Below are 454,754 nucleotides of genomic sequence, written 5' to 3'. Positions count from 1 at the left end.
AGGCGCTCTATGAAGGCAAAGACCTGCTCACCATGTCGCGCAAAGAGCTGAACCGCATTCGAAGCAACGAAGTGGCGATGATCTTTCAGGACCCGATGACTTCGCTCAATCCCTATATGCGGATTTCGGACCAGATGGCCGAGGTGCTCCAGCTTCATAAGGGGATGAGCAAACGTGATGCGGTGGCCGAGGCGGCCAAGATGCTCGACGCGGTGCGCATTCCCGATGCCAAGGCGCGCATCACCATGTATCCGCACGAGTTTTCGGGCGGGATGCGGCAGCGGATCATGATCGCCATGGCGCTTTTGTGTCAGCCCAAGCTGTTGATCGCGGACGAGCCGACGACGGCGCTCGACGTGACGGTGCAGGCGCAGATCATGGAGCTTTTCGGTGATATCCGTCAGGAGTTCGGCACGGCTGTGATCCTGATCACGCATGATCTCGGGGTCGTGGCGGGGTTTTGTGACCGCACGCTGGTTCTCTATGGCGGACAGGTGATGGAGGAGGCCGCGACCGAAGCTCTTTTCGCGCGTCCGAGCCATCCCTATACGCGCGGGCTCTTGCGGGCTGTGCCGCGGTTCGACCGCAAGGACGAGGCTTTGCTCGCCATCGCGGGTGAGCCACCGGATATGTCCCGACTGCCCGAGGGCTGTCCCTTTGCGCCGCGCTGCGCCGAAGTGCGGGATGTTTGCCAGAGTGCAAAGCCCGTCATTGCAGGCGAGGCGCATCGCCGTGCCTGTCACGTTCCGACAGAGGAGCTGAGCCATGTCTGATCCCATTCTTTCGGTGCGTGACCTTCGGGTGACTTTCGACATCAAACCTTCGGGAGCTTGGCCGTGGACGCCGCACAAGTCGCTTCAGGCGGTCGGCGGCATGAGCTTTGACGTGCAGCCCGGTGAATGTCTTGGTGTCGTTGGTGAAAGCGGGTCGGGTAAATCCACGATTGCCCGTGCGATCTGCGGCCTTGCGCCTGTCACGGGCGGGGACGTGCTTTTCGAGGGTGAGAGCCTTTTGAGCATGGCGCCCGAGGCGCGTCGGCATCATCGGCGCTATGTGCAGATGGTGTTTCAGGACCCGCTTGCCGCGCTTAATCCGCGCATGACCGTGGGCGAGATTATCGCCGAACCTCTGATCACGCATGAGCCCAAGCTGCCCAAGGCCGAAGTGCGCAAGCGCGTTCAGGACCTCATGGAGCGGGTCGGGCTGTTGCCGAACCTTGTGAACCGCTATCCGCATGAATTCTCGGGCGGGCAGTGCCAGCGGATCGGGATTGCGCGCGCGCTGATCCTCAAACCCAAGCTGCTCATCTGTGATGAGCCTGTCTCGGCGCTCGATGTGTCGGTGCAGGCGCAGGTGGTGAACCTTCTCAAGGAGCTGCAAAAAGACCTCGGGCTTACGATGATTTTCATCGCCCATGATCTGAGCGTGGTAAAGCACATCTCGGACCGCATCGCGGTGATGTATCTTGGACGGATGATGGAGGTCGCGGGGGCCGAGGCTTTGACCGGCAATCCGCGCCATCCCTATACGCGGGGGCTTATTTCATCGGTGCCCGTGCCCGATCCTGTTCTGGAAAAGTCGCGTCCGCGTGCGGTGATCTCGGGCGAGCTTCCGTCGCCTCTCGATCCGCCGTCGGGCTGTGTGTTCCGCACGCGGTGTCCCATCGCGCGAGAGGCCTGTGCAGGCGAGAGGCCCGCAGTCGCCCAAGTGGCCGAGGGGCATCTGGTGTCCTGCCCCTATCACGAGGACAATGCCTTTGGCGAAGTGGTCGGGACGGTATGACGAAAGGGCGGGGTTTCCCGCCCTTTTTGCTTAGTAGTCTTTCTCGAAGAAGATACCGAGGCTGGTTTCCCCGTCCGAGGTCGCGCTTCCTCTTGCGGTGAAGCTGTCGGTCAGATCGAGGTTGAGATCGATCGCGGTGGTGCCGTCGCTGCTCACGGTGACATCGGTATAGATGTTGTCCGAGATGTATTTGCCCGCACGCACGGCGGCATTGCCGTTGTCGTCCGAGGTGACGTCGATATCGTCAAGACCGATCCCCGCGCGAAGGTTGTCGACAACCCCAGTGCCGCCCCGTCCCGCGAGGGTCCCGACGGCGGCGGCGAGTTGCACGGCTTGGAACGGGGTGATCGAGGCGAGATCACGTCCGAAGATAAGCTGCGAGAGGACTTCGTCCTGCGGCAGATCGGGTGTCGAGGTAAAGCGCACCTCGGGTTCGTCTGCGGGACCTTCGACGATGATCCTGACCGTGGTGCCCGTCCGCGCCTTGGAGGTGGCGACAAGACGCATAAAGGGCACGAAGCCGCCCTGAAGCGAGACCGCGCCCTCGTCGAGATCAAAGCGTTGTTGCAGGATATTGAGGCGACCACGGACAAGATCGAATTGGCCGACGGGAATGACGTTTGCAGTGGTCCCGCCGATGGTCAGTCGTCCGCCGAGTTCAGCGTCAAGCCCGCGCCCGCGCACGAAAATCTTGGACGGTGCGTTGATCGCGAGATCGAGACCGAACGGGCGGGAAGAGCCGCCGCTTGCGGCTTGGCCGATTTCAACGCCGCCGAGTGTGAGACCCGCGCGGCCCAGCGTTGCCGCGACATCCGAAGGGGCATTCACATGGGCGACTTGGGGCAGATCGCCCAAGGCACTCACCGAAGAGGAGGGCACGCGGATTTCCGCAGCGCCGAGGTTGAGCGTCCCCGCAATCATTGCGCCGCCTGCAAGATTGCCGTTGATCGCAACCGAGCCGTTGACGGTGGTTTGATAGAGTTCGGGATCGCGCAGCACCACCTCGTTCAGGTCGATGGTCAGCGCCGAAGGCAGTCCTGTGCCGAACCCGATCGAGCCACGGCCCGCGATAGCGCCGCCGCTTTCAAGAGCGCCGTTCAGGGTGAGCCGCGCCTGATTGCCGCCCAAGGTCACATCAAAGCCCAGATCGTTGACCGATTGCCCCAGCGTCGGAGCGCTCAGGCGTGCGCCCGTGGCCGAGACGCTGCCGCTGAGGGACGAAAGTGCGGCAGGACCCGCGAGACGCAGGTTGAAGTCGGCGGTCCCCTGAATGCGGCGTGGTTCGATAAAGCTGTTGGCAAGGCCGAGCGCTGCGACGCCCCGCGCCGCGATGTCGAGACGGCCCGTGGTGCCGACACGGCCGTTGACGTTGGCGCTCGTGCCGCCTGGTCCGCTGGCGTCGATGTCGATCAACCAAGCGCCGTCGGTGCCTTGGCGGGCGGTGCCGTCAAGGGTGGCTGCACCGCTGATGTCGGGCGTAATGACGGCGATATCGGGGAAGCGCGCGTTGAAGGTGGCGCGAGAGGAGCCGCCGCCAAGTGTCACATTCGCCGCCGCTGAGACGTTGGGGGCCGCAAAATCGGCATCGGTGATCGCGATGGTGCCGCCTGCGTCGCGGGTGATCTTGGCGGCGAGGGTGGAGCCGCCGCGCAGGAGCGTATCGGCGGCATCGATCCCCAATGCGAGGTTCTGGCCCCGCGTGGTCAGATCAAGGTCAAAAGTGCTCGCGTCCGTGGCAAGGGTGCCTTGGGCCTCGATGCCGAGGCCGCCGCTCAGGCTTTGATCGAAGGCGCGGGCATAGTCCGCGATCTGCGCGATCTGCGCGGCGAGGGTCACGTCGAAGGGCGCGCCTTGGGTCATATCGGGCGTTTGCGCGGCAAGGCGGATGGTGTCCGAGCCGCGCGTCAGCTCTGCGGTCAGGTCGACTTGGGCCTCTGCGCTGCGCGTGCCTTTGGCGGTCAGGGTGGCCGCGCCCGAAAGACCGTCGCGGATACGTCCGAGATCGGCAATCGCGAGCGTGAGATCCCCCGAACTCGCCCCCGAAGTGATTGCGGCGCTTGCGTCGAGATTTGCGCCTTGGGTGCGGATGGCGAGCCGCGGAAGGCGGGTGCCGTTTTCGTCGCGCTCCGCTTCGAGCGAAAGCGTGCCTTGGCCCGCAATAAGGCCGTCGAGTTCATTGATCCCGAGCGCGAGATCCTGCGTTCGGCCATCGACGGTGAAGTCGAACGCACCCGAAAGCGGCGCGATGTCCCCTGCAACAGCCAGAGAAGCGCTGCCGCCCAAGGTTTGCCCGAGCAGGGTGTTGAACCGTTCGAGCGCCTGAGCCTCGACCAGAAGGTCGGTGGTGACGGCAAGGGTGTCACGGGTGTCGATGGACGCGGTGCCTTGGACGTTAAGGCCCGCCCCGTTCAGGGTCAGCGTGTCGATGCTGATCGGAGTGCCTTCGCCATAGCGGAGGGCGAGACGTCCCGCGATGGTATCCCCTAAAGCATCGGACATGCCGAGGTCATCCAGAGCGATGCCTTGCGCCGCATAGTCGAGGTCGGCGGTGATCTGTCCAAGCCCGTTCAGGTCGCCGCGCCGGATGATGCCGCCGCCGCTCAGGTCAAGGGACGGAATACCGAGCCCCGGTCGTTCGAAGTTCGTGGCGCTGATATTCGCGGTCCAAGCCTCGCCTGAGGTGGCGTCAAATGAAACCGCAATCTCTGCGCTTTCGATTTGGGTGACGGGGCCTGCGAGGGGCAGCACCACGGCGCTTTGATCCGCCGCGCCGATGTTGCCCGTGAGGCTGAAGCTTTCGGGCCAGCCTTGGGCGTCGATCGCGGCGGAGCCTTGGAGGGTGATGCTTTGCGCCGCAAGATCGAGGGTGTCGAGCGTCAACCCGCCTTGGGCGAATTGGGTGCCGCTCGCCCTGAGAGAGATGTCGGGACCAAAGAAGTCGCGATATTGCGGCAGAAAGAGCGCAGTGACATCCCCGCCGAGATCGAGCGAATAGGTGCGATCAAAGCGGCCTTCGACATCGGTCGGGACCGCGCCGAGGGCAAAGTTGCCTGCGAGCCTTTGGATCTCGTCGGTGGCGAGGGTCAGCTCTGCGGAAAAGTCTGTAAGGGGGCCTGTGCCTTTGAGCGCGAGATCGACGCTTGGCTGATCGGGCAGGTCAAGAAGACGCGCCGCAATCCCCGCTTCTCCTTCGGTCAGGATCAGGTCGAGGTCGAGAAACCGCGTTTCGTTGATGAAGCTGCCTGTGAGGCCGAGCCGTCCTTCGGCGCCGTCGAGCCGCGCGGCGTTGAGGGTCGCGTTTCCTTCACCGTCCGAGAGCGAGGCAGTGCCGTTTAGGGTCAGCGCAATCTCTTCGCCCAAGAGGGAGGGACCCAGCGTAACGCGGCCGATCTCGAGCGTTCCAAGGTCGATGGACACGGGAAGATCAGGGAGTGCAAAGGGCGTGGCCTCGGGCGTTGGTGCGCTTTCGCCAGCGACGGGCGCGCGGTGCACGATCAGTTCGGCGGCGGAAAACTCTTCAACGCTGATTGCGCCACGAAGGAGGGCCGCGCGGTTCCAATCGAGCGTAAGGCCCCGCGCATCAAGCCAGATCCCGTCGGCATCGGCGATGGTCAGGCGCTCGACCGTTGCCTTGGAGCTGAGCGCCCCTGCAAAGCCAGAGATGATGACCTGCCGTCCCGATCCCGAAAGCGCGTTTTCGATAAGTCCCGCGAGATAGCCACGGTCGGCCTCTTGCTGGCTTGTATCCTGAGCGAGAAGCGGGGTCGCAACGAGGGCGATGGAACAAAGGGTCAGATAGCGCATCAGAAGGATTGTCCTATCCCGACGTAAACGCTCAGCGCTTTGGCAAAGCGTCCGCCGTTGGCAGGCGTGGCAAGGTCAAGGCGGATCGGCCCGATGCCTGTGTCATACCGAAGGCCGAGGCCCGTGCCTGCGTGCCAGTTGCCGTTGCGCAGAGGGACCGCGTCGGCACCGACATAACCGATGTCGAAGAAGCCGACCGCGCCGATTTTTTCGGTCACGTCATAGCGTGCTTCGAGCGAGGCGGCGGCAAGGGAGAGGCCGCCGATCTTGACCCCGTTGTTGAGAGTGGTGCCCAAGGATTGATAGCTTTGCCCGCGCACGGTGTCGCTTCCGCCCGAGTAGAAAAGGTAATCTGCGGGCGTGCGCTCTGCGGTCGGGCCTGCGATGGCGCCAAGCTGGCCGCGCGCGGCGAGGGTCAGGCGGTCGCTTTCACCAAAGCTGCGATAGGCGCGGGCATCCACCTCGGCGCGAAGGCCGCTGTCGACGGCCCCGATCCCGAAGAACGGCATTGCGGTCGATTTCAGGTAATAGCCCGAGCTTGCGTCAAGCGGTGTATCGCGTCTGTCCCATTCCAAGCTGAAGGGGGCATTGACCACCGAATAGCGCCGCGTGCCGAGATCGTCGCGCACTTCGGCAGAGGAGAAGCCGACACCGCCCGAAAGGGTGAGGGTGTCGAAGAGGCGCGTAAAGCCTGCCTCGGCGCGCACCTGCTTGAGGAAATAGCCGGGATCGTTGAGCACTTCGATGGCACCGTTGGAATAAAAGTCGGTGCGGAAGGGGCCAGTCTGGGGGCGCAGGAAGTCATAGCTCAGCCTATAGTCGAGCGTGGACGTGCCCTTGGTGCTGATGCCTGAAATCTCGCCTTCGATCCGAAAGCTCTCGGCCCCGCCGAGGAAATTGCGGTGGAGCCAATAGCCGTTGAGCACGAGCCCGTCCGAAGAGGAAAGTTCGGCGCCCACACCGAAACGGCGGGGGGTGGCTTCGTCCACCTGAATGAGGGTGGCGAGGGTGTCGTTCGGCCCGATCGCTTCGTCTTCGGTGATGGCGACCGAGCTGAAAGCGCCGCTGCGCCGCAAACGGCTGGCCGCGTCCGACAGCGCTTTGGGCGAAAAGGTTTCGCCTTCGGGGATGCCGGCGATGTCGCGGATACGGTCGGCCCGTATCCCGTTGTTGCCCTCGACCGCGACGGTGCCGAAGGTCAGGCGTGGACCCGTTCCGACGGTCAGGGCGGCGTCGAGCGTTTCGGTGGAGTGATTGGCGCGGATGCTTTGGGCGCTGATGTCGGCTTTGGCATAGCCGTCGTCCCGCCATCCCTCGACAGCGGCTTTTGCGGCGTCGCGGATCAGACCGCTTTCGGCGATTTCGCCCGTTGCAAAGCCCGAGGGAAGGTCGGTCCCTTCGGCCATCGGTTGGACCGAGGCGGTGCCGAACCGAAAACTCGGGCCCGGCGTGACCGTGATGTCGACGCGATTGACGGAAGAGACGCGGGTCAGGGGGGACATTCCTGCGGCCTCGACCCCGTCGATCCTGATCGAAACGGTCGCACCGTAGTGGCCCGAGGCATAAAGCGCCGTGAGGATGCGGCGGTAATCGGCACGGGCGGCGGCGATGTAATCTTGCGGCAGCGTTCCCTCTTCCTGACCGAGCGAGAGGGTGAGGGAGGCACTCTGGATCGCGGGGGCGAGATCGGCAAATTCATCCGCCAAGCGAAGTTCGACCTCTTGCGCGGTCGCAGAAGTCACCACGGCGAGAAAAGCCGCAGTCGTCAAAGTTCGGTTCAGTTTGCCCAAGGCGCGCTCCGTCTGTTCCGATGGGTTAACGTTCATCGGTATTCTTGGGTTCCGTGTATCGGAAAAATTACCCCAAGTGAATCCGTTGCGGGCTATCGGCGAGGCTTTGCCTAGATTTGCGGGAAAGGATCGTCGGGGTAGCCGACCCCCGACAGGTAGAGACCTTCGGGCGGGCAAACAGGGCCGCACGCGGCGCGGTCTTTGGCTTCGAGCGCACGGGTCACGTCATCGGGGGTCCAAGCGCCCGATCCGACACGTTCCAGCGTGCCTACAAAGCTTCTTACCTGATTGTGGAGGAAAGAGCGTGCGCGGACGTGAAAACGGAACTCTTGTCCGTCCGGGCGGGCGATCTCTTCGACACGGAGTTCGTCGAGCGTGCGCACGGGGCTGTCCGCCTGACAGATCGACGAGCGGAAGGTTGTGAAATCGTGCCGCCCCAAAAGCCGATCCGCCCCCGCCTGCATCTGCGTGCCGTCGAGCGGATGTTTGACCTGCCAGACAAGGCCTGCCTCGTGCACGAGGGGGGCGCGGCGACACACCAGCCGAAAGGTATAGCGGCGCTCGACCGCAGAAAAGCGGGCGTGCCAGTCATCGGCAACCCGCGCGGCGCGGACGATGGCGACAGGTGCGGGCTTGAGGTGGAAGTTGAGCGCTTCGGACAGACGAAACGGGTCCCAGTCGCGTTCCATATCGCAATGGGCGACCTGATGCGTCGCATGGACGCCCGCATCGGTGCGGCCCGCTGCGGCAATGGTATGGGCGCGCGGTTCGAGTTTCGACAGCGCGTGTTCGATCGCGCCCTGAACCGAGGGCTGATCGGCCTGCCTTTGCCAACCTGCAAAGGGGGCGCCGTGATATTCGACCTGAAGCGCATAACGGGGCATGTGTCGCGCTTAGGTCCAAACCCTTTGGAAATCAATCCCTACACAGCGGGTTGCGAAGTGCCTATCTATGGTGCGCAAAGCGAGAAAGGAACGCCGTTGCGCATTGATGATATTGCCCGCGAACTCGGGCGCAGCATTGAAACGGTCGGAGAAACCTTGGTCGCTCCGTTTTCCGATCCCGTGATCCGTATCGGCGTTACGGGGCTTTCCCGTGCAGGCAAGACGGTGTTCATCACCTCGCTTGTCGCGAATTTGCTGGACCGTGGACGTATGCCGCAGCTTCTTGCGGCGGGTGAGGGGCGGATATTGTCGGCCTATCTTCAGCCGCAACCCGACGACACGATCCCGCGGTTTCCCTATGAGGACCATCTTGCCGCGATCACCTCGGACAATCCGCATTGGCCCGAAGGCACGCGGCGAGTGAGCGAGCTTCGCCTGTCGCTCAAGGTCGCGCAGCGCGGGCTTTTGGCGGGGATGTCGGGGCCGCGGACGGTGCACATCGATATTGTCGACTATCCCGGTGAATGGCTTCTTGATCTGGGGCTTTTGGACAAGAGCTATGCCGAATGGTCCGCCGAGGCGCTGGGCCGTTTGACCAAGCGCGAGGCGGGGAGCGATTACGCCGCCACCGTCGCCAATGTCCAAGGGGATGCGCCGCTTGACGAAGAGCGCGCCCGTAGCCTTGCCCTCGCGTATCGCGCCTATCTCGAGACGGCGCGCAAAGAGGGATTTTCCGATCTGACGCCGGGACGGTTCCTGTTGCCCGGTGATCTTGAAGGGTCGCCCGTTTTGACCTTTGCGCCGCTGCACAGGCCAGAGGGTGCGGCCAAGGGATCGCTTTATCAGGAGTTCGAGCGCCGCTTCGAGAGTTACAAGCGCAACGTCGTCAAACCGTTCTATCGCGAGCATTTTGCGCGGATCGATCGACAGGTGGTGCTTGTCGATGTTCTTGGGGCGCTGAGTGCAGGGCCGCAGGCCTTTGAGGATTTGCGGCAGACGATGGCCGATATCCTGATGGCGTTTCGTCCCGGTAGGAACAATTTCCTGAGCCGAATCCTGACGGGTCACAAGGTGGAAAAGCTGTTGTTCGCAGCGACCAAGGCGGATCATCTGCATCACACCCAACACGCGGCGTTGACCGCATTGGCCGAGGCGCTGCTCCGTGATGCCAAGGACCGCGCCGATTTCGCAGGGGCTGCGACTTCGGCCATGTCGATTGCGGCCTTGCGGACAACGACCGAGGACACCGTGACCCATAGCGGCAAAGAGGTCGACGTCGTCAAAGGACGAAGGCTTGATACAGGGTCGAATGCCGCCTCGTTTCCTGGGACCCTGCCGATCGATCCCTCGCATGTTCTTGCGCCTGCGCGGTCGGGCGCGCGCGACTGGAGCAGTGGCGGGTATCGGGTGATGGAATTCGCGCCCGCCCCTTTGACGCTTCGCGCGGGCGAGGGGCCGCCGCATATCCGTCTTGATCGGGCGGCACAGTATTTGATCGGAGACAGGCTATGAGCCAGACATCAGGCCCCCTTCATATCGATCTTGACGATCGGATCGAAAGCCCCGCCGACGCGCCGCAGATCATCGACGAGCCGACCTATGCGCAGCCTGTGGCGATGACCACTGTTGCCAATGTCATGGGCCGACGCGGATCGTCGCTTGCCAAATGGTTTTGGGGGCTGCTCCTGTCGCTGACGGGTTTCGTGGTTTCACTTGCGGCATGGGATTATGTGACGGGTCTTTTGACACGCAATCCCGTTCTGGGCGGCATCGTCACGGTTTTGTTCCTCGGCTTTGTCCTTGTGCTCTTGATCATCGCGCTGCGCGAAGTCGCATCGTTCCGCCGTCTCAAGCGGCTTGACGGTATTGCGCGGCGTGCCTCTGGGGCTGCGGCCTCGGGCGATATCAAGGCGGCGCGGGGGGTTCTCAAGGAAATCGGCGCACTCTACGCAGGGCGGCCCGAGCTCGCGGCTGGTTTGGCCAAGGTCAAATCGCGCGAGGGCGAGGTTTTCGACGCCGACGGACTTTTGGGGATCGCCGAGGCAGAAGTGCTCCGCTCTCTGGACGAGCAGGCCGCGGCAGAGGTTCGGGCCGCCGCCCGACAGGTGGCCACCGTGACGGCGATTGTGCCGCTTGCGCTGGCGGATGTGGTGACGGCACTCACCGCGAACCTTCGAATGATCCGCCGCGTTGCCGAGATATATGGCGGACGTTCGGGAACTTTGGGGAATTGGCGGCTTGCCAGATCGGTCTTTGCGCATCTGGTGGCGACGGGGGCCGTCGCGGTCGGGGACGATCTCATCGGCTCGATTGCGGGGGGCGGCGTGCTCTCCAAGGTCTCGCGCCGCTTTGGCGAGGGCGTGATCAACGGGGCGCTGACCGCTCGGGTCGGGGTCGCCGCGATCGAGGTCTGTCGTCCGCTGCCCTTTGTGGTCGGCAAAAAGCCGCAGGTCCACGACCTTGTGGGGCGTGCACTGGCGGGGCTTTTCGGCAAAAGCACCTAGAAGGTCGGCGGGGCGTCCACAGGGCGCTTCGCCTCTTCCACTCCAAGACGCAGCCCTCGGCCGATGCGATGCGCAAGGATCGACCAGGCATGGGCCGAGATCGGCGGCAATTCACGCCGCAGAACCGAGTCGAACAGCCCGAGCCAAACATCGAAGTGCTGGGCTTTGACGTCGCGCGCTTCCATGTGGGCTTTCATCGGGTTGCCCGTATAGTTGCGTTCGAACATGATCGCATTGCGCCAAAACTCGATGATTTTGGCTTCGTGGGCGGTCCAATCCTTGACGTGACGATTGAACACCGGACCAAGTCCGGGGTGGGTGCGAACAACTGCGTAAAACTCGTGAACAACGCGGGCAATCTCTTCGTCGGAGATCGGAAATCTTGGTGTGATTTCTGCCATTTGTGTTCTCCTATATGAGATAGTTTCGCGCGATGTCCGCACAACGGCAAGTAGCCAAGCTGACGCAGGTCCAATGCCCCACTTTACCCTTGCCCTTCCGCGTCCTATAAGCCTGCGCATGATGGAACCGAACCTGATCATCATTCGAATTATTTCCCCGGCGCTCTGACGACCAGAGACGCCGGGCAAAGGTGTTTGAGAACTCGCACCGATATTCCCGAAATGACTGATGATCCGCCAAAAGGACGCTCCTATGTGCGCCGATACGCCTGACTACAAAGACACATTGAACCTTCCCGAAACCGACTTTCCGATGCGTGCGGGTTTGCCGCAGCGCGAGCCCGAGTGGCTTGCCCGTTGGAACGAGATCGGCATCTATGACCGTCTGCGCGAGAAGGAGGGACGCGAGCCCTTCATCCTGCACGATGGCCCTCCCTATGCGAACGGCCATCTGCACATCGGCCACGCGCTGAACAAGATCCTCAAGGACTTTATCGTCCGCTCGCAGCAGATGCTCGGCAAGGACGCGCGCTATGTTCCGGGCTGGGACTGTCACGGGCTTCCCATCGAATGGAAGATCGAGGAAAAATACCGCGCCGAGGGCAAGAACAAGGACGAGGTTCCCGTCGTCGATTTCCGTCAGGAATGCCGCAAGTTCGCCGAAGGCTGGATCGACATCCAGCGCGAAGAGTTCAAGCGTCTGGGGATCACGGGCAACTGGGCCGATCCGTATCTGACGATGAACTTCCACGCCGAGCGCGTCATCGCCGAAGAGTTCATGAAGCTGCTCATGAACGGCACGCTCTATCAAGGCTCCAAGCCCGTGATGTGGTCGCCGGTCGAGAAAACCGCACTGGCCGAGGCCGAGGTCGAATACCACGACCACACCAGCCATCAGGTCTGGGTGCGGTTCAAGCCTGTTGTCGGTGGCGAGAAAGTTTCGGGTGATGACTTTACGGTCGTGATCTGGACCACCACCCCGTGGACCATCCCGCAAAACCGCGCCGTGGCGTACGGTCCTTCGATCGAATACGGGCTTTACCGTATCACCGAAGTGCACGAGCATTCGTCGGCTGTGGTCGGCGAAGTCGTTCTGCTTGCCAATTCGCTGGCCGAAAGCGTCATGCAGGGCGTCCGCGTGACCGCGTTCGAAAAGGTCGGCGATGTCGCGGCCGACGCTCTTGAAGGCATGATCCTTGCCCATCCCTATCGCGGGATCGAGGGCGGCAACGGCGAGTGGGACTTTGATGTTCCGATGCTGCCGGGTGATCACGTCACCGAAGAGGCGGGCACGGGCTTTGTCCACACCGCGCCGTCGCACGGGGATGACGACTATCAACTCGGCCTGAAATTCGGGCTTCCGATGACCTATAACGTCACCGAAGATTCCAGCTATCGCAAGGACTTGCCGCTGTTTGCGGGGATGCATGTCATCCTTTCCGACGGCAAGGAAGGCCCCGCCAATGTCGCCAACATCAAGACAATGGCGGGTGCGGGCGGTCTTTTCGGCAAGGCCAAGCTCAAGCACTCTTACCCGCATTCTTGGCGGTCCAAAGCGCCTGTGATCTATCGCAACACGCCCCAGTGGTTTGCCGCGATCGACAAGGAGGTGAACGACGGTCAGGACACCTATGGCAAGACGATCCGCGAACGGGCGCTGACCTCGATCGACCAGCTGGTAACATGGACCCCGCAAACGGGCCGCAACCGTCTCTATTCGATGATCGAAGCGCGGCCTGACTGGGTTCTCTCGCGCCAGCGCGCGTGGGGCGTTCCGCTCACCGTCTTCGTCAAGAAAGGGGCTTTGCCGACCGACCCCGACTTCCTTTTGCGCAACGAGGCGATCAACGCCCGTATCGCCGAAGCCTTCGAAGCCGAGGGCGCGGATGCGTGGTATGTCGAAGGCTTCAAGGAAAAGGTCTTCGGCAACGAGGCCAACCCCGACGATTATGAGCAGGTCTATGACGTGCTCGACGTGTGGTTCGACTCGGGCTCGACCCATGCTTTCGTGCTGCGCGATCGTCCCGATGGGACGGCCGACGGTATCGCCGACCTCTACCTCGAAGGCACCGACCAGCATCGTGGCTGGTTCCATTCGTCGATGCTTCAGGCCTGTGGCACCAAGGGGCGTGCGCCTTACAAGGGCGTTCTGACCCACGGCTTCACGCTGGATGAAAAGGGCATGAAGATGTCCAAGTCCATCGGCAACACCGTGGCCCCCGAAGATGTCTGCAACGAATTCGGTGCGGATATCCTGCGTCTTTGGGTGGCGCAGTCGGATTACACCGTAGATCTTCGCATCGGGGACAAGATCATCAAGGGCGTTGCCGACAGCTATCGCCGTCTGCGCAACACCATGCGCTTTATGCTCGGCTCGCTTGCGGGCTTTGACGAGGGGCAGCGGGTCGATCCCAAGGATATGCCCGAGCTGGAGCGCTGGGTTCTGCACCGTCTTGCCGAACTCGACGAGGTCGTGCGCAAGGGCTATGCCGAATACGACTTCCAAGGCGTGTTCCAGTCGCTGTTCAACTTTGCGACGGTGGATTTGTCGGCCTATTACTTCGATATCCGCAAGGATGCTCTTTATTGCGATGGCGACACGCCGCGCCGCCGTGCGGCCCAAACGGTCATGGACATCCTGTTCAACCGCCTGACCACATGGCTTGCCCCGATCCTCGTGTTCACGATGGAAGAGGTCTGGCTCGAACGTCACAAGGAAGCGGGCGCATCGGTGCATCTCACCGATATTCCCGAAACGCCCGCCGCGTGGATGGACGAGGCACTGGCTGCGAAGTGGGCCAACATCCGCAAGGTGCGCCGCGTTGTCACCGCCGCGCTGGAAATCCAGCGGACCGCCAAGGTCATCGGTGCCAGCCTTGAGGCGGCCCCTGTGGTCCATGTCGAAGATCAAGACGTTCTGGATGCGCTCAAGACCGTCGCCTTTGACGATCTGTGCATCACCTCGGGGATCGTTCTGACCAGTGATCCTGCGCCTGAGGATGCATTCCGCATGGGCGATGTCGCAGGTGTGGCTGTGGTATTCCAAGAGGCAGAGGGCGAGAAGTGCCAACGTTGCTGGAAGATCCTGCCCGATGTCGGGACCCACAAACACGAGGGTGTCTGTGGCCGCTGTGACGCGGCGCTTGGATAAGGATCAGGGCGCCTTCGGGCGCCCTTTTCGCTTGGGACTTTCAAGGGGATGATATGATTACCGTTGTGTCCAGCACCGAGGACCGTCAGGCCTGTTACGCGATCCGCACCACTGTTTTCGTTGAGGAGCAGAAGGTGCCTGCGGAGCTTGAGCTTGATGATCTCGAGGATCGGTGCGTCCATTTTCTGGCGCGGGAGAACGGTGTCCCTTCGGGCACCGCGCGTCTGCTTGATCGAGGCTATGCCAAGGTGCAACGCGTCGCCGTGGTCAAGGCCGCGCGGGGCACGGGGCTTGGTCGGCGTCTGATGGAGGCGGTGCTTGATCACGCCAAAGCCGCAGGGTTTACCGAGGCGCGGCTTAGTGCGCAGGTCTCGGCGATTGCCTTTTACGAGCGGCTCGGGTTCGTGGCCGAGGGGCCGGAGTTCGACGATGCGGGGATCGCGCATCGCCTTATGACAAAGGCGCTCTAGCCGTCTTTGCCGTAGCGGATTTGCTGCAGGGCCCCTGCGCTGATCAGATAGATCGAGGTGACGACCAGCCCGAAATGCGCCCAGCTTTCGGGATGGAAGCCGACCCATGCGGCCCAGCCTGCGAACCCTGTCCAAGCGAGCGCCATGGGCAGGGTGACGATGCGCCAGCGCTCGGTGCGCACGGGATGCACGAATTTGATCGGCAGGAACATGGCGACGGCCAATACGACGACAAGCGCGAGGATCACCCAGAAGTTGGGGTGCAGCGCAAAGAGCACCAGAACCACCATGTTCCAACATCCAGGAAAGCCCGAGAAGCTGTAATCCTTGGTCTTCATGCGGGTATCGGCAAAGTAGAGCGCCGATGCAAAGGTGATCACGATGATCGCAATCCAGCCCGTCCACCCCGGCAGCAGCCCCGATTTGAAGAGCGCATAGGCGGGGACGAAGACATAGGTCAGATAGTCGATGATCAGATCCAGAAGCACGCCGTCGAACACGGGGGCGTTGAGCTTGACCTGATAGCGGCGCGCGAGAGGGCCATCGATTCCGTCCACGAAGAAGGCGACGACGAGCCACATGAACATTTCGTCCCAGAGCCCGTCGACCGCTGCGAGCATGGCGAGCATCGCAAAGACCGCGCCTGTGGCGGTAAAAAGATGGACGAGGAGGGCTTTGCGTTCGATCGACATTGGGGTCTCAGTTCGATTGGGCGTGGGGATGGGCGCGGTTGTAGACGTCCATCAGGCGGGCCGTATCGACGGCGGTGTAGGCTTGGGTCGTAGAGAGAGACGCGTGTCCGAGCAACTCTTGAATGGTGCGCAGATCGCCACCAGCGTTCAAAAGATGGGTCGCGAAAGAGTGACGCATCGCATGGGGCGTGGCCGAAGAGGGCAGCCCGAGCTGAAGACGGGCCTGTTCCATGACTTTTTGAATGGCGCGCGGGCTGAGGGGGCCGCCGCGGGCACCCCGAAACAGCGGCCCCGACGGCGCGAGATCGAAGGGGCAGGCGCGGACATAGTCGGCGACCGCGGATCGGGCGACAGGCAGGACGGGAACGAGACGCTCTTTTCCGCCTTTGCCGATGATGCGCAGCACGTCCTTGAGCGGAAAGGCAGCACCCGTGAGGCCGAGCGCCTCGGAGATCCGCAGCCCGCAGGCATAGAGCAAAGTAACCACAGCCACGTCCCGCGCAGCGATCCACGGCTCGCCGGATTGGAGATCGATGGTGGAAAGCATATCGGTTGCCGCATCGGGCGCGAGCGGGCGGGGCAGTTTCTTCTGGAACTTGGGCGCACGGGTGGAAAGAACGGCGGTCGGCTCGAAGTCTTCGCGTTCGGAGAGCCAGCGGTAGAATGTCTTGACGGCAGAAAGCGCGCGCGCGAGGGACCGCGCAGAGACGCCGCGCCCGCGTTCATGGGCCATCCAAGCGCGCATATCGCTTACCGTAAGGCGTGAAATCGGGCCGAGCCCTTGTTGGTCGCCATGGTGCTGCGCCATAAACCCGAGAAAGCCGAGAACGTCGGCCTGATAGGCTTTGAGCGTATTGTCCGATGCACCGTCGATTGCGCGTGCGTGGGCCAGCCAGTCGTCAAGGGACCTTGTGAGTGCGGGGGACAGCACCGATCAGCCAAGCCAGCGCCGCATGGCGCGCTCGAACACTCCGCCGAAAAAGGCGAGAAGATCGGTGCCTTGGGCCTGATTGAATTGATGCGGGTCTTCGGAGCCCATGAGGAGCATTCCCGGAAGCCGCCCCTCGCCGAAATCGAGCACGAGACACGCCTCGGAGCGGATGAAATCCGACTTGTCGCCGAAGAGCGAGTCCTTGGCGGGTTGCACCTGTCGGAGTGTGACTTGGCGAAGCGGTGTATTGCGCCCTTGGGTGACATAAGTTTCCACATATCCCGGCTCTGCCACGGCGAGCACGTCGCCCAGTTTGCGCAGCGCGGGGTCCTCGGCCTTGGAGACCGATTCGAGCACGAGACGGATCGAGTCGACGCGCAGGATATCGGCGACATCGCCGCCGAGGTCCTTGAGGAAATCTTCGAACTTGGTGGGTTCCATCATGCGCAGAACCGCGCGGTGGATCTGGTTCGTGCCAGCGAGGTTGTCATAGGCCGCTGCAATGACCGAACGATGGGTATCCTCGAGCCTGTCCAGACGCGACTCGAGCCGTTCCATCGCGATTCCGCGAAGATCGACGATATTGCCGCCCATCGTGCGTTCGTTTGCGGCGACCAGAGCACGCATGATGTCTGTGTCATCCAGCAGCGCTTCGGGCGCGGCCATGATGGTTTCGCGGATTTTCTCGTCGATCATCGCGCCTTGGCTCATTGGACTACTCGTTATTCTTGGCGAACTTTGGGTAACCTTATAAGGGTTTATGCAAGGTTTTTGCAATCTTTTGGTTGAAAAATGCAAAGGCGGTGTGGGGGCTTCGGGGTTGGCGAAGGTCGATCAAAGCTATACCTCCCCATAAATGGACAGAACGGGGACCCAAGTGCAGGTGAAGGAATTCTTTGAAGAGGGCGAGCTTGTCGGCGTGTTGACCGCACAGCCCCTTGACCGGATTCTGGATTACAAAGCCCCCGAAGGCGGCTGCTGGCGCGGCGCTTTCGTCGAGGTGCCGCTTGGTCCGCGCAAGGTTCTCGGCGTCGTCTGGGGCGAGGGCAAGGGCGATTTCGACTATGCCAAGGTGCGGTCGATCCTACGTGTGCTCAATGTTGCGCCCATGCGCGAAGAAATGCGCAGTTTCCTTTTGAAAGCAGGGGATTACACGCTCACGCCGATGAGCGCTATGCTACGGCTTGCGACCCGTGCGCCCGGACTTGGTGATGCGCCTTCGATGCGCAAGGTCTATCGTCTGGGGGAAGGCGTGCCCGAGCGTCTTACCGAGGCGCGTGCGCGGGTGATCGAGGTTTTGCGCGACTATGGCGGGTTGTCTTTCACTCTTGGCGAACTGGCCGAAATGGCGGGGGTCGGCACCTCTGTCGTCAAGGGGCTGGTCAAGATGGGGGCCGTGCGCGAAGAAGATACGCCGCGCGATACGCCCTATATGCGGCTTGATCCAAGCTATGGCGGTAAAACGCTCACCGAGGATCAGGCGGCCTGCGCCGAAGTGATCACCCAAGGGATGCGGGAGGGCAAATACGCCACGACCTTGCTCAAGGGGGTGACGGGGTCGGGCAAGACCGAGGTTTACCTTGAAGCGGTGGCCGAATGTCTTCGGCTGGGTCGTCAGGCCTTGGTGTTGCTCCCTGAAATCGCGCTCACGTCGGAATTCATCACGCGGGTTGAAGCGCGTTTCGGGGCGAAGCCTGCCGAATGGCACTCGGGCGTGACCATGACCGAGCGTCGGCGCTGTTGGAAAATGGTGGGTCAGGGCGAGGCCCAGATGGTTGTCGGTGCACGCTCGGCTCTCTTTCTGCCGTTCCGCGATCTTGGTCTGATCGTCGTCGATGAAGAGCATGACACCTCTTACAAGCAAGAGGACGGGGCGCTTTATAACGCGCGGGATATGGCGGTGCTGCGGGCGTCTCTGAACGATGCGCAGGTGGTTCTTGCCTCGGCGACGCCGAGCCTTGAAAGCTGGGCGAATGCGGATGCGGGCAAGTATCGGCGGCTCGATCTCGTCTCGCGGTTCGGCGAGGCGGTGATGCCCAAGATAAGTGCGATCGACATGCGCAGCGAGGATGTCCCCTCGGGGCGATGGATTTCGCCCAGCTTGCAGTCGGGGATCACGCGGCGGATCGAAAAGGGCGAGCAGTCGCTCGTGTTCCTGAACCGTCGTGGCTATGCGCCCGTTACCATTTGCCGTGCGTGCGGCCATCAGATCGCTTGTGATCATTGTGATGCGCGCATGGTGGAACACCGATTCCTCAAACGGCTCATGTGCCATCAGTGCGGCGAAACAAAGCCGATGCCCGAGGCTTGCCCCTCGTGTCAGGTCGAAGGAAAACTTGCGCCCGTCGGGCCTGGCGTCGAGCGGATTTCCGAGGAGGTCGAAGCGCTTTTCCCCTATGCGCGGACCGTGATCCTTTCGTCCGATCTGTTCGGATCGGCGCGGGCGCTCAAGGAACGGATCGAGCAGATCGCAGCGGGCGAGGCCGACATTATCATCGGCACCCAGATCGTAGCCAAGGGGCATAACTTTCCGCTGCTCACTCTGGTGGGGGTGATCGACGCGGACCTCGGACTTCAGGGGTCGGATCTTCGCGCAGCGGAACGGACGTTCCAGCTCATGCGGCAAGTGGCGGGCCGCGCGGGACGGGCTGCGGCACAGGGCGAAGCAGTGCTCCAGACCTATCAGCCCGAACATCCCGTGATCCGTGCGATCCTTTCGGGCGACGAAGAGGATTTCTGGGCCGCCGAAGCCGAGCAGCGCCGCATGGCGGGCGTGCCGCCCTATGGGCGTATGGCGGGGATTGTGCTGTCTTCGCCATCGGTTCAAGAGGTGTTCGATCTCGGGTCCGAGCTTGCCAAGCGGGACGGCCCGCTCCGACAGATCGGGGCGCAGGTCTATGGTCCCGCGCCCGCGCCGATTGCGCGGATCAGGGGGCGTCACCGCGTGCGGCTCTTGGTCAAGGCAGCCAAGGGCGCGCCCATTCAACAGGCTTTGGCCGCATGGGTCGCTCAAGTGCGGGTGCCGGGTTCGGTGCGGCTTTCCATCGACATTGATCCGCAGAGTTTCTACTAGCGGCGTGCTTTAACTAAACTGGCATATCTGTTGCGCGTTTCCCTCTCGCCATCGGGCGGCTTTCGGCGTATCGAGCGGATATGGCTAGAATTGTAAAATTGTCCGATGCGCAGACTCTGCCGTTTTGGCGGCGACCGATCTCGCTTCTTTTTCTCATGGCGATGGGAATGCCGGTGGCCTTTAACGTGTGGTCGGCGCTCCTCAATAACTTTGTGGTCGAGGTCGCCAATTTCGACGGCGGCGATATCGGGCTTTTGCACACCGTGCGCGAAATTCCGGGGTTCCTCGCTATTGGTGTGATCCTTGTGATCATGGTCCTTCGTGAACAGGTGCTTGGAGTTCTTTCGCTTTTCCTTCTGGGGGTGGCGACGGCGGTGACGGCCTATTTTCCGACGTTGGGCGGGATTCTGACCATCACGCTCCTGTCGTCGATCGGTTTCCATTACTACGAGACGGTGAACCAGTCGCTGCAGCTCCAGTGGATCGACAAGCAAAAAGCGCCGCAAACGCTCGGCTGGCTTCTGGCCGCGGGATCGGCGGCGACCTTTGTGGCCTATGGGTCGATCGTCGTGACGTGGAAGGCCTTTGATCTGAGCTATAATCTTGTTTACCTCGTCGGTGGCGGGATTACGGCCGTGATTGCGGTGTTCTGCTACTTTGCCTATCCGCAATTCGAGTCGCCCAATCCGCAGGTCAAAAAGATGATCCTGCGCAAACGCTATTGGCTCTACTATGCGCTCCAGTTCATGGCCGGCGCACGGCGCCAGATTTTCGTGGTTTTCGCGGGCTTCATGATGGTCGAGAAATTCGGCTTCGAAGTGCACGAAGTGACGGGGCTCTTCCTGATCAACCTGATCGCCAATATGGTGCTTGCCCCCGTGATCGGGCGCGTTGTCTCCGACTTTGGCGAGCGGCGCGCGCTCCTCATCGAATACGCAGGGCTTGTGACGGTCTTTTTGGCCTATGGCGGGGTCTATTGGTTCGGCTGGGGTGTCGTCGTGGCCTCGGCCCTTTACGTGGTGGACCACATTTTCTTTGCCATGGCGCTCGCGCTCAAAACCTATTTCCAGAAGATCGCCGATCCGGGTGATATCGCCCCGACCGCAGCGGTGGCTTTTACGATCAACCACATTGCAGCGGTGTTTCTGCCTGTTGTTCTTGGGGTTCTTTGGCTCTATTCGCCGCTCTTGGTGTTTGTTCTTGCCGCAGGAATGGCCTCGGTGTCTTTCCTTCTTGCACTTTTGATCCCGCGCCACCCGATGCCCGGGAACGAGACAATCTTTGCCCGCCCTGTCGCGGCTCCTGCTGAATGAGACTTTTATGACGACCTATAGCGCCATCACCACGATCAACGGTCAACTTGCTGCAGAGGCTCTGGCCGAGAAATGCGAGAACCTCTTCCCCGAGCCCACGGGCGTCGGCACGTTCGAGGTCGAGGACGACTCGGGACTGTGGGAGGTTGCGGTCTATTTCACCGAAGAACCCGATCAGGCGGGGCTTGCCCTGCTTGCCGCGATGCACGAGGCGAACGGGTTCGTTGTCTCGGAGATTCCCGATCAGGACTGGGTCGCCAAGGTTCGCCGCGAGCTTGCGCCCGTCGAAGCGGGACGCTTTTTCGTTTACGGGAGCCATGACGCCGACAAGGTGCCTTCGGGCCGTGTTCCGCTCTTGATCGATGCGGCGATGGCCTTTGGCACGGGCCATCATGGCACGACGCTGGGCTGCCTCAAGGCGTTCGATGCGCTGCTCGATGACGGGCTTGCAGCAGGCAAGGTTGCGGATATCGGCTGCGGCACGGCCGTGCTTGCCATGGCGGCGGCGCGGGTTTGGGACGGCGTTCCGATCCTTGCCTCCGACATCGACCGCGTGGCTGTTGATGTGGCCGAGGCGAATGTCGTCGCGAACGGGCTTGTCGGCAAGGTGACCTGTGTCGAAGCGGCAGGGTTCGACACTCCCGCATTGGCCGAGGTCGCACCCTTTGATTTGATCTTTGCGAACATCCTCAAGGGTCCGCTGATCGCTCTTGCGCCCGAGATGTCGGCGCACCTCGTAAGCGGTGGTTTCATCATCCTCTCGGGCATTCTGAACGAGCAAGCCGATTCGGTGGAAGAGACCTATCGGGCAAACGGTTTCGGCTCTTACAAGCGATCGAGCATCGGAGACTGGACAACGCTTACCATGCGCAAGGATTGATCGCGCTCTGGCGACAGTGACATGATTTCGCCCGACTTATGCCAGTGGACCGCCACACATTTGGCATATAGCTTGGGTAGATTAGGTCCCGAGTTGAGTAATGTCACAGTCACGTCAAAACCCAGTCCAATGGCACGAGCCGTCGTTCGAAGATCGTATGAAAGCGATCTACGGCGTCGATTTCAATGTGGGACAGCGCCCCGTGCTGCGACCGCGCCAAATCGACGTGCGCTTTCCGTTTGCGGCGCTGTTTGTTGTCGTGGGGCTGTTTTTCGTGCTCAAGACGATTGCGGTCACAAGCATCGGTGCCGACCACTTTGAAGAGCAACGTCTTGCGATGGCTCAGGGGACCTTGCCCGAGCAAATAGGGGCCGCTCTTCTCAAGATCGACCCCTTAACCTCTCGGATAGCGACGTTCGTTTCCGCCGACTGATCAGATTTTGTCGATCATCGAGCGCGTGAGGCCGATATCGGCAAGCTCGTGGTCGCTGAGCGCTTCGAGTTCGCGCTTGGTCTTGTGGCGGGCATAGGCTTGCTTGACCGCATCAATGGCATCAAGGCAGGCGACATAGGCGATATAGAACGCGCGAGGGCTGAGGGCGCGGGACTGGTTTACTTCGATCATCGGACAATCTCCTGTGGGTCAAACGCTGACCAAAATTCGTTTCGAGCGGCAGATAAACTTTGCTGCAGCGCAGCACTAGAAGGTGTTTTTGCATAGTTCTTATGCATTCACAGCATGCCTCATTTCGTGCAAATCGCCTTTGTTTTGCTTGGTTTTCGGGCAAACCCGAGACTGGGTGTCGTATGCCGTTTTCGAAGGGTCGCGAATAGGCGATGGACAAAGGGCTTGGCGGGTGTTCTTGTTTTGTGCTAGTCCTTGTTCCAGAACAAAAACAAGGGGCAGAGCATGCGGGTGATCGGAATCGATCCGGGTCTTCGCAACATGGGATGGGGAATCATCGACGTTGATGGCTCTCGTTTGACCCATGTGGCGAATGGTATCTGCAAATCCGACGGGGCTGCGGCGCTGTCGGAACGGCTTTTGTCCCTTCATCGCCAATTGACCGAAGTGTTCCGGACCTATGCGCCGACTGCTGCCGCCGTGGAACAGACCTTTGTGAACAAGGACGCTGTGGCCACGCTCAAATTGGGGCAGGCGCGCGGGGTGGCTTTGCTCGTGCCTGCGCAAGCGGGGCTCGAGGTTGGGGAGTATCTCCCGAACGCTGTGAAAAAGGCCGTGGTCGGTGTGGGGCACGCGGACAAGCGGCAGATCGACCATATGGTCAAGCTCCAGCTTCCCGGGGTCAAGATCGCGGGCGCGGATGCGGCGGATGCTTTGGCCATCGCGATTTGCCATTCCCACCATTGCCAGTCTGCGGGGCATCTCCAGCGGGCCATTCTGAAAGCGGGCGCATGATCGGAAAACTTTCGGGCCGTATCGATTACAAGGGCAGCGACCATATCCTGATCGATGTTCGTGGGGTCGGGTATATCGTCTATGTCTCGGACCGGGTCATGGCGTCGCTTCCGCCCAAGGGCGAGGCGGTGGCGCTTTATACCGATTTGCTCGTGCGCGAGGATCTGCTTCAGCTTTTCGGGTTCACGACGCTGGTTGAAAAGGAATGGCATCGCTTGTTGATGTCGGTCCAAGGGATCGGGGCCAAGGCCTCTATGGCGATCCTTGGGGCGCTTGGCGCGGACGGGGTAAGCCGTGCGATCGCGTTGGGCGACTGGAGCGCTGTGGCCAAGGCCAAGGGCGTCGGCCCCAAGACCGCGCAGCGTGTGGTCATCGAACTCAAGGACAAAGCCCCGAGTGTGATGGCGATGTCGGGCGGCACGGCCGAGGCCGTCGATGTGGAAGAGGTGATCGAAGACGCAGCGCCGAAGCCCCGCAAAGCGCCCCCCGTCCAGAACATGGCGCAGCCAGAGGCTCTTTCAGCGCTCGGTAACCTTGGCTATGGTCCGTCCGAGGCCGCGAGCGCTGTGGCTCAGGCTTTGGGCGAGACGCCTGATCTTGATACAAACGGGCTTATCCGTGCGGCGCTCAAGCTGCTTGCTCCAAAGTAAGGCCGTGTAATGACCGAACCTGATCCGACATTGCGCCCCGAGAGGCAGCCAGAAGACCGCGATCGCGCTTTGCGCCCGCAGGGACTTGAAGAGTTTATCGGTCAGGCCGAGGCCCGCGCCAACCTTCGCGTCTTTATCGAGAGCGCCAAGCAGCGGGGCGAAGCGATGGATCACACGCTTTTCCATGGTCCGCCCGGTTTGGGGAAAACCACGCTGGCGCAGATCATGTCGCGAGAGCTTGGGGTGAATTTCCGTATGACCTCGGGGCCGGTTCTGGCCAAGGCGGGGGATTTGGCGGCGATCCTGACAAACCTTGAGGCGCGGGACGTTCTTTTTATCGACGAGATCCACCGTCTGAACCCAGCGGTCGAAGAAGTGCTCTATCCCGCGATGGAAGATTATGAGCTTGATCTCGTCATCGGCGAGGGGCCTGCGGCGCGCACGGTGCGGATCGAATTGCAACCTTTTACGCTTGTGGGCGCGACCACGCGTTTGGGGCTTTTGACGACGCCGTTGCGGGATCGTTTCGGCATTCCGACGCGGCTCGAGTTCTATACGGTGCCCGAGCTTAACGAGATCGTGAAACGGGGAGCGCGGCTCCTTGGCGCACCTGCCGATGAGGACGGCGCTCTCGAGATTGCCCGCCGCGCGCGCGGCACACCGCGGATCGCGGGTCGTCTTTTGCGCCGAGTGGTGGATTTCGCGATTGTCGAAGGAGATGGGCGCGTGACCCGTGCTCTGGCGGATCGTGCCCTGACGCGGCTCGGGGTGGATCACCTTGGGCTCGACGGGGCAGACCGTCGCTATCTTCGGCTGATCGCAGAGAGCTATGGCGGCGGCCCAGTCGGTATCGAAACGCTTTCGGCGGCCTTGTCCGAAAGCCGCGATGCCTTGGAAGAAGTGATCGAACCCTATCTTCTGCAACAGGGATTGATCCAGCGCACCCCGCGTGGGCGGATGCTGGCGCAAGCGGCTTGGCGTCACCTCGGGCTTGATGCCCCCAAGGGTCAACAGGATCTCTTCGGGAAGTAAGCGCGACTTGGTTCTTGCGCCGAGATGTGCAAAGAGAGCGCCAAATGACCGAAGACGCGAGACTGTGCCGATGATGACACCCGACCAGATCGAGGCCCATTTCACCCGAGCCGATGGCGAATTCCTCTGTGCGCGTTGGGGGCGGCCGATTGTCCCCGTTGTCTTCGGGGTCGAAGATGCGACGCTTTCGACGATCAAGGGCGCGATTGAATTGGTGGTCGGCTTTGCTGGCCACAAGATGGCGGAAACCGATCCCGAGTTCGGCGCCAACCTGATGTTCTTTTTCTGCCGCGAGTGGAATGATCTTGTCGAAGTTCCGAACCTCGATCAGCTCGTTCCCGAACTGCGCCAAGTGGTCGAGCGGCTCGAGCGTGCCGAGGCCAATCAATACCGCATTTTCCGTTTTGACAGGGACGGCGCGATTTGCGCCTGTTTCGTGTTCTTGCGGATGGATGCCGAGATGTCCAAGCTTCCTGCCGAAACCATCGCCTTGGGGCAGGCGGTGCAAATGCTCGCGCTCTGGTCCGAGAGCGCTTTTGCGGAAACCTCGCCGCTTGCTCTGGCCAAGGGGGTCCCCGTGCTGCGTCCCGAAATCGGTGGCGTACTCAGGGCGGTTTATGATCCGATCCTGCCGGCGGTGGCCAAGGAAAAGACACACGCCCTACGGCTCTTTGCCCGCATGTCAAAGGAGACCCTGTCGTGATCCATACCTTTTCCTGCCGCGTCTATTACGAGGACACCGATCTTGCGGGGATCGTCTATTATGCGAATTACCTAAAGTTCATCGAGCGTGCGCGCACCGAATGGGTGCGCAGTCAGGGCGTGGATCAGGCGCGGCTCAAGGAGGAGCAAGGGATCGTCTTTGCGGTGCGCCGTGTGGAAGCCGATTACCTTCACCCCGCCAAATTCGACGACGAACTGACCATCGAAACGCGGGTCGAGTCGCTTACGGGTGCACGGATCGTTCTATCTCAGGATGTGCTTCGCGCTGGCGAAAAGCTCTTTTCGGCGCATGTGACACTTGTCGCCATCGGCGCGAATGGCGCGCCTGCACGGCTTCCGGCAATTCTCCGCCGACCATTGCACTGATTTCAGCGAAAAACAGAGCTGTGATCGCGGTTCTATTGGCTTTGTTCGCGTAAATGGGGTAAATCGGGTCCAAATAGGCCCGAACGGCCACTAAAAACGAGCAGATTTATGGAAGCAGCGACCGACTACACCATGTGGGCACTCTTTGCGCGTGCCACTTTTATGGTGAAATTTGTGATGATCATGCTGATCGGTGCCTCGATCTGGTGCTGGGCGGTCATCGTGGACAAGATGATCCAATACCGCAAGGCACGCGCCGAAGCGGCGATCTTTGATCGTTCGTTCTGGTCGGGCGAGCCGCTGGACGAGCTGTTCGATGCCATCGGCACCAAGCCGCGCGGTCAGTCGGAGCGGATTTTTGCGGCGGGTATGCTCGAATGGCGTCGCAGCCACCGTCAGGACGGCGGTCTGATCGCGGGGGCGCAGGCCCGTATCGATCGGTCTATGGATGTGGCCATCGCCAAAGAGGCAAGCGCCCTTCAAAAGGGGCTCCCCGTTCTGGCGACTGTCGGTTCGACCGCACCCTTCGTCGGGCTCTTCGGGACTGTTTGGGGGATCATGAATTCCTTCATCGAGATCGCCCAGCAACAGAACACCAACCTTGCCGTTGTGGCCCCCGGTATCGCCGAGGCGCTGTTGGCGACGGGACTTGGTCTTTTGGCTGCTATCCCCGCCGTTATCTTCTATAACAAGCTCTCGGCGGATAGCGACCGCATCCTCTCTGGCTACGAGGCCTTTGCCGACGAATTCGCGACGATCCTTTCGCGCCAGCTGGACAGCTGATCCATGGGCGCGGGTATCATGAAAAAGGCTTCGGGCGGAGGGCGGCGGCGACGTCGCGGCGGCGCCCAGCCGATGTCCGAGATCAACATCACGCCGTTTGTCGACGTGATGCTCGTGCTTTTGATCATCTTTATGGTCGCGGCCCCCTTGATGACGGTCGGTGTTCCTGTCGAGCTTCCCAAGACGCAAGCGAGTGCTTTGCCCGCCGACGAGGAAGAGCCGCTGACCGTGACGATCACCGCAGAGGGCGTCGTTATGATCCAGAATTCGGACACGAACGAAGCGGAACTTGTGGAGAAACTTCAGGCGATTGCAGCAGAGCGGACCTCTGACCGGATTTATCTCCGTGCGGACGGGTCCAACAATTGGGATCGTGTCGCTCAGGTTATGGGGCTGCTCAATGCGGGTGGCTTCTCGAATATCGGTCTTGTGACCGACATCGCAACAGCGCCTGGCGGGGCGCAGGAGTAAGGGCGCTATGCCCGTAAGTTACGGAACCTATGTCTCGGGCGCAGGCCATCTGGCTCTCCTTATCTGGCTTTTGGCCGGATGGGGATTGAGCAGTGATCCGCTCGAGTTCGAGATCACCGAAGTGACGGTCGTGTCGGGCGAGTCTTTTGAGGCGCTCGTTCGCGCGACCTCGCCGCAACCCACGACCGAGGTGCCGACGACACCCGTCGCACCTGTCGTGGAAGAAGCGCCCGCTCTCGAGGCTCCGCAAGAGGACCCCGCTCCCGAAGCCGTTCAGCCCGACGTGACCGAAGCCCCTGCCGAGGAAGCGCCGCCTCCTGCCCAGCCCGAGCCGCCGACACCGCCCGCCGAAGTGACGGATACAGCGCCCCAGCCGCCGCAACCCGAGGTGCTTGCCGGAGCGCCCGATTTGCCTGTCAGCGAGCGCCCGCAAGTGCGTCAAGCGGACCGCGTGGCCGATACGCCCGTTGCGCCGCCGCCCCCTGATGTAGAGACCGCCCCTGTCGAACAGGCCGCTGTCGAAGAGGATGCCGAGCAGCCTGCCGAACAGGAAACCGTGGTGCAGGAACAAGCTGCACCCGAAGAGACGACAACCGAGATCGTGACAGAGGCCGAGATACCTGCAGGCGCGCCCGATACATCGCCGCGTCCTGCCGTGCGCCCCTCGCGTCCGACCCCTGCGCCGCAAACCGAAACGGCACAGGCCGAGGAAACGCCCGCTGCGGACACGACGGATGCCGAAGCCGAAGAGCTTGCCGCGCTTTTGGCTGGAGGGAGCCAATCTTCGGCGCCTGCGACCGCCACGGCGTCGGGTCCCCCGCTGACAGGTTCGGAGCAAGAGGCCTTCCGTCTTGCGGTGAGCAGTTGTTGGTCGGTCGACCCCGGTGCCGAATGGGCGCGGGTCGTGGTGACGGTAGAGTTCGATCTTACCCCCGAAGGCAAGGTGGACGGGGACGTGCGCTTTGTCTCGGCGACGGGCGGGACGGATAACCTTGCTCAGACCGCATTCCAGACCGCACGGCGCGCGGTGATGATCTGCGGTGCGCGTGGGTTCAACCTCCCTGCCGACAAATACGACCACTGGAAACAGGTGGTTTTGACATTTGATCCTGCAACTATGCGTCTAAGATGAAACAATACATCACATCTTGGCGTATTCTTGCCGGTTCGAAAGATTATCAATTGCCCGAGTCATGCGCTAACACTAGCGCTATGGGTGTGCCGCCGATGTGCGGAGCAAATGAGGATGCATATGTTTAAGAAGTTCATGGCGCTGGTTCTGGCCCTTGTTCTTGCAGGACCCGTCGCGGCGCAAAACGGTCCGCTGCGCTTGACCATCACCAATGGTGTGATCGAGCCGCTGCCTTTTGCCATTCCGCAGTTTCAGGCGGAAACCGCGGGAAGCGAGGCACTGGCCGCGGATATCAGCCGCGTGGTGGCCGAAGATCTGACGGGCACGGGGTTGTTCCGCCAGATCCCGCCGTCCGCTTTCATCAGCCAGCACGCCAGCTTTAGCCAGCCTGTCGCCTATGCCGATTGGCGGGCCATCAATGCACAGGCTCTGGTGACGGGTGCCGTTTCCGTGCAGGGCCAACAGGTTTTCGTGAAATTCCGCCTTTATGACGTTTTCTCGGGCAACGAGATGGGCGAAGGGCTCCAATTTGCGGGCACCACCCAAGGTTGGCGTCGCATGTCCCACAAGGTGGCGGACGAGGTCTATGCCCGTATCACGGGCGAAGAGCGCTATTTCGACAGCCGTGTGATCTATGTCGCCGAAAGCGGGCCCAAGGACAACCGGTCCAAGGCAATCGCCATCATGGACTCTGACGGCGCGCCGAGCAGCATCCAGTATCTGACATCAGGCAACTCTCTGGTGCTTGCCCCGCGTTTCTCGCCGACAGGCGACCGTGTGCTTTATACCAGCTACGAAAGCGGCTCGCCGCGCATCAACGTTCTTGACGTGGCTTCGGCAGTTGCGCAGCCTGTCTCTACGGCGCCCGGTGAAATGTCGTTCTCGCCGCGCTTCTCGCGCGATGGCACGGCTGTGATCTATTCGCTGTCTTCCGGCGGAAACACCGATATCTGGCGCACGGATCTGCTCACGGGACAGCACACCCGCTTGACCAATGCGCCTTCGATCGAAACCGCGCCGAGCTATTCGCCCGACGGCAGCCAGATCGTGTTCGAGAGCGACCGCTCCGGTTCGCCCCAGCTTTACATCATGACTGCAAACGGGGGCGAGGCGCGTCGCATTTCCTTTGGCGAGGGGCGTTACGGCACGCCCGTCTGGTCGCCGCGCGGGGATCTCATCGCCTTTACCAAGCAGAACGCGGGTCGCTTCCATATCGGTGTGATGCGCACCGATGGTTCGGAAGAGCGTCTTTTGTCCTCGGCTTCGGGGAGCGCTCTGGACGAAGGTCCGACGTGGTCGCCGAACGGCCGCGTGGTGATGTTCTTCCGCGAGACGCTTGGCGCGAACGGCGGGCCGTCGCTCTATTCGGTCGATGTTTCGGGCCGCAACCTGCGCCAGATCGCAACGGGGGGATTTGCCTCTGACCCGTCATGGGGCCCCTTGCAGCGGTAACAAAATCAGGAGCGGATTCCCAAGGGGTCCGCTCCGTGCTATTCTAGCAGACAACGAGCACCAATAACCTATACAGGAACTTCCCATGCGCAGCCTTACCAAAGCCGCACTTATCCTCTTGGCCCTCTCGACGGCCGCGTGTACGCGTCCCGACCGCTTTGCCGATAACGGCAATTCGGTGGATCTCAATTCCGCAGGCGCGGGTTTCGGCGGTTCGGCCAGTGACCCGACCAGCCCCGCCTATTTCAGCCAGACCGTAGGCGATCGCGTGTTCTTCCTCGTGGACCAGTCCACTCTGACCGCCGAAGCGATGCAGGTTCTCGATGGTCAAGCCAGCTGGCTTTTGACCAACTCGGATTACCTTGCGCTCATCGAAGGCCATGCCGACGAGCAGGGCACCCGCGAATACAACCTCGCGCTTGGTGCACGCCGTTCGAACGCTGTGCGTGAATACCTTGTGTCCAAGGGCGTGCCCGATGCCCGCATCCGCACCATTTCTTATGGCAAAGAGCGCCCGACCGCTGTTTGCGCCGATGAGTCCTGCTATTCGGTCAACCGCCGCGCCGTGACCGTGATCTCGATCGGTAGCATCGGCTAAATCACCGCTTAACAAGGAGAGCTGCATGTTCCGACGTCTTGCATTCGCTGTTGCTATTGCTCTGTCCTCGCCCTTGGCGGCGAGTGCGCAGCAAACCGAAACGCTTGCAGATATCCGGCAGCAGCTCTCTTCACTTTATGTCGACGTGCAAAATCTCCGCTCCGAGCTTTCGGCAAGCGGCGGGCTGACGGCGACCACGGGTTCGGGGAGCACGCTTGATCGCTTGAATGCCATCGAGGCCGAGCTTCAGCGGCTTACGGCAAAATCCGAAGAGCTCGAGTTCAGGATCAACAGGATAACCGAGGACGGAACGCGCCGCATCACCGATCTCGAATTCCGTCTTTGCGAGCTGGAAGAGGGATGCGATCTTTCCCTCGTCGGCACGGGCACGACATTGGGCGGTGTGGACAGCGCCGCGTCGATCCCCGCGCCGCAAGAGCAATCCGCATCGACCCCAGAGCTTGCCGTAGGGGAAGAAGCCGATTTCGCTGCGGCCGAAGCCGCTCTCTCCGAAGGTGATTTCGAAACGGCGGTTCAGCTTTTTGCAACCTTTGTCGAAAGCTATCCTGGTGGGCCTTTGAACGCACAGGCGCATTATCTGCGCGGTGAGGCTCTCGAAAGCCTTGGAAATATGACGGATGCGGCGCGCGCCTATCTTGCAAGCTTCTCGGTGGATCAGTCGGGCGAAATTGCCCCTGATGCGCTTTTCAAGCTTGGGTATTCGCTCGGCACGATCGGACAGGTGCAGGACGCCTGTATCACCCTTGCCGAGGTCGTATCGCGCTTTCCCGACCTAGAGGCGGCAGCAGATGCCAAAGCCGCGATGCAGTCCTTGTCCTGCGGATAAGGTGCAGGACGCGTTTCACACCCATTTTCACGCTTTGCCCAAAGCGCTCGCCCTTGCTGTGTCGGGGGGGAGCGATAGCCTCGGCTTGCTTGTGCTCGCACGGGAGTGGGCGGCGCTACATGGCGTCGCGCTGAGTGTCGTCACAGTCGATCACGGATTGCGCCCCGAAGCCAAGGCCGAAGCCGCCTATGTGGGCGAACTTTGCCAAGGCTGGGGCCTTGGGCACCACATCCTTACATGGCGCGATCATCCGGCGACGGGCAATCTCATGGCCGAGGCGCGAAGCGCGCGGTATCGGTTGATGTCGGATTGGGCCGAAACCGAGGGGATCGGGGACATCGCGCTGGGGCATACCGCCGACGATAATGCCGAAACCTTTGTCATGGGCCTCATGCGGGGGGCGGGGCTTGACGGACTTTCGGGCATGAGGCCGCAGTTCGAGACCCATGGCATCAGGTTCCATCGTCCCGTTCTCGGGATTGAGCGCGGGGCGCTTCGGTCTTTGCTCGAGAGCCGTGGCATTTCTTGGGTCGATGATCCGACGAACGAGGACGACCATTATGATCGGGTCAGAGTCCGCAAAGCGCTCGCCTCGCTTGAAGGTCTCGGACTGGACTTCGGCAAAAGCATTGCGAACCTTCGGTCCACGCGCGGCGATCTGATGCAGGAGCTTTGGACGAGGATCGAAGGCGGCTTGGCTGTCACGCCCATTGATCTTCGGCTTGAGGAAGAGGTGTTTCTATCGCTCAGCCGCGATTTGCGGCGGCGGTATTTGAACATCGCGCTCCGCTATGTCGGCGGGGCCGATTATCCGCCCCGCGCCGACAAGGTTCAGCGACTTGTCGATGGCGCTTACCAAGAGACGGCTACGCTTGCTGGGGCGCTTGTCTACCTTCGCAAGGGGGTGATCCATATCGCCCGAGAGCCGGTCGCCGTTCAAAATATCGAGGCGGATGTCGGGGCGCTTTGGGATCGGCGGGTCATCGCACAGGGGCCCGAGCAGACCGCCAAAGTGCGCACCTTGGGGGAAAACGGACTGAGACAGATTGGCGCGATCTGGCGCGAAACGGGCCATCCAAGGCGCTCTTTGCTTGGCTCTCCTGCCGTTTGGTGCGGAGAAACGGTGATTTTTGCGCCATTTGCAGGTGTTTTCCATCCCGATTGGGCGTTTAATTGCAAATGGGATGTCACGAGTTTGCGCACATTCGTATTAACGCATTGAACAACCTTTTCTGATCCCTATTTTAAGAACACGGCAGGCGCGACTCTTGCGTCTCCGACGGATTTCAAAGGAGTTCCCCTTGGGTAACGCGCGCAATATCGTTTTCTGGGTCGTTCTGTTCCTGTTGATCGTCTCGCTGTTCAATATTTTCAGTGGTGGCAGCAACAGCCTTCAGGCCTCGAGCCGGAACTATTCCGAGTTTGTTTCTGCTGTGGACAACGGCACGGTGACCGAAGTCACGATAGACGGCGAAAAGCTGCTCTATACGGCTGCCGACGGCCGCAGCTATGTGTCGATCAAGCCGTCCGATGCAAACATCACCGATCTGCTTTTGGACAAGGGCATTCCGGTGCGCGCAGAAAGCCAGGAACAATCGACGTTCCAGGCCTTCCTCCTCAGCCTTTTGCCGTTCCTTCTGCTGATCGGTGTCTGGATCTATTTTATGAACCGGATGCAGGGCGGTGGCCGTGGCGGTGCGATGGGGTTTGGTAAGTCCAAGGCCAAACTGCTGACCGAAAAGCAGGGCCGCGTGACCTTTGACGACGTTGCAGGGATCGACGAAGCCAAAGAAGAGCTTGAAGAGATCGTTGAATTCCTTCGCAATCCCCAGAAATTCTCGCGCCTTGGCGGCAAGATCCCCAAAGGTGCGCTTCTCGTGGGCCCTCCGGGGACGGGTAAGACGCTTCTTGCGCGCGCTATCGCGGGTGAAGCAGGCGTTCCGTTCTTTACCATCTCGGGTTCCGACTTTGTGGAAATGTTCGTGGGTGTCGGTGCTTCGCGCGTGCGCGACATGTTCGAACAGGCCAAAAAGAACGCGCCTTGTATCGTCTTCATCGACGAAATCGACGCCGTGGGCCGTGCACGTGGTGCAGGCTATGGCGGCGGCAACGACGAACGCGAACAGACGCTCAACCAGCTTCTCGTCGAGATGGATGGTTTCGAAGCAAACGAAGGCGTGATCATCGTTGCGGCAACCAACCGTCGTGACGTGCTTGACCCCGCGCTTTTGCGTCCCGGTCGTTTCGACCGTCAGGTGACGGTTCCGAACCCCGATATCAAAGGCCGCGAAAAGATCCTTGCCGTTCATGCACGCAAGACCCCGCTTGGCCCTGATGTCGATCTTCGCATCATCGCGCGCGGCACCCCCGGTTTCTCGGGTGCGGACCTCATGAACCTTGTGAACGAAGCGGCATTAATGGCGGCGCGCGTGGGTCGTCGCTTTGTCACCATGGTCGATTTCGAAAATGCCAAGGACAAGGTGATGATGGGCGCAGAGCGCCGCTCGATGGTTCTCACCGCCGAGCAAAAGGAAAAGACCGCATATCACGAAGCAGGTCACGCGGTCGTCGGCCTTGCTCTTCCCAAGTGTGATCCCGTCTACAAGGCGACGATCATTCCCCGTGGCGGAGCGCTTGGTATGGTCGTGTCTCTTCCCGAGATCGACCGTCTGAACTGGCACCGCTCTGAATGCGAGCAGAAGCTTGCGATGACCATGGCAGGCAAGGCCGCCGAAGTTCTCAAGTATGGTGAGGACGAAGTGTCGAACGGCCCCGCAGGCGATATCCAGCAGGCCTCGCAGCTTGCGCGTGCGATGGTGCTTCGTTGGGGCATGTCGGACAAGGTCGGCAACATCGACTATGCCGAGGCGCACGAAGGTTATTCGGGCAATACTGCGGGCTTCTCTGTTTCGGCGAACACCAAAGAGCTCATCGAACAGGAAGTGAAGCGCTTTATCGACGAGGGTTACCAGAATGCTCTGCGTATCCTGAGGGAAAAGCATGACGAATGGGAGCGCCTTGCTCAGGGGCTCTTGGAATACGAAACTCTGACCGGCGAAGAGATCGAGCGCGTGATGCGCGGCGAGCCGCCACAATCGGGCGGAAACGGCGGCGAAGCAGCGGAAGAGACCTCTGCATCGGTGACCGAGCTTCCCAAGACGCGCAAGCCGCGCAAGCCCAAGGCGACCGATCTTTCGGGAGAGCCCGAACCGACCGCCTAAGCCTTATCAGGCCGAACAGCAGCCCCCGAAACTCTCCGAGTTTCGGGGGTTTGCATTTGTGGCGGGAGATATTTTTCGATAGCTGTCTTCGCGTCCACTGCTGCAAACATAGGTGTTCGACATGCCCGCTTTGAAACCGACCGACTTTTCCGGAACGATCGTGTGGCTCGGACTGATGCCCGAACGGTCGGGAAAACAGATCACGGCCCAGCGGCGCGAGGCGCTCGATCTGACTTTTGCGGGGGCGGTGGGCGACGCGCATTATGGGGAAACGCGACCGTCCTGTGTGCGGGTGACGGCCCAGTATCCCAAAGACACTCCTATTCGGAACACCCGCCAGATTTCGTTGGTCAGCGAGGAAGAGTTGGCGCAGATCGCGCTTCGGCTCGGGATGGAGCGGATCGATCCGCTCTGGCTCGGGGCGACGATTGTGGTGCGAGGCATCCCCGATTTCAGCTTCATTCCCCCGTCCTCGCGGCTCCAGTTCGAGAGCGGCGCGACGGTGACGGTCGACATGCAGAACCGCCCTTGCAGCGTTGTGCGCGATACGATTGCCGCCCATGAAAACGGGCAGGGCGCGGCGTTTGTCCAATCGGCACGCGGTCGCCGCGGTGTTACCGCTTGGGTCGAACGAGAGGGGAAAATCGCCGTCGGTGATGCGCTGCGGGTGCATGTTCCCGACCAGCGAGGATGGAAGCCCTAGGCCACAAAATGTTCCTATCGTGGAATTTGGTTTCCACCTTGGGCGATTCCGCCACCGAAAATGTCGGAATCGACCCCGTTCCTGTCTGGCGCTCCCGTTAGACACAGGACTAGAGAGCCGCGTGACATGTGCGGCGTTAGTTCTATGGAGGAGCAATGAGCTACAAGACCGATATCCAGATCGCACGCGAGGCCAAGAAAAAACCGATTCAGGAAATCGGCGCCAAGCTGGGGATCGCAAGCGAACATTTGCTTCCCTATGGTCATGACAAAGCCAAACTGTCGCAAGAGTTCATCAACGGCGTTCAGGGAAAGCCGAACGGCAAGCTCGTTCTCGTCACCGCAATCAACCCGACCCCCGCAGGTGAAGGCAAAACCACGACCACTGTCGGTCTGGGTGACGGCCTTAACCGCATCGGCAAGAAAGCCGCGATCTGTATCCGCGAAGCATCGCTCGGGCCGAACTTCGGGATGAAGGGTGGCGCTGCGGGTGGCGGTATGGCTCAGGTCGTTCCGATGGAAGACATGAACCTGCACTTTACGGGTGACTTCCACGCGATCACCTCTGCGCACAACCTTCTCGCTGCGATGATCGACAACCACATCTATTGGGGCAACACGCTCGATATCGATATCCGTCGCGTGGCTTGGCGCCGCGTGATGGATATGAACGACCGCGCTCTACGTCAGATCAACGTCTCGCTCGGCGGTGTGGCCAACGGTTTCCCGCGTGAAGCAGGTTTCGACATCACCGTTGCATCCGAAGTGATGGCGATCCTTTGCCTTGCAAAGGACCTCGAGGATCTGCAGCGCCGTCTTGGCGATATGATCGTTGCCTATCGCCGCGACAAGACCCCCGTCTATTGCCGCGATATCAAGGCCGATGGCGCAATGACCGTTCTTCTCAAGGACGCGATGCAGCCGAACCTTGTCCAGACGCTCGAAAACAACCCTGCCTTTGTGCACGGCGGACCCTTCGCCAACATCGCACACGGTTGTAACTCGGTCATCGCCACGACCACCGCTCTCAAGATCGCGGATTACGTTGTGACCGAAGCCGGTTTCGGTGCGGACCTTGGTGCGGAAAAGTTCTTTGACATCAAGTGCCGCAAGGCAGGTCTCAAGCCCGATGCGGCCGTGATCGTCGCCACCGTGCGCGCGATGAAGATGAACGGCGGCGTTGCCAAGGCCGACCTTGGTTCCGAGAACGTCGAAGCGGTCAAGAAAGGCTGTCCGAACCTTGGTCGCCACATCTCGAACGTCAAATCGTTCGGTGTGCCTGTTGTCGTCGCCATCAACCACTTTGTCACCGATACCGACGCCGAAGTTGAAGCCGTCAAAGCCTATGTTGCCGAAATGGGCGCAGAAGCGATCCTGTGTAAGCACTGGGCCAAAGGTTCGGAAGGTATCGAGGATCTCGCCAAGAAAGTCGTCCAGCTTGCAGAAAGTGGATCGTCGAGCTTTGCGCCGCTCTATCCCGACGATATGTCGCTCTTCCAGAAGATCGACACCATCGCCAAGCGTATCTACCACGCCGACGAAGTGATTGCGGACAAGAAAATCCGCGACCAGCTCAAGGAATGGGAAGCACAGGGCTATGGCAATCTGCCGATCTGTATGGCCAAGACGCAGTATTCTTTCTCGACCGATCCGAACCTGCGCGGCGCGCCGACGGGTCACTCGGTTCCGATCCGCGAAGTGCGTCTTTCGGCAGGTGCAGGGTTCGTTGTCGTGATCTGCGGCGAGATCATGACCATGCCCGGTCTGCCCAAGGTGCCTTCGGCGGAAAACATCTGTCTCAATGACGACGGCCAGATCGAAGGTCTGTTCTAAGGTTATTGAAATTCGAACACGGCGGGGGCAGGAAGCGTCAACTTCTGCCCCCGTCACATACCGCGGTTGCGGAAATTCTGAACTTTCGCCCCGAAACACCGGGCTTATGTTATTTTGGAGGTCGCCTGAATGGCTGCAAAAGTGATCGACGGCAAAGCCTTTGCCGCTACCGTCCGCGAGAAAGTCGCTTCGCATGTTACCCGTCTCAAGGAGGAGAACGGAATCACGCCCGGGCTCGCCGTGGTGCTGGTAGGCGAAGACCCTGCCTCTCAGGTCTATGTGCGCTCCAAGGGTAAGCAGACGGTCGAAGTCGGTATGAATTCCTATGAGCACAAGCTCGACGCCTCCACATCCGAGGCGGACCTTCTGGCTCTTATCGACAAGCTGAACAACGATCCCGCTGTTCACGGTATTCTCGTCCAGCTCCCGCTGCCCTCGCATCTCAATTCCGATCTGGTGATCAATTCCATCGATCCCGCCAAGGATGTCGATGGCTTCCATATTTCCAACGTGGGACTTCTCGGGACAGGCCAAAAGGCCATGGTGCCCTGCACCCCGCTTGGCTGTCTGATGATGCTGCGCGACTATCATGGGTCGCTCTCGGGCATGAATGCCGTTGTCATCGGGCGCTCCAACATCGTCGGCAAGCCGATGGCAAATCTTCTTCTCGGTGATAGCTGCACCGTCACGATCGCCCATTCGCGGACCAAGGATCTTGCCGCTGTTGTCCGTCAGGCCGATATCGTCGTTGCTGCTGTCGGTCGCCCCGAAATGGTGCATGGCGACTGGATCAAAGAGGGCGCGACCGTGATCGACGTTGGTATCAACCGCGTGGATGCCGGCGAGGGCAAAACCCGTCTGGTCGGCGATGTCCATTACGAGAGCGCGGCTGCGGTTGCCGGAGCGATCACGCCTGTTCCGGGAGGTGTCGGTCCGATGACGATCGCTTGCCTTCTGGCGAATACCCTGACCGCGTGCTGCCGCGCGAACGGACTTGCCGAGCCCGAGGGCCTTACGGCTTGAACAACGAACTGCAGAAAAACCCGCAATCAGGCGGGTTTTTTTGTGCCTTGCGCTTGGTTTTTGGATAAGCCTCTGTCAGGTCAGACGTGATTTGATAAGAATTTTATATGTTTCAAGGTTTCCACATTTTACCCGATAAGAGCAGTTTTCGGCGTTATGTGTCCATCTGGCTGATCGCGTGCTGTGTGCTCATGGTTTCGGCCCCCTTCGGCACGTCGTTTTTGTCCTTTGGCCAGAGGCTGCTGTACTGGCCGATCATGGTCGGTGCGGCCCTTGTTCTCTCTGGCATTCTCCGGTCCGTCATCCCGTCATTCGGCACCCTTACTGTCCTGCGGGACGCTGTGATAGGTGCGGTTTTTGCCCTTTGTTTCGTGCCCGTGATCTGGATCATGACGGAATTCGTGTTGCGCTTTTCGCCGCTGACGCGTGATGATCTAGTCGTCCTACTCAGGGATATTACGGTCTTTTCGATTGCGGTTTCGATTGTGCGTGGACGACTCGAGCGGCGTCGGGCTCCCCTGCCGACCGAAGAGGGTCCTGCCAGCGCTGAGAAGCCGCGGCTTTTCGAGCGATTGGAGGCCAGTGGCAACGTGCAGATCATGCGGCTTGTCGCGAACGATCACTATGTCGAGGTGGTGCTCGATAACGGAAATTCCGAGCGGCTGCTCCTTAGGCTAAGGGATGCCGTGGCCGAAATCGAACCGGTCGAGGGGCTTTATACCCATCGCTCGCATTGGGTGTGCCGCGCCTTCGTCGTCAGAGGTCGACGGATGGAAGGACGCGATTTCATCGAGATGGCCGATGGTGCCCTTGTGCCGGTTTCTCGGACTTTCAAAGCCAAAGTCATCGAAAACGGGATCACATTCTAAACCACACGCGTCACCAAGCCGCCCGCGTGGCGCTGGATCTGCCCTTCGAGTTCGAGCGAGACCAAGAGGGGCGAAATTTCTTTTGCCGTTGACGCAAGGTCGCGGATCAATTGATCCTCGGCGAGCGGGGAAGGGCCGAGTTTGTTGAGGATTTGACGGTGGAGCACCGCCGCCTCGCGAAGGGGAAGCTGTCGCTGGCTCGTCGGGACAGGGGCGGGTTCGCAGAGTTTTTGCTGTGGTTCCGTCCGCTGCAAGGCATCGATCACATCCTCGGCCGAGCGGATCAAGGTCGCCCCATCGCGGATCAGCGCATTACAGCCCCCCGCACGACCATCGAACGGGTGACCTGGGACGGCGAAGACCTCTCGCCCTTGGGAGAGCGCGCTTTGGGTGGTGATGAGGGTGCCCGAACGTGATGCGGCTTCGATGACGACGACGGCTTGGGCGATCCCCGATACGATTCGGTTGCGCGGCGGGAAATGGCGGGCTTGCGGGACAAGCCCCATGGGTTGCTCGGAAATCCGAAGGCCGTTTTCCACGATCTTTGCCGCCAGAGCTTCGTTTTCCTTGGGATAGGCCACATCCACGCCGCCGGCTTGGACAGCGATCGTTCCGACAGGAAGTGCGGCGTCATGCGCAGCGGTATCGATCCCGCGAGCAAGGCCCGAGACGACGCAAAACCCCGCCGCGCCAAGATCAACAGCAAGCTTTCGCGCCATGCGAAGACCAAGCGAAGAGGCATTACGCGCGCCCACAATCGCGATTGTCGGCTTTTCAAGGACGTCCGATGTGCCAAGCATCCACAGAAGTGGCGGCGCATCCGAGATCTGGGCAAGGAGATCGGGATATCCTGCTTCACCGATGGCGACGATACGGGCACGGGCCTTGCGACCTGCGTTCAATTCGGCGGCAATCACGCCCTCGGGGCAGGGGGTGTAGTCATTGACACCCGCAGCGCGTGCCACTTCGGGGAGGGCGGCCAAGGCGGCCTTGGCCGTGCCGAACTCGGCGAGCATCCGATAAAACGTTGAAATCCCGACACGGCGCGAGCGTAACAGGCGGAGCCAAGCGAAGCGTTCTTCTTCCGTGGTGGGTGGGAGTGGGGGGTGAGTGGAAGAGGCTGTGTCCTCGGTCATCCTTCGCTCCGTCCTGTTACAGGATCATGTATAGGAGCGAAGGGTTAACCCAAGATTAAGAGCGGAAAACTTTTATGCGCCGCTTCCACCAACCGTAAGGCCGCCGATCAGAAGCGAGGGTTGACCGACGCCTACGGGCACCCATTGACCCGCCTTGCCGCAATTTCCGATGCCCGGATCAAGCGCCATATCGTTGCCGATCCCGCGGATTTTTTTCATTGCGGCAGGACCATCGCCGATCAGGGTCGCGCCCTTGACCGGCGCGCCGATTTTGCCGTCTTTGACGCGGTAGGCTTCGGTGCAGGAAAACACGAATTTTCCGTTGGTGATATCGACTTGGCCCCCGCTGAACCCGACCGCATAGATTCCGTCCTTGAGTTCGGAGATCAGCTCGGCACGGGTCGCGTCCCCGCCGAGCATATAGGTGTTCGTCATGCGCGGCATGGGCATGTGCTCAAAGCTTTCGCGGCGACCGTTTCCGGTTGCGGGCACGCCCATCAGTCTGGCGTTCTGGCGGTCTTGCATATAGCCGACCAGAATCCCGTCTTCGATCAGAACGTTCTTGCCCGATGGGGTGCCTTCGTCGTCGACCGTGATGGAACCGCGACGTCCGGGAATCGTGCCGTCATCCAGAACGGTGACCCCCTTGGCCGCGACCTGCTGACCGACCAGCCCTGTGAAGGCGCTTGATCCCTTGCGGTTGAAGTCGCCTTCAAGCCCGTGACCGACAGCTTCGTGCAGCAAGACCCCGGGCCAGCCGTTCCCCAGCACGACATCCATAACGCCTGCAGGCGCGGCTTCGGCTTCGAGATTGACGAGCGCCACCCGAAGCGCTTCGCGCACGGCGGGTTCCCAGTTGTCGCGGCTGATCAGACCGATGAGGCCCTCTCGGCCACCTCCGCCGTGGCCGCCGCTTTCCCGACGGCCGTTTTCCTCGACGATGACCGAGACGTTTACACGGCTCATCGGGCGGGTATCGGTCACCATAGTGCCTTCGGGACGGAGAATCACCACTTCCTGAAGCGAGGCGGCTACGGTCGCCGAGACCTGAACGACGCGCGGGTCGAGGTCACGTGCAAACGCATCGATTTCCTTGAGGACGTCGATTTTGGCGGGAAAGGTCGCTTGGGCGATCGGGTCATCATCGGTGTAGAGCTTGACGTTGGTCGGACGCGGCGCCTGCGCCAAAGTGCCGCCACCTTCGCCGATGGCAAGGCGGGCGGTCGCAACAGCGCGCTTGATCGCGTTTTCGTCAATGGTAGTCGAATGGGCATAGCCCGCTGTTTCGCCGCGCACCGCACGAAGACCGAATCCCTCGGAGGCGTTGTAACTGGCTGTTTTGACGCGACCATCGTCGTAAGAGAGCACCTCGGAGCGGCGACGCTCCAGAAACAATTCGCCGTCATCCGCGCCCAGAGTCGCCTCTTGAAGCAGTTTCAGGGCCGAATCTTGGTCCAAATTGGTCTCGAAGGGGCGAAAAGCGTCTTGTGTCATGTCTCGTTTTCCCGCGGCAACGTTGATTTAGATCAAAAAGCGTCCGTTTGCCGCAATACCAGTTCTTGAGTTGTGCGTCAGGATATGGGATCAGCGACACCGGATACAACGGGATTCCGTCCAATTGATTTGTGCGGGGTTCTCACGGGGCTAGAATGCGCTCCATCAAGAACAGGGTATGACATGCGAATGACCAACTTTGTCACCAAGCTTGCGGCAGCTGCCGGGCTGATCCTTTCGGGCGCCGCAGCCTCCGCTCAAGCGGTAAACCAGAAACTGGAAATCATCGGCCAGCCGACCCCGGATGCAATGGGCTTCCAGCCTGCATCGACCGAGCTTGCTCGTGACCTTCAATGGCTCGACGGCCTGATCCTTTTCATCATCACGGGCATCGTGATCTTTGTGTGCGCGCTGCTCGTTTGGGTGATCGTGCGCTACAACCGCCGTTCGAACCCGAACCCCGCGACGTTTACGCACAACTCGCCGCTTGAAATCGCATGGACGATCATCCCGATCGCGATCCTTGTTTTCATCGGCTCGTTCTCGCTTCCGGTTCTGTTCAAGCAGCAGGAAATCCCGCAAGGCGACGTGACCATCAAGGTCACCGGCTACCAGTGGTATTGGGGTTATGAGTATGTTGACGAAGGTATCGCCTTTGACAGCTACATGATCGGTGCCGATGCGAACAACATGCTGACGCCCGAAGTTTCGGCCCAGCTTGCCGAAGCAGGTTACACCGACCAGCAGTTCCTTCTTGCCACCGATACCGCAGTGGTCGTCCCCGTCGGCAAGACCATCGTCATGCAGGTGACGGGTGCGGATGTGATCCACTCCTGGACCATCCCCGCGTTTGGCGTGAAGCAGGACGCCGTTCCCGGCCGTCTTGCCCAGCTTTGGTTCGCGGCAGAGAAAGAAGGCATCTACTTCGGCCAGTGCTCGGAACTTTGCGGTATCGCGCACGCCTATATGCCGATCACCGTCAAGGTGGTCAGCGAAGAAGCCTATGCCGAGTGGCTTGAAGCCGCCAAGGCAGAGAACGGCGTCTAAAGCGCCGCGCCGACACCTGATCAAGGTCGCGGCGATGTGAATGGGCGAAGGTAGGCTTCGGCTTACCTTCAACGCCATCGAAAACCGCAGATGGATTTGGACCGAATGACCGACGTGAATATGCAAGACACGACATACGAGGCAGGGATGGGCGACTACTTCGCGCTTCTCAAGCCGCGCGTCATGTCGCTTGTCGTGTTCACCGCTTTGGTGGGCCTCTTTGTGGCACCCGTTCCGGTGCATCCGTTCATCGCCTTTGTCGGCATCCTTTGTGTCGCTGTCGGCGCCGGTGCTTCGGGCGCGTTGAACATGTGGTGGGACGCGGACATCGACCGCATCATGCGCCGCACCGCCAAGCGCCCGATCCCCTCGGGCCGTGTGCAACCCGAAGAGGCTTTGGCCATCGGTCTTGCGCTCTCGGGTTTTTCGGTTGTGCTTCTGGCGTTGGCCACCAACTTTCTGGCGGCCTTCCTGCTTGCCTTTACCATTTTCTTCTATGCAGTCGTCTATTCGATGTGGCTCAAGCGCTCGACGCCGCAGAACATCGTGATCGGCGGACTTTCCGGCGCCTTGCCGCCCATGATCGGTTGGGCGATTGCCACGGGTTCGATCAGCGTTGAATCGGTCTTGATGACTGCCCTGATCTTTATGTGGACGCCGCCCCATTTCTGGGCGCTCGCGATTTTCGTGAAATCGGACTATGGCAATGCGGGTGTGCCGATGCTCACCGAAACCCATGGCCGCCGCGTAACGCGCAACCACATCATGGGCTATATGGTTGCTCTTGTGCCCGTTTCGCTTGCCATCGCGTTTACCTCGATCGGTGGCCCGATTTATCTTGCGGTTGCGCTGATCTGGAACGGCTGGTTCCTGAGCGCATGTTACAAGGTGTGGCGCCGCGATGAAGAGGTCGCCGAATCGGACGGCTTTGCGGCCGAGCGCGCAGCTTTCAAAGTATCGCTTGCCTATCTCTTCCTACACTTCGTAGCTTTGTTCGCCGAAGCCGCCCTTGCCCCCCTTGGATTTGGAGGCTGGTCATGGCTCTGAAGGTAGAACACGAGCTTCATGCACGCCGTAAGAACCGGAACTTCGGCGTTCTAGGCCTGCTTATTGTCTTTGTTGCGATCGTCTTCGGCTTGACCGTCGTCAAGGTTCTCCAGCTTGGAGACGCCAAGAAGTTCGAACGTTTCGACCATGTCGCCCGTCCCGCACTGGCTGCCGGTGCGCAGGAGGGTCAATCATCGGAGGGTGCCTCACAATGACGCTTTTCCCGAATATCAAAGGACCAAAGCGGACTGTTATCCAACTCGTAAGCGTCGTGTTCATCATGGGCGCTTTGGCCTGGGCCTCGGTCCCGTTCTACTCGTGGTTCTGCCGTGTCACCGGATTTGGCGGTGCGACCAATATCGCGACCTCGGAGAGCGATGTGATCCTCGATCAAGAGATCACGATCCGCTTCGATGCGTCGACCGATCGCGACATGCCTTGGCAGTTCACCCCGTCGCAGCGTGAAATGACCGTGAAGATCGGCCAGACCGCACTTGCGTTTTACGAAGCACATAACCCGACCGACAAGCCGGTTGCCGGTCAGGCCGCTTATAACGTGACCCCCTATGCAGCAGGCGGGTTCTTCGACAAGATCGAATGCTTCTGCTTTACCGAGCAGGTGCTTCAACCCGGCGAGACGGTGCAAATGCCCGTAAGCTTCTTTGTTGATCCCGCAATTGTCGAGGACCGCGAAGGAAAATACGTGCATACCATCACGCTGAGTTATACCTTTTACCAGATCGACCTGCCCGAGGAAGAACGGCAAGCTGCTCTGGACATCGAGGCGCCCGTCGCCACCACTGACCTGAATTAAGACCAAGCCGCAGGGAACACTGACATGGCTCATGAAAAGAACCACGATTACCATATCCTTCCGCCGTCGATCTGGCCCTTTGTCGGCGCTGTTTCGACCTTTGTTATGCTTTTCGGCGCCGTTATGTGGATGTCGGCAGATATGCCGTATTTCTTCCTGATCGGTCTCCTCGGCGTTCTCTACACCATGTATGCATGGTGGTCCGACGTTGTGGTCGAGAGCCATTCGGGCGACCATACCCCCGTCGTACGCATCGGTCTTCGCTATGGCGTGATCTTTTTCATCATGTCGGAAGTCATGTTCTTTGCCGCATGGTTCTGGTCGTTCTTCAAGCACGCCATGTATCCGATGGGCCCCGAATACCCGCTCGTTGACGGTGTTTGGCCGCCCGCAGGTATCGAAACCTTCGATCCTTGGCACCTTCCGCTGATCAACACGCTGATCCTTCTCTGCTCGGGTGCCGCTGCAACCTGGGCGCACCATGCGATCGCGCACGAGAACAACCGCAAGGACCTCAAGTCGGGCCTCTGGATCGCTGTTCTGCTCGGTCTGATCTTCACCGTGTTCCAGGCTTATGAATACAGCCACGCTGCCTTCGGGTTTGCCGGCAACATCTATGGCGCGAACTTCTTCATGGCGACCGGCTTCCACGGCTTCCACGTCATCATCGGCACGATCTTCCTTGCGATCTGCTTGATGCGTGCCTATCGCGGCCACTTCACCAAGGAACAGCACCTCGGCTTTGAAGCTGCCGCTTGGTACTGGCACTTTGTGGACGTTGTTTGGCTCTTCCTCTTTGCTGCTGTCTACATCTGGGGTCAGTAAGCCGAGTGTCGGTGGGTCTTGACCCATCCGAGCGAAAGCGACATTGAACAAAACGCGCGGGTCAACGCCCGCGCGTTTCTCTGTTGAACGAGGGGAGCCGATGCGCCGAATTCTCTTTCTTTTGACCTTTGGCCTCGGTGGGCTTGCGATCCTTCTCTGGCTCGGCTTCTGGCAGGTTCAGCGTCTGGATTGGAAACGCGACATTCTGGACCTCATCCAGAGCAGAATCGACGCGCCTGCCGTTTCGATCCCCGCCGATCCGAATGAAGACACGATGGAGTATGGCTCCGTTACTGCGGTCATTGATCCTTATGGCCCCGAGCTGCATGTCCTCTCTTCGGGGACGGGCGCCGGAACAGGGTATCGGGTGATCCGTGCCGCCAAGATCGAGGACGGCCGTTCCATCATGGTCGATTTCGGTGTGCTCCCGCTTGAAGCCAAGGAACTTCCGCCCTTTGACGGGCGGCAAGAGATCACAGGCAATCTGCTTTGGCCCGACGACAAGAATGATTCCACGCCCGCGCCCGATCTGGGACGCAATATCTGGTTTGCGCGCAATGTGACGGATATGGCGCAAGCGCTCGATACCTCGGAAATCATGGTTGTTCTGAGGAGTTCGAGCAACCCTGACCCGCGTCTCACGCCTGTGCCGGTTGACACTTCGGGGATCAAGAACGATCACCGTGAATATGCAATCACCTGGTTCTTGCTTGCCGCTGTTTGGGCTGTGATGACAGGTTTCTTTGTAAAACGCACCGCTGCGCGAAAGGACTGAGACATGCGCTATATTTCGACCCGTGGACAGGCTCCGATCCTCACGTTCGAAGAGGCGATGATGACCGGTCTTGCGCGCGACGGCGGTCTTTATGTGCCCGAAACGGTTCCGACGCTGAGCGCCGAAGAAATCGCGGCGATGGCTGGCAAATCCTATGAGGAAATCGCCTTTCAGGTCATGCGTCCCTATGTCGGCGATACCTTTACCGATGAGGAATTCGAGAGCCTGATCGACAAGGCCTATGCGGGCTTCGGCCATGCCGCCCGTGCGCCTTTGGTCCAGCTTGGGCCGAACCACTTCCTTCTCGAGCTGTTCCACGGCCCGACGCTTGCGTTCAAGGACTTTGCGATGCAGCTCATCGGCCAGATGATGCAATTCGCTCTTGGGCGTTCGGGCAAGCGGATCACCATCGTGGGCGCGACCTCGGGGGATACGGGGTCTGCGGCCATCGAGGCGTTCCGCGGGCTTTCGAATGTGGATGTTTTCATTCTCTTCCCGCATGGGCGCGTCTCCGAAGTTCAGCGTCGCCAGATGACGACCCCTTCCGAAGCCAACGTCCACGCCTTGGCCGTAGACGGTGATTTTGACGATTGTCAGGCCGCTCTCAAGGATATGTTCAACGACTTCGACTTCCGCGAGGAAGTCGCTCTTGCCGGTGTGAACTCGATCAACTGGGGCCGTGTTCTGGCTCAGGTGGTCTATTATTTCTCCTCTGCAGTGAGCCTTGGTGCGCCGCATCGCAAAGTCTCGTTCACCGTGCCCACGGGCAACTTTGGTGACATTTTTGCCGGCTACATCGCCAAGAAGATGGGCCTCCCCATCGAAAAGCTCGTTGTGGCAACGAACCAGAACGACATTCTGGACCGCACCTTGAAAACGGGCATCCAGAAGAAAGAGGGCGTTACCCCTTCGATCAGCCCATCGATGGATATTCAGGTGTCCTCGAACTTTGAACGTGCTCTGTTCGATGCCTATGGGCGTGACGGCGCAGTCGTGACGCAGCAGATGGAAGACCTCAAATCCAAAGGCGAGTTCACCATTTCGCAAGGCGCGTTCGATTTCCTCAAGGCAACCTTTGACTCGGGCCGTGCCTCGGAAGAGGAAACGTCGGCCACCATCACCGCGCAGCGCACTCTGACGGGGGAAATCCTGTGCCCGCATTCGGCTGTCGGGGTGAAGGTCGCAGAAGAGCATCTTTCCGATATTCCGATGATCACCCTTGCGACCGCGCACCCTGCAAAATTCCCCGCAGCGGTCGAGGCTGCAACGGGTATCTATCCGACCCTTCCTCCGCGCATGTCCGATCTTTTCGAGCGAGAAGAGCGCGTGACCCGCGTTGCAAATGATCTTTCGGCTCTTCAGAGCCTTATTCGGGAGCGCCGTTCGCGTTGACGATCCAACTTCACACCCTTTCCAACGGGTTCCGCGTCATTACCGAGCATATGCCGTCGCTGCAGACGGTTTCGGTCGGTGTCTGGGTTCTTGCAGGTGCGCGCCATGAGCGCATCGAGCAGAACGGTATTGCGCATTTCCTTGAGCATATGGCGTTCAAAGGCACGAAAACGCGCACGGCCCTACAAATCGCCGAACAGATCGAGGATGTGGGCGGCTATATCAACGCCTATACCAGCCGCGAAATGACGGCCTATTACGCCCGCGTTCTTGAACAGGACACGCCTTTGGGCATCGAACTTGTTGCCGATATCCTGCGCAACCCGATTTTCGATCCGAATGAAATCGAGGTCGAGCGCGGTGTCATCCTTCAGGAAATCGGGCAAGCGCTCGATACGCCCGACGATGTGATTTTCGACTGGCTCCAAGAGGTGTCCTATCCCGATCAGGCGCTTGGCCGCACCATCCTCGGACCTGCCGAGCGGGTCAAAGCCTTTGGTCGGTCCGATCTGTCGGGTTTTGTGAGCGAGCATTATCGCCCTGAGCAGATGATCCTTGTTGCGGCGGGCGCCGTCGATCACGAGGCAATCGTCAAACAGGCCGAGGCTTTGTTCGGGGATATGAAAGGTGGGGGCGGTCTCTCGCTCATCGAGCCTGCAAAGTTTGTCGGCGGCGAACGTCGTGAAACCAAGGCGCTCGAGCAGGTGCATTTCACGCTTGGCCTCGAAGGTCCCGATTATCGTGACGACGATATCTTTACCGCACAGGTCTATGCCATCGCGCTGGGGGGCGGCATGTCCTCTCGTCTGTTCCAAGAGGTGCGCGAGAAGCGCGGCCTTTGCTATACGATCTTCGCCCAGACGGGCGCCCATGAAGACACGGGCATGATGACGATCTATGCGGGCACCAGTGCCGAACAGATCAACGAGCTTTCGGCGATCACCATCGACGAGATGAAGCGCGCCGCAGAAGACATGACCGAAGCCGAAGTGGCCCGCGCCCGTGCACAGATGAAGGCAGGGCTTTTGATGGGTCTGGAAAGCCCGTCCAATCGCGCCGAGCGTCTCGTTCGTTCGCTCTCGATCTGGGAACGCGTACCCGACCTCAACGAGACCATCGCCAAGATCGACGCCGTTGATGTGGCAGGGGTCAAAGCCTTTGGCGAGAAGATGGTCGCCGACACAGGGGTCGCCATGGCGCTCTATGGTCCCAAAAGCGACGCCCCCGCGCTTGACGAGCTCAAGGGGAGACTTGCGGGCTGATGTTCGGACGGCGCAAGAAAGTCCAGCTCGAGACCGAGCGGCTGACCTTGCGGCCGCCCATCCACAGCGACTTTGTGCCTTGGGCCAATCTTCGCCTTGAAAGCCAAGCGTTTCTGACGCCGTGGGAACCGACCTGGTCGCAGGATCATCTCTCGCGCAAGGCATTTACCAATCGTGTGTATTGGGCGCAGCGTTCGATGGTGAACGGAACGGCTTATCCGTTCTTTCTCGTCCGCAGGAGCGACAATGCGTTGATCGGTGCGATCACGCTCGACAACATCCGCCGAGGCCCCGCCCAGTCCGCGACCACCGGCTATTGGACGGGCGAGCGTTTCACGCGGCAAGGCTATATGCGCGAGGCGATCAAAGCGGTTGTGCATTACGCGTTCAACACGCTGGATCTGAGCCGGATCGAAGCGGGCTGTTTGCCCGAGAATACACCTTCGCGGCGGCTTCTCGAAAGCTGCGGTTATAAATACGAGGGGGTGGCGCAGAGCTATCTCCAGATCAACGGGCGCTGGCGCAATCATGTGCTCTATGCCAACCTTCGAAACGACAGACGCGGCAAGACCGAAGTCGGTTTGGCCTGATACGGATATGACATGGCTTTGAATCCTGCGGACGATACTTTTGTTTCCTTGCTGAAGACACGTTTGCCCGCGGCGTGTTTCAAAGAAGACACCGCGCAATATTTCGAGGAACCGCGTGGCCGCTACGAGGGGCACGGGGTCGTTCTCGCCCCCGCCAGCACAGAAGAAGTGGCGATCATCGTCAAAGCCTGCCGCGATGCGCGCGTAGGCATCGTGCCCTATAGCGGCGGAACAGGGCTCGTTGGGGGGCAGATTATGCCCGATGGCGCACGTCCGATCGTTCTTTCAACGGAACGGATGAAGTCGATCAGGGCTGTCTATCCGACCGAAAACGTTCTCGTCGCGGATGCGGGGGTGATCCTTGCCGAAGTGCACCGCGCGGCCGAAGAGGTCGATCGTTTGTTCCCGCTCTCGCTCGCCTCGGAAGGGTCGGCGCGGATCGGCGGTTTGCTGGCGACCAATGCGGGCGGTGTCAATGTTCTGCGCTATGGGAATGCCCGTGCGCAGGTTCTCGGTCTTGAAGTTGTGACGGCAGACGGCGAGATATGGAACGGCCTCACTCGGCTTCGCAAGGACAACACGGGCTATGCCTTGCGCGATCTTTTCATCGGATCGGAAGGGTCCTTGGGGATCATCACCGCCGCCGCGCTCAAGCTTTTGCCGCGCCCTGCGCAATATGGAACCGCGCTCTTGGCGGTCCCTTCGCCCAAAGCCGCTCTGGATCTCTTGGCGCTTGCCGGTTCGCAGGTCGGTGAAAGCATCTCTGCTTTCGAGCTGATCCACCGCATGGGGCCGAGCTTTCTCGAAGAGACGGGCTTTGATGTGGCAAAGCCGTTCGACGAGTGGCCCGAATGGATGGTTCTCGTCGATCTTGGATTGCCTGCCTCGGTTGATGCGACAGAGGTCCTCGAAACCCTTTTCGTTGCCGCCGCAGAAGAGGGTTATGTGACCGACGGTGTCATCGCCTCGTCCGAGGCCCAGCGTCAGGCCTTTTGGAAAATCCGCGAGATGATCCCGCAGGGGAACAAGCGGATCGGGTCGGTGTCGTCGCATGACATTTCGCTACCGCTCTCGGCTATCCCCGAATTTATCGAGCGCGGACCCGGCGAGCTGGCAAAGCTCGGAGATATGCGGATCAACTGCTTCGGCCATCTCGGGGACGGGAATCTTCACTATAACCTGTTTCCTGCAAAGGGTCGCGACCGCAAGGAATACGACAACATCCGCAATGATGCCAAGAAATGCATCCATGACCTTGTCCATTCCTATGACGGTTCGGTGAGTGCAGAGCACGGCGTCGGGCGTCTCAAGGTCAAAGATGTCGAGACCTATTCCGACCCCGCCAAACTTGCCATGATGCGCGCGATCAAAACCTCGCTCGATCCGTTGGGCATCATGAATCCAGGGGTGGTTCTTCGGGCTGCGGACTGATCGGTCGAAAAACGACTTGGCCTTGAATTGAAAAGGGCGCCGTTCGGGGCGCCCTTTTGTTTTAGTGGGTTCCGAGAATGCCCGTCCGCACCCCGTAGTCGACCGCAATCTCATAGTCGGGATCGTCGTCGCTATCGACCATCAGATGGCCCGCTTTGGAGAGAAGACGGTGGCAATCGCGGCTCAGGTGGCGCAGCTGGATGCGTTTGCCCACCTCTTCGTATTTTGCGGCGACCGCTTCGATTGCCTGAAGCGCGGATTGATCGACGACGCGGCTGTCCTGAAAGTCGATGATCACCAAAGACGGATCGCTCTCGACTTGGAAGGTCTCCATGAAACCGTCGGTCGAACCGAAGAACAGCGGTCCCTGGATTTGATAGACCTTCGCGCCTTCGGGGGTTTCATAGGTCTTGGCGTGGATACGCTTGGCGTTGTTCCATGCATAAGAGAGTGCCGAGACGATCACGCCGACCACAACCGCAGTTGCGAGATCGGTCCAGACCGTCACAACGGTCACAAGGATGATCACAAAGGCATCGGTCAATGGGACACGGCGCAGGATCTTGAACGAGTTCCAGGCAAAAGTGCCGATCACCACCATGAACATCACACCGACAAGCGCAGCGAGCGGAATCTGCTCGATGAGTGGCGAGGCAACGACGATAAAGAGAAGCAGGAAGAGCGCGGCCGAGGTTGCGGCAACGCGGGTGCGCCCGCCCGATTTCACGTTGATCATCGACTGGCCGATCATCGCGCAGCCGCCCATACCGCCGAAGAAGCCTGTGACGGTGTTGGCGACGCCTTGCGCGATGCATTCCTGACTTGCGCCACCGCGTTTGCCCGTCATTTCACCAACAAGGTTGAGCGTCAGAAGGCTTTCGATCAGGCCGATCGCGGCAAGGATGAGGGAATAGGGCAGGATGACGTAGAATGTCTCGAGCGAGATCGGAACCATAGGAAGATGGAACGCAGGCAGCCCGCCTTCGATCGAGGCCATATCCCCGACGCGCGGCACGTCGATCCCGAAGACGATCACGATCAGCGCCGTGATCCCGATCCCTGCCAGCGGGGCGGGGATGGCCTTGGTGAAGCGCGGCAGCACATAGATGATCGCCATGGTCAAAGCGACGAGTGAAAGCATCATCACAAGGGGCATACCCGAGAGCCATTCGCCGCCGCCCATTCCATGGCCCGAGGCTTCGGCCGAGCCAGGCACCTTGAACTGCGACAACTGCGCCAGACCGATCACGATGGCCAGACCGTTGACGAAACCGAGCATCACGGGATGCGGCACGAGGCGAATGAACTTGCCCCAGCGCATGATGCCGACAAAAATCTGAATCAAACCCATGAGGACAACGGTCGCAAAGAGATATTCGACGCCGTGTTCTTTCACGAGGCTTACCATCACGACCGCCAGAGCGCCCGTCGCCCCCGAGATCATGCCGGGACGCCCCCCGAAAAGAGCGGTGATCAGACCGACGATAAAGGCCGCATAGAGACCGACGAGAGGGTGCACATTCGCCACAAAGGCAAAAGCCACGGCTTCGGGCACCAGAGCAAGTGCAACGGTCAGACCCGAGAGCAGGTCCGTTTTGATCTGCATCGGCGTGAGCTGGTTCTTGTCGGCAATGGTGAGGCGTTCGGCAAAGGCCGCCAGCGAGGCTTTGGGCATCGGCTTGTCCTGTCTATGTTCGCGTGGGGTCCGCCTAACCCAGAACGACCCTGAATTAAACCCGCGTGATCTCCCACCGCCAAGGTGTTGCCGATCTGCACGGCGGCCTTGCAGCCGAGTGACGATCCGCTAGGCTGCCCTTCGGGGGATTTGAAAGGCAAAAGATGAAAGCAAAGATCGGGATTATCGGCGGTTCGGGCGTTTATGAAATCGACGGGCTGATGGATGCGGCATGGATCACAGTCGACACGCCTTGGGGTAAACCTTCGGATCAGGTTTTGACGGGAACATTGGACGGCACCGAAATGGTGTTCTTGCCCCGTCACGGTCGAGGTCATGTGCATTCCCCGACCGAAGTGCCCTATCGTGCAAACATTGCAGCGCTCAAGTCGCTTGGCGTGACGGATGTCGTATCGGTGTCCGCTTGCGGCAGTTTCCGCGAAGACTATGCGCCGGGGGATTTTGTGATCGTCGATCAATTTATCGACCGCACCTTTGCGCGGGAAAAGAGCTTTTTCGGGACCGGATGCGTCGCGCATGTCGGCTTCGGTCATCCGACCTGTGCGCGGCTCATGGACCTTTGCGAGGACGCCGCGCGCGCTACAGGCGTGACCGTGCATCGCGGAGGGACCTATCTCGCGATGGAAGGGCCACAGTTTTCGACGCTCGCCGAGAGCAAGCTCTATCGCGAAGTATGGGGCTGCGATGTGGTCGGAATGACGAACATGCCCGAGGCCAAGCTCTGCCGCGAGGCCGAGATGTGTTATGCCACTGTCGCGATGGTGACGGATTACGACTGTTGGCACCCCGATCATGATGCCGTGGATGTGACGGCGGTGATCAAGACGCTTCAGGGGAACGCCGCGCATGCGAAAAAGACAGTCGCAGGGCTTCCGCTGCGGCTTGGCGGGGATCGCGCGGTTTGTCCTTGTGGCTGTGACCGCGCCCTTGAATTTGCCATCATGACCGCACCCGCCAAGCGCGATCCCGAAGTCGTGGAACGCCTCAAGGTCATTGCAGGGCGTGTTCTTTGAATGAGGTTGAACAATAGTCGCACTTGGGTGCATTGAAGCGCAGCGACGGGGGCTGTATCACCGCCCACGAAGGAGACCGACATGCCGCATTTTCTCGACACCAAAGACGCAGGTTTTGAAGAGGCGTTCACCGCACTTCTGGGAATGAAGCGCGAGGATAGCCCCGATGTGGACGCGGTTGTTGCTGGGATCATCGCCGATGTGCGCACGCGTGGTGATGCCGCCGTCATCGAGCTGACCGCCAAATTCGACCGAATGCAGCTGACGCCTGAAACCTTGCGGTTTTCGGAAGCCGAAATCGAGGCCGAATGCGCCAAGGTTTCCGCCGAGGATCGCGCGGCTCTGGAGCTCGCCGCTGCGCGTGTGCGCGCCTATCACGCGGCGCAAATGCCCGAGGATAAACGCTGGACCGATGAGGTCGGGGCGTCGCTCGGTTGGCGCTGGACGGCGGTGTCCGCGGCGGGTCTCTATGTTCCGGGCGGTCTCGCGTCCTATCCGTCGTCGGTCCTGATGAATGCGATCCCCGCGAAAGTGGCGGGCGTCGAGCGTCTTGCCATCGTGGTTCCGACACCTGATGGGGTAGCAAACCCGCTGGTGCTCTTGGCGGCGCGCATTGCGGGTGTGGACGAGGTTTACCGGATCGGTGGAGCGCAGGCGATTGCCGCGCTGGCCTATGGCACCCAAACCATTGCGCCCGTGGACAAGATCACGGGCCCCGGCAATGCCTTTGTCGCGGCAGCCAAGCGCCGCGTTTTCGGTAAGGTCGGGATCGATATGATCGCGGGTCCGTCTGAAATCCTCGTGATTGCGGACAAGGACAACGACCCCGACTGGATCGCTCTCGATCTTCTGTCGCAGGCCGAGCACGATGAAAGTGCCCAATCCATCCTCATCACCGATGATGCCGACTTTGGCCGCGCGGTCGCTGCTGCTGTCGACAAGCGGCTTGAAACACTGGAACGCCGCGCGATTGCGGGGGCAAGCTGGCGTGACTTTGGCGCGGTCATCACCGTGCGCGATATGGACGAGGCCGTGCGCCTGTCCGACCGTATTGCACCCGAGCATCTCGAGCTTTGCGTCGATGACGCGGATGCGCTCTGCGAGAAGATCCGTCACGCAGGTGCGATCTTTGTCGGCGCCTGGACGCCCGAAGCCATCGGCGACTATATCGGTGGACCCAACCACGTTCTGCCGACGGCGCGTTCGGCGCGGTTTTCGTCGGGTTTGTCGGTCATGGATTTTCTCAAGCGCACTACGCTTTCGCGCATGACACCCGAAGCCATCGCCGCAATAGGGCCGAGCGCAGAGCGTCTTGCACAGTCGGAAAGTCTTGAGGCCCACGGGCTGAGCGTTCGCGCTCGACTCGACAAGCTGAATGGATAAACTGCGCTTGGGTCGCATTGCCTCCGGGCGTGGAGCGGGCTAACTGAAAGTATAGATCAAGGACCGCTCCTCCCATGTCCAGAATTATACATATCGAACTCGACGACAGCGCCCTGCCGCCTCCGACACCGGAGATCGAACAGGAACGCCGTGTCGCCATTTTTGACCTTCTTGAGGCCAACAACATCATTCTTCCCGCACGTGATGAACGTCCCGTGCCCGAAGGTCCCTATAAACTTTCGCTTTCGATCCGTGATCGCCGTCTGGTTTTCGCTTTGACGACCGAAGCGGACGATCCCGCTGCCGAGTTCCATCTCAGCCTTGGGCCGTTCCGTCAGGTGGTGAAAGACTATTTCCAGATCTGCGAAAGCTATTTCGACGCGGTAAAGACCCTTCCGACGAACCAGATCGAAACGATCGACATGGCCCGTCGCGGAATTCACGACGAAGGTGCGCGCATTCTCCAAGAGCGGCTCGAGGGCAAGGCAGAGGTCGATTACGACACTGCACGCCGTCTTTTCACACTGATTTGCGTTCTGCATTTCGGAGGGTGAGCGCCGTGACGGACATCGACAAAAGCTTCGATCCTTTGCCACAGTCGGTGCTCTTTTGTTGTGACCATAATTCCGTCCGCTCCCCCATGGCCGAAGGGATCATGAAAAAGTTCTATGGGACCGAATGCTATATCCAATCCGTCGGTGTGAAGAACGATCTTGAAATCGACGGTTTCGCTGTGGCGGTGTGCCAAGAAATCGGGGTCGAGCTGTCCCGCCATCGTTCGCGCTCGTTCGACGAAATGCAGCAATGGGGCGACGATCTTTCGTCGTTCGACCTCGTGCTGGCTTTGTCGCCCGCAAGTCAACGCCGTGCGCTGGAACTCACCCGCGTTTTCCATCTCGATGTCGAGTATTGGCCCATCATGGACCCGACGGGTCTTGGAGAAGGGCGAGAAGCGCGGCTTGCCAGCTATCGGCAGACCCGTGACCAAATCATAGCCCGGCTAGAACAACGCTGGGGACCAGCAAGGGAAAATCCATGACGACCGATGCAAAATCCGTTCTGACGCGGTATTTCAGTGCTTTTAATGCAGGCGACAAAGCCGGCATGCTGGCCGAGCTGTCCGATGACATCGCACACCACGTGAACGAGGGACAGGTGCGCCGCGGCAAGGCGCTTTTTTCCGAGTTCTGTGACCACATGAGCCGCTGTTATCACGAGACGCTGACCGAGATCGTCGTTTTTGCAAATGAGGACGGGACGCGCGCCTCCGCCGAGTTTGTCGTCAACGGCAAATATCTTGTGACGGACAGCGGTTTGCCCGAAGCGCATGGCCAGACCTATGTTCTTCCTGCGGGCTCGTTCATGTCGCTCGAGAACGGCAAGATCACGCGCGTCACCACCTATTACAACCTTGCGGATTGGATACGTCAGGTTTCGCAATGACCTTGGACTTCCGGCGCTTGACGGGAGAGGCGCTCGAAGCCTCGCTCGAGGATGTGGCGCGGCTGCGCATGACGGTCTTTGCCGAGTGGCCCTATCTTTACGCGGGCACATTCGACTATGAACACCGCTATCTGCAAAGCTATCGTGATAATGCGGGCGCGGTTCTGGTCGGGGCCTTTGACGGCACACGGCTTGTCGGCGCGGCCACAGGCACCCCGATGGAGGACCACGCTTCGGATTTTGCCGAACCGTTCAAGAGCGTCGGCATCCCGCTCGAGCATATCTTCTATTGTGCTGAATCCGTCCTGTTGCCCGAGTATCGCGGGCAGGGCGCCGGGCATCGCTTCTTTGACCATCGAGAAGCCAAGGCGCGCGAGCTTGGGCGCAAATATTCCGCCTTTTGTGCTGTGATCCGTCCCCATGATCACCCTGCGCGGCCATCGGGCTACCGTCCTCTGGATGGATTCTGGCGCAAGCGCGGGTATGAAATGCTCGATGGTGCCGTTGCGCGGTTCAAATGGACCGATCACGGGCATGCCGAACAAACCGAAAAGCCGCTTCAATTCTGGATCAAAAAGCTATGAAAATCGCAGCCTCTGCATATCGCCCCGAATGGCATTCCGACTGGGCTTCGCTTGCAGCCAAGATCGAGGCTTGGGTCAGCGAGGCCGCCGAAGCAAAAGCCGAGCTTTTGCTCTTTCCCGAATACGGCGGCTGCGAGGCGGCATTGATCGGCCTGCAAGAGGACACTTCGGCCAAGGACTGGGCCGCGCGGATGGTCGCGGCGTCTGAGGCCTGGCTTGACCTTCATGTCGGTCTTGCGCGGAAATACGGGGTTCATATCCTTGCCGGATCGCTTTGTGCGGCGGACGGGGATCGGATCGTGAACCGCGCGTATCTGGCGGCACCGAACGGAACCCATACCTTTCAGGACAAATTGATCCTGACGCCCTATGAGCGCAACCAGATGGAAATCCAAGCAGGCCGCGAGATAAAGGTGTTCGACACCGCTCTCGGTAAAATCGGTATTCTCATCTGTTATGACAGCGAATTTCCTGTGCAGGCGCGTGCGATGACCGAGGCAGGGGCCGAGATGATCCTTGTCCCCTCGGCCACCGATTTTGCCGCTGGCCAGACGCGGGTGCGTCAATCCTGCCGTGCTCGTGCCATCGAAAACCAGTGTCTTATCATCCAGTCGCCCGTCCTTGGCCCTGTGCCTGACTGTGATGTGCTGGACCAAGGCACGGGCCGCGCGGGCTTTTTTTGCCCGCCCGATCATGGGCTTCCGTCCAACGGGATCATCGCTCAGGGTGATACGGACAAGGCCGCTTGGGTCTATGCCGAGGTCGACCCAAAGGCCATCAGCGCCCCGCGCCAAACGGGCCAAGTCGGCAATTTTGCCCATTGGATCGAGCAGGATGAACGCACTCTGCATGTGAAATCAGAGAACCTGCGCTGATTAACCCTTGAAAATATGTAAATCTGGGCGCATTTAGGCGCGGTCCGCAGACTCTGGCGGATCACACAACTATGGAGATCACATGGCCAAGGAAGAACTGCTCGAATTTCCCGGCGTCGTGAAGGAACTCCTGCCTAATGCGACATTTCGGGTCGAGCTGGAAAACGGCCACGAGATCATCGCACATACGGCAGGCAAGATGCGCAAGAACCGCATCCGTGTTCTGGCCGGCGACAAGGTGCAAGTCGAAATGACCCCCTACGATCTGACCAAGGGTCGGATCAACTATCGCTTCAAGTGACAGTGCTCCGGGCTACGCCTGGGCTCAAGCTTGTTCTCGGCTCCGGATCACCCCGGCGGCTGGAGCTGCTTGCGCAAATCGGCGTAACGCCGAGCGCCGTGCGCCCCCCAGACATCGACGAAGACCCGCACAAAGGCGAGGTCCCGCGTGATTATGTCCGCCGTATCGCTGCCGAAAAAGCTGCTGCGGTCGCCTGTGCCGACGACGAAGTCGTGCTCTGCGCGGATACGACCGTGGCGATGGGGCGGCGGATCATGGGCAAACCCCAAGACGAAAAAGAAGCCGCCGCATTCCTTCATGCTTTGTCGGGTCGGCGGCATCGCGTCATCACGGCGGTTGCCGTGAAGCGCGGGGATAAGGTCTGGCTCAAGGACGTTGTAACGACGGTCGCCATGAAGAGCCTGAGCAATCCCGAAGTGAATTCCTATCTCGCAAGCGGTGATTGGCGCGGCAAGGCTGGTGGATATGCGATCCAAGGCCCCGCAGGTGCGTTCATCCCGTGGATCAACGGCTCCTTCACCGGTGTCGTCGGTCTGCCGCTTGCTGAAACCGCAGGTCTTTTGACGGCTGCGGGTTACCCGCTCTATGGAGATACCGAATGAAGGGCCGCACGATCGTTCTCGACCACATTGGTGATGTCGAAGCCGCTGCTTTGATGGTGGATGGCAAGATCGACGATCTTTTGATCGACGATACGGATGCGCCGCGTCCGGGGGCGATTTTCCGTGCAATCTGCGATCGTCCGATCAAAGGGCAGGGCGGTATGATGCTTCGCCTTCCCGATGGGGACACCGCTTTCTTGCGTCAGAGCAAAGGGCTTCGTCCGGGGCAGTCGATGCTGGTTCAGGTCACCGGATATGCGGAGGGTGGCAAGGCTGTTCCTGTGACGGAGCGTGTTCTTTTCAAAAGCCGTTTCGCAATCATCACGCCTGGAAAACCCGGTATCAATGTAAGCCGTCAAATCGAGGACGAGGACGAGCGCAACCGCCTTCTTGAAATCGCGCATGGCGTCATGGAAACCGAACACGGTCTGATCCTGCGATCCGGCTGCGAGGGTGCAGATGAAGACGAGATCGCAGAAGACATCGCCGCTATGCAGGACCTTGCCGAAGCGGTGCTCGGCGATGCTGAAGGCACCGAGCCGGAGGCGCTGACCGAAGGCGACGGGCCGCATATCCTTGCTTGGCGCGAGTGGACATCGACCGCCGAAGTCGTCACCGAGGCGGGGTCCTTCGAGCATCTTGGCGTGATGGACCAGATCGAGGACATCAAAACCGCTCGTGTGGACATCGGCGAAGGCTATATGTTCGTCGAAGGCACACAGGCGCTTGTCGCTGTGGATGTGAACACGGGCGGCGATACCTCTGCAGGTGCTGCGCTCAAGGCCAACCTTGCCGCCGCGCGCGCCCTGCCGCGTGCGTTGCGCGTTCGGGGTCTGGGCGGTCAGATCGTGGTCGATTTCGCTCCCATGTCCAAGGCGCACCGCAAGCAGGTTGAACAATCGTTGCGCGCCTCGTTCAAGAATGACCCGATCGAAACCTCTTTGGTCGGTTGGACGCAAATGGGGCTTTTCGAACTCCAACGTAAGCGGGAACGCCTGCCATTGGTGCGGACGCTCAGGGGGCTTTGATGGCCTGTCCGATTTGCTCGAAAGTAACAGATCAGAAATATCGTCCGTTCTGTTCAAAGCGGTGCGCGGATATCGACTTGGCCAAGTGGCTGGGTGGGGGCTATTCAATCCCCGCGAGTGACGAGATTGATCCCGAAGACCTCCCAGAGGTTGAAGGCGACGATTCGCGGCTCATTAATTAACCGCGAACATTCGCAGATAAGGCTCTATTTCCGTGCAAAGTGGAATATCCTTATGGTTAATTTTCCCTAATCTTCCTGATGGAACAATTACCCTGTCACTTTGGATATATTTTTATTCCAAAGTCGATCACGTGTGTTCTTCAAGCCAGTATAAACATCTGGAAAGGGGTAACCAATTTACCTCGAATTCTCTAGATATCACCCAAAGGTATCCCGTCTATCCTGCTGATATAATTAAGTAATTCCGCCCCTCATTCTAGGTTGAAAACGTAGCGAGTGTCGCTGCCGGAGCATTTTTTCAAGCTCTGTGTTTTCAGCACCGGAGGCGGGTATTATGTCCGCACTTTCATTCAAATTCAGTTCTGCGAGCGTCACTTCAGACGCTATTTCGAATGACTTCTTCGGAATGAACACGCTGTTCACGCGCGATAATTTGGTCGAAGGCGGTGCTTATGATCAATTCATCGAAAAAATGGGCACGAGCTCGCTCCGGTTTCCCGGCGGCACGATCACCGAAGAGCTTTTCTCGCCCGACAACGAGGTAAGCGATAAATTTTGGTCGCGTCAGCCTTCGGTCGATGCCGAGCGCGGTTCGGACATTTTTACCAACGTTCCCCGCTTTATCGAATATGCCAATTCGATCAATGCCTCCGTTGATTGGGTCCTCCCGTCCGAGAGCCTCTTGTCGGACGAGCGGGATGCGGACGGGGATCGGATCGTATCGGACTATGCCGTCTATAATCTGCTGGACCGCGTCGATGCGCTGATCCGTGGCGCTTACGGCCAGATCGATATCAACACGTTCTCGATCGGAAACGAGTATTGGTATCAGGATCGCATGACCTCGAGCGAGTATGGCAAACTTGCCAATACGGTTGCAAAGGGTCTCCAGCGCGTCTTTGATACCTATCGCGACGAACTCGGCGAAAACGCAGAGTGGAATGAGCCTGATATCGCTATCCAGACCTCGCTTTCGTTCGACGCGGCTGGCGCGCAGGACATCATCGAGCAGCTTGATCTGGATGCACGCGATGCGATCGATACCGTCGAACAGCACTATTACGTCAAAGACTTTCAAGCCGCAGATACCTCGACCAAGCACTTCGACCGTATGGACGACTTTCAGAACGCCGAAGGCTTCGGGGATCTGAATTATTATGTTTCGGAATGGAACGTCCGTCTCGGCGACGAAGCCGATATGGGTATGCAAGCTGCCTCGACGTTGATCGAGATGACCCAGACGATGCTTGAAAACGGGGTCGACGGAGCGTCTCTTTGGGGGACCGCCTATCAGTCGCTTCAGGATCGTCTTGCTGCGCTTTCCCCCGACTCCTCCGTGCCGGGCGGTTGGGCTCTGAACCTGACGCCCTCGGGCGAGGTTGTGCGCATGATGTCGCTCGGTCTCGAAGGGACCTACGCGCTCGACCTTCAATTCCCCGGCGAGTATACCAACTCGACCCGCGTCGACGGTGCACAGGACCAAGTGCTTTTGCATGCCTTCGGCAGCGACGACAAAATGGTATTCTTTCTTTCGTCGCGTTCGGATCACGAGATCGACCTCACGCTCGATCTGAACGATCTTGTCGGAGACTATTCACGTGTCTGGGGACAGCAGCTCTCTGCCGTTGACGACCCCGATACGCTCAAGGATGAGGGCGACGCCACCTCCAAAGACGCTGCCGCCCATCTGCGCACGCTGACCGAGGCAGAACTCACCTCTGGTTCGGATTATCACGTTTCGCTCGGGGCCTATGACGTCGTGCGGATCGAGTTCACCTATGCAGGCGCAGGCACCACCATGTGGGGCGCCGATCAGCTTATCGATCCGGCAAGCGATTATGACGACGAGCTCGAAGGCACGAGCTGGGACGACACCATTTTCGGCAACCTCGGGGATGATATCCTGCGCGGTCGTGGTGGCGATGACATCGTTGATGGCGGCGAAGGTGATGACGTCATTTACGGGGGTGACGGCAACGACATTCTTTTCACGGGCGAAGGCAACGACACCGTTTACGGCGGTCGCGGCGAGGATATCTTTGTCGCCCAAGGCGGCACCAACCTGATCAAACCCGTTGAAGGCATTGCCCATATCATCGCATCGACCGAGGGCGATACGACCATCGAAGGTTTCGATCTTGCTCGTGGCGACACCCTCAGCTTCATGCGTGCCTATGCGACAGCAGAAGATGCACTGGAGTTTGCTTCGGTGCAAGGTGACGATCTTGTTTTCTCGCACGAAGAGGGCGGTCACACCGTCATCCTCGGCGCAGCCTCCAGCCTTGATGCCATTTCGGCCGCGTTCAGCGATTTCAGCGACACCGCCGTGGTTGCGCCGCTGCTCGATGACCTTGTTGGCGAAGATACGAACGATCTTGCCGCGTCTTACGCTGCCGAGATCAATGCCGACCCCGAAGTTGCACGTCTCCTTCTCGATGGCGAGCCGCAAGACATCACCGACTATATCGAAGGCCTCGATGCGGGCGCAGCCCAAGAGCTGATCCGTTCGCTCAACATCGACGCCTTGGCGTCGCTCATCGATGCAGACAATATGGCCGCATTGATGAACGCCCTCGACTCGGACGCGCTTGGCGAATTTCTTGATGCTGTGAACCCCGATACGCTGTTGTTCCAGCTTGCCATGATCGGTGACAATGTCGACGACATGCTCGATGCTTTCGACGAGGATGTTCTCGACGTCTATCTCGACCGTCTTGCTCAAGCCGATTTCTCCGCGACACCCCAATCGATGCAGGCCGACGAGCTTCGTTTTATCGGCAACGCTCTTGCCAACGACGGCCATACGCTCGACGGAGACTACATGCGTGTCCTTGACGACGCAGAAGCCGAAGAAGCAGAGGCCGAGGAAGCACAGACCATCACCGGGGCTGAATGCTTTGTCGCAACGGCGGCCTATGCGGACGGCAATCACCCCGATGTGGAATATCTGCGCAATGTGCGTGACCACATTCTGGTGCACAGCGCCTTGGGCCGTGCCTTTATCTGGACCTACTGGCGCGTCGGCCCTTGGCTTGCACGCGGATTGAAGCCCTTCCCGCGTCTTCGCAGCGCAGCGCGGGCTGTCCTCGGCACGCTGATCGGGGCTCTGCGTAATGCCGACGCGGTCAACAAATGGGGCGGCGAATATCGCAGCACCGTGTATCTTTCGGGACAAATTCGCATTGCCCATGCGATGTCGCGTAAGGCCCGATAGTCTTTGCGAAAAAAAACGTCAGAGGCGCTCGGAATTTCGTCGAATGCATCTGGACAGTCCCATCCAGCGAGTCTAGAAGGCCGACACCCAACACGGCAAACCGCCATGTTCCCAGTGCCCGGGTAGCTCAGGGGTAGAGCAGTGGATTGAAAATCCTCGTGTCGGTGGTTCGATTCCGCCCCCGGGCACCACTTTTAAGATTTTTCTTATGTGTATCAGGGGCTTAGCTCCGTTTATTGTCCCACTTTGGTTTCGCCAAAGTTTTAGTGGGACACTTTTCTACTCACCGCCATTGCTAATTCGCTTTAGGGCACTCTCAGCACGCAGTTTTTGTGATGCTGCCCGTGTGTATCGGGCGACTTCCTTACTCGTCCTGTGACCAGTGATTGCCATGATCTCTTGCTCAGTGCACCCCAGCTCGGCCAGACGCGAGGCTGCTGCCTTCCGCAAGCCATGGACAGAGCAGTGTGATAGGCCTGCTTCGTTGCACCACTTCCTAAATCGATTTCCAAAACCATTTGACGTGAATGGCTTGTCAAATGAGGTCGCCAGAAAAGTTCCACTTTTAGAAGGCGTTGCTTCAATCAGGCTTGCAAGTTCAGGTATGATTGGAATTTCAAGGTAGACGGGTTTTGAGTTGCGGCCCTTATGTTGCCGAAAGACCAACCAACCGTCCTGGATAGAACTGGGGCCGAAGTTGACTAAGTCTGACCTTCTTTGTCCGGTATAAAGAGCAAGGCCTAATGCAAGTCGCGCCATCGAGCCAACTGGATGTGTCGCCTCGAACTGAGCGACCTCGGCGAGCGTCCACGTGTGAAATCCCTCGGGGTTTCCCTTGAGATATTCAACTTTTTCAGCGGGGTTAGTATCATGAAAATCGTAGTTGATTGCATAACGGTAGAGCTGCCTTAGTGCCTTGACCATACCATTAGCTGCCTGAGGGTATTCTGACATCTCATCGCGTCGAATGCGAATATGTCTAGGTAGCAACATGGCATAAGGCTTCGCGCCATCGTCTCCATTGCGGCAGAATTTTTCGAGGATCGATCTTCGCACTTTTTGTGTGCGCGGGTCGAGTGAGGTGAAGGGTGAACTTTTGAAATACTGGATACAGAGCCAACGTATGCTTGTGGGTTCTGGACCAGACACTACTTTTAGCTTTGCGGGCTTGCGACCGTCTAGCGCAAACGCCTTTTGATAATCAGCCAAGAACTCGGGTGATCCGAACGGACCACGCAAACGTGTCTTGATGCCATGGCGGCGGAAATAGATCCGCTCGTTACCGTGCCTATCTCTATCGATCGCAATGTATTTCAAACGTTTAACCATATAATATTACCTTAATCCCAGGGATTGTCAGTGACGGTTTCGCTTCCAGGGAGCTTGTCAAAGAAGCTGTCTAATTGGTGGACGTCCCAGACTCGTCGAGCGTCGATGCGCTTGGGAGTAGGCATGCGGCCATCCGCGACCATCTCGTCGAATTTTGTTGGACTAATTCCAATGTAGGCGGCTGCCTCGTCTCGAGACAGGCCTCGCTTCGTGGGCACAGGTAGTGCGCCACGGCTATAAAAACTTTTCTGATCTACGTGTTCACTCATGCACATACCTCCAGCTTGGGAAATCGAGTGAACAAGTTGGCGACGTTCGTCTTGATCGCTGTGTAGAGTTTATTTGCATTTGGCAATCTCCATACGGATCGTCGCCCAATACCTTGCAGCTAGGTCGCCTTCACAATCGCTCCGATACGCCGAACCTGCTGATTTCGTGGCATGACCAAGAGACGTTTGAATGATATCGGCCGCTGTTTCTGGTTCATGCAGCCTAAGAAAGTCGGCAAGCAGGGTGCGTAGATCATGGAGGGGAATACCAACGGCTTCCTTGAACACCAACGAAGGCCATTTCGCTGCGTATTGATCCGTCTTTAAGGTCAGCCAGTTTAGCCCCACACATTCGTGGTATCGCGCCGAAATAAACCTTCTTGGACGACCACAGAGTAGATGCTCATCCAATATCTCAGCAACTTCCGGCCAAAGTCTACCCCCAGAGATTTCTCTGTCTGTTTTCTCCTGCCGCCAGCTTAGGGTCCAACTTCCATCGGCGGACCTCACGAGTTCTTCGCCGATTGACCATTTAGCCATATCACTTGTGCGAGGAGGAATATTCAACGCCACAGCACAAATTGCGGCGCTTTGGAGCATTTTGCTTCGGGTATACGAGTGTGAAGGGGCTTCGTTCGCCGCACATCTAAGTCGCGCAATGGTTTCAGCGATTTTTTGGTAAGAGCCGTGATCGACCATCATCTGGATCCGAGAATATTTATCCTTATCCTGGCCACGAGAAATCGCTATTTGTTCTTGATGGATAAACTGTAGCGCCGACAGACCTATTGGATCGGCACCGCCGTGACGGCCCAAAGTTACAAGCGCATAAATATAGCCAGCGATCGTGATCGCCTTCTTAGGCTTTGGCTGCGTAGATAGTATTTTGGTTATCTCGTAAGCGGTAATGAACGAGAGATCGCTCGGTAGGTCGTATTCCTTTACTATTCTTGAACAGACATTGATCCTTGCGATATTGCGTTTCAATGTCGCGGGTTTCAACTTTGCGGCTTTGAGGCCTGGCAAATAGCTTTGCCAGAGTTTGGGCCAGCTTGTGGCCTCAATTTCTGAGTTGGAGCTCGGCTGCGTTTTCTGCTCGGATTTACAGCAACTTGGTCTCTTTGAGACCCATTCATTTTTTACGACCATAGCTTCGGCCGTAGAAACATTTGGAGCGTATGAGACGAGAGTTCGCAGTAGCAATCGGAAGGTAGGTTCAGAGCTTGCCGCATCACGAAAACTAGCGGACGAGGGCAAGTCAATTGGTTCATTTCTCGCGGTGACAATCGAGAAAAATCGGTCGATTACAGCTACAGCGCCATTTGCTAGTTTGCCGTGGTCCTCAAGCATCGCTTTTCGGATATAGGCGGGGGTTGATGCGAGGCGTGCCTCAGCGATTGATCGTTTCATCAGAATTGCCCTCCGATCTTTTTGAAAATGTTAGGGTATTCAGCCAGGAGCAGCCTGCGAACTGATTGGGCAGCGGCTTCCCCGCTGTCTTTGCCATAGTGCTTACGAACGGTATCTTCACTGTCGGCGAGCACTGCCGCTGCCTTGGCATAATTGCCTGGTTCGTGGGCAAGTATGAGCGTTGCAACCGCATGACGGCACGAGTGTGGTGTGAGTCCAAGTCCAATGACTCGATCACCCTTTGCCCAAAGCTCGCCAAATGCTGAGGGAGACATGGTCCCAGCGGGTAGGTCTGAACCATTCCGTTGCAGCCTGGGTGTGGCCGAACCAGGGAAAAGGTAGGGTCCATCCTCCAAGTTGGTTAGTTCTATAAACCGCCGTCGATGGACTTTTTGCCAGTCCCATAGAATCTTCGCATCTTTGCCGGTTATTGAAATTCTCACTGGTCGATTGTTTTTGATCTCAAATGCTGGGAAGTAAATTTCGGCGCTCTTGGCCTCTTTGAGCCAGCGCAGATTTGTCGGTAGCTGATCCGCGGCTCGATAGCGCAGGGTAATCAAATTGCGTGTTCGGAGCGGCCTGCACAACTGAATTGCATAAAGTGCCGCTACAGCGAATAGTCTGAGCGCGCTTATCTCCTTTGCCGTGTCTGTTGCTTGCTGAGCCACGACCAATTTATCGCTTGCGAGTTCTGCCAACGCGCTCGGAGCGTTTACCAATCGAGCCGCTAGGCGCGGATTTTGCTGAAGTGCCGAGCAGATTGCATCAGCATCTTCTGTCATTTCCCGCTGCTTTATGATGAATTCATCATAGGCGACGAAGAGCGCCTCCAGGTCTGCGGAAATGCTTTCGGAGCGCAAGCCGTGTTTGGCGAGCGTTCGCAGATTCACCAATTTAGATTTGAGGGTTGAGCTTCGCCTTGGGTCTTTGAATTTTATAGAGGTTGAGCAACGTTCGAGATGAGCTTCAATAGTGTCTTGGATGATCGTTCTATCAAAGAGCTGGAGCGGGTCATTGAGACTTTGGATTGTGTTACTCTTGAGATAAGTGCGAGCGAGCCATGTAAGCGAAGACTTATACCCCGTTATCGCGGTATTATTATTTTTGGAAATCCGGTCTCTTTTGGAAACTCGTTCATGAACAAATTGGTTGATCTCATCCGATGATTTGCCTTCGGCCATCATCTTTTTCACTAAAGCCGCAAGCTCGTCAGGATTGACCAACGTATTCGCGAATAGTTTTTCAGCGTTGGTCCTGAATGTGTTTGTAAATTCGATCCAAAAAATCCTTGACGCTCTCTCTTTTCGCCTAGGAACCTGCAGCTCTTCCGCAGGCAATAGATGAGTGATTTCAGGCCAGGTGGACTTATGTGACTGTAAGAAATTGAATAGCTTTACGGCCTTCTTGAGCGACTTGCGACCTTCGCTCGTGCTAGCTTCAAACATGTAGTTGATTTCATTTTGATCGAGTTCGCCGGCAGGGACGCGTGCTAGTCTTAGTATCGTGTAAAGCGGTAAGTGTGTGCCAGTCGAGAAGTGGGCTCCTCGATTGATCATACCTTCCTTGCTCTTTATCGCTTCGATAAGCGCTGTGTATGAAGCCGATGAAGGGGTGGAGGTGCTGGGAGCTTTGCCCCAGAACTTTATGAGACAGCTCCGAATACGAGAGTTGCCGCGCTTGCGCGCCGCCTCTAGGTCTGAGGCGTTCGAAACTGAACCGTAGGGCGACGGAACGATTATCTTTTCAAAATATTCGAGGTCTGCTGGAATGCAGGCTAAGTCCTCTTCAGACATTGCAAGGCGGGGGGCAATCTTGAGTAACTCATAGACTACGTCTCGGGACAGCTTGCGCTCTTTTGCCCAGCTGATTACGTCTGCAATGCAAGCGCTTTTGATATTGTTGGTTTCTGATGGGGCTCTCATAAGTTCTCCTGTTTGATGATGCCAAGGCGTCATCGTGGCCAAAGACGATGACGGCTGAGCAGCATCACGAGGAGCTTCATTTGAAAGGTTCTGTGCGCGCTGGATTAGTCGCGATTTTGCACATCCCGACGGAATTATTCCGAATTTGGAATTACCGCCCCCATACATTACGCCGATTGATGTTTGGGGGCATTTGTGCGACTGGCGGGAATAGTTTTCCCGTGTCGTGGTTTCAGATATTATTTTTGTGCGACAGACTAGGCTCATCAATGCCACCATCCATCGGGTAGATCGATATGTCGCCCGCGCAACCAGTCAGTGACGTCATGTGGGTTGAGGCGGACGCTCCCGAAGACATTACGGGTTGGCATGCCGTCAAAAATCCAGCGCTCAACAGTTCGCACGCTAATTTGTAGCGCCAATGCTATATCTAACTTGGCTAATAAGTTCTCTTTGTATCGCGCATGATTGCCGATGCGAGGTAAATGACCACTCTCGCACGCCCAGATACTCGCCCACGTAAAGCGGTATTGCCTTCCGACGCTGAAAGCCTCGATTTCGTTCGCTTGTATTTTCTTGCGAAGTGTCGCGGCACTTAGTTTAAAGTGTTTAGCCGCTTGCTCCACGGTTAGTTGGTTCGACAGCCCATTTCCCGCGAGGGGACTAGGCAGCATTGAACTTTCGTAATTTGGGTGATTTTTAGTGATGGCCGTTAGATCTGGCCTATTTTTCTTATTTTCCAACATCTAGTGGACTTCGCCTCCTGAACAAAATTAAGCGCAGAAGGTCAGCCTGTGGTGGTCGCTATCTGCGACACTTAATCTAACCACAAAGGTTTGCCGATTTCTTAAAGATATTAACTAATTGGTAGGACACTTATGCTGCAGCGGATTTTTCTCGATTCTTTTTGCTAGCCGAGCAGGATGTGAAGCGACCTCAGCGGCTACAGCTCAGCTTGCAAAGTTACCCAGTTGCCTCGCCAGAAAGTGCTGCATTTCCTCCCATCAGCATTAGCCTCTTATGACTATACTTTAGGTTGAGGTAGGGATCGCCATTGCGGCGCGACCAGAGAATTATAAACTTGGTCATGCAGCACTACTTTGACGATCCATAACTTTTAGGTCGCGGTCTGGCGACGATGGCAGACACTATCGATGATGATGCCGATATCAGACTCTAGCGCGTGTTTAGGCGTAGACCTATGCCTCTACGGCTATCCCCAAATTTCCGATCTAAAAGGGGCAAGTTCATGATCCAAGGCTCAGCCTGAACGCTATGGACAGGCAGATAAAGCAAACTTGCCCTGTGTGGCGTCGAAGACTTTGACTGAGGAGTTATGCCCGAAAGTTGGTGATGGGGTGAAGTAGGCGGCATATTATGGCGGTGTTCAAGACGCCGTCAATCTCGAAGAGAAAGCATACGCCGCCATGCACAATTTTACTGTTTTCCCGTTCGAACCGCCATCTGAATTTTCGCCCGATCCTCTGACCGGGGTTATCCGGGCTGGAGCCAGGGAGCTGCTGTAATGACCCACTGAAAATCTGCTCATGCTACAAAGGAGAAGGTAGCGATGAGTATGACAATGGACGACAGCATCAAACGGTGGACAGCGAAGCGTAAGACGGCGCTCGTCATCGAGATCATTCAGGGCAAAACCACGGTGGCCGAGGCCAGCCGGTCGTTCGACCTGACGCCTTCCGAGATCGAGGGCTGGGTCGAAGACGCAAAGCGAGGGATGGAGAACTCATTGCGGGCCAATCCGCTCGACATCCGCGAGCAATACGAGAAGCAGCTCAAGGATCTGCAGGAGGCCTATGGCGAGGCCATGCTGGAGCTGCGTGCGCGAAAAAAGCTGCAAGCCCTGTTGGATGTGCAGGACGGGAATTGATCCGGAGTATCCAGCAGGGCTTGCTGTCGGAGGGTATCATAGTGTTGATCGCCAAGCTTTGCGCCTAGTTCGGCATCCCGAGGCGAACGGTCTATTACACGCCGACCAAAGCCGCTCCGAAGGTCGATCCCCGCTTTGCCGAGCCGATTAAGGCCATGATCGAGCAAGAGCCATCGTTCGGCTACAGGACTGTGGCCTGGCTGCTCGGTTTCAATAAGAACACAGTGCAGCAGATTTTTCCAGCTCTAGGGATGGCAGTCCGCAAACAGCAATCGGTATGCGCCCCCGGATTCAGGCCGTGCCCTCCGTCGCCACCGCGCCGAACGAGCGCTGGTCGACGGATCTGGCGCGGGTCTGGGCCGGCAAGGATGGCTGGGCTTCTCTGGCGCTGGTGATCGACTGCCATACGCGCGAATTGCTGGGCTGGCACCTGTCCCGCACCGGCAAGGCCACAACGGCCAGCGCCGCGCTCGAGCACGCCTTGATTGCCAGATTTGGCACACTGAGCAAAGTCGATCAGGAATTCCTGCTGAGGTCGGACAATGGCCTAGTCTTCACCAGCCGCCACTTCACGGCCCCAGTCCGCAGCTATGGCCTGAAGCAGGAGTTCATCACCCCCGCACTGCCCGCAGCAGAACGGCATGGTCGAGCGCGTCATCCGAACGCTCAAGGAGCAATGCGTTCATCGCCATCGCTTTGAGAGCATCCAACATGCGACCCGCGTCATCGGTGACTGGATCAGCTTCTACAACAACCACCGCCCTCATCAGGCTCTTGCAATGCGCACGCCTGCTGAGGCATTCAAATTAGCGGCTTAACCTGAGCAGATTAAGCTGGGTCAATACATGGCGGCCAAAGCCGCGCCCGATCAGCCGCAAAACGCGGCCCTCTTGATGTGATCCGCGTTATTCAAGATCGACTACTTATCCGGCCAAGCGTAGGCTAAAATCATATTTAATACTTTCCTGCTAAATAGTTAACGCCAGCAGATTTTGTGGCGTGCAACTTTGTTAAGGAAATTATTATGTTGGATATTGTAGGCGGCCGAGTAGATCGATGTGGAATTTCTTACTCAGATGATTGCGATACCTTTTTGATTGGGCAAAATGCTTCGAAAGTAAGAGCCCCGAAGGGTTCAAAAGTTCGAGTATATAGCTTATTTAATCGTGAAAGTGTAAAAGTTCCGCTATGGGCTCATAAGATTGGGTTTAACACCAGAGGGGCTACACTTATTTTCTCGCTCGACACAGAATACGTGCGAGATGGTGCGAAGAACGATATTGTTAGCTATCAGGTCACCGCGATAAGTTCCGATGGCCGTTTCTTAGAATTAATTTTCAAAGTCGATAAAGGGGTTCGATTAAGCCTTGCTCAAATCATTGATACAATCGCTGCTCTTCTGGGGCTGAGCGTTCGGAGCTTACAATACAATCGAAAGAATGATCTTGGTGGAGTTATCATGATAAGTCACTTCGGCACAGCCGAATGGGCTGCACTTTCTGATCGCTTCCAACTTGCTAATTACTTGAAGATAGTAAGGAAAGTCCCATTGAGCTTAGGCTTTTTCGAGTATCCGCTTGATATCAAAAGAAACGAAAGACAAATTAGCCTAAGAGTATTTGATACAACCACCTTAGCTGCGACAGGCAAGGGTAAATTAGAATACCTTGGTGAGACAGTCGGTATATCTAAAGTAGGCCTCCCTGAAGGTGCTATTCGCGAAATGCGCCAGCTCTCGATAGTCGATGAAGATCTGTTTGATCTCTACGGCATCACGGATTGCCGGATTTGCCTAGCTTATTATCAGCGTATGAAGGAGTTCGCGCATGATGTGCTCCGCCTTGATACAATGCCTGTTACTCTAGGAGGCTTCGCTGTCTCAGGCTACCGCGCTTTCACTGATAGTAAGGAGTTTGCAAGAGTATTCTCATTAGTGGAGAGGCGTAAATACAAGAAGATTGACTTAGAAGTGTCTGAAGAACGGACTTTAAGTGAACCTCTCTTTGCGCAGTCCTTCGCAGGTGGGCTAAATGTTGCTGTCCCCGCGAGTTTTGCAGGATGCCTTGTCCTGGATATCGATTTCACATCTTGCTACCCCTCTGTTGCGGCGGCTCTTCCAATCTTAAGATTTTCGGAAGACTTAATTGAAAATGAAAAAGAAGATGAAATCGATGCCTCTACATTTACCGCACATGTTCAACAGCTTCAGTCTCAGCAAAAAAACTCTGTAGTTGTATCAGTCGCACGTGTTGCATTTAAGTTCCCTGAGGACTGTAAGTGGCCTTGTATACCTGTTGATGCAGAAGAAGCAGGTATAATATATCCACTCGAAGGTGTTGGTTACGCTACTACCTATGAGCTCCTTGCCGCTTTAAAGAAGAATGCTGAGATACGGGTTCTTCGGCATGAATTGATCTTAGCTGATACGAGCATGGGGGATGTGGAGCTCGCATTTGCGAGTTATCTGAAAGAGCTGGTCACAAAGCGCCGTGCAGAGGTCAAAGGCTCGCTACAGGAGTTAACCTACAAAGAGATGACGAACTCTTTCTACGGTAAGCTCGCGCAGGGAATTAAGCCACGCAATGTCCGTAGTTTTGAGACTTCGGAAGAGCTAGGGCAGTCGGCTATTACGTTCGCTCCATATGCTTCGATGATTACCGGCACCGTGCGAGCTGCTCTAGTAGAGTTAATTGATGCGATAGAAGAGTCAGGTGGTAGCGTCGTCGCGGCTACCACTGATGGTGCACTAGCTGTTTTTCCCAATATTCGTTTTGAAAGGGGCAGGGGTATCGATGATGTGCCCGGCTTGCGTGAAGCGATTGATGCGAAGCCAGCAATCGGGGTGATAGCGGCTGGTCTTGCAAATATGGGCTGTGCACCAATGCCGGTTGAAGTGAAGCATGTCGGTGACAATGTAGAAGTATTCAAGACAAGAGGTTACATCCTAAGGGATGGTGGCAAGGTAGAGCACTGCGCGAGAGCGGGCATGAAGCTCAACCCTCCAGAAATTCAAGCTTACCTAGCGGACGATGACAAGATGGGGAAATGGGAGCTTACAAGGCTTTGCTCTGCCCAATCTATTTATGATCGAAAGTATGCTGATCTGGTCGAGGTAAAGGAAGATCGAAGTGTTAACGTGGATTATGACTTTAAGCGGATCCCTTGTGTTGACGGGAGCTTTCGGGCGCCTAAGGATTATGACGAGTTCATCTCTTATCGAAAGAGTGCTCAGAATGTCCGGCGCGATAATAAGCGAGCGAGCATCGCAAGGGTCCGATTTGGGGTCTCTAATGTTCAGCAGAGAGGAGGGGTTGAGGCCGCTGCCTTCAGGCAGTTCATCCGAGCGATCGCTCATGATCTCTTTGGCTTATATCCGCGTGATGACCAAGGAAATCTAATACCGCAAGCTCTGCTTGCTAAGCGTCTCGAGGTCAAACTAGATGACATCAAGAATGCAAAAAGGAGTAGATTTTCCCCGCCGCCGCGCTCTGAGATGACCCAAGAAATTCTTAATAAGGTTCTCAAGGCTGCGCATGTGGGAGCGATGCCGGACATAAGCGAAGAAGCGGTAGGTTCACTCTTCTCGAAGAACTAAAGGTAGCGCACTGCTAAGATCCTCGGTGCTTCCTGTAGCAGGGGGGCGGAGTGCTCCTTCTCGATCTGCGGGTTTAGTGCTTTAATGGTCACGGTCAAGCAAAGGACTAACTCAGTAGCCAAAATCTCGTTGTGAGACGCGGGTTTGCTATCAAGATCGATAGTTGGAATATTGTGTTTTTGGGGACTTTCAGATGAGCGCTTCACTTAAAATATTTTTCAGGTTTTTCCGCGTAGCGCGCACAGCAATACTTGGTGTCTTACTCGTTGTGTCATTGTCGCTGAATATAGGCCTTTTCATCAGTGATGGACTTATGATGGCAGCTTCAAAATTTGTTTCTGCATTTTCGGGCAAAAGGTCGTTGGTCATGAGTCAAGCGGATGAGCTGATCGAACAAAAGGCGACTATTCGACAGGTCAGAGGAGAGCTCGCAGAAACTTCAGCGAACCTTGCAAATGAGCGCGCGGCTCATCGTGAGGCTCGCGACAGGCTCGTCCACACAACACAAGATTTAACTACCGAACGAACTATTACACGACAGTTGCGCGATGAGCTTGATCAAGCCGACAGAATGATACGAATAGCACAACGTAGCGCATTTGAAACTGGCATTGATACTGTCGACGGATCGCGAACCATTCGCGAAGCTATGCGCGAAAATACAATGCGGCTAGCTAGCCGCACTGAAAACATGGGAAAGCGCAATATTGCTGGTATGGCAGGAGAGGCAATCCCGTATTTCGGGGCAACTGTAATTGTCGGCGTTACGGCGCTCGATATCCACGATTTGTGCGAAATGGCTCAGGACTCCAATGAATTGTATTATTCCATATTTCCTGATGAACGCCCAGATGAGATCGATCCGACAGTCTGTGGCATGAAAGTTCCTACGAAAACCGAAATTTGGGAGTGGGCGAAGACCGCTCCTGGCGAGGCATACATGCAAGCTCGGGGGGCGATGCCATCATTGGAAGAAATAGGTGCCATTGAAAGCGCAGACCTCTGGGCATTCGGGGTGATGGCTATCGATAAATCAGCTGCACTAGCAGAGCGCGGCTCTGACGCAGCAAAAATGTCTTGGAGAACGCTTTCCGATCTTTGGAGTGATTGGAACCGTTGAATGTTGTTGTCGATTTGACCGTCAATCTTTGTGGTTCATAGCAGACAGGTCTTGGTAATCTCGGTCTCGTTGGTGTGCGATCACGCGATAAATGCCCATTGCACTGAGAAACGATCAAGTAAGATGAAACGTTGCAGCGCACTTTTGAACCAATGGAGTAAGTGCGAAGAGAGTAGTTAGATATTTGAAGGGCTAGACTAGCAAGAATTCGAACACGTGCGAAATATCAGAGCTTGTCGTTGATTTTCTTAAATGAATCGAAAACAGTAGCAAAATGTTTCTGTTGTTAACGATTTAAAGGTTTAACTGTGTCAAAGTTTCTTACCGCTACCCTAAGGTCAGGATGCATTGATTTCGGCTGCGCCGCTCGATTCACGGCTCCGAAAACGGGGCGGTGAAATAAGGGATCTTAACTGGCTGAGTGATGCGCAGATGTCCAAGCTGGAACCCTTTTTCCCAAAGTCCCCTGGTAAGCCTAGGGTGGACGACAGGAGAGTGTTGAGCGGCATATTATTCATCAACCGCAATGGCCTACGGAGGCGTGATGCGCCTGCAGAGTGTGGGCCGCGCAAGACCCTTTATAGCCGATGGAAGCGGTGGAGCGAGACAGGCATCTTCGCCCGGATGCTTCGGGAGCTGGCCGATCAGGGCGGCAGGACTGACACCCTGATGATCGATGCGACGCATCTGAAGACACACCGCACCGCCTCAAGCCTGGGGTTGAAAAAAGGGGGCGTGGCCGCCTGATCGGGCGCACCAAGGGCGGGATGAACTCGAAACTGCACGCGGTGACCGACGCGGCTGGCCGTCCGCTGCGGATGTTTCTTACTGCCGGCCAGCGCGGAGCGATTACATCGGCGCGCGGGCACTGCTGGTCGGCCTTCCTCCCGCTGAACACATGCTCGCAGACCTTGGATAAGATGCAGACTGGTGTCGCGTAGCCCTTGAAGGCAAGGGGATCGCTCCATGCACCCCTTCACGAAAGAGCCGCAAGGTTCCGATCCCGCATGACGAAGCCCGATACCGCAAGCGCCAAAAAGATCGAGAACAGTTTCGCCCGGCTAAAAGACTAGCGTCGCATCGCAACACGCTATGACAGGTGCCCCAAGGTCTTCCTGTTGGCATGCGCTTTGGCTGCTGACGTAATGTTCTGGTTATGAATCCTGACCCTAAGATTTCATCCAAAAGATGTTGCTACAATGCTACACTAGCAGATAGTAAAGGGATTACCTTCTCAAGGAAATTATTTGTCTCTTCCACCTCAGGTAATGACCTCAAAGGTCATACTGGCGACATGAAAACTTCTCCGGTGGCGTTGGCTTCGTTTCAATTGTCTTGCGTCTGCGTCTAAATACACTTGATCCCTGCATCAGGGTGCTGGCAAGTCTATAGAAGGGCCTCCTTCCAAGTATGCTAATAATGCGCTTTTCATTGGAATATAGAGGCATCCGATCGTTGGGAAGCCACTGACGGCTTGGTTAGCGCGATCATGCATTTTTACGTGTTGGAAAGTTCCTAGCTCTCCCTCTTCAATCGGGAACACAAAATAGTTCCGGATATTTGTAGTGGGCTCGACCGAGCGAACGGCTTGTTCATAGATCATTTGTTTAGCGATGTCTGGCCATCCAGGAACGTCTCCTCCTGATGAGGCTGAGTAGTATTTGGCATCTACGATTGCCAATCCTGTCTTGTCTCTTAGGATAATGTCGGTGAGCATTCCGCGATCCGGTGCATCAGTGCTTTGGCCTGATTGATGAATATACTTCGCACGTGGGAGACGCTCATTCCATTTAGGTTCGACACCTCGCAATATTTGACGAAGCATTCCCTCCCACAGGTTGTGAAAATCCTCGATCCCAAAAACAAGACTACCACTGTTTGATGCGCGGTTTTCACGTAAATACATAGCGAGGAATGTCGCCAAGAAGATTGAACGTGACGAGTATAGTCTTGGGAGCAATGTATCGAGTTGAGACGCCCAGATAGTGCGCTTGATGCTTGGATACTTTTGCAAGCGAAGATCTGCCCGTCGTGATCGAATACCTTCAATCCACCAACCGTGGTCTTCGATTATTTCTGTCAACACCGCGGCTTGGATTTGCGCGAGTAACGTCTCGCCACTATCAATTGTGCGGGTGGTTGCGATATCGGGGAAAACGTCGCCGACCCCATCAAGAGCGTAGGCGCGCTCACGCGAAACTGTGCGCTTCCAGTCCGGCTTGCCGATATTCTTCGCTCGGATGCGCTGCCTTTCAGAAAATAAACCATTTTGACGAAAGTCTGCGGCTAGTCGACTGATGACCGAGAGAATTCCTGTGCTGCCATGTTCACCATCGGACTGAAAGTCGCGATGCGAGGTATTACGCCCGAAGCGGGCTAGTGCCGACATGGTAAGCTTAGCGTTATCTAGGCTTAGCTCCCCGATTGCACGTGGTAGGAAAACTGCGAGTTGCCCTTGATCGTCCCGGATAAGTCCACAGAACTGCACTCGCTCGTTCCTGTCCAACTTTCCAATGTTGCGCTTACGCATAGCGTCAAGAATGGATTCGGAATGCTGTCCCAAGCTAGCTCTGCTCATGCGGTCTTGGAGAATAAGAGGCTCATTGCCCCTTTGCATCAGTTGTCTCCTCTGGTGCCGGTGTAAAATTGGCAGCTGATGATGGAAGTCTTGCCTTCAGCGCATTGAGAAATCCCTCAATGAATATCGGCTTACCTGCTTTGATGGCTTGATCCAATCCGCCATAGGTCTTGATGTGGGAAGCAAAGAGACGCTCGCGTCCTTCGTGGCGTAGCAAGTCATCCCATAGGTAAAGCAAGATCTTTGCTGGAACGTGCTTCCCTAGTTCTCGCTCCTTCGCAAACCAAAGCCCAAGCAGTCGGTCTTCGGCTAGATCCAGCTCTATAAGCCAGTTATTGAGTTCTTGCACAAAGGTCTTCCAACTCAAACGAATTTCCTGACCTGGGGCAACATATGTTGACACATCTCCCTGTGGGCCGTTGCCTTCATACAAAGGTAGATACTGCTGTTCCCAGCGTCTTCTGAATGCAGTGTCGAGCGGGTAGACGCCTTGATCGGCGCTGTTCATTGTCGCTATTATTGAAAGGTTGGCCGGCATCACCAGCTTTTCCGATCCATAGCCTTTAGATTTGAACCAGTCTCTACTCTCGCCATTTGGAAAGTCGACTTCGTATTCGCCAGCTCCACTATCGTCGCGATCAAGTAGTTGGAACAACTCCCCGAAGACTGCCGCAGCGGGAGCGCGGTTCAATTCTTCAATTACAAGATAATGTTGATGCGCTGTGTCAATCATGGCTGCACTCAGGGCGCGACTAAGCGGGCCTGGGGCAAAGTGATAGGTTACTTTGTCACCATCCATCGCAGGCTTTAGGCAACCAAAGAAGTCACTATTTTGAGTGTCGGGGTGGAACACAGTCCGTATGACATTCGCCTCGCCAACCAATGCATTGACTGCATACGATTTACCAGTGCCGGGTGCGCCGTAATAGATCCGATTAGTCCCTATTACTGAAGTTGCATGTTCATTTCTTGAACCCTCGCGACTCATACTGTTGGCTGCGGGGGTTCCCTTGACGGCAAGCTGCTCAAGTTCAAGAATTGCTTGCCTGATGGAGTCTTCGCTTAGGTCTATTTTCTTAGAAATTCGATCGTCTGATCGCCCAGAATAGTGGATTACTTTAGATAGGACTTCAAAAAATGGCATAGTTTGCACGCTTGCCATGTATCTTGCCACATCATCTGTTAAGTGCTCTGCAAATAACGCTCGGTAAATTCCTTCATTATAATGCTCGGGGAATTTTGCTCGTTGAGGCAGGATATCGATAAGACTTTGTTTGATCTGGTCAGCAGTCAATACGAACCATGCGTCATTATTTCGTGAGTGTGTATTGCTAAAGGTAATAGCTGCGCCAAGGTAGGGCTCTCGAACTTTAATCAAATTATCGTTTGTATTCGATAGCCCAAAGATGTCTTTCAGCGGTGTGGTAGCTTGATCGTCTTTAGGTGCAGAGCTCATAGGAGTATACCAAGACATTTGCAAAATGGTGCGGCTAAGATCGAAGATTTCATCGCGAGAAAGTTCCTTAACCGCTTCATAGATCTTCGATAGTGCAGGTCTTAATTCACTTTTCCATCCGACTCTTGCGCTATCTGTAAATCGGTCAAAAGAGTCCCGGTTGTTCTTTACTGTGTTGGCCTTAGAACCAAATCGATTTGCTATATCTTCGAAAGCCTCGTTCTGTGTCTGATAACCAAGTGCACGGTGGGGATCTTCCGATTGAGCCAAGGCAAAGCACAGAAAATGCATAGCATCAGCTGGCGTGAGCGAATCTAGAGATATGGCCAAGAAACAACTCCTTAGTGTTGCTTGAGGATACTCGGTAATATTCGCCTTTTGCGTGCGTTCTTCAAGTCGCTATGCGCAATAGGTAGTCACCTTAGGTAACCTGTCATCTCCTCGGCAATAGCGCGGATCACTGGAACGGATACTGAGTTCCCGAACTGGCGATAGTTCTGCACGTCGGAGACAGCATCGACATTGAACTCTTCGGGAAAGCCTTGAATGCGTGCGCATTCGCGAGGGGTGAGCTTACGAGGGTTTCGGCCTATGTCTGACTGATCAATTAAGATCTCGCTTCCGTCTTTATAGTAGCGTGCGCTGATCGTGTTGCAGTAGGCACTGTCACGGTTAAAGAGGCTATAACCGAAGCCATTCCCCTTGGCTTTATGCTGAAGAAGGCGCCGCTTGTGACCTGCAAGTAGGCGATCAGATATCGTGTATTTGGGATCGACAGACGCGTTCGTCTCAAGGATGTCTCCCAGCTTGGTATCACTCTTGCGCTTTTCAAGTTGCTCGAAGATTTCTCTCGGCAGGTCTCTTGCATTAGCTTCACTCACCTGCTCTCGATCAAAACCGATGATATAGACGCGCTCTCTGTTTTGCGGCACACCAAAGTTGCGGGCGGCTAGCACACTAAATCCCACGCGGTAATTTAGGCGGGTTCCAAGGCTCTTTCGGGCGTCTTCACTCATCGGAACATCATCGGGAATGGCGGGAACGTCTTCGCCACGCAATATGGATAATATGGTGGCTAACGTTCGCCCTTTATCATGACCGCGGAGCTGCTTAACATTTTCGAGTAAAAAGGCTTTGGGCCTGTGATAGGCAAGTATGCGTTGGATCTCAAAAAACATGGTTCCACGAGTATCACAGAAGCCTTGACGAAGACCTGCTTGTGAGAAGGCCTGACAAGGGAAGCCTGCAAGAAGTAGGTCATGCTCGGGTATGTCCGAAGCAGCTATCTTAGTGATGTCCCCATGGGGCACCTCGCCATAATTTGCTGCGTATGATTTTTGCGCGAACTTGTCCCACTCAGAGGTAAACACACAGTGCCCGCCGCGCTCCTGGAATGGCAATCTTATCCCACCGATCCCGGCGAATAGGTCGATGAAGCGAAAAAGAGCTTTGTCAGGCTGGCTTGAATAGGGGCTGGTAAAGGGAATGCGATCTGGTAGCGCATTGATTTTAGCCATCTTAGCGGCTGTTGGAATATGTTCACCTCGCTCCCATCCACCGATTGTTCGCTCACCTCCATCTCCAAGTCCAAGAAGCTCTGCAAATTCCCTTTGGTTCAGGCCCATGTTGCTTCGCTTCGCTAGGATTGCAGAAGCAAAGTCAATGCGCTTGATTTCCATAGGCGGGCTCCAATTTCCGGAAAGTTGTTATTCTCCGGGTCATTTATAGGATATCTGAGCGGTAGGCAAGGATGGCATATATTCAGTGATGTCGCGCAATTGGTTAAATCTATGTGGGCGATGACATTCCATTTGACTGTCATAGTTCTCTTGGGGCTCGGAACTCGTGCGGACCGCACATATTGCCACTTGGATCAGTAGCACCTTTATCTCTTATATGTGTAAGATGTTCGCGGGGTAGAGATCACTTGGCGGCGATGTAATGACCCAGCTGAATCTGCTCAGGTTAAGCCGCTAATCTGAATGCCTCGGCAGGCGTGCGCATTGCAAGAGCCTGATGAGGGCGGCGGTGATTATAGAAGCTGATCCAGTCGCCGATGACGCGCGTCGCGTGCTGGATACTTTCGAAGCGATGCCGGTGAGTGCATTGCTCTTTCAGGGTCCGGATTACGCGCTCAACCATGCCATTCTGCTGGGGGCAGTGCGGGGTAATGAACTCCTGCCTCAAACCATAGCTGCGAACCAAGGCCGTGAAGTGTCTGCTTGTGAAGACGAGACCATTATCAGACCTCAGCAGGAACTCCCGCTCGACCCGGCCGAGCGTCCCGAAGCGAGCAATCAAAGCGTGCTCAAGCGCGGCAGTGGCCGTGGTCGCCTTGCCCGAGCGGGACAGATGCCAGCCCAACAGCTCGCGCGTGTGACAGTCGATCACCAACGCCAGCGAGGCCCAGCCATCCTTGCCGGTCCAGACTCGTGCCAAGTCGGTCGACCACCGCTCATTGGGCGCTGTAGCGACGGAGGGCACCGCTTGGATCCTCGGTCTCATACCAATCGCGCGCTTGCGAACTTGCCAGCCCTTGAGCTGGAAGATCCGCTGCACCGTGTTTTTGTTGAAGCCGAGCAGCCACGCGACCGTGCGATAGCCAAATGACGGCTCCTGCTCGATCATTTCCTTGATCGGATCTGCGAAGCGGGGATCGACCTTCGGAGCAGCTTTGGTCGGCGTGTAATAGACCGTCCGCCGTGGCACGCCGAACCAGGCACAAAGCTTGGCGATCGACACCATGATACCCTCTGACAGCAAGCCCTGCTGGATACTCCGGATCAATTCCCGTCCTGCGCATCCAGCAGGGCTTGCAGCTTTTTTTCGCGCACGCAGCTCCAGCATGGCCTCGCCATAAGCTTCCTGCAGATCCTTCAACTGCTTCTCGTATTGCTCTCGGATGTCGAGCGGGTTGGCACGCAGGGAATTCTCCATGCCCCGCTTTGCGTCCTCGACCCAGCCCTCGATCTCGGAAGGCGTTAGGTCGAACGACCGGCTGGCTTCAGCCACCGTTGTCTTGCCCTGAATGATCTCGCTGACGAGCGCCGTCTTACGCTTCGCCGTCCACCGTTTGATGCTGTCGTCCATTGTCATACTCATCGCTACCTTCTCCTTTGTAGCATGAGCAGATTTTCAGTGGGTCATTACACCTGCGGCATTGGGGCCAAGCAACGCCGCGAGCGCTTCATGAAAGTCGCCAGTGGAAATGCCTTTGTGGTCGAGCTAGGGCAGCAACTCTTCGATGGATTTGGCTTTGCGTAGGTAAGGCGGCAGGATCGCCGAACTGAACCGAATTTTCTCGGCGGAGGACCCCCGATCCCTCACGCGCGGCACCTTGACTGGCACCGCGCCAATCCCTGTCATCACCTCGCGCTCTGGTAGGTGATCGTGGCGCACCAGCCGCGAGCGGCCATCGTCCGTTTTGTCGGATGCATAGGCCTCCAGCAGAACAGCGAGTTCGGCTTCGACGGCTTGCTCAATCAACCGCTGCGCTCCAGACCGTAAAAGCTCTGTCAGAGGATCAGGCGAAAATCCCAGTGGATCGGGCAATTGGGTAATGGTATTTGTCGTCATGTGGCATATCCTTTTCTCAGATGAGAATTGCGGCGCGTGAACAACGCCATGATATGCCGCCCCTCAGGGGCCATCACCAACTTTTAGCTATATCTCAGTGTCTGTTGGGACACGCCGCTACAGATTATTGAAAGATCTCTTTGGATGCGGCTGATGCGAAGACGTCGGCATCCTTGGATACATAGCGTTGAGCAATGCTTTCGCCTTTCTTGACGATCGCGCCGACCTCGGCCGCCGCTCTTTGGAGATCCGCTACGGAGAAATTCATGGATACGTAAGTGCCTGGCAGGGAGAAATCCCCTTTCTCGTATCTGTGGGACCCGATCCGAAGGAACTTCGAGCCAGAGCCGATCACGAAATAACCTTTTCTTCTTGCAAGCTGACTGGTGACATAGAGACCGAACCCAGAGTTCTTCCATCGGTCATCTGTCGTTTCTGGGCCCGTTCTATTTGAGCTTTCCTGTTTATGGACGCCGGATGTGCTCGGCAGAACTGCGAGACGTAAGGCCTTCAGGTCGTCTCCAATATTTGAAAATTTCTCGTTTCGTTGCAAAGACCTAAGAATGCCGATGCCATTGTCAAAAATCGAGAGCTCGACCGTGTCTCGCGCGGGCCAGTATTGACCGCTAATCCACATCGTATCCCCGTTGCCGTGTTCCAATGCATTCCTGACGATTTCACGGAGGCAATACTTCATAAGGTCGAAAAGTTTGCCCCTCGTGGCACGCGCGATCAGAAAGGCCATTCTGCCAACTCGTTGATCAGCCAACTCACCTAAGCTCAAAGAGCTTTTTTCGGCATCACTACGCCATTTGTCTAGGTCAACGGCTTGCAGCGGCAGATAGTTCTCTCCGCCGGAAGCTTCTCGCCGGGGGACTTCGATCCCACAGTGCTCGTAGAAACCAACGTTCGCCGCATAGCCGTTTGGTTCTACGCCGACATGGCCCACAACAATGCCTCGATCCACCGCACGTCGGATGTGCCTCGAAAGCAGCAGCATTCCGGAGGGCGTCGCAAATCCAATTCTACTGAAGTCCAATTTTATCAGATCATCAGAGCGGAGCGTGTTGCCGAATTCAATAATTCCCGACTCGTCCTGGAAAGCTGGAACTTCCGCCACCTTCACAGCTTCCATGTGGGGGGATGGGGTTGAAATTGATGCAATTGAGTCGTTCGTTGAGAGAGATGCTGTTCTCTTCCGAGGCTTGCCTTCGGACAAGTCTTGAAAAAAGGCGAAGTCGCTTGCGCAGAGCAGAGTTCGGTCAAGGAAAGAGTTGAAGCTTTCACAGCTGGTCTCGGGCAGAAAAACGCAGCTGTGGCAGGCGGCGTGATTGCCGGACGCTCCGTCGCTCGCGAGACCACCGCTACAAAGCGGGTCTGCGGAGCAAAGTTCCTGAGTGCTGACGGCTCGCAAGAAACTATGCTCAAATCGTGATGGAGCAGCTTGTCTCGATAGCCCGCCCATCGTGCCGTCGGCATCTGACGTGGATGTGTAGATCAGAAGTCCCGCCATGTTGGAGTCGACGTAAAGCCGTTCCCGGAGTGATGTCGACGAGTAACCGCTTTCCAAGGAAAGTTCAGAAATGAGTGCATGTGCGAGAGTGTGTATAAGTATGTAGCGCGCGCTTAGTCCTTCCGGCAGGCTTGTCGGATTCTCACCTGCCGAATTTTTCGCATCAATCCACTGCGATTGAAGGCGACGTATATGCGTTTCCACGGCCGGAGAGGTTTCCCAAGCTTGCACTGCTGATTTATCGAGCGCGACGAAGATGCCCTCACCGTTCACTTCTATTCCGGGCAGCCAATCTTTCGGACTTTTCGAAAGGGGCAATGGCGCTGGTTTTCCTGCTACTGAAGCTTTGAGCCGAGTGAAGCCAGTTAGGGCGCGGACCTCTCGGAGGCGTTCGACACTTGAGATAAAGGACACGAGTCCACGTAGGGTTTCTGGAACTTCCTGAGCCGCATTCAGAAGATCCTTTTTCCCAAGTTCAGAGCCACGTGTATCAGTGCTCAGCATCCGAAACTCGGCTAACTTAAGATCGGCTACAGCATCTTCGGCGTCTTTGTCCTTTGCTTCGAAATACAAATCACAGATTTCCTCCGCGCTTTCGCTTCCATCCCATTCAGGAGCGACCCGCTTTTGAACAATGCGAAGTAGCATATCGCGATCATCATCAAAGTCCTCCAATACCGAGCGGTTGGCGCCTAAGCGGTCGTAGAAATGAGCTCGCCAATCCGGCAACGTGATCGCGCTTTCGACTACCGGGAAATAGGTGTTACTCGCGCCGCGTTGCGTTATCCTCGCAGGTGCTTCGCAACCGGTCTCGTAGTCACCGAGCCATGGACGACCCCCTCTACAAGCATGTCCGGGTATGCCGTTTGGAGAGAAAGCTTCGGCGATCGACCTTGTTTCAGAGCAGCCGGTGCATTTGAGCCGTAATCCAGCGATCCCGGCGCCAACTGTGATCAGCTTCAAGAGCGGTTGTTTGCAGTCGGGTTTGTGGTTGATCCATTTATCCCACGGGAAATCATTCAGATGACCATGCTCACAGATCGCGACAAAACGCACGGGCACAACCGCGGGTCGGCCCACGCAATGGCCGCAGTGAAGACTGTCTCCTCCGCGTGACGGAGCCCACATTCCCGACTTCTGTATCACGTGACAATCCGGGCAGGATTGCCAGTCGGGGAAGCGACGCACCGGAAGGACCCGTTCACGCTTTTCATTCTGGAACGTATATTGTCCGATCAATGGGGGGCGAAAGCCTTTGATCGCGAGTTTGGCTTCCAGACGCGGCTCACGGATTAAATTCGGGTCATTCAGCCCCTTGTTCGGGCCGCTATAGCCGTCCCAAGCTTCAAGACCCTGCATCACGCCGGAAAGAAGTGCTCCTCGAGACGAAGAAAGCCTGAAGTCGACAATTGAGCCGGGCCCAAAGGGTCCGATGATCTGACTTCTGCGGATCGATCCAACGTCTTTCATGCCATGGCCCTCATGTGCTCTGCTCTGTAATCACAAATTTGGTGGACGCCTCTACTGATCGCAGTGTGTTCGGTGTCGCTCTGGCGAGGCCTTTCGAGAAATTCGAGGCTTGGCTCTCTGCCGCTTTTTCAGCAGAGATCAACAGAGCTGCGTCCGACCAGTCGTCCCAATAGCCTTTCAGATTTCCCCGGCGGATCCAATTCTCAAGGAAGTCAATAAGTTCTTTCCGCGTTGCCTCGGCTTCGGGTTCGTCAATAGTTGAGACACGCTCACAGATCCTATCGATCAAATCTTCGAGTCGTGCCCGATACTTTTGGGCATCGTTTGGTGAATAAAGCATTTCCGGGACAAGGTGCCTGACCATTGCCACAAAAGGCGCATGTAGCGCCTTATCCCGCGCTCTTGGAGCGAATGGTGTCACCCCGGTGGCTTCTACATCGCGATAAAGCGCACCATGCCAGGTAGGGAAGCTCTCATATCGGCTACGGTCTCGCATCTTGTTGGCGTTGTAGAGCGTTATGACGAGCCCTGGCACGTTGGAGCGTCCAACGCGGCTCGTCGCTTGGATGTATTCTGCAATGGTCTTGGGTTGTCCATTGACGAGCATGAGGCCGAGGCGCCTGATATCCATCCCGACGGAGATCATGTTCGAGGCCAATACAATGTCAGCTGCGGCGCCACTGTTTCGGTCCAGTTCAAGATTCTTCAGCTCTTCTTTGATTTTGTCCGACTTGACCCGGCTGGTGAGTTCGGTGGGTGGCTGTAAGTGTCGCTCTTTTTCAGCTCGACGCTCAGAAATCAGCTGAATGCTGTGCGTAACGTCGTCCTGCATGATGATTGAGGCACTGCCGAGTTCCCGCAGCGAGTTGAAATAGCCGACAAGCGTCCAGTATTTGTCCGCGTCGGCGCCGACGAAGCCCGGATCGGAGGCCGCTTGCAAGAGAGAGGCAGAGATTGCCTGATAGATGTAACTGGCCGTCCGACCAGCGGACGTTATCCCCACATACAGTCGGCCCGGGCTGTCCTGTTTTGTGTATGCGAAACCGGAATTCGACTGATCGATGCCGGGTGGAGGAAACTGAGACGATTCCCGGTTGAAGAGAGATCTGATCTGATCGTCAGCTCGCCTGATTGTTGCTGTAGATCCGATGATCTTGGGCCTATGTCCCTTGTGCGAGCAAAGCGCGTCGATGGCCGTTTCAAAAAGCCCTGCCATAGTTCCCAATGGCCCAGAGATCAGATGCAGTTCGTCCTGAATAATCAGATCCGGTGGGTTGCGTTGGGCGTCCGCCAACCCAAAAAGCCTGCCGGTTTCTGGCTTGCTGACAATTTGGACGAACTTGTCGGCCGTGCCGATCAGCAGTGAAGGAAGTTCGCGGTAGACGTCTTCATCAACCGTCCAAAAGGGCAGGTGACCAGCATCTCCGTTGGCCGAACATGTCTCATCGGAGCAGGTTGCGAGAACTCTTTCACCGTTATTGTCCACAGACCAATCAAGTTTTTCGCCACAAATGGGACAATCCGCTACTTGCGCAGGTGAACCGTCCTCGCCCACCTTTTTCACTGTATTTGGGCTTGTGTCCTTTCCTACCCAAAGACCGATAGAAATAGAAGCATCTGATTGGAAATGATCCGGAAGTTGAATGCCCGGACATTTTTCATCCCCGCGGCGCAGCATGTCGCATGCGAGGATCATGGAAGCAGCGCGTTGAAATTGCTGGGCGGTCAGCAGCCTGAGCGTATAGCGCATAAAAATAGTTACTCCGGCGCCCGCTGCCGCACCACGAGCTTTCAGCCTACGTAAGAACACGACATATGCAGCTAGGAGAAGGTATGCTTCTGTCTTGCCGCCGCCGGTGGGAAACCAGAGCAAGTCCATAACTGCGCGGTCCGTGTCCGTTGGGTTACTGGTAGAACTGAGGCACAGAAGTCCAAACGCCAACTGAAATGGTCGCCACACAAGGGGCCGGATTTCTGGGGCGCCTCGACGTTTCCATTCGTTTTGGAGCCACAGAGCTCGGTTTGCGAGCCTGAAGGCCAACAGGGCTTCGGGATCGTTGGCGAGTAGTTTCGCACCCTCCAACATTCGGTTCAATGCTTGCCGGCAGGCGTCTAAGTGCCTTCGGGCGGTTTCATGGTGTTCAGGAGTTAGGGAGGCGATCCTCAAGTCCTGTGCCGCAATCCAGTCAGAGTAACACTGGCAAAATTCAGCGAGGCCGACCACGACCTCAGAGCCGTCAGCTTCGGACAGCCATTCCGCCCCAAGGACAAAGCTTTCCCCTTGGCCGGCGAGATTGCTGAAAAACTCCTCATCGCCGCTTGCGCTCGCGATTGGAACCTCCACCGTGGGCAACCATTCCGAAGACAGAGTAACAGCGCTATCCTGATCTTGTCTCCAGCTCACTGAGCAGGTGTGACCGACCGCATACTCCGGCGCATCCCTGTAGAGCATGGAATTTGACTGAATTTCCGGATCAGCACTTTTCTGATGCACTGACGGTTTGGGCACAATCAGACCAAAATCGGGGTCTGCCTCTAAACTGAAACGGGCTTGATAAAAGTTTGCGGTATCACGTGCGACTGCGTCAGCCGACTTGGAATTCGTCTGTTGGTTCACCAGCATGACCGTTACGAGGAAGAGCTTCTTATGCCTCCTGCATCGCACCCAATATCCCAGCCCGGGTATCTCAGAAATAGGCGTGATTTCGCTTGGAGTTCGATCGCTCAATTCGACTGAGAAGGTCTTATTTTTCTGGTGCCGATGCCAATTGAAGGGGTTTCCCTTGCTCGAGTTTTCCGTGGCGTGCGCTTCGTAGGTGCCGACCGAAACTGAAATCGCGATCAGTGCCTCATTGCCGTCCTTTGGCGCAATCGCAAACGAAACGCCCATCGAACTTGGTCGAAACGTGTTTGGTGGGGTCTTGTCTGATGTTTCGTCATCGTCATCGCTTACTATCGTGGCATCTTCGGGTTCGATGCTCGAAACAGGGGTCTTCTGAGCATATAGTATCCCTGAGAAATAAACTTCGGCCGGGCTATCGCGGAGAATTTCATCTTCGCTATAGGGGCCCACCAAGTCTTCATGCAGTCGATCCACAACACGCTGGCGTGCGTCCATATGATTGTCGCCAATGTTCATGTAATCCTCTTTTCACTGGATTGGGAACCGCTCCTGACAGTGCCCTGCAAGACAGGCAGGAGCGCGACCCCGATTGGTTTCCCGTCCCGTCTCGTTGTCGCAACGGTAGTCGCACCCGCAACTCTCAGGGATCCAAAGGGAAGACTGAGCGCTTCATTTGCCAGATAGTTGAGATTCATCGCGAGAGGATCAATTGCTGTTGCGACAGCATGGCCATTCTGTAGCACTAATTGCCACTCAGAGGTGACGCTCTCTCTTCTGAAAGTGCAGAGAGGCTGATCGAAAGTTGCTCCCCAGATAGCGTCTACTGGGCCGCGACCGGGCAGTGGGGTAAGACCATCACTCCCAGAAAGGGCCAGTCCGCCATCCTGCCCGGAAATCCACCTGCTTCCGTCTTGTTCCACGCGGCCGAAAACCTGACGGGTTCTTCCGAGATGAAGTCGTTTCGATGCACGGCTTCCAGCAACAAAGAGGACTCGCGCTTCTTCGTCCCAGTCGACGTCTTCGTAATTCGGGATCGGCGGCATCAGAAAGAACACGTCTTCCGCTTCTTTGCCTTTTGCGCCATGAACCGAGCCGATCAAAGGGCCTGATTGTCCGATATAGTCATGAGTGATATGCACGGGACTCTGTTCGATCTTGACGATAATGTCACTTAGTCGTGGGGCAGCTTTGCCCGTCCCGGCCACGCTCTTCAGAAGAACAAAGGCTTCATCTGGGGTCCAGCCAAAGGGTGCCGGAGAAAGCGCCTCAATTCGTTGCTCGACATCGCCCTGCGTTAGCGGTTCGCCGACTGTCTTGCCGGCACAGATAGCGCCGATCAGTGGTTCGACTACGTGAGTGTGACCGGACAGCTTCAGGCGGTGTGGTCGGCCGCGTAGGGACAACCTAGCAGAGGCCGCTTCTGCCGCCATTCGGCTTCGGGTTAGTATCAGGTTGTCAAAACTCCAAGGAATCCGCCGATCCAGCAAATCTGCTCCTTGCGTCGACGCCGCGTTCTCAAGCAATTCGCGCACCAAAAGGTATCGTTCTTTGGCCTGCAATTCGATGTTGCCGAGGCATGCTCGCGCGTCGAGGGCGAACGCCTTTAGTTTTGCCGAACCGGCGCGGTGATTGAAGCTGAGCTCAAGTTTCTTCCAGCCCTCAGATGCCAATATATGCGCGTGTAAATTGCTTGCGGGTTGCGAGACATTCGCGTTTTGATCAGACCAAGCTCCGTAGATCGCCTGTGCCCAATCTCCGAACACTGTGACGCCGACTGATGCAGGCAAGGCGGCAATCAACTGGATGGAGAGTTTCTGTCGGATCCCTACAACGTCCTGAGCTTCGTCAATAACCAAGTGACCGATCCGTCCAACCCAGTCGAGCAATCTTTGTTCTCGAGCTGAAAGCAGGGCTGATGCACGGAGTATCGACTTGTCAAACCCGCCCGAAGTGTCTTGGTCTTCGATAGAACCGATCAGATGCCATGCGAAAGAATCAAGCGTAAAGCATTGTATTCCTGCGCCATACACCTGATCGGCAAGGGCAGATTTGACTCTTTCAGAGATTTCCTGTGCAGCTACACGCGTGAAGGTAATCAAGTGAATACTTGCAGGGCTAACACCGGATTTCACCAATTCGATCACACGCGCACTTGCAGTGTGCGTCTTGCCACAACCCGGTCCCGCAGTGACGACCAACCGGGCATGCTTTTCTTGCGAAACTACAACCTGTTGGCTGACGTCCAAGCCGCCACCTTGGGACAGAGCAGTGACCGTCTGCAACCATTCTTTCAGGAAATCGTCCGCATGTCGCGAGAGTTTCCCGTCCGGCTCGCAGCCCAGATGCAGCAAAACCCTTCGGAGACCCGGTGATAGTGCTAATGCAGGCGACCATTCGCCTAAATCAACCAGCGCTGCGATTGATTGTGTTTCTGCTTCCGAGAGTTCTGGCCTGAATTCGAACGCTTCCTGCTCGAATACAGTATCCGTTGCAATTCGGCGGAGAATCCCAAACGGGTCTCCATCCATCGGCGGTCCTCCGAGAATAATTGTATCTTGTCCATCAACAGGCATCATCCGACGATCAAGCAAGAGGACCATCGGTTCTCCAAAAGACGTCCATGCACCAATGTCGCCTGTAAGAACCAAGTCATCAAGGACCTCGATTGCCAAGGCGTGGGAGATTGCTTTCTCAACTCCAAGAGTCTGCGCTTTGACCGTAAGCACCGAGATGGACTTAGATCGCGATAGAGATCCAAGTGAAAATAACTCGTGTCGCAGAAAATCGGCAAGAATCTGTCGTAGTGTCATTTGAGTTTCAAAGATTTTCTGCCCCAGTTTGGGCACCACAGTTTCAACAATGCAGTTGCCCTTCAAGGATTTTTTTTGATTGAATTTCATCTGGTTCTTGTAAGACTGCGCGCAACTGGGGGCGGCATAGGGCCGAGTTGGCTGTTTATGGAAAGACTTTCTTTATTTGAAGAACGATTGAGCGAGCATTTTATAGCCCTTTCGTTAGAGCGCGGCGAAGAATCGGTTTTTCTTATTGAACACGGGCTCGAAGTCTCTGAGATTTCTGAGCTCATTCGAGCCGTCGGAGCGCGAGGAGGCGCGGTAGGATTCAGGTCAGAAACCTGGCGGCCATACCGGCTATCACTTGGGGTGGCACTGACAGAGTTCGGCTATCAGTATAGAGGCACGGGGACTGAATTCTGGGGGTTTGCAGAGCGCGGACTAGGGGCTGAAATCAGTATCGCCCAACGGCCGGAAATAACGGCAGTCTTCAAGCTCTTAAGCCGGGATTACAAAATCGCAAATCCGCTCAATGATCGTTGGTCCCAAGCCTTCGGCCACGTCGCGTGGCCTATCAGAAATGCGTTAGTGTCCCGGGAGATCCATAGTCCGCTTGCACGTTTGGTCAGGGATTCTCTTAGAGCCAGCAGTTCTGCCGTATTCAACGCAGCATTCGTGGCTACGTTGCGAGAGGTTGCGACCGGCTTGACGTCAAAGCGCCTCGAAGCATGGCTCACGGATGAAAGTCTCGCTGTTTCAGTTGTCAGAGCGCTCGCTGATGGAACTGCAAGGGGCCTTCGGGTCGAGCCGAAGTTCATGGAGCGGCTTGAACAAGATCTACGCGGAAACCGAGAGGTCCGGCGGCTGACACTTGCTGCGCGTGCTGCGAGACAGGCTCAGAATACCGCACCACGCAGGCTGCCGAGGCCACTTTACCAGTTATTGATGCGTGACGATGAGCCTGTCGGCCTTGCTGTTCGTGGGCCTTCTCTTGATGCAGAGCAATTTGCTTATCTCGACGTGCTCACAGGTGGCGAATGGAGGGATGCAATCCTGAGTGTCGCCGGGCGCTCGATGCCATTTCGAGAGTTTCTCGCCGGAGGGCTGATATTCATTGGTCGTCCGCGAGAACTGCCAACTCCGGATCTAAGCGGTATAGAGGTCAACGATACAATAGCTAGTCTTGTTTTGCCGTCTGAGAACCTTCTGTTTGTCGATGTAGAAAGCGATGGCTATCAGACTCAAATCCTCTCTGGGTCGCGGCTCCCGGATGATGCCGGTTTTTTCGAATTGCGCTTGGGCAATGCAGATCCGGAGAATTGGGGCGCCGCGCTTTTTGGTATGAGGGCTAACTCATCGGAGGGTGCCGCAAAGTTATTGGCGAATGGGATACTGATCGCGCAGAAAGAGCTTGTCGAATTTTTTGGTGGGGCAACTTTCGTTCAATCGGATGAAGAAATGTATCAGGTTGAGGGACATGACGTTTGGGTGAAAGCGCTAGTCGGGTCGGTGAATTTGGAGGTTAAATCTAACAGCGGAGATATTTTGTCCACACGGGCATTGCCAATTGGTTACTGGGTCCGTTTGGAAACGGACGAGGAACCGTGTAGCCTCCATATTTCAGACGGTCATAGCAAACAAATCTCGAAGCTGGCGTTCCGGCCGAGCAACAGCGTCGAGCCGCTTCGGATTGAGGTTTCGCCTGAACAGATTACTTTGAACGACATTGGAGTGGGATTGGGCTCGCTCGACGTGAAGTCGCCTTCAAAACTGGATGGAGCTTCCATGCATGTGGCGCTTATGGATTCTCAGGGCAACCGCGTAAGCAGCGAGTTTTATATTGAAACCCTTCCATCAGTTGTCGGATTTTCGATCGAAGCTATGAGCCCGATCCGAGAAGCAGCACTAAGGTGGAGCTCTTCCGGGAAATCTGCCACGATTGTGGCCAATGTCGAGGGCTTGGTGTCGATGGCTCGTTCGATGTCGGCCCGACATCTCGATTGGGTTTTTGATGAAAGCCAAAGAACTTGGACCTCCGATAATGGCCAGAGTGTCCGAAGCATTTCCTTTGATTTGAGCAGCAACCCTATTTCGCCCCATTCGAAAGATGAGATCAAAGATGCGCCAGCAGAACTCCTGCTGCCAGACGTTGAAGGCGACGAGGCTCTGACCATGGGGCGTTTCTTCATCAACTCCGAGCATATCAGTCTAACGGATATCGGTGCGACAAGCTCCCTAAGTATCCGAAAAAACAGAAGCTCGGTAGGTGACTCCAATGGCTTGATCGCAGCATCGGAAGCACTGGTCGCTTGGCAGTCCGGGAGTGCAACGAGTCTTGTGGCCGATGGCATGAGACGTCGGGTCGGTGCGTCCATTGAAGCTGGCATTGTAGAAGCTTTATGCGGAAACGACTGGAATTCTATCGAAAAAAAGTTGGATTTGTCTAATTCAGGCTTTCATGGAAGTCTGGTTCGCTTCTCACTTGAGCGAAAGCTTGCCGCCGGAAACGACAACTTTGATGAACTATCGCAAGATCAGTTAAGTGTGCTTGCAGAACTTCTCTTTGTTGAGTTCAGAAAAGTGCTCCCGACGGTGTCGGTGGTTCTAATCCCCGATGGGGACGAGTGGCCGGAGTTAGATAATGCGGTAAACGAAGCTTGGACACGTCTCGCATCTCAGTTGGAGGAAGCCAATGGCATAACTGTGGATGGTGATTGTATCGTTTTTGACGGCCAGTGGCAAAAGGCAGTAAAGGATGCGCGGGAAGCCGACCTAATGCGCCCACTCGCACGTAAGGTATTGCCAATTACCCGGTCTATCGGCTTGCTTCAATTGCCGTATCTGGAGGTCGGCTTTGATGACCTTATTTCAGAACTCAATAGCCGCCATCTAGACGTGCAACGGACCGGTCGCCACATTCCGCCTGAAGCCCTAAGAACGCTCTTGTCGCTTTTCCTTCAACCGTCCCAAACAATTGAAAACCCCGATTGGCGGAACCTGTTGGCGCGTTTTGCTTCTGACCGTTTTACCGCTCGGGCCGTGCGGTATGCCGCGCTACGATACCGCGCAGTTCGTTAAAGGCGATGCGAGATGGATGATTACACTGGTTTTCTCTTAAGCACATTGGCTCTGCGAAGAATTGGGGATGCCGCCTCGTGGGAAAGGCTGGGGGCTTTGGGAGTTGCCGCGGACCCTTACGAGCACCAGATACAGAACGTCCTGACGATACTAGATGGGCCGGATATTAGACATTTGATTGCAGATGAGGTCGGATTGGGGAAAACCGTTCAGGCGCTGATGGTGTTGAACGTCCTGAAGCGTGAGGATCCGTCATTGCGGGTTGCCATAGTGGCGCCTCGAAGGATCAGCTACCAGTGGCAAGTCGAACTCTGTGCGCGCGGACATACTTCCGCAGAAATGTGGACGGAAGACACCGAATTTGAAACCACTGACGGAAGCGGATACGTCCACATCATCAAGAGTGACTTGGTCCGGTCGAAACCGATTGTTCCGGACCCTACTAACTATGATATGTTGATTGTCGATGAGCCCCATATTTTGAGCCTTGAACAGGCGAGGTTCCTCTCAGGCCTCTGCCGTTCTGGGCGGAATGGTAACTCGTTTCGGCATGTTCTTCTACTGACAGCGACCCCGCGATTGGGGAGCCCTGAGTGGGCACGTGCTGTCTTTGGGATGATTGAAACGGATCGCGCCAACCTTGCAAATCAGTCCGGGCAGGAGATGGACGACGTCCTGAAAGTGCTCGGTCGCGATTGCTACGAGATGGTCTCCAGTAACAAGATGTCTGCTGAAGCCGCAATGTGGGCTGTAGCGAAGAACCGTCGCATCCTGCGCCAGACTCGGGCCGCCTGGCCGGAGACGGCTCCCAAGCGCAAGATCAAGACCATCATATCCAAGCCAAACGACGCGGAAATGGCGCGCGTTAATTTGGCGAACTGGCGCCTAGCTCAAGAAAACCTATCGCACAATTTGCAAGTCGATGGTGCCCCTTGGCAACCCGTGAGACAGCTTTTCTGGGCAAGGGAAACTATGCTTCGAGCTCTCAGACACGACACGTTCTCGGTGCTTGAAAACGACACCCGTGAATGTGTTGACGCCTCGCTGGCCGACTCTGGGGACACACTCTTCGAGGATCTTTGCGATACGCTACTCGGTATCTGGGAGCGAGATGAAGACCGGCGTGCTATCATTGTTGCCGGGGATACTCCGACAGTCGACAGCCTTGAGACAAGGCTTTACCGAATGTTCCCCGAACTTGAAGAAGATGAACTCATAGCGACGATGCGAGGTGGACAGAACACGGATATGGTGGACGTCGTTAGTGCAATCCACAGCGGCGCAAAGCTTCTTGTTCTGGAAGAGGTGGTCGAGGCGGGGCTGAACCTGCACCACTTCGCCAATGATCTGATTTTCTACAACCTGCCTTGGAGCATAGCGAGGGTCGATCAGCTTATTGGTCGATTGGATCGACTACGTCCAGGTGGGTTCAAAAGGGCTCTGGACGGGAAACCGATCGGGGACATCACGATCTGGCGAATGGCGGTGGAGCAATCGCCAGATCACCGGGTATTGCAAGCCATGGACAGTCTCGGAGTTTTTGATGCTCCTTTACCTTATCTCGATGATGCGACAATCTCGCGTCTTGGGAATGCCGTAGCGAGAGCAGCAAGTGGTTACTTGGGCAATCACGAAAACGAATTGGCGCTTTTGGAGGAGCTGACCTCAGAGGTGGAGCAATCGAGGCGGCTCCTCTCAATGGATGCGCTCCCCCAAGTCCCTTCCGAAAAGTTGCTGGATCTCGTCCGAGCTGGCGAAAGGGATGCCGCTTCCGTCCTGAATCATCTTTCTAACGGTGGTGCGTTTCGTGTTCACGATTTGTCGAGTGCCGACGGCGAAAAGGTCCGTTTACTCAAATACCCTCGATTCGAAACGGATCCTCTATTCGTCTTGGGCGACATGGATGAACGAAACGGGGAAATTCTACGCACTCAACGTTCGCGCCTCAATGATCCGAAGAAGGACGTGAAGCTAAAGGGAAATCAGGTTGGAAAAAGAGCGCGTTTCTTTTCCACGGGAGATGCTCTGCATGATGATCTGATAGGCCAACTTTGTTCTGGAGTTAAAGGGCGCCCTGCTTCTCCGCAGCAACATCCGATCGGAGTAGAACTGCCGGAAGGAGCGCTCCGGGATTGTTGTTCGGGCTGCACAGTGGCGATCTCGGTGGCGGCGTTCCTACCCGGGTCTGGGCTGCCTGCCCCACGCCTGCGTGTGCTGGAAGATGACCTTTGGGAACACGGTCGTGTCGACGGCCTAAGACGCATCGACGAGTGGCTTCTCGCCGGCCTTGAGGCGGATCGCCGATGGCTCCTGCTTCGCTTCGACGCATCTTTCTATATCGATGCGACTGTGATCCAAGATGACGGAGTAACTAGAGAGCTGGATCAAGATAATCTGAGTGAGTTGCTCTCAGGTAGGGGAACACCCAGAACAGGCTCCAAATATCCTCGACTACCCAAATGCGAGCGAGCCACTGCGGTGTTCTCCGAACATTTCAGTAAATTCCACAGAACAGAAAAGCAAAGGCTAGCGGAAAAGAGAGCAGGGGTATTTAAGGACTTTCAAGCCCGAACAGCGGTCTTGGCTGCTGATACTGAAGTCTTTGTAAAAGGAAGTGTCATGACTGAGAAGCGTCTTTGTCAGCAGAAAAACGCGGCACAGAATGCCAAACAACAGCAGATGCTTGAAGGACAATTAGCAACGGAGAGGCGGCGAGCTGAAGCGCGTCGACAGGCGGCGGACTTGCGCGCCAAGCTGCTGTCCGAAGATATCGCTAAAATGTTTGACAATAGCACTCCGATTATGGCTCGCGGTTTGTTTAGGATACTTGCTGTCGATTGATCCGCCCCAATTAGGGGTGCGTTCCGCTCCGGGAGGATCAAAGCTGAGTTGTTAGTTTGTAGCCTGCTGTATGGAGTGGACCGTTGATCTTGTCGTATTAGGGTATGGGCTTCGGAAACGGGTCTTTCCCAGTCAAGTCATTTTGCAAAAAAAGGCTCACCATGCCGAAGCAGGATATAGATTAGCATTTCACAATTTGAGGTCGAGGCGCAGCTTCCAATTGCGGGGCGCCTACTTTTTAACAGTTATTAAGTGGGACAATTCTGTCAGAAAAGTGGCTGTAGGTATCGTGTTTTAACTGTCCCACTTTTTGTTAAGTGTCTGAATTGTATTCAGTAATAAGCTTCGCCCCCGGGCACCACTTTTACCGAATGACGAATTAGGTCCCCTGCAAGGGTGGAGCGTGGCCAGGCGTTCGAAAATGTGGGCCACCAAAGCCCTTTCCACCTACACTCTTGAAAGCAGGTACTCGGTCTCGAGAGAGCGTAGTTTTGCGGAATGCCCTTGTATCTGAACGGGGTCGTGTTCGTCGCCGGGGTGAACCATGACCCAGATATCTTCACCACTGCTTTGAGCCGCTCGATTTGCGGCTTCGATCTGTGAGCCCAGAACTGCGATTGCACGTTCGGGATCATCAAGAGGGAGGATCCCGCTAAATCCCCAATTTGTCTCGACCCCGAGCTCTTGGGCCAATTTGTGGCCGTGAGTGCCCAATCGAGCGAGAACCCGCTCTTTCAATCCGATCGGTCGCGCGATCGGCCGGATCGAGCGCACGGGAATCCCGAGTTCTGCGGCTTTCAGCAGAACAATCCTGTTGACCGTGGGATAGGTGTGGCAGTGCTCGTGACCGTCGATATGTCAGGAAGTCTGCCGAACAAGGATCGGAAGAGATCTAGTTGTCGGTCGAGCGCGGCTTGAGCTCGACGTGCTCCCAGACCGAGTAGGCCTTTGAGCAAAACCATATTGCGGCTCTGGGTGTGGGCCCCCCCTGTGCGCCATAGGTCAGGTTGAAACGAAGTCCGATCCTCTTGGTGCCGATACAGTCGAGAAGGGCTTCGGCAGATGCTTTGGAGCAGGTTTCCACGAGCACCGATGTGGCATCGATGGCGCCTCTTGCAAGCAGACTACGGATTGCGGCGTCATGTCGTTCACCCAGCCCGTAATCGTCGGCGATAAGTATGGCTCTTGCTTTTGTCATCACACCTTGGGGTACGGCTGGGTGACGCGACTTTTCAGCGTCAAGCCGCGGGTGTCAACCTGTGATGGCGTTCGTTATGCCGCCGATTTCGGGCGAAACCGCTTCCATGCCACAATCGCGCCGCCGACGATGACAACGAGAAGATAATCAATGACGGGAATACGTGCGATTTCATTGAGGTTTGCCCATCCACGCTCTGAATAGACCGCCACAACGCCACCCACAAACGCGAGGAGGATCAAGCCCCGCACCAGACGCGACCAACCCAGTCCGTGCATTTGCGTCACGATGAAAATCGCAGCAAAGCCGAAGAAGAACATCGGCCAGAACTCCTGACCTGCGACCAATGCCACAGTCACTCCGTGGATCAGGACCGAAACTTCGAGCGTCAGCGTCCACCAACGGTTCGTGTGCATTTTGGCAAAGGCGAGCGCTCCTTGGATCATCAGAAGGAAGGTGTAGAAAAAGCCGAGCAGGTGACCCCAAGTGGTTTCCATTGGGTGGAACCAATAGGTGTAGGTCACGGCCCATGCGAAATAGTAACCGTGGGTGCGGATAAGTCCCTCGCGTGCGGATTTCAGCCAACCGCCGCCGTATCCAAAGACCAGCCCGCGTCGCGGAGCTTCGATGATGAGGACCATGATCAGGAGGAAAATTACGGAAAGCTGCGAAGAAAAGACCGAAGTATCCTGTGCGAGCCCGTCATACCAAACCGCCGTCTGGAGATAGTGCAATGCGCCGAAGCCAAGCATCCCGAAAAGGCCGACGACATTCAGGGGATGCAAGCTGTTGCGGTTACGCAGCGCGTCGCGGTGTTTTTGGCCCCACCAGATCAGGCCCCAGAAAAACATCTGGTGCAGCGCGTAGAACCCCCAAGCGGTGAGCCGGCCCATGGTCGTTTGCTCGGGCAGTTTCCAGTAATACCACGCCGCGCCCGTATCGGGCAGGTGCTCGATACGGCTGAGCAGCGGTTCGAGAAGCAGGATCGACCATGTGCCCAGAAATGCAACGCAACAGGCAATCCAGAATGCGGTCATGAGGCGTTTGTCGGTCATCGGTCCCTCGCTTTATCGGTATACGTGCTTTGTGCGGTCACAGATCAATCAGGCCATCGGCAAATTGAATGTCGCTTTGATCCTGTCCATCACCACCGAGGTCTTGAACCCTTTGATATCGGGGTTGTCATAGAAAAACTCGCGGGTGAAGGCTTCGTAGTCGGCCATGTCCTTGGCGCTGACGATCAAGAGAAAGTCGGTCTCGCCAGTGACGTAATAGGCGCTCATCACTTCGGCAGAGCTTCTTACCGAGCGTTTGAAGCGGTCGATGATATCCGCGCGCTCGCGGGCAAGCTCGACCGAAACCAGCATCATAAGTGGCCTGCCCGCTGCATTCGGATCGACCACCGAGATATCGGCCGTGATGACTTTGTCGGCCCGCAATTTCGCCAAGCGGCGCTGAACAGAGGTCGGTGACAGCCCGACCAATTCCGATAGTTCCGCATGCGTCAGTTGATTGTTCTGCTGAACGTGGTGCAGGATTCTTTTGTCGATCTTGTCCATCTTGGGTTTTTCCAAAGACTTCGGTGTAATCTATGCAGGAAAACTGCACCATTACCCGATCAATTGCAGAAAAAACGCAGAGATGGAAGTTAGGATCGGGGAAATACTCGGAGGTCTCATGCCTGATTTGCCATTTACCCTTGCTGAATATGATACGCGTCTCGCGCGCGTGCGTGCCTCGATGTCCGAGCGCGGACTTGATGCGGTCTTTGTGACCGACCCTTCGAACATGGCATGGCTCACGGGCTATGACGGTTGGTCCTTCTATGTGCACCAAGGCGTTTTGCTGCGGCTCGAGGGCGAGCCCGTTTGGTGGGGCCGTGCGATGGATGCCATCGGGGCGGGGCTGACCACTTGGCTCGCCAAGGACAATATCCGCGGATATGACGACACCTTTGTCCAGAACCCCGCAAAGCATCCGATGGAGGATCTGTCGCGGCTTTTGGCGGAACACGGTCTGGACAAGGCGCGTGTCGGTCTCGAGATGGATAACTATTACTTCACGGCTTCTGCGTTCCTCTCGCTGCAAAAGAACCTTCCCAATGTGCAGTTCGAGGACGCAACGGGTCTCGTGAACTGGCAACGGGCGATCAAGTCCGAGACCGAGCTCGACTATATGCGCCGCGCGGCGCGCATCGTGGAAAAGATGCATCAGGTCGTGGTCGACAAGGCCGAACTCGGGATGAAAAAGAACGAGTTGATCGCCGACATCTATCATGCCTCCGTCATGGGGGCGGAGGGTCATTGGGGCGATTATCCTGCGATCGTGCCGATGGCGCCTTCGGGGATGGACGCGACCGCACCGCATCTTACGTGGGACGACACGCCGCTCAAGGCGGGCGAGAGCACCTTTTTCGAGATTGCGGGGGCTTACCGCCGTTATCAATGCCCGCAATCACGCACGCTTTTCCTCGGCAAGCCGCCGCAGAAATATATCGACGCGGAAAAGGCCGTCCTCGAAGCGGTTGAAGCGGGCTTGGAACAAGCGAAACCCGGCAATCACTGTGAAGACATCGCCAATGCTTTCAATGCGACGCTCAACAAGCATGGCTTTGTCAAAGACGGGCGCTGCGGCTATGCCATCGGGATTTCCTATCCGCCGGACTGGGGCGAGCGCACCATGTCGTTCCGCCGTGGGGATATGTCCGTGCTCAAGCCCGGTATGACCTTCCACTTCATGCCAGCACTCTGGCTCGATGACGGCGGGCTCGAGATCACCGAGCCGATCGTTATCACCGAAACGGGCGTTGAATGTCTGTGCCGCACGCCGCGCCAGATGTTCATCAAGGATTGATCGATGCGCGCCAACCCGATCAGCCCGACCGTCGACTTTGACAAGGACGGTGTCCAGCACGGGCACCTTCGCCTTCCCTATAGCCGCAACGACAGTGCTTGGGGATCGGTGATGATCCCTTTGACTGTGGTCAAGAACGGATCTGGCCCGACGGCTTTGCTGACGGGCGCGAACCATGGCGACGAATACGAAGGCCCGCTTGCTCTTTTCGATCTGGCTGCAAGGCTCGGCGCAGAAGAGATTTACGGTCGGGTCATCATCATTCCCGCGATGAACCATCCCGCGTTCATGGCGGGCACCCGTGTTTCGCCGATCGATCAGGTGAATATGAACCGCGCCTTTCCGGGGGTCCCCGATGGGACGGCGACCCAAAAGATCGCCGATTATTTCCAGCGCACACTTCTGCCGATGGCCGACGTGGTTCTCGATTTCCATTCGGGCGGCAAGACACTCGACTTCTTGCCCTTTGCCGCCTCGCACATCCTCGAGGACGCAGAGCAGCACGCGCGTTGCCGCGCGGCGCGGGATGCCTTCAATGCACCCTTTAGTGTAGAGATGCGCGAGATCGACGCGCTGGGCATGTATGATGATGCAGCCGAAGGACAGGGCAAAACCTTTGTCACGACAGAGCTTGGCGGGCAGGGGTCCGCGACGCCCTATACCACCGAAATTGCGCGCAAAGGCGTGCGCAATCTCTTGATCCATGCAGGTATCCTGAACGGCGAGCCAGAGGTCGGGCCGACGCGGCACCTCAGCCAACCTGATGACGCCTGTTTCCACTTTACCGCCGAAGGCGGGCTTGTGGAGTTTCTGATTTCACTCGGTGACACCGTGAGGGTCGGCGAGCCGATCGCGCGGATTTGGGACATGCGCCAGACAGGGCGCACTCCGATCACTGTCACCGCTCAACGGGACGGGCTTTTGATGGCGCGTCACCATCCCGGCATTTGTCAGGCAGGCGATTGCCTTGCCGTGCTTGCCGTAGAAGACTGAAAAGGACATCGCAATGTTGAATAACGACCAGATCGCACTCTGGGATCGGGAGAACTTTTTCCATCCCTCGACCCATCTTGCCATGCATGCTCGCGGGGAAACGCCTTCGCGCGTGATCCGCACCGGCGCAGGAGTTCACATCGAAGACCGCGACGGCAAACGGCTTCTCGACGCCTTTGCGGGGCTTTATTGTGTGAATGTCGGTTATGGCCGCCCTGAAATCGCCGAGGCAATTGCAGATCAGGCGCGTGAGCTTGCCTATTACCACGCTTATGTGGGTCACGGCACCGAGGCGTCGATCACACTGGCCAAAATGGTCATGGATCGCGCCCCCAAGGGCATGTCCAAAGTCTATTTCGGCCTTTCGGGGTCCGATGCGAATGAAACGAACATCAAGCTGGTCTGGTATTACAACAATATCCTTGGCCGCTTCGAGAAGAAAAAGATCATCAGCCGTTGGCGCGGCTATCACGGCTCGGGCCTGATGACGGGATCGCTCACGGGGCTTGGGCTGTTCCACCAAAAGTTTGACCTGCCGCTCGAACAGGTCATCCACACGGACGCCCCGTATTACTTCCGCCGTGAAAAGACCGAGATGAGCGAAGAGGCTTTTTCGGCCCAATGCGCCGCGCGTCTGGAAGAGCTGATCCTTGCCCACGGGCCCGACACCATCGCCGCCTTTATCGGCGAGCCTGTTCTGGGGACGGGTGGGATTGTTCCGCCGCCTGCGGGCTATTGGCCTGCAATCCAAGCGGTGCTTCGCAAGTATGACATCCTCTTGATCGCGGACGAGGTCGTGACGGGCTTTGGCCGCTTGGGCACGATGTTCGGCTCCGACCACTACGGGATCGAGCCCGATTTCATCACCATCGCCAAGGGGCTGACTTCGGCCTATGCGCCGTTGTCGGGCTCGATCGTGTCGGATCGCGTCTGGAAGGTGCTGGAGCAAGGCACGGACGAAAACGGCCCGATCGGCCACGGCTGGACCTATTCCGCCCATCCCATCGGGGCAGCGGCAGGGGTTGCCAACCTAAGGCTCATTGACGAGCTGGGGCTGGTTGCCAACGCGGGCGAGATGGGGGCCTATCTCAAGTCGTCGTTGACCGAGGCGCTAGGTGATCATCCCAATGTTGGCGAAGTGCGCGGCGAAGGGCTCATGTGTGCGGTCGAACTGGTCGAGAGCCGTGCGCCGAACACCTTCTTCGATCCATCCCGCAAGATCGGCCCGTCGATTGCGGCCGCGATGGCAGAGATGGGCGTCATCGCACGCGCCATGCCGCAGGGCGACATCATCGGCTATGCGCCGCCCTTCTGCATCACCCGCGAAGAAATCGACACCGTCGTCAGCGCTACCGCTGCTGCTGTGAAAAAAGTTCTGGGCTAGTGCCGAAAAACGAGGCTCGGGGTAGGCCGAGCCTCATTCGTCGGGAGTGAGGAAGCCGCCCGATTGACGTTTCCAAAGCGAAGCATAAAGGCCGCCCTGCGCCAAAAGTTCGGCGTGGGTGCCTTGCTCGACGATCTGCCCCTGATCCATGACGATGAGCCTGTCCATCGCCGCGATGGTGGAAAGGCGGTGCGCAATCGCGATCACGGTCTTGCCTTCCATAAGGGCATCAAGACGGGACTGGATCGCGGCCTCGACCTCCGAGTCGAGTGCACTCGTCGCCTCGTCGAGAATGAGGATCGGCGCGTTCTTGAGAGCGACACGGGCGATGGCGATGCGCTGGCGCTGGCCCCCCGAAAGTTTCACACCCCGCTCGCCGACATGGGCATCAAGCCCCTTGCGGCCTTGGCTATCGGTGAGATGCGGCACAAAGCCGTCGGCTTCGGCCATACGTAGGGCATCCATGATCTCTTCATCTGTGGCGTCGGGACGGCCATAGGTGATGTTGTCACGCACTGAGCGGTGCAGGAGCGAGCTGTCCTGTGTCACCACGCCGATTGCGGCGCGCAGCATTTCCTGCGGCACGGTGCGGATATCCTGACCGTCGATGGTAATGCTGCCCCCCTGCACATCGTAGAACCGCAAAAGAAGGTTGATCAACGTGGATTTGCCTGCGCCGGAGCGGCCGATCAATCCGATTTTCTCTCCCGATTTAAGATGGAGGTTCAGACCGTCGAGAACCGCCAAGGGACGCTCGCCCTTGGCACGCTCGTAACGGAAGGTCACGTCGTTGAAGTCGACCACTGCATTCGTTACCGCAAGCGGCTTGGCATCGGGGACATCCGTGATGGCGCGCGGCAAAGCAAGGCTCGAAATCCCGTCGCGCACAGTGCCGATGTTCTCAAAGAGCGCCGCGAATTCCCACATGATCCAATGGGCCATATTGTTGAGGCGGATCGCCAACGGCACGGCAATCGCCACCGCCCCGACTTCGATCCGTCCTTGGGTCCAAAGCCAGATGCCAAGACCCGTCACGCTTGCCACCAGCCAGACGTTGATAAGGTTGAGGATGATGTCCTGACCCGTGGAAAGCCGCATTTGGCGGTATACAGTGCCGAGAAAGCGGTCCATGCCCTCGTGCATCCAGCGCTCTTCGCGGTCGGCGTGGGAAAAGAGCTTGACCGTGGCGATGTTGGTATAGCTATCGACGATGCGGCCCGTCATCATGCTTCGGGCGTCCGCCTGATCCGCCGCGACGATGGCGAGGCGCGGCACGAAGTGCGACAGCATCACAGCGTAGAGCAAAAACCAGACCGCAAAGGGCACAGCGAGCCGCCAATCCTGACTTGCGGCAAGGGTCAGCGCGCCGAGGAAATAGATCGTGACATAGCTCCCGACGTCCATGATCTTGAGGGCGACTTCGCGCACGGCAAGTGCGGTTTGCATGACGCGCTGCGCAATGCGGCCCGCGAACTCATCATGGAAAAAGCCGACCGACTGGCGCAGCAAATAGCGATAGGCCATCCAGCGCACCCGCTGCGGGAAATTCCCCATAAGCGTCTGGTGCAGGATGAGAGAGGTCAGGGCGTTGAGGATCGGCATTCCGATCACAAGGGCAAGACCCATGAACAGGATGGTTCGCCTCTGTTCCTCCCAGAAAACCTCGCGCGGGGTCGAGGCGATATTGTTCACCAACTCACCGATCCAACCGACCAGAACGACCTCGAAAAGCGCAATCGCCCCCGCACCGATCCCGACAAGGATAAGCCAGAAGATCACACCGCTCGAATAATGCCGCATGAACCCCCAGAAGGTCGCAGGAGGCATTTTCGGCGGATCTTGGGGATAGGCGCTGACGCGCTTTTCAAAGAACGAAAACATGGAAACTCGGAGGGATCTAAAAAATCAGACCCAAGTGCTCCCTCAACCGCGACAAACTGTCAAGCGTCGGCTGGGGTGCCCTTGGGTCAACTTTGGCGGAAATCATTAATGGATGTCCGCAATTAAACGATGCGCAGGTTTCAGATCACCAAAGATCCAGCCCCAGGAGTTTACGCCCGAGCGCGTTGAGATAAGGGCGACCATAGTGCTTTTTCTCCCATTCGCGGGGATCGCCGGGAAAGTCGGGGCGTGCGGGCGGTTCAAGATCAGTCCAAAGTCGCACCCGTTCCAGACGCTCGGCTTCGTTGTCCTGCTCGGCAGGGAACATCGAGATATACTGCGCCATGCGCACGCGGCCATCCGAGTGGTTCGGGCGCACGCCGTGGGCCAGAAGCGAGTTGAAGATCATCAAATCTCCGGGTTCGAGATCAACGTTCTCGCGGCATAAGCCCGTCATGTCAGGGCAAATCGGATCGCGGTCGGCGGGCTGGGTTTTGACCCATTCCTCGTAGTTCTGGAACAAGTAGGGCACCGCCTGAAAGCCGCCCGTTTCAATGTCCTGCTTGCGGATCGAAAGCACACCTTGGACCCCGATGGGGAAGGGGCGGGCGTTCATGTCGACGTCGAAATGGATAAATCCATCGGGATTGCCTTTGACCTTTTTCGGCGGGTTGATGTTGGCGCGGTCGATCGCAACCCAAAGATCCTCGCGGTCCCAGATATCGACAAAGGCATCATAGACCCGCTGGGTCATGCGATTGTCCCACATATACTGGTGGTGATAGATCTCGGTCATCCCGACGTTGTTCAGCTCGGGGCGCACATGGGGACGGCGCTGCGGTTCGTACCATGTGTCGGGATTATTCGGGTCCTTTTCGTCGAACTCCCAGAGCACATCCTCGAGCCGCTTGGCGGCCTCGGCGCTGATTGCATTGCGCACGATCACATAGCCTTTGGTGATCCAGTGCTGCCAATCCTCTTCAGAGAGCACGCGGAGCGGCATGGTCTTCTGGATGTCTTTGAGCTGCGTTGTGACTTTGGACGAGACCGGATGGCTGATGTCCGCCCCAGTAATGGCCTGTTGCATGGCAATTCCTCCCTTTTGCCTTGGTTCAAGATAACGCGGCATAGGTCGAAATGTTGTATCTAGCTGTCAGATTGTGATACTATTCTGGCATATGTGATAAGGAATTTGCGGGATGAGGCCCTATCTCGAGAACCTACCCTGGACAGAGGACTCGTCGCTTGCTCTGTTGAACAGGCGGCTCGAGGGGGAAATCCCGTTCCAATGGCACCATCATCCCGAATGGGAGCTGACCTTGACGCTCAACTCCACGGGCCAGCGGTTCGTCGGGGACCATATCGGAGATTACACGGATGGGGATCTGGTGCTCGTCGGTCCGAACTTGCCGCATACATGGATGAGCAGGGCGCGCATCGCGAGCGGACCCCACCGCGCTTTGGTCATCTGGTTCGGTCAGGATTGGCTCGACCGTTTTCACGGATTGCCCGAATGGGAACCTCTCAAAAGGCTCTCGCAAAGGGGTGGACGCGGTCTTGCCTTCTCGCCTCGGGTTTCGCAGGAGGTCAGACCCCTCATCGAAGCGTTCTTCGACAGCGATCCGCAGGACCGTTTTCTGGTGCTGCTCAAGATTCTGGTCCGTCTTGCAGATGGGGACTCGACCGCATTGGCAAGCACGGCGGTCGAGCGCACAGCGCACGGGGTCAACCGTGACCGCATCGAACGGGTTCTGACCTATCTTCACAGTCACTTCGAGCAACGGATCGAACTGGAAGAGCTTGCCGCGATTGCCGCTCTATCGGTTTCGGGGCTGCATCGGCTCTTTGTAAAGCAGACAGGACAGACCGTGACCGAATATCTGATGGCGTTGCGGATCGGGGCCGCTGCGGCGCAGCTTGTCGCGACCGAGCTGCCGATTGCGCATATCGCTGCAGACGTCGGCTATGGTGCTTTGGCGAATTTCAATCGCCAGTTCCGCGCACTCAAAGGCATAACGCCAAGCGCCTATCGCAAAGCGTTTCGCGTGTAGGAAAAAGGCGGGCAATCTCGGCCCGCCTTCCTTCAATTACAGCTTGCACATCCCTGTGCTTTGGTTGGCGCAACGGGCGCATAGCCCTCACCTGCGACGCGGAGCATACCGCCCGACACATCGATCACTTCGAAGTCGACCAATGGTGCGATCTGGCGCGCGGCTTGAGAGGTTCGATTGCCCGAGCGACAAATCAAAGCGAGCTTTTGCCCTTGTCCGACCAGAGGTCCGACCTTGGCAAGAAAATCCTGCGCGCCCGCATAGGTCACAAGATGCGCACCCTCGATTACACCTGTTTGCTTCCACTCCTCCTCGCGGCGGATGTCCACAAGAACGATGTCTTCGGCGCGGGCAAGCGCCTCGCCCGAGAGGGTCAGGGTCGAGATATTCTCTGCTCCGCCCAGCGACGGTAAGAACAGCCCTGCACCTACGGCGGCCAGCCCCGCAACTCCGAGCGTCAAAAGCGTGCGACGGTTCATCGTCTAGCCCTGAAGCTTTTTCCAGGCGTTCAGCCCGCCTGCGATGAACTTGGCATTCCGGTAGCCCATGTCTTTGAGGCTTGCAGCAGAAAGAGCGCCACGGTTGTTGGCGTTGCAATAGCACAGAATGGTAGCGTCCAGATCGGCAACGATACCTTCGACATTCATCTCGAGCTTACCGCGGCTAAGGTTGATCGATCCGGGAATGTGGCCATTTGCGTGTTCATCGGGGTCGCGGATGTCGAGAGCAACCGCGCCCGAAGCCATGAGCGCTTCGACCTCGGAAGGGGCGACCTCGTCCACGCGTGCACGTGCAGCATCGGCCATCGTCTGGAATTTGGAAGTATAGTCCATGGGTATCTCCTCAATGTTTGACCTTGATATATATTAAAAACAATATGTGTAAATGTATTTCGTGAGCTGCGAGGTCACGATTTCGTTGACGTCCTTTGTCCATTCGCCCGCAAGCTCCTAGCCAAAAGTTAAGTCCTGATGGCCGACTTAGCCTTCAAACCGGCTAAACTATTCACATTCGAGGCCGTTCTCAGACAGGCGCCAATTGATTGGCAAAGAAAAATAAAGGAACGCCAATTGCTTCTGGGAAAACGAATATCGCTACGGCTCCCTATTTTCGTGTTCTTGTTGACGGTTCTAAGTGCGATGGCCACCGTCCTGTTGACCTATAACAGCCTGACAAGTTGGCTCGAGCGTTCGAGTGCGCAACGGCTCGAGGCTGTTGCGGAGGTTCTGTCCGACCAACTTCTCGAAATCGAGTCCGATCTCGTCGAGAACGTCGGTTCGATGGGGGCCGCAACCTATACGGTCACCGATCTGTCCGAAATGGACGCGATCCTTGGCGCGTTTATCGTGCGTCACCAGGAATTCAAAGATGCGGCAATCATGGACGCTTCGGGGCAGTTGCTTGCCTTGGCAGAAGATGGTCGGGACTTCGCAACGGCGACATTGTTCGAGCTTCGCTCCAAACCCGGTGACGTGCGTTTTACGGGCATCGGCTCCGAGAGACTGGTTCTCGCTGTTCAATTCGAACAGGGACTTTTCGCCGTAGCAAGTCTTGATCCTTCGCTTTTCCTGAAAAGCGCCAAGTCGATCGAGACGCTGAGCGACGAGTTTGCAGTGAGCTTCGGCCGACGCTCCGACATCGAGTATTCGAATGTGATCGACTTCGAGCCGACGGTAGAGGTCGATACCGCTCTGGATGCGGATGCGGGGATCTTGATCAAACAGGATCATTCCATCGGCAAGGTGTTCGAGCTTGTGCGGCCGATGACCTTTGCGGGTGAGCCCTTCGAGCTTGTCATTCAGGTGCCTTATGACTCGCTGATGGGGGCGAGGTCGGAATTTGTCAAAGTGTTGACGGCGATCGTGCAAGCAAGCTCATTGGCGTTCGTGCTTTTCATGACCCTCTATGTCAGAAGCACCCTCGGCCCGCTCAAGGGTCTCGAACGGACCCTTCGTCAAATCGTGGCCGACAAGGATCTTTCTCGCCGAGTGCGGGTCGAAACGGATGACGAGATCGGAGAATCCGCGCGCGCACTCAACGCCCTTCTCGAGGTGCTCGAGAGCTTTGTCGCCGATTCTGCTTTCGGCGCGTCGAAAATGGCCGAACTCTCGCACTCGCTTGCGGGGGCTGCCAATAATCTCGCGGCCGAGGCGGAAACACGTGCCGCCAGCGTCGAGGAACTCTCGTCCATGCTTCACGAGACCAGCGGGCAGGCGACAATGGTCGTCGAAGCCGCGCAGGCCGCCGCTGGGTCGGTCAGCATGGCCCAAGCGCTTGCGAGTGAAGGGAACCATCAGGTCGATGCAATGGTCGCCACGATGGCCGAGATTTCAAACTCTGCCGAAGATATCGCCATGGTGATGAAAGCCATCAACGACATCGCCTTCCAGACCAATATCCTCGCCTTGAACGCATCCGTCGAGGCCGCACGTGCGGGCATTCACGGCAAGGGTTTTGCCGTCGTTGCAAACGAAGTGCGCGCTTTGGCAAAACGTTCGACAGAGGCTGTGCGCCAGACCGAAGAGCTGATCCAGAAATCGCTCGACAGCGTCCAGCGCGGGGCGGCGGCGACCGAAAGCACGCGCGACGCCTTTGGGCAAATCGCGGCACAGGTGACGCGGGCCGACAACGATATCCGCCAAATCGTTCAGGCGATCAGCGAGCAAAAGCAAAGTGTCGACGTGGCAAGCAGCACCTCGGGCTCGATCAGCAAAGGGGCTTCGGTCGATATCGAGGAAACCGAGCAGGTCAAAGAGGCGTCGGTCAGCCTTCTGCAAAGAAGTATGACGGTCAAAGAACGTGTCGATATGTTCAAACATTCGAACCGCAAGAAGGAAGCCGCGTAATGACGCTCTTCGGTATCATCAATCTCTCACTATCGCCGTCGGAACTCACAGGCGTGCTTGAGGGTGAATACAGTATGCCCATGGTGGTTCTGTCCATCCTGCTGTCTATCATGGCGTCCTATGTGACGCTTGAAATCTCGCGCAAGATTTCGGTTGCCGAAGATATTGTGAACAAGTCCGCATGGCTCTGGTCAGGGGCTGCCGTTCTTGGCGCAGGTGTCTGGGCGATGCATTTTATCGGGATGATGGCTTTCATCCTTCCCGTGCCCGTCGCCTATGACGTTCCGATCACACTCGTTTCGATCGTGCCGGTCGTGCTTGCCTGCTATCTCGCGCTCTGGGTCATTTCCCGCAAAACGGTGAACGCGATGCATATCGCTGTCGGCGGGGTGTTCTTCGGAGCGGGGATCGGATCGATGCATTACATCGGCATGTTCGCGATGAAGTCCTCTGCCATCATGTATTTCCGTGTCGATATGCTGCTTGCCTCTGTGGTTGGGGCGGTTGTTCTTGCGGCCTTGTCCATTTCGACCCGTTTCGTTCTTGCGAACAAATTGGGGCAGGATAATCCCGTCCTGTCGTCGCTGATCGGTTCGGTCGTCATGGGCGCGGCGATTGCCACCATGCACTATGTCGCGATGCGGGCGAGTGTGTTTTGCGAGGGCGGTGAGTTCAGCGGTTTTATCGGTGGTGCCTATGTCGAGCTCCTATCCGCCGGCACCTCGTTCATTTCCATTCTCTTGGGTTTGGCCGTGGTTCTTGCCTCGGAACTCAGTCCCAAGCGTGCTGGCGTGAAGTAAACACATCACTACTAACCATTGGAAACGCCGAAACGGGGACACCGCTTCGGCGTTTTTTCGTTCATTGAGCGCGCCTCTCTGGATCGGCCGCCCCGTGGCGCTATCTGAGGCCGATGACCATCTCTATCGATCAGATCATTCTCGTGTTGGGCGACCAGCTTAGCTTGGGCGGCGCGGCGCTTCGGGCAGGCGCCTCCGCTCATGCTTGTGTTCTCATGGCAGAAGTCCGTGAGGAAGCGTCCTATGTGCCCCACCACAAAAAGAAACTGGCCTTTATCTTCTCCGCAATGCGGCACTTTGCAGACCGGTTGAGCAAGGACGGCTGGGATGTGCGCTATACCCGATACGATGATCCCGATAACGCAGGCTCTATCACCGGAGAGCTTGACCGTCTTGTTGCCGAGACGGGCGCATCGCGGATCACGGTCATCGAGCCTTCGGAATACCGATTGCGACAGGCTCTCCTCGATTGGGCAAAGTCGAAGAGCGTCGAACTCGAGATGCTCGCAGATGATCGGTTTATCGCCTCGCATGAGGAATTCGAGCGCTGGGCCGAGGGCCGCAAACAGCTCCGCATGGAATATTTCTACCGCGACATGCGCAGAAAAACGGGCCTCTTGATGCAGGGGGCCGAGCCCGAGGGCGGGCAATGGAACTATGATGCAGAAAACCGCAAGCCCGCGCGCGATGATCTCTTTATGCCGCGCCCGCTGCGATTTGAACCTGACGGGATTACCAAAGAGGTTCTCGAACTGGTCACTGCGCGGTTTCCCGAGAACTTCGGCACGCTGGAGCCGTTCTGGTTTGCAGTGACGGCAGAACAGGCCGAAGCCGTGATGGAGTCCTTTGTCCGCGAGGCATTGCCGAATTTCGGGGACTATCAGGACGCCATGCTAAAAGACGAGCCGTTTCTCTATCACTCGCTCCTTGCCCTTTACCTCAACGTTGGACTTTTGGACCCGTTGCTGCTCTGCCGTCGGGTGGAGAGGGCCTATTACGAGGGCAAAGCGCCTTTGAATGCGGTCGAGGGCTATATCCGCCAGATTATCGGCTGGCGCGAATATATCAGGGGAATCTACTGGCTCAAAATGCCCGACTATACCGAGCAAAACCATTTCGAGGCCCAAAGAGCTTTGCCTTGGTTCTATTGGAACGGCGAGACGAAGATGGCCTGTCTTTCGGCCGCGATCGGTCAGACACGGGACGAGGCCTATGCCCATCACATCCAGCGGCTCATGGTGACGGGCAATTTCGCGATGCTGGCCGGTATCAATCCCAAAGAGGTCCATGAATGGTATCTGGCCGTTTATGTCGATGCGTTTGAATGGGTCGAGGCCCCCAATACGATCGGCATGAGCCAATTTGCCGATGGCGGGCTTTTGGGGTCCAAGCCCTATGCCTCCAGCGGGAACTACATCAACAAAATGTCCGACTACTGCGGCTCTTGCGCCTATGATGTGAAAATGAAGCACGGCGAAGGGTGCTGTCCCTTTAACCCGCTCTACTGGGATTTCCTCGTTCGCAATCGTGACAAACTCGGCGGGAACCCGAGGCTTCAGCCTGTCTATCGTACGTGGGACAAGCTGGCGCCCGAGACCCAGATTGCCTATCGCCAGAGTGCGGCAGCATTCCTTTCGACACTTTCCTAGTCGTTAACCCTTTGAAAACCTTTTGTAAGCGGTTCATTAACCTTAGCGTGGTCACCTTCCTCTCATCCTGAATGAGAGGTTCACATGTTCGACTCTGCTGATCTTGGGTTGCCGCGCGCTGCTGTTCTGATGACATTGCATCGGAGCGATTCCATCGAATACTTCGAAACGGCCTTGCGGTCCGTGGAGTCCCAACGCGGGACGGGTGGTATCCATATCTATCTCGCTTGTGATGGACCACTGAGCGCGGAACAGACGATCTGGCTTGAACTCAATCGGCACCGCTTTTTCATCGTGCGGCAAAACACGTCCTGCGTGGGCCTTGCCCGTTCGCTGAATGTCTTGATCGATCTCTTGGGGGAGGAGGAGTTCGTCTTCCGAATGGATGCCGACGATATTTCGCTTCCCAACCGCTTTGCGACACAGATCGCCTATCTTCGCGCCCACCCCGATGTCGGGCTTGTCGGCTGTCAGGTGCAGGATATCGACGAAGCGGGAGCTGTATGTGGGCAGCGGAGCTATCCCCTCACACCTTCGGAGGCGCGTGCGTCCTTGACGCGGCTTATCCCGCTTCTTCATCCGACCTTTTGCTTTCGCCGCGCGCTGCTCAAGGATCAAAGGCTACGCTATCCTGACGCCTATCTGACCGAAGATCTCGCTTTTCTTGTGCGGCTGTCGGAGCTTGGCGTCGAAATGGCGAACGTGCCCCAGACGCTTTTCAGTTGGCGGGTCGGTGCGGGTTTCTTCAAGCGCCGCACGTCGCTTCGGCGTGGCCTGCAAGAGTGCAAATGGTATGCGCGCGCGGTCTTCAACCAACAAGGGATGCTCTCGCTCTCATACATTTACCCTTTGTTAAGGCTGTTCATGCGAATTCTGCCAAGCGGTGTGTTGCGGGTGCTGTATCAAAGCGGGCTTCGTGCCTCGGTTGCCAAGAGTGTCGGTAGAAGGAGTGAGGTGAATGATCAGGCTTGCGGCGCCGACGCGGTTCGTTTCGATCCTGTTCATTCTCGCCCTGCCGTTTTGCGCTTGGCGAAAACCGGGATTTCTCGGGAACTTTGACACAAACCTCGGGCTCTATGCGCTTCCCCTTCTTGTTCCGATGATCCTGTGGCAAGGTGGGGCGCGCATGTTCCTCTTGCGCGGACAGGGCGGGGATGTCCTGCGGGTCGTTGCCGTTTTCCTGCTCTGTTGCACGGGGCTCACGCTCTGGAACGGAGCACAGTTTTCCGCCCTCGGACTAAGTGCATATGGCCTTGAGCCTTTGGCAAAGTCGCTGCGAACGGCGGTTGTTCCCATCGTCCTGCTGGCCCTTGTCCTGATCGGCATGTCGCTGCCCTTTTTCATCGGGAGGAATGCGATCCAGTCGGCCATCATCGCTGCCTTTTTGCTGACCTGTCTCTACTCTGTGATCCAATTCGGCGGGCTTGTCGGACGCGGCGGCCTTCATTCGCTGCTTTGGCCCATTGTCGAGGGAGCGCGCGACAATTACGGAAGCCCTGCAATCGCCCGCTTCGGCCGCTTGACGGGACCGACGATGGAACCGGCAGAGTTGGCAAAACTTGTGATGCTGCTCTTTGTGCCGTGGTTCATTTATCCTGCTGCCGGCTTGCCTTCGCTGCGGCTTCTGTCTGTGGGGTTTGGTCTCGTCCTCGCCACCGCCTCCTTGATCGGAGTGCTGTTGACCGTTGTCGTTGGCCTCTATCTCTGGCGCGGGGGGCGGCCCTCGAACAGATGGCGGATCATGGTGATCGGACTATTGGGCGGGGCGGCCATGCTCGCGCTGCGCGACATCATCGCGCCCGTGGTTTTCGAACGGATCAGCACGCTTTCCCAAGACCCCTCGGCTCTCATTCGCGCGACATACAACAAGGCCGCGCTCTCGATCATAATAGACCATCCCTTCGTCGGGGTCGGGTGGTCGAACGAGGTGTTTTTCTTTCCCCAGCGCGTGAGCAATTTGGCCCATTTGTGGGAGGTAAGCGAGGATCTGCGAACGGGAAACGCTTTGACCGCCAAAAGCCTCATTCTTCGATTGGGGATGTATGGGGGCGTTTTGGGCACGGGGTGCATGGTCACACTTATCGCATGGGTGCTCCGCAAAGGAGGCTCTGCCGATCAAAGACGAGCGCGGCTTTGCTTCGGGCTCCTTCTGGTCGCGGGGCTTGTGGACGGCGGTATCCTGACCTCGTTCTATCTTTGGGTCGGCCCATCTCTGACTTTGGGGATGCTGGCCTATGCCCGATATGTGGAGGGGAACCTCTCATGCTGAAAGACGGGTCACTCAGTCTTGTGCTTCGGCTATGCGCGGCGGCGCTGTCGCTCGGGACGCTGACGTTTGTCGGGCGTGCCTTTACCGCCGAGGACTTCGGCTATTTCGGCACGGTTATGGCGATGCTGGCCCTCTTGACGCCGATTTGCGCGCTGGGCTGGCCGCTCACCTTGACGCGTTACATCTCGCAAGGCTTTTTCTCGCGCGTCCTTGTGTGGAGGGCATTGCGCCAGTCGTTGTCGGCGGCTTTGCTCTTTGCCTTGATCGGGGCATTGGTGCTTCGGGAATGGATTTTCGCTCTGGGTCTTGTGATCTTGCCTGCCTATGTGGCGCTCGACCTCATGGCTGCGATTTTTCGGGCTCGCGGTTCGTTTGTGCGTGCGCTCGTTCCCCGCGATATCTTGTGGCGCGGCTTGCTGATGATCGGCGTGTGGGTCGTCATGTCATTTCCTCAGGGGCAGCAAACGTCGATGCTCCTCGTCTTGGCAATTCCGCCGATCTTTCTGATGGCCGCGCTCCAGATGCGGTCGCTTCGAGATTTTGAAGATTGCGCCCCGATGGACGCTGATGTCGCAAGGGTGCGCCACCGGATTTGGATCAGCACTCTCAGCGGCACGCTTTTCGCCAATCTCGACACGCTCGCCGTGGGTGCCTTTTGCGGCGTCGAGGTTGCGGGCGGCTATTTCGCGGCATCGCGGCTGGGTTCGATCATCGTCTTTGTGCACAGCGCCGTAGGGCTTGCCGTCGGACCCCGCTTGGCACGTCACCATGCCGAGAGGAATGCGAGTGCGATCAACGCGGATTTGCGCACCGCTGCCCTTATGGCGGGGGTGCCGGCCCTCGTGCTTTTCGGCGTCTTTGTGGTGGCGGGTGGTGTGTTGCTCGGTGCCATTGCTCCGAACGCAGAGGACATGCAGATCGTCTTGCTCCTCCTTGCGCTGGGTCAGGTGGTCAACGGTCTCACGGGGCCGTCGGGGCTCTTTTTGTCGATGTCGGGCGCCGAAGCGCAGGTGGCGCGGGTATCGATCCAGAGCCTTGCGGTTGGCGCGGCCATGATCCTCTTGGGGGCGGCGGTCTTTGGCCCGATCGGTGCAGCCGCTGCGACATTTGCGGTGCAGTCCAGGAGTGAGCTGCGACTTTGGATCGGGGCCCGTAGCGCGATTGCACACCAAGGAGGTCCGGCATGATATTTTTCGACCGTATTCTGGCGTCATTCGGCGCGAACCCTTATCGCAAAAGCGCGGGGCCGATTGGTCTTTTCGTGAAATGTTTGCAGTATGTCGCTGTCTGTCTGGAACTTGCGGCCGTGCTATGGCTGCCGCTTTACCCGAGGCGATTCAATGGCATGGCCAAGCCGCGCCTCTTTGTCATCGGGGCGCAAAAGGCGGGCACGACCTGGCTCGATCGCGAATTGCGGGCTCAAGGACTTGTGGCTTTGCCCGACGCAAAAGAAACCCATCATTTCGACAGGGGGCGGGTCTGGGCGATCCACCGTTATCTTTCGGGGTTTGACGCGGCGCGTGGTCCGCTGGTGGAGGTCGCACCCGACTACGGGCCTTTGGCGATTTGGCGTATTCGTGCACTCGCGCGGCTGTGTCCCGAACTGGCCGTGGTGTTTGTCGCCAAGAACCCCGCTGAACGCGCTTGGTCGGGTCTTCGGATGGAGACGGGCTTCGATCGTGGAGCGCGGTCCACGGCCTTTGACCAGCTGCGCCACCTTCGCAATACCCGAACGCGGCGTTATCAGGATTATGCGGGGCAAATCGCACGTTGGCAGACTGTCCTTGGGCCGGACAGGACAAGGGTCATTCCCTTCGAGCGTCTCCATGCCGACCCTGAACGCGTGTTGCGCGAGGTTCTGGATCTTGCAGGGGTGAAGGAGCCCCTGAAGCGGGTGAACATCGGACATGCTTTTAAAGGAGAGCGCGGGCGGATCGGGGCAAACTTTGCGGCGATCATCAATCAAGACGTTGCCCATGATATCGCGAGGTTCGAAACCTGTTTCCCGCATCTGGCGCAAACGGTGCAGGACTGGCGGCAGCACCCGCTTCGACCCTCACCGAAAGGCGAGCGTCATCTTTTCCTTGTCTGCGGCTTCAATCCCAATTCTCTCGCAACCTCCTCGGGTCAGAAGCTGGCCTATCAAAACCTGCTCCAACTTGCCCGCGACTATGCCACGGTCCATGTTCTTGCGTTTCGAAACAGGTTGGATCGGCTTGATCCACCACAGCCGGACTGGCCGAAGAACCTTACGGTCGAGGTGCTGGAGATTGGGCCCAAGGACCGGATCTTGGGCGCGCTGGCCTATCCACATCTTCCATCCTTTGCCTCAGCGCGGCGATGGCGGGCGCGTCAACAGGTTGCAAAGCACATGAACTCGCCCGAATTCACAGATTTTTTTGCCGATTTCTCTCAGGGTCTCGGCGCCATCCCCCAAGACTTTTGGCCGCTTTTCACCTTTCGCCAACATGATGTTGTCTCGAACCTCTATCGGCGCCGCATGAAAAACGGTGTAAGGTTTTCGCTCCTCTTCGGCTTTGAGGCTTGGAGGACAGTGCGCTGGGAAGAACGCGCATGGCGCGGTGTGTGCAACGTCGAAACGCTCAGTCAAACGGATTGCGATCTGGTGTCCTGCAAAACGTTGGTTCCTGTTTCGGCGCAGCTTGTGCGCGGCACTTTTGCCTCTACGCCTCGCTCGAAGCCAGTGAGGGGGCGTCTGGTCTTTTGGGGGAATATGGCGCGAGCGGAAAACGAGGATGCGGCGATCCACCTGATTACAAGCCTGTTCCCAGAGATCAAACGGCAACGCCCCGAAGCGCATATCCTTGTCGTCGGCGCACATCCGGGCAAACGGCTCCTGCACCACGCCGCAGATGATGTCACCTTTACGGGGTTTGTCGAAGATCCGATGCCTCTCCTCGGGAGTGCGGAGGTCGCTCTTGCGCCTCTTCGGCTTGGGTCGGGGGTCAAGATAAAGGTGTTCGAGACAATCGATTTAGGGGTCCCCACAGTTGTTTCGCCCGTTGGCGGCGAGGGTATTCCCGATCATCCGTGCCTTGTCCGAGCAGAGGACGATGAGGCGTTCATCGCTGCCGTTATCGGGATCCTGGATCACAGTGTTCCGACCGGATACAGCGCCAGTTTGCTGGCCCGCAGCGGCAATTCCGGTGCCCAAGACGAGCTGGTCGAGATGTTGGTCTGATCGCTATGCGTTCCATCACCCAACGTCAGCCGAAGGTCGAACTCTCCGCTGGGTGCGGCCCAAGTGACGATATCGGCAGCACGCGTCGCGGCGCCGCCAAAGCTGTGCACATAGGTGGAGCGTGCAGTTCCCATCGTTACCTGTGCCCCGAAGATGATGACATCCTGCCCCGCAACTGATGATGCGGGTCCGATACCGAAATTCACATCCCGACTGAAGTTCGGCGTAAAGACGCAAGAGAGTTCGAGGACCCCAAGCGAAACCCTTGTCGAGATGTCCGTGATCTGACCCGCAAGCTCTGATTGGACGGTCGCGGCGGAAATGGTGGTCTGGAGCCTCGATTCCGTTCCCCCAGTATTATCGCGCAGAATAATCACCGCTTGATCCGACGAGCCGAGTTCGAGCCAGCATGTGACGCGATAGGGGACACCCGACGCCAGAACAGGCCGTTCCGAATGCAAAAGCCTATGCCAAGTCGCGCCATTGCTGGCCACGCGGCAGCCCGCAAATTGTCCAAGCGCATCAAGCGCGAGGTTGACCGCGCTCGCGCCCGAAGGTGTCCATCCCGCTCCGATCCGGGCCTCGCCAAAGCTTAGGATATTGGTCGCACCCGGCTCCAGTATGACCTCGGGCAGGGCTTTGCTGCGATCATATCGCAGCATGTTTGCGCCGATGGTGGCGAAATTGCCCATAGCGTCTATGCCGATTCCGACACTTGCGCGTGTATGGCCAAAGCCTTGGGGAAACTCCCCTTGCGCAAAGTCCCAAACAGCGACGGGGTCTATGCCACCGACGGCATGCGCAGAGTGGAACGCGGGGCGGCGCACTGCATTTTGAAGAAGCGATACCCGCATCACCAGCCCGCCATGATTCCGGTTGCAGTCGTGCCTGTTTGATGAAGTCGGCTCACTTCAATGGGATGCCAGCCCGCCTGAAGGACAGGTGTCGTGAGCGTCTCGCCGCCCGATGTCGTGATGGTCAGCGCCCCTTGGGTCGCAAGATAGAGCCACTGGGTGACGAAAGGCAGATCCTCTTCATCGCTTGGCACGACATTGACGAGATGCGAAGGCCCGCCTGCGCGACTACGGTTCTGGGTGCGAAAGTGATCTTTTGCAGACATTTTATTCTCCTCTTGAGCTGATCAAGGAGAATACCCCCGCCCCCTTAACGAGGCGCTTCGCGTCCGAACTTTGCATTAGGAACCTGTTAACTCCTCAAGGCAATTGACGATTTCGCCTCGTGCTGGTCTAAGAAAATCCATTGATTTACAGAGGTTTTCAGAATGGCTCCTTCGTTCGGCACAAGTGGTTTGCGCGGTTTGGTAACGGAACTCACCCCCGAACTTGTCGCCCGATATACCCATGCGTTTCTGGCAGCCTGTCCCAATGGCGGGGCGCTCTTTGTCGGCCGTGATTTGCGACCGTCTTCGCCTCGGATCGCGGAGAATGTTATCGAGGCTGCGCTTTCGGCGGGTTTGCGTGTCGTCGATTGCGGCGCTCTGTCCACGCCCGCATTGGCCTTGGCTTCTTTGGGGGCGAAAGCCTCGGCCATTATGATCACGGGAAGCCATATTCCTGCCGATCGGAACGGGCTCAAATTCTATGTCCCGAGCGGTGAAATCTCCAAGGCAGATGAGGCGGCGATCGTCGCAGCAGCCGAGAACGGCTCCACCCTCCCGATGTCTAAAGGCACGCTCGAGGCTGCCCCGCAGGCCGCTGCAACTTATGTCGAACGCTATGCTGCCGCTTTTGGCCCTGCCGCGCTTGGCGAGCTTAGGATCGGCGTTTATCGCCACTCGTCCGTTGCCCGTGATGAAATGGAGGCGGCCTTGCGTGCACTTGGGGCCGAAGTGGTCTCGCTTGCGCATTCGGACACGTTTATCCCCGTCGATACCGAAGCGGTTGACCCCGCGACCCGCTCTATGCTCGCGCAATGGTGCAAGGAATATGGGCTCGACAGTGTTGTCTCCACCGATGGGGATGCAGATCGCCCGATGGTGACGGATGCCGCAGGTGTCGTGGTGCCCGGCGATATTCTCGGCGTTCTGACGGCTCTCCATCTTGGGGCGACAGAGATCTGCACGCCTGTTTCTTCGAACGACATGGTCAATCTGGTTGCGGGCTTCGACGCGGTGCATATGACCCGCATCGGCTCGCCCTTTGTGATTGCCGCTATGGAAGAGGTGCTTGCGCATAACCCCATGGCCAAGGTCGTCGGGTTCGAGGCGAATGGCGGGTTTCTGTTGGGGTATCAGGCAGGGATGCTTGCGCCCCTGATGACTCGCGATTCCCTTTTGCCGATTATCGCGCCTTTGGTGGCCGCCAAAGCGACGGGCAAAACGCTGCGAGAGACGATCGGAACTTTGCCCCCTGTCTTTACCGCTGCCGATCGTGTGCAAGAGATAGATCGCGAAAAGGCTGGGGCTCTCCTTGCCGAATTGATTGGCTCTGCCTCGGCGCGCGATGACTTTTTCAAATCGACGGGTGATATCGCTTCGCTCGATCTAACGGACGGGCTTCGCGTGAAAACGACGAAGGGAGAGGTCGTGCATCTGCGCCCGTCGGGAAATGCGCCCGAGTTCCGTGTCTATGCACAAGCGGCGACAACTGCGCGCGCCGAAGAGATCGTCGCGCAATACATGCGCATGCTGTCTGAACGTCTGGGGTAATCTAGGGGGGGATTGGTGGAGCCTACCGGGATCGAACCGGTGACCTCTTGCATGCCATGCAAGCGCTCTCCCAGCTGAGCTAAGGCCCCATCAGAAGGGTCAGCCAAGTCGCTTTACCTTCGGGAATTGGTGGAGCCTACCGGGATCGAACCGGTGACCTCTTGCATGCCATGCAAGCGCTCTCCCAGCTGAGCTAAGGCCCCATCAGTGTTGGCATTTCTGCCGCGCAATTCTGGATTTTGCGTGCCGCGTCTCTACGCGGTGGCTAGGGCGAGATCAAGAGTAAAAATCTCGCCCCTAACCAATTATTCGTCGTCGTCAGCGGCGACGTCACCGAGTTCGTCGAACGAGACGTTATCATCGTCTTCGTCTTCGTCGAGAATGTCGTCGTCGAGATCGACATCATCATCTTCATCGTCGAGGATCAGATCATCGTCTTCGTCCGAGATCTTCATCTTCTTGGTCTGAGCGTCTTCAGCGTCCGCAATCATGGTGCGGTTCTTGCTGAGGTCGAGCGTGACGATCTCGCCGGTATACGGGCTTACGATCGGATCAGCGTTGAGGTCATAGAAACGCTTGCCGGTGGTCGGGCAGATACGCTTTGTTCCCCATTCTTCCTTGGGCATGACAGTCCCTTCAAATCTCTAGAGCACTTGCAGTGAATCGTCGCCAACTGCCATAAGCTGACGCAGGTGTCAAAGCCTTTGGCGATATAACTGGTTTGAAGGTCATATGGGACGACAGATTGTTGTTGGCAACCCCCCAATCGAGGTAGGCGTGCGCCGCTCGGGGCGGGCGCGTCGGTTATCGCTGCGAATCTCGCGGCTCGATGGGCGGGTGACGCTGACCATGCCGCACGGGGTGGCCGAATCCGAAGGACGGGCTTTTGTCGCCTCGCGGGAAGAGTGGTTGCGCGGTCATCTCGGCGGCTTGGGGGATGTCGTTGTCCCGCGACTGGGGAGCAGCGTTCCCTATCAAGGCAACACGCTGGAGCTTCGCGTCGGTGATGTCCGGCGCGTGGTCGAGCGGGAAGGCACGCTGATCTTGCCTGACGAGCCAGAGCGCGTCGGCGCGCGTGTCCAAGCCTTTCTGAGAACCAAAGCGCGAGACAGGCTTGCCGAAGCCTCTGACCGCTATGCATCAGAGCTTGAAGTTTCCTACCGCCGCCTTTCCTTGCGCGACACGCGGTCGCGGTGGGGGTCCTGCACCACGGCGGGTGATCTCATGTATAGCTGGCGTCTGATCATGGCCCCCCGAGAGGTTCTCGACTATGTCGTGGCACATGAGGTGGCCCATCTTGTTGAAATGAACCACTCACAGGCGTTCTGGGATGTGGTTGAAAGCATTTTCCCGACGCATCGCGCCTGTCGGAAATGGCTCAAGCAACATGGTGAAAGCCTTCACCGCGTTCGGTTTGAGAATTGACGGTAACGGGTTTTGTGATCACATAGTGCCATGATCTCACCGACCAAACCCATTGATACGGCCGCCGCCGCGCATGAACGTGTCTATCGCGCCTTGCGCACCCAAGTCATGCATGGCGAGCTTCGTCCAGGCGAGTCCCTCACGCTTCGGGGGATCGGCAAGCAATTCGATGTGTCGATGACGCCAGCACGCGAAGCGGTGCGCCGCTTGGTTGCCGAAGGGGCGCTTTTCCTGTCGTCCTCGGGCCGTGTGTCCACGCCCGAACTCAGCAATGATCGTATCGAAGAGCTTGCCTCACTGCGTGCGATGCTCGAGCCAGAGTTGGCGAGCCGCGCCTTGCCGCGCGCGCACTTTGCCTTGATCGACCGATTGGAGAACATCAACCACGGGGTAAGCCAGATGGTCGCGCGTCACGACGCGATCGGCTATATCCGCATGAATCTCGAATTTCACCGCACGCTCTATCTTCGGGCCCAAGCGCCTGCCATCCTTGCGATGACGGAAACGGTCTGGCTTCAGCTTGGCCCCACAATGCGCGAGCTTTACGGTCGTCTGAACCGCAAAGAGCCACCTTATCACCACAAGCTGATCCTCGCCGCACTCAAGGCAGGGGACGAGCCCGGTCTGAGGCTTGCAGTCCGAACCGATGTCACGCAGGGTCTGCGGATGCTGAAGGGCTAAGGCCCGCAAGTTCTTCTGCCACGCTTTGGAGCGCCTTGCGGAATTTCGCCGCGGGAATGTTTAATCCGCGAGCGAGGTTCATCATGAGCGAATGTTCGGCAGGGTGGATTTCGCCATCGGCGACCGCGACGATCAAGGCCGCTTCGATCAGACGCTCGCGTTCATGTTCGGTCAAACCCTCGCCAAAGCCCGCATAGTCCTCGGGATCGAGCGTGTCTTCGGTCAGTTCGATCATTTGTGCGATTTGCTGGATCGAGAACTGGCGCCCGGTTTTCTCGAAAATCACCGCGCCAATCATTTCGATCTCGGCAGGATCGATTTCGCCGTCGGCTTTGGCGATGTGACACATGGCGGCGAGAGTGTTGATGGCGGCGGTATTGCTTCCCGTTCTGCGGCGACGCGAAACAAATTCACGCAATTCGATGGCTACCTTAAAGAAGAGCGCCAATACTAGTAAAAATGTCCCAGAAAATCCGGTCGCGATTTCCTGTGCTGTGAGTGTCGGCGCGGCTGGAACCAAGGGAGCAATGAGGCCGGTTTCCTGATAGGCGGTCATGTCTTCTTGGCTGATCCGATAGAACCCGTCCTCAAGGCATTGGCTTTCCGAAAGCACATAGGCCGCGTCATTGCGCCAGAACCCGATAAATCCAACGTGATGCTTTGTCGAAATACGGCAGAGCGACAGGGTCGTGTCGCCGGAGGGCGCATAGACGCCTGTTTCGGCGACAAAGGTCAATTCTTCATACGAGCCATATGGAATACCCGCCTCGGCAGAAGACGCGGTAAAGAAGAGAGCAGCAGTGGCAGCAGCGGCACCGAGGGAAAACTTTTTCATAATTACTCCGGCAGAACAGATGCTTTCTGAGTGCCCAAGCAATTCGGCAGCTTTGTGACCGTTTTGGTGCGTTTTCGGGGGAAAATGCAGAGGAAACCGAGACAGTCGCCGTCGTGAAACGAAAAAGGGCGGCACGAATGCCGCCCTTGAACCCACTGTGTTCCAGCGCCCTAGGCGTGGATTGCTCCGTCACCGCAAGCCAGCGCAGCTTCACGCATCGCTTCCGAGAAGGTCGGGTGTGCGTGGCAGGTGCGCGCGAGGTCTTCGGCTGCTGCGCCGAATTCCATGGCAACGCAAACCTCGTGGATAAGATCACCCGCAGCAGGGCCGATCAGGTGACAGCCGAGGATACGGTCGGTTTCCTTGTCGGCAAGGATCTTGACGAAACCGTCGCCCGCAAAGACGGCCTTGGCGCGACCGTTACCCATGAACGAGAACTTGCCGACCTTATAGGCGCGGCCTTCTGCCTTGAGCTGTTCTTCGGTTTTGCCGACGGTGGCAACCTCGGGGTGGGTGTAGATCACGCCCGGGATCACGTCATAGTTTACGTGGCCTGCCTGACCTGCAAGGATCTCGGCGACGGCCATGCCTTCGTCTTCGGCCTTGTGGGCCAGCATCGGGCCTTCGATGGCATCACCGATGGCATAGATGCCCGCAATATTGGTGGCGTAATGCGCGTTGGTGGCGATCTGGCCGCGCTGGGTCATTTCAACGCCAAGCGCATCAAGACCGAGGCCCGATACATAGGGGCGGCGACCAGTGGCGACCAGAACGACTTCTGCATCAATGGTGTGCTCGCTGTCGTCCTTGCGAAGCTTGTAGGTCACGGTGTTCTTGTTCTTGCCTTTGGTGACTCCCTGAACGGCGGCACCCATGACAAACTTGAGACCCTGCTTGGTGAGCATCTTCTGGAAGGTCTTCTGGATTTCGCCGTCCATACCCGGAGTGATGGCATCGAGGAATTCCACAACAGTCACCTCGGCGCCGAGACGCTTGTAAACCGAACCCAGTTCGAGACCGATGACGCCAGCACCGATGACAACCATCGACTTGGGGGTCTTCTTGAGCGAGAGCGCGCCTGTCGAGGTAACGACGGTGTCTTCGTCCACTTCGATACCGGGAAGAGCCGAGGGCTCGGAGCCCGAAGCGATCACGATGTTCTTGGTCTCGTAAACGTCGTCGCCGACTTTGACTTTGCCAGGCTCGGGGATCGATGCCCAACCTTTGATCCAGTCGACCTTGTTCTTCTTGAACAGGAATTCGATGCCCTTGGTGTTACCCGAGATCACTTCGTCCTTATAGGCGAGCATCTGGTCCCAATCGACGGACGGAGATTTGCCCTTGAGGCCCATCTTGGCGAAATTGTGCTCTGCTTCGTGGAGCTGGTGAGAGGCGTGCAGGAGTGCCTTGGACGGGATGCAGCCCACATTGAGGCAAGTTCCGCCGAGCGCGTCGCGACCTTCTACAACTGCGGTCTTGAGGCCGAGTTGGGCGCAGCGGATCGCGCTGACATAACCGCCGGGGCCGGCGCCGATGATGATAACGTCATAGCTGGACATAACAGTCTCCTTGGTGGTCGTGGCGCTTATTGGACAAGAGCCGCGCCGAGCATTGCCATTGTTGCGAGAAAGCCTACGAACCAGATCAGCGAACGCCAAGGGGCAAGGCCGAAATAATAGGCAGGGATATAGAGAACGCGTGCGCCGAGATAGACCCACGCACAGATCGCCGAAAATCCCGTGGTCACGTCTCCGAGGACAGTGACGAGAACAGCGATGGTAAAGAGGATAAGCGCCTCGAAATGGTTGTTCATGGCGCGGAACAGGCGACCCGTTTTGACGCTCACCTGCTCCATGAGCGGTTTTCCGAGCCGGTCGGGGTCACGCGGGCTCGAGGTTTTGCCAACGCCGAGTTCAAGATTTGCAGGCACCGACATAAGCACGAATTGAAGCCCCTGAAGGAGGCCGGCAAGTGCGAGAACTTTCAGTTCTGGGGTCATGATCGGGTCCGCTTTGGGGAAAGGAGAGCGGGGGGCAAACACCCCCCGCGAACCTGAAGGCTTGGGACGGTCTGAATAGGTTCAGGCCAAAGTGAATCAGAGATCCATCAGGAGGCGACGCGGGTCCTCGAGCGCTTCTTTGACGCGGACGAGGAAGGTCACGGCGCCTTTGCCGTCGACGATACGGTGGTCATAGGACAGGGCGAGATACATCATCGGACGGATGACGATCTGGCCGTTTACCACAACCGGACGGTCCTGAATCTTGTGCATGCCGAGGATACCCGACTGCGGGGGGTTCAGGATGGGCGAGGACATGAGCGAGCCGTAAACACCACCATTCGAGATGGTGAAGGTGCCGCCCTGCATTTCGGCCATGGAAAGCTTGCCGTCGCGGCCTTTGACACCGAGTTCGGCGATTTCCTTCTCGATGGCGGCAAAGCTCATCTGGTCGGCATCACGGACAACAGGAACAACGAGACCGGTGGGGGTGCCGACGGCAACGCCCATGTTCACGTAGTTCTTGTAGACGACGTCCGTGCCGTCGATCTCTGCGTTCACCTCGGGGATTTCTTTGAGAGCGTGGGTGCAGGCTTTGACGAAGAAGGACATGAAGCCAAGCTTGACGCCGTGCTTCTTGAAGAAGAGGTCCTTGTATTCGTTGCGCAGCTCCATAACGCCCGACATGTCCACTTCGTTATAGGTGGTAAGCATGGCGGCGGTGTTCTGCGACTCCTTGAGGCGGCGCGCGATGGTCTGGCGCAGCTTGGTCATCTTTACGCGCTCTTCGCGGGCAGCGTCCTGCGGAGCCGAAGCCGCGCGGGGCGCAGCGGCAGCAGGGGCCGCAGCTTTCGGGGCCGCAAGAGCGGCAAGAACGTCGGACTTCATGACGCGGCCGTCTTTGCCCGAACCGGTGACATCACCAGCCGAGAGGTTGTTCTCTGCCATCAGCTTCTTGGCCGAGGGAGCATCCTCGACATCTTTGCCTGCGGGCGCAGCCGCAGCCTTGGGAGCCTCGGCAGCAGGAGCCGCAGCGGCAGGGGCGGCAGCAGCAGGTGCATCACCCGCAGCGATCTGGGCGAGAAGGGCGTCAACGCCAACGGTCTCGCCTTCTGCTGCGATGATTTCCGAGAGAGTGCCAGCAACGGGCGAGGGAACCTCGACCGTGACTTTGTCGGTTTCAAGCTCGCAGAGCATTTCGTCGACTGCGACTGCATCACCCGGCTTTTTGAACCAGGTTGCAACGGTGGCTTCGGTGACGCTTTCGCCAAGCGTCGGGACGCGGACTTCGGTGCTCATGACTTACTTTCCTTCGATGGTCAGCGCTTCGTTCACAAGCGCAGTTTGTTGGGCTTTGTGCTGGCTCGCCAGACCGGTGGCCGGCGATGCCGAGGCGGCGCGACCGGCATAGGACGGGCGCTTGTGCTTGGCGTCGATGCGGGTAAGGACCCACTCGATATTCGGTTCGATAAAGGTCCATGCGCCTTGGTTCTTGGGTTCTTCCTGACACCAGACCATTTCGGCGTTCTTGAAACGCTCAAGCTCTTTGACGAGCGACATGGCAGGGAACGGGTAGAACTGTTCGATACGGAGCAGGTAGACATCGTTGATCCCGCGCGCATCACGCTCTTCGAGAAGATCGTAATAGACCTTGCCCGAGCACATGACGACCCGCTTGATCTTGTCGTCCGAGACCAGCTTGGTATCCGAATGACCCTTTTGCGCATCGTCCCAAAGGACGCGGTGGAACGACGAACCGGTGGTGAAATCCTCGACATCCGAGATCGCGAGCTTGTGGCGCAGAAGCGATTTGGGCGTCATCAGAACCAGCGGCTTGCGGTAGTTGCGGTGCAACTGACGGCGCAGGATGTGGAAGTAGTTCGCAGGCGTGGTGCAGTTCGCCACGATCCAGTTGTCCTGACCGCACATCTGGAGGAAGCGCTCGAGACGCGCCGAGGAGTGCTCGGGGCCTTGGCCTTCGAAGCCGTGCGGCAGAAGCATGACGAGACCCGACATGCGGAGCCATTTGCTTTCGCCCGACGAGATGAACTGGTCAAACATGATCTGGGCGCCGTTGGCGAAGTCGCCGAATTGGGCTTCCCACATCACGAGCGCGTTCGGCTCGGCCAGCGAATAGCCGTATTCGAAACCGAGAACAGCATATTCCGAAAGCATCGAGTCGATGACTTCGTAGCGGGCCTGACCTTCGCGGATGTTGTTGAGCGGGTAGTAGCGCTCTTCGGTTTCCTGATCGATGAACGCAGAGTGACGCTGCGAGAAGGTGCCGCGCGTTGCGTCCTGACCTGCAAGACGGATCGGATAGCCTTCAAGCTGGAGCGAGCCGAAGGCAAGCGCTTCGCCTGTAGCCCAGTCGAACCCTTTGCCGGTTTCGAACATCTGCGCCTTGGTTTCAAGCAGACGCCCGACCGTGCGGTGCAGGTTGAAGTTGTCGGGCACTTTGACAAGCGCCTTGCCGACTTCTTGAAGAGTCTCTTCCTTGATCGCGGTTTCGCCGCGCTGGTAGTTACCCTCTTTCTGGCGGTCCATATGGCTCCAACGGCCGTCGAGCCAGTCGGCCTTGTTCGGCTTATAGTCCTTGCCTGCCTCGAACTCTTCGTTGAGGTGGGCTTGGAACTCAGCCTTCATATCCTCGATCTCGCCCTCGGGGATAAGACCGTCCTTGACCAGACGTTCGGTATAAAGCTGGAGCGTGGTCTTGTGCTTTTTGATGCGGTTATACATCGCCGGGTTGGTGAACATCGGCTCGTCGCCTTCGTTGTGACCAAAGCGGCGATAGCAGAAGATGTCGATCACAACGTCTTTGTGGAACTTCTGGCGGAATTCGGTCGCAACCTTTGCCGCGTGGACCACCGCTTCGGGATCGTCACCGTTCACGTGGAAGATCGGCGCTTCGACCATCAGAGCGATGTCGGTCGGATAGGGCGACGAGCGCGAGAAGTGCGGCGCAGTGGTAAAGCCGATCTGGTTGTTCACAACAATGTGGATCGTACCGCCGGTGCGGTGGCCGCGAAGACCCGAAAGACCGAAGCATTCCGCCACGACGCCCTGACCTGCAAATGCTGCGTCGCCATGCAACAGGATCGGAAGAACCGAAGAGCGGGTCATGTCGTTGAGCTGGTCGCTCTTGGCGCGGGCCTTGCCGAGCACAACAGGGTTTACGGCTTCGAGGTGTGAGGGGTTCGCGGTCAGCGAAAGGTGAACCTTGTTGCCGTCGAACTCACGGTCCGACGAGGCACCGAGGTGATACTTCACGTCGCCCGATCCATCGACGTCCTCGGGCTTGAACGAGCCGCCCTGGAATTCGTTGAAGATCGCGCGATAGGGCTTGCTCATCACGTTGGCGAGGATGTTCAGACGGCCACGGTGCGGCATGCCGATGATGATTTCCTGCACGCCAAGCGCACCGCCGCGCTTGATGATCTGTTCCATCGCGGGGATCAGAGCTTCGCCGCCATCAAGACCGAAGCGCTTGGTTCCCATGTATTTCACATGCAGGAACTTTTCGAACCCTTCGGCTTCGACGAGCTTGTTCAGGATGGCTTTGCGGCCGTTCTGGGTAAAGGTGATTTCCTTGCCGAAGCCTTCGATCCGCTCTTTGAGCCAACCTGCTTCTTCGGGGTTCGAGATGTGCATATACTGGAGCGCGAAGGTGCCGCAGTAGGTGCGGCGAAGCACTGCAAGGATCTCGTTCATCGTCGCGACTTCGAGACCGAGCACGTTGTCGATAAAGATCGGGCGATCCATGTCGGTGGCGGTGAAGCCATAGGTCTTGGGGTCGAGCTCGGGGTGCGGCTCGTTCTTGGACATTCCAAGCGGATCGAGGTCGGCCACAAGGTGACCGCGGATGCGATAGGCGCGGATGATCATCAGAGCGCGGATCGAGTCGAGCACGGCGCTGCGCAGCTGGGCTTCGCTGATCTCGACGCCCTTTTCGGCGGCCTTGGCTTTGATCTTGTCTCCTGCGGCCTTGGCATCTGCGGGCCACTGGCCGTCGAGAGCGGCAGTCAGGTCGTCATTCGGTACGGGCGGCCAGTCAAGGCGGCTCCAGGATGCGCCAGCAGCTTCGGATTTCGCATCGGCAGGGGCGTCGCCCAAGGATGCAAAAAACGCGCGCCACGTCTCATCGACGGCACCGGGGTTGTCGGCATAACGGGCATAAAGCTGCTCGATATAGTCCGCATTGTGTCCTTGCAGGAAGGAGGAGGCATGGAACACGTCGTTAGGAGATTGATCGTTCATTGGGATGTCCTCAATTCGAGGTCGCGGGGATTGGGGGAGTTGCGGATTGCGCAGCGCCGACGCCCGATTGGGCAGAGGCGATTGCAGCCCACAGAATAAGCGCAAGCAAACCGATCAGCCCAACAAAGAGCCGGGCCGCGAGGGTTTCTCGCGTCCCGGTGATGTTGCTGAGGGTGCGCAGGCGCCACATTGGGGTTAGCCGATAGCCTTGAGCACGGCTTCGCCAAGCGTCGCAGGGCTGTCGGCTACGATGATACCTGCCGAGCGCATGGCTTCGATCTTGGATTCAGCGTCGCCCTTGCCGCCTGCTACGATAGCACCGGCGTGACCCATGCGGCGTCCCGGAGGAGCGGTGCGGCCCGCGATGAAGCCTGCAACGGGCTTCCAGCGGCCTTTTTTCTTCTGCTCCTTGAGGAACTCGGCTGCTTCTTCTTCTGCAGAGCCGCCGATTTCACCGATCATGATGATCGACTGGGTTTCATCGTCGTTGAGGAACATGTCGAGGACGTCGATGTGCTCGGTGCCCTTGATCGGGTCGCCGCCGATGCCGACTGCGGTCGACTGGCCGAGGCCGATGTCTGCGGTCTGCTTTACGGCTTCATAGGTCAGGGTGCCCGAACGGGACACGACACCGACCGAACCACGCTTGTGGATGTGGCCGGGCATAATGCCGATCTTGCAGGCATCGGGAGTGATGACGCCGGGGCAGTTCGGACCGATGAGGCGCGACTTGGAGTCGACGAGCGCGCGCTTGACCTTCATCATGTCGAGCACCGGAATGCCTTCGGTGATGCAGACGATGAGTTCCATTTCGGCGTCGATCGCTTCGAGGATCGAGTCCGCTGCGAAGGGCGGCGGAACATAAATCACGGTCGCATTCGCTTCGGTGACGTGCTTGGCTTCGTGGACGGAGTCGAACACGGGAAGGCCGAGGTGGTTCGAGCCGCCCTTACCGGGGGTGACGCCGCCGACCATCTTGGTGCCGTATGCGATTGCTTGTTCCGAGTGGAACGTGCCCTGCGAGCCGGTGAAGCCCTGACAGATGACTTTGGTGTTTTCGTTTACGAGGATTGCCATTGTTTTGGCTCCTAAATTCGTTTGACTAGAAGTCCGACCCTGCCGGACCTTGGTTCCTTAGTGGGACAGCGTGGCCACGGCCGATGTGGTGCAAGTCGCCGAGTTGTTCGGACCGACGACGAGAGTTGCTCCTTCACGGCAGCTAAAGGTCCATGTTTCGACCATTGGAGCCCCCACCGCTGCTGCTACGCTTCCACCCGGAAGGGGTTGGTAGCCGGCACCCAAGTTGCCTTCGGCGTTTTCAGCAATACCAACACAACCGGATACAAACAGAACAGCGATGAGCGAGGCTGCACGCATGATTTAGCCCTTTACAGCTTTCACGATCTTTTCGGCGCCGTCGCTGAGGTTGTCAGCAGCGATCACGTCGAGACCGGAATTGTTGATGATGTCCTTGCCAAGCTCCACGTTGGTGCCTTCGAGGCGCACAACGAGCGGAACTTTGAGGCCGACTTCTTTGACAGCAGCGATAACGCCCTCTGCGATGACGTCGCAGCGCATGATGCCGCCGAAGATGTTCACGAGGATACCCTTAACGTTCGGGTCCGAGGTGATGATCTTGAAGGCTTCGGTGACTTTCTCTTTGGTCGCGCCGCCACCTACGTCGAGGAAGTTTGCGGGCTCTGCGCCATAGAGCTTGATGATGTCCATGGTCGCCATTGCAAGACCGGCACCGTTCACCATGCAGCCGATTTCGCCGTCAAGCGCGATGTAGTTCAGGTCGAACTTGGAAGCGGCGAGTTCCTTGGGGTCTTCTTCGGTTTCGTCACGAAGCTCTGCGATATCGGGGTGACGATAGATCGCGTTGCCGTCGAAACCGACCTTGGCGTCGAGCACCTTGAGATCGCCCGAACCTTCGAGAACGATCAGCGGGTTGATTTCGAGCATCTCCATGTCCTTCTCGGTGAAGGCACGGTAAAGGTTGCCCATCAGAGCAACGCACTGCTTGACCTGAGCACCCTTGAGACCGAGAGCAAAGGCAATGCGGCGGCCGTGGTAGGGCTGGTAGCCGGTTGCGGGATCAACCGAGAACGAGAGGATCTTTTCGGGGGTCGAAGCTGCAACTTCTTCGATGTCCATGCCGCCTTCGGTCGAGCATACGAACGAAATACGCGAGGACTGACGATCGACGAGCAGAGCGAGATAGAGTTCACGCTCGATGTCGGAGCCGTCTTCGATGTAGATGCGGTTGACCTGCTTGCCGGCGGGGCCGGTCTGGTGGGTCACGAGGGTCTTGCCGAGCATCTGCTTGGCGAGCTCGGCTGCTTCTTCAACCGACTTGGCCAAACGAACGCCGCCTTTTTCACCGGCTTCGGGCTCTTTGAATTTGCCCTTGCCGCGGCCGCCTGCATGGATCTGGGACTTTACGACCCAAAGAGGACCGTCAAGCTCGCCTGCTGCGCGCTTTGCATCCTCAGCCTTCAGAACGGGGCGACCGTCCGAAACCGGAGCGCCATAACTGCGCAGGAGCGCTTTGGCTTGATATTCGTGAATGTTCATCGAGTGATCCTCGCTGTGCTTTGATTTTGTCCCACTAAGCACACTAAAACGTATCGCAGAACGACTATTTTAACTGTGAGCGGTAAAACCCGACATTTGTGATCACAGATTTTTAAGGTGTGATCACAAAATCAGGCGACGAGGATCAGTGTCGCGGATGAGGCTCTAAGATTCGTCTTTTTGACAGATCCGTCCAAGGTAAAGAGCCTGACCTCTGGGGAGCATCATGGGATCGGCGCTGATCTCCCAGCCGGCCTCTTGCGCGGTGGCAAGCACATCTTCGGCGAGGAAATGATAGGGGGCACGCGCTGGATGCGTCACCACCCCGTCCTTTTGACGGTAAGGTTTGCCGAGCGCTTCGCGGTCGGGAGCAAGAAAGACGGTAAAGGCAAATTGTCCGAGTTTCGGAAAGGCACGCCGTAGGTTTTTCAGCGCACGCGCAAGGTGACTGATCGGAAGATGGGTAAAGACAGCGAAACAGATCGCATGGGTCACGTCATCCGAGACCCCGACAAAGTCAAAGGTCTTGTCCTCGATCAGCTGCGCTTCCGAGAGGCGGGAGGGATCGACAAGCTCGACCTCGCGGCCACGGAGCATGAGGGCGCGCGATGCATCCGTGGCCCAGTAATGACCGGGTTCCAGATACTCGATCGCCTTGCATCCCAGCCTGAGCGACCCTGCACCGATGTCCAAAAGCACATCATCGGGCTGAAGACCCATGTCGCGCAAAATCTGCATCTGCACGCGGCCCGTTTCGTCCCACCGTCCGCCGACGATATCGCGGTGCTTGCCGTTCTCCAGCGCACGGTCATAAAACCCCTCTACCTCGTAGGGAGAGAGCGTCATTTTTGCGCGGCCCGTCTGGCGATGGCGAGGCAAAGATCTGTCGCCGCGGCCATGTCCTGAACCGAGACATACTCGAGCGGGCCGTGAATGTTCTGCATCCCCGTAAAGAGGTTGGGGCAGGGGACGCCCATTTCGGTGAGCCGCGATCCATCCGTGCCGCCGCGGATCGGCACAGAGAGCGGGTCAAGGCCCAGATCACGGGCCGCCTCTCTTGCGAGATCGACCGGCGTCATGTCTTTTTCAAGCCAATAGCGCATATTGCGATACTGGGCTTTGATCTCGCAGGTGATCTCGGCTCTAGGTTCGGTTGCGGCGACAGCGGCGCAAACATCGCGCACCATCTGTCCCTTGGCCTCGAGCCCCTCTCTCTCGAAGTCGCGGAGGATCAGGCGGATCACCATTTGCGTGCTCGTGCCCGTCATATCCACCACATGGACGAAACCTTGGCGACCGCTGGTGGTTTCGGGGGTCATCGACCATTGCGGCAGGGTTTGAACAATCTTGGCGGCCAGATGCGTGGCATTGACGAGTTTGTCTTTTGCATAACCAGGATGGATCGAGACGCCGTTGATCGTGATCACGGCTCCATCTGCGGAAAAGGTCTCGAATTCGATCTCGCCTTTGGCACCACCGTCAAAGGTATAGGCCCAATCGACGCCAAGGTCTTTTGGCAATGCCGCATCCACGCCACGACCGATTTCCTCGTCAGGCGTAAAGGCAATCCTGATTTTGCCGTGCGGAATATCCTTGTTCGCGAGCAAATGGCGCGCGGCTGTCATGATGATGGCGACCCCTGCTTTGTCGTCCGCCCCGAGAAGCGTCAGCCCCGAGGCCGTGATCAGGTCCTCGCCGACCTTTTGGGCCAGATAAGGAAACTGCTCGGGCGACATGGAAAGCTCGGGATTGTCGGGAAAGGTAATAGTGCCGCCGTTGTATCCCTTGATCACGCGGGGTTTGACGCCCGTGGCGTTGAACTGGGGGGCGGTGTCCACATGGGCCAGAAATCCGATCGTGGGGCCGTCGCAGGTCGCGGGAATGGTTGCAAGTACGGTGCCGTAATCGGTCAGCGTCACCTCTTGGGCACCGATTTCGACAAGCTCGTCCCGCAAGAGATTGAGCATCCCGAACTGAATGTCCGTAGACGGGCTCGACGCGCTATCGGCGTCCGATTGGCTGTCGATGGCGGCATAGCGGCAAAGACGGGTCTCTAGCTCTGCGTTGAAGGTATTCATCCTGCACTCCCTGTATCGACGGCGAATGTGCCTGACCGCTCTGCGGTGTCAATTGCGGTTAGACGGTATGGCCCGAAACAGGCAGAGGCGCAGGGCTCGTAGGGTCCGTAAGCTTGCGCGAGACGAAGACCGCGATCAAGGTCGTTACCGTTGCCGTCAGCATGAGGGGCACGGGCGTGCCGTCGAACATTAGCGTTACGGGAATACTGGCCATCGCCCCGACCAAGGTCGAAATGGAGGCGATCACAGAACTTGCGGTGCCCGCGACATGGCCCAAGGGGACAAGAGCGATGGCGTTCAAATTTCCCGCCGCCAATCCGGGCGTCATGAAGACCCCGAGGATCGAAAGCAAAAAGACGACGAAGAGTGCGGTATCGCCCATGCCGCCCAAAACGATGGCGGTTGTGCCGATTACGAGGTTGACGCTTTGCACAAGAAGCAAAGTCTTGATCACGCGTGCAGGTCCGAGTTTTTCCACCAGCAAACCGTTCAGGAAGGAAGACAGGAACACCATCAAGGCAATAAGCGCGAACCAGCGCGGAAAGCTTTCGCCGCGATCAAAGGCCTGTTCAAAGATTTGCTGGAGATTTGCAATCGAAGCGAAGACGAGACCCATGCAGAGCGTCTGGAGCATGATCGCGCGTCGGAAGACGTCATGCGAAAACGACTCTTTGACGCCACCCCAGATCGCCGTCGGCGAAATCGGTCTACGGTTTTCGGGCAAAAGGGTCTCTTTGCGGGCAAAATAGGTGATCGCAATCGCAAGAGCACCATAGAAGCTATAGGCAATAAAGATCAGCCGCCAATCGCCCAGTTTGAGGATGAATTGCCCGATCAAAGGGGCGACGGCGGGTGCGAGAGAGAAGATCATCATGGCAAAACTCATGATCTTGGCCATGCGTGCGCCGGAAAACTGATCCCGCACCATTCCCGTGATGGCAACATGTGCGATCGCGGCTCCCGACCCCTGAAGTGCTCGGGCGATCAGAACCGTTTCGAGCTGGGGCGCAAAAATCACGCTGACCGCACCCGAGAGGTAGATGCCGCAACCGATCAGCGTCATCCTTTTGCGTCCGAAGCGGTCCGTGAGTGGACCTCCCGCGATAAAACCCATGCCGATGCCGGCGACAAAGATCGACACAGTCAGCGGCGCAAGGTTCGGTGCGTCAGGCGTCAATTCGGTCGCAATTTGCGGGAGCGCAGGCAGCAAGCCGTCAATCCCGAGCGCACCCATTGAAAAAATCAAAGCGATATAGGTCACAAGCCCAAGGCTGACCCCAGTCGAAGACGTCATAATACAATCTTTTCGTTATTTTCGGAGAAAGGAATAATGGCCACGGTCCGTGGTCAGCTCCGTCGCCGAAAAATGGCGGCAAACACTTTGGGAAGTCAAGGGAGAGAGGTAAAATTTTACTTTACCCAAGCAAAAGGGCGACCCGAAGGCCGCCCTCTGAATTCGTGATCTTTCGATCGGTCTCTTAGTTGAGCGAACCGTCGATGGCCTTGCAGGCTTCGACGAGGCCCTTAACAGCTGCGACCGACTTGTCGAACATCTCTTGCTCTTCCTTGTTGAGCTTGATGTCGATGACCTTCTCGACGCCGTTTGCGCCGATGATGGTCGGAACGCCGACATACATGCCTTTTACGCCGATCTCGCCGTCGCAGTATGCTGCGCAGGGAAGAACGCGCTTCTGGTCCTTGAGGAAGGCTTCTGCCATCTCGATGGCAGAAGTCGCGGGGGCATAGAATGCCGAACCGGTCTTCAGCAGGCCGACGATCTCTGCGCCGCCGTCACGGGTGCGCTGGACGATGGCGTCGAGCTTGTCCTGAGTGGTCCAGCCCATTTCGACCAGATCGGGGAGCGGGATGCCGCCAACGGTCGAGTAACGAACCGAAGGAACCATCGTGTCGCCGTGGCCGCCGAGAACAAAGGCGGTAACGTCGCGCATGGATACGCCGAATTCGACCGAGAGGAAGTGACGGAAGCGAGCCGAGTCCAGAACGCCTGCCATGCCGACGACCTTGTTGGTCGGAAGGCCCGAGAACTGCTGGAGCGCCCAAACCATCGCGTCGAGCGGGTTGGTGATGCAGATCACGAAAGCGTTCGGAGCGTGGGCTTTGATGCCTTCGCCAACCGACTTCATGACTTTGAGGTTGATGCCCAGAAGGTCATCACGGGACATGCCCGGTTTGCGCGGAACGCCGGCGGTCACGATGCAAACATCAGCGCCTGCGATGTCGGCATAGTCGTTGGTGCCTTTGAACGTGCCGTCAAAGCCCTCCGAGGGGCCGGATTCGGCGATGTCGAGGGCTTTGCCCTGCGGGGTGCCTTCCGAGATATCAAAGAGAACAACGTCACCGAGTTCCTTGATCGCTGCGAGGTGAGCAAGGGTGCCACCGATTTGGCCAGCGCCGATAAGGGCAATCTTGGGTCGAGCCATGAATTCCGTCCTTCATAGGGGTTAAAGACGGGGCATTGCCTAGTCCTTTGTTGCGCCTCAATCAAGGGTGCTGCGGCGCGGCGAGGGTATTGGACTACAACATTGGATATGTTTGCGCTAAACGTGATCACAAATCGGGCGACAAAGGCGCCGTTGGGGAGGGGAATCAACCCCTGGATCGGCACTGATTCTGTTTTGGAGGCGACAGGTTTCATGGAAGGAACGACGTTTTGGGTGCTGGCCACTGTGGCCGCGATCTGTGTCGGGGTGAGCAAGGGCGGCTGGCCCGTGGTCGGAATGCTGTCGGTGCCGCTCCTGTCGCTGGTCATTTCCCCTGTGGTCGCAGCGGGGCTTTTGCTCCCTGTTTATGTTGTGTCGGATATGTTCGGCCTTTATGCCTATCGGCACGAATTCAACAAACGGGTTGTGCTTATCATTGCGGCAAGCGCGACGGTCGGCGTCGCCATAGGGGGTTTGACCGCCCATATCGTGCCCGAGGCTTTTGTCACCTTGATCGTAGGCATCGTGGGCTTCTTGTTTGCGCTCTATATGATCGTTCGCGACACCCTCACGGGTGAAGAGCGTGAGGGCAAGCTGTCGAGCGGGATTTTCTGGGGTGTTCTGACTGGTTTTACCAGCTTTGTCAGCCATGCAGGCGCGCCGCCCTATCAAATCTGGGTCTTGCCGCAGCGACTGTCCAAAATCGTCTTTGCAGGCACCTCTACGATCACATTTGCCTATATCAACGCGATCAAGCTCATTCCCTATTACATGCTGGGTCAGATCAACCTTGCCAGTATCAAGATCGCGCTTGTGCTGATGATCCCCGCCTCGATCGCCGTGTTTGTTGGCGTCAAGATGGTCAAGGTCATTTCGGACAAGGTCTTTTTCCGCGTCGTGATCGGGGCACTCTTTGTCGTGTCGGTCAAGCTGATCTGGGACGGTGTGTCGACCCTCTAGACGACGAAGCGGATCGCGGCCCAGACAAGAAGCGCCAAGAACACCGTCAGGGACAAGATCATCGCGATGGCGTTGCCACCGACGTTGCGGAGTTCCTGAACAGAGGTCTTCATGCCGACGGCAGCAACCGCAGTCACAAGGCAAGCGCGCGAGACGGTGTTGATAATGTCGTTCGCAACCGTCGGAATGGTTACGGTCGAATTGAGCGCGGCGAGGCACAAGAACCCGATCACGAAACCGGGGAGAAGCGGCGGCGCTTTGCCCATTGGCGCTTGGTTGCGCAGCACAAGCGCACCGATAAAGACAACAGGCGCAAGGAGCGTGACGCGGAAGAGTTTGACCAGCGTTGAGACATCTCCTGTTTCCTCGGAAATCGAGTAACCTGCACCGACCACCTGAGCGACGTCGTGGATCGTCCCGCCGAGGAAAAGGCCCGCTTGCTGGTCGTCGAGCCCGATGAGGCTCGTCAGAATAGGGTAAAGGATCATTGCGACGGTCGAGGCGACCGTCACCGATACGACGGTAAAGGTCAGATCGCGCTCGCTCGACTTGTCGCTGGGCAAAAGGCTTGCGATGGCCATGGCGGCCGAGGCCCCGCAGATCGCGACTGCGCCGCCCGCCAAAAAGCCGAAGTGCCTGTCACGCGCGAAGAGGGGCGCCGTGAGAACGGCGAGCCCGATCGTTGCCGCCACCGCGAGCGCGAGACAGAGCGCGAAGGTTCCGCCGATGCCCGTCAGCATGTCGATGCTGACCCTGACCCCCAAGAGTGCAACGCCGACCCGCAAGACGATCCGTGATGCGTATTGGATGCCTGCGGCCGTCCTCTCCTCTGTCGAGAGAAACTGGAACGGAATCCCCAAAAGGATCGCCATCAACATGACGGGTGCGCCATAGTGGTCCGAGATGAACTGGGCGGACATTGCAACCAAAGCCGCCATCAAAAGACCGGGGAAATGGGCCTTGGTCAGTAACATGCGAGGCCATTGTCCTTGCGGAACAGATAGAGGCCCTCGGGTTTGAGCGCGGCTTTGACGTGATCGCCGATCCGCACAGTGGTCTGGCCCGCCTGATGGATGGTCAGGGTCTTGCCGTCGGCGAGCTGTCCGAAGACATAGCTTTCGGAGCCGAGTTGTTCGACTTCGGTGACGGTGAGTTCCAGCGCTCCGTTCTCATCGAGAAAAATGTCACGCGGACGGAACCCGAGTTCCACCGCTTCGCCAACGCCTGCACCGCTGCGTGTGGGCATTGCGATATGCGCGCCGCTTTCAAGAGCGATCCCGCCGTCTGCCACTTTGCCGTCGACAAAATTCATCGCCGGAGAGCCGATGAAACCCGCAACAAAGCGGTTGTCGGGACGGTTGAAAAGCTCGAGCGGGGTGCCGAATTGCTCGACCCTTCCTGCGCGCAAGACGGCGATTTTGTCCGCCATCGTCATCGCTTCGACCTGATCGTGCGTGACATAGATCATCGTGTTGCCAAGCCGACGGTGAAGGTTCCCGATCTCGCGGCGCATGTTGACGCGCAGTTCCGCGTCAAGGTTCGAGAGCGGCTCGTCAAAGAGAAATACCTTGGGTTCGCGCACAACGGCGCGCCCGATGGCGACCCGCTGGCGCTGCCCGCCCGAAAGCTGCCCCGGACGGCGATCAAGATAGGGCTCGATCTGGAGCATGCGCGCAGCCTCGTTGACGCGACGGGCGATCTCGTCCTTGGGCGTGTTGAGGTTCTCCAAGCCAAAGCTGAGGTTCTTGCGCACCGACATATGCGGATAAAGCGCATACGACTGGAATACCATGGCAAGGCCGCGCTGGGCAGCGGGCACGTGGTTGACCACTTCTCCGTCGATCTTCACTTCGCCGCCCGAGATACTCTCGAGGCCCGAAATCATCCGCAAAAGGGTGGATTTGCCACAGCCCGACGGGCCGACAAAAACGCAGAACTCGCCCGTTTTGATATCGAGATCTATCCCGTGGATGACATCGGTCTGGCCATAGGTCTTTTGCACATTCGAAAGGACAAGATTGGTCATTATTTCAGTCCCGTGTTGGCGATGCCGGTCGTGATGTATTTCTGCAGGAAAACGAAAACGAGCGTTGAAGGCACGAGGCTGACCATGGTCATGGCGAGCCTGTAGTGCTCTTGGCTGAGATGTTCACCGCGGAATTCGAGGAGGCAAAGCTGGATCGTATAGGCTTCTTTGGTTGTTGCGATCGCGACGAGCGGCAGGATCAGATCGTTCCAGCGCCAGATCACCGAAAGGATCCCGAGCGCGGCAAGCGCAGGAAGCGCGAGCGGCAGAATGATGCGCCAATAGACCTTCCATTCGCTGGCGGCGTCCATGCGCGCGGCCTCGATCAATTCGTCAGGGATCGAGAGCATATATTGACGCAAAAGGAACACGCCTGTCGGCGTCGCTGCACCGGGTATGATGACGCCCCAGATCGAGCCCGAAAGCCCCGTGGCGTTGACGGCCTTGAACACACCGACAAGCGTGATCGTCGGGGGCACCATCAATGTCGCTAGGATGACGATGAAAAACGCCACCTGACCGCGGAACTTGTATTTGGCAAGCGCGAAGGCGGCCATCGAGTTGATCAGCAACGTAAGGACTGTCGCGATCAAGGTCACGAGCACCGAGTTGGTGAAACATGTGGCAAAGTTGACGTTGACGCCAAACGCCTCGCCTTTGATCGGATCGCTGAAATTGCTCCAGCTCGGATCAAACACCTTGCGGATCGTGATCGACTTTGTGTCGAGCTGGAGGACTTCGTCGCTTCGATTGTCGACATAGCGGGCGGGGGTGAACTCGCGCGTGGCCTTGAGGTTCGAAATCCCGAAGAGCGTTTCTTCGCCTGTTTGCGGATCGAGCGCCGAGGCGAGGATCTGGAGCGAGAGCCGCGAAGGTTCATAAGGCGGCAGGTTCAGGAACTCCGAAAGGAGGCGGCGGTCCTCGTCGTTCAGGAGCGCCAGAACAGCATCGACATCGAAATCGGCTTTGGAAGCCTGCGCCATGGAGGGATAGCGCAAAAGCCACTCGGGGAGACTTTGGACCTCGACCATTTCGCGCACCAGTTCCGAGACCATCCGAAGGTGGGAGCGCAGCGCATAAAGCTCCCGACCCTCAAAGTTCGCAAGAAACGCGCGGGTGTCATGCTCGGCACGTTCCGCTTCGCTCAGATCATCCCAGTTGAGCACCCATTGCGGCAGATCGGGAATGAAGAAAATTTCTTTTCCCTCGGGCGAGACCACAGTCGCGCGCGCAACCATTTCGAACTGGCTCGGAAGCAGTGACAGGTCCTGCTTTTCAAGCTGTGAAGGGGATTTGAGCGAATTCAAGGCCAGCCACAGAACGGGGATCAGGATCAAGAAAACGCCAAGGAGCAAATAGGCATAGGTCAAATAGTCGAGCCAATTGGCGCGCTGACCCCCTGCCTTGCGGGTGAGGAAGGTAATAGCTTGGTTCATTGTCTTGCCGATTTGGAGGAGAAATAGACCTGAAGCAGGGAGAGCATGATCAGAACCGCCGCCACGAGGAGCGAGGCCATGGCCGCAATGCCAAGTCCGTTTGTCGTCGGTTGGCCGCGGAGGCCCGACGTTTCGAAGATATAACCCACAAGCGAAGTCCAGCGCACCGACATGGCGTAGAGTTCCTCGAAGGCCTGGAATGCTTTGATGAGCGAGAGAACGGTCACGACAAGAAGCGTCGGAGCAAGTAGGGGGATGGTGATACGGGTCAGCTGGCGCCACGGCTTGGTGCCATCCATATCCGCAGCCTCATAGACATCGCGGGGGATTGCCTGAAGACCTGCGAGAAGGATCAGCATGTAGAAGCCGAGGTGCGCCCATGTATAGACGAAGACTGACCAGAACATGGTCCAAGCGGGATCGGTCAGCCATTGGATCGGCTCGTCGATCCAGCCCCACATGATCAAGGTCTGGCTCAACACGCCCTGACGCTTGAGGATCAGGCTCCACAAAAAGCCGACGACGACGGGTGAGAGCATGACGGGATAGAAGAACACCGCACGCCAGAACCCGCGCGCAATGATCTTGCGGTTGAGGGCAAGTGCCGAGATCAGCGCAACGGCGATCATGATCGGCACCTGGAAAATCACGAATGTCGCAGTGTCATAGACCGCAGCGAGGAATTTGTCGTCTTCGAAGTTTGCAGCACCCGTGTCGATCTGTGTCTCGGCCAAAAGGCGGCGTAGGTTGTCGAGCCCCGCGAAATCACGATCGGCAAAGAGGATGGACTGTCCTTCGGTCACCGCAAAGCCCATGTTGATGAACATCGGCGCAAAGGTGAAGAGCCCGAACACGATCATGTTCGGCAAAAGGAAGAGATAGGGGAGACCTGTCGCGCCGGACAGACGCTGTGCCATTTCGACGGGCCAGCCGACGACGCTCACAAACCTGTCGCGCAAGGAGCCGGTCGGGCGCAAGAGCACCCAACCGACCAAAAGATATACCGCAAGGTATATGGGCCAGGGGGCACCCACAAAAGCAGCATTCAAGGCTTCTGACATTTCGGGTGCCTCCTGACGTTTTGTTATTCGGCAATCTTGGCGGCAACGTCCGCGTCGATTGCAGCAAGAGCTTCATCCAGCGTCATTTCGCCCGTGATGGCTTTGGTGATGTAGTCAGGCACAACACCATAGATCACGAAGTTCTTTGCATAGCCTTGGAAGGTATAAGCCTGCGGCGTGGTGGCCGCTGCTTTGCTTGCGTTGGCTGCAAAGGTCGAAAGAGCCGCTGCGACTGCGGGGGACGCGTCCGCATAGTCGATGCCCGAAGCCTGAAGACCCTGATGCGCGGTGATGTTCTTGGTCTGCGCGGCAAAGGCTGCTGCATTTTCTTCCTTGGCAAGGAAGTCGACGAACTGAGCCGCTGCCTCGGGGGATTTGGACGATTTGAACGCTACAACAGCCGCGCCGCCCGGCATTGCACCGCAACCGCCGTCACCGCATGGAACAGGAACCGCTTTCCAGTCGAAATCGGTGATGTTCGCTGCATAGTTGTTGATCATCCAGGAGCCGGACATATGCATCGCGACTTCGCCCGACTGGAAGAGAGGCGCTGCGTTCTGGTATTGGGTGCCTGCGCCTGCGGGCCAGCCTTCGGCGGGCATCAGGCCGCTTGTATGCCAACCGACAAAGGTTTCGGCATATTTGCGGAAACCGTCGTCCACGAGGATCGGGTTGCCTGCGTCGTCAAAGAATTTGGCACCGTAGCTGAATGCAGGACCAGCCCAACGGTGGGCGGTGCGGTCCATCGCGAGACCTGCGGTGATGCCGGTCGCTTCTTTGACCTGCATGAGAGCGGCAGCCCACTCGTCCCAAGTCGCCCCGTCTCCGGGCATGTCGACGCCTGCGTCTTCAAAGAGCGAGACGTTGACATAGGGGCCGGTCACGGTGAGCTGGGTCATCCAGCCGTAAATCCCCTTGTCCTCGCCACCGGGCTTGCGGAACCACGGAAGGGTCGCGCCATAGGCGGCTTCCCAAGCGGCGGAATCCACATAGGGGCTCATGTCGAGATAATACTGGTTCAGACCACCGAGGTTGGTAACGCGCGCGACATCGGGGGCCGCATCGGTCTGAAGCTGGTTCTCGAGCTGATCGCGGATCACGTCATAGCCGACGGTCTCGATCTTCACGGTATGGCCCGTAGCTTCGGTGAAAGCGGGAAGCATACCCGCGATCACGTCGCATTCGGTGCCGTCCTGATAGCACAGGAACGTAATTTCATCTGCATAAACGGCGGTCGAGCCAAGCAGAATTGCGGTCGTTAGTGCGACCTTGGATGCAGCTTTCTTCATCAAGTCCTCCCTTTGAACTTAGCTGAACTGAAGATTTCAGTTAGTGACGTAATTCCTCTTTTTTTCTTTTTTGTATCAAGACGTAAAGCGATTCATCTTGCCCTTGAAAAAGGCGAGCGAGTCTCCGTCTTCCCTTAGCGCGGCGCGCAGCACGCGGCCGACGACGATTTCATGATCTCCCCCATCATGAATGGCATGTTGAACGCATTCAAATCGCGCAAGACAGCCGCGGATCAGCGGCACGCCTTCGGGATTTGTGTCCAGATTTTCTTTTGTAAGCCCGTGCATATCTTTGGCGACCGACCAGCAAAGCTCTGCTTGGTCATGGGCCAGCACGTGAATGGCAAAGTGTTTCGCGCTCCGAAAATACGGCGAACGACGCGACGACTTGTCAGGGGCCCAAAGCACCAAGGGCGGGTTGAGCGACAACGAGGTAAAGCTGTTCGCGGTGATGCCGATCGGGCCATCGTCGCTCGCGCAGGTGACGACCGTGACACCGGTGGCAAATCGGCCAAAGGCGTCACGCAATGTGCGCGTATTCTCGGCGGTCGGCACAAATTCCATCATACGATCCTGAGGTTCCATTATGGTCATGGCACTTCGTTCCCGAGCGCTGCTTCATAAAGGCCGAACCAGGTCGGGCGGTCGAGCTCTACCTTGAGCGCGTCCGAAATTGCCGAGATACGGTCCAGATTGTTGGTGCCGAGCACAGGCAGGATCTTGGCCGGATGTCTAAGGAGAAAGGCAACCGCGACCGCAGCGCGGTCCACGCCTTGCGCGGCGGCGATCTTGTCGAGACGCTGACCCAGCAAGCCCGAGTCCTTGAACAGATTGCCACCGCCAAGCGGCGACCATGCCATGATCGGGTGCGCATGTCGCTGGTGGAACGCAAGATCGCCGTTGGAGAACGGAGAAATTTCGGACAGCGAAATTTCGATCTGGTTCGTGGCAAGCGGTGTGCTCATCGCGGACTGCAAAAGCTCCCAGTCCCAAGGACGGAAGTTGGACACGCCGACGGCGCGGACCTTGCCGCTCTTGACGATGTCGTCAAGCGCAGCGCCCGTTTCGGCATGATCCATAAGCGGGTCGGGGCGGTGGATCAGCAAGAGGTCGATCTGTTCGATCCCCATCGCTGCCAGCGAAAGGTCCACAGACTTTTCAATGTGGGCGCGCGAGGTGTCATAGTATTTGACGGGCGCATCCGCATATCGTCCAACGGGGGCAACGATATCGCATTTCGTCACGATCTCCATCTGACCGCGAAGCGCGGGATTGGCCCGCAAGGCGGCTCCGAGCACGTCCTCGGCGACATAGCCGCCGTAGATGTCGGCCTGATCGAAGGTGGTGATCCCCTGTTCAAGGCAGCGCTGAATTTTTGCTTCGACATGTGCGGGCGACGTGTTTTCGTCGTCGGCCAAGCGCCACATGCCATAGACAAGACGGCTAAAGCTGAGGTCAGGCGAAAGATTGATGCGCGGCATCATTAGCGGCGTACTCCAATTCCAAGCGGCGTCGCAGGCGTCGAAGCAGGCACACGACCATAAGCCTCGGGCAACGAACAGGTTTTCATTTGCGGGAGAACGCGGCGACCAAAGTGGTCTGCTTCATCCAGATGCGGGTAACCCGACAGAATGAACGCACGGATACCCATCTTCTGATAGGCCTCCAGCTTGGAGAGAACCTGATCGGTAGACCCGACGATCGCAGCACCACAGCCGGAACGCGCGCGTCCCACACCTGTCCACAAGTTAGGCTCGATGTAGCCTTTGTCATCCGCTATTTCGCGATTTTTTGCCTGATGGCTCACACCAAGCGATTTGGCGTCAAGCGCGCGGTTGCGAATGGCGTCGCCCTGCTCTGCATCGAGCTTGGACACGATATAGTCCGCGTATTCCCGTGCTTCCGCTTCGGTGTCGCGCACGATGACGTGCACCCGAAGTCCATAGTCCAAGGTCCGTCCATAGCGTTCGGCGACAGCGTGCACCGCTTTCATCCGACCTTCGAGCTCTTCGATCTTTTCGGGCCACATCAGGTAAACGTCGCAATGCTGACCGCAGAGTTCGAGAGCGTCGGGGGAATACCCGCCGAAATAGAGCAGAGGGCCACCCGATTGGTAGGGACGGGCAGGGTCTGTGGTCAGGCCGCTGAAGTTGTAAACTTCGCCCTGGTAATTGATTTCGTCCTGCGTCCACGCCTGTTTGAGGATCTCGACAACTTCGCGGGAACGCTGATAGCGGAACGCGCTGTCCGCGACTTCACCGGGGAAGTCAGAGGAAATGATGTTCACGGTCAGACGCCCCTCGAGCATGTGATCGAGAGTAGCGATGGTGCGCGCCAGCATGATGGGCTGCATTTCGCCGCAGCGCACGGCGGCAAGCATGTTGATCTTCGATGTGATCGGGGCGCAGCCCGCGACAAAGCTGAGCGTGTCTTGGCCCACCTGATAGGACGAGGGGCAAAGGATGTTGCGGAACCCGAGATTTTCGGCCGTTTTGACAATCGTTGAACAGTGGTTCCAAGAGGACCGAAGGGAGCCGTCCGGCACGCCGAGGAATTGGTAATCATCCGAACAAAGTGCCGCGAACCAAGACACTTCTGCGGCATCAAGGTCTGCCGATGTAATGGGCACTACGGACATCATGCGCTCTCCCTCTAGGCGGTTGGTCCAGCGGAATAGTGAATGAAAATCCGCTTGACTTTCGTTATCGATAACAGTGTCTTTGATCTGGATCAATAGTGTATCAATTTTTTGATAAACTGAGAAAGACCGGATGTATCAAAAGAGCGAAAGCCCCTCGGCGCTGCCGATTTATGTTCAGATAAGCGAGGTGCTTATCCGCGAGATCGCCTCTGGGCGGCTTCCCAACGGGAGCCGTCTTCCGCCCGAACGCGAGCTTGCAAAACAGCATTTCACCACGGTGCGCACCCTGCGTAAGGCATTGGATATACTTGAAGAAAAGGGACTCCTTGATCGCGTCCAAGGGTCTGGAAACTATGTCCGATCTGGCGCGGCGGTGGACAGTATCTATTCGATGTTCCGTCTTGAATTGCGGTCGGGTGGGGGGCTTCCGACTGCGCGGGTTCTCTCGCTCGACGAGTTGGCAAAACCGCATGATTTTCCTGTCTTCGGCACGGCCTCGCACGGCACCCGCATCCGTCGCTTGAGGTTTCTCAATCGCATTCCGATCGCGGTGGAAGAGATATGGCTCGATGGGGACGCAGGGCGGATCGACCCGCTCGCCCTCTCCGATTCGCTCTACCGCTATTACAAGCTTCAGCTCGGGTTCTGGATCTCTCACGCCGAGGACACCGTTCGTGTCGGCAAAGTTCCGGACTGGGCCCCGAATGAATTCGGGCAGCCCATTGGCGAGACCGTCGGCTACATCGAACGGTTGAGCCACTCCGAGCAAAAAGGATCAGTCGAATATTCGCGGACATGGTTCGACCCCGAGCGGGCGCACTATGTGCAGCGACTCAGATAAGGAGGCCGGATTGGCTAGTACGAGCTATGGTATCATTGGTTGCGGGATGATGGGCCAAGAGCATCTTCGCAACATCGCTCTTTTGCCCGATACAAAGGTGACAGTGATCTTCGAGCCGGATCAGGGCATGCGAGAGGCAGCTGGCGAATTCGCGCCGCATGCGCGGTTTGTCGAAAGCATCGATGCGCTTCTCGACGAGCCCGAGCTGGATTGTATCCTGATCGCCAGCCCGAATTTCCGTCATGTCGAGCAGCTTGCCCAGATTGCGGCCAAGCGCCCCGTGCCTGTCTTGGTCGAAAAGCCCGTTTTTACCGATCAGAGCCAACTCAGCACGCTCGATGCGCTCATCAAGACGTATCCCGCACCGATCTGGGTCGCGATGGAATATCGTTACATGCCGCCGATCGCCGAGTTTTTGCGGTCGTCCAAAGAGGCGACGGGCGGGATCAAAATGCTGACCATCCGCGAACACCGCTTTCCGTTCCTCGAGAAGGTGGGCAATTGGAACCGCTTCAATCGCTATGCCGGCGGCACATTTGTCGAGAAGTGCTGCCACTTCTTCGATCTCATGCGTCTTACTCTGGGCGCCGAGCCTCTGCGCGTGCTCGCTTCGGGCGGTATGGACGTCAATCACCTCGACGAAAGCTATGACGGTGAAACACCCGATATGCTCGATAATGGCTACGTGATCGTCGATTTCGACAACGGTGCGCGTGCGATGCTCGAACTCTGTATGTTCGCCGAGGGCTCACGCTATCAAGAAGAGGTAAGCGCCGTCGGTCCCAGCGGGAAGATCGAGGCGCTGGTTCCCGGTCCGGGACGCTTCTGGCCCCAAGAGCTTGGTGAGCCGCCCGTTTCGCAAGTGATCATCAGCCCCCGCGACCCCAAAGGTCCGATCTTGCAGGAAATTCCCGTCGATCCAACGCTTCTCGAGGCAGGGGACCATAACGGCTCGACCTATTACCAGCATCAGAAATTCCTTGAACTGGTGCGGGGCGAGCGCAGCGCGCCCGAGGTCAGCGCGACGGATGGCAAACTTGCCGTGCTGATGGGGATCGCTGCCCAGATTTCTATGAGGGAAAAGCGGGTTGTGGACATGAGCGAGCTTCTGACCACCGCCTGACGAGGGCTATCCCGCAGGGTGCATCCCGGTCGGGAGCCGCTTCTTGGAGGCGCCGCTGTGCGCCTTCATATGCGACCTTTGCTGCATTGCGGCAAATTTCTCCTTGAACGATTGCAATAGATAGGGGCATGTTCGGCGCAACTTTATTGCGAGGAAGAATCAATGACCCAGCGTCCGTTCCGATCAGCTCTCTATATCCCTGGCTCGAAAGATCGCGCGTTGGACAAGGCCCGCAGCCTTGCTGTGGATGCGATCCTCTTCGATCTCGAAGACGCTGTTGCACCCGATGAAAAGGTGAACGCCCGCGCGACACTCAAGGCCGCTTTGGCCGAAGGAGGTTATGGGCCCCGCTATAAGATCGTGCGTATCAATGGGCTCGACACGGAATGGGGCCGCGCAGATGCCGAGGCTGTGCGTGATATGGCGGCTGATGCCGTGTTGCTCCCCAAGGTGAATTCGGCCGCAGATATAGACGCGCTTGCCGCGATCACCGGCGATCTTCCGATCTGGGCGATGATGGAAACACCGCTTGGTGTCATCAATGCGGCCTCGATCGCCGCGCACCCCAGGCTCGAAGGGTTCGTTCTGGGCACCAATGATCTTGCCAAGGATCTCAATACCCGCAAGTCCGAGCGCCGCGAGCCGCTTCTTTATGCGCTCGAAGCTTGTCTTCTTGCGGCGCGCGCTTACGGGAAAATCGCTTTGGACGGCGTATATAACGCCTTCAAAGACGATGAGGGCCTTGCGGCCGAATGCGAGCAGGGCCGCGATATGGGCTTTGACGGCAAAACACTCATCCATCCTGCCCAGGTCGAAATCACCAACCGCGCCTTTGGTCCGTCCGAGGCCGAGATCGACCTTGCACAGCGTCAGATCGCTGCTTTTGAAGAAGCCGAAAAGAACGGCCAAGGCGTCGCTGTTCTGGATGGCCGCATCGTTGAGAACTTGCATATTGTGACCGCTCGGGCAACGCTGGCGAAAGCTGCAGCAATTGCCGAGTTGGAATCACAATGACATTTCTTATCCTAGGCCTTCTCCTTTGGAGTGTGCCCCATCTTTATAAACGTATCGCGCCTGCGCATCGTGCGGGCATGTCCGACGGTGCCGCAAAAGGCATGGTCACCGCCGCAAGCTTTGCGGGTATCGCACTCATGGTGGTCGGCTACGACAGTTCGACCTCGGAATTGGCCTATACCCCGCCGAGCTGGGGGAAGCACGCCAACAACCTTCTGGTTCTGGTCGCTGTCTATTTCGCCGCCGCCTCGGGAATGAAAACCGCTCTTGCGCGTAAATTGCGCCATCCGCTTCTTATGGCGGCGGTCATCTGGGCTGTCGGGCATCTTTTGGTGCGTGGCGATTGGATGTCCATCGTCCTTTTTGGCGGCCTCGCAAGCTGGGCTATTCTCACGATGGTTCTCATCAACATGCGAGAGCCGAGCTGGACCGCCCCTGCCAAGGCGCCCGTTGGTAAAGAGATCGGCGCCGCGGTCGGCGCGGTTCTTGTGACCGGAGCCATCGGCTTTATCCACATCCTTCTTGGATTGAACCCGTTTGGAGCCTGACATGCTTGCCTATCGATTTCTCACCGAGGACGACACCTCGGCCTTTTGTCACAAAGTGACCGAAGCTCTGTCCAAAGGGTGGTCGCTTCACGGTCAACCGTCCTATGCCTTTGACGCCGCACGCGGTGTGATGCGCTGTGGTCAGGCCGTCGTCAAAGAGGTCGAGGGGGATTACTCTCCAGACGTTAAACTAGGACAACTATGACCAAAACCAATCCGGGCCGTTTTTTCGAAGATTATGAACTTGGACAGGTGATCCGTCACGCTGTTCCCCGCACCATCGCAGAGGGTGAGCGGGCGCTATACCATGCGCTTTATCCCGCGCGCGGCGCGCTTTACTCGTCGGATGCTTTTGCAGCGTCCTGCGGGTTCGAGGGATCACCGATCGATGATCTCATCGCGTTCCATGTGGTCTTTGGCAAAACGGTTCCGGATATTTCGCTCAATGCGGTCGCCAACCTCGGCTATGCCGAAGGGCGCTGGCTTCAGCCTGTCTATCCCGGGGATACCCTGCGCGCAGAGAGCCAGGTGATCGGGCTCAAGCAGAACTCGAACGGAAAGTCGGGTGTGGTCTATGTGCACACACGCGGGTTCAACCAGAATGATGACATCGTGCTGGAATATGTCCGCTGGGTGATGGTCCGAAAGGGCAACCTTGAGGCCCCTGCGCCTGAAACGGTTGTGCCAGATCTGCACGCCGTCCTTCCTGTCGAGGCATTGGCTATTCCGCAGGAGCTCGATTTCTCGGATTACGACTTCGAACTTGCGGGGGAACCGCATCGTTGGGGGGATTACGAGATCGGCGAGATCATCGATCACGTTGATGGGGTCACTGTCGAAGAGGCCGAGCATATGCTGGCCACCCGCCTATGGCAGAACACGGCCAAGGTGCATTTCGACGCCACCCACCGCGAGGACGGCAAGCGGCTTATTTACGGTGGCCACGTTATTTCGATGGCGCGCGCGCTGTCGTTCAACGGTTTGGCCAATGCCCAGATGATCGTCGGCCTCAATGGCGGTGCACATGCGAACCCCTGTTTTGCGGGTGATACGATCCGTGCTTGGTCCGAGGTTCTGGACAAGGCAGAGACCGATGTTCCAGGTGTCGGTGCAATCCGCCTTCGCCTCGTTGCGACCAAAGGCGGCAAGGCGGGTGATCTTCGGGGCGAGGACGGCAAATATCTTCCCGAGGTTCTTCTCGATCTGGATTACTGGGCCGTTATGCCCCTTTGAGGTGCTCTCGAAATCAAAGGGAGACGGGCTGATTCACGGCATGTTTCTCACTTTGAGCACGAGATTAACCTGAGTAAAAAAGTCATATAACATTTTGTGATCACGGCAATAAAAGCTGTGATCACAAAGGACGATGTTAACGCTAAAGAGGCGTTTTTTGCCGCCTCAAACTTATTCCAAAGCGTGACATAGCCGTAATAATACGTCAGAAGAATTGCGATGGCCCGAGCGCGCCTGCGCGAGCGCGGCTCCACGAACAAGGGGACTAAAATGGCTGAAAACTCGAAGGGCGTCCAACGTCCGCTTTCGCCCCACCTGCAAATTTATCGCTGGCATATCCCGATGCTGACGTCGATCCTGACGCGTGTCACGGGCAACGCTTTGATCGTCTCGACGTTTCTTGTCGTTTGGTGGCTCATTGCCGCTGCGACGAGCGAGGCCTACTTCGATCTGGCCAACGGCATCCTGACGAGCTGGATCGGCGATATCGTTATGACCCTTTCGCTCTTGGGTGTTTGGTATCACTTCCTCGCCGGTTTGCGTCACCTCTACTATGATGCAGGCAAGGGAATGGATATTCCCACCGCCGAAAAGCTCGGCTGGGCCTGTCTCATTGGTTCGGTCGTTCTGACCGTTCTTACCATCATCGTCATCTGAGGGGGATAGAATGCGTTATCTGACCGCCCGAAAGCGCGCCGAAGGCAAGGGTGCCTCGCACACCGGCACCGAGCATCATTGGTCCATGCAGGTAAGCGCCGTCGGCCTTGCTCTCATTGTCCCGACCTTTCTCTATATCTTCGGCAAAGCGCTCGGGAGCGACTATGCCACTGTGACCGAAACCTTCTCGCATCCGATCCCCGCGATCGTGACCGCGCTTGTTCTGATTTTCGGTCTCAAGCACTTTAACCGTGGTTTTGAAATGATGGCGCAGGACTATCTGCGTGGCTCGCAGCTCAAGGCGGCGATCATGTTCATGACCGCTTTTACATATGGCCTCGCCGCAACGGGTCTCTTTGCGCTGGCAAAGTTGGCTCTGTAAGGAAAAAGACCGATGGCAGCTTATCAATACGAAACACATGAATACGACGTCGTCGTCGTCGGCGCCGGTGGCGCGGGTCTTCGCGCGACACTCGGGATGGCCGAGCAGGGGCTCCGCACCGCTTGTATCACCAAGGTTTTCCCGACCCGCTCGCACACGGTTGCAGCACAGGGCGGTATCGCCGCATCGCTCGGCAACATGGGCCCTGACAGCTGGCAGTGGCACATGTACGACACCGTCAAAGGGTCGGACTGGCTTGGCGACACCGACGCGATGGAATACCTCGCCCGTGAGGCTCCTAAGGCCGTTTACGAGCTGGAGCACTATGGCGTGCCTTTCTCGCGCACCGAGGAAGGCAAGATCTATCAGCGTCCGTTCGGCGGCCACACCACCGAGTTCGGTGAAGGCCCGCCCGTTCAGCGCACCTGCGCTGCGGCTGACCGCACAGGTCACGCGATCCTCCATACGCTTTACGGCCAGTCGCTCAAGCAGCAGGCCGAGTTCTATATCGAATACTTTGCCATCGACCTCGTCATGTCCGACGAAGGCGAGTGCACCGGCGTTGTCTGCTGGAAGCTCGACGACGGCACGATGCATGTCTTCAACGCCAAGATGGTTGTTCTTGCGACGGGCGGCTATGGCCGTGCGTATTTCTCGGCAACCTCGGCCCACACCTGCACCGGTGACGGTGGCGGTATGGTGGCCCGCGCAGGTCTGCCGCTGCAGGACATGGAATTCGTTCAGTTCCACCCGACCGGCATCTATGGCTCGGGCTGTCTGATCACCGAAGGCGCGCGCGGCGAGGGTGGTTATCTGACCAACTCCGAAGGCGAGCGTTTCATGGAGCGTTACGCTCCGAACTACAAAGACCTCGCACCGCGTGACTATGTGTCCCGCTGTATGACCATGGAAATCCGCGAGGGTCGCGGTGTGGGCGCCAATGGCGACCACATCCACCTCAACCTGAACCACCTGCCCAAAGAAGCCCTTGCCGAACGCCTCCCCGGTATTTCGGAAAGCGCCAAGATCTTCGCAGGCGTCGACGTGACCAAAGAGCCGATCCCGGTTCTGCCGACGGTTCACTACAACATGGGCGGTATTCCGACCAACTATTACGGCGAGGTTCTGAACCCGACCGCAGACAACCCGAACGCAGTTGTTCCCGGCCTTATGGCCGTTGGCGAAGCGGGCTGTGCGTCTGTTCACGGTGCAAACCGTCTCGGCTCAAACTCACTGATCGACCTCGTGGTCTTTGGCCGCGCCGCTGCGATCCGTGCAGGCAAGGTTGTCGATCCGAACTCCGCCAACCCGAACCTGAACAAAGCGTCCATCGACAAGGCCTTTGATCGTTTCGACGGTCTGCGCCACGCAAACGGCAACGTTGCAACCGCCGAGCTTCGTCTCGAGATGCAGCGCACCATGCAGGCTGACGCCGCCGTGTTCCGCACCGACAAGACGCTCAAAGAGGGTGTCGAGAAGATGACCGCAGTTGCGGGCAAGCTCGATGATCTCAAGGTCACCGACCGCAGCCTCGTCTGGAACTCGGACCTTATGGAAACGCTCGAGCTGACCAACCTGATGCCGAACGCACTGGCGACCATCGTCGGCGCAGAAGCCCGCAAGGAATCTCGCGGTGCCCACGCGCACGAGGATTATGCCAACCGCGACGACGAAAACTGGCGTGTCCACACGATCAGCCGCGTCGATGGCAACAAGGTTGCGCTGAGCTATCGTCCCGTGATCACCGATCCTCTGACCACCGAAGCAGAGGGCGGGATCAGCCTCAAGACGATCGCGCCCAAGGCCCGGACGTTCTGATGAAGCGGGTCGCGTTTTCTTTGCTCATCCTTCTGGGAGCGTGCAGCTCCCAGATGACGCCTGAACAGGCGGCGGATTTTTGCGAAGAACGTGCACGCGGAGCCCAAGGCCCTTCCGGTGAAATCTCGATCGGAGCAAACTCCGAGACAGGGACTTTCGTCGGCGGCCGCATCGAAGTCACCAGCGATTTTCTGTCTGGTCGCGACCCGATGGCCGTCTATGAAACCTGCGTTATTCAGCGCACGGGCGAGCTACCGATCAGGCCGCCTGTCCTGCGCTAAGATTGGAGAGAATTGATATGATCCGTTTCACCGTTTCCGCCTTTGCTTTTGCGACGCTGGTCGCATGCACCCAGACCGCTGCTGTGGATGCGCCTGCCTATGATCCGACCTTCGATGCAACCTCGACCGTGACGGCGATTGTCGCTTCGACCGAGGTGCAAGGCGCTTTGATGCCTGCCGCGATCCAGAGCGTGATGGCGGACTGTATCATCACCCACGCGACCGCAGACGAGCTTTCCACGCTCGCTGCTGCAAGACTGAACCCCACGGCGGATACGAACGCCTTGGTTTCCCGAATTCTGGCCCGTGACTCGACCACCGCATGCGCGGCGTCGAAGCTCACGCAAAGCTAATCAGTAGGAGCCTGAGCTATGGTTCAATTCTCTCTCCCCAAGAACAGCCGTATGACGGTCGGCAAGACTTGGCCCAAGCCCGAAGGGGCAAAGAACGTCCGCAAATTCCAGATCTATCGCTGGAGCCCCGATGACGGAAAGAACCCGCGGATCGACACCTATTTCGTCGATATGGACAACTGCGGGCCGATGGTTCTCGACGCGCTGATCAAGATCAAGAACGAGATTGACCCGACGCTGACCTTCCGCCGTTCCTGCCGCGAGGGTATTTGCGGCTCGTGCGCCATGAACATCGACGGGCGCAACACGCTGGCCTGTATCTATGGCATGGACGAGATCAAGGGCGACGTGAAGATCTATCCGCTTCCGCATATGCCTGTGGTCAAGGATCTTATCCCCGATCTGACGCATTTCTATGCGCAGCACGCGTCGATCATGCCGTGGCTCGAAACCAAGACCAACCGTCCCGCCAAGGAATGGAAACAGTCGATTGAGGATCGCAAGAAGCTCGACGGTCTTTATGAATGCGTGATGTGTGCATCCTGCTCGACCTCTTGTCCGAGCTACTGGTGGAACTCGGACAAATACCTTGGACCGGCTGCGCTCCTTCATGCTTACCGCTGGATCATCGACAGCCGCGACGAGGCCACGGGCGAGCGTCTCGATGCGCTGGAAGATCCGTTCAAGCTCTATCGCTGCCACACCATCATGAACTGTGCCAAGACGTGCCCCAAGGGTCTTAACCCCGCCGAGGCAATCTCGCACATCAAGAAGATGATGGTCGAGCGCGTCGTCTAAGATTTCGGATTTTGCTTTTGGAAAAGGGCGCCCGTTGCGGCGCCCTTTTTTCAGTTCGCAACGATATTGAAGCCGCCTGCAACCATCTGGTCGCTGTTGCTGCTCTTGCCGTGAAAGGCGCCGACCGCTTTGTCCTGACCCGCCAAGGCCTTGAACTCGCCGCTGACCGTATCCTTGTACGTCATCGTGCCCGAAACATCGGTCCCTGAAATGCTGCCACTGAGGCTAAGCCCGTTCTGGGAGTTGGCTTTGAAGGTCTTTGCCGCGAAATCCGCAGTGCCAGTCAACGCGCCTGTGCGTTCATTGGGAAGGCCGTAAATATAGCCGCTGTCATACAAGGTGATCTCTTCGATGCTGATCATATTGTAACGGCCTGTATAGTCTACTTTGGCCGAAACAGGGACGTCGACGGTCGTTTGCGGCAGAATACCCGCAACCGCTAGAAACCCTTCGTTTTCAACCGCCCCCCCAACAAAGGCATAGCCGTCGCCATCCGCGTCTTTGTATTGCTTACGAGAGGACTGCGCGAAATCTATGCTGAAGGTGCCGTCGCTGTTCGGAACAAAGAACTTTGTGACGGTTGCCTCGCCTTGATACCCCGCGGTCCCGCTACAGGCTGCCAGCGCTCCCAAGGCGGCAACGAAAAGGATTTGTTTGGACATAGCCGAATCTTTCAAGTTTCCCCAATAAGTTGATGGGTATCCGATCTATGCAATTATGTAAGAGGGATTCGTTGCGCCCTGTGCTGCAAGGCTATTGACCCTGAACCCGATCAAAGTGGATAGTCCGTCAATGCGGCTCTTTTTCTCAATAATTACAGGATTTTTCGCGGCATTCGGGACGGGTCTTGCCGGCCAAAGCACCGAAGAAATTCTGCTTGCCAAAAAAACACTCAGCGCACTTCAGGCGCAATCATTCGCCAAACAAAGAGAGTTTTGTGGCTATATCGGATACAATTCAAAGGGCGAGCTTATTGCGACGCCTGCGGTCGGAGGAGATATTGCCAGCTGCAATCCGATCTTGCCTTTGGGTTTTGCGCCGACCGCTTCTTATCACACCCACGGGGGATTTGACCCCGAATACATTAGCGAAGTGCCGAGTGACATTGATTTGGACGGAGATCGGTCCGAACGCGTGAACGGATATATCTCTACACCAGGTGGCCGATTTTGGTTCGTGGATTCGAATAGAATGGAAGTCAGGCAATTATGTGGGGCAGCCTGTCTTCCCGTCGCCCCCAATTTCGTAAAAGGGGCCGACGGGTATATTGCCCTTCGGTATTCTCGAGACGCGCTTTTGCGCAAGCTCGGCGATTATTAAATCGCAAAGCTTTCGATATCGGTGCCAGCCTGTTCGGCGTCCTTGATCCATTGCGGCTTGCGGCCACGACCAGACCACGTTTGCGATCCATCTGCAGGATTGCGGTATTTCGCTTTGGACGGGCCCGAAGCTTTGCGTCCCTTTGCACCACTGGTGAGTTCGGCAAGGGTAAAACCATGTTCGGCCGCAGCACGTTCGGCCGCTTCACGTGCTTTTTGCAATTCGCGAACGTCGACGGATTTAATTGCTTTTTCAACAGCGGCACGAAGGTGTTCGAGTTCGCTGCGCGACATATTGTCGAGATCAAACTGCATTTAAGTCTCCAATTGAAACAAATTGCTCCGCCCGACGAATGTCGAGCGGTTTGCAATTCATAATTCAATTAATGCGAATAAATCCAGAAGAATTTATTCAGCCGCAATTTCCGGCGGATCTACAATCGTGACAATGTCTTCCATTATCCGATTTAATTCAAAATCTTTGGGCGTATAGACACGTGCAACACCGATTGCACGAAGTTTTGCGGCATCGTCTTCGGGGATAATTCCGCCCGCCACCACAGGGATATTCAGGTTCTTTTCCCGAAGTCTTTCCATCACTTCGCCAATGAGCGGGATATGCGATCCCGAAAGGATCGAAAGCCCGATGACATGCGCATCTTCTTTTTGTGCCGCATCAACGATTTCTTCGGGTGTCAGGCGAATACCTTCATAGGTGATATCCATTCCACAGTCGCGAGCACGGGCGGCAATCTGCTCTGCACCGTTCGAGTGACCGTCAAGACCGGGTTTACCGACAAGGAACTTGAGGCGGCGGCCAAGGCGGGACGAAGCGGCATCGACGCGCGCGCGAATGTCGTCAAGTCCCTCTGTCCGGTTCGAAGGATTGCGCGAGACACCCGTCGGAGCGCGATACTGGCCAAACACCGAGCGGATTTCCTCTGCCCATTCGCCCGTTGTGACGCCCGCTTTGGCACATGCGATGGACGGGATCATGATGTTCGTGCCGTTTAGCGCGGCGGCTTTGAGCTCGGTCAGAGCCTGAGCGACAGCGGCTGCATCGCGTCCCGCCTTCCATGCCGCAAGTCGGGCAATCTGATCGGCCTCGGCCTCGGGATCAGAGACCATGATCGCGTCATCGCCAGCAGTCAGCGGAGAAGGCTCGCCGTTTTGCCACTTGTTCACGCCGACGACGATCGTCTCGCCCGTTTCGATGTTACCGATACGCTCGGCATTCGATTCAACAAGACGCGACTTCATATATTCGATCGCATTGACTGCGCCGCCCATTCCGTCGATTTGGGCAAGCTCTTGGCGTGCGCCTTCCTTGAGCGCCGCGACCTTGCGATCCACAGCGGGGTTGTTGTCGAAGAGATCGTCGTATTCGAGAAGATCGGTCTCGTAGGCGAGGATTTGCTGCATACGGAGCGACCACTGTTGGTCCCATGGGCGGGGCAAGCCAAGCGCTTCGTTCCATGCAGGAAGCTGCACAGCGCGGGCACGTGCGTTCTTGGACAGGGTCACGGCCAGCATCTCGATCAGGATGCGATAGACGTTGTTCTCGGGCTGTGGCTCCGTGAGTCCGAGGCTGTTCACCTGCACGCCATAACGGAAGCGGCGCATCTTGGGATCTTCGACGTCATAGCGCTCTTGGCAAATCTCGTCCCAGAGCTCGACGAACGCGCGCATCTTGCACATCTCGGTGACAAAGCGGATGCCTGCGTTCACAAAGAAAGAGATACGTCCGACCATATTGCCGAAGTGCTCGGCAGGGACTTTGCCCTTGAGATCGTCGAGAACCGCGGTCGCTGTTGCCAAGGCAAAAGCCAACTCCTGCTCGGGCGTCGCGCCTGCTTCTTGGAGGTGATACGAACAAACGTTCATCGGGTTCCATTTCGGCAGATGCTCGCGCGTATAGGCGGCAACGTCCGTGATCATCCGCAACGACGGTGCGGGCGGGCAGATATAGGTGCCACGGCTGAGGTATTCTTTGATGATGTCGTTCTGGACGGTGCCTTGGAGCGCAGAAATATCAGCGCCCTGTTCTTCGGCCACGGCGATATAGAGCGCAAGAAGCCAAGGCGCCGTCGCGTTGATGGTCATCGAGGTGTTCATCTGCTCAAGCGGGATGTCCGCAAACAGGGTGCGCATATCCCCCAGATGGCACACGGGCACACCGACTTTGCCGACTTCGCCGCGTGCAAGGCGATGGTCGCTGTCATATCCCGTCTGGGTCGGAAGGTCGAAAGCCACCGAAAGACCCGTTTGTCCCTTGGCGAGGTTGCCACGATAGAGCGCGTTTGAAGCCTTGGCGGTGGAGTGGCCCGCATAGGTGCGGAAAAGCCAAGGGCGATCTTTCTGCGGCTGCGACATAGCAATAACTCCGGAATCTGGTTGCGCAATAAAATTTCGTTGCAACCTGCCTAACGGAAACTTTGCGTCCTTGTCAATTCGCTGCGTTGCGGCGTGAGACTATTTACCGATGGGCATTTACCTGTCAGGTTCCCCACATGACACAAACGGTATCTGTCCCGCTCTGGCTTCTGCTTCTCATTCTGGTTTTTGCGGGAGTGACTTTCGCTTCGCATTTCCTGTTTCCATCCGTGCGATGGTTCTTTCGTCGGAGAATGGAAAAAGCCGTAGCGCGACTGAACCAGAGGCTGACGCGTCCGATCCAGCCCTTCAAGCTTGCGCGGCGCTATGACATGATCCAGAGGCTGGTTTATGACCCCGAAGTGACAGCTGCCGTTTTCGAAGAGGCGCGCTCCGAGGGTATCCCCGAGAACGTCGCCTTTGAACGCGCCACGCGCTATGCCCGCGAGATCGTGCCTTCGTTTTCCGCGACCATGTATTTCACGATCGGGGCAAGGCTTTCTGCGTGGTTGACCAAGCTCTTGTATCATGTCCGCATCGGCGCCTTTGATCGTGACAAGATCGAAAAGATCCATCCCGATGCCTCGGTGGTCTTTGTCATGAACCATCGATCCAATATGGACTATGTGCTTATCACTTATCTGACGAGCACCGCAGGAACCGTATCCTACGCGGTGGGCGAGTGGGCGCGGATATGGCCTTTGTCCGGATTGATCCGCATGATGGGAGCTTATTTCATCCGGCGCAAATCTTTGGGGCCGCTCTATCGCAAGGTCCTGTCGCGCTATGTGAAATTTGCGGTCGAAGGCGGCGAAACGCAGGCGATTTTCCCCGAAGGCGGGCTCAGTCTCGACGGCACGATCGGTGCTCCGAAACTGGGTCTCTTGAGCTATATCATCACGGCTGCCAAGGAATCCGGACGCGAGGTGATCTTTGTTCCGGTGTCGCTCAATTACGACCGCGTGCTCGAAGATCGGGTTCTGATTGATGCGCGGCTTTCCGGCAAGAGACGTTTCCGCGCCCCGATCTGGAAGGTGCTCTGGGGTGTCGGCGCGCATCTTGTCCAGATGCTGACATTCCGGTTCAAAGGGTTCGGCACCGCTGCTGTCGAATTCGGTGAACCGACGAGCCTTTGGTCCATCAAGGACGACACACCCGAAGCTGTCGCAGAGCTTTTGATGGCCCGTATTTCGGCAAATACCCCGCTCGTTCCCGTTCCTCTTGTCGCGCGCGCTCTTTTGGGCGGGCAACGGGATCGGCTTGCCTTGGTGCGCGATGTCGAGAGCATGGTCACTATGCTCGTCGAGAAGGGCGCAAAAGCGCCGAGTCGGACCGCTGCCAAGATGGTAACGGATGCGCTCGAGCTCTTGGCGGAGCGGGGCTTGGTCACAGAAGATGGTCAAAAACTGGTCGTCGCGCCCGAAGCGGAAAAGATTCTGAGCTTCTACTCTGCGTCGATTTCCCATTATTTTAATGCACTTGCAGCATAAACAGACGTATTTTCTGCGTTTGCTCGGTAATAAAATTACAAAAATACCTTAGTAGCAGTTGCAAAGTTACTCGCTCGTCTCTTACAAATAGGTAACACCGCGATTCTGCATTGCGGCGAAAACCAACGATTTGACGATGGAGACACGAGATGGCCCTTGATCAGAAACCGGACGTTCTGACCTATACCGCACCCGAAAAGGACCTTTACGAAGTGGGCGAAATGCCTCCGCTCGGATTTGTTCCCAAGTCGATGTATGCTTGGACGATCCGCCGCGAGCGTCATGGTGAACCCGAGAAGGCCTTTGAGGTCGAAGTCGTCGACACCCCCAAGCCTGATAGCCACGAAGTGCTTGTTATGGTGATGGCGGCAGGTGTGAACTATAACGGGGTCTGGGCAGGTCTCGGCATTCCAATCAGCCCCTTCGACGTTCACGGCGCCCCGTTCCACATCGCTGGTTCTGATGCCGCGGGGATCGTCTGGGCCGTAGGGGATAAGGTCAAGCGCTGGAAAGTCGGCGACGAAGTCGTGATCCACTGCAATCAAGATGATGGTGACGATGAAGAGTGCAATGGCGGTGATCCGATGTTCTCGCCGTCGCAGCGGATCTGGGGCTATGAGACCCCCGACGGCTCCTTCGCCCAGTTCACCTGTGTGCAGTCCCAACAGCTCATGCACCGCCCGCGTCACCAGACATGGGAAGAGTCGGCGTGCTACACGTTGACCCTCGCAACCGCTTACCGCATGCTCTTCGGTCACAAGCCGCATGAGCTCAAGCCCGGTCAGAACGTTCTGGTTTGGGGCGCGTCGGGTGGTCTTGGGTCCTATGCGATCCAGTTGATCAATACCGCAGGCGCGAATGCGATCGGTGTGATCAGCGATGAGAGCAAGCGCGACTTTGTCATGTCCCTCGGGGCCAAAGGCGTCATCAACCGCAACGACTTCAATTGCTGGGGCCAGATGCCCACGGTGAACACGCCCGAGTACAAGGCTTGGTTCAACGAGACCCGTAAATTCGGCAAAGCGATCTGGGACATCACCGGCAAAGGCAATAACGTCGATATGGTGTTCGAACACCCCGGTGAATCGACCTTCCCGGTGTCTGTGTTTGTCGTGAAGCGCGGCGGCATGGTTGTGATCTGTGCAGGCACCACCGGCTATAACCTGACCTTCGACGTGCGCTATCTCTGGATGCACCAGAAGCGCGTTCAGGGGAGCCACTTTGCCAACCTCAAGCAGGCGTCGCAGGCCAACCAGCTGATGATCGAGCGTCGCCTTGATCCTTGCATGTCGGAGTGCTTCACTTGGGAAGAAATTCCCGCGGCCCATACAAAAATGCGCAAGAACCAACACAAGCCCGGCAACATGGCCGTTCTGGTCCAATCGCCTGAAATGGGGCTTCGCACCTTTGAAGACGCGTTCGAGAAGTCGAAAAAGTAAGAAGAGATCGAAAGATCGGAAAAGCGCGGGCCATCGGTCCGCGCTTTGCTTTTCGACCTCCCCAAAAATGGGGGGATCAAATTCGTGGGTAATTTTGCACCGCAAGGGATGCTACTATAGGTTGTTAACACTTCGTTAACCATTCCTGAAGAGGCTTGTCATGGGAAACAAATGGATACTCGACGTCCTCGCGGACCTACAGAATTTCGCAGCTCAGAACGACTTGCCCGAATTGGCTGTCTGCCTTGGCGAAACTGCAGCAGTCGCAGATCGCGAAATCAAGTCTTCGGGCGTCGGCGTTCGATCCTTTGTAAGGTTTGGGGACGGGATGGATGCCAGACGACTTTCTAGCGAGGCTGGAGCAAGCTGAGGCTTTTGAAGATCTCCAGACACTTATCGTAGAGCTGCGCGATTATTACGGCGTGGGCCATATGGTTTATCACTGGGTATCCGCCAACGGCGAACAGTATGGTTGCGGGACATATCCCCCAGATTGGGTGCAAACCTATATAGAACGGGACTATCTGCGGATCGATCCCGTTGTCTTGGGCTGTTACCAGCGGTTTCATCCCGTTGACTGGCGAAAACTGGATTGGTCGACCAAAGCCGCCAAGGCGCTCGCTACCGATGCGGCACGTTTTCAGATCGGCAACCAAGGGTATTCGATTCCCATTCGTGGACCGAACGGCCAGTTCGCCCTTTTCACCGTTTGCGATCATCGGGACGACCTGGCTTGGGACGAATTCACACGGGAAAATCAGCGCAATTTGATTTTAATTGCACATTACTTCAATAACTCCGCGCTCATGATCGAGCGGGGAAGAACACCGACAGCCGCCAAGCCGCTCAGTCCCCGCGAGACGGATGCTTTGACCTTTCTCGCAATGGGATACGGCCGTGGGCAAGTCGCGGAGATGCTGGAAATTTCTGAACATACTCTGAGGGCTTATATAGAATCCGCGCGTCTCAAACTCGGCGCCAACAACACCACGCACGCGGTGGCGCGCGCGCTGGCCGAAGGGCTCATTATCACGGGCGGGGCCACAAATGGCGCGGTCGGGAATTGGCCCGGGCGCTACGAGATTCAGGGTAAACAAGGTGTTGCATAGTGACTTGATCGCGCGCGCTGCATTCCTAGGACATTAACTTTTGGGCCGCACCTTTGGGCAATTCCAGCTTTATCGGAGAGCCCAATGCTACGCTATATCTATGGATCGGACCTTGCCCGTTTTCCGCGTCTTGAAGAGAGCATGTTTCTTGACCGTGCGGATCAGTTCAAACATCGGCTTGGCTGGGAGGTGACGCTCGACACCAATGGCTGGGAGCGGGACGAATATGACGACCTCAATCCGCTGTATGTGATCTGGGAAAACCCTGACGGCACCCACGGCGGATCAATGCGGTTCCTGCCGACCGTCGGGCGCACGATGGTCAATGACCATTTCGGCGACCTGACCGGCGGAAGCCCGATTTGCGATCCGAGCATTTGGGAATGTACGCGCTTTTGTCTTTCACCCAAGGCAGAGGGCAGAATTGCGGCCGCGCTCATGCTCGGCGGGGGCGAATTGATGCGACACTTCCAGCTTGCCCAATTCGCGGGTGTGTTCGATGCGCGGATGGTCCGCATTTACCGGATGATCGGTTCTTCGCCCGTCGTCCTCGGTGAAAGCGGCACAGGGCGCGGAAAAATATCGCTCGGACTATGGAGCTATTCACCCCAAGCGCATTTGCGCGTTGCCCAAAGCGCGGGTGTCTCGCTCGCACTTTCGGAAAAGTGGTTCCAGAGGTCGTTTGGTGCTGCGGAACTCCTCCTTTCTGCCTAACGCCACTGGTCCTCGGGCGCGGCTAAAGATAGGGTCGCGCCATGTCTGCACCTGCTCTCACATTCTCATCCGATCAGGCCGAAGCCTGGGACGCCGTGGCCGCACTTTTGCGGTCTGCGGGTGTGGATATCGAGGACTCGCTCCTCATGCCCCCCATGCCCGACAAATCGAGTGTGATCGCGGTGATAGGCAAGGCCGGATCGGGCAAGACGATGCTGCTTTCGGAGCTGACCAAAGCCTTGGTCGAGGCGGGGATCGACGTTGTCTCGGGCGACTGGGAAGGCAAAAAGCGCAAAGATCGCCGCACTCTGGCGATCCTTGCACCAACGAACAAAGCCGCGAGTGTGCTGCGCAATCGCGGTGTTCCCGCGACAACGATCCACCGCATTCTTTACACGCCCGTTTACGATCCCGAATACGAGCGCATTGCCGAATGGCTTGCGGGCGAGGGCGAGCGTCCCGTCATCGAAGGCATCACCGATGTCGCCCTTGATCGCGCTTGGGCGTCCTATCAGATCAACACGTCGATCCCTGCCGCGCTTGCGGCTGCGGGGCTTCGAGGTTCGGATTTCATCACCGGATGGAAGCGCCGCGAAGAACCGCTCGATATCGGGTTCATCGACGAAAGTTCGATGCTCGACGCAAAGCAGTTCGAAGATTTGCAGGAGATTTTCCCGACTCTTGTGCTCTTCGGGGACCCTGCACAGCTCCCGCCTGTTCAGGGCACAGGTGGGATGGTGTTTGAAAGCCTGCCGTCGAACCGTCGGTTCGTCCTCCAGCGTGTCCACCGTCAGGACGCGGATAACCCCATTCTCGATCTTGCCCATGCTTTGGCCGATCCGACCGTGGATTTCTATCGCTTTGAAAAGCTCGTCGAAGAGGCGTCAAAGCGCGACGAGCGCGTGGTTTGGGCCCAACGGGTTGAGGCCGATCTTATGGCGCGCTCTCCTGTTCTGGTTTGGCGCAACGCGACCCGCATCCGCTTGATCCACGCGTTCCGCAATGCGTATGGCGCCCCCGAAGACGAGCTTCTCGAGGGAGAGCCCCTTATTTGTGACGGCATCGAATTGCCTGTGAAGCACCGTAAAAAGCGTCTCGATCTCGAGGCGCGGGGGCTGATCAAAGGGGCGCAGGTCGTTTATCTCGGGCCGGGCCGAAAACCGGGCTTTTCACGTTTGCACGTGATCGGGGCAGAGGACCCGCAAGTGTCGGCCGCCAGCATCGTCAAAATCGAGCACGAGGGTGATGAAGAGCCGTTCATTCCCTTTGCCGCACGCATGGGGGCAACGTTCCTGCATGGGGCTGCGGTGACGATCCATAAGGCCCAAGGGTCCCAATGGGATACGGTTCAGGTCTTTGCGCCTGACATCTATGCCGCCGCTCAAATGGGGCGGGTTGAAGCGGGACAGCCTCTTTGGAAGCGATTGGCCTATGTTGCCATCACGCGGGCGGAAAACCAGCTGCGCTGGATTGTGCGCAATCGCTTGGGGCGACCTTCTGGCCCGCTGGCTGTCGATGACTTGCGTGTTGCGAGCGTTCCGCTCGAGCTTCGTTCCGAAACCGAGGACTAGCGGCGCAGCATCCCGAAAACGGCCGCCGCCACCCAGCCCGCCAATGCCGCGATGATCAAGGACAGGGCGCCATAAAGCGCCGCTTGTTCCTGCGCGAGCATAAAGAGCCAGCGCTCGATCCCGACCTTGTAAACGGGGATGACGGTATCCAGCTGATCGACGACCATGCCGTTGCGGGTCAGGAAAATCCGCGTTTTGTAATCCCCTTGGGTGATATTGGCAGGGAGCGAAATGCGCGCGCGAAAGAGCGTGTCCTCGTCGATGCTCACTGCACCTTCGAGGATCTGCAAGAGATTATCCTTGGCTTGGATCCGCGCAAAGGCATCGACCGAGTCATCCGTGTTAAAGGCATTCTGCCCTGCGCTGCGCACAACGCGCCCGACCGAGACGGCATGTCGGAGGTCCTCGAGGGGAAGGAGAACATCTGCGATCGGACCCGAGGTCGCGACGGCGTAAAAGGATGGCGCGATATCAAGATCGACCGATTCCGTGTTGATCCAAATGCCTGCGACCCGATCTTTCTTGCGGATCGTGACAGGGACATTGGGGCCTTGGACCGCGATGATCACTTCGAGTTCCGAGCTCTCAGGCGCGGGAGCGTCGCGGCTTACCGCGCCAAAGATCAGAATTTCCGAACCGGTAAAGCTCGCCGTGATCGCCACTTCGTCCTGAGACATGCCCATGACGATTTGTTCCGCATGGGCCGCCACAGAGACCAACGCACACCAGACAAAGGCGAGAACGCGGGCCATCATTCGCCGATACCCGCGATGGAATAAAGCTCGCTTGGTTCGAGCAAGAGATCGACACCCAGCTTCAACGCCACAAGAAGAACCAAGCCCGCCAAAAGGATACGAAGCTGCTCTGCCTTGAGTTTCATTCCGATGCGCGTGCCGAATTGTGCCCCGATCACGCCGCCGATCAGGAGCAAGAGCGCAAGCACGAGGTCAACCGTCTGGTTGGTGATGGCATGCATCATGGTTGTATAGGCTGCGACGAAAATGATCTGGAACAGCGAAGTGCCGATCACGACCTTGGTCGGCATCCCCAAAAGATAGATCATCGCAGGCACCATGATGAACCCGCCGCCGACGCCCATGATCGCCGCAAGAAGGCCGACAAGCAGCCCGACCATCAAAGGGGGAATGACGGAAATATACAGACCCGAGATACGGAACTTCATCTTGAAGGGCAGGTTGTGGACCCAGTTGTGCTTGCGCCGCTTTGGCGGAGAATTCTTGGAGCGAAGCAAAGCGTTCAAGCTCTCGATGAACATCATGCCGCCGATAACGCCAAGGAACACGACGTAGCACAGGTTTACCAGAAGATCGACTTGCCCGAGTTCTTTGAGCAGGTTGAATATCTGGACCCCGATGGTCGAGCCGATCAATCCCCCGACAAGCAGAACGCTTCCCATCACGAAATCGACGCCGCGCCTTTTGATCTGGGTGATCAGCCCCGAGACGGACGAAGCGACAATCTGGTTGGCCGAGGTCGCAACGGCAACGGCGGGTGGGATGCCGACGAAAAACAAAAGCGGCGTGATCAGAAATCCGCCGCCGACCCCGAACATTCCCGACAATATCCCGACCACGCCTCCGAGGCCGAGGATGAGGAAGATGTTCACCGAAACTTCGGCGATGGGGAGATAAATTTGCATTCCGGAATCCGGCAATGGGGCCGCGTAGACCCCAAAAAACACCGTTCTGACTGGAGTGTCAAACCCCTGATTTACTTGAGATCGCGGAGGAACCTTCTCAGAACGACTTCGAGTTTGGCCGCACCCAGCGGGGCCATCGCCTTTGTGTGCTCGTGGCTGATCTTCTCGTCGCTCATCCCTGCGGCCATATTCGTGATGGTCGAGATGGCGGCCGCGCGCAGACCAAGGAACCTTGCAAGGATTACCTCGGGCACGGTGGACATGCCGACGGCGTCGGCACCCAGCGTTCGGATGGCGCGGATTTCGGCGGGGGTTTCGAACGAGGGGCCCGAATACCACGCGTAAATCCCCTCGAACATTTCGATCTTTTCGCCTTTGGCCGCCGAGGTCAGCGCGGTGCGGAGTTCGGGTTCATAGGCATCCATCATCGGAACAAAGCGTTTGTCGGTCTGCTCGCCGATCAGCGGGTTGAGCCCTGAAAAGTTGATGTGATCCGTAAGGCACATGATCGAGCCCGTCGGCATGTCGGCGCGCAAAGATCCTGCGGCGTTGGTGGCAATAACCGTATCCGCGCCAAGCTCGCACAGCGTTTCCAAAGGAAGACGCATAGCCGCGGGATTGCCGCTTTCGTAGTAGTGGGCGCGCCCGCCGAAGACCGCGACACGCACTCCCTCGAGGTTGCCGATGACGAGGTTGGGGTTGTGACCCGATACGCCCGCATGCGGAAAACCGGGAAGTTCGGAATAAGGGATCGCGACACCTTCGACGGCACCCGCAAGATGACCGAGGCCCGAGCCAAGGATCAGCCCGATACGAACAGGCTCATCCCCTGCGATGTCACGGATGATGGAGGCAAGATCAGCGCTCTTTGACATAGGGTTCTCCACCCGCGCGCGGCGGGATTGCTTTGCCGACAAAGCCGGCAAGAATGACAACAGTGAGGATATAGGGCAGGGCGTCGAGCAACTGGACCTGAACTTTGACGCCGATGGCGCGCTCAAGAATGTCGGGACGCAGCGAAAGCGCCTGAAGATAGCCGAAGAGCGTTGTCGCCCCAAGCGCATACCAAGGACGCCACTTGGCGAAAATCAACGCGGCAAGGGCGATATAGCCGCGACCCGCGGTCATATCTTTCACAAATCCTGCCTGAAGTGCTGTGGCGAGATAGGCCCCCGCGATCCCGCAGAGGACGCCGCAGATAATAACGGCAGAGTAGCGCAGCCCGACGACCGACACGCCTGCGGTATCGACGGAAGCGGGGTTTTCCCCGACCGCGCGAAGTCGAAGTCCATAGCGCGTGCGGTAAAGCACCCACCATGTCAGTGGAACGCAAAGCAGCGCCCCGTAAACAAGGATGGAATGGCCCGAAATCACCTCGGAATAGAACCCGTTTCCGTCTGCCCCGAACCATGTGATCGGGTTGAACCGTCCGCCTTCCGAGAGCGATGGCGTGCGTCCGCCCTGTTGGAACCAACTTTGCGCGACGACGACGGTTAGACCCGCTGCGAAAAAGTTGATCGCAACGCCCGAGATAAGTTGGTTGCCACGGAAGGTGATCGACGCAAGTCCGTGTATGAGCGACAGGACGAGCGAAGCCGCTACGCCCGCCAGAAGGCCGATCCAAGCATTGCCCGTGGTGGCCGCAACAGCGCCCGACAAAAACGCGGCTGCAAGCATTTTGCCTTCGAGACCGATGTCGAAAATGCCTGCACGTTCCGAAAAGAGCCCCGCAAGGCAAGCCAGAAGCAGCGGGGTGGCAAGGCGCACCGTTCCGTCGAGCACGGCGAGATCAAAGAGCGCAAAGATATCCATTACTTGGCTCCTTCGGGTTTGCGGCGCATGGCCGAGAAGAGAACTTCGAGAGGCATGCGGACCATGTTGTCGAGCGCACCCGTAAAGAGGATCACCAAAGCCTGGATCACGACGATCATCTCGCGCGGGATCGAGGTCGCAAGCGCAAGTTCGGCGCCGCCCTGATAAAGGACACCGAATAGAAGCGCGGCGAGAAGCACCCCGAAGGGATGGTTGCGACCCATCAAGGCCACGGCGATACCGATAAAGCCTGCACCTTCGACAGCGTTCAGAACCAGACGCTCGGCTTCTCCCATGACGTTGTTGATCGCCATAAGGCCTGCCAGAGCGCCCGAAATCAGCATCGAAACCATAATGATCTTGGTCGGGCTGATCCCTGCGTAGCGGGCTGCACTTTCGGAATGGCCGAAGGCGCGAAGCTGATACCCGAGGCGCGTGCGCCAGATCAGAACCCAAACGAGGAAGCAGGCCAGCAAGGCGAGAAGAAGCGCGATATTCGCAGGCGCCCCGCGCGAGAAGGGAATGCCGAAAATGCCGAGGATATCATGCAGGTTCGGAAGATGTGTCGGCGCGGGAAATTTCGCGGTCGCAGGCTCCATCGCCCCGACGGGCTTGAGCGTTTTGACCAGAAGATAGTTGATCAAAGCAGCTGCGATAAAGTTGAACATGATCGTCGTGATCACGATATGGCTTCCGCGTTTTGCCTGAAGAAAGGCGGGGATTGCAGCCCAAGCGGCCCCGAACAGGGCCGCGATCACCGTTGCCCCGACGAGTGCGAAGGACCAATGCGGCCACGGGATATATATACAAACAAGCGCGACACCCACGCCGCCCAAGGCCGCCTGACCCTCGCCGCCGATGTTGAACATTCGGGCGTGAAAAGCCACGGCGACCGCAAGACCTGTAAAGATGAAATTGGTCGCATAATAGAGCGTATAGCCCCATGCATAAGACGATCCGATGGAGCCTTGGATCATGATCCCGAGTGCCTTGATCGGGTCTTCACCGATTGCGAGCATCACAAGCGCAGAGAGAAACGCGGCAAGCAAGAGCGAGATCAGGGGAATGAGGACGATGTCCGCCCATTTCGGCATACGATCCATTATGCGGCCTCCCCGTTCATACCCGCCATCAAAAGACCAAGCTCTTGAGCGTTGGTCTCGGATGCAAGACGCTCGCCCATGATCCGGCCATCGAACATCACGGCGATACGGTCCGATAGCGACATGATTTCATCAAGCTCCACCGAAACGAGAAGGATGGCTTTGCCCTTGTCACGGAGCGCGATGATTTCTTTGTGGATGAACTCGATCGCGCCGATGTCGACGCCCCGTGTCGGCTGTCCGATCAGGAGCAAGTCAGGGTTCTGTTCGATCTCCCGCGCCACCACGATTTTCTGCTGGTTTCCGCCCGAGAAGCTCTTGGCGGCGAGATAGGGATCCGGTGGGCGCACGTCGTAAGCCGCCATTTTCGCTGCCGTGTCGGCCTTCATCGTGTCGTGATCCATCAGAAGGGCATTCTTTTGGAACCTCGGGTCGTTATGATAGCCGAATGCAATATTCTCCCAAGCGGCATAGTCCATAATGAGCCCTTCGCGCTGTCGATCCTCGGGCACATGGGCGATCCCTATGGCACGGCGTTTCTGACCGCCTGAGGGTCCGATGTTCAACTCAAGCGGTTGGTCGTTGAGTTTGACCGACCCCGTAGCGCGGCGATACCCGCCCAGAACTTCGAGAAGCTCGGACTGCCCGTTGCCTGCGACGCCAGCGATCCCAAGGATCTCGCCCGCGCGGATATCAAGATCGATGCCCTTGAGGCGCTTGATCCCTTTGTCATCGGTGACTGCGAGGTTGCGGACTTCAAGGATGGTCTTTCCGGGCTTCGCGGGTGTTTTCTCGACTTTGAGAAGCACCTTGCGGCCGACCATCAGCTCGGCAAGTTCCGTGGGTGAGGTCTCGGCGGTTTTGACGGTCGCTGTCATCTGCCCGCGACGCATCACCGAGACCGTGTCGGTAATTTCCATAATTTCGCGCAGTTTGTGGGTGATCAGGATGATCGTTTTGCCCTCGCGGCGCAGGTTCTCGAGAATGCGGAACAGGTGGTCCGCCTCGGCAGGGGTCAACACCCCCGTCGGTTCGTCAAGGATCAGGATATTGGCCTGTCGATAGAGCGCCTTGAGGATTTCGACACGCTGCTGCATGCCGACACCGATTTCTTCGATCACCGCATTCGGGTCGACATTAAGCTCGTATTCTTCGGCAAGTGATTTGAGCGCCGAGCGCGCTTTGTTTAAAGACGGACGAAGAAGGGGCCCGTCTTCGGCTCCGAGAATGATATTCTCGAGCACGGTAAAATTCTCGACCAGCTTGAAATGCTGGAACACCATCCCGATACCCGCCGCGATGGCGGCCTGACTGTCGGGGATGTTGGTCTTTTGTCCGTTGATGTAAATTTCGCCCGCATCGGCTTTGTAAAAGCCGTAGAGGATCGACATCAGGGTGGATTTCCCCGCACCGTTCTCGCCGATGATCCCGTGGATCGTTCCGGGCATGACGCGGATCGAGATGTCTTTGTTGGCTTGAACAGGACCGAAAGACTTGGAAATGCCGCGTAGCTCGATCGCAGGAATCTGGTCTGACATCGGAAAATCACCGTGTTCTCAATTGGAAAAAAGGCCGCGTCACATGGATGGACGCGGCCTCTGTCAGTTCAAAGGCTTGGATTAGAACTCAAGCGCAGGGCAGGTTTCGTCCGACATATAGTCGTGGACCGAAAGCGCACCCGAAGCGATTTCCGCAGCGGCGGCGTCTACGGCGGCCTTCATCTCGTCCGAAACGAGCGATGCGTTGAATTCGTCGAGCGAGTAGCCAACGCCACCGTTCGCAACGCCCATGACGTTGAAGCCTGCTTCAAGACCTTCGCCCGCGCTGAAGCTGTCGAAAACGGCGTTGTCAACGCGCTTGAGCATCGAGGTCAGGACCTTACCCGGGTGGAGGTAGTTCTGGTTGCTGTCCACGCCGATCGAGAGAATGCCCGAGTCGGCTGCGGTCTGGAGAACGCCAACACCGGTGCCGCCTGCTGCTGCGTAAACAACGTCAGCACCCTGGCTGATCTGGGCTTGGGTGAGTTCCGAACCTTTTACCGGATCGTTCCAAGCGGCAGGGGTGGTGCCGGTCATGTTCGCAATGACGGTCGCGTCAGCATTTACAGCCTTGGCGCCCTGTGCGTAGCCACAGGCAAAACGGCGGATCAGCGGGATGTCCATGCCGCCGATAAAGCCCACAGTGCCGGTCTCGGAGGCCATGGCCGCCATCATACCGACGAGGTAGGAGCCTTCCTGCTCGGAGAAGACGATCGAGCGCACGTTTTCTGCTTCGACCACACCGTCGATCACAGCAAACTTGGTGTCGGGATAGTCGGCAGCGACTTCGGAGAGCGGGGTCGACCAGGAGAAGCCAGCCATCACGATCGGGTTGTTGCCTGCTTCGGCAAAGCGACGGATCGCTTGCTCGCGCTGGGCGTCGGTCTGGATCTCGACCTCGGCATAGGTGCCGCCCGTTTCCTTGGCCCAACGCTCTGCACCGTTATAGGCGCTCTCGTTGAAGGATTTGTCGAACTTGCCGCCAAGATCATAGATGATCGCGGGATCGGCGAAAGCTGCGCCTGCAGAAAGGGCAAGCGCCGCGGTCGCGCTGAGGAATTTCGTTGTGAGGGTCATTTGTTTCTCCCAAGTGGTTTTCTCTGCGAGGTCAAGTGTCCTCGCAGGTAGAGACATCTGTCGTGTCTATTGGGAGTTTGGATTCAGACACTTGAGACGGTCAACATGAATCTGATGTCTTGCAACGTCACTTTGACCGAATGATCAAAAATTATGCCTCGGAAAGCGACCGCCGCATGAGAACGGCGTCCGTTACGCTTGAATCCGAGCGTTTGTAATACCCTTTCCGGCGTCCCGATTCGCTATATCCTGACCTCTGATAGAGCGCTCTGGCCGATATATTGTCTTCGGCCACCTCGAGGAGGATCATCTTTGCACCCCGCGAAACAGCATCTTGGTGGAATTGGTCCAGCAGTTTTCCGCCAAGGCCCTGACCCTGGTTTTCGGGTCTGATCGCGATGGTCAAAAGTTCGACCTCGTCTTCAATTACCTGTCCGAGGGCAAAGCCGAAGTCGGGGAGGATCGTAAAAAAGCACAAACGATTGGTCCCAAAGTCCGCGAACTCTTCCGCCGTCCATGGTCTGCTGGTGGGGAAGGCCTCGGCATAGATTTCGGCCATGGTCTGCGGTGTCACGAGAGGATCACCGGAGCGGGGTCGCGCGGCGGGGCGGCGTCTGCTGCGCGCACATAAAGCGGGGCAGGGCGCGGTTGCGGCGTGCCCAAACGGCTTGCCGCGATCAAAGCGACGTTGCGGATAAGGGTCTGTGCATCGGCTTCGGGTGCGACCGGACAGGTCGGCGCAAAGTCCGAAAGCGGTTCGAGACGGGGTTCATCCGGTCCGCTGTCCGCAAAGGTTTGGACATAGTGGTTTTCGCGGGGAGCGGGGATGGTCGCCACAATCGGACGAGCGTAGCCATGCGCCCGAGCCTCGAAGCCGTTCACACCGATCGCGGGTTTCCCGAGGGCGAGCGCAATCCCTCGCGCGGCCGCAACCGAGATACGGATACCAGTGAAATTTCCGGGCCCGAGACCGACACCGATCCCGTCGAGATCTTGCCATCCAAGGCCCGCCTCGCTCAGCATCTCGTTCAGCATGGGCATGAGGTGCTCGGCCTGCCCTTTTTTCATCTCATCGACGCGGGTGATGATTTGGCCGTGCAAAAGAAGAGCGGCGGCGCAATACGCCGCCGATGTATCGAAAGCCAAAAGTGTCGGCTGAACTGTCATAAGGCGGGTTAGGCCGCGACCGGACGCACTTCGAGCACTTCGGGGATGTAGTGCCGCAAAAGGTTCTCGATCCCCATTTTGAGGGTGAGCGTCGACGAAGGGCAGCCCGCACAGGCGCCTTGCATGTGGAGATAAACGATACCGCGTTCGAAGCCGTGGAACGTGATGTCGCCACCGTCCTGCGCAACGGCAGGGCGCACGCGCGTGTCGAGAAGCTCTTTGATCTGGTTGACGATCTCGGTGTCTTCGGTGGCGTGGTTGTCACCATGAGCCGATGCTTGCGGACCGTCCATGATCGCAGCGCCCGACTGGAAGTGTTCCATGATCGCCCCAAGGATCGCGGGCTTGATATGGTCCCATTCGGTGCTTTCGGACTTGGTGACGGTCACAAAGTCATTGCCGAAAAAGACACCCGACACGCCCGTGATCGCGAAAAGACGGGTTGCAAGCGGTGAAGCTTTGGCGGCCTCGGACGAGGGGAAGTCGGCAGTGCCGGCTTCGAGTACAGTTTGACCCGGAAGGAATTTGAGCGTCGCCGGGTTCGGCGTGGATTCTGTCTGGATAAACATGATTAGCCAACCTTTTTTGTCAGGCTCTATATGGTGCGACCTGACCCCTATGTCAATGTTGGAACCATTCTAAAGTGAGAAGACCGCGCACGCAATGCGCTTGCGCGGGGTCCATGTCGGAACCCCGCGTTCGCCGTTAACCTTAGTCAAAGGTAAAGACCTGCTGTGCGACCTCTTGGCCTCCGACCTTGAGAACAGCGAGAACCGTGCCCGAATGCTCGGCGTCGATGTCGACGGCAACGTCTCCGTTTGCGCCACTTTGGACGGTTTTTGTTCCGAGAAGGGCGTCCCGTTCGCCGTAGTGATAGTCATAGATTTCGACGACGCCTTGAGCCTCGGCGCGGACCAATCCGACCTCTACCGTGTTTCCGCTCGAAAGATTTGTCTCGAGCGAGCCGAAGTAGTTGTAGCCTGCTGCGGTGGATGCCGTAGCCGCGCCCAAGGATGCAATGACCGCGACAACGGGGAGGAGAGCTTTGAATTTCATCGTTCTAGCCTTTCGATTTTGTATCAGCGAGTGTGTTCGCCCGTTTGATACGAAGATCGAAATCGCTCCCGTCGCGAAAATAACGCTTTGATTGGTAACGTTATTTTGTGCGCGGCATGGAAAAGTGAACGACGGAAGCCTTGCGCTGTGTCGTTGCCATCCGCTCTTAGGTAATGGCTTCGAGCTGATCTTTGGACAGATCGCCCGGAACGATGGTGATTGGCACGGGGAGGCTTCCTGATTGGCGGGAAAGCTGGCTGACCAAGGGGCCGGGGCCCTTTTTGTCATTGCCCGCCCCCAGAACCAAAACACCGATTTCAGGGTTCTCCGTGATCACGTCGAGGATCTGTTGGACGGCCTCGCCTTCGCGGATGATCAGCTCGGGCGAGATGTTCTGGCGGTCACGCATCCATTTTGCAAAGACTTCGAAATGCGCATGGATACGCTCTCGGGCCTCTTCGCGCATCAGTTCACCGACACCGATCCAGTGATTGAACTCATCGGGCGGGATCACAGAAAGGATCGCAACACCAGCGCCGGTGTTCTTGGCCCGCATTGCGGCGAACCGCATCGCGTTCAAACATTCACGGCTATCATCCAATACGACGAGGAATTTGCGCATTCTGGTCTCCTTGCTCGGAGCGATATTGGCTGATCCAAGCAAACGGCGCAACAAAGATGCGCGTCCGGCAGGGGAGGCCGAACGCGCAAAGGTGACCGGCAGGGACAAGCCGGATCGTCAGGGATGCACAGCACAAGTGGCATGCAAGCCCAGCCTGAGCCGAGTCGGATTCAGAATTGTGACGGATTTCGTGCGCGGTTCGATCGGGCCTGAGGTGAAAGCGGGGCGCGAGGCCCCGCCAGACAGGTTCAGCGCAATAGACCGACGATTTCGTAGGTCTGCTTGAGGATCGGCTCGGCGATCTCGCGTGCGCGGTCGGCCCCTCGCGAGAGGATGCGGTCGATCTCGGCGCGGTCCTGCATCATACGCGCCATTTCGCCCGAAATCGGAGCGAGCTTTTCGACGGCAAGATCGGCAAGCGCAGGTTTGAACTTGCCCCAACCCGCGCCTGCATATTCGGCAATAACCTGTTCGTTGGTCATATCGTTCAACGCGGCATAAATGTTGACGAGGTTGCGGGCTTCGGGACGTTCGGCAAGACCGTCGAGCGTTTCGGGAAGCGGCTCTGGGTCGGTCTTAGCTTTTTTGAACTTTTTCGAGATCGTGTCCGCATCGTCGGTCATATTGATGCGTTCCATATCGGACTCGCCCGATTTGGACATCTTTTTGGTGCCGTCGCGAAGGTTCATGACCCGCATCGCAGGGCCCTCGATCACGGGGATCGTTTCGGGGAAGAAGTCCACCTTGAAGTCATGGTTGAACTTTTTCGCGATGTCGCGGGTCAGCTCGACATGCTGCTTCTGGTCCTCGCCGACAGGAACGTGGGTGGCGTGATAAAGCAGAATGTCGGCCGCCATCAGGGACGGGTAAGCGTAAAGCCCGAGCGAGGCAGCCTCGGCGTCTTTGCCTGACCCTGCTTTGTCCTTGAACTGGGTCATGCGGTTCATCCAGCCCACACGCGCGACGCAATTGAAAATCCAGCCAAGCTCGGCATGGCCCGAAACCTGTGCCTGATTGAAGAGGATGGATTTTTCAGGATCAATCCCCGAGGCAAGATAACCTGCTGCCACTTCGCGGGTCGCATCGGCGAGTTCCTTGGGGTCCTGCCAGACGGTAATCGCGTGGAGATCAACCACACAATAGATCGTCTCGAACTGCCCGCCCTGCATGTCGACAAAGCGCTTGATCGCGCCGAGATAGTTGCCGAGGGTCAGGCCGCCGGACGGTTTGATACCCGAAAACACGCGTGGTGTGAATTTGGTCTCGGTCATGGAACGCTCCGGGGCTGGATATTAAGGTCAGAACGGCTTACCGAGGGGAGGAAGGACCGTCAACAGATTGGCGGTCGACGGAGGTCAAAGTGCAGCAAGAAAGCCCGTTTAACTCGGTTCCCGTGCCCGTTCTGGTTCTGGTTTTCATCATTGTCGGGGTCGAGATCGCCATCACTCTGGGCAACGCAGGCATTATCGGTGGTCCAACCGCCGTCGGTTGGCGACTCGACTGGATCGACCAATTCGCGGTTTCGCCGGCTGTGATCGATCGCATTTTCGGCCTTGGGGATCTCTCCTATTACATGACGCGCCGCCTCATCGGCTATTCCTTCATCAATGCAGGATGGGTGCCCGTGATCTTTGCGAGCGCGATGCTCTTGGCCCTTGGCAAGTTCATCGGCGAGAGCTGGAAGCCGCTCTCCATTCTGATGACCTTTGTTGCCGCCGGTATTGTCGGGGGGCTCGTCTTCGGGATCGTGACCCCACAAAACATGCCGCTCTTTGGATCGTTCCCCGCGGTTTATGGCCTTATCGGTGCCTATAGCTATTTGCGCTGGCTCGAGCTCGAGCATTCGGGAAACAACAAGTGGAAGGCTTTTGGCCTCATCACCTTTGTTGTGTTGATCCAGATCGTTTGGGGGTTGATCCTCAAGCTTCTCACGGCCTTCGGGTTCTTTGAGGCCGACCCTTCGGCTATCATGATCTATTTCGGGATCGCAAGCCTTTCGGGTTTTGTGACGGGCTTGGTGCTTTCCCCGATCCTCGGGCCGGGGGGCTGGGCCACCTTCGTGGCCCGCTTGCGTCAGCGCTGACGGCGACGGACAAAGCCTTTGATCTCGCTCAGCTGGAACGCGCCGATGGTTTGGCCGATGCCGAAGTAGCTCAGGAACCCGAGGAAGATCAAAAGCAAAAGCGCGAGTTCTTTGAGCCCCATCATCTCGAAGAACATGTGAAGGATGTCGGAACAGATCCAGAGGATCATTCCCATAAAGACCGAGCTTAGAAGGATGCGCCATGCGCGCTTCTTCAGGCGTGTGTCGAAGGTTGCGGCGTCGCCATAACCACGGCTCCAGACCCAAAGCACGACGACCGTCGCCCAGCCCGATAGCGTGGTGCCGACGGCGGCGGCGATAAAGCCGATCTGGGCACTCAGCCCGATGGCAAGACCCGCATTGACCACCATCGAGAACAGGGCCGCGTAAAACGGGCGCTTGGTATCTTCGCGGGCAAAGAACAGCGGCTGGAGCGATTTTTGGAGCACGAATGCCGGAAGCCCAAGTCCATAGACCGCGACAGCCAGTGCGGTGTTGAGCGTATCCTTGTCCGTGAAGGCCCCGCGCTCGAACAGCGTTTCGACAAGCGGGACGGGGATCGCCACGAGGGCCGCAGCGGCAGGCACGGTGAGCATCAGACTGAATTCGGTTGCACGGTTAAAGGCGTCGCGCCCCCCAACGGTATCGCCTGCGCGCAATCTTCGGGAAAGTTCGGGCAAAAGCACGACACCGACGGCAATGCCGACAACCCCCAAAGGAAGTTGATAGAGTCGGTCGGCATAGGACAGCCACGCCACCGCCCCGTCGAAAAAGCTTGAAACCTGACGGCCGACCAGAAGATTGATCTGCACCACGCCTCCGGCGAGCGCTGCGGGGGCTGCGATGATGGCAAGCCGCTTGAGATCGGGCGTCAGTCTCGGGCGCTTGGGGACGATGGTGAACCCTGCACGTTTCGCTGCCATCCAGACCAAGGCAAATTGCCCGAAGCCCGCAATCGGAACCGTCCAAGCGAGGGTAAGTCCGGTATCCCATCCCAAGAGATCGCCGATCACAAGTGCGCTGATGAAGAAAAGGTTGAGTAGCACCGGAGCCGCCGCTGCCGCGACAAAGCGCCCTGCGGAATTGAGAACACCCGACAAAAGCGCAGCAAGCGAGATGAAGAGGATATAGGGGAACGCGATGCGTCCGAAGAGGACCGAGAGCTCGAAGCGTTCGTCCCCAGCAAAGCCGCTCGCCATCAGGAGCACCAGAGCGGGCATGAAAAGCATCGCGACGACGGTGAACCCGATCAGAACCGTGGCCAGCCCCGTAAATGCGTCACGCGCAAACCCGTTCGGGTCATCGCCGGATTCGAGCCGTTTCGAGAACATCGGCACAAAGGCCATGTTGAACGCGCCTTCGGCAAAAAAACGGCGGAACATGTTGGGAAGGCTGAACGCGATCAGGAACGCTTCGGCGATGGGGCCGGTCCCGAGATAGGCGGCGATCATCATATCACGGGCAAAACCCATAACGCGGGAAACGAGGGTCCAAAGACCTACGGTCATAAAACCGTTGACAAGACGGGCGGGTTTCACGGCTCTGCCTATGCTGAAATTTCGAGACCTTTTATCGCGGAGGCTTTGCCGCCGCCACGCTTATTTGCCCGTGGTGGTCTGAACCGCCACGGGCGACGTTCATGCGCGTGCACGTGCCGCGCCCTGTTCGATCGCTTCTCGCAGTTTTTTCTCGAGCGCGGTTCGGCGGCTTTCGGCATGGAATTTGAGGCCGAACATGTCTTTGACATAAAAGGTGTCCACCACCTGCTCGCCATATGTCGCGATCATTGCCGATGCGATATAGACGTTGTTGGCCGCCAGGGTCCGCGTGAGGTCGAACAAAAGACCGGGGCGGTCGCGCGTGTCCACTTCGATGATGGTATAAATCTCGGAGCCTTCGTTGTCGAAGGTGATCGAGGTCGCCACACGGAAAGCCTGTTCGCGCTTCTTGATCTTGTCGCGGTCCTTGAGTGCTTCGCGGGCGATGACTTCGCCCTTGAGTGTGCGCTCGATCATCTGGGACAGACGCGGAAGGCGCGCGGCCTCATAGGGGTGGCCGTCCGCATCCTGAATCCAGAAAATCGCGGTCGCATAGCCGTCCTTGGACGTATAGGTGCGTGCGTCCACAACGTTGGCCCCGACAAGCGCAAGCGCGCCCGTCATGCGACTGAAAAGACCGGGGTGGTCGGCCATCGCAAAGCAGGCGCGTGTCGCATCACGATCCTCGTCGGGTTTGAGGTCGATGCGGATTTCGCTGTCGCTGATCCCGAGAAGCAGGTTCGCAAAGATGACATGCGCATCAGCAGGCAGGCCCTGCCAATAGGGGCCATAGTGCCGCGATGTTTCGTGGCGCAGATCCTTTGCATCCCATTTTGCAAGCGCCTCTCGCAGGCTCTTTTTGGCCTCCGCCTCGCGGCTTTCGCGATTGAGATCCTCGAGACCTGTTTCAAGCGCGGCACGCGTGGATTTGTAAAGGCTCCGCAAAAGCATGGCCTTCCAGTTGTTCCATGTGCCCGGTCCCACGCCGCGAATATCGCAAACGGTGAGAACGGTGAGAAGGTCGAGCCGTTCAACGGTTTTGACGGCATTGGCAAAGGCGCGCACCGTTCGCGGATCGGCGATATCGCGTTTTTGCGCCATATCGGACATCAAGAGATGATACCGCACCAGCCATTCGACCGTTTCGCTCTCTTTTTTGTTCAGACCCAGTCGCGGCGCGATCTTGCGTGCGAACTGTGCTCCGATCACCGAATGGTCCTCGTCGCGCCCCTTGCCGATGTCGTGGATCAAAAGCGCCACATAGAGCACTTTGCGGTTCACGCCCGCCTTGAGGATCGACGACGCAATGGGAAGCTCTTCGATCAGTTCCTCGCGCTCGATATCCGCAAGGTTGCTGATGCATTGGATCGTATGCTCGTCCACCGTGTAGTGGTGATACATATTGAACTGCATCATCGCGACGATATTCGCGAATTCGGGCACAAAGGCCCCGAGCACTCCCAATTCGTTCATGCGCCGAAGCGCACGCTCGGGGTTTCCGTGTTTGAGCATCAGGTCGAGGAAAATACGGATCGCCGATTTGTCCGCCCGCACTTCGTCGTCGATCAAATGCAGGTTGGCGGCCAGAAGACGCATCGCGTCAGGGTGGATCAACGTCCCCGTCCGAAGCGCTTCTTCAAAGATCCGCAGCATGTTCACCTTGTCGGCGAAGAATCCTTGCTCGTCGGCAATGGTCAGTCGGTTTTGCTTGATCGCATACGGCGGCTTGGCCTTTTTGCGCCGTGCGAAAAGCCGTTGGAGCATCGGCTCGGGCTTGGTGTGCTGGGCTTCGAGTTTGGTCAGAAAGATGCGGGTCAGCTCACCGACGCGGGTCGCGTGGCGGAAGTATTCCTGCATGAACACTTCGACACCGCGTCTGCCCTTGCGATCCGAATAGCCCATCCGTTTGGCGACCTCGACCTGAAGATCAAAGGTGAGCTGGTCCATCGCGCGGGCCGTGGCAAGGTGCATGTGACAGCGCACCGCCCAAAGAAAATCCTCGGCCAGAACAAAGGTGTTGTATTCGTCATTCGAAAACACGCCGAGCTTGACCAGTTCGGACGTTTCCTGAACGCCGTTGACGTATTTCGCAATCCAGAAGAGCGATTGGAGATCGCGCAAACCGCCTTTGCCCTCTTTGACGTTGGGTTCCACAACGTAACGCTGGCCGCCCTGTTTGCGGTGACGCTCTGCGCGTTCTTCTAGTTTGGCCTCGACGAAATCCGACGCGGTCGAGCTGAAAAGTTCTTTCCACAGCCGATCTCGCAGTGCATCGGCCAGTTCGCGATCACCATCGAGATAACGATACTCCACAAGGCTCGTGCGGATGGTGTAGTCTTCTTTGGCAAGCCTGATGCAGTCTTTGATCGTGCGGCTTGCGTGACCGACTTTGAGCTTCAAATCCCAAAGGATGTAGAGCATCGACTCGATCAGGCTCTCGGCCCATGGCGTGATTTTGTAGGGCGTCAGGAACAGCAGATCGACGTCCGAAAACGGAGCCATTTCGCCACGACCATAGCCGCCGACCGCCACGACCGCGAGTTTTTCGCCTTCGGTCGGATTGGAGAGGGGATGAAGCCTTGTTTGCGCGACATGAAGAACCGTATGCACCAGCGCGTCGGTCAAATGGGTATAGGCCCGCGTGGCGGGACGTGCATCGAAAGGCCGCTTTGCAAAAGCATCGGCGATTGCCGCACGACCGTTTTTCTGGGCCTCGTTGAGGATGGCGACGGTCGCCTTGCGGATTTCCATCGCATCCTTGGCCTCCGAGAGCGCCGCATCGAGAGCGGCACGCACGGCGGCTGTGTCGAAAATTTCAGACGCCGGACAGATAAGACTGTCCGGCGTTTCTAGGATTTCTTTGCGAAAAGCGGCCGGATCAGAAACCGGCGCCAGCAAAGCTTCTTGGGGCTGGTTCAAGGATAACTACCTGATTGTTCTGGATGGTTGCGACGGCAAGACCGCGTTCGTTGGTTCCGTCCGCGTTGAGACGGAAAATGCCTTGGGTGCCTTCAAAGCCTTGGGCCTGCGTCAAAGCCGCGCGAGATACGGGGCTTCCGTTGCCGAGAGCCGCAAGGGCGCCGACTGCTGCGATCCCGTCATAGGCCAGACCGGCGAGAGGGTGGGGTGCCTCGCCATAGGTTGCGGCATAGCGGGCTTCGAACTGTGCGTTAACTGCCGTATCGGGCATCGCGAAAAGCCCGCCCTGAAGACCGGGGAGTGCCATGGCCTGAGGCGCGACGTCCCAACGGGTCAGACCGATGAATTTGACCGTTTCGGGGCTGATGCCCTGTTCGGGAAGGGCGGTGGCAATGATCGGAAGATCGGCATTGACGCCGCCGGTCAAGAACACTGCCTGAGCTCCCGAAGAGCGGATCGTGCGCGCGATCTGGGAGCCTGCACTGATGATGCCCGACTGCGACATCACATAGGTCTCGGTGGCCGCCAGTGTTGCGCCGGCATTGCGGACTTCATTGGCGATGGCATCACGGCCGACAGCCCCTTGGAGGTCATTTCCGTAGATGACTGCATAGGAGTTGATGCCCTGACGCGTGCCGTAAGAGACGAGCCGTTTCGCCGTGTTCTGGAACGTTGCCCCGAGCACAAAGACGTTTCCGCCCGCGATCGTCGTGTTGTTCGAGAAAGCCAGAACGTTCACGCCTGACCGTGCGACCGCTATCCCTGCGGCATTGGCGGCCTCGGCATAAAGCGGGCCAAGGATGATCTGTGCGCCTTCGTTGACGGCTTGGGTCGCGACAGAGGCTGCGACCTGAGGATTGCCTGCGGTGGCGTAAATCCGAAGATCGATGTCCACGCCTTTGAGGTCGGCAATCGCCATACGTGCCGAGTTCTCGAGGTTCTGCGCAAGGAAGGCGTCGCTCGAATTTTCGGACCCCGAAGGCACGAGGAGTGCAACCTGAACTTTCCCGCCGCTTTGGAAAGAGGTCGCCGTGGGGGCAGAGGTCGGCTGACAGGCGGAAAGCCAAACAGCCGAGAACAAAACCAAAAGCGCGGTTATCGCCTTGCGCGGGGTGGACAAAATGGCAAACATAAATTCTTCACTCCTCTCGACGCGTAAATCGCGCCGCGGTTGGATTCTTTCGCCCTAGGGCAGAATTGGTCTTATCATAAAGACGTTAAAGCAGGGGTCTAGGTATGAAATTGGAAAGCAAGCCACTCTCGGCCGGACTTTACTTTGTTGCAACGCCCATCGGGACTGCGCGGGATATCACGCTTCGGGGTCTCGACATCCTTGCCAATGCTGACCTTATCGCGGCCGAGGATACACGCACTGCGCGAAAACTTATGGAGATTCATGGCGTTGCCTTGGGCCAACGACAGGTCGTCGCTTATCATGACCATTCAGGCGACAACATCGCCAAGCGACTTGTGGATCAGATCGCGGCGGGGAAATCCGTCGCTTATGTTTCCGAGGCAGGTACGCCATTGGTTGCCGATCCCGGCTATGAACTCGGCCGCGCGGTGATTGCGGCGGGACTGGATGTTCGGGCCGCGCCCGGTGCCTCGGCGCTTTTGGCGGCGCTGGCTGTTGCGGGACTTCCGACCGATCGCTTCTTGTTTGTAGGGTTTTTGCCGTCAGGGAAAACCCAGCGCGATACCGAAATCGCAAGTCTGCGTGATCTTCCCTTTACGATGGTCTTTTACGAATCGCCCAAGCGCATTCACGAAATGTTAGACAGTCTGTGCGAGATATTGGGGCCCGAGCGGGAAATCGCGGTTTGCCGCGAGCTGACCAAAAAGTTCGAGGATGTGCGTCGTGGAACAATTGCGCAGGTGCGCGAAACCTTTGCCGATCAGACGGCGCGTGGCGAGTTTGTGGTTATCGTGGGTCGCGGTGGCGCAGTCACCGTGGAAGAAAACGATGTGGAGGCCGCTTTGCGTGAAGCGATGAAAACCATGCGGGTCAAGGATGCCGCAACAGCGGTCGCCGGTGCCCTTGGGCTCCAACGGAGACAGGTCTATCAAATCGCGTTGGCGATGGAAAAAGACACTTGAACGGGAGCCTTGCCTACCACGCGGGCTATGCGGCCGAGGCGTCGGTCGAGCGGGAGTACGAAAGGCGCGGGTTCACTGTTCTGGCGCGGCGATGGCGTGGACGCGGCGGTGAAATCGACCTCATTCTGGGCAATGCCGATCAGGTTGTTTTCGTCGAGGTCAAGAAAAGCAAAAGCCACGATCGCGCGGTCGCCATGCTCGGGGCGCGGCAACTGCTTCGCATCCAGCAGACCGCAGCCGAGTTCTTGGGCACCCAAGCCAAAGGCCAGCTTACTCCGTCGCGGTTTGATGTTGCTTTGGTCGACGGGATCGGGGCGATCAAGATCATTGAAAACGTGGCTTTCGCCTGAGCCGCCATTGCCAGTCCTCGGAACATGGGCCATGTAAAGGCAAAGTCTCAGAACCCGAGGTAAAGCCATGTCCTTGAAAGTCGCGATCCAGATGGACCCGATCGGTGCGATCAATATCGATGCCGACAGCACATTCCGTATTTCGGAAGAGGCGCAAAAGCGCGGGCACGAGCTGTTTTACTATACTCCCGACAAGCTCGCCTTTCAGGAGGGGCGCGTCACGGCACGCGGCTGGCCTCTGACGGTGCAGCGGGTCAAGGGTGCCCATGCAACGCTTGGTGAAGAATGCGTTCGGGACCTAAGCGAATTCGACGTGGTCTGGCTCCGTCAGGACCCCCCGTTTGACATGGGGTATATCACGACGACCCATATTCTGGATCTGATTCACCCCAAGACTTTGGTTGTGAATGATCCGTTCTGGGTGCGGAATTATCCTGAAAAACTCCTTGTGCTCCAGTTCCCCGATCTGACCCCGCCGACGATGATCGCCCGCGATCTCGAAACGCTCCGCGAGTTCCGCGAGCGTCATGGCGATGTCATCCTCAAGCCTCTTTATGGCAATGGTGGCGCGGGCGTGTTCAAGCTCAAGGTCGGGGACGGCAACCTTGCTTCGCTCCATGAGCTTTTCAGCGGGATCAATCGCGAACCCCTGATCATGCAGAAATTCCTCCCTGATGTGAGCAAGGGGGACAAGCGTGTCATTCTCGTGGACGGTGAACCCGTGGGGGCGATCAACCGCGTGCCTGCACAGGGTGAAACCCGTTCGAACATGCACGTGGGTGGGCGTCCTGAAAAGGTTGCCCTGACCGAGCGGGACCTTGAAATTTGTGCCAAGATCGGTCCGCTCTTGCGCGAAAAAGGCCAGATTTTCGTGGGGATCGACGTGATCGGCGATTACCTGACCGAAATCAACGTCACCTCGCCCACTGGCATTCAAGAGCTCGAGCGTTTCGACGGCATCAATGTCGCTGAAAAAATCTGGCTTGCCATCGAAAAGCGGCGCGGCCTTTGATCGGGGCTAAAGCTCTTTGGTAAAGGCCAAACGATAACTGATCGCTTCGGAAACATGGGCAAATCGCACGGTTTCCGAAGCGTCGAGATCGGCAACGGTCCGCGCGACCCGCAAGATACGATGGTATCCACGCGCTGAAAGCCCATAACGCTCGGCGACTTTGTTGAGCAAGGCACGCCCCTCGGTATCGGGCTCGGCCAAGGCTTCAAGTTCGCTCCCTTCAAGATCCGAATTCACCTTGGCCGTCAGGCCCTGCCTTGCTCGGGCGGTTTGGATCTCGCGGGCTTCGGTCACGCGTGCGCGGATCGCTTGCGAGGGTTCTCCTTTGGACGGCAGATCAAGGTCGTGAAAACTGACGGGCGGGACCTCCACGCGCAAATCGAACCGATCCATCAGCGGCCCCGAGATACGGCCAAGATAATCTTCGCCGCATATCGGTGCCCGCGAACAGGCGCGTGTGCTTTCCGAAAGATACCCGCATTTGCACGGGTTCGCCGCCGCAACGAGCATGAAGCGGCACGGATAGCGGATATGGGCATTCGCGCGGGCGACCATGACCTCGCCTGTTTCGATCGGCTGGCGAAGTGTTTCCAGCGTTGTTCGCGGGAATTCGGGGAACTCATCGAGGAACAATACCCCATTGTGGGCGAGGCTTATCTCTCCGGGTTGGGCACCGCGCCCACCGCCGACAATGGCGGCCATTGATGCGGTGTGATGCGGCTCGCGAAAGGGACGCGCCCTGCTGATCCCGCCTTCGTCGAGAAGTCCCGCAAGGGAGTGGATCATAGAGGTTTCCAAAGCTTCCTGCGGGGACAAAGGCGGCAGGATCGAGGGAAGCCTTGCGGCCAGCATGGATTTACCCGATCCGGGCGTGCCGACCATAAGCACGTGATGACCACCTGCCGCCGCTATTTCGAGTGCGCGCTTGGCACGCTCCTGACCTTTTACGTCTGCGAAATCACGCGAAAATGTCTCGCCCTTTACCTCACCCGGAAGGCAAGGGGGGAGCGGCGCAGAAGAGGTCATGTGTTGGATCACTTGGGTCAGGGTCTGCGCCCCGTAAACTGGCGTCGCTGCGACCCAAGCCGCCTCGGCTCCCGAGCCGCTCGGGCAAATCAGGCTCAGGTTTTCCTCGGCCGCCGACATGGCAGAGGGGAGAGCGCCAAGCACGCTCACCAGTTTGCCGTCAAGCGAAAGCTCCCCCAATGCCACATATTCGGCGGCGATGTCCTGCGGGATGATTTCGAGCGCGGCCAGCAGGGCGATCGCGATGGGAAGGTCGAAATGCGATCCCTCCTTTGGCAGATCGGCAGGCGAAAGATTGACCGTGATCCGCTGCGAGGGAAGCGCAATGCAGAGCGTTGCTAGGGCCGCCCTGACGCGCTCTTTGGCTTCCGAGACCGCTTTGTCGGGAAGACCCACGATGGAAAAGTTCGGGATGCCGGGACTGAGTGCGCATTGCACCTCGACAAGTCGGGCTTCGACGCCTTCAAAGGCGACTGTTTGGGTAAATGCGACCATTCTGATCCCGCCAAGTGCTTGCCTCTCCACATGGCGGGAACATGGTTTAGGTTTGGTTAATACGGCCAATCCGCTTTGCGGAACGCAAGATCATAGGGGAACGGGTCGTGGACCTCTGCGAGGGCCTCTTGGCGCCAAGCCTGAAACGCAGGATCGGTCAGCGTGGCTTTGACATAGCTCTTGGCAAATGCGCCCTGGGGAAGGCTATAGGTCGTCATGCGGCAGCAGACGGGCGCATAAAACACATCTGCAAGCGAATATTCCCCAAAGAGCCAGGGGCTTCCTTCCTTGCCGTAGCGGCTATGCGCAAGCGCCCAAAGTTCTTCGATACGGGCAAGATCCTTTTTCACTGCGTCCGAGACTGTAAAGTCGCTCCAGACAAATGCGATGTTGTTGGGGCATTCACTTCGCAGGGCGGAAAAGCTCGAATGCATCTCCGCCACAAGATTGCGCGCCAGAGCACGGGCGCCCGCGTCCTTGGGCCACAGACCCGCGTCTGGGTTTTCTTCGGCAAGCGTTTCGGCCATGGACAGCGAGTCCGAAAGCACATGTCCAACGTCTGTTTTCATCGCAGGAACGGTGCGCGCGGGTTCCATCCCCTTCAGTTCTTGGGCCATGGTCCCCGCGTAGAGACCGACCATTGTGGTTTCATAGGGGATTCCGAATTTTTCGAGCATCAGCCAGCCGCGGAGAGACCAGCTTGAGAAAAGGCGATCACCGATAAAAAGAGTATAGGGCATGGGGTATTGGACCTTTGAGATTGAATGTCCCCACTAGGCCCCGAAATCCCGAGTTTTGCCAGTCAGCAATTGTTCGGAAGTCCATCAAGGATTGTGATCAATCGTTTCGAGCGTCCATCGGTCGGGCCCCACCGTGATCTGCGTCACCGAGAGGTTGGAAATCCTGTGCGCAAAGGTTTCATAGGCCGAAATGCCAAGCGCCCGCTGCACCTGAGTGAGGATCATCCCGAAGTGGCCCACAAGGATGAGGTCGCTAAACCCTTGGGCCAGATAATTATCGACGGCGGTGGAAACCCTCTTCGACGTTGCGTTCCAGCTTTCTCCGTTCGGGGGCGCGATATCGCCGGGTGTTTCCCAATAGGCGCGAAGATGGACATCATCCTGATCAAAGGTCCGCATTTCCCAGTCGCCGAAATTGATTTCCCGAAGGGCAGGGTCATGCTCGAGACGGGGGCGGATCTCTTGGATCGCGTCGGCGGTTGCGACCGCGCGGATAAGGTCGGACGACACGACGGGTGCGTTCGGGAGATAGCGAGCGAGACGCTCAATCGCGGCACGATCCGACAGATCGGCAGGAATATCGCTCCAACCGACCATGAATTTGGCATGGGTCGGCCCGTGTCTTACAAACCAAAGCCGTGTCATCGGGGCAGTTCTCCCTTGAGCACCATGGGAAGTCCCGCAGCCACGAAAACCACTGTATCGGCAGTGCTTGCGATGGCTTGGTTCAGGCGGCCTTGGGCGTTCCGGAAGCGCCGCGCCAGGGCATTGTCGGGCACAATACCCAGACCCGTTTCATTCGACACGATCACAACATCAGAAGGGCAAAGCGCGATCGCGTTTAGAAACGCCTCTTGCTCTGCTCCGAGATCGTGCTCGGCCAAAAGGTGATTGGTCAGCCAAAGGGTCGCGCAGTCGATCAGGACGACATCTTTGGGCGTCGCATCGGCAAGCGCCTTTGCCATATCGAAGGGCTCTTCGATGGTTCTCCAGCCGTCGCCGCGCTGTTTTTTGTGGTCTTCGACTTTTTGTCGCATTTCATCGTCAAAGATCTGGCTGGTTGCGATGTAAATCCGATTTTTCCCCGTATTTTTCACCAATTGCTCGGCGAACAGGGATTTTCCGGAAGCCGCCCCCCCAAGAACGAGCGTGCACTTTTTCACTGCGCTTTTGGAATTCATGAGTGATCCAGTCGAGTTTTCGCTGCGTATGACTTCACGACTATCACGAAAAAGCACCGCGACAAGAGCGGGCAGGAAAATTCACCAGGGGGTGAGCAATTGGCACTTGATGGAACCATGGATCGGGCGCTCTCTCGCAGGGCGATGAAGGCGGAACTGCTGGATGCGGAAACCGAGGCGGCACTTGCTTATGCTTGGCGGGATCACCGCGATGAACAAGCGCTGCACCGTTTGATCACGGCTTATATGCGACTTGCCATTTCGATGGCGGCCAAGTTCCGCCGCTACGGCGCTCCGATGAACGATTTGATTCAGGAGGCCAGCCTTGGCTTGATGAAGGCAGCCGAGAAATTCGATCCTGATCGTGGCGTGCGGTTCTCGACCTATGCGGTCTGGTGGATCAAAGCGTCGATCCAGGATTATGTGATGCGCAATTGGTCGATGGTCCGGACCGGCTCGACCTCGTCGCAAAAGTCGCTGTTCTTCAATCTCCGCAGGGTTCAGGCCCGGATCGAACGCGAAGCTGCCGCGCGCGGGGAAAGCATCGATCCTGTCGCACTTCGCGCCGCTGTCGCCGCTGAAATCGGTGTCCCGTTGGCGGATGTGGAGATGATGGAAGGCCGTCTTTCGGGTTCGGATTTCTCGCTCGATGCCACGCAGTCGTCGGACGAAGAGGGCCGTTCATGGGTCGAAGCTCTGGCCGATGACAGCGAGCAAGCTGCCGAGCGGGTCGAGCATGACCACGACACCCACACCCTTCGCCAGTGGCTCTACTCGGCGCTTTCGGCGCTCAATGACCGTGAAAGGTTCATCGTGCGCGAACGAAAGCTGCGGGATGAGCCGCGGACGCTGGAGTCCCTGGGCGAGGAGCTTGGTCTTTCCAAAGAGCGTGTGCGCCAGCTTGAAGCGGCTGCCTTTGCCAAAATGCGCAAGACCCTCGAGAACCAATCGCGCGAAATCCACAATTTTCTCTGATTGCGACTTTGGAGCGCGGTGGATTGCCTGCCGCGTTTCAACGTTTTAGGGTGCCCTAAATTCCGAAGGGGGCGCCAATGCTTGCTGGTAAACGGGTTCTTTTGATTGTGGGCGGCGGCATTGCGGCCTTCAAGGCTGTCGATGTGATACGCGGCCTTCGGGCACAGGGCGCGTCGGTCACACCCGTTCTCACCAAAGCGGGGAGCGAGTTCGTCACGCCCTTGACGCTCTCGGTGCTTGCAGGAAGCAAGGTTTACCAAGATCTGTTCGATCTCACCGAAGAAATCGAAATGGGGCATATCGAGCTGTCCCGTTCTGCCGATCTTGTCGTTGTGACCCCTGCAACGGCTGATCTTTTGGGGAAAATGGCCAACGGGCTCGCCAATGATCTGGCCTCGACGCTCCTGATGGCGACGGACAAGCCCGTCTTGGTCGCCCCTGCCATGAATGTGCGCATGTGGGAGCATCCTGCAACCCAGCGTAACGTCAAACTGCTCAAGTCCGATGGTGTTCTTTTTTGCGGTCCGGTCGAGGGCAGCATGGCCTGTGGCGAGTTCGGCTTTGGCCGGATGAGCGAACCCGACGAGATCATCGCGGCCATCGGCGCCGCCTTGTCGGAGGGGCCTTTGAAGGGAAAGCATGTGCTTGTGACGTCGGGGCCGACCCATGAACCCATTGATCCCGTTCGTTATATCGCCAATCGCTCTTCGGGTCAGCAGGGCAGCGCGATTGCGGCTGCGCTCGTCGCTCTCGGGGCGCATGTGACCTTTGTGACGGGGCCTGCGGATGCACCGCCGCCCCAAGGCGTTACGCTCGTCAAGGTCGAAACAGCCGCAGAAATGAAGACCGCTGTCGAAGCTGCACTTCCTGCGGATGCCGCTGTCTTTGCCGCCGCGGTTGCCGACTGGCGCGTGGCAAGTGCCAGCGGCAGCAAGATCAAGAAAGAAGCGGGCAAGCTTCCGACGCTCGAGTTTGCGGAAAATCCCGACATCCTCAAGACGGTCAGTCATATGAGCGAGGGCCGCCCCCGATTGGTCGTCGGCTTTGCGGCCGAGACCGACGACGTGATCGCCAATGCAACGGCCAAACGCGCCCGCAAAGGGTGCGACTGGATCGTGGCCAATGATGTCTCGCCCGCCACGGGGATCATGGGCGGCAGTGAAAATGCCGTGACGCTCATCACCGAACACGGGTCCGAAACGTGGGAAAGGATGGGCAAAGCCGAGGTTGCTGAACGGCTTGCCCGAAAGATTGCCGCCGCGCTGGGCTAGTCGAACTTTTCAAATCCGGCGATGAGGTGGCGCAGGCCGACATAGGCCCCGAGCAACATCGAGCCGAGCGCAATTGGCGCGGACCATGCCAGCACCGACATGGCCGAAAGGCCTTGGCCGATCGAACAGCCCATGGCCACGACCGCACCGACGCCCATCATCGCCGCACCGAAAATCTGACGCCGCAGCTCTCGCGGGTCTTCACAGGCTTCCCAGCGGAAATGGCCTTTGATGAGCGATCCGATAAACGCGCCGAGCCACACGCCTGCAACCGAGCCGATCCCGAAGGAGAGGCTCTGTCCGCTGGCGGTCATCGCCCAAAGCATGCTTTCCCCCAAGGGTGCCGAGAACGTATGCGATTCAACGCGCACGCCGTCAAAACCGTTCGACGCAACCCACTGGGTTCCGCCCCAACCGATCACAACGGCAAGTCCGACGACCACACCCCAGAACAGGGTTTCCTTGGACGTGCGGATGCGCTTGGGCGCGATGGTAACAAGGAGAATGGCAATTCCGACAAGGATGCCGATCAGACTTGGGGAAAGCCCGACGATATCCGCAAGATCATGCGCGATCCCCGGAATGTCGCCGCTCGTGCGCTCTTGCGGGAGAAGATAGACCCGCGCATAGGCCAGCGGCCCCGAGATCGTGGCATAAGAGGCAAGTCCCATGACCACCACGATAACGAAATTGCGCAAATCGCCGCCACCGAGCCGCGCCAGTGCGCCATAGCCGCAGTTACCCGCGAGCGCCATGCCATAGCCGAACACAAGCCCGCCAAGCACGGCCCCGATAATCGAGAGCTCGAACCCCAGATAAATGGTTTCGGGCGCATTGAGATAGCCGAGGCCCATCAGCGCAAACGAACCGATCACCGCAACGCCGATGGCGACACCCCACATGCGGATGCGCGTATCGTTTTCGCCGTAGATGAGGTCCTCGATAGCCCCGAGCGTGCAGAACCGTCCAAGTCGGGCGGCCAGACCGAGCATGATGCCCCCGATCAGGCCGAAGATAGCAGCGACATTGCTGTCGCCGAGAGCGTCGATCATCGTGTTATTCCTCCCAACCGACCTCTCGGCCCGAAGCGAGGCGAGTCCAGTCAGCTCTTTGCGCAGAACATGTCATACACAAGATCGATTATTTGGCGCGGGCGCTCATCGGTCAAGCGATAGTAGATGGTTTTCCCGTCTCGCCGCGGCGTCACGAGTCCTTCGAGACGAAGTCGGGCGAGTTGCTGCGACACCGCCGCTTGCCGCGCCGCCAGAAGTTCTTCGAGTTCGGTCACGGATTTTTCGCCCGAGGCGAGATGGCAAAGGATCATCAAACGACCCTCATGGCTAATGGCCTTGAGGAAATTTGATGCTTCCGTGGCGCTGTCCATCATCTTGTCGAGGTCAGCCTCGCAGATGCGGTCTTCGACAATCGGTATACCCATCGTTTTCATCCAATCCAACTTGGACGCTCTTTGCCAGAAATAGCCTAGTATTTAAAGACCTGATGCCACTCCCGCGGGAGTTAAGTGCGGTGTGTGGCCCATCTACTCCAACTAGCTTTTCGGCTCAGCCTCCATATAGCCTTGGTTCGTTAGTGCACTCTCAATCAATCCCCAGAAGAAATCTTCGCCCGGATAACCTTCTAGCCGCAAGACCTCGTTGCCGTCATCCAGAAGGACAAAGGTTGGCGTAAACGTGATCGGGCGCTTGAGCGTCACCCCATCGGGCATCGGCTGGCGAATATCGGCCACCCAAAGCGGCGCGACGCGACCGACTTCTGTCTTGGGATAAATCGGCCCGATTTCCTTGTGCCAGCGTGCGCACCATGCACAGCCCGCTTGCTCGCCCATCAAAAGGCGCACTTCGGCAAAGGCGGCAGCAGGGGCCACGAGGAAAAGGCTCAGAGCTAGGACTTTAAGAAACTTCATGGGTGCAATCCGAGGGAGATTGACAGAACTTTTGTTCATCTAACATAATTTGAATATGTGAATTTATCAAGGAATACCGCCATGGAGATTACGTTTGTAGGTGCGGCACTGGCCGGACTGCTCTCGTTCTTTACACCGTGCATATTGCCGATGGTGCCGTTCTATCTCTCATACATGGCCGGAATTTCCATGTCAGAACTGAGGGATGAGGGCGGAATTGCCCCGGGTGCGCAACGTCGCCTTATCATCTCTGCCTTTGCTTTTGCGATGGGTGTCACGTCGATTTTCGTGATGCTCGGGATGGGTGCAACGGCGCTGGGTCAGGCCTTTGCCCAGTGGAAAGAACCACTCAGCTATGTCGCGGCGGTGATTCTCGCGCTGTTCGGTCTGCACTTTCTGGGCATCCTGCGAATCCCGCTGCTCTATCGCGAAGCGCGGATGGAGAGCAAAGCCGAGCCGACCACGATCTTGGGTGCCTATGTGATGGGACTTGCGTTCGGGTTCGGGTGGACACCCTGCGTCGGGCCGGCGCTCGCTTCGATCCTGATGATCGCAAGCGGGATGGGCGACATCACCCAAGGTGGTCTTTTGCTTTTCGTCTACGGGTTGGGAATGACCTCGCCCTTTATCGTCGCGGCCTTCTTCGCGCGACCCTTCCTCGGGTGGGCACAGCGCAACCGCAAATACCTCGGCTATGTCGAGAAGATCATGGGCGTCATGCTTCTGGTCTTTGCGCTGCTGATCGCGACAGGCAGCGTCAACATTATTGCCCAGTGGCTGATCGACGTCATGCCGTCGTTCGGAAATCTTGGTTAACTCTTGGAGGAGAGAATGAAGCGTATTTTAGGACTACTGGCAGCACTCTTGGTTGCAGGAACCGCATCTGCGGCCACACTCGGGGACGATGGTTTGCACAAAGCGCCCTGGATGCACGACACGTTCAAGGACTTGCGCGAGGATCTTGCCGAAGCGAGCGCCGAAGGTAAGCGTTTGCTTGTGATCGTAGAGCAGCGTGGCTGCATCTACTGCACCAAGATGCACGAAGAGGTTTATCCCGAGCCCAAGATCGAAGCGATGCTGAACGACGACTTTTTCGTGGTTCAGATCAACATGTTCGGCGATGTCGAAGTCACCGACTTTGACGGAACGATTCTGTCGGAAAAAGACATGGTCCAAAAATGGGGTTTGATGTTCACGCCGACCCTTATGTTCTATCCGAAAGAAGTGGCCGAAGGGGCGTCCGGACCGCAAGCAGCCGCAGCAGTCATGCCCGGAGCGTTCGGAAAGTGGACGACCTACAACCTGTTCAACTGGGTGCTTGAAGAGGGCTATCTCTCTGGGGAAAATTTCCAGAAATATCATGCACGTAAGATCGAAGAGGGTGGTCTTTTCGACTGAGAAAAGGGCCCGTATCCGCGGGCCTTTTTCTATGCCGCAGCGCAGAATTATTCAAATCTTTGAATTTGTGATTGTCAGGTGCGGATATTGTCGACTATGGTATTCAATTAACCGCATATGATGATCTAGGGAGGGCTCATGAAGCGCATCATTCAAATCGCGGTCGGTCTGTCGCTGGCTGCCACCGTTGGTGCAGCAGAGGTTGCACCGGAAGCCGTCGAATACAGCGAATACGGTGAAGTTGCCGTATCGCTCAGCGGCACCGCAGGCGACCCGCAGAACGGCATCAAGGTGATGACCACGCGGAGCAAGGGTAACTGCATCGCTTGCCATCAGGTCACCGATCTTCAGGACTATCCGTTCCACGGTGAAGTCGGCCCGTCGCTCGACGGAACCGGTTCGCGTTGGGAAGAAGCCCAGCTTCGCGGGATCGTCGCAAACGCAAAGCATACCTTCCCCGATACGGTCATGCCCGCGTTCTACCAGACCACTGGCTTCACCCGTCCGGGGGATGCGTTCACCGGCAAAGCTGGCACCGAGCCGCTTCCGCCGCTGCTGACCGCTCAGGAAATTGAAGACGTCGTCGCTTATCTTGTCACGCTCAAAGACTAAGCGGCCCCGATTTTAGAGAAGGAGAAACAATGAAGTTCACGCGCAGAGATACCATCCTGATGGCGATGGGCGCTTCGGCCGCGGCACTCCTGCCGATCCGTGCCAACGCCGCTGTCGAGGATGCGATTGCCGCGTTCACCGGCGGCGCAGCCGTTGGCGATGCTGGCATCACCCTTACCGCCCCTGAAATCGCCGAGAACGGCAACACCGTTCCCGTAGAAGTCAGCGCACCCGGTGCCGTTTCGATCATGCTGCTTGCAGCAGGCAACCCGACCCCGGCTGTTGCGACCTTTAACTTCGGTCCGCTCGCAGGGGCACAGGCAGGTTCGACCCGTATCCGTCTTGCAGGCACCCAGAACGTCATCGCGATCGCCAAGATGGCAGATGGCTCGTTCGTTCAGGCCCAGCAAGAAGTCAAAGTTACCATCGGCGGCTGCGGCGGCTAAGGTCAGGAGAAACAGAAAATGGCAGATAACGTCACTCCGCGCGTCCGCGTTCCCAAGTCGGCCAAGGCCGGCGAGTCGATCGCAATCAAGACGCTCATTTCGCACCAGATGGAATCCGGTCAGCGTAAAGACAAAGACGGCAACGCAATTCCGCGTTCGATCATCAATCGCTTCACCTGCGATTTCAACGGTCAGAACGTGCTCGACGTCACCATCGAGCCTGCAGTTTCCACCAACCCCTATTTCGAATTCCAGGCGATTGTTCCCGAGTCGGGTTCTTTCACCTTCACCTGGTATGACGATGACGGGTCCGTCTACACCGACACCAAGGACATTGCCGTAGGCTAAGTCCGGGTCCAATGGGGAGGAGAAAACATGAAAAAAGCCGCTCTTAAGACTGCACTTGGCGCTCTGGCATTCGTTGCTTCGGGTGCCTTTGCAGACGAGGATGCAAGCCTCGTGATCAACGGCGAAATCGAGATCGTGACCGAGACCGCGGCCGCGGCACATCTCGAAGGCGCTCTCAAGACGGTTTATTCGGGCTGGGTCTTCCGCTCGGATGAAACACAAGCCATGCAGGCGGACGACTTCGACAACCCCGGTATGCTCGCAGTCGAAAGCGCAATGGCGACTTGGGCCACGGCCGAAGGCACCAACGGCAAGTCCTGTGCGGACTGTCACGGTGACGCAAGCGAGACCATGACCGAAGTGCGTGCGACCTATCCCAAGTGGAATGAAAAGGCCGGCGAACTCCGCACCCTTGGTCAGCAGATCAATGCTTGCCGTGAAACCGAGATGGGCGCAGAGCCTTACAAGACCGACAGCGCCGATCTCTTGGCGATGGAAGCTCTGATCTCGTCGGTCGGTCGCGGCACGACCATCAATGTCGCTATTGACGGTCCCGTGGCGGACATCTGGGCGCAGGGTAAAGAGCTTTACTATACCCGCACCGGTCAGCTTGATCTGAGCTGTGCTTCCTGCCACGAGCAGAACTACGGCAACATGATCCGCGCCGACCACCTGTCGCAGGGCCAGATCAACGGCTTCCCGACCTATCGTCTCAACAACGCCGCGCTTAACGGCGTGCAGGGACGCTTCAAGGGGTGCGTGCGTGATACCCGCGCCGAAACCTATGACGCGAACAGCCCCGAGTTCATCGCGCTTGAACTCTATGTCGCTTCGCGCGGCAATGGTCTGTCGGTCGAAGGTCCGTCGGTCCGTAACTAATTATACTTTGGCCCGAGCGGTTCGCCGTCTCGGGCCTTTGTCTATCTCAAAACATTCAACTTTTCGCATACGAAAGTAGTAAAGGACCGCAGCACATGATTTCGCGTCGCGACTTTCTCCAAGCAAGCATGGCCGCTAGCGCCATCTATGGTGCATCCGGTTTCGGCAACTGGGGCCGTCTCGCGGCTCAACAGTTGTTGACCCAAGACCAGCTGTTGCAGTTCGATACTTTCGGTAACGTGTCGCTTATCCACGTCACCGATATTCACGCCCAGCTCAAGCCGATCTATTTCCGTGAACCCGAGATCAACCTCGGGGTCGGGGACAATCGCGGCGCTGTGCCTCACATCACGGGTGCGGATTTCCGCAAAGCCTATGGCATCGAGGACGGAAGTTCGTCGCATTATGCGCTGAGCTATGACGATTTTGCCGCTCTGGGTAAGACCTATGGCAAGATGGGTGGTCTCGACCGCGTTGCGACCGTAATCAACGCGATCCGTGCCGAGCGTCCCGATGCGCTCCTTTTGGATGGGGGCGATACGTGGCACGGGTCCTACACCTGCTATCACACCGAAGGTCAGGACATGGTCAATGTCATGAACGCGCTCAAGCCCGACGCGATGACCTTCCACTGGGAATTCACACTGGGTTCGGACCGCGTGCGCGAGTTGATCTCGGGGCTGCCCTATGCAGCGCTTGGTCAGAACATTTTCGACTCCGAATGGGATGAACCCGCCGAGGACTTCAAGCCCTACGAGTTCTTCGAGCGCGGCGGTGTCAAGATCGCCGTCATCGGTCAGGCCTTCCCCTATATGCCCATCGCCAACCCCGGCTGGATGTTCCCCGAATACTCCTTCGGTATTCGTGACGAGAACATGCAAGCCATGGTCGACGAAGTGCGCGGCATGGGCGCCGAGCTTGTCGTCTGCCTGAGCCACAACGGTTTCGACGTGGACAAGAAAATGGCAAGCCGTGTGACGGGGATCGACGTGATCCTGTCGGGCCACACCCATGACGCTCTGCCCGAGCCCGTTCTCGTCGGCGAGACGATCATCATTGCTTCGGGATCGAACGGTAAATTCGTGAGCCGCGTCGACCTCGACGTGCGCGAAGGCCGTATGATGGGCTTCCGTCACAAGCTGATCCCGATTTTCTCGGATGTCATCACGCCCGATGCCGATGTTGCGGCTCTTATCGACGAGCAGCGCGCACCTTATTCCGAAGTGAACGATGTAATCGGCAAGGTTGCCGACGATACGGTTCTCTTCCGCCGCGGAAACTTCAACGGCTCTTGGGATGACCTGATCTGCGACGCGCTTCTGTCCGAGCGGGACGCCGAGATTGCCATGTCTCCGGGCGTGCGCTGGGGCCCGTCGATCATGCCGGGTCAAGAGATCACCCGCGATGATCTCTGGAACGTCACTTCGATGACCTATCCCAAGGCCTATCGCACCGAAATGACAGGTGAATTCATTCACACGATCATGGAAGACGTGGCCGACAACATCTTTAACCCCGATCCCTATTACCAGCAGGGCGGGGACATGGTTCGCATGGGTGGCCTTGGCTATCGCATTGATATCAACAAGCCGATTGGCGAGCGTATCTCGGACATCACCCTTCTTAAAACGGGCGAGGTTCTCGATCCGGCCAAGAGCTATGTGGTCGCCGGCTGGGCCTCTGTCAACGAAAGCACCGAAGGCCCCGAGATTTGGGACGTCGTCGAAGCCCATATTCGCAAACAAGATGCCATTTCGATTACACCGAACACTTCGGTGCAGGTCGTGGGCGCGTAATTTCCAGAGAGGACAAGAGGATGGACATGAAGTTCAAAGGCACCAAGCCGTCTCGTCGCTCCTTCTTGACCGGCGCACTTGCCGCCGGTGGAGCGGTCGCGGGCGCAAGTGTGGCCCAAGGTCAGGCAACCCCTGATCCGCTGATCACCGAAAAACAGCCTTGGCGCCAATACCTTGGCGCAGGCGTGGACGAGGCTCCCTACGGGATGCCTTCCGAGCACGAAGCCCATGTGATCCGCCGCACGGTTCCGTGGCTGACGGCTGATCCGATCAGCTCGATCAACTTTACGCCGCTGCACGAGCTCGACGGGATCATCACGCCGAACGGTCTCTGCTTCGAGCGTCACCACGGCGGTGTGGCCGAAATCGCCCCTGAAGATCACCGTCTGATGATCAATGGCCTCGTGGACAAGCCGCTGGTCTTTACGATGGACGATCTCAAGCGCTATCCCCGCGAAAACCACGTCTATTTCCTCGAATGCGCGGCAAACTCGGGGATGGAATGGGCGGGCGCGCAGCTTAACGGCTGTCAGTTCACCCACGGCATGATCCACAACGTGATGTACACGGGTGTTCCGCTTCGTCTCCTTCTTGAGGAAGCGGGGGTCAAGACCAACGGCAAATGGATCATGGTCGAAGGCGCGGATGCTGCGGGTATGAACCGTTCGATCCCGATGGAAAAAGCGCTCGACGACTGTCTGATCGCGTTCAAGATGAACGGCGAAGCACTTCGTCCCGAACAGGGCTATCCGCTCCGTCTTGTTGTTCCCGGTTGGGAAGGCAACATGTGGGTCAAATGGATCCGCCGTATCGAGGTGGGTGACGAGCCGTGGCATGCCCGCGAGGAAACGTCGAAATACACCGACCTTCTGGCCAATGGTGTGGCACGTCGCTTTACCTGGGAAATGGATGCCAAATCGGTCATCACCAACCCCAGCCCGCAAGCGCCGATCACCCACGGCAAAGGCTGGACGGTTATCACGGGCGTTGCATGGTCCGGTCGCGGCACGATCCCGCGCGTCGATGTCACCATCGACGGCGGCAAGAACTGGCATCAGGCACGTATGTCCGGCCCGTCGCTGAACAAGTCGATGCACCGCTTCTATTATGAATTCGAGTGGGACGGTAAGCCGCTGCTCCTCCAGTCGCGCGCACACGACAACACAGGTTATGTGCAGCCGACGAAAAACGAGCTTCGCGCGATCCGCGGCGAAAACTCCATCTACCACAACAACTCCATCCAGACCTGGTATGTGAACGAAAACGGCGAGGCTGAAAATGTTGAAATTTCTTAAGATTTTCCTGCCTGCAGGGGCCGGTGCGGCGTCCGTTCTGTCGCTTGCCTATATCGCTGCCGACCAGTTCATCGTCGATATTCCTGCGCCGATCCGCGAGGCCATCGAGCTCAATGCGGCACAGGCTCAGGAAGCCAAAGACGCCAAAGCCGCCGCGGCTGCAGAGCTTGCTGCGCGGAACGAAGAGTTGGCGCTTGCCGGACTCGCTCCGTCGATTTCGGGGGGCTACGGACTTGGTCGTGAAGCGCTCGTCGAAGAAATCGCCGCTTGGGATGACGATGTGCGCCCCGACGGCCATGGTCTGCCCGCAGGATCGGGTGACGTCTTCATGGGTGAAGAAGTCTTTATCGAAAAGTGCTCCATGTGCCACGGCGACTTCGGCGAGGCTGTCGGACGCTGGCCTGTTCTTGCAGGTGGTTTCGGCACGCTCACCCGTCAGGACCCCGTCAAGACGATCGGGTCTTATTGGCCCTATCTGTCGACCGTGTTCGATTACGTGAACCGTGCGATGCCGTTCGGCGAGGCCAACTCGCTCTCGCCCGACGAAGTGTATGCCATCACCGCCTATCTGCTCTATGTGAACGATCTGGTTGACGATGACTTCACCTTGTCGAACGAGAACTTCAACGAAGTGCGTCTTCCGAACGAAGAGAACTTCAAGGATGACGATCGTCTCGAAGTCGAATTCCCCCAGTTTGTCCGTCCCGATATCTGCATGGAAAACTGCAAAGAGACGGTCGAGATCACGATGCACGCCTCTGTGCTCGATGTGACGCCCGAGGAAACCGCTGCACGTCAAGCTGCGGAAGCGGCAGAGGCTGCGGCCGAAGCTGCACCCGAAGCGACCGTCGAAGCGGCTGCGGCGGATACGGGGCTCGATCCCGCTCTCGTGGCTGCGGGTGAGGACCTCTTCAAGAAGTGCCGCTCGTGCCACCAGATCGGTGAAGGCGCTGTGGATCGCACAGGGCCGCATCTCAATGGTGTCGTCGGCCGCGTGATCGGCGCGCATGACGGCTTCAATTACTCGGGCACGCTTGCAGATGCAGGCGCTGCGGGAGGCGTCTGGGACGAAGCCACTCTTGGCGCGTTCCTTGCAAACCCCAAAGCGGCAATGCCCGGCACCAAGATGAGCTTTGCAGGCTTCAAGTCTGACGAAGACATCGCGGCGATGATTGCATATCTGCAATCGGCCGGTGGCCAATAAACGCGCGCGTCGGCTTTTGCCGACGGGCATGTTCCCCTGATCACGAAACAGGGGGAATATGATCGAGATCAAAGTCCCGTTCGTATTTCCCCTGTATCACCGCTCTCGGAAAGGGCCCTACGCATGACCCGTTTAGCTGCTGCACTTCTTGTTCTGACGACGACCGCCGCAATGGCGGACGAGGCAACCGTCTATTCCTTTGACGGAAGCTTTGAAGACGCGACCTTTGGCGTCGAAACCGCGATCGTTGGTCGCGGTCTTGTCGTCGATTGGGTAAGCCATACGGGCGAAATGCTCGCCCGAACCGCAGGTGCGGTCGGGAGCGACGTTTTGTTGTTCGATAATGCGGATATCTTCCAGTTTTGCTCGGCGTCATTGTCCCGAGAGATGATGGAAGCGGACCCAATGAATATTGCCCATTGTCCCTATGCGATTTTTGTTTTCGAACGTGAAGGCGAAGTCGTGATCGGATACCGGAACCAACCCGAGGGCGAAATGCAAAAGGTGCAGGCGTTGCTTGACGACATCGCCCGCGAAGCCGCCGGAGAATAGCCTATGAACTACCAGAACTTCTTTAGTGCTGAGCTTGCCAAGCTCCGTAACGATGGAAATTACCGCGTTTTTGCGGATCTCGAGCGTCATCGGGGTCAGTATCCCCAAGCCACCAATCGCTCGGGCAAGGGCGCGCGTGAAGTGACGATCTGGTGTTCGAACGATTATCTGGGGATGGGTCAGCACCCCTCTGTCCTCGACGCGATGCACGAAGCAATCGACACGGTCGGCGCTGGGGCGGGTGGCACGCGCAATATCTCGGGCACAACCCACCATCATGTTCTTCTCGAGGCCGAACTTGCTGATCTGCATGGCAAGGAAGCGGCACTTCTGTTCACATCGGGTTACGTTTCCAACTGGGCCGCGCTCGGCACTTTGGCGGCCAAGATCCCCGACTGTCTCGTTCTGTCCGATGCGCTGAACCATGCCTCGATGATCGAAGGCATTCGCCACTCCAAGGCTGAACGGAAAATCTGGCGCCACAACGATCTTGAGCATCTCGAAGAGCTTTTGGCGGCCGAGCCGCTCGAGCGTCCCAAGTTGATCGCGTTCGAGTCGGTCTATTCGATGGATGGCGATATCGCGCCGATCAAAGAGATTTGCGATCTTGCCGATAAATACAACGCGATGACCTATCTCGATGAGGTGCATGCAGTCGGCATGTATGGCCCGCGTGGTGGCGGTATCGCCGAGCGGGAAGGTCTGATGGATCGTCTCACGGTGATCGAGGGCACGCTGGGCAAAGCCTTTGGTGTCGTCGGTGGTTATATCGCCGCATCGGCTGCGCTCGTGGATTTCGTCCGTTCTTTCGCGTCGGGCTTTATTTTCACCACAGCGCTTCCGCCCGCGGTCGCGGCTGGAGCCTGTGCTTCGATCCGTCATCTCAAGTCGTCTTCGGTCGAACGCGAGGGTCAGCAAGCCAATGTCGCATTGGTTCGGGCAGAGCTTGATCGGATCGGCATTCCCCACATTGAGAACCCGAGCCACATCATCCCCGTGATGGTCGGTGACCCCGTCAAATGCAAATACATCTCGGACATTCTGATGGACAAGTTCGGGATCTATATCCAGCCGATCAACTATCCCACCGTTCCCAAAGGCACCGAGCGGCTGCGCATCACGCCTTCGCCCGTGCACTCCGAAGCGGACATCAAGCATCTTGTCTGCGCCTTGGGTGAGCTTTGGTCGCACTGCCAATTGGCGCGGATGCCGCAGGCGGCAGAGTAATCTCTGAAAAGAAAAACGCCGCCCCGAGGGCGGCGTTTTCGTTTTGCGGTCAGAGTGCCGTGTATCTAAAGGCGTTTCCTTCGGTTTCGACGCGTCCCATCCCGGGGAAGGGGAAGTGATAGCCGACAACCACGCTTGCGCTTTGTGCAAGCGATGTCAAAAGGTTGAGGCGCGTTTCGGCCCCCATGACCGTGTCCTGATCCGAACCCGAATGCCATAGCGGTTCTGCAAAGGCCACGTGGGCGTTGCCGATCGCATCGCCGATGACGACGATCTCTTCGCTCCCGCTGGTGATGCGGAAAGAGGTGTGTCCGGGGGTGTGGCCATTGGTCGGGACCGAGAAAATGCCGGGAAGAATCTCTTCGCCGTCCTCGAATGTTTCGAGGGTATCGCCCAGCGTTTCGATCATCCGAATGGCGCCTGCAGCAAAGGCAAGACGCTCTTCGCCAAGGCTGTCGGGGGTTGCGGGATCAAGCCAGTAGTCCCGTTCGACGCGGGACATGAGATGACGCGCGTTCATAAAGACAGGTTCGTCGAAATCGTCCAGCACGCCCCAGAGGTGATCGGGGTGGCCGTGGGTAAAGAGAACATGGGTGATCTCTTCGGGGGAAACGCCCAAGGCATCGAGCGAGTCGAGAAGCGTGCCAGCACTCGGCATGAAGTTCGGGCCTGCACCGACGTCGAAGAGCACGGTGTTGGTGCCATCGCGAAGCAGCGTCACGTTGCAGTCGGGTTTGATTTCCTCGGTCGAGAACCCTCCTGCCCGAAGGATTTCGAACGCGTCCTCGAAGGGGCGGTCCGCAAGGAACATCGAAGGCGGCAAAACAAGGTTGCCATCCGAGAGGGTCTCGATGCTCACAGAGCCGAGATCGAGTTGGGCGAGAGCACGCAACGGGATCGAGGTGGCACCTGCCACGAGACCACCGAGCACAAAGCGGCGAGAGAGTTTCATCGGCTTTCCAATATCAAATTCGCATTTGATAATATGTTAGCAGCTTGACCAGATTCGGCTCAAGCGTTTCATCTCCTCGTGGGGCGAATTGTGCGTCGGATAGACGAATATTGGATCTAGTATTTTTGTTTGCCTATGCGGTCGCGGCGCGCAGTTCCCAGTCATGCAGGATCATATAGCCACAGTCGTCGACTTTGCCGTCGTTTTTGAGCTGAGGATAGAGGGCGAGCAGTGCCTCCTTGTCCTCGGCTGTGCCGCGATTGAGGTCTTCCGCTGTTGGAAGATAGCTTCCGACAGGGAGCCCTTCGGCGTAGATGATTTCTTCGGCGTCAAAGGCGATCTGGTAATATGTGACGGGTCCACGTGCCTCGAGCGGGGCGTTACGGGTGGAAAGTGCCCGTGCCTCGACCAATACGGCGTCCTCTCCGAACATGAGCGGGATACGGATGCTTTGAAAGAGAACGCGCTGCGCTCCGTGAAGATAGAGATCCCGTTCGGGAAGGTTCTGTCCCAAAGCATCCTTGGCGATCTGTATCGGCCAATTGCTGCGGTCGGTGCTATAGACAAGGCCGGAAATCCGCTGAGACCGAATTGCTTTGATCGGACGGGGTCCGTTTTCCGTGCAAACGATATCCCCCGCACGCAGCATTTCGATGCTGACATTGCCGATCGGCGTGGCAATATGCGTGCCCTCGACCAGAGAGATGGACCGGCTCGGGGCGGTGATCATCTCACCTTCGGCAATTTTTGAATAATGGACCATGCGGCAGCAATCCCAATAGCGTTATGGGAACCATATCTAGGCAAGGTCAAAGGCGGGTTAATGACTACAATTGGAAATAAATAAGGCAGGCGCGATTTCTCGGGCCTGCCTTGGTTTTTGTATGTTCTAACCGATCAGCCGTCTTTGCGGATCACGGCGTTCGTCGGGTCATAGGGGCTGTCTTCAGTGATGACACAGTCCCAAAGCTGGCCCATGATTTTGACCTGAAGCTTGGTGCCCTCTGCGGCCATCTCGGGTTTGACATAGCCCATGCCGATCTGTTTGCCGAAGGCGACCGAGTAGCCGCCCGAGGTCAGACGACCGACATAGTTGCCGTCCATGTCGCGCAGCGCTTCTTTGCCCCATGGATCTGCGTCTGCGGGTCCATCGATCAAAAGAGTGACGCACTTGGAGCGGATACCCGTATCAAGCATCGCTTGCTTGCCATTGAACTCTTTCGACAGGTCGATAAAGCGGTCGAGACCAGCCTCGGCAGGGGTCGCATCGCGGCCCAGTTCGTTGCCGAAGGCGCGATAGGACTTCTCTTGGCGGAGCCAGTTCTGTGCGCGGGCGCCGACGGGCTTGAGACCATGCTTGGCACCGGCTTCCATCAGCTGGTTCCAAAGATAGCGACCCATTTCGATTGGGTGGTGGAGTTCCCAGCCAAGTTCGCCCGTGTAGGCTACGCGAACTGCACGGACAGGGCACATGCCGAGTTCGATGTCGCGATAGGACAGCCAGGGGAAGCGCTTGTTGCCCAGAACGGTGTCGGGATCGGCGTCTTTGACGAGTTCCTTGAGGATCGCGCGGCTGTTCGGACCTGCGAGAGCGAACACGCCCCACTGGGTGGTGATGTCGTGGATGTCGATATATCCGCCACCGTTGCCCATGAAGTCTTCGGCCGATTTCTTGAGGAAATCACCGTCATAGTCGGTCCATGCGCCCGCAGAGATGAGGTAATACTCGTTCTCCTTGAGACGGACGATCGTGTATTCGGTGCGGGTCGTGCCTGCATCGGTCAGCGCGTAGGTCAGGTTGATGCGACCCACATTCGGAAGTTTGTTGCAGGTGAAGTGGTCAAGGAAGGCCGTCGCGCCAGGACCGCGCACAAGGTGCTTGGTGAACGCGGTTGCGTCGATGATACCTGCGGTTTCGCGGATGGCCTTGGCCTCTTCCACGGCATACTGCCACCACTCGCCACGGCGGAAGCTGCGGCTGTCGTGGTCAAAGTTGTCGGCGGCATCGAGCGGGCCGTAGTAGTTCGGACGCTCCCAACCGTTGACCTGACCGAACTGTGCGCCGAGGGCTTTTTGCGCGTCATAGTTCGGAGCGGTGCGGAGCGGACGGCAAGCTTCACGCTCTTCGTCGGGGTGGTGCAGAATGAAGACGTGCTCGTAGCATTCCTCGTTCTTGCGTGCCGCATATTCGGTGGTCATCCACGAGCCGTAACGCTTGGGATCGAGCGAGGCCATGTCGATCTCGGCTTCGCCCTGCGTCATCAGCTGGGCAAGGTAGTAGCCCGTGCCGCCTGCTGCAGTGATGCCAAAGCTGAAACCTTCTGCCAGCCACATGTTGCGTAGTCCCGGGGCGGGACCGACAAGCGGGTTGCCATCGGGGGTGTAGCAGATCGGGCCGTTGAAGTCGTCCTTGAGGCCAACCGTTTCCGAACTCGGGATACGGTGGATCATCGACATGTATTCTTCTTCGATACGCTCGAGGTCGAGCGGGAAGAGGTCGGCGCGGAAGCTGTCGGGAACGCCATATTCGAAACGGGCAGGCGCGCCGCGCTCATACGGTCCGAGAATCCAGCCGCCGCGCTCTTCGCGGACATACCACTTGGCGTCGGCATCGCGCAGAACGGGGTGTTCGGGGTTGCCGGCAGCGCGATAGGCCTGAAGTGCGGGATCGGGTTCGGTTACGATGAACTGGTGCTCGACGGGGATCGCGGGGATCTTGATGCCCAGCAGTTTCGCGGTGCGCTGTGCGTGGTTGCCCGTAGCCGTTACAACGTGCTCGGCCGAAATGACGACCTGCTCGTCAGAAGGAACAAGGTTGCCGCCCTTTTCGACCATTTTGGTGACGGTGACGTCCCAGTGATCGCCCATCCACTTGTAGCCGTCGACTTGCCACTTGCGCTCGATCATGACGCCGCGCTGACGGGCACCTTTGGCCATAGCTTGGGTCACGTCTGCGGGGTTGATATAGCCGTCCTGCGGGTGGAACAGTGCGCCCTTGAGGTCATCGGTGCGGACCATGGGCCAGCGTTCCTTGATCTCGTTCGGGGTCAGGAATTCGTGATAGACGTCGGCGGTTTCCGCGACCGACGAATAGAGCATGTATTCGTCCATGCGCTCTTGGGTCTGGGCCATACGAAGGTTGCCGCAGATCGAGAAGCCCGCATTAAGGCCGGTTTCGGCCTCGAGCGTCTTGTAGAAATCCACCGAATATTTGTGGATGTGGGTGGTCGCATAGCTCATGTTGAAGAGCGGCAAGAGACCGGCAGCGTGCCAAGTCGAACCGGAGGTCAGTTCGTCACGCTCCAGAAGCATGACATCTTCCCAGCCAGCTTTGGCGAGGTGATAGGCGATCGATGCACCGACGGCACCACCACCGACGACAAGGGCACGAACTTGGGTTTTCATAAGGGCGACTCCCGCATTTTTAGTTGTCTGCAATTTGCCCCAAAACGCAGCGCGGGCAAGGGAAACAGCCGACATGAATCCAATCAAAACCGACAGGCGCCAATTCGCTCCAAGGCCGCTAAGACAGCGCGCGCAGGTGCCGTTACTTCGGAATATCCGCTCGCTCGCTGTCAAAGGCTTCGAGTGGTGCGAGCCAACCGCTGCGGTCTTTTCCCATCGGCCGCGGCACGCCTCTGTCTGTGTGGGGCAGACAGAGGCAAATGGTCGCTCATCCCAAATCCCTGTTAGCGTTATAATTTTGCGCATTTGCTTGCCGCGATGCAGCGCCGAGGCTACACATTCGGACAAAGGGATTTGGGGGAGTTCTCATGGAAGTCTGTCGAACGGTTGGCGCTCTTCGCGCCTTTGTGGCGGAGCGCAAGGCTCTCGGGCATTCGGTGGGGCTGGTTCCGACCATGGGCGCGCTTCACCAAGGCCATATGTCGCTTGTCGCCGCCGCACGGTCCCAGAATGATGACGTGATCGCAACGATCTTTGTGAACCCGACACAGTTCGGGCAGCAATCCGATCTCGATAACTATCCGCGCACCGAAGCCGCCGATTGCGCCAAATTGGAGGCCGCCGGCGTTGCTGCGGTCTTTATCCCGAATGTCGAGGAAATGTATCCGGCCGGTGCCGAAACCATCGTCGAGACGACGGGGCTGGCCAATATGCTTCACGGATTGGTGCGACCGGGTCATTTCCGAGGCGTTTGCACGGTCGTGACCAAACTTTTCAACATCGCCGGAGCGGACAACGCCTATTTCGGGGAAAAGGACTACCAGCAACTGCAGGTCATTCGGCGGATGGCGCGTGATCTCTTTGTGCCGACCCGTGTGCATGGTGTGCCGACAGTGCGAGAGGCCGATGGTCTTGCCATGTCGTCGCGCAATGTGCGGCTTGCGCCCGAGGATCGCAAGGCGGCAGTGGTGCTTAGTCAATCACTCGCCAAAGCCGAAGAGGTTGCAGCGCAGGGCGGAACCGTCGAGGCCATTGATGCCGTGATCCGTGCGACGATCAACGCCGAACCGCGTGCGCGGCTTGTCGGTGTCGATATCGTCGAGGCTCTGACACTTGCACCGATTGCGGGCATTCCGCAAAGTGACATCGGGATCATGATTTCCGCCGAATTCGGCCCCGAGGACAACACCGTCCTCCTTATTGACCAGAGGGAGATTGCCAAATGAGCGCCCAGACCGAAGTCATCCGTCGCACCACGGTTCCGCAAATTGCGCGGCGCAAGGGGGGCGAGCCCATCGTTTCGCTGACCTCTTATCATGCGCATACGGCTGCCATCGTCGATAAATATGCCGACTTCATCCTTGTGGGCGACAGCCTCGGGATGGTCATGCACGGGATGGAGTCGACGGTCGGTGTGCCGCTTGATCTGATGATCATGCACGGCAAGGCCGTGGTGCGCGGCACGAAAAAGGCTCTGATCGTCGTCGATATGCCCTTTGGCACCTATGAAGAAAGCCCGAACATGGCGTTTCGCAATGCGGCCAAGATCATGAAGGAAACGGGTTGTGGCGCGGTCAAGCTAGAGGGTGGCAAACGTATGGCCGAGACCATTCGGTTCCTCGTCGAACGCGGTATTCCCGTCATGGCGCATATCGGCCTCACGCCCCAGTCGAGCCACGTTATGGGCGGTTTCAAGACCCAAGGACGGGACGAAGACACTTGGGCCGCGCATATCGAGGACGCAAAGGCCGTTACCGAAGCGGGGGCATTCTCGGTTGTTCTTGAAGGGATGGTCGAACCGCTTGCGGCGAAGATCACCAAGGAGATCGACATTCCGACCATCGGGATCGGGGCCTCGGTCGAGTGTGACGGGCAGATCCTTGTTCTGGAGGACATGCTGGGTCTCAACCCTTGGACGCCCAAATTCGTCAAGGTCTATGGCCAGCTCGGGCCGATGATCGAGGACTCGGTGCGCCGCTATGCGGAAGACGTCAAAACACGTGCCTTCCCGACCGAGGATGAAATTTACCGCTAGGGAAAATAGATCGGCGCATCATCGACCTGCCATTTCTCGTGGCGGGTCATGATCGCGGCAAAACGGTCCGAGACAAGGAACCGCTCCAGCCACGGCTTGAGGTTCGGCCAATCCTCTGCGTCGAATAGGGCTTTGTCGATAAAGGCGAATTGGCGCACGAAGGGGAGGATCGCGAAATCCGCCAGCGTCGGCCTGCCGAAAATCCATCCGTCGATCTGTGTATCGAGCTCGCCTAGAAATGCATGCGCCTTTGCGCGCTCCTCTACTGGGTCACACTCGGGATAGCGCGTTTCATATTTCGTGCGATCCAAGGCCCGTTTGAATGACCCGTCAGTGCGGGTGATCCAGTCCCACCCTTCTTCGGGCATGTCGAGCCAACCTTCGGGGTCGGACTGTTCCAAGGCCCAAGTCATCACATCAAGGCTTTCGTCGATGACCTCGGCTCCATTCACCAGACAGGGCACAGTCCCGCTTGGCGAGACGGCGAGAAACTCGGGCGCCTTGTCGCGCAGCACGATTTCCCGCAGCTCGACACGCTGACCCGATGCCGCAATGCCGAGGCGGGCGCGCATTGCATAGGGGCAGCGGCGAAAGGAATAAAGGATCGGTGTGCTCATGCGCGAAACCTAAGTCCTGCATCCCGAAAAGCAAAGGGGCGACCGAATGGCCGCCCCTCTCTCTATTCCAAATCCCGATGGATTAGGACGGGATGTCGCCTTCGACGCCTTCGACAAAGAAGAACATGCCGGCAAGGTCGCCGTCATTAGCGATCTCGCCTTCGGCAAGCCACGGAGTGCCGTCCTGCTTGTTGATCGGGCCGGTGAAGGGGTGGTATTCGCCCGCTGCGATGGCATCACGGAGCGCTTCGGCTTCTGCTTTGACATCTGCAGGAACGGCGTCCGAAATCTCGCCGATACCGACCATACCGGGGGCGATGCCGTCCCAGGTGTTGACCGAAGTCCAGGTGCCGTCGATCACAGCTTGAACGCGCTCGATATAGTAGGGCGCCCAGTTGTCGATGATCGAAGAGATACGCGGCATCGGGGCGTATTCCGCCATATCGGCGGCCTGACCGAAGGTATAGACGTTGCCGGCCTCTTTCGCAGCCTGATGCGGCGCGGTCGAGTCGGTGTGCTGGAGCACAACGTCACAGCCCTGTTCGATGAGAGCCTTGGCAGCATCTGCTTCTTTGGCGGGGTTCAGCCATTCAAAGATCCAGATGATCTTGAATTCGACATCGGGGTTGACCTTCTTGGCGTGCAGATAGGCCGAGTTGATGCCGCGGATCACTTCGGGGATCGGAACCGAAGCGATGTAGCCGATCTTGTTGGTCTTGGTCATGCGACCTGCAAGGGTGCCCTGAATGGCGCGGCCCTCGTAGAAACGTGCCGAATAAACGGAAACGTTGTCGGCCTGCTTGTAACCGGTGGCGTGCTCGAACTTCACATCGGGGAAGTTGGCGGCAACGTTAACGGTCGGGTCCATGAAGCCGAACGAGGTGGTGAAAATGATGTCTGCACCGCCGCGGGCCATCTGGGTGATTGCGCGCTCTGCGTCGGGGCCTTCGGGCACGGACTCTTGATATACGAGTTCTACGGCGTCACCGAAGTGCTCGACCATTTCGAGAGCCGAATGGTGGTGGTGCTGGGTCCAGCCGCCGTCGTTGATCGGGCCGACATAGATGAAGCCGACCTTGGTCTTGTCTTGTGCACGGGCCGGCAGGCCGAGTGCAGCGGCCATCGCTGCGCCTGCGCCGGTTGCGAGCAGTGTTCTGCGTTTCATGTTTTGGTCTCCCAGTTGTGCCGGAAACTGTGCCCCGGCCGTTGCATCGACCCTCTTAGGAAGAGGGATGAAAACTCTTGCCCAGCGAACCGGGCGCGCGTCCTGCTCGTATCACGACGAGCACGAGGATCGTCGCTAAATATGGTGCCATGGACAGATATTCCGTAGGAATTTTCAAGCCTTCCGCTTGTAGGTTGAGCTGAAGAACGGTGACTCCGCCGAAAAGATAGGCACCTGCAATCAGACGCCAAGGATTCCAGCTCGCAAAGACGACAATCGCGAGCGCAATCCAGCCTGCGCCGCTGGTGATTCCGTCGATCCATTGCGGCACGCGGACAAGGCTGATGTAGGACCCTGCAAGCCCCGCACAAGCGCCGCCGAAGAGGATCGCGAGGACGCGCACGAGCCGCACGTTATATCCTAGCGCATGGGCTGCATCATGGTTTTCCCCGACCGCGCGGAGGATCAGCCCCGCGCGGGATTTCGACAGGAACCACCAAGTTCCTGCAACGAGCAAAAGGCTCACATAGACGATCGGGTCATGCTGGAACAAGATGCGACCGATCACGGGAATGTCGGATATGATCGGCAGGTTGAGCTTGCCCACGATAAGATCACTCGACCCTGTCGCACCTTGGCCGATAAGCGAGGCAAGGCCGAGGCCGAACATCGTCAGCCCGAGACCTGTTGCGACCTGATTGGTCAGCAGAAACTGGGTCAGGGCAGCAAAGACAAAAGAAAGAGCCGCGCCCGCAAAGGCTGCACCGACAAAGCCGATATAGGGGTTCTCGGTTCCGTGGCCGACGATATAGCCACAGACGGCCCCTGTGATCATCATACCTTCGACCCCGAGGTTGAGAACGCCTGCGCGTTCGACCACGAGTTCACCGATGGCGGCCAAGAGAATGGGGGTCGAGGCCACCATCAAAGCTGCAAGAAGAAGGATCGGGTTGATATCCATTACTGAGCCTTCCCTTTGGTGCGAAATTTGATCCGGTAATTCGTTAGCAAATCAACGCCCAAGAGCGAAAAGAGGAGCAGCCCTTGGAAGCACTTGATCGCAGCGGCCGGCAGTCCCAGCGACTGTTCGGCAAGATTGCCGCCGATATAGGTCAGCGCAAGTAGGATGCCCGCGAGCAAGATCCCGACGGGATGCAAGCGGCCCAAGAACGCAACGATGATCGCGGTAAATCCGTAGTAGGTCGGAAAACTTCCGAGGATCTTACCCGACGGGCCCGTCACTTCGAACACACCCGCGAGCCCTGCAAGTGCGCCCGAAATGGCCATACACACGAGGATGAGCCGATTGGGGTTCACGCCCGAAAAGGCGGCCGCGCGCGGGCTTTGACCCGCAAGACGCACGTCGAAGCCGAATTGATGGCGGGTCAAAGCGATATAGGCGGCGACGACGGACAAAAGCGCGGCCACGACACCAAGGTGGATACCCGATCCTGCGATCAGATCGGGGTTGGCGGCGGACGCAAACCGTCTGAGGTCCCGCGATCCGGGCATGCCGAACCCGTCAGGGTCGCGCAGCGCGCCGATGGCCATGGCTTTGATCAAGACCTCGGCCACATAGACAAGCATGAGCGAAACCAGAATTTCATTCGTTTTAAAGTAGACCCGCAAGAGTGCAGGGATCATCGCCCAGACCAGACCGCCCAAGGCTCCGAAGAGGATGGTGAGCGGAAAGATAAGCCAGCGGGCCTCCATCGGATAAAACGAGAGCGCAAGCGCCGCACCCGTTATAGCGCCGATGATATATTGCCCTTCCGCACCGATGTTCCAGATGCCTGCACGAAAGCCGAAGGAAAGGCCGATGGCGATCAGGATCAGCGGCGCGGCCTTTTTTATGACGTTCGGTCGGTCGAGATCGGCAAACTCTCCGAACAGGGGGTCCCAAAAGATCACTTTGGTAGCAAGGATCGGGTCCTTGCCCAAAATCGCAAAGAGACCCATGCCGAGTATGATGGTCAGGACAACGGCAAGGATCGGCGCGCCGAAGGTCCAGACTTTGGACGGTTGGGGTCGTTTTTCCAGCTTAAACATGGGCAGGCTCCATATCGTGGGCGCCGCCCAGCATCAGTCCGATGGTTTCCACCGTAAGTCCCTCGGTCGGGCGCGGTGCGGCAAGCTCTCCCCCGTTCAGCGCGGCAAAACGGTCGGATATTTCCATCAGCTCGTCGAGGTCCTGTGAAATACACACGACCGCCGCCCCTTCGGCCGCCAGATCAAGGAGCGCTTGGCGGATCGAAGCCGCAGCCGAGGCGTCAACACCCCAAGTCGGCTGGTTCACGACGAGCACTCGCGGTTTTTGCATGATTTCGCGACCTATCACGAATTTCTGTAGGTTGCCGCCCGACAGCGAGCGTGCAGCGTTTTCGGGGCCCGGCGTCCTAACGTCAAAGGCCGCGATGACATCGCGCGCAAATTCCCGTGCCTTGTCCCAATCGACAAAACCGTTCTTGGTCAACTGCTTGCGGGTGCGCGCGGTCAAAAGGGCATTTTCGGTCAATGTCATATCGGGGGCTGCCGCATGGCCGTTCCGCTCTTCGGGCGCGGCGCAAAGGCCCAAGGCGCGCCTTTCGTTCGGAGACGCTGCGCCGATGTCCCTGCCGTCAAGAAAGATCATCTGGGCACCGGTTCCCATTTCCCCCGAAAGCGCGGCGACAAGCTCGTCTTGGCCGTTGCCCGCGACACCGCCGATGCCGACGATTTCACCCGACCGCACCGAAAGCGAGATGGCCTTGAGCGCTGTGCCGAACCGATGGGGGGCAGGGGCACTCAGCCCATTGAGTTCAAGCAGAATCTCGCCCGCCTTTTTGCCTGCATTGGTGGGGGTGTGAAGTTTGCTCCCGACCATCATCTCGGCCATATCGCGGGCAGATGTTTCGCGCGGGTCGCAAGTTCCGACCACTTTGCCCAAGCGCAGGATCGTGGCGTGCTCGCACAGGGTGCGGATCTCTTCAAGCTTGTGCGAGATATAGAGGATCGCGGTCCCCTTGCTCGATAGGAGCCTCAAGGTGTCGAAAAGCGTGGCGACCTCTTGCGGGGTGAGAACCGACGTCGGCTCGTCCATGATCAAAAGACGCGGGTCTTGGAGAAGGCAGCGGATGATCTCGACCCGTTGGCGCTCGCCTGCCGACAGGTCGCCGACGATCCGCGCAGGATCAAGAGGAAGTCCATAGGTTTCCGAAACGGATTTGATGCGTGACGATAGCTCAGAAAACGGTGGTGGGTTTTCCATTCCGAGCGCAATATTCTCGGCCACATTGAGCGCGTCGAAAAGCGAGAAATGCTGGAAGACCATGCCGATGCCGCTTGCGCGGGCGGCTTTGGGTTCGGCGGGACGGAACTCGGCACCGTCCAGAAGCATCGTCCCCTTGTCAGGTTTGACGAGCCCGTAGATCGTTTTGACCAGCGTCGATTTACCCGCTCCGTTTTCACCCAGCAGCGCGTGGATCTCGCCTTTGCCGATGGTAAAGGTCACATCCGAGTTCGCAACGACCCCCGGATAGGCTTTGGTCAAGCCTTTGAGCTCGAGCAGCTTTTCCCTCACCCTGTCTCTCCCTTTTGTCGCGCAAGCTTGCTGCTTTGCGTCAGCATTTGTGTTGCCACTCCAACTGCAATGGCTTGGGGGTGTTTGCCAAGACTTGGATTGCCGATCGGGCAATCAATTCTAGCGATTTTCGCAGGGGAATGGCCCATTTCTCCAAGTCTTTTGCTGAAACGGGCCCATTTTGTCGCAGACCCGATCAAGCCTGTGCGCTCGAAACCATGCGCCAAGAGCGCATTGCACAGAGCAAGATCAAGCGCGTGACTATAGGTCAGTATGATATGTTCGGCCGACTTCGGGGCAAAAGCGACAAGCCGCTCGGGCTCTTGAGCCGCTACGGTTTCCACCTCGGGGGGAACTTGGACGGGAAAGCGGATTTGATCCGTGTCGATCCACGTGATGTCGAAAATCTCGAGCGGCGAGAGGACCTGAACCAAGGCGCGACCCACATGCCCCGCGCCCCAAATCCAAAGTGGACGCCGCGCAGGCGTTTCGGCTTCGATCAGCCAGCCTTCGATCATCAGGGGAAGCGCGCCTTTGCGGATCAGGGCGGCGCGGCGCGCGACGGCTTCGGGGGGATTTGCAGGACCATCGATCCGCCGCACGAACGGCCCATCCCCTTTGCAGTCCTCGCTCGTCAAGCGTTCCCACACCAGAGTGACCGAGCCGCCGCAACATTGGCCGAGTGACGGACCAAGCGGGAAGGTCCGGCTCTGTGCCTTGCCTGTTTCCAGAATGTCTCGCGCCAGCGCGATGGCCTCTTGTTCGAGCGCACCGCCGCCGATCGTGCCGATTATCCTGTCGTGTTGCACGAGCATCGATACGCCCGCTTCCCGCGGTGTTGATCCCGCCGATGCGGTGATCAGCACCCGCACGGTGGGTCCGCTTTGGAGATGGCGGCGAAGTGCTCTGCGATCAAAGCTCATCTCGGGCCCTCTTGATGGCGGCAAGAATGCGTTCGGGTGTCGCGGGCGCATCGAGCATCGGGTATTTCGGCCCGCATGCGGAAATCGCGTCCGAAAGGGCCAAGAACGCCGAGATCCCATGCATGAAAGGGGGCTCGCCGACCGCTTTTGACCGATAGATCGTTGCCATCGGGTTCGGTGCATCCCAAAGATCGACGTTAAAGACGTCGGGACGGTCGGAGCAGGCAGGGATTTTGTAGGTCGAGGGCGCGTGGGTGCGCAGCCTTCCTTTGTCGTCCCAGACAAGCTCTTCGGTGGTGAGCCATCCTGCGCCCTGCACATAGCCGCCTTCGACCTGTCCGATATCAAGCGCGGGGTTCAGCGACGCGCCTGCGTCATGGAGAATATCCGCGCGCAGAATGCGGTTTTCTCCTGTCAGGGTGTCGATCACCACTTCGGTAAGCGCAAGACCTTGGGCAAAATAGAAAAACGGTCGGCCTTTGCCTGCGATGCGGTCCCAGCTGAGGTCGGGGGTCTTGTAAAACCCCGTGGACGATAGGCTGACGCGTGACTGATACGCCAGCGCCGCAAGCTCGGCAAAGAGCAGCGATTTGGACGGGCCGTGCACGTGCCCGCCTTCGAAGCGTAGCTCTGCGGAGGTGCAATCAAGGACCTGTGCCGCGACTTCTGCCATACGGTCCTTGATCGTATCGCAGGCGATTTTGACGGCCATTCCATTGAGGTCGGAACCCGAAGAGGCAGCCGTCGCCGAGGTGTTGGGGACCTTGGCCGTGTCGGTTGCGGTGATCTTGATTGCGGCCTGATCCACGCCAAAGGTCTGGGCCGCGACTTGCGCGACTTTCTGGAACAGTCCTTGGCCCATCTCGGTTCCACCGTGGTTGATCCTTATGGAACCGTCGGCATAAACGTGCACCAAGGCACCCGCTTGGTTGAGATGGGTAAGCGTGAACGAGATACCGAATTTGACCGGCGAGAACCCGAGCCCTTTTTTCAGAATAGGCTGCGCGGCGTTCCAAGCATCGATCTCTCGACGTCTTTCGGCATAGGCCGCACTTGCGAGGAAGTTTTCGGTCATTTCGCCCAGAATAAAGTCAGTGACTTCCATCCCGTAGGGCGTCGTATTGACGGGGTTCGCCGCGGCGGGGTTCGCCTGCATCGGTGCGTAATAGTTGATCCGCCGCACGTCGACGGGATCAGCCCCAAGCGTATGGGCGATATGATCCATCACCCGTTCGATCCCGAGCACGCCTTGGGGGCCGCCGAACCCGCGAAACGCCGTTGCCGAGGCGGTGTTGGTCTTGAGCCGATGCGATGTGATCGTGACGTGATCCAGCAAATAGGCGTTGTCGGAATGAAGCATCGCGCGATCCGCCACAGGAAGCGTCAGATCAAGCGCCCAGCCGCCACGGGTCTTCTGGTCGAACTCGATCCCGAGAATGCGGCCACTCTGGTCGAACCCCACCTCGTAGTCGATTTCGAAGTCGTGCCGCTTGCCCGTGATCACCATGTCGTCATCGCGGTCATAGCGCATCTTGCAGGCGCGCCCCGTCAGTCTTGCGGCGATGGCGCAGGCCACGGCAAGTGCGTTGCCTTGGCTTTCCTTGCCGCCGAAACCGCCCCCCATTCGCCGCGTTTCAACCCGCACACCGTGAAACGGAATGCCCAGAGCTTCGGCCACCTTGTGTTGGATTTCGGTCGGGTGCTGGGTCGAAGAATGGATTTCCATATCCCCGTTATCCTGCGGCAATGCCAGCGCAGCTTGACCCTCAAGGTAGAAATGCTCTTGCCCGCCCATCGTGATCCGGCCCGAGATCCGGTTCGGCGCGGATTTGATTGCCGTTCGACTATCCCCCTTGCTCCAGACACGGGGACCGTCCTCGAAACGACTATCTGCGGCCAATGCTTCTTTGATCGTGAGGATCGGCGTTTCCTCGGTATATGTGATTTTCCCCAGCCGTGCGGCTTTGCGTGCGAGCAGATGGCTTTCGGCAACGACGAGGAAAAGCGGCTGGCCGTGATAATGGACTGTCCCGTCGCTCAGAAGCGGCTCGTCATGCGCTCCGGGGGAGACGTCATTGGCAAAGGGAAGATCCTCTGCCGTCAGAACGGCAACGACCCCTTGAGCAGTGCGGACCGAGGAAAGGTCCATGTCGGTGATCTTGCCCTTAGCGATGGTCGATAGACCGAATGCGAGGTGAAGCGCGCCACGCGGAAGCGGGATATCATCGACATAGCGCGCGGCGCCTGTGACGTGGAGAGGTGCGCTGTCATGGGGGGAGGAACGATGGACACTCATGCGCGGACCTCCAGAACATTGACTACCTGTCCCGCCCGCTCGGCGAAATAGCGGTCGAAGAGGGATTTTGCGACCTCAAGTCGATACCCCGCGCTTGCTCGCATATCGCTGATCGGACGGAAGTCTTTTTCCATGGCGGCTTTGGCGCGGTTGATCGTGTCCGTGGACCATGTCTCGCCCACCATCGCTTGCATTGCATGGGTTGCAAGTTTCGGAGTTGCGGCCATTCCGCCAAAGGCGATCCGCGCCGCGGTCACGGTGCCGTTTTCCACCGTCACGTTGAAACATCCAAGGACAGCCGAGATATCCTGATCGAAGCGCTTGGAGATTTTGTAGCACTTGAAGTCGGGCACTGTTTTGGGGATCAAGACGGCTTCCACGAACTCACCGTTTCTGCGGTCCTGTTTGCCGTAATCGATGAAAAAGTCCTCGAGGGCGAGGCTGCGCCGCGCATCGCCCTGCCTGAGCTGGAGTTGCGCACCCATGGCAATCAGCGCGGGTGGATTGTCGCCGATCGGCGAGCCGTTCGCGATATTCCCGCCGATGGTTGCGGCGTTGCGCACTTGCTCCGAGGCATAACGGCGGATCAACTCGGCATAAGTCGGATGGCTTTCGAGCAAAGCCGAACGAAGCGCGGTCATGGTGACAGCCGCGCCGATCCAAAGGCGGTCCCCCAAATCGCGGATATGCTGAAGATCGCTACATTTCCCGAGGAACGCGACGTTCGGCAATTCTCTGAGCTGCTTTGTGACCCAAAGACCGACATCCGTCGCACCTGCGATCAGTTGGGCATCGGGATGATCGACATACCAAGCGGCAAGTTCGTCCGAGGTCTGCGGTGCAAAGGGCGCGGGCGCCCTGAGGGTCGAGAGCTTTTGGTGATCCTCCTCGATCCAGTCGGGGCGCTCGGCACCTTCGGCGGCTTGGGCGGCCCTTATGATGGGGGCGTAACCGGTGCAGCGGCAAAGGTTTCCTGCCAGAACGGTATCGTGATCTGTCCGTCCCTGCGCATGACCCGCAACCAGCGAGGCCACAATCCCGGGTGTGCAGAACCCGCATTGAGACCCGTGATGTTCGATCATGGCCGTTTGAACGGGGTGAAGGCCATTCGATCCGAGCGCTTCGACCGTGCGCACCGCTTTGCCGTGAAGTTGCGGCAAAAAGAGAATGCAGGCATTGAGCGCCTTGATCCCGTTTTCATCCTGAACCACCACGGTGCAGGCCCCGCAGTCGCCTTCGTTGCATCCCTCTTTGGTGCCTTTCAAATCGCGCTCTTCACGCAGCCACTCGAGCAAAGTCCGAGTCGGCGCGGTGGTCAACCGAATGGTCTCTCCGTTCAGAAGAAACTCGATATCCATGTGAAAACCCGCCGCCTTACCGTCGTGAAGGGGTCCTTACAGGATCGATGCGGCGTAGATCCTGTGCCCGTGTTGTTCTTGAATAGACCAAAGGAAAACGCGGTTTGGCAAGAGAAAAGGGTCCGAGGGTCGCCACGTCCCTATGCGAATGCGCAAAAAATGGGCACCTTTGCGGCGCGCCTTTGGTTATTCCCTCTGGGGGACGGCTGGAGTAGCTTGGGCACATGAGTGACTCTGCCAGATTTATACACCTCCGCGTCCATACCGAATATTCGCTTCTGGAAGGCGCTGTTCGCGTCAAGAAACTGGCGGGAATGGCGGCTGCAATGAACATGCCCGCCGTTGCCGTGACGGATACGAACAACATGTTCTGCGGGCTCGAATTTTCGGAATATGCGGGCAAGGATGGTGTTCAACCGATCGTCGGCTGTCAGATCGATTTGGCCTATGTCGCGCCCGAGCCCGGAAAACGCCCCGAGCCGCCTGCGCCGATCGTTCTCTTGGCGCAGTCCGAGCAAGGTTACATGAACCTGATGAAGCTCAATTCCGCGCTCTATCTGGATCAGGGCGGCCAGCTTCCGCATGTGACACTAGATGACCTAAAGGCCCATAATGCGGGATTGATCTGTCTCTCCGGTGGTCCGGATGGCCCTGTCGGGCGGCTCTTGCGCATGGGGCAGAGCGTCAAGGCCGAAGCTTTGGTCAGGTCGCTTCACGACATCTATGCCGACAGGTTTTATATCGAGCTACAGCGCCACCCCGAGGAAGGCGGTCTTCCCGAAGCCGAACGATTGAGCGAGCGCGGGCATATTGAAATGGCCTACGACATGGATATCCCGCTCGTGGCGACCAATGATGTGTATTTCCCCAAGCCCGACATCTATGAGGCCCACGACGCGCTTATCTGTATCGCCCAAGGCGCCTATGTCGATCAGCAAGAGCCGCGCCGTCGTCTCACGCCGCAACACTACTTCAAGAGCCAAGAGGAAATGGTTGCGCTTTTTGCCGATCTTCCTGAAGCGATTGAAAACACAGTCGAGATTGCGAAGCGCTGCGCGTTCAAGGTTTATAAGCGTGCGCCGATCCTCCCCAAATTCGCCGACGACGAGGTGGAGGAACTTCGCCGTCAGGCTTGGGAAGGTTTGGACAAGCGCCTTTCGGTGATCAAGGCGGTTGCGGACCGCAAGGTTTACGAAGAACGGCTCCAGTTCGAGCTTGATATCATCGAAGGCATGGGGTTCCCCGGCTACTTCCTGATCGTTGCCGACTTTATCAAATGGTCCAAGGACAATGGCATTCCCGTCGGTCCGGGGCGGGGGTCGGGTGCAGGTTCACTCGTCGCTTATGTGCTGACGATCACCGACCTTGATCCTTTGCGCTACTCGCTTCTCTTCGAACGTTTTCTCAATCCCGAACGTGTTTCGATGCCGGACTTCGACATCGACTTTTGCATGGATCGTCGCGAAGAAACGATCCGCTATGTGCAGGAAAAATACGGTCGCGACAAAGTCGGGCAGATCATCACATTCGGCGCGCTTTTGTCCAAAGCGGCCGTCCGCGACGTTGGGCGCGTTCTCCAGATGCCATATGGTCAGGTCGACCGCCTCTCCAAGATGATCCCTGTCGAAGGCGTTAAGCCCGTCTCGATCGAACAGGCTTTGGCGCAGGAAGAGCGACTTCGCGAAGAGGCCCGCAACGAGGAAGTCGTAGATCGACTTTTGACCTATGGGATGAAGATCGAGGGGCTCTTGCGCAACGCCTCGACCCACGCTGCAGGCGTGGTGATCGGAGATCGTCCGCTCGACGAGCTTGTGCCGCTCTATCAGGATCCGCGTTCGGATATGCCTGCGACCCAGTTCAACATGAAATGGGTCGAGCAGGCGGGCCTTGTGAAGTTCGACTTCCTCGGGCTCAAGACGTTGACGGTGATCCAGTCGGCGATGAACCTCATTTTCAAATCAGGCCGCCCGCTTCATGTCGCAGCGGACGGGCGCAAGCTTTACGAGCCGGCCGAGGGCGCCGAGAACGAGATCAACGCGATCCCGCTGGATGACGAGCGCACCTATAAACTCTATGCCGACGCAAAAACGGTCGCTGTGTTTCAGGTGGAATCCACAGGTATGATGGATGCGCTCAAGCGCATGAAGCCGACCTGTATCGAGGACATCGTGGCGCTCGTGGCGCTCTATCGTCCCGGCCCGATGGAAAACATCCCCGTTTACTGTGAGGTCAAGCACGGCAAACGGGAGCTGGAATCGATCCACCCGACCATCGACCATATCCTTGCTGAAACGCAGGGCATCATCGTTTATCAGGAACAGGTGATGCAGATCGCGCAGGTCATGGCGGGCTATAGTCTTGGCGGCGCGGACCTTTTGCGCCGCGCGATGGGTAAGAAGATTGCCGAAGAAATGGCCAAGGAACGCCCCAAGTTCATCGAGGGTGCCAAGGCCACGCACAACGTCCCCGAAAAGAAAGCCGGCGAGGTTTTCGATCTTCTGGAGAAATTCGCGAACTACGGTTTCAACAAATCGCACGCGGCTGCCTATGCGGTGGTGTCCTATCAAACCGCATGGCTCAAGGCGAACCATCCCGTCGAATTCATGGCGGGGGTGATGAACTGCGATATCCACCTGACGGATAAGCTCGCCGTTTATTTCCAAGAGGTGAAAAAGGGTCTCGGGATCGATTACATCCCGCCTTGCGTCAACCGATCGCTCGCGACCTTCGATGTGGTCGATCAGAAACTGGTCTATGCGCTGGGCGCGCTCAAGAACGTGGGCGTCGAGGCGATGAAGCTGATCGTGGAAGCGCGCGGCGACAAGCCTTTCGTGAACTTGTTCGATTTCGCCCGCCGCGCGGATTTGAAACGTGTGGGCAAACGACCGTTGGAGATGCTGGCCCGCGCAGGGGCCTTTGACCAACTCGACAGCAATCGGCGCCGCGTATTCGAGAGCCTTGATGCGCTTTCGGGATATTCGGCGGCCGTGCATGAACAAAAGTCGTCCAATCAGGTGTCTCTCTTCGGGGATGCGGGGGATGATTTGCCCGAGCCGCGTTTGCCGCGCTGTGACGACTGGCTGCCTGCGGAACGTCTGGCCGAAGAATTCAAGGCGATCGGGTTCTATCTCTCGGGTCACCCGCTGGACGACTACCTTCCTGCGCTGAAACGCAAGCAGGTGCTGACCCTTGACGAAGTGACGGCCAAGGCCGAGCGCGGTGCGTGTATCGTCAAAATGGCGGGCACGGTGTCGGGACGGCAGGAACGCAAGTCTGCGCGAGGAAACCGCTTTGCTTTTGCGCAGCTTTCCGACCCGACAGGTGGTTACGAGGTGACGATTTTCTCGGATACGCTCGAGGCTTGTCGCGATTTTCTGGAGACCGGTGCACAGGTGGTGCTTCAGGTCGAAGCGACCATGGAAAGCGATCAGCTCAAGCTTCTGGCGCGGTCTGTTTCGCCGATCGATAACGTTGTCGCCGATGCAGGCAGCACGGGGCTAAGGATATTCGTCGACGAGGAAGAGGCGATTGCTTCGGTTGCTTCAGTCCTCGAGAGTGCGCGCCGTGACAAGGTCCGCGGGGGTAGGGGGCCGATCTATTTCTGCCTGCTTCGGCCCGATCTTCCGGGTGAAGTCGAATTGGATATCGGCGAGGAATTTCCGCTCAACCCGCAGATCAAGGGCGCGATCAAGTCGCTGAACGGCGTGATCGAGGTCGAGGAAGTCTAAGGCCACTCGGGCTTGCCGCATCTGGGATTGTCCCTTAGACCCGTTGTTAACCCAACGGTAGAGTGGGCGCGGCGGCGAGACGGATACCATGAAGAAATATGTGCTGGTCCTCGGAATGGGGCTTGCTTTGTCGGGGTGTGGCAATCCCTTTGATCGAGTGAACAGACTTGAGGATATCGAGCTTGCGCCAGAGGGCGAGTCTCTGGCCATCGCATCGGTTGAAGAGGCTCCCGCGCGCAGAGGGCTCTTTGCCCGTTTGTTGCCCAAGAGCGCAACCGATGAAACCGTGTCAACGCCGGGCCCATCGCATGACACAGACGCGACGGACGACATTCCTGAGGAAGAGACCGTCTCTAGGCCGAAACGCAGTTTGTTCGGGCTTCTGAGTCGCAAGCCTGCCCGAGAACAGGTGGATGAGCCGATCATCGGGCCGGCCTCGCAGCGCGTGACCAGCGGCACACTATTGCCCTATGGCGAGATCGGAACCAATTGTGAAATTGCGCCGAATGAGCTTGGCGCGCGCGTCACCTCTGCTTCGGGCTATGGTCTTTATGATGCGGGCGGCGACACCGAAGCCCCGCGCAGTTTCTATCTCACGGGGTTTCCCGATGGCTGTGTCCGTCAATTCACCGCCGCAATGGTGATGTTCGGCGATGTGGGGACCTATGAGATGCTGCGGTTTCAGGCAGGCCGCAAGGCAACCAGCGCAACCGATCGTGCCTATGACGAGATCCAGTCGCGGTTTTGCAGCGTGACGATCGGCGAGCCCTGTGGCGGGCAACTTGATGAACTGGCAAAAGCGACAACTTTTTTAACAGCTTACGAAGCCTTCGGCACCAATGCGCATTGGGCCGACATCCTCATCCACGAAGGCCGTGTCGTTTCCGTCGAGTTGCGCGAACCCTAGTTTACCAATGCGGGGGGCGTTGATCGGCCAGCGGGATCATGCTCTCGCCGTCCATTTCGCGCTGGGCCTCACGCTCCAGAAGCATCCCGATCCGCCTTTTGGCCAGATCAAGGTCGACCTGCTGCTTGGCGACCACATCCGAGAGCTCCTCGACCATTCGGGTGAGGTGCGCGATCTTTTCTTCGAGGCGTATTATGTCTGACATGCTTTTCCATTATCAGCCTCCAAGCACGCCGTCTATGTCGCCGCACGCGCTTGAGGCATACAAACACGCAAAGCCTGCGTTGCTCTCGGGGGCTGCGCACGTTAAAGGCAGAGCAAACCACCGACCGAGGACAAAATGGCCAAGGACAAGAAACAACCCCGCCCACAGGCAATCACGCCCAAAGGTTTCCGCGATTATTTTGGCGTAGAGGTCACCGAGCGTGCCGCGATGCTCAACCAGATCGCAGGGGTGTATCATCGTTATGGCTTCGAGGCTCTGGAAACGAGCGCGGTTGAAACGGTCGAGGCGCTGGGCAAGTTTCTCCCCGATGTGGATCGCCCGAACGAGGGTGTTTTCGCCTGGCAGGAAGACGACAGCGATTGGGTCGCGCTTCGTTATGACCTGACCGCCCCGCTTGCACGCGTTTACGCACAGTTCCGCAATGATCTTCCGACGCCCTATCGCCGCTATGCGATGGGACCCGTCTGGCGCAACGAAAAACCGGGTCCGGGCCGTTTCCGCCAGTTCTATCAGTGTGATGCCGATACCGTTGGCGCGGCGACGGTCGCCGCCGATGCCGAGATTTGCGCGATGCTTTCGGACACGCTGGAAGTCGTCGGTATTCCGCGCGGCGACTATGTTGTGCGGGTGAACAACCGCAAGGTTCTCAACGGCGTGATGGAGGTTGCCGGGGTTCTCGATCCGAATGATCCCGATAAGTTCGTGAACGAGCGCGGCATCGTGCTGCGCGCCATCGACAAGCTGGACCGCCTTGGAACCGATGGTGTCCGCGCGCTGCTTGGTGAGGGCCGCAAAGACCCTTCGGGCGATTTCACCAAGGGGGCGGGTCTTTCGCCCGAGCAGGCCGAGATCGTCATGGGCTTTATGGATGCGCGTCGTGACAGTGGGGCTGCAACGGTCGCTCGCCTGCGCGAGTTGGTAACGGGTTCGAACACCGGCAATGACGGTGTGAACGAGCTTGAAACCATTGCCGAGCTTTTGGATGCGCAGGGATATGGCGCGGACCGTATCGTCATCGACCCTTCGGTGGTGCGCGGTCTCGGGTATTATACAGGCCCCGTTTACGAGGCGGAACTCACCTTCGAAATTCTCGACGAAAAGGGACGCCCGCGTCAATTCGGGTCGGTCTCGGGTGGTGGGCGCTATGACGATCTGGTCAAGCGCTTCACGGGGCAGGAAGTGCCTGCGACGGGGGTTTCGATCGGTGTCGACCGTCTGCTTGCCGCGCTTCGCGCCAAGGGGCGTTTGACCGCGACCGCAAAGGGGCCTGTTGTCGTGACGGTTATGGACCGCGACCGTATGGCCGACTATCAGGCCATGGTGGCAGAGCTTCGCAATGCGGGTATCCGTGCCGAGGTCTATCTTGGAAACCCCAAGAACTTCGGAAACCAGCTCAAGTATGCCGATAGCCGGAACTCTCCCGTTGCCGTGATCGAAGGCGGCTCCGAAAAAGTGGCGGGCGTTGTCCAGATCAAGGACCTCGTCCTTGGGGCCCAGATTGCCCAGAACGCCACTTTGGACGAATGGAAAGAGCGCCCGAGCCAATACGAAGTGCCACGTAGTGAGCTTGTCGCCAAAGTGCGCGAAATTCTGGACGGGCAGAACTGATGCCGCCGCGTCCCGAAATCCTGCTGGAGGCGCGTCGTCTCTGCGCTGCATTCGAGGCCGAAGGTGCGATCTCGGTAAAGGCCGACGTATTGCAGCCCGCCGGCACGCTGCTCGACCTTTATGGCGAAGATATCCGTGCGCGGGCCTATGTGACCCAAGACCCGATCCACGGCGAGTTCGTGCTGCGTCCCGACTTCACTGTGCCTGTGGTCCAGATGCATATGGAGACCTTTGCCGAGCCTGCACGATATACTTATGCAGGCAAGGTGTTCCGCCGTCAGGAAGAGGACACAGGCCGTCCGAATGAGTTTATTCAGGTCGGTTACGAAGTCTTTGACGGCTCTGACCCCGCCAAGGCGGACGCCGAAGTCTTTGCCGTTATTTCGCGCGAGCTCAAAGGGCTTCCGATCCGCGCCGCTACGGGCGATCTCGGGATCTTGATGGCTGCGGTGCGCGGTCTTGAAACCTCGGACGCGCGCAAGGCTGCGCTTTTGCGCCACATCTGGCGACCGCGCCGTTTCCGCGCTTTGCTGGACCGTTTCGGGGGGCGGGGACAGATGCCTGCCTCGCGTGCGGCGTTGCTTGCCTCTGCCGATCCTTTTGCAGGTAATCATCCCGAGATTGGATTGCGGTCGCGTTCCGAGATCGAAGCACGCATTGTCGCGCTCAGGGCCGATGCCGAGACGGCTCCGATTTCGAGCGAGCAAATCGCGATCCTCGACGAGCTTTTGAGCCTTCGGGAAACCTGTCCGAATGCGCTGAGTGCGCTGCGTGATATCGCTGTCGATCTTCCCGCGATCCTACCCGCTGTTGGGCGGTTGAGCGAGCGGCTCGAAGCCATGGCTGCGCGCGGTATTGATGTGACCGATCTCGAATTCGAAGGCAGCTATGGGCGCACAACCCTCGAATATTACGACGGGTTTGTTTTCGGGTTTTATGCCACGAGCCGTCCTGATCTTCCTCCTGTTGCGACTGGGGGGCGCTATGATGCCCTGACCCGTCAACTCGGTCAGGGCCGCGAGGTTCCCGCAGTTGGCGCAGTGATCCGTCCCGAAGTCGTCGTCGCCCTGAAGGAGCAGGCATGAGCATCAAACTTGGTGTGCCGTCCAAAGGGCGGCTGATGGAAAAAACCTTCGAGTGGTTCGGCGCTCGTGGTGTCAAACTTCTTAAAACGGGTTCCGAGCGCGAATACGCCGGTGCCGTCGAAGGGATCGACGGGGTGGAGCTCGTGCTGCTTTCCGCAGGCGAGATTCCCCGCGAACTCGCCGCAGGCCGTATCCACCTTGGGGTGACTGGCTCTGATCTTGTGCGCGAGAAGGTCCCCGCGTGGGAGCAGCGCATCGCCGAAGTGGCCAAGATGGGCTTTGGCGGTGCCGATCTGATCATAGCCGTTCCCACATTCTGGGTGGATGTCGATACGCTTGATGATCTCGATGCGGCGGCTACGGCTTTTCGCAAGACGCATGGGTTCCGTCTTCGGATCGCGACCAAGTATCACCGTCTGGTGCGCGAGTATCTGCGGGACAACGGGGTCGCCGACTATCAGCTTGTCGATAGCCAAGGCGCAACCGAAGGCACCGTCAAAAACGAGACGGCCGAAGCAATCGCGGACATCACGTCCACGGGCGAAACGCTCCGCGCCAACGGTCTCAAGATCCTTGGCGGTGGCCCGATCCACTCCAGTCAGGCGACGTTGTTCAAGAGCCGCACCGCGGATTGGTTGGGCGAGAACAAATCGATCCTTCGGTCGCTCGAAGAGGCGCTCTCTGTCTGATAAGGTCCGACAGGGCGCGCTAAGCGCGGTATTTTATCTCACGCCGATTTCGGCAAGTGCCGCGCTGAGGCTGGCGGGAAGCGCGTCTTCGCCGTCGCGCACACGGCCAAGATCGGCGGGTGCATCTTCGGGTTTGAAGTAGCGCCAGCCCTGAAAAGCGCGCTTGAGCGTCGGTTCCACCCGAACAAGTTCAGGGTCACAAACAATGGCGCAGCGTCGGATCCCGTCGCCGCCCATCACTTCGTCGAGTCGGGTAATTTTGTTTCGGCACTGGATGACGCCCTTGATCACCCAATAAATCGACCCACCATTGAGCACATCGTCCTCGCGCTTGGGCCACATCCGCGTGATGTGCCAAGGGTATCCGTCGGGCGATTGTGCTTGAGGGAGCCGTTGCCATGCGGCAAGGTCTTCGACCGTATCCGATCCGACCGAGAGCTTGATTAGATGCGTGTATTTTGTCATTGTCCGACTCCCCACTTGCACTCTCAGTATCTATACCGATGCCTCCGACGGGCAAGTTGAAATTTACCTATATATAGGTTGACCCTTCTGGGTTTCGCGCAATATGTAGTGGGCCGAAAACAAAATACCAAATTGAGGGATTCTCGCTTATGTCACGTTTCGCCGCGCCGATCGCAGAACAGATCTGGGATATGAAGTATCGCTTCAAAGATGCGGAGGGCAAAGCGCTCGATACAACTGTCGAGGACACGTGGCGCCGCATTGCGCGCGCGCTTGCATCCGTCGAAAAGGATGCGGCGAAATGGGAAGAGAAATTCTATTCGGCGCTTGAGGACTTCAAATACCTCCCCGCCGGGCGCATCACTGCCGGCGCGGGCACGGCGCGTTCCGTGACACTCTTCAACTGCTTCGTGATGGGCACCGTGCCCGACTCGATGGGCGGTATCTTCGATATGCTCAAAGAGGCGGCTCTTACCATGCAGCAGGGTGGCGGGATCGGTTACGATTTCTCGACCATCCGCCCCAAGGGCGCCTTGGTTCACGGCGTAGCGGCGGATGCATCGGGTCCGCTGTCGTTCATGGATGTCTGGGATGCGATGTGCCGCACCATCATGTCCGCAGGCTCGCGCCGTGGCGCGATGATGGCGACGATGCGCTGCGATCACCCCGATATCGAGCATTTCATCACCGCCAAATCTGATCCCGCACGTCTTCGTATGTTCAACATGTCCGTGCTGGTCACCGATCCCTTCATGGAGGCGGTCAAGGCGGATAAGTCATGGGATCTCAAGTTCAACGGCAAAATCTACAAGACGGTCGAGGCACGTGACCTCTGGAACCGTATCATGCAGTCGACCTATGACTTCGCCGAGCCGGGTGTGATTTTCATCGACCGCATCAACGAGATGAACAATCTCAACTACTGCGAGACGATTGCCGCCACCAACCCCTGTGGCGAGCAGCCCTTGCCGCCCTATGGCGCATGTCTCCTCGGTTCGATCAACATGGCGCGTCTGGTCTCGAACCCGTTCGAAAAGGACGCAAAGCTTGACCCCGCCGCGCTTGATGACCTTGTCGCAACTGCCGTGCGCATGATGGACAACGTTGTCGATGCGTCGCGCTTCCCGCTCGAAGCACAGGCGCAAGAGGCACAGGCCAAGCGTCGTATCGGTCTTGGGGTTACGGGTCTTGCGGATGCTCTCTTGATGGTCGGGCTCAAGTACGGCACGCCCGAAGCGGCGGCGCAGACCGAAGCCTGGATGAAGCAGATCGCGCGCGCGTCCTATCTTGCCTCGGTCGAGCTTGCCAAAGAAAAGGGAGCCTTCCCGCTCTTTGACAAGGACAAGTTCCTTGCCTCCGGCAACATGAAGCAAATGGACGACGATGTGCGCGATGCAATCGCCAAGCACGGCATTCGTAACGCACTTCTCACTTCGATCGCGCCGACGGGCACCATTTCGCTTTATGCAGGCAACGTCTCGTCCGGTATCGAGCCGGTGTTTGCCTATGCCTACACCCGCAAGGTTCTTCAGAAAGACGGCTCGCGCACCGAGGAAGAAGTCGTGGACTATGCCGTCAAGCTTTACCGCGACAAATTCGGCGCGGATGCCGAGCTTCCCGACTATTTCGTCAACGCGCAAACACTCGAGCCGCTGGCACACGTTCGGATGCAGGCCGCCGCGCAAAAGTGGATCGACTCGTCGATCTCCAAGACGATCAATTGCCCCGAAGACATCTCGTTCGAGTCGTTCAAAGAGGTGTATATGGAAGCCTATGATACAGGCTGTAAGGGCTGCACCACCTATCGTCCGAATGATGTGACAGGTTCGGTTCTGTCCGTGTCGGAATCCTCGGACAAAACCCCGAGCGAAGCGCCGCAGACCGCCTCGCATGATGCCGAAGTCATCTATATGTCCGAGCCGCTCGATCGTCCCGCAGCGCTTGAAGGCAATACCTACAAGGTCAAATGGCCCGACAGCGAGCACGCGATTTATATCACCGTCAACGACGTGGTCATCGCAGGCCATCGCCGCCCGTTTGAAGTGTTCATCAACTCCAAGAACATGGAGCACTTTGCATGGACGGTCGCCTTGACCCGTATGATCTCGGCGGTGTTCCGTCGCGGGGGCGATGTGTCCTTTGTGGTGGAAGAGCTCAAGGCCGTGTTCGACCCGCGCGGTGGAGCCTGGATGAAGGGCAAATATGTGCCTTCGATTCTTGCGGCCATCGGTGGTGTACTCGAACAGCACATGGTCGCCATCGGATTCATCGAAGGCGAGGGCAAGCACCTCAAGGTCGATCCCCAAGCCGAAGCCATGGTCGTCGGAGAGGCGCCGCGCGGCAAAGCCTGTCCGACTTGTGGTGAATACGGCATGAAAATGGAGAGCGGCTGCGCGTCTTGTCCGTCATGCGGCTACAGCAAATGCGGATGATCCGCGCCGATTGCCTGATCTGAAACAGAATGCCGCCCTCGGGCGGCATTTTTGTTGCGATGAAGTCTTCCGCAAAGCCGAACGCACGCTCGGTCAAAAGGGTCGCTCCGCGTCTAGCGGCTCGGTGTGATTTCATTTTGGGGGAAACCCTTGGAGGCGAGTACCGGAATCGAACCGGTGTACACGGATTTGCAATCCGCTGCGTCACCACTCCGCCAACTCGCCGCCAGTGGTGGAGGTCAGATAGCGCGGATTTTAGGGGTCTGCAAGCGGTTGATTGGCGAAAACCGTGGCCTTTGGGTTATTGTCCCTCGCGACGACTTGTGGCATGACGCTGGCAGGCTAATGAACGAAAGAGTTACGCTCGTGGTAGACTATACTTCCCGCCGGATCATGATGGTCGATACTCAAGTCCGTCCGTCTGATGTGACAAAGTTCCCGATCATCGACGCGATGCTTGACGTCAAGCGCGAGCTTTTCGTGCCTTCGAACAAGCGCGAAGCCGCTTATATCGGTGAAAATATCGATCTGTCGGCGACGCGTGTCGTGCTTGAGCCCCGCACCTTTGCCAAAATGCTCGACGCGTTGAACGTCAAGCCGAGCGAAGTCGTTCTCGATCTGGGATGCGGGCTTGGATACTCGACCGCCGTTCTGGCCAAGATTGCCGAATTCGTCGTCGCCGTCGAATCCGATGAAACCATGGCGAACGATGCCCAGACCACTCTTTCCGAACAAGGTATCGACAATGCTGCCGTCATGACGGGCGAGCTTGTTAACGGTTCGGCAAAGTCTGGACCCTATGATGTGATTATTCTCGAAGGCGCCGTTGAAACTATGCCCGACGCGATCATATCTCAGCTTAAAGAGGGCGGTCGCATCGGTGCTCTGTTTGCCGAAGGTGCTCTTGGTGTTGTGCGGATCGGTTACAAGCTCGACGGCAAGATCAACTGGCGTGATGCTTTCAACGCGGGTGCGCCCGTGCTTGAAGGTTTTGCCAAGGAACGTGCTTTCGCGCTCTAAGTAATGCTTCCCTGCGAGTGACGGAAAACCCGCGGGGCAACGTATATGTCCCAAAGGGACAAATTCATTCGAGGGAAGATTGAATGCGCAAATCGATGATGACGTTCGCTGCTGCGGTGGCCATGGCGTTTGCCGCCCCGCTTGCGAAGGCTGAAACTCTCGCCGACGCGCTTGCAAGTGCCTATAACAACAGCGGTTTGCTCGAACAGAACAGAGCGGTGCTTCGGGCGGCCGATGAAGATGTCGCGCAAGCGATGGCCTCGCTGCGTCCTGTGATCAATTGGACCGCAACAACAGGCTTCTCGGGCGCTATCGACGATCTCAAACGCAAAACCACCCAGATCGGCCTTACCGGGAGCTATACGCTTTTCGACTTCGGTGCGAACGAGATCGGCCTTGATATCCAGAAAGAAACGGTTCTCGCAACGAGGCAGTCCTTGGTCAATGTCGAGCAACAGGTGTTGCTGGGCGCGGTTGGTGCCTATCTCGACGTTGTAACGGGCCGCGAGTTTGTCGCATTGCGCGAAGCTAACGTGCGCGTCCTGACCCAAGAATTCCGTGCCGCGCAGGACCGTTTCGACGTTGGCGAAATCACGAAAACCGATGTGGCGCTCAGCGAGGCACGTCTTGCCTCTGCGCGCAGCCTTCTTGCCGTTGCCCAAGGCGACCTTGCCCGCGCGATCGAGGCGTTCCGCGTTGCAATCGGGCGGTCTCCGTCGAGCCCCGCAGCGGCGCGCCCTGCGCCTGTGACCTATAGCGTGGAAGAGGCCAAAGCTTTTGCCGTGCGCAACCATCCTGCAATCATTCAGGCGCAACATGCGGTAACGGCCGCAGAAATGGCGATAACCCGTGCTCAGGCATCCACCAAGCCGACTCTTCGGCTCTCGGGGAGTGTCGGGTTTGTCGAATCCGGCGGCACTTGGGGGAGCGCGGCAGATGTCGGTCTGACGGCAAGCGGTCCCGTCTATAACGGCGGTGCTTCGGCCAGCGTCATTCGTCAAGCGATGGCACGGCGTGACAACGCGCGCGCGCAGCTCCACCTTGCGACCCTGTCCGTGCAAGAGGCGGTTGGCAACGCCTATGCGAACTACTCGGTGGCGCGTGCGGCAAGCGATGCCTATTCTCGGGCAATCGAGGCACAGCAAAGCGCCTATGATGGTGTCCGCGAGGAGGCCCGTTTGGGCTCGCGCACCACGCTCGAGGTGCTGAATGCCGAGCAGGATTTGCTCGATGCGCGTGCCAATGCACTTGATGCGCGTGCCAATGAAGTGCTGGCCAGCTATGCGATTCTTCAGGCGATGGGCCTTTTGACCGCCGAGCAGCTCAAGCTCAACGTTCAGACCTATGACCCCCTAACCTATTACAATCTCGTGCAAAATGCTCCGACTTCCTATTCGGAGCAGGGCAAGGCGCTGGATCGCGTTCTTGAAGCTCTCGGAAAGTAATCCACAGCTTTCCCACAGCTTTCGTTAACTGCTTGGCCTTGGAGTTGTTGTCTGACGGCCCGTCTCGGGTTAGACTTCACTCCGAGGCCAAGCAGGAAAAACAATGTCCGACCCAGTAAGCAATGTCGAAATAGAGGACGTTCTCACGTCGATTCGTCGTCTGGTTTCAGACGGTGAATGGGGCCAGACACCTGCGCCGGTCAAAGAGCAAGCTGCTGAAAAGGCATCTTTGCACGATGTTCCTTCGAAATTTGTGCTGACCCCCGCTTTGCGTGTGGTAGAGCCTGTTCAAGCCCCCGAACCCGAGACCGAATGGGAGGCCGAGGAAAAGCAATCCCATTACGAAGAGCCTTCGTCCGGTTCCGAGCCTCATGACACTCTGCAAGACGAGCATTCCTACGATGAACCCGAACACGGGTCCGAGGACGTTCGCGCCGAGGACGATCGCGCCGAGGACACGCAGACCGAAGAGCAAAAGCCGTCACTCGAAGAGGTGATCGCCGATCTCGAGGCCGCGGTTGAGCATTCGCATGAATGGGAAGACGTCAGCGAAGACTATGATGACGAAGGAGATGAACTGACGTTTGAAACGGCAAGTTTCGATCACGGCTCGTCCTACCAGCCCGATGCCGCCGATCAGGCCTTTAGCGCCGAGCTTGATGAAGATCTTGCAGCCTATATGGATGACGAGAATATCATCGATGAAGAGGCGCTGCGCAAACTCGTTGCCGAGGTCATCCGTCAGGAACTTCAGGGGGCTTTGGGTGAGCGGATCACGCGGAACGTGCGCAAATTGGTCCGCCGCGAGATTTACCGCATTCTGGCCAGCGAAGATTTCAACTGATTTCGCCCGCTAGCTCCAAGAGCCTGTCGATGTCGAAATGTGCTTCCATATGCGCGGCAAGCGCATCGAGCGCGTCTTCGACACCTTGATTGTAGTTCACCTTTGACGCTGGTGCGCCAAGCTCGGCGAGCATGGTGCGACGGAACCCGTCGGCGGCAAAAAGTCCGTGGATATAACATCCTCTGACTTTGCCATCAGCGCTCTGCGCGCCTTCGTCGCGTTGGTCGATCCGGAGCCAAGGCCGTGTCCGATCGGGGCCGTCGGTCTCGCCGATGTGGATTTCATAGCCCGAGAGCACTTCGCCAGAAGCGATATGCGTGCCGCTTGTCAGCGCCAGACGCTTAAACGGCTTCATTTCGGTCGTCACATCGAGCAGTCCAAGGCCCTCAACCTCGCAAGGGGTGCCTTCGATGCCGTCGACATCAATGATCTTGCGGCCAAGCATCTGATAGCCGCCACAAATCCCTAATACGCGACCGCCGCGCCTTATATGCGCCAAAAGGTCGATGTCCCATCCCTGCGCTCTGAAATGTGCAAGATCCGCGATGGTCGATTTGCTCCCCGGGATCAGGATCAGATCGGCATCAAGCGGGAGCGGGCGGCCCGCCTCGATGATTTCGACGCTGACATCGGGTTCGGCAGAGAGGGGGTCAAGATCATCGAAATTCGCAATTCGGGGGAGACGGGGCACCACAATCTTGATTGGTCCTCCGGGACGAGAGGCAACATCCATCACGTCTTCTGCTGGGAGCTTCCATGCATCCGCAAACCACGGAATAATCCCGAGCGGCGCCCATCCGGTGCGGTCGTGGATAAAGTCCATCCCGTCGTGAAACAGGCTCGTATCCCCACGGAATTTGTTGACGCCGAACCCGACGATCCGACCGCAATCTTCGGGCGGAAGGACCGCGTGGGTTCCCACGAGTTGCGCAATCACGCCGCCTCGATCGATGTCTCCGATCAGGATGACAGGCACATCCGCAGCCTCGGCAAAGCCCATGTTCGCAATGTCGCCAGCGCGAAGATTGACTTCGGCGGGGCTTCCTGCGCCTTCGATCACGATGATGTCGACGTTTTCGGCCAATCTATGAAAGCTCTCGAGAACAGCCGGCATCAAGGTTGCCTTCATCTTTCCATAGTCGCGGGCCTTGAGCGTTGCGACCCGCTTGCCCTGAACAATGACCGAAGCACCGATGTCGGTTTCGGGTTTAAGCAGCACAGGGTTCATGTCGACAACGGGGGCAAGCCCCGCTGCAAGGGCCTGAAGAGCCTGTGCGCGCCCGATCTCGCCGCCATCGACGGTGACGGCGGCGTTGTTGGACATGTTCTGGGGTTTGAAAGGTGCCACTTTGAGGCCGCGCTTGACCAAAGCTCGGGCGATACCTGCAACAAGCATGGATTTACCGACGTTCGAGCCGGCGCCTTGAATCATGATAGCTTTGGTCATGAGATGCTCCTTTGCCCCCGATGTATCATGAGGGTTCGCCATTTCCAGTCTTTGGGCGACATCGCGCGTCCGGAAAACGGAGCTTGGGAAAACTGCGCAGAAAATAAAAAACGCGGCCCGAGCAGTGGGCCGCGTTTTTTTGCACAAAGGCAGGCTTGTGAAAGCTTATGCAGCTTCCATTTCGGCGGCGTGACGGCGTTCGCTTTCTTCGCGCGAGAGCGCAACAGACGTGCGCACGCCCTTGCTCACGAATTCCATCAGGCCTTTGACAACGCGTTCGTTCGGGTCGATGCCCGCACACGAGAGAACCTCGCGGCCATCGCGCGAACGTGCCCAGCGAGCAATCTGCTCAGGGCCGTTGCCGTATTTTTTGTCGTCAGCAATCGCGTCATCGAGAGCTGCGAGAACAACCGCTGCAAACAGTTTGCGAGCGCGGTTACCTTGCTCATTGTTAAACGCGGTGCCGTCAACGAAATCGGTCATTCCGTATCCTTTTTTGTTTTTGCTCTTGTAGTCATGGCGTGAGGGGCAATATGCCTATTTTGATCCGATTCGGGGGTCCTCATTTGGAATGGCAGCCATGCGCTACGTGCATAGGTTGGTCGGCTCTCTTGCTATATTTTGCGAAAGAAAACCGATAGACGACGCCATATGTAGGATCGTTTAACCGATCGACAAGTTTTTGACACAATTGCGTGAAGTGGTCCAATGCCCAAAATCAACGGTAACGAAATCAAGCCCGGCAACATTCTCGATCACGAGGGTGGCCTGTGGGCTGCTGTAAAAGTGAGCCATGTGAAGCCCGGTAAGGGCGGTGCATTCGCTCAGGTCGAACTCAAGAACATCCGCGACGGTCGCAAGCTCAACGAACGTTTCCGTTCGGAAGACAAGGTCGAGCGCGTCCGTCTCGATCAAAAGGACCAGCAGTTCCTCTACGAGACCGATGGCCGTCTCGTGTTCATGGACACCGAAACCTATGAGCAGGTCGAAATCGACGCCGAACTTCTGGGGGATCGTCGCCCGTTCCTTCAGGACGGTATGACCGCGACCGTGGAATACTATGGCGAGGAGCCGCTCGGCGTGTCTCTGCCGCAGAAGGTCACTTGCGTCATCGCTGAGACCGAGCCGGTCGTCAAAGGCCAAACCGCTGCAAACAGCTACAAGCCTGCGATCCTCGACAACGGTGTGCGCATCACTGTTCCGCCGTTCATCGGCACAGGTGAAGCGATCATCGTAAACACCGACACGATGGAATATTCCGAACGCGCCTAAGCATCGGTATATATTTACACAGCGGCCATGCTTACGGATAAGTAAGCATGGCCGATTTTGTTTATAAGTCCCGCAAGAGCGAGTGTCCCTACGAGCTCGCTTTGGCGACCATCGCGAAAAAATGGAAACCGCGTATCCTGATGGAGCTTGCGCGCGGGTCTTGCCGTTTTGGAGATATCCGCTACGCGCTCGGGTCCGTATCCGACAAAATGCTGTCCTCCGCACTCGCAGAGATGACCGCAGACGGATTGGTGAGTCGCACCTCCTTCAGCGAAGTCCCGCCGCGCGTGGAATACGCGATGACGCCGCAGGGTGAAGCGCTCTGGGCTGCAATCCAACCCTTGAAGGCATGGTCTGAAAAGGTCAGCGAAAACTGAAAAGGGCGGCCAAAGCCGCCCCGTTTCTTTTGAGTTCAGCGGCGGCGATCGCGCCGCGCGCTCATCGGCTGGAACGCAACGCCGACATGGGCCTCGCAATAGGGCTTGCCTTGCTGCGAAGGAAGGCCGCAGAACCAGAAGTTATCTGTCGCAGGGTCGCCGATCGGCCATTTGCAGGTGCGCTCGGTCAATTCCATCAGCGAAAGACGCTTGGCGGTCTTTTCGACTTCGTTCACCTTGGCGAGAGCCTCGGGGCTGATTTCATTGGCCGAAGGCTGCGGCGGAAGAGGCTGGCCTGCGGGGATGATCGCACGGCGCGCAGCACTCATCGGGATCGGCGCGGACTCTCCGTCGTCTTCGGCTTTGGGCTTTGCGGCGACCTTGGGCTGCGGGGCGGGCTTGGGCTCGACCTTGGGCTTGGGTGCGGCAGCCACCGCGGGCTTTTCCTTGGCGGGGGCGGGCTTTGCGGCCGGAGCAGCGGCTGCACCGCTTCCTGCACGGTTCGAGAGCCCCAGACGGTGCACCTTGCCGATTACGGCGTTACGGGTGACGCCACCCAGCTCTTTTGCGATCTGGCTGGCGGATTGACCCTCGCCCCACATCTTCTTGAGTAGCTCGACGCGTTCGTCGGTCCAGGACATCTCGTATTCCTTGCGCTTGAGTGACGGTGCCCTTTGGCTTATCCCGCCTATATCATCGGTCAGCTGCCTATTCTAAGCACGATAGCGGCAGATACAAGCGTTCGAATCATCAAAAGACAAAGGAAGCGCAAACATGTCAGAAATTTCCAGCATGGGTGTCCGCCGTTTCGGGATGGTGAACTGGCTTGGGCTCTATACTTTGATCCGCCGCGAGATCATGCGGTTCATGAATGTCTGGTCCCAGACCATCATGGCGCCCCTGATCAACGCGGGGCTGTTCCTGATGATTTTCACAATCGCGATCGGGTCCAAACGCGGGGACGTTATGGGGATGCCTTTCATGCATTTCCTTGCTCCGGGTATTCTGACGATGACCGTGATCCAGAACTCCTTTGCCAACTCGTCCTCCTCTCTGACCTCGGCCAAGGTCCAAGGGAATATCGTCGACACCCTGATGCCGCCGCTCTCCCCGCTCGAGCTGGTGCTTGGCTATATTTTCGGCGCAGTGGCACGCGGGCTTTTGGTGGCGGTTGTTATTGCGCTCGGTGTCTGGCTTTTCCTCGGTGTCGGGATGGAGCATCCGCAGTGGGCTTTGGTCTTTGTCATTCTGGGCGCGATTTTTATGGGCGGTATGGGGATCATTGCAGCCTTGTTCGCCAATAAATTCGACCAGCTTGCTGCCATCTCGAATTTTGTCGTCACGCCGCTTTCGTTCCTGTCGGGGACTTTCTATTCCATCGACGCGCTTCCGCCTGTGCTCAACAAACTGAGCCACATCAACCCGTTCTTTTATATCATCGACGGCGTGCGCTACGGGATGATCGGTGTTTCCGACAGCAGCCCGTGGCAGGGGCTCTGGATCGTTTCGCTCTCTTGCGCGATCGTGCTTGGCATTTGCTGGAATTGGTTCCGCACAGGCTATCGCCTCAAGGCCTGAACAACAAAACGATAGCGCGAGAAGACCATTGGGCCTATACGACGGCCCATGATGAAACTCGCGCTTTCCTTTGTGATTCGACGTCGACGCTGAAAAAACGCGTCTTGTGCCGTTGTGCGCATTCATCTCTTCCCCTTACACGTTGACATGCCTTTGCCTCTGCGGCACCAATCAGGCTCCTATTTTTAAAGGGTTACTCCATGATCCCCAGCGTTCTCCCGACCTATAACCGCGCACCTTTGAACTTTGTCAAAGGCGAAGGCTCCTGGCTGATCGAGGCGGATGGGCGACGTTTTCTGGACTTGGGCGCTGGGATTGCGGTCAACGCTTTGGGTCATGCGAACCCCGACCTCGTGGCTGCTCTGACCGAGCAGGCGGGCAAGCTTTGGCACGTGTCGAACCTCTACAACATCGAGCAGCAACAGAAGCTTGCCGATAAACTTGTCGAGGCAAGCTTTGCCGACACGGTCTTCTTTACCAACTCGGGCACGGAAAGCTGTGAGCTTGCCGTCAAGATGGCGCGCAAGCATTTCTATGACAAAGGCCAGCCCGAGCGGGTGAACATCATCACCTTTGATGGCTCTTTCCATGGCCGCTCGTCCGCAGGGATTGCCGCAGCGGGCTCCGAAAAGATGGTCAAGGGCTTTGGTCCGCTTCTTCCCGGGTTTGTCCATCTCAAGTGGGGCGATCACGACGCTCTCACCGTTGCAGCCGCCAAACCCGATGTCTGCGCCATCCTTGTCGAGCCTGTTCAGGGCGAAGGCGGTATTCGCCCGCTCCCCGATCAGTGTCTCAAGGGGCTGCGTGATCTTTGTGACCAACACGGTATTTTGCTCATCCTCGATGAGGTGCAGTGCGGGATGGGTCGCACGGGCAAGCTCTTTGCGCACGAGTGGTCGGGTGTGACGCCCGATATCATGATGGTCGCCAAGGGCATCGGCGGTGGCTTCCCGCTTGGTGCGGTTCTGGCGACCGAGAACGGCGCATCGGGCATGACGGCAGGCACCCATGGCTCGACCTATGGCGGCAATCCTTTGGCCTGCGCCGTAGGCAACAAGGTGATGGATATCGTCGCGGACGACGCCTTTCTTGCCGAGGTGAACCGCAAAGCGGGGCAGCTGCGCCAGTCGCTCGAAGGTCTGGCCGCAAGCCATCCCGATGTCTTTGAGGAGGTGCGGGGCGCTGGTCTTATGCTGGGTCTCAAGCTCAAACCCGAGGTGTCCAACCTTGATTTCGTGAAAGCAGGCTATGTAGCCGAGGTGCTGCTTGTGCCTGCGGGGGACAACGTTGTGCGTCTTTTGCCGCCCTTGAACATCACCGAGGAAGATATCGGTGCGGCAATCTCGCGACTTGAATCTGCCGCAAGCGCCGTCAAACCCTGATACAGAACGATACCATTGCCCAAGGGCGTTCCTTGGGCCGAAAGATAAAAAATGAAACATTTTCTCGATATTAATGCCACAAGCCCCGAAGATCTTCGGAGCATGATTGATGCGGCCCGCACGATCAAAGAAGCGCGCGCGGGGCGTCCCAAGGGCACGCTCGATGACGATCGCCCGCTCGAGGGCCATATGGTCGCTCTCATTTTCGAAAAGCCTTCGACGCGGACCCGCGTGTCCTTTGACGTCGGCGTGCGCCAGATGGGCGGTCAGACCATGGTGCTCTCGGGGGCCGACATGCAGCTTGGCCACGGCGAAACCATTGCCGACACGGCCCGCGTTCTGTCGCGCTATGTTGATCTGATCATGATCCGCACCTTTGAAGAGCAAACGCTCCTCGAGATGGCGGAATATGCGACAGTGCCTGTGATCAACGGTCTGACCAACCGCACGCATCCCTGTCAGATCATGGCCGACATTCTCACCTTTGAGGAGCATCGCGGCCCGATCAAAGGTAAAAAGGTCGTCTGGTCAGGGGACGGCAACAACGTGGCGGCTTCGTTTATCCACGCGGCGGGCCAGTTCGGCTTTGACTTCACCTTTACGGGGCCGCAGCCGCTTGATCCCGAGATGGTCTTTATCGAAGAGGCCCGTGCAAAGGGCGTCAACGTCACCATCGAACGCGACCCGATGAAGGCGGTAGAAGGCGCCGATCTCGTCGTTACGGATACGTGGGTGTCGATGCATGATCCCGCCTCTGCCCGCGAGCGCCGTCACAATCAGCTTCGGGGCTATCAGGTGAATGACGCTCTCATGGCCGCCGCCAAGCCCGATGCGCTTTTCATGCATTGCCTTCCGGCGCACCGCGATGACGAAGCAACGTCTTCGGTGATGGACGGACCGCATTCGGTGATCTTTGACGAGGCGGAAAACCGGCTCCATGCGCAGAAAGCGATCATGCGCTGGTGTCTTGGAAAGTAACGCCGATCACTTCGGAGCAAATGAAAAGGGCGCAGCCTTCTTGGCCGCGCCCTTTGTTTTTGGTGTCGATCCCGTCTTTAGATGAACATCGCGTTCAAAACAAAGAAGATGACCGCGGACATGCTTGCAGCGGCGGGAACCGTGATCACCCATGCCGCGACGATGGTCATAAAGTGCGAGCGGCGCACAAGCTTGCGGCGGCGGCGTTCCTCGGGGGCGATGCGCTTTGCAGGCGGGCGCTTCTTGCTCGAGTTCCGTGCACGGCGCTCTGCGTGCCATTCGCGGAAGAAGCCGACGCCAAAGACGCCGCCCACAGCGATGTGGGTCGAAGACACAGGAAGCCCGAGCCAGCTTGCCACGATCACGGTGATCGCTGCCGAAAGCGCCACGCAGTAGGCGCGCATCGGGTTGAGCTTGGTGATCTGGCTTCCCACCATACGGATCAGCTTGGGTCCGAACAGGATAAGACCGAAAGAGATCCCGAAAGCACCGATGATCATGACCCATAGCGGGATGTTCACCTTGCCCGCGAATTCGCCGAATTCTTCTGCGTGAACGATGGCGGCAAGCGGGCCGACCGCGTTGGCGACGTCGTTCGCACCATGCGCAAAGGACAAGAGTGCAGCAGAGAGCACGAGGGGAAGCGCAAAGAGCACCTTGAGTGATTTATTGCGGTTCTCGAGACCTTCGGACTTGCGGCGCACATAGGGGGCCGAAACCACATAGACCAAGCCGCCGATGGCGAACCCGACAATGACCGAGGTCAGAAGGTCGACCTTGATCAGCTTTTGAAGGCCTTTCATGGCGAGATAGGTCGCGAAAACGCCCGCCATAATGCCCATGAGAACAGGAACCCAGCGGCGTGCGGCCTCGATCTTGTCGTCGCGATAGATGATGGCCCATTTGATGAAGGCCAGAAAACCCGCAGCGATCGCTCCGCCGAGCAGCGGCGAAATGATCCAGCTAAGAGCAATGGTGCCCATGGTCGGCCAGTTCACGGCGGCAAAGCCTGCCGCTGCGATGCCCGCGCCCATAACCCCTCCGACAACCGAATGGGTGGTCGACACAGGCGCGCCAACCCAAGTGGCAAGGTTCACCCAAAGCGCCGAGGACACCAGAGCCGCCATCATCGCCCAGATAAAGACACGGGTTTCTTCCACTGAATGGGGGTCGATGATCCCTTTGGAAATCGTCGAAACAACATCCCCGCCCGCCAGAAGTGCACCCGCACTTTCGCACAGGGCGGCAATGACGATTGCGCCCCCCATGGTAAGGGCGTTCGCACCGACCGCAGGGCCCATGTTGTTGGCAACATCGTTCGCGCCAATGTTCATTGCCATATAGGCGCCGAAGATCGCAGCCGCGATTACAACAAAGCTCGACGAGCCGCCGTTGAAAAGAAAGGCGGCGCCCAGACCGGCGATGATCAGAAAGACAAGGCCGACGCCCATGCCGACCATAGGCTTCGAAGTGTAAAGCGTCGCCGCTTCCAATCGGGAAATGCGACCAAGGTCACGGTCAAGCGTTTTCCAGTGATAATTCGGGTCTTGATCTGCCATCTGGCCCTCTTTGGATCTTGTTACATTTATTGTAACGGAATCGTAACAAGGATGGCGCTAACGTGGTGGCGCTTCAAATTCAATCAAAACTGCCCGATTGGGGTAAAAAACGGATCGCTTTCGCGTAACGTCAATTGGAGCTGTGCTGCTGCTCAAAGATCGCCAGCACATCCAGAAGTCCGGGTTCTGTCACCAACTCTCTTGCTATGGCCGATGTGGCCCAGCGACGTTCACGCCGATCGTCCTCGGGGAATTTATCGGCAACGGCTTTGACCTTCACGGGATAAACGACGGTGCGACATGGCACTTCAACGCCGTTGCCGAGCTGTTTTTTGCTCAGATACTGGCCAATACTCTTCTTGTCTGCGTTGCCTTTGCGCACGCCTGCTTCTTCCCATGCTTCCTGAAGCGCGGCCTGATGTCCGAGTAGCCCGTCGATGGGCCAACCCTTGGGCAAAATCCATCTTCCGTTAGAGGACGTAATGAGCAAAACCTCGGGCACGCCGTCTGACTTTCGATAGCACAGGGCTGCAACCTGCAACGCTGGCGGCCGTTGAACGAGCGGCTCAAAGACGCCACTCCACATCGTTTTCAGAAAATTAACCACTCTTTTAAGGAGACCTGCTGCTCGGATATCTGGTTTATTGCTTTGTTTAGTTGCATTTTCCTATCACAGCATGCAGTTGAATACAAATTGCACGTTCCAAAAGGGGAATCCTCGTATGGCTGACTTGGCAACTCTGGGGCTTTATGGCCTTGGCACAATGGGAAGCGCTTTGGCGCTCAACATTCTCGACAATGGCTTTGCGCTCCACGTGGCGAACCGCACAGCGACCGTCACCAACGAATTTGTCGAAGAAGCCGGTCCGCTTGCTGCAAAACTCTCGGCCCACGACAGCCTTGAGGCGATGGCACGTGCAATGCCCAAGCCCCGTGCGATCATCCTCATGGTGCCTGCGGGCGGTCCCGTTGACTCGGCTATCGAAGAGCTTTGCGCCATTCTCGAACCCGGTGATGCGATCATCGACGCAGGCAACACGGACTTTCACGACACCCGCCGCCGCACCGCATTGGTCGAGGGACGTGGCCTGACCTTTATCGGGATGGGCGTTTCGGGTGGTGAAGAGGGCGCGCGCAATGGCCCCTCTATTATGGTCGGCGGGACGCCCGCTGCCTTCGAGGGTATTCGCCCCGTCATCGAGGCGATCTCGGCCAAGTTCAACGGCGAGCCTTGTGCAGATCATCTCGGGCCCGATGGTGCAGGCCATTTCGTCAAAACGGTGCACAACGGCATCGAATATGCCGATATGCAAATGATCGCCGAGGCTTATGGCCTCATGCGTTATGGTCAGGGCATGACCCCCGCCGCAATCGGTGCACAGTTCGAGGCTTGGGACAAAGGGGCGCTCAAGTCCTATCTCGTCGAAATCTCGGGGATTGTGCTTCAGGCTGTCGACAAACAAACGGGTGGTCCCGCCGTCGATGTGATCGTCGACCGCGCAGGTCAAAAGGGCACAGGCCGTTGGACCGCGATCGAAGCGCTCAAGCTGGGTCAATCCGCGTCCGCCATCGAGGCCGCTGTCGGCGCGCGCAGCTGGTCGGCGGAAAAGTCGACCCGCGTCCTTGGGGAAAGCATTCTCAAGACGCCGCTGCTTTCGGTCGATCTTGCGGTCGAGGACTACGAGAATGCGCTCCTTGCCGCACGTATCATCGCCTATGCTCAGGGCTTCCGTATTCTCGCCGCTGCGTCGGACGAATATCAATGGAACCTCGATTTCGCCCGGATCGCCGAGATTTGGCGCGCGGGTTGCATCATCCGTTCTGCGCTGCTCGATGATATTTCTGCGGCTTTCCGCGGCGAGCTTCCCGCTGGACAGTTGGTCTTCGCACCAGCCTTTGCGGAACGACTTCAAGCGGCGCTGCCTGCGCTTCGCCGCGTGACTGCGGCTGCGATTACGGGTGGGCACCCTGTTCCTGCCTTTTCGGCGGCACTAGCGTGGATCGACTCCATGGCACGCGGGCGTGGCACGACCGATCTCGTCCAAGCGCAACGCGACTTCTTCGGCATGCACGGTTTCGAGCGTATCGACGGACCTGCGGGTTGCCATGGTCCGTGGTGGGACTAAGTCGCCACCACAGATCGGAACACACAAAAGGGACGCGGATCGCGTCCCTTTTTTCATGTGCCACGCGGCTTCGCTCTTAGGGTTGGTTCCGCGACAGTCGGATCGTCGGGCCAAGGATGCTTGGGGTAGCGGCCGCGCATGTCCTTTCGGACATCTTCATAGGACGAGGCCCAGAAGCCCGGAATATCGCGGGTGATCTGAATCGGCTTGCCACCAGGAGACAGCAGCACCACACGAAGAGGCTCTCGCCCGATCATCGGGTGCCGCGTGACGCCGAACATCTCCTGAAGGCGAAGCGTTATCTCGGGCGCTTCCCCGTCGTAGTCCACAGGCACCTTGCGCCCCAAAGGCGTTGTGAAATGCGCGGGGGCATCCTGATCCAATTGCTGACGCTGGTTCCAGTCGAGCATCCCCAAGAGCGCATCATGGGGATCAAAACGTTTCCAATCTTCCGCGCTCTTGACCCTACCCAAGTGGGGGAGCAGCCAGTCTTCGAGCGTGTCCAAGAGGCTTTGATCATCCATAGCGGGAAGATCTGCGCCGCCTTGGCGTAGGATCTCGACCCGCGCACGAAGCCGTCGCGCCGCACCATCAAGACGAATGCCAAGCTCGCGCACTCCGTCCAGCATTGCGCGGGCAATGTCCTCTTCGGGGGCGGTGCTCCATTTTTGCGCAGAAAGGGTCAGCGCCCCAAGGGTTTCGACCTCTTGCGCGATGACGCGCCGCTCTCTCTTGGACCACGCGCACCGTTTCGATGTGTGTATCCTGTCTGCAAAGAGGTCGCGGATTGCGCTTTCGCTGATCAAGGCGGCTTGTCTGATGCGTGCCTCTCGCGGATCACCATCAAGATCGGTCGCAACGAGGAATTTTTGTCCTGCAAAAGGATCGCCCGCATCCAGGATCGCGCCCTTACCACCCGAGAGGATGAAGCGCGGTGCGTCTCCCTCGCGCCGCATTGCGATCCGATCAGGATAGGCAAGCGCCGCCATCTCCCCGAGCGACAGAGCTGGCTTTTCCCCCAGACCTTGGGAAAGCCGGCGGCTCTCTTGCTGGATGCGTGCCGCAGCTGGCGCGAGAAGCTGCCCCGGACCGCGGTAGTTGCCCCTCAGCGCCTTGACGCGGAGCGCAAGGTCGACGGGCGCGTTGCGCAAAGGATCGCGGTCGGCAAGGATTGCGGCGATCATTGCGCCGGCTTTGCCGCTGAGATGCAGCATATGCGCCAGACGGGGGTGCAACGGAAGAGCGGCAAGACTTCTGCCGTGGTCGGTGATGCGTCCCTGATCATTCAGAGCGTCGAGCGATTTGAGAAGTTCGGTCGCCTCTCGCAATGTGCCTTCGGGGGGCGGCGTCAAAAAGGGAAGGTCCGTTGTTCCCCAAACCGCCATTTCAAGTGCAAGGCCTGCAAGGTCGGCCGCCTCGATCTCGGAGGGCGGAAACAGAGCGAGCGCACCATCCTCGCCCTTGGTCCAGAGTTTATAAGCCGTGCCCTCGGCCACGCGACCTGCGCGTCCCGCGCGCTGTGTGGCTTCGGCTTTGCTGACTTTTTCGGTGACAAGCCGCGACATGCCCGAAGAGGGATCATAGCGCGACCGCCGCGTCCGTCCGCCATCGACGACAACCCTGATGTCTTCGATGGTCAACGAGGTTTCGGCAATAGATGTGGCGAGGACAACCTTGCGACCGCTCTTGAGTGGCGCAATCGCGGCGCGTTGCTCTTCGAATGGCAAAGCGCCGAAGAGCGGCCGAAGGCTGCATCCTTGCGGTAAGCGATCCTTGAGCTTGGTTTCGACACGGCGGATTTCACCTTCGCCGGGGAGAAAGACCAATACGCCGCCGTCCGTTTCCCGAACCGCCGTCAATGTCAGGTCGGCAATCGCATCCTCGAAACGGATGTCTTTGCCGATCGGCCTGTCGAGAAAGCGGGTTTCGACAGGAAAGCTTCTTCCTTCGGCCAAGACAAAGGGCGCATTATCGAGAAGTTCGGCGATCGGTCCCGAATGGAGCGTTGCGGACATCACGAGAAGGATAAGATCTTCGCGCAGCGCCTGTTTGATTTCCCAAGTCAGTGCAAGCCCGAGGTCGGCATTCAGCGACCGCTCGTGGAATTCGTCGAAAATCACCGCCCCGACACCGCTCAGTTCAGGGTCCGACTGGATCATTCGGGTGAGAATACCTTCGGTCACGATTTCGATGCGCGTCGAGGAAGAGATTTTGCTCTCGCCGCGGATACGATAGCCTACGGTCTGACCGCAGGGCTCGCCCAACTCCTCGGCGATCCGTTCGGCGACAGCGCGTGCTGCAAGTCGGCGCGGTTCAAGCACGATGATCCGTCCTTTGGTCACGTTCGCGTCGAACAGCGCACGCGGCACCCTTGTCGTCTTGCCCGCGCCCGGGGGGGCGACAAGAACGGCACGCGTCTCGGCCCGCAGGCGCGTCAGCAGTTCGGGCAAAACATCGTCGATCGGAAGGGGCATCAAATTTGGTCGCATATCCGCCTTATGGGATAGGCGCATATGCCTGTCCACTTGGTTTTCCTGCGCGGCATCGGGTCCACTTGAAGTCTTTTTGGCCCGTGATATGCAGTCGCGTATGAAATGGATCGCCTCTCTCATCTCGAGCCTTCTGGTCGCGATTTTGCTGCTCACCTCGCAGCAAATGGCGATGGCACGTGGAGAATTGCGCACCGTTGCCGGCGAGGTTGTGCTCTGCCAAGGGGGCGTAGCCGTTTCGGTCAACATCGACCAAGACGGCAATCCCGTCGGACCTGCACATTTCTGTCCTGACTGTGTTTCGGGGTTCTTTGTCGATCTGGCGCTCTTTGATCCGCTGATCCTGCGCGAGCCTCGCGAAATCGCCCAAGTCTTCGCTGTTGCACGTCCGCACTCTGTATCCATTGAACGCGGCATTAGCGCAGCCCGAGGTCCCCCTCTAGGTGTTTGAAACCAAATTCAAAATCAAACAAACACCTTGGAGTTCACACTATGAAACCGACCTTCTTTGCAGCTGTTGCTGCTGCTCTTTTCGCGACCGCTGCTTCTGCCGAAAGCATTATTGAAATCGTTGATCCCTATGTTCTCTCTGCAGGGATGAACGCAAAGTCAGGCGCGGCATTCTTTACAATTCGCAACACGGGCGACACCGATGACCGCTTGATCGACGCAAAGTCGGACGCTGCCGCACGGGTTGAATTGCATACCCACATTATGGAGGACGGCATCGCAAAGATGCGTCAGGTCGAAGATGGTTTCCCCATCCCCGCAGGAAGCGAGCATCTCCTGATGCGCGGCGCGGACCACGTCATGTTCATGGGCCTCAACGAGCCTTTCGTTGACGGCAAGATGGTTGCCGTTACTCTGGTTTTCGAAAGCGGCTTGACGCTTGATGTCGAGATTCCGGTTGATCTTGGCCGTGCGAATAACGCCGAAGCCAACGGCCATGGTTCAATGGACCACGGCAAGAACTAAGTCCCGAAACGGCAATCCGCAACACACTCTGCGGATTGCCATCCAACCCGAGGCGGAGCAAAGTCCCCGACCGAAACGGGGGAGCCATGCAGATTCGAACGCCTTGGCGCGCAGTCGCCGCAATGTTTATGCTTTGCGGCCTTTTCACCGGTATTTGGTCGACACGCATTCCCGCTTTGGCGGATGGAGTAAACGCGTCCCATGACGTTCTCGGTCAATTGCTGTTGTGCATGGGGCTTGGGGCCATCGCTTCTTTTTCCTTCGCAAGTTTGCTGTCGGACAAATTCGGCGCTGCCAAAGCATCGCTTTGGTTGATGATCGGGTACTTCGTCTTTTTCCTTGCGCTGCCGCTGGTCGGAAGCGTTTGGCAAATGGCGGTTGTTTTCGCCATCTTCGGTGTGTTTCACGGCATGGTCGACGTTTGTATGAACGCCTGGGCGGCCGAAGTCGAAAAGCACATGAAACGATCCGTGATGTCATCGTTTCATGCGATGTTCTCGCTCGGTGCGGGCCTCGGGGCGGCGAGTGCGTTCCTCGCAGTGAATGTCGGGCTATCGCTTTTCCAACATTTTCTCATTGGGGCAGGGCTCGCCTTGATCCTTTTATTGCCGTTTTCGTTCATCGGCTGGGACTCGGAAAAGTCGACGGCTTCTCGTGGGCCGCTGTTTGTCTTTCCGCGCGGCACCCTGCTTTTGGTGGGACTCTTCTCGATGTCTTCCGCGATCGGAGAGGGCGCAATGGGGGATTGGTCCGCCATCTTTCTACGCGAGGCAAAGGGCGCGAGTGAAGCCCGAGCGGCTCTCGGGTTTACCGCATTCAACATCATGATGGTTGTTGTGCGTCTCTTGGGACAGTTCATCGTCGCACGCTTCGGCGCCGTGCTTGTCGCGCGAGCGTCGGGCTCCGTCGCAGTGATTGCCGGTATCCTGCTCATCACGGCTCAGGATATTGCGCTCGCCATCTTTGCGTTCGGCCTTATGGGGATTGCCTATGCCTTGATCGTGCCGCTCGCGTTCACCCGCGCGGGACAACAACCGGGGATCAGCACAGGGCGGGCCATCGCGGGCGTTGCTACCCTTGCTTATGGGGGGCTCTTGATGGGGCCACCGGTGATCGGTTTCGTTGCCGAAGTCTTTTCACTCGAGACGGCATTCATGATGATCGTCGGCCTTGGCGCGGTGACGATCGGCCTTGCAAGCACACTCAAGGCCCCCGAATGACCAGAGCGATCCTGTTTGTCTGTCTTGGAAACATCTGTCGCAGCCCTGCGGCAGAGGCCGCCGTTCGTGGGCTTGCGCCGCATCTCGCTTTGGATAGCGCCGGCACGGGGGCGTGGCATGTGGGCGAGCCGCCCTATGGCCCGATGCAAGCTGCCGCGCGTCGCCGCGGTCTCGATATGTCGGCGCTTCGCGCACGCCAGTTTCGCCCCGATGATTTTTGGAACTTTGATCTGATTGTCGCCATGGACGCCGAAAATCTTGCCGATATCGAACGTCAGCGACCTGAAAACGCCCAAACCGAGGTTCGGATCTTTACAGATTTTTGCAACACTTCGGAAACGGCGATTCCCGATCCCTATTACTCAAGGGACTTTGACGGCGCGCTCGATTTGATCATGCGATGTGCCCAAGGGCTGGTCGATCAGCTCTAGGCTTTGCACATCGCTTCTGCCGTGCTCGCGAAATCGCGATAGCGCTTCCAGAAAGAACTTGTCGACGAGCGGGCATCCTGCGCCTTTTGCGGATCTTTGAAGAAATCTGCTGCACGTTTTTGTTCGGAATTGCTCAGGGTTCTGTTCGCAGCGACCTGAATACAAGAACAGGTCGAGGGATTGGCGGCAGAGCGCCCTGCATCCATGCACGCTTCGGATATGGGGCCGGACACGCGGGCGCCGCCCCCACCACAAGAGGTGAGCACAAAAATAGCTGCGAAAGCGATGAGAAACCGCATCAAAAGAACCTGCCTATGTTGCCCTGTGCCCGATTATCGGTGTCTCCAGGGCGCTGCCTACGTCGGTCATTATGACGGAATCAGCGCTGGAAGGCAAATCACATATGGTTCGGTTTAGCCGTAAAGACGACGTGCCTCGCGGAACGACATCAGACGCCCAAGCTTCTCGTCCCAAAGGTGGATATTCACCGAACGCAGGCTGTCCATAAAGGTCAGACGCTGGGCTTCGGCCAATTCGATATGGTCACGAAGCACTTCGGGAAGACGATAGAAGGGGATGCGGCTATAGAGGTGGTGGACATGGTGGATGCCGATGTTCGCCGAAAGCCAGTTGAGCGGGCGGGGCAGCACATAATGCGACGAGCCGTTCAAAGCGGCTTCGTGGAGCTGCCATTCTTCGCTTGTGGACCAATGGGTCGTCTCGAACTGATGCTGCACGTAAAAGAGCCAGATGCCGATCGCGCCTGCCAGAACCGAGGTCGGAAGATAGATCAGCAATACGGGGGCAAGCCCGCCGAACCAGATCAAAGTGCCGATGATCAGGGCGATCATCAGGTTGGTGCCCATCGCGGACCACCAGTATTGCCAAGACTTCATCAGTCCGAGCGGAATACGGTTTTGAAGGATGAACAGATAGATCGGACCCAGCACAAAGAGCACCAGCGGATGGCGATAGAGGCGATACTGGAGACGACCGAACCAGCCGCGTGCGCGATATTCCTCGACTGTGAGGGTCATCACATCGCCGATGCCGCGCATATCGAGGTTACCGTGTTGGGCGTGATGGAGTGCGTGCGTGCGCTTCCAAACGGCATAGGGGGTCAGGGTCAGAACACCAAGACAGCGGCCGACCCAGTCCTGAACCTTGCGATTGTTGTAGAAAGAGGCGTGACCGCAATCATGCTGGATACAGAACAAACGCACGAGGAAGGCCGAGTTTACAGCGGCAATCGCAAAGGCAAGCCAATAGCTGACCGAGAGAGCCGCCCAAGCCAAGCCCCAGAGGGCAAGAAACGGAACAACCGTCACCGCGAGTTCGAATGTGGACCGCCGGACACAGGGATCACGGTATTTCGCCAGATCTCTTACCCATTCCTGAGCTGATTTTGTTGCCTGCTCCATCGCGCTTGCGCGGTCGTTCATCCTGTAGCCTCGTCTTGTCCCGTTCATCCCTTACCCGATCTTGCGCAAAAGCCGGAACCCTTCTGCATCAGGTTGAACGATTGTCCCGTTCTAAGTGTGAGGTGGCAAATGCCACACAGAACGCGTCCCGCAAAGCGATTTCTTGCGTCAACGCATGCAGACGTAAGGGGAGAAGGCTTCGTAAGGCCTGGATTGTATTAACCCAGAGTGGTTGTTATCCACATTTTTCAACTTAGAGGCGCGAGGGGGCATCCCACCACGCGCCTCTGGTTCATTGCAGGATCATGCAGCCTTGGCTTTGCGGCGGGCCGCATGAAGAAGCGGTTCGGTATAGCCCGAAGGCTGTTCGATTCCCTTGAAAACAAGGTCACGCGCCGCATGGAACGCGATACCGTCAAACGACGGGGCCATCGGAACATAGGCGGCATCGCCCGCGTTTTGCGCGTCCACTTTCGGTGCCATGCGGCGAAGGCTCGCGTCGATGTCATCTGCGGTGCAAATGCCGTGAAGCATCCAGTTCGCCAGATACTGCGACGAAATGCGGAGTGTGGCGCGGTCCTCCATCAAAGCGACATCGTTGATGTCCGGCACCTTGGAGCAGCCGATACCCTGATCGACCCAACGCACGACATAGCCCAGAATGGACTGACACGCATTGTCGAGCTCGCGCTGGACTTCCTCGCCCGAGAGATTGCGCCCGAACATGATCGGTGGTGTCAGAAGGGCAGCTTTGGAGGCCTTTTCGCGGGTTTTGAGGTCGGCCTGAAGCGCGGGGACATTCACCTGATGGTAATGGGTCGCGTGCAGTGTTGCCGCAGTGGGCGAGGGAACCCAAGCGGTATTCGCGCCGGCTTTGGGGTGGCCGATCTTGACCTTGAGCATCTCGGCCATCGCGTCGGGCTTGGCCCACATACCTTTGCCGATTTGCGCCTTGCCGGACAGTCCGGCTGCAAGCCCTGCATCGACGTTGCCCGCCTCGTAAGCAGGGAGCCACGCGCTCCCTTGCATCTCGGCTTTGGGGATGACGGGACCCATCTGCATCGAGGTGTGGATTTCATCGCCGGTGCGGTCAAGGAACCCAGTGTTGATAAAGACGCAGCGATCCTTCACGGCTTTGATACAGGCCAAAAGGTTCGCAGAGGTGCGGCGCTCTTCGTCCATCACGCCCAATTTTACGGTATAGCGGGGCAGGCCGAGAATATCCTCGACGCGGCCATAAAGCGTGTCGGCAAAGGCGACCTCTTCGGGCCCGTGCATCTTGGGCTTGACCACATAGACCGAGCCGGCGCGCGAGTTTTTGTTTTCGGACTTTGCAAGGTCATGCATCGCTGCCGCTACGGTCACGGCGGCGTCGAGCATACCTTCGGGCGTCTCTTCCCCATCCAAGAGCACCGCGTCGGTGGTCATCAGGTGGCCGACATTCCGCACAAGGAGAAGCGCACGACCCGGATGCACGACTTCGGAGCCGTCGGGCGCCGTATAAGTCACATCGGGGTTGAGGCGACGGGTCAGCGACTTGCCGCCTTTCTCGAAGGTTTCGCTCAGATCGCCTTTCATAAGGCCGAGCCAGTTGGCGTAGACAGCGCATTTATCTTCGGCATCGACAGCGGCGACCGAGTCCTCGCAGTCCTGAATCGCGGTCAATGCGCTTTCCAGACGCACATCCGCAATACCCGCAGCATCGGCGCTTCCGATCTGGCTGGAGCGGTCGATAACGATCTCGATCAAAAGGCCGTTGGCACGCAGGAAGATATTTCCGCTCGCGTTATGGCCCGCTAATTGGGTTGCGTCGGCCAGTTCGGTTCTCGTCCCGCCGACCGTAACGCGCAGGCTGCCGTTTTCGACCGAAAGAGCCTCGACTTCGGCCCATGAGCCCTGGGCAAGCGGGACGGCCTGATCCAGATGGGCGCGTGCCCATGCGATGACTTTGGCGCCGCGCTCTGCGTCATAGCCTTTGCCCTGAGGCGCGCCTTCGATCGCGTCGGTTCCATAGAGCGCATCATAGAGCGATCCCCAACGGGCGTTCGCTGCGTTGAGCGCGAAACGCGCATTCATGACAGGCACGACGAGCTGGGGGCCTGCGATGGTCGCGATTTCAGCATCCACGTTGGTGACGGAAACTTCGAACGGCTCGGGTTCGGGCTGTAGATAGCCGATCTCGGTCAAGAATGCTCGGTAAGCCTCGGCATCGAAATCCTTCGACTTATGGGCCACGTGCCAGTCGTCGATCTGTTTTTGCAATGCGTCCCGCTTGGCCAAAAGCGCCTTGTTCACGGGGGCCAGATCGCGGAGCATTGCCGCATATCCCGACCAGAAGGCGTCGGGCGTCACCCCGAGAAGCACTTGGTTCTCGACAAGGTCGGCCAGTTCAGCGGCGACAGAAAGTCCGTGGCGGTCTACATAGGTGGTCGACATGGGAAACTCCTCATATACTCTTTGAAGAAAACCTAGACCTGCGCCCCAAGGTTTGCCACAAAGCGAAAAATATTTTCCATATCGTGGAAAGGTCCGGTCATGGCAGAAGAAAGTTCTTCGGGGCAGGGGGTTCAATCCGTCGTGCGCGCCCTTGGGCTTTTGCGTGTGCTGGCACGGAGCGATGAGGGGGCCCGCGTCAGTGACATCGCCCGCGAGGTCGGGCTTGCCGTGTCGACGACGCATAGACTGTTGACCACTCTGGAAACCCAAGGCTTCGCCCAATTCGAGGCTGATACCTCACTTTGGTTCGTCGGGCGCGAGGCCTTTGCTGTCGGGTCGGCCTATGGCAAGCGGCGGAGTTTTGTTGCGCCCGCGCTTCCGTTCTTGCGGCGGCTCAGGGATGCGACGCGCGAAACCGCGAACCTCGGCATCCTCGATCACGATACGCTTGTCACTGTGTCGCAGGTCGAAAGCCGCGAAATCATGCGTGCCATATCGCCCCCCGGCGGGCGCGTGCCTGTCTTCTGCTCTGGAATGGGCAAGGCGATTTTGGCCACATGGTCCGAAAAGGACGTTGTGGCGCTGGCCGAAAGGGTGGGTTTTTCGCCTTTGACGACCAAGTCGATCCGCAACACCGACCAGCTTTTGCACGATCTCGAGCGCACTCGTGCGCGGGGCTTTGCTGTTGATGACGAAGAGCATGTGACGGGGCTTCGATGTGTTGCCGCGGTGGTCTGGTCGCCCCAAGGCGAAGCAGCGGGGGCGATATCCGTCTCGGGGCTGGCTGCGCGACTGACCGAGGCCAAAGTGGAAACCGTCGGTGCCACCGTCATTCAGGCCGCCGAGGGCCTGACCGCCAAACTCGGCGGCATGAGCGATCCGCTTTGAAGGCGGAAACAGTTTGTTTGTCCGATATCCGTCCCCTCGGCGTCCTTGGGCGCGCAATTGCATTTGCTTTTGACCCCTCTGCAGCCTAGCTAGAGCGGAAAGAGGATTTTCGTATGCGTATCTCCGTACTTGCACTTATCGTCGCCCTGACCGGCGGTGCCGCTCAGGCTCAAGAGTCGTTTCTCGTGGAAAAGTTCGGCATTCTCGGGCTTGGCCGCATGTTTGTGAATGACGCTTATGGGGACCGCAAAGACCGCTGGCACACGGGCACATACACACTCAACATTATGACGGGTAAGGAATGGGCCGGACGTCTGTCCGCCAAACCCGGCGATATTATCGAATATCGGTTGCGCTCCGACATCATCGCGCCGCGTTCGCTCAACGGGGCGAACTCCAATGATCGCGCTTATGTCGGCGCTTTGACGGCGGGTGTGCATACTTATTACGCGCTCGATGGCTATGACGTTTCGGCGGGTGTCGATGTGACCTTCACGGGGCCGCAGACGGGTCTTTCGCGGTTTCAGGACCATTTCCACAAATTGTTGGGCCTCCAGCGCCTTGGCCAGAACGTCATCGACAACCAGATCGGAAACGCCACCTATCTTACCGGCACGCTCGAAGTGTCCAAGACCTATGCGCTGAGCGATGCGATCCGTTTCAAGCCGTTCTTCGAAGGGCGTGTCGGGATCGAGGACGTGGCCCGTGTCGGCGCGGATGTCGTGATCGGCACGGCCTCGGATCGTGATCTGCTGATCCGCGACTCGCTGACGGGGAGCCTCTACAAGGGGATCGAATACGGCGATATCGGTTGGACCGCGATTGTCGGTGCCGATGTCGCGCATACATCCGACAGCGCATTCTTTCCTGCAAGCTTCGGAACCAAGGCCAAACCCGTGACATATCGTGCCCGTGCAGGCATCGAATACCAACGCAGCCGTTACTCGAGCTTCTATTACGGGGCGACCTATTTGTCCGAAGAATATGTGGGTCAATCGGGTGGGCAAGTTGTCGGAGCGTTGCGCTTTAGCTTCAACTTTTGATTGAATTGTTTCCTCAAAAGTAAAAAAGAGTTGATTCGCCGCGATATTTGACGTCTTTTGTCTCCAATAAGACACCGCCCAAAAGAGGCGGGTTAGACTGAGGCAGAGTATCGGGCATGAAAACGGGCTTTCGAGGCACGTTCGTCATCTCCTGGTCGCAAACTGAAACTGATGGGCTTTGGTCAGCCCCTGTTGAGACGTTGCGTGTTGGTGCGACGTGGGCATGGACCGGTGAGGCTGTCAGAATTGACGGGCCTAGCAGCGTATTGCCGCTGGGCGAAGCGACCGGCATGACGGACCTACGGAAACGGGCGGCACTTTCGGTGCGCCGTATTCTCAAACGCGCAGAAATCGCAGAGCGGCGGGACGTTTCGAACGATGTTCTTGAAACGCCGATGCATGAGAAATCTTTTAATGTGACGGATGGGCGTAAGGCTTGGACGATCACGATCATCGAAGCTCGCGTTGGTCGGCCGCCGCTCTTGATGTTCTATGGTGATGTTCCTCCGCGCCATGTCGACCTTTGGGTCGTCAGCGCGGATTTGGAAATCGAGAAGCAGACAAGCGGGTCCGATCAGCCCGGCGGGGTTATTTGTTTTACACCCGGCACCAAGATCCTGACCGAAACCGGAGCGCGGCGAGTTGAGGAGCTGCGCGAAGGTGAACGTGTCCAGACCAAGGACAACGGACTTCAGGAGATCCTCTGGATCGGTCGTCGCCGTATCACCGGCGCACGTCTTCTTGCGATGCCGCATTACGCGCCTGTGCGCTTGCGTCGTGGGGCGCTGGGCGAAGAGGTTCCCGACGACGGGCTTCTCGTCTCGCCCGATCATCGCATGATCCTGAAAGGGGCACAGGCGCGGGCTTTGTTCAACTCGGATGAAGTGCTCGTCACGGCCAAGGACCTTGTGAACGGCAAAACGATCTATGTGGATCGTTCGGTGCGTCACCTCGCCTATATCCATCTTATGCTTCCAAGCCATCAGGTGGTCTTTGCCAACGGGGTCGAAACCGAGAGCTTCCATCCCGCGAGCGCGGCTCTCGGCTCTGTCCTCGGCGAAGAACAAGAGCGTCTTTATGGACAGCTCCCCGAGCTGCGTGACAATCCGCAGAATTATGGCGAGTATGCGCGCCGCGTGTTGTCGGACAGCGAGGCTGCAATACTGCGCCACGACACTCCGGGAATAGTGCGAAGCGCCTGACCCGATAGCGGAGGCGGGGCCTTTCGAATAAGGCCCGCCTTAACTTTGTGCGAAAGCGCGAAGATCGGTTGACACCCTGCTGAATCCCTCTATAAGCCGCCTCTCATTGGTGTTGGTGGACCCCGCAAGGGGAATCCTGTCAGGCCTCGGCCAGAGGACAACGCCCTTCGAAACTTAATGAAGGAGATCAGCCGTGACCAAACGCACGTCTGCCAAGTACAAAATTGACCGCCGTATGGGCGAAAACATCTGGGGCCGTCCCAAGTCCCCGGTGAACAAGCGTGAATACGGCCCCGGCCAGCACGGTCAGCGCCGCAAGGCCAAGCTTTCGGACTTCGGTCTGCAGCTCCGCGCCAAGCAGAAGCTCAAGGGCTACTACGGCGACCTGACCGAAAAGCAATTCCGTCGCATCTATGGCGAAGCAGAGCGTGTACGTGGTGATACCGGTGAAAACCTCATCGGTCTGCTCGAGCGCCGTCTCGACGCCGTTGTTTACCGCGCCAAGTTCGTTCCGACCATCTTCGCGGCTCGTCAGTTCGTGAACCACGGCCACGTCACCGTGAACGGCAAGAAAGTGAACATCGCTTCCTACCGCGTCAAAGAAGGCGACGTTATCGCAGTTCGTGACAAGTCGAAGCAGCTTGCCATCGTTCTCGAGGCAATCGCTCTGACCGAGCGCGACACCCCCGACTATCTCGAAGTCGACACCAACAAGATGACCGCGACCTTCGTTCGCACTCCGGGTCTCGGCGATGTGCCGTATCCGGTCGTGATGGAACCGAACCTCGTCGTCGAATTCTACGCAAAGAACTAATTCAGGTTCTTTGCCGATATTCGGAAAGGGTCGTGCAGAAATGCACGGCCCTTTTTCTTTTGGTCAGCGTGTTTCGAGCAGAACGATCAACTGGTCATAGCTATAGGACGGATCGATCCGGCCCATATCGCCTTGGACGAAATCGGGATCGGACGGGAGACAGCCGATCCCGCAAATCTGCGAGGTGACCATCTCGTCCGTGTCGATATACCAAAGGCGCCCGCCCGGAGTTGCAACCCATCCGTCGATACCCTCGGATTCGTCACCTTCCATGTCGTCGCCGCTCGGGACTTCGTTGAAGTAGTCGGGCGAATATTGTCCGTGGGTGTGATAAGAGGCGGTGATGACTTCGATCTCCGTTGGATCATCGGACATGCAGCTGCCTTCGTCCCCACGGGTCGGCGGCGAGGCAATGAGTGCGCCCTCGGCATTCATGCCGATGTATCCGCAGTATTCGACCCTGTCGCGGATCGAAATCGGATTGAGTTGCGCAAAGACGGACTTGACCAAGGCGAGTTCGTCATTCGACTGCGCCATGGCCTGATTGGCAACGAGCGCAAGGGAAACAGCAGCAATAAGTTTCATACGTTCTCCAAAGGGTTGAGGGAATGCCTTTGAATACTGCGCAGCAAAAGCCTTGTCTGCCAACGATCAATATGCTGGAAACCGCTCCCTTGCGCTTGTATGAGGGGCGGGACAGTTCAAGAGACAAAGACCAATGGCCCAAAAGATCGTGCCGCAACCCGGCATCATGGATATCAAACTCTACGTCAGTGGAGAATCCAAAGTCGAAGGCAAAGCCGAGCCTCTCAAACTCTCGGCCAATGAAAACCCCTATGGTTTCAGTGACAAAGCGCGCGAAGCCTTTGCACGGACTGTCCAGAACCTGCATCGCTATCCGAACACGGATCATCGCGCACTTCGCGAAGCGATCGGCGAGGTGTATGATCTTGATCCCGCCCGCATCATCTGCGGCGTAGGTTCGGACGAAGTGCTCCAGTTCGTCACTCAGGCCTATTGCGGGGTCGGTGACGAGGTCATTTTGACAGAGCACGGCTTTTCGATGTATCCGATTCTGGCCAAGATGGTCGGCGCAATCCCCGTCGAAGTCAAAGAGACCGAGCGCCGTGTCGACGTTGACGCGATCCTTGGGGCTGTGACCGAGCGCACGCGTCTGGTGTTTCTTGCAAACCCCGCGAACCCGACGGGCACCATGCTCACCAGCGAGGAGCTCGAGCGTTTGGTGACGGGCCTGCCCGACACCGTGATTTTTGTGCACGATGGGGCCTATACCGAATTCGCAGGCGACTTCGACGGTGGCGTTTCTCTCGTCAACCGCTTCCCGAATGTCATCATGACCCGCACCTTTTCCAAGATCTACGGTCTCGGCGGGCTTCGTATCGGTTGGGGCTATGCAGATGAGGAAATCATCGGCGTCCTGAACCGCATCAGACAGCCGTTCAACCTCTCCGAAGTTCAGATGGCCACCGCGATTGCAGCCGTGCGCGATCAGGACTTTGTGACCCGTTGCGCCAATGAAAACAACAAATGGCGGGGATGGATGACCAATGCCTTGCGTCAGATGGGTATCGGGTGCGACGAAAGCTTTGCCAACTTTGTGCTCGCCCGTTTCGACAGTCCCGCCGAGGCGGAGGCCTGTAATGCGGCGCTCAAGGCCGAAGGGATCATCGTGCGCCCCGTCGCAGGTTATGGGTTGCCCGAGTGTCTTCGGATCACGATCGGGGATGAGGCGGCTTGCCGACGTGTGATCCACGTCATCGCCACCTTCAAAGGCGTCCGCTGATGGCTGTGATCTACGAACGTGTTGCCCTCATCGGTTTGGGGTTGATCGCGGGCTCGATGTCATTGGCGATGCGCCGTGGTCGTCTTGCAGGGGAAATCGTCGGCTACGCGCGCTCGAAAGAAACCCGCGAGATCGCGCGCGAAATCAACCTTGTCGACCGCGTCGAGGATACCCTTGCGGCGGCCGTGAAGGATGCGGACCTTGTTGTTCTCTGTGTGCCCGTCGGTTCGATGGGGGCCGTGATGGAAGAAATCGCGCCTCACCTCAAAAAGGGCGCGACCGTTTCCGATGTGGGCTCTGTGAAAAAGGCTGTGTTCGAGGCAATCCTGCCGGCCTTGCCCGATGGCGTGCATTTCGTAGGGGCGCACCCGATGGCAGGGACCGAACACTCGGGCCCGCGTTCGGGGTTTGCGACGCTCTTCGACAATCGCTGGTGTTTGATCGTCGCTCCCGAAGAGGCAGATCAAAGCGCCGTGGAGAAGCTCGCAGCACTGTGGAAGGGGATCGGGTCGAACATCGAATTCATGGACCCCGAGCATCACGACCTTGTTTGTGCTGTGGTGAGCCATACGCCGCACCTTATCGCCTATACCATGGTGGGTGTGGCCGATGATCTTCGCCGTGTGACGGATAGCGAAGTGATCAAGTTCTCGGCAGCGGGCTTTCGGGACTTTACCCGTATCGCCGCCTCTGACCCGACCATGTGGCGCGATGTTTTCTTGACCAACAAGGATGCAACGCTCGAGATCCTCGGTCGCTTTACCGAAGAGCTTTTTGCGCTCCAGCGGGCCATTCGCATGGGAGACGGGGACCAGCTCTTCGATTACTTTACCCGCACGCGCGCCATTCGGCGCGGCATCATCGAAGCAGGGCAGGATACCTCTGCGCCCGACTTTGGCCGTGTTCCGGTAAAGCCTGAATGAGGCTCGCGCTGGCGGTCATAGCCTGTTTGACCGCCGGGTCCGTCTGCGCGTTTGCACCCGAAACCTCGCTGCGTCCCGTGACGAGAGGTGGCGAAGAAACGACAGAGCCTCTTCTTCGGCCCTTGGTCCGACCTGCAACCGTGTCGCCGGAGGCACCGTCGACCGTTGGAGCCATCGAAACAGTGACGACAGAGGTGAGCTCGCTAGCGGTTACAACGTCCCCAAGACCCGTCAGGCGCACCAACGCCGTGATTGCAACGGCACAAGCAGCAATGCAAGCGCGGCTTCGCGGGCAGGTCTGCGGGGACCCCGACATCCAAGGTGAAGCCATCGGAGCGGTCGATGGGCGCGGCAGTTGCGGGATCGAAAGTGCGGTTCGGCTCCGCTCTGTTGCGGGGATCACCTTCAGCGAGCGTCCGACAATCGATTGTCCGACCGCCAAAGCGCTCAAGACATGGATACAAACGGGGCTCAAACCCGCAATCGGAAGCGAAGGCGGCGGTGTGGCGCAGATTTTGGTTGCGGGTCATTACACCTGTCGCCCGCGCAACAATCAAGCAGGCGCGCGGCTGTCCGAACACAGTTTCGGCCGTGCGATCGATATCGCGGGGTTCAGGCTCCAGAACGGCGAGAGGATCACGGTGCTGAACGATTGGAACAGCCGTGACGACGGGGACCAATTGCGCCAGATGCACCGTGCGGCCTGTGGGCCTTTCGGAACAGTTCTCGGGCCTGCGGCCGATGCCGCGCACCGCGACCATTTCCATTTCGACACGGCCCGATACCGCAGCGGGTCCTATTGTCGCTAGCGCAGCTTCGGCAGCGACGCGAGCGGGAAGGGGCCAAAGGCCAACATGCCGCCTCGCATGGAGAGAGGCACGTCAACCGATCCTTCGCGAGCCTGCAAGGATCGCGCTACGTTGCGATAGGTGATTGCGACGTCCCGTTCGATCACACCTGCGGCTTCTAGGCGATCAATGACAACAGGCATATTGCGGGCGCTGATCGTGATACGGCCTTCGGGATAACCGCTCGAGTCCACGACGAACTCGCCGTTGATGGAAAAGCCCATATCTTCCCAATCCAGTCTCAGATCGCGAATATTCGCGCCTTGGAGAACTGGCACGCGCTCGTCGCGAAGCCTGATTTCCTCGCTAAGCTCGATTGTGGCGTCGAGCTTTCCAAGGGTCAGAACCTCGGTTCCTGCAATGGTGGGGAGAGTGATTTGGTTCGCATCCAGCCAGACGTCATAGCTAGCGACCCCTCCGGCGGGACGGATCGCCGCAATAAGATGGTCCGCGCCGATCGTTCCGAAGGCGCCACTGAACATGACCGCCCCGCTTTCCATCGTTGCGGTTTCAAGCGGAAGGCTGGAGGAAAGACCGAAGTTTGCACTTGCGCGCATACCCGTGCTTGTCACCTCGACAGGCTGGCCTGCGAGCGTCAGGGTTTGCGTTTCGGGCCAAGCAGCGATCACCTTGTTCGGGCTATAGGAGAGGGCGAAGACCTGAAAGAACGGTGCGTCCCAGCCAAAGCGGCCATCGGGGCTTTGGACCGAAACATTTTCGATATTCGTATCGAACCGCGAAGGGAAACCGACAGTTTCGAGCGTGTCGAACGTGATGTTCCAGCCCTGATCGCGATATGTCTCGATTGCGGCAAGGCTTGCTTTCTCGACACCCGCCTGGCCGATGAACCAATAGCCGCCATAAAGTGCAGAGGCCCCAACCAGCACAGTTGTCATGAGACGCATGCCATTCCCTTTCCTTTTAACTCGAACACGTGTTTATAGGCGCCCAAACGAAAGGACCAGATAGATGCCGCTTTGGGTCTTTGGATATGGATCACTTCTTTGGAATCCGGGGTTCGAACCTGTTCGGACCCTCAAGGCCAGTCTGCACGACTATCATCGCTCGTTTTGCATGCTCTCGATCCATCATCGTGGCACAGTCGAAAGGCCGGGCCTTGTTCTGGCTCTCGATCGTCAGGCGGGGGCGAGTTGCTGCGGCGTCGCTTTCGAGGTGAAAGAGGGTGAAGAGGAACAGGTGCTCACCTATCTTCGCGAGCGAGAGCTGGTGTCCTCGGCCTATCTTGAAACCACCGAAACCGTCGAATGTGCTGACGGGCGGCGGATAGAGGCCGTGACCTATGTCATCGACCCCGACCACGAGCAATATTGCCACTTTGATCTTGAAACGCAGGCGCAAATGATCGCCCGAGCCGTCGGGGGGCGCGGGCCGAATCCCGAATATCTCTTCAATACGGCGGCACATCTCGAAAAAATGGGGATCAATGACCCCGATATGGGCTGGCTTGTCGCACGTGTGCGCGAGATCGCGGGTTAAGCACACATATTTTTATTGGGTTTCCGGCTCTGTCCCTCTAATCTCGAAGCAACGAGAAACAATGAGGATCCTGACCCGTGCTGGATATCAGGGAACCCGAGGCCGAGCCGCATTTTTCACAGCCCCTGCGTCAGATCTTTTCGATGCTGATCGCTCTCGGGCTTGTCGGGGCTGTCGGCTATGTGGGCTATGCGACGATCTTTTCGATTTTCATGTCGAACCCCTATTTGAATGGGCTCATCCTCTTTGTCTTTGTGATCGGTGTGCTCTCTTGCTTTGGGCAAGTGGTGCAGCTGGCAAACTCCGTGCGCTGGATCGAAAGCTTCGTCAAAGCGCAGGAACGTCGTCAGGCGCCATCGCTGCTCGCACCACTGGCGACTTTGTTGCGGTCACGGTCGGCGTCCACGCATATTTCCTCGACCTCGGCGCGCTCCATCCTTGATTCTGTCGCGCAACGTATCGACGAAGACCGCGAGATCACCCGCTATCTTGGCAATACGCTGATTTTCTTGGGGCTCTTGGGGACCTTTTACGGTCTGGCGACCACAGTTCCCGCGCTTGTCGAGACGATCCGCTCGCTTTCCCCGCAAGAGGGGGAAACGGGAGCCGCGATTTTTGATCGTTTGCAGGCCGGACTTGAAAGCCAGCTTGGCGGTATGGGCACGGCTTTCTCGTCCTCGCTGCTCGGTCTTGCGGGGTCTCTGATCGTCGGCCTGCTCGAGCTCTTTGCCGGTCACGGCCAGAACCGTTTTTATCGCGAGCTTGAGGAATGGCTTTCCTCGATCACCCGACTTTCCTTTGCCACAGGCGAAGAAGGCGGGAGCGATGCCATGGTGGCAGGTGTCCTCGAGCGCATGGCCGAACAGATGGAGTCCATGCAGATGATGTTCACCCAAAGCGATATTTCGCGGGCCGAGGTGGACGAACGACTTGGCACCCTCGCCAATGCCGTCGAACAGCTTGCCGCGCGCTTGGAAGGTGGAGCAAGTAACGATTTGATGGTGCGACTTGCTGAATCGCAGGAACGTATCCACGACGCCATTCGCGATGGTGGCGGCGGAGGGATCGATGCGGAAAGCCGGATGCGGCTTCGCTCGATCGATGTCCAGCTTCTGCGCCTTCTTGAAGAGGTCTCGGCAGGCCGTCAGGAAACCATGGCCGAACTTCGCGGCGAAATCGCAACGCTCACCCGCGCGGTCAGAAGCTTGGGCGGCGAGTAATGGCACTCAGTCGGCGCAGCGCGAACCGGTTTCAGGGCAGTATCTGGCCCGGTTTCGTCGATGCGATGACGGGGCTTTTGCTCGTCCTCATGTTTGTTCTGACCATTTTTATGGTCATCCAGTTCGTGTTGCGTGAAACGATCACGGGACAGGAAAACCAACTGACGGCGTTGACGGCCGAGGTCACATCCTTGACCGAAGCATTGGGGCTTGCTCAGGGTCGTGTTTCCACCTTGGAACAGGAGCAGGAGCGTCAATCCAATGTCATCGCCGCATTGACTGCCGATCGTGACGCCCAACTCGCGGCCCTCGCCGAGGCGAACAACAGGATTACGGGGTTCGAAGCGCAGGTTGCAGGGCTTTTGGCCGAGCGCACAGATCTTCGAGATCAGATTGCAGGGCTTGGCACCCAGATCGAAACACTCGAAGGCGATAAAGCCCAGCTTCTGACCGAAGCCGAAGCGCTCAACCTTGCCTTGGCCCAAGCCCGCGACGAGATCGACGCAAATGAAGAGGCCGCCCGCCTCGCTGCCGCACGCCGCGAGGCTCTCGAGGCGCTCCTTGCAGAGATGCGGAACAAAGATGCCGAGCAGCAAAGCCAGATTGCCACTTTGAACCAGAGCCTTGGGGAAAAGACGGCACAGCTCAGCGCGCTCGATGCCGAAACCGCAACCCGTCAGGAGCGGATTTCCGAGCTGGAGGCAGCCATGCTTGTCGATGCCGCCGCCGCCGAAGCTCTTCGCGAGCGGCTCGCCAATGCGGATACGGAACTGACGGCAATGACCCTTGCGCTCGAGGAAAAGCGCAAGGAGGCCGAAGATACGCTCACGCTTCTTGCTGCCGCGAATTTGGCCAAGGATGAACTCGGAGCAGAGCTTGATACGCTGCGCGAGACACTGGTCGATCTGAGGCAGAACACGGATAGCCAATTGACCGAGGCCGAGCGTCAGGCCGCACTTTTGGCGGTGGCCAACGAACGTTTGGCCCAAGAAAAGGCCCTATCGGCCGAAAGCCAGCGTCAGGCTGCATTGCTCAACGAACAGGTCGCCGCACTGCGCACACAGGTCGCCACTTTACAAGAAATGCTCAATCTGGCCGAGGTCGCCGATCGCGATGCCCAAGTCCAGATCGAGTCCCTCGGAAGCCAGCTCAACACCGCTTTGGCCCGCGTCGCTGCCGAAGAACGTCGCCGCGCCGAGCTTGAAGAGGCCGAGCGGATCAGGCTCGAACAAGAAGCAGAGAAGCTCGAAAGCTATCGCTCCGAATTCTTTGGCGAGTTGCGTCAGGTTCTCGACGGCCAAGAAGGAATCCGGATCGAGGGCGACCGTTTCGTCTTTTCCTCCGAGGTGCTCTTTGCGCCCGGCTCGGCGACACTATCGCCCCAGGGCCGAGACGAGATTGCCAAGGCTGCCGCGCTCTTGCGTGGCGTTGCGGAAGAAATCCCCGAAAACATCGATTGGATCATTCGTGTCGATGGGCATACGGATAATGTGCCGTTGTCGGGACTTGGTGAATTCCGCAACAACTGGGAGCTTTCACAAGCGCGTGCGCTTTCGGTGGTGGAATTCATGGTTGCAACCCAAGGGATCGACCCGCGAAACCTTGCCGCGAACGGGTTCGGGGAATACCAGCCGATCAACACCGAAGAGACTGAAGAGGCCAGAGCGCAGAACCGCCGGATCGAGCTCAAGCTCACTGAACGCTAAGGCCTTGTGCTAAAAAAAAACCCGCCGAAAGGCGGGGTTTTTGTGTCTTAGTCCGCTGTAAGAAGCGGGGGCTTTTTCGCCCGCGTGATCTTGCTTGGCTTCTGCTTTTCGATGCGAAGCTCGAGCTTGCCTTCTTTGACGCCGACTTGCACTTCGCCGCCCTTGGTGAGCTTGCCGAACAGCAGCTCTTCTGCGAGCGGTTTCTTGATGTGCTCTTGGATGACGCGCGAAAGCGGGCGTGCACCCATCTTGCTGTCATAGCCTTTGTCAGCGAGCCATTCGGCAGCGGCGCGGGTAAGATCGATATGCACATTGCGGTCGATAAGCTGGGCTTCGAGCTGAAGCACGAACTTCTCGACGACCTGAAGGATCGTTTCACGCGGCAGTGGGCCGAACGGAATGACCGCGTCAAGACGGTTGCGGAATTCGGGCGTAAAGGTCCGCTCGATTGCTGCGGTGTCTTCACCTTCGCGGCGCAAACGGCCAAAGCCCATGGCCTCCTTGGCCTGTTCCGACGCCCCTGCGTTCGAGGTCATGATCAGGATCACATTGCGGAAATCGGTCGTGCGCCCGTTGTGGTCGGTAAGCTTGCCGTGGTCCATGACCTGCAACAGTATGTTATAGACGTCGGGATGCGCCTTTTCCATTTCGTCGAGGAGAAGGACACAGTGCGGGTTCTGGTCCACCCCGTCCGTGAGAAGGCCACCCTGATCGAACCCGACATATCCCGGAGGCGCGCCGATCAGACGGCTGACCGCGTGCTTCTCCATGTATTCCGACATATCGAAACGCAGAAGCTCCACGCCCAAAGTGTTGGCGAGTTGCTTGGCGACTTCGGTTTTGCCGACGCCTGTCGGACCTGCAAAGAGATAGTTGCCGATGGGTTTCTCGGGTTCGCGGAGACCTGCGCGTGCGAGTTTGATCGACGACGAGAGAGCTTCGATTGCGACATCCTGACCGAAGACAACGCGCTTGAGCGACTTTTCCAGATCGCGGAGCAGTTCGGCATCGTCCTTGGAAACGGACTTGGGCGGGATACGGGCGATTTTGGCGACAACGGCCTCGATCTGCTCCACGTCGATGGTTTTCTGACGCTCGCTTTCCGAACGCAGGTGCTGGGCGGCCCCTGCTTCGTCGATGACGTCGATGGCCTTGTCGGGGAGTTTGCGATCCCCGATATAACGGGCCGACAACTCGACCGCCGCTTTGATGGCGTCCGCGGTGTAGGAGATACCGTGGTGCTCTTCAAAGTAGGGCTTGAGACCCATGAGGATTTTGATCGAGTCAGGCACCGACGGCTCGTTCACGTCGATTTTCTGGAAACGGCGCGAGAGCGCGCGGTCCTTTTCGAAATGCTGGCGGAATTCCTTGTAGGTGGTCGAACCCATGCAACGCAGCTTGCCGCCCTGAAGCGCGGGCTTGAGCAGGTTGGAAGCATCCATAGCGCCACCGGATGTGGCGCCCGCACCGATCACCGTGTGGATCTCGTCGATGAAGAGAACCGCGTCAGGGTGATCCTCGAGTTCTTTCATCACGGCCTTGAGACGTTCTTCAAAGTCACCGCGATAACGGGTCCCAGCGAGCAACGCGCCCATATCAAGCGAGAAGATCGTCGTTTCCGAGAGAACCTCGGGCACCTCGGAATTCACGATCTTGCGGGCAAGGCCCTCTGCGATTGCGGTTTTGCCCACGCCCGGATCGCCTACCAGAAGCGGGTTGTTCTTACGGCGGCGGCAGAGCACCTGAATGCAGCGCTCGACTTCGTGATCGCGTCCGATAAGCGGATCGACGTCCCCCTTGAGCGATTTTGCGTTCAGATCGACACAGTATTTACCGAGAGCGGATTCCTTCTCGTCGGCATCAGCGCCGCTTGCGTGGTCCTGATTTTCGTCGCTCGATCCTGTGACCGAGCGGTTTTCGCCAAATGCAGGGTCCTTGGCGACGCCATGCGCGATAAAGTTGACCGCGTCATAGCGGGTCATATCCTGATCCTGCAGGAAATAAGCGGCGTTGCTTTCGCGTTCGGCAAAGATCGCGACAAGCACGTTGGCCCCCGTCACTTCGGAGCGGCCGGAAGACTGGACATGGATCGCGGCGCGCTGGATCACACGCTGGAAGGCTGCGGTCGGAACCGCTTCGGAGCCCTCGACATCGGTGATCAGGGTCGAAAGATCGTCGTCGATGTATTCCTCTAAGGTGCGGCGCAACTCCTCTAGGTCGACGGCGCAGGCCTGCATCACGCGGGCGGCGTCAGGCTCGTCGATCAGGGCCAGAAGGAGATGCTCCAACGTCGCAAGCTCGTGGCGGCGCGAGTTGGCCAGTGCCAAAGCTGCGTGAATTGACTGCTCAAGCGAATTCGAAAATGACGGCACTTGGACATGCTCCTCTAATCGGGGGTCGATGCGGGACGTGTCCCGGATCGAACGTGGCCTCATACCTTTAAAGTTTGCTTTCTAAACGAAACCTTCAAGGACTTTTTGGTCTTTTGGGATCACTTTATTGGTGATTGCCCTTTGAGAGACCAAGTTTGACTATTGAGACGGCTCAAAAATTGTTTTTTCGAGTCCTGATCTCGCGAAAAACGTCGACTGCGGGCAAATGTTTCATCCCGATCGCAGTTTTGAACTGTTCGTCATCACAGCGCAAAAACGGGTTGGTCGCTTTCTCGACACCCAAGGAAACAGGAACGGTCGGGATGCCGTCGTCGCGCAGCTTGGCCGCTTCACGCATGCGCGCCGCAACCAGTCGATTGTTTTCCTCTAGGTGAACCGCAAAGCGGAGATTGGAGAGTGTATACTCGTGTCCCGAACAAACAATCGTATGATCGGGGAGGGCGCGCAGTTTGAGCAAAGAGGCCCACATCTGTTCCGGAGTGCCTTCGAAAAGGCGTCCACAGCCTGCCGACATCAGGCTGTCACCCGAGAAGAGGTAACGGCTCTTGGGAAAATAGAATGCAATATGGCCGACCGTGTGCCCGTCGACCTCGATGATGGACACTTCCTCGCCGCACACGGCAAAGGCGTCTCCTTCTCCCAAAGCAAGATCGAGCCGCGGAAGGCGTGCGCTGTCGCGCAGAGCGCCGACAACGCGCGGGCTGAATTTCTCGCGGAGCGGTTCCAGCCCGTCGACATGGTCATAATGGTGATGCGTGAGCAGGATGTCGGTCAAAGTCCAGTTGCGGGCTTCGAGAACTGCGAGGATCGGCGCCGCTTCGGGAGCATCCACCAAAATTGTTTCATCCGATGATTTGTCGTGCAGCAAATAGGCGTAGTTGTCCGCAAGACACGGGATAGTCACAAGTTCCAAAGCCATGTCGGTTTCCCTCTCTCGTTCAGGTTCAAAGTTTGAACCGCCCTTTCAAGACTGTCGACCCAATCTTCCAAATTATGTCGATTTTGGTGCGTTCCAAGGGTAGCAACGAAACTCAGATCGCTTATTGTCTGGTTTACCTTGATGAAAGCCGCTGATGCATCTCGACGTTCATGATCTTCGCAACTTCTATTATCGGAGCGCGATCGGGCGCGCTGCGCAAAAGGCCATTCGGGACAAACTCGTGGCCATGTGGCCCGAAGCGGATCGTCAAACCGTTGTCGGTTTCGGCTTCGCGGTTCCTTTGCTGCGGCCCTATCTGGGGACGGCGCGGCGGGTCATCGGCCTCATGCCGGGGCCGCAAGGGGTGATGCCTTGGCCCGCAGGACAGCCGAACGTGTCGGTGCTCTGCGAAGAAACGCTCTGGCCGCTCGAGACGGGTTTGGTGGACAAGCTCGTGCTGCTCCACGGCCTTGAAACATCCGAGAACCCTACCGCTGTTCTGGAGGAAAGCTCGCGGGTGCTTGGTCCGGGTGGGCGGGCGATGTTCATCGTGCCCAATCGCGCCGGCCTTTGGTCCCGATCCGACCTGACGCCCTTCGGTTTTGGCCGCCCCTATTCACCAAGCCAGCTCGAGGACCAGCTTCGCAAACACGGGTTCGTCACTGAGCGCACCGTGTCGACGCTCTATCAACCCCCTTCGATGCGCAGAATCTGGCGGCGTTTCGGCGGCGTGCTCGAACAAGTTGGTCCGCGGGTGCCGTTCTTCTATACAGGCGGCGTCCTGATGATCGAGGTCTCCAAACAGGTCGCAGCGCCACGCCGCCCCGGGCTGGGAGAGGCGGTCCGCAAACCGCTTCGCGTTCTCGAGGGAGTCACGCGCCCTGTTGCCGATCCGGGGCTGAGTTCTTCGCTCAATTCCTGAGTGCGCACGGGCGACGATTCTCGTGTTTTCGAGTAAAGTATGCGATGGTATGCAGCGTTTCAGGGTCAAAACCCGCGTCCAGTTGACGCACTGAAGCGCGGCGAATGCACCGTGGCATAGACTTAGGCAAAATACGTCGTTTTCATGTGCTCTAAGCGGTTGCCCCATTCCAAAGCCTCTGCTACATCCCCCCGTGATTTAGACGCCCCCGCTTTGCGGAGGCTTTTTAAGCTGCCCAATCGCTACCGTCTTTGCTTCGGCAAGAATTGTGGGAAAGGGCCCAAGACATCGGAAGGGTGGACGTGTCCGAACCAGCTTCGATCTCAATCGGCATCGCGAAACGCTATGCTGCTGCCGTTTACGACCTCGCCAAAGAAGGCAAGGCTCTTTCGGCTCTTGAAACCGATATCGACGCGCTGCAAGCAGCGCTCGACGTTAGCGCCGACCTGCGTGATCTGATCAATTCGCCGCTCTACAGCCGCGAAGACCAGGCCAAGGCACTGTCGGCAGTTGCTGCCAAACTCAAACTCTCGAACACCATGGGCAACACTCTCGGTCTTTTGGCTGCGAAGCGTCGCCTGTTCGTGCTGCCCCAACTCCTCACTGCATTGCGTGACCGCCTTGCCGAGGAAAAGGGAGAAGTCACCGCCGAGGTCGTGAGCGCGAAAGCGTTGACCAAGACCCAGGCGGACAAGCTGGCTAAGACGCTCAAAGCTCAACTGGGCAAAGACGTCAAAATTAACGCGGCTGTTGATGAGGCTCTCATCGGCGGTCTTGTTGTCAAGGTGGGCTCGAAGATGATCGATACCTCGATCCGCTCCAAGCTCAGCGCTCTCCAGAACACCATGAAAGAGGTCGGATAATGGCGATCCAAGCTGCAGAAATTTCTGCGATCCTGAAAGACCAGATCAAAAACTTCGGACAAGACGCCGAAGTGGCCGAAATCGGCCGCGTGCTCTCGGTCGGTGACGGTATCGCTCGTGTATACGGACTGGATAACATCCAGGCCGGTGAAATGGTCGAATTCCCCGGCGGTATCCGCGGGATGGCGCTGAACCTCGAAGCCGACAACGTCGGTATCGTTATCTTCGGTTCGGACCGTGAAATCAAAGAAGGCGACACGGTCAAGCGCACCAACGCAATCGTGGACGTTCCGGTTGGCGACGAGCTTCTCGGCCGCGTTGTCGACGGTCTCGGCAACCCGATCGACGGCAAAGGCCCGATCGCTGCAACCAAGCGTTCGGTTGCTGACGTCAAGGCTCCGGGCATTATCCCCCGTAAGTCGGTTCACGAACCGATGGCTACCGGCCTCAAGTCCGTTGACGCTATGATCCCCGTTGGCCGTGGCCAGCGCGAACTTATCATCGGCGACCGTCAGACCGGCAAGACCGCAATCGCGCTCGACACCATTCTGAACCAGAAGTCCTATAACGAAGCTGCTGGCTCGGACGAAAGCAAGAAGCTCTACTGCGTCTACGTTGCAGTCGGCCAGAAGCGTTCGACCGTTGCCCAGCTTGTTAAGAAGCTCGAAGAGTCGGGCGCTATGGAATACTCGATCGTTGTTGCTGCGACCGCTTCGGACCCGGCACCGCTCCAGTTCCTTGCTCCCTATGCTGCGACCGCAATGGCGGAGCACTTCCGCGATAACGGCCGTCACGCTCTGATCATCTATGATGACCTTTCGAAGCAAGCTGTTTCGTATCGCCAGATGTCGCTCCTTCTTCGCCGTCCGCCGGGCCGTGAAGCTTACCCGGGCGACGTTTTCTATCTCCACTCCCGCCTTCTCGAGCGTTCGGCAAAGCTGAACGAAGACAACGGCGCTGGCTCGCTGACCGCTCTGCCGATCATCGAAACCCAGGGTGGTGACGTTTCTGCGTTTATTCCGACCAACGTGATCTCGATCACCGACGGTCAGATCTTCCTCGAAACCGAACTCTTCTATCAGGGTATCCGTCCGGCTGTGAACACCGGTCTCTCGGTTTCCCGCGTAGGTTCGTCGGCACAGACCAAGGCGATGTCCTCGGTTGCTGGTCCGGTTAAGCTTTCGCTCGCTCAGTATCGCGAAATGGCAGCATTCGCTCAGTTCGGCTCGGATCTCGACGCCGCAACCCAGCAGCTTCTGAACCGCGGTGCACGTCTGACCGAGCTCATGAAGCAGCCGCAGTATTCGCCGCTGACCAACGCCGAGATCGTTGTCATCATCTTCGCTGGCACCAACGGCTATCTGGACAAAGTTCCGGTCAAGGAAGTCGGTCGCTACGAAGCTGAGCTGCTCAAGTTCCTGAACGCCAAGCACAAAGACCTGCTTGCCTGGATCACCAACGAAGATCCGAAGATCAAGGATGCCGCTGCTGACAAGGTCAAAGCCGTATTGGACGAATTCGCAGCAGACTTCGCCTAATTTTGGTTTGAGATAAGGAGACAAGGCAGTGCCAAGTCTTAAGGACCTAAAAAACAGGATCACGTCGGTCAAATCGACCCGCAAGATCACTAAGGCGATGCAGATGGTCGCGGCGGCAAAGCTCCGTCGTGCACAGGAAGCTGCCGAAGCTGCACGTCCCTATGCAGAGCGTTTCGACGCTCTGCTCTCGGGTCTTGCTGCGTCGGTCGGGAACTCTGCAACTGCGCCCAAGCTGCTATCGGGAACCGGTAGCGATCAGACCCACCTTTTGGTGGTGATGACGGCTGAGCGCGGACTTTGCGGTGGTTTCAACGCCAACATCGCCAAGCTGGCGCGTCAGCACGCTGCTGCGCTCGTGAAGGCTGGTAAAACGGTCAAGATCATCACGGTCGGCAAAAAAGGTCGCGACGCTCTGCGCCGTGACTGGGGTGCACATTATGTGCAGCACGTCGATCTGAGCGCGGTCAAAACCCTCGGCTACGCAAACGCCCAAGAGATCGCCAACGGCGTTCTCCAGCGTTTCGAAGACGGTGAGTTTGACGTTGCCACGATCTTCTACAGCCGTTTCGAAAACGTGGTCAGCCAGGTGCCGACCGCCCAGCAGATCATTCCTGCTGTTTTCGAAGAGTCGGAGGGCGCAAGCACGCTCTACGATTACGAGCCGAGCGAAGAAGCTATTCTGGCTGATCTTCTGCCGCGCGGTGTGGCAACCCAAGTGTTTGCCGCTCTGCTTGAAAATGGTGCCTCCGAACAGGGTGCCCGTATGAGCGCAATGGACAACGCCACCCGCAACGCAGGTGACATGATCGACCGTCTGACCATCGAGTATAACCGCTCGCGTCAGGCTGTAATCACCAACGAGCTCATTGAAATCATTTCGGGCGCTGAGGCGCTCTAAGGAATCGGAGAAACGAAATGGCAAACGCAAAAGGCAAAATCACGCAGGTGATTGGCGCCGTTGTGGACGTGCAGTTCGAGGACGCTCTTCCCGAGATTCTCAACGCACTGAACACCGACAACAACGGCAAGAAGCTTGTGCTCGAAGTCGCACAGCACCTTGGTGAAAACACCGTACGTACCATCGCTATGGACGCGACCGAAGGTCTCGTTCGTGGTCAGGAAGTGGTCGACACCGGCGCACCGATCTCGGTTCCCGTCGGCACCGCGACCCTCGGCCGTATTCTGAACGTTGTGGGCGAGCCCGTGGACGAAAAAGGTCCGGTTAACGCAACCGAGACCCGCGCCATCCACCAGCCCGCTCCCGAGTTCAGCGAACAGGCGACCGACACCGAAATCCTCGTCACCGGCATCAAGGTGATCGACCTTCTCGCTCCCTACTCCAAGGGTGGTAAGATCGGTCTCTTCGGCGGTGCAGGCGTTGGTAAGACCGTTCTCATCATGGAACTCATCAACAACATCGCAAAAGTGCACTCGGGTTACTCGGTGTTCGCAGGTGTTGGTGAACGTACCCGTGAAGGCAACGACCTTTATCACGAGATGATCGAATCGAACGTTATCAAGCCCGACAACCTCGAGGAATCGCAGGTGGCGCTTGTCTACGGTCAGATGAACGAGCCTCCGGGAGCACGTGCTCGCGTTGCTCTGACGGGTCTTACCCTTGCAGAGCAGTTCCGCGACGCTTCGGGCACCGACGTTCTGTTCTTCGTCGACAACATCTTCCGCTTCACGCAGGCAGGTTCGGAAGTTTCGGCTCTTCTCGGCCGTATTCCTTCGGCAGTGGGCTACCAGCCGACGCTGGCAACCGACATGGGCGCGATGCAGGAACGCATCACCTCGACCAAGAACGGCTCGATCACCTCGATCCAAGCTGTTTACGTTCCGGCCGACGACCTTACCGACCCGGCTCCGGCAACGACCTTCGCCCACCTCGACGCAACCACCGTTCTTTCGCGTGCGATTTCGGAACTCGGCATCTACCCGGCAGTTGACCCGCTCGACTCGTCGTCGCGTATCCTTGACCCGCAAGTCGTTGGTGAAGAGCACTATCAGGTTGCTCGTGACGTCCAGAACATCCTTCAGCGTTACAAGTCGCTTCAGGATATCATCGCCATCCTCGGCATGGACGAACTGAGCGAAGAAGACAAACTGACCGTGTCCCGTGCACGTAAGATCCAGCGTTTCCTTTCGCAGCCGTTCGACGTTGCAAAGGTCTTCACTGGCTCCGACGGTGTTCAGGTTCCGCTCGAAGACACTATCTCTTCGTTCAAGGCAGTTGTTGCTGGTGAATACGACCACCTTCCGGAAGGCGCCTTCTACATGGTTGGCGGCATCGCTGAAGTGATCGCAAAAGCCGAGAAAATGGCTGCAGCAGCAGCCTAAGGAGGCGAAATGGCAGATACTCTGCAGTTTGATCTGGTTTCCCCTGAGCGGCGCCTTGCGTCCGTTCAGGCGACCGAGGTCCAAATTCCGGGCGCTGATGGCGACCTGACGGCGATGGCCGGGCATGCCCCGACCATCACGACGCTGCGCCCCGGTGTGCTGCGTGTTGTTCATGCCGGTGGCACCGACGATTACATCGTCATCGGTGGCTTTGCGGATATCAACCATGGCGGCGTTTCGGTTCTTGCCGAAAAAGCGCTCCCCAAGGGTGAGATGACGCAAGACGTCTTTGACGCGATGATCGCCGAAGCTCGCGAAGCCCATAACAAGGCTAAGGAATTCTGGCACAATGAGCCCGGTCCCGTCGATGACGCGGCCAAGCTCATTTCGGACATGGTTGCCATTGGCGGCCACATCGGTCTGACGCCCAAGGATAACTGAGCGACACGTTGATACGATTAAAGGGGCCTCGCATTTTGCGGGGCCTTTTTATTTCCACATTTCTGTGCAGATATGCGCGGGTTCTAAGAATACTATCCAAGGCTGTAGAATGCGTAAGATTTTTGCCCATGTGATTGGCGTCGACCAAGGTGATCTCGTTCTGTTCAACGATTACGTAAACGATGGCGACATGTGGGCAGGCAGCGGCGAGCGCGAGTATCGCCGTGAGGTCAAATTCTCGGAAGAATTCAGCGAAGAACCGGTGGTCAATGTCTGGTTGTCGCTTTGGGACTTTTCCAATTCGGCCAACGCGCGGGCCGATGTGCGGGCCGAGGATATCAAGACCGACCGATTTACCATCGTGTTCAACACGTGGTCGGACACGCAGATCGCGCGGGTCCGCGTCGCTTGGCAGGCAATCGGACCTGCGGTCAGCGACGAAGAGATGTGGGACGTTTAATCGTTTTCCAGATCCTTGATCGTGCCGCCCTTGCGGAGGTGATCGTTCCAGATCCACGCCATCCGGTCCACGAACCACATTTTTGCGCCGACGATCATCATCGCGCCGAGGAGCGTCGCGCCGATGTCATACTTCCATAGCCCATAGGCAAGGGGGATGACACCAAGGCTGCTTGCCACGGTGAGCGCTTTGAGCGGCGCTTTGTGATGAGCGGCGATGGAGCTTTCATTCCTCAGCAGCACACGCTCGCCCAGAACGCCGCGCGCCGACCAACTGTCAAAGGTTTCGGGCACAGGGAACAGGCGTGGGTTGACCCAGACAAACAGCGCCGTGAGAGCGAGTGGGACCAGCGCGCCCCAGCCGAGCCAGAGGCGGCTCCAGATCGACAGAATGATAAGGGGGAGGGGAAGCACGACCCGCGTCCAGACGGACCACGGGTTGGCGTGGCGGAGCCACGTCCTGTCGTCCATTCCCATGAGCTTCTCAGCGAATGCGACGACTTTGGACATGGCTCTTACCTTTTACGATGTGGAATACATGCCTTCATAGATAGGCACGAGGGTCTCGTCTTCAAAGAGCGAGGAAACTGAAGTGCCGTTCCAGATGTTCAGGATCGCTTGAGCGAACATCGGTGCGGTCGGAACGATGCGGATGTTCGGGCAGCTCTTCACCGCTTCGGTCGGCTCGATCGAGTCGGTGATGACCAGCGATTTCATGACCGAGTTGCGGACGCGCTCGACGGCCGGTCCCGACATCACACCGTGGGTGATATAGGAGTGAACCTCGGTCGCACCGTGCTCCATGAGCACTTCGGCAGCTTTGCAAAGCGTGCCTGCTGTATCGCACATGTCATCGACGATGATGCACTTCTTGCCCTCGACGTTACCGATGACGGTCATTTCCGCGACTTCGCCGGGTTTCTCGCGGCGCTTGTCCACGATCGAGAGAGGGGCGTGGATGCGCTTGGCCAACTCGCGTGCACGCGCCACACCGCCGACGTCGGGCGATACGACCATGAGGTCGTCCATCTGGCCTTTGAAGTGGTGCTTGATGTCGAGCGCGAAAATCGGAGCGGCATAGAGGTTGTCTACGGGCACATCGAAAAAGCCCTGGATTTGGGCTGCGTGCAGATCCATGGTCAGAACGCGTTCGATACCCGCTTCTGCGATGAGATTTGCAACGAGCTTTGCCGAGATCGGGGTCCGCGCCTTGGTGCGACGGTCCTGACGGGCATACCCGAAATAGGGGATCACTGCGGTGATGCGACCTGCGGAAGAGCGACGCAGCGCGTCCGAAATGATGAGAAGTTCCATCAGGTTGTCGTTCGCAGGGCGCGAGGTCGACTGGATGATGAACATGTCTTCGCCGCGGACGTTTTCGTAAACCTCGACAAAGATTTCCTGATCGTTAAAGCGCTCGACGCGGGCGTCGACCAGACCAACGCTCATCCCGCGATGCATCGACATGCGACGGGCAATGGAATTGGCGAGTGGTTTGTTGGCGTTTCCCGAAATGAGTTTCGGTTCGTTCATAGCCGGCATCTAGACTATCCCCAGGTGGTTGCATCCATCACATGACGGAATCGTGACGTTGACACCGCCTAGCACAAGGATACCGTCGCGTGAACCGATCAGGAGGGCTAGGAGGATCAAATGCCGCATATAGATTACTTTTTTGCGACCCTTTCACCGTATACGTATCTCGCTGGAACGCGTCTTGAGGAAATCGCTGCCAAACATGGCGCGACCATCACTTATAAGCCTCTTGATATTATCGCGCTCTTTGCGCGCACAGGCGGCACGCCGCCGCTCGAGCGGCATCCCTCGCGGCAAGAGTATCGCGCCCAGGAATTGCGCCGTCAGGCCGCCAAGACGGGGCTTCCGTTCAATCTGCGTCCGATGTTCTGGCCGACAAACGGCGCTCCTGCCGCCTATGCGATTATCGCGGCTCAGGCCGAAGGGGGTGGCGATTTGGGCAAACTTGTCCACGCGGTGACAGCAAGCGTCTGGTCGCGGGAAAAGAATATTGCAGAAGACGACGTTGTTCGGGAATGTCTAAAGGAAGCAGGGTTCGATCCCGCGCTGGCCGACAAGGGCCTGATGCTCGGGGCAGAGACCTATGCGGCGAATCTGGAAGAAGCCGTGAGCCGAGGGGCTTTCGGTGCACCGTTTTACATAACCGACACTGACGAAAGGTTCTGGGGTCAGGATCGGCTTAATGATTTAGATGCGTATTTAAGCGGGACTTTGTAATGCCGATAGAAGAGCACGAGGGACTTTCGATCTTTGTTCAGGACTTCGGAGACGGCGAACGCACCGTCCTCGGTATCCACGGAACCCTCGGGCATTCTGGCAATTTCAAACGACTCGCCGCAGAGCTGGACGGGAAGGCGAGGGTCATTGCCTTTGACCTTCCCGGACATGGTCAATCGCAGGACTGGGATGGGGGCGTCGATTTCTGTCTTCTCTCGCTCCAAGTGGCCAACAGCATCCTCGGTGTCGAGCCGATGGATCTCGTCGGGCATTCCTATGGTGCGCTTGTCGCCCTTTCGCTTGCGATGCATCGGCCTGATGTCGTGCGGTCCCTGACGCTGGTCGAGCCCATTCTCTATTCGGCTCTCGAAGGATCGGAACTTTGGGAGAAACATCAAGCGCGGATTGCTCCGATGATGGCGGCCGTCGATGCGGGGGATCAGGACACAGCAGTCAACACCTTCATGCGGCATTGGGGCGGAACGGGCTATTGGGAAAATCTCCCCGAAGAGCGCCGCCTTGCTGTGTATAAGAATATGCGCTTCATCAAAGCCTGCGATAACTTTTGCCACACCGATGTTCTGTTGCAGGAAGGCGGGCTAGAGAGCCTCGCCATGCCTGTGATCGTGGTCTATGGGACCGAGACCTTGGCTGAGATGCCTGTCATCTGCGAGAATATCGCCGCAAGGATGCCCGATGTCGGCGTCGCGACCGTCGACGGAGCAGAGCACAATGTGCTTATGACCCATCCTGCTCAGGTGGCTGGTTTGCTCGAAGTAAACTTCAGCCGTTCATAAGCGACAGGAAGCACTCTACATCTTCGTCCGTGGTGCACCAGCTTGTCACAAGGCGCGCCGAAAGGTCCACATCTAAGGGTCCTTCGATGTCTTGATCGAACGGCCAGAAGTAATAGTTTGCGCCACCGTCGATGAGGCTTTGATGCTTCCCGCGAGGCCATTTCGCGAAGACGCAATTGGCATCCGTGGGATGCAGAAGCGTCGCCCCTGCTTTCACGATCCCTTGGGACAACAGAGCGCCCGTGCGGTTCGCCTCGCGTGCCATATCAAGCCAAAGACCATCAGCGAGATAGGCCTCCATTTGTGCCGAAAGATAGCGGTGCTTGGAGAATAGATGCCCGCCGCGTTTGCGGCGCAGTTCGAACTCCCACGCGCGCTTGGGATTGAAAATCACCACGGCTTCGACGCCCATCAAGCCATTCTTGGTGCCGCCGAAGGAGAGCACGTCGATACCCGCTTTCCACGTCATCTCCGCAGGGGTGGCCCCTGTTGCGACGATCGCATTGGCAAAGCGTGCCCCATCGAGATGACAGGGGATACCGTGCTCGTGCGCAAGAGCGGTCAAAGCCGCAATTTCGGAGGGGTGATAGACTGTGCCTTGTTCGGTCACATTTGTGATCGAGAGTGCACCTTTTTGAACGTTGTGGACGCCAGCGCGCGCGGTAAAGTGGATCGCCTTGCGCAGCTCTTCGATGTCGATCTTTGCGTCTTTGCCTTCGAGCAGCGTGAGCTTGGCGCCATTGGTGTAGAATTCCGGCGCACCACATTCGTCTTCTTCGATATGGGCGTTGCGGTGGCAATAGATCGTCTCCCAAGGCTGGCAGAGGATCGACACGGCAAGAGCATTCGCGGCCGAGCCTGTTGCAACGAGATAGACGGAGGCTTCGGGGGCTTCGAACAGGTCGCGGATTTGATCGCGCACCCGATCCATGATTGCGTCCGTTCCATAGGATTTGGCATAGCCTTCGTTGGCGCGTGCCAGAGCCGCCAGCACGCTCGGGTGGGCAGGGCTCGTGTTGTCGGACGCAAAGAACATCAGGTCGGCTCCTCGATAATGTGGTTTTCCCAGTCGTCATCGTCGACTTCGAACTCGGGCACGGTCAAGCCGCGCATCGACACACCAGCCTCGTGAACCGACATGGGATCGCCGGAAATGAGCGGATGCCAGTGATAGAGGTCCCGCCCCTCTGTCACCAAACGATAGGCACAGGTCTGGGGGAGCCAATACATGTTCTCGGCAATCGTCTTTGGTGACATGACGATACATTCGGGGACGAATTGGTGACGGATCGGGTATTGGCTGCAAAGGCAGGTCGAGTCGTCCAGAAGGCGACAGGCCACGCGGGTAAGAACGACTTCGCCCGTCTCCTCGTCTTCAAGTTTGTTGAGACAGCATTTTCCGCAGCCGTCGCAGAGCGCTTCCCATTCTTTCTGGGTCATCTTGTCCATCGGGACATTGGCCCAGAACCGCTCGCGAAGGCCGTTTCGGTCGATCTCAGCCATCCGCGAGGATCTCGCGGGAGCGGGCGCAGTCCTTGTCCATTTGCTCGATCAGCGCTTCGAGGCTGTCGAACTTGAGTTCGGGACGCAGGTATTCGATCAAAGCAACCGAAAGCTCTGCGCCGTAAAGATCGCCTTTGAAATCGAAGATGAATGTTTCGCAATTCGGGATGTTGTCGCCGAACATGGGGCGCACGCCGATCGAGGCCGCCCCACCATACGTGCCCTTGTGCGGGCCGGTGAGCACATCGACCTTGACCGCATAGACACCCAATTTGGGGTGATGCAGTCCCGTTATCGACATATTCGCTGTAGGATACCCCAAATCGCGCCCGCGCTGGTCACCGCGGATGACCGTGCCTTCGATGCGGTGAAGGTGGCCGAGCATCGCGGCTGCGCCTTGGGGGTCTCCTTCGGCAAGTGCGGTGCGGATCGCCGTAGAGGAGACCTCTCCCGCGTCGAGCGCCAGAAGCGGAACGATCGTCACACCAAAGCCGAGTTCTTTGCCAAGATTGACGAGAACCTCGGTCGTGCCCGCGCGGTCTTTGCCGAAACAAAAGTCGGCGCCGACGATCACATGGCAAAGTCCTAGACGTTTGACGATGACTTCCTGCGCGAATTCCTTGGGCGAAAGGCTCGCCAGTGCCTTGTTGAAGGGCACCTCGTAGAGCACATCCACCCCGAGTTTCGCCAAACGGTTCGCCTTGGCCTCTGCATTCATCAAACGGAAGGCAGGGGCGTCAGGTGCGAAAAACTGGCGGGGGTGAGGTTCGAAGGTCAGAACGCCCAGCTTGGCGTTGTCCTGTTTCGCCACATCACGGGCGTGATCCAGAACCGCTTGGTGTCCGAGATGGACGCCGTCGAAATTCCCGATGACCGCGGCAGCTCCACGGTCGGCGGGATCCATATAAAGAGTGTCTCGGACGATACGCATAATGGCTGCGTAACTCCCCTTGCGGTCTCTTGCAAGCGGGGGTGTGCGTTATCAGTCGAACTTGCGGCTCGGGGCAAGCACAGTGGCCTCGCCGATGAGGATCTTTTTGCCGTTGACGAGACAGCGGGTGTCCATCGTCACGCGGCGCTTGGCGTGGTCGATGCCCGTGACCTCGACTTCGGCAAGCACCATGTCGCCCGGACGCACGGGGCCGAGGAATTTGAGGGATTGTCCAAGATAGACCGTGCCATGGCCCGGAAGCTGTTCGCCGATGACCGCAGAGACAAGACCGGCGGTAAGCATACCATGCGCGATCCGACCCTCGAAAATCGTATCACGGGCATAGTCATCATCAAGGTGAACGGGGTTTCTGTCCGTCGATACTTCGGCAAAGAGCTCGATGTCGCGGTCGGTCACCACCTTGCGGAGCGACCGGACCATACCGATCTCGATGTCCTCGATGCAGATCGTGCCACGGGGTGCGTTATCCAGCATGTTGCGCTCCATTGAGTAACAAATAGTCCCTTTTGGGGTTTCATTTGAAACTAAATTACTTCGCAACTGCAGAAACTTCAACCCTAAAATGACTAGCGCAAGAAGCCTATCGCATAGGTGGGATTTGAGTTTTCCGTCTGGATATAAGCCTTTAGCGCATCGGCGTCGGGTTGTGCTTTAGTCTTGGTTTCTGCAGCTGCAAGGCCGCCGGTGATAAAGAGGGAATCAATATCCTCGCCCATTGCGCCGAGGATGTCGGTCTTGATGCCGTCGCCGATGGCAATAATGCGGGGTGCCTCCACTGCATCGTCCAGCGCGGAAAGTCGTCGGCGGGCGAGATCGTAAATAGGTGGATGGGGCTTGCCGAAATAGAGGCTCTCGCCGCCCATTTCGGTATAGAGCTGGGCAAGTGCGCCTGCGCACCATTCCCGTGCCTCGCCACGGTCGATCATTATGTCGGGGTTGGCGCAGAGGAGCTTCATCCCTTTGGTCTTGGCATAGAGAAACTCGGGGCGCATGACATCGGGATCGGCGAGGGGATCAAACGGGCCACAGCACAAAATACCCGTTGCTTCGTCGAGGGGAACGCTTTCGACCGTGATCGGGTTTTCAAGGATCTGCGGCGTCTCGAAAAAGCTCAGATCGTGATCCTGGCCGATAAAGAACACCTTGCCGCCGATCGCGCCTGTAAAGAGAGCGACGCGTGCGCTGTCACCAGAGGTGGCGATAGCGTCATAGCACTCGGGCGGGATGCCCATGCGCGTGATTTGCTCGGCGACATAGTTCCATGCTCTCGGCGCATTGGTCACAAGGACAACCTTGCCGCCGCGCGCACGGTAGGATTTCATCGCCTCGACCGCCGCGGGATAGGCGTGAATGCCATTATGCATACAGCCCCAAAGGTCGACGAATGCAGCGTCATAGTTGTCTGAAATGTCGGAGAAGGCGTTGATAATCTCGGTCATATTGGCCTCTTGTCTGTTGCGCCTTGGATGCCACAGTGCTGTCGTGGTTGCACATGAAAAAGGGCGCCGAAGCGCCCTTTGTTCCCCGTATCGGGAAAAGATCAGAGCTTGAGTGCAGGAATGATCTGCTTTTTGCGGGACATGACGCCCAGAAGCACAACCGTGTCGCCCGAAACCGTCGCGCCAAAGCTCTTTTCGGCGAGCGTTTTGACAAGATCGTTCGGAACGAGCAGGGTTGCTTCTTCGCGAAGAATGTCGACTACGAAGAGGATCACTTGGTCGACGCCGTCTTCCTTGGCCACTTCGACCGAGGTTTCCATCAGGCTTGCCTTGCGATCGAGGATGATCTTGGGTGCGGTGGTTTCAAGAACCGAAACGCGGAACTTGGTGCCCTCTACGGAATATTCCTTGGAGTCCATGCGCAGCAGTTCCGCATCCGAGAAAGCCGAAACATCGGATTTGGCTTCGAACATCTCGCTCGCATAGACGGCGATATCGAGGTTCAACTCGGCGGCCAGTTTCTGGGCAAGCGCGCGGTCGGTGTCGGTCGTCGTCGGTGAGCGGAATTCCAGTGTATCCGACAGGATGCACGACAGCATCAGACCCTTGATGTTGTCGGGCATGGTTTCGGCGTCAGCGCCCATCAGATCGTGCATGACCGTAACAGTGCAGGCGAGGGGGCGGATGGTGATGTCGATCGGACCCTTGGTTTCAAGGCCGCCAACCAGCTTGTGGTGGTCGATGATCGCTTGGATGTCTGCATTGTTGATGTTGGCAGGCAGTTCGGCGGGGTTGTTGGTGTCGACGATGACCACGGGCTGATCGTTTTCAACGTCCGCGATGATCTCGGGCAGGGCAAAGCCCCACTTTTTTGCAACAAAGGCAGCTTCGGTGTTCGGCTGGCCAAGCAGTTTGGCTTTGGCATCGACGCCTTTGGAGTTGAGATACCATTCCCAAATCAGCGGAGCGCCGGTCGAGTCGGTGTCGGGAGCTTTGTGGCCGAAAACAAAGGTGGTCATTGCGGGAATCCTGCGAAACATGAAATTTGCGCGCCTTATATGCGCTGCAGCATCGCTTGTCACCACTGCCCAAACCTGCTGCGGCAAAGGGGCTTCTGCGGGGAACGGGGGCGGAAAAATCCGGCTCTGATTTTTATGAGGGAAGCTGTTGACAGGCGTTGAACAGGTCCCTAACTATGCCCCGTTAGCACTCGGATCGAGTGAGTGCTAATAGCCCGAGAGGGCTCGGAGAGATAACTGATAGCTGAGGAGCTACTACAATGGCTTTTAAACCGCTGCATGACCGTGTTCTGGTCCGCCGTGTACAGAGCGACGAAAAGACCAAGGGCGGCCTGATCATCCCCGACAGCGCCAAGGAAAAGCCGGCTGAAGGCGAAGTCGTTGCTTGCGGCGAAGGCGCTCGTAAGGATTCGGGCGAGCTGATCGCAATGGCTGTTAAGGCTGGCGACCGCGTTCTGTTCGGCAAGTGGTCCGGCACCGAAGTCACCGTCGAAGGTGAAGAGCTTCTGATCATGAAAGAAAGCGACATTCTCGGCATCATCGCCTGAGAACCTTTCTTTTCAAACACAAACTAATTCAGACGAGGAATACAGCAAATGGCTGCTAAAGACGTCAAATTCGGCACCGACGCGCGTAACCGTATGCTTAAGGGTGTAAACATCCTTGCAGACGCAGTGAAAGTGACCCTCGGCCCCAAAGGCCGTAACGTAGTTCTGGACAAGTCCTTCGGCGCTCCGCGCATCACCAAAGACGGTGTTTCGGTCGCCAAAGAGATCGAGCTTGAAGACAAGTTCGAGAACATGGGCGCCCAGATGGTGAAAGAAGTTGCTTCGCGCACCAACGACGAAGCAGGTGACGGCACCACCACCGCAACCGTTCTCGCTCAGGCCATCGTCAAAGAAGGCATGAAAGCTGTTGCTGCCGGCATGAACCCGATGGATCTCAAGCGCGGTATCGATCTTGCGACCACCAAGGTCGTCGACCAGATCAAGTCGATGGCTCGTGAAGTTGCAGACTCGGACGAAGTCGCCCAGGTCGGCACCATTTCGGCAAACGGCGAAGCCACCATCGGTCGTCAGATCGCCGATGCTATGCAGAAAGTCGGCAACGACGGCGTCATCACCGTTGAAGAAAACAAGGGTATGGAAACCGAAGTCGAAGTCGTCGAAGGCATGCAGTTCGACCGCGGCTATCTTTCGCCTTACTTCGTCACCAACCCCGACAAGATGATTGCCGAGCTTGAAGACGCTGTGATCCTTCTCCACGAGAAGAAGCTCTCCTCGCTCCAGCCGATGGTTCCGCTGCTCGAGTCGGTGATCCAATCGCAAAAGCCGCTCATCATCGTTGCTGAGGACGTAGAAGGCGAAGCTCTTGCAACGCTCGTCGTCAACAAGCTCCGCGGTGGTCTCAAGATTGCTGCCGTCAAGGCTCCGGGCTTCGGCGATCGCCGCAAGGCCATGCTTCAGGACATCGCCATCCTCACCGGTGGTCAGGTGATCTCGGAAGATCTCGGCATGAAGCTCGAGAACGTCACCATGGACATGCTTGGCCGCGCCAAGAAAGTCTCGATCTCCAAGGACAACACCACCATCGTTGATGGCGCAGGTGACAAGGCCGAGATCGAAGCACGCGTTGCCCAGATCCGTGGCCAGATCGAAGAGACCTCTTCGGACTATGACCGCGAGAAGCTTCAGGAACGTGTTGCCAAGCTCGCTGGCGGCGTCGCTGTCATCCGCGTTGGCGGCATGACCGAAGTCGAAGTCAAAGAGCGTAAGGACCGCGTTGATGACGCTCTGAACGCAACCCGCGCAGCTGTTCAGGAAGGCATCGTCGTCGGCGGTGGTGTTGCTCTGGTTCAGGCCGCAAAGGTTCTCGCTGGTGTTGAAGGTCAGAACGCTGACCAGAACGCAGGTATCGCCATCGTTCGCCGCGCTCTCGAAGCTCCGCTTCGCCAGATCGCCGAGAACGCAGGCGTTGACGGCGCAGTTGTCGCCGGCAAAGTCCGCGAGTCGGATGACAAGAACTTCGGCTTCAACGCTCAGACCGAAGAATATGGCGACATGTTCAAGTTCGGCGTGATCGACCCTGCCAAGGTAACCCGCACTGCTCTCGAAGATGCAGCATCGGTTGCAGGTCTTCTGATCACCACCGAAGCCATGGTTGCAGACAAGCCCGCAAAAGACGGCGGCGCGCCTGCAATGCCCGACATGGGCGGCATGGGCGGCATGATGTAATCATCGCCGTTACGGTATCGGGAAAGGGCTCGCATCTGCGGGCCCTTTTTCATTTTAACGCAGGATCGGCTCCAGCGCGTCATAGGGTGGGGCGTTCGGGTCTTCCCACGCAACAGCGGCAAGGCTGTCGGGTTTGACGCGGAGCGTTTTCAGCTCTTCGCGCGTCACCCATTTACGATGCGAGACAACGCCTTCGGGATCGGTCCAATCGCCTTCGGGGTCGCCTGAAATCAAAGTGCAGCGGAAATAGATGTCCACTTGATGGAAATCACCGCCCGGATCGTGGAATTCGTTCACGAGGCAGGGTGCCCCGACCATGACGCCAAGTCCCGTTTCCTCGTAAATCTCGCGCTTGAGGTTCGCGGTCAGGCTTTGATGGGGTTCCGCGCCCCCACCGGGGGCACACCAAAGATGTGTCCTGCCTTTCCAAGCGTTAACCAAAAGAAGACGGTTCTCGTTCATGATGATGCCGCGGACGGCAAGGCGGATCGGGCGAAGCATGGCCTATCGTGGCGTTTTGCGCAGCGTCACGCAAGAGAAAGACTTCTGACAACCTGAGCGAGATGCTATCTCTTGGATATGACCCGTATCGCACTCCTCTTTTCCATGTTCTTGGTTCCGCTGGCCGCTTGTGCTTCAGATCAGGAGAACGTCATGCACGAAGATCAATGCGTCGTCCTACTTCATGGATTGGCGCGAAGTGAGCTTTCGATGACGCCGATGGCGCTCTTTCTGGAAAGCGAAGGCTATGTTGTGGTCAACTCGGGTTATCCGTCGACGGAGCGGACGATCGAGCAGCTCGTGGACGAGGATGTCACCCGTGACGTCGAAGCCTGCGGCGATCATCAGGTCAATTTCGTCACCCATTCCATGGGCGGTATCTTGGCGCGTGCTTGGCTTGCCAAGAACAGACCCGCGAAAATGGGCCGTGTGGTGATGCTTGCCCCGCCCAACAAAGGGTCCGAGTTGGTGGATATCTTCGGCGAGTGGGAGCCCTTTGAATGGTTCAACGGTCCTGCGGGGCTCGAGCTTGGGACCGAACCCTCATCCGTGCCCAATTCGCTTGAAGCGGCGGATTTCGAGGTCGGGATCATCGCGGGGAACCAATCGCTCAACCCGCTCTTTTCCAACCTGATCGAGGGGGCGGACGACGGCAAAGTCTCGGTCACGTCAACCGTTCTCGAGGGGATGACCGATCACCTCGTTCTTCCGGTGACCCATACCTTTATGATGAACAATCCCCTCGTGATGGCACAAGTCGCGGCCTTTCTCGAGATAGGGCGCTTTGACCGCGATCTATCGCTCGGCAATGTGATCTTTGGAAAGTGAAAGGGCGCCCTATGCGGCGCCCGTCACTGTGTTGATATGGCCCATCTTGCGACCGGGCTTTGCGTCTGCCTTGCCATAGAGATGGATCGCGGCAGAGCCTTTCGCGATCTCGGGGATACGGTCGATGTCATCCCCGATCAGGTTTTCCATCACCACGTTCGAGTGTCGTTTGCCATCCCCCAAGGGCCAGCCCGCAACAGCGCGGATGTGCTGTTCGAATTGGTCGATGGTGCAGCCGTTCTGTGTCCAGTGACCCGAGTTATGCACACGCGGCGCAATCTCGTTCACGATCAGTCCCTGCGCCGTGACGAAAAGCTCGACCCCCATCACGCCCACATAGTCGAGCGCTCCAAGGATTTTCGCCGCGATCAGGATGGCGTCCGTGCGCTGCGCAGGGGTGAGCCGTGCGGGAACCGTCGTGGTGTGTAGGATACCGCTGCGATGGACGTTTTCGCCGGGGTCGAAACAGGCGACAGAGCCGTCAAGGCCGCGCGCCCCGATCACCGAGACTTCGTGGCTGAAGTTGACGAAACCTTCGAGGATCGCAGGAGCGCCGTTCATATCGGCATAGGCGGTGTCGGCATCCTTGGCGTCCATGATCCGCGCTTGCCCTTTGCCGTCATAGCCCATGGTGCGGGTTTTGAGGATGGAGGGTGCGCCGATAGTTTCGAGCGCCGTGGCCAGTGCTTCGCGGTTCGGGATGTCGGCGAATGGAGCGGTGTTGAGGCCAAGCCCCTGAAGGAAGGTCTTTTCGATCAGGCGGTCTTGCGAGGTGGCGAGCGCCTGCCGACCCGGTCTGATCGGTCTGGCTGCCTCAAGCAGATCGAGCGCAGACGTGGGGATGTTCTCGAATTCGTAGGTGATCACATCGACCGACGCAGCAAAGGCGGCGAGCGCATCGGCGTCGTCATAAGACGCGGTCGTTACCTTGTCCGCGACGTGGCCTGCGGGCGGGTTCGCGCTTGGTTCGAAGATATGCGTTTTGAACCCGAGACGGGAGGCCGCCACCGAAAGCATACGGCCAAGTTGACCGCCGCCCAGAATGCCGATGGTAGAGCCGAGGGGGAGGGGATTACTCATTGACGGGCTCATCGGGGATGGAAGCGGAAAGCGCTTCGCGCCACGCATCAAGGCGTTCTGCAAGTGCGGGATCTTGAAGCGCAAGGATACCAGCGGCCATCAGGCCTGCGTTCGACGCACCGGCGGCACCGATGGCCATGGTCGCCACGGGGAAGCCTTTGGGCATCTGGACAATGGAATAGAGGCTGTCGACGCCCGAAAGCGCCTTGGTCTGCACGGGAACGCCGATCACAGGCACGCGGGTCTTGGACGCCATCATGCCCGGAAGATGTGCCGCGCCGCCTGCTCCTGCGATGATCACCTGAAGGCCACGGCCGGCGGCCTCTTTGCCATAGGTCCAAAGACGGTCGGGCGTGCGATGGGCCGAAACGATCTTGGCTTCATACGAAATGCCGAGTTCGTCGAGAATATCGGCGGCAAGCTTCATCGTGGGCCAATCGGACTGGCTCCCCATGATGATGCCGACTTGGGTCTTGGACATCTGAATTCCCCCTAGATCACAGGAAGCGGCACTATACCCACGTAGAAGGAGTGTGCAATTGCCCTTGGGCGTATCAGGCGATGATATCGGGGAAAATGCGATCTTCGAGCTGCGCGATCTGGTCCTTGAGCGCGAGCTTTTGCTTTTTGAGGCGTCGCAATGTCAGCATATCTGCGGACGCACGCTCTTCCAAAGCGTGAATCGCTTGGTCCAGATCACGGTGCTCACGCTTGAGAACTTCGACTTTGATGCGAAGCACGTCAATCTGATCCATTTTGGCTGATTTATTCATTTGAACTCTCGTTCGGAAATCACTCTATCAGAATAAGTCTTTTGATTGCTTTGCGCTAGCCCCGCCCCTTGCGGCTGCGGAAAAATCTCCCCATATTTCGATCAATGGCCGCCGATTTCGGGGCCGATGTGGACTGTCGCTTGATTAAGGACGTGGCCGATGACCAAACTTACCTTGGGGACTCACCCCTATCTCTTGGGCTTCGAACAGCTGGAACGGCTGGTGGAGCGCACGGCAAAGACCGGCAACGAAGGCTATCCGCCTTATAACATCGAACAAACCTCGCAGAATTCCTATCGCATCACCCTTGCCGTGGCAGGGTTTTCCGAAGACGATCTTGCCATCACGGTCGAAGACAATTCGCTCGTTATCCGTGGCCGTCAGGCCGACGATAGCGAAGGCCGGATTTTCCTGCACCGCGGGATTGCGGCACGTCAGTTCCAACGCTCTTTCATTCTGGCAGATGGCGTCGATGTGGGCGAGGCGGTCATGGAAAACGGTCTCTTGCACGTCGATCTCACTCGCAAAGTGCCCGAAAGCGTTGTCCAAACCATCAAGATAAGGAGGACCGGCAAATGAACTCCCGTTTTGCGCTTCCAATTCTGAACGACAAAATCGTCTATGTGAAACCTGTAGAGGTCTCGGACCTGCCCCCCGAAGTGCGCGAGCAGGCAGGCGATCTCAAGGAGCTTTTCTCGGTGCATAACTCCGAAGGTGTGCAGATCGCGCTTGTGGCGGATCGGGCATTGGCCTTTGCGCTGGCGCGACAGCATCAGCTTACCCCCATGACGGTGCATTAGAAGCTGCATCGACAAATAATCGCCGCAACCGCCCAATTTGTGCGACGGAAACGCGTGCAGGTCGCGTATCATGAGGCAGATACGGAAATGTGAAAGGGTTGTTCATGTCGTCGCCTGCAAAATATTCAAAGCCCCAGATCGCGCTCCATTGGGGCATGGCCCTGTTGTTTTTCGTCAGTTTCGTCTCGCACGAGGGAATGAAAGATGCTTGGCGTGCTTTGGTGCGCACAGGCGAACCTGCTATGAGCGTGGGCGCAGCGGTGCATGTGTGGGTCGGAGTGCTCCTCCTCGGACTGGTTGCGGTTCGGATCGTTACGCGGCTTCTCAAAGGTGCGCCCCAACCGGTTGAAACAGGCAACAAGCTTGTCGATCTTTCGGCCAAGATTGCCCATCTGGCGCTTTACGGCGTGATGATCCTTGTTCCGCTAAGCGGCGCTATGGCGTGGTTCGGCGGCGTGCGCGACGCAAGCGAGGTCCACGAGGTGATGTTCACCCTAGGTCTAGCTCTTGTCGGTGTGCACATCGTCGCCGCGGTCTATCACCAATTCATCCTCAAAGATGGATTGATGCAGCGGATGCGCTGACCAAAAGGAAACTGCCCCGCCTAGCGCGGGGCTTTTTCTTAGCGAACGATGTTTTCCGTCTGGAGGAACATATTCCCCCAAGCCTGATCGATGAGTTCGGGCGTCATCTGATAGGGGATCCCCTCGAACTCGCAGATCGCAATGATCTGGTCGAGCAAGAACACAGGCTGATAGTTGGCATAGGTGTTGTTGATCGTCGGGTATTTGTGCTTGAGAAGGTAGATGAGCGATTGCTCGTCCAGAGGCACGCGCTTTTTCCGCGCCACAAGCGCAAAGATTTTCAGGAAATTCTCTTTGCTCGGTCCGTCGATCTTGATCTTGAAAAAGATACGGCGCAGTGCCGCTTGGTCGAAAATCTCGTTCGGGTGAAAGTTCGTTGAAAAGATCACCAATGTATCGAAGGGCGTTTCGAATTTCTCGCCTGATTGAAGCGCAAGGATGTCGCGCCCTTCTTCAAGCGGAACGATCCAGCGGTTGACTATTTTTTGCGGCGGTTCTTCCTGACGACCAAGGTCGTCGATGATGAAAATTCCGCCCGCCGATTTCATCTGGAGCGGGGCGGTATAGGTCCGCGCAATGGGGTTATAAACAAGATCGAGCATTTCAAGCCCAAGTTCGCCCCCCGTTACAACTGTCGGTCTTGTGCATTTCACATAGCGTTGGTCGTGCTGCAATGTGCGGCGAAGAGCGTTGGGATTCTCATCGGTCTGACCGACGGCTGTATGCACGATCGGATCATAGACCGTGATGACTTGACCCGAATATTCGATAGCGCGAGGGACATAGATCATATCGCCGAGCGCGTCGCGGATACCGTTCGAGATCGAGGATTTCCCGTTACCCGGTGGCCCATACATCAGAATCGAACGCCCTGCTGATACCGCAGGCCCGAGGTTGTCGATCAAACTGTCGGGGAGAATGAGATGCCCCATGGCTTCGGTCAGTTGCTTGCGGGTGACCTGGATATTGCGGATCGATTGGCGTTTGACCTGCGCGGCATAGTCATCCATCGGCACAGGCATCGCGCCGTAATATTCGGACTGCCCGAGCGCATCGAGCGCACGGGCGCGGCCCGTATCGGTCAGCTGGTAATTCATGTCCGAATTCTCGCCCCCGACGAGACCATTGGCCTCGAGCAAAAGCTGTCCGCGTGCCAGATCGACAAGCGATTGCGCCACAGGCACCGTCACGCAAAGCGCCTGAGCAATCTGGCGCACCGTCGAGAGGTTCTGTCGAAAGATCGTCTTGATCAATATGTCCCGCATCATAACGATCGGAAGCCCCATCGCCTCGATCGTGCGAGGGGCTGGCGGTGCCATAATTGTGGAAGCTTGCATATTCATGGGGCGAAGACCGGGATCAATAAGAGTATTGTTTCCGTTCTCGCGGGTAATCATGGCGAAAGAATGAAAAAATGCCCACTTTAGATGGGCATTCGCTTGGCATTCAGAGGACTTCGAAAAGGGGAAGCGCCAGATAATAGGCCAGTGCCGCACTCAGCGGAAACCCCATTGGAAAACGTCGTCCCGTTTCCCAGCTTTGCCAGTGCGGGACCATTGCCCGAAGGGGCGACATCCGGGCAAGGCGATGCGCCGCAAAGGCCGCGAGGAGCGCTCCGCAAAAAATAAACAGGACAAGGACGGCATCCGAAGCAGCCACAAACGGGGCGGCCGCAGCGATGAACTTAGAATCCCCCGCGCCCATGGCGCCTGCGGCATTGAGGATCATACCGACCACCAACATGCCAAGACCTTGGGCCCAGCGGATCCCATAGGTTTCGAGCGGCATCACAAAAGGCCCCAGAACGACAAAGACTGTGAACAAGGCATAGACCGAGACATTCGGGATCTTCATCGAGCTCAAGTCACGCCACGCCACATAGATGCCGATCACCAAAGCAAAAGGCAAAAAGACTAACGATTGCGTCAATGTCAGATGCGTCATCAGTTGCTTACATTGTCTTCAAGTGCACGAAGCGAGCGTGCCGCCGCTTCGAAATGCTGCGGGTGGGTGTCGATGGCTTCGCGCAAGAGGCCCTTGGCGGTTGTCACGTCGCCTTGCTTGACGGCTGTGAGGGCAAGGGTGTGCAACAGTTGCGCACGCTCCGTCTGGGACATGGGCACAACAGGAAGATCATAGTTGCGTTGCGCACCGCGCGCGAGGACAAGGTTGTTCTTGGCGGTAAAGAGAGAGCTGTCCTGACGCACCGCATCGCCGAAGAGACGCTCTGCTTCGACATAGGCGCCACGGGTCAATTTGGAAAAGCCCCAGTTGTTCAGAACGCCTGCGGGCTTGGTGGTGAGCCCCACAGCCGTTTCATAGAACGTGTCGGCGCGTTTCCAGTCGCTGTTGCTGTCCGCGACCATGGCCTCGAGCCGGTAACGCTCAAAGGTTTCGTGGGTCGGTGGAACCGAATTCAGAGTAGCTTGGGCATTTTCCCAATCATTTGCGCGGATATAGGCCCCTGCAAGGTCCACGCGATCATCATTGGTCGCCTCAGGATGGGCGACAACGTCCTTCCACGCGACGAGAGCCTCGGTGGCCCGCGAGGCCCGTGTCAGAGACGCCGCCAGACCCCGCATCAGATCGATACGGCCCGGATCGTTGGCCGAAGCGCGTGCAAAATAGGAAACCGCCTCGTCCGGATCAGCGACCGAAAGCATCACGTCATTGAGGTTGGTTTCGTCAACAACGTTCACATCGCGCAAAGCGCGCGCAACTTCTGCGTCACCAGATTTCTGGCATCCGCTCACGACAAGCGCAGCCGCAAAAGCGGTTGCAATCACAAGGGTTTGGCGCATCGCCTGCGTCCTCTACTGCTCTTGTGCTAGTGCGTCGTCAAAAGGACCGTTTCGCTTGATCCACGGCGCACCAGCCGGAATTCTTCATTCTCTTGAGGTGCAGAATACAGGGGATTATCCAGTTTTGCGAGTGCCAAGCGCAGGTTGTCGCGGATTTCGTCGGAATTGCCGTTGTCCGTGGCATATGCGCGACGGAAGACCTCGGAGGCTTCTGCGATTTCACCGCGTTCCATGAGGACCACCCCCAAGTTGTTCCACGCGGATGCAAAGTCGGGGTCTTCCTCGACGGCGCGTCGCAACAGATCCTCGGCTTGGTTCAAACGACCAAGCTTGAGGTTGGCCGAACCGAGCGCGGATAGCGTGTCGATGTTCAAACCCTGTTGCGCGGCGGCGCGAGTATAGGCCCTGAGCGCTAGTTCGTATTCGCCCGCCGCCATAAGGCGGTGTCCGACCGAGAGACCGTCGATGTCGGATTTTCCCGCAACCCCGGGCGCGAATACGCCGTCAGATGAATTGAGGCCGCCCGTGGTGCAGGCGGCCAACATGAGACACAAAAGTAAAACGTTTGTTCGAAAAATCGTCATCGCCCTACAGACTGTTTGCGCCCCCGAAGCTCGTCATGATGTCATAGATCGAGGGTCCGATCAGAATGATCAGAAGCGGCGGCACCGTCAACAGCATCGTCGCAAGAGTCATCTTGGTCGGCAGGGTATTCGCCTTTTCTTCGGCGCGCATCACGCGTTTGTCACGCATTTCGCTCGAATAGACCTTGAGCGCGTCGGCAATCGATGTGCCGAACTGTTGCGACTGGATGAGAACGGTCACAAAAGACGCGATGTCGGGAACACCGCAGCGCTCGGCCATGTCCTTGAACACCGCCATCTTGTCTTTGCCTGCTTTCATCTCGTAGCTGACGATTTCGAATTCATGGGCGAGGGCGGGAAAGCCGCTGCGCATTTCTTTCGACACGCGGATGATCGACTGATCGAGCGACTGGCCCGCTTCGATACAGACGAGCATCATATCAAGACTGTCGGGAAACCCGTTGACGATTTCTTCCTGACGGCTCGCTTGACGGCGCGTGACCCAATATTTGGGGAACATATAGCCGCCGACGCCCGGACCGATGATATACATCGCGCGGTCTTGGGTCGTGAGTTCCGAAAAATCGGCAACGCCAAAGGCATAGAGCAGCCCGACCATAAGACCCAAGATCCCGAGCGCGAACTGCGCGAAGTGATACATCCGAACCGAGTTCTTGGAGGTATATCCTGCCTGCAACAGCTTGAGCTTGACGGCCGAATAGTCCTCTTGGTTCTGGGGTTCGAGAAAGTTCGAGTATTTCTCGAGTTTGTCCTTCTTCTGGACCTGTCGAAGCTTGGCGGCCGGAACGCTCGCGTCTTCTTTGACTTTGATGCGTCCGCCCGTCTTGAGCTTTTCAAGCGGGTCTTCCTCTTTCTTGAGCATGATCGGCAGCGTCAAGAGCACGAGCGTCAGCCCGAGAAAGCCGACAAGGATCAAGGGGCCGAACGGCCCGAGAAGGTCGACGAGCATCTGTTGGATTTGTTCTACAATCGCCATTTTCCGCCTCAGACCTTGATGTTAACGAGAGTGCGCATGACAAAGAGGTTCAGGCCGAGAAAGGCCGCAACCACAATACAAGCGGGGATGAACACGGGCGTATCCTGAACGTCCGCATAGTAGTCGGGCTGGGCAAGGTTGATCCCGACCAAGGCGACAAGTGGAAAGACCGAAAGAAACATGCCCGACCATTTCGCTTCGGCCGTGATGGCCCGAACGCGGCGAAAGAGCTTGAAACGGGCACGGATCACTTTGGACAGTCCGTCGAGGATTTCGGCAAGGTTACCGCCCGACTGCTGCTGGATCGTGACGGCCATCGCAAGAAAGCGCAAATCCTGCATATCGATGCGGTCGGCCATTTGTTTGAGTGCTTCGCCCATATCGCGCCCATAGGCGGTCTCGTCGGCGATGACGCCCATTTCGGTGCCGAGCGGATCGGGCGCCTCTTTCGCGACGATCCCGATGGCAGAGCTTATCGGGTGCCCCACGCGCAGCGAGCGCACCATAAGTTCGACCGCATCGGGAAGCTGTTCCTCGATCATGTCCATACGCTTTTTCGCCTTTTTCGCGATCCACATATAGACCCCGCCGACCCCCATCCCGACGGCAACAACGGCGCGCACCGGCAGAGACGCGGTGGTGCCGACGGTCAGCGCCATAAAGGCACCGGCCCCGAGCACGACCATGATCAGGATGAGTTGCGAGGGAGAAAAGGCGATATTCGCCTTTTGTGCCTTGGATGCGAGAAGCGAATACAGCGGAATTTGCTGGCTTCTGAGGTGCTGCGTCATCTCCTTGCGGAGTTGTTCAAGCACCTGTTCGCGGCCGCCGCCTTTTTCCATAAGCTCGAGGCGCCGATTGACGCGGCTGTTGAGCGAAATGGATTTACCGAAGATCGTCAGATAGATGCCCTCGACCACGAGAAGCACCGCGATAAAGATCAAACCATAGATAATCGGTTCTGCTGAAAGGGTCATCTGGCGTTACTCCGCGGCATAGGGTTCAAAGATTTGCGGCGGCAGGTCATAGCCCCACAGGCGGAAACGCTCCGAGAAGTGCGAACGCACGCCCGTGGCGGTGAAATGGCCGATGATCTTGTTGTCGGGGGTAAGTCCGACGCGCTGATAGCGGAAGATCTCCTGCATCGAGATGACGTCGCCTTCCATCCCGGTGATTTCGGTGATCGACACCATGCGGCGTGAACCGTCCTGAAGACGCGAGGCCTGCACGATCAGGTTCACTGCCGAGGCGATCTGCGAGCGCACGGCCTTGATCGGCATTTCGATCCCCGCCATTGCGATCATGTTTTCAAGACGCGACACGCCATCTCGGGCAGAGTTGGCGTGGATCGTGGTCATGGACCCGTCGTGGCCTGTGTTCATGGCCTGAAGCATGTCGATCACTTCTTCGCCGCGGGTTTCCCCGACGATGATACGGTCGGGGCGCATACGAAGGGCGTTACGCAAACAGTCACGCTGGGTCACGGCGCCTTTGCCTTCGACGTTCGGGGGGCGGGATTCCATGCGGCCGACGTGGGTCTGTTGCAGCTGGAGTTCTGCGGTATCCTCGATCGTCAGAATGCGCTCGCTGTCGTCGATAAACGAAGACAAAGCGTTCAGGGTCGTCGTTTTACCCGAGCCCGTGCCGCCCGAGACGATGATGTTGAGACGGGTTGCCACTGCGGCCTGAAGGTAGGCGGCCATCTCTTCGGTAAAAGCGCCGAACTTGACCAGATCGTCAATGGCCAGCTTTTCCTTTTTGAACTTACGGATCGATACGAGAGAGCCGTCGATCGCAATCGGTCCGACCATGGCGTTGAAGCGCGAGCCGTCAGAAAGACGGGCGTCCACATAGGGATTGGATTCATCCACGCGGCGGCCAACGGCAGACACGATCTTGTCGATGATCCGCAAGAGGTGTTTTTCATCCTTGAACGTCACATCGGTGAGCTGGAGCTTACCCGCGCGTTCGACGAAAATCTGTTGTGGGCCGTTTACCAGAATATCGTTGACGCTGTCGTCCTTGAGTAAAGTTTCGAGAGGACCAAGGCCCGTGACCTCGTCATAGAGGTCCTGGTTCAGGGCCAAGCGCTCTTCGCGGTTGAGCACCATGCCGAGCTCTTCGAGCGTCTCGCCAGAAATGGCGCTGATCTCGGTCTTGAGATCGTTTTCGGTCGCGGTTTCCAGAGCGGCGAGGTTCAGGTTCTCGAGCAGGGCCTTGTGCACCTGAAGCTTGATTTCCTGAAGACGCTCTTTGCGCTTTTTGTCCTTATCCGCTGAGACAGGCGCGGCGGCTTTTGTCGGCTGCGGCTTTCTGAAGCTGCGCACTTCGGACGGAGCAACAGAAACAGGGCTTGCCGGTGCGGATGAACCGCCGGAGGAGCTGCGCGCGGTCTGGAGTTTGTGGATCGCAGCAGAAGCCGAGGAAGGGGCTTTGCCGGATGCGCTTTTCTTATATTTCGAAAACATCTGCTAACCTCTTACTTTCGCTTTTTCTTTTTCGTCGAAACACTGGCTTCGCCCACGTTGACGTCGTGGATCGATTTGGCGAGCTTGGCGATTTCCTTGCGAAGCGCATTCTTGGGTGCCGCGCTTGACAGTGGCTGGCCGTGATCGTTGGCCTGCATGATCTGCTTGCCGCCATCGGGGAAGGTCACGTCGATAGAGATACCCAAGCTGTCGGCAAGCCGTTTGATACGGGCTTTGCCGTTCAGGTCGGTGAATCCGGGCGCGCGGTTCAAGATGAACCTGAGCTTGTCAAAGGGAAGATCCTCGGACTGGAGCGCACGCTTGAGCCGAAGCGTGTTCTGGGCGGAGCGCATGTCGATCTCGAGAAGCGCAAAATAGACGTGCGCCTTTTCGAGAATGGTTTGGGTCCATTCCACGAGCGTGGTCGGCATATCGACGACAACATAGTCGAAGTTCGCCAAAGCAATTTCGAGCAAACGTTCGACATCAGGCGGTCCCATGATATCCAAGGGCATAATGTCGGGCGGTGACGTCAGAACATAGAGCTTATCATGCACGCTCAACGTCGCCTGCATAAAGGCTTCTTCGTCGGCTGCTTCGGTATCGGTGATAAGCTCCATCACCGCCTCGCGGCGATCGACGTCGAGATAGGTTCCGACCGATCCGTATTGCAGATCGAAGTCGATCAAGAGAACGCGCGGGGCATCCTCCTTTTCGACGGTTGAAAGCTCGTAAGCCAGATTACAGGCAAAAGTCGTTGCTCCTGTGCCACCCGCCATACCTTGAACGGGGATCAACACACCCGAGCGGTCATTCTTGGCCTTGAGATTATGCTCGTTCCGGCTCGGGGCGATTTCAGGCTCTTCAGGTTCCGAAGTCACACGTTTGATCGCCTGAGCCAATTCGCCATCAGGGAGCGGGTAAGGCACGAATTCGTCGCCGCCTGCCTTGAGAAGTTTATGAAGAGCGGTCGGCGAGACATCCTCGGTCACGAGAATAATGCGGATGTCGCGGGCTTTGGCCGCAACAATCAATGCAATCACCTCGTCGAGCGAGGCTTCGTCTTCGGCATCAAGTGCAATGGCGAGGAATTGGAGCGCTTCGGCTTCGGGTTGCTCGAGAAACAGCATACAATCGCCGAACCCGAGGTCACCCCATTGCTCGCCCATGGCTGTTTCCATGTCTTCGATCAACAGGTCGAAAAGCTGCACGTCTCTGCTCACCGTGCAGGCCAGGATCGGCTGCGGTTCCGGTTGCAATAGCGCTGGACTACTCATTTGGCCTTCTTCCTCAAATTCAAGGGGAGATTCCCCAAGCGCCAGGTCGGAATCATCCGAACAAGGCTATTCTTTGAGATAGAAAATCGTCGCCAATCGTGACCTAAATGCGGCCAAAAGGATATAATTGTGCGGAATTTAACGACGATCCATTTGGCGCGGTTGAAATTGTTTACCGCGCCAAGCCGATCTTATTCGCTCGTGCCCGTTGCGCTTCCGTTGAAGAGCGTGGCGGGAACCGAGGCGCTTTGCACATAATCTCGGAAGATGATCTCGGCATATTTGCCGTTCATCACCATCGGGTTCGAGTTCACAAAGCCCGTGACCTCGGTGACGGTGCGGCGGTTGGCCCGTTCACGTCCTTCGGTCACGACAAGAGGCTGTGTTTCGCCATGGCTGACAACCGCTTCAAGTCGCGAGCGCTGTATGCCTTGGGTCTGAAGATAGAGCACGGCGGCCTCGGCGCGGCGCAGACCGAGCGTGCGATTGTAGCTTGATGAGCCGACGAGGTCGGTATGGCCGTAAACCTTGAAGCGCACTTCGGGAAATTGACGCATAAAGTCGGCCTGAGCGCGCAAGGTCGCGCGGGCCTCGTCATCCAGAACATAGGAGTTGAAGGCAAAGTTGATCGTTGTCGGCACCTGCGCCACGAAGCGATTGTTCAGATTGACCGTATAGCTCGACGCACCTGTCATCACCAAGGTGTTTTGCATCGTCGAATTGCCGAAGTCCGCACCATTGTTGATCAATCCCGCCTCTCGGTAGGATGAGCTATAGCCTGCTTCGTTGTTGCACGCCGCAAGGAGTGCAACCATCGAGAGGAGCGAAAGGGAGCGTGCGAGCATGGTCAGTCTCCCTTAATCCAGAACATAGCCATAAGACCCGCTGAAGTCCTGCTTGGCGACTTCTCCCGCAGCTCCGCTGGTCGGTGTGCTGCCCGTGACCTTGCCGAAAAGGAAGAGGTCTTTTTCCGAGGGAATGGTAACGCGGTCCGTCGGCAGAGCAAGCGCTTCACCACGGGTCGGGGTCACAAGATGGGGGGTGACGATAATGACAAGCTCGGTCTGCGCACGCTCGTAAGAGGCGCTGCGAAACAAGGCGCCGAGCACGGGAATATCGCCCAGCCACGGCACCTGACCGTTCAGATCGCGGAAGTCGTCCGACAAAAGCCCTGCGATTGCAAAGCTTTCGCCATCACGCATTTCCACAGTGGTCGAGGTTTCGTTGCGCTTGAAGGCGTCGATGCTCAAACCTTCGAGGATGATACCGTTTGTGGGGTCGATCGACGATACAGCCGCGTTGAGTTCGAGGTTGATGATGTCCTGATCCACAACGCGCGGGATAAAGTTCAGCTCGATCCCGAAGGGTTTGTATTGGATGGTCAGTCGGCCAGTGCTGTCCCGAACGGGAACAGGATATTCCCCGCCCGCGAGGAAATTCGCTTCTTGGCCCGAAAGCGCCGTCAAATTGGGTTCGGCAAGGGTTCGGACAACGCCGCGCGCCTCAAGAGCTTCGAGCAGGATGCCGAGTTCGAGGCCGCCCGCGTTGAAGCCGAACAAGAACGCACCGTTCTTGTCACCCGCACCGGTGTAACCTGCGGAAAGGGCGTCCTTGATGTTTGTGGCCGACTGGGTCGAATTCGACCCGCCAAAGACGCCGAGATTGTTGTTGAGTGCCGAGCCTGCAACCGAAAGAGACGACGAGAGCGATTTGGAAACCGAACGCTCCATCTCTGCAAAGCGCACTTTGAGCATGACTTGCTGGGTTCCGCCGACGCTCATCAGGTTGGAGACGCGATCGGGTGCATAGCGCTGCGCCAATTCCAAGGCGCGGTCTAGACGGGCAGCGCTGCTTACAGTGCCCGACAGAACGATGCCGTCATTGGCGGTCCGCACTTCGATTTTCTCGCCAGGCAGAATTTGCTCAAGCCGTTCTTTGAATTCGGCAATATCGGGGGTCACATGAACTTCGACGTTGGTGATCAGCCGCCCGTCCACTCCAAGGAGTGTCAGGGTCGTTCGGCCGGGTTCCTTGCCCAGAACGTAAATCGTTCGATCCGACAACGAGGAAATATCCGCGATCCCGGGGTTGGCGATGGAAAGCTCGGCAAAAGCTGTGTCACTTTCGACAACAACGGCGCGGTTCATCGGCACCTGAAGTGCCGAAGACGGTGCTCCACGCATCACCTGAAGCGTCTCTGCCCAAGGCATAGACGGTATACTGGTCATCGCAAGCGAGAGCCCGAAAAGCGCCGCTTTGATGAAAGATCGTTGTGTCATGTGACCTGCCTCTTGATCACGCCCAATGCGGGATTTTTACCCGTCGTTTGAAGCACACTGCGCGGAAAACTTATTTTTTGCAAGAATCAATGGCATAGTGATGAACGTTTATGTTGAAAATTCGCAACAAAAACGCGATTACGCGCCCAGTGAGGCGCGTAATAGGTGTGCTTGGGCCCATTTTACTTGGGGCAGGGGATCTGGATTTCGACCTTTTCGACACCGCGATTGGTGCGGATCGTGCAGATTTTCTCTTCCGCTTGGGCCACTTCGGGAGCGGCTTCTTCGACCCCGAGCAGGCTCTTCTGGTCGACTTCGATTGCTTCTGCCACGGTGTCGTCATTCATCCCGACAAGTGCGAGCGTCAGTCGTCCGCTGCTTTGCGCCTGGGTCAGGGTCGCACCCTGGTTCTGGTTCACTGCGACGGTGACGGTCTTTGCAACCATGGCGATCGAGCTGTTGGTCGCGGTGTCCTGATCGACTGCGATGATTGGGATGTTCGTCGCGATCAGGCGCGTGACTTCGCTATAGCCGCCCATGCCGCCGCCATTTGCCGTGTTTTGCCCCGTCCAATAGACGTCGACATTGTCGCCGGGACGTAGAAAACCCGACACACCGGAGGTGGCATCGACATTGATGGCAAAGGCGCGAATGCCCTTGCCCAATCGCGAGGCAAGCCCTGCATCTTCACCGGGTTCGGTCACTTTCGACGCCAGAACCGGCTCCATCGCATCCATCTGGCGCAGCACGATGCGGGGCTCCTGATCCTCGGGGAAAAGTTCTTCGGCGGTCAAGAACACGCCTTCGGGCAAAAACGGCTCGGCATAACGGATGAAAGAGACATCCTCTTTCGTAAGGATTTCGCCATAGTTGATCGTGCGGTTCATCGCGATCAATTCGACGGTCGGAACGGCCTGTTCGGCGACCGCGCGCTGCTCGGCAAGAGCAACCGCTTGTTGGTCAAAGTAGCCTTTGACCATATAGACTGCAAAGCCGGCCAATCCGAGGCCGACGATGAGGACGAGTCCGAATACTGCTCGCATTTCGTTGTCCTTTCGGTAGTTGCTAATATCGTCCAGGAGGGACGGATGTCTTCAGCATCCGTTAGATCAATCGAATGTGGCCGTATTGTGGGCTTCTTTGGGACTATCTGTGGAATTTGAACGGAACGTTTCGATTTCGTAAACGTGAATTCTGGAATGAAATAACGAAAAAGGCCGCCGCGGCGACCTTTTGGGTTCTGGTTTATTGCTCGGCCATCTTGGCTGCGACTGTAGTTCCGACATCTTTTGTCGCTGTCGTCGTATTGCCGAGAAACGAGATGGCAAGTCCGACAAGCAGTGCTGAAAGGACGACCCATTCAACTGTGATGGCGCCGGACTCTTCATTCTGAAAATTGCGGAAAAATTCTTTCACCTGACCAACCCAATCGATTAAATGAGAGGCGCGGCGGAGAGACAGAGATCTCCGCCGCGTCTTGGCGTCCGATGTCCAGGTCTAGTTGAGCTTGTAGCTTGCAACTTTGTTCGAAACAGAGGTCGATGTGGCCTCGGTTTCGGTTTTGACCGTGCCGATCACCGCGACCCCAAGGCCGACGAGTGTTGCGGTCAATACAACCCAGTCAACAGTCACAGCACCGGCTTCGTCAGATTTGAAGGATTTGAAGAAGTTTTTCATGTCCACGGTCCTGTGATGTCCAGATCAGATTAGTTAAGCTTCGAAGCCGAAACTTTGGTTGCGATCGAGGTGCCTACGTCCTCGGTCTGGGTCTTGACGCCGCCGACAACGGCCACACCGATACCAACGAGAGCAGCGGTCAGAACAACCCAGTCAACAGTCACAGCACCGTCTTCGTCGCGGCGGAAGTTTTTGATGAAGTTAAGCATTTTGATGATCCTGAATTAGAATTTTTGAATTAGTTAAGCTTCGAAGCCGAAACTTTGGTTGCGATCGAGGTGCCTACGTCCTCGGTCTGGGTCTTGACGCCGCCGACAACGGCCACACCGATACCAACGAGAGCAGCGGTCAGAACAACCCAGTCAACAGTCACAGCACCGTCTTCGTCGCGGCGGAAGTTTTTGATGAAGTTAAGCATTTTGATGATCCTGAATTAGAATTTTTGAATTAGTTAAGCTTCGAAGCCGAAACTTTGGTTGCGATCGAGGTGCCTACGTCCTCGGTCTGGGTCTTGACGCCGCCGACAACGGCCACACCGATACCAACGAGAGCAGCGGTCAGAACAACCCAGTCAACAGTCACAGCACCGTCTTCGTCGCGGCGGAAGTTTTTGATGAAGTTAAGCATTTTGATGATCCTGAATTAGAATTTTTGAATTAGTTAAGCTTCGAAGCCGAAACTTTGGTTGCGATCGAGGTGCCTACGTCCTCGGTCTGGGTCTTGACGCCGCCGACAACGGCTACACCGATACCAACGAGAGCAGCGGTCAGAACAACCCAGTCAACAGTCACAGCACCGTCTTCGTCGCGGCGGAAGTTTTTGATAAAGTTCAGCATAGTCGTCCCTCCTCAGGGAATTAGTCGCTTCGTTTTCAACATCTTCACCGGTTGTTTTGCTCGTTGTTCCGAGGCTGTCCGGCTTTGGATGAGCCCATATAGCCGTCCGATTGGGGCGGAAATTGGACTCCAATGGTTCCATTTCTTGATGTGGCTGATTTTTTCGATTTTTCTTTTAACGTATTGATTCAGTTATATTTAAAATTGAAATTGTCGCCTTCGTGTCGATTTTCGGCGTGACATTACGGCGGCAATTTGCACGAATTGGTTGCGTTTTGATGCTTAGACGGGGACAGGACGGGATTTTTTCGCTAGCCTCGCGCAAAAGAAAAACGGGTAGGTGGTCCGCAGATGCGGAAGGTAGCGGCGATTTTTGCGTTTGGGGCTCTAATGGCGGGCAGCTCTGCTTTGGCGGAGGGACATCGACTGCAGTCCGACTTTACCTTCAAGCGCGTGACGGTTCCGACCGGTGCGGGGCCGCGGATCAACGTCCAAGTCGCCCCGCGTGCGCCAAGTGCGCCATCCGCGCCGCCTGCTGCGGGGACAGCCGCGCCATCGCAAGACGTCTTTGGCGCCGTCGGAGGTGCCGTTCCACAAGCCAGTCAAGTGACCTGGTTCTGGCAGGCGATTTCACCCAAGCTTGAGGATAACGTTCCGGGCCGCCTTGTCCTTGCGCTCGAAGCCATGGCAAAGGCATCCGATGCGGAAAAGGTCGAACCGCCCAGTCTTGATGCTCTGACCAAAATTGCTTCGCGGCATGGTCGGGATATCCTGCTTGCTACAATCGACACCAAAGTGTCGCCCGCTCTTGTGCTCTCTGTCATCGCCGTTGAAAGCGCGGGCCAGAGCAATGCGACCAGCCGCGCCGGTGCACAGGGTCTGATGCAACTTATGCCCGCCACCGCAGAGCGCTTTGGTGTTCGGGACCCCTTTGACCCCGTCGACAATATCAAGGGCGGCGTCGCCTATCTTGACTGGTTGATGGAGGTCTTTGACGGGGACCCGATCCTCGTTCTTGCAGGCTATAATGCAGGCGAAGGGACGATCAGGGACAATGGCGGCGTCCCCGATTACGTCGAAACGCGTCTATATGTGCCAAAGGTTCTGGCGGCTTGGACCGTTGCCAAAGCGCTGTGCCTTACGCCGCCCGAACTCATATCGGACGGATGTGTGTTCACGGTCAAAAGCTGAGAAACGGCAACGCCTTCCCAAAAGAAAACAGCAGGCACGGGGCCTGCTGTTTTTGTTTTATTCGTCTTCGGACTTGGCTTTTGTCGTTTTCTTGGCCGCGGGCTTTTTCGTAGCGGCTTTCTTTGCAGGTGCCTTCTTGGCGGTCGCTTTCTTTTTGCCGCCCTTTGTCGTCGCCTTTGCGTTGACCAGCTCTATCGCCATTTCGACCGTGACGTCCTCGGGTGCAGTGTCCTTGGGCAATGTCGCGTTGACCTTTTCCCATTTGATGTAGGGGCCGTAGCGTCCCTCCATCACGGCCATTGCGCCCCCATCTGGGTGATCGCCGAGCTCTTTGAGCGGCTTGGCGGCCGTGCGTGCGCCGCGTCCTGCTGCCTTTTGGGCAAGAAGCTCGACAGCACGGTTCATACCGATGGTAAAGACTTCATCCACATCTTTGATGTTCGCATAGACCCGTCCATGTTTGACAAAGGGACCATAGCGACCGATGCCCGCCTCGATCATCTCGCCGTCATCGGGGTGCGGGCCGATCTCGCGCGGAAGGTTGAGAAGCGTGAGGGCTTTTTCCAGATCAATGCTCGAAGCTTCCCATCCTTTGGGGAGTGAGGCGCGGGGCGGCTTGGGATTGTCTTCATTCGCCTCGCCGCGCTGGACATAGGGTCCGAAGCGACCATCGCGAAGCGAGATCGGGTCCCCATCATCATAGCCCAAAAGCTTGCCGTCGGGGCCGATCCCCGTTTCTTCCATCCCCGGAGGGCCGAAGGGGCGCGTGTAACGGCATTCGGGATAGTTGGAACAGCCGATAAAGGCACCGCCCGAACGGGCCGTGCGCATGGAAAGCCGTCCCTGACCACACGTCGGGCAGGCGCGCGGATCGCTCCCGTCTTCTTTGGTCGGGAAAAGATGCGGCTCGAGCACTTCGTTGATCTTGTCGAGCACGTCAGTGATGCGAAGTTCCGAGGTTTCGGCAATCGCCGCCGAGAAATCGCGCCAGAAGCGGTTCAGGACTTCTTTATAGTTGGCTTCGCCCGCGCTCACTTCGTCGAGTTCGTTCTCAAGGCCTGCGGTAAAGTCATATTCGACATAGCGCTTGAAGTAATTCGTCAGGAAAACGGTCACGAGACGACCTTTGTCCTGCGGGATCAAACGTCCTTTGTCCTTTGTGACATAGTCACGATCCTGAATGGTCGTCACAATCGACGCATAGGTCGAGGGGCGGCCGATCCCGAGTTCTTCCATCCGCTTGACCAAGGTGGCCTCGGTGTAGCGGGGCGGGGGCTGGGTGAAATGCTGCTCGGGCTGGACGTCTTTCTTGGCGGTCTTTTCACCCACGGCCAGTTGCGGCAAACGCTTGTCGTCGTCATCGACGACCGAGTCATCGCGACCTTCTTCGTAAACGGCGATAAAGCCTTCGAAGAGCATAACCTGACCCGTGGCGCGCAGGATCACCTGACCATCGGCAGAGGCGATGTCCACGGTCGTGCGTTCCATCTGGGCCGCCGACATCTGGCTGGCGATGGTGCGCTTATAGATCAGATCATAAAGCTTGCGCTGATCCGCGTCCGTGATCTTGGCCTTTTCGGTGGTCAGGAACATATCCGTGGGCCGGATACATTCGTGCGCTTCCTGAGCGTTCTTGGCCTTGTTTTTATACATGCGCGGGCTGGTCGGCAGGTATTTTTCGCCAAAGTTCGCTTTGATCGCATCGCGTGCGGCCATCACGGCTTCGGGTGCCATGTCGATGCCGTCTGTTCGCATATAGGTAATGAGACCCGCTTCATAAAGACGCTGCGCCGCGCTCATGGTCTGGCGCGCGCCCATGCCGAATTTGCGGCTGGCTTCCTGCTGGAGCGTCGACGTCATAAAGGGCGCAGACGGGTTGCGCGAGGCGGGTTTGGCTTCGACCGAGGTCACGGTCAGATCGCGCGAATTGATCGCCTGCACCGCCATTTCAGCCTGAGTGGCGTTCGAAAGGTCGAATTTGTCGAGCTTTTTGCCCGCAAGGGTCGTCAGGCGCGCTTCGAACTCTTGGCCGCGCGGATTGCTCAGGAGAGCTTTGACCGACCAATATTCCTGTGCGCGGAAGGCTTCGATTTCCATCTCGCGCTCGACGATGAGGCGCAAGCAGACCGACTGGACGCGTCCCGCGGATTTTGCACCTGGGAGTTTGCGCCAAAGAACGGGCGAAAGGTTGAAGCCCACAAGATAGTCGAGCGCGCGGCGCGCCAGATAGGCCTCGACCAGCGGGGCATCGACCTGACGCGGATTCTTCATCGCCTCGGTGACTGCGGCTTTGGTGATGGCGTTAAAGGTCACGCGGCTGACGGCAGTGTCCTTCTTGATCGCTTTGCGAGCGGTCAGAGCTTCTTGCAGGTGCCAGGAAATGGCCTCTCCCTCGCGGTCAGGGTCGGTCGCGAGGATCAGTTCGTTGTCGTCCTTGAGGGCGTCGGCAATCGCTTTGACGTGCTTTTTGCTGTCGTTCGCAATTTCCCACTGCATCTCGAAATCATGCTCTGGATCGACGGAGCCGTCTTTGGCGGGCAGGTCACGCACGTGACCGAAAGAGGCGAGAACGGTGTAGTCGGACCCCAGATATTTGTTAATTGTCTTGGCCTTAGCCGGAGATTCAACAACCACAACAGGCATCAGTGATCCTTTAAATTCTTACAAATAGAGACGCATTGCACCAACTGTGGCGCTCTAACTGCATGTCAATGCTCCATCATGAGGGGCAAAGGCAAGCGGGGAATTTTCGAAATCCTTCTAAAGCACAGGAACGGCGATGGCTTTGCGTCCGGTGAGCACGGCCACGAATGGCCCTTGGAAAAGCGTCTTGAGGGCGGGCGCATCGGACCACAGCCCGCCTGTATAAGTCCCGAAGGCAGGAAGGATCAGGCGGTCTTTGTCGTAGAGAAAAGCGGGGCGACTTTGTCCGCCAAGCCTGTGCTTGGGGTGATAATGACCAGAAACCTCTCCAGTGGCGCCGATCTGTGCGATATGCCTGAAGGTCAGGGCGGCAAGCGCAACTTCGGTGCGGTGGCTTCCGCCGAGATCGAGCGGTCCGGGATCATGATTGCCTTCGACCCAGATCCAGTCGCGCCCCGCCTGCAGACGGGCGAGCCAAAGCGTTTCCTCTTCGTCAAGGCTTTGCCCTGCCGCGAGATCATCGAAACTGTCCCCCAGACAGATGACTGTTTCCGCGCCTGTGGCGTCGATTTCGGCTTCGAGCCTGAGAAGCGTGTCGCGATTCTCGAACGGGGGCACCAGAATGCCTGTGCGCCGCGCGATGCGGTCGGATTTTCCCAAGTGCAGGTCGGAAACCACGAGCGTCGCGCACTCCGGCACGAAAAGCGCACCCGATGGGCGAGCAATCAGTTGTGTCGTCTGGAGCGTGAAAGCGTGGGTGTTCATACTTCGTTCTGTGGCACTGGTTGATTGGCTTGGCAAGGGGGCTCTGCCCCCCGTCTGCCTTTGGCAGCCGTCCCCCGGGATATTTGGGGCACAAAGGCAAGCTAGGGCGCAAGACCGACGCTGGCGATGAGGCGCTCTGCTTCGTCCTCGAGCAACCTCTCCCGTGCGGCGCCGAAAATCGGGATCTTGCCGACTTCGAGGAAGAGCGGGGCGGCCAGCGGGGAGGGGCGTGACAACCGCCTGTGTTCGATCCTGCCATGGGTGCGGGACAGCATCTCTTCGATCCGGCCGAAATCGACCAGTCCGCGCATGGCTTCGGTCCTTGTGATCCGCAGCATGAGATGGTCGGGGTCATATTTGACCAAAGTGTCATAAAGGATGTCGGAAGAGAACGTGGCCTGCCGACCCGATTTTTTGGCTTGCGGGCTGTTGCGCTCGATCAGACCTGCGATGGTTGCCGCGGCGCGAAATGTGCGTTTCATCACGGCGTTGCCCGAGAGCCATTGTTCCAGATCGTCCCGTAAAAGATCCGGATCAAGAAGGGCTTCGGGGGTCGTGACTTCGTTCAGGCCCCAGATCAAGGTTGCATAATCGGTCGCCACAAAGCCCAAAGGATCGAGCCCGAGGGTCTCCATCCTTCGTGTCACAAGAAGCGCCAGCGTCTGTTGTGCATTACGCCCCGCAAAACCGTAGAGACACAGGTGATGGCGGCCTTCGAAGGGGAAGGTCTCGGCAAGGAGGTGGCCGCTTTGGGGCATGCCCGAGACCTCGCGCTGGAGCGCGAGCCATTCTGCGGTGTGGCGCGGCAGATTGGGCCATGTATCGGCATTAAGGATGGACAGGATGCGCTCGCTTAGGCGGGTTGATGTGGCGAATTTGGTGCCGTTGAAGGTTGCGACCTTGGGGGTTTTCGAGGCAGAGCGCGACACTTCCACGGTCAATTCTCTGAGGCCTTCGTATCGCACGATTTGTCCGCCGATCAGAAAGGTATCGCCTGCCGTCAGGGTCGAGGCGAAGCCTTCTTCGATCTCGCCCAGCGGCTTGCCCGCGCCCCGCATACGGACCTTGAGTGTGTCGGTGTCCTGAATGGTGCCGATGTTCATACGGATGTTGCGGGCGGTGCGGGGATCGCGGAGCTGCCAAAGACCGACTTTGCGTTCAATGAGGCGTTTCCATTTGTCATAGGCGCGCAGCGCATAGCCGCCGGTGGCCACGAAATCGAGGCAGTCGTCGAAGGCTGCGCGCGAGAGGCTCCGATAGGCGCCCGTTGTGCGAATTTCGCCAAAAAGAGATGTGGGATCAAAGGGGCCCGCGCAGGCACAGATCAGGATATGCTGGCAGAGGACATCGAGGGGGCCGCTGTCTTTGGGCTCGCCGTCCAGGTCATGGGCGCGTGCGGCTTCGAGGGCGGCCACACATTCCACCACCTCGAAACGGTTCGCAGGCACGAGGAGCGCCTTTGAGGGTGCATTATAGCGGTGGTTGGCGCGTCCGATCCGCTGGACCAGACGCTTGACGTTCTTGGGCGCACCGATCTGGATCACGAGATCCACATCGCCCCAGTCGATCCCCAGATCAAGCGAGCCTGTGCAGACGATGGCCCTCAAACGTCCTTGGGTCATGGCGGTTTCGACCGTCTCGCGTTGTTCGCGGGACAAGGAGCCGTGATGGATGCCGATGGGCAGGTTGTCTTCGTTGGCCAGCCAAAGATTGTGGAAAAAGATTTCGGCCTGGGCACGGGTATTGTGGAAGATCAGCGTGGTCTTGTGGCGTTTGACCTCTTGGAGCACCGCTGGGATAGCGTATTTTGCACCGCCCCCCGCCCATGGCGGCGGGGTCTCGGTGACCAGCATCGAAATGTCCGGCTCCGGTCCCGGGTCGGCAAAGAGGATTTCGCAGGGCGCCGGTGCGGCGGCGAGTTCCTTTGCCAATTGATCGGGGGCTTCTACCGTTGCGGACAGCCCAACGCGGCGGAGGTCGGGCGCGAGCGTTTCCAAGCGTGACAAGGCAAGCATCAACTGGTCGCCGCGCTTGCTTTCGCTCAGGGCGTGGATTTCATCGACGATGACCCGTTGCAGCCCCGCAAAAATCCGTGGGGCATCCTCGTAGCTGATCAAGAGGGCAAGGCTTTCGGGGGTTGTGAGCAGAATATGCGGCGGGTCGGCTCTTTGACGGCGCTTGGCCGTCTGGGAGGTGTCGCCTGTCCTATCCTCGATCCGTATCGGAAGGTTCATTTCCTCGACGGGTTTGAGAAGGTTGCGTTTGATGTCTGCGGCAAGCGCTTTGAGGGGGGAGATGTAAAGCGTATGGAGCCCCTGATGGCTGCCTTCTGCAAGTTCGATCAAACTGGGCAGGAAGCCCGACAGCGTTTTGCCCCCGCCCGTCGGCGCAATCATCAGGAGCGCTTTGGCCTGCGACTTTTCGACCATGGCGATCTGGTGCGGGTGGGGGGACCAACCACGCGCGGCAAACCAAGTCTCAAAGGCTGGAGGCAGTTTTGTCATGAAGGCAAAGGTGCATCCCGAGGCCATAAGGTCAAGCGCATTAGGGGTCTTGAGGCTGGACAGTTGTTACAGCCTCGCTAAGAAGGTGTCATGAGAGGTCAACTGGATATCGACGCGACGGCTATCGCGATCAGGGCGGGTGAGCGCAGGGCGCTTGCACGGGCCATCACCCTTGTAGAAAGCGGGCGCAGCGATCACCGCGCGCAGGCGCTCGAGCTGCTCGACAAACTCGGCACCGAGCGACAGGCCCTTCGGATCGGACTTTCCGGGACGCCCGGCGTCGGAAAGTCGACCTTTATCGAAGCTTTCGGAATGATGCTCACCGATAAGGGGCTCAAAGTTGCGGTTCTGGCCGTTGATCCGTCTTCGGCGCGGTCGGGGGGCTCGATCCTCGGGGACAAGACCCGAATGGAACAGTTGTCGCGCAATCCGAACGCATTCATCCGCCCGTCACCATCTCAGGCGCAGATGGGCGGCGTGGCGCGCCGCACCCGCGAAGCTGTCGCGCTCTGCGAGGCCGCGGGCTTTGACGTGATCCTGATCGAGACCGTGGGCGTCGGTCAATCCGAGACGATGGTTGCCGAAATGTGTGATCTCTTCACGCTTCTTCTTGCGCCTGCGGGCGGGGATGAACTCCAAGGGGTGAAGCGCGGGATCATGGAGATTGCGGATCTCATCCTCGTGAACAAGGCCGACGGAGACCTAAAGGCGCAGGCCATCCGGACGACTGCGGATTATGCCGGTGCACTCCGACTTCTGCGTAAACGTCCCCAAGATCCAAGCGATTTTCCCAAGGCGATGTCTGTCTCCGCCTACGAGGGCGACGGACTTGGAAAAGCTTGGGAGGAAATGCAATCGCTGATCAATTGGCGCCGCGAGAACGGTCATTTCGATACGCGCCGCATGGAGCAGGCGCGCTACTGGTTCCATGAAGAAGTGCGGCTTCAACTTCTTGCGCGTCTCACGGCAGATCAGTCACTTGCTGCCCGTCTTGCCGCGCAAGAGGCTGCTGTTACGCAAGGTCGGGTTTCGCCCGCCAAGGCTGCCGCCGAGGTGCTGGAAGGACTGTGAGCATGATGACAGCCGAAGACGCGCTGATATGGGGGGGAGAGCGGCTTCGGCTCTATCACGTCCGGAACGGCGGCTCCCGATTGATCGTCAGCTTCGATTTCCGCCAGACCGACCGCAAGGGCTTCAATCCGCCCGATCCGTCCAAGACCTTTGCCGAGGCGGGGTTCGATCAGCTTTCGCTCCGTGTGGCCCGTAACGATTGGTTCATCAACCGCGAGACCGAGACAGCCGAAGCGCTGATGGCCGGCATTGCAGCAAACTATGATGCCGTGCAAATGATCGGCTATTCCATGGGAGGCTATGGGGCGTTCCGCTTTGCAAGGGCGGTTGGAGCGCGTGCCGTTCTTGCCATTTCGCCCCAATTTTCGATCCATCCGAGGATCGTGCCTTTTGAAAAGCGCTACCACGAGGATGCGGGTGACTTTGATCCCGACCTTGGGGATCTGACCTCGCGCGCGGTCCCTGGTCTGGTCGGGGTTATGCTTGTCGATACATTGCGTCCGCGCGATTTGCGTCATGCACGGATGCTCCAAGCCGTGTTTCCAAAGGTGCGGATCGCGCGCGTCATGGGGGGCGGCCATCCTGCGACCGAAGTCATGGCCAAGGCGGGAGTGGCGTCGATCATCACGCGCGAAGCGGTGAACACGCCGCCGTCACTTGCGGCATTGACGGGGATGCACCGTTCCGTCAGGCGAAGCTCGCCGCTTTATCTTGGCCGACTGGCAAAAGCGGCAAGCACCGGCCATCTGTCTTGGGCAACGGATCTGGAGCGTATGGCCCGCGCCGCGAAGGCCGTGAAATAAGCGCGAACTCCTTTTTTCATTGACGCAATGACGGAATCCCCTTATCCGCCGCTTCGAACTGGGTTCGGCATGCCGCGCCCCGTTTGGCTATTCGTAGTCTCAAAACTCAAGCCGACCCTGGTGGTCGGGACTAATAACAAAGGATGATACCATGTCGCGTAAATGCGAACTCACCGGCAAAGGCCCGATGTCTGGCAACAATGTCAGCCACGCTAAGAACCGCACCCGTCGTCGTTTTCTGCCCAACCTTCAGGACGTAACTCTTTCGTCCGACGTTCTGGGCCGTTCGTTCCGCTTCCGCATTTCGTCGGCCGCTCTGCGTTCCGTTGATCACCGCGGTGGCCTCGATGCGTTCCTTGCCAAGGCAAAGGATGCTGACCTTTCGAACGAAGCACTCAAGGTCAAGAAGCTGATCGCAAAGGCTCAAGCAACTGCATAAGCGTTTGTTTGATCGCTGATCTTTAAGGCTCGACGGTTCGTCGGGCCTTTTTTCATTCAGGAAGGACGGTGACGCGGGCTGCCCCTGCGGTCATGTCGTCCGAGATGCGATCGAAGCGAAGATAGGCAAGCGCCTCTCCCCCCGAAACGGTGTGAACCGTGCCCGCTTCTTTTTCGCCGCTGTGGATCGGGGTTCCCTCGACCACCTGCTCCGAGAGGGTGATGCGGCGCAGTCCTTTGCGCAGCTCGGTTTTGTGCTTCATGCGGGCCGTGACCTCTTGGCCGACATAGCACCCCTTTTTGAAGTCCACGCCGTTCAAACGCTCGAAGCCCATTTCGAGGATGTAGCTTTCGCTGTTCAACTCTCGTCCGAGTTCGGGGATGCCGTGCGCCACGCGCTGGGCGTCCCAGTCGATATCTTGGCCGATGCCGTTTTGGCCATAGTATCGCCAGCCCATCTGCGGACCGCGAGGGTCGATCACCGCTTCATCCGGCATCGCACCTAGACCCGTCGAAACGACAAGCTCGGTCTCGGTGATTTGCACGTCCGCGCGCAATTTATACATCGAGAGGCGCTGGAAGAGCGTCGGAGCGGTTTCTGCCGCCACGTCGATCAAAAGCGCATCCTCTTGTCCTACCACAAAGAAATCAGTGATCAGTTTGCCTTGGGGGGTCAGAAGCGCAGTATAGATGATCCCGTCCCGAGCCCGTTTGACATCGTTGGTCACGAGACCTTGTAGAAAGCTGTGACGATCCGATCCTTTGACCGAGAGAACGACGCGGTTGTTCATGGAATGCTCCTTGGTTGGGACTTATTTAGGGTCGTTCGTCGTCCTGTTCAAACTGCATCCGATAGAGATCGGCATAAATTCCACCCCGCTCGAGGAGTTCCTCGTGGGTGCCTTGATCGACGACGATGCCTTTATCCATCACCACGATCTTGTCGGCTTTGCGCACGGTGGAAAGGCGGTGCGCGATCACCAAAGTGGTGCGCCCTTTGGAGAGCTGTTCCAAGGCCTCCTGAACGATGGCCTCGGACTTCGTGTCGAGCGCCGAGGTCGCCTCGTCGAGGAGCAGGATCGGAGTGTCGCGCAGGAGCGCGCGGGCTATGGCAACGCGCTGTCTTTGCCCGCCCGAGAGGTTGGAACCGCGCGGTCCTGCGGGACTGTCGAGACCATTGGGCAGACGGGGAAGAAAGTCGCTCACATGAGCCGCATCGAGTGTGGCGCGAAGATGATCCTCGTCGACGGCGCGGCCCAAAGTGATATTCTCGCGCAGGGTTTCGTCAAAGAGCGCCGCATCTTGGGTGACGACCGAAAAAAGACCACGCAAATCCCCCAAGGCCATCTCGGTATTCGCGGTGCCGCCGATTGTGACCTCCCCTCCCTTTGCGTCGACGAGGCGGGTCAGCACGTTGAAGATCGTGCTCTTGCCTGCACCCGAAGCGCCGACAAGGGCCGTGGTCTTGCCGGCCTCTGCCACGAAACTGGCGCCGCGCAAAACAGGTAGATCGTCATAGGCCAGTTCGACATCGCTGAGGATGATTTCGGGCGCGTCTTTGGGCGCTGGTTTCGGGCTGGGCGGAGACAGAAGGGTCGGATGGGTGTCAAAGATCTGCATCACCCGTTCGATCGAGGCGCCCGCCGCTTGGGCAAGGCCCGAGATCGACCCCAGACGCCGCAACGGCTCGAACGCCAGCGCCATGGCGGTGAAAAAGGACATGAATTCACCGACGGTTTTCGACCCTTCGATGATCTGGGTGCCGCCATAGAAGAGGACAAAGAGAAATCCGACGCCCGTCATGACATCGATAAGGCCGGGGATCGCGGCTTGGCCCAAGGCGCTTTTGACTTCGGTATCGACGCGCTCGTTTGCCAATGCGCCGTAACGCGCCGATTGATAGTCCTCGAGCGCGTTCAGTTTGATCGGATTGATCCCGTGGAAGACCTCGTCGAGGCGGGTCGACATTTTACCTGAAACCTCGCGGGCTTGGCGGGCTTTGACGCGAACAAAGCCTTGGGCGAGGAGCGAGGGAAGCAGCAGGACAGGAATACCGATCAGCGCGCCAAGCGTCCATTTCCAGTCGATCCAGAGTGCAACACCGAAGAGCCAGATCACTGCAATGAAATCGCGCCCGATTCCCGTGGCGAGATTGGTCCAGACCTGATTGATGGCCTGAACATCGCCTTGGACGCGTTCGATCAAATATCCTGGCGGGTTCGATTGGTGAAAGGTGCTGTCGAGTTTCATCAGGTGCCCGAGAAGTCCGAGCCGGATATCTGCGGCAGCGCGCTCGCTCACGCGGGTCAAAAGCACGTGTTGCCCAACAGAGGCGACGGCCCTTGTGCAAAAGATGATCAGGATGGCAACGCCGACAGGCCAGATGGCCGAGGCATTGCCGCCCACAAAGACGCTGTCGAACATCGGCTTCATGACAAGGCTGATCAGGCCGAGCATCGATCCTTCGAGTGCCATGAAAAAGACCGCAGAGCCGAGCCAGAGCTTTTGGGTTCTAAGATAACCCTGCCAAAGCCAGCGGACGAGGCGGCCCATGGAGACATCGGGATCGGAAACTTGGGGCGCGGCGTCGCTCACTTGGAGGGTCCTTTGGCTTTGGTCGTCTTGGTCTAGCGGTTTTGGGGGGCCAAGGGCAAGTCGTGGCCCGTTGACCTCGGCCCCAAGAAGAATAATGTCAGGTCAATTTTGATCAAAAGGACAAATCCATGCCGGTCGCCAATGGTCGCTCGTATCTTGCAATTCCTGGTCCATCCGTCACCCCCGAGGCGGTGATACGGGCGATGAGCAGGGCGTCGCCGAATATTTATACGGGCGAGCTGCACGAGATCACCGACACGATCATTCCCGACCTGAAATATGTTGCGGGAACCAATGGCGATGTCGGTATCTATATCACCAACGGGCACGGCATGTGGGAAGCTGCGCTGGCCAATAGTGTTTCGCGTGGCGACAAGGTGCTTGTGCTGGCATGTGGACGGTTCGGGATCGGTTGGAGCGCGGCGGCACAGACGCTCGGTCTTGATGTCCAGATCGAGGATTTCGGACAGGAGTCGGTCGTCGATCCCGAGCGCACCCGCGAGATTTTGGCTGCCGATAAAGAGGGTGCCATCAAGGCGGTTCTGATCTGTCATGTCGATACCTCGACCTCTGCCAAATCCGATGTTGCGGCCATCCGCAGGGCGATCGATGCTGCGGGTCACGACGCTCTTTTCCTTGTGGACTGCATCGCATCCTTGGGGTGTGACAGGTTCGAAATGGACAATTGGGGTGTCGATATCATGATCTCGGCAAGCCAAAAGGGCCTTATGGCCCCTGCGGGTGTCGGTCTGATCTGGCTCAACGACAAAGCCAAAGCGGCGCGGGCGCGGTTGAACGACGTCAGCCCCTATTGGGACTGGGCGCTGCGCATCAATCCCGCCGAGTTCTATCAGTATTTCGACGGCACCGCCCCGACGCATCATCTCTATGCGCTTCGGGCCGCGCTTGATCTGATCAAGGCAGAAGGCATGGAGGCGATCTGGGATCGCCACGAGACGCTTGTCCGCGCCATCTGGGCGGCGGTCGATGCTTGGGGGCAGGGCGGCGCGATGAAGCTCAATATGAAGAACCCGAGCGAGCGAAGCCATGCCGTGACCTCGATCTATCTTGGCGGTGAGGATGGCGACCGTCTGCGCGACTGGTGCGAGACCATGTGCGGCGTAACGCTCGGGATCGGTCTCGGACGGACCCCGCCTTCAGCCTATTTCCGCATCGGCCACATGGGCCATGTGAATGCCCACGGTATCCTTGGGGTTCTGGGGGTGATCGACGCGGGCCTCAAGGCGCTCAGCATCCCGCACGGCGACGGCGCATTGGCCGCCGCTGCAACGGTCATCTCCAAAGCGCGCTAGGCGCGGGCTTCGGCAAGCGCCATTGGGAGGACTTCGGCCAATACGTCGAGGTCCTCGGGCCGGCCGCAGCTCACGCGGATGCAGCGGTCCTGCGGGGCGACGAATGGCATTCGGACAAAGACACCCCGCGCGACCAGAGCCTGCAGCACCTTTCTGGCAAAGACACCGTCCCCGCCGCAGTCGACTGCGACAAAGTTCGTCGCGGACGGCACGACCTCAAGGCCGTTCTCGGCTGCGATCTTTGCAATCCTGTCGCGGGCTGCGGCGACCTCGGATTTGACATGGGCGAGCCATGCGCGGTCCTGAACGGCAGCGAGCGCACCCGCTTGCGAGATGCGCGCCATCCCGAAGTGGTTGCGCACTTTGTTGAAAGCATTGATGATTTCGGCGCTGCCGAGGGCATAACCAACCCGCGCACCCGCAAGACCATGCGCCTTGGAGAATGTGCGGAAACGGATCACTTTGGCGTTTTCGGCCCGAATGCGCGGGATCTGCGCCTCATCGAGAAAGTCGGCATAGGCCTCGTCCAGCACCATAAGGCACCCATCGGGCACTTCGGTGACCATCTTTTCGATTGCCTCGGGCGTATGCACCGTGCCCATCGGATTGTCGGGGTTCGCGATATAGACCAGCTTGGCCGAGGTTTCCTTTGCCTTGGCGATAAGGCGGGCAGGGTCTTCGAAATCGCCGGTATAGGGCACTTTGTGCAGGATGCCGCCAAAGCCCGCGACGTGATAGTTGAACGTCGGATAGGCGCCGTCCGAGGTCACAACCGCATCGCCTTGTGCCACAAAGAGCCGCACAAGCACGCCAAGGAGCGTGTCGATCCCTTCGCCGACCATGATGTTCTCGGGTCCAACGCCTTGAAGATCGGCGATGGCATTGCGCAGATCAAACGAAGTGGGGTCGCCGTATTTCCATGTCTGGGCAGCCTCGGCCTGCATCGCGGCGATAGCCTTGGGCGAGGGACCAAAGACGGATTCATTCGCACCAAGGCGTGCACGAAACGGTTTGCCCGCGTTGCGCTCCTGTTCCTCTGGCCCGACAAAAGGCACCATCGACGGCAAAGTGGCAGCAAGAGCAGTCAGGCGCGGGTCTTGGCTCATGGGGTCCTCGCAAATGGAAACGGGCGCGGAAAGTCTCCCGCGCCCGCAAACTCTAGTCTGTTCCCAAACGGGTTTCCAGCGTCAGCCGATCTCTTGCAAACGTGCGAGAGCGGTCTTGAGCTGGGTTTCCTCTTCTTCGCGAAGCGCGAGATTGCCCTTGGTTTCTTCGATCACCTCTTCGGGCGCGCTTTCGACGAATTTGGGGTTGTTCAAACGGCCACGAAGGCCGCCGAGTTCCTTTTGCAGCTTGCCCAGAACCTTTTCGATGCGGGCCTTTTCGGCATCCACGTCGATGATCGCGGCCAAGGGCAGGGCAAAGGTCGCGCCCGCCGTCGGGATCGTGATCGAGCCTTTGGGGGCTTCGGCGGCTTCGGTGATGTCGCCGATACGGGCCAAACGTTTGATCAGCGTTTCGTTGTTGGCGAGCGCCGATTTTGTGTTTGCATCAGCCTCTTGCATGACCACCGGCACATAAAGTCCAGCAGGCACGTTCATCTGGGCGCGAGCCGAGCGAATGCCTTCGATGAGCGAGATGGTCCAGTTCATCTCGGCATCGGCTGCAGGGTCCACCAGATCGGCCGAGGTATAGGTCGGCCAATCGGCATGAACGAGCATCTTGGACCGATCGGCAAGCGTGCCCCAGAGCTCTTCGGTGATGAAGGGCATGACAGGGTGCAGCATGATCAAACACTGGTCGATGACCCAGCCCATGACCTTTTGGGTTTCGAGCTTGGTCGCCTCGTCGCCGTCCATGATGAGCGGCTTGGAAAATTCGACATACCAGTCGCAGACCTTGCCCCAGACAAAGGCATAGAGCCCGAGCGCGGCATCGTTGAAGCGATACTGCTCCAGCGCGCTGTCGACCACTTCGCGCACGCGAGCGGTTTCCCCGATGATCCATTTGTTCACGGTCTGGGTCGCAACGGGAACTTCGCTCGCGCCATGAATCGCGCCGTTCATTTCGGCAAAGCGGGACGCGTTCCAAAGCTTGGTGCCAAAGTTGCGGTAGCCGGTGATGCGCTCCTTGGAGAGCTTGAGCACGCCGCCGATGGAGGCCATCGCCGCGTTAGTGAAACGCAGGGCATCGGCCCCGAATTCGTCGATGATTTCGAGCGGGTCGATAACGTTGCCCGTGGTTTTGGACATCTTCTTGCCCTTCTCGTCGCGGACGAGGTCGTGCAAATACACCGTGTGGAACGGGATTTCGTCCACGACGGCAAGCTGCATCATCATCATGCGCGCAACCCAGAAGAACAGGATGTCCTGCCCCGTGATAAGAACATCGGTCGGGAAATACTTCGACGTGCTTTCGTCCCAGTTCGGCCAGCCGAGGGTGCCGATGGGCCACAGACCCGACGAGAACCATGTATCGAGAACGTCGGGGTCGCGGGTGAGCGACTTGCCGCCCGACATCGCGACAGCTTCGGCCTCGGTCGGGGCGCAATAGTGGTTGCCTTCGGCGTCATACCACACAGGGATCTGGTGACCCCACCACAGTTGGCGCGAGATGCACCAGGGTTCGATGTTCTCGAGCCAATGGTAATAGGTCTTTTCGCCCGATTCAGGCATGATCTTGGTCTTGCCCGTGCGAACGGCATCGAGCGCCTTGCCGACGATCTTGGTGGTCTCGACGAACCACTGATCGGTAAGCATCGGCTCGATCACCACCTTCGAGCGGTCGCCGAAGGGCTGCATGATTTTCTTGGCTTCGATCAGCGGGACAAGCGCGTCTGCGCCTTCTTCATCTTCTTTGACAGCGGCTTTGCCGAGGCGCGGGTCATCCGCGCGGGTCATAACGGCAAGACCTTCTGCGATGATGTTTTCGACAACCAGTTTACGCGCCTCATAGCGGTCAAGACCGCGGTATTCTTCGGGAACGAGGTTGATCGCGTCGATCTCCTGAACGGTGAATTCCTTGCCGCCCGCGTATTCGGCAGCTTTGGCGGCCTCTTCTGCATAGGGGGCACCGTCCGCACGCATCCGAGCGCGGGTATCCATAAGGCGGTATTGCGGGATCGCATTACGGTTGGCGACGCCGTGGTCGTTGAAGTCGTGCGCACCTGTGATCTTCACCGCGCCCGAACCAAAGGTCATGTCGGGATATTCATCGGTGATGATGGGGATAAGGCGGCGCTGTTCTTTTGGACCAACGGGAATTTCGCAGAGCATTCCGACGATCGGCTTGTAACGCTCGTCATCGGGATGGACCGCAACCGCACCGTCCCCAAGCATGGTTTCGGGGCGGGTGGTCGCGATCGAAATGTAATCGCGCTCTTCGGTCAGGATAACGTTCCCGTCCTCGTCCTTTTCGACATAGGTATAGGTCGCCCCGTTCGCGAGCGGGTATTTGAAGTGCCACATGAAACCATCGGTCTCGATGTTCTCGACTTCGAGATCCGAGATTGCGGTTTCGAAATGCGGGTCCCAGTTCACCAGTCGCTTGCCGCGATAGATGAAGCCCTTGTTGTAGAGATCGACAAAAACCTTGATTACGGCATCGTGGAAGTTGCCTTCCTCGCCTTCGGGCGCATTCGGAGCGCCCGACATGGTGAAGGCATTGCGCGACCAGTCGCACGAAGAGCCAAGGCGCTTGAGCTGGCTGATGATCGTGCTGCCGTATTGCTGTTTCCATTCCCAGACTTTGCCGAGGAACGCTTCGCGCCCCAGATCGCGGCGCCCCGGCTGGCCGGTCGAGGCGAGCATCTTTTCGACCTGAAGCTGGGTTGCAATCCCTGCGTGGTCCTGACCTGGCTGCCAGAGCGTGTCGAAGCCCCGCATGCGGTGCCAGCGGACGAGGATATCCTGAAGCGTGTTGTTGAAGGCGTGGCCCACGTGGAGCGCACCCGTCACGTTCGGCGGAGGGATCATGATGGTAAAGGTTTCGCTCCGCGACGCATTCGCGCCCGCCTTGAAGCAGCCAGCTTCTTCCCAAGCCTTGTAAAGACGGTCCTCGGCTTCGGCCGCGTTAAATGTCTTTTCCATCGCCATTGTCATGATCCTTTTTCTGGTCGCGATCAGATAACGCGCAGGATCGCGAAGGAAAAGGCCTTTGAGATCGGTTGTAAAGGGATTTCGCCCGTAATTGCGAAACTGCCGCAACGATCAGTGCTTCTTGCTGGACACCGATAACTCTGGCGTTACGGTTGGAGCATATTATCTTAGCATGTTGTGCGTAAACGACATTTCAAACCAAAGTGGATTAGAGGACAAAGTGTCTTTGTCGAGATTCAACCCTCCAATGCCGACAAGAGGCGCTTGTGGCTCTTTCTGACTGGCTTCTTTCGGTTTTCCGCCGTCGTCCGCGGCATGAAGATGGGGGCCAGCGTCGACGCGGTCCCGCACTTCATGTCGTGATCCTCGACGGCACGATGTCGAGCCTTGAGCGGGGCCGCGAAACCAATGCAGGCCAGACATTCAAGCTCCTGAGCGAGGCGGGCCGCACCTCGAACCTTACGGTGTATTACGAGGCGGGCATTCAGTGGCGCGACTGGCGGAGCGCCTATGACGTGATGACGGGCAAAGGCATCAACCAGCAAATCCGCCGTGCCTATGGGGTGCTTGCCTCGCGCTATCACGAAGGGGATCGGATCATCCTCATCGGCTATTCGCGCGGCGCCTTTGCGGTGCGATCCCTTGCGGGGATCATCGGACGGATCGGGCTTTTGCGGAATACGCAGGCCACTGCACGCAATGTCGAACTTGCCTATCGCTATTACCGTTTGGGGCGCGACAATCCGCATGTGCAGAAATTCCGAGAGCTCTATTGCTATCCCCAAACCAAAATCGATGCGATCGGCGTTTGGGATACGGTCAAGGCGCTTGGTCTCAAATGGCCGATCGTCTCGCGGTTTGTTCCCGAAGCCCAAAGCTTTCATGACCACAACATCGGGCCCCATGTCGCGTGCGGTTTCCATGCGCTTGCGATGGATGAAACCCGCGCCGCCTATGAGCCCGAACTCTGGGACACCAGAGGGGCCGAGGCGAGCCACGTCGAACAGGTCTGGTTCAAAGGCACTCACGGGGATATCGGCGGGCAACTCGGCGGTCACGACGCCGCCCGACCGCTCGCGAATATTCCGCTCGTCTGGATGCTTGAACGGCTTGAAGAGGCGGGGATGCACCTTCCCGAGGGGTGGCGTATCCGCTTCCCCCAAGACCCGAGTGCACCCTCGGTCGGGAATTGGGGCGGCTGGGGCAAGATTTTCATCAGACGCCGTCGCCGTATCATCGGGTTTGATCCCTCTGAACGGGTGCATGAAACGGCAAAGGGCGGCCAATAGCCGCCCCTGCGTTTCCAATGTCAGCCGATCTTATGCGACGTTCTCGAGGCTGACGCGGGGCTTGATCCCCAGCGCGTGGCACACATCGCGGGTCAGCTCGGGCTTGTTCAGCGTATAGAAGTGAAGGTGGTCGACCCCGCCTTCGATCAGCTTGTCGCAAAGCTCGGTTGCCAAAGCGGTCGCAAGGAGATCCTGCGTCCCGTCGCGCAGAGCATGGTCGAATGCATCGCTGATAAGCTGCGGAATATGGGTGCCGCAGGCCTGAGCGAACTTGCGTGCGCCGTTCCAATTCTCGATCGGAAGGATGCCGGGGATAATCGGAGCATCGATCCCTGCCTTGACGCAGTCGTCGCGGAAACGGAAGAACGTATCGGCGTCAAAGAAGAACTGGGTGATCGCGCTGTGCGCACCGGCTTCGATCTTGCGCTTGAGCCACTGGACATCCGACACCGAGCTTGGCGAGTCGGGGTGCTTTTCAGGGTAGGCGCCGACGCGGATGCGGAACTTGCCCGTGTCGCTGAGTGCTTCGATCAGCTCGATCGAAGACTGGAAGCCATCGACGGCAGGCTTGAAGCCGCCCGAACCTTTGGGCGGATCACCGCGAAGTGCAACGATCTCGGTGACGCCGACCGCGGCATAGTCCTCGGCGATCTGAAGCGTTTCTGCGCGGGTTGCATCCACGCAGGTCAGGTGCGCGGCAACGGTGAGACCGCTGGTCTTGTGGATCGTGCCCACGGCTTCGTGGGTGAGCTGGCGGGTCGTGCCGCCTGCACCATAGGTCACCGAAACAAAGTCGGGTGCGAGGGGGGAGAGCACGTTAACGCAATCCCAAAGACGGAACGAACCTTCAAGGTTCTTGGGCGGAAAGAATTCGAAGGAAATTTTGGGCTGGGTCATGCGAGTCACCTGAATATCTGTTGAGCTCTTGTCTCAAACTTTGTGATGTGAGACAAATTCATAACATTCACCACGATCATGAGTTTCATTCACAATGCATATCGAGATCAGACATCTTCGAACGATCAAGGCCATTCATGATACGGGCGGGCTCGCTCGGGCGGCGGATATGCTCAATATCACGCAATCCGCCCTCAGCCATCAGATCAAAGGCATCGAGGAGCAGGCTCAGGTCGAACTGTTCGTTCGGCGCTCCAAGCCGCTCAAACTCTCTGCGGCGGGAATGAAGCTCCTTGCCGCAGCCGAATCCATCTTGCCGCAAATGGCCGAGCTTGAAGCAGAGTTCTCGGGGCTTTTATCGGGGCGCGCGGGGCGGCTCTTTATCGCGATCGAATGCCACGCCTGTTTCGAATGGCTGTTGCCCGTGTTGGAGCAGTTCCGAAAAGCATGGCCCGAGGTGGATGTGGATATCCGCTTGGGTCTGTCTTTCGATGCGATGAACGCGCTGCGCCGCGAAGAGGTGGATCTTGTGATTTCGTCGGACCCCGATGATGAAGCCGATATCGAATTCACTCCGCTTTTCGATTATGAGCCCGTGTTTGTTGCCTCATCGGCCAACGTCCTTGCGCAAAAAGAAGTCATAGAAGCCGAAGACTTTCGGGGACAGACTTTGATCACCTATCCGGTGGACCGCTCTCGGCTCGATATCTACAAACTCCTGCTCAGCCCCGCGCGTGTCGAGCCTGCTGCGATCCGTCAGGTCGAGCTGACGGCTGTTGTGCTGATGCTTGTTGCATCGAACCGCGGGGTTGCGGTTCTTCCCGATTGGGTGGTGCGCGAGGTTCGTCGTTCCTCGGACTATATCACCCGCAGGATTACGTCCTCGGGTTTAACCCGCCGCATGTTCGCGGCAACCCGGGATGACGAGAAAACGCGGCCCTATATGGCACATTTCATCCGTTTGGCGCGGCAAGAGGCCGTAAAACTTCAACGGGGCGCATAGCCCGAGCAGAGCATTGCTCGGTGATCAGTCGGATGCGCGTTTCACTGGCGGGCATCGCCTTGCCGAAAAGATAGCCTTGCGCGGTTTTGCAACCGAGCCGCAAAAGATGTGCATGCTGGTCCTCTGTTTCGACGCCTTCCGCGATCACGCTGACGCCCAGGCCCTCGGCCATTGCAAGAAATCCGCTGATCAATACCTCGACCTGAGGTTCGAGACCAAGGTCGGCAACAAAGCTCACGTCGACTTTGAGTTCATCAAACTCGAGCTCGCGCAGGTGCTGGAACGAGGCGAACCCCGTTCCGAAATCATCGAGAGAGATGCGAAGCCCGCTGCGACGGAAATGCGCGATGCTTTCGCGAATGATCTCGGCCGAGCGGGCGATAAAGATATCCTCGGTGATTTCCAGCGTCAGATGCGCACGCGCTGCCGGATGCGCACTCAGAAGATCTTCGAGATCTTTCTGGCCCGAATGGGTGGCAAGCGCCATTTCCGGCACGTTGAGCGATACCTGACCGGGATCGAGACCTTCGGCAATCATGTTTTCTACGTCCGACAGGACGATTGTCGCCATGTGGGTCAGAAAATCTCCGTGTAATCCAAGCTCTTCGATCATGGGGAGGAATTCGGACGGGGGGACAAGGCCCCGTTGCGGATGTTGCCAACGCGCAAGCGCTTCGAACCCGACCGTGCGTTGGGACAAAAGATCGACCTTGGGTTGGTAGAACGGACGAAGTGCCCCCGTCTGCATCGCCTCGATCAGGGTTTGCCGATCCTCGAGGGTCAGGCGCGGTTTGAACTTGTCCTTTTCAAAGAGCACGGCATTCACACCGGCAGTAGTCTTGGCGCGATACATCGCTTGATCTGCGGCCGAGCAGAGAGCCTCGAGGGATTTCGGGGCGTGGCTGGTCATGGCTATCCCGATGCTCGCCCCGACCTGAAGGTATTTTTCGCCATAGGGAACAGGTTGGCTTAAATCGGCGGCCATTTGTTCGGCAAATCGCAATGCGCCTGCTGCTGTGCCGATAGAGCGTGTCGCAAGGGCGAATTCATCCCCGCCCAAACGCCCTGTAATCGCTGTGTCGCCCGCAATGGCTTTGAGGCGCGCGGCCATGGTTTGGAGCACCTGATCGCCCGCGTCATGGCTATAGGTGTCGTTGATCGGTTTAAATCCGTCGAGATCGATCAGGAAGACCGCTACATCGCCGTTGCGTCGGCGATTGGTCAGCAGTCTTGCAAGAGCTTCATCAAAAGCGCGGCGGTTGAAGAGTCCGGTCAGGCTGTCGTGCTGGGACAGATATTCTAGCGCACGCAGCCGCGAATTGGCCTCTTCTCGTGCGGCATTGAGTGCACGCTGTGTGTCCTTTTGTTTGTGCATCGTCTCGAAGGTGTTGAAAATATAGACCACCATCATCGAGCCTGTGACGACCCATTCGATCTCGTTCGAGGGGAGGAAGGCATTCCCAGATGCGAGGAAAAACACATAGAACGCGGACCCGTAAGAGGGGATCATCAGGCTCCAGTTATAAAAGGGCATAGAGGCAAAAGTGTTCGAGATATGAACAAAAACCCCGAAGAGCCAGAGAAAGCCCGCAAGAAGCATCGCGGCAGAAGGCTCGGAGGCAAGGATGAAGGCCGGCATCAAATAGACGATCGTGGACGTCCAGTTCACCAACCAGACAAAAAAGATATAAAGAACGCTGATTTGTTCGTCCTGATCGGGGAGTTTGCGCGCCAGCAAATAAAGCGCCAGCTCATACAAGGGAATCGCGGTGACGAGGCCGAGAACGATTTGCGTCGCGCCGACCCACCAACAGACCGCCAGCATCATAGAGGCGGATGTCATACGTTTGAACATGTCCCTGACCGAAACATGCACCACGAAACGTGTCTGATAGCGAATTTTGTCTAATTGACTGGCAATCATAGCTTTCCCGACCCCTAGGCGTTCATGCTAGGGAGGAAGTGCAAATAAAGTGTTAACGCGGGCATGAAATCAGGGCACTTGCCCCGCTAGCTTTACCGTCATATACGGCCCTCTTGACCGAATACGGAGGCCCCGATGGCTGGTAGTGCAAACCTCAACGTTATGATGAAGACCGCCCGCAAGGTCGGTCGTGCTCTTTTGAAGGACTTTACCGAAGTCGAACAGCTTCAGGTGAGCGCCAAAGGGCCAGGTGACTTTGTGTCCCGCGCTGACCGTCAGGCCGAGCAAACCATCCGTGAAGAGCTCATGGCGGCACGTCCGAGCTATGGCTTTGTCGGTGAAGAATTCGGCGAAACCGAGGGCGAAGATCCGACCCGCCGCTGGATCGTCGATCCGCTCGACGGCACGACGAACTTCCTCCATGGTCTTCCGCATTGGGCTGTCTCGATCGCGCTCGAGCACAAAGGCCAAGTCATTGCCGGTGTGATCTATGATCCTGTCAAGGACGAGATGTTCTATGCCGAAAAGGGCGAAGGCGCCTGGATGAACGAAAGCCGTCTGCGTGTTTCGGGTCGTCACAAGATGATCGAGTGCCTCTTCTCGACGGGTCTTCCGTTTGCGGGTCGCTCGGATCTTCCGCAGACGCTTCAGGAACTGGCGCGTGTTCTGCCCGCATGTTCGGGTGTGCGCCGCTTCGGTGCCGTTTCGCTCGATCTCGCGTATGTCGCGGCAGGGCGCTATGATGGTTTCTGGGAGCGTCGTCTCAAGTCGTGGGACATTGCAGCAGGTTTGATCATCGCAAGAGAAGCAGGTGCATTTGTCGAGCCTCTGACCCCCGGCAAGGATATTCTTGCCGATGGCGAGATCATCTGTGCGAACGAGCCTGTATTTGCTGCGTTCTGCAAGGCTGTGCGCGGCGCTTAACGGCGTCGACGCGGCACTCTCGGGATCGAAGTGCGGCGGAATTCATAACGCGCCTCGGGATGGGGCGGCGAGCCAAGGGTGCGGGACCAATAGGTTGCCGCGCCTTTCTTTTTCCAGATCGGATACATCAGCGCGGCTCCGATGAGGAACCCGCCCGCATGCGCCCAATAGGCGACACCCCCATCTGCACCGAATGATCCAAGCCCGTTGACCACCTGAAAGACGAACCAGATGCCGAGCATGATATAGGCAGGGATCGGGAAGACTTTGAAAAATATGATGAAAATAAAGAGGATATCGACCCGCGCCTTGGGGAAGAGCAAGAGGTATCCTCCCATGACGCCCGCAATTGCGCCCGAGGCACCGACCATCGGGACATTGGAATAGGGCTCGAACAGAAACTGGGCGAGGCCCGCTCCCAGCCCCGAGAGGAGATAGAACCCGAGATAGCGGATGCGGCCGAGCTGATCCTCGAGGTTATCACCGAAGATCCACAAAAAAAGCATGTTTCCCGCAAGGTGGAAGAAACCGCCGTGGAGAAACATATGAGTGAGAAAGGACTGATAATACCCTTCGGTCATCACGCGCGCTGGAACCAGTGCAAATTCCCAGTAAAACCGCGAAAGACCAGCGTCATTTCCATAAAACGTCAGTTGATAAAGGAATATGGCGATATTCGCGGCGATGAGCGAATATGTGGCGACTGGGGTCGTGCTGGACGGGTTGTGATCGCGGATCGGAAACATGTGAGACGCCAGAGTGCTTAGGTCCTTACACCTAAGCACTCTGACGCCATGGGTCTAGGCTATTGGCTCACTTCTGCAAGAAGCGCAGCGTTTCCGCCTGCTGCTGTTGTGTCGATACAGGTGTGCCGTTCGTTGAGCACATGGGCGGCGTCGGGCAGTGCGCGGATGAGGGGAACGATGGGACCGTTCCGACGGGCAAGGGCAGCTTCGATTTTCTTGGCCGATTGATCATCCCCCCACCAGAGAACCGCGCCAAGCCCCTTGAGTTCTGAAAGACGCTCGGGCGCGATCATGCCCTTCGCCGCAACCGCCAGTCCGCCGAGTGCTTTGACCGCTGCGACTTGTTTTGCGACTGTTTCCTCAGTAGGACCAAGGCAGAGAACACCCGTGCGTGGAACCTCGCTCAGACGGTTTGACTCGCCCGTGGGGCCGGGGAGGCTGGTCGTGCGGATCGAAGTGGGGGTCGATAGGTTCTGGAGCGCATGTTCCACTTCGGTCACAGAGGCGTCAACGCGCCATCCGCCCGTTAGTGTGACAGGATCGGGCGCAATGAAACGCCCCAGATAATGCGGCCCGCCTGCTTTGGGGCCGGTGCCCGAAAGACCTTCTCCCCCAAAGGGTTGGCTTCCGACAACTGCACCGATCTGGTTGCGGTTCACATAGATGTTCCCGCATGTGACTTTGCCGACGATTTCCTCCACGCGGCTATCGATGCGGGTGTGAAGCCCGAAGGTAAGACCATATCCGCTTGCGTTGATGGCCACGATCACTTGGTCGATCTCGTCGGCCTTGAAGGTCGCCACATGGAGGACGGGGCCGAAAATCTCGCGTTCGAGGTCACCGATGCCTCCGACCTTGATCACCGTGGGGGCAATGAATGTGCCTTGGGCAGGGGATGCGATCTGATGCAGAACGCGGCCTTCGGCTTGGGCGGTCGCGATATGCGCGGCGATCCCGTCTCGGGCTTGGGCATCGATCACGGGGCCGACATCGGTCGACAATTGGAGTGGGTCGCCAAGGCGCAGTTCATCCATCGCACCCTTGAGCATGTTCATCAGTTTGGGCGCGATATCCTCTTGCACATAGAGGCAGCGCAGGGCCGAGCATCTTTGCCCTGCCGAGCGGAACGAAGACAAAAGAACATCCCGCACGGCATGTTCTGGCAGCGCCGTCGAATCCACGATCATCGCGTTGAGCCCGCCTGTTTCGGCGATGAGAGGCGTGCCTGCCTCGCAGTGTTCGGCCATGCTTGCGCGGATTTTCAGAGCGGTTGCCGTCGAACCCGTAAAGGCGACGCCTTTGACGTTCGGGTTGGACACGAGCGCTGCACCGATTTCGCCTTCGCCGGGGAGCAATTGGAGAGCGGTCGCAGGAACGCCTGCTTCCAGAAGCAGCCTCACAGCTTCAAAGGCAATCAATGGCGTCTGGCCCGCAGGCTTGGCCAGAACCGCGTTCCCCGTCGCGAGGGCCGCTGCGATTTGTCCCGTGAAAATCGCAAGGGGGAAGTTCCACGGCGAGATGCAAACCCATGTGCCCCTTGCTTTGCCTTGGGGAATACCGGCGGCGTAATACCGCAAGAAATCAACAGCTTCACGCAATTCACCCACCGCGTCGGCTAGGGTCTTGCCGGCTTCACGCGCCAAAAGGGCAAAAAGCTTTGCCGCGTTGGCTTCGTAAAGATCGGCGGCGCGGTTCAGGATCGTCTGTCTCTCGGCAAGAGGGGCGTCCCAGACTTTTGCATCCTGATGCGCACGCACACAGTCTTGGGCAGTTGCGGCCATGACGGTGCCGATGGTTGCGCCCGTTGCGGGGTTGACCACGGGTGAAGACACGCCGCCGCTCGTGCCGGCAGCCAAGATCGGCGAAGCGGTAAAGGCCACCGTCTCGAATTTGGCTCTTTCGCTCAAAATGGTGTCGAGCGTCGGTTGATGCGTGATGTCCCAGCCTTTGGAGTTCTGTCGCTCGGGTGCGAACAGAGCGTCCCCTGTGACGATCGGATGCCCGTTCGCAAGCTTTTCAAAAGGGCAGGCCGCAACGACTTCGGCAGGGACCGATGTATCGACGATCTGATTGACAAAGGAAGAGTTCGCGCCGTTTTCCAGCAGTCGCCGCACGAGATAGGCCAGAAGGTCCTCATGTGCACCCACAGGGGCATAGATGCGGCAAGCGGTCTTTTCCGCGTCCAGAACGAGGGTATGAAGCGTCTCGCCCATGCCGTGCAGGCGCTGGAACTCGAAACGATCCTTGGCGACGTTTTCTTCCTGAGCCAGTCGAAGAACAGCGGCCACGGTATGGGCGTTGTGGGTCGCGAACTGGGGATAGATGCGATCGGTGAGGCTCAGGAGCTTGCGGGCATTCGCGATATAGCTGACGTCGGTTGCGGCCTTGTTCGTAAAGACGGGAAAGCCGCTCATCCCTTCGACTTGCGCGCGCTTGATCTCGGCGTCCCAATAGGCCCCTTTGACCAGACGGATCATGATCTTGCGATCCAGTCGTTGGGCCAGATCATACAGCCAATCAATCGCGTGTCCCGCCCGCTGGCCATAGGCCTGAACCACGACCCCGAAGCCTTCCCATCCTTTGAGGGAGGGATCGCTGAGCACTTCCTCGATCACCTCAAGCGAGAGACTCAATCGATCCGCTTCCTCTGCGTCGATGTTGAACCCCATGCCTGCCGCGCGGGCGAGTTGGGCAAGAGCGCGCACGCGGGGGACCAGCTCGGTCATCACGCGATCACGCTGGGCGATCTCGTAACGCGGATGGAGGGCGGAGAGCTTTACGGAAATGCCCGGATTTTCGCGCACCTTGTCGCTTTTGCAATGGGCCGCGATCGTTGAAATTGCACGCGAATAGGCAAGTTGATAGGTGCGCGCGTCTTTGTCGGTGCGCGCGGCCTCTCCGAGCATATCATAAGAGTAGGTGAACCCTTTTGCTTGCATCCGGTCCGCGCGTTGCATTGCCTTTTCGATGGTTTCACCAAGCACAAACTGGCGCCCCATCTCGCGCATCGCGCGGGCAACCGCGGAACGGATCACAGGCTCGCCCAACCGCTTGATCGCGCCGCGCAGCGTCTTGGAGATGCCGGGCTTGCCCTCGTCCAACACGCGGCCTGTCAGAAGCAGCGCCCATGTCGAAGCATTCACCAGCGGCGAGGCGGAATGTCCCAGATGGCGGCTCCAGTCCGACGGCGCGATCTTGTCTTCGATCAAAGCGTCGATGGTCTCTGCGTCTGGCACCCGCAAGAGCGCTTCCGCCAGACACATCAAAGCAATTCCCTCGTCGGTCGAGAGCCCGTATTCGGCCAGAAAAATCTCCATCAGACCGGGATCACTCGTCTCGCGGATGCTGCGCACCAGAGAGGCGGCATGGGCGACGATCGCGTCACGGGCGGATTGCGAAAGGGCGGCCTCCTTGATGAGACGCTCGAGCGTCTTATCTTGCGGGGCATAGGTGTGGCTGTCGATTTTCGAGCAGAGATCAGAGGCAAAATCGCGGGGCATGGGAAACTCCAAGAGCATTTGACCTAGAATATCGTTGGATTTGCAGTCAAATTGCCTAATGTTGACCGTTGTGCTATGTCGTTCGTCTGAATTTGTAATTATTGGCAGGAAAAGTGGATGGAGAACCTAGATCTCTTTGATCGCAAGATTCTCGATGTCGTTGCCGTCGAAGGACGCATTTCGGTGACAGAGCTTGCGCAGCGCATCGGTCTGTCCAAATCGCCGACGCAGGCGCGGTTAAAGCGGCTGGAAGAGACAGGGGTCATTCGCGGGTATCGTGCGCTTTTCGATCCGATCCGGCTTGGTCGGGATCATGTCGCCTTTGTAGAGGTGCGCCTCAGCGATACCCGTGAAAAAGCGCTTTCCGCCTTTAACGAGGCCTGCTTGCGCATCCCCGAGATCGAGCAATGCCACATGATCGCGGGATCTTTCGACTATCTCCTGAAGGTTAGAACCTCGGGCATGCAGGGGTATCGCACCGTTTTGGCCGAGAAAATCTCGCTACTTCCGAACGTGGCACATACGTCGACCTATGTGGCAATGCAGGCGGTCAAGGAAGAAAACCTTTCAGCCGCTGCACTTGGCTAAAAATGCGCCAAGGTAATTGCCCTGCTTCACAAGGGCGAGTATGGAGAACGCACCATCGGCGCGGGCGTGATGGAATGGTAGACATACCAGACTTAAAATCTGTTGGGGCGTAGCCCCGTGTGGGTTCGAGTCCCACCGCCCGCACCATGGTTCCCGACTTTCGGTGTGTGCCGCTCCCTCCAAAGGGCGGGCCGCCCTGTCTAGAACTTGATGACTTCGCTCATTGCGCCCTGCGCGCGCATTCCACAGTAATAATTACAGTCTTCTGTCGGGTTGAGCGCGATGCCGTCCGCACCGATTTCTATCGAGAGGCGACAGGCCGAGTCCGCATCGACATAGTCCCAAGTGGTTCCGTTCTTTCGGGCGACGCCACTGGCAGAGCACATGTGCCCGTTCGCTCCAACGTAGAAATAGGAAAAGGCCATTTTCCCCAAAGTGCCGAAACCTCGAAAGCTTGCACCGCCCGGGAAGAATTCGACGCATTGTCCAAAGTCGCTGAGGGTGCCTTCGCTACAGGTTCCGCCGGTCGGCTCACCCAAATAGATGAAAGAGGTTTCAGAGGTCTGTGCATCGAATTTGGCGACGCTTTCGGCAAGCGCGCTGATCCTGTCGGCATAAGCGCCATAGATGCAGTCGGGATCATCACCACAGGCGTTCCGCAAGGAGAGCCATTCTTTCTGGCTTTCCTTGATCTGGGTCCCTGTCATCCATCCGGCGGTCTCGAACGAACGTTTGTAGGTTTCCCCCATAAGATCGTCCATCGCAGAGAGTTCGGCATCGTAACAGATCGTCGTTTCGGTGGGTGTCGAAGCTTTGCCGCAATCAAAGCTTGCTGCCGATACGGATGAAGCAAGGCAGCACATGATCATAATCGAAGTCTTTTGGACAGAGACGAGGGACATGGGCACTCCAATCAAACCGATACGCGTGTGGAAGTCTGTCCCAAATTTTTTGCGATGGGAAAGCATTTCTATGACTATGAAACCTTTCCGCGCAGGATAGACTGGACTGCGTAGAGTTTTGAAAGGGTTATGCGATGCGTAAGGGTCTTTTGGGTTTTGTCGCCGGATGCATGGTCGGGCCAACGGCGGTGCTGGCCGACGCCTCGTTCGAATGCAGCATGAATGCGTCCAGCCAAGTCGAGATCGGGGCCTGCGTGAACGAGATGTTGGCCACTGTGGATCAAACGCTCGAGGTCGCGCTTGGTTTTGCGATGGAGTCCGCCAAGGCACTTGATGATGCCACTGAACGAGAAGAGGCGGCCCCAGCGCTCGAAGCGTCGCAAGCGGCTTGGTTGGCTTTCAGGGATAGTCATTGCGACTATGTCGGAGCAACATTCGGCGGTGGTTCGGGCACGGGCATCGGAATTGCCTCCTGCCGCGTGGAACTGGGTCGAGAACGCATCGAAACGCTTTTGTCTTTGGTTCAGTAAGTAACTGTCCCAGAACGGAAAAGGCGGCCTTGTGGGCCGCCTTTTTGATTTAGGCTCCGATATAGTCGGAGAGGACCTTTTTCACACCATCCGCCCAAAGCGCGGTGATCTTTTCGGCAAAGGCATCGGCAAAGACCGTGTTTTCGGCAAGGTCACCGAAAACCGACTTGTTCTCAAGGAAGGCGCTCGGGCGCTCTTTGGCTTCAAGGGCGCGACGCTTGAGTTCTTCGTGATTGTCGTCATTCGGCGCAATTGCATTGCCTGCCTCGTCGGTGCCTGCGCAATAGCGGCACCAGAGCGCAACTTCGAGAGCAAGACCCTCGACGGCGAGCCCCTTGGCCAGCGCATCGCGTGCCGTGGGGAGAATGAACTTCGGCTGGCGGTTCGAGCCGTCAAGGCAAAGGCGCGGAATCGTGTCGCCTACCTCTGGGTTCGAGAAGCGCTCGATGATCTTTTCGCGATAGGCATCATAATCGACGCCCTCGATCGGTTCGAGCGTCGGCATGATTTCGCGGCGCTCCAGCGTGTCGAGCCAATCGCGGATCAGCGGGTCCGCCATCGCGTCGTGCACAAAGTGATGACCGATGAGGGCGGATGGATAGGCAATCGCGGCGTGGCCACCATTGAGAATGCGTAGCTTCATAAGCTCGTATTTCGCGACATCCGCGACGAATTCGGCACCGACCTTTTCAAGGGCAGGGCGGCCCGTCGGGAAGTTGTCTTCAAGCACCCATTGACGGAACGGCTCGCAGGCGACGGGCGCCGTATCGACGATCCCGAATTTGTCTTTGACCATCTCGCGTTCGCGGTCCGAAGTTGCGGGCGTGATGCAGTCCACCATGGAATTGGGGAAAGCGACATTCGCAGCGATCCAGTCCGCGAAAGCGGGGTCCGACAAGCGGGCGAGGCCGACAACCGTCTGTTTCGCTACATGCCCGTTTTCAGGAAGGTTGTCGCAGGACATGAAGGTAAACGGTTCGAGCCCGTTATTCCGACGAAGGCGCAGCGCTTTGATCACCATCCCGAAAACGGTTTTGGGGGCGTCCGCATGTGCAGCATCCGCGACCATATCGGGATGTGCCGCATCAAATCCGTTGGTGAGAGCGTTTACGTAATAACCGCCTTCGGTGATCGTCGTTGAGACGATCTTTGTCACGGGAGAGGCCATGCGCTCGATGAGCGCGTTCGGATCGACTGGCAGGAATTCGGTCATCGAACCCGTGACGCGCGCCGTGAGGCCAGAGGGGTCAAGTTCGACCACAGTGGTCAACAGATCCTGCTCCATCAGGCGTTCGCGCATCACTGCATCCCCGCCGCGCACGCCTGCGCCGCAGATGGCCCAATCATGGCTTTCGCCAAGGGCAAAGAGCTTGTCGAGATAGACAGCCATATGGGCGCGATGGAAGTTTCCGACCCCGACATGGAGGATCGACGCCGTCAGAGCGCTACGATCATAGGTCGGCACACCGATGGTTTCGGGGAGTTTGTCCAAAAGGGCAGAGTTCAGTTTCTGTGCCATCAGCTCATCCAATTCCCGCCGTCCACGTTATAGGTCTGGGCGACCACGTAATCGGCGTCTTTGCTTGCTAGGAAAATTGCCATTCCAGTGAGATCCTCGGGGCGGCCCATACGGCCGTAGGGCACCGAGAGTCCCACCTGTAGTTTCTTCTCGCCGGGGGCGAGGCCTTCGTATTTTGCGAAAAAGCTGTCCACGCCGTCCCAATGTTCACCGTCGACCACACCCGGTGCGATCGCATTCACATTGATGCCGTGTTTGATTAGGTTCAGGCCCGCAGATTGGGTGAGGCTGATGACGGCGGCCTTGGTCGCACAATAGACCGCGACAAGGCTTTCACCGCGACGACCCGCCTGAGACGCCATATTGATGATCTTCCCGCCCTTGCCGCGCGCGATCATGCTCTTGGCCACAGCCTGAAGCATGAAAAGCGTTCCGTAGACATTGACGCCGAAGATCTTGTGATAATCGGCTTCCGAAATCTCGACGATCGGCGCGGCGGTAAAGAGGGCGGCGTTGTTGACGAGAATATCAATGCCGCCAAAGGTGCTTTCGACTTGGGCGACGGCCTGTTCGATGCTTGCCTTGTTCGTGACATCACAATGCACAGCCATCGCCGCTTGGCCGATCTCGGCGGCGGCACGCTCTGCCGCCTCGAGATTGATGTCGGCAATCGCAACCCGCGCGCCTTCGGCCACATAGGCCTTGGCGAAGGCGAGTCCGATCCCGCGTGCCGCGCCTGTGATCAGCGCCGTTTTGCCGCTCAGTCGGGTCATTCGATGCGAAGTCCTTTTGCGTCGAAGCGGTGGATCTTGTCCTCTTCAGGCGTCAGATAAACCGTGTCGCCGTGATGAAGGTCGAACTCGCCGCCCACGCGCACGGTGATGGTGTCGGCAAGACCTGTTCCATGCACGTGGAGGAAGGTGTCCGATCCAAGGTGCTCGGAGACGCCGACCACGCCCTTCCACGCACCATCGGTGGCAGAGGCAGCGATATGCTCGGGGCGGATACCGATGGTTTCTGCGCCGTGCTTCTTGGCCAGTTCCCCTTCGATAAAGTTCATCTTGGGCGAGCCGATGAAGCCGGCAACGAATTTGTTGCGCGGCGCACGGTAGAGTTCGAGCGGGCTACCCACCTGTTCGATCACACCTGCCTGAAGAACGACGATCTTGTCGGCCATGGTCATGGCTTCGACCTGATCGTGGGTCACATAGATCATGGTTGTCGCGAGTTTCTTGTGAAGCTCGGAAATTTCCATGCGCATGCCGACGCGAAGCGCCGCGTCGAGGTTCGAGAGCGGTTCGTCGAAGAGGAAGGCCGAAGGCTCGCGCACGATCGCGCGGCCGATTGCGACGCGCTGGCGCTGGCCGCCCGAAAGCTGGCCCGGACGACGGTCAAGGTAGTTGGTCAGGTTCAGGACCGAAGCGGCATTCTCGACGCGCTTTTCGATCTCGGCCTGATCCATCTTTGCCATCTTGAGCGGGAAGGCGATGTTCTTGCGCACCGACATATGCGGGTAGAGCGCATAGGACTGGAACACCATGGCAAGGCCGCGCTTGGCGGGGGGCAGATCGGTTGCATCCTTGCTGTCGATGCGGATCTGGCCGCCCGAGACATCCTCAAGGCCCGCAATAAGCCGCAGAAGGGTGGATTTACCGCAACCCGAAGGGCCGACAAAGACAACGAACTCGCCGTCTTCGATAGTCAGATCAAGGGGAGGGATGACTTCTACATCGCCGAAGCGCTTGGCCACCTTATCAAGAGTAATGCGTCCCATTTCAGTCTTTCCTTATTTCACTGCGCCAAAGGTGAGGCCGCGGACAAGTTGTTTCTGGCTGAACCAACCCATGATGAGGATCGGAGCGATTGCCATCGTCGAGGCGGCCGAGAGCTTGGCGTAAAAGAGGCCCTCGGGGCTTGAGTAGCTGGCGATAAAGGCGGTCAGAGGAGCTGCCTTTGCGGCCGTGAGATTGAGCGTCCAGAAGGCTTCGTTCCATGCCAGAATGATGTTGAGCAGGATTGTCGAAGCAATGCCGGGCACGGCCATCGGAGTGAGGATATAGATGATCTCTTCGCGCAAGGACGCTCCGTCCATACGGGCCGCTTCGAGGATCTCGCCGGGGATTTCCTTGAAGTAGGTGTAGAGCATCCAGATGATGATCGGCAGGTTGATGAGCATCAGGACGACCACAAGGCCGAGGCGGCTGTCGAGAAGGCCGAGTTTGATGAACATCAGATAGATCGGGTAGAGAACGCCCACTGCCGGAAGCATCTTGGTCGAGAGCATCCACATCAGGATGTCCTTGGTGCGCTTGGACGGCACGAAGGCCATCGACCACGCGGCGGGAACCGCGATGATGATCCCCAAGAGAGTGGAACCACAGGCGATGATCACCGAGTTGGTCAAAAAGCGCATGTAGTCCGAGCGTTCCTGAACGATGGAATAATTCTCCAGCGTCCAGTCAAAGAAGAGAAAGACGGGGGGGGAGGCGATCGCCTCGCCCTCGGTCTTGAAGCTGGTGAGAATGGTCCACAGGATCGGGAAAAAGATCAGGAGACCGACAGCCCATGCGAGGGCGGTGTTGATCGCTTTGGTGCGGTTGGTAACAGCGCGAGCCATGATCGTTCCCCCTTAGTTATCGAGATTTTTGCCGACGATGCGCATCAGGAAGATCGCAACGATGTTGGCAAGGATGATGGCATAGACGCCGCCCGCAGATCCAAGGCCGATGTTCTGGCTCTCCAGAACACGCTGGAAGATCAGGTAGGAGAGTGTCTTGGTGCCGAATGCACCGCCGGTGGTCACGAAAATCTCCGCAAAGACCGACAGAAGGAAAATCGTCTGGATCAGGATCACGACGGTGATCGCGCGGCTCAGATGCGGAAGGATGATATACCAGAATCGCTTGAGCGCAGGCGCGCCATCCATCTCAGAAGCCTCGAGCTGCTCGCCGTCAAGCGACTGGATCGCGGTCAGAAGGATCAGCGTCGCAAAGGGGAGCCATTGCCAGCTGACAATGATGATGATCGAGGTCAGCGAGGCCTGGGACATCCATTCGACGGGCTGTGCGCCGAAAGCCTTCCAGAGGTGCGCGAAGAGACCGTTGATCGGGTCCATGAACATGTTCTTCCAGACTAGCGCCGAAACGGTCGGCATCACAAAGAACGGCGCAATCACAAGGATACGCACGATCCCTTGGCCCCACATCGGGCGGTCGAGAAGCAAGGCGAGGAGCACACCCAAAACAACCGTGATGGCAAGAACGCCGCCGACGATGATCAAAGTGGTGTAAACGCTCGGCCAGAAGGAACTGCTGGTGACGAAGCTGACGTAGTTGTCGAAGCCGACCCATCCAAGGTCGCCGCCACGAAGCGGCAGATACTTCTTGAACGAAAAGTAAAGGGTCATGATCAGCGGGACGAGCATCCATCCCAAAAGCAAAACGACGGCGGGGGCCATCATGATGCGCGCTGCTGATCTGGAGTGTTGTGTTGCCATGGACGCAATTCCTCTGTTGGCAGCGGAGACACCACCCTAACAAATTGAGCGATTTTTTGGAGCAAAATGCAGTGGTGCCAAAGGGCGACCCTGGGGCCGCCCTTTGATCGGGAGGAGCTTAGCGGTAACCGGCAGCTTCCATTGCGTCGTTGGTGATGGCCTGTGCCTTGGCAAGAGCTTCATCAATCGACTGCTGACCGGCGTAGACGGCCGAGAATTCCTGGCTGACTTCGGTGGCAATGCCAGCGAATTCGGGAATTGCTGCGAACTGAACGCCGACGTAGGGCGAGGGCTCAACGGTCGAGTCGTTCGGGTTAGCCGAAAGGATCGAGTCGAGGGTCATCTGCGCGAACGGAACCTTCATGTATTCGGGGTTCTCGTAGAGCGAGGTGCGTGCACCCGGGGGAACGTTTGCCCAACCTTCTTTCGAAGCAACGAGTTCGATGTAGTCGGTCGAGGTTGCCCATTCGATGAACTGCTTGGCAGCAGCTTCTTTCTGGGTGCCTGCGGGGATGGCGAGTGCCCATGCCCAGAGCCAGTTCGAACGCTTGCCAAGACCGTTGTCGGGTGCAAGAGCAAAGCCGACGGAGTCAGCAACGGTCGAGTCGTTGGGGTTGGTCACGAAGGACGCTGCAACGGTGGCGTCGATCCACATGCCGCACTTGCCCTGCTGGAACAGCGAGAGGTTCTCGTTGAAGCCGTTGGTGGCATAGCCTGCGGGGCCGGATTCGTTCATCATGCCGACGAAGAACTCGAGGGTGTCTTTCCACGGCTTGGTGTCGAACTGGGCGTTCCACTCCATGTCGAACCAGCGTGCGCCGAACGAGTTGGACATCGCGGTGATGAAAGCACCACCTTCACCCCAACCGGCTTTGCCGCGAAGGCAGATGCCGTTGATTTCGTTTTCGCGGTCGGTCATTGCAGCCGCTGCTTCACGAATGAAGGACCAGGTCGGAGCGGCGGGCATTTCGAGGCCGGCTTTTTCCATCAGGTCGGTGCGATACATGATCATCGACGATTCACCGTAGAACGGTGCGGCATAGAGGGTGCCTTCGTGCGACAGGCCGCCAGCCATAGCGGGCAGGATGTCTGCGACGTTGTATTCCTCGGAGAGATCATCCAGCGGGACGAGCCAGCCGTTTGCGCCCCAGATCGGCGTTTCATACATGCCGATGGTCATGATGTCGAAAGCGCCGCCCTTGGTCGAGATGTCGGTGGTGACGCGCTGACGCAGAACGTTTTCTTCAAGCGTAACCCACTCGACGGTGTGGCCGGTCTTTGCGGTGAAATCTTCGGTCAGGCCCTGCATGCGGATCATGTCGCCGTTGTTCACGGTGGCAATGGTCAGTGTCTCGGCGTTGGCAGCAAGAGCTACCGAGCACAGAGCGGATGCGCCCAGAAGAGCGCGAACTGTCTTTTTCATGGTTTCCTCCCATTTGCCCGTTTGTGGGCAATTGCTAAGTCAGTGGGCATATATTCACTATAGCTGCGCAAAGTTGTCAATCCCTGTCCTCCGCTGCGCTGCGTCATCCAGAAAAGTTATTGTTTTGCAATTGGTTGTTTAGATTCAAAAACCAAAAGGCCCGACATTTTCGTCGGGCCTTTGCTTGTGCTGCGGCGCAGCAATTGGGTGTTCGGGAGGAAGTTAGCCTCGATTCCGTGCCTCGTTCAGTTCGAGAATCGTCTGTGCGGTAAGCTCTGCGGTGATCAATCCGTTGACCAGTTTTCCGCGCAAAGCTGCCAGAATCGCGCGTGCTTTTTGCTTGCCTACGGCAACCGCAATCATGCGCCGATCCCCTGCCGCGTTCAGCCGCGCAGAGGCCACGCGGCTGTTGAAATTGCAATCCATCAATTCGCCGTTGTCGTCGTAAATCCAGCTCGTGATCTCGCCCGCCGCGCCGCGTGCTTCGAGTTCGGTGAGTTCTTTTTCGCTTAGGAAGCCGTCCTGATAGACGGGCGCGGTTGCTCCGATGTTGCCGATACCGACGAGTGTGAGATCTGCTCGTGCGCAAAGCGAAAGCGTGTTGCGCATGGACTCTTGGGCGTGGAGCACCTGAACCTCGTCGCTCGTCTGTGCGAGAACAGGAAGCGGATAGGGATATTGTTTCGCGCCGATACGTTCGGCCAACTGGATCGTAGCGTTGTAAGGGGTCGCCGATCCGTCACTCATCATGTTTCCAAGACGAGAGACGATCCGGTGCTGGGGGCAGTTCATCCGCGGAAGTTGCTCCACCGTCGATTTGAGTGCACGGCCTGTGCCCATGGCGATGATCCGCTCTTCGTCGGTTTTTAGTGCCCGTTCCAGCTCTGCTGCGGCGGCAATGGCTACGCCTGTGGTGAGGTTGGGTGCATCCGGATCAGAGGGCACGACCTCGCAATATTGGAGCCCGAACGTCTCTTTGAGCGCGCCGGCAAGGTCCATGCATCGACCGATCGGGTGATCGAGACGCACCTTTACGAGCTTTTCGCTCACCGCCATGGCGACCAAACGTTGGGCCGATTGCCGCGAAACCCCGAGCTTGCGAGCGATTTCGTCCTGCGTATTGCCGGCGACATAATAGAGCCAACCCGCGCGCGCGGCGTCATCAAGCCTTGTGGTTTCAGGTGTAAAACGTCCGTTGCTCACGCGTGGTCCCCGTTCGAGAATTCGTTTAACAGGTGCGGGAAATCCTCCCATTTGTCAAAGGATCTGACATGCGATGGTTGAGCAAGGCGTAGTCCCTTGAGGTGACTGGCGCCTGCATAGGCAAGCACGTGCATTTGCGCGGCCGAACCTGCTTCAAGACCGGGCAGGCTGTCTTCGATCACCAGTGTGCGGGAGGGCAGGGCACCCATTTGCTTGGCGGCAAAGAGAAAGAGATCAGGGGCGGGTTTGCCGTGCTCTACCTGACTTGCCGTAAAGACGTTTGCCCCGAAAAAGGGCGCAAGACCTGTCACACCCAGAGTGCGTGCAACCCGAGGCGGGCTTGAAGAGGTGGCCACGCAGGTCTTCAAACCCGCAGCCTGTGTCGCCTTGATCGCGTCGAATATCCCATCGGTCACGCGAAGCTCTGTCTCGAACCGAGCAAGAAGGTTGGCCCGATATCGCTGTTCGAAGTCCGCAGGCAGAACCGTGTCGAAGTTCTTGGCCAGCGATTTTGCGACCGTAGGGAAGCTGCGGCCAAGGCAATGCGTGCGCACGTAATCGCGGTCGATTTCAATGCTGATCAGCTTTAATTCATGAATGAGAGTATCGGCACTGAGAATTTCGCTGTCCACAAGGACGCCATCACAGTCAAAGATCACAAGGTCCAACATATGCCACTCGTGCGGTGAATTTCCGTTGGGGTAGCATGCGGCGCGTTTCGGGAAAAGCCGTTACCGCTATCATGTGACGTTTTGTTCTTTATCGGTGAAACAGTCGGCAAAAGAAAACCCCGCCAAAGCAGAGCCTTGGCGGGGCAATTCAATCGGTTTCAACCGTTCTTATTCGCGATTGCCCAAAAGCTGGAGCAGGAACATGAACATGTTGATAAAGTCGAGATAGAGGTTCAGCGCGCCCATGATGGCGGCCTTGCCAAGCCACTCCTGATCCCCATGTGCGGCATGCGCAACATAGGTGTTCTTGATGTTCTGGGTGTCATATGCGGTCAGGCCCGCAAAGATCAGAACGCCAAGGATCGTGATCGCAAAGTGGATCGCGGCCGAGCCGACAAAGATGTTGATGAGCGAGGCGATCAGGATGCCGACAACGCCCATGATCAGGAACGAACCCCAGCCCGAAATGTCTTTCTTCGTGGTATAGCCGTAGAGCGAGAGGCTTGCGAATGCGATCGAGGTCACGAGGAACACGTTCGCGATCGAGAAGCCGGTGAAGGCCACGAAGATCCAAGACATCGACAGGCCCATGACGGCTGCGAAGGTCCAGAAGAACAACTGTGCGCCAGCGGCCGAGAGACGGTTGATCGCAGCGCCAAAACCGAACACCATGCCGAGCGGTGCGAACATGACGATGTAGCCGAGGATATTCGGCTTGAGCGTCATAGGATCGCGGAAGATCGACAGAAGTGCAGGGTTCGAGCCGACGGCCCAAGCTACTGCAAAGGTGAGCAACATGCCGATCGACATGGTGCCGTAGACTTTATTCATGTGGGCGCGAAGGCCCGCGTCGATGGCAGCTGTGCGAACACCGCTCGCAGCGCGCATCGTGCGAAAGTCAGCCATTGATTTCCTCCATGGTTGAACAAGTGAGCGGACCGCGTGGCTGCGCGGGACCCTTGGCTCAAATATTGGCAAGTTGATTTGCCGTTTCAAGTGGTTGAAGGCCAGAAACACTACTTTTCGCACGAAACTGTGACTTAGGAGGAATACCAGTGCTCGGGAGCATCCCAAACGGGCCGTTTGGCCTCGCGCTCTACCTCGGAACGGCTGCGACCAATGTCGCGCAAGCGCTCATCGGGTAAAGTCCTGAGCGCACGACGTTGCATGTAAAGCGCGATTGCGCGGCGGAACGAGAAGTGGGCGGGTATGATTTCGAGAAGTGCCATCCGACTGTGCCTTTCATGTCTGAATTAGGAATGTCTTGAAACTCACACGTCCTGGATGAATAATGAAATGAGATATAATTAAACCTCAGATCACAGAACTTGATATGTTGAGAAACCTTGATCTAACAGCGCTTCGTTCACTGGTCGCGATCTCGGACACCGGAGGGGTGACCAAAGCCGCAAATCGCGTGCATCTGACCCAGTCCGCCGTATCGATGCAGATCAAGCGTCTGGAAGACAGTCTCGGGCTGACCCTGATCGAGAAAAACGGGCGTTCTGTCGAGCTGACCGCCTCTGGACACCAACTGGCGGGCTACGCACGCAAGATGCTGTCACTGAATGACGAGGTGCTCGGTCGCCTGCTTGCCACCGAATATGAAGGCGAGATCATTCTCGGGGTGCCGCACGACATCGTCTATCCGACAATTCCCGAGGTGCTCCGCGCCTTCAGTGCTGCTTTTCCCCGGATGAAGGTGCAGCTTCTGTCGTCGTTTACACGGACGTTGAAGGAGCAATACGCCAAGGGGGAGATCGATCTGATCCTGACGACAGAGCCAGAGCCCGATAACGGCGCAGAGCCGCTTGCGGAAAAGCCCTTGATCTGGGTCGGGGCTCCGAACGGGACAGCGTGGCGCAAACGGCCTTTGCCGATGGCATTCGAGACCCGCTGCATGTTTCGACCGGAAATCGTGCGTAGGCTCGATGCAGCGGGTATTCCATGGGACTTGTCGGTGGATGCTGAGTCCTCGCGCAGCGTTGAAGCGGCGGTCAGTGCCGATCTTGCGGTGCATGCTCTGCTCGAAGGCACCTGTCCGCCCTATTTCGAGATCATCGACCACGGCGGCGCCCTTCCGACCCTGTCGAGCCTCGGCATTCACATGTATCTGAGGCGAGACGAAGAGCGTCTGCCGGTTCTGGAACTGGCCGGAATGGTGCGGGACGCTTTCGATGCGGGCTAGGGTTTGACCACGACTTTGCCCGTGGATCGACGCGACCGAAGGAGCTCGAGCGCCTCTTCAGCGCGATCCAGCGGGATAACATGGCTGATATGCGGCTTGAGCTGGCCTTTTGCGTGCCAGTCCATCAATTCGGCGAGCGAGTCAAAGAGAGCATCGGGCGCGAATTTGAGGTATCCACCCCAGTAGAACCCGATCACATCGATGTTCTTCACCAGCAAATGGTTTGCAGGGATTTGCGGGACCTCGCCACTTGCAAAACCGATAACGAGATAGCGCGCTTCGCGGTTACAGGCTTTGAGTACCTGTTTGAAGGCATCCCCACCGACGGCATCATAAACCACATCGACGCCGCCGAGATTGCGTAACTCTTGGGCGAGATCGGCGCCCGCGTCGATCAGAATGTCAGCGCCTGCTTGGCGTGCAATCTCGAGCTTTTCCGCACCTCTGGCCACTGCGATGACACGCGCCCCCATGAGCTTGCCGATTTCAACCGCAGTGAGACCCACACCGCCTGCAGCGCCCAGAACGAGCAGCGTTTCCCCCGTTTGCAGACGTGCCCGTCGCTTGAGGGCAAGGTGCGAGGTTCCATAAGCGATCATGAACCCCGCCGCTTCTTCCGAGGTCATGGAGGCTGGCACGGGGCGGCACAGCGCCGCGGGATAGACGGCATAGTCCGCCATTCCGCCTTGACCTGCGTAGACGGCAACTCTCGTTCCGATTGAAAGTCCCTTTGCTTCGGGGCCAAGCGCTTCGACGGTTCCGCAAACTTCCAAGCCCAATGTAAAGGGCGGCGTGGGCGTGTCCTGATAGGTGCCTTTGCACATCAGGAGATCGGCAAAATTCACGCCGCATGCCTCTACCCTGAGTAGGACTTCGTCGCCTTGTGGCTCGGGTTTTTCGATGCTCTGCAACGAAGGGGGCGTGTCGGTCGATAAGACTTGGAATGCGCGCATGATGGTCTTTGTCCTTTGGTCACAGCATTTTGAGAGAGTTTGAACTGACGGTGCAAGACCTTCGCCTGTATACTTTAGAATATATAAAACAGCCCAAAGCTGTGCAAATGCCCTCTTTCTCTATCCAAAAGGCAAGCTAGCGACTGCAACCGATACGTGTTTCAACTAAGGGTAATGAAACTTTTCTCTGTTCAGCTTCGGTTTCGCCTTTCGCCCTAGGGGATGAACGGCCCAGCTGAACAGGTTTTAATCTAGGAGCACAGCGATGAGCCATCCCGTAGATGTCCACGTCGGTAAACGTATTCGTCATCGTCGCTGGATGAATGGCACCACTCAACAGCAGCTTGCCGAAGCCGTTGGGATCAAGTTCCAGCAAATCCAGAAGTATGAAACCGGTATGAACCGTGTCAGTGCCTCCCGTCTTTGGGATATTGCACATGCGCTCAACGTCGATGTGTCCTTCTTTTACGAGGGTCTCGAAAGCGAAGGCGCACCCACTCAGGCCAGTGACATGCCGAGCGACATTCTCGCGGACAAGGAAGCGCTCGAGCTGCTTCGCTCGTATTACGCGATCCCCGAAACCCAGCGTCGCCGCTTGTTCGAACTCGCACGTGTGCTGAGCGACGCGGCCTAAGGCTTGACGTCAACGGCTGTGCCGCGCTACCGCAGGTGAGACACCAAAGGGGGCGCGCATGGCTGAACAAATCGACCAAAAGACATTGGGCGACCTCAAGCGGGTCGCCCTTTTGCTTGCCGATGCGGCGCGGCCCGAGACACTGCGCTATTTCAGACAGGCGCTGGAGACGGACAACAAGGACGCCGCCGCCTTTGATCCCGTGACCGAAGCAGACTGCGCCGCTGAGCGTGCCATGCGCGATGTTCTTGCGCGAGAGCGCCCTGATGACGCAATTTTCGGCGAAGAATATGGGATCAAGTCAGGCACTACTGGATTGACTTGGGTGCTCGATCCGATTGACGGAACTCGCGGCTATATTTCGGGAACGCCGACTTGGGGCGTTCTGATCGCGGTCGGGGATACGACGGGCCCGATCATCGGTGTTGTCGACCAACCCTATATCGGCGAGCGGTTCTTCGGTGCCCCCTTTGAGGCCTATGTAGAGGGGCCGCAGGGGCGAACACCCTTGAAAACGCGCGAGGCGCGGTCGCTCTCCGAAGCCATCGTTTTCACGACTTTTCCCGAGGTGAATACTCCCAAAGACCGCGAGGCTTTTGAACGCGTTTCCGCCAAGGCGCGGCTTACACGGTTCGGCATGGATTGTTATGCCTACGCTCTTGTTGCGACGGGTCAGGTCGATCTTGTGATCGAAGCGGGTCTCAAGGCCTATGACATTCAGGGGCCGATGGCGGTCATTCAGGCGGCAGGGGGGATCGTCACCAGCTGGTCCGGCGGGTCCGCCAAGGACGGCGGACAGGTGATTGCAGCCGCAAACGCACAAATCCATGCCGAGGCATTGGCGCTTCTTGCCCCCTATGCGGACAAGCCAAAAGGTTGAAATAACGCGCGCAGCGCGGTAAGAATTTCGCGCCGCGTCCTTCGCCCCTTCTGGCGGCAAGAACGGTCCACCGAAGGGGATGGAGGGGCCGCTCATGTCCAAGAAAAAACTCATCCGCAATGCGTATATTCTGACTATGGATGACGTGCGGCGCGAATTCGTCGGTGACCTGCTGATCGAGGGCGGGGTGATCCGCGAGGTTGCGCCGACGATCAGCGCAGAGGATGCAGAGATCCACGACGCCACGGGCTGCGTTCTGACCCCCGGTCTCGTGAATACGCACCATCATTTGTATCAGACACTCACCCGCGCAGTGCCGGGCGGGCAGGACGCGCTTCTCTTCGGCTGGCTTCAGACGCTCTATCCGATCTGGTCGCGCTTCGGGCCCGAAGAGATGTTCATCTCCGCTCAGGTGGGGCTTGCCGAGCTTGCGCTTTCGGGCTGCACGATGACGTCGGATCACCTTTATCTGTTCCCGAACGGATCAAGGCTCGATGATACGATTGCGGCAGCGGGTGAAGTGGGTCTTCGGTTCCATGCGACGCGCGGTGCGATGAGCATCGGGGAGAGCGACGGCGGATTGCCGCCTGACAGTCTCGTCGAGGAAGAACAGGCAATTCTCGAAGATTCCATTCGCGTGGTGGATGCTTTTCACGATGCCAGCGAAGGCGCGATGGTGCGGGTCGCTTTGGCGCCGTGCTCTCCCTTTTCGGTGAGCCGTGACCTGATGCGCGATGCGGCGCTACTGGCCCGCGACAAAGGTGTGATGTTGCACACCCATCTTGCCGAAAACGACGAGGATATCGCCTATTCCCAAGCAATGTTCGGCTGCCGTCCGGGGCAGTATGCGGAAGAGCTTGGCTGGACTGGGGACGATGTCTGGCACGCCCATTGCGTAAAGCTTGATGGTTCGGAAATTGAACTTTTTGCGCGGTCAAAGACGGGTGTCGCCCATTGTCCATGTTCGAATTGTCGACTCGGCTCGGGGATTGCGCCTGTCCGCGAGATGCGAGACGGCGGGGTCAAAGTCGGCCTTGGTGTCGATGGATCGGCCAGCAATGACGCTGGCAATCTTATCCTTGAGGCACGGCAAGCCATGCTGCTCCAGCGGGTCGCAAAAGGCGCCGACGCCATGTCCGCCCGCGAGGCGCTCGAGATTGCGACGCGCGGAGGTGCGGAGGTCTTGGGCCGTCACGATTGCGGCCAGATTGCCGTCGGCAAGCGGGCAGATATCGCCATCTGGGATACGCGCGGGATTGAAAGCGCAGGGAGCTGGGACCCCGCTGCCCTGCTTCTTGCCGGACCCGTCAAGGTCAAGGATCTCTTTGTCGAGGGTCGCCAGATCGTTTCTTCGGGGTATATTACATCCATTGATGTTCCCCTCTTGGTAGAGCGGCAGAACCGCCTTGCCCGAGGATTGATGGAGTGATTCATGCGACCGATTTTTATTCTTTGCGCGGCTTTGGCGCTTGGGGCCTGTGTCAGTCAGGTTCGTGAAGTCGTGCCCCAAACGATCACTGAGCCAGCAGGCTCGGCGGCCCTTTCGCTCGATTTGATTAATGCAGAGCGCAGCGCGGCGGGACTTTCACCGTTGCGCCGTGATGCGGCTCTTGAACGGGCGGCCCTTGCCCATGCCAAGGATATGGCTGCGCGGGGATACTTCGACCATGTCTCACCCGAAGGCCAAACCCCCAGAGGACGTTTGCTTGCTGCAGGGGATTGCGGCCTTTTGACGGGCGAGAATATTGCCAAGGGCCAACGCTCTACCGCAGAGGTGGTGCGCGACTGGATGGCGTCAGAAGGACACCGCCGCAACAATCTCAATGGATCATTCGTGCGCGGCGGCTTTGTGCAATACGGTGATATCTACGTTCTGACGTTCAGCGGCGCGTGCTGATTTCTCGCCCCGCGACCCAAGTCGAGACAATGGCGCGGTCGTCCCCCATCATGATCGTCGGGAAGAGGGCGTCCCAAGGCGTCTCTGCTCTGCTCGAACGCTGGGCGATCAGCGGCGTCGAGGCGAGGTCGATCACGCAAAGATCCGCCGCTGCGCCAATGCCGAGATGCCCGATTTCACCGCTCATATGCAGCGCCCGCGCTGAACCTTCTGTGGCGAGCCAGATGAGTTGGGCGGGGTGGACGGCCACACCGCGAAGCTGTGCAATCTCGTAGGTTGCAGCCATCACGCGCAGCATCGAAAAGGACGATCCGCCGCCAGTGTCCGTGGCAAGACCGATGCGCAGCCCTTGGGCGCTTAGCCCCATGAGGTCGAAGAGACCCGAACCGATAAAGGTGTTCGAGGTCGGGCAGTGCACGAGAGAGGCGTCCACCTCTGCCAGTCGCGCTTTTTCGCGGTCGGTCAAATGGATGGAATGCCCATAAAGACCGCGTGGCCCCAAAAGACCAAAGGCCTCGTAGGTGTCGAGATAGTCTCGTGCATTCGGGAACAAGGATTGCACCCAAGCGATTTCGGGAAGCTGTTCGCTCAGATGCGTTTGCATCAAACAGCTCGGATGCTCTGCCCAAAGAGCGCCGAGCGCTTCAAGTTGCTCGGGTGTCGAGGTCGGAGAGAAGCGGGGCGTGATCGCGTAGTTGGCGCGTCCCTTTGCGTGCCATTTTTCAAGCAGCTGTTTGCTTTGATCATAGGCGGTTTGGGCCGTGTCGCGGAGCGTGTCGGGCGCATTGCGGTCCATGCAGGTTTTCCCTGCGATCACGGCCATGTTGCGGGTTTCGGCTTCGGTGAAGAAGGCGTCGACGCTTTCGGGATGGATTGTGCAAAAGCTGGTGAGGGTCGTCGTGCCATGCGCCAGAGCAAGGTCAAGCGTGCGGCCCGCCACATCAGACGCGTAAGCCAGATCGCCAAAGCGCGACTCTTCGGGGAACGTATAGGTGTTCAGCCAATCGATAAGCTGTTTCCCCCAGCTCGCGATGATCCCTGTTTGGGGGTAATGCATATGCGCATCGACAAATCCCGCGCTGATCAAGGACGAGCCATAGTCGTGCACTTTGGCGGTGGGGTGGGCGGCGCGTAGGTCGTCCGCGTCGCCGATGTCAACAATGCGCCCGTGTTCCACGAGAACGCCACCGCGCGAGGACCAGTGTGCGGCCTCGCTCCAGTCAATTTCAAAGGGGGACCCCGAAAAACGGAGGGTCTGGCCGATCAGCAAATCTTTGGTCATAGGGTGACACTAAGCTTTGTCCTTCGCAGCGTAAATCGCACATTTGCGCCGACGCACGGTTGCGGGCTTGGACCGTTTCACTATGTTGCACAACAAGACGACTCGGGGGTGCTATGTCCGAAGACCTGCAGGAAATCGAAGAAGAAGCCTTCGGCGTTACGGACCGTCTCATCGAGGACGTTCTCGAGGCCGTTGCCGCAGAAGATGCGGCACAGGTCGACGAGCTTCTCGACCCACTGCACCCTGCCGACGTTGCGCACCTTTTCGAACAGATCGACGCGCGGGACCGCAAGGATCTCCTTGTCGTCTGGAAGGGCGGGATGGACGGCGAGATCCTCTCGGAACTCGACGAAGGGATCCGTGAAGAGATCATCGAGTCGCTGACACCTGCGGAACTCGCGGAAGCGGTGCACGAGCTCGAGTCGGACGATGTGGTCGACCTTGTCGAATATCTCGACGAAGACCAGCAAGAAGCGGTTCTGGACGCGCTTGATGCGACCGACCGTTCGATTGTCGAAAAGGCGCTCGCCTATCCCGAGGAATCAGCTGGCCGCCACATGCAGGTCGAGGTGGTGCGTGTTCCCGACTTTTGGGACGTGGGCCAGACCATCGATTATTTGCGCTCCGACATCGATTTGCCCGATCAGTTCTATCACGTGGTGATGGTGGACCCGCGCATGAAGCCCGTGGCGCATGTGACGCTTGGACGGGTGCTCAGCTCGCCGCGCTCCACCAAACTCCGCGAGATCACGGAAGACAGCTTCCGCACCTTCCATGTGGAAGATACGGCCGCCGATGTCGCGCATACCTTCAACCACTATCACCTGATTTCGGCGCCTGTTGTCGATGATGACGACAGGCTCGTCGGGATGATCACCATCGACGACGCGATGACGCTTCTTGATGAAGAGCACGAGGAAGACATCCTCCGTCTCGCAGGTGTGGGCGAGGGGAGCCTATCGGATTCGGTCATCGAAACCACGCGCCAGCGGTTTCCATGGCTTGCCGTGAACCTTGTGACGGCCGTCATTGCCTCGATGGTCATCGCGCTCTTTGAAGAGACGATTGCCGGGCTTGTCGCCCTGGCGGTGCTTATGCCGATTGTCGCGTCGATGGGGGGCAACGCGGGCACCCAGTCGCTCACGGTTGCCGTGCGCTCGATCGCAACGCGCGACTTGACCGATGCGAACGTCTGGCGTGTGATCCGCCGCGAGGTCCTCGTCGGGCTTGTGAACGGGATAGCCTTTGCCGTGGTCATGGGGATCGTCGGGTTTATCTGGTTCGGAGAGCCGATGCTGGGATTGGTGATCGCCATTGCAATGGTGATCAACCTCGTTGTCGCGGGACTTGCGGGGACAGGTGTTCCCGTGCTCCTCGAAAAGTTCGGGGTCGATCCTGCATTGGCGTCTGGGGCCTTTGTGACGACTGTGACCGATGTGGTCGGCTTTTTCGCCTTTCTCGGGCTTTCGGCGGTGATCCTGTTATGATGTCTCTCGAAGAACGCAAAGCCGAAGCGCGCAAGCTTGCTTTTGCACGACGCAAAGAAGCCCATCAAAGCGGTGTCGGGACCGCAGCCCATCTGTCCGAGATCCTTGCCGGTTATCGCGGTGTGCCGCTGTCGGGCTATATGCCGATCCGCACTGAAATCGACCCGATGCCCGCCATGGAAGAAGCCGCCGCCCACGGCGTGGTCGGTGTGCCCGTGATCATCGGCGCTGGCCAACCTCTTGAATTCCATCGGTGGGAGCCGGATTGCGGGATGGTGGAAGGCGCGTTCAAAGCTATGATCCCCGCGCAAAAGGTTCTGGTCGAACCCGAGATCCTGATCGTGCCGCTTGTCGCCTTTTCGCGCGCGGGCGGAAGGCTTGGTTATGGCGGCGGGTTTTACGATCGCACCTTGGAAATGTTGCGCGCCCGCCGCGCGACCATGGCGATCGGCTTTGCCTATGGCGCTCAGGAGATGGACGATCTGCCTCTGGAAAAGACCGACCAACCCCTTGATTACATCGTTACCGAATCCGAGATCATCGAAATCAAGCGCTGAGGCGCGGCAATCTGCGGCTTGCCCTTGAGGCGTTGCGGGCCTAAGCAGTTGCCCATGAAAATACTCTTTCTTGGTGACGTCATGGGGCGCTCTGGGCGCTCTGCAATTTCCGCCCATCTTCCGCGTCTGCGCAAGGAGTGGAACCTCGACTTTGTCGTTGTGAACGGTGAAAACGCCACGAGCGGCGCAGGCCTTTCGGGCGAACATGCCAAGCTCATTCTCGAGGCGGGCGCCGATGTCATTACACTCGGGGATCATGCTTTCGACCAAAAGGACATGATGACCTTTTGCGAGAAAGAGCCTCGGATCATCCGTCCACTGAATTTCTCCAAGATCGCCCCAGGCAAAGGGGCGCGCGTCTTCGAAGCTCGCGGCGGCCGAAAGGTCCTTGTGGCCCAAGTTCTGGGGCAGGTGTTTATGAAGCGGCCCTTTGATGATCCGTTCTCTGCGCTGGACGCCACGTTGCGCCAATTTCCCTTGGGCGGCATGGTGCAAGCGAGCCTGATCGACATCCATTGCGAAGCGACCAGTGAAAAGATGGGTGTCGGACATTTTTGCGATGGCCGTGCCTCGGTCGTGGTCGGCACCCATACCCATGTGCCCACGGGGGACGCGATGATCCTTCCCGGAGGGACGGCCTATCTCTCGGATGCGGGGATGTGCGGGGATTATAATTCGGTGATCGGGATGGTGAAGGACGAGCCACTTCGCCGCTTTGTCACAGGGATGCCCAAAGCACGTTTCGAGCCCGCAGCGGGGGAGGCAACGCTCTCGGGGCTTTATATCGAGACAGACGACCGCACAGGCAAAGCGACCCGCGTCGAGATGGTGCGCCAAGGCGGTCGGCTCCAGCAATCGGGGCCCACCGTTTAACAGCGGACTTGCGCTGGCGCTGGTGAACGGCGACAATACGCCAAGACGTTTTCGGGGATACCATGATTGAATTTCTCAACCTGTCGCAGAATGGGCAGGCTCTCCTGACGCTTGCCATTGTTGTTGGCATGTTCCTGTTATTTCTTAAAGAAACCTATCCGACCGAGGTGGTCGCCATCGGCGGCGTGGCCGTCATGCTTGCTCTTGGTCTTCTGCCCTATGATCTTGCGATTGACTCGCTTGCCAACCCTGCACCCTGGACGATTGCGGCGATGTTCATCGTGATGGGCGCGATTGTGCGCACCGGGGTTCTGGGTCTCATGACCTCTACGGCTGAAACCTATGCCCGCACCAAGCCCAAAACGGCACTTGTCGGGTTGATGGCGTTCGTCGTGGTCGCTTCGGCTTTTGTGAACAATACGCCGGTGGTTGTGATCTTGCTCCCCGTATTCGTGCAGCTTGCGCGGACGATGGGCACCACTGCGTCCAAACTCCTGATCCCGCTGTCCTATGGGGCGATCGTCGGTGGCACGCTGACTTTGATCGGCACATCGACCAACCTTTTGGTCGATGGTGTGGCGCGCAAAGCAGGGCTCGAAGCCTTTTCCATCTTCGAGATCATGCCGCTCGGGATCATCGTCACTTTGGTGACGGGCCTTTACCTTGCGACCATCGGACGAAAACTGCTTCCTGAACGGGACAGTATGGCGACGCTCCTTTCGGATCGTTCCAAGATGCGGTTCTTCACCGAGGCGGTGATCCCGCCGGAGTCAAACCTGATCGGCCGCGAGGTTTCGGGGGTCCAACTCTTCAAGCGCGAAGGCGTGCGTCTGATCGACGTGATCCGCGGGGATGCCTCGCTCCGCCGTGATTTGTCTTCCGTGACGCTTCAGGTGGGGGACCGCGTGGTTCTTCGCACCCAGATGACCGAGCTTCTCTCTCTTCAGCGCAACAAGAGCCTTAGGCGCGTCGATCAGGTGTCGGCCGTCGAAACGACCACGGTCGAAGTGCTGATTACGCCCGGTTCCAAAATGGTGGCCAGACGGCTCGGGGATATGCGGTTGCGCCGTCGTTACGGTGTCTATCCTCTTGCCGTGCATCGTCGGGACAAGAATATCGGACGACAGATCGACGATCTTGTAGTGCGGGTCGGTGATACGCTTTTGCTCGAAGGCGCACCTGAGGATATCCAGCGTCTGGCTTCGGATATGGCGCTGGGCGATGTCTCCAAGCCTTCGGCGCGTGCCTATCGCCGCAACAAGGCCCCGATCGCGGTCGGAGCGATGCTCGGGATCGTTTTGCTTGCCGCTTTTGACGTTGCTCCGATCCTCTTGTTGTCGGTGATCGCGGTGGCGGTGGTGCTCTTCACGCGCTGCATCGACGCTGATGAAGCCTTTGAACATATCGAGGGACAGCTTCTTGCCCTGATCTTTGCCATGTTGGCCATTGGAGCCGCCTTGGAGAGTTCGGGGGCGGTTGAACTGATCGGCAATGCGCTTGCGCCGCATTTTATCGGACTTCCGCCTTACTTGGTTGTCTTTGCGGTTTACTTCCTGTCGATGGTTTTGACCGAGCTAGTGTCCAACAACGCGGTCGGGGTTGTGATGACGCCCCTTGCCATCGGTCTTGCCCAAGCCATCGGGGTTGACCCGCGTCCTCTTGTGGTCGCCGTGATGTTTGCAGCATCGGCGAGTTTTTCGACGCCCATCGGGTATCAGACGAACACGCTGGTCTATGGCCCGGGCGGATACAAGTTCACCGATTTCATCAAGGTCGGGCTTCCGCTCAACCTTTCGCTTGCGGTGATCTGTTCGGTTACGATCCCGTGGATTTGGCCGCTGTAACGGCGGCCATATTCTGCCCGATATGGCGGTTCGGACCGAGCCCCATGCCGGGGCGGAACTTGTGCGTTTCCTTGTAGCCGAAGAAGCTGTCCTGCACGCACACGCGGTCCGTCATCAGGGGCCAAATCTCGTCACGCAGAAAAAGCTGGTCCTCGATCCTGCTGTTGAGCAATTTCGAACGGGCTTTGCGATAGTCTTTGATGCGTTGCGACATCTTGCCGATATTGCCACGATGGGCGCCCCACATCCCTGCAAGGACCAACTCCGAATGGGTGCGATGGTCGCGCATCACGTGAAACGCCTTGCCTGACGAGAGCCAGTCGGCGACCGCCGCTCTTTCCTTGACGTTGATGACCGAGTCCGCATCGCGGCAGAGATAGAGCGCGACACTTTCGTCATCTTCGACAAGGAAGCGCCAGAAGAGGCCGAACTCTGCTGCGGGCATGTCGGGAGCGGTTGTGACTTCTGCACCTTCTTGGCGCAGCAATGTGACGACCTGAGCGGGCACCGAGCTGTCGACATAGAACCGCGCTGTCCAACCCGGGTAGATATAGCGGGTTGCGATGGCATTCTCGAGGGCACCTCGAAGATACCGCTCTGCCGAGCCCCAGAGAGAAAACGAAATCACATGGCGATTTGGCGTGTCGATATTGAAGCGGTGCAGGGTCGGCATCACCGGCTGTTTGGCTTCTTTTGTTCCGGCGTCCTTGAGCTTGAGTGCCTTGAGCCCCCAATGACGACAGTGTTCGGTGTCGGTCGTGCGCGCCAGAAGCTCGTTCATCAGGCTGGCTTGCCGCATCGGATCAAGCTGGGTGTCTTTGGAGGACACCATGGCAATCGCCTTGTCGATGTGCCTTGCACGCAAGAGAGCCGAGACGAGGTTGCTTTCATTCTCGGCCGTGCCGTTGATGTCATAGGCCCGTGTCGCCGCTTCGATGGCAAGATCGAACTGGCCCGTGTTGAAGTAATGCGCGGCAAGAAGTTTTGCGGCCCGTTCGTCCGACGCTTCGCCGGTCAGGATCGAAATTTCGGCTTCGGACAGGGTGATTTTCTGACGCGCGATGATGGCCGAGATGGTGCGCTCTAGCTCTAGGTTCATCCTTGCGCCCTCGCTCCTGCAGAAAGCGGGCCCGTCATGTCATCGCCGATGTGGGTTCCGCGTTCCAAAGAGAACGCTGGATCGAATTCATGCGTCTTGCCATAGCCGAAAATGCTGTCGTGGACACAGACCCGCCCTCTCATAATGGGCCAAACAACCTCGCGCAGGAATTGTTGGTCGAGGATACGGCTGTTGCGCAAGGATGCGACGGTTTTATCAAAGGCGATGACGCGGTTGGTCATCTTGCCGATGTTGCCACGGTGCGCGCCCCACATGCCCGCAAGAACGAGTTCCGATTGGGAAGGGCCGTCGCGCATGAGGTGAAAGGGTTTCTTGCTCGAGAGCCATTGATCGACCGCAGCCCGTTCTTTGATGTTCAGGATCGAGTCGCAATCGCGCACGATGTAGAAATCGACCTCGGGATCATCCTCGACCAGAAACCGCCAGAAGGTCCCGAAGCGGTCCGCAGGAAGTCCCCCGACACGGCGAAGCTGTGCGCCTTCGCGGCCAAGTGCCTTGGTGATCTGGGGGGAAATGCTGTCGTCGACGTAAAAGCGGGTCGTCCAATCGGGATAGAGATGGCGGGCGATCATCGCGTTGCGAAGCGCGCCTTGGGCGTATTTCGGATTGCTTCCGAACAGCGAAAAGGAAATCACGTTCCGCGCGGGCGTTGCCGAATTGAAAGTATGGAGCTTTACGGGCGGGAGCTTATCAAGGGTGCCCGCGGCTTTATCCTTGAGCCCGAGCGCCTTGAGGCCCCAGATTTTGCTTTGCTCAAGGCTCCCTGATCGCGCGAAAAGTTCCGACAAAAGAGAGGCTTGCCGCATCGCGCCCAGTTTCGTGCTGCTCTTGCTGCACAGATCGATTGCTGCTTTGACCTGCTTGGCTTGAACCAGACAAGAGATCAGGTTCTCTTCGGTTTCTGCATTCGGAAAGCTTTGATAGGCCTTGGTCGCGAAATAGACCGCGTCCTTGCTCGAGCCGCGATTGAAGGCGTCTCCGGCAAGAAGTTTGAGCGCTGTCGGATGATTTGTCGCCGTCAGCAAAAAGGCGCGTTCCTCAGGGCTCAGTTCGATCCTGTTGCGGGACAGAATCTGATTGAGTGTATTCTTGAGAATTTGATCATCCATGGATTTAGCATGATGCAAACCCACTCAATGGTAAAGCACTGTCGCATACGTCTTGCGGCGGGCATGGGGCATGACATATAGAGGCCCGAAATCTTGTCTATCAGGTCAATTAATATTGGAGGCACACCATGGCCGGCCACTCAAAATGGGCAAACATCCAGCACCGTAAAGGTCGTCAGGACGCTGCGCGCTCGAAACTGTTTTCCAAGCTTGCCAAGGAAATCACCGTGGCGGCCAAAATGGGCGATCCTGATCCTGACAAGAACCCGCGTCTGCGTCTTGCCGTAAAAGAAGCCCGTTCGAACTCGGTCCCCAAGGACGTGATCGACCGCGCGATCAAAAAGTCCCAAGGCGGCGACGCCGAGAGCTATGACGAAATCCGCTACGAAGGCTATGGCCCGAACGGTGTTGCGATCATCGTCGAAGCGATGACCGACAACCGCAACCGCACGGCATCGAACGTCCGCTCGACCTTTAGCAAGAACGGCGGCAACCTTGGTGAAACGGGCTCGGTCGGCTTTATGTTCGATCGCAAGGGCGAGATCATCTATCCTGCCTCTGTGGGCGATGCCGACACCGTCATGATGGCCGCGATCGAAGCGGGCGCCGAGGATGTCGAAAGCGATGACGACGTCCACGTGATCTATTGCGCCGATACGGACCTTGCCGAAGTTTCGAATGCGCTCGATGCCGCGCTTGGCGAATCCGAGTCGACCAAGCTGATCTGGAAGCCGAATATCTCGACCGAGCTCGATCTCGAGAATGCGCAGAAACTCATGCGTCTTCTTGAAGTGCTCGAGGACGACGATGACGTCCAGCGCGTGACGTCGAACTTCACCGCCTCCGACGAGGTGATGGAAGCTCTGGCCAACGGCTAAGACATCGGTCAAAGTTGCAAAGCCGCCTCTTCGGGGGCGGTTTTCTTTTGGGGGAAAGCCATGCCGTTCCTGACGGGTTTGCAGACGGGTCTTGCTTTGATCATGGCGATCGGTGCGCAGAATGCCTTTGTTTTGCGACAGGGCATCCGGCGCGAGCATGTTTTCGTCGTCTGCTTCATCTGTGCGCTTTCGGATGCAGTCCTCATTGCTCTGGGTGTGGGCGGCTTGGGCGCGATTTCGGGTGTCGCGCCTTGGATCTTGCCGTTGATGCGCTGGGGCGGCGTAGCCTTTCTTCTGGCCTATGGCGCGCGCGCGTTTTGGGCAGCTTTGAAGGGTGGCGCGGCGCTCGAGGCAGAGGGCGCAGCAGAAACCAAGCTTTCCAAGATCGTGTTGACGGTCGTTGCGCTGACATGGCTGAACCCGCATGTCTATCTTGATACCGTCGTCCTCTTGGGGTCGATTGCGGCACAGTTCGGCGCGGCGCGATGGGAATTCGCTTTGGGGGGAATGACGGGGTCCTTCCTCTTTTTCTTTACTTTGGGTTATGGCGCCCGCCTCTTGGCGCCCGTTTTTGCCAAACCTGTCGCATGGCGTGTGCTTGATGTTCTGGTCGGGCTGGTCATGTGGAGCATTGCGTTCAAACTGGCGTTGGGCTGATCCGCTCTTGTGGCCGCGCCTCAAATCGGTTCATCTCGCGCCATGACGGAACAGCGTCCCCTTTTCGGCATACTCTGGATGATCGTGACAGGACTTGCCTTTGTCGCGGTGAATGTCCTTGTCAAGATTGTCGGGCCACGCCTGCCTGCCGCAGAGGCCGCGTTTCTGCGCTATGCCTTGGGGCTTGTTTTCATCGTCCCCGCCATTCCGACCTTGCTTCGGATGCAGATCACTGCACGACAATGGAAGCTCGTTTCGGTGCGCGGTTTCGTGCATACGCTCGCCGTTATCACGTGGTTCTATGCGATGGCGCATATTCCCATGGCAGAGGTGACGGCGCTCAATTACCTCAATCCTGTGCTTGTGACGGTCGGCGCTGCGCTCTTTTTGGGCGAAAAGCTTGCCAAACGGCGGATCATCGCAATTGGTGTCGCTCTGATCGGAGCGTTGATTGTCCTAAGACCCGGAGCGCGCGAGATCGACCTTGGACATCTGGCGATGCTTTGCACCGCGCTCGGCTTTGCCATCGGCTATCTGATCGCAAAACAGCTTTCGAGCGAGATGTCGGCAACGATGGTCGTCACCATGCTGTCGCTTTCCGTCACCGTCGGGATGGCGCCTTTTGCTTTTGTGGTCTGGGTGACGCCTACGCCTTACGAGCTTGCCATGCTCTTGGGTGTCGCATTCTTTGCGACCATCGGGCACTATACCATGACGCGCGCATTCGCAGCCGCGCCGCTGAGCGTGACGCAGCCCGTGACGTTCCTCCAATTGGTGTGGTCGGCGAGTATCGGCGCGATGTTCTTTGGTGAGCCCGCCGATGGTTTCGTCCTCTTGGGTGGCGGGATCATCATTGCGTCGATCAGCTTTATCACGTGGCGTGAAGCGCAGGCGCGAAAGCGGATCACTCCCGCGCCGAACGAGGCGAAACACTAGCGGGCAAGCCGTGTCATAAGGCTCTGGCGATTGATCACACCGATGGTTTGTCCGTCGTCGGTGACGCCCAGTTCTTCGGCTTCGGCCATAAGGGCGATGACCTCTTGGACAGGCGTTTCGGCACCCACCTTTTGCGCGGTGCCTGGTGTTCCTTCCATCATGACATCGCGTGCGGTCAGAACGCCGAGCGGGTTCATATGGGCGACGAAATCCTCGACATAGTCGTTTGCAGGATTTGTGATGATCTCGCGCGGAGTGCCGCATTGGATAATGCGGCCGCCTTCCATGATGGCAATGCGATTGCCGATCTTGAAGGCCTCGTCCAAGTCGTGGCTGACAAAGATAATCGTGCGCCTGAGCTTGGCCTGAAGGTCGAGAAGTTCATCCTGAAGGCGCGAGCGGATGAGCGGATCGAGCGCAGAGAAAGGCTCGTCCATAAGAAGAATCGGCGCATCGGTCGCAAAGGCGCGGGCAAGCCCGACGCGTTGCTGCATGCCGCCCGAAAGTTCGCCTACCTTGCGGTCGGACCAATCCGAGAGACCGACAAGCGTGAGCTGCTCCTCTACCTTGGCATTGCGTTCGGTCTTGCTCTGCCCCGCAAGTTCGAGACCAAGGCCGACGTTTTCGCGCACCGAGCGCCACGGCAAAAGCCCGAACTGCTGAAAGACCATCGAAACATGGCTGAGACGAATACGGCGCAGGGTTGCTGCGTCGGCGTTCGTCACATCGACGTGGGTCTTGCCGTCATTCACTTTGACCGATCCGCGCACGACGGGATTGAGCCCGTTCACTGCGCGCAAAAGCGTCGATTTACCCGACCCCGAAAGCCCCATCAGGACGAGAATTTCGCCTTGCGCCACTTCGAGCGAGCAGTTGTGCACGCCGAGCACCTGCTTGGTGCTTTTCTGGATTTCTGCGCGATCCTGACCCTGATCCATGAGCGGCAGGGCGACGTCGGGATTGTCCCCGAAGACGATCGAAACGTTGTCGAAAATTACAGCGCTCATTTGCGGTCCATCCTCAGCATACGGTCGAGAATGATCGCCACGACGACGATGACAAAACCCGATTCAAATCCCAGTGCGGTGTTCACTTGGCCCAAGGCGCGCATCACCGGAACGCCAAGCCCGTTTGCGCCGACGAGTGCGGCGATCACGACCATGGACAGCGAAAGCATGATCGTCTGGTTCAGCCCCGCCATGATCTGGGGGAGGGCGGAGGGAAGCTCCACTTTCCACAAGACCTGTCGCTTGGTCGCGCCGAAGGCACGCGCGGCTTCAAGAAGCGAAACAGGCGTCGAGGAAATGCCCAAGTGGGTAAGGCGGATCGGAGCGGGAAGCACAAAGATCACCGTTGCGATCAAGCCGGGCACCATGCCGATGCCAAAGAACACAATCGCCGGAATGAGGTAAACAAAGGTCGGAAGGGTCTGCATCAGGTCAAGCACAGGCACGAGCGAACGATAGAGCCTCGGGCGGTGTGCCGAGGCGATACCGACAGGAACCCCCACGCCCATACAGACCACGCAGGCCGAGAGCACCAGAGTAAGGCTCTGCATCGTCTCTTTCCAATAATCCTGATTGAGGATGAAGACGAAGCCGATCAGGACAAGGAGACACGTTTTCCAGTTGCGCTGGATCACCCAAGTCAGTGCAACGAAGAGCGCAATGATTACAAGGGGATGCGGCGTGATGAGCAGCCACAAGATACCGTCGATCAGGGTCTCCATCGCAGTTGAGAGGCTCTCGAAGAACCATTCGAAATTGTCTTTGAGCCAATCAAAAGCGGCTTTTGCCAGCTTGCCGACCGGTATCTTTTCCTCGGTGAGCCACTCCATCAGTCTCTCCATCTTGGTGCAGCGTGCGAGGCGTTTTCGCCTTCGCCGATTGGATAGGAAAAGGGCCCCGCATGGCGAGGCCCTTTGTGGAGTGGATTAGTAGCCGAATGCGCCCGACACTGCAGCGGCGGCATCGCCACCGTCGGCGGTGGTCACACCGTCAACCCAAGCCATAACGGCATCTTTGTTGCCCTTGAGCCATTCCATGGTTGCCTCGTCGGGATCTGCGCCTTGGTCAAGGATCTGGCCCATGATCGAGTTTTCCATCTCGAGGCTATAGGTCACGTTCGAGAAGAGCTTGCCGAGGTTCGGGCACTCTTCCGAATAGCCTTTGCGGGTGACGGTATGCACGGTGCCTTCACCGCCGAAGAAGTCTTCGCCGCCCGGAAGATACTTGAGTGAGAAGTTGGCGTTCATCGGGTGCGGTTCCCAGCCGAGGAAGACTACATCTTCGCCCTTGCCGTAAGCGCGCTCGACTTGTGCAAGCATACCCTGCTCCGAGGATTCGACGATCTCGAAGCCGGTCAGGCCCGTGCCTTCTTTTTCGGCGAGCGAGACGAGATAGCCGTTGCCCTCGTTGCCGGGTTCGATGCCGTAGATCTTGCCTTCAAGGCTGTCCTTGAAGTTGATGATGTCGGCATAGGACTGGAGACCTTTTTCATAGGTATAGGTCGGAACGGCGAGCGTGTATTTGGTGCCGACGAGGTTGGTCGCCACGGTTTCGATCTCGCCGGACTCGAGGTAGGGGCCGATCGCGCCGGCCTGAGCGGGCATCCAGTTGCCGAGGAAGACGTCGACGTCATCGGATTCGAGCGACGCAAAGGTCACCGGAACTGAGAGGATTTTCACGTCGACATCATAGCCGAGCGCTTCGAGAACGTGCTTGGTGGCCGAGGTGGTCGTGGTGATGTCGGTCCAACCAACATCCGAGAAAGTCACGGTATTACAGTCGGCGAATGCCGGCACCGCTGCACAGATCGCAAGCGCCGAAAGCGTTGTCTTGAGTTTCATTTTAGGCTCCTTGTTGGTCGGTTTTTTGTTGATTGACGAGTCAATAAAAATACATCTACCCTTACTTGGCAAGCAAATTTGGTGAGGCGAATGCCTAAGGTTGGAATGGAGCCTATACGGCGCGATGCGCTATTGAAAGCGACGATCGCAGAGATCGGCCGCACAGGAACCATGGACGTCACCGTTAGCCAGATTGCCAAGAAAGCAGGGATGTCTTCCGCTCTCGCCCATCATTACTTTGGCGGCAAGGAACAGATTTTTCTCGCCGCGATGCGACATGTCTTGACGGTTTACGGTGCCGAAGTGCGCGGCGCTCTGGCGATGGCGGATACTCCCAAAGAGCGGCTCAAGGCGATTGTTTGCGCGGGCTTCAGTTCGACCAATTTCCGCAAGGACGTGATTGCGACATGGCTGAATTTCTATGTGCTCGCCCAGCGCTCGCATGATGCGAACCGTCTGCTTCTGGTTTACAAGGGGCGGCTCCACTCGAACCTTGTCCATGCGCTGCGACCGCTCGTCGGCCAACGCGCGCCCGAAGTGGCCGACAGGATCGGTGGGCTGATCGATGGTATCTACATCAGGCAGGTGCTCGGTGCGACACCGCCTTCAGGAAAAGATGCGGTGAGACAGGTCTTGACCGCGATTGAACTCGAACTTGGAACCCGATGATGAGCAAATCTCCGAATATCCTCGTGATTATGGTGGATCAGTTGGCGGGAACGTTTTTCCCCGATGGTCCTGCCGAGTGGCTCCATACGCCCAATCTCAAAAAGCTTGCCGAGCGCTCGACGCGGTTTGAAAACGCCTATTGCGCTTCACCGCTCTGTGCGCCTGCGCGGGCGGCTTTCATGGCGGGGCAGTTGCCGTCGAACACCAAGGTGTATGACAACGCGGCGGAGTTTGCCTCTTCGATCCCGACCTATGCGCACCACCTGCGCCGCGCGGGCTATCAAACCTGTCTCTCGGGCAAGATGCACTTTGTCGGCCCCGACCAGCTCCACGGTTTTGAAGAGCGTCTGACCACAGACATATATCCCGCCGATTTCGGCTGGACCCCCGACTATCGCAAACCCGGAGAGCGGATCGACTGGTGGTATCACAACATGGGATCGGTCACGGGAGCAGGGGTCGCCGAGATTACCAACCAGCTCGAATACGATGACGAGGTGGCCTATAACGCCTGCCGCAAGCTCTATGATCTTGCACGCGGCCATGATGCCCGTCCGTGGTGTTTGACGGTCAGTTTCACGCATCCGCACGACCCCTATGTCGCACGCAAGAAATACTGGGATCTCTACAAGGATTGCGCCCATCTCGAGCCGCAAATCGCACCGATCCCCTATGACGATCAGGACACCCATTCCAAGCGTCTGATGGACAGCACGGACTACAGGAACTTCGACATCACCGACGAGGATGTGCGCAAGTCCCGCCGCGCCTACTTTGCGAATATCAGCTACATCGACGACAAGGTCGGTGAAATTCTCGATGTGCTCGAACGCACCAGACAAGAGGCCGTCATCGTCTTCCTGTCTGATCATGGCGACATGCTGGGCGAGCGCGGAATGTGGTTCAAGATGTCCTTTTACGAAGGCTCTGCGCGGGTCCCGCTGATGATCTCGGCGCCGAATATGACCCCCGGGAAGGTTACTGCGCCCGTCTCTGCAATCGATGTGACGCCCACGCTTTGCGATCTGGCGGGGGTCGATATGGAAAGCGTCGCCCCTTGGACCGATGGCCATAGCCTTGTGCCTCTGGGGCAAGGGCAAGAGCGCACCGAGCCTGTCTTTATGGAATACGCTGCCGAAGGCTCCTATGCGCCGATGGTTTCCATCGTAGAGGGTCGCTTCAAATATAACCGCTGCAGCCTCGATCCCGATCAGCTTTTCGATCTCGCGGCCGATCCCCATGAGCTGACCAATCTTGCCGATGACCCCGCCTATGCCGAGGTCTTGGCCGATTTGAAAGGCAAGTCGGACGCACAGTGGGATATGGTGCGCTTTGATCTTGAAGTGCGGCAAAGCCAAGCGCGCCGCTGGGTGGCCTATGATGCGCTGCGCGCGGGCAAATACGAGCCTTGGGATTTCCAGCCGCATCACGATGCCACCAACCGATACATGCGAAACCACATGGACTTGAATGTGGTCGAGGAAAATCAACGCTTCCCCCGTGGAGAATGACCTTGGCGGACCTTTGTTCCGCCATGATTTGGAGAGACTTATGCGTTTTGCAAACTTGAAGATCCGTCCCTTGGTTCAGAGGGGGGCCTTCTGATGCAGGCAGATTATGTCATTATCGGCGCGGGCAGCGCGGGTTGCGCCATGGCCTATCGTCTTTCCGAGGCGGGAAAATCGGTGATCGTGATCGAGCACGGGGGCACCGATGCGGGTCCGTTTATCCAGATGCCTGCGGCTTTGTCCTATCCGATGAACATGAGCCTTTATGACTGGGGCTTCCATTCCGAGCCCGAGCCCCATCTCGGCGGGCGTATCATGGCCACCCCGAGGGGCAAGGTCATCGGCGGGTCGTCTTCGATCAACGGCATGATCTATGTGCGCGGCCATGCAAAGGACTTTGACCATTGGGCCGAAAGCGGCGCCCATGGCTGGAGCTATGCCGACGTGCTTCCCTATTACAAACGGATGGAGAATTGGACGAGCGGCGGCCACGGCGGCGATCCCGCGTGGCGCGGCACGAACGGTCCGCTTCATATCTCGCGTGGTCCGCGCACCAATCCGCTCACCCGCGCCTTTGTCGAAGCGGGGCGGCAGGCGGGTTATCCCGTGACGGGCGACTATAACGGCGCGCAGCAAGAAGGCTTTGGTCCCTTTGATGCGACCATCCACAACGGTGTGCGCTGGTCTGCGGCCAACGCGTATCTCAAACCCGCCCTTCAGCGTGCGAACTGTGATCTGGTGCGTGGCTTTGCGGAACGCGTCGAGATCCAAGAGGGACGCGCGCGCGGCGTTTGGATCGATCGCGGCAACGGCGCCGAGCTGATCCGCGCCAATGCCGAAGTCATCATCGCCGCATCGTCGATCAATTCGCCCAAACTTCTGATGCTTTCGGGTATCGGTCCGGCCGCGCATCTTGCGGCGCATGGGATCGACGTTGTCGCCGACCGCGCAGGGGTTGGGCAAAACCTTCAAGATCACCTCGAGATGTATATCCAGATGGCGGCGACCCAGCCCGTAAGCCTCTATAAATACTGGAACATCTTTATGAAGGGGCTGATCGGCGCGCAGTGGCTCTTGACGAAAAAGGGGATCGGCGCGTCCAATCAATTCGAAAGCGCGGCCTTTATCAGATCGGCAGCGGGGGTCGAGTATCCCGATATCCAGTATCACTTCTTGCCGATTGCGGTGCGCTATGACGGCAAAACCGCAGCAGAAGGACACGGCTTCCAAGCCCATGTCGGGCCGATGCGCTCGCCCTCACGCGGGAGCGTGACACTGCGATCTTCGGACCCCAAAGCTTCGCCCAAGATCCAGTTCAATTACATGGCGCATGAAAAGGATTGGGCCGATTTTCGGACATGCATCCGCCTCACGCGCGAGATTTTTGCTCAAGAGGCGTTCCGCCCCTATGCCGGCAAAGAAATCCAGCCCGGAGCCGATTGCCAAACCGACGACGAGCTTGATGATTTTACCCGCCAGCACGTCGAGAGCGCCTATCATCCCTGCGGCACCTGCAAGATGGGGGATGCCAGCGATCCGATGGCGGTCGTCGATCCCGAATGCCGCGTGATCGGGGTGACGGGGCTCCGAGTTGCGGACAGCTCGATTTTCCCGAGGATCACCAACGGAAACCTTAATGCACCTTCGATTATGACGGGCGAAAAGGCGTCCGATCATATTCTGGGCCGCACGCCGCTTGCCCCGTCGAACGACGAGCCGTGGATCAATCCGAATTGGCGCACTGAGCAGCGCTGATTTGATTAGGGTCAATTTGGGGAGACCGTCTTGGGGGTAATCTGATCTCGACTCAAACGAGGAAGGAAGACCCCGATGACCCATGTTCCCCACCAACTCGCAGAAGAGTTTCCCGAGCAAGCCGCACAAATTCGCGAGCTCAAGCAGAATGATCCCCATTTTGCCGTGGTTGCGGCCAAATACGAAGAGGCCAACCACCTTGTCCATTTGGCCGAAACCAATGTCAAACCGCTCGACGACATCGAGATGCTGAACCTGCGCAAAGAGCGCCTTGTTCTCAAGGACGAGATTGCGCAACTGCTTGCGCGGCTCGCGGCCTAGGCCGTTTGCATCTCGATTGTGTTTTGCAGGGCTTCAAAGAACTGGTCCGCGAAATTGCGGGCCAGATCTTTTGCGTGGGGCACGGTTTCACTCGATTGGAACCCTCCGAGCAGGGTGCGGCCGCGATAGCTCAGCTCGGTGCCGCCTTCCACATCGGTGAGGGTGATATTCGCGATGCTCTGGGCATACCCAGCAAGGCCGCCGTATCCGGTGCTGCGGATGGCATAAACCGAATGCTTGGTGACTTCTTCGATTTTGGCCTGCCCCGCAAAGCTCACGGTCATCGGGCCGAACCTCTGGGTAAGGCGTGCTTCGTAACCGGTTTCGGGCGATCCCGAAATGTCATCGCACCCCGGAAGACACCGTCGGAGTGCGGCGGGGTCTTGCAAGGCATGCCAAACAACCATCCGATCGGCATTGATGAGGTGGACGCCATTAAAAGTTATGGTGATTTCGCTGTGAGGATCAGTCGACATTATACGGCAGGACTCCACGATGGTTCGGATCAACTCTAAGTCGTCTTTCCAATGGTGGAACGGCACGTTGATGACAGTTTTTACGGTCACAAATCCGACAGGAAATCCCGATCGGCTCGAAAGCCTGAGGCGTGTCGATATCCATATGGTCGGCATAGACCAAGGCGGGGGCGTGGCGCACTTCACATCCGAGGCCGATCGCAAAGCGGCGTGTGGGGGCGTCGAAGGCACCGCCTGATTTCGTGACATCGCGCGCAAGGCAGAAATATCGAATGCCATCAGGGGTTTCCGCAAGCTGGCGCAGCCAGCGGTTCGGACTTTCGAACGCGCGGTGCACATTCCAGAGCGGACAGGCCCCGCCGTATCGTGCGAATTGCAAAGTCGTTGCAGAGTGCCTTTTGGTGATCGTTCCCGCAGGGTCGACGCGCACAAAGAAAAACGGAATTCCCTTGGCTCCCGGTCTTTGCAATGTGGACAGACGGTGCGCAACCTGTTCGAGCGAAGCGCCGAAACGGTCGGCCAGTCGTTCCAGATCGTGGCGCGTTTCCTGCGCCGCGCTCAGGAATTTCGCATAGGGCAGGAGCGCCGCGCCTGCAAAATAATTGGCCATCCCGACTTTGGCGATGGATCGGGCTTCTGGCGACTGAAAGCGGGCGAAATCGAGTGTCGCGTCGATCAGATCCTCTTTGGTGATCAGTGCCATCTGCAATAGGAGTTGGAACGTCTGGGTCGCTTGGTTCGATCTGCGCGAGATGACGAGTTTGCGCGTCTCGGCGTCATAGTGGCGCGTGGTGGGGACGTCCTCGAAGCTGACGTTTATGCCCCGTCCTTCCAAAAGACGGAGCGCTGCTAGGCGCACATCCCCCGATGGCGCCTGATTTGCAAAGGTCTCGGCAGCACGATCAACGGCGTCGATATAGTTGTCGCAGTAATGGAAGAAATCGCGCACCTCTTCCCAAGGGCTCGGTTGAAGCCGCGCATCCTCGCGCCCCAAGGCTTCGTCAAGCGAAGCGAGCCTTTCGTGGGTTTGGCGATAGGCGGAATGCAGATCAAGGAGCGCGCGGGCCAGTGCGGGCGCATTCGAGGCCGCAAGGCGTAGATCGGCGATCGAAGGGGCCGGTCCCGTAAAAACGGGATCGGCAAGGGCTTCGCGCATATCCCCGACAAGACGGGCTTCGTCCCCCGATTGGAGTTCGGTGACGTCGAAGCCGAATTCTTGCGCAAGCGAGAGAACAACCGTGGTCGAAACGGGCCTGTTGTTGTTCTCCATCTGGTTCAGATAGGGCAGCGAAACCCCAAGCTTATCGGCAAAGGATTTCTGGGTGAGCCCGAGACGGCCGCGCAGTTCGCGGAGTTTGACGCCTGCATAGAGTTTTTGAACGGCCATGACTTACCTTTGCAGAAAGACTTTCCTGCAAACTATGCTTTGCAAAGTCTTGTCGCAAGTTGTCTTAGAGCGTCTCTCCGAGGAACCTGTTGCGGCGTGCGACCAAAAGGATCGAGGCGAGGGCCAGAATGCTGCAAATCACCATGATCAAGCTTACGGGCAGTTCGCGCCATTCGGGATTCAGGATCGACCCCGCCAATCCCGAGAGAAGCGCAGCGCCGCCGAGTAAAAAGAAGGAGCTCAGGCCTGCCGCGGTTCCTGCAAGGTGGGGGCGCACCGAGAGTGCCCCTGTTGTGGCATTGGGCATGGTCAGCCCGTTGCCGACCCCCATGATCGCGCAGAGGCCGAAGAAGATATAGACGTTGTTGGCGTTCAAAACGCTCAGCCCGAACGATGTGGCCATGCAGGAAAAGGTCACGATGCAGCCCAGCAAAGTGAGTTTGTCGATGCCATAGCGCACGGCATATTTGCCCGAGAGATAGTTGCCATAGGCGTAGCCGAGTGCGGGGGCACCGATGGCAATCCCCGTTTGCGCTGCCGAAAGGTGAAAGACCACGCTCGAGACATAAGAGGCTGCGCCGAGGAGTGAATAGAAACCACCCGCCGTAAAGCTCGTGCAGGCGACATATCCCCAGAATCGAGGCGAGCGGAACAGTTCGGGATAGGTTTTCACCTGTTCGATGAACTTGGAATTCCCGCCCCTATAGGTTTCGGGGAGATCGAAATAGGTCAGAAGCCAAACAATCAGGCCCGTGGCCGCCAGCATCCAGAAACTTGCCTGCCAGCCGAAAGCCTGATCCAGCGCGCCGCCAAGCATCGGGCCGATCATCGGCACGATTGACATGCCCATTGTGACGTAACCGATCATCGAAGCGGCTTGGGAGGTCGGATAGACGTCGCGCACCACCGCTCGGGACAGCGCCATGCACGAGGCAATCGCGGCTTGGGCGATGCGGCAAAAGAGGAAAACCTCGACCGTTGTTGCGAGCGCTGCGCCAACGCTTGCCACAGTGAAAAGCGCAATCGTGATCAGCAATATCGGACGGCGGCCAAAGCGGTCGGAAAGCGGTCCGAAAAAGAGCTGAAGCACCGCCGTGCCTGCGAAATAGCCGGAGACCGACCACTGCATGATGCTGTAGGTCGTGTTGAAATAGGCAGTCATCCCATTGAGCGAGGGCAGGAAAATGGCATTGCTCATGGCCGATATGCCGGCCAGAAGAACAAGCGTCATGATATGGGGAGGCGTCGAGCGATCGAGCAGCCGAGCTTTGATCATTTGTGTCATTGGGGTCTCTCGCCCGCGAACTGTCGGGCCAATCGGCAAGACCATGTGGCCGACAGCAGTCAGATGCAACCCGTTCGGCCAAAATTTGCAAGTTTGCGTTTGCAAAGTTTAGCTAATCCAATACTTTGCAAATTTGCCCAATTTCTGTAGCAGCGAAAGATTGTTGCGCATATGGTTCGCTCAAAGACCTTAAGGGGACCGTGATGAAAGATATCCTGCAGGAACTCGAAGATCGTCGCCAGACAGCCCGTCTTGGCGGGGGTCAAAAGCGGATCGACGCACAACACGCCAAGGGCAAGCTGACGGCCCGCGAACGCATCGAGCTGTTGCTTGATGAAGGCTCTTTCGAAGAGTTCGACATGTTCGTCGCCCATCGCTGCACCGATTTCGGTATGCAGGAAAGCCGCCCTGCGGGTGACGGGGTCGTAACGGGCTGGGGCACGATCAACGGCCGTATGGTCTATGTCTTCTCGCAGGATTTCACGGTTTTCGGTGGATCGCTCTCCGAGACCCACGCTCAAAAGATTTGCAAGATCATGGATATGGCGATGCAGAACGGCGCGCCGGTGATCGGGCTGAACGACTCGGGCGGTGCTCGTATTCAGGAAGGCGTTGCTTCGCTTGCAGGCTATGCCGAGGTTTTCCAGCGCAACATCATGGCTTCGGGCGTGGTTCCGCAGATTTCCGTGATCATGGGGCCCTGTGCGGGCGGTGCGGTGTATTCGCCTGCAATGACCGACTTCATCTTCATGGTGAAGGACAGCTCTTATATGTTCGTGACGGGTCCCGATGTGGTCAAAACCGTAACCAACGAAGTTGTAACGGCAGAAGAGCTGGGCGGGGCTTCGACCCACACCAAGAAATCCTCGGTTGCCGATGGCGCGTTCGAGAACGACGTCGAGGCGCTGGCCGAAGTGCGCCGCCTTGTTGACTTCCTTCCGCTCAACAATCGTCAAAAGCCGCCCGTTCGTCCGTTCTTTGACGATGTGGCCCGTGTCGAGGATAGCCTTGATACTCTCATCCCCGACAACCCCAACACGCCTTACGACATGAAAGAGCTTATCCACAAACTTGCGGATGAAGGCGATTTCTATGAAATTCAGGCGGATTATGCCAAGAACATCCTGACGGGCTTTATCCGCCTCGAAGGCTCGACCGTTGGAGTTGTTGCGAACCAGCCGATGGTTCTTGCGGGCTGTCTCGATATCGACTCGTCGCGCAAGGCTGCTCGCTTCGTGCGCTTCTGCGATGCTTTCGAAATTCCGATCCTGACGCTTGTCGACGTTCCCGGCTTCCTTCCGGGCACCTCGCAGGAATACGGCGGTGTGATCAAGCACGGCGCGAAATTGCTCTTTGCCTATGGTGAAGCAACCGTTCCAAAAGTGACCGTGATCACCCGCAAAGCCTATGGCGGTGCCTATGACGTTATGGCCTCCAAGCACCTGCGCGGCGACTTCAACTATGCTTGGCCGACTGCCGAGATCGCTGTGATGGGCGCGAAGGGCGCGACCGAGATCCTGTATCGCTCGGAACTGGGCGACAAGGACAAGATCGCAGCGCGGACCAAGGACTATGAGGATCGCTTTGCAAACCCGTTCGTCGCTGCCGAGAAGGGCTTTATCGACGAGGTGATCCAGCCGCGTTCGACCCGTCGCCGCGTCTGCCGCGCCTTTGCAAGTCTTCGTGGCAAGCAGCTCCAGAATCCCTGGAAGAAGCACGACAATATTCCGCTCTAAGGTCTGGAGGAGGCCAAGGACGCGGTCGGCGGAGGCACCTGCGGGGAGCTTCCGCCCTGAATTCACCAAAGGAGCGAAAGCGCATGCGCGCAGCCTTGATCATAGCAATCGGATGCACGGCTGTTGCCGGCGGGGTGGGGGCGTCCGACGTTTCGCTCACCTCGGGGCATACGGTCGAGCTGATCGAGGTGATCCACGAGGACGCCCCGATGGTCTCGCGCTTTCGGTTTCTAAACGAGGGGATCGCAAGTCAAGGACTGTCTTTCGAGGATATCGAACCCGATCTTCATGAGTTGTGCGAACGCTACGCGTTGCCGCGACTCGCCGAGGAGCAGCGTCTCCCCGAGCAGGTCGTGATCTCGATTTCCGACCGGATTTTGCCGTTTGGTGAGATTTCACCCGACGCAACGCAATATTTTGACGCCTTTACGATTGAAGGTGCTCGCTGCATGTGGGAGCAGTTTTGATGAACCCACAATATCTTGCGAGGACCCTCACGCCCATGACTGCGTTTGATGCAAACAAGACACAAGGCCCGCGACTGATCGCGCCGATATGTCCAAAAACATCCGAATCTGCTATGGTTTTCTTGTCTGGCCGCCCGGCTTCGACACCCCAAACCGGTCACTTGAACACCATAAGTTCAGGGGCCAACCCAGGCAGTTTCAGGAGTAGTCCATGTCAAAGAGTTTCAAAGCGCTCACCGCGCTCGCCTTCCTTGTCGTTGTCGCAGCTTGTGCGGATCGCAACGTCGACACCTCGTCTGTTGTCGTCGAACAGCCCGCGCTTTCTGTCGAGCCGACCTACACCGGCAAATACAAGTAAGATCAGCCGCGAGCAGGCGCTTGCGTCTGCTCGCGCTCCGCTGTCTCTGTTCGGGGAGGCAGCGTGATGTACAAGCACCGTGGTTTCCCGGGTCGCCTTCCGAGCTCTGATTTCCAATTCGTCGTGCGGCGCGCCAACAAGAACGGTGCGACCAAAATCTTTGCCCGTGAACGGTTCAAGGATCGCAAGATCGCCGACCGTCGCGCGGACGAAGGATTCATGGCCGCCCTTTGGCACCATTTCGGCGAAGAGCCTTTCGTGCGCGGTAATCTCGACGCAGGCCGCCTCAGCTGGCTTTTCGGCCGCGAGGTCGTGCCTGCCGAGCCGAATTTCGATCCTCAGGATTATGACGCCCTTCTGAAAATCAACGTCGAGAAAGCGAAAGTGAGCTTTCCTGACGTCTTCAAAGAGGGCGGCGAGTTCCTGTTTGAAGAGGATGACGACTACGAGGACGACTGGGACTGATGCGCGGGATTTCGCTTGGCATAAAGCTGTTTAAGCAGAAATCGGCCCATGCAGGGTGTGCCGTGATCATGCCTGTTTTCCCAAGCGAAACGCTATGCAACGGTGGTGATGTGCTCGTCAAAGCCAGCTCTTTGGCGCACGCACAGTTCCAAAACCGTTACCCTTCCCCAACTCGGTCTGGTTCCAAAAGGATCAGGCCGAGTCTTGGGTGCCACAGTGGGCGGAAATCCACTCGGTTTGGCGGCTACCTTCAAATAGAAGTTGAGTTTGAACAGAATTCGATGGATTCTAGGAAGAGTATCGAGCTCTTTAAGGAATTGGTTTCATGCTCAAATCTACTTGGATCATCGCAGCAACGGCACTCATCGCGCTTGGCGCTTGCATGCCTTCGAACGACGTCGAACGTGGCGTCGTCGGTGCAGCCATCGGCGCAACCGTTGCTAACCTCACCGGCAATGACGGCGTCACCGGCGCTGCCATCGGCGCGGGTGCTGGCGTCTTCTGCGACAACGTCGGCGCATGCTAATCACACTCTGACGTCCCGCGCGGACGTCACTCGAAATCACCTGAACCGCCGTAAGGGACGTCTGTCCTTTGCGGCGGTTTTGCATTCAAAGGACCCCTGCACATGTTCAAGAAGATCCTGATCGCCAATCGGGGCGAGATTGCTTGCCGCGTCATCAAGACCGCCCGCAAGATGGGTATCCAAACCGTCGCCATTTATTCGGACGCCGACCGCAATGCGCTCCATGTGCAGATGGCGGACGAGGCCGTGCACATCGGCCCGCCCCCTGCGAACCAGTCCTATATCGTCATCGACAAGGTGATGGAGGCGATCAAGAAGACCGGCGCCGAAGCCGTTCACCCCGGCTATGGCTTCTTGTCCGAGAACCCCAAGTTTGCCGAAGCGCTTGAAAAAGCGGGTGTCGAGTTCGTCGGCCCGCCCGTCAAGGCGATCGAAGCCATGGGCGACAAGATCACCTCGAAAAAGATCGCGCAGGAAGCGGGGGTCAATACGGTTCCCGGCTATATGGGACTTATCGCTGACGCGGATGAGGCCGTGAAAATCTCGAACCAGATCGGCTATCCCGTGATGATCAAGGCTTCGGCAGGCGGTGGCGGCAAGGGCATGCGCATTGCTTGGAACGATGTCGAAGCGCGCGAAGGCTTCGAGTCCTCGAAAAACGAAGCGGCCAACTCCTTTGGCGATGACCGTATCTTTATCGAAAAATTCGTCACCCAGCCCCGTCACATCGAAATTCAGGTGCTGGCCGACAAGCACGGGAACTGCGTTTACCTGCACGAGCGTGAATGCTCGATCCAGCGCCGCAACCAAAAGGTCGTGGAAGAGGCCCCGTCGCCCTTCCTTGACGAAGCCACCCGCAAAGCGATGGGCGAGCAGTCTGTCGCTTTGGCCAAGGCGGTCGGCTATGCCTCGGCGGGCACCGTGGAATTCATCGTCGATGGCGACCGCAACTTCTACTTCCTCGAAATGAACACCCGTCTTCAGGTGGAACACCCTGTCACGGAACTCATCACGGGGATCGATCTTGTCGAGCAGATGCTCCGCGTCGCCAATGGCGAGCCGCTGACGATCAAGCAAGAAGATCTCAAGATCAACGGCTGGGCCATCGAGAACCGTCTTTATGCCGAAGATCCCTATCGCAACTTCCTTCCCTCGATCGGTCGCCTGACCCGTTATCGGCCGCCTGCAGAGGGCACGACCGAAACGGGCGGCATCGTGCGCAATGATACCGGCGTTTACGAAGGCGGCGAGATTTCGATGTATTACGATCCGATGATCGCCAAGCTTTGCACCTGGGCACCGACCCGTGCGCAAGCGATCGAGGAAATGCGCGTCGCGCTTGATACCTTCGAGGTCGAAGGCATCGGTCACAACTTGCCCTTCGTCGCTGCTGTGATGGATCACGAGCGCTTTACCTCGGGCAATATGACCACTGCGTTCATCGCCGAAGAATACCCCGAAGGCTTCGAAGGGGTGACGCTGCCCAAGGACCAGCTTGTCCGCGTTGCCGCCGCTGCTGCTGCGATGAACCGTGTCGCCGAAATCCGCCGTGCGCGTATTTCGGGCCGTATGGACAACCACGAGCGTCACGTCGGCGAAGATTGGGTGGTCACGCTTCAGGGCGAGAGCTTCGAGGCCAAGATCAACGCAGACCGCGAAGGCTCGGATGTCTTGATCGACGGTAAGACCTATCGTGTCGAGGGTGCTTGGACCCCCGGTGATAGTCTGGCCAATATGAAGGTCGATGGGGCGGCTCTTGTGCTCAAGGTCGGCAAGATCAGCCACGGGTTCCGCATCCGTTTCCGCGGTGCCGATCTCAAGGTGACTGTCCGCACACCGCGTCAGGCCGAGCTTGCCAAGCTGATGCCCGAAAAGCTTCCGCCCGATACCTCCAAGCTACTGCTCTGCCCGATGCCCGGCCTGATCGTCAAAGTGATGGTTGCCGAAGGTGATGAAGTTCAGGAAGGACAGGCGCTCTGCACTGTCGAAGCCATGAAGATGGAAAACATCCTGCGCGCCGAACGCAAAGGGATCGTGGCCAAGATCAACGCCGCACCGGGCGATAGCCTCGCTGTGGACGAAGTGATCATGGAGTTCGAATAAAGTGAACGAGGGGCGCATCATCCTCAAGGAAACCGCAGGCTTCGGCCTTGCCTTCCTTTCGTGGTGCGCCGCGACCTTTTGGTTCGTGCCCGAGCTGGCCGCCTGTGCGTCGCCGATGGCGGCCATGGCGGCCTATAGCCTTTTGAGGATCAGTTGATGATCCTACGATCCTCGATTTCCTGTTGGCGAAGTGCCGATTTATCAATGGAACGGCTGATTTCGCGGATCGTCCAAGGGGCGGGCTTGCGCAATGCAACACGACCATCCTTGTCGATCAGCACCAACTGGAACCCGCGCGGGCGCAGTTTCAGCCGGATATCCGATGCGGCACTCGGATCGGTATCTGTGATGATGACGACATCTCGCTCGGCAAGATCCTCGGGGCGCTCGGCCAAGAGATCGAGCTGGTGCTTGAAGTTGGGATCATTTGGCGTATCGGCAAAGAGAACAACAGGGCGCGCAAGCCAGATAAAATCATTCAAATTTATCTCGGATGCGTTGAATACAGTCGTTTTGTCTGCTTCCCAGCGCGTGGGTGACGTGTCTTGCGCGACGGCTGTAAGTGGCGCAAAGCATAAAACTATCAACGGGATGGTGCGTAATGCTGCTCTGATCATACAGAGCAATATAGGGCCTCTTTGGGACAAGTCTAAGGCCCAAGAGGGGACCTACACGAACAATTTTAACATTAAGCCTTCGGTCAGGAGCGAACGCTCATGATCGGCCTCATCAAGAAACAGGTTTCGCGCTGCGGAGCCCATCTTCGCGAGGCTTGGCGTGTTGTGGACGTGATTTTACATTTGGGTGCCCATCGGACGGCGACGACGTCGTTCCAGACCTATCTTGAACGCGAGCGGGGCGCGCTCGCCGCACAGCGTGTCGCGGTATGGACGCCGGAGAGAACCCGTTCGGGGATGTTTGCGGGTCTGATCGGGCGTCCCGAGGACAATTCCCCAACCCATGTTCTGCGCGCAGCACGCTCGTCGGGTCTTATCCGCATCGAGACGCAACGCCTTGAGAACCAAGGGTTCGAGGCACTGGTCGTGTCGGAAGAGAATATGATCGGTGCAGCGCGGGACAACCTTCGCAGCTCGGCGCTTTATCCCAACGTTCTCGAACGGCTCGATCGGTTCCGGACCTCTTTTTCGGACCGTTGCACGCGGATCGGGATCGCCGTGCGAGACTATGAGAGCTATTGGTCCTCGGCGCTCGCCTTTGCGGTTGCGCGGGGGCACCGGTTCCCGAACTTGCATGATCTCGAACAGCTTGTGCACCAGCCGCGTCGCTGGCGGCACGTGATCACGGATGCAGCGCGGGCGTTCCCGCGTGCCGAAGTGGTGGTCTGGTCCTTTGACGGCTTTGCCGCCAGACCGAATGTCGCGTTTTCGGCGCTGACGGGGCGTTCCGCTCCGAGGAGCGCCGAGATCTGGTGCAACAAGAGCCCCACACTCGATCGTCTGCGCCGCGTCCTCGATGATGCGGGGCAAGACGCGCGGCCACTGCCGAAAGGAAACGGTCGTTGGAAGCCGTTCAGCGATCGACAAAGTTACCACTTCCGGTCGCAGTATGAGGCCGATCTTGACTGGCTTCGTTCGGGAGCGGACGGGGCTGCGACCTTTTACGAACATGCGCCCGAGGCGCAGAGAAACTATCCATTCAACAAGACACAGACAGAAGTTTGCGGCGCTTTGGCGGCCAATAGGCTTGCCGCGTCGGTCACAGGAGGACGTCTCTATGGCAAACACTGAAAAATGGGCCGAATTGGCCAAAGGGGAACTGCGCGGGCGAGAGCTCGATGATCTGACGTGGAACACGCTCGAAGGGATCAAGGTCAAACCGCTTTACACCGAAGAGGACCTTCACGGTTTGCCGCATCTCGGCTCGATCCCCGGTGACGCGCCTTATACCCGCGGGCCGCGTGCAACCATGTATGCAGGGCGTCCCTGGACCATTCGCCAATATGCCGGTTTCTCCACCGCCGAAGAGTCGAACGCCTTTTACCGCAAGGGACTCGCTGCCGGTGGCCAAGGCGTTTCGGTTGCGTTCGACCTCGCCACGCACCGTGGTTACGACTCGGATCACCCGCGTGTGGAGGGCGATGTGGGCAAGGCAGGCGTGGCAATCGACAGCGTCGAGGACATGAAGATCCTCTTCGACGGCATTCCACTGGACAAAGTGTCGGTCTCTATGACCATGAACGGTGCCGTGATCCCGATCCTCGCCAACTTCATCGTCGCAGGCGAAGAGCAGGGCGTCGCTCGCGCCGCTCTTTCGGGGACCATCCAGAACGACATTCTCAAAGAGTTCATGGTTCGCAACACCTATATCTATCCGCCCGAGCCTTCGATGCGGATAATTTCGGATATCATCGAATACACCTCGAACGAGATGCCCAAGTTCAACTCGATCTCGATCTCGGGCTATCACATGCAGGAAGCGGGCGCGAACCTCGTGCAGGAGCTTGCCTTTACGCTTGCCGATGGGCGTGAATATGTCCGCACCGCGATCAAGGCCGGCATGGATGTCGACACCTTTGCTCCGCGTCTGTCGTTCTTCTTCGCGATCGGTATGAATTTCTTCATGGAAGTGGCCAAGCTTCGCGCGGCGCGTCTTCTTTGGCACCGCATCATGTCCGAGTTCAATCCCAAGAAGCCGGGTTCGTCGATGCTGCGCACCCATTGCCAGACTTCGGGCGTGTCGCTTCAGGAACAAGACCCCTACAACAACGTGGTCCGCACAGCCTATGAGGCGATGGCCGCCGCTTTGGGCGGAACCCAGTCGCTCCACACCAATGCACTTGACGAGGCCATTGCTCTTCCGACCGAGTTTTCCGCCCGCATTGCCCGCAACACCCAGCTAATCCTTCAGGAAGAGACGGGGATCACCAATGTGGTCGATCCGCTCGCGGGGTCTTACTATATCGAAACCCTGACGCATCAGCTTGCCGAAGAGGCCTGGAAGCTGATCGAAGAGGTCGAGGAAATGGGTGGTATGACCAAGGCAGTTGCCTCGGGGATGCCAAAGCTCCGCATCGAAGAGAGCGCAGCACGACGTCAGGCAATGATCGACCGCGGCGAAGAGGTTGTCGTCGGCGTGAACAAGTATCGTCTGGCAAAGGAAGACCCGCTCGACATTCTCGACATCGACAATGCCGCCGTCCGCAAGAACCAGATCGCACGTCTGGAGAGCATTCGCGCCACCCGCGACGAAGCCCAGTGCCAAGCGGCGCTTGCCGAAATCACGCGCCGTGCGAGTGAGGGGGGCAATATCCTTGAGGCCGCCGTCGATGCCGCGCGTGCCCGTGCCACCGTAGGAGAGATCAGCATGGCTATGGAGAAAATCTTTGGACGCCACCGCGCCGAGATCAAGACACTCGCCGGTGTTTACGGTTCTGCCTACGAGGGTGACGAAGGGTTTGCCGCCATTCAGAAAGAGGTCGAGAAATTCGCCGAAGCCGAAGGCCGCCGTCCGCGTATGCTCGTCGTCAAAATGGGGCAGGACGGTCACGATCGCGGGGCCAAGGTCATCGCGACCGCTTTTGCCGATATCGGGTTCGACGTGGACGTCGGCCCTCTGTTCCAGACCCCCGAAGAAGCGGCACAGGATGCCATCGACAACGATGTGCATATCGTGGGCATCTCGTCCCAAGCCGCCGGTCACAAGACCCTCGCGCCCAAGCTGGTCGAAGCGCTGCGCGCCCAAGGGGCCGAGGATATCATCGTGATTTGTGGTGGGGTGATCCCGCAGCAGGACTATCAGTATCTCTATGATGCGGGCGTCAAAGCGATCTTTGGTCCCGGGACCAATATCCCCAAAGCGGCTTCGGATATTCTGCGTATTCTGGCCGAGACCCGTAGCTAAGGTCCGTTTACCTAAAATGAGAAAGGCCGGCGTTTCGCCGGCCTTTTTGTTTTGTGTTATTCGGCTGCGACCGGTTTGGCGACCTTGGAGCCTGCGGTATAGAGCACAAGATACCCCGTGACCGCCGACAACAGCGAGCCGCCAAGAACGCCGACGCGCACTTCGTTCATCAACGCACCTTCACCAAAGCTCAGGCCGCCGATAAAGAGCGACATGGTGAAGCCGATACCCGCAAGACAGGCGACACCGAAGATATGCTGCCAGGTGACGCCACTGGGCAGCGTTGCAGTGCCGAGCTTTACCAAGAGCCAGGTTACGCCGAACACACCGATCATCTTGCCGATGTAGAGGCCAAGTGCGATCCCGAGCGGAAGCGCAGAGACCAGATCTTCGAGACCCAGACCGCTCAGAACGACGCCTGCGTTGGAAAACGCAAAAATCGGCACGATCAGGAAGAAGACATAGGGCGAAAGGGCATGCTCGAGCGCATGAAGCGGCGATTTGCCGAAGCGGTCCTTGAGCGGCACAAAGAATGCGGTGATGACGCCTGCAAGCGTTGCGTGAACACCGGATTTGAGGACAAGGAACCAAAGCACGACACCCAGAAGGATAATCGGGGCAATGCGGTGGATTTTCTTGTAGTGACACCACCACAGACCGGCGAGAGGAATGAGCGAGAGCCACAGGTAATCGATTTTCAGTTCGGCCGTGTAGAAGAGCGCGATAATGATGATTGCACCGAGGTCATCGAGGATCGCGAGCGTCAACAAGAAGATCTTGAGCGCTGCAGGGGCGCGGGTGCCCAGAAGTGCCAGAACGCCAACGGCAAATGCAATGTCCGTCGCCGCGGGGATGGCCCAGCCGTGGATTGTTTCGGCATTGCCCCAGTTAAAGAGCAAGAAGATCAAAGCAGGCGCGATCATACCGCCAACAGCTGCCGCCCCTGGAAGGAGCACATCGCGTGGGTTCTTGAGTTTACCTTCAAGCATCTCGCGCTTGAGTTCGAGGCCGATCAAAAAGAAGAAGATGGCCATCAGGCCGTCGTTGATCCAGAGGATCAGAGGTTTTTGAAGCCCCTCACCATCAAGGGTGACCGCCAGATAGGTATTCAGAGCGGAATGATAACCGCCCGACAAGGACGAGTTTGCGACGATGAAAGCGAGAGCAGCTGCTCCCATCAAGACGATACCACCGGCAGCATCGTGCTTGAAGAACCGGTTAAGGGCGGTGCCTAGGGACATTGAAGACTCCAAGATAAAAGGGACTGGGTGCTAACTACACCTATGGTGTAACGCGCCACGATCAACCTTTGTTCCGAATAAATTCGAGCGATTATGTCGGAAATAGGATTGGAACCCCGTTCTCATCGTGCAAATAAGGGAAAAAAGCGACTTGGAGCGTTGAATGTCGATCTGGAGCAAGATTGCCGAGGCGATCGCCGCCCTTGCAAAGGGCGAAAGCCTTGCGTCCATTTTCGAACGTTTGCGCACCCCTCCCGAGCGGTCTGTCGCTTTTGCCATTGCGGTGATTGCCCTTGGGGCGAAAATGGCCAAGGCAGACGGGCTTGTGACCCGCGACGAGGTCACTGCGTTTCGTGAAGTCTTTTCGATCCCGCCCGAGGACGAGGGCAAGGCCGCTCGGGTCTTCAACCTTGCAAGGCAGGATGTTGCGGGGTTCGAGGACTATGCGCTCAGCGTCAAGCGCATGTTCGGGGACGAGACGGAACCGCTTTGCGACTTGATGGAAGGTCTCTTTCATATAGCTCTGGCCGATGGGGAATACCATCCCGGAGAGGATGAGTTTCTCGAGCGTGTTGCCGCGATCTTCGGTTTCGACGAACGCCGTTTCAAAACGATCCGCGCGCGTTTCGTTCCGGATGCCGAGCGCGATCCCTTTGATGTGCTCGGCGTGCCACACGACGCGTCAAAAGAGGAAATTCGCGCTGCTTGGCGGGCTGCCGTAAAAGAAAGCCACCCCGATCAGATGATGGCTCGCGGTGTTCCCGAAGAAGCGATCAAGATGGCCGAAGTCAGGATGGCGGCCATCAATGCGGCCTGGGAAGAGATCAACAGGATGCGTCCATGAGGATCGCGACCTACAACGTCGAATGGTTTTCCAACCTGTTTGACGATGCGGGTCGGCTCCTCGAGGATGATCAGGGTTCGGGTCGTCTCGACGTGACGCGGCGCGAACAAATCCTTGCCTTGGGCAAGGTATTCGGTGCCATCGACGCGGATGCGATCATGGTGATCGAAGCCCCCGACGAGAACCGCCGCAGATCGTCCCGTCTTGCTTTGGAAACCTTTGCCGAACGGTTCGGGCTTCGTGCGTCGAAGGCGATGATCGGCTTCGGTAATACGACCCAACAGGAAATTGCGCTGCTCTTTGATCCGCACGTTCTCGAGGCGCGGCACGATCCGCGCGAGACAGAGGCCGTTCCGCGCTTTGATGGTGCTTTCGCGATCGACCTCGACACGGATGCCGCGCCCGATCTGGTGCGGTGGAGCAAGCCGCCCTTCGAGGTTGCCGTTCGCGCTTTGGCCAGCGGCAAAGCCTTTCGGATGATCGGGGTGCATGCCAAATCAAAGGCGCCCTATGGGTCGAGTGATCCTGCCGAAATTCTTCGGATCAGCATCGAGAATAGACGCAAGCAATTGGCCCAATGTATCTGGCTGCGCAAACGCGTGGTCGAAGATCTCGAGGCAGGGGACGATGTCATCGTCTTGGGGGATTTCAATGATGGTCCGGGGCTGGACGAATACGAGAAACTCTTCGGCCGCTCTTCGGTCGAGATCGTCTTGGGGGAAGACGGCGGGGAAAAGCTTTATGACCCGCATGCGGCCCTTGCGATCACGCAGCGCATTGGAGCAAGCCCGACCACCTCGAGGTTCCGCATACCGCCAGAGGGAAATTACCTCTCGGCCCTTCTGGACTATATCATGGTTTCGCCGCGCCTTCGGGCGCTTGGCCCGCGCTGGGCGATATGGCATCCCTTTGAAAACGCGGGATGTTACCGCCAATCCGAGCTTCGGGATGCGCTCTTGACCGCGTCGGATCATTTCCCCGTCACGCTTGACATCGACTTGTGATTTGGCGTTTTGCCCAAGAGCCCATATATGGGATCCATGAAGCAGTTTTACGCCCCGATTTTCGCTCTCGCCCTGTGCAGCGCCCCTGTTTTCGCTCAGGACACGACTGAGGATTCAGAAGGCTTCGATCTCATGGAAAAAGGTGTCCAGCTTTTTATGCAGGGCATTTTCAACGAGCTCGAGCCGACTATGAATGAGTTCCAGGAATTGGTTGAAGAGGCGGGGCCGCAACTGCGGGCGCTATTGCTTGAAATGGGTCCTTCACTGGTCGAAGCGCTCAACCAGATCGACGATTTTTCCTATTACGAGAAGCCACAAGTGCTCCCGAATGGTGATATCGTCATCCGTCGCGAAAAAGACGCGCCCGCCTATGTCCCGCCCGAGGGCGAAGCGCCCCCGACGGATATCGAGCTTTAATCTTTCAGGATGACAACGTCGGTCGAAGTTGCCGATAGCGCACTTGCCAAGGCGGCAAGGCGGCTTTGGGCGACCTCACCGAAGAGTGGCTCTGCGTGCGCGTTCAGAACGAGCTTGAGTTCGCGTTTCTTCGGTTTCCACTGAAGCGAGCCGAATTGTTCATCCGCGTTCAGCCAGATCATAGCGCCAAGCCGCATGGCCTTGCCCAAGACCTCTGCATCCCGAACTTCGTCGTCTGTCAGCATGCGAAACAGCGGCTCGAACCGTGATCCTTCCCGCTTGTTCGAATAGCGGTGAAGAAGTGAAAGTCCGAGGAAGACGCGTTCCGAATGCTTGAGTCCGCCAAGGTTCGCACGGGTCGCGTTGTCAAAGGCGATCTCGTCGCGATAGTCGGGGTGCGCGCGCCATGTCACGTCGTGCAAAAGACAGGCAGCTTTGATGATCCGCTGTTTTTGCCAATTGGCTTTTGGAAAGAGCGGCGTGACAAAGTCATAGAGAACCTTGCCGAAACCGGGGAGGCGCGCATCCTTGGCCTCGGCGAACCGACAGGCCTCGATCAATGGGTCACGATCCCGAAGCTCCTGTGGCATTTGCTCATAGAGCATGCCTTCGCGGATGCCATAGGACGAAATAGTGATGTCCTTGGGCTTGAACGTCTTGACGAGTTCGCGAAGAACAAGGATCGCAATCGGGACAAGCGCCATACGGTCGGATGAAATCCCGCAACGTCCGCGCAAGTCATCAAGATTTGCCGACGCGATATAATCGGCCGTCGTCGCGATGTTGCGGGCATTCATGCGGTATTCATGCAGAACGGTGAGAGGATAGCCGCGCCGCTCCATATCGACGCGTGCAATCGCCCGCCACGACCCGCCGACAAGGAAGAGCCGCATGCCCGTTTCCTTGTTCATCTTGGCGTGAAGATCACCGACGATGGTTTTGATATGGGCCTTGAGGTCTTTCTTGCTCTTGAAATTACGAAGCTTGAGCGGACCGAGGGGGGAGGTCACGCGTTCGCCGACTTTGCCGTCTGCGATATCGGCAAGTTCCATCGACGAGCCGCCGATGTCACAGACAAGACCATAGGAACCGGGCCAGCCGAGAAGCACACCTTGGGCCGACAGACGCGCTTCTTCGCGACCATCGATCACATAAAGCCGGATGCCCGTTTGTTCGAACACCTCGCGCCGAAACTCCTCGCCGTCCTCGGCTTCGCGCACGGCTGCGGTTGCGACAGCGGTCAGGGGCGAAATCCCCATACCATCCGCAAGGGCGGCAAAGCGTTTGATGGCATTGAGAGCGCGCACGCGTCCCGTCGGGTTGAGCCGGCCCGTTTCGCCAAGGCCTGCGCCCAGCGCACACATAATTTTTTCGTTGTAGAAATAAGCGGGTGAGCGTGCCGCACCGTCAAAGACAACGAGTCGAACCGAGTTCGATCCGACGTCAACAACGCCGACACGCGAAAGAGCTCGCGCTTGTGGGTCATCAAAGATCGGGCGCCCGAAGGGACCCCATTCGCTCAGCTCGGCTTCTGTAGAGTCGGTCATGAATTCTCCCATTCATCCCGACCTTTGGCCAAGCAGAGCTTCAGAGTCAATCTTCGGTGTGCGTGAGTTGCGGGACGTCACTCGCGCCTGCCGATCCGCGTCCCGACAACGAAGGGTTTTCCATAAAGAAGCGGTGACAACTAAAGGCAAAGTCACCGTCTTTGATCTCGGGGCGATAGAATTTGCCGTCTGCCGCCATCACCCAGCTTTGGGCAACATCCGCCATGTTCGCCGCCATGATCTGGCTTACGATCTGGGCTTGGACCGTGGGGTTCGTGATTTCGATAAGTGTCTCGACACGGCGATTGAGATTTCGGCTCATCCAGTCGGCAGAAGAAATGAACACACGCGCCTTTTTCGAAGGTAAGCCGTAACCATTGCCGAAGCAGACGATGCGGCTGTGTTCAAGAAATCGTCCGATGATGGATTTGACGCGGATATTTTCCGAAAGACCTTTGATGCCCGGACGCAAGCCGCAAATGCCGCGGACGACAAGGCTGATCTTTACGCCCGCCTGACTGGCTTCGTAGAGCGCGTCGATCACGTCTTTCTCGATCAGGCTGTTCATCTTGGCCCAAATCATCGCAGGGCGGCCATTGCGCGCGTGTTCGGCCTCGTTCGCGATCATCTTCAGCAAGGTCGGCTTGAGCGTCAGCGGCGAAATAGCAAGGTTTTCAAGCCCGTCTGGTTGGGCATAACCCGAAAGGAAATTGAAAACCTTGGTCGCGTCCCGTCCGAGCTTTGCATCGCAGGTAAAGAGGCTGAGATCGGTATAGATGCGGGCGGTAATCGGGTGATAGTTGCCCGTGCCGTAATGCGTGTAAGTGACGAGTTGGTCGCCTTCGCGCCTCACGACCGTGCTGATCTTGGCGTGGGTTTTATATTGGGTGAACCCGTAAACCACATGGGCGCCTGCGCGTTCCAGACGGCGGGACTGTCGGATATTTGCGGCTTCGTCGAAGCGAGCCTTGAGTTCGACAAGCGCGGTGACGGATTTCCCGTCTTCGGCAGCCTCGCAAAGCGCCTCGACGATGGGCGAGTTCTTGGAGGTCCGGTAAAGCGTCTGTTTGATCGCAACCACATCGGGGTCGGCAGCAGCTTGCTTGAGGAACCGCACCACCATGTCGAAGGTTTCATAAGGGTGATGGAGAAGCATGTCCTTCTGACGGATCGCCGAGAACATGTCGCCATCATGGTCCTGCACCCGTTCGGGAACACGCGGGCTGTAGGGCGGCCAAAGGAGGTCTGGGAAATCGTCGACGACAAGCTCGCTGAGGTCGGCGATGCCGATAAGCCCTTCGACTTCGACAACCTCGTCCTCGGTCACATGCAGTTCGCTCATGATAAGCTTTTTGAGCGCGCTCGGGGACCCGCAGGACATTTTCATGCGCACGACTTCACCGCGCCGCCGCCGTTTCAGTGCCACTTCGAATTCGCGGACGAGATCCTCGGCCTCTTCTTCGACTTCAAGATCGCTGTCGCGCAGCACGTTAAAGGCGCAGTGGCCTTTGATCTTGTAGCCGGGAAAGAGTTGCCCGATGTGAAGGAGAAGGAGCTCCTCCAAAGGCAAGAAGCGTAGGCCCGTTTCAGAAGGAAGGCGGATAAAACGGTCGATCTGGTGCGGGACGGGGAGCAGCGCACGAAGCGCAGGGCGCGTTGCGCTTTCAAGCGAGAGCGCCAGCGCAAATCCTTCGTTCGGAATGAACGGGAAGGGGTGCGCAGGGTCGACGGCAAGCGGCGAAAGCACGGGGAACACTTTGTTCAGAAAGAAATCTTCGAGATAGGGAAGATCGCTTTCGGCAAGATCGGCACGACCAAGGATCGACAGTCCACGTTCGGCCATCTCAACGCGCAAAGAGTCATACACCGTTTGCTGTCGCGCCATGAGGCGGCGGGCATCAAGGTCGATCAAGACAAGCTGTTCAGCAGGTGTCAGACCATCAAGCGCGGGTGTGGTATTTCCTGCACGCTTGAGTTCGCGAAGACCTGCTACCCGAACAGTGTAGAATTCATCAAGGTTGGTGGCCGAGATCGACAAAAAGCGCAGCCGCTCCAGAAGCGGGGTGCGCGGATTTTCAGCCTCTTCAAGCACACGCCAGTTGAACCCGAGCCAGCTCAGTTCCCGATTATAGAAACGGGACGGACCTGTCAGATCGGCATCAAGATCGACGGCTTCGGGGAATGGCGAATCTAGAAAGTTCGAGAGTGTCATGCTGGGCATATGCCGCCGAAATGAAAAGGTTTTGTGACTATCACCCAAGGGCGACGTCTTTGTCCAGCAACGTTCGAGCGAGCATGATGTTGAGCGGTTTACCTTGGGCCAATGCCTCGCGGTCGAGAAGGTCGACAATCTCGGCGGCGGCGGCAAAAGATCGCTCGATGCGCGTCGAAAGATACTCGATGAGTTGGGGCTTGGGTGCGATCTGCCGGTCCTGAAAAAGCTTCATCAAGATTGCGGACAAGAGGCGGTCGTCGGGATCGTCGATGCTCACCACCGAAGTGGCCTGCATACGGCTGGCAAGATCGGGGAGCGTGATGGTCCAAGCGCTGGGCGCTTTGACCGAGGTCATCAACAAGGGAACCCGACGCTGGCGCAGGTGATTGTGGAGATGGAAGAGCTCTTCTTCCTTGTCCGAGCCGAGCGTCTCCATATCTTCGATCACAAGCGCCGGTGCAGAGCGCAGCGCCTCTGTCACTTCGAGGTTTGCAGCCGAAATGATACTGGCATTGAAAAAGTGACGGAAAACACGCGCCAGATGGCTCTTCCCCGATGATTTAGGTCCGATAAGTGCAAGTTTACCTTCGGGCCAACTTTCGGGAGCCTTGAGCATGGCATAGGCCTGAACATTGGCTTCCGAGACGAAATAATCGTCAGGGCCGAGAGCAACACGCGTCGGCCAGTCAAAGTTCAGTTGTTCCGCCATTTACTCGTCGTTTCCGCTCAGACCCTTGTAAAGCCTGCCTTCCTTGTAGTGCGCAATTGCAAAGCGTGCAAACACACCCAGAACGGCGGCCACGGGCACTGCGACAAGCATCCCGACAAACCCGAACAGAGACCCGAAAACCGAGAGCGCAAAGATCAGCCAGACGGGATGAAGGCCGATGCTGCTTCCCACGAGTTTGGGCGTCAGAACGTTGCCTTCGAGGAACTGGCCCACGGCAAAGATGCCCGCGACAGCTGCGATCCATGTCCATTCCCCCCAGAACTGGAAGATCGCAAGGCCGATGGACAGAGCGCCGCCGACAATTGCACCGACATAGGGGATAAAGGTCAAAGCGCCTGCCACTGCACCCGCAACAAGTCCGAATTGAAGCCCGACCAGCATCAGGGCAATCGCATAAAAGGACCCGAGGATCAGACAGACCGTGCCTTGGCCGCGGATAAAGGAGGCGAGGGTCGCATCCACCTGTTTGGCCAATTGGCGCACAACGGGAGCGTGGTCGCGCGGCAAAAGCTCGTCTACGCGGGCGACCATGTTGTCCCAGTCGAGCAAGAGGTAAAAAGTCACGACAGGAACAACGATCAACAGGATGAGGATATTGAAAAGGCTCATGGCCGAGGTCAGCACGCTATTAAGAAGCTCGCCGCCCTTGGACTTGATCGTTTCGCCCGTTGCGGCAAGCTGCTGGCGGATCATGCTTTCCTGATCGATCAGCGAGGGAAAGCGCTCTGTGAGCCACTGTTGCAGGTTTTCGAAGAGCGCGGGCGCGGTGTTGATAAGCTGCCCCGTTTGCTGGACGAGAGTCGGAATGACCAAAAGCGCGAGGATCACAAAGAGCAAAATCGCCACGATGGTTATCGTCGCAACGGACATCGCACGGGTCAGGCCCAAGGCCTCCAGTCGGTCGGCGATAGGGTCGAGAAGATAGGCAATCGCTCCACCGAGGACAAAGGGCAGGATCACATCGCCCAGAAACCAGAGGCTGACCGAAAGCGCGGCAGCGGCAACAACCCAATAGCGGACTTGGTCTTTGATCGGCAGAGCCATGAATGAATTCCTCAAATCTTGGTGCATATTTCGGCGCAAGCCCGCCAGAGTTCAAGTCTAATTGGGCAGAACTGTTCGACTTGGCTTGCTTGCGCGCTCGGGCTTTCGTAAACCCCTTGCGATTAACTCCTAACCTTCGGGGACCGTTTCCATGCGCCTGAGCCGCTACTTCCTGCCCGTTCTGAAAGAAAACCCTGCCGAGGCGCAGATCGTTTCACACCGCTTGATGCTGCGGGCCGGTATGATCAAACAGCAAGCCGCAGGCATTTATTCATGGTTGCCGCTTGGTTTCAAAGTCCTGCGCAAGATCGAGAATATCGTGCATGACGAGCAAATCCGCGCGGGGCACATCCCGATGCAGATGCCGACGCTCCAGCCTGCCGATCTGTGGCGCGAGTCGGGGCGCTATGACGCCTACGGTCCCGAAATGCTCCGGATGCAGGACCGGCACGAGCGCGATATGCTGTTTTCCCCGACCGCCGAGGAAATGTTCACTGATGTGTTCCGTGCCCATGTGAACAGCTACAAGGACCTGCCGCTCACAATCTATCAGATCCAGTGGAAGTTCCGCGATGAAGTGCGTCCGCGTTTCGGCGTGATGCGCGGCCGCGAATTCTACATGAAGGACGGCTATAATTTCGATCTTACGAAAGAAGATGCGCTCCACGCCTATAACCGTCACCTTGTGAGCTACCTGCGCACCTATGAGCGCATGGGCCTTCAGGCGATCCCGATGCGTGCGGATTCCGGCCCCATCGGCGGCGACGATACGCATGAATTCCTCGTTCTCGCGGAAACAGGTGAATCCGAGGTCTTCTACGACAGCCAGATCACCGATCTGACCTTCGGCGATCGCGAGATCGACTATGACAACCGCGAGCAATGTCAGGCGGTTCTTGAGGAATTCACCTCGCGCTATGCCCGCACCGATGAAACCCACGACGAGGCGATCTTCAACCAGATCCCCGAAGAGCGTCGCCGCGTGGCGCGTGGGATCGAAGTGGGCCAGATCTTCTATTTCGGGACCAAATATTCCGAGCCGATGGGCGCAACCGTCGTCGACAACGAAGGCAACCGCGTTCCCGTCCACATGGGCTCGCACGGGATCGGTGTTTCGCGTCTGCTTGGCGCGATCATCGAAGCCAGCCACGACGAAAAGGGCATCATCTGGCCCGAAGGCGTCACGCCGTTCCACGTCGGTATCGTCAACCTCAAGCAGGGTGACGAAGCGGCCGATGGTGCTTGTGAAAGCCTCTACAACGAGCTGACCGCTCTCGGGTTCGAACCGCTTTATGACGATCGTAACGAGCGGGCAGGCGGCAAATTCGCGACCATGGATCTCATTGGTCTGCCTTGGCGGATCACGGTGGGGCCGCGCGGTCTTGCCAACGGTGTTGTCGAACTCACCTCGCGCCGCACGGGCGAGAGCGAGGAACTTTCGCCGGCGGCAGCCGTTGCAAAGATCAAAGAGATCTACGCCAAACATCCGCACCCCAAAGGTGCATGATCGAAGAAGCGGGGGCAGTGCTCCCGCTTTTTTGACCGCCCGCTCTATTTCGGAGAGGGGCGGGATATGGCAAAGGCAGGCGATAGTTTGAGGGCTGGGAATGTCATTTGAGAACCGGATAAAATCCACGCCGCCTTTTGCTGCTTTCGAATGGATGATCGCTTGGCGCTACATCAAGGCCAAGCGCGCCGAGGGCGGTGTGAGCGTGATGACCTGGATCAGCCTGATCGGGGTCACGCTTGCGGTCTTTGCGCTTGTTGCCACTCTTGCGATCCGATCCGGATTCCGCTCTGAATTCGTGGGCACGATCCTTGGCTCCAATGCGCATATCACCGTTTACCAATCGCTCGAGATCAATGAGACAGGTCAGACCTCTCGTGTGATTGCCGATTACGAAGCGATGGCCGAGGCCATTCGCGGCGTCCAAGGCGTCACACGCGCCGCGCCTTTGGTCCGCGGTCAAGTCATGGCCAACTTTGCCAACGCCAATGCAGGGGTCGAAGTCTATGGCATTGCGCCTGCCGATTTGTTGACGATCCCCGGCGTCGCCCAGCCCGAACAGTCCTGGGGCTCGATCGATGATTTTGCCGCAGGTGCTGCCATCGGGTCGGGTGTCGCGCGCGAGCTTGGAATTACCGTTGGCGATAAGATCAAGATCATTTCGCCGAACGGCACCCGCACCGCCTTTGGCACGTCACCGCGGGTGAGCGCTTATGACGTGACCTATATCTTTACGGCGGGACGCTGGGACGTGGACCGCACGCGCGTCTATATCCCCATCAATGAAGCGCAGATATTCTTCGACAAAGACGGTGTCGCAGACGAGATCGAAGTCATGGTCGACGATCCCGACGAGGTCGAGCGCTATGTCGCTCCTATTCTCGATGTTGCAGGCGAGCGTGCGCTTGGCTGGACATGGCGTGACAGCTCGGGCGCGTTCCTGCGGGCTTTGACGGTCGAGGACAATGTGATGTTCATCCTCCTCTCGATCCTCGTTCTGATCGCTTCGATGAATATTATTTCGGGGTTGATCATGCTCGTGAAGAACAAAGGGCGCGACGTGGGGATCTTGCGCACCATGGGCCTTACCGAAGGGTCGATCCTTCGGGTCTTCTTTATCTGTGGCGCGGGGATCGGCACGGTCGGCACGCTTATGGGCGTTCTGCTGGGCTGTCTGTTCGCTATCTACATCGATCCCATTTTCAGCTTTGTGAATTATCTCTCGGGGGGAGGGGTCTGGGATCCTTCGATCCGGAATATCTATCACCTTCCCGCTGAACTTCACCTTGTCGATATCTTCAAGGCGACGGCGTTGTCGCTCTCGCTTTCGTGGGTTGTGACCTATTTTCCAGCGCGCCGCGCCGCCCGCATGAACCCTGTGGAGGCACTGCGCTATGAATGATGCCGTTCTGACGCTCCAAGGGGTCTGCAAGTCCTACAATCGCGGGAAACCCAATGAAGTGAACGTCCTTCGCGGCGTTGATCTTTCGGTCAAGCGCGGCGAAGTGGTCGCCCTTGTCGCGCCTTCTGGTGCGGGCAAGTCGACCCTTCTTCACATTGCGGGGCTCCTCGATACACCTGATCAGGGCACCGTCGAAATGGCTGGGCAGGACTTGAGCGGTGCAGGGGACCGCCAGCGCACCGCGCTGCGTCGGACCGATATCGGTTTCGTCTATCAGTTCCACCATTTGCTGCCCGAGTTCTCGGCGCTTGAAAATATCGTGCTGCCCCAGTTGGCGAACGGTGTATCCCGATCCGATGCACAAGCGCATGCGCTTGCTCTGCTCGATCGGGTCGGCATCAAGGAACGGGCGTCCCACAGGCCCGCGGCCTTATCGGGCGGCGAGCAGCAGCGCGTGGCTTTCTGCCGTGCTCTTGCGAACAAGCCGCGCCTTCTTTTGGCCGATGAACCCACTGGAAACCTCGATCCTGCGACCTCGGACCGCGTCTTTGCCGCCTTGATGGAGCTGGTGCGCGAAACGGGGCTTTCTGCGCTTATCGCGACGCATAACCTTGACCTTGCTGCGCGTATGGATCGTCAGCTCCGGCTTGACGCAGGGCGATTGACGCCGCTCTAGGCAAAGCATTGCAATGGCGCAAACTTCCCCGTGACAACGGCGCTCCAAAGCGGGATTATGGGGAAAACAGCTTCTAGGAGAGCAGAAATGAAGCGTCTTGTAGTATTGGGCGTTCTCGCCCTCGCGGCCTGCACCGAAGAGAGAGTCGCGGATGGTGCCAAAATCTATGCCGATCAATGCGCAGCTTGCCACGGTGCGACAGGGCTTGGAGACGGGCCGATGGCCGACGGGCTTGATCGCAAGCCGTCCGATCTCACCACGATTGCAGCCCGCAACGGCGGGGTCTTCGACCGTGATGCCGTCATGAGCCAGATCGACGGCATGCACCGTTCCAGCGACAGCGCGATGCCTGAATTCGGAGCCACCGACCTTGGAGATATCATTATGGTTGGCCGCACGCCTGTTCCCGCCGAACTCTATGCTTTGGCCAATTATCTGGAGAGCATCCAAGGGTGATCCAAGCCTCCTGCGCCTTCGGAATTCGAGGGCGCACCCATTTCCCTGATTCTCTGATAAATTCCATCGACCCGAGGGGTTTGATGTGATTTGATCAAAACTTTTAGCCGAGGCTGTTTTTTGGTCGGCCTCCACCTTGCGCTCCTGACCTCTATTTTTGTTATTTAAAATCAGTATCTTGATAGAAGTCCGTCAGGCTGTTTCCGGTGATGTTATGCGAAATCCTGCATCTAAAGTTTTCGATTGAAGGCTTTCGATAAAGGTATACCATTTCACAAGGAAGAGGAGATGCGGCGCTATCGAGGAGTGCTGCGGGGAGGATTTCATGAGCATTGCTGCGGAGAGCAACAAGGGTTCCGTGCTGATCGAAGCACAGGGGATCGACAAAGCTTTTCCGGGCGTCAAGGCTCTGAGCCAAGCCCAGATCAAAGTGCATGCCGGAGAAGTTGTCGCTCTGATGGGCGAGAACGGCGCAGGTAAATCGACCCTGATGAAAATTTTGACGGGCGTTTATCAACCCGATGCCGGCACCGTCAGTGTGGGCGGAAAGCCTGTGACACTTCCGGACCCGCGCACGGCCCAAGCTCTTGGGATCGGGATCATTCACCAAGAGCTGTTCTTGATGAACGATCTGACCGCTGCGCAAAATATCTATATCGGCCGCGAACCTCGCAAGGCCTTTGGGATGTTTGTCGACGAAGACCGGATGAATGCCGATGCCGCCAAGATTTTCGCGCGGATGAAGGTCGACATCGACCCCAAAGTCGAAGTCGGTAAACTCACTGTTGCACGACAGCAGTTGGTCGAAATTGCAAAGGCGCTGTCCTACAATTCCAAAATCCTGATCATGGACGAGCCGACGTCTGCTTTGAACGAGGCAGAAGTTGCCCATCTTTTCGCGATCATCGACGATCTCAAGGCCCAAGGGGTCGGGATCGTCTACATCACGCACAAGATGGACGAGGTGAAGCGCATTGCCGATCACATCGTCATCATGCGTGACGGGCAGTATATCGACACGCTTCCTGCCGCTACGACCACCATCGGCGAAGTCATTTCAGCGATGGTCGGACGCGACCTGATCGACACCAGCCGTGCCCATGGTCAAGGGTCGGACGAGGTCGCTCTCAAGGTAACGAACCTCAACGCAGGGCGCGCTGTTCAGAATGTGAACTTTACCCTGAACAAGGGCGAAATCCTTGGGTTTGCGGGGTTGATGGGGGCAGGGCGGACCGAGGTTGCGCGCGCGATCTTTGGCGCAGATCCTGTCGACAGCGGTCGGATCGAGGTCCATGGCAAAGCCGTCAATATCAAGAGCCCGCGTGATGCAGTGCAGCTCGGCATCGCTTACCTGAGTGAAGACCGCAAACACTTCGGCCTTGTGACCGGCATGTCGGTGCGTGACAACATCACCATGCCAAGCTGGGAGCGGTTTACCTCCAATGGTGTCTTCATGCGCGATGCCGATCTCGGCAGTATCGCCAAGGAATATGTCCAAAAGCTCAAGGTCAAAACGCCGACCGTCGAACAGGAAACGCGACTTCTATCGGGCGGCAACCAGCAAAAGGTCGTTATTGCAAAGTGGCTCCTGCGGGATTGCGACATCCTCATTTTCGATGAGCCGACCCGCGGTATCGACATCGGTGCCAAGGCCGAGATCTACAAGCTGCTTCAAGGGCTTGCAGACGAAGGTAAGGCCATCATCGTCATCTCATCCGAGCTTCCCGAGGTGCTCAAGCTTTCGCATCGCATCATTGTGATGTGCGAAGGCCGGATCACGGGCGAGCTTGAGGGCAAGACCGCGACGCAAGAAGCGATCATGACCCTCGCAACGCAGCGCGTAGAAGCAGCAGAGTAAACAGGACACATCCAATGACCGATACCACACAAGAAGCTCCGACCAACAAAGTCATCACGAGCTCCTTCCTCCAAAAGGCGGTGGCCTTTGTTGTGCTCATCATTCTGCTTGGGTTCTTTAGCATCTTTGCACCGAACTTTGCGGCTTGGAGCAATATGGTGAACATCATGCAGGCCACCGCTGTGAACGGTGTGCTTGGTGTGGCCGTGACTTTTGTGATCATTTCGGGCGGCATCGACCTTTCGGTCGGCACCATGATGACGCTGACAGCGGTGATTTCGGGGCTGATCCTGACCAATCTGGGGATGCCGCTTCCTGTCGGGATCGCGGGCGCGATTGCCTTCGGCGGGTTCATGGGATCTCTGTCGGGCGTGGCCGTTGCCAAGCTCAAGATCCCGCCCTTTATCGCGACCCTTGGTATGATGCAGATCGCGCGCGGTCTTGCTCTGGTGTTTTCGGGTGCAAAGCCGATCTACTTCAACAGCACGCCGAACTATGGGCTGTTGTCCCCCGAGAGCTCGATCTCTTTGTTGATCCCGGGTCTCGAGATGCCGAACTCGGTATTCATCATGTTTGGAGTTGCGATCATCGCCTCTATCGTGCTGAACCGCTCGATCCTTGGCCGCTATATCTTTGCTCTGGGGAGCAACGAAGAAGCCGCGCGTCTTTCGGGTGTTGTCGTCGATAAGTGGAAGATCATCACCTACGGGATCAGCGGTATGATCTGCGGTGTTGCGGGTCTTCTCGTGTCGTCCCGCCTCAACTCGGCGCAGCCCGCGCTTGGCCTTGGCTACGAGCTTGACGCTATCGCAGCCGTTGTGATCGGCGGCACCTCGCTTGCGGGTGGTCGCGGCACGGTCATGGGCACCATCATCGGCGCATTCATCATGAGCGTTCTGACCAACGGTCTGCGGGTGATGGGCGTTCAGGAAGAATGGAAGATCGTTGTAACGGGCCTGATCATCATCGTGGCCGTCTACATCGACATCGTGCTGCGCAAGCAGTCGTAAGAATTACTCTGGGAGGAGTATGAGAGGCAAAAGCTAGGCAAAACCAACACCCTAACAAGAGCCTTATTGAGTATGAGTTTCATCTAAATCAGGGAGTATCCAGATGAAAAAGACCCTTCTCGTTGCCGCACTCGGCGCGACCACCGCGTTCTCTGCACCTGCTTTCGCAGAAGACGTGTATTTCCCGATCATTGCAAAGGGCTTCAGCCACCAGTTCTGGCAGGCTGTGAAGCTCGGCGCTGAGAACGCTGCTGCTGCCAACGGCGTGACCATCACCTTCGAAGGTCCGAACACCGAAGCAGAAATCGACAAGCAGACCGACATTCTCAACGCGGCCATCGCCAAGAAGCCCCAGGGCCTCGGCTTTGCTGCTCTCGACAGCCAGGCACAGGTTCCCGCGCTGAAGAAAGCTGCTGACGCAGGCATCCCGATCGTTGCATTCGACTCGGGCGTTGACTCGGATCTTCCGCTCACCACCTGCACCACCGATAACCTTGCTGCTGCTGCCGGCGCTGCCAAGGGCCTTGCCGAAGCCATCGGCGGTGAAGGCGAAGTGGCTGCCGTGATCCACGACCAGACCTCGGCAACGGGTATCGGTCGTCGTGACGGCTTCCTCAACGAGATCGCTGCAAACTATCCCAACATCACCATCGTTGACGTTCAGTATGCAAACGACGCTCTGAAGGCTGCCGACACCATCAAGACGATTATGCAGGCACACCCGAACCTCAAGGGTATCTTTGCTTCGAACGAAGGCGCAGCCATCGGTCTTGCTGTTGCGATCAAGGAAACCGGCGCCCAGATCGCTGGCGTAGGCTTTGACTCGGGCAAGACCCAGAAGGACGCAATCCTTGACGGCTCGCTCATCGGTTCGATCACCCAGAACCCCGTCGGCATCGGCGAGTGCGTGGTTGACTCGCTTGCCAAGGCGATCAAGGGCGAAACCCTTCCGACCGTGATCGACACCGGTTTCTACTGGTATGATGCGTCGAACATGAACGATGCGAACATCGCAGCGGTTCTTTACGACTAATCTTGGCCTTTCCTCCTCCGCCCTTGTGGCGGGGGAGGACCCTCTTTGGCAATACCGCCAGAGCTTTAGAATTCAGGACATTACCGATGCTTAAAGGGATCGACCCATTGCTTGGGCCGGAGTTACTTGCTGTTTTACGTGCGATGGGTCATGGCGACGAAATCGCCATAGTGGATGGCAACTATCCTGCTTTGACCGACGCAAAACGTCTTGTGAGAGCAGATGGTCACGGGGTTGTGCCCGTCCTTCGCGCGGTATTGTCCGTTCTTCCGATTGATGAAGCCGTGCCGGAAGCGATCTTTCGCGCTGTGAACGCAAAGACACCGGACAAGCCCGACGCGGTTCACTCCGAGATCGAGGCTGTGGTTGCCGAGCTGGAGCCTGCCCACTCTGTCGTGCCCGTGGCGCCCGCCGAGTTTTATGCCCGCGTCAAGGCGGCCCATGCCATCATCGCGACGAGCGAGCCTCGTTTTTATGCCAATGTGATCCTGCGCAAGGGCGTTGTCGGTTATTGACCGACCCGTCCGAGCATCTCGTCGATGTGCTTTGGCCCGACCGGTCTTATGCCTGTCGGGTTTAATGCTTTTATCCCGTAATAGCCTCGGGTGATGTGGTCCATATTGACGGTGGCAGAGATGCCCTCGAGACCCAAGATGCGTTCCATATAGACGCTAAGCCGAGGGTAATCGGCAATCTGGTGGCGATTGCATTTGAAGAGACCGTGATAGGCCGCATCAAAGCGGATCAGGGTCACAAAGGTGCGAATATCCGTTTCGGTGAGGCTGTCCCCAAAGAGGTAATCCCCCGTCAAACGTTCTTCGAGCCTGTCCAGCATCTTGAACACGCCGTCCACCGCCTCGTTATAGGCCTCCTGCGAGGTGGCGAAACCCGCTTTATAGACCCCGTTGTTGAAGCTGTCGTAAATCTCGGCATTCAAGGCGTCGATCTGCTCTGCGAGCGCTTGGGGATAGAGACGGAACGTCGAGGGGGCGAGATGCTCGAAGGCTGTGTCGAGCATGCGCAGAATATCTGCGCTCTCGTTGTTCACCAGAACGTTCTGCGTCTTGTCCCATAGAACGGGAACCGTCGCGCGGCCCGTGAATGTCGCATCTGCTCGGGTGTAGATTTCGTGCAGATACTTCGCGCCGAAGAGCGCGTCTTGGCCGGCCCCCTCGTAGCCGCCGAATTCCCAGCCTTGCGGGCCCAAAGCGGGGTTTACAACAGTGACCGAGATGATTTCCTCAAGCCCCTTGAGCTTGAGCGCCATCAGAGTGCGCGAGGCCCAAGGGCAGATGTAAGCGACATAAAGGTGGTAGCGTCCCGCTTCGGCTTTGAAGCCGTCGCGCCCTGTCGGTCCTGCGCTTCCGTCAGGGGTGATCCAATTGCGAAAGCTTGAAACCTGACGCACAAAGCGTCCTTTTTCATCCGCCTTCTGGACGGGCTGCCAGTCCTCGGTCCATTTGCCGTCTACGAGCATCGCCGTCTCCTATCGGGCGTGAAATACGAAAGACCGCATCGAGATGGAGCCCATATCGATTGTGTCGGTCATAAAGGTGAGATCGTCTCGGTCGTCCGACGCCCCTGCGATTGTGAGGGTGGGCATATAGTGATCCAGCGAAGGGTGCGCCATTTGAAGAAGAGAGCCGAGTCCCTTGCGGTCGGCGAGCGCGCCGAAGTCGCGGTCGGTAAGCCGATTTTCAAAGATCGCATCAAACTCAAGCGCCCAGTCATGAGGCTTGGCCTTTGGGCTCCATTGCAAAGCGCGAAGGTTGTGCACCACATTGCCCGACCCAAGGATCAGGACGCCGCGGTCTCGAAGTTCGGACAGGGTGCGTCCAATTTCGATCTGGTGCTCAAGGCCTCGGCCCATATCGATAGAGACCTGAAACACAGGCACGTCGGCATCGGGATAGAGAAACTTGAGGATCGTCCAAGCCCCGTGATCAAGCCCCCAAGTGTCGTCTTCAGCCGAGTGATGGCTGGCCAAAAGGGTTACGACCTCTCGTGCGAGAGCGGGGTCGCCTGACGCGGGATATTGCTGCGCGAAGAGCGCATCGGGAAAGCCGTAAAAGTCGTGGATCGTCTTGGGCATTGCAGAGACGTCGACCAAGGTCGTGCCGCGCGTCATCCAATGTGCCGAAACGACAAGGATCGCCTTTGGACGGGGAAGGCTTTGACCGAGCTTGCTCCAAGCGCGGCTATAGGCGGTGTCCTCGATGGCGTTCATCGGGCTGCCATGTCCGAGAAAGACAATCGGCATGCGGTCAGAAGGCGCAAGAAGGGACTTCAGGTCATCAAGGGTGCGTGTCTTGAGCATGTCGGCGGCCTTTCATGGCAAATCTCGGAGGGGCGCATCACTTGGACTATGCATGATGCGCCCGCGATTCAAAGTCGAAGGTGGTTTAGGCGAACTGGCCCAAACGGCGCTCGATTGCGGGAATGCGAAGCGCAAAGGCGCCCGCACCGAAGAGCGCGATAGCGATCTGGGCGACGGCCCAGAACAGCGGGAATTCCCAACCGCCGCCTTCACCCGAGAAGAGCCAGCCATTGCCCGCATGAACCCAAGTCGCGCCAAACAGCACTGGGATCAAGGCAAGCGAGACGAGGCGGACGGCAACGCCCGCGATCAGGGCAAGACCACCGATCAGTTCAGCGGCGATGGTCAAATAGGCGAGAAAGCCAGGAAGGCCGAGACTTTCGAAAAAGCCGACGGTGCCCGCAATCGTGAAAACGTTCACTTTAAGAAGGCCATGCGCAAGGAAAAGCGCGCCGCTGGTCACACGAAGCAGGGTTGCACCATAGGCGGTGGTATCGTTGGTGGTCATTTACTGTCTCCAAAAGGAATTGCGCCGCCCATCGGGCCTGCGCCTGTTTGCTGTGACCTGAACCTAGGGACTATGATTACCACGTGAAATGGTGTTATCGTTGAATGACTTTCCTCAAATCATTCCTAATGGGGCCAAATGGACATCGTCGACGAGCTCAAGGCATTTGTGGCCACCGCCAAAACGGGGTCCTTTACGGCTGCGGCGGATCAACTCGGGGTCTCGAATAGACTGACATCCAAATATGTGGCCGAGCTTGAAGCGCGGTTGGGGGTGCGTCTGTTTCAACGGACAACGCGCAAGGTGGGCCTCACTCCTTCGGGAGAGGATCTGCTGGCCCGCGCACCAGCCTTGCTCGAGGATTTGGACGAGCTTTTGGCGCAAGTCTCCGAGCGGTCGCGCGGATTTACGGGCGGCATCCGTATTTCCGCGCCCGTCACTTTCGGCGAAACCTATGTCAGCGGGATGCTTGCGCGCTTTGCCGAAGCCAATCCCGCTTTGACCTTTGACCTCAGGTTGCAGGACGAATTCGTTGATCTGGCAAGTGACGGCATCGACGTTGCCTTTCGGATCGGACGGACGGATATGCTCTCGATCAAGTCTCGCAAGCTGAGCGAAATGCTCTCGGTGCTTGTCGCTGGTCCGAAATATCTTGAACGGCACGGCGTCCCTTGTTCGCCCGAAGATCTGGCGCAGCACGCCTGTATCCTCGACACCAACCGCAGAGCGCCACGGCGGTGGGGGTTCAGGCGCGACGAGCGGGACTTCATCGTCGAAGTGCAGGGTAGGTTTCAGGTAAACTCCGCGCGCGCAGCAGTCGAGCTTGCTGCCAACGGTTTCGGCATTGCATATGTGCCGAGCTTTGCAATCGAGGATAGGGTGAGCAAAGGCGCGGTGGTGCCTTTGCTGCAAGACTATGTCAGCGAAGCCGTTCAAGTGAGCGCGGTCTACCTCGAAGGGCGAACGCTTCCACGAAAGATCAGGGCGCTGATCGACTTTGCTGCGCAGGATATCAAGACCTTGGGTCCTAGACTTTGATGACCTCGATGCGCAACGCGGGCGCTCCGCCTGCAATCTCGAGCAGTCGGTCGATATTGGGATGTGCGCCGGGGCGGTTCTTTGCGTCTTCGGTATGCTCGGCGAAAACCTCTAGCCCGTGCATGGCAGCTTTGGCGTCGAGCGCGCCGAATTCGGCGAGAAGATACTGATAGACTGCAAGCGAGCCTTGTTTTCCGGGTTGGTTGTCGATGCTCGCAACGACCGCGCCGCTTTCATCGATCAAATCCAGCCGAACCACACCCTCGATCGACGGCAAAAGTGAAAGGTTGTCTTTGAAAGAAGAGGTGGCAGTGATCATCTTGGCGGCCTTTGTAGAATGTTACGCGACAAACGCGATGGGTGTGCTTGGACGGTTTTGATAGCACCGTGCTCCGGCGAGATATAGGGCTCAAAACTTTTCACTTGGCGCGGAATGTCGTTCGCTTTTTGTAAACCAGTTCGCGAATTCAATTGCCCAGATGTTGGCCGAGCCGTCTAAAGGTGCCCCTTCAATCGGTTTGGAGCTGGGGGTTGATCTCGCCGGTGGACTGGTTGAGGCTAAACCAAAGAGAGGCAGGCCGAGCTTGGCCTAGAGCGAAGTCATACCATTGCACGTTGACTGAAAACATTAGACCTATGGCTGGGTCATATTCCGCAGTGAGGCTGGAGAAATCCATCCCTGCAAACCCCGCGCTCTCGAGCCCGAGAAGGCGGCATTGCCGTCCGCCCCAGTCCTGTTCGGGTGGAGACAACACCATAAGCCAAGCCCAGCCGACAGCGGGTTCGATCGTGTCGAGCAAAGCGAGCCGAACATTCCCGTTTGCAAAACTGCGCGTATGCGCCTCCCATGGCTCGGGCAGGTTCTGCGCGCTGCTTTGCCAGTCACATTCGGAAAGGGTCACCGTTTGAGCTAAAAGAGGCGTGCCGTTGGCGACAAGGGCGGAGCCGAGAACGGCTCGAAGCAAGTGTTTCCTTATTTTCATCTCCCTGCCCTTTCTCAATGAATGTTGTGACCATAGCTTGGCAATTTAGCGCAATTTGCGGATTGCTTGTCGATCCTAGAGCCGCCGTCGCTGCTATTTGCGCGTGATACGAACTGAAAACACGATAGGCCGCATGTTGGGCGCAGGAGCCGTATCTTGCAAGCCTTTGCACATCTTCTTCGGCAGGTCATGTCGAAGGAGAGCAAGATGGTTCAATGGTCAGAGGCGAGCGCCACGCAGCTTCACGCGGAGCCGTTTATCCGCGCGATAATCGAAGAGGCGCGGGGGGCAAGAGGCATCGCACTGCCGGAGCAGGGGATCCACTCGCGCTGCCTTTACTCGGATTTTCGGGCCTATGTGCAGACCAATTTCGAGGGGGTGAGCTTTGCGCTCGCGGGGGCTGATAATCCAAACCTGCAGGCCCTCGTTCTCTCGCTCGAGACCCCGTCGATCCTCGAAAGCCGCACACTGCATACGGGCCGACGTGCATTAAGTCGGCAAGCGGCGAAGGCCATCGCGGTGCTCGATCTGCGCCTCGTGTTTGTGCATCAGAGGATTGCCGAGGTGCCGCTGGAGAGGGAAGGTCGGGTGGCGCAGGACCTTAGGATTGTGGTCGGTTTCGATGAGGGCTGTGATCCGAGGGCTTTGATCGAAGAGGTGGCTCAGGCGCTCGCCCCGCTCGGGTTCAAGGTGCAACTCGTCGACGGGTTCTGCGGGCTTCGTGAAGCGGCCTTCGTCCCCCACGAGATGGTGCATCTGATCGGTTGGAGAAAGGACGCGATCACGGATTTCGACGAGGCGACCGAAGGTGCAAAACTGGTGAAGTCGAGCGCCTCGCTCATTGCCCAGCGAAAGCAGCACGCGCAGGAAAAGGTGCGGCCGGTCCTTGTGAACGACCTGAAGCGCAGGGCGATGCAGCTTGTGAGCCTGCGCGAGTATCAGCGGCGGGCACAGTCGGAAGAGGCGGTCGATATTGCGACGGAGACAGAGACGCCGCGCGCTTCGGTAGAGGAAGTAGAGCCTGATCGCTCGGACCTAAAGCATTGGTCAGGCCGCGCTCGGAACGCCGCGCTGAAGCTAGTTTCCGAAAGGGCGGCACAAGCAGAATATGCGAAGTTGAGGCACACCGTTTTGTCCAGTCTGGCAGGGGAAACGCCCTTCGGTTTCGAGGTCACGAGCAGGGGGCCGCCTTTCCGTTCCTAAATCCCACCTGTCCAAATCATTCCATTTTGTGACATGCCCTTGCGCGTTACCCGAGAAGACTCCGGCGTTGTTTTGTGCCCTGAGGTCTCGGGGCCTCTCGGCATGTCTGTCAAATCCGCGTCCCTCCTGCGAAGGCTCTTCTCAGGAGCTTTTGGTGTGCGTGCCCGATACGCCTAATCCGTTTGGCTTTCTGCCCAGGAAAGCCAGTGGGGAAGGGGGCTTGCCCCTATCATTTCCACCCCAACGGCCCATTCGGATTGCCGAGAAGGGAGTGCCCTAAAAAGTAGAAGTAACGTTGAGGTCGCCCGCAAAATCCTCATTTCAAGTCAGCTTTTGCATCTTCATGAGCGGACCTGCGCACATGCTTTCAGCTCTCTGAAGATAAAGCCGCAAAAGAAAGAGCCTGTAGCGACCGACTAACAGCCTATCCCGAAACCCTTCACACATTCGCAAAGTTTGCGACCCACCTCCTGATCGTGCTCGATCGAAAGGGAGGAGAGATGAACATAAGTGAATACAGCAGTGCGGGCGAAACCTATCGTGCTCGCCTTCGGGTTAAAGGCGATTTCAGGCCAACGGACGAGGGGATTGAAAGAGAACCCGAAGAGGTCCTTGAAGTCCTCGAAGAGCCTCATGAGAGCGCAAGCAAAGCGCCAAATGCTGCGGCTATCATCACCACATGGCAGGCCACAAACGAGGCCCTTGTCCAAGCGCACCTTGATCTCGAAGCCCCGATCCCACGGGCCGAGGCCATCGCGGCTTGCATCTTTCTTACACTTTGCGTATATTGTAAACGTATTTACAATATAGAAAGATATTTGATGGACATCTCGCACTCTATCCGCGTCGCTACTCCGAAAGATCAAGTCTTTACACTATACGCCGACGTGGCCTCTTGGCCGACATGGGATAGCGAATTGGTCGATGCCTACCTACCCGCCTTCGTGCAGGGGGCGAGCGGGTGGTTGAAGCCGCGTCAGGGCCCGAAGGCAAAAATCAAGTTGGTCGCGATCGAACAAGATGCTTCATTTATCGTCGAAAGCGCGTTGCCCCTATGCCGCGTGCGCTTCGGGCATGCATTGACCGAGGAAGATGGCCAAACCCGCGTTACCCATTGGGTGAGCTTTTCCGGTGCGCTGGCCCCGCTGTTCAGGAGCTTGATCGCAAGGGGCATTGCGCGCGGCCTTCCTGACACGCTTGAAGGACTGAAGCACGCCTGCGAGGCCAAGGCTCAAGTCGCATGAGTGATGATAAACCAGATTGGGAGCGGATTTCCGCGTTTTCCGAGCCGAAACTTAGCCCCGGATTCACCTTGTGGCGTGACTTTATGCGCTGGCAACGCGAGTTGAATGCGCGTTTGCGGCCACTTGACCTCACCCAACCGCAATTCGCTGTTCTGGCTGTGTGCGCATGGCTTTCCCGAGAGGGTAAAAAGGTGACCCAACAAGAGATGGTCGATTTTCTCGGGATGGATCGGATGCATATCTCTCAGATAGCGACCAGGCTTGAACGGAGCGAATTGATCGAGAGAAGAATGGCTTCAACGGATCTCCGCGCAAAACATGTGCAGGTGACGGAAAAGGGGCGGACGCTTTTGGAAAAGGCAATGCCGATCGTGGAAGAGTTTGACCGAGCATTCTTTTCGTAACTCTGTATGATATCGAGAGCTCGCTCGCGGCGCTGACGTTGATTTTTCCCATTAGCTAAAATACTGAAGTTCACATGATGTTTATGTCTGTCTTCTTTCCTCGATTCTGAGCGAACCTCGTCGCATGCGCTTAGGCGCCTTTTGAATCGTAACGGCGTCGCTGGGCGACAGCCGCTAAGGAGGACGTGAAATGTCCAATTCCCAAGAAATCGGCCTGACCCCGCATCAGGTCGAAACTTTTATCAATGACGGCTTTGTCAGGGTCGAGGATGCCTTCAGCCGCACCCTTGCTCAAGATTGCAGAAACGAGTTGTGGGCCGATATGCGGCTCTCCCCTGACCGCCCCGAGACCTGGACCGAACCGGTCGTTCGCGTCGGTTGGAAGTCAACTCCATCTTTCGTGGCTGCAGCGAATACGCCGCGCTTGCATGCGGCCTATGATGCTCTTGTCGGTGACGGCCGATGGCTGGCCCCTCAGGGGCTCGGGACTTTCCCGATCCGCTTTCCGTCGCGCAAGAGCGCGGAAGATGACGGCTGGCATATAGACGTAAGCTTCGGGACCGAGAATCCTGACTTCATGGAATGGCGGGCGAACGTCATAAGCAGTGGAAGGTCTCTGCTGATGCTTTTCCTGCTCTCGGATGTCGGACCTGAGGATGCCCCAACGCTGCTACGCAAGGGGTCGCACGCCACCATTGCCCGTGAACTTTTACCCTATGGCAAGGCCGGTGCCACACTCAGGCAGCTCTCGGCCGATGGCTTTGCTTCCACAGAAAAATGCGAGATAGCTCTCGCGACCGGAGCGGCGGGGACGGTTTACCTGTGCCACCCCTTTCTGGTTCATGCAGCGCAACCGCATCGTGGGACCGCGCCGCGCTTCATGGCGCAGCCGCCCTTGGTGCCAAGCATGGAATTTGATCCAACGCTTGCACCTTCTCCTGTCCAGATCGCCATCCGGCAGGCCTGCGGGTTGACCACCTAAGGGCACGGTTCCGGAGCCACCAGTCGGTTCCGGAGCCTTGATGCCAATCTCGTAGTAGGGCTGGAAGCCGCTGTTTAGGCTCAAAGTCGAGCCTTCAATCAGCAGACGGCCACGCCTGCCGACACCATCTGCTTTTCAGCGATGTCTGTCGGCGCGGCAGCAAGGCTTCCTGCCTTCACGACTGCGACGTCATAGCCTCGGTTGCTGGCAGCAAGCGCCGTCTTTAATACACAGTAATTCGTGTCCAGTCCGACGATACGAAGCTTGCCGATGTCGAGGCGCTTTAAAAGTGTATCGAGTTCGCCCGTTTCGAAAGCATCCTGCACGCGCTTGACAAGCACATGGTCGGGCAGGGACCTGAAAGCCTCAGCGATTTCGGTGCCTTCGCTACCCTCGAGCGCTTGCCCTTTCATAGCCAGTTTTGCCACGACCTTGGTCGACGGGATCGACCATTCCTGACGCACGGCAATGATGGGATCGCCTTGCGCGCGCGCGGCTTCTGCTTCGGCAAGAATGGCGGCTTCGGCGGCGTCTCGTGCGGACTTCGGGTAGGGGCCGCGATCCCAGAAGACGGACTGGAGATCAATCAGCAGAAGTGCAGCCCCGGCTCGGTCGGGTATCTTTTCTCCGACACTGACCGCGCCTATGCGCCTGATGCCGTTGCCGAGCCAGAGGATGAGGAGCAAGACAGCAGCCCCCGTAATAATGCCGAATGTCATTCATTCTCTCCTGCTTGGGCTTTCAATCGGTTCGCCACCGCGAGCACGACCTCAAGCGCGGTGGAAATGTCTTCGCTGCTCAAATTCGCACCGATCTTGTGCATGAGCTTCATTTCGTTCGAAATTATCTCTTTGATCAGGGTGCGACCGTGATCGGTCAACGCCAGGGTCGGAGAGCGTTTGTGGCGGGGGTTCGGGCGTTGCTCGATCAGGCCCGAGGCCAGCGTCTCGTTGCACATGATTTGGACGTATTGCCGTTGGATTTCGAGCCTCGCCGCAATCTCCGGAACGGTCTGCTCTCCGTATTTTTCGAGCATCTCCAGCACGGCGCGCATGCGGACAGTCAGGTTGGTTCCGACCAACCCCGCTTCGACACAGGCTTCTGCAGCCTGCATCAAGGGACGTGACATCCAAATCAGTTGGTGTAATTGCTCTGCTTTCATAATGACACTATACATGTCAAATTGACAAGTGCAATGTCATTATTGATGGGGCTGACATCTGCATTGTCGCAGATGTCTTCACTGAGAGGATTCACAGTGTGACTCTGCCGCGTTAAGCCGCTCAGTGTGAGCAAGCCTACCTCTCCCCGCCACTGCACGACAAACTTGAAATCCTATGACACAGCGCTGAAGCGTTGCAGCTCTCTGCTGGTCTGCCCAGATAAAGATATGGTGTAGCCCGCGCCGAAGGCAGGGCACAATGGAAGACCGCGATGCGGCGATCTGGTTTTGCTTGATTGTGAACGTGCTCTTTGGCTTGCCGCTTCCGCAGACAATAGGAATGGTGTTCAGTATTTTGAGTAGTGCGGGGCTGGATTGGCCCATTCCAGATTTTTCCACCCTGAGCCGCAGACAAAAGACCATCACCGTCGAGATTTCTAGCCGCTTGGGGGCGGGTCCCCTCAACTTGTTGGTGGACCGCACAGCGATGAAGTTCCTTGGGAATGGAGAGTGGCTCGCGGCAAGCATGTGACCCACCGCAGACGCCAATACCGCAAGGTCCATCTTGCGATGGCCACAAGCTCCCGCGGCATCTAGGCGGTGGAACTCACGTCAGGCCGAGAGCGCGACAGTCCTGTATTGCCGGACCTCCCAGACCAGATCCCACCAGATCCGGAGATCGGCACCGTGATCCTTCCGATCGAGAAGTGCTGGTCGGGCTAGCACGTCCGAAATCGCTGTGAGGCCAAGATTTACGGCCTCGAAATCTTCGGAGAGAGGATCGCATCACGAGACCCCAACCGCCAGTCCGCCGATATCCATATCCATATTGCCCTCATGAACCGCTTCAATGCGCTCGGCCAAGCCAAGATCGAACGCGTGGCATAAGGTAACGGAGAAAAGGGGAAGCTAGTCTATCAGCCGACTTCTGCAACAAAGGCACTCCGATGCCTTCGGCCTCGTAGGACTTGATGAGCTGTTGCAGACGTCGAATGCCGACATGCCGAAAGGTCGGGAAGTGGGTTTCAAAATGCTCGATGGTTTCTTTCCAACTCAGGGAATTCTTGCGGCATGCGACGGTTGCGAGGACGAGTTGTTTTGTTTCACTGAGATGCAGCCGAACCGTTTCGGAAGTCGAATTGTGAATAAGGGGTTTCTCACCTTGTGCCCAAGCCAGCTTCCCGCACGCTTCGAGAAGACGAAGCTCGGAGGGGTTGATAGAGAGAATGGCGTCGTCATCGCCCTCGGCATAAAGGACATCGCCCTTCATTCCCGTAATTCTGAAATGCGCCCCATTTCGTTCAAATGTCGCGCCTGAAAATTTGACAAATTGCGGGTTCATAGCGGGATCAGCTCCAAATAGTCGTTTTGATTGTTTGAGGCGCAGACGGTGCTCGTTTGGGTCAATCGTGCAGTGCGAAGGTCACACCGAAGGTGTCCTGCGGCTACGAGAGCCAGCAGGGCGGATGCCTCCGCCTGTGAAACCTGAGCAAGGTCGCGCAGGGAAATGGGCTCACGTGCAAAGTGAAGGATAGCCGCTCGGTCGGAGCTAGGCTCGCTCCCAAGATAGCTCTTGAGGAACTTTGCATTGTAGACGGCTGCACCGTGCAAAAGCTCGTCGGTCACGATCCTGATCGTATGTCCGAGCGCACTCAGCATGGCGGGGAGGGTGGAGGCATCACCGGAACGCAACAGAAGCCCGCTGTGCCTGACCTCGATGATGACCTTGCTTCGATCTCGCAAGGTGAGCTCGAAGTCGGGCGTGTAGAGCCGCCTCTGCCGTGGAGCATCTTCGATGCGCGGCTGGGCGGGTTCATCGTTTGCCGCCTCGCGGTTCGGGTAAACCCGTCCCGACACCGGCCCGAGAGTAAAGGGTTGGCTGCGGATGCCCACGATGCGCGGATCAAGCTCAGCGAGTGCGACCAAACTAGCCTCGAGCATGCTTTCACATGCGATGGCCCCGTTGAACTTGCGTCCGGTGACCCGACTGACTTTTTTCTGATATCCTCTTTTGTGAACGTTACGGGCGGTCGGGGTTTTGATTGATTTGGATATGCCCAATAATAAATTTTCAAATCGGGCTGCATTAAGGCGAAACGAAAGGTTTTCGGTTAATGAATTTTTGTATCCATTTGCACTTATGGCTTTATCTATTTAAATTATATTTACCGCCTGATGGTTCAGGGAAATAGAAATTATTTATTGTAGATCAGCTTTATTTAATAAATGCATTTTTGGGAAATACTGAATTTAAATAAGTCGGGTATTGCTTTTGGAATTGCCGCCTTTGGTCGGTTCTGGGGGCGGTTGTAAGTGGGGATTTTCATAGGACAGTCGGGGACGGGGATGCGGGCTTCTGAACCCGAGAAGCGGAGCCGACAGGCGCTGGACTGCGAAAGTTGCCACGAAAAAGCCACAATTGAGGGTGGACCAAGTGGCTTACTTGCGACCGATCAAGAGAATCGTGTGAGGGGGCTCGAATTCAGGCAATCTTCTCCACTCACCATTAGGCTCGAGTAAAGTTGAGTTGGACGCGCCTGTGTTCCTTGAGGGTTAGGTCTACTCCCAGCCTTCAATTGTCCCTCAGAAAAGGCAGCAGATCACTTACTTCGAAACCGAGCCATCCCTGGCAGTGAAATCAGCAGTGTTTCCGCATCACCTAAAGTGCCCCAAAAGAATTCCCCGCCAAGACTTTCGAGCTTGCCAGCGGACTTGTCTTTGAATTCTTGCTCCGCTGCTTCCGCTTCAGCGATATTGGGGAAAGCCTGGGACCTATACTTGATCTCCCACTTTCCCTGCGAGGCTGGTGGAATACCTAGATTCAACTCGGAGCACCTCCGAATAGGGTCATTAGAGATGCCTATCTTTATTGCAATCCCCTTGTCTCCTTGCTTTTTCTTTCTACCAAGGAAGGAGTGGCTGTCTCCGGAATATCCTGCAATGTATAGAAAGGTTTCGCCATCCAAATAACTGGATGTTCTATTGCCTGGGCTATTAGGAAAAGCACGCGAAGGATGGAAAACATCAGCGAAAGGCATGGCTTCACTTTGTTCGGTGGAGACAGGCGGCTCACCGAACACATTTACCTCTCGAACCTTAATTTTTAACGCTTCATTGATTTCGTCTTCGTCCAGTTCAGCGCCATGAATAGCTAAAGCCTGTCCTGCGTCTGAGCGATACGAGTTAAAGGCGATGCGAGAGATCATGACTTTTTCTTCAGCACGCCAAGCGCGCCGGACAAGGATCCCGTAGGTCCAGCGGTCTGACTTGCCCCGTTTCAGTTTTCGTTCGATGGCCATTGGTGAAGACCTGTCGGTATCACGCACGGGGCGAGCTTCTATCTCAACGAAGCCGAGAACGTATGATCGCTGCGATTTTTCAGTTTCCGCGGAACTTGCGCCATAGATCATGATGAGGTCGCCAGTATTCAGCTTTTGCAGGTAAGTGTCGCGAGCCTTTTCTTGTGTCCAGCCTACATAGCCTTCATCTTCGGGCCCGAAGCCATAGAGCGAGCGGATGCGGATGCGTTTGCCTTCAGGGAGACCGCTGTTCATTCTGCAGCCTCCAATGTCCTTTCGCCAGGCTCTAGAGCTTCATGAAGGAGCGCTTCGAGGAGGCGGGTGCGGGTGGTGTCGGCCTCGGTCATGGCGGCCTCCAGCCGGTCGCATAGGGCCATGAGGGCGTCGACCTTGGCCACGATGCGGTGTTGTTCGGCGAGAGGGGGGAGTGGAATCGGTGTCTCGTTGATCTGCTTTGCACTAAGATTTGGGATCGCAGTACCCAGAGAAATGCTCAGATTGCGTGCAATGACAGTTTCAAAGAACAACCTTATGAAATAAATGTTCATTTGAAAGGGCTCAATTCGACCTACGCGCTGATTAAGCAAAAGGGGTTGACCTGTTGTGTTGAAAGCTGTCTTCCCCGTAGTGGCGCCTGACATTGCCAGCAGAAGAGCACCATTTGGTATCCAGATATCCTCGGGAGCTTGTGAAGCAATCTTTTCAGAGACGCACGCTGCGCCAGTAATGTTGACGAAACCGTCTTTTAGGTCTCCAATCCGGATCACTGGGATGCCAACCGTGCCGAAATCGGAACTCTTGAAAGCCAAACCATTCCAGAGCTTTACGACGTCGCCGAGGCGAACCCAATCCCAGTTGTAAGGCAACGCAAACTCACGCTCATTTAGTGCCACTGGCTCCAATGGCTTTTGAGTACGCATCCGGCCAGAAGCGACACGTTCGGCCTTCTCGTCTGCGATCCGCTCCAGCAGCTCCGATACCGGTTCATCCGTCTCATCCTGCTCCACCAGTTTGCCGCGGAGGGCGAGGTTTAGGATGGTTTGGCGGAGGGTCTTGATCTGGTCAGGGCGCGTGGTGAGGGCGGGGAGCGCCTCGAGAGTGAAGGCGGCGTGGGTGGGGAAATCCTCTGGAGTCGTCTCGGGGGCGGTCAGGCGGGCGAGGCTGGCGGCGGTGAGCTTGTCGCGCACCTCCTCCCGCGTCTTGCGGGCTTCCTCCAGCCGATCACAAAGCTTCATGAGCTCATCGACCTTGGCGACGATCCGGTGCTGTTCAGCGAGAGGGGGGAGCGGGAACGGCGAACTTGTGAAGTATTCACTGGAGACGCGCTTTTGCCCAGCAGTGCCGGTCATCTTGGGGATGCCGGTCTCGATGAACTGCGGGCTCTTCAAAAACAGAACCACATAGTCAGGGTCAACGAGGACTGGTCTGAGGATATGAAGTTCTGTTGTGCCACTTCCGAAGCCCCCGGCCAGGTTGCGGAAAACGGTGGATTTTCCGTTTTCGAAACAGGGCGTGATCTTCGCAAGGCCAACATCGCCTTCTGCGAAATGCGTGTAGCCTTTTTTGATTTCTCCCCATGAGCGGACCTCATGAGCGTTCGAGACGCCATACTCGGCGAAGATCATTGGCATCGGCACGAATGAAGCTTCGACATCGTCATCCGCCTCGTTGCGCGGAGAGATGAAGCCAAGGTCCGAAATCTGCGTCCAACCCCAATTCGCGGGCAGGTTGGCCCATGTCTCGGCAGGGTCCATGTCGGCAACCTTGCGGGGTTTCCGCATGCCGGTTTCCGCAAGGATTCTTGCCTTTTCCTCTTCGATCCGTTCCAGAAGCTGTGACGCAGGCTCATCCCCCGCGTCCTGTTCCACCAGTTTCCCACGCACCGCCAGATCCAGCACGAACCGCCGCAGCCGCGCGATGGCGTCCGGCGCTTCGCTGATCTGCTCGTAGACCTCCAGCAACCGTTCCGCGTTCATCGCGCCAGCGCCTCGGTCAGGATGGCCTTCAGCTCGGCCCGCAGGCTGTCGACCGAGGCTTCGGCCTTGGTCAGGTCGTTCAGCAGGGTCTCGGGGTCGCCGTGGTCTACCTCGACCACATGCGGGTTCTTGATGTCGAGGTTAAAGCCGCGCTCACGGATATCTTCAATCGAGACCTTCCAGGCGCGGTCGCATTCCTGCCGCCCCTCGCGGCTTTCGCCGCCCCACCACACTGCGCAGTCGTCCAGATGCTCCAGCCGGATCGGCTTGGTCATGGAATAGGCCTTTTGCGTCTTGGGCACGCGGTGTTCCCAATACCAGATGTCCTGCGTGGGCGTGCCCTTTTCGAAGAACAGCAGGTTGGTGCCGATGGAGGCATAGGGTTTGAAGACCGAGTTCGGCAGCCGCACGATGGTGTGCAGGTTGCATTCCTTGAGCAGGTGTTCTTTCAACCGGGTCTTGATGCCTTCGCCGAAGAGGGAGCCATCGGGCAGGACCACGGCGGCACGGCCATTGTTCTTGAGTAGGCGGATAATGAGGGCGAGGAAGAGGTCGGCGGTTTCGCGGGTCTTGAACTGGGGGAAGTTGTTTTCGATACCGTCTTCCTCCTTACCCCCGAAAGGTGGGTTCGACAGGACGATGTCGACGCGTTCATCCTTGGTCCAGCTGATAAGCGGACGGGCGAGCGTATTGTCGTGTTTGACCCAAGAGGGCTCTTCTATGTTGTTGAGCAGCATGTTGGTGGTGCATAGCATGTGCGGCAAAGGTTTCTTTTCCACAGCACGGAGGGAGCCCTGCATCAGCGCCTCGTCCTCGGGGCGTTTGACGTAGCGGTCGCGCATATGACGCATGGCACAGGTGAGGAAGCCGCCGGTGCCACAGGCGGGGTCCATGAGGATTTCGCCGGGGCGCGGGTCAAGCTGCTGGACCATGAAGGAGGTCACGGCGCGGGGCGTATAGTATTCACCCGCGTTGCCGGCATTCTGCAGGTCGTTCAGCAGTTGTTCGTAGAGGTCGCCGAAGTGCTGGCGCTCGGTGAGAGAGTTGAAATCGACCTCGGAGATTTTGTTGATCACCTGACGCATCAGCTGACCAGATTTCATATAGTTGTAGGTGTCTTCAAAGACGGAGCGAACCACGCGCCCACGCGCTGTAGTCGCGGGAAGGTTCTTTAGCGCAGGGAAGAGGTCGTCATTGACGAACTCCAGTAGGCTGTCCCCTGTGATGCCTTCTGGATCCGCTGCCCATGCACGCCATTTTAGGTTTTCCGGAATTGGGGACGTATAGTTGTCGCGTGTGAACTCTAATGACTTGTCCTGATCATCTATTATTTTCAGGAAAAACAACCAGACAAGCTGCGACAAGCGCTGTGCATCACCGTCGACACCCACGTCTTTGCGCATGATGTCCTGTATGGATTTGACGAGGTTTCGCATGGACATCGTTCTTAGGCGCTTTCTTCGTAAAGGGCGTTCTGCAGATCATGGACGGCGCGCAGGTAATCGGGCTTTTGACCAAAAGCGCGCATGAGTTCCATGGGGGTTCCTAATTGTGAAAAAGGGTTGATCTGCAAGATGTTGGAGTCGTCGAGGTTCAGCAAGCCCTCGTCAGCATATTTGTCGAGAAGCGCTTCGAGGACTACTCGAGCTTTCTCACCATAGCGATTGAATACATCTTTCTTCTTCACGTTTTCTGCGCGTTCTTTGCGTGTGAGTGGTTTCGCACCGAAGGCAACATGGCAAACCAGATCGAATGGATCGAGTTCAGCGTCGATTTCATGTCCAATAGCTTCTAGGTCGAGACCTTCTTCTGCCAATTCTTCAATGATGACTTGTTTGCGATCTTCTGACCTCCAGCGGTTTAAGAAGTCGTTCAAAGAGGCAAAGCGGCGGGTTAGGTGCTTGCGTGTAAAGTCCTGTAGGCTCTCGGTGATCAATCTTCCATCGGCGTCGAGATATTCAACCCGTTCAGTGACAATGGTCACTGCTATGCCGTCGATATAGATCTTATCACGCGGTTTTAACGGTTCGGGCTCGTTTTGTCCCAATTCGCCAGAGTGAGTGGGATCAGGTGAAACTGGATCAATGAATGCAGTTGGTTCGTGCTCGGTCGCATTTGGTTCAGTATCATTTTCGGGTGGAACCATTTTGCTGCCTTCAGCCGGCACATAGATCTGAACTGGCTCACCATCAAAATCTGGATCAGCAAAGTGGTTTGTCGCTCCTCTGAAATCAATCAGCGTAAAGTAGAACTTACCTGTATCTGCGTGGACCCTAGTCCCTCGACCGACAATTTGCTTGAACTCCGTCATCGAACCTATCTCGCGGTCCAAAACGATGAGCCGACAGGTTTGGGCATCGACGCCAGTGCTCAATAGCCGTGAAGTCGTGACAATGACCGGATATGTCGCTTCCGGATCGATGAAGTTAGGTAGCTCAGATATTCCATCTTTGTCATTTCCAGTAATCCGCATGACATATCGATGATCTTTTGCCATCAGGTCGTCATTCTCGTTGATCAGGGCCTGCCTCATCCGCCCTGCATGTTCTTGGTCGACGCAAAACACTATCGTCTTTTGCATCCGATTGCCGCTTTCTTTGAGGAACTGCGTGATGCGCTTCGCAATTAACTTTGTGCGGTCATCGAGGACGAGAGCGCGATCGAAATCCTTGGTATTGTAAATTCGGTCTTCAACCTCGTTGCCGTCACGATCAAGCTGACCCTTTGTCGGTCGATAACCTTCGATATCCCGATCAATATGGCTCTTAACAACCTTATACGGGGCTAAGAAGCCATCCCGGATGCCTTCCTTCAATGAGTAGCTGTAAACAGGTTGGCCAAAGTAGCCAATGTTTGAGGCGTATTCGGTCTCGCTAGGGGTCGCGGTCATACCGATTTGGGTTGCTGATGAGAAATGTTCTAAGATTTCTCGCCAGGCAGAGTCGTCAGCCGCACTTCCACGATGACACTCGTCGACGATAATTAAGTCGAAGAAGTCAGGGGACAGTTCCTTGTATATTTTTTGGCTTTCGAGCGGCCCCGTAAGGGCTTGATAGAGACCAAGGTATATTTCGTAAGCTGTGTTAATCCGGCGTTTTTTGTCGATAGCAATTTCAAGCTCCTCTATCGACCCATCGGCTTTCTCGATTGTCTTAGAGTGTGTCGAAAGTTTAGCCATCGCACCGCCAAAGGGGCGAAAGTCGTTAACCATCGTCTGGTCAACCAAGACATTACGATCTGCTAAGAACAGTATCCTCTTCTTCGCACCAGACTTCCATAGTCTCCAGATAATCTGAAACGCAGTAAAGGTTTTCCCTGTTCCAGTCGCCATTACCAACAGAATTCGGTCTTGGCCCTGCGCAATTGCTTCGACAGCCGAATTGATTGCATTTGTCTGGTAGTATCGTGGTGTTTTCCCCATGTCGCGATAGTCGAAAAAGACAACCTGCGACGCTGCAGGCGTCAAACCTTTCCAAGCTTCATACTTTGCCTGGAGCTCTGCCGGCGTTGGGAACTGGTCGAATGATAACTCTGTCTCGATGGTAGGTGAAAGCCCTGTAGCATCATGAAATACCACGCCATCACCATTCGAAGAAAAAGCGAACGGCACGTTCAGCATCTTCGCGTATGTAAGAGCCTGCTGCATACCATCGCCGACTGCGTGCTTTGCGTCTTTTGCTTCGATGACTGCGATTGGTATGTTAGGCTTCAGGTAAAGAACGTAGTCGGCCCGCTTGCGGACCCCTCGGCTGACTAGTTTGCCGCGGACAATAATCCGACCATCGGTCAGCGATTTTTCTTCTATAATTTGAGTGTGTAAATCCCAGCCTGCTTTCTGCAAAGCAGGCGTTATAAACTTACTACAGATATCTCTCTCTGAGAGTTGCCACTTGTCCATAAGGCTCACACTAATTCTTTCAAAGAAACGCACAACTTAAAATAGTGACAGTGAGAGAAAAACCTTTGGCGTTGAAGCTTCAAGTCGTTTGGGCTTTGTTCTAAGAATCTAAAATTCTGCCGAGATTTTGATTGAAAAGGTTAGGACACAAGGTATGGTTGCACTGAGAAGCTGGATCGTTCTGAAACTGGATGTTTGATAGCCCCGTGCATCGTGGACGCCTTCTTCGCTAATTTTGAGGCAACGAGCCGATTATGAGCGGCGCCAAGTTCAGCGACGATTTCAAGCGAGATGCCGTTGCGCAGATCACGGAGAGACACTACCCGGTCAGGCAGGTTTGCGAGCGTCTGGGAGCAATTCGTATTCCGTGTTCGCCTAGAAGAAGATCGCGTAGGCGTCATCCAGTGACGATGGGAAGGAGGCCGAGATCCGTCGGTTGAAGTGCTTATGAGTGCTCTCAGTAATCACGTGCTTTATTAGCACTTCGTCCAACGATTTTATTACAGCAGCCACTAAAGATATGAATAGTTTCCACAGTTACTCTATGGAGAATCTCGCGATAACGACGTGTCAAGAAGTAGGAATTGAATTCTTGGCGCAGTCAGAAGAGTATAGTCCTTGCAGCAACCCAGCAATCATGTCGCTTATTTTTAGGTGTAATTTGACAAGCGTAATCGAAGAAAACTCTGAATTTCCCTCCCAGAATGATGTGTTGAAAAATAAGCTGTCGCGCAGGATGAAATTAACAAAGAGCAGCAGGTTTAACTATTCAAGACGGCTAAACGGTAGAGTCGAAAACCTAACATTCTCTTTAAACGTTATATCTTTCCTCACCATTCTGCTTGGGGTCTACTTACTTGCATTCTCAGGAGAATTGACACCGAAAGGAGCTCAGTTCATCGGGACGCTTTCGATCGGATTATCGGTTCTTGCCATAATTGTTTCGCAGGTTACTCCAGCTGGAATTGACTCGCGCAAAGCAAATGACGCGCACAAGTGCGCACGTGAAATTAGCTCACTTTATCGACAGCTAGAGACAGGGACAGTAAGTCTAAGTGAAGCCTCCGAAAAGTATGAAGCAATAGTTTCAGCCTACGTTGACAATCATGATGACTGCGACTTTATGCTTACGCTTTGCACATACAAAGATGAGATGAAGGCACTTAAAGACGAGCATCGCGCAAACGTATTTAACGGGACATTCAAAACACTAATTTCAATGAAGAGCCCATTCCTACTGACTTGCGCGGGTATTATGGTTACGCTCTTGGTCTTTTATAGTATAACCTCTGTCAATGAATGGTTAAATCAGGCCTCAGCTATTTCCGTCAACACTCAATAGATTTCTAGCTACGCTTTTTTACTACTAGCTCAGCCTTCCAAAGCACGCTTTGTTGCTGGCAAACAATATCGCCCTATTACTTCGCTTCGCTCTTCACGCTCTATTTTTGATACAGAAGCACGCTGTAAACGTTTCGAAATTCCTATTGCCTCGAGCTTGGGGCCGTGAGTCCGAATAAGCATAAGGAAGTTGGATACAGGGCCTGTGTATGGGCGCGACAGACATTGACCTCTTATCTGTCGAAACATGGCTTGCCTGTCATTGGAAATACTTATGAGATTAAACAATTGAAGATCGTTCAGTGTCCCAACAATACTTGGATTCTCAAACGCGACTTCAATCGCGAAGTTACGCTCGTATACTCCAGCTCGACCACCCATTCTATGTAGGTAGCCTAGAACGGCACGAAAGGCAGTATCTAGCCGCAGTGGTTTACCTTCTGATATTCTTGCCCTAATTGATCTCAACTCTTTCCGAACCTTCTTATTATCTCTCCTGCTTATCGCATCGAGTAATTCAATAACTCGTAAATCCGATAGTTCAGATTTTGTGTAGATCTTCGTTTTATGAGAATTTAAATTTAATCCTTCTGTCAAAAGTAGGCGAGATATTTCGTGCACTGCCTCCTCAATGCGTTGTTTGCTTCGGCCAAAGATCAGCATGTCGTCAGCGAACCGGACATAGACTAGAGATTTTGATGCACAGTAGTCTGAGAATTTTGCGTCAAAATCCTGCAGATAATAATGTGAGAGGAAACGAGAGCCGTCGGAGATGATCTCTTGCGGGATGCCGGTTGATGATTGCGTATAGCCAGTTATTCGCCTATTCCATAACCCTAAAAAAATCTCTAAAAAGCTAATCTCCTCATGGTGTTCCTTTGGCATGTCACGCCGAAGTTTCTGGATCAGGCGAGGAATTTCAATTGAGTCATAAAAATTTGATATATCTGTAGTAGCGACATATGGGCCAAGAGTGGAGTCGGAAATCAAATTTTTCACAAGCTGAGTGAACGATCTGAAGGCATCAAACCACATGACATTTGAGAAGGCTCCCGAAAAATACCCCTGCTGAAAGGCTTTGGCCTCACGCTCTGCCTCTTCAGAATTATTTGGCATACCAGAGGTTGTTATCGCGCGCCAGCCACCAAAGATCCGCTCTCTTTTTATTATCACTTTTTCCCCGATTAAGGTGCAGAGGTGATAATATATAGCCATGTCTTCTTTCGAGAGTATTGGCAGAAAACGAGTAACACCAACTCCCTTTTCGACCCCGAGATATCCATGTGCCACATCCGGCAAGTAGCTGCGGCTGCGCAATCTTGCCGTGTAAGCCTCCACAAACTGAGGGATACTGCTTAAATCTTCATCACTTAGTAAGGGAACGCGACCTGACTTCAATTCTTCCCAAACTTGGTAAGTTAGCTGAGCACCCAGAAAAATCTTAGACAAAATTCAACTCTACCTTTGGTAGTCACGATGTGTGCAATTTAAGTAGCACATGCAGGCAACATTCACTAGGGCCAGGCGCTTGGTAGCTTATTTCTTTTCGTTCGTCGGATAGCGCTCACGATCTGATGAAATATTGCGTTTAGTTAAATTAATTGTCACGGAGTTCGGCGCGGCGATTTCTGCTGAGCGCAGTCAAATGCGGTTTTGATACCTTCGACTACGATCCCCAGGCAGCCAATTGAAGATAATCTAGCAATGTCTGGCTCCTGCGTAGTGCAAACCCCCGTCCATCACGTAGCGAACGTGCGCTTGCCGCCCTATTGTTGGACAAGTGATGGGTAAGCCGCTTAGATCGGTAGCTGTCTTAGGTGGCTTTTGTCGCGGAGTTAAGTCTGCAGCTAGTTAGCTCGACCCTTTCATGCAAATCTTGATCACGCGCAAATTGGAGCTACTCGCGAAACCGGAACCCCATCCATCTTACAAGCCTGTTGGCTAAGCCGCCTAAACCCGTCCCCGCGAAAAACTATGCGCGCGTTGCGAACGACTTTGGGTGCGAATGCGAAATATTATGGGGATGCGAAAGACTATGCGCATCTCGACAAACAAATTAAACATCGAGTTCTTCGACGAATTTGGCATTTTCCTGGATGTATTGGAAACGCAGCTCAGGTTTCTTGCCCATAAGGCGTTCGACAAGGTCGCCGGTTTCACCAGGCTCGTCTTCGTCGATTGTGACGCGGATGAGCTTGCGGGTTTTGGGGTCCATCGTTGTTTCTTTGAGGTCCTTGGCATCCATTTCGCCAAGACCCTTGAAACGCTGGACGTCGATCTTGCCTTTGCCGCCGAGGCCTTTGGCCATCGCCGCTTCTTTTTCCGCATCGTCGGCGACATAGAGGCGGCGTGCGCCTTGGGTCAGGCGATAAAGCGGCGGACATGCGAGATATAGATGCCCGTGATCGATCAGCGGGCGCATTTGAGTAAAGAAGAAGGTCATCAAGAGCGACGCGATGTGGGCGCCGTCGACGTCAGCATCGGTCATGATGATGATCTTGTCATAACGCAGATCGTCAAGGTTGAACTTGGTGCCCATACGAACGCCGAGCGCTTCGCAGAGGTCATTGATCTCTTGGTTGGTCGTCAACTTGTTGGATGCGGCGCCGAGCACGTTGAGGATCTTGCCCTTGAGGGGGAGGAGCGCTTGGGTTTCGCGGATGCGCGCACCCTTGGCCGAACCACCTGCCGAGTCGCCCTCAACGATGAAAAGCTCGGTGCCTTCGCGGTTTTTGGCGGTGCAGTCTGTCAGCTTGCCCGGAAGGCGGAGTTTCTTGGTGGCGGATTTGCGCGCCGTTTCCTTTTCCTGACGGCGGCGAAGACGCTCTTCGGCCCGCAGCACGAGGAAATCGAGGATCGCGCCCGCGGATTTGGTGTCCGCCGCAAGCCAGTTGTCGAAGTGGTCGCGCACGGCCGTTTCGACCCAGCGTGAGGCTTCTTCGGTCGAGAGGCGGTCCTTGGTCTGGCCCACAAAAGAGGGCTCGCGGATAAAGATCGAAATCAGCGCACAGCCGCCTGTGAGCATGTCTTCGCGGGTGATCTGGCCCGCTTTCTTGTTGCCGACGAGTTCACCGTAGGCTTTCACACCCTTGAGCATGGCGGCCCAGAATCCTGCTTCGTGGGTGCCGCCTTCGGGGGTGGGAACGGTGTTACAATAGGACTGGATGAAACCGTCCCGCGATGGGGTCCAGTTGATGGCCCATTCGACCGATCCCGGAACGCCGAACTTTTCCTCGAACGAGACTTTGCCCGCGAAAGGACGCTCGGAATAGGTCATCACGCCTTCGAGCGATTGATTGAGAAAATCGGCAAGACCGTTGGGGAAGTGGAACGTTGCTTCCTGCGGGGTTTCGCCGTCGTCGATGTCGGACTTCCAGCGGATTTCGACACCCGAGAAAAGATAGGCCTTGGAGCGCACCATCTTGTAAAGACGGGCGGGCTTGAGCTTGAGCGAGCCGAAAATATCGGGGTCGGGGTGGAATGTCACTGTGGTGCCGCGACGGTTCGGCGCTGCGCCGATCTTCTGGATCGGGCCCTGCGGCACACCGCGAGAGAAGCTTTGTTCATAAAGCTCTTTGTTGCGGGCAACCTGCACGACCATGAGGTCGGAGAGAGCGTTCACAACAGAGGAGCCGACGCCGTTCAAACCGCCCGAGGTCGAATAGGCTTTGTTCGAGAATTTACCGCCCGCGTGCAGAACGGTCAGAATGACTTCGAGAGCGGATTTACCCGGAAACTTGGGGTGCGGATCGACGGGCATGCCGCGACCGTTGTCACGCACCGAAATGGAGTAATCGGCGTGAAGCTCGACCTCGATCCGGTTGGCGTGGCCCGCAACGGCTTCGTCCATCGAGTTGTCGAGGATTTCGGCCACCATGTGGTGCAGCGCGCGTTCATCCGTGCCGCCGATATACATGCCCGGACGCTTGCGAACAGGTTCAAGCCCTTCGAGCACTTCGATCGAAGACGCGTCATAGGTTGTGTCGGGCTGTGCCCCGGACAGGAGATCGTCGGCCATTGCTCTGCTCTTTTCTCTGTGTTTGCGACAATATGGCAAATACGAGGGGCGGGGGAAAGATGTTCCTCTCTACTTAATCCTTATCGGGTTGCGACAGATGGAGGCGTTATGTCCAAGGTTCAGGTTCTGCAGCGCCCGCCGCGCAAAGCCCAAATCCTCGGTCCTGTCGAAACATTGTCCTATTTCGATGTGCGCGCGCTCCCCATTTCCCGTGATCTTACCGCCATGCAGGCATGGAACATCGTGATGTCTCGCCCGCTTCCCGGATTAGCGCTGGCTTTCAAAATCAGGGATGCGGTCTCTTCGCTTTTCGGTGTCAAGAAAATCGGGGGCTTTGCAAGGTCGAGTGGCAAAGAACCTGTCGTCGGTGAAAAGCTCGACTTTTTTCTGATCGAGGGCGTCTCGCAGGACGCTTTGATTCTCACCGAGAGGGACCGCCATCTCGACGTCATGACCAGCATCACGACCACGGACGGATTTCTTGCCATCACATCCTCGGTGGTGACGCATAACCTCTTTGGCAAGCTTTACATGATCCCCGTAGGGATCGCGCATAAGGTCATTGTCACTCTTATGTTAGCGCGTGTCAGTATCGCCTTGAATACGCCAAGCGAGACGTTACCCTCCCGCTGAAGGAGGACCCAAATGCGTATTTTCATGACAGGCGGAAGCGGCAAAGCAGGGCGCTATACCGTCGACCATCTCATTTCGCTCGGGCATCAGGTCACGAATGCGGACCTTGTGCCTCTTGATCATCCCAAGGTCCACAACATCAAGGTCGACCTGACGGATGCGGGGCAGGTTCTCAATGCACTGCACGCCTATGCCGATTTTCACGAGCTTGAACCGGGGACAGGTGTGCCGCGCTATGATGCGATTGTGCATTTTGCTGCCGTGCCGCGTATTTTGCTCGTTCCCGATAATGAAACCTATCGGGTCAACGTGCTGAGCACCTATAACATCCTTGATGCCGCTGCCAAATTCGGCATCCGCAAAGTGATCTTTGCAAGTTCCGAAACGACCTATGGGGTCTGTTTCGCCGACGGCGAGGTCAAGCCCGAGTATATTCCCGTCGACGAAGAACATCCAACCGTGCCGCAAGACAGCTATGCGATGTCCAAGGTCGTCAACGAGGTTACGGCCAAGAGCTTTCAGGCCCGCACAGGCGCAGATATCTATGGCTTCCGGATCAATAATGTGATCGAGCCGCATGAATACGCAGAGAATTTCCCTGCGTTTGTCAAAGACCCCGCTCTGCGTCGGCGCAATATCTTTGCCTATATCGACGCGCGTGATCTGGCGCATATGGTGGAGTGCTGTCTGGATACGGACGGGCTTGGCTATCAGGTGTTCAACGTCTCGAACAATGACTCCTCGGTCGGGATCACCTCTGCGGAAGTGATCGAGCGTTTCTACCAAGGTGTTCCGCAAAAACGCGACCTTGGGACCTATGAGACCTTCTACGCCAATGACAAAGCAAAGAGGCTTGTCGGGTTTTCGCCGAAACACGGCACTTGGCGCTCGGAGATCTAGGTTCGTGATTTTGCGCAAGGCATGGTTGTGGATTACCTTTGCGCTGGGCCTTGCTCCGACGGTGGTCGGGGCATTGCCGCTGATCTTTGTCCAAGCCAAAGTCACTTTGGTCGCCGATGAGAGCGGAGCTCTTTCGGCGATCGGCATGGATTGGCTCTATGATGAGGAATTCACCCATCTTCTTGCGCATGAAATCGGAGCAGACGAAGACGAAACCATGCGGCTGTCCTCTGCCGAGATCGAGCGGCTGAGCCAATTGGTGCTCGACTGGCCACCTGAATTCAATGGTGACCTTTCGGTGTTTGCAGACGGTGAGCCGGTCGCTCTCCTGCCGCGAGAAGACGCCGCCATGACCTTTGAATTCGGCCACATCCGCGAGACCTACCGGCGCGGTGTCGTGCCCCCTGATGATGCAAAGTCCCCGATCGTCATCAAGCTTTTCGATCCTTACTACATTACGGCTTATACCGTTTTGCCCGAGCTTGAAATTGTCGGCGAACTTGCCTGTCCTGCGCGTGTGATCAAGGCCGATATGGACGCCGCCCACGAGGCGGTCAGCGCGCTCATAGGCGGAATACAAGTCGGGGATTTGACTGGAGAAGACATTTATCCCCCTTTCGGAGAGGTGTTTTCTGATATTGTGCTCATAAGTTGCGTTGAGTAGGGAGCGAGACATTTTGACTTATGCGCTTCGTTCTTGCGATTGTTGCATCTTAAAACTCTCGTTTGTTATGCGTAGAGGATCCTTCAGGGCAGTTTGATGACGACCGAAAAAAAAGAGGTCTGGGACCACGTTCAAGCGCTTTTGCGGCTTGGTATTCCGCTGGTCGGAGCAAATCTCGCGGGCTTTGCCATCCACCTCACCGACACTTTGATGCTCGGCCGTTACGACGTGACCGCACTGGCCGCAGCAACGGTTGCCACGTCGATTTACTTCGTGGTGTTCATGCTGGGCTCTGGCTTTGGCGTTGCGGTTTTGCCCATTGTCGCATCTGCGGTTGCCGCGGGTGACGAGGTTCTGGCGCGGCGTGCAACGCGCATGTCCATGTGGCTCGGCGTTATCTTTTATGCCTGCGCTTTTCCGGTCTTGTGGTGGTCTGAAGCCCTGATGAAGATGCTGGGCCAGACCCCGATCGTGGCTGAACTGGCTCAGGATTACCTTCGGATCGCCGTTCTCGGGATGCTGCCCGCGTTGGTTCTGATGTCGCTACGGTCCTTCCTTTCGGCGCTGAGCCACACGAAAATTCAGCTCATCGTCACCACAAGCGGCATTCTTCTCAACGTCCTCATCAACTACCTTTTGATTTTCGGGACATTCGGTTTTCCCGAACTCGGTATTCGCGGGGCGGCCATTGCTTCGGTCTTTGTACAGCTTGGTATGGTAAGCGCCAATATCATCTATGTGAGTATAAAAGAGCGCCGTTTTCAGCTTTTTATCCGCATCTGGCGTCCCGACTGGGAACTGTTTCGCAAGGTGGCGGGGATGGGGTTCCCGATCGGCCTCACCTCTTTGGCAGAGGGGGGGATGTTCTCCGCCAGCGCCATCATGATGGGCTGGATCGGCGAGATCGAGCTTGCCGCGCATGGGATCGCGCTCCAACTGACTGCGCTGACCTTTATGTTCCATGTGGGGATGAGTCAGGCGGCAACGGTGCTTGCGGGGCGCGCCTATGGGAGCAAGAACGAAGAAGAACTGCGCGATGTCGCAAAAGCAGCGATCATCATTGCGGGCTTCTTTGGTGTGGTTGTGATTTGCATCTTCTGTGTCTTTCCGAGCCAGTTGGTCAGCCTGTTCCTTGATCCGAACGAAGCGCGAATTGTCGAATTGCTGACGATCGGAACAACGCTTGTGATTGTCTCGACCATGTTCCAATTCATGGACAGCGGCCAGATCGTCGCCCTGTCCCTTCTGCGCGGGGTTCATGATACCACGGTGCCGATGTGGCTTGCGGTCGGAAGCTATTGGATCATCGGCTTGGCATCGTCCTATATCCTTGCCTTCGTGTTCGGGCTCGGAGCGGTCGGACTATGGTTTGGCTTATCTGCAGGGCTTGGCGCTGCGGCCTTTAGCATGATGGCCCGCTTCTGGGGCCACTCGGTCAAGATCGGCGCCTAGTCGCCCTCTCGCGCCTTAGCTTGCGCCGTCTTTGACCATCGCAGGCTTGAGGATGCGGTCTGCTTTCTTGCGCACCAGAACGGTTCTTAGGTCATGCATCGCAAGCAAGAGGGTGTCCGTGACTTCTTCAAGCTGCTCGTCGGTCGCACGCGCCTGCGCCCATTGGGTGGTCAGGTTCATGTGGTCGACGGCACGGAAAATATCGTCGATATCCCGCTGCATAAGGATACGGTTTCGCTCTTCCATCCAAGCCTTGATCTCTTTGAGATCGGCTTCGGTGAGCATGCGGTCCCCTTGGGGTTTAATATCGCCGTTTTTGACGTTGATCACTGCGATCTGGTTCATTTCAATGCGGCGCTGGCGGTTCTCGGTGTCGACTTTGAACACCACGGCGCCATTTTCACGCACACGAAAATAATAATCCGGAAGATCTCCGCTCATCCCCAACCCCTTAATACAAACCTTCACAAAATTCTTGGATCCGCGAACAAGCGTCCTGCAGCTCTTTATCCGATGTAGCGTAGCTGACACGGAAGTTCGGGGAAAGCCCGAATGCCGCTCCAAAGACCACCGCGACCCCAGTTTCTTCCAAAAGTGCCGAAACGAAGGCTTCATCGTTCTCGATACGCGCGCCGCCGGCAGAGGTTTTGCCAATACAGCCCGAAATGTCGGGATAGACGTAGAATGCACCTTCGGGCACGGGGCAATTGATCCCTTTGGCCTCATTGAGCATCGAGACGACAAGATCGCGGCGACGCTGGAAAACGGCCCGATTGGTCCCGAGAAAATCCTGCGGTCCGTTCAGGGCTTCGACTGCCGCCCATTGGCTTACCGAACAGGGGTTCGACGTCGACTGTGATTGGATCTTGCGAATGGCGGTGATGAGAGGAACGGGCCCCGCCGCATAGCCGATCCGCCATCCGGTCATCGCATAGGCTTTCGAAACCCCGTTGACGGTCAGCGTGCGATCGTAGAGCGCAGGCTCCACTTCGGCAGGGGTGCAGAACTTGAAATCGTCAAAGACGAGATGTTCATACATATCATCCGTCAGCACCCAGACGTGGGGGTGACGCAGGAGCACATCGGTCAAAGCCTTGAGCTCTTCGCGATTATAGCCAGCACCCGTCGGGTTCGAGGGCGAATTGAACAGGAACCATTTGGTTTTCGGCGTGATCGCTTGCTCGAGCTGTTCTGCGGTAATTTTGAAACGGTTTTCGAGCGAGCATTCGACAACGACCGGCGTGCCGCCTGCCAAAAGCACCATATCGGGATAAGACACCCAATAGGGCGCAGGAATGATCACCTCGTCCCCTGCGTTGAGGGTCGCCATGAGCGCGTTGTAAAGCACCTGTTTGCCGCCTGTGCCGACCGTCACTTGGGCTGGGGTATAGCTCAGAGCATTCTCACGCTCGAACTTGGCGCAGATCGCTTTCTTGAGCTCTGGGATGCCATCGACCGCAGTATAGCGCGTTTTGCCTTCATCGATGGCACGCTTTGCAGCCTCGCGGATATTGGCGGGCGTATCGAAATCGGGCTCGCCTGCACCAAGCGCGATAATGTCGCGACCAGCGGCCTTGAGCTCTTGGGCTTTCGTCGTCACCGCAATCGTGGGCGAGGGTTTTACGCGGTCGAGTGTCGCTGAGAGGAAAGTCATCAGGGGGCTCCGGTGGTCTTTTAAGGATGAATGTGTCATATGGTGGACGATTGCACCGATCAAGCAGCAACCAACAAGGAGCGAGATATGGGCGAGGAAAACGGAACAAATTGGTATAGCGAAGAGCAGGCCACCTTTGGTGATCGTCTCACCGCTGCGCGCGAAGCGGCGGGTTTGACCCAAAAGGAGCTGGCGTCCAGAATTGGCGTCAAACTCGAAACGCTGCGCGCGTGGGAAGAAGACCTCAAGGAGCCGAGAGCAAACCGCTTGCAAATGATGTCAGGTATCCTTGGCGTTTCACTTCAGTGGATGCTATCGGGGCAGGGCGACGGTCTCGGGCACCCCGATCAAGCCGAGCTTTCGCCGGATGTCTCCGCTCTATTCGCCGAGTTGCGCACGCTTCGTGCCCAAATGGCAAGTTCGGTAGAGCGTTTGGGGCAACTCGAAAAACGCCTTCGCGCCGCAGTAAAGGACAACGTATGACCGAAGACCGCCTGATCCGCATCAAACGCCTTGCCATGCGCTCTATGCGCCGTGGGATCAAGGAGATGGACCTGATATTGTCCGCCTATGCCGACACGCATCTTGCCGCGATGAGCGAGGCGGAGCTTGATGCCTATGAGGCCCTGCTCGAGGAAAACGATCAGGACCTCTATCAATGGGTGAGCGGTCAGATTCAGGCACCCGACGAACATGCCGCCTTGATTGCAAGGATCGCCGAAGGTGCGCATGGTTTGACGCGCCCAGCCTGACCCCGCCAAACTGACGCAATTTTAGCGATTTTTTGTGTGGTGGTTTAACTAAATGTTCTCGGTTTGATCTCTAGATTTGGCATAGCTGCCAAGAAGGAGATGAAACCGATGACACACCTTAGTTCGATCCCGAATGTGGGGTCATTCCACGCACCCATGGCCGCGCAGAATGCGGCCTTTATGACCAGTTATCTCGACACTCTGACGCTCGTCGAGCGTCTTCATCGCCTGCTCCTTGACGTGATCAAGGATGAATCCGAACGTCTTGGATTGATCGAGATTAATCCGGTCCAGGCTCTCTTGCTGTTCAATGTCGGCGAGCATGAGGTCACCGCAGGAGAGCTCAAATCGCGCGGCTATTACCAAGGGTCGAATGTGAGCTATAATCTCAAAAAGCTCGTTGAACTTGGATATATGCATCACCAGCGCTGCGAGGTGGATCGCCGCTCTGTGCGGGTGCGCCTAACCGAGAAAGGGCGGAAAATCCGTTCGATCATTGCCGAACTGTTTTCCCGTCACTCCGAGGGGATGCTTGATCGCGGCGTGCTCGATCTTGACGGGATCGACCATATCACATCGTCATTGCGCCGCGTCGAGCGGTATTGGACGGACCAGATCCGCTATATCTACTGATCCGCCCGATCTTCTTACCAGTGACCGATATTCGGCATGCTGGTCCAGGGTTCGGCAGGCTCCAGAGCATCGCCAGCCTGCAAGAGTTCGATCGAAACGTTATCGGGCGAACGAACAAACGCCATCCGGCCATCACGCGGCGGTCGGTTGATCGTGACACCGTTATCCATCAGGTGCTGACAGGTCTCATAGATGTTGTCGACCGCATAGGCGAGGTGTCCAAAATGACGGCTGTCAGAAGGTAGCCCGTCATCCCCATCCCAGTTATAGGTTAGCTCGACAGGGCATTCCTCCTGACCCGGAGGCGCCATGAAAACGAGCGTGAAACGTCCGCCTTCGCTTTCCGAGCGGCGGGTTTCGCGCAGGCCGAGCAATTCGTAAAACGCGATGGATTTCTCAAGATCGAGCACACGCACCATGGTGTGAAGGTATTTCAAAGGCATCGTCAAACTCCTGTGTGTGCTCAGGAGTTTGGCGTTTCGTGGCCCGAGTTCAAGTGTCTTTTAGAAAGCGGATCGGAAATTGAGACCGATGCTCGTGACCGTCTTGTCGTAAAGATCGCGGTCGCTTTGCGTCGCGCTTCCGCTCAGGCTCATGACAGGGACAAAGCCGTAAATCTCGGCTTTGGGGGCGGCGACATCAAGCCCGATGTTGAAAGTCGCGTCCGAACGTGTGCCTGCGCCGCCGTTCCAGCCTTCGAACCGACGCCAGCTTTGCCCCACCGTTCCCGAAATATCGAGGCCAAAGACCGGAGCGGGGTGGGAATACGAAACCGAAATACCACCGCCAAAGCTCGCTTTGAGAGGATCTTTTGCGCTGACTTTGCTCGTAGTGACATCAAACCCGAGCCTGCCACCCGTTTCGAGCACATGTTGCCATTGGGCGGAAACGCCAAATGCCTGGCTTTGGTCCGAACTTGCGGGATATCGCGTCAATTCATACCGCGGCAGGAGGGTAAAACCGTTGCGCTCGTCAATCGCCCAAAAGCGCTTGGCGTCGAGGGCAAGGCTCTGTTGCAAGATCGAGCCGCCATACCAGACCTGCGAGACTTCGGGCGAGATGGCATAGTAACCGCCATCATCGGCGGCCCACACGCGATCAAGACCGAAGCTCAGACTTTGCGTCGAATAGGCCCGAGGATCGATGGTAGGATTTGCGGCCTTCTCTGCTGCGGTAAAGACCACCTGATTTGCGCTTGCCCCAAAGGTGAGCGTCGTGCGTGAGGTCGGCGTTTGGCCGAGAGTATAGCCAAGGCTGAGCCCCGCTTGGATATTGAAGCCTTTGATGGCCTGCGATCCGGCAGAGAGATCGACAACATCCCCGACGACCGCACTGCTCCCCAGAAACGATTTGAGAAAATTGGCCCAATCGGGCGCAACCACCCGAGAATTGGAACTCCCGTTGTTCACGTTATTGCTCGGGCTGATCCCGAAACTGAACGAGACAGAGAGCGGATTGCGCGCGGCCACGATCCTGAAATCCTGCGCGGCAAGTGCGCGGGCATCGGCATCGGGCGCGACCTGCCTTGCGCGACGGAGCCAGAATTGCGCACGGGTGAATTCGTTTTGATTGGCATGAGCGAGGGCGACGACACGCGCCGCCGCAAAGCGGACATGTTCATTGCTCGAGAGGGAAAACGCGCTGCCCGCAAGGGTTTCGGCGTCCTCGAAATCCCCCAAGGCAATCGCGACACGTGCACGCACGATCAGAGCGGAAACGTCTTTGGCATTGCGCTGTAGCAGGACGTCGGACAGCTGATGAGCGGTTGCAAAATCACCTGCGTTGACCGCTGCGATGGCGACTTCTCTTGCTTCTTCGGGCGTGAACTCAACGCTTTGGGCAAAGCCCGACGATGCCGCGCATAAAAATGCCAGAAAGAGTGAACGAAAAACCATAGCCCGCCGATCTTAACGATAGGCGATAAAGCCGCCCGTTTCTTGTGCCTTTACCCCAGTAAAGCGCGGGTCGGTGGATTCAACAACCACAATCCCGACGATTTCCCCACCGTCCGCCGCGCTTGTGGCGTCGCCCGAAAGGATCGCATAATACTTGCCGGTTTCATAGGCCTGCGCTGCGCCGCCCGTGGAAATACTCACCGAACCGATCGTTCCCGAGACTTCACCGTTTGCTGCAATTCCTACGTCATCTTTTGCAACTGTGATGCGCAAGTCCGGCAATACGAGGTTGCCGGTCCCGCCGAGTGTAATGAGGTTACCGTCAATATCAAAGGCGCGACGGTTGGTGATCTCGCCGTTGATGGTTGCGCCGCTGTTGAAGTCATTGAAGTCGACAACGAGCTGAATATCACCTTCGGTAAACTCGAGACCGCCACGCGTGTCAAAGACGCGCATCCCCGCATAATCCCCTTCGAACACGGCTTGACCGCTTGTCGGCATGGTCACGCCGCCAACGCGTTGATACACAAACCCGCCAAAGCCATACTGGACGTAACCGCCGGTGCGGTTGATCGCAAAGGCCGAGCGCGGGGCTCCATCTACTCGGTTGGTGCTAAAGCCAATGAGGGCGCGGTAATTCGTGACCTGGGGGATTGTCTTGCCGGTCAATGGATCAAGTGCAGTCGCATCACCCTCGTAGACGGCGTAATTGTTCACCTGACTTACAGGGTTCCCGCGAGTGTAGACGTTTCCACCGTCAAACGCGATGTTGTCGATCACGATGGTGTCGTTTACCGACACATAGGTAAACCCGCGAGACAGGCCGCCAAAGCCGCTGTCCGACGCTTCGTAGCGGATGATCTGCTCGACACCATTCGCATTTGTGGTTGCAGGTGAGAGCGTCGTTCCCGATATGGTAATCCCATCGCTGTCGCCATTTGCAGATGGCTCACCACCCGTGTTGAGCAAGCTGGCAAGATCGTCCGCAAGCGGATTGGTCGCGGTGCAGCCCGCTGCAAATAAAGGAAGCGCTGCGGCAAGGCAAATGATGCGACTATACATAGGTATGTTTCTGTATCCGTTTGGGTTGAGGCACATTTGCCCGAGTGACAGAGTCTGTCAACCAGAGCTGGCAGCAGAATCGCCCCTGCAACCCCAAAAAACTACGCTATGTGGAAATAAATCTCACTAATCGCCTAGATATAGGGGTCAGACCCTACGGAGGAGTTCGACAAGCTCGCAGCGCGGGCCCTCGTCGCGCAGGGTGTGCCGTCCCACTTCGTGCCAGTCTGCGACCTCGATTTCGGGAAAGAACGTGTCTGCATCAGGCACGTCCATATCCACTTCGGTAATCAAAAGCCGGTCTGCTTTGGGCAAGAGCTCACGATAGATACCCGCGCCCCCGATGCCGTAAATCCGCCGATGGCCCATTGCGTGGGCGGCGGCGATGGCCGCCTCGAGCGAGGGATAGACGAATTCCGCTTCGGGCACGCCTTTCGACGACACCACAAGGTTTACGCGGTTCTTGAGCGGCTTGAAGGGGAGGCTGTCCCATGTGTTGCGGCCCATGATGATGACGCCGCCCGAGGTTTCGCGTTGAAAAAACTTGAGATCTTCGGGCGCATGCCACGGGATCGTGTTTTCACGTCCGATGGCTCCATTGCGGGCTCGGGCAACAACAAGAGAGATCATACGGCCACCGGTGCTTTGATGCTTGGGTCGGGATCATAACCGATGACTTCGAAGTCATCGAAAGTGAAGTCGAAGAGCGATGTCACCTTGCGTTTGATCCGCACCTCAGGGAGCGGCTTGGGCGTGCGCGAAAGCTGCAACTTCACCTGCTCCATATGGTTGGAATAGATATGGGCGTCGCCGATCGAGTGGACGAAGTCACCCTCTTCATAGCCCGTTACATGGGCGAGCATTTTCAGCAAGAGCGCATAGGAGGCGATGTTGAACGGGACCCCGAGGAACATATCAGCCGAGCGTTGATAAAGCTGAAGGTGGAGTTTACCGCCGTTGATCTTGACCTGCCAGAGCGTGTGGCAAGGCGGGAGTGCCATGTCCTTGACTTCACCCGGATTCCACGCCGAAACCACAAGACGGCGGCTGTCGGGACTTTGCTTGATCGTCTCGACGAGGGTCTTGATCTGGTCCACGCTGCCACGATGAAAGATCGGATGACCGCTTGCGTCTTTTCCTGCTTCGATGAGCTGGGGGAAATCGCGCCACTGGCGGCCATAGACGGGGCCGAGATCGCCGTTTTCATCGGCCCATTCGTCCCAGATCGAAACCCCGTTATCCTTGAGATATTTGATGTTGGTGTCCCCTGCGAGGAACCAGAGCAGCTCATGGATGATGGATTTGAGGTGCAGCTTTTTGGTCGTGACCAAAGGAAAGCCGTCCGAGAGCGGATAACGTGCCTGTAGCCCGAAGTATGAGACGGTTCCCGTTCCAGTCCGATCCGTTGAAACGTCGCCCTTTTCAAGAACAGTGCGCAAGGCGTCGTGATACTGCTGCACGCGAGGGTCCCCCAATCCAAGTGTCGGGGTATTTGTAGGCCGAGCCGCGCCCGAGTCCAAGCCAGAAACATAGGCTCCCGAAAAGGGCGCAGGGCCGACGCTTTGAAAGCGGGCCCTGTGCAAGTGGTAGTTCTGGCAGTGCGGAGGAACGATCAGTCCGCTTTTTTGATGCTTCCTGCCATTTGGCGTCCGTCGCGCCCTTCGATAAGCTCGAATTCCACTTTCTGGTTGTCGGCAAGTCCGGTCAGACCCGATTGCTCGACGGCAGAAATGTGGACGAATACGTCTTTGCCGCCGCCATCAGGTGCAATAAAGCCGTAACCTTTTGTTGTATTGAACCATTTTACGGTGCCGCTGGGCATTCCCGTCTCTCCTTTGTCGTTTGACCCTGAACAAGGGTCGAGGCCAAAAAATGAGCGAGAACCTTCCTCGCCAAAAGCCCTATCCAAAAGCTTAGCACGGATTCTCAAAACGCAAATGACAACCTTGTCATTGGCACTACTTTTCCCTCAAATAGCGGAAAATGGAGAGAAAATGCGCTTTTTTGGACTGAAAACCTGTGACACTTGCCGCAAATCGCTCAAAGCTTTGGCAGAAAACGGACACGCGCCCGAGGTGATCGACGTTCGCGCGGATGGGCTGACCGATGCAGACCGTTCTGCCATTCTCGCGGCCTTTGGCGATGCGGCGATCAATCGGGCTTCGACCACTTGGCGGGGGTTGTCCGATGTGGAAAAAGCCATGCCACCCGCCGAAGTGTTGGCCCTCCACCCGACGCTAATGAAACGTCCCGTGATCGAACACGAGGGACGGCTTTATCTCGGCTGGAAGAAAGATGTTCAGGACGCACTGCTTGGATAATCCATGCGCCGCACTTATGTGACCTAAACGCCCCAAGAAGGAGACCGCGATGCGCAACGCCGCACTGATGCTAGGGATTTTTGCCGGATTGATCGGAGTGGTCGTCGGCTTTGTGAGCTATGGCTACGTCTCACTCACCGAAAGCTATCAGGAGGTCGGAGAGGCTTTCGGTTTCGTGACCAACCCCGAGTTTATCAAAGCGGCGAGTTTCCTTGCTCCGCTCTTGGCAATTGCAGGGGGTGGAATGGCGCGGGCGCGGGCCCTTTGGGGCGGAGTGCTGATGCTCGTCTCGGCCTTGGCGATGTATGGCGCCTTCGGCTTCAACTTTGCAACGATGTTCCCCATCGGGATGGCGGGGCTTGGCGGGCTTCTTGCGATTGCCGCGGGTAAGCCCGATGAAGAAAAGGCGCACTTTTAAGTGCGCCTTTTCAGTCGTTTATGATGTTTTGATCAACGAAGGTCGGGCGGCGTTGCCTCGGCGGCAAGCTCTTGGACCATTTCTTCGACAGAGCGCACCGAGGTCTGTTGTTCCCCAAGGCGGCGCACCGACACCGTGCGCTCTTCGACTTCGCGCGCACCGATTGCGAAGATCACAGGAACCTTGCCGAGCGAGTGCTCGCGGATCTTGTAGTTGATCTTTTCGTTGCGTGTGTCAGCTTCGGCGCGGATGCCCTTGGCTTTGAGCATCTCGACCACTTCATGCACATAGCTGTCGGCATCAGAGACGATAGAAGCAACGACGACCTGACGCGGCGCGAGCCAGAACGGGAATTTACCCGCATGCTCTTCGATCAGAATGCCGATGAAACGCTCGAACGAGCCGAGCACCGCGCGGTGGAGCATGACGGGACGGTGCTTTGCGCCGTCCTGCCCGATGTAGTTCGCATCGAGACGCTCGGGCAGGTTCGGGTCCACCTGAAGCGTACCGCACTGCCAGTCACGGCCGATGGCGTCGGTCAGAACAAACTCGAGCTTGGGGCCATAAAACGCGCCTTCACCTTCCTGGATTTCATAATCATAGCCGGCGGCTTTGCAGGCATCGCCCAAGGCCGCTTCGACACGATCCCAGCTTTCATCGCTGCCGACGCGCTTTTCAGGGCGGGTCGAGAGTTTGATCTTCCAGTTATGGAAGCCGAGGTCGTCGTAAATCTTGGAGAGGAATTCGATGAACTTTTTCGTTTCGGATTCGATCTGGTCGTCGGTGCAGAAGATATGCGCATCGTCTTGCGTAAAGCCGCGCACACGCATGATCCCGTGCAATGCGCCCGAGGGTTCATAGCGGTTGCACGAGCCGAATTCGGCCATCCGCAATGGAAGATCGCGATAGGATTTGAGGCCGTGGTTGAACACCTGCACGTGGCAAGGGCAGTTCATCGGCTTGAGCGCATTCACGGTCTTTTCACGGGCATGATCCTCGTCCACTTCGACGATGAACATGTTTTCCTGATAGTTCTCCCAATGGCCCGACGCTTCCCAGAGTTTACGGTTCACCACTTGGGGCGTGTTCACCTCGACGTAACCATCGCGGCGCTGCTGGCGGCGCATGTAGTCTTGGAGCGTGGTATAAACCGTCCAGCCGTTCGGGTGCCAGAATACCTGACCGGGGGCCTCTTCCTGCATGTGGTAGAGGTCCATTTCCTTGCCGAGCTTGCGGTGATCGCGCTTCGCGGCTTCTTCAAGGCGGGTCAGATAGGCCTTGAGGTCTTCTTTGTTGAGGAAAGCCGCACCGTAGATCCGCTGGAGCTGTGCACGGTTTGAATCGCCGCGCCAATAGGCACCGGCCACGCTCATGAGCTTGAACGCATCCGCAGGCACTTGGCCCGTGTTCTGAAGGTGCGGACCACGGCAAAGATCCTGCCACTCGCCGTGCCAATACATGCGCAGCGGCTCGTTGCCGGGGATCGCGTCGATCAGCTCGACCTTATAGGGCTCGCCTTTGTCCTTGTAGTGCTGGATCGCGCGGTCACGGTCCCAGACCTCGGTGCGCACATCGTCCCGCTTGTTGATGATCTCGCGCATCTTCTTTTCGATGACGGCGAGGTCTTCGGGCGTAAAGGGCTCTTTGCGGTCGAAATCGTAATACCAGCCATTTTCGATGACGGGTCCGATCGTGACTTGGACATCGGGCCAAATCTCTTGCACGGCGCGCGCCATGATGTGCGCGAGGTCATGACGGACCAGCTCCAGAGCGGGGGCAGGGTCCTTCATCGTGTTAATAGCGATCTGCGCATCCTCGTGGATCGGCCACTGGAGATCCCAGTGCTTGCCGTTCACTTGCGCGGAAATGGCTTTCTTGGCCAGAGAGGTGGCAATGGATGCCGCGACTTCGGCAGGGGTGACACCTGCGTCATAGGAACGCGAATTGCCATCGGGAAATGTAAGGGAAATCTGGCTCATCGGCCTAGCTCCTCGTCAGTTTGGCGCCCACGGAACGCCCGGTTGCGGGTAATATGTTCGGGCTGTTTCTTGGCGCTGACACTCGGCGACGTCAAGTCTCGAAGTTGCCGCGCCCAAGATTATCCCTTGTAAATGTGACTTTTGCGACTGTGACCCTTGTCACCGTGGGGCCGTTTATGGTGTCACTGTCCCAGAACCAGACAAAAGGTATTTGATCCGTGACTGACTTTCTGACCACCCCGCAGGGCCGCCGTATCGCTTACAACTATACCGACGGGGCTTTGCCTGCAGTCGTTTTCCTCGGCGGGTTCAAGTCGGATATGGAAGGCACCAAGGCGATCCATCTCGAAGACTGGGCCAAAGCCCAAGGCCGTGCTTTCCTGCGCTTCGACTATTCGGGTCATGGCGTGAGTGAGGGGGATTTCGAAGACGGCGCGATCGGCGACTGGTTCGAGGATGCCTGCGCGGCCCTCTCATTGTTAGAAGGACCTGCCGTGCTCGTCGGTTCTTCGATGGGCGGTTGGATTTCACTTCTTGTCGCGCGCGAGATGCCAGAAAAGGTGGCGCGTCTTGTGACCATCGCCGCAGCGCCCGATTTCACCGAAGACAGTATGTGGAACGGTTTCAGTGCCGCCCAAAAGGCCGAATTGGAAAGCAATGGCAAAGTTGCCTTGCCTTCGGAATATGGCGATCCCTACATCATCACAAAGCGTTTGATCGAAGAGGGGCGCAATCGGCTGGTGCTCCGCTCTCCTCTGGCGCTGCCGTTTCCAGTGCGCTTTCTCCAAGGCACTGCCGATGCTGACGTCGATCAATCGGTCGCCATCCGTCTCTTGGATCATGCCCAAGGGGATGATGTGCGCCTGACTCTCGTCAAAGGCGCGGATCATCGTTTTTCAACGCCAGAATGCCTCTCGCTCATAAGCTATAGCGTGACCAAGGTTCTGTCGCGGGTCTAGGGCAACCAATTCGCCACTCTCGAAGAATTTTCCCGTGATTGCGAAGAGTTGCGCTTTTCAATGCAATCGAGCCGTGTATCATCCCCTCAAAATGTCAGAAAGACATAAGACGGGGTTAAGATGCAGTATTTGACGCGAGGGGGCGCCAATGGCTGAGCCATTGTTGTTCCTTCCAGGATTGTTTTGTGACGCGCGGGTTTTTGCCACCCAGATGACCGCTTTGGGGCGCGATATGTCCGTGATGATCGCTCCGACGTCCACACACGAGCGGATCGAAGAAATGGCCTCCGAGATCCTATCGGCCGCGCCGATGAAATTCGCGCTTGTCGGGCAATGTCTCGGCGGTGCGGTTGCGTTGGAAGTATTGCGCCGTGCCCCCGAGCGGGTCACGCGGATTGCTCTGATCGGAGCGACGCCGCTTGCGGATACGCCTCAGGATGCCGCCGCAAGAGAGACCCAGATCGTTTCGATCAAGGCCGGACGACTGGAAGATGTTGTGCGGGAAAACGTCTCGAAAGGGTGGTTCGTGGGGGGTAACACCCGCAACGACGGGATCACCAAGGTCATTACGATGGCCCGTGCCAATGGAACGGATGCAACGGTGCGCCAGCTCCGCGCGTTCCAGCGCCGCAAAGACCAACAGGGGACCTCGCGCAAGATCAAGCAGCCCGTCCTGGTGATGTGCGGGGACGAAGACGGTGTCACCCCGCGCAAACGGCATGAATTCATGGCTGAATTGATCCCCTATGCCAAACTCGAAGTGGTGCAGGGGGCAGGGCATGTGCCCTTACTCGATCAGCCGCAAGCCACGACCGAATTGCTCCGGTCGTTCATGCGGCAGCCGCTCGTTCTCAGGTGATCAGGCGCTTGTCGCCACCACGTGCGGCTTTTTCGGGGCCGAATTCGCGTCGATGAATTCAAGGACCAACGGGCGGATGTTGTTCCGCCAGCTTTTGCCCGCAAAAATCCCGTAGTGACCTGCGCCCGGCTCGAGATGCGCGGCCTTCTTGTCCTCGGGGAGACCCGTCAAAAGACCGAGCGCTGCTTTGCACTGTCCTGGTGCCGAGATGTCGTCCTCTTCGCCTTCGACCGTGATCACGGCGACGGTCGTGATCTTGGAGATATCCACGGGACGTCCGGCCACGGTAAAAGCATTGCGCGCAATCTCGCGGTTTTTGAAAACACGCTCGACGGTCGAGAGATAGAATTCCGCGGTCATGTCCATCACGGCAAGATACTCGTCGTAAAAGACGTTGTGCTTGTCATGATCCGAGGCCGCACCCTTGGCGGCGCGGAAGATCTGGTCCTGGAACGCTTTGGTGTGCTTGTCGGCGTTCATCGAAATGAACGACGCCAGCTGCAGGAGACCAGGGTAAACGAGACGACCCACGCCTGCGTATTTGAAGCCGACCCGCTGGATCATCGTTTGTTCAAGCTGGCCCATGGTCACAGAGCGGCCAAAGTCGGTGACTTCGGTGTGGTTCGCTTCGGGGTCGATGGGACCACCGATCAGGGTGAGCGAACGCGGCTGGGCCTTGGGGTCTTCTTCGGCAAGATAGGCCGTTGCCGCCAGAGTGAGCGGAGCAGGCTGGCAAACCGCGATCACATGGAGATCGCTGCCCAAATGCTTCATGAAGTCAACGAGATAGAGGGTATAATCCTCGACATCGAACTTGCCTGCGCTCACGGGGATATCGCGGGCGTTGTGCCAGTCCGTCATATAGACTTCACAATCGGGCAGTAGAGAAATCACGGTCTTGCGAAGGAGGGTCGCATAGTGGCCCGACATCGGAGCGACAAGCAGAATACGGCGCGCGAGCGGTTTGCGGCCCACGACCTTGAAATGGATCAGGTCACCGAAATCGCGTTTGATCACCTTTTCCACCTGCACAAGGTGGTCCTTGCCGTCACTCATGGAAATGGAAGGGATACCCCAGTCGGGTTTGACGACCATGCGCTCGAACGTGCGCTCGGTGACTTCGCCCCAAGCTCCGACCCACTCCACAAAAGGATTGGCCATCGCGGACATCCCCGGATACGCGGCAAATGCGCGCGCGGATGCGCCAAGCCATTGGTTTGTGTTACGAACACTTTCCATCAAGTCGTATGTGTACATATACTTCACTTGCGACGTCTCCTTGTGGTGCGGGCTGAACCCGACTCAGCTTGCGCCTAGGCCCACGACCCAAGGCGATGCTGCATGTGCAAAATGTATGGTGGGGAGGGCCGTATGACAACTAATGATTTGGTCGAAGATGACGCAGGCTCCGAAGCGAGAGCCCGTTTCGAGGCGAATCTCCAAAGAGTTGAGCAGCTTAGCCAGCGCATCGCCCACGTTCTGACGCACAAGCGAGAGGTCCCGATCGATCTCCAAGGCCCGTCACAGGAGCTCTATCTCAAGGCCGGTGCGGCCTATTTCAACGAAATGATTCACAATCCTGCCAAGGTTTTCGAGCAGCAACTCGAGTATTGGGGCAAATCCGTGAAGCATTTCATCGAGGCGCAAACGCTCCTTGCCCAAGGCAAGCTCGAAGCGCCTGTCGACGAAACGCCCGACGATAGCCGTTTCACCAATCCACTTTGGAAAACGCACCCCTATTTCAACTACCTCAAACAGCAATATATGATCGGCACCCAAACCATGCAGGCCGCTTTGGCCGAAATGGAGGGCGTGACGGAGGTGGAGCGCAAGCGGCTCCAGTATTTCGGTCAGCAGATCATGGATATGATGGCCCCCACCAATTTCCTCGGCACCAATCCCGACGCACTTGAGCGCGCGATCGAGACCGAGGGACAGAGCCTTATCGACGGACTTGAAAACCTCGTTCAGGATCTCGAGGCCAACAACGGCGAATTGGTGGTCACACTTGCGGATAAATCCGCGTTTTCGGTGGGCGAGAATATCGGGACGACAAAGGGCAAAGTGGTTTTCCGTAACCACATGTTCGAGCTGATCCAATATAGCCCGACCACCGAGACCGTTCACGAGATGCCTTTGTTGATCTTCCCGCCGTGGATCAACCGCTTCTATATTCTCGACCTAAAGCCGCAGAACTCCTTGATCAAATGGATCGTCGATCAGGGCTATACGCTCTTTGTCGTTTCGTGGGTGAACCCCGACGAAAGCTATGTACAGGTCGGCATGGATGACTATGTCGAAGACGGCTATCTGACCGCGATACGCGAGGTGAAATCCATCTGCGGCGTCGAACAGATCAATGTCGTAGGATATTGCATTGCAGGCACGACGCTGTCTCTCACGCTCGCTTTGATGAAGCAAAGAGGGGATACTTCGGTCAATTCCGCCACCTTCTTCACCACCTTGACGGATTTTTCCGATCAGGGCGAAGTCGGGGTCTTCTTGACGGACGACTTTGTCAACGGGATCGAGGCCGAGGCGAACAAGACGGGTGTTCTCGACAGTTTCTACATGTCGCGCACGTTCTCGTTCCTGCGCTCGAACGATCTTATCTATAAACCTGCAATCCGCTATTACATGATGGGCGAGACACCGCCTGCGTTCGATCTTCTCTATTGGAACGGGGACGGCACGAACCTTCCTGCCAAAATGGTCGTCGAATACCTTCGCGGTCTTTGCCAGAGAGACGAGTTCGCTGCCGAGACCTTCCGGATTTGCGGCCATGATGTGAACCTCTCCGAGGTCGAAGTCCCGCTTTGCGCGATCGCATGTGACACCGACCATATTGCCGCTTGGCGTTCGTCCTATCGCGGCGTGCAAAAGATGGGTTCTCGGGACAAGACCTTCATTCTTTCGGGAAGCGGCCATATCGCAGGGATCGTGAACCCGCCGACCAAGGTCAAATACGGCCATTGGACCAATTCCGACCTCAGCCTGTCGCCCGAAGACTGGAAAGCAGGTGCCGAACAGCACGAGGGCTCATGGTGGCCGCTTTGGAACGAGTGGCTCCAGAATCGGGCAGGGGGGCAGATACCCGCGAGAACTCCGGGTGATTCCACTCATCCTGTGCTTGCAGATGCACCCGGAACTTACGTTAAGTCACTTGGCGGTCAGAAGTCCGGTAGCTAAGTATTTGAAAATACTGCGATGCAGAATTTTTCTTGCTGCATCGCAGAAAAATACTTGATTTGCTGCACTGCAGCATGCATATTCTTACCAAGACAAACGTAAAGCGGCACAGACGCCGCAGGTTCTGAAAGGTAAGTAAAATGGCTAAGACTCAAGACTTCACCGCTATGTTCAAAGACGTCATGGGTGCTTTCCCGGTTGACACCAAAGCTATGGAAGATGCCTACAAAGCTCAGGCAGCTCTCGCAGAAAAGATGTCGGCAGTCGCTATCGCTGCTGCAAAGCAGTCGACCGACCTTTCGGCAAAGTGGACCCAGGACACCCTTGCAAAGGTAACCGAAGTTTCCAAAGCAAAGGCCGAGCCCGCTGACTACGCCAAGTCGGTTACCGATTTCGCTTCTGCTTCGGCTGAGTCGGCTGCAGAGCACATGGCTGCTTTCGCTGAAATCGCCAAGAAAGTTCAGACCGAGACCCTCGAGCTGATGATGTCCGCTGGCAAGACCATGACCGAAGACATGACTGCAGCTGCGAAGAAGGCCGGCGAAGAAATGACCGCTGTTGCCAAGAAAGCAACGGCTGCTGCGAAGTAATCGCAAAGTCCCTTCCGATCCAACTCCTCCCTCCTCCCTGATTGGATTGGAAAAAGTGCAAAGGGTGAGCTGCAAAGCTCACCCTTTCTTTTTGTGCGAAGGCAGCATAGGCTTTCTGCAATGCCGCACAGCTTCGGGAGGACCCAGTGGCCGATAAAGACAAACCGCTACTCATCAAACGCTATGCAAGCCGCCGTCTCTATAATACCGAGACAAGCGATTATGTGACCCTCGAAGACATCGCGAGCTTTATTCGCGAAGGCCGCGAAGTGCAGATTGTGGATCTCAAGTCCGGCGATGATCTGACCCGCCAATATCTCCTTCAAATCATTGCCGAACATGAAAGCCGCGGCGAAAGTGTTTTGCCTGTGGACGTGCTCACCGATCTGGTGCGCTCCTACACCTCGCAAGCCTCCTCTGTGGTGCCCCAGTTCCTTGCTGCGTCCTTCGAGATGCTGCGGGAGGGACAGTCCAAGATGATGGAAAACATGGCCAAGGCCAGCCCGATGGCCAAGATGCCGGGTTTTGAGGCAATGCAGGCGCAGCAAGCGGCATTCTTCAAGGCCATGACCGGTGGAATGGGCAACTTTATGGGAAGCTCGGGACCCGCCACCGACGGCGAGTCCACGGGCGATGATCTTGATGCGATCAAGAAGCAGCTTGCCGAGCTTCAGACCAAATTGTCCAAGATGGGCAAATAAAAGCGGATCACGCTAGAGACCGATCCTGTCTCTCAGCGTGGCCCAGCTCATTGCGAGCGTCAAAAGAGCAGCTCTTGTCATCTGACCTCTGGGGAGGGGGACCGTTGGCAAGAGCGCAAGCGTATCAAACCTTTGCGCGTGCCCTGCGACGGCTTCGGCCATCACCTTTCCTGCAAGACCGGATAGAGCGACACCTTGGCCAGAATAGCCGCCCGCCGCGACGATATTGGGCGCAACGCGCAAAACTGCGGGAAGCCGGGTATAGGTCACGCCAAGCGTCCCGCCCCAGATATAATCGAACGGAATATCCGAGATCTGCGGGAACATCGCTGCCATGCGGCGATGGAGCTTTGTGCCCATATCCTTGGGGAACTTGACCGAGTAATTGGCGCGGCCTCCGAAGAGCAAGCGCCCGTCCTCGGACAGCCGGAAGTAATTGACCACATTGCTGTCGTCATAGACCGCCACATCGCGCGAGAGCACCTCTTTGGCAGCATCGCCAAGAGGCGCAGTCGCCCCAATAAAACTGTTCACCGTCATGACCCGCGCGGCATAGTGCTTTTCGATCTGTGGCAGATAACCGTTGCCCGCAAGGATCAGATGATCCGCCTCGACATGCCCCTGTGCGGTTTGCACGCGGAGCGTCTTGCCCTGTTCGATGTGGTGCGCCTCGGAGCGCTCGAAGATCTGGGCGCCTGCGGTGGCAGCGGCAGAGGCGAGACCCAAGGCATAGCGTAGCGGGTGGATATGCCCCGCGCCGTGATCCAGTGTCCCGCCTTGGTAGAGGCGTGTTTTCACAAGGTCCCGAAATTCATCGCCCGCGAAGAGCTCCGTTTGGGTGTAGCCGTAATGCTGCGCGAGATGCTCGGTCTCGCGCTTGAGGTGTTCGAACTCTCGGGCGCTTTGAACGCCGTGGGCGACCCCCGGTTTATAAAGGGCATCCGGAGCAAAACGTTCAACACTCTCGCGCACAAGAGCCTTGCTGTCCTCGCACAGGTCCCACAAGAGCCGTGCTTCGGCTTTGCCAACGTGCCGTTCAAGCCACATCGGACCTTTGTTATAGCCTGATCCGACTTGGCCGCCATTGCGTCCCGAAGCTCCCCAACCTGCGCGGTGAGCCTCCAGGACGACGACCGAGAGACCCCGCTCTCGCAAGGTGAGGGCCGCATGAAGACCTGTGTAACCCGCCCCTATGATGCAGACATCGGCTTTGATCCGTCCCTTCAATCGGGGGCGTTCAGGGGGAATTGCGGCCGTTGCGGCATACCAGCTTGGCGGAAACTGGGCCTCTTTGTCATTCAGATGAAGAGCGGAGCCCATCATACATTCAGCAAAAGATGCTCGCGTTCCCATGGGCTGATCACCTGAAGGAACTCTTCGTATTCGTTGCGTTTGACGATGGAATAGACACGCGCGAACTCTGGCCCGAGGACCTCGTGCAGCTTTTTTGCCTCCTCAAAGAGATCAAGCGCATCGCCCATGACGCGGGGAATATCTTCCTCGCCTTCATAAGCGTCGCCCTTGAACGAAGGGCCTGCGCGTTTTTCTTCCATGAGCCCGAGATAGCCGCAAGCGAGCGACGCCGCGATCCCGAGGTAGGGGTTGCAGTCCATCCCCGCAAGGCGGTTTTCAACGCGGCGGGACGACGGACCAGAGAGCGGAACGCGAATACCCGTGGTGCGGTTGTCGCGTCCCCACATCAGGTTGATCGGAGCCGCATGATCGCGGACATAGCGCCGATAGCTGTTTACATAGGGCGCAAGAACCGCAATCGCACTCGGAAGATGGTTCTGAAGGCCGCCGATGAAGTGGAAGAACGCATCCGTCTCGCCGCCTTGAGGGCCGGAGAAGATGTTTGTGCCATCCTCGATGTCGATCACCGAATGGTGGATATGCATCGCGCTACCCGGCTCGTCGGCAATCGGCTTGGCCATAAAGGTGGCGAAACAATTGTGACGCATCGCCGCTTCGCGGATCAGGCGTTTGAAGAAGAACACTTCGTCGGCGAGTTTGACAGGGTCGCCGTGGCGCAAGTTGATCTCGAGCTGGCCCGCACCGCCTTCTTGGGTGATGCCGTCGATCTCGAACCCTTGGGCTTCGGCAAAGTCGTAGATGTCATCGATCACGGGACCGAACTCGTCCACTGCCGTCATCGAATAGGCCTGACGTGCGGCGGCAGGACGCCCAGAGCGGCCCATCATCGGCTCGATGTTCTTGGCCGGATCAAGGTTACGGGCCACGAGATAGAATTCCATCTCGGGCGCGACAACGGGTTCCCAGCCTTGCTTGCGATAAAGCTCGACAACGCGTTTGAGCACATTGCGCGGCGAATATTCGATCGCGCGGCCCTTGCGGTCATAGGCGTCATGGATCACCTGAAGCGTAAGGTCTCCCGTCCAGGGCGCTGCGGTGGCGGTTTCCATATCGGGGCGCAGGATCATATCGCGCTCGATAAAGCCTTCGTCGCCTGCGGCATCGCCCCATTCGCCGGTAATCGTTTGGTAAAAGATGCTGTCAGGGAGATGGAAATACTCCTGACGTGCGAATTTGGTCGCAGGAACCGCTTTGCCGCGGGCAATGCCGGGAAGGTCCGAGACGATACATTCGACTTCATCCAGTCGCCGTCCGGCCAAATAGTCTTTGGCCGCTTCGGGGAGGTTTTCAGTCCAGTCGCTCATGTGAAGATGCTTTCGTCTTGAAAAAGTCTGTAATCCGACGCGCGAGCAAGTCGTTGTCGGTGGGTTTGTCGAGGTTGTTCAGCGCCCGTTCGAGGAGGGGATCTGGGACAACGCCGGGGCCGCGCGTGGTGGCAAGGCCCTCGATATAGTCGGAGCGAAATTCAGGGTGTGCCTGAACCGTGAAAATCCGGTCGTCATAAACAAGTGCAGCGTTCTCGCACATCTCGTTGGAGGCGACAACCGTTGCGCCTTGGGGGCGGACGACCACCTGGTCCTGATGCCAAGCGTTCAGCGCCACTTTTTGCCCGTCCAAGTCATAGGTTTGTCGGCCGACAACCCAGCCGCCTTGGAATTTCTCGACCTTGCCGCCGAGCGCTTGGGCGATGATCTGATGGCCAAAACAGATGCCGACCATCGGAACATGAGCGGCATAGGCGTCCCTGATAAAGGCTTCGAGAGGCGGAATGAACGGATGATCCTCATAGGCCCCGTGTCTCGAGCCCGTCAGAAGCCAGCCGTCACAGTCGTTTACCGACGATGGAAACTCCATATCGACGACATTGAACGTTTCGAATTCAAAATCCCCGCTGCCGAGGAGTTTGTGGAAAAGATGCTCGTAATCACCCAAAGTGTTGCGGAGCGTATCGGGAGAGTGTCCTGTTTGCAGGATACCGATTTTCATGAGTCACCTAATAGGTAGATAGGATAAAGGTAGTCTCGCCGCGCCAAGGCGGCAAGACCACTCAGACCGTATCGAGATAAAGATCCAACTGCTCTTCGGTCGACAGTTCCGAGAGATAGTGGTGCTCTTGTTGTTTGGTCATCACGAGGTTTTCGATCAGACGTTCCGAGAAAATACGGCGTGCGAACTGGCTTGCCTCGAAGGTCTTGATCGAGTCTTCCCATGTATCGGGGATCTGGTCGATCTCTTGCTCGTAGGCGTTGCCAGAAATCGGCGGCGGCGGCGTAAGGCCGTCTTCGATCCCGATGAGTGCGGAACCCAGAACAGCCGCGAGAAAGAGATAGGGGTTCACATCCCCCCCTGCAACGCGGTGCTCGATGCGGCGGGCCTTGAGGCTTCCGCCCGGAACACGCACAGAGGCCGTCCGGTTGTCATAGGCCCAGCAGATGCCGGTCGGCGCGTGGCTCTCGGGAACAAGGCGCTGATAGGAATTGCCGTGCGGTGCAAAGATCAAAGCAAGATCCTTGATCCCCTTGAGACAGCCCGCAATCGCCTGTTTGAGGATCGGCGAGCCTTCATAGCTACCGTCTGCGAAAACGTTGTTCCCGTCTTTATCGACGACCGAGAAATGCACATGCATCCCGTTGCCGGCATAGTCCTCGTAGGGCTTTGCCATAAAGGACGCCGCCATGCCGTGTTTGCGGGCCAAGCCGCGCACGAGCATCTTGAAGAGATAGGCGTCGTCGGCCGCTTTGAGAGCATCTTCGACATGCATCAAGTTGATCTCGAACTGGCCAAGCCCCACTTCGGAGGTTGCTGCGTCTGTGGGAATGTCCATCGCTTCACAAGCATCGTAAAGCTCGTTGAAGAAGAGGTCGAAGCTGTCGAGCGCGCGCAGAGAGAGCATCTCGGCGCCGGGACGCCGTTTGCCAGAGCGCGGGCTCTTGGGTTGGCGGATTTCCTTGCCGCTGTCGTCGACAAGGTAAAACTCCATTTCGGTCGCAACCACGGGGGTCAGGCCGAGCGCCTTGTAACGATCCAGAACCGCAGCGAGGGCATGGCGCGGGTCGCCGTCATAGGGGTTGCCGTCTTCGGTGAACATCCAGAGCGGCAAGAGCGCCGCGGGTGTCGAAAGCCAAGGCATCGGCACAAAACCACGTTCGGTCGGACGTAATATCCCGTCAGGGTCGCCGATCTCGAAGACGAGGGGGCTGTCTTCGACATCCTCTCCCCAAACATCGAGGTTCATCACAGAAAGCGGGAAGCGCATCCCGTCGGAAAGTATTTTATCGATAAAGCGAACGGGAACGCGCTTTCCACGTGCAATTCCGTTCAAGTCAGAAGCGCCGCAGCGAATGCTGCGAACCTCAGGCCGCTCCAATAGCCAGTTTTTCATGTCTCACCTGTCGGGCAGGGCAGACTCCAGATCAGGCGCATACCCAATGTATGCGCTGAATGGTCCATGCCCTTGGCCCAGATTACCTTTCAGATCAAACAGATTTCGGGATGTAGCTGTCCCCAAAAATTTGATCATATTTAATTGATACTACCTGATCAGTTTAAGGCGCAAGCGAATTTTGCTTTTCTGACCCTGCGGCAGGTGCCGATTGAGCCGAGCGTTCACCAGACCGAACAAACCGATCACGATCAGAGTCAGAAGGATGAAATAACAGGCAAGAATGGGATAGGGGATAAAAGGGTTGAAGGTCTTGTCCGCGAAATAGTTCGCGTAATAGAGCGCGTCGCCCTTTTGCTGCGAGGCGGGGAAGCCCGAGAAAAAGACCAAAGTCGTGGCATGAAAGAGGAAAATCGCCTCGTTCGTATAAGCGGGCCAAGCAAGGCGGAGCATTGTCGGCCATATGATCCGCTTGAACCGCGCCCATCCCGTCATGCCATAGGCGTCAGCGGCTTCGACGTCGCCTTTGGGGATCGACTGCAGCGCCCCATAGAAGATTTCACCTGTATAGGCCGAGGTATTGAGGAAAAGCACGATCAGCGCACCCAGCGAAGCCGAGGTCAGCGGCGACAGGATGGGGAACACACCTTTGAGCGACAGAAACAGGAAATAAGCAAAGAAGAACTGGATAAAGAGCGGCGAGCCTCTGAACACGAAGATGAACCACTCAGAGAGTTTGCGCAGAATCGGCGAGCGCGCCGCTTTGCCCAGTGCAACGGCAGTCGCAAGGAAAAAGCCGGCCACAATAGCCAGAACGCCGAAGTAGATGTTCCAGATCATCCCCGAGCCGATAAGCACGACCTGTTGGCAGATCGTAAAGTCGGATTTCGGCAAAAGCCGTTCGCCGATCCCGAGCGAGCGTAGGCCATAGTCTGCGATGACATCCCAACAGCTCATGCCGCTTTCCTCTGTGCTTCGCCTGCGGTCGTGGCCTGCCCATGAGAGAGGCGCTTCATCAGGCGGTCAAAGAAGACCTCCGAGACGCGGGTGAACAAAAGGTAGAACACCAAAAGCCCGAGGAAATACCACATCTGCCAGTTGCCATGCGGGTATTCGGTAAAGCGCGGCGTCTTGGTGCCGCCAAGTTCGCGGGCCCAATAAACAATGTCTTCGACCCCGAGAAGGAAGAGAAGCGGTGTCGATTTGATCAGAACCATCCAGAGGTTCGAGAGCCCGGGGAGTGCATAAACCCACATTTGCGGGACCAGCACGCGCCAAAAGGCTTGGCGTTGGGTCATGCCATAGGCAAGGGCTGTTTCGATCTGGCCATGGGGCACAGCCCGCATCGCGCCGAAGAGGACGTTGGCGGCAAAAGCACCGAACACGATGGCGAATGTGATCACCGCAAGCGAAAAGCCATAGACCTCGTGGATCCATTGCGGCGCATTCGACAGCGGAAGTTTGGCAGCAGCGCAAACAATGAAGTCATTTCCTTGGCGGATCGGCTGATCCCAGTCGGGGCACTTCACCTGATGGCGCAGCCACTCGAACCCTTGGTCCAAGGCAATGACGAAAAAAAGGAAAAACGCGATATCGGGGACGCCGCGGACAATCGCGATATAGGTTTTGCCGACAAGACGGAGCGGTGCAAAGGCGCTTCTCGCCGCACTCGCGCCACCAAAACCCAGAGCAAGCGCGACGGGTGCCGTAATCGCGAGAAGCAAAAGGACGGTTCCAAATGACCAATACAAAGACAGGTGCTTGCCCGTCGTAAGGTAGCAAGCAAACCACTTCGCCGTATCAAGCGAGGCCGGATCTACGCAAAAGTCAAAAATGGGATCAGTCCGAAAATCAGGGGGCGGCGGGACAGCCCGCCGCCCTTGTCTGTCTTAGAACAGTGCCGAACCCGGCAGCCATTCTTCGATGAGCTTGTTGAGCGAGCCATCCGCCTTCATGGACTGGATTGCCGCATCGAACTTGGCCTTCAGCTCGCCATCGCTCTCGCGAAGTCCGAGACCCACGCCGCCACCGATCAGAACGTCTTCACCGACGATCGAAAGCTCTGCATCCTCGTCCGCGATGGGGAGAAGATAGGCTTTGTCGGCCAGAACCGCATCGGCTTCACCGTTCTTGACGGCAGCGACGGATTCTTCGGGGGTTGCGAATTCAAGGAGCGTTGCACCCGAAGCGGCCACATAGGCGGCCTGAATGGTGCCCGACTGCGCAGCGATCACACCGCCTGCAAGATCAACACCATCCGACATCGCGACGAAAGCCGACGGATCGGGCTGGGTGTAGGGGTCCGAGAAGTCGATAACCTGATCGCGTTCTTCGGTGATCGACATACCGGCGATGATCACGTCATAGTTGCCCGAAACGAGGTTCGGAATGATCGAGTCCCAGTCGTTCGTGACCCATTCGCAGGTCAGCTCGGCGCGTGCACAAAGCTCGTCGCCCAGAACACGTTCAAAGCCGTCGACTTCGCCCTTGTCGTTGAGGAAGTTATACGGAGGGTAGGCGCCCTCGGTGCCCAGACGGACGACAGAGTGGCTTTCTGCGAATGCTGCGCCGGCGGAGAGCGCAACGAGTGCAGTCGTCAAAATCAGTTTTTTCATTGGATTTCTCCTGTTGGTTTTTGTCAGGCCGACACAGTCGCGGATAGAAACTGTTTGAGCCGTTCGGTCTTTGGGGTGCCGAAGAGGGTAGCGGGGTCGCCTTCCTCTTCAATCCTCCCCTGATGAAGAAACACCACATGGTCGCTGACATCGGCGGCCATGCGCATGTCATGGGTCACGATGATCATCGTGCGCCCTTCATTCGCGAGGTCTTTGATCACTTTTACGACTTCCTGCTCCAGCTCGGGATCGAGAGCAGAGGTCGGCTCGTCAAAGAGGATGGCTTGCGGCTCCATACAGAGCGCACGGGCGATCGCGGCACGCTGTTGCTGGCCGCCCGAGAGTTGCGCGGGATAGACGTCGCATTTGTCGCCGATCCCGACTTTCTCGAGATAGGCGCGGGCCGAGGCTTCGACTTCGGCCTTGGCGCGGCCCAAAACGGTGAGGGGCGCTTCCATCACATTCTCGAGGATCGTCATATGGGACCAAAGATTGAACTGTTGGAACACCATGGAAAGATTGGTGCGAATGCGCTTGATCTGTGCTGCGTCGGCGGGGCGGCGGTTTGCACCTTCGCCTTTCCAGCGCACAGGCTCGCCCGAGAAAATCACTTCGCCCTTCTGACTGTCTTCAAGTAGATTGCAGCAGCGCAGAAGCGTGGATTTACCCGAGCCCGACGAGCCGATCAGCGACACCACATGCCCACGGGGCGCGACGATATCCACGCCCTTGAGCACCTCAAGACTCCCGTAAGCCTTGTGCAGATTGCGGATCTCGATCACGGGGGTCTGGGAGGTCACAGCAAAAACGTCCTTCGAAATTTGACCAAGTAGGAAAAGAATTCCGATGATATTGCAATATTTATATCAGGTGACGCAGCGACGAAACGTCATTCTTGATCATTTTTTCGGCGAATTTTGCTCATACTCTCCGTTACTTGGCCGGATAGGGATATTTAGCGTTGAGACGCGGCGGATTGCGCAACCTCAAGGCGCAAGCGATGGCTTTCCTGATCGGTCAGTCCGAGCATCGGCGCAATCATCCGCATCAAGGCATCCTCGCCAGAATCACGGCTTCCGTCGGCAAGAACGATGCGCCACATCGCCTTGATCAATCCCGCGCGGGCTTCATAAGCGACATTGTCCTTGAGAGCCTTGGTAAAGCGCACCGTATCGGGGGCCTCTGCCTCAAGTGTTTCGCACTCACTCCGAAGCGCAGATGCCTCGGCCGCGTCAAAGCCGAATTCCTCAACAAACACTTGATCGATCAGAGCTTTTTCTTCGGGATCATAGTGCCCGTCGGTGCGTGCGACCCGCACAAGAAGCGCACCAAGCGCCCGTTTGGTGTCGAGCGTATCAAGAGAAGTGGCGGGGGCGGTCAAACGCCGGATCAAATCTGCGAACATAGCGCATAGATAGGCCGTAACACGGCGCTTGCCTAGCGCTGCTCGGTTCAGAGTGCCGCAAAAAGCCGTGAAAGCCGTGCGGCCTCGGCGTCGAACCCGAACGGCGGGTTCACCACGAAAAGTCCCGATCCCGTCATTCGGTGCCCTTCGCGTGCAGGCGGGAACCCCACCTCATGAACAACCCCCTCGGGGAGCGCGCGCCGCAAGGCGGTGACCATCGGGCGATGCAAAGCGCTCGAAAGGATCGGATACCACAGGATCATGACCCCGACAGGCCATTTGCGGGCGATCTTGGGAAGAACCTCGGCCATGATCTGGTATTCGTCTTTGCGCTCGTAAGACGGATCGATCAAAAGAAGACCGCGCCGTGGATCGGGCGGGCAAATCGAATTGACAAGTTCAAGACCGTCGCGCTTGTCGACAATGGCACGATAGGGGGCCATGGCAGCGACAAGGGCCGCGTGCTCTTGCGGATGCAATTCGACAAGCCGGATCGGGTCGGTGTCCCGAAGAAGCTCGCCCGCGATCAACGGCGATCCACCATAGGTCCGCGCGCCGTTCTTCGATCTGACAGCTGCAAGCGCTCGAGCATAGGGATGCTGCGCCTCGAACCAGCCGCGCCTTTCGACCATTTCGATCCCGCTGGCGGCCTCGCCCGTTTTGAGCGCCGCCTCGGAGCCGAGATCATAAAGCCCGCGCCCCGCGTGACTTTCCATATAGGTCAGAGGCTTATCCTTGCGGATCATATAGTCGATCACCCAAGCAAGGAGCGCATGTTTATGAACATCCGCCAGATTGCCTGCGTGATAGATATGTTGATAGGACAGCATGCCTTGCCTTTGTGCCTCAAATATCCCGGGGTGAATGCGCCAAAGGCGCAGAGGGGCAGAGCCCCTGATCCTGCACATGAAAACGGCGCCCGAGAGCGCCGCCTTGATCTTTATACCAGACGCGAGGTCTCGACCGCCGCACGCACGAAGTCCGCAAAAAGCGGGTGCGGCTGGAACGGCTTCGACTTGAGTTCTGGGTGGAACTGGACGCCGATGAACCACGGGTGGTCCTTCCATTCCACGATCTCGGGAAGGCTGCCATCAGGCGACATCCCCGAGAAGCAAAGCCCTGCAGCTTCCAGCTTTTCGCGGTATTTCACGTCCACTTCATAACGGTGACGGTGACGCTCTTCGATTTTCGTGGTGCCATAGACTTCGGCGACGCGCGACCCTTCGAGAAGCGTTGCATTATAGGCGCCAAGACGCATGGTGCCGCCCTTTGCGTCATCGGCTTTGCGCGTCACGGTGTGGTTGCCTTGCACCCATTCCTTGAGGTGATAGACCACGGGCTCGAAACGCTTTTGCCCCGCTTCATGGTCGAATTCCTCGGAGCCGGCTTTGTCGATACCGGCGGCATTGCGCGCGGCTTCGATGACGGCCATCTGCATCCCGAGGCAAATTCCGAGATAGGGGATCTTGCGTTCGCGGGCGAATTGCGCCGCCTTGATCTTGCCTTCCGTCCCGCGCTCGCCAAAGCCACCCGGAACAAGGATCGCGTGATAGCCAGAAAGGCGCTCGCCCACGTCTTCGCGGTCGAAGTCTTCGGCATCGACCCAGTTCACATTGACCTTGACGCGGTTCGACATGCCGCCATGAACCAAGGCTTCTTTGATCGACTTATAGGCGTCTTCAAGCTGGGTGTATTTGCCGACAATGGCGATATTCACTTCGCCGTCGGTGTTGTGGATGCGGTCCTGCACATCAAGCCAGCGGGCAAGGTTCGGCTTGGGCGCCGGGGCAATGCCGAAGCAATCGAGAACCGCCTGATCGAGGCCCTGCTCGTGATAGGCGAGGGGCGCTTCGTAGATCGACTTGAGGTCATAGGCGGGAACAACGTGCTCTTTGCGGACGTTGCAGAAGAGGGCGATCTTTTCGCGCTCGCGCTCGGGGATGACTTGTTCGGAACGACAGACAAGCACATCGGGTGCAAGACCGATGGATTGCAACTCTTTGACCGAGTGCTGTGTCGGTTTGGTCTTGAGCTCGCCCGAAGCTGCCAGATAGGGCAGAAGGGTGAGGTGCATCAGAATGCACTGGCCGCGTTCTTTCTGGTGGATGAACTGGCGTATGGCTTCAAAGAAAGGAAGCCCTTCGATATCGCCGACGGTGCCGCCGATCTCGCAGAGCATGAAATCAACTTCGTCTTCGCCCGTCGCGATGAAGTCTTTGATCTCGTTGGTCACATGCGGGATCACCTGAATGGTTTTGCCGAGATAGTCGCCGCGGCGCTCTTTTTCGAGCACGTTCGAATAGATGCGGCCCGAAGAGATCGAGTCGCTCGTGCGTGCGGCCACACCGGTGAAACGTTCGTAATGGCCGAGGTCGAGATCGGTTTCGGCACCATCATCGGTCACAAATACTTCGCCGTGTTCAAAAGGCGACATCGTGCCGGGGTCGACGTTGAGATAGGGGTCAAGCTTACGAAGGCGAACCGAGTAGCCACGTGCCTGTAGCAAAGCGCCCAGTGCTGCAGAAGCAAGACCTTTGCCGAGGGACGAAACCACACCACCCGTAATGAAAATGAAACGTGCCATCGGTTGGCGACCCCCGTGATTTACGATCGAATTAAAAGGTAGTTTCGCGGCGAAACGATTCTCGCAAAGCCGCATACTCACGGGATTTAAATATAACCGGATTCGCCCCGTTTACGCAACCGGTTACTCAATATGCTGTTGGCTATAAGCCTAGAGAGACTAACCTTTGTGGTTAGTTTCCGCTGGGAAGAAGCGGTGCGTCGCTGTCGGCGCTCGGCGGAAGAAGATCCGAACCAAGTGCATTGCCGGTCTCGGCGCTGGGCGCTTCGACAGGGGCGGCATCGATCAGGCGATCTACAACCGATGCACCGGCCGATTTTTCGGCGGCGATGATGGTCAGACCGATCGAGGTGCAGATAAAGGCCGCAGCAAGTGCCCAAGTGATTTTGCTCAAAGCGGTTGCCGCGCCACGCGCAGAAACAAGGCCGCCACCGCTGCCACCGCCGATGCCGAGACCGCCCCCTTCAGAGCGTTGCATCAACACAATGCCGATGAGGCACAGTGCGAGGATGAGGTGGATGACGAGAACGACGTTTTCCATCGGGCTGCCTTTTGCCTTTCGTGAACGCTGGGTATCTAGAGGCATGTGGCAAAGGCCGCAACCCCCCAGTTTCAAGCATGTCACGATTTATGCGCACTTGCGCTCGTCTTGTTGCTCTGGAACACAGGTGACATGACCCAAAACTTCGAAATCCGTCCCGCCGTCCTCCGCGATGCCACCGCTATAGCGGAAGTTCAGGTTTCCTCTTGGAAAACCACCTATAAAGGCATTGTGCCCGATGGTCTTATCGAGCGTATGACTGTGCCTGAACGCACCGGCGGATGGACACGGATTCTCACCGCACTCGAGGAAAGCGGGCAGGGTAAAGTCTTTTTGTGCGAGACCGGAGGGGAAGTCGTCGGCTTTGCCTCTTTCGGTCTACAGCGGGATAACACGCTCGAAGATCGCGGGTTCACCTCCGAATTGACCGCGATCTATCTGCTCGAAACCGCTCAAAGGCAGGGAATCGGGTCGGCGCTTCTTCAAGCCTGTGCGAGCGAGGCGCTCGGTCTTGGCCATGAGGGCATGTCTGTCTGGGTTCTGGAGCAAAATCTGGGGGCACGTGGGTTCTATGAGGCAAGAGGCGGCGAGTCACTTGCCGCTCAAGGTTCGGATGACCGAAACGCTCCTGTGGACGAAGTCGCCTATGGTTGGCGCGACCTGTCGTCGCTGATTTCAACCGCTGCACTCTGATTTTCCCCAGAATTGATCGCTCCGTCACCGTTTGATGCAAATAGCGGTTTCCTGTGTGGAAACGGCTCGCTATACGGACGCGGGTTTGACGCCAGAAATACGAGGAGACTCAGGTATGGCTAACGTTGTCGTCGTCGGCGCCCAGTGGGGTGACGAAGGTAAAGGCAAGATTGTGGACTGGCTGTCCGAGCGCGCGGATATCGTCGCTCGTTTTCAAGGCGGTCACAACGCGGGCCACACGCTCGTCGTAGACGGCAAGGTCTACAAGCTCCATGCGCTCCCTTCGGGTGTTGTGCGCGGTGGCAAGCTGTCGGTGATCGGCAACGGTGTTGTCCTTGATCCCTGGCACCTCGTGAAAGAAATCGAAACGATCCGTGGCCAAGGCGTCGAAATCACGCCCGAAACCCTGATGATTGCGGAAAACACGCCGCTGATCCTGCCGTTCCACGGTGAGTTGGACCGCGCCCGCGAAGAAATCGCCAGCGCAGGCACCAAGATCGGCACGACGGGCCGCGGTATCGGGCCGGCATACGAAGACAAAGTCGGTCGCCGTTCTGTGCGCGTTGCCGATCTTGCCGATGCGGCCACCCTCGAAGCCCGCGTCGACCGCGCGCTCCAGCACCACAACCCGCTCCGCAAGGGCCTCGGCATCGAAGAGATCGACCGCGATGCGCTGATTGCGCAGCTGCGCGAAGTCGCCGAGCTGATCCTTCCTTATGCCGCTCCTGTCTGGAAAGTGCTCAATGAAAAGCGCAAAGCGGGCAAGCGTATCCTTTTCGAAGGGGCGCAGGGCGCTCTTCTCGACATCGACTTCGGCACATATCCCTTTGTGACTTCGTCGAACGTGATCGCAGGTCAGGCCGCGACGGGCGTCGGCATGGGGCCGGGTGCGATTGATTATGTCCTCGGTATCGTCAAAGCCTATACCACCCGCGTCGGCGAAGGTCCTTTCCCGACCGAGCTTCTTGACGCCGATGGTGAGCGTCTCGGGACCCGTGGCCACGAGTTCGGCACCACGACGGGCCGCAAGCGCCGCTGCGGCTGGTTCGATGCGGCTCTTGTTCGTCAGACCTGTGCAACCTCGGGCGTCAACGGCATTTCGCTGACCAAGCTCGACGTGCTCGACGGTTTTGACACGCTCAAGATCTGTGTGGCTTACGACCTTGATGGCGAACGGATTGATTACCTTCCGACCGCTGCGGATCAACAGGCGCGTTGCACCCCGATCTATGAAGAGATCGAAGGCTGGTCCGAGTCGACCGAAGGCGCCCGCTCTTGGGCAGATCTTCCTGCTGCGGCAATCAAGTATGTCCGCCGCATCGAGGAACTGATCGAGTGCCCTGTCGCGCTTTTGTCGACCTCGCCCGAGCGCGATGACACGATCCTTGTCACGGACCCGTTTGCAGACTGATGGCGCTGTCATACAAAACCAGAAAGCGCCTTGCGCTGTTGATCTTGGTGGTGGGGATGCCGGCCTATGTGGTTGTCGCCGTTTCCATCATCAATCTCTTCGATCGCACGCCGTCGATTTTGGTTGAGCTGGCGATTTATGTGATCCTCGGTATTCTCTGGGCGATCCCGTTCAAATGGGTGTTCAAAGGGATCGGTCGCGCTGATCCCGACGCACCGAGCGACGACAAGCACTAAGACAAAAGGCCGGATTGCTCCGGCCTTTTCTTTTAACGGTGAACGCGATCTCTGGCGATGGCGAGAGATTTGAGCACCGCAAAGCATGCGGACCCTTCGACAAGCCCGAGCGAGGCGACCGAGCGCCGCGTGATCCGCGCCAAAAGGATCTCGCCGCCTGCATCTACATGCACCATCGCGCCGGGCCCATCCCCAAAGGCGATGGAGACCACTTTACCCTCAAGGATATTCAGCGCCGAAATGCCTGTGGGGCGCGCGTTCGCCAGCATCACATCATGCGCCAAGAGGCGGAGCTTGACCTCGGTTCCAATATCTTCGCGGATTTGCGGCACAAAGAGTGCGCCGGCTGGGTGAGCAAGCCGCGTGATCCCGTCGGTATCGTGTGCTGCGACTTTTGCAGTGAGAACGGCCCCCGTCTGGCGAAGCCCCAGAACGCGCATCGCCTTGGGGTCCAAGGCGACCTCGGCAAGGCTTCCTTGGCAGACAAGACGCCCCTGATCTATGACCGCCATACGGTCGGCAAGCCGCTGTGCCTCGTCCATGTCATGGGTGACGAGAACGACAGGCATTGAAAGCTCACTGCGGAGTGCCTCGATTTCTGCATAAAGGCTCTCGCGTGTCGGTCGATCCACCGCAGAAAAAGGCTCGTCAAGGAGGAGGACATCGGGTTTTCGGGCGAGTGCGCGAGCGATTGCGACACGCTGTTGTTGCCCGCCCGAGAGTTCGGCAGGCCGCCGTTCGGCCATGTCGCCAAGGCCCACAAGGTCGAGCAGGCGATTTGCTTCTTTCGTCGCATCCATGCCTTTCTCGTCGAGCGCGGCGCAGACATTCCCGCGTGCCGTCAGATGCGGGAAAAGCGCGTAATTCTGGAAAACCATTCCCACACGCCGCTTGTGTGGGGCCATATCGCGCCACTCTTTCCCTCTGACAGTGATCGTCGTCTCTTCGGGGTGATAGAGTCCCGCAATGCTCCGCAGCACCGTCGATTTACCTGATCCTGATGGGCCGACGAGCGCGAGGATTTGCCCTGCCTCGACCGAAAAAGAGAGGTCAAGCGGGATGGGCGCTTGGGCTTTGAGGCGAATGAA

Annotated in this window: 430 protein-coding genes, 5 tRNA genes and 4 pseudogenes (2 of these 439 running past the window's edge); 226 read left to right on the top strand and 213 right to left on the bottom strand. The window is 57.7% G+C overall.

The window, feature by feature from the left end; genetic code table 11:
- Positions 1 to 773, top strand: partial view of an oligopeptide/dipeptide ABC transporter ATP-binding protein gene (locus QQG91_RS11795; protein ID WP_285770422.1) — the 3' portion only. Its footprint begins 196 nt before the window's first position; only the last 773 of its 969 coding nucleotides appear in the window; its start codon lies off the left edge, out of view; the stop codon is at positions 771 to 773.
- The gene (locus tag QQG91_RS11790) at positions 766 to 1,782 is read left to right on the top strand and encodes an oligopeptide/dipeptide ABC transporter ATP-binding protein (protein ID WP_285770421.1); all 1,017 of its coding nucleotides are present in this window, start codon (positions 766 to 768) and stop codon (positions 1,780 to 1,782) included. The genes QQG91_RS11795 and QQG91_RS11790 overlap by 8 nt, the downstream gene beginning before the upstream one ends.
- A 30-nt stretch (positions 1,783 to 1,812) precedes the next feature.
- Here QQG91_RS11790 and QQG91_RS11785 read toward each other — a convergent pair whose 3' ends face one another.
- From QQG91_RS11785 to truA, 3 genes are all read right to left on the bottom strand, one after another.
- The gene (locus QQG91_RS11785; RefSeq protein ID WP_285770420.1) at positions 1,813 to 5,586 is read right to left on the bottom strand and encodes a translocation/assembly module TamB domain-containing protein; all 3,774 of its coding nucleotides are present in this window, start codon (positions 5,584 to 5,586) and stop codon (positions 1,813 to 1,815) included.
- Positions 5,586 to 7,412, bottom strand: coding sequence for an autotransporter assembly complex protein TamA (locus tag QQG91_RS11780; protein WP_285770419.1), 1,827 nt, complete (start codon positions 7,410 to 7,412; stop codon positions 5,586 to 5,588). Before QQG91_RS11780 ends, QQG91_RS11785 begins: the two co-directional genes overlap by 1 nt.
- 74 nt (positions 7,413 to 7,486) lie before the next feature.
- Complete coding sequence (gene truA / locus QQG91_RS11775; protein ID WP_285770418.1) at positions 7,487 to 8,260, bottom strand: tRNA pseudouridine(38-40) synthase TruA; 774 nt, start codon at positions 8,258 to 8,260, stop codon at positions 7,487 to 7,489.
- Positions 8,261 to 8,356: 96 nt separating this feature from the next.
- Here truA and QQG91_RS11770 point away from each other — a divergent pair, with 96 nt between their 5' ends.
- Together QQG91_RS11770 and QQG91_RS11765 are read left to right on the top strand one after the other, a co-directional pair.
- On the top strand, positions 8,357 to 9,772 hold the full coding sequence (locus QQG91_RS11770; RefSeq protein WP_285770417.1) for a YcjX family GTP-binding protein: 1,416 nt from the start codon (positions 8,357 to 8,359) through the stop codon (positions 9,770 to 9,772).
- Positions 9,769 to 10,764, top strand: coding sequence for a YcjF family protein (locus QQG91_RS11765; RefSeq protein WP_285770416.1), 996 nt, complete (start codon positions 9,769 to 9,771; stop codon positions 10,762 to 10,764). Before QQG91_RS11770 ends, QQG91_RS11765 begins: the two co-directional genes overlap by 4 nt.
- On the opposite strand, the gene QQG91_RS11760 is transcribed toward QQG91_RS11765, so the two are convergent.
- Positions 10,761 to 11,165 carry a group III truncated hemoglobin gene (locus QQG91_RS11760; RefSeq protein ID WP_285770415.1) on the bottom strand — a complete coding sequence of 135 codons (405 nt, stop codon included), beginning with the start codon at positions 11,163 to 11,165 and terminating at the stop codon, positions 10,761 to 10,763. The two genes, QQG91_RS11765 and QQG91_RS11760, sit on opposite strands and share 4 nt — an antisense overlap.
- 253 nt (positions 11,166 to 11,418) lie before the next feature.
- Between QQG91_RS11760 and ileS the strand changes: the two genes are divergently transcribed.
- A complete protein-coding gene (gene ileS / locus QQG91_RS11755; RefSeq protein WP_285772349.1) occupies positions 11,419 to 14,316 on the top strand; it encodes an isoleucine--tRNA ligase in 2,898 nt (965 codons plus the stop codon).
- Between the two features lie 53 nt (positions 14,317 to 14,369).
- A complete protein-coding gene (locus QQG91_RS11750) occupies positions 14,370 to 14,786 on the top strand; it encodes a GNAT family N-acetyltransferase (RefSeq protein ID WP_285770414.1) in 417 nt (138 codons plus the stop codon).
- Here the strand turns inward: QQG91_RS11750 and QQG91_RS11745 are convergent.
- Genes QQG91_RS11745 through QQG91_RS11735 form a run of 3 tightly spaced genes read right to left on the bottom strand, consistent with a single transcriptional unit; the run spans position 14,783 to position 17,120 of the window.
- Positions 14,783 to 15,478, bottom strand: a complete 696-nt coding sequence (locus tag QQG91_RS11745; protein ID WP_285770413.1) for a CDP-alcohol phosphatidyltransferase family protein — start codon at positions 15,476 to 15,478, stop codon at positions 14,783 to 14,785. The two genes, QQG91_RS11750 and QQG91_RS11745, sit on opposite strands and share 4 nt — an antisense overlap.
- Positions 15,479 to 15,485: 7 nt before the next feature.
- Positions 15,486 to 16,409, bottom strand: a complete 924-nt coding sequence (locus QQG91_RS11740) for a tyrosine recombinase XerC (RefSeq protein ID WP_285770412.1) — start codon at positions 16,407 to 16,409, stop codon at positions 15,486 to 15,488.
- A gap of 3 nt (positions 16,410 to 16,412) precedes the next feature.
- Positions 16,413 to 17,120, bottom strand: coding sequence for a DUF484 family protein (locus QQG91_RS11735; protein WP_285770411.1), 708 nt, complete (start codon positions 17,118 to 17,120; stop codon positions 16,413 to 16,415).
- A 145-nt stretch (positions 17,121 to 17,265) separates the two neighbouring features.
- Here QQG91_RS11735 and QQG91_RS11730 point away from each other — a divergent pair, with 145 nt between their 5' ends.
- The 4 genes from QQG91_RS11730 (at position 17,266) to QQG91_RS11715 (ending at position 22,108) form a co-directional block, all read left to right on the top strand.
- On the top strand, positions 17,266 to 19,482 hold the full coding sequence (locus QQG91_RS11730) for a primosomal protein N' (RefSeq protein WP_285770410.1): 2,217 nt from the start codon (positions 17,266 to 17,268) through the stop codon (positions 19,480 to 19,482).
- 80 nt (positions 19,483 to 19,562) lie between these two features.
- Positions 19,563 to 20,795, top strand: coding sequence for an MFS transporter (locus QQG91_RS11725; RefSeq protein ID WP_285770409.1), 1,233 nt, complete (start codon positions 19,563 to 19,565; stop codon positions 20,793 to 20,795).
- Positions 20,796 to 20,802: 7 nt separating this feature from the next.
- The gene (locus QQG91_RS11720) at positions 20,803 to 21,675 is read left to right on the top strand and encodes a 50S ribosomal protein L11 methyltransferase (protein WP_285770408.1); all 873 of its coding nucleotides are present in this window, start codon (positions 20,803 to 20,805) and stop codon (positions 21,673 to 21,675) included.
- A gap of 100 nt (positions 21,676 to 21,775) precedes the next feature.
- The gene (locus QQG91_RS11715) at positions 21,776 to 22,108 is read left to right on the top strand and encodes a hypothetical protein (protein WP_285770407.1); all 333 of its coding nucleotides are present in this window, start codon (positions 21,776 to 21,778) and stop codon (positions 22,106 to 22,108) included.
- On the opposite strand, the gene QQG91_RS11710 is transcribed toward QQG91_RS11715, so the two are convergent.
- Positions 22,109 to 22,300, bottom strand: coding sequence for a DUF1127 domain-containing protein (locus tag QQG91_RS11710; protein WP_285770406.1), 192 nt, complete (start codon positions 22,298 to 22,300; stop codon positions 22,109 to 22,111). It lies immediately after the preceding gene.
- Between the two features lie 285 nt (positions 22,301 to 22,585).
- Here QQG91_RS11710 and ruvC point away from each other — a divergent pair, with 285 nt between their 5' ends.
- The 17 genes from ruvC (at position 22,586) to QQG91_RS11625 (ending at position 38,797) form a co-directional block, all read left to right on the top strand.
- Positions 22,586 to 23,095, top strand: a complete 510-nt coding sequence (ruvC, locus tag QQG91_RS11705; RefSeq protein WP_285770405.1) for a crossover junction endodeoxyribonuclease RuvC — start codon at positions 22,586 to 22,588, stop codon at positions 23,093 to 23,095.
- Complete coding sequence (gene ruvA / locus QQG91_RS11700; RefSeq protein ID WP_285770404.1) at positions 23,092 to 23,745, top strand: Holliday junction branch migration protein RuvA; 654 nt, start codon at positions 23,092 to 23,094, stop codon at positions 23,743 to 23,745. Before ruvC ends, ruvA begins: the two co-directional genes overlap by 4 nt.
- Positions 23,746 to 23,754: 9 nt before the next feature.
- On the top strand, positions 23,755 to 24,777 hold the full coding sequence (gene ruvB / locus QQG91_RS11695; RefSeq protein WP_285770403.1) for a Holliday junction branch migration DNA helicase RuvB: 1,023 nt from the start codon (positions 23,755 to 23,757) through the stop codon (positions 24,775 to 24,777).
- Between the two features lie 73 nt (positions 24,778 to 24,850).
- On the top strand, positions 24,851 to 25,480 hold the full coding sequence (locus QQG91_RS11690) for a hypothetical protein (protein ID WP_285772348.1): 630 nt from the start codon (positions 24,851 to 24,853) through the stop codon (positions 25,478 to 25,480).
- Positions 25,477 to 25,866 carry a tol-pal system-associated acyl-CoA thioesterase gene (ybgC, locus tag QQG91_RS11685; protein ID WP_285770402.1) on the top strand — a complete coding sequence of 130 codons (390 nt, stop codon included), beginning with the start codon at positions 25,477 to 25,479 and terminating at the stop codon, positions 25,864 to 25,866. The genes QQG91_RS11690 and ybgC overlap by 4 nt, the downstream gene beginning before the upstream one ends.
- A gap of 108 nt (positions 25,867 to 25,974) precedes the next feature.
- Positions 25,975 to 26,649 (top strand): protein TolQ, encoded by a 675-nt coding sequence (gene tolQ, locus QQG91_RS11680; protein ID WP_285770401.1) that lies wholly within the window; start codon positions 25,975 to 25,977, stop codon positions 26,647 to 26,649.
- Positions 26,650 to 26,652: 3 nt separating this feature from the next.
- Complete coding sequence (gene tolR / locus QQG91_RS11675; protein WP_285770400.1) at positions 26,653 to 27,120, top strand: protein TolR; 468 nt, start codon at positions 26,653 to 26,655, stop codon at positions 27,118 to 27,120.
- A gap of 7 nt (positions 27,121 to 27,127) precedes the next feature.
- The gene (gene tolA / locus QQG91_RS11670) at positions 27,128 to 28,252 is read left to right on the top strand and encodes a cell envelope integrity protein TolA (protein WP_285770399.1); all 1,125 of its coding nucleotides are present in this window, start codon (positions 27,128 to 27,130) and stop codon (positions 28,250 to 28,252) included.
- Between the two features lie 120 nt (positions 28,253 to 28,372).
- Positions 28,373 to 29,704: a Tol-Pal system beta propeller repeat protein TolB gene (gene tolB, locus QQG91_RS11665; protein WP_285770398.1), complete on the top strand. Its 1,332-nt coding sequence runs from the start codon at positions 28,373 to 28,375 to the stop codon at positions 29,702 to 29,704.
- A gap of 85 nt (positions 29,705 to 29,789) precedes the next feature.
- Complete coding sequence (gene pal, locus QQG91_RS11660; RefSeq protein WP_285770397.1) at positions 29,790 to 30,302, top strand: peptidoglycan-associated lipoprotein Pal; 513 nt, start codon at positions 29,790 to 29,792, stop codon at positions 30,300 to 30,302.
- 25 nt (positions 30,303 to 30,327) lie between these two features.
- The gene (gene ybgF, locus QQG91_RS11655; RefSeq protein ID WP_285770396.1) at positions 30,328 to 31,149 is read left to right on the top strand and encodes a tol-pal system protein YbgF; all 822 of its coding nucleotides are present in this window, start codon (positions 30,328 to 30,330) and stop codon (positions 31,147 to 31,149) included.
- Position 31,150: 1 nt separating this feature from the next.
- On the top strand, positions 31,151 to 32,371 hold the full coding sequence (gene tilS / locus QQG91_RS11650; protein ID WP_285770395.1) for a tRNA lysidine(34) synthetase TilS: 1,221 nt from the start codon (positions 31,151 to 31,153) through the stop codon (positions 32,369 to 32,371).
- 79 nt (positions 32,372 to 32,450) lie between these two features.
- On the top strand, positions 32,451 to 34,370 hold the full coding sequence (ftsH, locus tag QQG91_RS11645; protein WP_285770394.1) for an ATP-dependent zinc metalloprotease FtsH: 1,920 nt from the start codon (positions 32,451 to 32,453) through the stop codon (positions 34,368 to 34,370).
- A 121-nt stretch (positions 34,371 to 34,491) separates the two neighbouring features.
- Positions 34,492 to 35,073, top strand: coding sequence for an MOSC domain-containing protein (locus QQG91_RS11640; protein ID WP_285770393.1), 582 nt, complete (start codon positions 34,492 to 34,494; stop codon positions 35,071 to 35,073).
- A gap of 155 nt (positions 35,074 to 35,228) precedes the next feature.
- Positions 35,229 to 36,905 carry a formate--tetrahydrofolate ligase gene (locus QQG91_RS11635; RefSeq protein ID WP_285770392.1) on the top strand — a complete coding sequence of 559 codons (1,677 nt, stop codon included), beginning with the start codon at positions 35,229 to 35,231 and terminating at the stop codon, positions 36,903 to 36,905.
- A gap of 129 nt (positions 36,906 to 37,034) precedes the next feature.
- Positions 37,035 to 37,928, top strand: a complete 894-nt coding sequence (folD, locus tag QQG91_RS11630; RefSeq protein WP_285770391.1) for a bifunctional methylenetetrahydrofolate dehydrogenase/methenyltetrahydrofolate cyclohydrolase FolD — start codon at positions 37,035 to 37,037, stop codon at positions 37,926 to 37,928.
- 158 nt (positions 37,929 to 38,086) lie between these two features.
- Positions 38,087 to 38,797, top strand: a complete 711-nt coding sequence (locus QQG91_RS11625) for a LytTR family DNA-binding domain-containing protein (RefSeq protein WP_285770390.1) — start codon at positions 38,087 to 38,089, stop codon at positions 38,795 to 38,797.
- Here QQG91_RS11625 and dprA read toward each other — a convergent pair.
- Complete coding sequence (dprA, locus tag QQG91_RS11620; protein WP_285770389.1) at positions 38,794 to 39,933, bottom strand: DNA-processing protein DprA; 1,140 nt, start codon at positions 39,931 to 39,933, stop codon at positions 38,794 to 38,796. The genes QQG91_RS11625 and dprA overlap by 4 nt on opposite strands.
- Before the next feature lie 72 nt (positions 39,934 to 40,005).
- The gene (gene tldD / locus QQG91_RS11615) at positions 40,006 to 41,427 is read right to left on the bottom strand and encodes a metalloprotease TldD (RefSeq protein WP_285770388.1); all 1,422 of its coding nucleotides are present in this window, start codon (positions 41,425 to 41,427) and stop codon (positions 40,006 to 40,008) included.
- Positions 41,428 to 41,610: 183 nt separating this feature from the next.
- Here tldD and coxB point away from each other — a divergent pair, with 183 nt between their 5' ends.
- The 10 genes from coxB (at position 41,611) to QQG91_RS11565 (ending at position 50,610) form a co-directional block, all read left to right on the top strand.
- On the top strand, positions 41,611 to 42,474 hold the full coding sequence (coxB, locus tag QQG91_RS11610) for a cytochrome c oxidase subunit II (protein WP_285770387.1): 864 nt from the start codon (positions 41,611 to 41,613) through the stop codon (positions 42,472 to 42,474).
- Between the two features lie 105 nt (positions 42,475 to 42,579).
- Entirely contained in the window at positions 42,580 to 43,521 is a 942-nt protein-coding gene (gene cyoE, locus QQG91_RS11605; protein WP_285770386.1) for a heme o synthase, read from the top strand.
- Positions 43,512 to 43,736 carry a cytochrome c oxidase system small membrane protein gene (locus QQG91_RS11600; RefSeq protein WP_285770385.1) on the top strand — a complete coding sequence of 75 codons (225 nt, stop codon included), beginning with the start codon at positions 43,512 to 43,514 and terminating at the stop codon, positions 43,734 to 43,736. The genes cyoE and QQG91_RS11600 overlap by 10 nt, the downstream gene beginning before the upstream one ends.
- On the top strand, positions 43,733 to 44,335 hold the full coding sequence (locus QQG91_RS11595) for a cytochrome c oxidase assembly protein (RefSeq protein ID WP_285770384.1): 603 nt from the start codon (positions 43,733 to 43,735) through the stop codon (positions 44,333 to 44,335). The genes QQG91_RS11600 and QQG91_RS11595 overlap by 4 nt, the downstream gene beginning before the upstream one ends.
- Before the next feature lie 24 nt (positions 44,336 to 44,359).
- Entirely contained in the window at positions 44,360 to 45,160 is an 801-nt protein-coding gene (locus QQG91_RS11590; protein WP_285770383.1) for a cytochrome c oxidase subunit 3, read from the top strand.
- A gap of 100 nt (positions 45,161 to 45,260) precedes the next feature.
- Positions 45,261 to 45,935: an SURF1 family protein gene (locus tag QQG91_RS11585; RefSeq protein WP_285770382.1), complete on the top strand. Its 675-nt coding sequence runs from the start codon at positions 45,261 to 45,263 to the stop codon at positions 45,933 to 45,935.
- A 3-nt stretch (positions 45,936 to 45,938) separates the two neighbouring features.
- On the top strand, positions 45,939 to 47,327 hold the full coding sequence (gene thrC, locus QQG91_RS11580) for a threonine synthase (RefSeq protein ID WP_285770381.1): 1,389 nt from the start codon (positions 45,939 to 45,941) through the stop codon (positions 47,325 to 47,327).
- On the top strand, positions 47,324 to 48,589 hold the full coding sequence (locus QQG91_RS11575; RefSeq protein WP_285770380.1) for a M16 family metallopeptidase: 1,266 nt from the start codon (positions 47,324 to 47,326) through the stop codon (positions 48,587 to 48,589). The genes thrC and QQG91_RS11575 overlap by 4 nt, the downstream gene beginning before the upstream one ends.
- On the top strand, positions 48,589 to 49,179 hold the full coding sequence (locus tag QQG91_RS11570; RefSeq protein WP_285770379.1) for a GNAT family N-acetyltransferase: 591 nt from the start codon (positions 48,589 to 48,591) through the stop codon (positions 49,177 to 49,179). Before QQG91_RS11575 ends, QQG91_RS11570 begins: the two co-directional genes overlap by 1 nt.
- A 12-nt stretch (positions 49,180 to 49,191) precedes the next feature.
- The gene (locus QQG91_RS11565; RefSeq protein WP_285770378.1) at positions 49,192 to 50,610 is read left to right on the top strand and encodes an FAD-binding oxidoreductase; all 1,419 of its coding nucleotides are present in this window, start codon (positions 49,192 to 49,194) and stop codon (positions 50,608 to 50,610) included.
- Positions 50,611 to 50,671: 61 nt separating this feature from the next.
- Here QQG91_RS11565 and QQG91_RS11560 read toward each other — a convergent pair whose 3' ends face one another.
- Positions 50,672 to 52,285 (bottom strand): SulP family inorganic anion transporter, encoded by a 1,614-nt coding sequence (locus QQG91_RS11560; RefSeq protein ID WP_285770377.1) that lies wholly within the window; start codon positions 52,283 to 52,285, stop codon positions 50,672 to 50,674.
- A 164-nt stretch (positions 52,286 to 52,449) separates the two neighbouring features.
- On the opposite strand from QQG91_RS11560, the gene QQG91_RS11555 reads away from it, so the two are divergent.
- The 13 genes from QQG91_RS11555 to QQG91_RS11495 all read left to right on the top strand — a co-directional run bounded on the left by QQG91_RS11555 (position 52,450) and on the right by QQG91_RS11495 (position 63,122).
- Complete coding sequence (locus QQG91_RS11555) at positions 52,450 to 53,319, top strand: S-methyl-5'-thioadenosine phosphorylase (RefSeq protein WP_285770376.1); 870 nt, start codon at positions 52,450 to 52,452, stop codon at positions 53,317 to 53,319.
- Positions 53,320 to 53,400: 81 nt separating this feature from the next.
- Entirely contained in the window at positions 53,401 to 54,702 is a 1,302-nt protein-coding gene (hisD, locus tag QQG91_RS11550) for a histidinol dehydrogenase (protein WP_285770375.1), read from the top strand.
- Positions 54,703 to 54,776: 74 nt separating this feature from the next.
- The gene (locus QQG91_RS11545; RefSeq protein WP_285770374.1) at positions 54,777 to 55,256 is read left to right on the top strand and encodes a UPF0262 family protein; all 480 of its coding nucleotides are present in this window, start codon (positions 54,777 to 54,779) and stop codon (positions 55,254 to 55,256) included.
- An 86-nt stretch (positions 55,257 to 55,342) separates the two neighbouring features.
- A complete protein-coding gene (locus QQG91_RS11540) occupies positions 55,343 to 55,741 on the top strand; it encodes an arsenate-mycothiol transferase ArsC (protein ID WP_285772347.1) in 399 nt (132 codons plus the stop codon).
- Positions 55,738 to 56,145, top strand: coding sequence for a ketosteroid isomerase-related protein (locus QQG91_RS11535; RefSeq protein WP_285770373.1), 408 nt, complete (start codon positions 55,738 to 55,740; stop codon positions 56,143 to 56,145). The genes QQG91_RS11540 and QQG91_RS11535 overlap by 4 nt, the downstream gene beginning before the upstream one ends.
- Positions 56,142 to 56,729 carry a GNAT family N-acetyltransferase gene (locus QQG91_RS11530; protein ID WP_285770372.1) on the top strand — a complete coding sequence of 196 codons (588 nt, stop codon included), beginning with the start codon at positions 56,142 to 56,144 and terminating at the stop codon, positions 56,727 to 56,729. Before QQG91_RS11535 ends, QQG91_RS11530 begins: the two co-directional genes overlap by 4 nt.
- On the top strand, positions 56,726 to 57,604 hold the full coding sequence (locus QQG91_RS11525) for a carbon-nitrogen hydrolase family protein (protein ID WP_285770371.1): 879 nt from the start codon (positions 56,726 to 56,728) through the stop codon (positions 57,602 to 57,604). Before QQG91_RS11530 ends, QQG91_RS11525 begins: the two co-directional genes overlap by 4 nt.
- Before the next feature lie 82 nt (positions 57,605 to 57,686).
- A complete protein-coding gene (gene infA / locus QQG91_RS11520; RefSeq protein ID WP_007205486.1) occupies positions 57,687 to 57,905 on the top strand; it encodes a translation initiation factor IF-1 in 219 nt (72 codons plus the stop codon).
- Positions 57,906 to 57,907: 2 nt separating this feature from the next.
- Complete coding sequence (locus tag QQG91_RS11515; RefSeq protein ID WP_285770370.1) at positions 57,908 to 58,507, top strand: Maf family protein; 600 nt, start codon at positions 57,908 to 57,910, stop codon at positions 58,505 to 58,507.
- Positions 58,504 to 59,535, top strand: coding sequence for a ribonuclease E/G (locus QQG91_RS11510; protein ID WP_285770369.1), 1,032 nt, complete (start codon positions 58,504 to 58,506; stop codon positions 59,533 to 59,535). The genes QQG91_RS11515 and QQG91_RS11510 overlap by 4 nt, the downstream gene beginning before the upstream one ends.
- Complete coding sequence (locus QQG91_RS11505) at positions 59,535 to 59,717, top strand: DNA gyrase inhibitor YacG (protein ID WP_285770368.1); 183 nt, start codon at positions 59,535 to 59,537, stop codon at positions 59,715 to 59,717. The genes QQG91_RS11510 and QQG91_RS11505 overlap by 1 nt, the downstream gene beginning before the upstream one ends.
- Positions 59,718 to 60,051: 334 nt before the next feature.
- Positions 60,052 to 62,931: a CFI-box-CTERM domain-containing protein gene (locus QQG91_RS11500; protein WP_285770367.1), complete on the top strand. Its 2,880-nt coding sequence runs from the start codon at positions 60,052 to 60,054 to the stop codon at positions 62,929 to 62,931.
- Positions 62,932 to 63,047: 116 nt separating this feature from the next.
- Positions 63,048 to 63,122: transfer RNA gene (locus tag QQG91_RS11495), tRNA-Phe, on the top strand.
- An 88-nt stretch (positions 63,123 to 63,210) separates the two neighbouring features.
- Here QQG91_RS11495 and QQG91_RS11490 read toward each other — a convergent pair.
- From QQG91_RS11490 to QQG91_RS11475, 4 genes are all read right to left on the bottom strand, one after another.
- A complete protein-coding gene (locus QQG91_RS11490; protein ID WP_285770366.1) occupies positions 63,211 to 64,260 on the bottom strand; it encodes a tyrosine-type recombinase/integrase in 1,050 nt (349 codons plus the stop codon).
- A gap of 338 nt (positions 64,261 to 64,598) precedes the next feature.
- A complete protein-coding gene (locus QQG91_RS11485; RefSeq protein ID WP_285770365.1) occupies positions 64,599 to 65,939 on the bottom strand; it encodes a hypothetical protein in 1,341 nt (446 codons plus the stop codon).
- Positions 65,939 to 67,861, bottom strand: a complete 1,923-nt coding sequence (locus tag QQG91_RS11480; RefSeq protein WP_285770364.1) for a site-specific integrase — start codon at positions 67,859 to 67,861, stop codon at positions 65,939 to 65,941. The genes QQG91_RS11485 and QQG91_RS11480 overlap by 1 nt, the downstream gene beginning before the upstream one ends.
- 266 nt (positions 67,862 to 68,127) lie before the next feature.
- Positions 68,128 to 68,607: a helix-turn-helix domain-containing protein gene (locus QQG91_RS11475; RefSeq protein ID WP_285770363.1), complete on the bottom strand. Its 480-nt coding sequence runs from the start codon at positions 68,605 to 68,607 to the stop codon at positions 68,128 to 68,130.
- Between the two features lie 824 nt (positions 68,608 to 69,431).
- Here QQG91_RS11475 and QQG91_RS11470 point away from each other — a divergent pair.
- From QQG91_RS11470 to QQG91_RS11450, 6 genes and pseudogenes are all read left to right on the top strand, one after another.
- On the top strand, positions 69,432 to 69,749 hold the full coding sequence (locus QQG91_RS11470) for a DUF1153 domain-containing protein (RefSeq protein WP_285770362.1): 318 nt from the start codon (positions 69,432 to 69,434) through the stop codon (positions 69,747 to 69,749).
- 277 nt (positions 69,750 to 70,026) lie between these two features.
- Positions 70,027 to 70,449 carry a DDE-type integrase/transposase/recombinase gene (locus QQG91_RS11465; RefSeq protein ID WP_285770361.1) on the top strand — a complete coding sequence of 141 codons (423 nt, stop codon included), beginning with the start codon at positions 70,027 to 70,029 and terminating at the stop codon, positions 70,447 to 70,449.
- A complete protein-coding gene (locus QQG91_RS15570) occupies positions 70,391 to 70,567 on the top strand; it encodes an integrase core domain-containing protein (RefSeq protein WP_352232101.1) in 177 nt (58 codons plus the stop codon). The genes QQG91_RS11465 and QQG91_RS15570 overlap by 59 nt, the downstream gene beginning before the upstream one ends.
- A 206-nt stretch (positions 70,568 to 70,773) precedes the next feature.
- Positions 70,774 to 73,344, top strand: coding sequence for a hypothetical protein (locus QQG91_RS11460; protein WP_285770360.1), 2,571 nt, complete (start codon positions 70,774 to 70,776; stop codon positions 73,342 to 73,344).
- Between the two features lie 193 nt (positions 73,345 to 73,537).
- Positions 73,538 to 74,464 carry a hypothetical protein gene (locus QQG91_RS11455; RefSeq protein ID WP_285770359.1) on the top strand — a complete coding sequence of 309 codons (927 nt, stop codon included), beginning with the start codon at positions 73,538 to 73,540 and terminating at the stop codon, positions 74,462 to 74,464.
- A 399-nt stretch (positions 74,465 to 74,863) separates the two neighbouring features.
- Positions 74,864 to 75,624, top strand: a pseudogene (locus QQG91_RS11450) (IS5 family transposase).
- A 209-nt stretch (positions 75,625 to 75,833) separates the two neighbouring features.
- Here the strand turns inward: QQG91_RS11450 and QQG91_RS11445 are convergent.
- From QQG91_RS11445 to QQG91_RS11410, 8 genes and pseudogenes are all read right to left on the bottom strand, one after another.
- Entirely contained in the window at positions 75,834 to 76,853 is a 1,020-nt protein-coding gene (locus QQG91_RS11445; protein ID WP_285770358.1) for an LlaJI family restriction endonuclease, read from the bottom strand.
- 211 nt (positions 76,854 to 77,064) lie between these two features.
- Positions 77,065 to 78,828, bottom strand: coding sequence for an AAA family ATPase (locus QQG91_RS11440; RefSeq protein WP_285770357.1), 1,764 nt, complete (start codon positions 78,826 to 78,828; stop codon positions 77,065 to 77,067).
- 86 nt (positions 78,829 to 78,914) lie between these two features.
- Positions 78,915 to 80,177, bottom strand: a complete 1,263-nt coding sequence (locus QQG91_RS11435) for a DNA cytosine methyltransferase (protein ID WP_285770356.1) — start codon at positions 80,175 to 80,177, stop codon at positions 78,915 to 78,917.
- Between the two features lie 286 nt (positions 80,178 to 80,463).
- The gene (locus QQG91_RS11430) at positions 80,464 to 81,588 is read right to left on the bottom strand and encodes an IS3 family transposase (RefSeq protein ID WP_285770355.1); all 1,125 of its coding nucleotides are present in this window, start codon (positions 81,586 to 81,588) and stop codon (positions 80,464 to 80,466) included.
- Positions 81,589 to 81,645: 57 nt separating this feature from the next.
- Positions 81,646 to 82,074, bottom strand: a pseudogene (locus tag QQG91_RS11425) (transposase); the annotation flags it as partial.
- 124 nt (positions 82,075 to 82,198) lie between these two features.
- Positions 82,199 to 85,057, bottom strand: coding sequence for a DrmB family protein (drmB, locus tag QQG91_RS11420; protein ID WP_285770354.1), 2,859 nt, complete (start codon positions 85,055 to 85,057; stop codon positions 82,199 to 82,201).
- Between the two features lie 10 nt (positions 85,058 to 85,067).
- Complete coding sequence (locus QQG91_RS11415; RefSeq protein ID WP_285770353.1) at positions 85,068 to 88,196, bottom strand: helicase-related protein; 3,129 nt, start codon at positions 88,194 to 88,196, stop codon at positions 85,068 to 85,070.
- Positions 88,193 to 90,580 (bottom strand): UvrD-helicase domain-containing protein, encoded by a 2,388-nt coding sequence (locus QQG91_RS11410; RefSeq protein WP_285770352.1) that lies wholly within the window; start codon positions 90,578 to 90,580, stop codon positions 88,193 to 88,195. The genes QQG91_RS11415 and QQG91_RS11410 overlap by 4 nt, the downstream gene beginning before the upstream one ends.
- Here QQG91_RS11410 and QQG91_RS11405 point away from each other — a divergent pair.
- Both QQG91_RS11405 and QQG91_RS11400 read left to right on the top strand, forming a co-directional pair.
- A complete protein-coding gene (locus QQG91_RS11405) occupies positions 90,491 to 93,550 on the top strand; it encodes a hypothetical protein (protein ID WP_285770351.1) in 3,060 nt (1,019 codons plus the stop codon). The genes QQG91_RS11410 and QQG91_RS11405 overlap by 90 nt on opposite strands.
- A gap of 12 nt (positions 93,551 to 93,562) precedes the next feature.
- Positions 93,563 to 96,391, top strand: a complete 2,829-nt coding sequence (locus QQG91_RS11400) for an SNF2-related protein (protein ID WP_285770350.1) — start codon at positions 93,563 to 93,565, stop codon at positions 96,389 to 96,391.
- 447 nt (positions 96,392 to 96,838) lie between these two features.
- On the opposite strand, the gene QQG91_RS15565 is transcribed toward QQG91_RS11400, so the two are convergent.
- The 4 genes from QQG91_RS15565 to QQG91_RS11385 form a co-directional block, all read right to left on the bottom strand.
- Positions 96,839 to 97,246: a ChbG/HpnK family deacetylase gene (locus QQG91_RS15565; RefSeq protein ID WP_352232129.1), complete on the bottom strand. Its 408-nt coding sequence runs from the start codon at positions 97,244 to 97,246 to the stop codon at positions 96,839 to 96,841.
- A 37-nt stretch (positions 97,247 to 97,283) separates the two neighbouring features.
- A complete protein-coding gene (locus QQG91_RS11395) occupies positions 97,284 to 97,589 on the bottom strand; it encodes a ChbG/HpnK family deacetylase (RefSeq protein ID WP_285770349.1) in 306 nt (101 codons plus the stop codon).
- Positions 97,590 to 97,663: 74 nt separating this feature from the next.
- Entirely contained in the window at positions 97,664 to 98,644 is a 981-nt protein-coding gene (locus QQG91_RS11390; protein ID WP_285770348.1) for a hypothetical protein, read from the bottom strand.
- Positions 98,645 to 98,692: 48 nt separating this feature from the next.
- Positions 98,693 to 99,148, bottom strand: coding sequence for an Lrp/AsnC family transcriptional regulator (locus QQG91_RS11385; protein WP_285770347.1), 456 nt, complete (start codon positions 99,146 to 99,148; stop codon positions 98,693 to 98,695).
- Between the two features lie 118 nt (positions 99,149 to 99,266).
- Here QQG91_RS11385 and doeA point away from each other — a divergent pair, with 118 nt between their 5' ends.
- Genes doeA through QQG91_RS11370 form a run of 3 tightly spaced genes read left to right on the top strand, consistent with a single transcriptional unit; the run spans position 99,267 to position 102,819 of the window.
- Positions 99,267 to 100,442, top strand: coding sequence for an ectoine hydrolase DoeA (doeA, locus tag QQG91_RS11380; protein WP_285770346.1), 1,176 nt, complete (start codon positions 99,267 to 99,269; stop codon positions 100,440 to 100,442).
- A gap of 3 nt (positions 100,443 to 100,445) precedes the next feature.
- Positions 100,446 to 101,435 (top strand): N(2)-acetyl-L-2,4-diaminobutanoate deacetylase DoeB, encoded by a 990-nt coding sequence (gene doeB, locus QQG91_RS11375; RefSeq protein WP_285770345.1) that lies wholly within the window; start codon positions 100,446 to 100,448, stop codon positions 101,433 to 101,435.
- Between the two features lie 13 nt (positions 101,436 to 101,448).
- Entirely contained in the window at positions 101,449 to 102,819 is a 1,371-nt protein-coding gene (locus tag QQG91_RS11370) for an aspartate aminotransferase family protein (RefSeq protein ID WP_285770344.1), read from the top strand.
- Positions 102,820 to 102,852: 33 nt separating this feature from the next.
- On the opposite strand, the gene QQG91_RS11365 is transcribed toward QQG91_RS11370, so the two are convergent.
- Together QQG91_RS11365 and QQG91_RS11360 are read right to left on the bottom strand one after the other, a co-directional pair.
- Positions 102,853 to 104,700 (bottom strand): ABC transporter ATP-binding protein, encoded by a 1,848-nt coding sequence (locus QQG91_RS11365; RefSeq protein WP_285770343.1) that lies wholly within the window; start codon positions 104,698 to 104,700, stop codon positions 102,853 to 102,855.
- A gap of 145 nt (positions 104,701 to 104,845) precedes the next feature.
- Positions 104,846 to 105,787 (bottom strand): phytanoyl-CoA dioxygenase family protein, encoded by a 942-nt coding sequence (locus QQG91_RS11360; RefSeq protein ID WP_285770342.1) that lies wholly within the window; start codon positions 105,785 to 105,787, stop codon positions 104,846 to 104,848.
- A 112-nt stretch (positions 105,788 to 105,899) separates the two neighbouring features.
- On the opposite strand from QQG91_RS11360, the gene QQG91_RS11355 reads away from it, so the two are divergent.
- Entirely contained in the window at positions 105,900 to 106,751 is an 852-nt protein-coding gene (locus tag QQG91_RS11355; RefSeq protein ID WP_285770341.1) for a helix-turn-helix domain-containing protein, read from the top strand.
- Between the two features lie 32 nt (positions 106,752 to 106,783).
- Here QQG91_RS11355 and QQG91_RS11350 read toward each other — a convergent pair whose 3' ends face one another.
- Both QQG91_RS11350 and QQG91_RS11345 read right to left on the bottom strand, forming a co-directional pair.
- A complete protein-coding gene (locus QQG91_RS11350) occupies positions 106,784 to 107,230 on the bottom strand; it encodes a rhodanese-like domain-containing protein (RefSeq protein ID WP_285770340.1) in 447 nt (148 codons plus the stop codon).
- Positions 107,231 to 107,233: 3 nt separating this feature from the next.
- A complete protein-coding gene (locus QQG91_RS11345) occupies positions 107,234 to 107,584 on the bottom strand; it encodes a rhodanese-like domain-containing protein (protein ID WP_285770339.1) in 351 nt (116 codons plus the stop codon).
- A gap of 306 nt (positions 107,585 to 107,890) precedes the next feature.
- Between QQG91_RS11345 and QQG91_RS11340 the strand changes: the two genes are divergently transcribed.
- The 7 genes from QQG91_RS11340 to QQG91_RS11310 all read left to right on the top strand — a co-directional run bounded on the left by QQG91_RS11340 (position 107,891) and on the right by QQG91_RS11310 (position 117,517).
- The gene (locus tag QQG91_RS11340; protein WP_285770338.1) at positions 107,891 to 109,597 is read left to right on the top strand and encodes a methyl-accepting chemotaxis protein; all 1,707 of its coding nucleotides are present in this window, start codon (positions 107,891 to 107,893) and stop codon (positions 109,595 to 109,597) included.
- Complete coding sequence (locus QQG91_RS11335; RefSeq protein WP_285770337.1) at positions 109,597 to 110,397, top strand: MHYT domain-containing protein; 801 nt, start codon at positions 109,597 to 109,599, stop codon at positions 110,395 to 110,397. The genes QQG91_RS11340 and QQG91_RS11335 overlap by 1 nt, the downstream gene beginning before the upstream one ends.
- A gap of 113 nt (positions 110,398 to 110,510) precedes the next feature.
- A complete protein-coding gene (locus tag QQG91_RS11330) occupies positions 110,511 to 112,046 on the top strand; it encodes a cryptochrome/photolyase family protein (protein WP_285770336.1) in 1,536 nt (511 codons plus the stop codon).
- An 84-nt stretch (positions 112,047 to 112,130) separates the two neighbouring features.
- A complete protein-coding gene (locus QQG91_RS11325) occupies positions 112,131 to 113,105 on the top strand; it encodes a glycosyltransferase (protein WP_285770335.1) in 975 nt (324 codons plus the stop codon).
- Entirely contained in the window at positions 113,005 to 114,315 is a 1,311-nt protein-coding gene (locus QQG91_RS11320) for an O-antigen ligase family protein (RefSeq protein WP_285770334.1), read from the top strand. Before QQG91_RS11325 ends, QQG91_RS11320 begins: the two co-directional genes overlap by 101 nt.
- Positions 114,309 to 115,502, top strand: a complete 1,194-nt coding sequence (locus tag QQG91_RS11315; protein ID WP_285770333.1) for a lipopolysaccharide biosynthesis protein — start codon at positions 114,309 to 114,311, stop codon at positions 115,500 to 115,502. The genes QQG91_RS11320 and QQG91_RS11315 overlap by 7 nt, the downstream gene beginning before the upstream one ends.
- Positions 115,499 to 117,517, top strand: a complete 2,019-nt coding sequence (locus QQG91_RS11310) for a glycosyltransferase (RefSeq protein ID WP_285770332.1) — start codon at positions 115,499 to 115,501, stop codon at positions 117,515 to 117,517. The genes QQG91_RS11315 and QQG91_RS11310 overlap by 4 nt, the downstream gene beginning before the upstream one ends.
- Here QQG91_RS11310 and QQG91_RS11305 read toward each other — a convergent pair.
- Both QQG91_RS11305 and QQG91_RS11300 read right to left on the bottom strand, forming a co-directional pair.
- The gene (locus QQG91_RS11305; protein WP_285770331.1) at positions 117,427 to 118,371 is read right to left on the bottom strand and encodes a phage head spike fiber domain-containing protein; all 945 of its coding nucleotides are present in this window, start codon (positions 118,369 to 118,371) and stop codon (positions 117,427 to 117,429) included. The genes QQG91_RS11310 and QQG91_RS11305 overlap by 91 nt on opposite strands.
- The gene (locus tag QQG91_RS11300) at positions 118,371 to 118,637 is read right to left on the bottom strand and encodes a spike base protein, RCAP_Rcc01079 family (protein WP_285770330.1); all 267 of its coding nucleotides are present in this window, start codon (positions 118,635 to 118,637) and stop codon (positions 118,371 to 118,373) included. The genes QQG91_RS11305 and QQG91_RS11300 overlap by 1 nt, the downstream gene beginning before the upstream one ends.
- 162 nt (positions 118,638 to 118,799) lie before the next feature.
- Here QQG91_RS11300 and QQG91_RS11295 point away from each other — a divergent pair, with 162 nt between their 5' ends.
- On the top strand, positions 118,800 to 120,185 hold the full coding sequence (locus tag QQG91_RS11295) for a phosphomannomutase (protein ID WP_285770329.1): 1,386 nt from the start codon (positions 118,800 to 118,802) through the stop codon (positions 120,183 to 120,185).
- A 13-nt stretch (positions 120,186 to 120,198) separates the two neighbouring features.
- Here the strand turns inward: QQG91_RS11295 and QQG91_RS11290 are convergent.
- The 3 genes from QQG91_RS11290 to QQG91_RS11280 form a co-directional block, all read right to left on the bottom strand.
- Positions 120,199 to 120,274 (bottom strand) — tRNA-Ala (locus QQG91_RS11290).
- A 38-nt stretch (positions 120,275 to 120,312) separates the two neighbouring features.
- A tRNA-Ala gene (locus tag QQG91_RS11285) sits at positions 120,313 to 120,388 on the bottom strand.
- A 102-nt stretch (positions 120,389 to 120,490) separates the two neighbouring features.
- Positions 120,491 to 120,811 carry an FYDLN acid domain-containing protein gene (locus tag QQG91_RS11280; protein WP_285770328.1) on the bottom strand — a complete coding sequence of 107 codons (321 nt, stop codon included), beginning with the start codon at positions 120,809 to 120,811 and terminating at the stop codon, positions 120,491 to 120,493.
- A gap of 106 nt (positions 120,812 to 120,917) precedes the next feature.
- On the opposite strand from QQG91_RS11280, the gene QQG91_RS11275 reads away from it, so the two are divergent.
- A complete protein-coding gene (locus QQG91_RS11275; protein WP_285770327.1) occupies positions 120,918 to 121,610 on the top strand; it encodes a M48 family metallopeptidase in 693 nt (230 codons plus the stop codon).
- Between the two features lie 30 nt (positions 121,611 to 121,640).
- Entirely contained in the window at positions 121,641 to 122,291 is a 651-nt protein-coding gene (locus QQG91_RS11270; RefSeq protein ID WP_285770326.1) for a GntR family transcriptional regulator, read from the top strand.
- On the opposite strand, the gene QQG91_RS11265 is transcribed toward QQG91_RS11270, so the two are convergent.
- From QQG91_RS11265 to mdh, 11 genes are all read right to left on the bottom strand, one after another.
- The gene (locus QQG91_RS11265; RefSeq protein WP_285770325.1) at positions 122,260 to 123,126 is read right to left on the bottom strand and encodes a tellurite resistance TerB family protein; all 867 of its coding nucleotides are present in this window, start codon (positions 123,124 to 123,126) and stop codon (positions 122,260 to 122,262) included. The genes QQG91_RS11270 and QQG91_RS11265 overlap by 32 nt on opposite strands.
- Positions 123,127 to 123,296: 170 nt before the next feature.
- The gene (gene lpdA / locus QQG91_RS11260) at positions 123,297 to 124,685 is read right to left on the bottom strand and encodes a dihydrolipoyl dehydrogenase (RefSeq protein ID WP_285770324.1); all 1,389 of its coding nucleotides are present in this window, start codon (positions 124,683 to 124,685) and stop codon (positions 123,297 to 123,299) included.
- 26 nt (positions 124,686 to 124,711) lie between these two features.
- Entirely contained in the window at positions 124,712 to 125,125 is a 414-nt protein-coding gene (locus QQG91_RS11255; RefSeq protein WP_285770323.1) for an MAPEG family protein, read from the bottom strand.
- 96 nt (positions 125,126 to 125,221) lie between these two features.
- Entirely contained in the window at positions 125,222 to 126,424 is a 1,203-nt protein-coding gene (odhB, locus tag QQG91_RS11250) for a 2-oxoglutarate dehydrogenase complex dihydrolipoyllysine-residue succinyltransferase (RefSeq protein ID WP_285770322.1), read from the bottom strand.
- 3 nt (positions 126,425 to 126,427) lie between these two features.
- The gene (locus tag QQG91_RS11245; RefSeq protein ID WP_285770321.1) at positions 126,428 to 129,385 is read right to left on the bottom strand and encodes a 2-oxoglutarate dehydrogenase E1 component; all 2,958 of its coding nucleotides are present in this window, start codon (positions 129,383 to 129,385) and stop codon (positions 126,428 to 126,430) included.
- A gap of 195 nt (positions 129,386 to 129,580) precedes the next feature.
- Positions 129,581 to 130,462 (bottom strand): succinate--CoA ligase subunit alpha, encoded by an 882-nt coding sequence (sucD, locus tag QQG91_RS11240; RefSeq protein ID WP_285770320.1) that lies wholly within the window; start codon positions 130,460 to 130,462, stop codon positions 129,581 to 129,583.
- A gap of 303 nt (positions 130,463 to 130,765) precedes the next feature.
- Positions 130,766 to 131,962 carry an ADP-forming succinate--CoA ligase subunit beta gene (gene sucC, locus QQG91_RS11235; RefSeq protein WP_285770319.1) on the bottom strand — a complete coding sequence of 399 codons (1,197 nt, stop codon included), beginning with the start codon at positions 131,960 to 131,962 and terminating at the stop codon, positions 130,766 to 130,768.
- A 165-nt stretch (positions 131,963 to 132,127) separates the two neighbouring features.
- Positions 132,128 to 132,808 carry a class I SAM-dependent methyltransferase gene (locus QQG91_RS11230; protein WP_285770318.1) on the bottom strand — a complete coding sequence of 227 codons (681 nt, stop codon included), beginning with the start codon at positions 132,806 to 132,808 and terminating at the stop codon, positions 132,128 to 132,130.
- Positions 132,805 to 134,040: a peptidase T gene (gene pepT / locus QQG91_RS11225; protein WP_285770317.1), complete on the bottom strand. Its 1,236-nt coding sequence runs from the start codon at positions 134,038 to 134,040 to the stop codon at positions 132,805 to 132,807. Before pepT ends, QQG91_RS11230 begins: the two co-directional genes overlap by 4 nt.
- Positions 134,041 to 134,098: 58 nt before the next feature.
- Positions 134,099 to 135,334, bottom strand: coding sequence for an MFS transporter (locus QQG91_RS11220; protein ID WP_285770316.1), 1,236 nt, complete (start codon positions 135,332 to 135,334; stop codon positions 134,099 to 134,101).
- Between the two features lie 184 nt (positions 135,335 to 135,518).
- A complete protein-coding gene (gene mdh / locus QQG91_RS11215; RefSeq protein ID WP_285770315.1) occupies positions 135,519 to 136,481 on the bottom strand; it encodes a malate dehydrogenase in 963 nt (320 codons plus the stop codon).
- Between the two features lie 213 nt (positions 136,482 to 136,694).
- On the opposite strand from mdh, the gene QQG91_RS11210 reads away from it, so the two are divergent.
- On the top strand, positions 136,695 to 137,441 hold the full coding sequence (locus QQG91_RS11210; RefSeq protein WP_285770314.1) for a sulfite exporter TauE/SafE family protein: 747 nt from the start codon (positions 136,695 to 136,697) through the stop codon (positions 137,439 to 137,441).
- Here QQG91_RS11210 and QQG91_RS11205 read toward each other — a convergent pair.
- The 8 genes from QQG91_RS11205 to QQG91_RS11170 form a co-directional block, all read right to left on the bottom strand.
- Complete coding sequence (locus QQG91_RS11205) at positions 137,438 to 138,415, bottom strand: YeiH family protein (protein ID WP_285770313.1); 978 nt, start codon at positions 138,413 to 138,415, stop codon at positions 137,438 to 137,440. The genes QQG91_RS11210 and QQG91_RS11205 overlap by 4 nt on opposite strands.
- Positions 138,406 to 139,467: an ABC transporter ATP-binding protein gene (locus QQG91_RS11200; protein WP_285770312.1), complete on the bottom strand. Its 1,062-nt coding sequence runs from the start codon at positions 139,465 to 139,467 to the stop codon at positions 138,406 to 138,408. The genes QQG91_RS11205 and QQG91_RS11200 overlap by 10 nt, the downstream gene beginning before the upstream one ends.
- Entirely contained in the window at positions 139,467 to 140,903 is a 1,437-nt protein-coding gene (locus QQG91_RS11195; protein ID WP_285770311.1) for a carbohydrate ABC transporter permease, read from the bottom strand. Before QQG91_RS11195 ends, QQG91_RS11200 begins: the two co-directional genes overlap by 1 nt.
- On the bottom strand, positions 140,900 to 141,964 hold the full coding sequence (locus QQG91_RS11190; protein WP_285770310.1) for a carbohydrate ABC transporter permease: 1,065 nt from the start codon (positions 141,962 to 141,964) through the stop codon (positions 140,900 to 140,902). Before QQG91_RS11190 ends, QQG91_RS11195 begins: the two co-directional genes overlap by 4 nt.
- Positions 141,965 to 141,987: 23 nt before the next feature.
- Positions 141,988 to 143,253 (bottom strand): ABC transporter substrate-binding protein, encoded by a 1,266-nt coding sequence (locus tag QQG91_RS11185; protein ID WP_285770309.1) that lies wholly within the window; start codon positions 143,251 to 143,253, stop codon positions 141,988 to 141,990.
- A gap of 75 nt (positions 143,254 to 143,328) precedes the next feature.
- Positions 143,329 to 143,847 carry a flavin reductase family protein gene (locus tag QQG91_RS11180; protein WP_502881573.1) on the bottom strand — a complete coding sequence of 173 codons (519 nt, stop codon included), beginning with the start codon at positions 143,845 to 143,847 and terminating at the stop codon, positions 143,329 to 143,331.
- On the bottom strand, positions 143,844 to 144,734 hold the full coding sequence (locus QQG91_RS11175) for an aldo/keto reductase (protein ID WP_285772345.1): 891 nt from the start codon (positions 144,732 to 144,734) through the stop codon (positions 143,844 to 143,846). Before QQG91_RS11175 ends, QQG91_RS11180 begins: the two co-directional genes overlap by 4 nt.
- 2 nt (positions 144,735 to 144,736) lie before the next feature.
- Positions 144,737 to 145,891 carry an LLM class flavin-dependent oxidoreductase gene (locus QQG91_RS11170; RefSeq protein WP_285772344.1) on the bottom strand — a complete coding sequence of 385 codons (1,155 nt, stop codon included), beginning with the start codon at positions 145,889 to 145,891 and terminating at the stop codon, positions 144,737 to 144,739.
- Between the two features lie 133 nt (positions 145,892 to 146,024).
- Here QQG91_RS11170 and QQG91_RS11165 point away from each other — a divergent pair, with 133 nt between their 5' ends.
- From QQG91_RS11165 to QQG91_RS11110, 12 genes are all read left to right on the top strand, one after another.
- Positions 146,025 to 146,735: a GntR family transcriptional regulator gene (locus QQG91_RS11165; protein WP_285770308.1), complete on the top strand. Its 711-nt coding sequence runs from the start codon at positions 146,025 to 146,027 to the stop codon at positions 146,733 to 146,735.
- Positions 146,716 to 147,858, top strand: coding sequence for a Gfo/Idh/MocA family protein (locus QQG91_RS11160; protein WP_285770307.1), 1,143 nt, complete (start codon positions 146,716 to 146,718; stop codon positions 147,856 to 147,858). Before QQG91_RS11165 ends, QQG91_RS11160 begins: the two co-directional genes overlap by 20 nt.
- A 162-nt stretch (positions 147,859 to 148,020) precedes the next feature.
- Positions 148,021 to 148,872, top strand: a complete 852-nt coding sequence (locus tag QQG91_RS11155; RefSeq protein ID WP_285770306.1) for an HpcH/HpaI aldolase/citrate lyase family protein — start codon at positions 148,021 to 148,023, stop codon at positions 148,870 to 148,872.
- Entirely contained in the window at positions 148,869 to 149,420 is a 552-nt protein-coding gene (locus QQG91_RS11150) for an NnrU family protein (RefSeq protein ID WP_285770305.1), read from the top strand. Before QQG91_RS11155 ends, QQG91_RS11150 begins: the two co-directional genes overlap by 4 nt.
- 1 nt (position 149,421) lies before the next feature.
- Entirely contained in the window at positions 149,422 to 149,625 is a 204-nt protein-coding gene (locus tag QQG91_RS11145) for a DUF1737 domain-containing protein (protein ID WP_285770304.1), read from the top strand.
- Entirely contained in the window at positions 149,622 to 150,653 is a 1,032-nt protein-coding gene (locus QQG91_RS11140; RefSeq protein ID WP_285770303.1) for a MaoC family dehydratase, read from the top strand. The genes QQG91_RS11145 and QQG91_RS11140 overlap by 4 nt, the downstream gene beginning before the upstream one ends.
- A gap of 270 nt (positions 150,654 to 150,923) precedes the next feature.
- Positions 150,924 to 151,310 carry a succinate dehydrogenase, cytochrome b556 subunit gene (gene sdhC / locus QQG91_RS11135; RefSeq protein ID WP_285770302.1) on the top strand — a complete coding sequence of 129 codons (387 nt, stop codon included), beginning with the start codon at positions 150,924 to 150,926 and terminating at the stop codon, positions 151,308 to 151,310.
- A 10-nt stretch (positions 151,311 to 151,320) separates the two neighbouring features.
- Positions 151,321 to 151,692: a succinate dehydrogenase, hydrophobic membrane anchor protein gene (gene sdhD, locus QQG91_RS11130; protein WP_285770301.1), complete on the top strand. Its 372-nt coding sequence runs from the start codon at positions 151,321 to 151,323 to the stop codon at positions 151,690 to 151,692.
- 12 nt (positions 151,693 to 151,704) lie between these two features.
- Positions 151,705 to 153,510 (top strand): succinate dehydrogenase flavoprotein subunit, encoded by a 1,806-nt coding sequence (gene sdhA, locus QQG91_RS11125; RefSeq protein WP_285770300.1) that lies wholly within the window; start codon positions 151,705 to 151,707, stop codon positions 153,508 to 153,510.
- 53 nt (positions 153,511 to 153,563) lie between these two features.
- On the top strand, positions 153,564 to 153,791 hold the full coding sequence (locus QQG91_RS11120; RefSeq protein ID WP_285770299.1) for a hypothetical protein: 228 nt from the start codon (positions 153,564 to 153,566) through the stop codon (positions 153,789 to 153,791).
- A gap of 17 nt (positions 153,792 to 153,808) precedes the next feature.
- Entirely contained in the window at positions 153,809 to 154,144 is a 336-nt protein-coding gene (locus tag QQG91_RS11115) for a hypothetical protein (RefSeq protein WP_285770298.1), read from the top strand.
- 18 nt (positions 154,145 to 154,162) lie between these two features.
- On the top strand, positions 154,163 to 154,942 hold the full coding sequence (locus tag QQG91_RS11110) for a succinate dehydrogenase iron-sulfur subunit (protein ID WP_285770297.1): 780 nt from the start codon (positions 154,163 to 154,165) through the stop codon (positions 154,940 to 154,942).
- Between the two features lie 50 nt (positions 154,943 to 154,992).
- On the opposite strand, the gene QQG91_RS11105 is transcribed toward QQG91_RS11110, so the two are convergent.
- Positions 154,993 to 155,604 carry a hypothetical protein gene (locus tag QQG91_RS11105; RefSeq protein ID WP_285770296.1) on the bottom strand — a complete coding sequence of 204 codons (612 nt, stop codon included), beginning with the start codon at positions 155,602 to 155,604 and terminating at the stop codon, positions 154,993 to 154,995.
- A 130-nt stretch (positions 155,605 to 155,734) separates the two neighbouring features.
- Here QQG91_RS11105 and QQG91_RS11100 point away from each other — a divergent pair, with 130 nt between their 5' ends.
- A complete protein-coding gene (locus QQG91_RS11100; RefSeq protein ID WP_285770295.1) occupies positions 155,735 to 156,262 on the top strand; it encodes a DUF4329 domain-containing protein in 528 nt (175 codons plus the stop codon).
- Here the strand turns inward: QQG91_RS11100 and QQG91_RS11095 are convergent.
- Positions 156,259 to 156,576 carry an H-NS histone family protein gene (locus tag QQG91_RS11095; RefSeq protein WP_285770294.1) on the bottom strand — a complete coding sequence of 106 codons (318 nt, stop codon included), beginning with the start codon at positions 156,574 to 156,576 and terminating at the stop codon, positions 156,259 to 156,261. The two genes, QQG91_RS11100 and QQG91_RS11095, sit on opposite strands and share 4 nt — an antisense overlap.
- 93 nt (positions 156,577 to 156,669) lie before the next feature.
- Positions 156,670 to 158,634: an ethylmalonyl-CoA mutase gene (locus tag QQG91_RS11090; RefSeq protein WP_285770293.1), complete on the bottom strand. Its 1,965-nt coding sequence runs from the start codon at positions 158,632 to 158,634 to the stop codon at positions 156,670 to 156,672.
- A 254-nt stretch (positions 158,635 to 158,888) separates the two neighbouring features.
- Here QQG91_RS11090 and QQG91_RS11085 point away from each other — a divergent pair, with 254 nt between their 5' ends.
- From QQG91_RS11085 to QQG91_RS11065, 5 genes are all read left to right on the top strand, one after another.
- The gene (locus tag QQG91_RS11085) at positions 158,889 to 160,124 is read left to right on the top strand and encodes a 1-acyl-sn-glycerol-3-phosphate acyltransferase (RefSeq protein WP_352232100.1); all 1,236 of its coding nucleotides are present in this window, start codon (positions 158,889 to 158,891) and stop codon (positions 160,122 to 160,124) included.
- A gap of 149 nt (positions 160,125 to 160,273) precedes the next feature.
- On the top strand, positions 160,274 to 161,563 hold the full coding sequence (gene ccrA / locus QQG91_RS11080) for a crotonyl-CoA carboxylase/reductase (RefSeq protein ID WP_285770291.1): 1,290 nt from the start codon (positions 160,274 to 160,276) through the stop codon (positions 161,561 to 161,563).
- A 332-nt stretch (positions 161,564 to 161,895) separates the two neighbouring features.
- Positions 161,896 to 162,672: a helix-turn-helix transcriptional regulator gene (locus QQG91_RS11075; RefSeq protein WP_285770290.1), complete on the top strand. Its 777-nt coding sequence runs from the start codon at positions 161,896 to 161,898 to the stop codon at positions 162,670 to 162,672.
- A gap of 84 nt (positions 162,673 to 162,756) precedes the next feature.
- Entirely contained in the window at positions 162,757 to 163,386 is a 630-nt protein-coding gene (locus tag QQG91_RS11070; RefSeq protein WP_285770289.1) for an acyl-homoserine-lactone synthase, read from the top strand.
- 41 nt (positions 163,387 to 163,427) lie between these two features.
- On the top strand, positions 163,428 to 164,957 hold the full coding sequence (locus QQG91_RS11065) for an ATP-dependent DNA helicase (RefSeq protein WP_285770288.1): 1,530 nt from the start codon (positions 163,428 to 163,430) through the stop codon (positions 164,955 to 164,957).
- Here QQG91_RS11065 and QQG91_RS11060 read toward each other — a convergent pair.
- The 13 genes from QQG91_RS11060 to trpS form a co-directional block, all read right to left on the bottom strand.
- Positions 164,954 to 165,709, bottom strand: coding sequence for a TIGR02186 family protein (locus QQG91_RS11060; protein ID WP_285770287.1), 756 nt, complete (start codon positions 165,707 to 165,709; stop codon positions 164,954 to 164,956). The genes QQG91_RS11065 and QQG91_RS11060 overlap by 4 nt on opposite strands.
- Positions 165,709 to 166,617: a sulfite exporter TauE/SafE family protein gene (locus QQG91_RS11055; protein ID WP_285770286.1), complete on the bottom strand. Its 909-nt coding sequence runs from the start codon at positions 166,615 to 166,617 to the stop codon at positions 165,709 to 165,711. Before QQG91_RS11055 ends, QQG91_RS11060 begins: the two co-directional genes overlap by 1 nt.
- A gap of 71 nt (positions 166,618 to 166,688) precedes the next feature.
- Entirely contained in the window at positions 166,689 to 167,492 is an 804-nt protein-coding gene (locus QQG91_RS11050) for a purine-nucleoside phosphorylase (RefSeq protein WP_285770285.1), read from the bottom strand.
- A complete protein-coding gene (locus QQG91_RS11045) occupies positions 167,476 to 168,429 on the bottom strand; it encodes an ABC transporter permease (protein WP_285770284.1) in 954 nt (317 codons plus the stop codon). Before QQG91_RS11045 ends, QQG91_RS11050 begins: the two co-directional genes overlap by 17 nt.
- Positions 168,429 to 169,532, bottom strand: a complete 1,104-nt coding sequence (locus tag QQG91_RS11040; protein WP_285770283.1) for an ABC transporter permease — start codon at positions 169,530 to 169,532, stop codon at positions 168,429 to 168,431. The genes QQG91_RS11045 and QQG91_RS11040 overlap by 1 nt, the downstream gene beginning before the upstream one ends.
- Entirely contained in the window at positions 169,532 to 171,070 is a 1,539-nt protein-coding gene (locus tag QQG91_RS11035) for an ABC transporter ATP-binding protein (RefSeq protein ID WP_285770282.1), read from the bottom strand. Before QQG91_RS11035 ends, QQG91_RS11040 begins: the two co-directional genes overlap by 1 nt.
- Before the next feature lie 81 nt (positions 171,071 to 171,151).
- Entirely contained in the window at positions 171,152 to 172,147 is a 996-nt protein-coding gene (locus tag QQG91_RS11030) for a BMP family lipoprotein (RefSeq protein ID WP_285770281.1), read from the bottom strand.
- A gap of 151 nt (positions 172,148 to 172,298) precedes the next feature.
- Complete coding sequence (gene rimI / locus QQG91_RS11025; RefSeq protein WP_285770280.1) at positions 172,299 to 172,721, bottom strand: ribosomal protein S18-alanine N-acetyltransferase; 423 nt, start codon at positions 172,719 to 172,721, stop codon at positions 172,299 to 172,301.
- Positions 172,718 to 173,314 carry a tRNA (adenosine(37)-N6)-threonylcarbamoyltransferase complex dimerization subunit type 1 TsaB gene (gene tsaB / locus QQG91_RS11020; protein ID WP_285770279.1) on the bottom strand — a complete coding sequence of 199 codons (597 nt, stop codon included), beginning with the start codon at positions 173,312 to 173,314 and terminating at the stop codon, positions 172,718 to 172,720. Before tsaB ends, rimI begins: the two co-directional genes overlap by 4 nt.
- Before the next feature lie 8 nt (positions 173,315 to 173,322).
- The gene (locus tag QQG91_RS11015) at positions 173,323 to 173,883 is read right to left on the bottom strand and encodes a NifU family protein (protein WP_285770278.1); all 561 of its coding nucleotides are present in this window, start codon (positions 173,881 to 173,883) and stop codon (positions 173,323 to 173,325) included.
- 142 nt (positions 173,884 to 174,025) lie between these two features.
- Positions 174,026 to 174,370, bottom strand: a complete 345-nt coding sequence (locus QQG91_RS11010) for a hypothetical protein (protein ID WP_285770277.1) — start codon at positions 174,368 to 174,370, stop codon at positions 174,026 to 174,028.
- 166 nt (positions 174,371 to 174,536) lie between these two features.
- A complete protein-coding gene (locus QQG91_RS11005; protein WP_285770276.1) occupies positions 174,537 to 174,992 on the bottom strand; it encodes a universal stress protein in 456 nt (151 codons plus the stop codon).
- A 248-nt stretch (positions 174,993 to 175,240) separates the two neighbouring features.
- Entirely contained in the window at positions 175,241 to 176,263 is a 1,023-nt protein-coding gene (gene trpS / locus QQG91_RS11000) for a tryptophan--tRNA ligase (RefSeq protein WP_285770275.1), read from the bottom strand.
- An 89-nt stretch (positions 176,264 to 176,352) separates the two neighbouring features.
- On the opposite strand from trpS, the gene QQG91_RS10995 reads away from it, so the two are divergent.
- Complete coding sequence (locus tag QQG91_RS10995; protein ID WP_285770274.1) at positions 176,353 to 177,075, top strand: rhomboid family intramembrane serine protease; 723 nt, start codon at positions 176,353 to 176,355, stop codon at positions 177,073 to 177,075.
- Here QQG91_RS10995 and murJ read toward each other — a convergent pair.
- The 3 genes from murJ to QQG91_RS10980 form a co-directional block, all read right to left on the bottom strand.
- The gene (murJ, locus tag QQG91_RS10990; RefSeq protein WP_285770273.1) at positions 177,066 to 178,613 is read right to left on the bottom strand and encodes a murein biosynthesis integral membrane protein MurJ; all 1,548 of its coding nucleotides are present in this window, start codon (positions 178,611 to 178,613) and stop codon (positions 177,066 to 177,068) included. The genes QQG91_RS10995 and murJ overlap by 10 nt on opposite strands.
- A 99-nt stretch (positions 178,614 to 178,712) precedes the next feature.
- Entirely contained in the window at positions 178,713 to 181,511 is a 2,799-nt protein-coding gene (locus tag QQG91_RS10985) for a [protein-PII] uridylyltransferase (RefSeq protein WP_502881600.1), read from the bottom strand.
- Complete coding sequence (locus QQG91_RS10980) at positions 181,492 to 182,664, bottom strand: penicillin-binding protein activator (protein WP_285770272.1); 1,173 nt, start codon at positions 182,662 to 182,664, stop codon at positions 181,492 to 181,494. The genes QQG91_RS10985 and QQG91_RS10980 overlap by 20 nt, the downstream gene beginning before the upstream one ends.
- 104 nt (positions 182,665 to 182,768) lie before the next feature.
- Between QQG91_RS10980 and rsmI the strand changes: the two genes are divergently transcribed.
- The 3 genes from rsmI to gshB all read left to right on the top strand — a co-directional run bounded on the left by rsmI (position 182,769) and on the right by gshB (position 184,991).
- On the top strand, positions 182,769 to 183,629 hold the full coding sequence (gene rsmI, locus QQG91_RS10975) for a 16S rRNA (cytidine(1402)-2'-O)-methyltransferase (RefSeq protein WP_285770271.1): 861 nt from the start codon (positions 182,769 to 182,771) through the stop codon (positions 183,627 to 183,629).
- A complete protein-coding gene (locus tag QQG91_RS10970; RefSeq protein WP_285770270.1) occupies positions 183,626 to 183,979 on the top strand; it encodes a YraN family protein in 354 nt (117 codons plus the stop codon). The genes rsmI and QQG91_RS10970 overlap by 4 nt, the downstream gene beginning before the upstream one ends.
- Positions 183,980 to 184,046: 67 nt before the next feature.
- Positions 184,047 to 184,991, top strand: a complete 945-nt coding sequence (gene gshB / locus QQG91_RS10965; RefSeq protein ID WP_285770269.1) for a glutathione synthase — start codon at positions 184,047 to 184,049, stop codon at positions 184,989 to 184,991.
- 6 nt (positions 184,992 to 184,997) lie between these two features.
- On the opposite strand, the gene QQG91_RS10960 is transcribed toward gshB, so the two are convergent.
- The 4 genes from QQG91_RS10960 to cobU form a co-directional block, all read right to left on the bottom strand.
- The gene (locus tag QQG91_RS10960) at positions 184,998 to 186,512 is read right to left on the bottom strand and encodes a YifB family Mg chelatase-like AAA ATPase (protein WP_285770268.1); all 1,515 of its coding nucleotides are present in this window, start codon (positions 186,510 to 186,512) and stop codon (positions 184,998 to 185,000) included.
- 56 nt (positions 186,513 to 186,568) lie between these two features.
- The gene (locus QQG91_RS10955) at positions 186,569 to 187,252 is read right to left on the bottom strand and encodes a glutathione S-transferase (protein WP_285770267.1); all 684 of its coding nucleotides are present in this window, start codon (positions 187,250 to 187,252) and stop codon (positions 186,569 to 186,571) included.
- 84 nt (positions 187,253 to 187,336) lie between these two features.
- Positions 187,337 to 187,897 (bottom strand): histidine phosphatase family protein, encoded by a 561-nt coding sequence (locus QQG91_RS10950; protein WP_285770266.1) that lies wholly within the window; start codon positions 187,895 to 187,897, stop codon positions 187,337 to 187,339.
- Complete coding sequence (gene cobU, locus QQG91_RS10945) at positions 187,894 to 188,433, bottom strand: bifunctional adenosylcobinamide kinase/adenosylcobinamide-phosphate guanylyltransferase (RefSeq protein WP_285770265.1); 540 nt, start codon at positions 188,431 to 188,433, stop codon at positions 187,894 to 187,896. Before cobU ends, QQG91_RS10950 begins: the two co-directional genes overlap by 4 nt.
- A 99-nt stretch (positions 188,434 to 188,532) precedes the next feature.
- Between cobU and QQG91_RS10940 the strand changes: the two genes are divergently transcribed.
- Positions 188,533 to 189,408, top strand: a complete 876-nt coding sequence (locus QQG91_RS10940; protein ID WP_285770264.1) for an RNA polymerase factor sigma-32 — start codon at positions 188,533 to 188,535, stop codon at positions 189,406 to 189,408.
- A 77-nt stretch (positions 189,409 to 189,485) separates the two neighbouring features.
- A complete protein-coding gene (gene coaBC / locus QQG91_RS10935; protein ID WP_285770263.1) occupies positions 189,486 to 190,679 on the top strand; it encodes a bifunctional phosphopantothenoylcysteine decarboxylase/phosphopantothenate--cysteine ligase CoaBC in 1,194 nt (397 codons plus the stop codon).
- Here the strand turns inward: coaBC and QQG91_RS10930 are convergent.
- The 3 genes from QQG91_RS10930 to QQG91_RS10920 form a co-directional block, all read right to left on the bottom strand.
- A complete protein-coding gene (locus tag QQG91_RS10930; RefSeq protein WP_285770262.1) occupies positions 190,676 to 191,731 on the bottom strand; it encodes a YeeE/YedE family protein in 1,056 nt (351 codons plus the stop codon). The genes coaBC and QQG91_RS10930 overlap by 4 nt on opposite strands.
- A 50-nt stretch (positions 191,732 to 191,781) precedes the next feature.
- Positions 191,782 to 192,117, bottom strand: coding sequence for an ArsR/SmtB family transcription factor (locus QQG91_RS10925; protein WP_285770261.1), 336 nt, complete (start codon positions 192,115 to 192,117; stop codon positions 191,782 to 191,784).
- 111 nt (positions 192,118 to 192,228) lie between these two features.
- The gene (locus tag QQG91_RS10920) at positions 192,229 to 192,603 is read right to left on the bottom strand and encodes a thioredoxin domain-containing protein (protein ID WP_285770260.1); all 375 of its coding nucleotides are present in this window, start codon (positions 192,601 to 192,603) and stop codon (positions 192,229 to 192,231) included.
- An 81-nt stretch (positions 192,604 to 192,684) separates the two neighbouring features.
- On the opposite strand from QQG91_RS10920, the gene QQG91_RS10915 reads away from it, so the two are divergent.
- The 11 genes from QQG91_RS10915 to hemA all read left to right on the top strand — a co-directional run bounded on the left by QQG91_RS10915 (position 192,685) and on the right by hemA (position 202,360).
- Entirely contained in the window at positions 192,685 to 193,419 is a 735-nt protein-coding gene (locus tag QQG91_RS10915) for a cytochrome c biogenesis CcdA family protein (protein WP_285770259.1), read from the top strand.
- Positions 193,420 to 193,434: 15 nt separating this feature from the next.
- Positions 193,435 to 194,001, top strand: coding sequence for a SoxW family protein (locus QQG91_RS10910; RefSeq protein WP_285770258.1), 567 nt, complete (start codon positions 193,435 to 193,437; stop codon positions 193,999 to 194,001).
- Positions 194,002 to 194,139: 138 nt separating this feature from the next.
- Positions 194,140 to 194,613, top strand: a complete 474-nt coding sequence (gene soxX, locus QQG91_RS10905; RefSeq protein ID WP_285770257.1) for a sulfur oxidation c-type cytochrome SoxX — start codon at positions 194,140 to 194,142, stop codon at positions 194,611 to 194,613.
- Between the two features lie 29 nt (positions 194,614 to 194,642).
- Positions 194,643 to 195,059 carry a thiosulfate oxidation carrier protein SoxY gene (gene soxY / locus QQG91_RS10900; RefSeq protein WP_285770256.1) on the top strand — a complete coding sequence of 139 codons (417 nt, stop codon included), beginning with the start codon at positions 194,643 to 194,645 and terminating at the stop codon, positions 195,057 to 195,059.
- A gap of 18 nt (positions 195,060 to 195,077) precedes the next feature.
- On the top strand, positions 195,078 to 195,407 hold the full coding sequence (soxZ, locus tag QQG91_RS10895; RefSeq protein WP_285770255.1) for a thiosulfate oxidation carrier complex protein SoxZ: 330 nt from the start codon (positions 195,078 to 195,080) through the stop codon (positions 195,405 to 195,407).
- 27 nt (positions 195,408 to 195,434) lie between these two features.
- Entirely contained in the window at positions 195,435 to 196,286 is an 852-nt protein-coding gene (gene soxA / locus QQG91_RS10890; protein ID WP_285770254.1) for a sulfur oxidation c-type cytochrome SoxA, read from the top strand.
- A 95-nt stretch (positions 196,287 to 196,381) separates the two neighbouring features.
- Positions 196,382 to 198,082, top strand: a complete 1,701-nt coding sequence (soxB, locus tag QQG91_RS10885; RefSeq protein WP_285770253.1) for a thiosulfohydrolase SoxB — start codon at positions 196,382 to 196,384, stop codon at positions 198,080 to 198,082.
- Between the two features lie 20 nt (positions 198,083 to 198,102).
- Positions 198,103 to 199,377: a sulfite dehydrogenase gene (gene soxC / locus QQG91_RS10880; protein WP_285770252.1), complete on the top strand. Its 1,275-nt coding sequence runs from the start codon at positions 198,103 to 198,105 to the stop codon at positions 199,375 to 199,377.
- The gene (locus tag QQG91_RS10875) at positions 199,361 to 200,581 is read left to right on the top strand and encodes a c-type cytochrome (protein ID WP_285770251.1); all 1,221 of its coding nucleotides are present in this window, start codon (positions 199,361 to 199,363) and stop codon (positions 200,579 to 200,581) included. The genes soxC and QQG91_RS10875 overlap by 17 nt, the downstream gene beginning before the upstream one ends.
- 123 nt (positions 200,582 to 200,704) lie before the next feature.
- The gene (locus tag QQG91_RS10870) at positions 200,705 to 201,133 is read left to right on the top strand and encodes a DUF302 domain-containing protein (RefSeq protein ID WP_285770250.1); all 429 of its coding nucleotides are present in this window, start codon (positions 200,705 to 200,707) and stop codon (positions 201,131 to 201,133) included.
- Between the two features lie 3 nt (positions 201,134 to 201,136).
- A complete protein-coding gene (gene hemA, locus QQG91_RS10865) occupies positions 201,137 to 202,360 on the top strand; it encodes a 5-aminolevulinate synthase (protein WP_285770249.1) in 1,224 nt (407 codons plus the stop codon).
- 49 nt (positions 202,361 to 202,409) lie between these two features.
- Here the strand turns inward: hemA and QQG91_RS10860 are convergent, their stop codons facing one another.
- The 3 genes from QQG91_RS10860 to QQG91_RS10850 form a co-directional block, all read right to left on the bottom strand.
- Positions 202,410 to 203,312: an MBL fold metallo-hydrolase gene (locus QQG91_RS10860; protein WP_285770248.1), complete on the bottom strand. Its 903-nt coding sequence runs from the start codon at positions 203,310 to 203,312 to the stop codon at positions 202,410 to 202,412.
- Between the two features lie 133 nt (positions 203,313 to 203,445).
- Positions 203,446 to 204,075: a Hint domain-containing protein gene (locus QQG91_RS10855; protein ID WP_285770247.1), complete on the bottom strand. Its 630-nt coding sequence runs from the start codon at positions 204,073 to 204,075 to the stop codon at positions 203,446 to 203,448.
- 134 nt (positions 204,076 to 204,209) lie between these two features.
- Positions 204,210 to 206,717: a GcvT family protein gene (locus QQG91_RS10850; protein WP_285770246.1), complete on the bottom strand. Its 2,508-nt coding sequence runs from the start codon at positions 206,715 to 206,717 to the stop codon at positions 204,210 to 204,212.
- Positions 206,718 to 207,085: 368 nt separating this feature from the next.
- On the opposite strand from QQG91_RS10850, the gene panC reads away from it, so the two are divergent.
- Both panC and panB read left to right on the top strand, forming a co-directional pair.
- Complete coding sequence (panC, locus tag QQG91_RS10845) at positions 207,086 to 207,943, top strand: pantoate--beta-alanine ligase (protein WP_285770245.1); 858 nt, start codon at positions 207,086 to 207,088, stop codon at positions 207,941 to 207,943.
- Positions 207,940 to 208,752, top strand: a complete 813-nt coding sequence (gene panB / locus QQG91_RS10840; RefSeq protein ID WP_285770244.1) for a 3-methyl-2-oxobutanoate hydroxymethyltransferase — start codon at positions 207,940 to 207,942, stop codon at positions 208,750 to 208,752. The genes panC and panB overlap by 4 nt, the downstream gene beginning before the upstream one ends.
- Here the strand turns inward: panB and QQG91_RS10835 are convergent.
- The 8 genes from QQG91_RS10835 to xdhA form a co-directional block, all read right to left on the bottom strand.
- Complete coding sequence (locus QQG91_RS10835) at positions 208,749 to 209,369, bottom strand: glutathione S-transferase (RefSeq protein ID WP_285770243.1); 621 nt, start codon at positions 209,367 to 209,369, stop codon at positions 208,749 to 208,751. The two genes, panB and QQG91_RS10835, sit on opposite strands and share 4 nt — an antisense overlap.
- Positions 209,370 to 209,451: 82 nt before the next feature.
- A complete protein-coding gene (locus tag QQG91_RS10830; RefSeq protein ID WP_285770242.1) occupies positions 209,452 to 210,534 on the bottom strand; it encodes a BMP family ABC transporter substrate-binding protein in 1,083 nt (360 codons plus the stop codon).
- A 55-nt stretch (positions 210,535 to 210,589) separates the two neighbouring features.
- Entirely contained in the window at positions 210,590 to 211,495 is a 906-nt protein-coding gene (locus QQG91_RS10825; protein WP_285770241.1) for an ABC transporter permease, read from the bottom strand.
- A complete protein-coding gene (locus tag QQG91_RS10820) occupies positions 211,495 to 212,583 on the bottom strand; it encodes an ABC transporter permease (RefSeq protein ID WP_285770240.1) in 1,089 nt (362 codons plus the stop codon). Before QQG91_RS10820 ends, QQG91_RS10825 begins: the two co-directional genes overlap by 1 nt.
- On the bottom strand, positions 212,576 to 214,093 hold the full coding sequence (locus QQG91_RS10815; protein ID WP_285770239.1) for an ABC transporter ATP-binding protein: 1,518 nt from the start codon (positions 214,091 to 214,093) through the stop codon (positions 212,576 to 212,578). Before QQG91_RS10815 ends, QQG91_RS10820 begins: the two co-directional genes overlap by 8 nt.
- Complete coding sequence (gene xdhC, locus QQG91_RS10810) at positions 214,090 to 215,016, bottom strand: xanthine dehydrogenase accessory protein XdhC (RefSeq protein ID WP_285770238.1); 927 nt, start codon at positions 215,014 to 215,016, stop codon at positions 214,090 to 214,092. Before xdhC ends, QQG91_RS10815 begins: the two co-directional genes overlap by 4 nt.
- Positions 215,006 to 217,312, bottom strand: coding sequence for a xanthine dehydrogenase molybdopterin binding subunit (gene xdhB / locus QQG91_RS10805; RefSeq protein ID WP_285770237.1), 2,307 nt, complete (start codon positions 217,310 to 217,312; stop codon positions 215,006 to 215,008). The genes xdhC and xdhB overlap by 11 nt, the downstream gene beginning before the upstream one ends.
- Positions 217,309 to 218,670 carry a xanthine dehydrogenase small subunit gene (gene xdhA, locus QQG91_RS10800; protein WP_285770236.1) on the bottom strand — a complete coding sequence of 454 codons (1,362 nt, stop codon included), beginning with the start codon at positions 218,668 to 218,670 and terminating at the stop codon, positions 217,309 to 217,311. Before xdhA ends, xdhB begins: the two co-directional genes overlap by 4 nt.
- A 224-nt stretch (positions 218,671 to 218,894) precedes the next feature.
- On the opposite strand from xdhA, the gene dnaE reads away from it, so the two are divergent.
- Together dnaE and QQG91_RS10790 are read left to right on the top strand one after the other, a co-directional pair.
- Positions 218,895 to 222,398: a DNA polymerase III subunit alpha gene (gene dnaE / locus QQG91_RS10795; protein ID WP_285770235.1), complete on the top strand. Its 3,504-nt coding sequence runs from the start codon at positions 218,895 to 218,897 to the stop codon at positions 222,396 to 222,398.
- Positions 222,399 to 222,486: 88 nt separating this feature from the next.
- Positions 222,487 to 223,305 (top strand): hypothetical protein, encoded by an 819-nt coding sequence (locus tag QQG91_RS10790; protein WP_285770234.1) that lies wholly within the window; start codon positions 222,487 to 222,489, stop codon positions 223,303 to 223,305.
- Position 223,306: 1 nt separating this feature from the next.
- Here QQG91_RS10790 and QQG91_RS10785 read toward each other — a convergent pair whose 3' ends face one another.
- A complete protein-coding gene (locus QQG91_RS10785) occupies positions 223,307 to 223,510 on the bottom strand; it encodes a SlyX family protein (RefSeq protein WP_285770233.1) in 204 nt (67 codons plus the stop codon).
- A gap of 135 nt (positions 223,511 to 223,645) precedes the next feature.
- On the opposite strand from QQG91_RS10785, the gene hisS reads away from it, so the two are divergent.
- The 3 genes from hisS to hisG are packed head-to-tail and all read left to right on the top strand — an operon-like array spanning position 223,646 to position 226,913.
- Complete coding sequence (gene hisS / locus QQG91_RS10780; protein WP_285770232.1) at positions 223,646 to 225,139, top strand: histidine--tRNA ligase; 1,494 nt, start codon at positions 223,646 to 223,648, stop codon at positions 225,137 to 225,139.
- On the top strand, positions 225,139 to 226,224 hold the full coding sequence (locus QQG91_RS10775) for an ATP phosphoribosyltransferase regulatory subunit (RefSeq protein WP_285770231.1): 1,086 nt from the start codon (positions 225,139 to 225,141) through the stop codon (positions 226,222 to 226,224). The genes hisS and QQG91_RS10775 overlap by 1 nt, the downstream gene beginning before the upstream one ends.
- Positions 226,221 to 226,913 (top strand): ATP phosphoribosyltransferase, encoded by a 693-nt coding sequence (gene hisG / locus QQG91_RS10770; protein ID WP_285770230.1) that lies wholly within the window; start codon positions 226,221 to 226,223, stop codon positions 226,911 to 226,913. The genes QQG91_RS10775 and hisG overlap by 4 nt, the downstream gene beginning before the upstream one ends.
- A 33-nt stretch (positions 226,914 to 226,946) precedes the next feature.
- Here hisG and QQG91_RS10765 read toward each other — a convergent pair whose 3' ends face one another.
- Positions 226,947 to 227,378, bottom strand: a complete 432-nt coding sequence (locus QQG91_RS10765) for a DUF1489 family protein (protein WP_285770229.1) — start codon at positions 227,376 to 227,378, stop codon at positions 226,947 to 226,949.
- A gap of 149 nt (positions 227,379 to 227,527) precedes the next feature.
- Between QQG91_RS10765 and QQG91_RS10760 the strand changes: the two genes are divergently transcribed.
- Positions 227,528 to 229,810: an adenosylcobalamin-dependent ribonucleoside-diphosphate reductase gene (locus QQG91_RS10760; protein ID WP_285770228.1), complete on the top strand. Its 2,283-nt coding sequence runs from the start codon at positions 227,528 to 227,530 to the stop codon at positions 229,808 to 229,810.
- A 151-nt stretch (positions 229,811 to 229,961) separates the two neighbouring features.
- Here QQG91_RS10760 and QQG91_RS10755 read toward each other — a convergent pair.
- Positions 229,962 to 230,035 (bottom strand) — tRNA-Cys (locus QQG91_RS10755).
- A 141-nt stretch (positions 230,036 to 230,176) separates the two neighbouring features.
- Here QQG91_RS10755 and QQG91_RS10750 point away from each other — a divergent pair.
- The 3 genes from QQG91_RS10750 to QQG91_RS10740 all read left to right on the top strand — a co-directional run bounded on the left by QQG91_RS10750 (position 230,177) and on the right by QQG91_RS10740 (position 233,119).
- Complete coding sequence (locus tag QQG91_RS10750; RefSeq protein ID WP_285770227.1) at positions 230,177 to 230,830, top strand: protein-L-isoaspartate O-methyltransferase family protein; 654 nt, start codon at positions 230,177 to 230,179, stop codon at positions 230,828 to 230,830.
- An 83-nt stretch (positions 230,831 to 230,913) separates the two neighbouring features.
- A complete protein-coding gene (locus tag QQG91_RS10745) occupies positions 230,914 to 232,275 on the top strand; it encodes a TolC family outer membrane protein (protein WP_285770226.1) in 1,362 nt (453 codons plus the stop codon).
- Between the two features lie 103 nt (positions 232,276 to 232,378).
- Positions 232,379 to 233,119: a hypothetical protein gene (locus QQG91_RS10740; RefSeq protein WP_285770225.1), complete on the top strand. Its 741-nt coding sequence runs from the start codon at positions 232,379 to 232,381 to the stop codon at positions 233,117 to 233,119.
- Here the strand turns inward: QQG91_RS10740 and QQG91_RS10735 are convergent.
- The gene (locus QQG91_RS10735; RefSeq protein WP_285770224.1) at positions 233,112 to 234,566 is read right to left on the bottom strand and encodes a cobyric acid synthase; all 1,455 of its coding nucleotides are present in this window, start codon (positions 234,564 to 234,566) and stop codon (positions 233,112 to 233,114) included. The genes QQG91_RS10740 and QQG91_RS10735 overlap by 8 nt on opposite strands.
- Before the next feature lie 165 nt (positions 234,567 to 234,731).
- On the bottom strand, positions 234,732 to 235,049 hold the full coding sequence (locus tag QQG91_RS10730; protein ID WP_285770223.1) for a DUF6280 family protein: 318 nt from the start codon (positions 235,047 to 235,049) through the stop codon (positions 234,732 to 234,734).
- Between the two features lie 225 nt (positions 235,050 to 235,274).
- Here QQG91_RS10730 and efp point away from each other — a divergent pair, with 225 nt between their 5' ends.
- Both efp and QQG91_RS10720 read left to right on the top strand, forming a co-directional pair.
- Entirely contained in the window at positions 235,275 to 235,838 is a 564-nt protein-coding gene (gene efp, locus QQG91_RS10725; RefSeq protein WP_285770222.1) for an elongation factor P, read from the top strand.
- A 47-nt stretch (positions 235,839 to 235,885) separates the two neighbouring features.
- Positions 235,886 to 236,215, top strand: a complete 330-nt coding sequence (locus QQG91_RS10720; RefSeq protein ID WP_285770221.1) for a winged helix-turn-helix transcriptional regulator — start codon at positions 235,886 to 235,888, stop codon at positions 236,213 to 236,215.
- Positions 236,216 to 236,250: 35 nt separating this feature from the next.
- On the opposite strand, the gene QQG91_RS10715 is transcribed toward QQG91_RS10720, so the two are convergent.
- The gene (locus QQG91_RS10715; protein ID WP_285770220.1) at positions 236,251 to 236,856 is read right to left on the bottom strand and encodes a GcrA family cell cycle regulator; all 606 of its coding nucleotides are present in this window, start codon (positions 236,854 to 236,856) and stop codon (positions 236,251 to 236,253) included.
- Positions 236,857 to 236,989: 133 nt separating this feature from the next.
- Here QQG91_RS10715 and QQG91_RS10710 point away from each other — a divergent pair, with 133 nt between their 5' ends.
- The 3 genes from QQG91_RS10710 (at position 236,990) to argF (ending at position 240,153) form a co-directional block, all read left to right on the top strand.
- On the top strand, positions 236,990 to 237,793 hold the full coding sequence (locus QQG91_RS10710; protein WP_285770219.1) for an ABC transporter permease: 804 nt from the start codon (positions 236,990 to 236,992) through the stop codon (positions 237,791 to 237,793).
- 200 nt (positions 237,794 to 237,993) lie between these two features.
- Positions 237,994 to 239,175: an aspartate aminotransferase family protein gene (locus QQG91_RS10705; protein ID WP_285770218.1), complete on the top strand. Its 1,182-nt coding sequence runs from the start codon at positions 237,994 to 237,996 to the stop codon at positions 239,173 to 239,175.
- A 51-nt stretch (positions 239,176 to 239,226) separates the two neighbouring features.
- Positions 239,227 to 240,153 (top strand): ornithine carbamoyltransferase, encoded by a 927-nt coding sequence (argF, locus tag QQG91_RS10700; protein WP_285770217.1) that lies wholly within the window; start codon positions 239,227 to 239,229, stop codon positions 240,151 to 240,153.
- Between the two features lie 77 nt (positions 240,154 to 240,230).
- On the opposite strand, the gene QQG91_RS10695 is transcribed toward argF, so the two are convergent.
- Positions 240,231 to 241,712 carry an inorganic phosphate transporter gene (locus tag QQG91_RS10695; RefSeq protein ID WP_285770216.1) on the bottom strand — a complete coding sequence of 494 codons (1,482 nt, stop codon included), beginning with the start codon at positions 241,710 to 241,712 and terminating at the stop codon, positions 240,231 to 240,233.
- Between the two features lie 130 nt (positions 241,713 to 241,842).
- Positions 241,843 to 242,169 (bottom strand): NUDIX hydrolase, encoded by a 327-nt coding sequence (locus QQG91_RS10690; RefSeq protein ID WP_502881572.1) that lies wholly within the window; start codon positions 242,167 to 242,169, stop codon positions 241,843 to 241,845.
- 265 nt (positions 242,170 to 242,434) lie between these two features.
- On the opposite strand from QQG91_RS10690, the gene gnd reads away from it, so the two are divergent.
- Entirely contained in the window at positions 242,435 to 243,838 is a 1,404-nt protein-coding gene (gene gnd, locus QQG91_RS10685; RefSeq protein ID WP_285770214.1) for an NADP-dependent phosphogluconate dehydrogenase, read from the top strand.
- A gap of 53 nt (positions 243,839 to 243,891) precedes the next feature.
- Here gnd and hrpB read toward each other — a convergent pair whose 3' ends face one another.
- Positions 243,892 to 246,312, bottom strand: a complete 2,421-nt coding sequence (gene hrpB, locus QQG91_RS10680; protein WP_285770213.1) for an ATP-dependent helicase HrpB — start codon at positions 246,310 to 246,312, stop codon at positions 243,892 to 243,894.
- A 103-nt stretch (positions 246,313 to 246,415) separates the two neighbouring features.
- Here hrpB and QQG91_RS10675 point away from each other — a divergent pair, with 103 nt between their 5' ends.
- From QQG91_RS10675 to QQG91_RS10660, 4 genes are all read left to right on the top strand, one after another.
- Positions 246,416 to 246,778, top strand: coding sequence for a hypothetical protein (locus QQG91_RS10675; RefSeq protein ID WP_285770212.1), 363 nt, complete (start codon positions 246,416 to 246,418; stop codon positions 246,776 to 246,778).
- A 41-nt stretch (positions 246,779 to 246,819) separates the two neighbouring features.
- Positions 246,820 to 247,302 carry a copper chaperone PCu(A)C gene (locus QQG91_RS10670; protein WP_285770211.1) on the top strand — a complete coding sequence of 161 codons (483 nt, stop codon included), beginning with the start codon at positions 246,820 to 246,822 and terminating at the stop codon, positions 247,300 to 247,302.
- A gap of 86 nt (positions 247,303 to 247,388) precedes the next feature.
- Positions 247,389 to 248,522, top strand: a complete 1,134-nt coding sequence (locus QQG91_RS10665; protein WP_285770210.1) for an MFS transporter — start codon at positions 247,389 to 247,391, stop codon at positions 248,520 to 248,522.
- Entirely contained in the window at positions 248,519 to 248,953 is a 435-nt protein-coding gene (locus QQG91_RS10660) for a low molecular weight protein-tyrosine-phosphatase (RefSeq protein ID WP_285770209.1), read from the top strand. The genes QQG91_RS10665 and QQG91_RS10660 overlap by 4 nt, the downstream gene beginning before the upstream one ends.
- Here the strand turns inward: QQG91_RS10660 and QQG91_RS10655 are convergent.
- The 3 genes from QQG91_RS10655 to QQG91_RS10645 all read right to left on the bottom strand — a co-directional run bounded on the left by QQG91_RS10655 (position 248,950) and on the right by QQG91_RS10645 (position 252,810).
- Positions 248,950 to 249,252, bottom strand: a complete 303-nt coding sequence (locus QQG91_RS10655; RefSeq protein WP_285770208.1) for an arginine transporter — start codon at positions 249,250 to 249,252, stop codon at positions 248,950 to 248,952. The genes QQG91_RS10660 and QQG91_RS10655 overlap by 4 nt on opposite strands.
- A 114-nt stretch (positions 249,253 to 249,366) precedes the next feature.
- Positions 249,367 to 250,395: a fatty acid desaturase gene (locus tag QQG91_RS10650; RefSeq protein WP_285770207.1), complete on the bottom strand. Its 1,029-nt coding sequence runs from the start codon at positions 250,393 to 250,395 to the stop codon at positions 249,367 to 249,369.
- Positions 250,396 to 250,677: 282 nt separating this feature from the next.
- Positions 250,678 to 252,810, bottom strand: a complete 2,133-nt coding sequence (locus QQG91_RS10645) for a malate synthase G (protein ID WP_285770206.1) — start codon at positions 252,808 to 252,810, stop codon at positions 250,678 to 250,680.
- A gap of 99 nt (positions 252,811 to 252,909) precedes the next feature.
- On the opposite strand from QQG91_RS10645, the gene QQG91_RS10640 reads away from it, so the two are divergent.
- From QQG91_RS10640 to rpsD, 4 genes are all read left to right on the top strand, one after another.
- The gene (locus QQG91_RS10640; protein ID WP_285770205.1) at positions 252,910 to 253,698 is read left to right on the top strand and encodes an IclR family transcriptional regulator; all 789 of its coding nucleotides are present in this window, start codon (positions 252,910 to 252,912) and stop codon (positions 253,696 to 253,698) included.
- A 113-nt stretch (positions 253,699 to 253,811) separates the two neighbouring features.
- On the top strand, positions 253,812 to 254,741 hold the full coding sequence (locus tag QQG91_RS10635; protein ID WP_285770204.1) for a lipid A-modifier LpxR family protein: 930 nt from the start codon (positions 253,812 to 253,814) through the stop codon (positions 254,739 to 254,741).
- 116 nt (positions 254,742 to 254,857) lie between these two features.
- The gene (locus QQG91_RS10630; protein WP_285770203.1) at positions 254,858 to 255,943 is read left to right on the top strand and encodes a Hint domain-containing protein; all 1,086 of its coding nucleotides are present in this window, start codon (positions 254,858 to 254,860) and stop codon (positions 255,941 to 255,943) included.
- Positions 255,944 to 256,136: 193 nt separating this feature from the next.
- On the top strand, positions 256,137 to 256,757 hold the full coding sequence (rpsD, locus tag QQG91_RS10625; protein ID WP_285770202.1) for a 30S ribosomal protein S4: 621 nt from the start codon (positions 256,137 to 256,139) through the stop codon (positions 256,755 to 256,757).
- A 63-nt stretch (positions 256,758 to 256,820) separates the two neighbouring features.
- Here rpsD and QQG91_RS10620 read toward each other — a convergent pair whose 3' ends face one another.
- On the bottom strand, positions 256,821 to 257,342 hold the full coding sequence (locus tag QQG91_RS10620; protein WP_285770201.1) for a DUF4329 domain-containing protein: 522 nt from the start codon (positions 257,340 to 257,342) through the stop codon (positions 256,821 to 256,823).
- Between the two features lie 133 nt (positions 257,343 to 257,475).
- Between QQG91_RS10620 and hisC the strand changes: the two genes are divergently transcribed.
- From hisC to QQG91_RS10605, 3 genes are read left to right on the top strand one after another with little or no spacing between them, the layout of a single operon-like run.
- A complete protein-coding gene (hisC, locus tag QQG91_RS10615) occupies positions 257,476 to 258,561 on the top strand; it encodes a histidinol-phosphate transaminase (protein WP_285770200.1) in 1,086 nt (361 codons plus the stop codon).
- Complete coding sequence (locus QQG91_RS10610; RefSeq protein ID WP_285770199.1) at positions 258,561 to 259,484, top strand: prephenate/arogenate dehydrogenase family protein; 924 nt, start codon at positions 258,561 to 258,563, stop codon at positions 259,482 to 259,484. The genes hisC and QQG91_RS10610 overlap by 1 nt, the downstream gene beginning before the upstream one ends.
- On the top strand, positions 259,481 to 260,293 hold the full coding sequence (locus QQG91_RS10605) for an extensin-like domain-containing protein (protein WP_285770198.1): 813 nt from the start codon (positions 259,481 to 259,483) through the stop codon (positions 260,291 to 260,293). Before QQG91_RS10610 ends, QQG91_RS10605 begins: the two co-directional genes overlap by 4 nt.
- Here the strand turns inward: QQG91_RS10605 and QQG91_RS10600 are convergent.
- Entirely contained in the window at positions 260,290 to 261,237 is a 948-nt protein-coding gene (locus tag QQG91_RS10600; protein WP_285770197.1) for a DUF2125 domain-containing protein, read from the bottom strand. The two genes, QQG91_RS10605 and QQG91_RS10600, sit on opposite strands and share 4 nt — an antisense overlap.
- A 64-nt stretch (positions 261,238 to 261,301) precedes the next feature.
- Here QQG91_RS10600 and QQG91_RS10595 point away from each other — a divergent pair, with 64 nt between their 5' ends.
- The 3 genes from QQG91_RS10595 to QQG91_RS10585 all read left to right on the top strand — a co-directional run bounded on the left by QQG91_RS10595 (position 261,302) and on the right by QQG91_RS10585 (position 264,755).
- Positions 261,302 to 261,829 (top strand): gamma-glutamylcyclotransferase, encoded by a 528-nt coding sequence (locus tag QQG91_RS10595; protein ID WP_285770196.1) that lies wholly within the window; start codon positions 261,302 to 261,304, stop codon positions 261,827 to 261,829.
- Positions 261,830 to 261,909: 80 nt separating this feature from the next.
- Positions 261,910 to 263,049 carry a biopolymer transporter ExbB gene (locus QQG91_RS10590; RefSeq protein ID WP_285772342.1) on the top strand — a complete coding sequence of 380 codons (1,140 nt, stop codon included), beginning with the start codon at positions 261,910 to 261,912 and terminating at the stop codon, positions 263,047 to 263,049.
- The gene (locus QQG91_RS10585) at positions 263,049 to 264,755 is read left to right on the top strand and encodes a peptidoglycan -binding protein (RefSeq protein ID WP_285770195.1); all 1,707 of its coding nucleotides are present in this window, start codon (positions 263,049 to 263,051) and stop codon (positions 264,753 to 264,755) included. The genes QQG91_RS10590 and QQG91_RS10585 overlap by 1 nt, the downstream gene beginning before the upstream one ends.
- A 47-nt stretch (positions 264,756 to 264,802) precedes the next feature.
- On the opposite strand, the gene clpA is transcribed toward QQG91_RS10585, so the two are convergent.
- Together clpA and gloB are read right to left on the bottom strand one after the other, a co-directional pair.
- Positions 264,803 to 267,127 (bottom strand): ATP-dependent Clp protease ATP-binding subunit ClpA, encoded by a 2,325-nt coding sequence (clpA, locus tag QQG91_RS10580; RefSeq protein WP_285770194.1) that lies wholly within the window; start codon positions 267,125 to 267,127, stop codon positions 264,803 to 264,805.
- Between the two features lie 172 nt (positions 267,128 to 267,299).
- Positions 267,300 to 268,067 carry a hydroxyacylglutathione hydrolase gene (gene gloB / locus QQG91_RS10575; RefSeq protein WP_285770193.1) on the bottom strand — a complete coding sequence of 256 codons (768 nt, stop codon included), beginning with the start codon at positions 268,065 to 268,067 and terminating at the stop codon, positions 267,300 to 267,302.
- A 154-nt stretch (positions 268,068 to 268,221) separates the two neighbouring features.
- Between gloB and QQG91_RS10570 the strand changes: the two genes are divergently transcribed.
- The 7 genes from QQG91_RS10570 (at position 268,222) to QQG91_RS10540 (ending at position 274,631) form a co-directional block, all read left to right on the top strand.
- The gene (locus QQG91_RS10570) at positions 268,222 to 268,989 is read left to right on the top strand and encodes a class I SAM-dependent methyltransferase (protein ID WP_285770192.1); all 768 of its coding nucleotides are present in this window, start codon (positions 268,222 to 268,224) and stop codon (positions 268,987 to 268,989) included.
- A gap of 302 nt (positions 268,990 to 269,291) precedes the next feature.
- A complete protein-coding gene (locus tag QQG91_RS10565) occupies positions 269,292 to 269,852 on the top strand; it encodes a F0F1 ATP synthase subunit delta (RefSeq protein WP_285770191.1) in 561 nt (186 codons plus the stop codon).
- Positions 269,852 to 271,390: a F0F1 ATP synthase subunit alpha gene (gene atpA / locus QQG91_RS10560; protein WP_285770190.1), complete on the top strand. Its 1,539-nt coding sequence runs from the start codon at positions 269,852 to 269,854 to the stop codon at positions 271,388 to 271,390. The genes QQG91_RS10565 and atpA overlap by 1 nt, the downstream gene beginning before the upstream one ends.
- 28 nt (positions 271,391 to 271,418) lie before the next feature.
- A complete protein-coding gene (locus tag QQG91_RS10555) occupies positions 271,419 to 272,288 on the top strand; it encodes a F0F1 ATP synthase subunit gamma (protein ID WP_285770189.1) in 870 nt (289 codons plus the stop codon).
- Between the two features lie 17 nt (positions 272,289 to 272,305).
- Complete coding sequence (gene atpD, locus QQG91_RS10550; protein WP_285770188.1) at positions 272,306 to 273,730, top strand: F0F1 ATP synthase subunit beta; 1,425 nt, start codon at positions 272,306 to 272,308, stop codon at positions 273,728 to 273,730.
- 9 nt (positions 273,731 to 273,739) lie between these two features.
- Complete coding sequence (locus QQG91_RS10545) at positions 273,740 to 274,171, top strand: F0F1 ATP synthase subunit epsilon (protein WP_285770187.1); 432 nt, start codon at positions 273,740 to 273,742, stop codon at positions 274,169 to 274,171.
- A 109-nt stretch (positions 274,172 to 274,280) separates the two neighbouring features.
- The gene (locus QQG91_RS10540) at positions 274,281 to 274,631 is read left to right on the top strand and encodes an H-type lectin domain-containing protein (RefSeq protein WP_285770186.1); all 351 of its coding nucleotides are present in this window, start codon (positions 274,281 to 274,283) and stop codon (positions 274,629 to 274,631) included.
- On the opposite strand, the gene QQG91_RS10535 is transcribed toward QQG91_RS10540, so the two are convergent.
- Both QQG91_RS10535 and QQG91_RS10530 read right to left on the bottom strand, forming a co-directional pair.
- Positions 274,628 to 275,140 carry a DUF6653 family protein gene (locus tag QQG91_RS10535; protein ID WP_285770185.1) on the bottom strand — a complete coding sequence of 171 codons (513 nt, stop codon included), beginning with the start codon at positions 275,138 to 275,140 and terminating at the stop codon, positions 274,628 to 274,630. The genes QQG91_RS10540 and QQG91_RS10535 overlap by 4 nt on opposite strands.
- Before the next feature lie 12 nt (positions 275,141 to 275,152).
- Positions 275,153 to 276,172, bottom strand: a complete 1,020-nt coding sequence (locus QQG91_RS10530) for a ribose-phosphate pyrophosphokinase (RefSeq protein WP_285770184.1) — start codon at positions 276,170 to 276,172, stop codon at positions 275,153 to 275,155.
- A 111-nt stretch (positions 276,173 to 276,283) separates the two neighbouring features.
- On the opposite strand from QQG91_RS10530, the gene QQG91_RS10525 reads away from it, so the two are divergent.
- Together QQG91_RS10525 and QQG91_RS10520 are read left to right on the top strand one after the other, a co-directional pair.
- The gene (locus QQG91_RS10525) at positions 276,284 to 276,883 is read left to right on the top strand and encodes a 2-hydroxychromene-2-carboxylate isomerase (RefSeq protein WP_285770183.1); all 600 of its coding nucleotides are present in this window, start codon (positions 276,284 to 276,286) and stop codon (positions 276,881 to 276,883) included.
- On the top strand, positions 276,883 to 277,680 hold the full coding sequence (locus tag QQG91_RS10520; RefSeq protein ID WP_285770182.1) for an alpha/beta fold hydrolase: 798 nt from the start codon (positions 276,883 to 276,885) through the stop codon (positions 277,678 to 277,680). Before QQG91_RS10525 ends, QQG91_RS10520 begins: the two co-directional genes overlap by 1 nt.
- On the opposite strand, the gene QQG91_RS10515 is transcribed toward QQG91_RS10520, so the two are convergent.
- The 6 genes from QQG91_RS10515 to QQG91_RS10490 all read right to left on the bottom strand — a co-directional run bounded on the left by QQG91_RS10515 (position 277,667) and on the right by QQG91_RS10490 (position 282,593).
- On the bottom strand, positions 277,667 to 278,716 hold the full coding sequence (locus QQG91_RS10515) for a threonine aldolase family protein (RefSeq protein ID WP_285770181.1): 1,050 nt from the start codon (positions 278,714 to 278,716) through the stop codon (positions 277,667 to 277,669). The genes QQG91_RS10520 and QQG91_RS10515 overlap by 14 nt on opposite strands.
- On the bottom strand, positions 278,716 to 279,183 hold the full coding sequence (locus QQG91_RS10510; protein WP_285770180.1) for a YcgN family cysteine cluster protein: 468 nt from the start codon (positions 279,181 to 279,183) through the stop codon (positions 278,716 to 278,718). The genes QQG91_RS10515 and QQG91_RS10510 overlap by 1 nt, the downstream gene beginning before the upstream one ends.
- Positions 279,176 to 280,114: a bifunctional riboflavin kinase/FAD synthetase gene (locus QQG91_RS10505; RefSeq protein WP_285770179.1), complete on the bottom strand. Its 939-nt coding sequence runs from the start codon at positions 280,112 to 280,114 to the stop codon at positions 279,176 to 279,178. The genes QQG91_RS10510 and QQG91_RS10505 overlap by 8 nt, the downstream gene beginning before the upstream one ends.
- 51 nt (positions 280,115 to 280,165) lie before the next feature.
- The gene (locus QQG91_RS10500; RefSeq protein WP_285770178.1) at positions 280,166 to 280,609 is read right to left on the bottom strand and encodes a MaoC family dehydratase; all 444 of its coding nucleotides are present in this window, start codon (positions 280,607 to 280,609) and stop codon (positions 280,166 to 280,168) included.
- 92 nt (positions 280,610 to 280,701) lie between these two features.
- On the bottom strand, positions 280,702 to 281,574 hold the full coding sequence (locus QQG91_RS10495) for a TIGR01459 family HAD-type hydrolase (RefSeq protein ID WP_285770177.1): 873 nt from the start codon (positions 281,572 to 281,574) through the stop codon (positions 280,702 to 280,704).
- A 101-nt stretch (positions 281,575 to 281,675) separates the two neighbouring features.
- Positions 281,676 to 282,593 (bottom strand): manganese-dependent inorganic pyrophosphatase, encoded by a 918-nt coding sequence (locus QQG91_RS10490; protein WP_285770176.1) that lies wholly within the window; start codon positions 282,591 to 282,593, stop codon positions 281,676 to 281,678.
- Positions 282,594 to 282,853: 260 nt separating this feature from the next.
- Between QQG91_RS10490 and QQG91_RS10485 the strand changes: the two genes are divergently transcribed.
- Positions 282,854 to 283,141, top strand: a complete 288-nt coding sequence (locus tag QQG91_RS10485) for a co-chaperone GroES (protein WP_285770175.1) — start codon at positions 282,854 to 282,856, stop codon at positions 283,139 to 283,141.
- A 48-nt stretch (positions 283,142 to 283,189) separates the two neighbouring features.
- Positions 283,190 to 284,827 carry a chaperonin GroEL gene (gene groL / locus QQG91_RS10480; protein WP_285770174.1) on the top strand — a complete coding sequence of 546 codons (1,638 nt, stop codon included), beginning with the start codon at positions 283,190 to 283,192 and terminating at the stop codon, positions 284,825 to 284,827.
- A 54-nt stretch (positions 284,828 to 284,881) separates the two neighbouring features.
- Here the strand turns inward: groL and QQG91_RS10475 are convergent, their stop codons facing one another.
- Positions 284,882 to 285,328, bottom strand: coding sequence for an NUDIX domain-containing protein (locus QQG91_RS10475; protein ID WP_285770173.1), 447 nt, complete (start codon positions 285,326 to 285,328; stop codon positions 284,882 to 284,884).
- A gap of 78 nt (positions 285,329 to 285,406) precedes the next feature.
- On the opposite strand from QQG91_RS10475, the gene QQG91_RS10470 reads away from it, so the two are divergent.
- A complete protein-coding gene (locus QQG91_RS10470; RefSeq protein WP_285770172.1) occupies positions 285,407 to 286,156 on the top strand; it encodes an alpha/beta hydrolase family protein in 750 nt (249 codons plus the stop codon).
- 9 nt (positions 286,157 to 286,165) lie between these two features.
- Here the strand turns inward: QQG91_RS10470 and QQG91_RS10465 are convergent, their stop codons facing one another.
- From QQG91_RS10465 to QQG91_RS10455, 3 genes are all read right to left on the bottom strand, one after another.
- Positions 286,166 to 287,236: a 5-(carboxyamino)imidazole ribonucleotide synthase gene (locus tag QQG91_RS10465; protein ID WP_285770171.1), complete on the bottom strand. Its 1,071-nt coding sequence runs from the start codon at positions 287,234 to 287,236 to the stop codon at positions 286,166 to 286,168.
- Positions 287,229 to 287,717 (bottom strand): 5-(carboxyamino)imidazole ribonucleotide mutase, encoded by a 489-nt coding sequence (gene purE / locus QQG91_RS10460; protein WP_285770170.1) that lies wholly within the window; start codon positions 287,715 to 287,717, stop codon positions 287,229 to 287,231. Before purE ends, QQG91_RS10465 begins: the two co-directional genes overlap by 8 nt.
- A 73-nt stretch (positions 287,718 to 287,790) precedes the next feature.
- On the bottom strand, positions 287,791 to 288,009 hold the full coding sequence (locus tag QQG91_RS10455; protein WP_285770169.1) for a YdcH family protein: 219 nt from the start codon (positions 288,007 to 288,009) through the stop codon (positions 287,791 to 287,793).
- Between the two features lie 159 nt (positions 288,010 to 288,168).
- Between QQG91_RS10455 and QQG91_RS10450 the strand changes: the two genes are divergently transcribed.
- The 3 genes from QQG91_RS10450 to QQG91_RS10440 all read left to right on the top strand — a co-directional run bounded on the left by QQG91_RS10450 (position 288,169) and on the right by QQG91_RS10440 (position 289,393).
- Positions 288,169 to 288,588 (top strand): Hsp20 family protein, encoded by a 420-nt coding sequence (locus tag QQG91_RS10450; RefSeq protein ID WP_285770168.1) that lies wholly within the window; start codon positions 288,169 to 288,171, stop codon positions 288,586 to 288,588.
- Positions 288,585 to 288,809, top strand: coding sequence for a DUF1150 family protein (locus QQG91_RS10445; RefSeq protein WP_285770167.1), 225 nt, complete (start codon positions 288,585 to 288,587; stop codon positions 288,807 to 288,809). Before QQG91_RS10450 ends, QQG91_RS10445 begins: the two co-directional genes overlap by 4 nt.
- A gap of 104 nt (positions 288,810 to 288,913) precedes the next feature.
- A complete protein-coding gene (locus tag QQG91_RS10440; RefSeq protein ID WP_285770166.1) occupies positions 288,914 to 289,393 on the top strand; it encodes a cytochrome b in 480 nt (159 codons plus the stop codon).
- Positions 289,394 to 289,431: 38 nt separating this feature from the next.
- On the opposite strand, the gene QQG91_RS10435 is transcribed toward QQG91_RS10440, so the two are convergent.
- From QQG91_RS10435 to QQG91_RS10355, 17 genes are all read right to left on the bottom strand, one after another.
- Positions 289,432 to 290,736 carry a DUF8689 domain-containing protein gene (locus QQG91_RS10435; protein ID WP_285770165.1) on the bottom strand — a complete coding sequence of 435 codons (1,305 nt, stop codon included), beginning with the start codon at positions 290,734 to 290,736 and terminating at the stop codon, positions 289,432 to 289,434.
- Between the two features lie 103 nt (positions 290,737 to 290,839).
- Positions 290,840 to 291,337, bottom strand: a complete 498-nt coding sequence (locus tag QQG91_RS10430) for a prepilin peptidase (protein WP_285770164.1) — start codon at positions 291,335 to 291,337, stop codon at positions 290,840 to 290,842.
- A complete protein-coding gene (locus QQG91_RS10425; protein WP_285770163.1) occupies positions 291,337 to 292,194 on the bottom strand; it encodes a tetratricopeptide repeat protein in 858 nt (285 codons plus the stop codon). The genes QQG91_RS10430 and QQG91_RS10425 overlap by 1 nt, the downstream gene beginning before the upstream one ends.
- Positions 292,195 to 292,220: 26 nt before the next feature.
- The gene (locus QQG91_RS10420; protein WP_285770162.1) at positions 292,221 to 292,739 is read right to left on the bottom strand and encodes a tetratricopeptide repeat protein; all 519 of its coding nucleotides are present in this window, start codon (positions 292,737 to 292,739) and stop codon (positions 292,221 to 292,223) included.
- Positions 292,740 to 292,782: 43 nt separating this feature from the next.
- Positions 292,783 to 293,775 carry a type II secretion system F family protein gene (locus tag QQG91_RS10415; protein WP_285770161.1) on the bottom strand — a complete coding sequence of 331 codons (993 nt, stop codon included), beginning with the start codon at positions 293,773 to 293,775 and terminating at the stop codon, positions 292,783 to 292,785.
- Positions 293,776 to 293,783: 8 nt separating this feature from the next.
- Positions 293,784 to 294,752: a type II secretion system F family protein gene (locus tag QQG91_RS10410; protein ID WP_285770160.1), complete on the bottom strand. Its 969-nt coding sequence runs from the start codon at positions 294,750 to 294,752 to the stop codon at positions 293,784 to 293,786.
- A gap of 6 nt (positions 294,753 to 294,758) precedes the next feature.
- Entirely contained in the window at positions 294,759 to 296,243 is a 1,485-nt protein-coding gene (locus QQG91_RS10405) for a TadA family conjugal transfer-associated ATPase (RefSeq protein ID WP_285770159.1), read from the bottom strand.
- An 11-nt stretch (positions 296,244 to 296,254) separates the two neighbouring features.
- Entirely contained in the window at positions 296,255 to 297,520 is a 1,266-nt protein-coding gene (locus tag QQG91_RS10400; RefSeq protein ID WP_285770158.1) for a CpaE/TadZ family protein, read from the bottom strand.
- Between the two features lie 191 nt (positions 297,521 to 297,711).
- Positions 297,712 to 298,365 carry an OmpA family protein gene (locus tag QQG91_RS10395; protein WP_285770157.1) on the bottom strand — a complete coding sequence of 218 codons (654 nt, stop codon included), beginning with the start codon at positions 298,363 to 298,365 and terminating at the stop codon, positions 297,712 to 297,714.
- A 12-nt stretch (positions 298,366 to 298,377) separates the two neighbouring features.
- Complete coding sequence (locus QQG91_RS10390; protein WP_285770156.1) at positions 298,378 to 299,799, bottom strand: type II and III secretion system protein family protein; 1,422 nt, start codon at positions 299,797 to 299,799, stop codon at positions 298,378 to 298,380.
- A gap of 182 nt (positions 299,800 to 299,981) precedes the next feature.
- Positions 299,982 to 300,842: a Flp pilus assembly protein CpaB gene (gene cpaB / locus QQG91_RS10385; protein WP_285770155.1), complete on the bottom strand. Its 861-nt coding sequence runs from the start codon at positions 300,840 to 300,842 to the stop codon at positions 299,982 to 299,984.
- Positions 300,843 to 301,044: 202 nt separating this feature from the next.
- Positions 301,045 to 301,215: a Flp family type IVb pilin gene (locus tag QQG91_RS10380; protein ID WP_285770154.1), complete on the bottom strand. Its 171-nt coding sequence runs from the start codon at positions 301,213 to 301,215 to the stop codon at positions 301,045 to 301,047.
- A gap of 81 nt (positions 301,216 to 301,296) precedes the next feature.
- A complete protein-coding gene (locus QQG91_RS10375) occupies positions 301,297 to 301,476 on the bottom strand; it encodes a hypothetical protein (protein ID WP_285770153.1) in 180 nt (59 codons plus the stop codon).
- A gap of 29 nt (positions 301,477 to 301,505) precedes the next feature.
- Positions 301,506 to 301,685 (bottom strand): Flp family type IVb pilin, encoded by a 180-nt coding sequence (locus QQG91_RS10370; protein ID WP_285770152.1) that lies wholly within the window; start codon positions 301,683 to 301,685, stop codon positions 301,506 to 301,508.
- 29 nt (positions 301,686 to 301,714) lie between these two features.
- Complete coding sequence (locus tag QQG91_RS10365; RefSeq protein WP_285770152.1) at positions 301,715 to 301,894, bottom strand: Flp family type IVb pilin; 180 nt, start codon at positions 301,892 to 301,894, stop codon at positions 301,715 to 301,717.
- Positions 301,895 to 301,923: 29 nt separating this feature from the next.
- Positions 301,924 to 302,103: a Flp family type IVb pilin gene (locus QQG91_RS10360; RefSeq protein WP_285770152.1), complete on the bottom strand. Its 180-nt coding sequence runs from the start codon at positions 302,101 to 302,103 to the stop codon at positions 301,924 to 301,926.
- Positions 302,104 to 302,132: 29 nt separating this feature from the next.
- On the bottom strand, positions 302,133 to 302,312 hold the full coding sequence (locus tag QQG91_RS10355; protein ID WP_285770152.1) for a Flp family type IVb pilin: 180 nt from the start codon (positions 302,310 to 302,312) through the stop codon (positions 302,133 to 302,135).
- 390 nt (positions 302,313 to 302,702) lie between these two features.
- On the opposite strand from QQG91_RS10355, the gene QQG91_RS10350 reads away from it, so the two are divergent.
- Positions 302,703 to 303,503 carry a lytic transglycosylase domain-containing protein gene (locus tag QQG91_RS10350; RefSeq protein ID WP_285770151.1) on the top strand — a complete coding sequence of 267 codons (801 nt, stop codon included), beginning with the start codon at positions 302,703 to 302,705 and terminating at the stop codon, positions 303,501 to 303,503.
- A 57-nt stretch (positions 303,504 to 303,560) separates the two neighbouring features.
- On the opposite strand, the gene topA is transcribed toward QQG91_RS10350, so the two are convergent.
- The 3 genes from topA to QQG91_RS10335 form a co-directional block, all read right to left on the bottom strand.
- On the bottom strand, positions 303,561 to 306,146 hold the full coding sequence (gene topA / locus QQG91_RS10345) for a type I DNA topoisomerase (protein WP_285770150.1): 2,586 nt from the start codon (positions 306,144 to 306,146) through the stop codon (positions 303,561 to 303,563).
- A gap of 117 nt (positions 306,147 to 306,263) precedes the next feature.
- A complete protein-coding gene (gene pdeM / locus QQG91_RS10340) occupies positions 306,264 to 306,911 on the bottom strand; it encodes a ligase-associated DNA damage response endonuclease PdeM (RefSeq protein ID WP_285770149.1) in 648 nt (215 codons plus the stop codon).
- Between the two features lie 101 nt (positions 306,912 to 307,012).
- Positions 307,013 to 309,415: a ligase-associated DNA damage response DEXH box helicase gene (locus tag QQG91_RS10335; protein WP_285770148.1), complete on the bottom strand. Its 2,403-nt coding sequence runs from the start codon at positions 309,413 to 309,415 to the stop codon at positions 307,013 to 307,015.
- 90 nt (positions 309,416 to 309,505) lie between these two features.
- On the opposite strand from QQG91_RS10335, the gene meaB reads away from it, so the two are divergent.
- The 3 genes from meaB (at position 309,506) to rpmB (ending at position 311,728) form a co-directional block, all read left to right on the top strand.
- Positions 309,506 to 310,486 carry a methylmalonyl Co-A mutase-associated GTPase MeaB gene (gene meaB, locus QQG91_RS10330; protein ID WP_285770147.1) on the top strand — a complete coding sequence of 327 codons (981 nt, stop codon included), beginning with the start codon at positions 309,506 to 309,508 and terminating at the stop codon, positions 310,484 to 310,486.
- Between the two features lie 2 nt (positions 310,487 to 310,488).
- Positions 310,489 to 311,289: an alpha/beta hydrolase gene (locus QQG91_RS10325; RefSeq protein WP_285770146.1), complete on the top strand. Its 801-nt coding sequence runs from the start codon at positions 310,489 to 310,491 to the stop codon at positions 311,287 to 311,289.
- 151 nt (positions 311,290 to 311,440) lie between these two features.
- Positions 311,441 to 311,728, top strand: coding sequence for a 50S ribosomal protein L28 (rpmB, locus tag QQG91_RS10320; protein ID WP_285770145.1), 288 nt, complete (start codon positions 311,441 to 311,443; stop codon positions 311,726 to 311,728).
- A 52-nt stretch (positions 311,729 to 311,780) separates the two neighbouring features.
- On the opposite strand, the gene ygfZ is transcribed toward rpmB, so the two are convergent.
- Entirely contained in the window at positions 311,781 to 312,518 is a 738-nt protein-coding gene (ygfZ, locus tag QQG91_RS10315) for a CAF17-like 4Fe-4S cluster assembly/insertion protein YgfZ (RefSeq protein ID WP_285770144.1), read from the bottom strand.
- A gap of 25 nt (positions 312,519 to 312,543) precedes the next feature.
- Complete coding sequence (locus tag QQG91_RS10310; RefSeq protein WP_285772341.1) at positions 312,544 to 314,280, bottom strand: ABC transporter ATP-binding protein; 1,737 nt, start codon at positions 314,278 to 314,280, stop codon at positions 312,544 to 312,546.
- Positions 314,281 to 314,450: 170 nt separating this feature from the next.
- Between QQG91_RS10310 and QQG91_RS10305 the strand changes: the two genes are divergently transcribed.
- Positions 314,451 to 315,635: a pyridoxal-phosphate-dependent aminotransferase family protein gene (locus QQG91_RS10305; RefSeq protein ID WP_285770143.1), complete on the top strand. Its 1,185-nt coding sequence runs from the start codon at positions 314,451 to 314,453 to the stop codon at positions 315,633 to 315,635.
- Here QQG91_RS10305 and QQG91_RS10300 read toward each other — a convergent pair.
- Together QQG91_RS10300 and QQG91_RS10295 are read right to left on the bottom strand one after the other, a co-directional pair.
- Positions 315,632 to 316,741, bottom strand: a complete 1,110-nt coding sequence (locus QQG91_RS10300; protein ID WP_285770142.1) for a pyridoxal phosphate-dependent aminotransferase — start codon at positions 316,739 to 316,741, stop codon at positions 315,632 to 315,634. The two genes, QQG91_RS10305 and QQG91_RS10300, sit on opposite strands and share 4 nt — an antisense overlap.
- 81 nt (positions 316,742 to 316,822) lie before the next feature.
- A complete protein-coding gene (locus QQG91_RS10295) occupies positions 316,823 to 319,729 on the bottom strand; it encodes a valine--tRNA ligase (protein ID WP_285770141.1) in 2,907 nt (968 codons plus the stop codon).
- A 269-nt stretch (positions 319,730 to 319,998) separates the two neighbouring features.
- Here QQG91_RS10295 and QQG91_RS10290 point away from each other — a divergent pair, with 269 nt between their 5' ends.
- A complete protein-coding gene (locus QQG91_RS10290; RefSeq protein WP_285770140.1) occupies positions 319,999 to 321,021 on the top strand; it encodes a T6SS phospholipase effector Tle1-like catalytic domain-containing protein in 1,023 nt (340 codons plus the stop codon).
- 30 nt (positions 321,022 to 321,051) lie between these two features.
- Here QQG91_RS10290 and metF read toward each other — a convergent pair whose 3' ends face one another.
- A complete protein-coding gene (gene metF, locus QQG91_RS10285; protein WP_285770139.1) occupies positions 321,052 to 321,918 on the bottom strand; it encodes a methylenetetrahydrofolate reductase [NAD(P)H] in 867 nt (288 codons plus the stop codon).
- 94 nt (positions 321,919 to 322,012) lie between these two features.
- Between metF and QQG91_RS10280 the strand changes: the two genes are divergently transcribed.
- Complete coding sequence (locus tag QQG91_RS10280) at positions 322,013 to 322,921, top strand: LysR family transcriptional regulator (protein ID WP_285770138.1); 909 nt, start codon at positions 322,013 to 322,015, stop codon at positions 322,919 to 322,921.
- Here the strand turns inward: QQG91_RS10280 and QQG91_RS10275 are convergent.
- On the bottom strand, positions 322,872 to 324,776 hold the full coding sequence (locus tag QQG91_RS10275) for a putative bifunctional diguanylate cyclase/phosphodiesterase (protein ID WP_285770137.1): 1,905 nt from the start codon (positions 324,774 to 324,776) through the stop codon (positions 322,872 to 322,874). The genes QQG91_RS10280 and QQG91_RS10275 overlap by 50 nt on opposite strands.
- Positions 324,777 to 324,980: 204 nt before the next feature.
- Here QQG91_RS10275 and QQG91_RS10270 point away from each other — a divergent pair, with 204 nt between their 5' ends.
- The gene (locus QQG91_RS10270; protein ID WP_285770136.1) at positions 324,981 to 325,769 is read left to right on the top strand and encodes an inositol monophosphatase family protein; all 789 of its coding nucleotides are present in this window, start codon (positions 324,981 to 324,983) and stop codon (positions 325,767 to 325,769) included.
- Here QQG91_RS10270 and QQG91_RS10265 read toward each other — a convergent pair.
- On the bottom strand, positions 325,766 to 326,515 hold the full coding sequence (locus QQG91_RS10265; protein WP_285770135.1) for a rhomboid family intramembrane serine protease: 750 nt from the start codon (positions 326,513 to 326,515) through the stop codon (positions 325,766 to 325,768). The two genes, QQG91_RS10270 and QQG91_RS10265, sit on opposite strands and share 4 nt — an antisense overlap.
- A 59-nt stretch (positions 326,516 to 326,574) precedes the next feature.
- Entirely contained in the window at positions 326,575 to 330,015 is a 3,441-nt protein-coding gene (gene putA, locus QQG91_RS10260; RefSeq protein ID WP_285770134.1) for a bifunctional proline dehydrogenase/L-glutamate gamma-semialdehyde dehydrogenase PutA, read from the bottom strand.
- Between the two features lie 117 nt (positions 330,016 to 330,132).
- Here putA and QQG91_RS10255 point away from each other — a divergent pair, with 117 nt between their 5' ends.
- Positions 330,133 to 330,603: an Lrp/AsnC family transcriptional regulator gene (locus QQG91_RS10255; protein ID WP_285770133.1), complete on the top strand. Its 471-nt coding sequence runs from the start codon at positions 330,133 to 330,135 to the stop codon at positions 330,601 to 330,603.
- Between the two features lie 60 nt (positions 330,604 to 330,663).
- A tRNA-Leu gene (locus QQG91_RS10250) sits at positions 330,664 to 330,750 on the top strand.
- 53 nt (positions 330,751 to 330,803) lie between these two features.
- On the opposite strand, the gene QQG91_RS10245 is transcribed toward QQG91_RS10250, so the two are convergent.
- Positions 330,804 to 331,505 (bottom strand): lysozyme inhibitor LprI family protein, encoded by a 702-nt coding sequence (locus QQG91_RS10245; RefSeq protein ID WP_285770132.1) that lies wholly within the window; start codon positions 331,503 to 331,505, stop codon positions 330,804 to 330,806.
- A gap of 134 nt (positions 331,506 to 331,639) precedes the next feature.
- Here QQG91_RS10245 and QQG91_RS10240 point away from each other — a divergent pair, with 134 nt between their 5' ends.
- Positions 331,640 to 332,035 (top strand): lysozyme inhibitor LprI family protein, encoded by a 396-nt coding sequence (locus QQG91_RS10240; RefSeq protein ID WP_285770131.1) that lies wholly within the window; start codon positions 331,640 to 331,642, stop codon positions 332,033 to 332,035.
- A 49-nt stretch (positions 332,036 to 332,084) separates the two neighbouring features.
- Here QQG91_RS10240 and QQG91_RS10235 read toward each other — a convergent pair whose 3' ends face one another.
- The 10 genes from QQG91_RS10235 to QQG91_RS10190 form a co-directional block, all read right to left on the bottom strand.
- Positions 332,085 to 333,554, bottom strand: coding sequence for a mannitol dehydrogenase family protein (locus QQG91_RS10235; RefSeq protein ID WP_285770130.1), 1,470 nt, complete (start codon positions 333,552 to 333,554; stop codon positions 332,085 to 332,087).
- Complete coding sequence (locus QQG91_RS10230; protein ID WP_285770129.1) at positions 333,554 to 334,327, bottom strand: L-iditol 2-dehydrogenase; 774 nt, start codon at positions 334,325 to 334,327, stop codon at positions 333,554 to 333,556. The genes QQG91_RS10235 and QQG91_RS10230 overlap by 1 nt, the downstream gene beginning before the upstream one ends.
- Positions 334,324 to 335,328: an ABC transporter ATP-binding protein gene (locus QQG91_RS10225; protein WP_285770128.1), complete on the bottom strand. Its 1,005-nt coding sequence runs from the start codon at positions 335,326 to 335,328 to the stop codon at positions 334,324 to 334,326. Before QQG91_RS10225 ends, QQG91_RS10230 begins: the two co-directional genes overlap by 4 nt.
- 12 nt (positions 335,329 to 335,340) lie before the next feature.
- Positions 335,341 to 336,171: a carbohydrate ABC transporter permease gene (locus tag QQG91_RS10220; protein ID WP_285770127.1), complete on the bottom strand. Its 831-nt coding sequence runs from the start codon at positions 336,169 to 336,171 to the stop codon at positions 335,341 to 335,343.
- 12 nt (positions 336,172 to 336,183) lie between these two features.
- Complete coding sequence (locus QQG91_RS10215; RefSeq protein ID WP_285770126.1) at positions 336,184 to 337,050, bottom strand: carbohydrate ABC transporter permease; 867 nt, start codon at positions 337,048 to 337,050, stop codon at positions 336,184 to 336,186.
- A gap of 118 nt (positions 337,051 to 337,168) precedes the next feature.
- Entirely contained in the window at positions 337,169 to 338,473 is a 1,305-nt protein-coding gene (locus tag QQG91_RS10210) for an ABC transporter substrate-binding protein (protein WP_285770125.1), read from the bottom strand.
- A 222-nt stretch (positions 338,474 to 338,695) separates the two neighbouring features.
- Complete coding sequence (locus QQG91_RS10205; protein ID WP_285770124.1) at positions 338,696 to 339,676, bottom strand: sugar-binding transcriptional regulator; 981 nt, start codon at positions 339,674 to 339,676, stop codon at positions 338,696 to 338,698.
- The gene (locus QQG91_RS10200) at positions 339,673 to 340,347 is read right to left on the bottom strand and encodes an HAD family hydrolase (RefSeq protein ID WP_285770123.1); all 675 of its coding nucleotides are present in this window, start codon (positions 340,345 to 340,347) and stop codon (positions 339,673 to 339,675) included. The genes QQG91_RS10205 and QQG91_RS10200 overlap by 4 nt, the downstream gene beginning before the upstream one ends.
- 168 nt (positions 340,348 to 340,515) lie before the next feature.
- A complete protein-coding gene (locus QQG91_RS10195) occupies positions 340,516 to 341,253 on the bottom strand; it encodes a Bax inhibitor-1/YccA family protein (RefSeq protein ID WP_285770122.1) in 738 nt (245 codons plus the stop codon).
- A gap of 134 nt (positions 341,254 to 341,387) precedes the next feature.
- Complete coding sequence (locus tag QQG91_RS10190; protein WP_285770121.1) at positions 341,388 to 341,576, bottom strand: DUF1127 domain-containing protein; 189 nt, start codon at positions 341,574 to 341,576, stop codon at positions 341,388 to 341,390.
- 104 nt (positions 341,577 to 341,680) lie between these two features.
- Here QQG91_RS10190 and QQG91_RS10185 point away from each other — a divergent pair, with 104 nt between their 5' ends.
- Entirely contained in the window at positions 341,681 to 342,535 is an 855-nt protein-coding gene (locus QQG91_RS10185) for a LysR family transcriptional regulator (protein ID WP_285770120.1), read from the top strand.
- Here QQG91_RS10185 and QQG91_RS10180 read toward each other — a convergent pair.
- On the bottom strand, positions 342,532 to 343,488 hold the full coding sequence (locus tag QQG91_RS10180; protein ID WP_285770119.1) for an NADPH:quinone oxidoreductase family protein: 957 nt from the start codon (positions 343,486 to 343,488) through the stop codon (positions 342,532 to 342,534). The genes QQG91_RS10185 and QQG91_RS10180 overlap by 4 nt on opposite strands.
- Before the next feature lie 265 nt (positions 343,489 to 343,753).
- Here QQG91_RS10180 and QQG91_RS10175 point away from each other — a divergent pair, with 265 nt between their 5' ends.
- The 4 genes from QQG91_RS10175 to QQG91_RS10160 all read left to right on the top strand — a co-directional run bounded on the left by QQG91_RS10175 (position 343,754) and on the right by QQG91_RS10160 (position 346,899).
- Positions 343,754 to 344,122 carry a helix-turn-helix domain-containing protein gene (locus QQG91_RS10175; RefSeq protein ID WP_285770118.1) on the top strand — a complete coding sequence of 123 codons (369 nt, stop codon included), beginning with the start codon at positions 343,754 to 343,756 and terminating at the stop codon, positions 344,120 to 344,122.
- Positions 344,123 to 344,180: 58 nt separating this feature from the next.
- The gene (gene hisN, locus QQG91_RS10170) at positions 344,181 to 345,002 is read left to right on the top strand and encodes a histidinol-phosphatase (protein ID WP_285770117.1); all 822 of its coding nucleotides are present in this window, start codon (positions 344,181 to 344,183) and stop codon (positions 345,000 to 345,002) included.
- A gap of 94 nt (positions 345,003 to 345,096) precedes the next feature.
- Complete coding sequence (locus QQG91_RS10165; protein ID WP_285770116.1) at positions 345,097 to 346,431, top strand: 8-oxoguanine deaminase; 1,335 nt, start codon at positions 345,097 to 345,099, stop codon at positions 346,429 to 346,431.
- A 3-nt stretch (positions 346,432 to 346,434) separates the two neighbouring features.
- Positions 346,435 to 346,899, top strand: a complete 465-nt coding sequence (locus tag QQG91_RS10160; protein WP_285770115.1) for a CAP domain-containing protein — start codon at positions 346,435 to 346,437, stop codon at positions 346,897 to 346,899.
- Here QQG91_RS10160 and guaD read toward each other — a convergent pair.
- Entirely contained in the window at positions 346,883 to 348,181 is a 1,299-nt protein-coding gene (guaD, locus tag QQG91_RS10155) for a guanine deaminase (protein ID WP_285770114.1), read from the bottom strand. The genes QQG91_RS10160 and guaD overlap by 17 nt on opposite strands.
- A gap of 113 nt (positions 348,182 to 348,294) precedes the next feature.
- Here guaD and mgtE point away from each other — a divergent pair, with 113 nt between their 5' ends.
- The 4 genes from mgtE (at position 348,295) to QQG91_RS10135 (ending at position 352,942) form a co-directional block, all read left to right on the top strand.
- Positions 348,295 to 349,668, top strand: a complete 1,374-nt coding sequence (gene mgtE / locus QQG91_RS10150) for a magnesium transporter (RefSeq protein WP_285770113.1) — start codon at positions 348,295 to 348,297, stop codon at positions 349,666 to 349,668.
- Complete coding sequence (locus tag QQG91_RS10145; RefSeq protein WP_285770112.1) at positions 349,665 to 350,225, top strand: 5-formyltetrahydrofolate cyclo-ligase; 561 nt, start codon at positions 349,665 to 349,667, stop codon at positions 350,223 to 350,225. Before mgtE ends, QQG91_RS10145 begins: the two co-directional genes overlap by 4 nt.
- A gap of 54 nt (positions 350,226 to 350,279) precedes the next feature.
- Positions 350,280 to 351,098, top strand: coding sequence for a TIGR00282 family metallophosphoesterase (locus tag QQG91_RS10140; RefSeq protein ID WP_285770111.1), 819 nt, complete (start codon positions 350,280 to 350,282; stop codon positions 351,096 to 351,098).
- A 62-nt stretch (positions 351,099 to 351,160) separates the two neighbouring features.
- A complete protein-coding gene (locus tag QQG91_RS10135; RefSeq protein WP_285770110.1) occupies positions 351,161 to 352,942 on the top strand; it encodes an SLC13 family permease in 1,782 nt (593 codons plus the stop codon).
- Here QQG91_RS10135 and QQG91_RS10130 read toward each other — a convergent pair.
- Positions 352,914 to 354,041, bottom strand: a complete 1,128-nt coding sequence (locus QQG91_RS10130; protein WP_285770109.1) for a tetratricopeptide repeat protein — start codon at positions 354,039 to 354,041, stop codon at positions 352,914 to 352,916. The two genes, QQG91_RS10135 and QQG91_RS10130, sit on opposite strands and share 29 nt — an antisense overlap.
- Complete coding sequence (locus tag QQG91_RS10125; RefSeq protein WP_285770108.1) at positions 354,038 to 355,171, bottom strand: hypothetical protein; 1,134 nt, start codon at positions 355,169 to 355,171, stop codon at positions 354,038 to 354,040. Before QQG91_RS10125 ends, QQG91_RS10130 begins: the two co-directional genes overlap by 4 nt.
- A 128-nt stretch (positions 355,172 to 355,299) precedes the next feature.
- On the opposite strand from QQG91_RS10125, the gene QQG91_RS10120 reads away from it, so the two are divergent.
- Genes QQG91_RS10120 through QQG91_RS10110 form a run of 3 tightly spaced genes read left to right on the top strand, consistent with a single transcriptional unit; the run spans position 355,300 to position 357,642 of the window.
- Positions 355,300 to 356,049 carry a YebC/PmpR family DNA-binding transcriptional regulator gene (locus tag QQG91_RS10120; protein ID WP_285770107.1) on the top strand — a complete coding sequence of 250 codons (750 nt, stop codon included), beginning with the start codon at positions 355,300 to 355,302 and terminating at the stop codon, positions 356,047 to 356,049.
- Positions 356,050 to 356,109: 60 nt separating this feature from the next.
- The gene (locus tag QQG91_RS10115; protein ID WP_285770106.1) at positions 356,110 to 356,706 is read left to right on the top strand and encodes a LysE/ArgO family amino acid transporter; all 597 of its coding nucleotides are present in this window, start codon (positions 356,110 to 356,112) and stop codon (positions 356,704 to 356,706) included.
- 42 nt (positions 356,707 to 356,748) lie between these two features.
- Entirely contained in the window at positions 356,749 to 357,642 is an 894-nt protein-coding gene (locus QQG91_RS10110; RefSeq protein WP_285770105.1) for a DMT family transporter, read from the top strand.
- Here QQG91_RS10110 and choV read toward each other — a convergent pair.
- The 3 genes from choV to choX all read right to left on the bottom strand — a co-directional run bounded on the left by choV (position 357,639) and on the right by choX (position 360,490).
- Entirely contained in the window at positions 357,639 to 358,649 is a 1,011-nt protein-coding gene (choV, locus tag QQG91_RS10105) for a choline ABC transporter ATP-binding protein (RefSeq protein WP_285770104.1), read from the bottom strand. The two genes, QQG91_RS10110 and choV, sit on opposite strands and share 4 nt — an antisense overlap.
- Positions 358,646 to 359,479: a choline ABC transporter permease subunit gene (gene choW, locus QQG91_RS10100; protein ID WP_285770103.1), complete on the bottom strand. Its 834-nt coding sequence runs from the start codon at positions 359,477 to 359,479 to the stop codon at positions 358,646 to 358,648. Before choW ends, choV begins: the two co-directional genes overlap by 4 nt.
- Before the next feature lie 96 nt (positions 359,480 to 359,575).
- A complete protein-coding gene (gene choX, locus QQG91_RS10095) occupies positions 359,576 to 360,490 on the bottom strand; it encodes a choline ABC transporter substrate-binding protein (RefSeq protein ID WP_285770102.1) in 915 nt (304 codons plus the stop codon).
- 90 nt (positions 360,491 to 360,580) lie between these two features.
- Here choX and betI point away from each other — a divergent pair, with 90 nt between their 5' ends.
- The 4 genes from betI (at position 360,581) to QQG91_RS10075 (ending at position 364,743) form a co-directional block, all read left to right on the top strand.
- Entirely contained in the window at positions 360,581 to 361,159 is a 579-nt protein-coding gene (gene betI, locus QQG91_RS10090; RefSeq protein ID WP_285770101.1) for a choline-binding transcriptional repressor BetI, read from the top strand.
- Entirely contained in the window at positions 361,159 to 362,670 is a 1,512-nt protein-coding gene (betC, locus tag QQG91_RS10085) for a choline-sulfatase (RefSeq protein ID WP_285770100.1), read from the top strand. The genes betI and betC overlap by 1 nt, the downstream gene beginning before the upstream one ends.
- A 93-nt stretch (positions 362,671 to 362,763) precedes the next feature.
- A complete protein-coding gene (gene betA / locus QQG91_RS10080) occupies positions 362,764 to 364,422 on the top strand; it encodes a choline dehydrogenase (RefSeq protein ID WP_285770099.1) in 1,659 nt (552 codons plus the stop codon).
- A gap of 75 nt (positions 364,423 to 364,497) precedes the next feature.
- Complete coding sequence (locus QQG91_RS10075) at positions 364,498 to 364,743, top strand: HP1242/YdcH family protein (RefSeq protein ID WP_285770098.1); 246 nt, start codon at positions 364,498 to 364,500, stop codon at positions 364,741 to 364,743.
- Here QQG91_RS10075 and QQG91_RS10070 read toward each other — a convergent pair.
- From QQG91_RS10070 to QQG91_RS10060, 3 genes are all read right to left on the bottom strand, one after another.
- Positions 364,740 to 365,219, bottom strand: a complete 480-nt coding sequence (locus tag QQG91_RS10070; protein ID WP_285770097.1) for an SRPBCC family protein — start codon at positions 365,217 to 365,219, stop codon at positions 364,740 to 364,742. The genes QQG91_RS10075 and QQG91_RS10070 overlap by 4 nt on opposite strands.
- Positions 365,209 to 366,606, bottom strand: a complete 1,398-nt coding sequence (locus QQG91_RS10065) for a helix-turn-helix domain-containing protein (protein WP_285770096.1) — start codon at positions 366,604 to 366,606, stop codon at positions 365,209 to 365,211. Before QQG91_RS10065 ends, QQG91_RS10070 begins: the two co-directional genes overlap by 11 nt.
- 64 nt (positions 366,607 to 366,670) lie before the next feature.
- Positions 366,671 to 367,891 (bottom strand): multidrug effflux MFS transporter, encoded by a 1,221-nt coding sequence (locus tag QQG91_RS10060; protein WP_285770095.1) that lies wholly within the window; start codon positions 367,889 to 367,891, stop codon positions 366,671 to 366,673.
- Positions 367,892 to 368,094: 203 nt separating this feature from the next.
- On the opposite strand from QQG91_RS10060, the gene QQG91_RS10055 reads away from it, so the two are divergent.
- The 7 genes from QQG91_RS10055 to QQG91_RS10025 all read left to right on the top strand — a co-directional run bounded on the left by QQG91_RS10055 (position 368,095) and on the right by QQG91_RS10025 (position 373,703).
- Positions 368,095 to 369,627: an acyl-CoA carboxylase subunit beta gene (locus QQG91_RS10055; RefSeq protein WP_285770094.1), complete on the top strand. Its 1,533-nt coding sequence runs from the start codon at positions 368,095 to 368,097 to the stop codon at positions 369,625 to 369,627.
- A gap of 83 nt (positions 369,628 to 369,710) precedes the next feature.
- On the top strand, positions 369,711 to 370,094 hold the full coding sequence (locus tag QQG91_RS10050) for a DUF6497 family protein (protein WP_285770093.1): 384 nt from the start codon (positions 369,711 to 369,713) through the stop codon (positions 370,092 to 370,094).
- 211 nt (positions 370,095 to 370,305) lie between these two features.
- Positions 370,306 to 370,452, top strand: coding sequence for a hypothetical protein (locus tag QQG91_RS10045; protein WP_285770092.1), 147 nt, complete (start codon positions 370,306 to 370,308; stop codon positions 370,450 to 370,452).
- Positions 370,453 to 370,518: 66 nt separating this feature from the next.
- Complete coding sequence (locus tag QQG91_RS10040; protein ID WP_285770091.1) at positions 370,519 to 370,917, top strand: hypothetical protein; 399 nt, start codon at positions 370,519 to 370,521, stop codon at positions 370,915 to 370,917.
- A 325-nt stretch (positions 370,918 to 371,242) separates the two neighbouring features.
- Positions 371,243 to 371,443: a hypothetical protein gene (locus QQG91_RS10035; protein ID WP_285770090.1), complete on the top strand. Its 201-nt coding sequence runs from the start codon at positions 371,243 to 371,245 to the stop codon at positions 371,441 to 371,443.
- Positions 371,444 to 371,545: 102 nt separating this feature from the next.
- The gene (locus tag QQG91_RS10030; protein ID WP_285770089.1) at positions 371,546 to 373,546 is read left to right on the top strand and encodes an acetyl-CoA carboxylase biotin carboxylase subunit; all 2,001 of its coding nucleotides are present in this window, start codon (positions 371,546 to 371,548) and stop codon (positions 373,544 to 373,546) included.
- Between the two features lies 1 nt (position 373,547).
- Positions 373,548 to 373,703 (top strand): hypothetical protein, encoded by a 156-nt coding sequence (locus QQG91_RS10025; protein ID WP_285770088.1) that lies wholly within the window; start codon positions 373,548 to 373,550, stop codon positions 373,701 to 373,703.
- On the opposite strand, the gene QQG91_RS10020 is transcribed toward QQG91_RS10025, so the two are convergent.
- A complete protein-coding gene (locus QQG91_RS10020) occupies positions 373,696 to 374,028 on the bottom strand; it encodes a DUF4174 domain-containing protein (RefSeq protein ID WP_352232098.1) in 333 nt (110 codons plus the stop codon). The genes QQG91_RS10025 and QQG91_RS10020 overlap by 8 nt on opposite strands.
- 234 nt (positions 374,029 to 374,262) lie before the next feature.
- Here QQG91_RS10020 and QQG91_RS10015 point away from each other — a divergent pair, with 234 nt between their 5' ends.
- Positions 374,263 to 375,294, top strand: coding sequence for a hypothetical protein (locus tag QQG91_RS10015; RefSeq protein WP_285770086.1), 1,032 nt, complete (start codon positions 374,263 to 374,265; stop codon positions 375,292 to 375,294).
- The gene (gene scpA, locus QQG91_RS10010) at positions 375,281 to 377,407 is read left to right on the top strand and encodes a methylmalonyl-CoA mutase (protein ID WP_285770085.1); all 2,127 of its coding nucleotides are present in this window, start codon (positions 375,281 to 375,283) and stop codon (positions 377,405 to 377,407) included. The genes QQG91_RS10015 and scpA overlap by 14 nt, the downstream gene beginning before the upstream one ends.
- Positions 377,408 to 377,463: 56 nt before the next feature.
- On the opposite strand, the gene nhaA is transcribed toward scpA, so the two are convergent.
- Entirely contained in the window at positions 377,464 to 378,648 is a 1,185-nt protein-coding gene (gene nhaA, locus QQG91_RS10005) for a Na+/H+ antiporter NhaA (RefSeq protein ID WP_285770084.1), read from the bottom strand.
- 163 nt (positions 378,649 to 378,811) lie between these two features.
- On the opposite strand from nhaA, the gene QQG91_RS10000 reads away from it, so the two are divergent.
- Genes QQG91_RS10000 through QQG91_RS09990 form a run of 3 tightly spaced genes read left to right on the top strand, consistent with a single transcriptional unit; the run spans position 378,812 to position 380,913 of the window.
- The gene (locus tag QQG91_RS10000; RefSeq protein WP_285770083.1) at positions 378,812 to 379,492 is read left to right on the top strand and encodes a molecular chaperone DjiA; all 681 of its coding nucleotides are present in this window, start codon (positions 378,812 to 378,814) and stop codon (positions 379,490 to 379,492) included.
- A complete protein-coding gene (locus tag QQG91_RS09995) occupies positions 379,489 to 380,496 on the top strand; it encodes an endonuclease/exonuclease/phosphatase family protein (protein WP_285770082.1) in 1,008 nt (335 codons plus the stop codon). Before QQG91_RS10000 ends, QQG91_RS09995 begins: the two co-directional genes overlap by 4 nt.
- Before the next feature lie 36 nt (positions 380,497 to 380,532).
- Entirely contained in the window at positions 380,533 to 380,913 is a 381-nt protein-coding gene (locus QQG91_RS09990) for a hypothetical protein (protein ID WP_285770081.1), read from the top strand.
- On the opposite strand, the gene QQG91_RS09985 is transcribed toward QQG91_RS09990, so the two are convergent.
- The 4 genes from QQG91_RS09985 to QQG91_RS09970 are packed head-to-tail and all read right to left on the bottom strand — an operon-like array spanning position 380,910 to position 386,449.
- Entirely contained in the window at positions 380,910 to 382,460 is a 1,551-nt protein-coding gene (locus tag QQG91_RS09985) for a Ppx/GppA family phosphatase (RefSeq protein ID WP_285770080.1), read from the bottom strand. The genes QQG91_RS09990 and QQG91_RS09985 overlap by 4 nt on opposite strands.
- A gap of 46 nt (positions 382,461 to 382,506) precedes the next feature.
- Positions 382,507 to 384,672: an RNA degradosome polyphosphate kinase gene (locus QQG91_RS09980; protein ID WP_285770079.1), complete on the bottom strand. Its 2,166-nt coding sequence runs from the start codon at positions 384,670 to 384,672 to the stop codon at positions 382,507 to 382,509.
- Between the two features lie 40 nt (positions 384,673 to 384,712).
- Positions 384,713 to 385,384, bottom strand: coding sequence for a P-loop NTPase family protein (locus tag QQG91_RS09975; RefSeq protein WP_285770078.1), 672 nt, complete (start codon positions 385,382 to 385,384; stop codon positions 384,713 to 384,715).
- On the bottom strand, positions 385,385 to 386,449 hold the full coding sequence (locus QQG91_RS09970) for an AI-2E family transporter (protein WP_285770077.1): 1,065 nt from the start codon (positions 386,447 to 386,449) through the stop codon (positions 385,385 to 385,387).
- Between the two features lie 151 nt (positions 386,450 to 386,600).
- On the opposite strand from QQG91_RS09970, the gene proS reads away from it, so the two are divergent.
- The 8 genes from proS to QQG91_RS09930 all read left to right on the top strand — a co-directional run bounded on the left by proS (position 386,601) and on the right by QQG91_RS09930 (position 394,906).
- Entirely contained in the window at positions 386,601 to 387,956 is a 1,356-nt protein-coding gene (proS, locus tag QQG91_RS09965) for a proline--tRNA ligase (RefSeq protein WP_285770076.1), read from the top strand.
- 100 nt (positions 387,957 to 388,056) lie between these two features.
- On the top strand, positions 388,057 to 389,358 hold the full coding sequence (locus tag QQG91_RS09960; RefSeq protein ID WP_285770075.1) for an ABC transporter permease: 1,302 nt from the start codon (positions 388,057 to 388,059) through the stop codon (positions 389,356 to 389,358).
- Positions 389,351 to 390,034, top strand: a complete 684-nt coding sequence (locus QQG91_RS09955) for an ABC transporter ATP-binding protein (RefSeq protein ID WP_285770074.1) — start codon at positions 389,351 to 389,353, stop codon at positions 390,032 to 390,034. Before QQG91_RS09960 ends, QQG91_RS09955 begins: the two co-directional genes overlap by 8 nt.
- Before the next feature lie 87 nt (positions 390,035 to 390,121).
- Positions 390,122 to 390,490, top strand: coding sequence for a c-type cytochrome (locus QQG91_RS09950; protein ID WP_285770073.1), 369 nt, complete (start codon positions 390,122 to 390,124; stop codon positions 390,488 to 390,490).
- Positions 390,491 to 390,815: 325 nt separating this feature from the next.
- The gene (locus QQG91_RS09945; RefSeq protein ID WP_285770072.1) at positions 390,816 to 392,348 is read left to right on the top strand and encodes a sugar ABC transporter ATP-binding protein; all 1,533 of its coding nucleotides are present in this window, start codon (positions 390,816 to 390,818) and stop codon (positions 392,346 to 392,348) included.
- A gap of 14 nt (positions 392,349 to 392,362) precedes the next feature.
- Positions 392,363 to 393,358 (top strand): ABC transporter permease, encoded by a 996-nt coding sequence (locus QQG91_RS09940; RefSeq protein ID WP_285770071.1) that lies wholly within the window; start codon positions 392,363 to 392,365, stop codon positions 393,356 to 393,358.
- Positions 393,359 to 393,461: 103 nt separating this feature from the next.
- Positions 393,462 to 394,391 (top strand): ABC transporter substrate-binding protein, encoded by a 930-nt coding sequence (locus QQG91_RS09935; protein WP_285770070.1) that lies wholly within the window; start codon positions 393,462 to 393,464, stop codon positions 394,389 to 394,391.
- Positions 394,392 to 394,477: 86 nt separating this feature from the next.
- Entirely contained in the window at positions 394,478 to 394,906 is a 429-nt protein-coding gene (locus QQG91_RS09930) for an RbsD/FucU family protein (RefSeq protein WP_285770069.1), read from the top strand.
- On the opposite strand, the gene QQG91_RS09925 is transcribed toward QQG91_RS09930, so the two are convergent.
- The 3 genes from QQG91_RS09925 to QQG91_RS09915 all read right to left on the bottom strand — a co-directional run bounded on the left by QQG91_RS09925 (position 394,900) and on the right by QQG91_RS09915 (position 397,216).
- Entirely contained in the window at positions 394,900 to 395,868 is a 969-nt protein-coding gene (locus QQG91_RS09925) for a glutathione S-transferase family protein (RefSeq protein ID WP_285770068.1), read from the bottom strand. The genes QQG91_RS09930 and QQG91_RS09925 overlap by 7 nt on opposite strands.
- Positions 395,869 to 395,877: 9 nt before the next feature.
- Positions 395,878 to 396,708 (bottom strand): 4,5-DOPA-extradiol-dioxygenase, encoded by an 831-nt coding sequence (ygiD, locus tag QQG91_RS09920; protein ID WP_285770067.1) that lies wholly within the window; start codon positions 396,706 to 396,708, stop codon positions 395,878 to 395,880.
- A gap of 85 nt (positions 396,709 to 396,793) precedes the next feature.
- Positions 396,794 to 397,216, bottom strand: a complete 423-nt coding sequence (locus QQG91_RS09915) for a DoxX family protein (protein ID WP_285770066.1) — start codon at positions 397,214 to 397,216, stop codon at positions 396,794 to 396,796.
- A 138-nt stretch (positions 397,217 to 397,354) separates the two neighbouring features.
- Between QQG91_RS09915 and QQG91_RS09910 the strand changes: the two genes are divergently transcribed.
- The gene (locus tag QQG91_RS09910) at positions 397,355 to 398,254 is read left to right on the top strand and encodes a LysR family transcriptional regulator (RefSeq protein WP_285770065.1); all 900 of its coding nucleotides are present in this window, start codon (positions 397,355 to 397,357) and stop codon (positions 398,252 to 398,254) included.
- Here the strand turns inward: QQG91_RS09910 and QQG91_RS09905 are convergent.
- Both QQG91_RS09905 and QQG91_RS09900 read right to left on the bottom strand, forming a co-directional pair.
- Complete coding sequence (locus QQG91_RS09905; RefSeq protein WP_285770064.1) at positions 398,244 to 398,573, bottom strand: DUF2322 family protein; 330 nt, start codon at positions 398,571 to 398,573, stop codon at positions 398,244 to 398,246. The two genes, QQG91_RS09910 and QQG91_RS09905, sit on opposite strands and share 11 nt — an antisense overlap.
- Before the next feature lie 190 nt (positions 398,574 to 398,763).
- A complete protein-coding gene (locus tag QQG91_RS09900) occupies positions 398,764 to 399,237 on the bottom strand; it encodes a hypothetical protein (RefSeq protein WP_285770063.1) in 474 nt (157 codons plus the stop codon).
- A 207-nt stretch (positions 399,238 to 399,444) separates the two neighbouring features.
- Between QQG91_RS09900 and QQG91_RS09895 the strand changes: the two genes are divergently transcribed.
- The 4 genes from QQG91_RS09895 to QQG91_RS09880 all read left to right on the top strand — a co-directional run bounded on the left by QQG91_RS09895 (position 399,445) and on the right by QQG91_RS09880 (position 403,070).
- Positions 399,445 to 400,440, top strand: coding sequence for a hypothetical protein (locus tag QQG91_RS09895; RefSeq protein WP_285770062.1), 996 nt, complete (start codon positions 399,445 to 399,447; stop codon positions 400,438 to 400,440).
- Between the two features lie 821 nt (positions 400,441 to 401,261).
- Positions 401,262 to 401,684, top strand: coding sequence for an SRPBCC family protein (locus QQG91_RS09890; RefSeq protein ID WP_285770061.1), 423 nt, complete (start codon positions 401,262 to 401,264; stop codon positions 401,682 to 401,684).
- Positions 401,681 to 402,088: a MarR family winged helix-turn-helix transcriptional regulator gene (locus QQG91_RS09885; protein WP_285770060.1), complete on the top strand. Its 408-nt coding sequence runs from the start codon at positions 401,681 to 401,683 to the stop codon at positions 402,086 to 402,088. Before QQG91_RS09890 ends, QQG91_RS09885 begins: the two co-directional genes overlap by 4 nt.
- A 190-nt stretch (positions 402,089 to 402,278) precedes the next feature.
- The gene (locus tag QQG91_RS09880) at positions 402,279 to 403,070 is read left to right on the top strand and encodes a phytanoyl-CoA dioxygenase family protein (protein WP_285770059.1); all 792 of its coding nucleotides are present in this window, start codon (positions 402,279 to 402,281) and stop codon (positions 403,068 to 403,070) included.
- A 98-nt stretch (positions 403,071 to 403,168) separates the two neighbouring features.
- Here QQG91_RS09880 and QQG91_RS09875 read toward each other — a convergent pair whose 3' ends face one another.
- Both QQG91_RS09875 and QQG91_RS09870 read right to left on the bottom strand, forming a co-directional pair.
- Positions 403,169 to 403,789, bottom strand: coding sequence for a cysteine hydrolase family protein (locus tag QQG91_RS09875; RefSeq protein WP_285770058.1), 621 nt, complete (start codon positions 403,787 to 403,789; stop codon positions 403,169 to 403,171).
- A complete protein-coding gene (locus tag QQG91_RS09870; protein WP_285770057.1) occupies positions 403,786 to 404,199 on the bottom strand; it encodes a MarR family winged helix-turn-helix transcriptional regulator in 414 nt (137 codons plus the stop codon). The genes QQG91_RS09875 and QQG91_RS09870 overlap by 4 nt, the downstream gene beginning before the upstream one ends.
- Before the next feature lie 159 nt (positions 404,200 to 404,358).
- Here QQG91_RS09870 and QQG91_RS09865 point away from each other — a divergent pair.
- A pseudogene (locus tag QQG91_RS09865) lies at positions 404,359 to 405,120 on the top strand (transposase).
- On the opposite strand, the gene QQG91_RS09860 reads toward QQG91_RS09865, so the two are convergent.
- The 6 genes from QQG91_RS09860 to hsdR form a co-directional block, all read right to left on the bottom strand.
- On the bottom strand, positions 405,080 to 405,574 hold the full coding sequence (locus tag QQG91_RS09860) for a hypothetical protein (RefSeq protein WP_285770056.1): 495 nt from the start codon (positions 405,572 to 405,574) through the stop codon (positions 405,080 to 405,082). The pseudogene QQG91_RS09865 and the gene QQG91_RS09860 sit on opposite strands and share 41 nt — an antisense overlap.
- Entirely contained in the window at positions 405,571 to 406,173 is a 603-nt protein-coding gene (locus tag QQG91_RS09855; protein ID WP_285770055.1) for a hypothetical protein, read from the bottom strand. The genes QQG91_RS09860 and QQG91_RS09855 overlap by 4 nt, the downstream gene beginning before the upstream one ends.
- A 659-nt stretch (positions 406,174 to 406,832) precedes the next feature.
- The gene (locus tag QQG91_RS09850; protein ID WP_285770054.1) at positions 406,833 to 407,786 is read right to left on the bottom strand and encodes a GIY-YIG nuclease family protein; all 954 of its coding nucleotides are present in this window, start codon (positions 407,784 to 407,786) and stop codon (positions 406,833 to 406,835) included.
- Positions 407,783 to 409,507, bottom strand: a complete 1,725-nt coding sequence (locus QQG91_RS09845) for a restriction endonuclease subunit S (protein WP_285770053.1) — start codon at positions 409,505 to 409,507, stop codon at positions 407,783 to 407,785. The genes QQG91_RS09850 and QQG91_RS09845 overlap by 4 nt, the downstream gene beginning before the upstream one ends.
- The gene (locus QQG91_RS09840) at positions 409,504 to 410,943 is read right to left on the bottom strand and encodes a class I SAM-dependent DNA methyltransferase (protein ID WP_285770052.1); all 1,440 of its coding nucleotides are present in this window, start codon (positions 410,941 to 410,943) and stop codon (positions 409,504 to 409,506) included. The genes QQG91_RS09845 and QQG91_RS09840 overlap by 4 nt, the downstream gene beginning before the upstream one ends.
- Before the next feature lie 11 nt (positions 410,944 to 410,954).
- A complete protein-coding gene (gene hsdR, locus QQG91_RS09835) occupies positions 410,955 to 413,405 on the bottom strand; it encodes an EcoAI/FtnUII family type I restriction enzme subunit R (protein ID WP_285772340.1) in 2,451 nt (816 codons plus the stop codon).
- 254 nt (positions 413,406 to 413,659) lie between these two features.
- On the opposite strand from hsdR, the pseudogene QQG91_RS09830 reads away from it, so the two are divergent.
- Both QQG91_RS09830 and QQG91_RS09825 read left to right on the top strand, forming a co-directional pair.
- Positions 413,660 to 413,758, top strand: a pseudogene (locus tag QQG91_RS09830) (transposase); the annotation flags it as partial.
- A 239-nt stretch (positions 413,759 to 413,997) separates the two neighbouring features.
- Complete coding sequence (locus QQG91_RS09825) at positions 413,998 to 414,747, top strand: SLATT domain-containing protein (protein ID WP_285770051.1); 750 nt, start codon at positions 413,998 to 414,000, stop codon at positions 414,745 to 414,747.
- A gap of 29 nt (positions 414,748 to 414,776) precedes the next feature.
- Here the strand turns inward: QQG91_RS09825 and QQG91_RS09820 are convergent, their stop codons facing one another.
- A complete protein-coding gene (locus QQG91_RS09820; protein WP_285770050.1) occupies positions 414,777 to 416,195 on the bottom strand; it encodes an RNA-directed DNA polymerase in 1,419 nt (472 codons plus the stop codon).
- A gap of 607 nt (positions 416,196 to 416,802) precedes the next feature.
- Positions 416,803 to 418,764, bottom strand: coding sequence for a DNA topoisomerase IV subunit B (parE, locus tag QQG91_RS09815; protein ID WP_285770049.1), 1,962 nt, complete (start codon positions 418,762 to 418,764; stop codon positions 416,803 to 416,805).
- A gap of 108 nt (positions 418,765 to 418,872) precedes the next feature.
- Here parE and QQG91_RS09810 point away from each other — a divergent pair, with 108 nt between their 5' ends.
- The 4 genes from QQG91_RS09810 (at position 418,873) to QQG91_RS09795 (ending at position 422,413) form a co-directional block, all read left to right on the top strand.
- Positions 418,873 to 419,397 (top strand): DUF2867 domain-containing protein, encoded by a 525-nt coding sequence (locus QQG91_RS09810; RefSeq protein WP_285770048.1) that lies wholly within the window; start codon positions 418,873 to 418,875, stop codon positions 419,395 to 419,397.
- 12 nt (positions 419,398 to 419,409) lie between these two features.
- On the top strand, positions 419,410 to 420,297 hold the full coding sequence (locus QQG91_RS09805; RefSeq protein WP_285770047.1) for an NAD-dependent epimerase/dehydratase family protein: 888 nt from the start codon (positions 419,410 to 419,412) through the stop codon (positions 420,295 to 420,297).
- Positions 420,298 to 420,307: 10 nt separating this feature from the next.
- Entirely contained in the window at positions 420,308 to 420,961 is a 654-nt protein-coding gene (locus tag QQG91_RS09800) for a DUF1007 family protein (protein ID WP_285770046.1), read from the top strand.
- 96 nt (positions 420,962 to 421,057) lie between these two features.
- Positions 421,058 to 422,413 carry an MATE family efflux transporter gene (locus QQG91_RS09795; protein ID WP_285770045.1) on the top strand — a complete coding sequence of 452 codons (1,356 nt, stop codon included), beginning with the start codon at positions 421,058 to 421,060 and terminating at the stop codon, positions 422,411 to 422,413.
- A gap of 15 nt (positions 422,414 to 422,428) precedes the next feature.
- On the opposite strand, the gene QQG91_RS09790 is transcribed toward QQG91_RS09795, so the two are convergent.
- Together QQG91_RS09790 and QQG91_RS09785 are read right to left on the bottom strand one after the other, a co-directional pair.
- On the bottom strand, positions 422,429 to 422,854 hold the full coding sequence (locus tag QQG91_RS09790; RefSeq protein WP_285770044.1) for a hypothetical protein: 426 nt from the start codon (positions 422,852 to 422,854) through the stop codon (positions 422,429 to 422,431).
- 10 nt (positions 422,855 to 422,864) lie between these two features.
- Positions 422,865 to 424,067: a pyridoxal phosphate-dependent aminotransferase gene (locus QQG91_RS09785; RefSeq protein ID WP_285770043.1), complete on the bottom strand. Its 1,203-nt coding sequence runs from the start codon at positions 424,065 to 424,067 to the stop codon at positions 422,865 to 422,867.
- 87 nt (positions 424,068 to 424,154) lie between these two features.
- Here QQG91_RS09785 and QQG91_RS09780 point away from each other — a divergent pair, with 87 nt between their 5' ends.
- From QQG91_RS09780 to QQG91_RS09770, 3 genes are all read left to right on the top strand, one after another.
- Positions 424,155 to 424,550 carry a helix-turn-helix domain-containing protein gene (locus QQG91_RS09780; protein ID WP_285770042.1) on the top strand — a complete coding sequence of 132 codons (396 nt, stop codon included), beginning with the start codon at positions 424,155 to 424,157 and terminating at the stop codon, positions 424,548 to 424,550.
- Entirely contained in the window at positions 424,547 to 424,819 is a 273-nt protein-coding gene (locus QQG91_RS09775) for a succinate dehydrogenase assembly factor 2 (RefSeq protein ID WP_285770041.1), read from the top strand. The genes QQG91_RS09780 and QQG91_RS09775 overlap by 4 nt, the downstream gene beginning before the upstream one ends.
- Before the next feature lie 156 nt (positions 424,820 to 424,975).
- Complete coding sequence (locus QQG91_RS09770; protein ID WP_285772339.1) at positions 424,976 to 425,452, top strand: MarR family winged helix-turn-helix transcriptional regulator; 477 nt, start codon at positions 424,976 to 424,978, stop codon at positions 425,450 to 425,452.
- Positions 425,453 to 425,466: 14 nt separating this feature from the next.
- Here the strand turns inward: QQG91_RS09770 and QQG91_RS09765 are convergent, their stop codons facing one another.
- From QQG91_RS09765 to QQG91_RS09740, 6 genes are all read right to left on the bottom strand, one after another.
- Positions 425,467 to 425,895: a VOC family protein gene (locus QQG91_RS09765; RefSeq protein ID WP_285770040.1), complete on the bottom strand. Its 429-nt coding sequence runs from the start codon at positions 425,893 to 425,895 to the stop codon at positions 425,467 to 425,469.
- Between the two features lie 60 nt (positions 425,896 to 425,955).
- Positions 425,956 to 427,347, bottom strand: coding sequence for a tetratricopeptide repeat protein (locus QQG91_RS09760; RefSeq protein WP_285770039.1), 1,392 nt, complete (start codon positions 427,345 to 427,347; stop codon positions 425,956 to 425,958).
- A 12-nt stretch (positions 427,348 to 427,359) separates the two neighbouring features.
- Positions 427,360 to 428,409 (bottom strand): hypothetical protein, encoded by a 1,050-nt coding sequence (locus tag QQG91_RS09755; protein ID WP_285770038.1) that lies wholly within the window; start codon positions 428,407 to 428,409, stop codon positions 427,360 to 427,362.
- A gap of 147 nt (positions 428,410 to 428,556) precedes the next feature.
- Entirely contained in the window at positions 428,557 to 429,039 is a 483-nt protein-coding gene (locus QQG91_RS09750) for a dihydrofolate reductase (RefSeq protein ID WP_285770037.1), read from the bottom strand.
- Positions 429,036 to 429,869, bottom strand: a complete 834-nt coding sequence (locus QQG91_RS09745) for a thymidylate synthase (RefSeq protein ID WP_285770036.1) — start codon at positions 429,867 to 429,869, stop codon at positions 429,036 to 429,038. Before QQG91_RS09745 ends, QQG91_RS09750 begins: the two co-directional genes overlap by 4 nt.
- A gap of 152 nt (positions 429,870 to 430,021) precedes the next feature.
- Complete coding sequence (locus QQG91_RS09740; RefSeq protein ID WP_285770035.1) at positions 430,022 to 430,231, bottom strand: cold-shock protein; 210 nt, start codon at positions 430,229 to 430,231, stop codon at positions 430,022 to 430,024.
- A 172-nt stretch (positions 430,232 to 430,403) separates the two neighbouring features.
- On the opposite strand from QQG91_RS09740, the gene QQG91_RS09735 reads away from it, so the two are divergent.
- Positions 430,404 to 430,730 carry an arsenate reductase family protein gene (locus QQG91_RS09735; RefSeq protein ID WP_285770034.1) on the top strand — a complete coding sequence of 109 codons (327 nt, stop codon included), beginning with the start codon at positions 430,404 to 430,406 and terminating at the stop codon, positions 430,728 to 430,730.
- Positions 430,731 to 430,779: 49 nt separating this feature from the next.
- On the top strand, positions 430,780 to 431,148 hold the full coding sequence (locus QQG91_RS09730; protein ID WP_285770033.1) for a hypothetical protein: 369 nt from the start codon (positions 430,780 to 430,782) through the stop codon (positions 431,146 to 431,148).
- Positions 431,149 to 431,180: 32 nt separating this feature from the next.
- Here QQG91_RS09730 and thrS read toward each other — a convergent pair whose 3' ends face one another.
- Positions 431,181 to 433,127 carry a threonine--tRNA ligase gene (gene thrS, locus QQG91_RS09725; protein WP_285770032.1) on the bottom strand — a complete coding sequence of 649 codons (1,947 nt, stop codon included), beginning with the start codon at positions 433,125 to 433,127 and terminating at the stop codon, positions 431,181 to 431,183.
- A 218-nt stretch (positions 433,128 to 433,345) separates the two neighbouring features.
- Between thrS and QQG91_RS09720 the strand changes: the two genes are divergently transcribed.
- On the top strand, positions 433,346 to 434,086 hold the full coding sequence (locus tag QQG91_RS09720) for an alpha/beta hydrolase (protein ID WP_285770031.1): 741 nt from the start codon (positions 433,346 to 433,348) through the stop codon (positions 434,084 to 434,086).
- Between the two features lie 148 nt (positions 434,087 to 434,234).
- On the top strand, positions 434,235 to 434,945 hold the full coding sequence (locus tag QQG91_RS09715; RefSeq protein ID WP_285770030.1) for an alpha/beta fold hydrolase: 711 nt from the start codon (positions 434,235 to 434,237) through the stop codon (positions 434,943 to 434,945).
- Here QQG91_RS09715 and phaZ read toward each other — a convergent pair whose 3' ends face one another.
- On the bottom strand, positions 434,946 to 436,211 hold the full coding sequence (gene phaZ, locus QQG91_RS09710) for a polyhydroxyalkanoate depolymerase (protein WP_285770029.1): 1,266 nt from the start codon (positions 436,209 to 436,211) through the stop codon (positions 434,946 to 434,948).
- A 105-nt stretch (positions 436,212 to 436,316) separates the two neighbouring features.
- On the opposite strand from phaZ, the gene phaC reads away from it, so the two are divergent.
- The 3 genes from phaC (at position 436,317) to phaR (ending at position 439,425) form a co-directional block, all read left to right on the top strand.
- Entirely contained in the window at positions 436,317 to 438,134 is a 1,818-nt protein-coding gene (phaC, locus tag QQG91_RS09705) for a class I poly(R)-hydroxyalkanoic acid synthase (protein WP_285770028.1), read from the top strand.
- A 140-nt stretch (positions 438,135 to 438,274) separates the two neighbouring features.
- Positions 438,275 to 438,724 carry a phasin family protein gene (locus tag QQG91_RS09700; RefSeq protein ID WP_285770027.1) on the top strand — a complete coding sequence of 150 codons (450 nt, stop codon included), beginning with the start codon at positions 438,275 to 438,277 and terminating at the stop codon, positions 438,722 to 438,724.
- Positions 438,725 to 438,870: 146 nt separating this feature from the next.
- Positions 438,871 to 439,425 (top strand): polyhydroxyalkanoate synthesis repressor PhaR, encoded by a 555-nt coding sequence (gene phaR / locus QQG91_RS09695; protein ID WP_285770026.1) that lies wholly within the window; start codon positions 438,871 to 438,873, stop codon positions 439,423 to 439,425.
- 12 nt (positions 439,426 to 439,437) lie between these two features.
- Here phaR and QQG91_RS09690 read toward each other — a convergent pair whose 3' ends face one another.
- The 12 genes from QQG91_RS09690 to secG form a co-directional block, all read right to left on the bottom strand.
- Positions 439,438 to 440,745, bottom strand: coding sequence for an NAD(P)/FAD-dependent oxidoreductase (locus tag QQG91_RS09690; protein ID WP_352232097.1), 1,308 nt, complete (start codon positions 440,743 to 440,745; stop codon positions 439,438 to 439,440).
- The gene (locus QQG91_RS09685; RefSeq protein WP_285770024.1) at positions 440,745 to 442,103 is read right to left on the bottom strand and encodes a glutamine synthetase family protein; all 1,359 of its coding nucleotides are present in this window, start codon (positions 442,101 to 442,103) and stop codon (positions 440,745 to 440,747) included. Before QQG91_RS09685 ends, QQG91_RS09690 begins: the two co-directional genes overlap by 1 nt.
- Positions 442,087 to 442,785, bottom strand: a complete 699-nt coding sequence (locus QQG91_RS09680) for a type 1 glutamine amidotransferase (RefSeq protein WP_285770023.1) — start codon at positions 442,783 to 442,785, stop codon at positions 442,087 to 442,089. Before QQG91_RS09680 ends, QQG91_RS09685 begins: the two co-directional genes overlap by 17 nt.
- Before the next feature lie 61 nt (positions 442,786 to 442,846).
- Positions 442,847 to 444,181, bottom strand: coding sequence for a glutamine synthetase family protein (locus tag QQG91_RS09675; RefSeq protein ID WP_285770022.1), 1,335 nt, complete (start codon positions 444,179 to 444,181; stop codon positions 442,847 to 442,849).
- A gap of 150 nt (positions 444,182 to 444,331) precedes the next feature.
- Positions 444,332 to 445,138: an ABC transporter permease gene (locus QQG91_RS09670; RefSeq protein ID WP_285770021.1), complete on the bottom strand. Its 807-nt coding sequence runs from the start codon at positions 445,136 to 445,138 to the stop codon at positions 444,332 to 444,334.
- Positions 445,135 to 446,016, bottom strand: a complete 882-nt coding sequence (locus QQG91_RS09665) for an ABC transporter permease (protein ID WP_285772338.1) — start codon at positions 446,014 to 446,016, stop codon at positions 445,135 to 445,137. The genes QQG91_RS09670 and QQG91_RS09665 overlap by 4 nt, the downstream gene beginning before the upstream one ends.
- Before the next feature lie 54 nt (positions 446,017 to 446,070).
- Positions 446,071 to 446,796 (bottom strand): transporter substrate-binding domain-containing protein, encoded by a 726-nt coding sequence (locus QQG91_RS09660; protein WP_285770020.1) that lies wholly within the window; start codon positions 446,794 to 446,796, stop codon positions 446,071 to 446,073.
- Between the two features lie 23 nt (positions 446,797 to 446,819).
- Positions 446,820 to 447,596, bottom strand: a complete 777-nt coding sequence (locus tag QQG91_RS09655; protein WP_285770019.1) for an ABC transporter ATP-binding protein — start codon at positions 447,594 to 447,596, stop codon at positions 446,820 to 446,822.
- A 155-nt stretch (positions 447,597 to 447,751) separates the two neighbouring features.
- Entirely contained in the window at positions 447,752 to 448,201 is a 450-nt protein-coding gene (locus QQG91_RS09650; RefSeq protein WP_285770018.1) for a tellurite resistance TerB family protein, read from the bottom strand.
- A 47-nt stretch (positions 448,202 to 448,248) separates the two neighbouring features.
- Positions 448,249 to 449,031 (bottom strand): 23S rRNA (adenine(2030)-N(6))-methyltransferase RlmJ, encoded by a 783-nt coding sequence (locus tag QQG91_RS09645; protein WP_285770017.1) that lies wholly within the window; start codon positions 449,029 to 449,031, stop codon positions 448,249 to 448,251.
- Positions 449,032 to 449,141: 110 nt separating this feature from the next.
- On the bottom strand, positions 449,142 to 450,785 hold the full coding sequence (pyrG, locus tag QQG91_RS09640; protein WP_285770016.1) for a CTP synthase: 1,644 nt from the start codon (positions 450,783 to 450,785) through the stop codon (positions 449,142 to 449,144).
- A 172-nt stretch (positions 450,786 to 450,957) separates the two neighbouring features.
- Complete coding sequence (gene secG, locus QQG91_RS09635; RefSeq protein WP_285770015.1) at positions 450,958 to 451,326, bottom strand: preprotein translocase subunit SecG; 369 nt, start codon at positions 451,324 to 451,326, stop codon at positions 450,958 to 450,960.
- 132 nt (positions 451,327 to 451,458) lie between these two features.
- On the opposite strand from secG, the gene QQG91_RS09630 reads away from it, so the two are divergent.
- From QQG91_RS09630 to QQG91_RS09620, 3 genes are all read left to right on the top strand, one after another.
- On the top strand, positions 451,459 to 452,019 hold the full coding sequence (locus tag QQG91_RS09630) for a GNAT family N-acetyltransferase (protein ID WP_285770014.1): 561 nt from the start codon (positions 451,459 to 451,461) through the stop codon (positions 452,017 to 452,019).
- 115 nt (positions 452,020 to 452,134) lie between these two features.
- Entirely contained in the window at positions 452,135 to 453,430 is a 1,296-nt protein-coding gene (locus QQG91_RS09625; protein ID WP_285770013.1) for an adenylosuccinate synthase, read from the top strand.
- The gene (locus tag QQG91_RS09620; RefSeq protein WP_285770012.1) at positions 453,430 to 453,666 is read left to right on the top strand and encodes a DUF2842 domain-containing protein; all 237 of its coding nucleotides are present in this window, start codon (positions 453,430 to 453,432) and stop codon (positions 453,664 to 453,666) included. Before QQG91_RS09625 ends, QQG91_RS09620 begins: the two co-directional genes overlap by 1 nt.
- A 32-nt stretch (positions 453,667 to 453,698) precedes the next feature.
- Here the strand turns inward: QQG91_RS09620 and modC are convergent, their stop codons facing one another.
- Positions 453,699 to 454,754, bottom strand: the 3' portion of a protein-coding gene (modC, locus tag QQG91_RS09615) for a molybdenum ABC transporter ATP-binding protein (protein WP_285770011.1). 9 nt of this gene lie beyond the right edge of the window; the window shows 1,056 of its 1,065 coding nt (coding positions 10-1,065); its start codon lies off the right edge, out of view; it ends in the stop codon at positions 453,699 to 453,701.

This window comes from Marivivens sp. LCG002 (genome assembly GCF_030264275.1).
GTDB lineage: Bacteria > Pseudomonadota > Alphaproteobacteria > Rhodobacterales > Rhodobacteraceae > Marivivens.
The sequence above is the reverse complement of the archived record's forward strand: the minus strand, read 5'-3'. Positions and strand labels throughout refer to the sequence as shown.

Bases quoted from the DNA above. Each gene is read 5' to 3' on its own strand.
- QQG91_RS11790 (WP_285770421.1), top strand. From the start codon at position 766: ATGTCTGATCCCATTCTTTCGGTGCGTGACCTTCGGGTGACTTTCGAC.
- QQG91_RS11785 (WP_285770420.1), bottom strand. From the start codon at position 5,586: ATGCGCTATCTGACCCTTTGTTCCATCGCCCTCGTTGCGACCCCGCTT.
- QQG91_RS11780 (WP_285770419.1), bottom strand. From the start codon at position 7,412: ATGAACGTTAACCCATCGGAACAGACGGAGCGCGCCTTGGGCAAACTG.
- truA (WP_285770418.1), bottom strand. From the start codon at position 8,260: ATGCCCCGTTATGCGCTTCAGGTCGAATATCACGGCGCCCCCTTTGCA.
- QQG91_RS11765 (WP_285770416.1), top strand. From the start codon at position 9,769: ATGAGCCAGACATCAGGCCCCCTTCATATCGATCTTGACGATCGGATC.
- QQG91_RS11760 (WP_285770415.1), bottom strand. From the start codon at position 11,165: ATGGCAGAAATCACACCAAGATTTCCGATCTCCGACGAAGAGATTGCC.
- ileS (WP_285772349.1), top strand. From the start codon at position 11,419: ATGTGCGCCGATACGCCTGACTACAAAGACACATTGAACCTTCCCGAA.
- QQG91_RS11750 (WP_285770414.1), top strand. From the start codon at position 14,370: ATGATTACCGTTGTGTCCAGCACCGAGGACCGTCAGGCCTGTTACGCG.
- QQG91_RS11745 (WP_285770413.1), bottom strand. From the start codon at position 15,478: ATGTCGATCGAACGCAAAGCCCTCCTCGTCCATCTTTTTACCGCCACA.
- QQG91_RS11735 (WP_285770411.1), bottom strand. From the start codon at position 17,120: ATGAGCCAAGGCGCGATGATCGACGAGAAAATCCGCGAAACCATCATG.
- QQG91_RS11730 (WP_285770410.1), top strand. From the start codon at position 17,266: ATGGACAGAACGGGGACCCAAGTGCAGGTGAAGGAATTCTTTGAAGAG.
- QQG91_RS11725 (WP_285770409.1), top strand. From the start codon at position 19,563: ATGGCTAGAATTGTAAAATTGTCCGATGCGCAGACTCTGCCGTTTTGG.
- QQG91_RS11720 (WP_285770408.1), top strand. From the start codon at position 20,803: ATGACGACCTATAGCGCCATCACCACGATCAACGGTCAACTTGCTGCA.
- QQG91_RS11715 (WP_285770407.1), top strand. From the start codon at position 21,776: ATGTCACAGTCACGTCAAAACCCAGTCCAATGGCACGAGCCGTCGTTC.
- QQG91_RS11710 (WP_285770406.1), bottom strand. From the start codon at position 22,300: ATGATCGAAGTAAACCAGTCCCGCGCCCTCAGCCCTCGCGCGTTCTAT.
- ruvC (WP_285770405.1), top strand. From the start codon at position 22,586: ATGCGGGTGATCGGAATCGATCCGGGTCTTCGCAACATGGGATGGGGA.
- ruvA (WP_285770404.1), top strand. From the start codon at position 23,092: ATGATCGGAAAACTTTCGGGCCGTATCGATTACAAGGGCAGCGACCAT.
- ruvB (WP_285770403.1), top strand. From the start codon at position 23,755: ATGACCGAACCTGATCCGACATTGCGCCCCGAGAGGCAGCCAGAAGAC.
- QQG91_RS11690 (WP_285772348.1), top strand. From the start codon at position 24,851: ATGACACCCGACCAGATCGAGGCCCATTTCACCCGAGCCGATGGCGAA.
- tolQ (WP_285770401.1), top strand. From the start codon at position 25,975: ATGGAAGCAGCGACCGACTACACCATGTGGGCACTCTTTGCGCGTGCC.
- tolR (WP_285770400.1), top strand. From the start codon at position 26,653: ATGGGCGCGGGTATCATGAAAAAGGCTTCGGGCGGAGGGCGGCGGCGA.
- tolA (WP_285770399.1), top strand. From the start codon at position 27,128: ATGCCCGTAAGTTACGGAACCTATGTCTCGGGCGCAGGCCATCTGGCT.
- tolB (WP_285770398.1), top strand. From the start codon at position 28,373: ATGTTTAAGAAGTTCATGGCGCTGGTTCTGGCCCTTGTTCTTGCAGGA.
- pal (WP_285770397.1), top strand. From the start codon at position 29,790: ATGCGCAGCCTTACCAAAGCCGCACTTATCCTCTTGGCCCTCTCGACG.
- ybgF (WP_285770396.1), top strand. From the start codon at position 30,328: ATGTTCCGACGTCTTGCATTCGCTGTTGCTATTGCTCTGTCCTCGCCC.
- QQG91_RS11640 (WP_285770393.1), top strand. From the start codon at position 34,492: ATGCCCGCTTTGAAACCGACCGACTTTTCCGGAACGATCGTGTGGCTC.
- QQG91_RS11635 (WP_285770392.1), top strand. From the start codon at position 35,229: ATGAGCTACAAGACCGATATCCAGATCGCACGCGAGGCCAAGAAAAAA.
- folD (WP_285770391.1), top strand. From the start codon at position 37,035: ATGGCTGCAAAAGTGATCGACGGCAAAGCCTTTGCCGCTACCGTCCGC.
- dprA (WP_285770389.1), bottom strand. From the start codon at position 39,933: ATGACCGAGGACACAGCCTCTTCCACTCACCCCCCACTCCCACCCACC.
- tldD (WP_285770388.1), bottom strand. From the start codon at position 41,427: ATGACACAAGACGCTTTTCGCCCCTTCGAGACCAATTTGGACCAAGAT.
- coxB (WP_285770387.1), top strand. From the start codon at position 41,611: ATGCGAATGACCAACTTTGTCACCAAGCTTGCGGCAGCTGCCGGGCTG.
- cyoE (WP_285770386.1), top strand. From the start codon at position 42,580: ATGACCGACGTGAATATGCAAGACACGACATACGAGGCAGGGATGGGC.
- QQG91_RS11600 (WP_285770385.1), top strand. From the start codon at position 43,512: ATGGCTCTGAAGGTAGAACACGAGCTTCATGCACGCCGTAAGAACCGG.
- QQG91_RS11595 (WP_285770384.1), top strand. From the start codon at position 43,733: ATGACGCTTTTCCCGAATATCAAAGGACCAAAGCGGACTGTTATCCAA.
- QQG91_RS11590 (WP_285770383.1), top strand. From the start codon at position 44,360: ATGGCTCATGAAAAGAACCACGATTACCATATCCTTCCGCCGTCGATC.
- QQG91_RS11585 (WP_285770382.1), top strand. From the start codon at position 45,261: ATGCGCCGAATTCTCTTTCTTTTGACCTTTGGCCTCGGTGGGCTTGCG.
- thrC (WP_285770381.1), top strand. From the start codon at position 45,939: ATGCGCTATATTTCGACCCGTGGACAGGCTCCGATCCTCACGTTCGAA.
- QQG91_RS11570 (WP_285770379.1), top strand. From the start codon at position 48,589: ATGTTCGGACGGCGCAAGAAAGTCCAGCTCGAGACCGAGCGGCTGACC.
- QQG91_RS11565 (WP_285770378.1), top strand. From the start codon at position 49,192: ATGGCTTTGAATCCTGCGGACGATACTTTTGTTTCCTTGCTGAAGACA.
- QQG91_RS11560 (WP_285770377.1), bottom strand. From the start codon at position 52,285: ATGCCCAAAGCCTCGCTGGCGGCCTTTGCCGAACGCCTCACCATTGCC.
- QQG91_RS11555 (WP_285770376.1), top strand. From the start codon at position 52,450: ATGAAAGCAAAGATCGGGATTATCGGCGGTTCGGGCGTTTATGAAATC.
- hisD (WP_285770375.1), top strand. From the start codon at position 53,401: ATGCCGCATTTTCTCGACACCAAAGACGCAGGTTTTGAAGAGGCGTTC.
- QQG91_RS11545 (WP_285770374.1), top strand. From the start codon at position 54,777: ATGTCCAGAATTATACATATCGAACTCGACGACAGCGCCCTGCCGCCT.
- QQG91_RS11540 (WP_285772347.1), top strand. From the start codon at position 55,343: ATGGCCGAAGGGATCATGAAAAAGTTCTATGGGACCGAATGCTATATC.
- QQG91_RS11535 (WP_285770373.1), top strand. From the start codon at position 55,738: ATGACGACCGATGCAAAATCCGTTCTGACGCGGTATTTCAGTGCTTTT.
- QQG91_RS11530 (WP_285770372.1), top strand. From the start codon at position 56,142: ATGACCTTGGACTTCCGGCGCTTGACGGGAGAGGCGCTCGAAGCCTCG.
- QQG91_RS11525 (WP_285770371.1), top strand. From the start codon at position 56,726: ATGAAAATCGCAGCCTCTGCATATCGCCCCGAATGGCATTCCGACTGG.
- infA (WP_007205486.1), top strand. From the start codon at position 57,687: ATGGCCAAGGAAGAACTGCTCGAATTTCCCGGCGTCGTGAAGGAACTC.
- QQG91_RS11510 (WP_285770369.1), top strand. From the start codon at position 58,504: ATGAAGGGCCGCACGATCGTTCTCGACCACATTGGTGATGTCGAAGCC.
- QQG91_RS11505 (WP_285770368.1), top strand. From the start codon at position 59,535: ATGGCCTGTCCGATTTGCTCGAAAGTAACAGATCAGAAATATCGTCCG.
- QQG91_RS11500 (WP_285770367.1), top strand. From the start codon at position 60,052: ATGTCCGCACTTTCATTCAAATTCAGTTCTGCGAGCGTCACTTCAGAC.
- QQG91_RS11490 (WP_285770366.1), bottom strand. From the start codon at position 64,260: ATGGTTAAACGTTTGAAATACATTGCGATCGATAGAGATAGGCACGGT.
- QQG91_RS11485 (WP_285770365.1), bottom strand. From the start codon at position 65,939: ATGAAACGATCAATCGCTGAGGCACGCCTCGCATCAACCCCCGCCTAT.
- QQG91_RS11480 (WP_285770364.1), bottom strand. From the start codon at position 67,861: ATGAGAGCCCCATCAGAAACCAACAATATCAAAAGCGCTTGCATTGCA.
- QQG91_RS11475 (WP_285770363.1), bottom strand. From the start codon at position 68,607: ATGTTGGAAAATAAGAAAAATAGGCCAGATCTAACGGCCATCACTAAA.
- QQG91_RS11470 (WP_285770362.1), top strand. From the start codon at position 69,432: ATGAGTATGACAATGGACGACAGCATCAAACGGTGGACAGCGAAGCGT.
- QQG91_RS11465 (WP_285770361.1), top strand. From the start codon at position 70,027: ATGCGCCCCCGGATTCAGGCCGTGCCCTCCGTCGCCACCGCGCCGAAC.
- QQG91_RS15570 (WP_352232101.1), top strand. From the start codon at position 70,391: ATGGTCGAGCGCGTCATCCGAACGCTCAAGGAGCAATGCGTTCATCGC.
- QQG91_RS11460 (WP_285770360.1), top strand. From the start codon at position 70,774: ATGTTGGATATTGTAGGCGGCCGAGTAGATCGATGTGGAATTTCTTAC.
- QQG91_RS11455 (WP_285770359.1), top strand. From the start codon at position 73,538: ATGAGCGCTTCACTTAAAATATTTTTCAGGTTTTTCCGCGTAGCGCGC.
- QQG91_RS11445 (WP_285770358.1), bottom strand. From the start codon at position 76,853: ATGTCGGCACTAGCCCGCTTCGGGCGTAATACCTCGCATCGCGACTTT.
- QQG91_RS11435 (WP_285770356.1), bottom strand. From the start codon at position 80,177: ATGGAAATCAAGCGCATTGACTTTGCTTCTGCAATCCTAGCGAAGCGA.
- QQG91_RS11430 (WP_285770355.1), bottom strand. From the start codon at position 81,588: ATGGACGACAGCATCAAACGGTGGACGGCGAAGCGTAAGACGGCGCTC.
- drmB (WP_285770354.1), bottom strand. From the start codon at position 85,057: ATGAAAGACGTTGGATCGATCCGCAGAAGTCAGATCATCGGACCCTTT.
- QQG91_RS11415 (WP_285770353.1), bottom strand. From the start codon at position 88,196: ATGAACATTGGCGACAATCATATGGACGCACGCCAGCGTGTTGTGGAT.
- QQG91_RS11410 (WP_285770352.1), bottom strand. From the start codon at position 90,580: ATGAAATTCAATCAAAAAAAATCCTTGAAGGGCAACTGCATTGTTGAA.
- QQG91_RS11400 (WP_285770350.1), top strand. From the start codon at position 93,563: ATGGATGATTACACTGGTTTTCTCTTAAGCACATTGGCTCTGCGAAGA.
- QQG91_RS11395 (WP_285770349.1), bottom strand. From the start codon at position 97,589: ATGACAAAAGCAAGAGCCATACTTATCGCCGACGATTACGGGCTGGGT.
- QQG91_RS11390 (WP_285770348.1), bottom strand. From the start codon at position 98,644: ATGACCGACAAACGCCTCATGACCGCATTCTGGATTGCCTGTTGCGTT.
- QQG91_RS11385 (WP_285770347.1), bottom strand. From the start codon at position 99,148: ATGGACAAGATCGACAAAAGAATCCTGCACCACGTTCAGCAGAACAAT.
- doeA (WP_285770346.1), top strand. From the start codon at position 99,267: ATGCCTGATTTGCCATTTACCCTTGCTGAATATGATACGCGTCTCGCG.
- doeB (WP_285770345.1), top strand. From the start codon at position 100,446: ATGCGCGCCAACCCGATCAGCCCGACCGTCGACTTTGACAAGGACGGT.
- QQG91_RS11370 (WP_285770344.1), top strand. From the start codon at position 101,449: ATGTTGAATAACGACCAGATCGCACTCTGGGATCGGGAGAACTTTTTC.
- QQG91_RS11365 (WP_285770343.1), bottom strand. From the start codon at position 104,700: ATGTTTTCGTTCTTTGAAAAGCGCGTCAGCGCCTATCCCCAAGATCCG.
- QQG91_RS11360 (WP_285770342.1), bottom strand. From the start codon at position 105,787: ATGCAACAGGCCATTACTGGGGCGGACATCAGCCATCCGGTCTCGTCC.
- QQG91_RS11355 (WP_285770341.1), top strand. From the start codon at position 105,900: ATGAGGCCCTATCTCGAGAACCTACCCTGGACAGAGGACTCGTCGCTT.
- QQG91_RS11350 (WP_285770340.1), bottom strand. From the start codon at position 107,230: ATGAACCGTCGCACGCTTTTGACGCTCGGAGTTGCGGGGCTGGCCGCC.
- QQG91_RS11345 (WP_285770339.1), bottom strand. From the start codon at position 107,584: ATGGACTATACTTCCAAATTCCAGACGATGGCCGATGCTGCACGTGCA.
- QQG91_RS11340 (WP_285770338.1), top strand. From the start codon at position 107,891: ATGGCCACCGTCCTGTTGACCTATAACAGCCTGACAAGTTGGCTCGAG.
- QQG91_RS11335 (WP_285770337.1), top strand. From the start codon at position 109,597: ATGACGCTCTTCGGTATCATCAATCTCTCACTATCGCCGTCGGAACTC.
- QQG91_RS11330 (WP_285770336.1), top strand. From the start codon at position 110,511: ATGACCATCTCTATCGATCAGATCATTCTCGTGTTGGGCGACCAGCTT.
- QQG91_RS11325 (WP_285770335.1), top strand. From the start codon at position 112,131: ATGTTCGACTCTGCTGATCTTGGGTTGCCGCGCGCTGCTGTTCTGATG.
- QQG91_RS11320 (WP_285770334.1), top strand. From the start codon at position 113,005: ATGATCAGGCTTGCGGCGCCGACGCGGTTCGTTTCGATCCTGTTCATT.
- QQG91_RS11315 (WP_285770333.1), top strand. From the start codon at position 114,309: ATGCTGAAAGACGGGTCACTCAGTCTTGTGCTTCGGCTATGCGCGGCG.
- QQG91_RS11310 (WP_285770332.1), top strand. From the start codon at position 115,499: ATGATATTTTTCGACCGTATTCTGGCGTCATTCGGCGCGAACCCTTAT.
- QQG91_RS11305 (WP_285770331.1), bottom strand. From the start codon at position 118,371: ATGCGGGTATCGCTTCTTCAAAATGCAGTGCGCCGCCCCGCGTTCCAC.
- QQG91_RS11300 (WP_285770330.1), bottom strand. From the start codon at position 118,637: ATGTCTGCAAAAGATCACTTTCGCACCCAGAACCGTAGTCGCGCAGGC.
- QQG91_RS11295 (WP_285770329.1), top strand. From the start codon at position 118,800: ATGGCTCCTTCGTTCGGCACAAGTGGTTTGCGCGGTTTGGTAACGGAA.
- QQG91_RS11280 (WP_285770328.1), bottom strand. From the start codon at position 120,811: ATGCCCAAGGAAGAATGGGGAACAAAGCGTATCTGCCCGACCACCGGC.
- QQG91_RS11275 (WP_285770327.1), top strand. From the start codon at position 120,918: ATGGGACGACAGATTGTTGTTGGCAACCCCCCAATCGAGGTAGGCGTG.
- QQG91_RS11270 (WP_285770326.1), top strand. From the start codon at position 121,641: ATGATCTCACCGACCAAACCCATTGATACGGCCGCCGCCGCGCATGAA.
- QQG91_RS11265 (WP_285770325.1), bottom strand. From the start codon at position 123,126: ATGAAAAAGTTTTCCCTCGGTGCCGCTGCTGCCACTGCTGCTCTCTTC.
- lpdA (WP_285770324.1), bottom strand. From the start codon at position 124,685: ATGTCCAGCTATGACGTTATCATCATCGGCGCCGGCCCCGGCGGTTAT.
- QQG91_RS11255 (WP_285770323.1), bottom strand. From the start codon at position 125,125: ATGACCCCAGAACTGAAAGTTCTCGCACTTGCCGGCCTCCTTCAGGGG.
- odhB (WP_285770322.1), bottom strand. From the start codon at position 126,424: ATGAGCACCGAAGTCCGCGTCCCGACGCTTGGCGAAAGCGTCACCGAA.
- QQG91_RS11245 (WP_285770321.1), bottom strand. From the start codon at position 129,385: ATGAACGATCAATCTCCTAACGACGTGTTCCATGCCTCCTCCTTCCTG.
- sucD (WP_285770320.1), bottom strand. From the start codon at position 130,462: ATGGCAATCCTCGTAAACGAAAACACCAAAGTCATCTGTCAGGGCTTC.
- sucC (WP_285770319.1), bottom strand. From the start codon at position 131,962: ATGAACATTCACGAATATCAAGCCAAAGCGCTCCTGCGCAGTTATGGC.
- QQG91_RS11230 (WP_285770318.1), bottom strand. From the start codon at position 132,808: ATGACGCTCTCTCCCTACGAGGTAGAGGGGTTTTATGACCGTGCGCTG.
- pepT (WP_285770317.1), bottom strand. From the start codon at position 134,040: ATGAATACCTTCAACGCAGAGCTAGAGACCCGTCTTTGCCGCTATGCC.
- QQG91_RS11220 (WP_285770316.1), bottom strand. From the start codon at position 135,334: ATGACGTCTTCGACTGGGGTCAGCCTTGGGCTTGTGACCTATATCGCT.
- mdh (WP_285770315.1), bottom strand. From the start codon at position 136,481: ATGGCTCGACCCAAGATTGCCCTTATCGGCGCTGGCCAAATCGGTGGC.
- QQG91_RS11210 (WP_285770314.1), top strand. From the start codon at position 136,695: ATGGAAGGAACGACGTTTTGGGTGCTGGCCACTGTGGCCGCGATCTGT.
- QQG91_RS11205 (WP_285770313.1), bottom strand. From the start codon at position 138,415: ATGTTACTGACCAAGGCCCATTTCCCCGGTCTTTTGATGGCGGCTTTG.
- QQG91_RS11200 (WP_285770312.1), bottom strand. From the start codon at position 139,467: ATGACCAATCTTGTCCTTTCGAATGTGCAAAAGACCTATGGCCAGACC.
- QQG91_RS11195 (WP_285770311.1), bottom strand. From the start codon at position 140,903: ATGAACCAAGCTATTACCTTCCTCACCCGCAAGGCAGGGGGTCAGCGC.
- QQG91_RS11190 (WP_285770310.1), bottom strand. From the start codon at position 141,964: ATGTCAGAAGCCTTGAATGCTGCTTTTGTGGGTGCCCCCTGGCCCATA.
- QQG91_RS11185 (WP_285770309.1), bottom strand. From the start codon at position 143,253: ATGAAGAAAGCTGCATCCAAGGTCGCACTAACGACCGCAATTCTGCTT.
- QQG91_RS11180 (WP_502881573.1), bottom strand. From the start codon at position 143,847: ATGACCATAATGGAACCTCAGGATCGTATGATGGAATTTGTGCCGACC.
- QQG91_RS11175 (WP_285772345.1), bottom strand. From the start codon at position 144,734: ATGCCGCGCATCAATCTTTCGCCTGACCTCAGCTTTAGCCGTCTTGTC.
- QQG91_RS11170 (WP_285772344.1), bottom strand. From the start codon at position 145,891: ATGTCCGTAGTGCCCATTACATCGGCAGACCTTGATGCCGCAGAAGTG.
- QQG91_RS11165 (WP_285770308.1), top strand. From the start codon at position 146,025: ATGTATCAAAAGAGCGAAAGCCCCTCGGCGCTGCCGATTTATGTTCAG.
- QQG91_RS11160 (WP_285770307.1), top strand. From the start codon at position 146,716: ATGTGCAGCGACTCAGATAAGGAGGCCGGATTGGCTAGTACGAGCTAT.
- QQG91_RS11155 (WP_285770306.1), top strand. From the start codon at position 148,021: ATGACCCAGCGTCCGTTCCGATCAGCTCTCTATATCCCTGGCTCGAAA.
- QQG91_RS11150 (WP_285770305.1), top strand. From the start codon at position 148,869: ATGACATTTCTTATCCTAGGCCTTCTCCTTTGGAGTGTGCCCCATCTT.
- QQG91_RS11145 (WP_285770304.1), top strand. From the start codon at position 149,422: ATGCTTGCCTATCGATTTCTCACCGAGGACGACACCTCGGCCTTTTGT.
- QQG91_RS11140 (WP_285770303.1), top strand. From the start codon at position 149,622: ATGACCAAAACCAATCCGGGCCGTTTTTTCGAAGATTATGAACTTGGA.
- sdhC (WP_285770302.1), top strand. From the start codon at position 150,924: ATGGCTGAAAACTCGAAGGGCGTCCAACGTCCGCTTTCGCCCCACCTG.
- sdhD (WP_285770301.1), top strand. From the start codon at position 151,321: ATGCGTTATCTGACCGCCCGAAAGCGCGCCGAAGGCAAGGGTGCCTCG.
- sdhA (WP_285770300.1), top strand. From the start codon at position 151,705: ATGGCAGCTTATCAATACGAAACACATGAATACGACGTCGTCGTCGTC.
- QQG91_RS11120 (WP_285770299.1), top strand. From the start codon at position 153,564: ATGACGCCTGAACAGGCGGCGGATTTTTGCGAAGAACGTGCACGCGGA.
- QQG91_RS11115 (WP_285770298.1), top strand. From the start codon at position 153,809: ATGATCCGTTTCACCGTTTCCGCCTTTGCTTTTGCGACGCTGGTCGCA.
- QQG91_RS11110 (WP_285770297.1), top strand. From the start codon at position 154,163: ATGGTTCAATTCTCTCTCCCCAAGAACAGCCGTATGACGGTCGGCAAG.
- QQG91_RS11105 (WP_285770296.1), bottom strand. From the start codon at position 155,604: ATGTCCAAACAAATCCTTTTCGTTGCCGCCTTGGGAGCGCTGGCAGCC.
- QQG91_RS11100 (WP_285770295.1), top strand. From the start codon at position 155,735: ATGCGGCTCTTTTTCTCAATAATTACAGGATTTTTCGCGGCATTCGGG.
- QQG91_RS11095 (WP_285770294.1), bottom strand. From the start codon at position 156,576: ATGCAGTTTGATCTCGACAATATGTCGCGCAGCGAACTCGAACACCTT.
- QQG91_RS11090 (WP_285770293.1), bottom strand. From the start codon at position 158,634: ATGTCGCAGCCGCAGAAAGATCGCCCTTGGCTTTTCCGCACCTATGCG.
- QQG91_RS11085 (WP_352232100.1), top strand. From the start codon at position 158,889: ATGGAAAAAGCCGTAGCGCGACTGAACCAGAGGCTGACGCGTCCGATC.
- ccrA (WP_285770291.1), top strand. From the start codon at position 160,274: ATGGCCCTTGATCAGAAACCGGACGTTCTGACCTATACCGCACCCGAA.
- QQG91_RS11075 (WP_285770290.1), top strand. From the start codon at position 161,896: ATGCCAGACGACTTTCTAGCGAGGCTGGAGCAAGCTGAGGCTTTTGAA.
- QQG91_RS11070 (WP_285770289.1), top strand. From the start codon at position 162,757: ATGCTACGCTATATCTATGGATCGGACCTTGCCCGTTTTCCGCGTCTT.
- QQG91_RS11065 (WP_285770288.1), top strand. From the start codon at position 163,428: ATGTCTGCACCTGCTCTCACATTCTCATCCGATCAGGCCGAAGCCTGG.
- QQG91_RS11060 (WP_285770287.1), bottom strand. From the start codon at position 165,709: ATGGCCCGCGTTCTCGCCTTTGTCTGGTGTGCGTTGGTCTCTGTGGCG.
- QQG91_RS11055 (WP_285770286.1), bottom strand. From the start codon at position 166,617: ATGCAAATTTATCTCCCCATCGCCGAAGTTTCGGTGAACATCTTCCTC.
- QQG91_RS11050 (WP_285770285.1), bottom strand. From the start codon at position 167,492: ATGTCAAAGAGCGCTGATCTTGCCTCCATCATCCGTGACATCGCAGGG.
- QQG91_RS11045 (WP_285770284.1), bottom strand. From the start codon at position 168,429: ATGGATATCTTTGCGCTCTTTGATCTCGCCGTGCTCGACGGAACGGTG.
- QQG91_RS11040 (WP_285770283.1), bottom strand. From the start codon at position 169,532: ATGGATCGTATGCCGAAATGGGCGGACATCGTCCTCATTCCCCTGATC.
- QQG91_RS11035 (WP_285770282.1), bottom strand. From the start codon at position 171,070: ATGTCAGACCAGATTCCTGCGATCGAGCTACGCGGCATTTCCAAGTCT.
- QQG91_RS11030 (WP_285770281.1), bottom strand. From the start codon at position 172,147: ATGACCCTCACAACGAAATTCCTCAGCGCGACCGCGGCGCTTGCCCTT.
- tsaB (WP_285770279.1), bottom strand. From the start codon at position 173,314: ATGACAGTTCAGCCGACACTTTTGGCTTTCGATACATCGGCGGCGTAT.
- QQG91_RS11015 (WP_285770278.1), bottom strand. From the start codon at position 173,883: ATGTTTATCCAGACAGAATCCACGCCGAACCCGGCGACGCTCAAATTC.
- QQG91_RS11010 (WP_285770277.1), bottom strand. From the start codon at position 174,370: ATGAAATTCAAAGCTCTCCTCCCCGTTGTCGCGGTCATTGCATCCTTG.
- QQG91_RS11005 (WP_285770276.1), bottom strand. From the start codon at position 174,992: ATGCGCAAATTCCTCGTCGTATTGGATGATAGCCGTGAATGTTTGAAC.
- trpS (WP_285770275.1), bottom strand. From the start codon at position 176,263: ATGACCGAGACCAAATTCACACCACGCGTGTTTTCGGGTATCAAACCG.
- QQG91_RS10980 (WP_285770272.1), bottom strand. From the start codon at position 182,664: ATGTTTGCCATTTTGTCCACCCCGCGCAAGGCGATAACCGCGCTTTTG.
- rsmI (WP_285770271.1), top strand. From the start codon at position 182,769: ATGAAATTGGAAAGCAAGCCACTCTCGGCCGGACTTTACTTTGTTGCA.
- gshB (WP_285770269.1), top strand. From the start codon at position 184,047: ATGTCCTTGAAAGTCGCGATCCAGATGGACCCGATCGGTGCGATCAAT.
- QQG91_RS10960 (WP_285770268.1), bottom strand. From the start codon at position 186,512: ATGGTCGCATTTACCCAAACAGTCGCCTTTGAAGGCGTCGAAGCCCGA.
- QQG91_RS10955 (WP_285770267.1), bottom strand. From the start codon at position 187,252: ATGCCCTATACTCTTTTTATCGGTGATCGCCTTTTCTCAAGCTGGTCT.
- QQG91_RS10950 (WP_285770266.1), bottom strand. From the start codon at position 187,897: ATGACACGGCTTTGGTTTGTAAGACACGGGCCGACCCATGCCAAATTC.
- cobU (WP_285770265.1), bottom strand. From the start codon at position 188,433: ATGAATTCCAAAAGCGCAGTGAAAAAGTGCACGCTCGTTCTTGGGGGG.
- coaBC (WP_285770263.1), top strand. From the start codon at position 189,486: ATGCTTGCTGGTAAACGGGTTCTTTTGATTGTGGGCGGCGGCATTGCG.
- QQG91_RS10930 (WP_285770262.1), bottom strand. From the start codon at position 191,731: ATGATCGACGCTCTCGGCGACAGCAATGTCGCTGCTATCTTCGGCCTG.
- QQG91_RS10925 (WP_285770261.1), bottom strand. From the start codon at position 192,117: ATGGGTATACCGATTGTCGAAGACCGCATCTGCGAGGCTGACCTCGAC.
- QQG91_RS10920 (WP_285770260.1), bottom strand. From the start codon at position 192,603: ATGAAGTTTCTTAAAGTCCTAGCTCTGAGCCTTTTCCTCGTGGCCCCT.
- QQG91_RS10915 (WP_285770259.1), top strand. From the start codon at position 192,685: ATGGAGATTACGTTTGTAGGTGCGGCACTGGCCGGACTGCTCTCGTTC.
- QQG91_RS10910 (WP_285770258.1), top strand. From the start codon at position 193,435: ATGAAGCGTATTTTAGGACTACTGGCAGCACTCTTGGTTGCAGGAACC.
- soxX (WP_285770257.1), top strand. From the start codon at position 194,140: ATGAAGCGCATCATTCAAATCGCGGTCGGTCTGTCGCTGGCTGCCACC.
- soxY (WP_285770256.1), top strand. From the start codon at position 194,643: ATGAAGTTCACGCGCAGAGATACCATCCTGATGGCGATGGGCGCTTCG.
- soxZ (WP_285770255.1), top strand. From the start codon at position 195,078: ATGGCAGATAACGTCACTCCGCGCGTCCGCGTTCCCAAGTCGGCCAAG.
- soxA (WP_285770254.1), top strand. From the start codon at position 195,435: ATGAAAAAAGCCGCTCTTAAGACTGCACTTGGCGCTCTGGCATTCGTT.
- soxB (WP_285770253.1), top strand. From the start codon at position 196,382: ATGATTTCGCGTCGCGACTTTCTCCAAGCAAGCATGGCCGCTAGCGCC.
- soxC (WP_285770252.1), top strand. From the start codon at position 198,103: ATGGACATGAAGTTCAAAGGCACCAAGCCGTCTCGTCGCTCCTTCTTG.
- QQG91_RS10875 (WP_285770251.1), top strand. From the start codon at position 199,361: ATGTTGAAATTTCTTAAGATTTTCCTGCCTGCAGGGGCCGGTGCGGCG.
- QQG91_RS10870 (WP_285770250.1), top strand. From the start codon at position 200,705: ATGACCCGTTTAGCTGCTGCACTTCTTGTTCTGACGACGACCGCCGCA.
- hemA (WP_285770249.1), top strand. From the start codon at position 201,137: ATGAACTACCAGAACTTCTTTAGTGCTGAGCTTGCCAAGCTCCGTAAC.
- QQG91_RS10860 (WP_285770248.1), bottom strand. From the start codon at position 203,312: ATGAAACTCTCTCGCCGCTTTGTGCTCGGTGGTCTCGTGGCAGGTGCC.
- QQG91_RS10855 (WP_285770247.1), bottom strand. From the start codon at position 204,075: ATGGTCCATTATTCAAAAATTGCCGAAGGTGAGATGATCACCGCCCCG.
- QQG91_RS10850 (WP_285770246.1), bottom strand. From the start codon at position 206,717: ATGAAAACCCAAGTTCGTGCCCTTGTCGTCGGTGGTGGTGCCGTCGGT.
- panC (WP_285770245.1), top strand. From the start codon at position 207,086: ATGGAAGTCTGTCGAACGGTTGGCGCTCTTCGCGCCTTTGTGGCGGAG.
- panB (WP_285770244.1), top strand. From the start codon at position 207,940: ATGAGCGCCCAGACCGAAGTCATCCGTCGCACCACGGTTCCGCAAATT.
- QQG91_RS10835 (WP_285770243.1), bottom strand. From the start codon at position 209,369: ATGAGCACACCGATCCTTTATTCCTTTCGCCGCTGCCCCTATGCAATG.
- QQG91_RS10830 (WP_285770242.1), bottom strand. From the start codon at position 210,534: ATGAAACGCAGAACACTGCTCGCAACCGGCGCAGGCGCAGCGATGGCC.
- QQG91_RS10825 (WP_285770241.1), bottom strand. From the start codon at position 211,495: ATGGATATCAACCCGATCCTTCTTCTTGCAGCTTTGATGGTGGCCTCG.
- QQG91_RS10820 (WP_285770240.1), bottom strand. From the start codon at position 212,583: ATGTTTAAGCTGGAAAAACGACCCCAACCGTCCAAAGTCTGGACCTTC.
- xdhC (WP_285770238.1), bottom strand. From the start codon at position 215,016: ATGAGCTTTGATCGCAGAGCACTTCGCCGCCATCTCCAAAGCGGACCC.
- xdhB (WP_285770237.1), bottom strand. From the start codon at position 217,312: ATGAGTGTCCATCGTTCCTCCCCCCATGACAGCGCACCTCTCCACGTC.
- xdhA (WP_285770236.1), bottom strand. From the start codon at position 218,670: ATGGATATCGAGTTTCTTCTGAACGGAGAGACCATTCGGTTGACCACC.
- dnaE (WP_285770235.1), top strand. From the start codon at position 218,895: ATGAGTGACTCTGCCAGATTTATACACCTCCGCGTCCATACCGAATAT.
- QQG91_RS10790 (WP_285770234.1), top strand. From the start codon at position 222,487: ATGAAGAAATATGTGCTGGTCCTCGGAATGGGGCTTGCTTTGTCGGGG.
- QQG91_RS10785 (WP_285770233.1), bottom strand. From the start codon at position 223,510: ATGTCAGACATAATACGCCTCGAAGAAAAGATCGCGCACCTCACCCGA.
- hisS (WP_285770232.1), top strand. From the start codon at position 223,646: ATGGCCAAGGACAAGAAACAACCCCGCCCACAGGCAATCACGCCCAAA.
- QQG91_RS10775 (WP_285770231.1), top strand. From the start codon at position 225,139: ATGCCGCCGCGTCCCGAAATCCTGCTGGAGGCGCGTCGTCTCTGCGCT.
- hisG (WP_285770230.1), top strand. From the start codon at position 226,221: ATGAGCATCAAACTTGGTGTGCCGTCCAAAGGGCGGCTGATGGAAAAA.
- QQG91_RS10765 (WP_285770229.1), bottom strand. From the start codon at position 227,378: ATGACAAAATACACGCATCTAATCAAGCTCTCGGTCGGATCGGATACG.
- QQG91_RS10760 (WP_285770228.1), top strand. From the start codon at position 227,528: ATGTCACGTTTCGCCGCGCCGATCGCAGAACAGATCTGGGATATGAAG.
- QQG91_RS10745 (WP_285770226.1), top strand. From the start codon at position 230,914: ATGCGCAAATCGATGATGACGTTCGCTGCTGCGGTGGCCATGGCGTTT.
- QQG91_RS10740 (WP_285770225.1), top strand. From the start codon at position 232,379: ATGTCCGACCCAGTAAGCAATGTCGAAATAGAGGACGTTCTCACGTCG.
- QQG91_RS10735 (WP_285770224.1), bottom strand. From the start codon at position 234,566: ATGACCAAAGCTATCATGATTCAAGGCGCCGGCTCGAACGTCGGTAAA.
- QQG91_RS10730 (WP_285770223.1), bottom strand. From the start codon at position 235,049: ATGACCGATTTCGTTGACGGCACCGCGTTTAACAATGAGCAAGGTAAC.
- efp (WP_285770222.1), top strand. From the start codon at position 235,275: ATGCCCAAAATCAACGGTAACGAAATCAAGCCCGGCAACATTCTCGAT.
- QQG91_RS10720 (WP_285770221.1), top strand. From the start codon at position 235,886: ATGGCCGATTTTGTTTATAAGTCCCGCAAGAGCGAGTGTCCCTACGAG.
- QQG91_RS10715 (WP_285770220.1), bottom strand. From the start codon at position 236,856: ATGTCCTGGACCGACGAACGCGTCGAGCTACTCAAGAAGATGTGGGGC.
- QQG91_RS10710 (WP_285770219.1), top strand. From the start codon at position 236,990: ATGTCAGAAATTTCCAGCATGGGTGTCCGCCGTTTCGGGATGGTGAAC.
- QQG91_RS10705 (WP_285770218.1), top strand. From the start codon at position 237,994: ATGATCCCCAGCGTTCTCCCGACCTATAACCGCGCACCTTTGAACTTT.
- argF (WP_285770217.1), top strand. From the start codon at position 239,227: ATGAAACATTTTCTCGATATTAATGCCACAAGCCCCGAAGATCTTCGG.
- QQG91_RS10695 (WP_285770216.1), bottom strand. From the start codon at position 241,712: ATGGCAGATCAAGACCCGAATTATCACTGGAAAACGCTTGACCGTGAC.
- gnd (WP_285770214.1), top strand. From the start codon at position 242,435: ATGGCTGACTTGGCAACTCTGGGGCTTTATGGCCTTGGCACAATGGGA.
- hrpB (WP_285770213.1), bottom strand. From the start codon at position 246,312: ATGCCCCTTCCGATCGACGATGTTTTGCCCGAACTGCTGACGCGCCTG.
- QQG91_RS10675 (WP_285770212.1), top strand. From the start codon at position 246,416: ATGCAGTCGCGTATGAAATGGATCGCCTCTCTCATCTCGAGCCTTCTG.
- QQG91_RS10670 (WP_285770211.1), top strand. From the start codon at position 246,820: ATGAAACCGACCTTCTTTGCAGCTGTTGCTGCTGCTCTTTTCGCGACC.
- QQG91_RS10665 (WP_285770210.1), top strand. From the start codon at position 247,389: ATGCAGATTCGAACGCCTTGGCGCGCAGTCGCCGCAATGTTTATGCTT.
- QQG91_RS10660 (WP_285770209.1), top strand. From the start codon at position 248,519: ATGACCAGAGCGATCCTGTTTGTCTGTCTTGGAAACATCTGTCGCAGC.
- QQG91_RS10655 (WP_285770208.1), bottom strand. From the start codon at position 249,252: ATGCGGTTTCTCATCGCTTTCGCAGCTATTTTTGTGCTCACCTCTTGT.
- QQG91_RS10650 (WP_285770207.1), bottom strand. From the start codon at position 250,395: ATGAACGACCGCGCAAGCGCGATGGAGCAGGCAACAAAATCAGCTCAG.
- QQG91_RS10645 (WP_285770206.1), bottom strand. From the start codon at position 252,810: ATGTCGACCACCTATGTAGACCGCCACGGACTTTCTGTCGCCGCTGAA.
- QQG91_RS10640 (WP_285770205.1), top strand. From the start codon at position 252,910: ATGGCAGAAGAAAGTTCTTCGGGGCAGGGGGTTCAATCCGTCGTGCGC.
- QQG91_RS10635 (WP_285770204.1), top strand. From the start codon at position 253,812: ATGCGTATCTCCGTACTTGCACTTATCGTCGCCCTGACCGGCGGTGCC.
- QQG91_RS10630 (WP_285770203.1), top strand. From the start codon at position 254,858: ATGAAAACGGGCTTTCGAGGCACGTTCGTCATCTCCTGGTCGCAAACT.
- QQG91_RS10620 (WP_285770201.1), bottom strand. From the start codon at position 257,342: ATGAAACTTATTGCTGCTGTTTCCCTTGCGCTCGTTGCCAATCAGGCC.
- hisC (WP_285770200.1), top strand. From the start codon at position 257,476: ATGGCCCAAAAGATCGTGCCGCAACCCGGCATCATGGATATCAAACTC.
- QQG91_RS10610 (WP_285770199.1), top strand. From the start codon at position 258,561: ATGGCTGTGATCTACGAACGTGTTGCCCTCATCGGTTTGGGGTTGATC.
- QQG91_RS10605 (WP_285770198.1), top strand. From the start codon at position 259,481: ATGAGGCTCGCGCTGGCGGTCATAGCCTGTTTGACCGCCGGGTCCGTC.
- QQG91_RS10600 (WP_285770197.1), bottom strand. From the start codon at position 261,237: ATGCGTCTCATGACAACTGTGCTGGTTGGGGCCTCTGCACTTTATGGC.
- QQG91_RS10595 (WP_285770196.1), top strand. From the start codon at position 261,302: ATGCCGCTTTGGGTCTTTGGATATGGATCACTTCTTTGGAATCCGGGG.
- QQG91_RS10585 (WP_285770195.1), top strand. From the start codon at position 263,049: ATGGCACTCAGTCGGCGCAGCGCGAACCGGTTTCAGGGCAGTATCTGG.
- gloB (WP_285770193.1), bottom strand. From the start codon at position 268,067: ATGGCTTTGGAACTTGTGACTATCCCGTGTCTTGCGGACAACTACGCC.
- QQG91_RS10570 (WP_285770192.1), top strand. From the start codon at position 268,222: ATGCATCTCGACGTTCATGATCTTCGCAACTTCTATTATCGGAGCGCG.
- atpA (WP_285770190.1), top strand. From the start codon at position 269,852: ATGGCGATCCAAGCTGCAGAAATTTCTGCGATCCTGAAAGACCAGATC.
- atpD (WP_285770188.1), top strand. From the start codon at position 272,306: ATGGCAAACGCAAAAGGCAAAATCACGCAGGTGATTGGCGCCGTTGTG.
- QQG91_RS10545 (WP_285770187.1), top strand. From the start codon at position 273,740: ATGGCAGATACTCTGCAGTTTGATCTGGTTTCCCCTGAGCGGCGCCTT.
- QQG91_RS10540 (WP_285770186.1), top strand. From the start codon at position 274,281: ATGCGTAAGATTTTTGCCCATGTGATTGGCGTCGACCAAGGTGATCTC.
- QQG91_RS10535 (WP_285770185.1), bottom strand. From the start codon at position 275,140: ATGTCCAAAGTCGTCGCATTCGCTGAGAAGCTCATGGGAATGGACGAC.
- QQG91_RS10530 (WP_285770184.1), bottom strand. From the start codon at position 276,172: ATGCCGGCTATGAACGAACCGAAACTCATTTCGGGAAACGCCAACAAA.
- QQG91_RS10525 (WP_285770183.1), top strand. From the start codon at position 276,284: ATGCCGCATATAGATTACTTTTTTGCGACCCTTTCACCGTATACGTAT.
- QQG91_RS10520 (WP_285770182.1), top strand. From the start codon at position 276,883: ATGCCGATAGAAGAGCACGAGGGACTTTCGATCTTTGTTCAGGACTTC.
- QQG91_RS10515 (WP_285770181.1), bottom strand. From the start codon at position 278,716: ATGTTCTTTGCGTCCGACAACACGAGCCCTGCCCACCCGAGCGTGCTG.
- QQG91_RS10510 (WP_285770180.1), bottom strand. From the start codon at position 279,183: ATGGCTGAGATCGACCGAAACGGCCTTCGCGAGCGGTTCTGGGCCAAT.
- QQG91_RS10505 (WP_285770179.1), bottom strand. From the start codon at position 280,114: ATGCGTATCGTCCGAGACACTCTTTATATGGATCCCGCCGACCGTGGA.
- QQG91_RS10500 (WP_285770178.1), bottom strand. From the start codon at position 280,609: ATGCTGGATAACGCACCCCGTGGCACGATCTGCATCGAGGACATCGAG.
- QQG91_RS10495 (WP_285770177.1), bottom strand. From the start codon at position 281,574: ATGACCGAGATTATCAACGCCTTCTCCGACATTTCAGACAACTATGAC.
- QQG91_RS10490 (WP_285770176.1), bottom strand. From the start codon at position 282,593: ATGACCACCTTTGTTTTCGGCCACAAAGCTCCCGACACCGACTCGACC.
- QQG91_RS10485 (WP_285770175.1), top strand. From the start codon at position 282,854: ATGGCTTTTAAACCGCTGCATGACCGTGTTCTGGTCCGCCGTGTACAG.
- groL (WP_285770174.1), top strand. From the start codon at position 283,190: ATGGCTGCTAAAGACGTCAAATTCGGCACCGACGCGCGTAACCGTATG.
- QQG91_RS10475 (WP_285770173.1), bottom strand. From the start codon at position 285,328: ATGCTTCGCCCGATCCGCCTTGCCGTCCGCGGCATCATCATGAACGAG.
- QQG91_RS10470 (WP_285770172.1), top strand. From the start codon at position 285,407: ATGACCCGTATCGCACTCCTCTTTTCCATGTTCTTGGTTCCGCTGGCC.
- QQG91_RS10465 (WP_285770171.1), bottom strand. From the start codon at position 287,236: ATGAGTAATCCCCTCCCCCTCGGCTCTACCATCGGCATTCTGGGCGGC.
- purE (WP_285770170.1), bottom strand. From the start codon at position 287,717: ATGTCCAAGACCCAAGTCGGCATCATCATGGGGAGCCAGTCCGATTGG.
- QQG91_RS10455 (WP_285770169.1), bottom strand. From the start codon at position 288,009: ATGAATAAATCAGCCAAAATGGATCAGATTGACGTGCTTCGCATCAAA.
- QQG91_RS10450 (WP_285770168.1), top strand. From the start codon at position 288,169: ATGACCAAACTTACCTTGGGGACTCACCCCTATCTCTTGGGCTTCGAA.
- QQG91_RS10445 (WP_285770167.1), top strand. From the start codon at position 288,585: ATGAACTCCCGTTTTGCGCTTCCAATTCTGAACGACAAAATCGTCTAT.
- QQG91_RS10440 (WP_285770166.1), top strand. From the start codon at position 288,914: ATGTCGTCGCCTGCAAAATATTCAAAGCCCCAGATCGCGCTCCATTGG.
- QQG91_RS10435 (WP_285770165.1), bottom strand. From the start codon at position 290,736: ATGAATATGCAAGCTTCCACAATTATGGCACCGCCAGCCCCTCGCACG.
- QQG91_RS10430 (WP_285770164.1), bottom strand. From the start codon at position 291,337: ATGACGCATCTGACATTGACGCAATCGTTAGTCTTTTTGCCTTTTGCT.
- QQG91_RS10425 (WP_285770163.1), bottom strand. From the start codon at position 292,194: ATGCGCCAAACCCTTGTGATTGCAACCGCTTTTGCGGCTGCGCTTGTC.
- QQG91_RS10420 (WP_285770162.1), bottom strand. From the start codon at position 292,739: ATGTTGGCCGCCTGCACCACGGGCGGCCTCAATTCATCTGACGGCGTA.
- QQG91_RS10415 (WP_285770161.1), bottom strand. From the start codon at position 293,775: ATGGCGATTGTAGAACAAATCCAACAGATGCTCGTCGACCTTCTCGGG.
- QQG91_RS10410 (WP_285770160.1), bottom strand. From the start codon at position 294,752: ATGACCCTTTCAGCAGAACCGATTATCTATGGTTTGATCTTTATCGCG.
- QQG91_RS10405 (WP_285770159.1), bottom strand. From the start codon at position 296,243: ATGTTTTCGAAATATAAGAAAAGCGCATCCGGCAAAGCCCCTTCCTCG.
- QQG91_RS10400 (WP_285770158.1), bottom strand. From the start codon at position 297,520: ATGAGTAGTCCAGCGCTATTGCAACCGGAACCGCAGCCGATCCTGGCC.
- QQG91_RS10395 (WP_285770157.1), bottom strand. From the start codon at position 298,365: ATGCTCGCACGCTCCCTTTCGCTCCTCTCGATGGTTGCACTCCTTGCG.
- QQG91_RS10390 (WP_285770156.1), bottom strand. From the start codon at position 299,799: ATGACACAACGATCTTTCATCAAAGCGGCGCTTTTCGGGCTCTCGCTT.
- cpaB (WP_285770155.1), bottom strand. From the start codon at position 300,842: ATGCGAGCAGTATTCGGACTCGTCCTCATCGTCGGCCTCGGATTGGCC.
- QQG91_RS10375 (WP_285770153.1), bottom strand. From the start codon at position 301,476: ATGAAAAACTTCTTCAAATCCTTCAAATCTGACGAAGCCGGTGCTGTG.
- QQG91_RS10370 (WP_285770152.1), bottom strand. From the start codon at position 301,685: ATGCTTAACTTCATCAAAAACTTCCGCCGCGACGAAGACGGTGCTGTG.
- QQG91_RS10365 (WP_285770152.1), bottom strand. From the start codon at position 301,894: ATGCTTAACTTCATCAAAAACTTCCGCCGCGACGAAGACGGTGCTGTG.
- QQG91_RS10360 (WP_285770152.1), bottom strand. From the start codon at position 302,103: ATGCTTAACTTCATCAAAAACTTCCGCCGCGACGAAGACGGTGCTGTG.
- QQG91_RS10355 (WP_285770152.1), bottom strand. From the start codon at position 302,312: ATGCTGAACTTTATCAAAAACTTCCGCCGCGACGAAGACGGTGCTGTG.
- QQG91_RS10350 (WP_285770151.1), top strand. From the start codon at position 302,703: ATGGCGGGCAGCTCTGCTTTGGCGGAGGGACATCGACTGCAGTCCGAC.
- topA (WP_285770150.1), bottom strand. From the start codon at position 306,146: ATGCCTGTTGTGGTTGTTGAATCTCCGGCTAAGGCCAAGACAATTAAC.
- pdeM (WP_285770149.1), bottom strand. From the start codon at position 306,911: ATGAACACCCACGCTTTCACGCTCCAGACGACACAACTGATTGCTCGC.
- QQG91_RS10335 (WP_285770148.1), bottom strand. From the start codon at position 309,415: ATGACAAAACTGCCTCCAGCCTTTGAGACTTGGTTTGCCGCGCGTGGT.
- meaB (WP_285770147.1), top strand. From the start codon at position 309,506: ATGAGAGGTCAACTGGATATCGACGCGACGGCTATCGCGATCAGGGCG.
- QQG91_RS10325 (WP_285770146.1), top strand. From the start codon at position 310,489: ATGATGACAGCCGAAGACGCGCTGATATGGGGGGGAGAGCGGCTTCGG.
- rpmB (WP_285770145.1), top strand. From the start codon at position 311,441: ATGTCGCGTAAATGCGAACTCACCGGCAAAGGCCCGATGTCTGGCAAC.
- ygfZ (WP_285770144.1), bottom strand. From the start codon at position 312,518: ATGAACAACCGCGTCGTTCTCTCGGTCAAAGGATCGGATCGTCACAGC.
- QQG91_RS10310 (WP_285772341.1), bottom strand. From the start codon at position 314,280: ATGGGCCGCCTCGTCCGCTGGCTTTGGCAGGGTTATCTTAGAACCCAA.
- QQG91_RS10305 (WP_285770143.1), top strand. From the start codon at position 314,451: ATGCCGGTCGCCAATGGTCGCTCGTATCTTGCAATTCCTGGTCCATCC.
- QQG91_RS10300 (WP_285770142.1), bottom strand. From the start codon at position 316,741: ATGAGCCAAGACCCGCGCCTGACTGCTCTTGCTGCCACTTTGCCGTCG.
- QQG91_RS10295 (WP_285770141.1), bottom strand. From the start codon at position 319,729: ATGGCGATGGAAAAGACATTTAACGCGGCCGAAGCCGAGGACCGTCTT.
- metF (WP_285770139.1), bottom strand. From the start codon at position 321,918: ATGACCCAGCCCAAAATTTCCTTCGAATTCTTTCCGCCCAAGAACCTT.
- QQG91_RS10280 (WP_285770138.1), top strand. From the start codon at position 322,013: ATGCATATCGAGATCAGACATCTTCGAACGATCAAGGCCATTCATGAT.
- QQG91_RS10275 (WP_285770137.1), bottom strand. From the start codon at position 324,776: ATGTTCAAACGTATGACATCCGCCTCTATGATGCTGGCGGTCTGTTGG.
- QQG91_RS10270 (WP_285770136.1), top strand. From the start codon at position 324,981: ATGGCTGGTAGTGCAAACCTCAACGTTATGATGAAGACCGCCCGCAAG.
- QQG91_RS10265 (WP_285770135.1), bottom strand. From the start codon at position 326,515: ATGTTTCCGATCCGCGATCACAACCCGTCCAGCACGACCCCAGTCGCC.
- putA (WP_285770134.1), bottom strand. From the start codon at position 330,015: ATGCCCCGCGATTTTGCCTCTGATCTCTGCTCGAAAATCGACAGCCAC.
- QQG91_RS10255 (WP_285770133.1), top strand. From the start codon at position 330,133: ATGGAGAACCTAGATCTCTTTGATCGCAAGATTCTCGATGTCGTTGCC.
- QQG91_RS10245 (WP_285770132.1), bottom strand. From the start codon at position 331,505: ATGTCCCTCGTCTCTGTCCAAAAGACTTCGATTATGATCATGTGCTGC.
- QQG91_RS10240 (WP_285770131.1), top strand. From the start codon at position 331,640: ATGCGTAAGGGTCTTTTGGGTTTTGTCGCCGGATGCATGGTCGGGCCA.
- QQG91_RS10235 (WP_285770130.1), bottom strand. From the start codon at position 333,554: ATGGCACAGAAACTGAACTCTGCCCTTTTGGACAAACTCCCCGAAACC.
- QQG91_RS10230 (WP_285770129.1), bottom strand. From the start codon at position 334,327: ATGACCCGACTGAGCGGCAAAACGGCGCTGATCACAGGCGCGGCACGC.
- QQG91_RS10225 (WP_285770128.1), bottom strand. From the start codon at position 335,328: ATGGGACGCATTACTCTTGATAAGGTGGCCAAGCGCTTCGGCGATGTA.
- QQG91_RS10220 (WP_285770127.1), bottom strand. From the start codon at position 336,171: ATGGCTCGCGCTGTTACCAACCGCACCAAAGCGATCAACACCGCCCTC.
- QQG91_RS10215 (WP_285770126.1), bottom strand. From the start codon at position 337,050: ATGGCAACACAACACTCCAGATCAGCAGCGCGCATCATGATGGCCCCC.
- QQG91_RS10210 (WP_285770125.1), bottom strand. From the start codon at position 338,473: ATGAAAAAGACAGTTCGCGCTCTTCTGGGCGCATCCGCTCTGTGCTCG.
- QQG91_RS10200 (WP_285770123.1), bottom strand. From the start codon at position 340,347: ATGTTGGACCTTGTGATCTTTGACTGTGATGGCGTCCTTGTGGACAGC.
- QQG91_RS10195 (WP_285770122.1), bottom strand. From the start codon at position 341,253: ATGGCTGACTTTCGCACGATGCGCGCTGCGAGCGGTGTTCGCACAGCT.
- QQG91_RS10190 (WP_285770121.1), bottom strand. From the start codon at position 341,576: ATGGCACTTCTCGAAATCATACCCGCCCACTTCTCGTTCCGCCGCGCA.
- QQG91_RS10185 (WP_285770120.1), top strand. From the start codon at position 341,681: ATGTTGAGAAACCTTGATCTAACAGCGCTTCGTTCACTGGTCGCGATC.
- QQG91_RS10180 (WP_285770119.1), bottom strand. From the start codon at position 343,488: ATGCGCGCATTCCAAGTCTTATCGACCGACACGCCCCCTTCGTTGCAG.
- QQG91_RS10175 (WP_285770118.1), top strand. From the start codon at position 343,754: ATGAGCCATCCCGTAGATGTCCACGTCGGTAAACGTATTCGTCATCGT.
- hisN (WP_285770117.1), top strand. From the start codon at position 344,181: ATGGCTGAACAAATCGACCAAAAGACATTGGGCGACCTCAAGCGGGTC.
- QQG91_RS10165 (WP_285770116.1), top strand. From the start codon at position 345,097: ATGTCCAAGAAAAAACTCATCCGCAATGCGTATATTCTGACTATGGAT.
- QQG91_RS10160 (WP_285770115.1), top strand. From the start codon at position 346,435: ATGCGACCGATTTTTATTCTTTGCGCGGCTTTGGCGCTTGGGGCCTGT.
- guaD (WP_285770114.1), bottom strand. From the start codon at position 348,181: ATGACCAAAGATTTGCTGATCGGCCAGACCCTCCGTTTTTCGGGGTCC.
- mgtE (WP_285770113.1), top strand. From the start codon at position 348,295: ATGTCCGAAGACCTGCAGGAAATCGAAGAAGAAGCCTTCGGCGTTACG.
- QQG91_RS10145 (WP_285770112.1), top strand. From the start codon at position 349,665: ATGATGTCTCTCGAAGAACGCAAAGCCGAAGCGCGCAAGCTTGCTTTT.
- QQG91_RS10140 (WP_285770111.1), top strand. From the start codon at position 350,280: ATGAAAATACTCTTTCTTGGTGACGTCATGGGGCGCTCTGGGCGCTCT.
- QQG91_RS10135 (WP_285770110.1), top strand. From the start codon at position 351,161: ATGATTGAATTTCTCAACCTGTCGCAGAATGGGCAGGCTCTCCTGACG.
- QQG91_RS10130 (WP_285770109.1), bottom strand. From the start codon at position 354,041: ATGAACCTAGAGCTAGAGCGCACCATCTCGGCCATCATCGCGCGTCAG.
- QQG91_RS10125 (WP_285770108.1), bottom strand. From the start codon at position 355,171: ATGGATGATCAAATTCTCAAGAATACACTCAATCAGATTCTGTCCCGC.
- QQG91_RS10120 (WP_285770107.1), top strand. From the start codon at position 355,300: ATGGCCGGCCACTCAAAATGGGCAAACATCCAGCACCGTAAAGGTCGT.
- QQG91_RS10115 (WP_285770106.1), top strand. From the start codon at position 356,110: ATGCCGTTCCTGACGGGTTTGCAGACGGGTCTTGCTTTGATCATGGCG.
- QQG91_RS10110 (WP_285770105.1), top strand. From the start codon at position 356,749: ATGACGGAACAGCGTCCCCTTTTCGGCATACTCTGGATGATCGTGACA.
- choV (WP_285770104.1), bottom strand. From the start codon at position 358,649: ATGAGCGCTGTAATTTTCGACAACGTTTCGATCGTCTTCGGGGACAAT.
- choW (WP_285770103.1), bottom strand. From the start codon at position 359,479: ATGGAGTGGCTCACCGAGGAAAAGATACCGGTCGGCAAGCTGGCAAAA.
- choX (WP_285770102.1), bottom strand. From the start codon at position 360,490: ATGAAACTCAAGACAACGCTTTCGGCGCTTGCGATCTGTGCAGCGGTG.
- betI (WP_285770101.1), top strand. From the start codon at position 360,581: ATGCCTAAGGTTGGAATGGAGCCTATACGGCGCGATGCGCTATTGAAA.
- betC (WP_285770100.1), top strand. From the start codon at position 361,159: ATGAGCAAATCTCCGAATATCCTCGTGATTATGGTGGATCAGTTGGCG.
- betA (WP_285770099.1), top strand. From the start codon at position 362,764: ATGCAGGCAGATTATGTCATTATCGGCGCGGGCAGCGCGGGTTGCGCC.
- QQG91_RS10075 (WP_285770098.1), top strand. From the start codon at position 364,498: ATGACCCATGTTCCCCACCAACTCGCAGAAGAGTTTCCCGAGCAAGCC.
- QQG91_RS10070 (WP_285770097.1), bottom strand. From the start codon at position 365,219: ATGTCGACTGATCCTCACAGCGAAATCACCATAACTTTTAATGGCGTC.
- QQG91_RS10065 (WP_285770096.1), bottom strand. From the start codon at position 366,606: ATGGCCGTTCAAAAACTCTATGCAGGCGTCAAACTCCGCGAACTGCGC.
- QQG91_RS10060 (WP_285770095.1), bottom strand. From the start codon at position 367,891: ATGACACAAATGATCAAAGCTCGGCTGCTCGATCGCTCGACGCCTCCC.
- QQG91_RS10055 (WP_285770094.1), top strand. From the start codon at position 368,095: ATGAAAGATATCCTGCAGGAACTCGAAGATCGTCGCCAGACAGCCCGT.
- QQG91_RS10050 (WP_285770093.1), top strand. From the start codon at position 369,711: ATGCGCGCAGCCTTGATCATAGCAATCGGATGCACGGCTGTTGCCGGC.
- QQG91_RS10045 (WP_285770092.1), top strand. From the start codon at position 370,306: ATGTCAAAGAGTTTCAAAGCGCTCACCGCGCTCGCCTTCCTTGTCGTT.
- QQG91_RS10040 (WP_285770091.1), top strand. From the start codon at position 370,519: ATGTACAAGCACCGTGGTTTCCCGGGTCGCCTTCCGAGCTCTGATTTC.
- QQG91_RS10035 (WP_285770090.1), top strand. From the start codon at position 371,243: ATGCTCAAATCTACTTGGATCATCGCAGCAACGGCACTCATCGCGCTT.
- QQG91_RS10030 (WP_285770089.1), top strand. From the start codon at position 371,546: ATGTTCAAGAAGATCCTGATCGCCAATCGGGGCGAGATTGCTTGCCGC.
- QQG91_RS10015 (WP_285770086.1), top strand. From the start codon at position 374,263: ATGATCGGCCTCATCAAGAAACAGGTTTCGCGCTGCGGAGCCCATCTT.
- scpA (WP_285770085.1), top strand. From the start codon at position 375,281: ATGGCAAACACTGAAAAATGGGCCGAATTGGCCAAAGGGGAACTGCGC.
- nhaA (WP_285770084.1), bottom strand. From the start codon at position 378,648: ATGTCCCTAGGCACCGCCCTTAACCGGTTCTTCAAGCACGATGCTGCC.
- QQG91_RS10000 (WP_285770083.1), top strand. From the start codon at position 378,812: ATGTCGATCTGGAGCAAGATTGCCGAGGCGATCGCCGCCCTTGCAAAG.
- QQG91_RS09995 (WP_285770082.1), top strand. From the start codon at position 379,489: ATGAGGATCGCGACCTACAACGTCGAATGGTTTTCCAACCTGTTTGAC.
- QQG91_RS09990 (WP_285770081.1), top strand. From the start codon at position 380,533: ATGAAGCAGTTTTACGCCCCGATTTTCGCTCTCGCCCTGTGCAGCGCC.
- QQG91_RS09985 (WP_285770080.1), bottom strand. From the start codon at position 382,460: ATGACCGACTCTACAGAAGCCGAGCTGAGCGAATGGGGTCCCTTCGGG.
- QQG91_RS09980 (WP_285770079.1), bottom strand. From the start codon at position 384,672: ATGACACTCTCGAACTTTCTAGATTCGCCATTCCCCGAAGCCGTCGAT.
- QQG91_RS09975 (WP_285770078.1), bottom strand. From the start codon at position 385,384: ATGGCGGAACAACTGAACTTTGACTGGCCGACGCGTGTTGCTCTCGGC.
- QQG91_RS09970 (WP_285770077.1), bottom strand. From the start codon at position 386,449: ATGGCTCTGCCGATCAAAGACCAAGTCCGCTATTGGGTTGTTGCCGCT.
- proS (WP_285770076.1), top strand. From the start codon at position 386,601: ATGCGCCTGAGCCGCTACTTCCTGCCCGTTCTGAAAGAAAACCCTGCC.
- QQG91_RS09960 (WP_285770075.1), top strand. From the start codon at position 388,057: ATGTCATTTGAGAACCGGATAAAATCCACGCCGCCTTTTGCTGCTTTC.
- QQG91_RS09955 (WP_285770074.1), top strand. From the start codon at position 389,351: ATGAATGATGCCGTTCTGACGCTCCAAGGGGTCTGCAAGTCCTACAAT.
- QQG91_RS09950 (WP_285770073.1), top strand. From the start codon at position 390,122: ATGAAGCGTCTTGTAGTATTGGGCGTTCTCGCCCTCGCGGCCTGCACC.
- QQG91_RS09945 (WP_285770072.1), top strand. From the start codon at position 390,816: ATGAGCATTGCTGCGGAGAGCAACAAGGGTTCCGTGCTGATCGAAGCA.
- QQG91_RS09940 (WP_285770071.1), top strand. From the start codon at position 392,363: ATGACCGATACCACACAAGAAGCTCCGACCAACAAAGTCATCACGAGC.
- QQG91_RS09935 (WP_285770070.1), top strand. From the start codon at position 393,462: ATGAAAAAGACCCTTCTCGTTGCCGCACTCGGCGCGACCACCGCGTTC.
- QQG91_RS09930 (WP_285770069.1), top strand. From the start codon at position 394,478: ATGCTTAAAGGGATCGACCCATTGCTTGGGCCGGAGTTACTTGCTGTT.
- QQG91_RS09925 (WP_285770068.1), bottom strand. From the start codon at position 395,868: ATGCTCGTAGACGGCAAATGGACCGAGGACTGGCAGCCCGTCCAGAAG.
- ygiD (WP_285770067.1), bottom strand. From the start codon at position 396,708: ATGCTCAAGACACGCACCCTTGATGACCTGAAGTCCCTTCTTGCGCCT.
- QQG91_RS09915 (WP_285770066.1), bottom strand. From the start codon at position 397,216: ATGACCACCAACGATACCACCGCCTATGGTGCAACCCTGCTTCGTGTG.
- QQG91_RS09910 (WP_285770065.1), top strand. From the start codon at position 397,355: ATGGACATCGTCGACGAGCTCAAGGCATTTGTGGCCACCGCCAAAACG.
- QQG91_RS09905 (WP_285770064.1), bottom strand. From the start codon at position 398,573: ATGATCACTGCCACCTCTTCTTTCAAAGACAACCTTTCACTTTTGCCG.
- QQG91_RS09900 (WP_285770063.1), bottom strand. From the start codon at position 399,237: ATGAAAATAAGGAAACACTTGCTTCGAGCCGTTCTCGGCTCCGCCCTT.
- QQG91_RS09895 (WP_285770062.1), top strand. From the start codon at position 399,445: ATGGTTCAATGGTCAGAGGCGAGCGCCACGCAGCTTCACGCGGAGCCG.
- QQG91_RS09890 (WP_285770061.1), top strand. From the start codon at position 401,262: ATGGACATCTCGCACTCTATCCGCGTCGCTACTCCGAAAGATCAAGTC.
- QQG91_RS09885 (WP_285770060.1), top strand. From the start codon at position 401,681: ATGAGTGATGATAAACCAGATTGGGAGCGGATTTCCGCGTTTTCCGAG.
- QQG91_RS09880 (WP_285770059.1), top strand. From the start codon at position 402,279: ATGTCCAATTCCCAAGAAATCGGCCTGACCCCGCATCAGGTCGAAACT.
- QQG91_RS09875 (WP_285770058.1), bottom strand. From the start codon at position 403,789: ATGACATTCGGCATTATTACGGGGGCTGCTGTCTTGCTCCTCATCCTC.
- QQG91_RS09870 (WP_285770057.1), bottom strand. From the start codon at position 404,199: ATGTCACGTCCCTTGATGCAGGCTGCAGAAGCCTGTGTCGAAGCGGGG.
- QQG91_RS09860 (WP_285770056.1), bottom strand. From the start codon at position 405,574: ATGAACCCGCAATTTGTCAAATTTTCAGGCGCGACATTTGAACGAAAT.
- QQG91_RS09855 (WP_285770055.1), bottom strand. From the start codon at position 406,173: ATGCTCGAGGCTAGTTTGGTCGCACTCGCTGAGCTTGATCCGCGCATC.
- QQG91_RS09850 (WP_285770054.1), bottom strand. From the start codon at position 407,786: ATGAACAGCGGTCTCCCTGAAGGCAAACGCATCCGCATCCGCTCGCTC.
- QQG91_RS09845 (WP_285770053.1), bottom strand. From the start codon at position 409,507: ATGAACGCGGAACGGTTGCTGGAGGTCTACGAGCAGATCAGCGAAGCG.
- QQG91_RS09840 (WP_285770052.1), bottom strand. From the start codon at position 410,943: ATGCGAAACCTCGTCAAATCCATACAGGACATCATGCGCAAAGACGTG.
- hsdR (WP_285772340.1), bottom strand. From the start codon at position 413,405: ATGGACAAGTGGCAACTCTCAGAGAGAGATATCTGTAGTAAGTTTATA.
- parE (WP_285770049.1), bottom strand. From the start codon at position 418,764: ATGGCCGACGATCTCCTGTCCGGGGCACAGCCCGACACAACCTATGAC.
- QQG91_RS09810 (WP_285770048.1), top strand. From the start codon at position 418,873: ATGTCCAAGGTTCAGGTTCTGCAGCGCCCGCCGCGCAAAGCCCAAATC.
- QQG91_RS09805 (WP_285770047.1), top strand. From the start codon at position 419,410: ATGCGTATTTTCATGACAGGCGGAAGCGGCAAAGCAGGGCGCTATACC.
- QQG91_RS09795 (WP_285770045.1), top strand. From the start codon at position 421,058: ATGACGACCGAAAAAAAAGAGGTCTGGGACCACGTTCAAGCGCTTTTG.
- QQG91_RS09790 (WP_285770044.1), bottom strand. From the start codon at position 422,854: ATGAGCGGAGATCTTCCGGATTATTATTTTCGTGTGCGTGAAAATGGC.
- QQG91_RS09785 (WP_285770043.1), bottom strand. From the start codon at position 424,067: ATGACTTTCCTCTCAGCGACACTCGACCGCGTAAAACCCTCGCCCACG.
- QQG91_RS09780 (WP_285770042.1), top strand. From the start codon at position 424,155: ATGGGCGAGGAAAACGGAACAAATTGGTATAGCGAAGAGCAGGCCACC.
- QQG91_RS09775 (WP_285770041.1), top strand. From the start codon at position 424,547: ATGACCGAAGACCGCCTGATCCGCATCAAACGCCTTGCCATGCGCTCT.
- QQG91_RS09770 (WP_285772339.1), top strand. From the start codon at position 424,976: ATGGCCGCGCAGAATGCGGCCTTTATGACCAGTTATCTCGACACTCTG.
- QQG91_RS09765 (WP_285770040.1), bottom strand. From the start codon at position 425,895: ATGCCTTTGAAATACCTTCACACCATGGTGCGTGTGCTCGATCTTGAG.
- QQG91_RS09760 (WP_285770039.1), bottom strand. From the start codon at position 427,347: ATGGTTTTTCGTTCACTCTTTCTGGCATTTTTATGCGCGGCATCGTCG.
- QQG91_RS09755 (WP_285770038.1), bottom strand. From the start codon at position 428,409: ATGTATAGTCGCATCATTTGCCTTGCCGCAGCGCTTCCTTTATTTGCA.
- QQG91_RS09750 (WP_285770037.1), bottom strand. From the start codon at position 429,039: ATGATCTCTCTTGTTGTTGCCCGAGCCCGCAATGGAGCCATCGGACGT.
- QQG91_RS09740 (WP_285770035.1), bottom strand. From the start codon at position 430,231: ATGCCCAGCGGCACCGTAAAATGGTTCAATACAACAAAAGGTTACGGC.
- QQG91_RS09735 (WP_285770034.1), top strand. From the start codon at position 430,404: ATGCGCTTTTTTGGACTGAAAACCTGTGACACTTGCCGCAAATCGCTC.
- QQG91_RS09730 (WP_285770033.1), top strand. From the start codon at position 430,780: ATGCGCAACGCCGCACTGATGCTAGGGATTTTTGCCGGATTGATCGGA.
- thrS (WP_285770032.1), bottom strand. From the start codon at position 433,127: ATGAGCCAGATTTCCCTTACATTTCCCGATGGCAATTCGCGTTCCTAT.
- QQG91_RS09715 (WP_285770030.1), top strand. From the start codon at position 434,235: ATGGCTGAGCCATTGTTGTTCCTTCCAGGATTGTTTTGTGACGCGCGG.
- phaC (WP_285770028.1), top strand. From the start codon at position 436,317: ATGACAACTAATGATTTGGTCGAAGATGACGCAGGCTCCGAAGCGAGA.
- QQG91_RS09700 (WP_285770027.1), top strand. From the start codon at position 438,275: ATGGCTAAGACTCAAGACTTCACCGCTATGTTCAAAGACGTCATGGGT.
- QQG91_RS09690 (WP_352232097.1), bottom strand. From the start codon at position 440,745: ATGGGCTCCGCTCTTCATCTGAATGACAAAGAGGCCCAGTTTCCGCCA.
- QQG91_RS09685 (WP_285770024.1), bottom strand. From the start codon at position 442,103: ATGAGCGACTGGACTGAAAACCTCCCCGAAGCGGCCAAAGACTATTTG.
- QQG91_RS09680 (WP_285770023.1), bottom strand. From the start codon at position 442,785: ATGAAAATCGGTATCCTGCAAACAGGACACTCTCCCGATACGCTCCGC.
- QQG91_RS09675 (WP_285770022.1), bottom strand. From the start codon at position 444,181: ATGAAAAACTGGCTATTGGAGCGGCCTGAGGTTCGCAGCATTCGCTGC.
- QQG91_RS09670 (WP_285770021.1), bottom strand. From the start codon at position 445,138: ATGAGCTGTTGGGATGTCATCGCAGACTATGGCCTACGCTCGCTCGGG.
- QQG91_RS09660 (WP_285770020.1), bottom strand. From the start codon at position 446,796: ATGAAAAAACTGATTTTGACGACTGCACTCGTTGCGCTCTCCGCCGGC.
- QQG91_RS09650 (WP_285770018.1), bottom strand. From the start codon at position 448,201: ATGTTCGCAGATTTGATCCGGCGTTTGACCGCCCCCGCCACTTCTCTT.
- QQG91_RS09645 (WP_285770017.1), bottom strand. From the start codon at position 449,031: ATGCTGTCCTATCAACATATCTATCACGCAGGCAATCTGGCGGATGTT.
- pyrG (WP_285770016.1), bottom strand. From the start codon at position 450,785: ATGGCACGTTTCATTTTCATTACGGGTGGTGTGGTTTCGTCCCTCGGC.
- secG (WP_285770015.1), bottom strand. From the start codon at position 451,326: ATGGAAAACGTCGTTCTCGTCATCCACCTCATCCTCGCACTGTGCCTC.
- QQG91_RS09630 (WP_285770014.1), top strand. From the start codon at position 451,459: ATGACCCAAAACTTCGAAATCCGTCCCGCCGTCCTCCGCGATGCCACC.
- QQG91_RS09625 (WP_285770013.1), top strand. From the start codon at position 452,135: ATGGCTAACGTTGTCGTCGTCGGCGCCCAGTGGGGTGACGAAGGTAAA.
- QQG91_RS09620 (WP_285770012.1), top strand. From the start codon at position 453,430: ATGGCGCTGTCATACAAAACCAGAAAGCGCCTTGCGCTGTTGATCTTG.